The organism is Leptospira sp. WS58.C1 (assembly GCF_040833995.1).
Taxonomy (GTDB): Bacteria; Spirochaetota; Leptospiria; order Leptospirales; family Leptospiraceae; genus Leptospira_B; species Leptospira_B cinconiae.
Genome location: NZ_CP162137.1, coordinates 1,320,032 through 1,781,404, shown reverse-complemented (window position 1 = coordinate 1,781,404; position 461,373 = coordinate 1,320,032). Strand labels below are relative to the sequence as shown.

The following is a 461,373-nucleotide window of genomic DNA, read 5'->3' as shown; positions in this document are numbered from 1 at the left end:
ACATTCATACTGACTCCTTTAACCTATTTGGGCGGAGTATTCTATTCTATCAAAATGCTTCCGGACACTTGGCAGATCATTTCTAAGTTCAATCCTATTCTGTATATGGTAAACGCATTCCGTTATGGATTTTTAGGAGTAAGCGATATAGATCCGTTAGAAGCTATCGGACTTTTAGTGGTAGGGACCATTCTACTTTATTCCATCTCCGTATTTTTACTAAGCCGTGGATACGGTACGAGGACCTAAAGGTATGCAAGATATATTTATAGAAATGGAAAATCTTTTGAGAAACGGACTCTCTCCTTCCGAACTGCGGATAGAGGATTTTTCGGAACAACATGCAGGTCATTCCGGAAACCCGACCGGAAATACAAGAGGGACTCATATCCGGATCTTTATCACGAGTCCCGAGTTCCGGGGAAAATCCCTTTTGGAACAGCATAGGTCCGTTTACCGGATCATGGATCCATTCCTAAAAGAATGGGGAGTCCATGCTTTGGAATTAAAGACTTCTACCCCTTAGAAAAAAGATTGTCCGGGAAGAGATTCTAAAAAGTGCTGATAGTAAAAGAGTCTAAGATATAACAGATGACTGTCCAAGAAATTCGGGAAAAAATCCAAGCAGGACTTCCGGGCTCGGAAGTAGAGATCCAAGATCCGTACAACGACGGAGTACATATCAAAGCGATCGTAAAGTTTTCCGGATTTGCCGGAAAGTCCGTCGTGGAACAACACAGAATGGTATACGCCACGTTAAAGGACGAGCTGAAAGCCGAAGTCCATGCCTTAGGTCTGGAAACTAAAGTATCATAATTATTAACAGATAGGAACAAGTATCATGGATAAAGAATTACAAGATAAGATCGAAGGATTGATCGCTTCTAAAAAAATATTTCTGTTTATGAAAGGGACCCCTGACGCTCCTATGTGCGGTTTTTCCGCCGGAGTGACCAACGTTCTAAGAAGCCTGGGTGCTGATTATAACTCGTTTAACGTTCTTTCCGATATGTCCATCAGAGAAGGGATCAAAGAATTCGCAAACTGGCCTACTATTCCTCAGTTATATATTGACGGAGAATTTATCGGCGGTCACGATATCGTTGTAGAAATGGCAAGAAGCGGAGAACTCCAAAAAAAAATCGGTGCCTAATATGATGAAACTCTTCCAATACGATACTTGTCCTTACTGCGCTTTTGTTCGCGGTCATTTTTCGGAAATGGGCCTAAAAGAAGGTAAGGACTACGAATTGGTTGAGGCCAGCAGAGGAACCCCAGGCAGAGAGGAGGTCCTACGTTTAGGAGGACTCTCTCAGGTTCCTTTTCTGGTAGACGGCGATATCAAAATGTACGAGTCAAGAGACATCGTAGACTATGTAAAAAGTAAGATCCAGAAATTAAGGACCGTAACCTAATACATCCAAAATTTTTTCTCCTACCTTTCTATTCTTGCCCAAATAGGGATAATTATGAATATATAATACAGGATTGAAATTCAACTCTAAGATCCTATAATCCCCCTCAGACTCCAGATCCTTTACTATAATATCCACACCGCAGATCTTCGCTTTGACCGCTTTTGCAGCTTCTACCGCTAGTTTTTTATAGGAAGAATGTGCGTTATCAGTCACATCCACTGAATCTCCACCTGTGCTGATATTGGAGTTTTTACGAACAAATACGATCTCTCCGGCTTTCGGGACGGATTCGGGTTTTCTGCCGGACTCGTTTAGAACATTCAGTTCAGTTTCATCCAATCGTATTTTTTCCAGAGGGGTCACATGCCCCACTCCTCTTCTTGGATCTGAATTTTTTTCCTCGATCAGTTCTCGGATGTTTTTTTTACCGTCACCGGTAACGTTCGCTGGAATACGATTACATACTGCGACACACTCGTCCCCGATCACTAAAAACCGATATTCGTTTCCTTCCACAAACTCCTCTACGATAGCGGTTTCTGAAAATCCGAGCGCTATTTCCAACGCCTTCTCCTTATCTTCCGTTGATGAAGAAGGTGGAAGAATACTGATCCCGATCCCGAAATTTGTAGTCACCGGTTTTACCACCATCTTTCTATCCGAATTTTTGTTTAAAAATTCGAGTCCGGAATTCAGGTCGGAGACTGCAGTTCCCTTGGGCACAAGTATATTCGATTCTTCTAAAATACGTTTCGTGATGGTCTTATTTTCCATCACAAGGAAGGTCATATAGGAATCCAGCTCCGTTTTGGAGGCTTCCTTTACGAGTCTTGTGATCCCTTTTCCTGAAAGTCGGATAAAATGGCTAGGACGATCTAAGATCTCTACTTCCAATCCCCGGTTGAGTGCATCTCGGATCACAATCTGAGTGGAAATCTCCAGATCCTCAAATCCTTTCAGGATGAATTCATTCGGATCTAGTTTTTGTCCCGGTTCCAGTTTGTATTTCAATGGTTGCAGATCCTTGCGGTCGGATTCTTCTTTACTTTTTCGGATTCTTCTATTTTTATTTTTTCCGCCAATGACTTTTGGACTTCTTTAATAAACATATTAAATTTGCCCGGAGTTAGCTCCATCTGTGATTGGTTTCTATAATTTTCTTTAGCCAGATGGATCCCAAGATCCCTAAATTCCCAGTTTTCGTTCAGGATACGATCCATTAGTTTTCCGGAAGGAGTACACGAAGCGTCTTCCCAACGTTTATTCATAATGTTTAAAATTTCTTGGTAGAATCTTTTTCCCGTATGACGATCCAATTCTTCCGCAATAGGTAAAAGACTTTGGGTAAATTCCTTTCCACGGGATATAAAATCTTCTTCTTGCCCGTCATCATCTAAAACTTTTAGCCCAGGTTTTCTCCCTTCCCAAATGATCCTTTTTGTATTTTCTCTGATCCTTAGTTTTTCCTTTTGGTCTATAGATTTGCTTTCTTTCAATAACCCATCCAATAATATCATCTGAATATAACCAAGGCTTGGTTTGTGGATTCCCGTAGGCGATTCAGGTTGGAGATCCAAACAACGGATCTCAATGTATTGGATTCCTCTGCTTTGGAGAGCGTCGAGGGGTCTTTCTTCGTTTTTAGGGATCTGTTTAGGACGGATCGGAGAATAAAATTCGTTTTCTATCTGCAGATAATGGTCGTTCAGTTGGTTCGGAATTCCGCCAAATCCCTGGTATTTTGAATAGGGAGTGCTGACTGCGTAACACATCCCGTCTATATATTCTTTTAAAGAATTGTAATTAATAGGAAGTTCATCCTGAACTTTGCTTGTATATCCGATCTCGCTCATTCTCAACGAAGTAGCGTAAGGGGCATAATAAGTATGTTCCTTATGTTTTACAAAAGGGAAATCGCTATTCACAGGCAGAAAGGTTTCGTCAAAAACAGGAGTGGCTCCGGTTAGATATAAAATTTCAGGAACCCTTCGCATAAAATTCCGGGTAACGGAAAGATATAATTCCGAAATCTCCTCCTTGGTGAATGCATGGATCTCTTTTCCTAAAATTTGTTTTAAAAACAGATTTGAGAAGGAAAAATTATAATGAACTCCCGAGATGGTTTGCATCCTTCTTCCATATCGCAGACCTAATCCGTTCCGATAGACGGTTTTCCATTCTCCGGAAAAAGAATGACCGTATTGTCCGAGAGGAATATCCTTATCTTCTTTAGGAAGAATCGGAGGCATACTAAAAGGCCAGATCCATTCATCTTTCAAATGTCTGGAAGTGAATATATGCAGATCTTGTAATTCTCTTACGATCGCCTCAATCCTAGGTCTAGGGTTCGTAGCGAATTCAAGTTGAGGTTCCGAAAAATCCGTCTTGATAAAATGGTTTGTCAAGCTGGAACCCAAGGATTCCGGATGAGGAGTAGTAGCAATCCTTCCGTCGAAAAATATACGCATACTTTCCTTTTCCAAACCGTGTTTTGCTTTTACAGCATGACGCAGATTCGGAAATACCGGAGTTTTGGCGGATCGATTCATTTTATATTCCTATATTTCTTTTTTTTAATATTATTCCCCTAGAGGGATCCCGTCTCCCCTTGGGTCTGCCGCACCATACAATGTACCATTCTCTCTCTTTACGCAGAACAATTTTGCCATATTATTTCCAAGACGGACTTCATGTTTTTTCGCTTTTAACTGGTTAAAAGTTGCAGTATCAGTCGCGGGCCCTTCGATAGAAAGTGCATCCGGAAAGAATTGGTGATGTATCCTTCCCCTGGCAACGGATTCATACAATGTAAGATTTAAGTCTAAATTAAATAAAATGGATTGTAAAACCGCATTTACTATGTACGACCCCCCCGGTGCACCCGTGACCAAAAATGTCTCCCCATTTTTAAGAACGATGGTAGGAGACATGGAGCTGAGAGGTGTTTTTCCCGGTTGGATGGAATTTGCTTCCGCACCGATGAGACCGTAGACGTTCGGTTCTCCCGGGGAACGGCTGAAATCGTCCATTGTGTCATTTAGAACAAATCCGTATCCATCCAATACAACAGCCGCGCCAAATCGATAATTGATAGAATGTGTGGTTGAGACCGCATTTCCTTCGGCATCCACTACCGAAATATGAGTGGTTTCGGGAGATTCCGCTTTTAAGTTCAGTCTGTTTAAATATGTGGAGCTAGGCGTCGCCTTCACTGGATTGAAATCCGAAATTTTTTCTTTGGCATACTCGGAAGAAATCAATGTGTCTACCGGGATCTTAGTAAATCCTGGATCTCCTCCTAGGACCGCTCGATCCGAATATCCTCTTCTCATAACTTCCGCTAGGAAGTGATAATAATCACTTGTGGAAAAATCGAACATAGAATGAAGTTCTTTCGTTTCCAACATCTTTAGCATTGTAAAAAGATGAACACCGGAAGAAGGAGGAAACATAGTGAGAATATGATAATTTCTATAAGTAATCTCTAACGGTCTTTCCTCCTTTACCTTATAATTTTTCAGATCGGTAAAATGAATGGAGCCCCCATTAGCAGAAACTTCTTCTGCGAAGGCTTTCGCTATTGCTCCGGTATAAAAATCCTTGTCTCCCGTTTCCGAAATGATCCTTAGAGTTTTTGCAAGATCTTTCTGGACGAGTACATCTCCGGATTCCGGGATTTTTCCTCCAGGTAGAAAAATCTTTTTCATTCCAGGGCTCATGTCCTGTTCCGATTCTTGGATTGCTTCCGAAAGATCCGGATAAACCACAAATCCTTCTTCCGCCAATCGAATTGCCGGCGCTAAAACCTCCCTTAAAGGCAGTTTTCCGAACTTCTTATGGATCTGCACAAGTCCGGCCACCATTCCGGGAACTCCTACGGATTTGTATCCGAGCAAGGATTCTTCCTTGGGACGTCCCTTATACATATTACGATTCGCTAAAGAAGGCGCCCTTTCTCTAAAATCGAAAGCGTACGATTTTCCGGTTTTTGCATGATGATAAACTAAAAATCCGCCTCCCCCTATTCCTGTAGATGAGGGACGTGTAACGGAAACCGCAAAAGAAGAAGCGACCGCCACATCGATCGTATTTCCACCCTTTTTATAGATCTCCAATCCAACCTTGGAGGCGTCTACGGAATCGGTGGAGATCATGATCTTTTTGGATTCTGCAAACAAAGTGTTCGGATCTATGCCGAACTTGGGAGCAACAAGATTTTGTGTGGAAACTTCCCTTCCCTCGATGAATAGAACGTTCTTCTTGCAAGATACGGAAGTAAAAAGAAGTAGAATTAAAAATAGAAGGAAACTTTTGGGAATAGGTCTAACGGTTCTAAAAGACATTATTTTTCTCTAGAACGGAAGACTAATTTTAGTTCCTCGTTTTGTATTTCCAAATTCACAACGCCGCCGTTTTTTAATTCTCCGAACAGGATCTCTTCCGAGAGTTTTTTGGAAATATTGGAATCTATCCACCGCTGTACAGGTCTTGCCCCGAAAAGAGGATCATAGGATTTTCTGGCAATCCAATGCAGGACTTCCTCTCCATAATGGATTTGGATACTTTTTTCTTTGAGTCTAGTTTCCAGAAGTTCTAGCTGTTTGCGAACCACTTTAGAAACGGTGCCTTCATCCAAAGCGGAGAATTCAATAATAGCGGTAAGCCTATTTCTGAACTCAGGAGAAAACTGCTTTTCGATCGCTTTTAGCCCTCTATCAGTCAAAGCTGTATTATCGAATCCTAATGGATTGGAAGCCCTTTCTCTGGCACCCGTATTTGTCGTCATGATCAGAATAACCTGTTTGAAATCCGCTTTCCGACCATTATTGTCCGTGAGGGTAGCGTGATCCATGATCTGCAAAAGAATATTATAAATATCCTCATGCGCCTTTTCGATCTCATCTAATAGAAGAACACAATGCGGAGTGCGAACGATTGCATCCGTCAATTGACCACCTTGTTCGAAGCCAACATAACCGGGAGGAGAACCGATCAGTCTAGAAACGGTATGTTTCTCCATGTATTCACTCATATCGAATCGAATGAATTCTACACCCAAAATTGCCGCGAGTTGTTTTGATAATTCGGTTTTTCCTACACCTGTAGGACCCGCGAACAAAAAAGAGCCCACGGGTTTTCCCGGCTCAGACAACCCGCTTCTGGAAAGTCGGATCGCTTGGACTAGCTCTATCACTGCTTGGTCCTGTCCGTAAATTTTACGTTTTAATTCTTCATCTAATACTTTTAGTTTTTCCCTATCATCGGCCTTTACCGTTCTAGGAGGAATTTTAGAAATTCTGGATACAAGTTCCTCTATCTCTTTTACGCTCACGATCTTAGACTTGGAACTTTCCCTTAGTTTAACTTTTGCACCTGCCTCATCTATGAGATCGATCGCTTTATCGGGAAGTTTACGATCTAAGATGTAACGTTCCGCAAGTTTTGCCGCTTCTTCCACAGCTTGGTGAGAATATTTTACGGAGTGAAATTGTTCGTATTTTGGCAAAAGTCCTTTTAATATCTGGATGGTCTCTTCTACACTTGGTTCGTTTACTTCTAATTTCTGGAATCTCCTAGACAAAGCATGGTCCTTCTCGAAGATCGCCTTATATTCCTTGTATGTTGTAGTTCCAATACAACGAAGTTCCCCGTTAGAAAGTGCAGGTTTCAAAAGGTTAGAAGCATCCAAGGATCCGCCGGAAACAGCTCCCGCACCTATGATCGTATGGATCTCATCCACAAATAGTACATTGTCCGGGTCGGAGGAAATCGCCTGCACAACATTTTTCAGTCTTTCCTCGAATTCTCCTCTGAACTTGGTTCCCGCGAGTAGAAGTCCCATGTCCAAAGAATATACTTTCGTATTTTTTAATACATCCGGGACCTTTCCGTTTACGATCTGGAGTGCAAGTCCTTCTACAATTGCGGTCTTTCCGACTCCGGCATCTCCCACAAAGATCGGATTGTTTTTGCGACGTCTCGCGAGAATATGAATGGTTCTTTCGATCTCCTCGGCTCTTCCGACAAGCGGATCCAATTTACCTAAACTCGCTTTTTCCGTCAAATTTACACAGAAATCAGACAAAGGATCTCCGCTTTGTTTTTTGGAAGTCTCGTCTGTTGGAATTCCTTCTCCTACCTTCTCGCCGGATTTTTTAATTCCATGAGAAATATAACGAACCACATCGAAGCGGGAAATATCCTGTCTTGCTAAGAAAAAAACCGCGTGGGACTGATCCTCTCTGAATAGAGAAGCGAGAACATAACCCCCATCCAATTTTTTCTTTTGAGTGGATTGTACATGAAATGCAGCTAACTGAAGAACTCTCTGTGCTCCTATCGTATATTCGGGCTCTATTTCTCCGAAACTTTCCGGAACCGATTCCATTTCGGTATCTAAATATTCTTTCAGCTCGGAACGTAACTGGTCTAAGTCCGCCCCGCAGGCAAGAAGGACTTCCGCTGCAACAGGATCGTAGGTTAATGAAAGAAGAATATGTTCAAGAGTAATATATTCGTTTCTTCTTCTAAGGGCTTCCGTTCTCGCTTGGCCCAGAGATTTTTCCAGTTCTTCGGATAAGGTCATGATTCTTCCCCTTCTTCAATTTCCATCTGGCAATGCAACGGATGTCCATGTTCCTCTGCAAGCAAATGTGTCTCGTTCACTTTAGTTCTAGCCACGTCATGAGAATAGACTCCACAAAGAGCCTTTCCGGTCGTATGCGCCTGCAGCATAATTTGTTCGCTCTCGACTTCAGTCCGATAAAATACCACGCGGAGGATCCAAACCACAAACTCCATAGGAGTATAATCGTCGTTTAAGATCACTACCCTATACTTTGCCGGTTTTTTAAGTTTCAGTTTCTCCTTTGTGAGAACCTGTTCTTCGGTTTTTAAATCGCTCATTGGTATTCGGATTCTCCCCTCAAGGCCTCTTCTTTCAATGGGGAAGAAAGATTGGTTTCCCTTATCATTTCCTGCATATGCATTCTTTCGCTTTCTAAAAAACGTTCAATCGCATTTCGAGCCTGGTCATGGAAAATAAAATGGGAGCTATAAGTAGGAACGGCAGGAAATCCTCTTAAAAATTTCTGCTCCCCCTGTGCCCCGGCTTCAAAAATCTCAAATCCGTTCTTGATTGCATATTCAATCGGAGCATAATAACAACATTCGAAATGTAGAAAAGGATAATGGGAAGAAGAGCCCCAATATCTTCCATACAACTTCTTTCCTTTTTTCAGATTGAATGTTCCGCCAATCGTATCCCCGTCCTTCTCCGCTAAAAATAATACCAGATTTTGTGAAAATTTATCTAAAATGATCTTAAAGAATTTTCGGTTCAGGTAAGGAGATCCCCATTTTCGGGAATAAGTCTCCGTATAAAAAGTATAGATAGAGTCCATATCTTTCTCGGAGATTTCTTTCCCTTCTTTACATAAGATCCGAATTCCCGATTCTTTGATGGTCTCTCTTTCCTTTTTGATCTGGATCCTTTTTTTGGATTTAAAATCCCCCAAAAAATTTTCGAAACTGGTATAACCCCGGTTCTTCCAATGAAATTGATGAGTGATCCGAGTGGAAAATCCCTGTTTTTCTAAAGCTCTAGCCTCTTCTTCCTCTAAAAATAGGAAATGAATACCGGAGAGTCCTTCTTGTTTCGCATTTTCTAATAAGGGAGGAAGTAATACATTTAACGCTTCTTCCGCAGATACATTATTTCTTCTTAATATTTTTTTACCGTTCACAGGAGTAAATGGATACGCTACAAGACCTTTGGGATAATAAGAAAGCCCGTTTTGGGAGAAAAAATTTGCCCAAGAATGATCGAAAATATACTCACCATACGAATCAAACTTACGGTAAAAAGGAAGAGCGGAGTGAACTCCTATCTCGTCTTCTGCCATCCAATACTCCGGATGCCAACTTGTCTTTTTACCTACGCAGGAAGAAAGTTCCAGTGAATGGAAAAATTCATGATTGGAAAAAGGATTTTCTGGATCTCCTAAAAGATTCCAGTCCTCTGCCGAAATTTCTTGGAGAGAGGATATCCTGGCGATCTTGATTTTATCGGGCATTTGCTATTTCTTGGACGTTTTGGAGCCTTCTATCGTTCTCTCTGACTCCGAAAAAAAACGTTTCAACTTTTCGAGAGAACGATGGACGATCACTTTTATATTGGATTCGGAAAGACCTGTGGATTCGGAGATTTCTCGCACCGATTTCCCTTCCAGCTTTGCCATAGTCAGAATCTTTTTTTGTCTAGGGTCTAGAACATTCAGCCAAGATTCCAGTCCTTGAAGGACCTCCCACCTGTCCTCTATGGAGGTTTTTTCCTCTTGCGCAAAACCTTCCATTTCCGTAGAGACTATTCTATCTCTGGTCCCTTTTCTGCGGATATAGTCTATGGTCTTGTATCTGGCAATGGAGAAAAACCAAGGTGCAAACGGTTTCTCCCTTCTATAGGTAGCCCTAGCCTTGTGGATACCGATTAGAATATCCTGGATCAGATCCTCTCTATCTTCCTTGTCACGTACCTTGGAGCTTAAATGATTGTTTAATATTTCCCTGCATTTGGATAGTAGGAGTTCATACGCCTTGGAATCGCCTTCTTGGGACATGCGCATTCTTTCCGAAAGAATTTGCCAGATATCTTGCTTTTCCGCCATGTAACCTTATGCAGTTTGACTCGAATCAATTTGTGAGTCGTATAAAGAAAGCTATTGGACTGGATTTTTTAAGGATGTCCAATCTTTCTTACTTTCATACGGAAAATCTAAATCGGGAGGAAGCATGTCAAATTCAGAAACGGACAAGACTAACAAACTGATTCAAACATTGAGTTCCAACCTGGAAAAAGGGAGTCTGAATAGAACCAACCTTTTTCTTTCCTGTTTGGGTCTAATTTTTTTGGGAATTGCCTTGGGATGGTCCGCTTCCAACGTAATTGGCCGTAGCCATGCTTTCCCGGGTTGGTGGCCTGAACCTGCATTAATATTAGTTTGGGGAATCTTCTCCGCTTATCTTTTCAGCAAACTTGCTTTCCCGGAGGAAACCTCCGTCTGGTTTTTTTGGGTTTCAGGGCTCTTTCTTGCAGGTTGGGCTATTTATATTATAAACCGAATTTTAACGGAAGAAACTTCAGCCCATATTCATTTAGGATTTTGCTCGGGAACTTTAGCAATGACTTCCATTCTATTCGGAGCCGGGGCTTGGTTTCTCCTAAAAAAAATGGCGAGTTCTCGACCAGGGCTTTCCGGATTTTTATTCTTAAACCTTTTATTAGCAACTTCCAATCTATCCTTAAAATTTATATGTTCGGTTCAAGATCCTTCCCATATTCTACTTTCGCATGTAATCTTTACATTGATCTGGATCGGGGCATTATACATTCCCATCCGAAAAAAATTCAGTTGGTAAGTTTTAGTCCATAAACTCCCAGGCTGTTCTAAGTTCTCCTTCCGATTCTACAGTTTCGAGTAAGTCTTTAAAAAATTCGTTTTGCCCTAGGGTGGAACCGTCACCCACCATCACTAAAAGATTTTTAGCTCTGGTCATTCCTACATTCCATCTTCTGGTTTCGGCTAAAAATCCGATCTGACCTTCCGGATTGGAACGAACCAAACTAAAAACCACTGCATCCGATTCCCTTCCTTGGAAAGAATCCACAGTCTCCACTTCCAATTGAGAAGAATACTCCGGAAGTATTTCCTCCAATTTTTGTTTCAGAAGATATCTTTGGTATCTATAAGGAGAAAGTAAGATCAAATTTTTAGGAGTCCATCCCGCATCCAAAATTTTTTTCACCATATTTACCGTGAACTCCGCTTCCCAAGGATTCCCCAAACTACCTTCCGAATTTTCTTCGGCGGTATCCGTTCCGGAACTATCTAAAAAAATGAGGCTAGAGCCGAACGGCTCTCCGGAATCGAAAGGAATATTTTTCCTAAGACTTGGTTCCAATCCTGATTTTAGTTTATTCTGATAAAACATACGATTCGGGAAAGCCTGGATCGGATCGGTCATTCTATACTGTGTGTCTAAAAGAAATACTCTTTCCTTATCTTCGAAAACGGGAAGAAGTCTCTCCATTAAAGAAACTTTAAGCAATGGATCTTCCGAGATAACGGTAGGAGGAAGCTGAAACGGATCTCCTGCTATTACAAACTTCTCCGCTTTTAAGATGGGGATCCAAGATGATGGTTCGATTGCCTGGCTTCCTTCATCCAAAATCGCATAATCAAAATGTAAATTATGAAGTTGGTAAGAAGAAGCCCCCGTATGAGTACATACGATCACCGGATGGGACTTCAATAAATATCGGATCAGCACCTTCTGTCTTTCTTTGATACTTTTTCGCAATGTATCCGCTTCTTTATAGAGACTTTTTCTTTCCTCCGCCTCTTCCTTTCCGAAACTTCTTTTGTATTTACGGGCCTTCTTCAATAATTCCTGGACTTCTTTTCTATCCCTTTCGATCAGTTTCGCTTCCGAAGAACGATTTAATTTCATCTCCAATGAGTTCTGAAGAATGTCCGGATGCATCCTAGCGGGATGACCGATCCTCAAAACAGGTACTTTCAGTTTTTCTAATGATTCAACAAGCAGATCCGAGGCGGAGTTTGTAGGCGCGGAAGCTAGTATCCTTTTCCCTTCGGAGGCTAAGATGCGGATCGCTTCTACGATCGTTTTAGTCTTCCCGGTGCCTGGAGGACCGTGAATTAAAATAAAATCTTCCGTTTGTAAAATTGCAGATACCGCTTTTTTTTGGGAATCGTTTAGATGTTCCGATAGATTAGAAAGAGGTTTGAAATTCGGTTTAGAAACTTGTAATTGATTGGAGAATAGATCCGCAAAGTATTTCTCTCTGGAACCTTTTTTAGCGGAGATCACTTTTTCTAATGCGCGATCCCATTCTTTAAAACTCGTTTCATCCGGAAGGATTTCCAAAGCGAGTTTACCATCTTCTACCCAGTCCGGGACTTCTTCCATATAGACCTGGTAAGAGTCTTCGTTCGCTTTTAGTAAGACGGAGATATATTCCTCAGCTTCTTTTACGATGCGTACGGGAGTTCCGGGTCTGAAAAGTTCGGGAATACTTTTGGACTTAGTCGGTTTTAGTAAAACCTTCCAATTTCCGTCTGCACTGAGCTCTGCGTCTTCGAATACTAATGGAAATACGGTGAAACCGTCTTGGACTCTTTGATTGAGATCGGAGGAAGAAATTTTTTCTTTATACTTATCCAGCTCCGCTTTTCTTTCTTTTTTTAAAGATTCACGTAAGGCGGAATAATAAGATTCTTCCATTCCAATTAGTGTCGGTCCGGAGAAAGTACTACGATCTTATAACTTGGAGTTTTTTGGTCCTCACGAGTAGGAAGACTTTCCGCATAATGAATTGCGGATGCGAGTGTAGTTCCCGTAGTTAGTCCTGCAAAAATCCCTTCTTTTTGGTACAGCTCGGATTGATAACGAAGCGCCTCATCTCTATCGACACCGATATATTGGTCCGTAACTTTTGGATCGAAGGATTCAGGAAGTCGTATACTGGAATCTCCGTTTACCATCTTACGGATGAAGCGAGAATTTTTACTTACTCCCATGATAACTCTAAGAGAGGGTTTTTTACTCTTTAAATATCTTCCTACACCGGAAAGAGTTCCTCCGGAGCCTCCTCCTGCAACGAACGCATCGACATTCCCAGCGAGATCTCTCCAGATCTCAGGACCGGTAAACAGAAAATGAGCATTCGTATTTGCCATATCCTTGAACTCGTTCAGGATCACGCTGTTTTTCTCTTTGTCTTTTGCTGCCTTTGCGGTTTCTAAAAGAGAATCGTCCCAATTCCCTTTTGCAAGCTGGACCACTTCCACAGCGGCCCCATAGGATTTTAATTCTTTGATCTTTTCCTGGTCCGTATCGGGAGCTAAAAATACTTTAAATTTGTATTGGCGAAGTGTAGAGATCCAAGCCAGAGAAATTGCGGTAGTATTGTATCCTGCTTGGAAAATAGAACCGCCCGGCTTCAGTTCCCCTCTTCTTTCTGCGGCAAGCACCATAGAAAGTGCGGTCCTATCCTTTACACTTCCCGTTGGATTACAAAATTCCGCTTTTAGATAAATTTCCACATTCGGAATATGGGAACCGATCTGGTTGAGCCGAATAAGTGGAGTATTACCGATCATCTGGAGAACGTTCTCCTTGATGGGTTTGGCTACGCTTAATTCCCTTCCGAAAGCGTTTTGTACATTATTCAAAGCCCCCAGAAGGCTATTGCCGAATTCATCTATGGAACGGGAAATTTCGTCGAACATAGTCTTCTAGGGTCCTTATTGTATTTAGAAAATTACTGATGAGGGGCGTACAACCAAGGAAGATCTTTTCGGTTTTTCTCCTCATAGGAAGAGATCTCTGCCGCATGCTGTAGAGTTAAACCGATATCGTCCAATCCGTTAAATAAACAATATTTACGGAAAGAGTCCACTTCGAAATTATAGACGTTCCCGGAAGGACTGATCACATTCTGTTTGTCCAGATCGATCTTAATTTTGGCTCCCGGAGTCTTATCCACGATCTTGAAAATTTCGTCCACTTCTTCCGCTTTTAAAACAACTGGAAGCATACCGTTTTTGAAACAATTATTATAAAAAATATCGGCGAAAGACGGAGCAATAATTGCTCTAAATCCGTAATCTTCCAATGCCCAAGGAGCGTGTTCTCTGGAAGAGCCGCATCCGAAATTGTCTCTGGCGACAAGGATGGAAGCCCCCTTGTATCTATCAAAATTCAAAGAGAACTCAGGATTCGGTTTGGTTCCCTCGTTGTCCAGGTATCTCCAATCATGGAAGAGATGGGTCCCAAAACCAGTACGTTCTATCTTCTTTAAAAATTGTTTCGGAATGATTGCGTCCGTATCTATATTAGGGCGATCAATTAGGACCGCTAAACCTTCGTGTTGAGTAAAGGGTTTCATGAGTTAGTATCCTTATTTCCAGTTCCGAATATCTACAAAATGTCCTTCGACTGCGGCTGCGGCGGCCATTGCAGGACCTACTAGGTGAGTTCTTCCGCCTTTTCCTTGTCTTCCTTCGAAGTTACGATTGGAAGTAGAAGCACATCTGTCTCCCGGTTCTAAAACGTCGTCGTTCATAGCAAGGCACATGGAACAACCTGGTTGCCTCCATTCAAAGCCTGCTTCTATGAAAATTTTATCCAGACCTTCCGCTTCCGCTTGGCGTTTCACTCTTCCGGAGCCTGGGACTACGATTGCTTGGACCTTATTGGAAACCTTCTTTCCTTTTACGGTTGCCGCGGCCACTCTTAGATCTTCAATCCTGGAATTTGTGCAGGAACCGATAAATACCTTATTCACAAAAACATCTTCCATCTTTTGGCCAGGCTTCAGGTCCATATATTTTAATGCGTTTTCGATACTGATCTTTTCTACTGCATCTGGTGCATCTTTCGGATCAGGAACGATACCGGTCACAGGAACTACTTGTCCTGGAGAAGTTCCCCAAGTCACCTGAGGAGCGATCTCTTCCGCTTTTAATACGATGCTAGTATCGAATTTTGCTCCCTCGTCTGTCACATAACGTTTCCATTTTTGGACAGCCAGATCCCATTCCGTACCTTTTGGAGCGAAATCCTTTCCTTTCAGATAATCGAAAGTAATTTGGTCCGGAGCGATAAGTCCTGCTCTTGCTCCCGCCTCGATGGACATATTACAAACAGTCATACGAGCTTCCATACTTAAGGAAGAAATTGCGGAACCTCTATATTCGATCACGTATCCGGTCGCTCCACCGGTCCCGATCTTTCCAATGATCGCAAGAACGATATCTTTTGCGGTAACATGAGGAGAAAGTTGACCATCGACTCTAATCTCCATGGTCTTCGCTCTTCTTTGCAAAAGAGTTTGGGTAGCAAGCACATGTTCTACTTCGGAAGTTCCGATCCCGAAAGCTAAGGCACCGAATGCGCCATGAGTAGAAGTATGGGAATCTCCGCAAACGATCGTCATACCAGGATGAGTAAGACCCATTTCAGGTGCGATCACATGGATGATCCCTTGGTCCGGATGGTTTAGATCATAAAGAGTAATACCGTTCTCATTACAATTTTTGATCAGAGTTTTCATCTGGTTAGCGGAGATTGGATCAGCCAATTCCAGATCGCGGATCCGAGTGGAAACGTTATGGTCCATGGTGGCGAAAGTAGCTTCCGGGCGACGAACCTTTCTTCCGGCCATACGAATACCTTCGAAAGCCTGGGGACTTGTTACCTCATGGATCAGATGTCGGTCTATATAAAGAAGATAAGACCCTCCGTCCATTTCACCGACCAAATGGTCTTCCCAGATTTTTTCGAACATCGTTTTCATGGTGTGTAAATCCCCCAGGGGATAATTCAAGAGTAAAGATTAGACTTCCTGACGGAAGTTCTCTTCCATGCTAAAAATCAGGGGTTTTTCGTAAAGAAGGTTCCGGGAAGAAGGCCCCGAATCTATTACTTGCCTCGGAAAACGAGTAGAGCCTTGCCGATTCCAATCTCGTCAAAATCGTATAAGATCCTCGGTCTCAGAATTTTTTTACCATTTAAGAAGGTCCCTGTTTCCGAAACCAGATCGTATAAAATGTAGCGGTTACGGACCTTTCTGATCCTTGCGTGATTTTTACTGACGGATTGTTCGTATAAGACCAGATCGCAAAGATCCGAATTTCCGATATTGGTCTCCGCTCTTGCAAGAGAGTATTGTTTCCCTGGATTTCTTCCTTCTTTAAAAACAAGGGTCGCTTTTTCGTAAGATTCACCTTGTTCGAATTCCTTTAAAGCAACGGGGGCAGCCCTTTCGGTCTCGATCTTATCTTCTTCCGAGTAAACAAGTTGGTATTGATTACCGTACATTTTCCGGTACGCGTCTTGTTCGAATTCAATCGTATGAAGTCTCTCTTCCGCACTCACAGTTCCTTCCGGATTCTGCTTTTTGCCCTTTTTTAATACTACGATCAGAGCAACCAAGGTGAGAACGAGTAAGAAAGTAAAGCTAGGAAGAAAAATAGAAGGATGTAATAAGAAAACCGCAAGCCTTGTCCGAAACGGAAGGTCATACGAAAAACTCAATCGCCTGGAATTTTTAGTCTCCAGTTCTACTTCCAGATTTCCACTTCCTTGGAATTGCCACTCGTCCTGAAAAGGAGACTCGTAAATTAAGGACCAAGGTTCTTTTCTGAAATAATCCAGGTCCCCGAACACTTGGGTCCTGAAATCAGGAGAGTTTAAAGAGTAGAATGTTCCCCCATATCTTTTAGCTAAAAACTTTCCCCCATTCGAAGGAAAAGTAAGAACGTTGATCGGAATATTCGGAGTGTACTCCCCGTTCTGAGCCTCGTTGGATGGGATCAGATCATTATCGTAAAAGATTGTTAAAATATAATCCGTCTCTCTCAAACGAGGAGAGATCTTTTGGAAAACATAATCCAGATTCGCGGAAGTATTCCTATTGGATTTCCCGCCCGGGACCTTGGCTTCTTTCAAGGCATCCGATTTACTCAGGTCGTCCTTGGAGAAAAATACATCATCCGTAAAAAAAACAAAACTGAATCTGTCTGCAGAATCCGCTCTTTCCACGATTGTTTTTAAGATCTCAGTGGCTTGTACATTATGATCGAATGAGTTCGTCATCTGAGTGATCAGGTATATATGGATGGGCCTTGTGCCATCCGGTCTTTGGATCTTGAGCGGTCCCACTCTCCTGGAACGATTTTCTTTTTGTTCCGAAACGGTAAGGATTTCCTGATCTAGGGATACTCCCTTTCCTGCTCTCAGTCTTAATTCTACTTTAGGATACCTGGAAATATCATATTCTTCTAAATGGATACTTTCTGCCCCGACAAACGACGGATAAACGCTTGCCACTACGATCAGAATGTATAAGAAGAAGGACCGGATCATAAGTTTTGCAATTTAAGCGGGATTTTCATCCAAAGTAAACAGTTTTCTGGAATACTCTAAACTTGGTTCCCAGGAACCGTTTTGTCTTTTTAGGGTTTCTAGTTTTTCTCCGGATTTCATCACAGTTATAGTATCGGCCAATTCTCTCGCAGAACTAAGATCGTGGCTAATAAATAGAAGTCCCGCTCCCAGATCTTTCACCCTGGTTTTTAAAAGTTCTAGGATGGCCTTCCCGGTAATCGGGTCTAAAGCCGAGGTAGGTTCATCTGCCAAAATGAGTTCCGCTCCGGAATATACCGAAAATAGGATTAAAATTCTCTGTCTTTCTCCACCGGAAAGTTGGTGAGGCCTCGCCTTCCATGCAGCTTTGGGATCGGAAAGCCCGAATTCTTTTAATAATCGGAGGCAAGTTTCTTCATTCGCAAACTCAGGGTGGATCAGTGAAAAATATTCCATGATCTGAGAACCGATACTTAAAAAAGGATGAAGTCCGATTGCCGCGGTTTGTGGGATCAAACTAATCCGTTTTCCTCGCCAATTTTTCCAAAGAGAAAAATCTCCGCTTGGTATGTTTTGCGAGAAGATCGAAAAATTTTTCCAGGTTACGGAAGCTTCTTCATTTAGGAGTCCGAGAACTGTACTTGCAAATGTGGATTTTCCGCTTCCGGATTCTCCCACGAGTGCATGGATTTCTTTTTTAGAAATTTGGAAATCGAAGTGTTTAAGAATATAAGAAGACCCGATCTTTACGTCCAGGTCTTGGATTGAAAGAATTAATTCGGCTTGGTGGTTACCTTCCAAGTTTTATCCTAACTGAAAGAGTTCGTATTCCACAATGGAACAAAGAATATGACCGATCAGAATATGAGATTCTTGGATACGCGCAGTTTCTTTCCTTGGAATAATCAGATCCAGATCCGCCATTCCTTTCATCTTTCCGCCATCTCCTCCTAAAAGAGAAATCGTTTTCATTCCGATCTTTTTAGCGGACTCGAGAGCTGCGATCACGTTTTTGGAATTTCCACTGGTAGAAAGTCCAACCAATAAATCACCCGGTTTTCCGAATGCTTCTACCTGGCGAGAAAATACGAACTCATATCCATAATCGTTGGAACAAGCGGTAAGCACCGCAGAATCTGCGTTCAATGCCAATGCAGGAAGAGCTCTTCTTTCGTTCCCGGATTTGTAACGTACCACAAGTTCCGCTGCTATATGAGACGCATCACAAGAAGACCCACCGTTCCCACAAAAAAGGATCGTATTCCCTTTTTTTAATACTTCGGAAGCGATCTTTCCCGCTTCTTCGATCTCCGGAAGAAGTGTATCCAATACCGCTTTTTTGGTTTCAATCGAGTCCTGGATCTGTTTGGATGCGATCTCTTTTAAGTTCATTCTCATTTATCCTTTTTAGCCCGAATTTTAGAAAGCACCGACTCAAATTCCCTTTTAGCGGAATCGAATTCGTACAGTGTCAAATTTTCGGAATGCGGAGAATTCCTATTCCCGCTTACGTTTAAAAAATACAGCTCTTTGGAAACGATTTGTTTCACTCTTTCGGAAGAATTTGCCTGGAACATATCTTCGAATTCTTTTCCTAAAAATACCAGTAACACTGCGATCGTACTTGGGCGTAAATTGATGAGTATCTGTTGTTTCCAGATCGGCTCCCAAGTTAAAATTTCTTTCCAAGAATCGGCAGAGCGTTTTAGGTCCGGTTCTTCCTGGAGAACGGCCCATGATTCCTCGTCCCAGTTCGGAGTATTGATCCCGGATAAGATACTTTTTAGACTCTTATGGTCTCCGCTCAATAAACGGTTTAGTTCCGCTTCTCCTAAAAAAATCACACCACTGATCTTTCCTGCTTGTTCCGTTAGATAGTTTCCGGTAGAGATTACTAAAGAATATTCTCTGCCTGATTTTTCTTTCCCTTCTAAACGAAATAGATTGCGGTTATTTTTAGTCAGCCTTAGGGAGGGACTCTCAAAAATAGTTCCGGAAAGTTTTTTACGGGTCACAAAAAAGCGCTCCGCCTTTTCTCTTAGGTCTTTTAATTCCCAGGTATAACCCCTACTATCTCTAACGACTTCCTTTTCCGTTTCGGCAGAGACTGTCTTTTTCTTTCTCCAGAAAAAGAGCTTATTCCAAAACCCAGATTTTTGTCTGCCCTTAGCCATCTTTATTTCCCGTAATCTTTTCGTAGATTTGAAGGGCGTTCTATCAAATTTTTCCCCAATTCGTAGATCTTTGCTTCCTTTAAAAAAGTGGAATATGCGGAAGAGATCGCGATCGTAAATCCAGGGAAACCATCCAGGAATCCGAGTTTGAAAAAGTAGATCTCCACAAATTTGCCGAACGGTTTGACGATCGTTCGGGCTAATGAGAATTTTTTATTTTTCTTCCAACGAGTCCAAGAAACGATAGAGGAAAATTTATTGATCGTATCCACTTGTTGGGCAAGGTCCGCAAAACTATAATGTAGGATATCCCCTTTTATCTTTTTGCCCTTACCTTCCACCACCAAGTAATCATGCGGATTTTCCCCTGTCCATGTCGACTTGGACTTTCGGATAACACGATATTTGGTCTGAGGATACCATCCCGAAAAACGGATAAACCTTCCCATATGAAAGGTAAGTCTGGAAACTTTGAGTCCGTTCAAAGACGGATCTTCCGGGCTTTCTAAAAATGTACGAAGGGATCTCTTAAGTTCCTCACTCAGACGTTCGTCCGCATCTAAAGACAGGATCCATTCATTCTTACAGAGAGAGATCGCATCATTCTTCTGTTCTACATGTCCCTTAAAATTCTGAGAGGAAAAACGCACCTCAGGAAAAGACTCGCTGATCTCTTTGGTCTTATCAGTGCTATTGGAATCTAAAACTATGATCTCGTCCGCGATATCCCTACAGGATTTGATACAATCTCCGATATTCGCTTCTTCATTATAGGTGATGATCGCAACGGAAAGTTTTTTTAGAAATCTATCCCGGACCTCGTTTCTACTGAGAGGCGCCTTAGGTTTGGATTTCTTTTTTTTAGGGGAAGAAGATTCCTTTGTTTTAACGGATTCTGCCATACATGAATATCGCCGGGGCGAATGAATTCCTAAAATAGGAGGTTTTCCTTCTTTGTCAGCGGTTTTTTCTGGAAATCTGAGAGGAAAAGGAAACTCTGGGGACCGGTGAAACGTATCTTCTTTTCTCAAATATCCGAGACCTCCGGAAAAGTCTCTTTATATTCCTTATTATTATTCTTACTAGCTTTTCCACTTTCCGTTTCCGCCTCTCAAATCCTGGCGGGATTGAGCATTTTCTGTTTTATATTCTCACCTAAGGAAAATTTCCAAAAGATCAGAGTGTATCTTCTGCCCTGGGCGTTAATCTTAGGTGCTTATACTTTAGTATTCATTTCCTCTCTGGTACACTTCGAAGAATATTCCCATTTCTGGAAAACGTTCACAAGACAATCGGAGGCGGGAGACTTTTGGCTTTCGATCCTATTCCCGATAGCGGCAGTACATTCCTCCGACGAAAAAAAAAGAAAGCTGATCTATAAATATTTATGGATCTCGTTTTTACTGGTATTGATCTCAGGGATCGCTTCCGTATTCAGCGAATATAGACTCGGAAAATTTATCTCCAACGGTTTTACACCTGCGCCCGGAGATAGAAGGCAACATCCGGCAGGACCACTTTTCGGTTTAGAAACGTATCTTCCGATCGGTTTGATGAACACTCATTTAACCTATGGCGGATTAATTTCTTTTTATATTCCAGGACTTGTACTTCTTGTTTTGCAAAAGATCAAGAAGAAGGATCTAAAACGTAGCTTTGGATTCGGGGTCCTTCTCCTATTAGCATCCTGGGTGTTTTTACTCAACCAAAGTAAGTCCGCATGGCTTGGAGTTTTAGCGGTTACTGTGTATTTTATTCTAAGCAAATGGAAAGATTTCTCAGGCAAATTTCCCAGGATCACACCGGTGCGAGTCCTTATTCTAATTTCCGTTTTGGTCTCACTCGGAGCGGCAGTTCGATTCTTTTATCAAAAAAATTGGTTATTACAAAGAACTCTCGCCCAACTCACAGAGATCCAAACACCAGAAAACCAAAGATATTGGATCTATAAACTCAGCCTTCCTCTACTCGCAGAAAATCCGATTTTGGGAACCGGAGGAGGAAGATTTAAGGAAACCAGTTCAGAGGTTTCCAAAACATTTATCCAAAAGAATGAACAACTTTGGTACGAGTTGTATATTACTCCGAATAAACACGCTCATAATGATATATTAGAATTTGCGATCGTGGGCGGATGGCTTTCCGGAATTTTATGGATCGGCTTTTTCTATCTTTTATTTAGAAAGATCGCAACATCCAGTTTGGAAGAAGGAAATTTTCCTTTGATCGGTGTTGGCTTCATCTGGGTGGCTGGGTTCTTCCAATGTTATCTTTTGGACGATGAGGTTGCACTTCCCTTTTTCGCATTGGCCGGGCTTTTATGGGGAAGAGAGAAGGAAACCGCCTCTCAATTTTCCAAAGCTTCTGTAATCTTCTTAAGTTTTACATTTCTTTTAAATACTTCCTTTTGGATCTGGAGACTTTCTATTCCGGCAGAACTTGCGTATGGAAGACAGGTTTTTGCCTCGTCTTCTCCACTTGCTAAAAAGATAGAAAGGCGTATCCTTCCTTTTAGGAACCAAACCGAGGAGAGAGAAAAAAGAATTTCGGAAACGATCCAAGTCTCTGCCTCGGAAGGAAATTCTGAATTTTCGGTAGAAGGATGTCTTACCCATAGATACCCAAACCCAGCCAAACGCAGAAAAGAAGATTATTCGTTCGGGATCTATATCTCTCCCGAATGGAAAAATCCGCCGACTAAGATGGAAGTCACTGTATTTTCGGAAGAATCTTTTGATGAGGACAAACTCTATTGGTCTCATAGAAAATATGATTTGGGAACTCGTGAAATGGGTCTGAAACCCGGTTGGAATTCCTTTGTCTGGAAAGAGACCATGGAACTTTCAAAAATTACGATCTTTCCGGATATCGTATTTTTTAGGAGTTTTAAGATCCGTTTTGGAGGTTTCGATCCGGAAAACACAATGGATCTGCCAATTTTAGATTTAGGAGATCTTTGCGATTTTAGATTAGAGTAAGTTTGGTACCTGGAGCGGGACTTGAACCCGCACGAGCGTGAACTCACAGGATTTTAAGTCCTGGGTGTCTACCGATTCCACCATCCAGGCGTTTGAGAGACTCTGCCAGGCGTCGCCCGGATTCGAACCGGGGATCAAGCTTTTGCAGAGCCATGCCTTACCACTTGGCCACGACGCCGATATGAGGTATGATTTTGTGTATCCGCTAGGTGTCAATAGAAAAGTGGAGGAAAGACTTTGAGGATCTATTTCTATCGAATCGACTCGAACGCTAGACTTTTCCACGAGGATTCCGAATTGACGGATAAAAAGTTTTTAGACTTCTTCTTCACTCATCTAGAAAAAAATCGCACAGGCAAATACCCGGAATATCCTTATATCTCTCCTTGCGGGAAAGAAATGAATTTCGTGCAAACGGAACATTACCCGATTCTGTTTAAACATAGAGTTGGAGATAAACTCTATTATGGAGGGGAAAAAGGGATCTTATTCCAGCCGGAAAATTTAAAGTTCGATGATTTTGGAAATCTACTCCACCCGTTTCAAAAAGAGATCTGGGGAAGGATCTCAACGGAAATCCTATTAGATCCGGAATTAAAATGGAGAGAAAATTCTGAAAATTGGGATCTGATCTGGAAAGGAAAAGAATTCCATATCCCAAAATTCGATCCGAACTTTAAAAGCGAGATCTCTTAGCCGAACTATTCCCACTCTATGGTGCCGGGAGGTTTGTTTGTCAGATCGAAAAACAAATATTCGATCCCCGGAATTTTCAGGACTTCGGAAACAAGTTCATCCAAAACATCTTTTTCCAGTCGGAAGAAACTCGCAGTCATTGCTTCCTGAGAATCGACCGGCCTAAGAACGATACTTCTTTTTCCTGTTTCGGAGCCCAAAGGAAGAAGTACCACTGGCATTTGCCAGATCTGATCGTAGATCTTTCTCTTTTGTAGTATCTTCTCTACTGCTGCGTCCGCTTCTCTCAAGATATCAGAATCTTTCTGGTCCAAGTCGATTGCCTGGAATTGGAAATTCGCTTTGGAGAAGTCCTCAGACTTTCCTAAAAATAGAACGACTCGATTTACCGAAGAAATTTGGTTAGTGATCGCTGTGGAAATTTTATCCAACTCGTCCCAGGTCTTGTCGCCTGAAATGGCAGCACAATGTGCGTAGGATCTTTGGTCGCCCTTCACTCCCACGGAGGCTACAGGAAGAAGTTTTGCGCTCAAAGAAGATTCCTTTCCGACTAGCTCATCCAATTGTTTTTGAACAGAAGTCTCGATCGGTTTTTCTTGGGCGATCATTCGGACTACAAGTCCCGGGCCTGGGAAAGGATGTCTTCCGGTCCATTCTTTCGGAAGTCCTAGGTAATTTCCAAGTTCTCGGACCTCGTCTTTGTATAAGTCCTTGATCGGTTCTACGACCTTACCTTCTTCCATTAATTTCTGGATGGCTTCTACCCTGTTATGATGGGTCTTGATCGTATGAGAATGTTTTGTTCCGCCGCTTTCTATCGTATCCGGATAGATGGTTCCTTGTCCGAGTAACCATTCTTCAGCGTTCAGTCCTAAACTTTTCGCACAGTCTGCTTGCGCTTGTAAGAATAGATTTCCTACAATCTTACGTTTTTCTTCCGGATCTTTTTTTCCTTTTAGAGCGGAATAAAAAAGTTCGGAAGAATCGTGCACATGCAATTGGATTCCTTGCGGAGCAAGTTTTGCCTGTAGATCGGAGACCTCGTTTTTTCTCATAAATCCCGTATCGATCAGAACTCCCTTGACTCTGTCTTTTCCTAAAGCTCTGGAAAGAAGAAGGTACGAAACAGTGGAATCCACACCTCCGGAGACGAGTAAGAAGATCTTTTTATCGGAAGGAACGATGGAATGTAGTTCCTTCTCTTTTAGATCTAAAAATTGTTTAAGATCCCAGGTACCTTCCGCTCCCGAAATTTTTACAAAGTTTTCTAAAAGAACGGAACCTTTTTCGGTATGGGTCACTTCCGGGTGGAGTTGGATTCCGAACCATTTTTGGGTGGGATTTTCTACCACTGCGTATTCGCAGTCTTGGCTGGATGCGGTGCGAGTAAAACCGGATGGCAAACGAGTCACCTCGTCCCCATGGCTCATCCACACTACTTCTCCTCCTGCAAAACCTTGGAGTAATTTCGTTTTGGAAGTATCAATAAAATCTAAAGCGGCTCTTCCGTATTCTGCGGTCCCCGCTTTTTTCACTTCTCCACCCAGAAGTTTCATCATGAGTTGGTGGCCGTAACAAATCCCTAAAACTGGAATTCCAAGTTTTAGGACTTCGACAGGCAGAGAGGGAGAATCCGGTTCGTATACACTTTCCGGTCCTCCGGAAAGAATGATGCCTGAAAGTTTGGAATATGTTTCTAAAGGTTCGTCGTTGCCTAAAATTTCGGAATAAGCCCCCAAACGACGAATTCTGGACGCGATCAAATGGGCGTACTGCCCTCCAAAATCCACGATCCCAATTACATTTTGGTGCTTCATTCCAAGGTATCCTTAACGTTTCCTTTATGTGAGATGTAAAAAGATTCCCAGAGACAAAGTCCGGAAAACTCTGGTTTTAAAGAGGGAATCATGAGCCATCAACAAGAGTCGATCGGAATTTCCGCTTATGCGGGAAGACAGGACCATATCCCCAGTCTGAAACTTCCCGAGATAGAATCTTTCGCCAATGTTTACGAAGGTAAGGATTACACAATCGATTTTACCATTCCAGAATTCACCGCGGTTTGTCCTAAAACCGGATTGCCGGATTTCGGAGTGATCGAGATCAGCTATATACCAAAGGCAAAATGTATAGAGCTGAAATCCTTGAAAGAGTATATTCTCGCCTATAGGAACCTGGGAATTTTCCATGAGAATGTGGTAAATCGGATCTTAGAAGATCTGGTCCAATCCGTGGATCCTAAATATATCAAGGTTAAAGGAGACTATAACCTGAGAGGTGGGATCAAGACAATCGTCACGAGAGAGTACATAAGCAAATGATGGATCCGATCTCTTTACTTGGATTTATTGCTTGTACTCTGACTACTCTGGCATTTCTTCCGCAGTTAATCAAAGTGATCTTGGAAAAAAGGACTAGGGATATTTCCAGGAATATGTATCTGGTCCTTTCTGTGGGAGTGTTTTTCTGGCTTTGTTACGGTGTCTTAAAAAATGATTTTCCGATCATTCTGGCAAACTCATTCACCTTACTTTTCACCACTACCATACTCTGGTACAAACTTCGTTCCAAAGAAGAAGAATAAAAAAAGCCGCTTTCTTTCGAAAACGGCCCTTTGTGTTTTAGAATGGAAATCCAAATTATTTAGGAGCTGCCTGGTCTTTTAAAGACTTACGCTGGTTCTCCAATTCCTTTTTGGCATCGTCCATAGAAGATTTTACTTTTTCTTTCTCTTCTTTGCCTGCTTTTTGGATGGCTTCTTTTTCTTCTTTGCCGGCGCTCTTAGCTTCTTCTAGAAGTTTTCGATTTTCTTCTTTTGCGCCTTCGATGAGTTCTCTATTTCTTTGTTTTTGCTCTTCCAATCCTTGGAGGATACGAGCCTTATTTTCCTGGAAATCTTTCAGGATCTCTTGGATACGCGCTCTTTGTTCTTCCGTAATGGACTGAATGGTAGCGGAATCATCCTTTAACTCTTGGGCTTCATCCTCTGTTAAAGGTTGTTCTTTGAATGTATCTCCGTTAGAGCTAACATTTTCTCCTGCATCCGCCACTGCTTGGTTTTCCGGATTATCCGCGTCCGCAACTTCTACAGAACCGTCGGAGACTCTGGTACTTGAACCTTTGCCGGATTCTTCTACGATGAACTCGGTTCCTCGAACGGAAGCAACAACCGTAGGGGTGGAAACTGTGAACTTGGAAGTTTTACTAAGCTTTCCCGCAACCTTGGTGAAAATTTTCCCCTTAGTCAGTCCCATATCCGCGAAGGTTTCTCCGTTTGCGGAATCGATAAAAATTTTCTTTAGAGTAAGACTTGTGTTTTCTTTGATCCTAACTAGGACACCTTCCGTCAATTGAAGGTCCGCATAAGAATCCTTTCCTGTCTCTATCTTGTCTTCCGGCAAAAGGAAAGTATCTATGGATACGGGTTTTTCTTTCCCGGCATTATCGTAAATTTTTACTGTTCCCTTGGTGAATGTGATTACTCCACCTTGGAGATCTTCTTTGGCTTTCTTACAATCTACAAATACAATGCTGAGGGCCAGAAAGAAGGTTATGGCAATCCGTTTCATTTAGTTCTGATTCTCCCTTGGATTAGGTTTGGGAAGAATATCGACGAAAGAAATTTCCGTCCACATTTTTACACCGATCGATTGAATTATTCGGGAAGGAACTTGTCTAATTTATAGAATACCTTAAATCCTGCTGAGACTGGTAATCAATGGGGGAATCCGGATTGAAAAGGTATTGCGCCATAGCCCCAGTCTAGAAATTGTAGCCCTAGACCGCCAAATAGCCGAACTAAAAGTTCCAAAGGAGTGACAGAATGACCAAAATAGCCTATGTAGATAAGGACAACTGTACTTCTTGCAACCAGTGTGCAGACAATCTACCTAAGTACTTTCAGATGGACGATAATGATACTTCCGAAACTCATATCGGAGGAGAGAATGTAAACCAAGCTCCGATCCCGGAAGAGGATTGGAAAACTGTTCAGAAAGAGATGGATGAATGTCCCGGTGAATGTATTCACTGGAGAAAGTAATCGTTTTCCGATTTCTATATTCTATAAAAAGCAAAAGCGGGATCATTCCCGCTTTTTTTGTATTTTGTGAGAATCCTTAATCCTGATCAAAAAATCAGATTAACAAATATTCGATCAGTATTCTTGTTCCGACCTGGTAGAACCGAGTAATTCGTCCGGAATATCTTCTACCCTATCTCCGATTTGGATAGCGAGTCGATTTCCCACACGTCCGGGAAGACATTTGAACTTCTTACGTTCCCCTACTTTTACGAGCATATCGGATCTAGTTGTGGTGTTTTCCAATTTAACCACATCGCCCACAGTTAAGTTCATAAAATCTAGAATCGAAATATCTACCGAGCCAACTTCTGCGATCACAGGGATTTGGACCTGATCCAAACGTTCTTGGATGATCGCTCGGTTTTCGTCCAATTCACCTTTACGGATGGAGGAATACCAATACTGAGCGGAAAGTTTGTTAATGATAGGTTCGATCGTGATGTACGGGATACAAAGGTTGGTTAAACCTTCTACCTCTCCGATCTTGGTCTCTAAATTGATCAAAACCACCATGTCGTTCGGAGGTACAACCTGTGCGAACTGAGGGTTTGTTTCGATGTTACCCAAACGAGGTCGAAGATCGATTACCGTGGACCAAGCCTCTCTCATGTTCCCGAGAATACGAACGATAATCCCTTCCATTACGCTCATCTCAATTTCGGAAAGTTCTCGGGAGATCTTTGCAGTCTCTCCCTTACCGCCGAAAAGACGGTCGATGATCGTAAATGAAATGGAAGGATCTATTTCTAAAATTGCGGAACCTCTGAGCGGGTCCATATTGATCACAGCAAGTGTGGTTGGATTCGGAATAGAACGAATGAATTCTTCGTAAGTCAACTGATCCACAGCAGCCACGTGAACGTGAACTAAGGCTCGTAACTGAGCGGAAAGTCCGGTAGTTGCCAAACGAGCGAATGTCTCGTGCATCATCTGCAGAGTGCGGATTTGGTCTTTTGAAAATTTGTCGGGACGTTTGAAGTCGTAAATTTTGACCTTTTTTTGTTCCCCTACGGATGAATACTCATCTTCGGCCACTTCTCCGCTGGAGATCGCGTTTAATAATGCGTCTATCTCGTCTTGGGATAATATCTCGGTCATTTTCTTACCTTTGCTAATAGATTAGCTACTTTCCAAAACATTCCGGTTTCTTCCGGCATTCTTCTCAAAGTAAATTCGTATTCGTATCGAACAGGAACCTTATTCACTCTTCTTTCCACGGCAACTCTAACTTTGGAAAGATTGGAATTCACCTTTTCCGTTCCCAGGATCTTATAGTATTGTAACATACCCGATCTGTTTTCCGTTAGATAATTTCTAAATTCTTCCAGAACGAAATCTTTTTCGGCTTCTTCCGATTGTTGCCAATCCCTGGCAAATCTGTCATAAGCTTGAATGTACTCCGGAAAATGGATCCATTTAAAATGGAGTTTCCAGTTTTTCTTCTTCTCAGCGCCTAAGAATAGATGGATCACTTCTTCCGGTTCTAGTCCGTCCGTTGCTGGATCTTGGTAAGGAACTCCCGGAACAACCCAATCTTTTTTACGTTCTTCTACACTGAAATAGGGATGGCTTTCCGATCGTACAAAATGGTCCCCGTATTCGGTGATATTAGGATAGAAGTAAGCCGTTACGAAATATTTTTTTCCGGGCTCTAACTCGTATAAATGATCGATCCGGATCTCTTTGGAGAATGTTTCGTCCTTATGAAGAATGATCTCTTTCACCTCGTCTCCGACAAGATTTTCGACTTTGTTCCTTCTTCTTAAAACTGGATCTTGTTTTCTTTCTTCTTCCATTCTTGTGACGGTTCTTCCGTCTTCATCTCTGACAATCACTTGGAAGGAACGAAGATCTTTTCCATAAGGGAAAATTCGGAGGACCTCGTTTCCGGTATTTCGAACGGAAAGTACGGCAGAGATCGGTTCCTTTTCTCGGAATTGCATTTTAGGAAGTTTGATATCCACAATCCCTTGGGCTTGGATATAATTTTCGGAAACTTCTCCCCTTGCATTTCTGTTCGGATAGGATCCGAGGCCAAATGCACTCAGAAGAATCGGTATGATCAGAATTCGTTTCATTCTAAAATTTCAATCCCACTATTCTAGGCGTCGATATCTCGGGCCTAGAGAAGGAGCTTTCAGCTCTACATTTTAGATTTCGGCAAAAAAAGACAAAACCTACTAAAAAATACGAAGAAATTATGTAGTAAACGAGAGGCTTTAGCCTTCGGCATCTTCTATAATATAGTCCGCGATCCGGATCAGTCGCCCAAGCACAGGTTTGAGCTTACTATATTCCTGGTAGCATTCTTCATATCTTTCCAGAATTGGTCCGATTTGGGCCACGGATTTGGGGGATAAGTTCAAACTGGCAATATTGGATTCGGAGAGTTTTTCCGCTGATTCCAGACTATCGAAAAAGCGGGTCATCTCTTTTACGATGGATTCATCCGCTCTATCGTTCTTTTCAAAATTGGATTCGATTTTTAGGATATAGTCGGTAAGAGTTTGTTTGAGCCTAACCTCTTCCTCGTTTGCTTTTCGTTTTGCGGTTAAGTTGTTTACTTTGCTATAACGGGCCATTGCTTCTTCGTAAGAATGGCTGACAGATTGCCTGTTCTGCTGTATCAGACGAACTAGGGAAATTACGGAGCGGAAATCCCAAGCAGTGTCCTTTTTATTCCGGAGTTCGGGGAACATTTCTCCGCCTCGAGAATCATCCACCTGCAATCCGGAAAGTTTTTCTAATATTTTTCCCGTGGACCCGGCACCCTGTATCTCTCGGGCCACCGAAAGAAAAAGTGGATTTTGGTCCAGGGAAGTACTCATTATTTTGTCCTCTTATCGTAGATGGACACTTTACGGATGGTAGTTTTACCGTTTCCGGAAGCGATAATTTTATCTACCACTTCGGAGCCTTGAACGATCTGTCCAAAAACCGTATGCAATCCGTCCAAATGAGGAGTGTCTACTTGGTTGATAAAAAATTGAGAACCGTTCGTATTCGGTCCTGCATTTGCCATTGCCAATGCGCCTTTGATTGCCTTCTTACTTTTAACTACATTATTATAACGATACCCTAACCTGTAGAGTATCTCCATGACGGAAAGATTTTTGGCCTTCTCCAAATTGCTTTCTAGCTCTTCTCTTCTCTCGTCTGCTTCTCTTTGGCTACGAATTCCAAGCTCTCCACCGATATATCTGTACAAATATCCTGTATAATATTGGGATTGTCCGATTTTCATCTGGTCTAAGCCCAGACTCGCTGCATTGATCTCATCTGCAAATCTGTACCCCGGAGTTCCGGAACCATCACCATAAGGACATCCGCCTTGGATCATAAAACCTTCGATCACTCGATGGAAGGCCAATCCATCATAGAACGGTCTTTTTTGAGGTTGTCCATTTCGTAGTGTAAATTCCTTCTCTCCTTGGGCAAGATCGATGAAGTTTTGGACAGTTTTAGAAGCATCCTTATCGTAGAGTTCGAAAAGCATGCTTCCTTGTGTAGTTTCTATTAGAGCATAAATTGCAGGTTTTTCAGGAAGAGCTGTACGAGGTTTTTCTTCTTTTCTAACGACAACTTCGACCGGACTATACGCTTCCGGTACATATCTTTGCTCCGCATAAGGGTTTGCCTTACAGGCAAAAGAAAATAATAAAATCGTAAACCATGTTAGAGATCCGGTAATCCTTAACTTTGATCTCGATTTTATATTCCAATAATTCATTTCATATTCCTTTGGATTGATTTAATAGATTGTTTCGCGAGTTCCAATTGTTCCAACTGTCGAGTTTTGGAAGTTCCACCGTAACTCGATTTTTTGTCCGTGGAAAGTTCCAGACTCACCGCCTTGGAATATTCTTCTCCAACAAAATAAGGAGAAATTTCCTTTCTGATCTCTTCGGAGATTGTAAACAAATTCTCCTTTCTTTCCACACATTCGGAGACAAGTCTTCCTACAAGTTCATGCGCCGTTCTGAATGGGACTTTTTTTTCTCCTACCAGGAAGTCGGCCAAATCTGTCGCGGTGGCGAACCCTTCCTTCAAGGATCTTTCTCCCCTTTCGGGTCGGAATTGCATTTCGGAAACCATTGCCTCTAATCCTTCCAGACTCAAAAGAACTGTTTCCACAGCATCAAAAACGGCTAACTTGTCTTCTTGTAAATCACGATTGTAGGTAAGAGGCAATCCCTTTAAGAGCCCGATCAGATGATTTAAGTTACCCGCCACCCTTGCGGACTTTCCACGGATAAGCTCCGCAATATCCGGATTCTTTTTCTGGGGCATAATAGAAGATCCGGTAGTTAAAGAATCAGGCAGCTTTACAAGGCCGAATTCCTGAGAAGAATATAGAACGATATCCTCGCAAAAACGGGAAGCATGAGACATTGTTTGCACCGCAGCGAATAAGAACTGAAGCAGATGGTCCCGATTCGAAACACCATCCATACTGTTCGGAGAAACTGAATCCGCTTTTAATTCGGACGCTAAAAACTCTCTATCGTTTTGGTAATTCACCCCAGCCATTGCGCCGGAGCCAAGTACTAGAATGTTTGCAGTCTTACCCGCGAATTCAAAAAATTCTAAATCGCGGGTAAACATCCAAAAATATGCCAATAAAAAATGAGAGGCGCGGATCGGTTGAGCGACTTGAAGATGAGTATATCCCGGAATGATTGTGTCTATATTCTTGGAAGCTTGTTCGTAGAGTGCTTCTCTCAAAGAATCCAAACGAAGTAAAATTTCTTGGATCCGGTTTCTAACATAGAGTCTTGTGTCTTGAGCGACCTGATCGTTTCTGGATCTTGCAGTATGTAATTTTTTCCCAACTTCTCCTTTCAATTCCGTAAGTCTGGATTCCACATGCATGTGAATATCTTCCAGCTCCGAACTGAATTTGAAATTTCCGGATTCTATTTCTTCTTCTACCTGATTTAATCCGTCTAGTATATCTTTCAATTCTTGAGAGTTTAAGATACCCATTTTAGAAAGCATCTTGGCATGAGCCCTACTTCCTTCTAGATCTTCTTTGTACAATTTTTGGTCGAAGGAAATGGATTCTCCTATCCTTTCCATAATAGAAGAAGCTTTTTCCTTAAATCTTCCTCCCCAGAGTTTAGAGTTTTTGTCCTCAGGTGTTTTCATTAAAATGATTTTGATGCCTTATTGATTTTCCGCAAACGTTTGGAGCCAGTCTTTTAGGACCTCTATCTCTTCCTGATCCAGTTTCGAGTTAGAATGTAAGAAAATATAATCCTTAGGAGGCATACGGCCTTCTTCCACTTCTTCTAGAATTTCTTCCGCTAGATCCGCCTTTTTTTCCGGTTTTAGGGTCTCCCATTCGGAAAAATTCAATTCTTCCCGGCCTTCTTCTATATGATGAGAGATATATAAAGAAACCGGAAAAACCTTAGAATACCAAGGCCATTGCACCAAATCGGAATGGCAGTCATAGCAAGACTTTCGAAAAATCTTTTTGACGCGTTCTTCCGTTTTGATTTCATTAGCATTCTTTCCTAACGGAGGTTGAACGGGGATTAACTGAAGAGCAAGGAATAAGATCAATAGTCCGATTCCCAGACGAATCCAAAATTTTCTCATCACTCCCGCTAAGAATACGGACGGGAATGTTTTTGAAAATAGAATTTTTCCCCCTTCTTCTACCTAAAACCATGGACTTTTTACAAGACGGACATAACCTTTCTTATCTTTGGATTGCCTCCGGAGTGATTCTAATGGTGGCGGAACTTTTTGTTCCGGGAACCTTCGTATTCTTTTTAGGACTTTCTGCCTCGATCATAGGAAGTATTTCCTATTTTTATGAAATTGGATTTTGGACCCAAGCGATCCTTTGGGCTGCTCTTTCGGGAATTTTGATCTGGTTGGGAGGAAGTTTCCTAAGAAAATTCTTTCCTTCTTCGTCCGAAAAAGCCACTCTCATTCCTGAGGAAGGTCCCGGAAGAATTGTTCTAGTTTCCAAGGATATTCTTGTGGAAAGGAAAGGTGGAAGGGTCGTATTCCAAGGAACGGAATGGGATGCGATCAGTAAATCTAAACGGATCCAAGCAGGTAAAAGAGCGAGGATCTTAGAAAGAGAAAATCTGACCTTCGTTGTGGAGCCTATAGAGCTTCCGGAAATTTAATCATAATTGAATAGGAGTTAGAAATTTACAAATGGACCCATTTCTATATTTTACGCTGATCGTTATCGCAGCTATTTATCTCATTATGAAGACCTGTATCGTAGTTCCACAAACATATAGTTTCGTCGTGGAAAGACTGGGAGTGTTCCGAGGAGCTCTTGGTGCCGGTTTTCATTTTCTTATCCCGATCATGGACCAGATCAAATACAAGCAGCTCTTAAAAGAGATCGCGATCGATATTCCTCCCCAGACATGTATTACCAAGGACAACGTTTCCATTTTGGTGGATGGTATCCTGTATATCAGAGTCATGGATCCTTACAAGGCATCTTACGAGATCGAAAACTTCCGGAACGCGACCATTCAGTTGGCTCAAACCACTCTTCGGTCGGAGATAGGTAAACTGATATTGGATCATACATTCTCCGAAAGGGACGTTATCAATGCGAATGTGGTGCGTGCTTTAGACGAGGCAACCGATCCCTGGGGAATTAAAGTGACTCGGTACGAGATCAAAAACATTTCTCCTCCTAAAGAAATCCTTCATGAGATGGAAGAACAAGTAAAAGCAGAACGTGTAAAACGTGCAGAGATCACCATTTCAGAAGGTGAAAAACTTTCTCGTATCAACCGTTCCATGGGAGAAAGACAAGAAGCGATCAATCTTTCCGAAGGGGAAAAGATCAAAAAGGTAAACGAAGCCGAAGGTAAAGCAAAAGAGATCGAATTTATTGCAAAAGCCAAAGCAAAAGGGATCCAAATGATCGCAGAAGCCACCGGTAACGAAGGCGGACCGGAAGCAGTCAATCTTCAAATCACGGAAGACTATCTGTCAGGCCTTGGACTCATTTTAGAAAAAGCAAAAACCACGGTTCTTCCTACGGAAATGGCAAACATTGTCGGTTTTTTCGAAGGGATTTCCAAGGTAACCAATAAATTTCCAGGACTGGACGGAGAGAAGGAGTAATATTCAATATGTTTGTTTCATTATTTTTATGGATATTTTGGCTCGGGTTTTTACTCTACTTTGCCTATAAACTATATCGTTCCTTGAGAATTGTGTCGGCTCAGGAATGTATCATCGTAGAAAGGCTCGGAAAGTATAGCAGGACACTCCACGCCGGATTTCATATTCTCATCCCGTTTATAGATTATGATGCATACTATCATACCCTAAAAGAACAGGCTATCGACGTTCCTCCCCAAACCTGCATTACGAAAGACAATGTTAAAGTGGAAATGGACGGGATCCTTTATTTGAGAGTTCTTGATCCTCAGAAGGCGAGTTACGGGATAGAAGATTACAGATTCGCAGTCACTCAGCTTGTACAAACTACAATGAGAGCGATCATAGGAACCATGGACCTGGACACTACATTCGAAACAAGAGAAGTAATTAATAGCAAGATCCTAGAAGTGCTGGACCAAGCGGCAGAACCTTGGGGTGTCCGAGTGAATCGTTACGAAATAGTAAATATCGCTCCTCCTAAATCCATTATCGAAGCAATGGAAAGAGAGAAAAAAGCGCAGATCACAAAGAAGGCGCAGATTTCTCTTTCCGAAGGAGATAGAGATTCCAGGATCAACCGGTCCTTGGGTGTTAAAGAAGAAGCGATCAATAAATCCGAGGGAGAAAAGCAGAAAAGGATCAATGAGGCGGAAGGCCTAGCAGTGGAAATTGAATCTATTGCAACTGCAACCGCAAAAGGGATCCAACTACTTGCCTCTTCCATCAAAACAAAAGGTGGAAAAGAAGCGGTAAAACTCAGGATCGCTCAGAGATTTATCAAAGAGGTAGAAAAAATCGGGCAGGATGGAACGGAGCTTGTTCTTCCGTTAAACCTATCTAATTTTAAATCCGTAATGAAGTCAGTACTCGGAAGCGAGGACAAAAAGGCGTAAACGTTCTGATCGTATCCGGAAATCTCTTTCCGGATACGTAGATCCTGTTTAGATCATTCTTCTGGAAGGATCTACTATCTCGGTAATTCGAATTCCGTAATAATCGTCCAATAGAACCAGTTTTCCCTTCCCAACCAGTTTACCGTTTGCCAAAATATCCAAATCCTCTCCGACGGCATTGTCTAATTCCACAACAGCGCCCTCGTTCAAACCGAGAACATCTTTAATGTACATATTGGTCCTACCTAATTCCACAGTAAGAGCCACGTTAACATCTAGTAATAGATTTAAGTTTGCAGTATTGGAAGAAACGGAGCTAGAGCGAGGACTTGCCTTTGGCGGAGCAGGTGTGGAAGAAGGTCCCAAAGCGGCAGCAATATCCGCGAAGGAAGGGGTTCCTCCGGAAGCAGGAGAGGTAGAAGCACCAGCCCCACCACCGGCATCTCCTAAGAGGGAATCCAATTCTCCGCTTAGATTAAAATCAGCAGAGCCGCCGCCCCCACCTCCCGGACTGGACCCGGTTAGTAATGCGTCTATATCGTCTTGTGAAAGGGAGCCTTCACCCATTAGGACTTGCCTCCAAAGGTTCTTTCTAAATTCTTCGACAGAACCGAAAGATTATACAAGAGAAATTCTAGGGAAGAAAGAATGAAACCTGAAGATTTGACCCCTTTAGCCACCCGAAATTCCGGAAATATTCTGGATTTTACCCAGGCAAAAAACCTGCTCTATTCGGAACTAAAAGGTATAGGTGTCAAGGATGTCGAACTTCCCGCATTTGTTCCCGACAAAAAGGATCTTAGGATCGAATTTCCCATCCCAGGTGCGGATAAAAGCCAGCTTCTGGATTGTATCCAAATCGTTCGGAATCATGTAGAAAATCTGCGAATCCATACTTTTGAACCTGGATACGTTTGCCTACAAGCATTGAATGAAAATTTATTCGAAACTAAAAACATTTTAGATAACGCCAAATTCCGATTTTATTCAGGAAGGAACCAAAGCAAAATTGAGATCACGAAAAAGGGAGATTTCCATCGAGAGGAAATTTTTTCCGCGATCGATCTATTCAAATATCTCAGACTTTCCAAACAAGAATCCGTTCAGAATCCCAAAGAACTATTATTACGACTAGGAATAGACGTATTCGATCCGATCGAGGCAAAGAAGAAAGGAGATTGGATGACGTTCGAGACCATTGCCGGTTATGAGGATGTCAAAAGGCAAATTTTAGAATCCATTATACTTCCGCTCAAATCTCCTGAAACCCTTGAGGAACTTTCCAAACTGACTCGAAAATTCCCCGGCAGGACAAAACCAAGGGCGATCCTTTTAGAAGGAGAACCGGGAGTAGGAAAAACTAGCATGGCAAAGGTGATCTCCTGTATGACCGAGATCCCTCTCATCTACGTCCCTGTGGAATCGATTTTAAGTAAATATTATGGGGAAAGCGCGCAGAACATGGCTTATGTCTTCGACGTGGCCTCCCTATTCCCTTCTTGTCTTTTGTTTTTAGATGAAATAGATTCCTTGGCCGGGTCCAGGGACGATGGTCTATTCGAGGCAACCCGAAATATTCTGTCCGTATTATTACGAAAACTGGATGGTTTCGAAGGGGGACAAAAATCAATTACCCTGGGTGCCACAAACAGAAAACAGGACCTGGATAAGGCATTGGTTTCCAGATTTGACAGATCGGTATTCTTCCCTCTTCCGAATGAAAAAGAAAGGGCTGCGATATTAGGAAATTATGCTAAACATTTACAGGAAAGCGAACGTTTAACAATTTCACAACGACTGGACTCTTATTCAGGGCGGGATTTACGGGATTTCTGCGATTTTGTAGAAAGGAGATGGGCGGCCAATCTGATCGAAAAAGGATTGAAACCGACTCCTCCCCCCTATGAACTGTATTTGGAAACGAGTTCAAAATCCGGAAAATAAACGTTTTCCGTGCGAAAATGTAAGTCTTGGATTTAATCGGGAGTCTATTTTACCGATACTAGAGACAGGGTATTCTCGACTTTTCGGGGAATCCAAACGCAGAAGAGACCAAGGAAATAGGGTACAATGAAACGCAAAATCGCATTTTGCCTGGCAATTTTTTCAATCGCAGGCATACTCAACGCTCAAGACAACCAAGCCCAAAAGAAGGAAGACGGCCAGGTCGGCGCGGCTATTCTGGAAACTGAAAAAGGTCTGGATCAGAGAGTTACCTCTCTAAATGAAAGACTGAAACGTCATACAGTACTCATGAAAATGAAAGTACGTATTCTTCCTTTCCGTACGGTTCTGTTTAAAGGAAAAGCAAACAACGACGAATGTGTGCCTGCTAATAGCAACGCGCAAGAAGATGCGGCAAACAACTGTATCCGAGTAGAAGTTTACGATTTCATTAAGGATGAGGAAAGAGGACAAGGTAAAGTCGTTCAAGGCGGACTTTCCAAGTATATGGAGATTTACTTCGAAGGACCGAATACCAACGATCCGGATCCAAGAATGGAACCTCCTCGTAAAATTGCTAAAATTATCAGCAGAGTTTATAAGAATAACTTCCTGATCGAAGATAAATCGGTTTCCGAGATCATTGACAGGGCTCCAAACGACCAGCCAGGACACAATGATAAGATTGAACTTTTCTACCAAAAGAACAATTACCCTGAGTGGAATCGTCCCGAAACTCCTAGCGAAAAAGGAGTCGGTAAATACGTTCTTGCAAACGTGGAAAATACCAAAACTCACCCGATCCGCAACTCTTTCAAAAAGACGTTCTACATTAAACACTTGGATGCATTCGATAGATTGTTTACCAAAATTTTCGATTACAACGACCAATTGGGTAATGAGAACTACAAAGAGAACGTAGACACGCTCAAGGAATCCCTGAAATACTAAGTGCGGTATATTCTTCCTTGTTCTTCCTGCGGCACCGAACTCAGGATTCCCATAGATTTGGGAAAACTGACAGTTCGGTGTCCTAGATGTTATCATTCTTTCGTCTTTGATCCGGAAGACCCGGCCAGTTTTAGAGGCGGAAGATACGATCTCCCAGGAGGAAACTCCGGTCTCAAAAATCCTCGTTCTGTACGGGGATTTTTTCGTTTTTTAGAAGATAAATTCGAATCGTTTAAATCCAAGTTCCGAAAGAATCGAACGTACGGATGGCAAAACCCCGGAGAACCTCCACAATCCTTCGAAAATTACGGTGATCTTCACCGAACCGGATTCGGTCCCCTACTCGCAAAATATATTCTATTCATTCTGATCCTGATCGGCATCGCAAGAGCCTGTTTCTTTTCCTCCCAAAACTGGAATGACTCGGTTCCGCATTGGGATTCTCCGGAAACCCAGGAACCCTCCGGTCCAAATCCTCACGAAGAAGAAGACAAAGCTCCCCAAGTAGAAATTTAGGCTTTTATGAATTATCTTCTACTGGATCCTTCTCAGGAAACAGATCCTGGGAAATTCAAGATCTCAAACCAAGTTCGAGTCACTCATATTCTAAAAGTTTTACAAAAGAAGGAAGGTGATAAGATCAAAGCCGGCCTCCTAAATAGTAGTTTAGGGATTTTTAAAATTCTAAAAGTAAACGCAGCGGAACTTTTGGGAACTTACACTCCCATACTTAAACCTAAAAGAAGAAATCCCGGCATCCAACTGATCGTCTCCGTCCAAAGACCCCCGACAGTAGAAAAGATCTTAGAATTATCAGGAGTCTGGGGAGTTTCCGGTTTAGAATTCCGACTCGCCGCACTTTCCAGAACGGAATATCTTACCTCCCCTGTTTGGAAAGAGGAGAATATGAAAGCAAAACTGCTCCTCGGGATGGAACAAGGTGGGAATATTTTTTTTCCAAAGTTAACACTCGGTTTTGTTCCTCCGGGCAAAAAGGCAAGTTTTGAGAAGAAAGGTTCTATTTCCGAAATAGTACGTTCTTCTTCCCATAGGTTCTATTATCTGGATAAAAAAGGAAAAGCCATCCGAGAGTTTTTTCCCTTTCAGGAAAAAGAATATTCAATTTTAGTAGGACCGGAACCGGGTTGGACAAAAACGGAATTGGAAATATTCAAAAAATTAAATATTCCATCAATTAGACTTTCTTCTTCCATTTTGAGATCCGAACAGGCAGTGTCATTCTTCCTTTCGCAATGGGAAAGCTCCGTCCTTTCATAAGAACCGCTATCTCAATTTTTTTCTAAATAGCCTGTAATAAAGAGTCTTTACCTACCTCTTCGCTTGCACGTCCTGTGCAAACCTCCAGGGGGCTTCACCATCCTGGCTTCGCTCTCAGGTAAAGACTCTTCATTACAATAAAATATTATATAAAGATCATTAAGATAGAGAGCGGTTCTTTTTAGAAGGACAAAGAGTTAGAAAACAATATCTTTTGTTCGTCTTGTGCTACAAAACTATTCGAGGTGCTATCATACACCCATCTGCGGATATCTTGCACTCGGATGGAAATAAACCCTAAATTCAAAGCGGCTTCTATCGCTCCGACGGAATTATCATCCACCTTGAATGCATCTTTATTCTGATCGAAATTCTTACGCGTATAATATCCGGAGATCATAAATAAGGAACCGATCGGGAAATACAACCCTAAGAAGATCCTGGAGTTATTCGGGCCCGAATAATTCTCATAGTTTGCTTCCAAGGAAATTCTATAAAAACTGAATACAACGGAAGTGAAATAACCTTTCAGCTTTGCGGCATCCGGATCCATAAGTTTGGCAGCTTCCAATTTGGTCAGAGGAAGTTGGGAGTTCACATTAGATTGGTATCTTTCCAACTCGTAAAAGCTATCGAAATACATAGGAATATAATTCGCATCCATATTCCTGTATTCCGGTTTGATCTTAGCGTAGATGTCTTTTCCGCCGAAACGGAAGATTGCTCCGGTGTGAGTTCCCTTGGAATTTAAAAGTTTGATGGTGTTCACATCATAGTAAGGAGTGATCTCCACATATTTGGTACTGATGAGTTTGTATTCTGCATCCATACCCTGGATGATCAATCTTTCCGATTGCTCTACTAACGGGTTATTATTTGAATCCAATCGTAAACGTCCCGTTGTATCGAATGAAAGCTGGGTAGGAGCCTTAGTGTCGAATGCGGTTGTGTATCCGATCGAGAATCTATTTGCAAAATTGTCCTGATTAAAGAATTCTTTTAATTTTTCCTTACGAGATTCCGGCTTTTTCTCGATCGGGATCATTTCTTCTCTCATCTGATGAGTCTTTTGGTCTTCAACCAATGCCCTATATTTCTCTCTATCTTCCGGGTCCACTCCGGCTTCTTCGTAGACCTTTTTTCTTCCGGCTTCGTCCGCTACGTTTCCTTGTCCAAGTTGTAACATTCCGAATAACTGAGATCTTCCGGTGAACAGATCGAATAATTTAAATGCAATTGCAAATGGACGAACATACCCTCTTGCGGCACCAATCTCGTGAGTATAAACGGAATTTGTAAATACCTGTACTCCTCCGTAATCGTTATTAAAATCCGCCATCAGACCTACATTGTAAATGTCTATCCTTTGGTTATTCACATAACGGTTCACTATGGTTCCGTGACCTATATATCCATCGAAAAGTTTTCCGGCATAAAAAGAGAAAGTTGTCTCCCCGGGTTTATAAAGTCCGTAAGTCCCGTACCAAATATTATTAATCAACCTAAGATAATCGCTTTTTTGGTCGTAATCTATCTTGCGAATGCTCCCCACCTTTAAGGTTGGATCTTTCGGATCCTGGTCGTAAGCAAGAAAGTTCATTGGAGCAGTAAGAGAGAGTCCGAATTCTCCCCCAAAATTCAAATTTAAGGTTGGAGCAAAATACAGATAATAGTCGTTATTAAACTTATTTACCCCTGCATCGAATGTGAATGGATCAGGAGGTTGCATAAACTGTCTTCCAGGTGGCATCCAGAGTTGGGCCTGAAGTTCTTCGCTAGGAAGAAGATAAAAAGAAAAAAGTAAAATCCCCGGAAGTATAAGAGATCTTTTACACAAATTCAAAAAGTTTAATTTCATATTTAAGCCGGAATTTCTCCGCGGATTGTATTTCAATTCATCCAAAAAATAGTACCACTAGTATCGTATCGTCTACGTGGAATCTAAATGACTATCCGATTCTATCAGAACCTTCCGTTGAAAAACCAATAAAACAGGAATATTTCTCGTATTTCAGAAAATATTTTCCAAAAAACCTGAATTTTCATTTCTTAAGGGATGAATTTTGGTAAAATATTTCGAGTTCCTCCGATTCTCGCATCTATTCGCTATAACGAATTTTATATCTTATTTATTAAATTTTTGATAGACATTATAGGAAATATTTCCACTATTTGTACAAAGGAGTCCTAGAGATGGCAAGAAATTATAAACCAGAAACAATCGTTCTTCATGGAGGGCAAACTCCGGATCCTACTACCACATCCAGGGCAGTGCCTATCTATCAAACTACATCCTACGTTTTCAAGGATACGGACCATGCTGCGAGATTATTCGGTCTCCAGGAATTCGGTAATATTTATACAAGGATCGGTAACCCTACAACCGACGTTTTAGAACAAAGAGTTGCCGCATTAGAAGGCGGAGTGGCGGCACTCGCAACAGCGTCCGGGCAATCCGCAGAAACATTAGCTCTTTTGAATATAGTAGAAGCTGGACAGGAAATTGTAGCATCTTCTTCCCTTTATGGAGGGACTTATAACCTTCTTCATTATACTTTTCCGAAACTTGGGATCAAAGTCCATTTTGTGGACCAGTCCAATCCGGAAAATTTCAAAAAAGCGATCAATGACAAGACCAGAGCCGTCTTTGCCGAAACCTTAGGAAATCCTAAGTTGGATACTCTGGACATTGAAGCGGTTGCGAAAGTGGCTCATGATGCAGGGGTTCCACTGGTGATTGACAATACCCTACCTTCTCCTTATCTAGTTCGCCCTATCGATTTTGGGGCGGACGTGGTCGTTCACTCTTTGACCAAGTTTTTGGGAGGTCACGGAACTTCTATCGGCGGGATCATTGTGGATTCAGGGAAATTCAATTGGGGGAACGGTAAGTTTAAGAACTTCACAGAGCCCGATCCAAGTTACCATGGCCTGAAATTCTGGGATGTTTTCGGTAAATTTGAACCTTTTGGAGGAGTAAATATTGCGTTCATTATAAAGGCCCGTGTCCAAGGTTTAAGAGATTTAGGACCTGCAATCTCTCCTTTTAATGCATTTAATATCCTCCAAGGTATTGAAACCCTTCCGCTGCGGTTGACCCAACATTCTCAGAATGCACAAAAGGTGGCGGAATATCTTTCTAAACATCCGAAAGTGTCTTGGGTGAACTACCCTGGTCTTTCAACTGACAAGAACTATACTCTGGCGAAAAAATACCATACTAGAGGATTGTTCGGAGCGATCATCGGTTTCGGCGTAAAAGGTGGAATTCCGGAAGCGAAGAAGTTGATAGACGGTCTGGAATTATTCTCCTTGCTCGCAAATGTAGGAGATGCAAAATCCCTAGCAATCCATCCGGCTTCTACAACTCACCAACAGTTGAGTCCGGAAGAACAATTGGCAGCGGGTGTAACTCCTGAGTTTATCAGACTCTCGGTTGGTCTGGAGCATATAGACGATATTATTACGGACCTGGACGAAGCACTGAAAAAGGTGTGACTTCCGACTCCGTCTAAAAAATCGTCTAAAAATCAGCCACTTTCTCTTTTTAGTTTCCTAAGCTTGCTTAGGATCGTCTGAAAAAGGAAAGTGGCTTAGTTATTTGGAACGTAAATCATGGGATCAAAACAATCCGTCGGCATAGTAGAACCTAAAACCGCAGTGTTGGGTGATCTACGTCTGGACAACGGATCAGTTCTTTCCCCTACCGTAGTTGCTTATGAAACTTACGGAACACTTTCTCCGAATAAAGATAATGCGATCCTGATCTGCCACGCTCTTTCAGGAGACGCTCATGCGGCAGGTTTTCATTCCGAGGGAGAAAAACGTCCCGGATGGTGGGATGAGTATATAGGTCCAGGCAAAGCATTTGATACAAATCAATATTTTGTAATATCTTCCAATGTGATCGGCGGATGTAAGGGTTCTTCCGGACCTATGAGTATCAATCCTATCAGCGGTAAACCTTACGGTTCCAGTTTTCCTTTCGTTTCCATCAAAGATATGGTGGCTGCCCAAAAACTTTTAGTGGAATCTTTCGGGATACAAAGATTACTCTGTGTGGCAGGCGGCTCGATGGGCGGAATGCAGGCTTTACAGTGGAGCATATCGTATCCGGATGTTTTAGAGAACTGTATTATTTTAGCTTCTGCTCCGGAACATTCAGCGATGCAAATCGCTTTTAATGAAGTCGGAAGACAAGCAATCCTTTCCGATCCGAATTGGAATAACGGATTGTATGATGAGAATGCGACTCCCAGAAAGGGTCTTGCTTTAGCGAGAATGATGGGCCATATCACTTACCTTTCCGACCATAAGATGAGAGAGAAATTCGGTAGGAACCCGCCAAGAGGAAACCTATTAAACTCGGACTTTGCAGTGGGAAGTTATCTCATCTATCAGGGAGAAAGTTTTGTAGATCGTTTTGACGCGAATTCTTATATCTATGTGACCAAAGCCCTAGATCATTTCAGTCTGGGGAAAGGCCAAGAACTTACTAAGGCATTAAGCCCGGCTCAATGTAGATTTTTAGTGGTCTCTTATAGTTCGGATTGGCTCTACCCTCCATCTCAATCCAGAGAGATCGTTAAAAGTTTAGAAGCTTCCGATAAAAGAGTTTTTTATGTGGAACTAACCACGAACGAAGGTCATGATAGTTTTCTTCTTCCCAACCAAAGACAAGAGGATGTGATCCGAGGTTTTTTAAACATGCCGGTGAACGAATGATAGATTCCAAAATCTTAAGTAGCACTACTCTAAGAGAAAGACCGGACTTCGCTTATATTCTGGATACGATCTCACCAGGTTCCAGAGTTTTGGACCTTGGTTGCGGGAACGGGGACCTTCTGTATCTTTTAAAACAAAAAGGGATCCGAGGCCAAGGGATAGAGAAGGACGAAGATGCAATCGTAGAATGTATCCGCAAAGGTGTGTACGTTCACCATGGGGATATTGACGAGGGCTTAAGTCACCATGAAGACAAACGTTTTGATTATGTGATCTTAAACCAGACAATCCAAGAGACTAGACATCCGGGCGATATCATCAAGGAATGTTTGAGGATCGGTAAACGTGTTATTATTGTGTTCCCGAATTTCGGTTATTGGGAAGTTCGTTTTCGGATCCTTTTCCAAGGGAAAACTCCGGTCACGGATCTTCTTCCCTATCGTTGGTTCAATACTCCTAACTTACATTTTCTTTCCGTTCTGGATTTTCAGGAGTTCTGCGATATTCGAGGTTTTACCGTAGAGGATAGAGCATTCTTCACCGATCTAAAACAGGTAAAATTCAGTCCGAACTTTTTTGCGAAGCTGGCTTTGTTTCAGATTAGATAGTTTTTTTTTCGCACAGAGCTCACGGAGAATACTGAGAACACTGAGATTTTCCCACACAGAGTCACAAAGCCTCAGAGGTATGTTGGAGTTCCTACACCGCAATGAAAGTCGCAAGTTGGAATTCCAACAAATATAATTACTTCGTGAACTCAGTGGCCTCCGTGCGAACTTAACTCAAGTAACCTTCTAAACTCCCTGCTTTGGTGTAAAACGGCATAAACATCAATATAGTTTTCTGAAATCTTATAAAAGATCCGAAATGGAAATCGACGCGTCAATATCTGTCTAAAATCTTTATAAACAACCGGAGCAATTTCTGGAAAATACTTGATCCGTTCTAAGGAAGAATCGATTTCTAAAATAAGTTCGAAACCTAAATTTTCTTTTTTACTATTATAATAATTTACTGAATGAAGAATATCTTCTTGGGCGCTAGGCTTAATTCTGACTTCTAAACTTGTCACTTTTTAGAATTTAGTATCCGTTTTTTAAGCTCTGTCCAAGATGTTCCGGTTGAATTTTGTTCATTTGCAAATCTTTCGTCCAATAATTGCTTGTCGTCTTGAGAGACTTCAATAGCAGGATTTTTTAAAGCAATCTGGTCCCAAATACTGGAAAGAGCATCCAACTGCTCTTCGATTTGCATATTTTGAATCTCGCCTATGGTTATTTTAGGAAGAATATTCATTGTCTTAATTATTAATACACTGAAGTGAATCTAAAATCAAGTCAGAAATCTAAAAGATTTTTTCACGCAGAGAACACGGAGAATACTGAGATTTTCTCGCACAGAGGGCACGGAGAACACAGAGAGTTTTTTTCACGCAGAGACGCGAAGACGCAAAGGTTTTTTTTCAGGCAGAGAGTGGAAATGTAGGAGTTCCTACAAGACAATGAAAGTCGCATATTGGAATTCCAACAAATATAATTACTCCGTGAACTCAGTGGCCTCCGTGCGAACCTCTTATCTTTATTAACGTACTGGAATCTTCCCGGCTCTTTCCAAGGCCTGGTCGATCAAAGATTGATACAATGTCTGGATGGGTATTCCGGCAGCTTTTGCTTGTTGAGGAATTAGACTTGTTTCCGTCATTCCGGGTAACGTGTTTGTTTCCAGAACGAACGGTATTTCCCCAACGACGATAAAATCAGTTCTAGAATATCCTTCGCATCCAAGTGTTTTGTGAGCAAGGATGGACTCTTCCTGGATCTTAGAGATGACCTTTTCCGGTAAACGAGCCGGAGTGATTTCTTGAGAAAGTCCAGGTTTATATTTGGATTCAACGTCGAAAAATTCTCCCCCTGGAATGATCTCCGTAGGAGGAAGCGCCTCTAATATTTTTCTGGAACCTTCTTTCTTTTCCCAAACCCCGCAGGAAACTTCCGTTCCTTTTAAGAATTTCTGTAAGATCGCGTGCTCTTCCGCATCGAAAAATTCCGGTAATCTATGACGTAGATCTTCGGGTCCTTCTATCCTAAATGTATGAAAACTAGAGCCTCCTTCCACCGGTTTTAGAAAAAGCGGATATTCTAAACCGAAGTTTTCGACCAAAGTCGGATTTTCAGAATATTCTTTTTTTCTCAATTCCCAAAAGGGTGCAACGGACATTCCTGCAAGTTGGAATAATCGGTTTGCTCTAATCTTGTCCATTGCCAAAGCGGAGGCTTTTACATCGGAACCGGTGAATGGAATGCCGAGAACTTTTAAAAAACCTTGCATAGAACCGTCTTCTCCGCTGGTTCCATGTAATCCTAAAAAAACTACATCACAATCCAAAGAGCTGAACGCTCCGGCGTTAGTCGAATGAAGTTCTTCGAATTCTTTTAAATACTCTTCCGGATTTTTGGAATTTCCTTCCGGGAACTCAGGTCGATATTCTTTAGGGATCACCCATCTGCCGTCTCTGGAAATCAGAATGGGTTTGACCGAATGTCCCATGGAAGACAAAGTTTTACTTATGAAAGTGCCTGTGCGCAGGGAAATTTCGTGTTCTGTGGAAGTTCCGCCAAATAAAACTGCAATTTTCAATGATCTATCCCCTGTTGCTTTTAGGATTTTCCGGGAAGAATGATAAATAAGAATCTAATACTGATCCTTTTCTTCCTAGTTTGTACGGAAAGCCTATTTTCGGAATACCCTTTTAAACCGGTTTCTCCTTTTCCGTCCGAATACAAACAATTTTGGTTCTTATACCAATCCGAAAAAAGATTGGGAGAAGAAGAACAGATCTTTAGACCATTCTTCTCTACATATAAGGAAACCAAATCCAATTATCGTTATAATACTTTTTTATTCCCAATCTACTATTCGGAAAAAACGGATTACTGGAGGGTTTGGAGTTTTTTATTCTTTTTCAGTGGAACGGAAACCTACCACGACGATATCGGTTGGGACGAGGACACTCTTTCCCCACTTCTGATATGGGGAAAAGGTGAAACGGCTAGAGAATCCTATTTCGGTTTTTTTCCCTTATACGGAAAACTTAGAGGTAAGGCAAGTTATTCGGAGTTGAATTTTGCACTCTTCCCTCTTTATTCCAATTGGAAGTATAAGAATTATAACGCTCATGGGATTTTATGGCCCTTCGTTATGTGGGGAGGTTCCGAAGTTAGGAATGATCTCAGGATCTTCCCTTTTTATTCTCACAAGATCCACAAGGGAAAATATGAACGTTATTCTGTGCTTTGGCCGTTTTTCCAATGGGGAAATATCAACGAGGATAAAAGGGAACCTTTTACTTATAAAATGTTCTGGCCTTTTTACCTTTCCAAGGATTCGGAATTCGGGAATATGAAAGCTCGGGCTTTTTTTTGGTTTCCCATTATAGGATCTTTATTCTCGTATGGGTACGATAAAAGAACTCATGAAAAAGACCTGAATGTCCTATTTTTTCTGTTTCAATACGGTTATAATGACGACGAAGATTACAGAAAATTAATTTTATTTCCTTTTTACGGCTATTACAGATTTGCGTATAAGGAGACCAGATTTTTTACTCCGTTCTATTTTCGCTTGAGCACTGACAGTCATCATCTCAAATCTTCCGAAACCTATTTTATCCCGTTTTGGTGGAGAACCAACAGAACATACGTGCAGTGGGGAAGAGAAGAAAATTATTATAAACTCTGGCCTCTCTTCCGATGGCATGAGGACAGAGAAGGTAACCTGACTTGGAATTTTCTTTCTTTATTTCCGATAAAATCGGAACTTGTGGAAAGGATCTGGGATCCGGTCTGGTCCATCGTTGAATATCAAAAATTGTCCAATGGAGAAAAAAGGCTCTCTTTTTTAATGAGACTTTATACCCAGAGATGGAACGAAGAAGAACTGCATATTCACGTACCTTTGCTCGTGGAATACAGCTCTACTCCGGAAAAAACTTCTTATCAATTTTTATACGGTCTATTCGGATTGGAAAGAAGTAAGGATAAGACCACGGTGCAGATTTTTTGGTGGATTAGGCTCTAATCGAAATGTTGGGATCCTTTAAAGAAAAAGCAAATGATACTCTTTACGCGGCAGGTTATACGATCGTTTTGATCGCGGAAACTTTTTTAAATCTAAGATTCACGATTGAAAAGCGGAAAGAAATTTTAGACCAAATGTTTATTGCGGGCGTCGGGAGTTTGTTCGTGGTATCTGTGGTTGCAGTTTTTACCGGAATGCTTCTCACTTTAAACACAGGATTGGGTCTGAAAGATTTCGGAGCAGAGGGACAGATCGGACTTCTTCTCACGATTACCCTTACTCGCGAAATGTCCCCATTTATGACGGCGCTTATCTTGGCCGCTTCCATCGGTTCCGCCATTGCCGCGGAGATAGGTACAATGAAAGTTTCCGAGGAAATCGACGCTCTTGAAGTGATGTCTATTGACCCTATACGATTTCTGGTTTTTCCAAGAGTATTAGGTTTTTCTTTAATGGTTCCGGTTCTCTGCGTGTATTCCAGTATTTTGGGAATTTTAGGCGGAGCGTTAGTCGGGCATTTTCAATTAGGGATAGAATATATCGTCTATTTCCAAGATGTGAACGAAAGGATCACTTCTATCCCCGGTCTCAAAGATCTATATACGGGCTTATTCAAAGGATATGTTTTCGGCCTGATCATTTCCTCCATTTCCTGTTCTCACGGTTTAAGAACGAGCGGCGGAGCAATCGGTGTCGGTAGAGCCACAAGAGAATCAGTGGTGACGTCTTTTTTAATGGTGATCTTTTTCGGTTATGTGATCACGGCGATCTTCTACAGGGAATAAAATGGAAGAATACGCAATAGAAATTATAAATCTGCACAAAGCTTTCGGGCAGAGAAAGATCTTAAAAGGAATGAATCTCCAGGTAAAAAAAGGAGAGACCATGGTAGTACTCGGACCGTCCGGAACAGGAAAATCCGTCACCTTAAAACATATCACAGGTCTTTTGGAACCGGACGCAGGGGAATGTAGGATCTTCGGCGAAAATATTTCTGGAGCTACCTTACCAGAAAGAGAAAAATTACGTTCTAAAATGGGGGTTTTATTCCAATCGGGGGCACTCATCAACTGGATGACCGTTTTCGATAATGTTGCACTCCCCTTACGAGAACACAAATTATATCCCGAAGAGGAGATCCAACGTATTGTCGCCGAAAAACTCAGGTTAGTGGATATGACCGTCGCAAAGGACAATTTTCCGAACGATATCTCCGGCGGAATGAAAAAAAGAGCGGGACTTGCTAGAGCGATCGCTTCTAATCCGGCGATCATTCTATATGATGAACCCACATCCGGTCTAGACCCCGTTATGTCAAACGTGATCAACGAATTGATTATCCGTATCAAAAAAGAAACAGGCGCCGCTCAGGTCGTGGTTACCCATGATATGTCCAGTGCGTATATGATAGCCGACCGCATTTCATTTTTTTACGGGGGCCAGGTTTTATTTACCGGAACTCCACAAGAAGTGCAGAATTCTCCGAACGAATTCATCCGTCAGTTTATTCATGGACACACAAAGGGCCCAATGATCCTGGAAACTAAGAATTGAAACCTAGGTCCAAAGAGAATATTCTGGATAAAAAGTCCGATATAAATATGGTAAGAGTTCTGGATCCTAAATGAAATCAATCCGTTATCTTTTAGTAGGTGCTATCTTCTCGGTCGCCTTAGTCATAGTAGGTTATTTTACCGTAATGACGGAAGGTGGACCCATTCAAAAACGGGGAGAATTCCTAAAAATCAATTTCAAAAACTCGGAGGGGATCAAGGTAGGAAACAAGGTCACTGTACAAGGTGTTCCGTTCGGATACGTTTCTAACATTAGACTGATCCAGATAGACGAAAGTGGAGCCGTTCTTCCTGCGGGAGAAGTGGGAGTCGCCACTAGAGTAGAAGTCACAATTCTTCTGAAAGAACCGGTCCGTATATATGAAAATTATGATATTGCAATACGTAACGAAAGTTTACTTTCAGGCCGAGTGATTTCCATAGATCCTGGAACTTCCGAATCCGCGGAAGAAAGCAAAGGAGCACCGAGGACCTTCCAAGTTGTGGATTATAAAACGGCAGGGGCCTCCTTAAAAGGGAGAGTATTACAAGATCCGCTCGTATCTCTTTCCGAACTAATCGCCGAGAATAGAGGAGATATCCGAAAAACTTTCTCCAACGTAGCCGATATCACCACAAAGATCAATAGTGGAGATGGGACTTTGGGAAGACTGATCAATCGTGACGATCTTCATACCAATGTAAATACCGTTCTGACGGATGCACAGATCGTTCTGCGAGAACTAAGAGAAGGTTTGGAAGATACACGCGAACAGGCACCGGTCACAAGCTTTATCCGCGCGGCACTCAGCTCTTTTTAAAACCTTTTTCTTGCCAAACTGGGTTTCCTACGAAAGACTTTTCCTATGTCTTCTCGTAAAATCGCAATCATCGGTACAGGGATCATGGGTAGAGGGATCGCAAATAATCTTTCTAAGCTAGGTCATTCTCTCCAATTATTCGCCCGTAATCCTGAAAAGATCCAAGACCTACAGTCCGATCTGGTCTCCGTTCATGGAAATATCAAAGAAACGGTAAAAGATTCGGAAATTATAATACTTTGTCTGACCGAAGATCATGTTGTGGAAGAGTCCGTATTCTCCTCCGGACTTTTGGAAACGAATGCAAATTATGTGATCGACGTAGGCACAACCTCCCCTTCTCTCACTCTCAAGTTAAAAGATACATTCCAAAAAATGAATATTCATTTCTTAGATGCTCCGATGACGGGTTCCAAGAATGCAGCCAGGGACGGTCAGATCCTATTTATGGTGGGAGCAAAGTCCAAGGATGAGATCGAAGATATCTCTTTCATTTTTGAGGCCTCCGGGAAAAACACGGTCTATTGCGGAGAAGTCGGAGATGGACAGAAAGCAAAGATCGCATTAAATATGGTGCAAGCAGGGATCTTCCAAGTCTATATGGAAGGTTTTTCATTGGCAAAGGCTCAAGGTATAGATCCTTCTGTCCTGAAATCTATTTTAGAACAATCCGCTGCCAAGTCCGGAATTTCAGAATTTAAGTTTCCGTTCGTATTTTCCGGAAACTACGAAACCCATTTTGCATTGAAGAATATGTACAAAGATCTGAAACATGCCCTCACATTAGGGAAAACATCCGGAACAAAGTTGCCACTCTGTTCCGGATTGGATGAGATCTATCGCTACGGGATGGAAGCGGGTTTAGGAGAGAAGGATTATTGCAGCTTGAACGAAGTTACTGCGAAGATACATCCGGCCAAATGATCTTTTCGATGAGGCCATTCCCGTTCTTATCCATTCGTAATTGGATTTTGGCTCCCGGCTTTCTTAATTTTTCCTCTAGTTCTTTCGCGCCTTCTTCCGGGATATAGTATTTGCTGAAAGGATAATGAAAGTTTCCGTAATTACACTCCCCTCTGATATAATTCCAGCAAGTTGGATCATTCTTTGCCTCGTTACAATCTGAGTAAAAACCTAAGTCATAAACGGAAGGTTCTCTGGAATTGAAACATACACAAGCTTCCTTTATATTCTTTCTCGGGATCTTAGGGTCCGCCTCGAAAGAATTGGAAGAAAAGGAAAAGACGGTCCCCTCTCCTTGGCAAACGTCGTTCGAATATTTACGATCTATCTGAAATCTGAGATAATGCCCGGAAAGTAGATCTCTAGGATCATAACCCGTGATCGGAAGGATTAATACTTTTCCATTCCTAAGATCGAATTCTCTTTCTAGAGCTATGGAGGCTAAAACAAGAATGGGCAAAAATACCGCAAGAACCGAAATGGTTAACTTTTTCATATTCCTAATTCCTCCGATTGAAAGAGTTGGTTCGCTGCATTTCGGATCCTTTCCCTCATCTTAAATATTAAAATACTGAATCCTAGTATGAATATTCCCGAGACGACGAGACCGATCCCTGTGGCGAGTAAACTTCCGAACACTTCCAGATAAATATAAACAAAACGGACGCCTAAGACTAATAAAGATAGATCAAACCATCTTCTGGATTCGAAAAATAAAAATGTAAACGGGATCCAGGCCAAAAAGAAGAATATCATCGCCGGAAATTTTCCATACCAATGAAACAGTTGCGGATAATTCAGAAGTCCCAAGAATATTCCGGAAATCGAAAGTAAGATGATCTTTCTTCTTGAAAAACGGTTTCGAAAAATTTGAGAAATAGCGATTAACGTGATTGGAACAATTAGGGGCCAGTACCATGGAAAAGGAACGTCGTACTTTCTGTAAAACTCGGGGTTCGGATCTAAATTCGGGATATCGCGTGTCTCAAAACTTCCCCAAATGGAAGAAGTGATAAAAAAACCGAAGGCCCAAAGTAAGAACGGATTCACTAGAATAGAAGTTTTACTCTCCTTAGTTTCCAGCCTTCTCTCTGCAAAGATCGCAACCCCTGCAAACACCCAGGAGGCAACAAAAAAGAATAAAGAGTAATAATGACTTCTTTCCCTCCAGTCGATATTCGAATTATTGTCGATCCAACTAAAAATGGAGGAACTGAATACCGCGATCCAAAGATGTTGCAGCACCCTGCCAGGATACATGATCACAAGTAAAATAGTGATCCCCGACCATAAGAGCAAAGCCTGGTATAATTTCCCCTGTGTATGGTAAACTTGGGAGATCAGACCAATATTCGCAAAAAATAATACACCCAGAAGTAAAACCAAAAGATAACGGATCGTATCGTTCCAGATCTCTTTCCTTTGTGAATATAGGATCGCGATCCCTATCCCGAAAAGTATCGTAAAACTAGTGCCCAGTTTTATCGAATAATGAATCTTGTCCCAGTTAGCCGCCACCATAGCAATAACTCCAAGACCGATGACCACGATCCCTAAGGCTAAAAAGGAATAGAATACATAAGGAATTTTTTTAGAATCTTCGAATTTGAGAATGGACTCTGCCTGAGCCTGGCTAATGAGTCCTGAATCCACCCAAGTTTTTAATTTTTTCTTCCAATTCATGACGCAAAGGTTATCCGGACGGAATGGAATTCAGTCAACCTTTCTTTCAATAATTTAGAAATAGAACCGGCAGTTACAAGCCGATATCCGTAGAGCTAAATCAGTCTTCTTCCTTTGTTCCCAAAGATTTTTCTATATGATTGCGGTATCTTTCTTTAAAGAATGACTTTTGATTCGGCGCACCAATCCCGGCTTCTTTCAACCTTCTTTCGTTTGCTGAAATTCGATCCTCGTCCAAAGGGTGAGTGCTCAAATACTTTTCCAAAGGAATATCGGCGCCGCTCAACTCAGGATTTTTCTTTTTCTCTTGTTGGAGATCTTTAAAAAAATCCGCGATTGCTCCAGGATAATAAGGAGTGGACCTCATATAGTCAAAGCCGTATTCGTCCGCTTCTTCTTCCATGGAGCGGGAATTTACAAGACCTAATAGATTTGTGGAAAGTCCTGCTATGTCCGCCGAATGTTGTGCCAGATCGGGACCGAGCACATAAGACAGAACAAAATACAAGGCAAAATATAAAGTGATATTTGTGGATAATTGTTTGGTGGAATGTCTTCTCTCCGCATGAGCAATCTCATGAGAAAGGATACCGGCAAGAGTCGCCTCATTCTTTACGAAATGAAGAAGTCCCGTATAGACGAAAATATAACCTCCGGGGGCGCAGATCGCATTGATCACCTTATCGTCGTCTATTATGGTTACCTTATATTTGAACTCATCCTTGTATTGGATGGATTTGGACTTTAAGATACGGTCTACAATGGATTGTAGATATTTTTCCAAAGGTTTGTCTTTGTAAATTTCACCGTGTGCATCACCCGTAACGGCAGCTTTATAAAATTGTTCTCCTAAAAAACGATCGACGTCCAATGGAAAAACGAGATCGACCATCCAACCACAACCTTGGAGGCTAAAAAGCAAAAATAGTACCAGGAAATATTTGCGAATTGAGGTTTTCTTCATTTGGTGTTACTCCGAATACAAACGGATTTCGTATCCGCCATAGGCGCGGATATTGATGACTCCATCCTCGAACAAAAGGTATTGTCCTTTAATGCCGAGCAATTTGGAATCTATCTCCTTCTCTTTATCGGGGGAAAAAGATTTGGATTTTTTTGGATATTCTAAAATAGGATAACTTAATTTTGTGATATTTCGTTCTTCTGATTCCGTATAAGGAACCCCTAGGTCCCAGGAATCCAAGATTTCCAGTAATTCTTTCTTTTTGGAAATCAGATCGAAGGTTCCCGAATCTTCCGTCACCATCTTCTGCCATTTGGTTTTATCATCGATAACGGTCGTAAATTGTTTTTCGATGAGACCTGCGTCTCTTCTGGAGGAAACTTCCAAAAGTGGGATTGCTTCTTGGGCTCCCTGGTCCACCCAACGATTGGAGACAGGTTTTTCTCGAGTGATCCCCACTTTTAATCCGCTTGTATTTGCAAGATATACGGTATGTTTTTGGAAGCAGTAACCTTCTCCCCATTCAGGTTCCCTACAGGTTCCCAAATGAAAATGACAGGTTTCAGGACGAAGAATACATAGATCATTTTCCGCTAATGTTTGAAAACATTGGAAACAACTTCCCTGGTTGAAACTTTTGCTTGTTATTTTTCCACAATTCACGCAGCGGATTTTTCCGGTAAATTCCAGTTTTACCCTTTTGCCTACAAGATTACCGATCCGAAAACCTGCGGGAACAAGTTGGGCCTCTTGTTTTCCGGATTCGGAAGACGGATAAGTAGCTACCACCCAGATATATTCTACCGGGTTTACACCTTCATGGTCCATCATTCTTAAAAATCCGGAAGACAATTCTTTCATGGAAAAAAATATTCCTTACCGCCGAGTGGTCGTAACTTTGCATCCACTTTTACGGTTAAAATAGTGCTTAACTCCTGTCCTTTCCAGTCAAAAACAACGATTTTATCTTCGTAGGAATAATGGCTCAACCTTCCATCCGTATGATAGAAAAATTTCAGATCGCTCTCCCCTTCTTTTCCGGGAACAGAAAGAACTCCCTTTCCTGCGAGGGTCCTTCCCTCGTACCATTTCGCTTTCATAGGGATAGAAGGTATCGTCCTCGCGGGAGTCAAACCGCTGCTTGCAGAGGCAGCGTCCGGAGTTTTAGGTTCCGGATCCGAACCTTCCGCCAACTTGTCTTCCAAACTAGAAACCCTAAGTAATGCGCATTGGAAATTTCCCTCTAATTTAGGAAAGTTTTGGTTGCAGGGAGCCTCTTTTACATATAATTCCTGATCAAAGGAAGCACCTGTGCGAACACTTTGTGCGATCTTTGCAAACGCATAAAATTTCAAACGGCCCAAAACTTCTTTTAGTCCGTATTCTTTCCATTCTCCGCTTTGGTTTTCCGCAAAAAGGGAAAAGGAAAATAAAATTACGAATATGGCAGCGAATCGGGTTCTCATAATATCTCTTTCGAAATCCTGTAACAAAACATTAGTAGATCAGATATTTTTGGATCAGCTTATTTGCGGAAGATTCCGATTCCGCGTAAGAAGCCTTAAATTCATCGTAGGTCTTACCCGCATCCACAGACTCTCTGAATTTTTCGGTACCCCAAAGAAAATCTATATTATGCGATCCGTCCGCGTATTGTCTCCATTTGAAATCCTTATATTTCTTTTTCATAATGGACGTCAGGTTATACGCCATTCTGATCGGATCGTATTTTCGGTTGACTACCGTTAAACGCAGACCTCTGCAGATCTCTCCCTTAAACGGTCCGAAGGTAGGTTTAAAAAATACACTTTGGTAATAATAATCTCCCTTACTGTCCTCGTTCAATTCGGAGATAATTTCTTCCGGTTCATTCATCCAAGGAGCGCCGAAATATACGAATGGAGCCTGGGTACCTCTTCCTACGGAAACATTCACTCCTTCTAATAATACCAGACCAAGATAATTCCGCGCAGAATCCAGCATCGGTAGATTCGGAGAAGGTGTGGACCAAGGGATACCTTCTTTTTCCCAATCGAATCCTCTTTTTAGATTTTCGGGAGAGATAATATTTAGTTTTACTCTCCCGCCCAGATATTCTCCGTTATAGAATGCAGCCGCTTCTCCCAGAGTCATCCCTGTGAAAAATAGAGAGGGAAATTCTCCCGCGAAGTTAAGGAACTTCTTTTGGATACCTTCTCCCCTTGCGCCTAAATATAATGCCGGGTTTGGATGATCTAAGAGGATAAACTTCGTGTTTGGATCGGGCAAATTATCCATCAAACGTTTCAAAACGCTTAGGTAGGTATAACAACGCATCCCCATGTCGACTACGTCGAAGACTACTGCATCCGCACCCTTTAAGATCGCAGGGATCTCTGAGTTTTTAACTTTATAAATATGATAGATAGGGAGTTGAAAAGTTTCATCCATTGTGACAGGAGACTTACTAAAGTCCTCTTCCAATCCTAAAAACCCGTGTTCAAGCCCGATCAGATGTTTGATCTTTACTTTTTTATCCTTAAACTCTTTTATAATCTTCTCAGGATATCTTCCTATACCGGATGGATTGGTAACGAGCACAACGGATTTACCGGAAAGACTAGGAAGTACTTGCTCGTAGAAGGAAACTTCGGCTGGAATAATTTTGGATTTAGAAATATGACTTCGGGATGACGCTTCTACGCAGGAGCCTGAGGAAATTGTCAGAAAAAAAATGAGTAAAGTTAGGATTTTTTTGTTTCTTTCTTTGAACCGCATGTAAGATACCTTATTTGTTCAGTAAATAGACAGAATTCAATACATCAAGGAGAAAAAGGAAGCGATATGGCAAAGCTGCCCATCCTGCGGATTACCGCTCTCACACTGATTTTAGGTTTCGCTTTTGCATGCGCAACGGGTGACGGATCCCGACGCAAGAAAAAAGAAGAATTCACTAGAGAAGGAAATACCATCACCGTGATCGGAGAGGCTCCGATCTATAACGGAGATATAGCGAACGCAAAACAAAGAGCGATCAAAGACGCAAAAGTTAATGCGGTACGTAAAGTAGTTGGTGAAGAAATTTCCAACAAAAGCCAAGCTTCCGATGGAGAAAGTTTAGGCTCTAGTTTACTTTCCAAAACGGATGCATTCGTAAAATCGTACGATATCGTTTCCGAAGACCAAGGTAAGATCGATACTCAACCGATCTTAAAACTTACAGTTCGTTGCACCATCGAAGAATCTAAACTTTCCACCGCGGTCGAAGGTCTTCTTGCAGATGTTGGAAATCCAAGAATTGTAGTTTTAGTTCCTTCTAAAGTTGGAGGGGCACCGGTTGCTCCTTTAAGCAATGGTAATATTGCGGAAGCTGAGATCATCAAAGGTTTAAAAAAAGCAGGCAACAAGATCGTAGATCCGGGAACTGCTTCTAAAACGGTTAAACCTTCCGGTTTGAATGCGGAAGCAGTCAACTCTCTGGATGCCGGAGCTGCGATACTCATCCAAGCTCAAGCTTCCGGAGCAGAAGTGCTGGTAGTTGGTTCCGTAGAGACAGAAGACCAAGCGCCTGTAACTGCTATCGGCGGAAAACAATTGGATAGACCTTTATTCAATACTGCTGCCACCGGTCCTTATAAAGTGATCCTGCTTTGGGGGGATGGAAAAATTGTAGCATCCGGAAACGGAGACGCTCGTGGAGCGGATATCACACAAAAAGTTTCCAGAGAAAAAGCGCTTGCAGGTTGGGCAGAAGACGTTACCAAAAAAGTAAACAAACAACTCAAAGAGGAATGGTTTAATCTCACCGAGAACAATACCATCATTCTCAAGTTTACCGGATTGGATGCGGACGAATCCACTAAGTTCAAAGATGATCTGGCAGAATTGACCGCTGCAAAAGACATCAATGTTAGAACTAGCAACGTAAGCGGTTCCGAGTGGGAAGTTACTTACCCAGGAAAAGACGCACTGTTTATGGACGAATTAGTCTATAAAAAGGACAGAGGATTTTCTTTCTTAGCTACTAAGAAAATGAACGTTAAATCCGCTGCAAGAGGTGTGGTCACTTTGGAGTTCAGTCCGAATAAATAATCGATTTACCGATCAATCTAAAAGAAAAGCCGGCGAATTGCTCGTCGGCTTTTTACTTTTAAGGCTTACTTCTTAGCGGTAATTTTCAGTTTTTCACCGTAAGCAGTTTCATGTTTTGCGAATGTCTGCCAGAATTTAGGGACCAATTCCCTATAAAGTTTAGAGACAAGAATATCCAAATGAGTATGCCAGCCTGAAGAAACCATAAGTTTACCGAATTCATCCGTCAGTTTATAATGTCTCAAGGTAAGAAGAACATCTTCTCCCTTTTCTTCTAGCTCGAAACGAACTTCCGAATTAGGATGCCAAGTAAAACTTAAAAGACGAGGAGCTTCGATTGCTGTGATCGTTTCTACTCCGCTAATACCGTTTTCCATCGCCTTGAATCGATCCGGATATGTTTTTTCCTCCGAAAGAGAGGAATGTAAAAAATTCAGTTCTACTTTTCCACCCACCTTCAGCTCCATAGTTCCCTTTGCAAGCCAGGTGCCTCGCTTTTCGGAATCGACAAGATATTCCCAAACAGTCTCGATCGGACCCGGTAGTAACCTTTGGAAACGAACTTCTGACTCGGAAGTAAAGGTCCCATACGTTTTGTTTACAGTTAGATCTTTCATTACGATCTTCTCCCCTTTCTCATTTTATTGGCTTTTAATTCCTTTTCCAGAAGATCGAGTCTTCCTTCCCAGAAAGATTTCGCTCTATCCAGCCAGTCTTGGATCTCTTTCCAACCTTTGTAATCCAATGAGTGGATCCTTCTTTGCCCATCCACTCTTGTTTGGATTAGATTACATTCTCTCAAAACCTTAAAATGTTGGGAAATCGCGGCGGAACTTATATCAAAATGTCCTGCAATTTCTCCGGCTCCCATTTCCCCATCGAACAAGAGTTCTAAAATTTTGCGCCTGGTTGGGTCCGCAATCGCATCTAAAGCCTTCATTAGCATATATTTAAGTAAAGACTTAATTAAGTCAACACTTAATTATATCTTTTCCCCGAAAAGTGGAGGTCCGAAAATCAAAAGTAAGCGATAAAAAACCGAGAATTTTTTTAGGAACGAAACGTTTAGAAAAAAAAGGAAAAGACGAATATAGAATTAACCGACGGTTTTTCGGGAAATGAAGAATGAATATTATAAATTCCTGACAAACTCGCGAATTTACGGATTTAAAAGAAAAAAACCACCGGAGGATTTCCCGTCCGGTGGTGCCTGTTCCCGAAAACTACATTTGAAGAAGTTTGAGGACCGAATTCGGTTTAAGATTTGCTTGCACTAACATCGCCGTACCACTCTGCACGAGTATTTGTTTAGTAGTTAGAGCAACCATCTCCTCCGCCATATCGGCGTCACGAATTCTGGACTCGGAGGCCTGCATATTTTCGTATGCCGCCATGAGACCTTTTGCGGAATGTTCCAGCCTATTAAAATAAGCTCCCATATCCGCCCTCTGCTTCATGATCTTTCCGAGCGCAGCATCGGCTAGGCCGATCACTTCGTTCGCTTCCCCAGGAGAAGAAACCGCAATCGGTCTTCCGTCTGCCTTGGTCAGCTTTAAAGCTCGGGAAGTCATAGTTCCAATGAAGAACCTTTCCCTTTGGTTCTGGTTCGGTCCCATATGGAACCACATAGAAGCCCTTTTGGAACCTCTAGCGAAGTCTCCTTCGAACAATTTGAATCGATTGAACTCGGCTTGAGAAGCAATTCGATCCACTTCGTCGACTAAGGCGGAAACTTCCACCTGAACCAATTGTCTATCTTCGGGGCTGTAGATCCCATTCGAGGTTTGGATGGCCAAAACCCGGATCCTTTGGATGATATCCGAAGACTGTTGAAGGAATCCTTCCGCAGTCTGGATGAAACTCATCCCGTCTTCCGTATTTCTCTCCGCTTGTCTCAGTCCGTTGATCTGCGTTCTGAGTTTTTCGGAGACAGCCAAACCCGAAGCATCATCGCCGGCAGAATTGATCCGCATCCCGGACGACAAAGCTTTCATGGTTTTATCCACAGCTAGCTCGTTGAACTTCAGAGAGCGGTGTGAATTCACCGCACTCAGGTTGTGATTGATAATCATCCTACACTCCTTGTAGAGAGTTTCCGGAGGATCTCCCTATCCTCCGATCGGACATGACCTGTCCGGTGCTCCGGGATGGACCCGGTCGGACCACCCGACAGGTCATTCTCCCTTGGAGATTTAGGATATTTTTCAATCACGGCAAGAACGCCGACTAACGTCAGTGATCTTACAAAAGTACAATAAGCTTTAGGTTATTACTAACCCGGTTTTCGTTTCCTCGGAATTCCTCCTTGGAAAAGGAACCGGAAAAAAATTGGGGAAAGAAGAAGACTAGACCCGACGTTTTTCCTGTACCTTTTCGTTATAGTCCGCAAAGCGGGCTTCATAAGCCGGAGCTTGCGACGGCAATTAGGTCCCTAGACGACGATAGCCGCATCTGCGGCTTCGGAGTTCTACAGAAAAGAAGTTCCCGGTGCGGGAGCATCACTGCTCCCGCTGCCGGAAAGTCCTAATTACCTAAGTAACTGGAGGACAGACTGAGGTCTTACGTTAGCTTGTGCTAACATTGCAGTACCGGACTGAACCAAGATCTGGTTCTTAGTGAACGATACAGTTTCCTCTGCCATATCCGCGTCCCTGATTCTCGACTCTGAAGCTTGGATGTTCTCGTAAGCTACCATCAGACCTTTAGAGGCATGCTCTAGTCTGTTATAGTAAGCTCCAAGATTTGCTCTTTGTTTGTTGATTTTCATTAAAGCATCGTCAAGAAAGCCGATTGCTTCGTTTGAAAGTTCAGCAGTAGAAAGAGTCAAAAGTGTTCCATCAGACTTGATCAAATTCAGAGCCTTAGCGGTCATAGTTGCGATATAGACACGTTCCCTCTGGTGCTGGTTCGGTCCGATGTGGAACCACATAGAAGCAGTTCTTGATCCACGAGCGAAATCGCCTTGGAGCAATGCCATCTTGTTAAACTCTGCTTGGGAGGAAATGCGATCAATTTCGTCTATAAGCTGAGAAACTTCTACTTGGATCATCTGACGGTCTTCTGCACCGTAGATTCCGTTGGAAGATTGGATTGCAAGTACACGGATCCTTTGGATGATATCATTCGTTTCCTGGAGATATCCTTCCGTTGTTTGGATCAGGGACATGCCGTCCTCAGTGTTTCTCTCCGCTTGGCGAAGTCCTTTCACCTGAGTTCTCATTTTTTCGGAAACGGCTAGACCGGATGCATCATCCCCGGCGCGGTTGATACGCATACCGGAAGAAAGAGCCTCCATGTTTTTCGCCACTTCGTTGTTCTGGAACTTCAGAACGCGGTGGGAGTTAATCGCGGCTAAGTTATGGTTAATGATCATTTGTTTCCTCCTTGAAACTGATCATGAGCCCGGCATCCGTGCCGGGATCTTGTGCTGGTTTGGTTTTGGTCTTTTTTTCTATCTATTTAAATGAAGGCTGAATTCTGGGAAAGACCTAGAATTCAGGGTTTCCTTCAGATATATCTTCGGTGAAGCAGATGTCCTAGATTAATTTTAACGAAAATGAAGTTTTTCGTTAAAATTAGCGGTTTTTTATTGTTTTTTAGCGATTTTTAAAGAAATGAAGGAAATGGATTTGGAGAAATTTTAGAAAAAATTTTCCTTTTTTGGGCTCATCTAAAAGTTCGAACGAATCGGAAATTTCCATAAGCATTTTTTTGGAAAAAGTCACTCCCCTTCTCTGCAGGCGGGTTTTTTCAAAAATTTTCGAAATCAGTTTGCATATCCTAGTTCTATGAAGATAGTTTGCGATTGTTTTCGTATTTCCTAAAGTACTATGAGCCAACCTAAAACAAAAAAAGAAACAGAAGATCTATTAGAATTATACAGACAAATGCTTCTCATCCGCCGCTTCGAAGAAGCTTCCGCAAAGGCCTATAGCATGGGCAAAATCGGCGGCTTCTGCCATTTATACATCGGTCAAGAAGCAGTGGGCGTAGGGGCCATCTCCGCTCTAGAACAAAAAGATTATATAGTTTCCACCTACCGAGATCATGGCCATGCGCTTGCCAGAGGTCTAGAACCAAAAGCGCTTATGGCGGAATTATTCGGCAAAAAAACAGGGATCGTATCGGGCAATGGCGGCTCCATGCACTTTTTCGATAAGAGTAAAAACTTCATGGGGGGACACGGCATCGTAGGAGGGCATATTTCTCTGGCGGCCGGGATCGCATACGCTTCCAAGTATCGCGGAGACGGCGCTGTGACGTTATGTTTTTTCGGAGAAGGTGCTGCAAACATCGGCTCCTTCCATGAAGGGATGAACTTAGCGGCGATCTGGAAACTTCCTTTAGTCATGATCTGCGAGAACAATCACTACGCGATGGGAACTCCGGAATATAGAGCGCTTTCCGTCAAAGACGTTTCCGTAAGAGCGGTCGCCTATGATATCGCAAGAGATCATATAGAAGGGGACGAGGTCCGTAAAGTCAGAGAACACGTACGAGTCGCGGTGGAAAGAGCAAGACGAGGAGAAGGCCCTACCCTTATGGAAATTTCCACCTACAGATTCAGAGGTCACTCTATGTCGGACCCTGCTAAGTATAGGACCAAAGAAGAATTAGAAAAATATAAACAAGGTGATCCTCTCATCAAAGCGGAAAAGGATCTACTCGCGGCGGGCTGGGCCCAAGAAGAACTCACAAAAATGGATGAGATCATCCTCAAAACGGTCGAAGAATCGGTGGACTTCGCGGAAAAGAGCGAAGAACCTCCTCTTGGTTGGCTGTACAAGCATGTTTATGCGGAGAACGTTTAATGGCAGTACTCACTTATAGAGAAGCCCTCAATCGAGCCATGACGGAAGAAATGGAGAAAGATCCGAATATCTTTCTCATGGGAGAAGAAGTAGGACATTACGAAGGAGCCTATAAAGTTTCCCAAGGTATGCTCGCTAAGTTCGGGGAAAGAAGAGTGATAGACACTCCAATTTCCGAGAACGGTTTTGCAGGAGTCGGAATAGGAGCCGCTATGGTAGGACTTAGGCCTATCATAGAATTTATGACCTGGAACTTCTCTCTAGTTGCAATCGATCAGATCATCAACTCCGCTGCCAAAATGAATTATATGAGTGCGGGGCAATTTCCGATCCCGATCGTTTTCAGAGGAGCCGGAGGTGCGGGTGGAAGACTTGCCGCTCAACATTCCCAATCCTTCGAGAGTTGGTATGCACATATCCCAGGACTTAAAGTCCTCGCCCCCTACACTCCTTCGGATGCGTACGGCCTACTAAAAACTTCCATCCGAGACAATAACCCGACTATCTTTATAGAAAGCGAGGTATTGTACGGTTCCAAAGGAGAAGTGCCGGAAGGAGAATTCTTGATACCGATGGGAAAATCGGATATCAAAAGAGAAGGAACACAGCTCACCATCATCAGTTGGTCCAGAGCGCTCATGTATGTCCTTCCTGCGGCGGAAAAACTGGCAAAAGAAGGAATTTCCGTCGAAGTTTTGGATCTAAGAAGTATAAGACCTTTGGACGAGGAAGGGATTTTGGCTTCTGTTAGAAAAACAAACAAGGCTCTCATAGTGGAAGAAGGTTGGAATGTGGCGGGATTCGGCGCGCAAGTGGCGTATCTTATCCAAAAAGAAGCTTTCGATTATCTGGATTCTCCGATCGAACGGATCACTCAGGAAGACGTACCAATGCCTTATGCGGCCAACCTGGAAAAATCCTCCCTCCCGAGTGAAGAGAAAATTATCAAAAAAGTCAGAGAAATGATCAAGTAAATCATAATATTCGTATATTATTATATTATAAATAGGAAAAATAAATGGCAAAAATTTCCGAAATGACCCAACTATCCCCGACCATGTCGGAAGGTGTTTTGGTAAAATGGCTAAAGAAGAAGGGGGATTCCGTCGCTCCGGGGGAAATATTAGCCGAGGTGGAAACCGATAAAGCGGTCATGGAAATGGAAGCGTTCGATTCCGGGGTAATTTTGGAAATTTTAGCCCAGGAAGGCGCCAAGCTCCCGGTCGGTGCCCCTGTCGCTATCATTGGAAAAGCGGGTGAAGATATCACTTCCCTACTTTCGGAGGCAAAATCCAGATCAGCCGCCTCCGGGACTTCTACCCCGGCCACTCCGCCCCCTGCATCCGAGCCTGTGCAAGCCAGCTCTAACTCGCCTTCTCCAAGTCCAGCGCCGAAAAAACAGGAAAATGTAGGTTCTTCGACGATTTCCGAGTCCGAACTGGAAGAAGAAGCTCCTTCTCCTAAGGAAAGTCCAATCTCCAGGGGACTTTCTCCTTCTGCATTAGAAGGAAGAATAAAGGCTTCTCCTCTAGCGAAACGAATGGCTGAGGAAAGCGGGATCGATCTTTCCAAGATCAGAGGGACAGGGCCGGATGGACGGATTATCAAACGGGATATTGAAAACGGGATCTCTGCATTCACAAAGAGTGTAACTTCTCCATTTACCGGAGAAATATTACAAGAAGAGAAACTTCCTATCTCCGGAATGAGAAAGACGATCGCTTCTCGCTTGGTCCATTCTAAAACGCACCAACCTCATTTCTATTTGGATATGGAAATTGATGCCGACGCACTCGTACAATTGAGAGAAAATTTCAACTCCGACTTAATACAATCGGGAGAAGAGATCAAAGTTAGCATAAACGACTTTATCATAAAAGCTTCTGCACTTGCTCTCTTAAAAGTTCCGGAAGTAAATTCCTCCTGGAGAGAAGATCATATCTTAAAACACGGAAGAGTGGATGTGGGAGTTGCGGTTTCTATCGAAGGAGGGCTCATCACTCCTTACGTGAGAAACGCAGACAAAAGGTCGGTATTGGAAATCGGAAGAACGGTAAAAGAGCTTGCTTCCCGTGCAAGGGAACGAAAACTCAAACCGGAAGAGTTTTCGGACGGAACCTTCACTGTTTCCAATTTAGGAATGTTCGGAGTGAATCGGTTTGCGGCGGTAATCAACGAACCTGAGGCAGCAATCCTCGCAGTTGGAAACGTGGTATCCAAACCGGTAATCAAAAACGGAAACATTGTCCCCGGAAAAACTCTTTCAGTCTGCCTTTCCTGCGATCATAGAGTGGTAGACGGTGCGGTGGGAGCCGGTTGGTTGGAAGTGTTTCGGAATTTTCTGGAACATCCTCTTCGGTTACTTGCCTGATTTCTTTGTGGGCTAAGAAGCAGTGGATCAAGATTCCAATCTTAAAACAAGAGACCTAAAAGTAAAAAAAGCTGCGATGCTACTTCTGTCCTTAGACAAGGAGGCGGCCGCCAAAGCATTAGCCCAACTGGATGAAAAATTAATTGAAGAGATCGTCCAGGAAATGGCAAAGATCAAAACGATCAGCAAGTCCGAAAAAGAAGAAGTTCTCTTAGACTTTCAAGGTTCCTTAAAAGATCTTGCGGCAGAATCCAGAGGTGGGATCGAAACTGCCAGAGAATTATTGCAAAAGTCCTTAGGTAAAGAAAAATCCGAAAACATATTAGGAAAACTGGATAGAAAGGACACTGAGGAAGATTTTTCCTTCTTAAACGATGCAGAACCCCAGACGCTCGCTCACCTTCTCGCTCCGGAACATACACAAACGATCGCAGTCACACTTGCATTTTTACATCCCAAAAAAGCCGCAGAAACACTTAAGTTTTTACCTAAAGAACTCCAGAGCAAAGTAGCGCTTAGACTTGCCAATACCACCAAAACCCATCCGGATGCGATCCGTCAGATCGCAAAAGTCCTGAAGAAAAAGTACGAGCAAAGAGACAAATCCGAATTCAGCGAAGCAGGAGGAGCGGAAGCGCTCGCCAATATTCTGAATCATATGGATAAATCTTTAGAAGAGACCATCCTTAAAGAACTGGAAGAGCAGTCTCCGGAACTCGCTTCTCAGGTCCGGGAGAAGTTATACACTTTCGAAGATGTACTTCTACTCAACTCCAAGGAAATGAGGTTAATCATCAACCGGATAGGAGACGACGATCTGATCGCGATCGCACTCAGAGGAGCTTCCGACCAGATCAAGTCTCATTTCTTCGAAGCAATGTCAAAAAATCGAGCCAACGATATTTTAGAAAGTATGGATATCCGAGGAAAAGTGACCCTAAAAGAGATCACTGACGCAAGAAACAGCATTCTTACCGCATTGCGTGATTTGGAAGAGATCGGAGAAATTATAATTAAAAAAGACTCGGAAGAGTTTATTTAAGACCAAAGAGAGTCAGTTGTTTTTATTTTTTCTGTGATTATTTGCGACCTTCGGGCCTAGCTTCAGCGCGATCTTCGATCGCTTTATGAGGTTGGTCTTCAGTAAGTGTGAATTTGGAGTTTGGAAATTTCTCACGAAATTTCACGTACGGGAGCTGACGGGACTCGCCGTTACGCAGTTTGCCATCCTGGCAAACTTGGCTCCACGGCGTCTTTTGCGCTCGCTTCGACATCCTGTCTCGCGTCGCAATTGTTTACGCTCCCTATGGGTCGCTACAATTGCTATCGCGCAAAAGCTTCGAGTCAAGTTATAGAATAAAGGGGAAATTCCGGAGCTGACGGGACTCGAACCCGCGACATCCTGCGTGACAGGCAGGCACTCTAACCAGCTGAGCTACAGCTCCTTTTATGAAGAACATAATTTCTGAGTGAGCCTGGGGGTCAATTCGTTTATCTGAAAAAGGGATGAATTTTTAAGTCCCTTCCATAGACTTTCCAATAGCGGAGTTTTTCCGACTTACGGCTTTATTAAATGCTTCACGAAAAAAGACCAAAGGATCTACTCGAAGAGAGAGTATTTACTCTTTCTAATTTTTTATCAGTCTCCAGAGTTTTACTACTTCCTTTTTTTATTCAATTCACCCGAAAACATATCGAGTCTCCTCGAAATAGCGAATATTTATTTTTAGCAATTGGGACCTGTATTCTCGCAGTACTCACAGATTTTCTAGACGGGTTTCTTGCCCGCCTACTCTCCCAAGAATCCGTCTTGGGAAAATATCTGGATCCGATCTGTGATAAGTTCGTTACGATCGGCGGACTTTCGGTCATCGTTCATTATTATCAGTTTCCTCTATGGATACTTATCATTTACATCCTGAGAGAAATTTTAGGAGTTTGGTTGGGTGGATTCCTATATTTAAAAAGAGGGATCCAAGGAAAACCGAATTGGTGGGGTAAGATTGGAGTGGGTCTTGTTGCGGCCGCAGTCTTATGGTACATGACCTTACCTCTCATCGGTCCCACATTACCAGAAAATCATTTCTTTCAACATCCGGAATATTCAGGTTACGTTTTGGTTTTGATCTTAAGTATTGGAGTCATAGCTTATTCCAAGAGATATTGGAATATAGTGTTCCATCCGGAAAGATTCATCCTGGATCCAGAAGATAAAAAACAGAAAAAAAAGTACGAACTGGTCTGATCCCTAGTCCAGTTTGAATTTCCTTGACACCGGAGCCTCCTCACCCATCCTGTCAATCGCGACCGCTCGGGTGGTGGAATTGGTAGACACGCAAGCTTGAGGTGCTTGTGCCGGTTCGGTGTAGGGGTTCGAGTCCCCTCTCGAGCATCGTCCTACCTGGCTCACATTCCTCCATTTCGAAAAACCAACCCTCGGTAAAATTATGACATCGGGTGCTCTCTCCGTTAAAGATTTCTTAGACAAAGCCAAACTTGTTTCTTACGGCTTTTTCGGATTATTGATCCTTTTTCTGATCTTGTTCTTCTCCGCTCCTTTTCTTTTAATTTCAAAAGCGGATCCCAAAAAATCGGACGCAATTATTTTAGAAGCCATAGAAACCGGTAAAAAAGATAAATTCAAACAAGCGGCTGCCTTATGGAAGAAGGGCTTGGCTCCTGTGATCCTGATCCTTCATTCTCCTCCCAACCAAGATTCCGATTTGGGGTTAGTAGGAGATCCTACGGCTTCTCTGCAAACTTATCTGGTTTCCTTGGGGGTAGAAGAGACAAAGATCTTAGTTTATACCGTAGACGCAGGTCCTCAGGAATTCCCTAAAACTCTGTTAAAGATCGCATTGGATCGTCAGTGGAAAACTTTTCTTTTGATAGGAAAAGAATACGATTCCGCAACCTTGTTAAAATTATATAGGAACGTGTTGGAACCGGCGGGAATTTATATAGCGGTCTCCAAAGTGAGTGAAGGTATCGGATCCTGGGATTGGTTTACAAAACCGAAAAGCCTGGAATCCATCCTAGGAAGACTCTCGAAACATTTATATCTGATACTATTAGGAAATTAGAATGTCCCAAGACTTAAAAGAAACAAACGAACTCATCCAACAAAGAATCGAGAAGATCAAGCACCTAAAGGAGAAGGGTGTAGATCCCTACCCGATCCGATTTTTTCCTGATTCGGATTCCGCGGCTTTGATCGATCTGTATTCTAAAACTCCTACAGGTCCGGAGAAAAAATTTCTCTTAGGTGGACGTCTTCATTCCAAACGTGTGATGGGAAAAGCGAGTTTCGCTCATTTAAAAGATAAATCCGGAGTCATCCAACTGTATGCAACCAGAGACGATCTGGGAGAAGAGAACTATACTCTTTTCAAAAGTTTGGACTTGGGGGATCTGATCGGGATAGAAGGTTATCTTTTCCAAACACAAAAGGGCGAGACCACTCTTCATTTAACTTCCGTTACCTTACTTGCAAAATGTGTTCGCCCTCTTCCCGTTGTTAAGGAGAAAGACGGAGTGATTTACGACGCATTCGCCGACGTAGAACAAAGATACAGAATGCGTTATGTGGACTTGGTAGTAAACGATCATGTAAGGGATACATTTATAACTCGCAGTAGGATCGTATCCGAGATTCGTAATTTTCTAACTTCCGAAGGATTTCTGGAAGTGGAAACTCCGATGATGCAACCGATCGCGGGAGGTGCGGCAGCTAGACCGTTTGTCACCCACCACAATACTTTGGATATGCAATTATTCTTAAGGATCGCACCTGAATTATATCTAAAACGTCTGATCGTAGGCGGATTAGATAGAGTTTTCGAATTGAACCGAAACTTTAGGAACGAAGGAATTTCAACCAAACATAATCCTGAATTCACCATGCTCGAGGCGTATATGGCTTATGGGGATATGGGGAAAATGTTGGAATTGACCGAAAAACTCATCATTACTGTTGCCCAAAAGATCTGCGGAACTCTTAAAATTAAATACGGAAACGATCTAGTCGATCTTAGTCCGCCTTGGAGAAGGGTAAAATACGTGGATATTATCAAAGAATATTCAGGGATCGATTTCTCTCAGGTAAAAACTCTAGAAGAAGCAAAAGAAAAAGCAAGCTCGGTAAAAGTAGACGCAAGCAAATGTACTTCTATCTGGAGAGTTGCCGATGAAGTATTCTCCGAAAAAGCGGAAGCAAATCTGATCCAGCCTGTATTCGTGACGGATTATCCAAAAGAACTTTCTCCGTTGGCAAAATCGAATCCGTCCAATCCGGATTATGTGGAAAGATTCGAGCCTTATATAGTAGGAAGAGAGATCGGGAATGCATTCTCCGAGTTAAACGATCCGTTCGATCAGAAGGAAAGATTCGAAGATCAGGTAAAACAAAGAGAAGCAGGAGACGACGAGGCATTCATGATGGACGAGGATTATATCCGAGCGCTTGAATATGGAATGCCGCCGACGGGAGGTCTCGGGATCGGAATAGATCGTTTGGTGATGTTACTCACGAATTCTCATTCTATCCGAGATACCATTTTATTCCCTCTTATGAGACCGGAATAAAATATCTTCATCCCAAAGCCCGAATATAACTTTCTCAGGCTGAACGATCCCTATTCCTGCTTGGAGGATTATTCACCCAAGCGAATTTCGGGTGATAGATCTTAATGATTTGTGATCGTTAATTTCGCCTGTGTATCCAACTTTTCCTTTAGGTCCTTCAATAAGGATTTCAAACTTTCCGTATTGGAAGAACTTAAAGTATATGTGCTTGTATTCTCCCGAGAAGAGAAGCTGAATTGAATTTCTTTTGCAGAGAGCAATTTGTCGGCCACATCAGTAGGAAGAATGGACACTACACGAACCGTATCCCCGTAATCGGTAGAAGTTTTTCTGAGATTATGCCATGTTTGGTCCAACTTCACAGAGATCCCGATCGGAAAACTTTCCTCAAAAGAGCTCATATAATATTCCAAGAAGATCGGCTTCTCTCCCGTCTTATTCACCAAGATCCCTTTAAAATTCAAAGAACCGGGTTTTCCCACGCTGCAAAAAATTGCTCCCGGGCAGACGGGACCACTTCTGAAAAGAGTCTGCTCGACCACCGGTTCCGGAAGGACTTGGACCCGAGCGGAGCAGGAATTCAGAACAACGGCAAAAAATACGATGATGGAAGAAACTTGTAAAAAAGAGAAATTGCTACGGATCATTAAAAATTGGTCTCCGGGTGGGTTTCCATTCCATTCTTCTCACGATCCCCCAAAGGTGAAGTAAAAAATCCGTTTTCAGAGAAGCCAAGGATACGTTCTATGGCAATAGAACTATGATTTCCTACCCGAAAGAAAAGATAAACGTCCTCCTTTTAGAGAATGTTCACCAAGACGCATTCCAACTCTTTCAAAAAGACGGTTTTAATGTCCGCCTTCTCCCCCAGGCCCTGGGCGAAGACGAACTTTCGAAAGAAATCGAGAACATTCATGTTCTGGGGATCCGAAGTAAAACCAATCTAACCGCGCCAGTTTTAGCTAAAGCGAAACGACTTCTGACCGTGGGTTGTTTCTGTATCGGGACAAACCAAGTGGATTTGGCGGAAGCGGAGAAGAAAGGAATTCCAGTTTTCAACGCACCTTATTCTAATACCCGATCCGTTGCGGAGCTTGTAATTGCAGAAATCGTAATGTTAGCGAGAAGGGTTCCCGACCATATTCGAAATACTCACGCAGGTATCTGGAATAAAATTTCTAAGAACTGTTTCGAGGTCCGTGGAAAGACCCTGGGGATCGTAGGTTACGGTCATATCGGCAGCCAAGTCTCCGTGCTCGCAGAAGCAATGGGTCTAAAAGTGGTCTATTACGATACTCAAACTGTTCTTCCTTTGGGAAATGCTACCCCTCTAAATTCTTATGAAGAACTCCTTTCCGTTTCCGATTTTGTTACCTTCCATGTTCCTGAACTTCCCGAAACGATGAATTTATATGCAGCGAAGGAAATCAAGGCAACAAAAAAAGGAGCCTATATCATCAATCTTTCCAGAGGAAAGGTTGTGGATCTGGAAGCTTTGGCTGAGGCGATCCAGTCAGGCCATATCGCTGGCGCCGGAGTGGATGTTTTTCCACAAGAGCCCGAATCCAATAGCGACCCATTCATCACTCCTTTACAAAATCTGCAAAATGTAATATTGACCCCTCATATCGGAGGTTCTACGGAAGAGGCTCAGAGGAATATTGGAACGGAAGTTGCTTCTAAACTTTTGAAGTTTGTAAACAATGGTTCCACTACTTTTGCGGTCAATTTCCCGAATCTGGAATTGAATCCGATCCCTCAGGGAATGTATAGAATTCTAAATGTTCACAAAAATCAACCTGGATTCTTGAAGGATATCAACAGTATGGTTTCGGAGATCGGAGCAAATATCAGTTCCCAACATTTAGGAACCAGTGCGGAAATCGGCTACCTCTCCATGGTAATCAATATGAGTGTTGGAGACGAGCTGAAAGAAAGAATAGAAAAACATCCAGGTTCTCTCAAGACCAGAATTCTTTACTAAAGCTTTTGATCAGACTAAAAACTTCAGTTTATATTCTCTAGGAGAAATGATTTCGATTTTCTGAAACTGTTTTAATTTCAGAAGATCGGAATCTCCGCTTAAGATCCAATCCGCTTTTGCAAATACGTCAATACGAAGAATATTATCATCGTCCGGATCTATACAAATCTTTGGAGAAGGACCATTCGGTTGGTAGACACTCGCCCCTCCCCTTAGATGATCCAAAACTTCTAAAATTTCACTTTCTTTGATCTTAAATTTGCGGGAACATACTTCTCTGAATTCTTTCAAGATCCATTCGGATAATATAATCTCATGGTTCAACCAAACATGGTCGAACACCTCTGCCGTATAACCTTGGAACAAATAACTGGAAAGAAGTACGTTCGTATCTAGAACGATTTTCAAGAGATATCTTTATAGATATCTTCCTCGCTGAGATATCCCGCTTTTTCAGCGTAATTTTTTAGGTTTTTACGAAACCGTTTTGCTTCGGTTAAAAAGAAATATTGTTTCAGTGCCTTTTGGACCACTTCACTTTTGGAAACTTTTTGTCTACGTGCGCTTTTAAGTAACATAGATTCCAATTCCTCATCTAAACTAACCGAGACCACTTTTCTCATCTCAGACACCTGTATTACATTGTAACACAGACGAAAGGCAAGAAAAGAACAAAAGGAAGATAGGAAAAGTCATTCCGGAGCAATAAATTTCCAATTCGCTTAATAAATTAGCAAGATAGAAGAATATTCAGGATACGGCTCTAAGATCTGCCATGTAGTAGCTTCGACAAAACAGAAGGATCCGAAGCCGGAATCCTCAAAAGATCCCACTCCCCTTCTGCTATATCTTGCAGCGCGTTCGCTATATTAGAAAGTGACGTAATATTTTAGTGCAATGCACGATTTTCTTTTTGTCCGGGGCCAAATATAGGATTACTGGTATAGAATTTGCTTTAAATAGTAAAATCGCCGCTCTGACCGATTTTTTCAGATCGTAAAAGGATCTTAATCGGAACGTAAGCGACTGAATCTATATTCTTTCAGAAACAGGGAGGAAAACCGCCATGAGATATAATAGAATCCCCTCCACACTTAATGTAGGCTTTCAGGTCTTGGAAAGTTCTAAGCTGAGAATTGCTGAAAACGTGCTAGTAGGAATCGTGCATAGAACGGAAGTCCCTTTAGAGCCTGGGACCAACCTGGCTCTAAAAGTTGGAACGATTAGTATCTCCGGTTCCATCGATATCCCGATGAAAGTGATCAAATGCGACCGTGTTTCCGATGCGGAATACGATGTGTTCTTGAATTACACGGAAAAGGATTTTGATAAGATCAAGGAGATCGAGGAACTGATCCAGACCTTAGCTTAAGGTCTTATAAACAAACACCGGGTATCCCCGGTGTCGTTTTGATCATCTTGAAGGGATTCGTCACTTTGGTTAGGCGACGAATAGATCCGCTTTTTGGATCATGGTAAGAGAAATTTTACTTGGATTTGTTTTTTGTGGAAAATAGACGATCTCTTCGCCTACAAGTCTTCTGTTTTTATCCAATTCGATGATAGAACCGTCTTTTAAATGTAGAATAATGTCTATCCCTCTGTAATTTACGTATCTTTCCATCTGCTCTTTAAATTTGCTGCTTACCATGTTCGCCCCTAACTACAAAACGTTGGAGGAAAACTATTCCGGTATGATAAAAGTACAAGTTTTTTTTGAAAATACCCAGGAAATTTTTTTATGTCACGCGATTTTTCGTACTAAACATACGTGAGTGGATAATACGTTATCCGACACAGATTCATACGCAAGGCCTGTTTACTTCAAATTTGTTACGTAGAATTCCTCGAGCATCGTCTCGAGAAGTTCGGGACGATCATGATGCATATTGTGGCCCGCATCTTCTATTTCAATATATTTTAAATTTCTAATATGCGAGAATACTTCCTTACTATCGTCCAAGGCAAGATGTGTCTTTTGTCCATAAACTACCAGAACATTACATGATATGGTTTCCCAGAGATGTCGAGTAAATTGGGGGCTTAAAAAAACAGGAGGACCGTTTTTGTAAGAAGGATCGCTCTTCCACATATAACCTCCCTCTTCTGCGGGTCTCGTTAAAGTTTCCGTAATCTTTAAAAGTCTTTCTTTAGGAAGTCTCGGATAGATGGGTGCGAGTCGGGCTGCCGCATCTTCCACCGATCTGAAATTTTTTTGGCGTTTCCTATCTTTTCCAGCGAGGCTTAATTCCCAATTTTCCAGCCAGCCGAGGAATCTTCTTCTTTCTTTTTCCGGATCTTGGAGGGAACTAAATCCCTCCAGACACACAAGACTTTCGACTCTTTCCGGGTATAGACCGGCAATCCTTGATCCAAGGCCTCCTCCCATGGAATGGCCGAGTATATGGAATTTTTCAGGAAGAAATTTTTGGATGAACGTTTTTGTATCCACCAAAGGAAGCATAAAATGATAAAAACCTTCTCGTAACCATTCTGAATCCCCATGCCCTCTATAGTCGAAACGGTATAAGTCGAAATGTTTGGATAAATATTCTTCCTGAAACAAAAAGGTTTGAGAAGAATCCATAAATCCATGAAGAAGAAGTAAGGCTCTCCCCTTTCCATTGTCTCTTTTTGTATAATGAAGTTTATATCCGCCGGATTCGAAAAATCCGCTTTCTTGTTTTTTGTTCTGAAGATCCGAAACTTCCATTAGGTCATGATGCCGGGAAAACGGAACTTGAAAACAATTCCTTTACGTTTTCCTGCATTTCCGGAAGAGAAAGTTTCTTAATTTGTTCGAGGTCCCAACTTTCTTCACTTTCAAATAAATTCAAAAGTGTTTCCAAGTAGGAGATTATACCGGCAATTTGTATTTCTCCGTTTAGGGAAAGTTCTCCCGTTTCGGAAAGTTTTATGAATTTCTCTTTGGATTTCTCGGCCTGCATTTTAGATCCGCGTATATTTGGTTTTTTGAAAACCTTATTCAAGGAAATTGCAAGTTGGATCCATCCGTGTAAAAGGTATTTTCTGCTTCCGGTCTCCTTCTTCCATTGGAATTCGAATACCTCGTGTAATTCGAAATATCGTCCTTTTAAATAGAGCTTTCTTCCTTCTGCCCATGCGTAGTCGAAACTGGAATCTGGGTCTCCTTGTTTCACTTTTTCTAATATGGAAAGTATTTCAGAATCGAATTCCATTTTCTCCCCATTCGGATCCTGGGATCTCCGGTAGTTGTTTTTTGAAGATGGGAAGAATATCCCGTACGTATTTTCTTTTTCGCATTCCGAGTAACACGGTTCCTTTTTCCAAAAGGGAAGCCAAATGGAATACCATGAGTGAAGACAAACTTTCCGGAGCATCTCCGTTTGGATGATATTTTGAAACCAAACTTTCGTATAGTCCGGAAAGGTTTTCAGAAGAGCGGATCTGTATATGTTCTTCTAATAATGGAAGTGCGGTGTTTAAGACTCTTAAATATTCTTCCGCGGATTCTTTTCCTTTTTCTGAATATATTTCGTCAATGACTACTCGCAAGCTAGGGATCCAGGATTTTTGGAGAAGGACTTGGAATTGTTCTTCGGAGCGAACCTTCTCCCCATAGGTTTGCCAGAGCTTGGAAAGTGAATTCCGGTTCGGATTTGGAGAAAGTGATTCCAAAAGAGAGGATTCGAGTTCTAGGATTTGTAGTAACTTCGACAGGTCCGGAGTTTGGTTCTGGGGAGTATAAGAAAGTCGGACCATCCCTTTTCCTGCTCGGAAGGAGTTGAGAGGTCGGTTGATGAGAGGTAGAAGGTCGAAGTACCTACAGATTTCGAGTAGAGTCCGACCTTCCGACCGATTTCGAAGGAATCCGTCTTCGTACCAATTCCCAGGGAACTGGACCACTGCGAATCCGTTTTGTTTCCCAGCAACCTTCTCAGCAATTTGTAGGCACTTCGACAAAGACGTATGCGTATATTCCGATTCCGGCACAGGAAAGGTATTACTGGAAATTCCATAAAATTGGATTTTTCCTTCTTTTCTGGCCTTCTCTAAAAACCGAAAGGCCTCTTTGATCCTGCGATAGTATTCCGCATGCGCTTCTTCCTTGAGAACTTTGTTCTTTTCGGAGTGGCTTAGAAAATATTCCGGATTATGTAATAGGAATGCATCGATGGTGGAAACTCCCAGACGCTTTCTGGATCTTTCCAATTGGTCTTCTAAAAATTCCGGAGAGATACAATGATAGCAGCCGGGTTGGTAATAGGTGATTTCCGGAAAAGGATCCTTCTCCTTTTCTCTGGACTCCACAAGTTTCATATTCCTTCCTTGGATATACCCGGCTTTGGTGACTAAAAAAATTTCCTTTCGGTGCAGATGCCTTTTTTTGAAATTTTCATCCAGGACCTTACCGACTAAACTTTCTGCCTCTCCATCTCCGTAGTTGGCCGATATATCGATCACATTGACTCCGGAATGTAGGGCAAGCTGAAGAGCTTCCTTATGCTCCGGATCTTCCAGTCCAATCCGATATCCGCCGAACGCAATTCGGGAAAGTTTGAGTTCTCGGAAGAGAAAATAACCAGTCCCTTCTCCCTTTTTTCCCGGGGAGAATTTTTCCTTTCGGCCCTCGTAAATGGGCTCCCTATATAAAGACTGAAATGGATCCTTCGAAATCATTTGCGTTTTTTTGAATTTTCGCGCCGCACTAAATGAGACCAAGTCTAAAAATTCCTCCGCGAATGTCCATTTTTTGTCTTTTGGTTTAAAAGTGCTTTTCGTCTAGACCTTATTTTTTATCCTACTTTGTAGAGGGATTCTAAATTCGATCTTTCGCTTTTTCGATCCCTTCCTCAAACAAATCGATGACTTCTTCCCATGATCCTCACAGGAGATTTTGAATGGATTTTCAAGCTGGATATCTAAGGTCGTCCATCGGTAGAAAAACTATCGTTGCGATTACCGGAATCATTCTCTTCGGCTTTGTATTTATACACATGCTGGGGAACCTCCAGATCTTCCAAGAACCGGATAAGATTAACACCTATGCTGAGTTCTTACAAAGTTTAGGCGGACTACTATGGCTTGCCCGCGGAATTCTTTTGGTAGCGTTCGTATTACACGTTTACTACGCCCTCAAACTGTCTTTGGAAAATAAGAAGGCAAGGCCTGTAGGTTATGTAAAAGAAAGTACGATCCAAGCAACCGTGTCTTCCCGTTATATGGCTTTGACAGGTTCCGTATTATTAGCTTTCGTAATATACCATTTGCTTCATTTTACCCTAGGTAAGATCCAGCCGGAAAACTTCGCTCTCCAAGAAACCATTGGTGACAAACAAAGACATGATGTTTACTCCATGGTGATCTTAGGATTTAAGAACATCTATGTTTCTATTTCCTATATCGTAGCGATGACTTTGCTTGCATTCCATCTTCGTCACGGAGTTACGAGTGTTTTCCAAACTCTCGGTTTGAACACTCCGTTCTGGGCGCCAAAGACGAACGCATTTGCGATCCTCTACGCTTTGACCATCTTCATCGGCAATACTTCCATGCCGGTTGCTATTCTTCTCAACTTCGTGAAAGTTCCAGGAGCGCAATAATATGAGTTTAGATTCCAAAATCCCATCGGGTCCCTTGGAAAAAAAATGGGACGATTATAAATCCCATATCAAATTAGTTAACCCGGCTAACAAAAGAAAATATACCGTTATCGTGATCGGGACCGGACTCGCAGGTGGTTCCGCTTCCGCTACTTTGGCTGAATTGGGATATAATGTTAAGACATTCTGCTTCCAAGACAGCCCGCGTAGGGCTCACTCCATCGCAGCTCAAGGTGGTATCAACGCAGCGAAGAATTACCAAAACGACGGTGACTCAGTGTATCGTTTGTTTTACGATACCATCAAAGGTGGGGACTTCAGAGCAAGAGAAGCAAACGTATATCGTTTAGCCCAAGTTTCTGCAAATATCATCGACCAATGTGTGGCTCAGGGTGTTCCGTTCGCCAGAGAATACGGCGGACATTTGGACAATAGATCCTTCGGTGGTGCGCAAGTTTCCCGTACTTTCTATGCGAAAGGACAAACCGGACAACAGCTTCTATTGGGAGCTTATTCCGCACTTTCCAGACAGATCGGTTTAGGAAATGTGAAGATGTATCCTAGAACGGAGATGTTGGACTTAGTTGTAATCGACGGTCATGCAAAAGGTGTGGTGATCCGAGATCTAGTCACTGGACAAGTGAGTGTTCATTCTGCAGATGCAGTGGTGCTTGCTTCCGGTGGATACGGTAACGTATTCTATCTCTCCACAAATGCGAAAGGTTCTAACGTTACTGCAACATTTAGAGCTTACAAGAAGGGAGCCTTTTTCGCGAACCCTTGTTACACTCAGATCCACCCTACTTGTATCCCGGTGTCCGGAGATCATCAGTCCAAACTGACTTTGATGTCCGAGTCTCTTCGAAACGACGGACGTATTTGGGTCCCTAAAAAACAAGGAGATACTCGTAACCCTGCGGATATTCCTGAGAGCGAAAGAGATTATTACTTAGAAAGAAAGTATCCAAGTTACGGAAACCTCTGTCCTCGTGACATCGCTTCCCGGTCTGCAAAAGAAGTTTGTGACGCGGGCTTCGGTGTCGGGCCAGGTGGACAAGGTGTATATCTGGACTTCTCCTCTGCGATCAAACGTCTAGGAGAGCATACAATCGCGGAAAGATACGGGAACTTATTCCAGATGTATGAACAGATTACCGGAGAAAACCCTTACAAAGTTCCGATGAGAATTTATCCGGCAGTTCACTATACAATGGGTGGACTCTGGGTGGATTATAATCTGATGAGCAATCTTCCTGGACTATTTGTGATCGGTGAGGCAAACTTCTCAGATCACGGAGCAAACAGACTCGGGGCTTCTGCACTAATGCAAGGACTGGCAGACGGTTATTTCGTTCTTCCTTACACCATTGGAAATTATTTGGCAGAAGTTGGGTTCGGAAAAACTCCTTCTACGGATCATGCCGAATTCAAAAAAGCAGAGACCGACGCTAATTCTCAAATCAACAAACTTCTCTCTATCAAAGGGAAAAGGACCGTTGATTCTTTCCATAAAGAACTCGGAAAGATCATGTGGAATAATTGCGGAATGGCAAGGGACGATAAGAGTTTAAAAGAAGCTCTTGTGAAAATCCCTCAGATCAGAGAAGAATTCTGGCAGAACGTAAACGTTCCAGGTTCCGGGCTTGAGCTAAATCAATCTTTGGAAAAAGCCGGTAGAGTTGCCGACTTCTTGGAATTCGGAGAACTTCTCTGCTTGGACGCTCTCACAAGGGAAGAATCTTGTGGAGGACATTTCCGCACGGAACACCAGATGGACGACGGGGAGGCAAAACGTGACGACGAAAAATTCTGTCATGCCACCGCTTGGGAATGGAAAGGTGTAGGTGCAAAACCTACAGAGCACAGAGAAAAACTGGAATTCGAGAATATTAAACTCGCAACGAGGAGCTACAAATAATGGACCTCAAACTAAAAGTCTGGAGACAAAAAAACGCAAAAGAGAAAGGCAAAATCGTAAATTACGATGCAAAAGGGATCTCTCCCGATATGTCTTTTTTAGAAATGTTGGACGTAGTTAACGAGGATCTGATCGTAAAGGGAGATGACCCGATTGCGTTCGAGCATGATTGTAGAGAAGGTATTTGCGGTTCTTGTAATATTATGATCAACGGAGAGGCACACGGCCCTCTCCCTGGTGTGACCACCTGCCAACTTCACATGAGAAGTTTTAAAGATGGAGACACGATCTATTTAGAACCATGGAGAGCGAAAGCATTCCCGGTCGTAAAAGACCTAGTCGTAGATCGTAGCGGTTTTGACAGGATCATCCAAGCAGGGGGATTCGTCAGTGTCAATACGGGAGGAGCTCCCGACGCAAACGCATTGCCGATCCCAAAAAAGGATGCGGACGTTGCAATGGATGCAGCCACTTGTATCGGTTGTGGTGCTTGTGTTGCTTCTTGTAAAAATGCTTCCGCTATGCTTTTTGTTTCGGCAAAAATTTCTCACCTTGCACTACTGCCTCAGGGGCAAGTCGAGAAAAAAGAACGTGTAAAAAACATGGTAAACGCTATGGACAAAGAAGGTTTCGGAAATTGTACGAATCAGTATGAATGCGAGGCGGCTTGTCCGAAAGAAATCAAACGGGATTTTATCCGAGTTTTGAATAAAGAATATATTCTTTCTTAAGACTTCTGGTTACTACCAATTGAGAAAAAGGCCTTCGAAAGATGGCCTTTTTCTTTTTGAAAGGAACTTCAGACTCGATATATAAGTTATGCTATGCGCCGAATCCCTTAGGGAGAAATCGAAGTTATTCCGCCTTGTAAGATACCTCCTTGATAAATATACAAAATCCTTCCTTCCAATTCTCTATTCTCCATCATAGATTCAATAATGCGAATAGACTTTGCAGCATAGATAGGCTCTAAATAAATTCCGAATCTTCTTTGGTATTCTTTCGATCTTTCCAGCCAGATATTCCCTTTTTTGCCATAGGAGAAATCCGCTTTTCCTTTTTCTTTTGGATCGATCAAGGTTTCCAAAGGAAGATTTACATTCGAAAGTAGAAGTGACGACAAATTGGATCTCATCCAAGGAAGAAACTTCTCCTTTTGTATACCTAGACAAATCCCGGTGACCGGGAGTTTTCCCCATAAAATAGCAGAAATCCACGTAAGCCCTGAACCAACGTCTAATACGATCCGATCGTATCTTGTCGGATCTATTTCATTCCAAAGAGAAGCAAGTCCCTGCAGAGCCTCTGGTGTGAATAGATATTCCGGGATCAGGATTTGGCTGGAAGGAAGAGAATTTGTAGTATCTTCGACAATTCTCTCCCATTCCTTCCGTGTCGGATACAATTCCAGCTCCGAAAACCGTTTAGAAATGATAGAAGCAGGAGAAATGAGCTTTGGATCCCTGGAATATCCCAGGATTTTTGTAGGCACTTCGACAAATCGAAAAAACAAACTCCCAGCAAGGACCGCATTTGAATGCAAATTCCCTTGTAAGATGACCTTTCGGATCTCCCCTGACCGGAATTTCGATTCTAAACTTTTATAAATTCCAAGTAGTTTACGGATCTTGGTCCCTTGGGAAAAGAAGATCCGATCTTCTCTTTTGATGAAAAGTTCCGAAGAATGTATTTTGAGAACGAAATCTTCTCCGGTTCTGCTGAAACGCAAAACGGAGTCTTTCAAAAATTAATCCCCTGTTTTTAGGACTGCCAGGAACGCTTCTTGAGGGATTTCCACATTTCCGATCTGTTTCATTCGTTTTTTCCCTTCCTTCTGCTTCTCTAAAAGTTTCTTCTTACGAGTGATATCTCCACCGTAACATTTAGCGGTTACGTTCTTACGAAGGGCGGAAATACTTTCTCTGGCGAGGATCTTCCCTCCGACTGCAGCTTGGATCGGGATCATAAATTGGTGACGCGGGATTATTTCTTTCAGTTTTTCGATAATCTCTCTACCGCGAGATTCCGCCTTGGAATTGTGAACGATCATAGAGAGAGCGTCCACAGATTCCCCGTTCACAAGGATATCCATTTTAACCAACTTGGAAGCCTTATAACCGCAAGGCTCGTAATCCAAAGAAGCGTAACCTCTGGTCAAAGACTTTAGTTTATCATAAAATTCGAAAATAAGTTCGGAGAGCGGGATCTCGTAGGTTAACTGGACCTTGTCTTGCGAAAGATATACAGTATCCAATTGTACCCCTCTTTTTTCGATCGCTAAGGTCATAATATTTCCCACATATTCGTTTGGAGTAATGATTGAGGCCTTAACATAAGGTTCTTCCGTAGATTCTATAAAAACGGGATCCGGGAATTTAGAAGGGTTATCAATATCGAAAACCTCTCCATTCTTCATTTTGATGGTATATTTTACGGAAGGAGCAGTAGTGATCAGATCGAGATTGAATTCTCTTTCTAATCTTTCCTGTACGATTTCCATGTGGAGAAGTCCCAGATACCCAACTCGAAATCCGAATCCCAATGCCGCGGAACTTTCTTTCTCATACACTAGCGCTGCATCATTCAGTTTCATCTTTTCGATCGCATCTACTAATTCTTCGAATTGTTCTCCTGCGATCGGAAATAGTCCTGCAAACACCATCGGTTTTGCATCTTTGTATCCTGGAACCGCTTCCGCACTCGGATTGGAGTATAAGGTAACGGTATCCCCCGTTCTTGCATCGGAAACTTTTTTGATACCTGCGATGATATATCCTACTTCTCCCGCAGTGAGAGAATCTGTAGGCGTTAAAGTAATTCCTTTGATCCCTACTTCATTGACTGTAAAATCCTTTTGGCTACTCATCAAAAGGATTCGGTCCCCTTTTTTTACACTTCCGTCGAATACTCTGATTTTGATCACAACGCCCATATATGGATCGAAGTATGAATCATAAATTAACGCTTTGAGAGGAGCCTTAGGATCTCCTTTCGGTGGAGGAATTTGTTTTGTGATCTCTTCCAAGACCGCCTGCACGTTCAGTCCCGTTTTCGCGGAAATCGCGACAGCATTCTCAGCATCCAAACCTAAACTGTCTTCGATCTGAAGTTTGGTCTTCTCCACATCAGCTGCAGGAAGATCCACCTTATTCATGACAGGTATGATTGCCAGGTCTTGCTCCATAGCAAGATACAAGTTTGCTAAGGTTTGGGCTTCTACTCCTTGGCTTGCATCCACTATGAGTAGAACTCCCTCGCATGCTTTTAAGGATCTGGAAACTTCGTAAGTAAAATCCACGTGGCCTGGAGTATCGATCAGGTTCATCGTATAAGTATGTCCGTCAGCAGCGGTATAATTAAAGGTGGCGTTGTTTGCCTTGATCGTGATCCCTCTCTCCCTCTCTATATCCATGGAGTCCAGGATCTGGTCTTTTTTGGTCCGATCATCAGTGATCCGGCCTATTTCCAAGAGTCTGTCCGCTAAGGTGGACTTACCGTGGTCAATATGGGCGATAATCGAAAAATTGCGGATGTATTGTTGGCGATCGGACATTGCTATAAACAAAGTCCAGCGAGAGGGACCCGGTGAAAAGTCTTTTACTTGGGGAAATTTGCCCCCAGCTTCAGTGAAGCCGGGGGTCAGTGTTGAAAAGGAAATTTAGTCTACACTTCCATAGATATTATTGTCAGGCTGTAAATTCGAGCATTGCCCGAACAGAACTGCGATAGACGGTTGAAGTCCTAAGGCTCCGAACAATTTAATCTCGTCCACACAAGCATGCACATCTTCTTTAGCGTAATATTCGCTGGGCTTGATCCCTGCCAGGATCGGCGGAAGAAATATATTATTCAAATACGTAGAGCCGGAAAAATCTCCGCTCCCGATCGCATACAATTGAGCCGCAAGGGTTGCCGCCTCTTCTATTTTATCCTTTGCTTCACTTCCTTTATAACGATTCGTTAAACCGGTAGTGTTTAACGCTACACAATTTACTGCGATCATTAGGATAAATAATAGCGGTAATATTCCGATCCGCATTGGTAACCTCTTTAGGGAAAATGGACTTCGTTTTGATTTTTTAAAACGAAACCGTTTCTATTTCAAGTAGTTTTAGGTTTTTGGAAATCCTTTACCCGAAATTAATTTTCTATCCGGATCCCGTATTTTTCCAATTCTTCCGGATCACAAGAAAACTGGGCGATATCTATCTGTTTGTGATGATCAAAAAGAAAAGTTGTCATCTTTCCGAAAAATTTTCCTTCATATTTTTCTTCTACAAAACGTAACCAAGAAATGATATCTATCAATTCATGACAGATGAATTCGTAATTGTAACCGGACCTCGAGTCCTGAAACTTGTCCCGAATATTATAGATTTTATCTTCATCTAAAAGTAATACGTTTTCCAAGGTAAAAGGATAATCTTTCAATCCACCGGCAAGCCCGATCTGATAAAAACTTTCCGCATCCTTTTTGTTACGGAACGCGGTGGTCCTTGCGTCCCCGAAATAAGAAAAATTCTCCGCAGTGAGTTCGGTCACAATCCTCGATTTTCCAACGGTAGTACCCGGATATTCTACTTGGTGATCGATCACGAGACCTTGCGACTCCTGGACCGAAGGCTCCAAAACGCAGTAACCCTTTTCCCAAACTAGAGCGAATGGAGAAGATACAGAGATCTTTTTTCTTTCCCCTAATTTCTTTAAATTTCCCTTCGAATGGTCCATATAGACTCGATCGCAAAAATCGAAGGTGGGAAAACTGGATTCGGTCAAGGTAAAATCAGCATATATTCCGAATGCCAACATCCAGGCAAGAGGATGTTCTATCACCTTTACTTCTCCTAATTGTATATTATGATTTCCTTTAATACATTTCCTACTATCTAAATCGTATCTGATCCCATTCCAACTAAATCCGGATCTTCCATTTTGGATGGGACTCACTTTAATGATCGATTCTTTGTTCTCGAAGGTGGCTTTACCCTGGACTTGGAATTCCTTCTGGATGGTATAAGAATATTCCGGATCCACTTCCGTTTCCTGCGAAAATTCCTCAGGAAGAGAAAGGATTTCCGGATTTCGATCCGAGACTAAGTCCTTAATTTCAGAAATTTGGGTCAGGACCTTCATTCTTTTTTAGACTTTCCAAACACCTTCTACAAATAAATAACTGAAAGAGAGAGTTCCCAAGTATACAGCCATCGTTGGGATTGCCCAAAGTAACTTGGTCCTAAAAGGTTTATGCTCGGTATGAAAATATGCGAATGTGGCAAATATTCCCAAGACGAATTCAGGAAATAAAACATAGATCGCAGTATGTCCGATCATGGAAACATTCTGCGCATACCAGACCGGTATTAGTCTCATAAATTCTTCGGATAAGAAGAAGATCAAAAATGCGGTTCCTCCGGCTAACAGATATTTGCTGAGCGGATTTGCCTCAGGATATCTTTTTTCAAATCGAGTGGCCACATACACTATGATAAAAAGTGGAATGGTCCAAAGGCCGGCCATATATGCGGATACTGTTCCGATCTTATAAAATCCGTCCGGAGGGAACACCAAAACCCCAAGCACTTTGGATAAGAACCAATCAGGGATCACTTGTAGAATACTTACAGGTAAAACAAAAAGAAAAATATCCATCCAACGGTCATGTTCCCAAACCTGGGCAACGATTGGCAGAGAGATATTATAGACTAAAACCAGAAAAAACAATCTCCAACCGTTAGTCGCTGGAATTGGAAGTAATAGAACTATGATACATAGTATCGTGAAGGAGATATGAAAGAATAGTGAATGTTTTTCAGTGGTCTTCATCGACGGATTTGTATCTTTATAGCCGGTCCAGGCAATCTTTTTCCTGCTTTTCCCGCTTGATTTATTTCCGCGTAACAAAAGGATTTCAGGAAAAATCTATAAGAGATAGGTATTATAAGGAAATCACATGTCCAAAAGCTCCAAAATTTCGGCGATCCGTGCCCGCGAAATCATGGATTCCAGAGGAAATCCTACGGTTGAAGTAGATATAACACTGGAAGACGGCTCTTTCGGTAGAGCTGCAGTTCCCTCCGGAGCCTCCACAGGAGAATACGAAGCGGTAGAATTAAGAGACGGAGATAAATCCCGTTATTTAGGCAAAGGTGTCCTAAAAGCCGTAGAAAACGTAAACGTCAAGATCAAAGACATATTGATCGGCGAAGACGCTTTAGACCAAAACAGAATTGATTTCTTGATGCTGGATCGGGACGGGACCAAAAACAAATCAAAATTAGGTGCAAACGCGATACTCGGAACCTCTCTTGCGGTAGCAAAGGCGGCAGCATCCCATACTAGACTTCCGCTTTACAGATACGTCGGCGGGAATTTCGCAAATGAACTTCCCGTACCAATGATGAACATCATCAACGGTGGGGCCCATGCGGATAATAATGTGGACTTCCAAGAATTTATGATCCTACCTGTGGGAGTGAATAGCTTCCGCGAAGCATTAAGAGTCGGAGCAGAAGTTTTCCATAGCCTTAAGTCCGTTCTCAAATCCAAAAAACTGAATACTGCGGTAGGAGATGAGGGAGGATTCGCTCCGGATCTTGCAAGCAACTTAGAAGGATTAGAAGTGATCCTCCAAGCCATTGAAAAAGCGGGTTATAAGCCGGAAAAAGACGTATTATTGGGTTTAGATGCCGCTTCTTCCGAGTTTTTCGACAAATCCAAGAAAAAATACGTTTTGGGCGGAGAAGGAAATAAAGAGTTCTCTAGCGCGGAATTAGTGGAATACTATTCAGATCTAGTCTCAAAGTATCCGATCATTACTATTGAAGACGGTCTGGATGAGAATGACTGGGAAGGTTGGAAACTTCTAAGCGAGAAAGTGGGTAAGAAGATCCAACTGGTTGGAGACGATTTGTTCGTTACCAATATAGAAAAACTTTCCCAGGGAATTTCCCAAAAGGTGGGCAATTCCATCCTGATCAAGGTGAACCAAATCGGAAGTTTATCCGAAACTTTGGCGTCCATCGATATGGCGAAAAAAGCCAAATATACGAATGTGATCAGCCATAGATCCGGAGAAACGGAGGACGTAACTATTTCGCATATCGCGGTGGGTACGAACGCGGGCCAGATCAAAACTGGTTCCCTATCCAGGACCGATAGGATCGCTAAATATAACGAACTTTTGAGGATCGAAGAAGAATTAGGTTCTTCTGCGGTTTACAAAGGGAGAAATACATTCTATAATCTCTAAACTACTTATGGGAATTGGCTTGGCGAACAAACTGTTTTTACTTCTACTCTTTCTTTCCGGAATGTTTTACTTCACGGTATTGGGAGAGTCCGGTCTGGTCGTACGGTCTACCCTAGAAACCAGTCTTTCCAGCCTTCGTTTGGATGTGGAAAGACTGGAGTATGAGAATAGACAGTTAGAAGAAAGGCAAAAACTTCTCAGAGATGATAGATTAGCTTTGGAGAAAGAAGCTAGAAAGTATTATCTTCTCTCCGAAAATGCACAAATTATCAAATTTAGGGAGCCGGAGCCGAAAGCGGAGAATCGTCCGGTCCTCGCCTCCCGTCTAATTGCTTTAAGAGCGGACCGAGATATGCCGGTCCCTCCGATCCAGTTACTTCGCTTTTTTTACGTTTCCTTTGTTGCTTTCGTATTTATTGGAGTTTTCAGGAAATTACGGAGGAAGAAACTGGAAGAACGAACCGCTGCTTAAGGGAGCCATAATGTCCGAGACTGAAAAAATCACCGAAGTAATCGAAGAATTAGCCGGTAGCAAAATTTCCAAAAAGTTCATCGACCATAGAAAAATTTTCTTATGGGGAGCGGTTACCGATGAATCCGCAAAAGATATCGTAGGCAAACTACTCTATCTGGAAATGGCTGATCCAGGAAAGGAAATCACATTTTATATCAATAGTCCCGGAGGCGTTGTAACTTCCGGACTTACCATCTACGACACAATGAAAATGATCACTTCTCCGGTTCATACCGTTTGTATGGGACTGGCTGCTTCTATGGGATCCGTTCTTTTAGCTGCAGGCGTAAAAGGTAAAAGAGCCATTTGGCCTAACGGGAAAGTGATGATCCATCAGCCGAGTATCGGAGGACAGATCGTTGCTCCTGCATCCGATCTTAAGATCCAAGCAGAAGAGATCTTAAAAACCAGAGCAAGATTGAACCAAATACTTGCAGACGCTTGCGGTCACCCTGTCGAAAAATTGGAAGAAGACACGGATAGAGATTATTATATGGACGCGGAAGAAGCGATCAAATACGGGATCGTAGATACTCTTGCGACCAAGATCGAATTCCCGAAACAAAATTAAGGTTTTTCTGTTGTCTGGTCCCTCTTCCTTAGAAGAAACCGTTCGCTCCTATCTGGAAACTATTCCGGAAGGAGCACAACATCTTTCCGAAAAAGAAATAGCTAATCTACTTTTGGAGTTCTCGGCTTTATTATTCGAGGATCCGGAAGACCCCTCCGAAAAAATTTTAGTCTCCGATCTAAGCGCTTTCGAATTGGACGAATTCTTGAACTTTTATTTGGAAGATATGTTCCCTGAGGACGCAAAGATCAGAGAGAAGGGAAAAGTATTCCTTAAAAAATTTAAGAAATTCTTAGAGAAACGGTCCCTTTTAAAAAAAGAACAAGAAGAAGAGTGGAAAGAGTTTTTTAAGGAAAACGAGATCCGTTGATCCATGGAAGCCTCTCATTTTCGACCTAAAAGATTCGTTTCAGGAAAACATGCACAAACTATTTACAGCACTCTTTTTCCTCCTGAAAATCCTCTTAGGACCTCTTATTACTGCGAAGATATCCTTCTTACGGTAAGCGGAGAATCCGGGGATAAACTCTGGTTAGAACATAATCCTCCTGTTTCCTCGTATCGTAAGAGCTCCATTCCATCTAACGGGAGTTATATACTCATGATCCATGGAATGGAAGGTGATTCGGAAAGTTCTTATTTAATATCTCTTGCTTCCTCCGCTCTGGAAAGAGGATACGGCGTGATCCGGATGAATTTGCGAAATTGCGGAAGAGGAAGAGGGTTTTCCAGAAAATCATATTACGCGGGTCAGTCGGAAGATTTACAGGATGTTCTGGATTATATCTATGAATATTTGAGTCAAAAGATCTTCGTATCAGGATTTTCACTCTCCGCGAACTTGGTCCTAAAATTTTTCGGAGAATCCAGAAATCATAAATCACTCGCTTTTTCGGCGGTCTCCCCTCCCCTGGATCTGGCCAAAAATTGCGAATTTATCGATTCACTTTCCGGAAGATTTTACAGAAATCATTTTATTAGCAGTTTTAAAAAGAAGATCAAAGAAGGGATATTGGATCTGACTCCTTTGCAATTGGAAAATTCCAAAAAAATAAAAACGTTTTTTGATTTCGACGATATGATCACAGCTCCTTCTTTCGGGTATCCGAGTGCTATGGAATATTATAAAAAAAACTCCTGCATAGGATATATCCAATCCATCACTCATCATGGAATTCTTATCCATGCGGAAGATGATCCAGTGGTCCCTCTATTCGAATGGAATTCGATCGATTGGAACAGACTTCCGAACTTAAAAACCATTCTGACCAAACAAGGAGGCCATGTTGGATTTGTGACGGATTCCAAACCGGATCTTCCGGACGGTCGTTGGCTTACTAAAATTCTGCTGGATTATTTCGATTCCAAATTATAATCTGCTGCCTGAAAGCCGCTTAAACAAGTGAATTCCAAACAGAACTCTTCCAAACCCAAAAAACCTCTTCCTGCATCCTTCTTTATTGTGGTTTCTTACGAAAATGAAGAGGCATATTATCGTTTAAAAGAAAAAGCGGAAGATTCATTTTCTCAAACCTTATACGAGTCCAAAGCTCTTCCAAAATGGACCCATCAGTTTGAAAATTTTTTGGATTCTCCTATCGGTAGATTTACTAGAATTCTTTCTTTGAAGCGTAGAATTTCCAGGGAAGAACTTCCAAGTCTCCAGAAGGAATGTATGAAATTCCAGACTTACTTACGCAAATCGGATGAGTCAATCAGGGTATTGCCTGGGTATCTGACTCCTTATAATTTGGTTTTAGCCTCATTGGAAGAGGATCTACATAGGATCTATTTGTTCCATGGTGTATTCGCAGAGATCATATATACCTACCAGGGACAAAAATGGATCCCGCAAACTTCCGCATCGGAATTTTTCAAACACCCTGAAGTTTTATACTTTTTTACTAATTTACGAGAATCTTATGTTAGCTCTTTGGAAAAACGTTAAACCAACTTATCTATTCTTATTTGCCTTTATGGCCTGCGAACCTTCCGTTCTTTCCGTGAACAATGTGGAACTTTGCGACTATTTCACGAGAGATGGAGTGTGCAGGGAACCTTCTCCCTTGAATAAAAAATATTCGGTGGATATTCCGAATGCCAAAAAGCCGAATACTTGGGAGGAGCTTGGCAACTATCTTTATTTCCATGCCAGAGAAACTCCAGGGTTCGTGCTTCGAATGAACCGCAGAATGAGTCCGGAAGAAAGAAAACAGATCCAAGAAACCTACTTTGCGATGTACGAATTTGCAGGCGTAAAAGGTAAGATGGAAGGTTTCGAGATCGGAGAAGATTGGATCGGTTCTTTTAATTATCTAGGTTCTATGGTGAAAGAAAAACAAAAAAAGGAAAATCGTTTAGGACAATATCCGTATGAGACTTCGATTTTTCCGACCGACTTAGAATTTACCTGGTCTGCAAAAGGGATCAAAGGCAGCACAAAAACCAGGATCGATTTCGTATATCATGTCCTTCCTGCGGAAAAAACTCCTTAAATTGAACCCCCGCAGAAAAGAAAATTCGATTTCCTAATACATCTCGAAGATCTGCATCGGATTTAAAAAGATCTGATCTACGCTCAGATTCAGAGTAAAATACGAGAAAAGTCCTAATACAACCGCAGACACTACCGGGATCAGAAGATTATCATCTACGATCCCGTTCCAATACGTTCCACTATACAATTCGGTTACGGCGGCAGCGATTACTGCAGGCAGGATCAAAATTACATTCTGCCAAAATTCTCCGGAAGAAAATTGATAGATCCCGAATTCTCTGGAGCCCGACTGAATCACAGAGAGAAACCAAAGTCCTACGACGGCGGAAGATAAAATAAACGCTAAAATCCCTTCCTTAGATTTTCCGTTCGAAAATCTGTTCTTTCCGAAATGGGTCCCGACCCAAGCAGCCATCGGATCTCCAATGACTAAGAATAATAAAGAAAGGATCGCAATATCAGGAGGAAAAAAAAATACCACAAGCGTGATGGAAAGAAAATAAGGAAAGGTCCCGTTGATCCTGGATTTCTCCTCTTCCTTCAATAAAGGACCGGCTAACTTTACGAATACCGTCTGGACGACAGGAATATGGAACCGCGCCCATTCTAATAGGACCAAAAGCCCCAGACATAGAACGAGTAAAACGGTCAGAATGGCCCTGGTGGCATACATTAACGAAAATTGGCCGTGAAATACATCGAAATAATAAAAGGCGGGAATGATCAGTCCTAGTAAGTGCCAAGCCTTTCTAAAATAATTAAAGGAGGAAGTTTTTTCAGATTTCATTTTTTATTTCCGAGATTTCATCTTAGATCTTAGATTATCATCTTTTAGAGGCCATCTTTAATGCTGCCTCTTCGTCGTTTGCAATTAGGAAAAATCCGCTTAAGCCGGCCATCTTAAAAACATTGATCACCGCTTTGGAAATATTTACAAGAACCAGTTTGTTCTTAGTTGCGAAACTGGATTGACTAACTTCCTTTAAGGCCTGGACCCCGGTGGAGGATACCAAATGAACGTCTTCCATATCCATGATGACCGGTCCCTGACGTACCGCCAAGGATAGTACATCCTTAAATTTTTTCTCCGTAAAGGAGTTGATAGAACCCTGCAATTTCAGAACTTGAACGCCGTCTATCTTTTCCGTCTGGATGATAATCTCGTTCAGGATCATAACGGTTTGATTCGTCAGAATACTGGAATTTCATAATAGATACAAATGGTTTTTCTATTCTTCACCTCAGCTTATCTGTTTTTCAAAACCTATGGGTTTCCTTTTTCCGGTTCCTTGGTACTCTGTCTTACGATCGCATTTTCCCAGTTCCATTCTTCCAAAACCCTTAGACCCAATCTCAGTTTTTTACTTTTTCCCGCTTCACTATGTGTTCTTTCCTTTTGGGACGGCACCTCCGCGGAATTCATTTTGGATCTGGTGTCATTAAGCCTTGCCGGTATGATCTCTTCCGGAGGATTTTCTTTTTTAGGAAGCCGCTCTCCAGCTTTTAGAGAAACTTTAGGAATTCTAATATTGGCAGGATCCTGTATCCTTTCCTTTTCCAGAAGGGAACTTTCTCCTTTTTTGATCCCAGCACTTTCCTTATTTCTAATTTTCTCCGTTCCGAAACAAGTTCGTATTCTAATTTTAGGAATTTGTGTTTTGGTTTCCGGAGCTTGGATCTTATATGAGCCTCCTCATCCTAGTTTAGGACCGTCTCTATTCAAATCGGTACTCTTGTTTTTAGGAATGGTTTGGGTCCTCTGGAAGGGAAAGAAGGATTTTCTTAGCGGACTCTTATTTTCCACCTTCTTCCTTCTTATATGCCTATCCAAACCGGGAGAAGAGTTGATGATCCTTGCCTGCGGACTCTTTTTTTCCTACTTGCAAGAAGCAGCCTGGGGACTAGATTCAGGAACTGAAGTTTAAGGTTCCAGGTCTTATCCATGAAAATCAAAGTGGCTCATCTTTTACGAAAAACGGAAGAAATAGATCGGGACCTGACCGAACTAGGCAAGATCAAGGATAGAATTGCAGCAGACCGGGATTATTCCGAATCTCTAAAAGTATCGATTGGAGCGGAGATGGATAAACTCTCCTCTCAGAAACAAGAGATGCTTTCTTTGAAGACAAAAGAAACTCCTTCCGATTGGAATTCTTCCGGCCCACCTTCAGGCGCGAGGGCAGCCGAAGGACTTTACCAAGACAACGAAAAACGCCTAACTCGCGAAATATCCGTTGAAATCCAAGGTAAGAAGCAGCAACCTGCCCGAAAGACCATTCATAAATACTAGTCTTTTCGAGATCCGAAAAGAACAGGTTATATAAAACGACATGAACAAAAAAATAATCGCACTCACCTTCCTGGCTGCTTTACTCTTTCAGTGTAATTCGGACTCGGATGTATTAGCCTCATTCAAAGGAGGCACTGTAACCAGAAAAGAACTCAGGAACTTCTACCAACTCAATACAGGCGGACGCAAGCCGGAGCCGAATCATCCGACCAAAGAAGAACAAACACAACTTCTGGAAACTTTAGGTCTTTTCAAATTGATCTCTTTGTACAATACCGAAAAGAAACTTGTTACCGAAGACGAATTAGCTGTTTTTCTAAAATATTCCAAACCTCAGATGGCGGCTTCTTTTCTTCAAAGGAATTTAGCGGAGAAGTTGGAGCAAGTCGGTAAATTAAAATTCGCTTTCGTACGTGTGATCGCAGTTTTTTCCTTCGATCCTAAAGACGAGGAAGTTACCAGACAGAGAGCCCAAAGTATTTTCGAAGGAATTCAAAAACTTTCCTCTAAAAAAGAAATTATCCAATATGTTGTGGATCATACGGACCAACCTGCTTACAAAGCGGTAGGCGGATTACTGGAGCCGCAATGTTTAAATTGTGGAAATGATCCGAACCTTCCCTATTACCAAGAAGCCGCAGCAAACGAAGGAAAATGGATCTTAAAAGAGATCGATGATCAAATTCAACCTGGCGCGGACCCTAAGGCTCCTAGAAAGAAAAAATTCCTGATCTTAAGAGTAGAAAGGGTGGAAACCATCTACGCTTCCAGAGTTGGAAAGTTTTTCGCAAAAGAATTCGGTAAATTGAAAGTTCTCGCTAAAAAATATATCGAGGCGCCCGATGTTTCCGAACAGATCAAAGCGGAAGTAAAACGTAATTATTTGGATCTGAAGGTGGATGATATCGCTCCACGTTATGAGGACTTCATGAAAAAAAGATTCTTGTTCAGCGCAGTCAGCGAACAAGAGGAACAATTAGTGAAAAATGCAGGTTTCGAAAAGGTAACGATTACCCAAGACAATCTGAATACTTTCAATCATGACTCCGTTCTATTAACCAATACTAAAACCGGAGAAACCGTTAAATTTAAAGACGTTTTGAACGAGTTGGAACAATTGGCCAAACAAAGCGGACTGGATTCTTCCAAATTAGACGATAAGGCGAATGTGCTCCAATTTTTTAGACAACAATATGTTTGGTTTAAGATAGCGGACCACTCTACCGAATTGAAAGAAGCTTTGGAATCCAAGGATTTCCAAGATATGTTCAACGTAATGAAATTATACATTGTGCAACCATTGGTATTTAAAAGAGAACTTCCAAGCGATGTAACCGTTTCGGAAGCGGAGATGAGAGAACAATATGAGGCTGCCAAAATGTTCTCTTACGCTAAATCAAATCCGAACAATCCTCAAGATAGGATCCCTATGCCTTACGGAGAAGTTAGAGAGAGAATTAAAGAGGATTTAATCCGGGCTAAAAAGCAAAACTTCGTAAGAGAGCTAACCCAAAAGCTTAAAACGGATTATCAATTCATTCTGGATTCCAGTAGATTGAAAGAAGGTAAGATCTGATCGTATATTCTTTGCTTACGATAGCTTAGAAATCCCTTATATCAGTAGTCCGAAAAGGTTATATACCTTTATACTTCGGACTACTGACCGTGTTCTATAATCAGTGAAAGTCTAGCGGCCTTTTTTTATCGAATAAGAATTCAAATGCTTGATTCTTATTCTTTTCTCTTTTAGTATAAGCCGACTTTGGAAAAAATTTCTATACTTAAGTGCTTGTTTGACCCAATGGAAATTTATTCTTGAGACAAAGTAAGGTCGTTTTAAAACGGTTAAAAAGGGGAAAAGAATGAACAACCACATCTATATGCTCCGTAAAAAACGGGGAATCAAGCAATATGATATGGCAAGGGCTCTGGGTGTATCCCCTAGCTACCTTTCCAAAATTGAAACCGGAAGCCAAGCTCCTACTGAAAAATTCAGACAAGCTTGCGCTAAATATTTGAAAACGACATTAGATAAGCTGTTTAACGACAGTCCGGTAGAAGAGGTTTATCCTGAATTCAGCCAAGGACTTACCAATAAACTCTGGGCAAAACGCAGAGAATTGGGTATCAAACAATACGATATGGCTAAAAAATTAAAGGTCTCGACTCCTTTCCTTTCCAAAGTGGAGTTAGGACTATTAGAGCCGCCTGAAGATTTCAAGAGCATGGCATCTAAAGTTTTAAAAATGAAAAAAGAGGAATTATTTCTACATAAAGTAGAATTCTAAATCGAATACGGGAGGTTATAACTCCCGTAAAGCAATACTGCACATTCTTTTCCCTTACTATGTGCCGTTGTTGAAACCCCAGGTTGTAACAAACCCGGGGTTTTTTATTTTCTTCTTACTTAACAAGCACAGTCCCGCCGGAATAATCCAGAACGATACTTTGTCCTTCTTTGAATTCGCCTTTCAGGATAAAACTACTGAGAGCGTTCCCGATCTCTCTTTGGATCAGTCTTTTCAAAGGTCTTGCTCCGTATTCAGGATCGAAACCCGCTTGTACAACGTGTTTCTTTAATGCAGGAGTGAAACTTACCTTTAATCCGTTTTCCTCTGCCTTTTTAGCCATGATCTGCAATTGTAATTCTGCGATCTTAGCGATCATTGCCTCGTCCACGGATTTGAATAGGATCACTTCGTCCAAGCGGTTTAAGAACTCAGGTTTAAAATGTTTTTTCAACCTTTGCTCCACCATTCTTTCTTTTTCTTCTTGTGAATACTCCGTCGAACCTAAAACATCCGAACCTAGATTAGAAGTAAGAATGATAACTGTGTTCTTAAAGTCCACATTCCTTCCCTTGGAATCGGTCAACCTACCCTCGTCCAGTATCTGTAAGAAAATATTGAACACTTCCGGATGAGCCTTTTCAACCTCGTCGAACAAGATCACGGAATAAGGTCTACGTCTTACAGCTTCGGTCAATTGCCCGCCTTCATCATGTCCTATATAACCTGGAGGAGCTCCTATCAATCTGGAAACTGAATGAGCCTCCATATATTCGCTCATATCGATTCGAAGCATTGCATTCACATCATCGAAAAGGAATTCGGACAATGCCTTAGCAGTTTCCGTTTTACCCACGCCTGTCGGTCCTAAGAATAAGAATGTACCGATCGGACGATTCGGATCGGCTATCCCTGCGCGGGATCTACGGATCGCTTCCGATAATAATTCCAAAGCATGATCCTGACCGATCACCTTGATCTTTAAAGAATCTTCCATTTTGAGAAGTTTTGCCTTCTCCCCTTGGAGCATTTTAGAGACGGGAATTCCGGTCCAACGAGAAACTATGTTCGCGATATCTTCCTCATCCACTTCTTCTTTTAGAAGTCTTCCCGATCCGGAAATTTTTTTGAGTTCCGCGTTCGCTTTCTCCATTTCTTTGGAAAGTTCGATTAGTTTTCCGTAACGAATTTCTGCGACTCTATTGATCTCTCCCCTACGCTCTGCTTCCGCCTCCAAAACCTTATATTTATCCGTTTCTTCCTTGATTTCCTTAATTTTAGCAATTTTGGATTTTTCCAGATCCCAACGAGCTTTTAGATTTCGGAAAAGTTCTTCCTGCTCCGAAAGTTCTTTCGCGATATTCTCTACTCTTTGTTTGGAAGCCGGATCCGTTTCTCTTTTTAAGGCTTCTTTTTCGATCTTTAAGGACTGGATCTTCTTACTCAGCTTGTCCAATTCTTCCGGCATAGAGTCCATTTCTATCCTCATCTTGGAGCTTGCCTCGTCGATCAGGTCTACTGCCTTATCCGGAAGAAAACGATCCGCTATATAACGATTCGATAAACTAGCTGCAGCCACGATCGCGGAATCCAAAATTTTAATTCCATGATGAAGTTCGTATCTGTCTTTTAATCCCCTAAGAATGGTAACTGTTTCCTCCACAGTCGGTTCCTTAACGTAAACGGGTTGGAACCTTCTCTCTAAGGCGGCATCCTTTTCGATATACTTTTGGTATTCCTTTAAGGTTGTAGCTCCAATACAGCGAAGTTCCCCTCTGGCAAGCATAGGTTTGAGCATATTAGAAGCATCCATTGCTCCTTCTTGCGCTCCTGCTCCCACGAGTGTATGGATCTCGTCTATGAATAGGATGATATTCCCTTCGCTATGTTTTACTTCGTCGAGTGTCGCTTTTAGTCTTTCCTCGAATTCTCCCCGATACTTTGCACCGGCAATCATCGCACCTAGATCCAAGGCATAGATTGTCTTGGTCTTAATTCCTTCCGGAACTTCTCCTTGGATGATCTTACCGGCTAGACCTTCTACGATCGCGGTCTTACCTACTCCCGGCTCCCCGATGAGCACAGGATTGTTCTTGGTCCTGCGGGTCAAAACTTGGATGGTCCTTCTGATCTCCTCATCCCTTCCGATGACCGGGTCCAGCTTGCCTAGTTTTGCAAGCTCGTTTAGATTTTTTGCATATTTCTTTAAGGCGTCCGCCTTGTTTTCCGGAGTATCATCCATGATGGGTTGTCCTTTTCTAAGTTCTAATACGACTTTTAATAATTTAGGATAATCGAGTCCTAATCGATTGAATTCCTGTCGAAGGGAAGAAGTCCCGTTCTTCAGAAATGCCAAGAGAACATGATCTGTGGAAAGATATTCATCCTTCAATTCGATCCTGATCTTGTCGGAAGATTGTAAAAGAGAGATTGCGGCTCGCGAAAATCCCTTTTCGGAATGACCTTCTACTCTAGGAAGCCTAGTGATCGCTTCTTCCGTTTTATCTAGGAACGTAGGTAAATTCAAACCCAGCTTGGAAAACAAAGGAGGAGCAAACCCATCTCCTTGTCCTAGGATTTGAGCGATGATATGTTCCTCTTGTATCTCGGGGTTCTTATCATAGGAGCTTTGTGCACCTGAAAGAGCCTCATTCAATTTTAATGTAATCTTATCTAGTTTCATTTTTTTACCGGATCTATTATGGATTCGACTTATACCTTAGACTGACTTTAAAGCTTTTTTTCATTAATTTCTGCCAGAAAGTCAGAGACAATTCTCAATTGCTTATGTCTCTTTTTTTTCCGTTTCTCAAACTGAATTCGTTTTGACAAGGGGATATGTTCCGCTGGGATTATAGTCCATTCCCTTTTCGGACAGGTGGTAAGTCCGAAAATCCCTAAAAGCCGGAACAACCCTAGATGACTAAAGAACCGCCCAAGGAAAGTTGGAAATCCCGTACTGGACTCATATTAACCGTTGCCTCGGGAGCGATCGGACTCGGAAATTTCCTCCGCTTTCCGGGACAAGCAGTACAGAATGGAGGAGGAGCTTTCCTTCTCCCCTACATCATTAGTTTTATCCTGGTCGGGATCCCGGTTTGTATCACCGAATGGGTGATGGGAAGAATGGGAGGAGAACATGGTCATAGTTTTCCGAATCTGTTCCGAGCCTATCTTTCTGGTGTACCTCTTAGACTGCTCGGAGCAATCGGTGTTACCATTCCTTTGCTCATTTATGTATATTATGTTTTTGTGGAAGCCTGGTGTTTAGCTTACGCATTCGATTTTATTACAGGAAATATCAGCTTGAACCCAGGGAACAGGGACCTGAATTCCCTCATCCAGAATTCTTCCGATCATTTTCATACCCTAGTAGGCGCTAAAGAAAATGGGATGGCCATAGAAGGTAAAATTTTTTACGCCACACTTGCCTGTTTCTTAATGAATTTCATCTTAGTGTATAGAGGGATCGCAAAAGGGATCGAAATATTCGCTAAGATCGCGGTCCCTTCCATGCTCATCTGTTCCGTGATCGTACTTGTTCGAGTATTAACTTTGGATAATATAGAGTTAGGGCTTGCCAAGATGTGGAACCCGAATTGGTCCGCTTTAGGAGAGGCTAAGGTTTGGATCTCCGCTGCGGGTCAGATCTTTTTTACTTTGTCTGCAGGTTTCGGGATCGCTTTGGTATTTTCCAGTTATCTTAAAAAAGAGAACGATGTGATCTTATCTTCCGTTTCCGCAGCTTCCCTAAACGAGTTTATAGAAGTCGGATTCGGCGGAATGATCACGATTCCTGTGGCATTTTTGTTTTTAGGAGTATCGGCAACTTCCTTCGGAACGTTTGGGATGGGATTTATCGCACTTCCATCCGTATTTGCATTAATGCCGGGAGGTTCCTTTTTCGGAGCGATCTGGTACTTTGTTTTATTCTTAGCGGCACTCACTTCTTCCGTTACGATGTTGCAACCAGTGATCGTGTTTTTGGAAGAAGCTTTTCATATTAGAAGAAGGATTTCTAGTTTTATTCTTTTTCTTTTCACATTCGGGCTTTCCTTTCCTATCTTGTATTTTAACAAAAACTTCAATGCGCTGGACCAAGCGGATTTCTGGGTTGGAACGGTTCTGATCTATATTTTAGCAACCTTACAGATCTTAATTTTCGGCTGGGTAATAGGCGCCAAAAAAGGTTTGGAAGAAGGTCATAAAGGTGCACACGCTCACCTACCTAAATTTTTCTGGTGGGTCATCCAATATATCACTCCGGCATTCTTACTTGTCGTATTCGGAATGTTCCTCTACCAAAATCTTGGATCTTATTTTAATAAAATGGATGTGGATTGGATGATCGCAAATGCCTCGGCTGGAACAAGCGCGGAAGAAGCGAAATTCCAGGCATTGATCTCCCGTTATGTATTTCTATCAATCCTCGCAGTATTCGGGCTCATTTACGTTTTAGTACATTTCAGCCTAAAAGGTAAGGAAGAATCCAAGGATAGATCCACGAACAAAATGCTACCAATCTTTTTGGGAAGTTTTATACTGATCCTGGCATTCTTTATGAACTTCTTTCCGTATAAAGAAACTTCCTCGATAGCGGCTGCATTCGGTTCCGTTTCTCCCGAATTAACTTTCGATGGAGCTGTGATCATGTGGGTTTCTTTGGGATTAGTGTCCCTTCTATCCTTATATTGTGTGATCAAACTTTTCCGGACCAGGGAAGCGTAAGTACCTTTGAGTAAAGTCGAAGAACAATTCAAAAAACTTTCCAAACTTTGGCCTGATTTCGAATCTAGATCGGGCCAGATCCAAATGGCAAATAGTGTGGAACAAGCGTTTGCCGGTTCGGAACATTTGATCGTGGAAGCGGGAACAGGTGTGGGAAAATCCTTAGCATATTTGATCCCTGCGGCAATGAGCGCGATAGAAGGAGAAGAGATCGTAGTCATCTCTACGGAAACAAAAGCTCTACAAGACCAGCTCATTCGAAAAGACATCCCTCTTGTTTCCCAAATTTTGGGACAGGAAGTAAAAGCAGAGATCGCAATGGGAGCTTCCAATTACGTCTGCAAAAGAAAATTAGGAAATGTTCTCACACAAGGGACCTTTGGTCCCGAGATGATGGAACATCTGAATTCATTTAAGGATTGGGTAAACCAATCCGAATCGGGAAGAAGGCAAGAATACGATGGATATGCCTCCCCTGATTTTTGGTCCAAGGTAACCAGAGAGGCGGACTCTTGCTTAGGAAGAAGTTGCCCGAATTTTTCTCATTCATTTTATTTTTTAGAAAGGGCCAAATGGCAGAAGTCCAATCTTCTGATCGTAAATCATTCCCTACTCGCGGCGCATATAGCATCGGATTTTAATATACTTCCGGACTTTAAAAAGATCGTAATCGATGAGGCTCATAATTTTCCGGAAGTTTTAGGAAATGCGTTCAGAATAGAATTATCATCTTTGGAGATCCAAAAACTTTTACAAGGTGTTTGGAATTCCCAGAAAAAATCGGGACTCGGATCAAGGCTTAATTCTCCTAAGATCAATGATCTAGCCAATCTTGCAGGAGAAAAACTTTTCCTTTGTTTCAATAAGGTAGTAGGAGAACTTCCGCTCAACTTTTACGGTTCCCAACGGATCCGCAGACCGTTAAAAATGGACGGAGGAGAATTAGAAGCAGCATTAGATTCTTTGCAAGAAGCGCTTCTTATAGAATTAAAAAAATATTCTAAAGAAAGCGACGAGTTGGAAGAGAAAGAGATCGCAATGGAAATAGAAATGTCTTCCGGAAGGATCGGTCAGATCGCAGAAGGTTTACATCTTTTCCGCACAATGGACGAAGGAGAAAGAGTTTATTGGGCGGATCCCCCGAATACGAAAACGAAAGAGATGTTCCCGAAACTTCTGACCCAACCTTTAAAATCGGAAACAATATTGCGGGAAGTGTTGGAGCCAAGAACGGAAAGTATAATTTTCACTTCTGCAACACTTTCCACAAATAAGGGCGACCTTGGCTATTTTGCGGATCGGATCGGAAGATTACCTTCTCGTTCTAAATTGGTGGCTTCTCCTTTTCCGTATGAAAAGAATGCATTGCTCTTTTTGCCGAAAGATATCAAGGATGCAACCGAATCTCCGGAAAGAAATGCGGCGGACCTTTCTCGTTATATTTTAAAATTGATCGAGCTTACTAAAGGTGGAGCATTCGTTCTATTTACCTCGAACAAATCCTTAAACGAAATTATAGAAACGATCCGCCCTCTTACGGATCTTCCAGTGATCTCTCAATTGGAAATGGGCCCCGAAGCGGCTAAGAATCGGTTTTTAGCGGAAAAGGACGCGGTACTTTTTGGAGTAGCTTCCTTCTGGCAGGGAGTGGATATTAGAGGTGATAAACTCAGATCCGTGATCCTCACAAAACTTCCTTTCCAACCTCCGAACGATCCGGTGCTGGAAGCAAGAAGTGAGAAGTTAAAGGAAAAAGGTGGAAATCCATTCAAGGATCTACAACTTCCTTATGCAACTACGGTACTAAAACAAGGTTTTGGAAGGTTGATCCGTTCCGAAAGGGATACCGGCATAGTGAGTCTATTAGATTCTAGGATTTGGACCAAATCATACGGCAAGGATCTGATCGATTCACTTCCCCCTGCAAAACGGATCTCCGAATGGAACCAACTAAAATTAGAATATTCTAAACTTCCCAATTATTCTTCCGGAGAAGCGGTATGAAATGTAAGACGCTTGTATTCTTTTTGATCTCAGGTCTTTCCCTTTATTCCTGGGAATCCAAAGACAAAACGGAAACGATCGTAAATTGGAGAACGGGTGAGATCCGTAAAACTGTGGAAGTTAAACTTCCGAAAATCTCGTTTCATCCCGACGATCCCGATTATAATAAGATCGGAACCGCAAAAAATATCACGGAAGCTCGAAACATCGCCAAAGAGACAGCAAAGGAAGAAATTAAAAAATACTTATATAGAAGTATGGAAAATCTTAAGTTGGATTCCAATCTTCTCTTGCGTGAAAAGATCGAACAAGACGAGTCCTTTCGCGAAATTTTCCAAGAGATCTACGAGAAGGAGCCGATCGAGATCCATAATCAATTCAAAGGAAATCAGCTAATCGCAACCGGCATTCTTTCTTTAAAAGGGAAAAAAGGGATCCTTTCCCATATTACTCTCCCTTATTCTTCCGAAAATTTTCCGGAAGCTCATCCGATCCATAGTCCAGCGGACCCTTATACAGGGCTCATAGTAGATGCAAGACATTTGGAAGTTGTGCCAGCTTTGTTCTCGGAGATCAGGGACGAGGATGGGATCGGGATCTATTCTCCCTTATTCGTCAAAAAAAGTTCCATAGTGAATTACGGTTATATTCGTTACTTTTCTAGAGTTCAGGATGCAATGAAGGAAGAGGTAGCAGGGTCAAAGCCGCTTTTGACTACCGCCTTGGGTGTTTTTGGAAAATTAGGAGCGGATCTTGTGATCTCGAACGAAGATGCGGAAAAGATCCTAGCCTCCCCCAAATCCAGGGAGGCACTTTTGAAAGGAAAAGTTATCGTGATCCTAAGGAAACAAGAGAAGTAAATACCTCTTCCGCCTTTTTATACGACTCGGAGAATAAATACGCATATCCCAAATCCAAAAGTTCCGTCCTAGAAAGTTCTTTTTTTCTGGCTTCATATTTCGGAATATTTTTGATCCTGTCGGAATATTCGGTCACTTTCTCTTCGTAAGAAGGGATCTCGCCTGCACCTGGAAGTTTTTCCAGGATATTACACGCTTCTTCGAATTTTCCTATATGAACAAAACATAATCCTAAAGATGCCAGAACATCTCTGTCTTCTTTTAAGTTTTCAGAATTTTCTCTAAATACTTTTAATGCTTCTTCGAATTTTCTTAAATGATAGAGGGAAAAAAATTCGAGTCTGGCAAAATATCCATCGGACCAAAGTGCCTTATATCTTTGGATGAGATCCGCGCAGGCTTTGTGGGCTCCCACTTCTTCGCATGCCTTGATCCCAGTGGTTAGAATTGAATAGGATACAGGGCTGGAGGATGCCTTGAAGTATTCGTGGAATAATACCGCAGCCTCTTTTGAATTTCCTTTAGCTCTATGCAAATATGCGCCGAGTAAAGGTGTGAGGACCGTTTTTCCTTCTAAAGGAAAATTATTGGCAGTATTTGTTTCCGTTTCGAATTCACAAACCGCTCTTAAATGATTTAAGAACACGTTCTTCGCATTCTTCTCCGCTAGTTTGGTTACTTCCTCGTAAGCTCCTGTTTCAAAGAGTTCCCAAGCGGACTCTTCCAAAGAAAGCTGTGTGGAAAGGGCGGAACTTTTAGCCATACGATACCTCTATTTTTGGTATCGGCCAATCGCACTTTTTCCTGCGATTTTTTTTAGCCCAAAGATGTTTCGCATGGAGACACAGAGTTCACGGAGTTAAAAAAAAGTAAGCTCTGTGTTCTTTGTAAGCTCTATGCGAAATTAGTCCTTAAGGATACAACCTTTCCATCATTCGAGGGAAAGGGATACATTCCCGGACATGTTGTAGTCCGCAGATCCAAGCGATCAATCTTTCCGTCCCGAGCCCGAAACCTGAATGGGGAACGGAGCCGTATTTTCTCAATTCCAAGTACCATTCATAAGATTCCACAGGAAGGTTTTCTTCTTCTAACCTTTTAGTGATATTTTCGTAACTTTCTTCTCTTTCCGAACCGCCGATGATCTCCCCTACTCCGTCTGGGGCGATCAGATCCGCGTTAAGCACCGTTCTTGGATCCTCCGGGTTGACTTTCATATAGAACGCTTTTGCTTCTCTAGGATATTTTTGGATAAAAACGGGTCCGCCGAATTTTTGGCAAAGCATCTGTTCTCTTTCGGAATTGATATCGTCCCCCCAAACTATATCTTCTTTCTGGGATTGTAGGTATTCCAAGGCTTCCTTGTAATCTATCAATGCGAAAGGTTTGGAAATATAATCTAGTAAAGAAGAAGGATCCCTTTCCAAAACTTTCAGTTCCGGACCACAGGCGGCTACAGTTTCTCGGATCACTGTTTTTACAAAATTTTCCTGTAATTTTAAGTTTTCTGCATGTGTTAAAAATGCGGTTTCAGCTTCCACCATCCAGAATTCCGTCAAATGTCGTCTGGTCTTACTCTTCTCCGCTCGGAATGTAGGTCCGTAACAGTACACTTTGTTATGGGCGAATATGGCAGTTTCCAAGTATAATTGTCCCGTTTGAGCGAGATAGGCATTTCCAAGATCGAAGTATTCGGTGGAGAATAACGTACCGGCCGATTCTCCGATCGAACCTGTTAATATGGGAGTATCGATTAAGGTAAATTGATTATCATGAAAATACTTCCGGATCTGGTAAGAAAGTTCACTTCTTACTTTTATAATGGCAAGCTGCTTACTGGAACGTAACCATAGATGTCTTTGGGAAAGTAGGAAGTCGATCCCATGTTCTTTGGGTGTAATCGGATAATTTTCCGATTCCCCCACCTTCTTGAAGGAAGAAAGTACAAGTTCGTACCCGATGGGAGACTTTTCATTCTCCACTAATTTGCCGACTACCTCGACGGAAGTTTCCTGCTTTAGGTGTTTGATCTCGGAGAACAGATCTTCTCCCAAAATCTCTTTTTCTGCGAGTATTTGCAGTATCTTTCCGGAATTTCTCAGACTTAAAAATTGTCTGGCGTTAGATCCTCTCAAACCGTGGACCCAACCTTGGATCCGTACGGTTTGATTTACATGTTCCGGCAAACGATTTAGATCAATGGTGGAAACTTCGGACATGATCCTATTTTAAGCATTCTACCCGACTGAAAAGGATTATTTTCGGATGACATCGGGACCGGAAGCTAAATCCTGAACCCATGACCGCGATTTTACTGGATGGCAAAAAACTTTCCCAAAAAATAAAAGATTCTATCGCCGAAGAGATCAAGACTCTCACGGCTTCCGGAAAAAAGCCCCCGAAACTCGCAACGATCCTGGTCGGGAACGATCCGGCTTCTGAAACGTATGTGAATATGAAAGTCAAGTCCTGCCATGCGGTAGGGATGATCTCCGAAAAGATCGAACTTCCGGAAACTACTACAACCGAGGAATTAATTGCTGTTATAGATAGATTGAACGCGGATCCAGACACTCACGGAATTCTTTTACAACACCCTTCTCCGCCTCAGATAGATGAAAGAGCAGCATTCGATCGGATCGCTTTACATAAGGATGTAGACGGGGTTACTACATTGTCATTCGGCAAATTGTCCATGGGAGTGGAAACCTATCTTCCGTGCACGCCCTACGGTATGGTCCTTTTATTAAAAGAATACGGGATTGACCCCGCAGGAAAAAGAGCCGTGGTGGTCGGTCGTTCTCCTATTTTGGGAAAACCGATGGCGATGCTTCTAACAGAAATGAACGCGACCGTTACTCTTTGCCATTCCAAAACCAAAAATTTGCCTGAGATCGTATCCCAGGCGGATATCGTTGTTGGCGCGGTAGGAAAGCCTGAGTTTATCAAAGCGGATTGGATCAAACCGGGCGCAGTATTATTGGATGCAGGCTATAATCCAGGAAACGTAGGAGACATCGAAATTTCCAGAGCATGGGAAAAATCCTCTTATTACACTCCTGTTCCGGGTGGTGTAGGACCTATGACAATTTCAGTCCTTCTACTCCAGACTTTGTATTCCGCAAAAGATCACTTTACACCCCCGTTGAAATGAAAACGATGTAACTCTGATGGCTATCAGTTTCGACGAGTGCTTCCAGACATATCCTCCGTTCTCTCCTCCCGCAGATTTGGACGATTTTTGGGCGGAGTCGATCCGTGAACTTAAAGGGTTTCCTGTTAAAAACCAAACCAAGGCTCTTCTCAAAGGGACCATTTTAAAAGAAACCATTTACGATATTTCTTTCCAATCTTACGGGAACGCAACGCTTACAGGCAGTTTGGTGATCCCCCGAAAGCGAGGGGATCTTCCCGTTCTCGTCTATTTCCACGATTATGCAAAAGACAGACCCCAGATCATTAAGGGACTGACGGAAGCAGGAGTGGCCCAACTGATCCTGGACCTCCGAGGTCACGGAACTCAACTAATCCGTCCAGTTTTGAAGGAAGGCGAGATCCCGGATCCGGATTGGACTCCAGGATATTATAGAAAAGGATTAGAAGCCAAGGAATCCTTCTTTCTAAAAGCAAATTACTTGGATGTGATCCGCACGATCGAATTTTTAAGGCTCACAGACGGTATAGATGGCGATAAGATCATTTTGGCCGGAAAAGGGATCGGAGCTTCAATGGCTTTGTTCGGGGCCGCAAATTCACCTAGAGTCAAAGCTCTTATATTAGAAACTCCTAATTTTTGCCACGTGGACGACACTCAACTGAAATTAGGAACAAGCTGGTCCAAAGAAATTTCGGAACAGATCTCCAACTCTAAATCCAAAAAGGCCCAACTTAAAAAAAATCTTTCTTACTTTGATAGTTTGAATTTTTCCAAAAAGATCAAGATTCCAACTTTAGTTTCCGTCGGAATGGAAGATAAAGTCTCTCACCCTAAATCCGTTTTTGCATTATTCAATCACCTGGTTTGCGATAAAAGAATGCAGGTTTATCCTACGGAAGGAAACGAAGCGGGGATCGCGGGGGACAAACAGAATTTGGCCAATCTGGAATTTGCGAAAGAGATCCTGTTCCCTGAATGAAAGAGATCCGTTTCCATAACTCTCTCAGCGGAAACAAAGAAGTATTCCGCCCGGAATTTCCGGACAGAGTTAGAGTATATTCCTGCGGACCTACGGTTTATAACTTCGCACATTTGGGAAATTTGCGAGCATTCCTATTCGTGGATCTTCTTAGAAGAGCTTTAGTTGCATTCGGTTATAAGCCGGATATGACCATGAATATCACCGATATCGACGACAAAATCATTCGTGAATCTTTAGCCCAAGGGAAAGGTATCAGAGAATTCACCGAACCATGGGTCAAAGCGTTCCAAGAAGATTTAGAATCTTTGAATATTCAAAAGTTGGAACATTACCCTAGAGCCACCGATTCTATCCCTTCCATGGTGGAGATCATAAAACATCTTCAGGCCCAAGGACTTGTGTACGAAAAAGACGGAAGTTTGTATTATTCCATCTCCAAGTTCAAAAATTACGGAAAACTTTCCAAAATAGACGTAAGCGGTATGAAAACGGGGACACGTTACGATACCGACGAATATGACAAAGACGATGTAAGAGATTTCGTTCTTTGGAAATTCCCGAAACAAAAGGGAGAACCTTCTTGGGAGACTGAGATAGGCTCCGGAAGACCAGGCTGGCATTTGGAATGTTCTGCCATGGTGCGCGATGTTTACGGCTCCGGAGTGGATATCCATACCGGAGGAGTGGATCTCACCTTCCCTCATCATGAAAATGAGATCGCTCAGAGCGAAGGAGCTTATCCGGAAGAATCTTTCGTAAAATATTGGCTTCACTCCGAACATCTACTCGTAAACGGAGAAAAGATGGCCAAGTCCAAGGGCAACTTTTTCACCCTAAGGGATTTGATAAAAGAAGGTGCGGAACCGCGTAATATCCGCTTCCTTCTACTCTCCGCACATTATAGAAGCAAATTAAACTTCACAAAAGAAAGATTAGAAGAAGCGGCCGGGTCCGTTTCAAAGATCCAAAACTGTATCAATCGATTATTAGAAGAATTATCTAAATTAGGAAAAGTATTCCAACCTCAGGGAAAAGCCGAAGTCGCTTCCTGGGAGGAATTTTTAGATAGCCTCGCAGACGATCTGAATATTTCCAAATTTTTAGCATCCGTTTTTGAATTAGTAAAAGATTCCAACCAATACTTGGATCAAAATTCTCCGAACGAGAATGATATCCTCAAAAGACTAGAATTATTCTATAAAATAGATTCCATCTTAGGGGTTCTTAGTTTCGAGAGAAAAGTGGAAGTTTTGGACTCCGAGATAGACGAACTTGTTAGACAAAGACAGGAAGCACGCAAAAACAAAAACTTTGCGGAAGCCGATAGACTCAGAGACAAACTGAACGAATTAGGAATTGTAATCGAAGACACAAAAGAAGGTCTTCGCTGGAAGAGAAAATGAGCCGCCAGGATTATATCTACGGAAGAAGAAATATCCGAGAAATTCTGGAGCGACATATTGAAAGAGGTTCCGAACTCCCCTTCCAAGAAATTTGGCTGACTTCCGGAGCCAAAAAAGAACTAGAAGATATTCTCTCCGATTTAGGGGAGAAACTTCTTATCAAAGAAGCTTCTCCCAGTAAGTTAGACAAAATGGCTCCAGGTGTGAATCACCAAGGAGTACTTGCACTCCGGATCCAACTCCACTCCGGAGATAAAAAATCGTTCGATTCACATCTGGAAAACTGCAAGGGACCGATCCTGGTTTTGGACCGGATCCAAGATCCGGGCAACCTGGGAAATATTTTGAGAACGGCAGAATGTTTCGGAGTAGAAACAGTCCTTATACCTGAAAGGGATTCCTCCGGAATCACTCCTGCGGTGGAAAAAGTAGCGTCAGGTGCCCTCGCCTATCTTAACGTTTTTAAAGTCGGGAACCTGGCACAAATATTAGAAAAACTGCAAAAACGAAATTTCTGGGTGGTTTCCACTTCCGATAAAGGTACGGAAGATTGGTCCAAAATCCCCGCCTGGGAAGAACTCGTGATCCTGATGGGAAATGAAGGAGAAGGTCTAAAAAGGATCTTAATGGAAAAATCCGACTTTACGGTCCGTATTCCCCTTCACGGTCATATTTCCTCTTTAAATGTGACAGTCGCCACCGGGATTGTACTCGATCGTTTGAAAAACCGACCAAAGTAAATCTTACTCAAACATTTATTTCCTTTTTGTTACGATGGAAAGAGAAAGTTTAGATCAAATTCTAGCTTGCGATTTTTGAGGATCAGTAACAGACTTTCTATAATATCTTCTGCGATGTCTTGAAGGAACTCCAACATGACGTTTTCCGGAAATTTGGATTATATCGAATGAAAAGATTTTTATCTTTCCGAACTCTGTTCTTATTTTTTACACTTCTATCTTTCGGAAATTGCGATTATTTACAGGACAGGCTCACACCTTCCGATAACAAATCATTAGCGGATCAAATTAAAGATTATATCATTTCTGCATATTTTGCGGAACAGAACCACGCATTATATAAATTTTCTACGGTCTTCCCGGATATGGCAGTGGGAAGCCTTTCTCCCCTGTATTTTCAAGATCCTTATTTTCAGCGAGATAATTCTAAAGCAAAAATCATACTTATCCATGGTTGGGACTTTGCGGAAAGGCAAACGGATCTTCCTACCGATTTTAATAAAAAAGTGGCAAACCTACTTGGCACTTGGAACCAAGGCCTCGCGTTCATCACTCAGACCACCGATCTACCCGGCGGTTATAGCAGTAGTGTGTATGATACAGTCGAAATTTATGTTTTTACGTATAGAACTTCCGATTATATTCAAGTGAACGGAAGAAGATTCATCGACTCTCTAAATGCAGCATTCACATCTTCCGACAAAGTGGTAGTTGTGGCTCACTCAATGGGAGGTCTTGTTTCGAGAGCGGCAGTCCAACATGCAAATAATACTAAGAATGTGATAGATCATATAGTCACTTTAGGAACTCCATATTACGGATCTCCGTATTCTTCACCTCAATACACGGGAGATTTAACCGCCATCGGAACAATTATTAAATTTATGACGGACACTCCCGGCGGACAAGGACTTGCGTATACCAACGGGATTAGTGCAGGCGTAGATCCAATCTCTCCTACGATTGTAGACGGAACGAACCAAGCATTTAACTTCTTCTTAGAAAGTATGATCGCAAATACTTCCAGAGACTCCATTACAACCGTTTACGGCGGGGATATGGGTGCTGGAAATTGCGGTGGTGCCGATCATGCAGGTACATATCAAGCTGCTTGTACAGTGATCACAAATGGGAATCCGGTGTTTGCTAGCTCAGACGGGATTGTACCTTTAGCTTCCGCATTGTTGAATAATAGGGCCGGAACAGAACACACTGTAACCGATATGGATCATTCCCAAATGTCATTTAGGAATGAAGGTGGAACAGGAGGCGGACTCACAAAAGTAAAAACACATTTTAATAATGTATTCGCTGAAGTGCTTACAATTGTGAACGGACTGTAAAAAACCGAAGGAAAGATCGATTCCTAAGTTCGAATTTTTTAAGTGCTGCGAGGTAACTTCTTGTGCATGTTGGAATTCCAACGCGTGTGGAGTCGACGGCCCCCGCCCGAACTTTGGGTGGCGGGGAGTGGCTCGTGGGAAGATTGCACATCCGCCTCTATATCAAAATATTCTTAAATTAGCAAGTCAGATTCGCATGTTCAATGAGAGGAATGTAGATTCTGAATTCCTCTTCACCTATTGATCTTCAGAGTCTGACCTTGATCCCCATTTCTCTCATATTTTCTTTTGTTTCTTGGATAGTAAATTCCCCAAAATGAAAAATGGATGCCGCAAGAACTGCGTCAGCCTTTCCTCTGAGTATCGCTTCCACCATATGTTCCGGATTTCCGGCACCACCGCTTGCTATAATAGGAATTTCTAAATTAGAAGAAAATAATTTTAGTAATTGGATATCGAATCCTTTTTTAGTCCCGTCCCTATCCATGGAAGTGAGCAATATTTCTCCTGCACCTCTATCCTGGGCTTCTTGTCCCCAGTCTAAGGCGTCTCTTCCCGTCTCTGTTCTTCCACCGTGCAGGAATACTTCGTATCTTTGTCTATCAGGATGAAATTTTACATCTACTGCGCATACGATACATTGGGAACCGTAAATTTCCGCGGCTGCTCGAAGTAGATCCGGATTTTGGAATGCGGCCGTATTTATGGAAACTTTGTCGGCGCCCTTTTCCAAAACCGCTTTCACATCGTCTAAGGTGCGAATTCCTCCGCCCACTGTGAATGGGATAAATATCCTTTCCGCAACTGCTTCTACTAAATGAATTAAGATGTCTCTTTTATCGCTGGAAGCAGTGATGTCTAAGAAACATAACTCGTCAGCGAGATTTTTTTCGTAAACCACGGCAGATTCGACAGGATCTCCCGCGTCTACCAGGTTTACAAAATTCACTCCTTTGACTACCCTACCGTCTTTTATATCCAGGCAGGGAATAATTCTCGCGGTAAGTTCACTCATTTGATCTTTTCGGGCAATTCTACTTTAGAAGCCCAGTCGGAGATCATTTTAGCAAAACCGAATATTTTATTTTCATGTAAAGCAGGAGCGGTGATCTGTAAACCGATCGGAAGTCCTTTTGAATCCGTACCGATAGGGACAGACATAGCAGGAACTCCGGCCAAGTTCACGGAAGTTGTAAGAATATCCGCCTTATACATTTGGATCGGATCGGAAGTTTTTTCACCCACTTTGAAAGCAGTCGTAGGAGAAGTAGGCTGAAGGATCAGATCCACTTTCGAAAAATAACCTTCGTATTCTTTTTTGATCAAAACTCTGGCTTTCTGAGCTCTTCCATAATACGCATCGTAGTATCCGGCGGATAGGGAGAATGTTCCGAGTAAAATCCTTCTCTGGACTTCTTTTCCAAAACCTTCGCTTCTAGTTGTGACGTATAGATCTTCCAGTTTACCGTTCGGGTCCTTTCTTTGTCCGAAACGGATCCCATCGAATCTGGAAAGATTGGAAGAACATTCCGCTGTTGCGATGATATAATAGATAGGAATGGAATTGGAAAGAAGAGAAAAATCCAGCTCTACAAGCTGAGCTCCCTTGGACTCCAACTCCGACAAAAGAGATTCGTAAGCCTTTGCAACATCCGGCTCAATCTCAGAAGTTATCTTCATCTTACCTATTTTCAATTCTTTCCAAGGAAGTTCTTTCACATTAGAAGGATCGAATGCTGGAATATTTTTAGAAGTAGCGTCCCGCTGATCTTTTCCGGAAATCACAGAATATACATCGATGATCCCGTCTATGTCCTTTGACAAAGGACCGATCTGATCTAAGCTAGATGCATAAGCTACAAGCCCATATCTGGAAACTGTTCCATAAGTCGGTTTTAAACCGTAGATCCCGCAAAGTGATGCAGGCTGTCTAACGGATCCACCGGTATCCGAACCCAATGCTACCGGAACGAAGGAAGCCGCAACGGCAGCAGCAGACCCGCCGGAAGATCCCCCAGGGATCCTTGTTGTATCGAAAGGATTTTTAGTAATTTGATACGCGGAGTTTTCCGTGGAGGAACCCATCGCAAACTCGTCCATATTGGCCCTTGGAATGAGAACAAACCCTTTTGCTAAAAGTTTTTCGATCGCAGTCGCATGAAAAGGAGAGCGATAGTTTTCCAAAATTTTAGAAGCACAAGAAGTGATCGTGTTCTCTATACAGATATTGTCCTTCACTCCGATCGGAATACCGTCGAATTCGGAAAGAGGTTTACCTAATTTTCTTCTTTCGGTGCTTTCCGCTGCGGCCTTCAAGATACTTTCTTTTTCCCAAGAAAGAAATGCCTTAATTTTAGAGTCTTCCGCTTCTATACGAGCGACAAGAGACTCGATCAATTCCATAGGAGTAAATTCCCCGGAATTTAAACCTTTTTTAATATCGGAATATTTTAATTTCCAAAGTTCTTTCATGTTTCGATCACCTTTGGGACCACGAAGTATCCGTTTTGGAAACTCGGCGCGAAGGATTCTATCTGAGAGCGGCTTAGGCCCTCTTGCGCTTTATCTACACGAAGAGAATTTCCTTCGTTCGGATATAAGTCCTCGTCGGATACGGAACTCACATTTAACTCAGTGATCGTATCCACATAATTCAGCACCTTATTAAAATCCGTAAGGAAGTTTTGGATATCCTTCGGATCTATTTTGAGCCTAGATAACTCTGCGATTTTTTGAAGGGATTCTTCGTTTAGGTTCACGGCCTTCGTTCTCCTTTTTTTCCCTTAATAGGCATTTTTATCCATCACACCTTTTAAAGGTGTGAGAAGGATGATTTTAATATCCAACCAAAGAGACCAGTTTTCTATATAGTAGATATCTGCATCGATCCTTTCATCGATGGAAGTGTCTCCTCTCAGACCTTTGACTTGCGCAAGACCGGTAATACCTGCTTTAACCGCATGCCTTCTCATATAATGCCTATGATCCGTTTTGAATTTTTCGACAAAATGAGGTCTTTCGGGTCTTGGACCCACTACAGACATATCTCCTAAAAGCACATTAAAAAACTGAGGTATTTCGTCAAGGGAGGTCTTGCGCAGTATCTTACCAATCCCGGTCACCCGTGGATCATTTTGGACCGTCCATGTAGTCTCGGATTGTGACTTGGTTTGAACGACCATACTTCTGAACTTGATCATCTTAAAACTTTTATTGTCTAAGCCGACCCTCTCCTGATAATAAAAGACGGGGCCTTTTGAGCTTAATTTGATGAGAAGAGCAATGATCAAAAATACGGGTGAAAAAAGTATAATAAAGAAAAGAGAAAATAGAATATCGAAACTTCTTTTGATGAACCGATTATAACCTAATCGTACGGGAATGTTTCGAATAGAAATGACCGGAAGACCGTCCATCTCATCCACTCTTCCCTTTGCCTTGATAAACTCTTGGAAACCGGGAATTACTTTTAAATCGATACCTTCCGTATCGCAAGCATCCAATACCGCTTCCAGACAATCCCCTTCCGCATTATTCAATGCATAGACAACTAGGTCCGGTTTAACCTCGGATAAAACCTTTTCTATCTTATCGGTTTTTCCGACTAACTTCATATCCTTTCGAATGGCCTTCGTGTTTCCGGAACTTACATAACCGACGATTTGATATCCATAGATCTGATGCCTTTGTACAGAATCAGCAAAACGTAGCGCAGTTTCTCTAGTTCCAATCACAAGAACCCTGCGTAAATTGTAACCTTTACTTCTAAGATATCGTAAGAATTGGCGGGCGAGAAGGTGAAGAAGCCCGATAGAAAAAATATTGGTCCCGGCAAAAACTAAAATGAAAGAACGAGAAAATCTTTCGCTACCGAAATCCCCTCGGAAGAAGAATAACATAGACAATACGAATAGTAAATTTAAGAACACACCCCCGAAGATCGCTAGGAACTCATCCAAAAAGGAGAGTCCACGTCTCGGATGATACAGATCTATAAATAAAAAAACGATTACTTGAGAAACGGAAAGAACGGAACCCAATATAAAATAACTTTCCAGATCTATATAAGATCTATCCACTCCCGTTGGATCTCCAACATAGAAACGGAGAAGGAATGCAAATACACAACTTCCCAAGGAGAAAATCAGGTCCAAGAAGACGAATAATAATTTAAAAGTTTGGCTTCTCTCTTTCAACATATTATTCCGACTCGACTCCTTCCGTATAACCTGCCCTAAACGGACGTTTTCTAAACCTGAATAGACGTATTCTGGAAAGCTGGGAAGAATCTTCCTGACCCAAACTGAAATCCGTTAAAGATATGGAAAAAAATATGGATTGATCATAGAAAGTCACCTGACTCGCTCCGGTTGTACCGCCAGGCACGGACCTTAGATCACTACTTAGACCCAATCTAAAATTCATTGTATGCAGATTGTATTTTAAGACTGCCATCGCACGATTGACGTTCATAGCGGTTGTTTGTCTCGCTTGGGTACCGTTTATTCCGGAACCGTTGATAATATCCTGACCTAAATTTGTAGGATTCATATTCATAGAAGTGAACGGCGAAGTAGGGTCAGTATTCAAAATATATCGTTGATAATAATAATTATCGGTTTGATTTGTATATCTCCAAGGTTCCGTGACTCTAGAATCTATCTCCGCCTCAAACCCGAATTCTCTAGTAATATCTATACTTGCCTTGGCGTAGATCCTATAATTATCCATCATAGAAGCGTAATAGATATGGTACCATGTCCCACCTACTTCCAATTCACGGATATATCTTAGGAAAGGAAGGCGAAATCCCCCCATCTTATAAGAAAGAGTGAAATTATTGGACAAAGGACGATGCAAAGGAGTATGATACACAAAATCGTTATTAAAGAACAAGCCGGTGTAAAAACTTCTTTTTCTTTCCAAAAGAGTTCTCTTTCTTTTGCTGAATCCTTCCAAGAAATCGATGTATCCTGCAAAACGAAAAACGGTATAATACCACCTTTCCTGACTTGTAGGCTGAGGTTGGTATTCGTCCGAAAATGTCCGAAGGTCTCTTATCGTCCTTAGAGAGATTTCAAAATTTTCCAAAGCATAACTTTCTAAAGAAAATTCCATCTCATGTTGTCGGTTTTTCATGAGAATTGGATCTTGTAAGTCCGGCTTCTCCGCTTCTAACTTACGATACGTAGTATTAAAGAATAGGATCGGAGCACCGATTCTTAGATTGGTATTTGTCCTGAAATATTGGTAACTGTCCCTGGCTAAACTTCTTTCCAAGGAAGTAAAATTCGTGGAAACGGTATCGGTATTTCCCGCCGGCAACTGAGCGGATTGTTTTTTAGCTCCATAATAAACACTCGGGGCCAAGGACACATAACTTCCAAAGTTCATAGACGTCCTAAAACCGGTTTCCCCCTGTAAATAGTTCTGGGTCCTGAGAAGATTTTCCCTATAATCTCCGTTCGGATTTTCGTAATTTCCATCGGAAGTAGGAATCTTCAATTTTTCCTGCGTCGGAACTCCGTAAAATCTCATCAATGTATTCGTTAAATACACATCCCAATACACGGGAGTCTCAAAATAAGGAAGCCTTGTAATCTCGGAACTATTCTTGATCGTAACGGATGGAAGAACGTCCACCGTAGGAAAATAGCCGGATTTGTTCAAAGGAGAAAGGTTATAGAAGAGCATATTTCTCTTCATATTGATATTTACCGAAAGATCTCCCCTATTCTCGGTATAGTCCAATTTCCATTCCAAATTATTGCGAATATAACCGTAACGAACGTCTCGAAAAGTATACAATGACTGCAAACTATTGCTTGGCTGGTATCTATTTCCGTATTCGTATTCGAATAAACGGTTCGTAAAATTCTCATATTGAACGGATAAGTTTCTAGTAACGTCCTTCTCCGTGTTATTCATTTTAGAATTTAAGAATATTCGACCCTTCCACCATGGATCTTTATCTTCTCCTATATTCGGGATATTGGTTCCCCAATAATTCCCCTTATCCACCTGGTTTGTGACTGCGCTTGTGCCGAGACCGTAATTGGCAAATCTATCCTCGAAACCGGAAGTGATCTGGTAAGCTTTATGGTTTGCATAACCGATATCTATTAAATAGTTGAGATGTGTGCTTTGCTTCCACATCTCCATTTGAAAGGCTTGCCCCGTTTTTTCATAAAAGTCCGCTCGGAATTTATATCCCATAGGAGTCCAGGACCAAGTTGGGATCGTAGACCATTGTAAAGAGTTCTGAATGAATAATCCTTGGGTATTATTTTTACCCGCTTGAGTAGTCCAACCGTTGCCTAAATTATTATTATAGAAGAATGGAAGCCAGAATACAGTAGTACCTCCGACTTGGAATTTAACGTTAGTTCCTATAACCGTCCGATCCTGGTATAGCACCACCTTATCCACTTTAAAAGAATAATGAGGCTTCTCCGCGTTACATGATGTGAAGTATCCCATTTCCAACATGTAACGTTTATCATCTAATTTTTTTACCTTCTCCCCGAAAAAGTAGGCGGGAGCAACCGTTCCTTTGGTATTATAGACCACACCCTTATCCAATCTATAGTCATAAATGAATTTATCTCCGGTGATCTTTGCCCTTCCATCCTCGTATTTGATCCCGCCTTCCGCATAGACCTCTTGGCGGTCCGAATCCACGGAAATTGTCTCCGCTTCCAAACTTCCGCTCTTCAATTTAATACGAACCCGACCTCGTAAGACCAAAACCCCGCCCTTGGTCTGATCCACTCGCATAAGTTCGCCTTCTGCGGCGTTTTCGATTACCATAGGTAGATCTTTTTTAGCAGTTCCGGCTAACGCGGAAAAATCGGGCTTATTGTCTTCCTTTTCCCCTAAAGCGGCTTTTAATCTTTTACGTCTGGTATAGATCGAACCTTCCCTGGAAAGACCTAGGTTTTCCAACTGCTCGTCGACTTCCCTTTCACTTAGGACTTCGATGGATCTATTTAAAAGGCGGTTTCTAGTCTTAACGACTGATCTTTGGGTATCGTCTTCCGAGTTCGTATCACCCGCCTGCCCCCTAGGGCCTAGGTCGACCGGTTGCCCCCATATTAGGTTAGGCAAAAAAAGTAAAAATAGACAATTTCGGATCCAGGGGCGCATTCCGATCTAAGCCACACTATCGTGTTGGGTCAGCCCTGCATCACTATTTTATAGAAGGTAAGCACTGAGATCCCAAGAAGTATCCGATACCAACCGAACCCGTTAAAGGAATGAGTCCGCAAATATCTTAAAAACCATTTGATCACTAAAAAACAAAGTAGGAAGGAAAGAACAAAACCCAAGCTTAGGATCGGGAGATTCTCCCAATTTAACACCGCCCTATGTTTGAATAATTTATAGGCACCCGCTAAGAACAAAACCGGAACCGCTACGAAGAAGGAAAACTCCGCGGAACTTCTGGTATCCTTTCCTAAAAATCTGGCGGTAACGATAGTCGCTCCGGATCTAGAAACACCCGGTATCAAAGCTAAACATTGGAAGATACCGATCACTACTGCGTCCTGTATCCCGATAGGCTCGCTTGTTTTTATCTTTTCTCTTTTTTTGAACCAAAACTCTGAGGCTAAGATCAGGATTCCTCCTATAAACCAAGCCCATCCTAAAATCGCCAAGATGTCTTCTCTACCCTTAATCTTATCCAAAAACCCTCTGAACAAGAATCCCGCAGCCATAATCGGTAAAAATCCGATCGTAACTTTGGTTAAAAAAAGGAATCCTTCCTTGTTATCTTCTTTGCGGAGAAGGTAACGTACTGCCAATCTTCCCTGTTCTAAAAACTTCACACGGTATATAACAAGAACCGAAAGGATAGCACCACTCTGGATGAATATATCGAATAAGTCGTCGAAATCCGCTCCCTCCGAAAAAGGATAGAAGTTCGAGAATAAGAAAAGGTGCCCTGTGGAGGACACCGGTAAAAATTCCGTAATCGCTTCAATTACGCTACGGAAGATTGCGTTTAGATATGAATTCAAATCGTTGAAAAAATTCTTTTTTACTTAGTAGATTCCGGCGCCGGCGTAGGATTACTAGCCTCCGGTGCCTTGGTCTCCTCAGCCTTAGAACCTTCTTCCTTGTTCAGTTCAGGAAAGCTGAACTCTTTATCCAGATATTTTTCCAGATCGAACTTATCGTTATGTTTGATCGCGACAGTTTCCTTAATTCTATCCAGAACGGACTTGTAAACTTCTTCGGATTTTCTTCCCTTGATCTGAGCTCTTGCAGCATCGTAACATTGTTCCAAAGTTAAGGACTCTGCTTGTTTGTATTTAGCACGAAGTTCTTGGCAACCTTCGTTCAATTCCTGCTCGGTGATCTTAATTCTGGACTCGATCTGCTCGGCTATATACATTCCGTAGATCAACTGCATCTCTTGGAACTTTAAGATTTCTTTAATATCGGATCTTTTGCTGAAACCACTTTTGTCTGCGGCGGCTTTTACTACCATCATCTCGTGATAACGATCGAAAAACTTTCTTTTTCTGAACTCGTTCCTAAGCTGCAGAAAGCTTTGTGGAACTTTACTTTCTTCTTCGGTCAAAAATTTGATTACGTTCTTTTTTTCGATATTTTGAGTGCGGCTTAAAGTATCCAATGCGGTGTCAAAAGCGCTTTCAAAACCTGCAGTAGTGATCTTATTACCGTCGATGGACTCGATGACAGGAGTCCCGTCCCCGCAATATGCGAAAGAGAAAAAAGATAAGAGTAAAGTGAGGGAGAAATATAGCCGTTTCATCTGTGTTGGAATTCCTACGCAAAAAATAGGAGAACCGGGCCTGGCGTCCATTACTTTTTGTCTGGCAACATTTCCGTTAAGAAGTAAACAAGTTTCACAAGTTTGTCCTTTTGGTTGGCTTTCCCGGGAACATATATAAGAACATTCGGTTCTCTAGGATTCATAGTAAGACCCATCCGCGCGGAAATCAAGTTTACGATTTTGTCATAACTGCCGAGGAAATGTGTTCCTAATTTTAGGCGGATTTCCTCCCCTAACTCGGATACGGATTCGAAACCTAAAACCGAAGCGAGGGTACGGATTTTTTCCAACATAAGAAAAGTTTTTGCCTCTTCCGGAGGTTCACCGAAACGGTCGGTCATTTCCCTGGTGACTTCTTCAATTTCATCCAGATCTCTTGCGCCTTCAAATCGTTTATAAAATTCTATTTTCTGTCTTGTGTCCGGAATGTACGACTCAGGAATGAAGAAGTTGGAATCCAAATTGATAGCGGTCCGCACTTCGATCTTAACTTCTTCTCCTTTGATCCTCGCAATTGCTTCTTCCAACATCTGCACATACAGATCGAAGCCCACTTCCATAATATCGCCGGACTGTTCTTTGCCTAAAAGGTTTCCCGCACCTCGGATCTCCAAGTCTCTCATTGCGACCTTGAATCCGGAACCGAGTTCTTGGTATTCGTAGATCGTGTTCAGACGTTTTTCCGCATCTTCCGTCACCACTCTATCCTTAGGAAGAAGAAGGTAGGCGAATGCTTTTCTGTCGCTTCTTCCCACTCTGCCTCGGATCTGATACAATTGGGAAAGTCCGAACAGATCCGCTCTTTTTACGATCAGAGTATTCACATTCGGGATATCTATTCCGGATTCAATAATGGTAGTTGTGACCAAAATATCGAATTTACGAGCGTAAAAATCCACGAGAGTTTCTTCGATCTCATCCTCGGTCATTTGTCCGTGAAGCACCCCGATGGAAGCCTCCGGCACGATCTCGTTTAATTTTTTAGTCTCTTGTTCGATGGATTCTACTCTATTATAAAGATAGAATACTTGTCCCTCTCTGGCAAGTTCCGTGCGGATCGCATCTCTTAAGACATCCTCGTCCTCTTCGATCACATAGGTTTCCACACTTTGTCTGTTTTTAGGAGGGGTCGCTATGATAGAAAGTTCCCGGATCCCGGTTAAAGCCATATGAAGAGTTCGGGGTATCGGAGTCGCGGTCAAGGTCAGAACATCCACAAGATTTTTAATTTTCTTAATGGATTCCTTATGGTTCACTCCGAACCTTTGTTCTTCGTCTATGATTAGAAGTCCCAGATTTTTAGGTTGGACGGAATTTGCAAGGACCGCATGGGTTCCTATCAGCATATCCACTTTTCCGGAGGAAAAACGTTTCAGAACATCACGAGTTTCCGCAGCAGTCCTAAGCCGAGAGACTAATTCCACAGTGATCGGATAGTTCTCGAATCTTTTCTTCATATTATTATAATGTTGTAAAGCGAGGATCGTGGTAGGTGCAAGCATCAGGATCTGTTTGCCTGCCATTGCCACCTTGAATGCCGCCCGGATGGCAACTTCCGTTTTTCCGTAACCCACATCTCCGCAGATCAATCGATCCATAGGTCTTGCGGACTCTAGATCTTTTTTAACGGCTTCTATCGCTTCTATTTGATCCGGAGTTTCCTCGTATTCGAATTCCGCTTCGAACTCCTCCTGGTAGATCGTATCCGGAGGGAAAGCATATCCCTGAAGTTTGATCCTGTTGGAATACATATGAACCAGATCTTCCGCGAGACCCTCGACCGCTTTTTGAACACGATCTTTTGTTTTTTTCCAGGTGCTTTTCCCTAAACTATCTAGTCTTGGCCTTTCGGTTCCGCCTACGAATCTTTGGACGAGAGAGATCTGGTCCAAAGGAACGAATAACGTGTCACCGCCGTAATATTCTAATTTTAAAAAATCCCTCTCTTTTCCGCCGGCATTGACCCTTTCTATTTTGAGGAATTTTCCGACTCCATGATTTACATGCACCACGAAGTCCCCTTCCTTCAGATCCAGGAAACTTTGGATGGCCTTGCTACTTTGTTTTTTGAATCTTGTCTTACGTTTGTATTCCCTACCGAATACGTCGTTCTCCGATAAGAACAGAAGTTTCTCCTCTTCCCATACAAAACCGTTCCGTATTTCGGAAACTGCAAGATAGACTTCTTCCTTGGATTTATTAGGAAGAAGGATCGGCTCGGGCTCGGTTGCTTCCGGATTTAATAAACGAATTCCTTCCGATTCAAAAAGTCCTAAAAGTCTTTGTGTTTGGGCCTCGAATGAAGAAGTAAGAATGATCCTCCACCCGCCTTCCGTTTTTAATTCCCCGATTTTTTCCCGGACCTCTCTGATCTTCCCCTTAAAAGAAGGTGCCTGATGTAAAGGACAAACCAGATCTTCCGGTTTACCTGGTGGAAGTTGAGTAAATTTAATACCGCTTACATTTTCTAAAAGTTCGGATTCTTCCTTATCTCTTAAAAGAAAAGAAGGAGGAGCACATAAGATCTCTTTACTTCTTTTTTCGTAAAGTGCATCGTATTCTCTCAAAAGATGGGAATATCTTTCTTTTACTCCGTTCGGATCGGGAAAGATCAATCCGGGTTTTGATTTAAAAAAAGATAATATTCCCTTATTCTCCCGGACCATAGGAATAAGTTCCTCGTAATAGGTCCCGCCTGAATCGTCCGGGATCTCAGGTAAATGCAAAGACTTATCCGCATTCGTAATAAGATTTCGATATTGTTCTTTTTGGGAATCCGTTAGAATAAACTCGTCTGCAGGAAGTAAAAACGCCTCTTCCAAATTTTCCAACGACCTTTGCGTTTCCGGATCGAATGTGCGAATGGATTCCACCTCGTCCCCGAAAAAATCGATCCGGATCGGATCCGCGGAAAAGGAGGAAAACACATCCAGGATCCCGCCCTTCAAACTGAACTCGCCGAATGCCTGGCACATGTCCACTCGATGATAGCCTAAACGGACAAGTTCTCTCATTAAGTTTTCGGGTTCGATCTCTTGGTTTATTTTTACCGACAAGGATCTTTCTTTCAGAGCGGAAGCTTCCGGAAGAGTTTTTAAAAAACCGGAAACGGACGTGAATACTAAAACTTTTTCCCCCGACAATATACGAGCGAGAGCCTGTATCCTCTCTCTTTTCATTTCCTGAGGATAACGCATGTATTCGTAAGGTAAAACTTCCTGGCCCGGAAGATAACAAACCTGATCCGGCTCTAGATAACTTAAACTTTCTCTAAATAAAAACTCGGATTCGGTATTTGTAGGAGAGATTACGATCTTAGAATTCTTTTGAGACTGGAAAATAACGGAAGAAAGAAGAGAATGCACCGAACCAGGAACGGAAGAAACTTTAATATTCTCCTTTGCGGAAGAAAAAAGATCTTCCAAAGATTTTTTCCAATCGCCCTGAATGGAAACCGATTTAGCCATATTCTATTAAGATACCTTAACGGTTAAATTATCGATCAATCTAACCTGACCCAAAAAGGCGGCAACGGCAAGAAGCACTTCCCCTTTTAGAATAGGAAGTTCTTCTAATGTATTTGCGTCCAAAACTTCCAAATAATCCGTTTGTATTTTAGAAGAAGAATCCAGAACATCCCTCATAACAGTCAGAACTTCGGAAGGATCTTTTTCTCCCTGTTTGATCAGGCTCTCTCCCAAACGTAATGCGCGGATGAGTAATAACGCTTCTTCTTTTTCCGAATCGATCAAACGTGCATTTCTAGAACTTAATGCCAAACCTTCCGCAGAGCGAACCGTATCCACTCCAATAATCTCCATTGGAAAACCGAGGGCTTTTACAAAATCTTTTACGATCAAATATTGCTGGTAGTCCTTCTTACCGAAATAAGAACGATCCGCAGGAATTGTATGGAATAAACGGGAAAGTACCAGAAGTACACCTTCAAAATGACCGGGTCGAGTTGTCGCATCCAGATTTTTCATCAAATGAGGAATGCGTAATTCGACTTTCGGAATTCCGCCCGGATACATGGTATCCTTGTCCGGCAAATAAACAAGATCGACTCCGGATGATTTACAAATTTCTAAATCACCTTCGGTATTGACCGGATATTTTACATAATCTTCCGGATCGTTAAATTGTGCGGGATTTACAAAAATAGAAACGACTGTTTTGGAATTTTCGCCGGAAGAGCGGACGAATAGATTCGCATGCCCCTCATGTAAAAAACCCATGGTAGGAGCATAACCCACGGAAAGTTTTTCGGACTTCCAGGAGAGTATTTGGTCTCTGACCTCGTTTGGATCTTTGGATACGATCATGGTTTGCCGTTTTGAGAAAGTCTTACCTTCACTGAATTTCCATGTTCCTCATCCAAACCTTCGAATTCGGAGAGGGCTTTTACATACGGATATAAACTTTCCAAAGAGTCCCTAGTCACTTCCTGATAGGTCACTCTTTTTAAAAACGTAAGAACTCCTAAGGAAGAAAAGATCCTACTCCCCCCTGCCGTCGGAAGGATATGATTTGTGCCGCTGATATAATCCCCCATAGCCACAGGAGAATAAGGGCCCAAGAAGACGGAACCGGCATGTTTGACCTTTTTGAATAATTCCCGATAATTTCTGGTTTGGATCTCCAAATGTTCCGGAGCATATAAATTGGAGAAGTTTACACATTCCTCTAAATTCGAAAAAACTAATATCCAACTTTCGTTCTCTATAGAGGCTCTTTTGATAGATTCCCTTTTCGGTCTTTCTTTTAATGCCTTATCGATTTCTTCCGAAACTTTTTTGGCAAATTCCATGGAATCGGTACATAGTATAGCCGCCGAATCTTCTCCATGTTCTGCTTGGGATAGTAGATCTGCCGCTACCCAATTCGGATTTGCGAAAATATCCGCGATCACAAGAACTTCACTCGGACCTGCAGGACTATCGATCCCAATCACACCTTGTCCGCTCAACAGAACTTTAGCAGCGGTCACATATTTGTTGCCAGGCCCGATCACAAATTCGGAACGAGGAATGGTTTCGGTCCCGTACGAGGCGGCTGCAATTCCTTGGGCGCCGCCTACGGTTACGATCGCGTCGGCACCGGCAATTTTAGCGGCAGCATACAATCCGTCCGGAATCCCTTCTTTTTGGGGAGGTGTGACGATCTGAATATGTTTTACACCGGCGATCTTTGCAGGGATGACTCCCATCAGAATGGTGGAAGGATATAATGCTTTTCCACCGGGAGCGTATACGGTCACCGACTCGATTGGAGTATAACGAATTCCTAATGTATTTCCGGAGACATTCACATCCAGGTCGGCAGGTATTTGGGCCTTATGGAATGTTTCAATATTCTCCTTAGCTTTTTCCAATGCGGAAACCAACTCCGGGTCCGCTTTTCCTTTCCATTCTGAAACAGGATATACCAATTTTTCAGGTTTTAACCCGTCGAATTTTTGGGTGAGCTCATAGACTGCCTTATCCCCGCCCACTCTCACCTGATCCAAAATGGGACGTACCAGGGCCAAAGTATCGTTTAAGTCCTGCTTTGCTCTCTGGAGAATGGGTTCTAAGGAAAAATCCAACCCTACTTCCCTGATACGAATGCTCATACGGACATTTTTTTTCTTTGCCCGGACTTAGCATCCCGAAAATCCTGGGAACTCCTGAACATATATGAAAGTTTTCTGTCTGAACTGCAATGGAATCCGATCCGCCTGGGGCAAAGGCCTTGGGGATGTCATCACCACCGAAAAACCAGATTTTGTCTGCTTCCAAGAAACAAAAGCACAACCGGACCAACTCAGTTCTGAAATTTGGGAAAAACTGGGATACAAGGCATACTTCCATTCTGCGGAAAAGAAGGGATATTCCGGAGTTTCCCTTTGGACGAAACAGGAACCTAAAAAAGTAACGTATGGACTAGGCCTCGATGAATTTGATAAAGAAGGAAGAAGTGTCCTAGCGGAATTCGATTCCTACGCCATCTGGACCGTTTACTTTCCATCCGGAACCACGGGTGATGTGAGACAAGCTGCGAAGATGAGATTCTTGGATGAATTCCTAAAAATTTCCGCAAAGTTAAAAAAGAAACATTCTAACCTGATCCTTTGCGGGGATGTGAATATCGCTCATACCGAAATGGATATACACGATCCGAAAGGAAATGCAAAAAATAGCGGCTTTCTTCCGGAAGAAAGGGCCTGGGTGACTAAATTTCTTTCCACGGGTTGGGTGGACAGTTTTAGGGAATTATATCCGAGTAAGCAGGAATACACTTGGTGGACATTTCGAGCGGGAGCAAGAGGGAATAACAAAGGATGGAGAATCGATTACTTTTTCGTGACTCCGGAACTCAAATCCAAACTGAAAAACCTTACAGTCAAAAAAGATCCGATCCTTTCCGATCATGCAGCGATGATCTTAGAAGTGGATCTTCCTAAAAAATAAGGATCACTTTTTTTTAGGAAGAGTTAGATCTATCTTTGGAAGATTTTTCTTTAAAAATTCTGAAAGTTCCGATTCGAATACCAAAACAGTATCCGTGATCCTTTCGGAAGATTTAGATTTCACAACTCTCTTATCCAAAAGTTTTCCAGAAAACAATAAGGGTTCCTTCCAAAACGGAACGCGGATCTCGATCACAGCGTCGCTACCCTCAGGATCGGGATGAAAACGATCTAAGGTAAAGCTAAGCGCCGTGCCTTCGATGCCCTCCCAAGTTGCTTGGAAGTCCCCGGAAGAAGAATGCACCTGCACCGGAACCTTCACGGTTTCAAAAAACCTGTTTTTGAATTCCTGTACTATTTTATCCAATATAACCATTTCTATCTCTATATATCGTTTAGTAAGTTATAAGACTTAGTGCGATGCAAACAAATTTCCAATTTTGGAAAAAAAATGCAGGAGATTCATTACAATTCGGGAAAAAAAGAGGAAATAAGACCCCAATCCGGCCTAAACCCAAGGGTTTATTCTTTATAGACAGTACTTCTATTTCGTCCGCCTTCTTTGGATTTATAGAGAGCCTTATCCGCCTCTTCTAAAAACTTTTTACTTTCTTTATCTTTTCCGGACATACGAGTGCTGATCCCGATACTTACGGACACGAACTCGGAAGTTGGGGAACCTTCATGGGGGATCTTCAATTCTTGCACGCGAGTCCGAATATTTTCAGCAACGATAAGAGCCTTTTCAGAATCCGTTTCCGGCAAGATCACGGCAAACTCTTCTCCGCCGTAACGAGCAGGAAAATCTCCCGCTCGCCTCGCAGTATTTTTTAGGACCCCCGCAACCTGACGAATACATTCATCACCCGCTTGGTGGCCGTAGGTATCGTTAAACTTTTTAAAATAATCTATATCCAGTAAAAGTAACGAGATAGGTTTTTCGGAACGGCAGGCTCTTTTCCACTCGACTTCCAATATCTCGTCAAAAAATCTTCTGTTCCAAATTCCGGAAAGACCATCCGTCCTAGAAACCCTGAGCAAAGTTTGGTACGCTTCCGAAAGTTTATCCGTGATCTCTTCCAGATCTCTTTCTCGTTGTTTTCTTTGAAGCATCTCATGCCGAAGTCTCAGAGTAGAACGGACCCTTGCTCTAAGCTCATGAGCATCAAAAGGTTTCGTAACGTAATCGATTGCACCTAATTCAAATGCTGATTCTAAAGTTTGGGTATCGTGGATCGCAGTGATGATAATAACGGGTAGATCCGAAAATTCTTCTTTAGAACCTAAGCTGCGAAGAATGTCCAAGCCGTTCATTCCTCCCGGAAGAAGAATGTCTAAAAGCAAAAGTGAGATCTCTTTTTTGTTTTCCGGGTTTCCTTGCAGACCTAACCATTCCAATGCGGTCTCAGGAGATTGAGTGGAAATCACATTTCCGTATCCTGCTTTTTTAAGGATCCTCTCCACCAAAAAGCAGTTTTCGGGAGCATCGTCCAGAATAAGAATTGTATCCGATTCTCCGATCGCTGCAAATAAGTCGCTTTTTTCTTTCGCGGGTCCGAACATTTTAACCGGTTTAATTCATCCGACGAGTCATTTCAGTTTGAGCAACTTTAGCGGGAAGAATTTTCCAAACCTATTCCAAAAGTTCCGAAAAGAAAGCGGTTTTTTTTGCGGATTTCAACCTATTTTAGGCGACGAAAACCGGATTCTTAGATAATTTAGAGAGCCAAGGGAGGTTCCTTTGGAACAGAAAATATCTAGAAAACAAATCCTTGGCTTGGGCGCAACAACTATGGCCTTACTCGCAAGTTCTTCCATGTTAGGACATGACCACGGCGATAAAAAAACTTCTAAAAAGAAGAAGGCCGAAAAAATTTCCGTTCCCGGCTCCGCGATCGAAGCTTCCTCCGCCTGTATATTAAAAGGTAGAGTCTGCATCAATATGTGTGTGGATATGCTGGCTGAAGGCCATAAAGAAATGGCGGATTGCCTCAGATCGGTCGAAGAGACCGTTGCGTTATGCGATGCGTTTGTTGTGTTGTCTTCTTTGGGTTCCTCTTCTACCAAAAAATTAGCGTCTATCTGTTTGGAGTCCTGTGAAAGATGTGCCGCTCAATGTGATAAACACGCGGATCACCACGATGAATGTAAATCATGTTCGGAAGCTTGCAAGGCTTGTATTTCCGAATTCAAAAAACTACTGGCCGCTTAATACGCAAACTCGATCTGGAATCGGGTTCCCGGAGCTGCAGTATTGATGTCCAATTTTGCCTTCAACTGTTTGGATAAGATCCGTATCAATTGTAATCCTAAGGTTTCTTTGGCTTCTATCTGTGGATAATCCGGGATCCCCTTTCCATCGTCCCCCACTTCCAAATAGAAAATCCCATTTCGGGATTTCGCTGTAATATAAAACTGTCCCTGTTTTTTTTCAGAATAGGCATACTTAATGGAATTTGTAGCGATCTCATTGATTATCATTCCGATGGGAAGCGCCTTTTCGACTGCTAAACTTAAGTTCCCTACGTCAACGATCCTACCGATCTCCGAACCTATCCCGTATACATTCCAAAGATTATCCAATAACTTATCCACATAAGAACCGAGACCGATCTCTGCCAGGTTTTTGGAATTATAAAGTTCATTATGAACCAAGGACATGGAGTATATCCTACTCTCCGTATCCCTAAGTTCCCTGGTGACTTCCTTGTTCTTAGCATAATTTGCCTGCAAATTTAGAAGACTCGCCATGATCTGTAGATTATTTTTGACCCTATGATGGATCTCCTGAAGAAGCGCTTCCTTATCTCTCAGAGATTGTATTAGATTATCTTCCGACTGTTTCCATTTTGTCATGTCCACAAGGATCGCGAGAACAGATTCTTTTCCCTCTAATCGGAATTTATAGGAAGTGATCTCCATTAGGAGTGGAGTTCCCTCCTTGGATCTATGAATATGTGTTTCCGGAATATTTTTACCGTTATGCAAGGCGAGATACTGTCTTTGTTCACCGGAAGAAGTACCCATAAATAGATCCGAAAATTTCATACGAAGTAGTTCTTCCCGATCAAATCCGTAAATTCTTTCCGCTTCCTGGTTTAGATCCAAAATACTTTCACAATCATAACTGTATAAAACGATTGGATGCGGATTATGTTCGAAGATCAGTCTGTATTTTTTTTCATTCTCTTTAATGAGGAATGCCTGCTCTTCCAGCTTGGTCAACATGTCCTGTCTTTCGATCGCGTATATGATGGATCTAAAAAGAAGATAAGAATCGAATTTTCCCTTAATGAGATAATCCTGACCTCCCGATTGTAATGCCTCCATGGCGACAGTTTCGTCTTGGGTCCCGGAACAGATCACGATAGGAATCTTTGGAAAGGATTTTTTAATAGCCTCGAAACCGTCTAAACCAAAACTATCAGGCAGGGTAAGATCCAGAAGAATACAATCTATCTCTTCTCCCGATTCATTTAGTATCTCCAATGCGTCCGCCACTGTCGGAGAATGTTTCAAACGAATTCCGGAAGGATCCGCTTCTTTTAAGAAAATTTCGAACAAACGAGAATCGTCTTCGTTGTCCTCCACTATTAATATTTGTTTCATCCTGACGGACATAACTTTTGCATTCATCTCGGAGGCAACCTTGAAGTTTTGAACCAATAGATACGTAATGTATCCATTGCTTCCAAAAAATTATCGTATTCCACCGGTTTCTGTATATATGAGTTCGCATGTAAATTGTATGTGGCAATAATGTCCCTTTCCGATCCTGAAGTAGTCAAAACGACAACGGGTATACTTTTATATTCAGGATCCGATTTGAGTTCTTCCAAAACTTCCAAGCCGTTCTTTTTAGGAAGGTTCAGATCTAGTAGGATGAGATCTGGGCGTTTTGCTCCCACGAAATCCCCCTCTCCCCTTACGAAATCGATCGCTTCCTCTCCGTCTTTTGCGACGAATAATCTTTTATCCGATTTCAAGTCGTTTAAAGCCTCTATCGTGAGCCGAACATCCGCCGGATTGTCCTCTACAAGTAGAATATCAAAATATTGTTTAGAAGAAGAATTCATGATCAAACCTCTGGCAGGGTAAAAAAGAATTCGGATCCATGTCCCGGGGAAGACTGGACCCAAATTTTTCCACCGTGATTTTCCACGATCTTTTTACAAATGGACAAACCGATCCCTGTTCCCGGATATTCGGATCTAGTATGTAATTTTTGGAATATAATAAAAATACGATCAAAGTATTTGGAATCCATGCCTATTCCGTTGTCCGAAACCGAAAACACGTTTGCGCCTGGAACATGTTTTACCTTAATATGGATCTCCGGATCCCTATTCGGGGAACGGAATTTGATCCCGTTTGAGATAAGATTGCTGAACAAACGTCTGATCTGATCCTGATCCGCATACACTTCCGGAAACGGACCTTCCAAAACCAGATCCGTATTGGTTTCTTGTATAACCGAAGAAAGATCCTTTCTAACCTCGTCCAGGATCCGGTTCGCATCTCCTTTGGATTTTTTTACGGAATCGGAACCGATCCTGGAGTAACTCAAAAGACTTTCGATCAACCCTTGTTGCCTTTTAGCGGCTTCCACCGATACTTGGATAAATTCTCTCATCTCCGGTTTGATCTCTTCCGAGAATTTTCTCTCCAACAGTTGCAGATAACTAGCGATTGTCCGAAGAGGCTCCTGTAGATCGTGAGAAGCGATATAAGCGAATTGTTCCAGTTCTTTGTTGGTTTTTGCGAGACCTTGTAGCGCTTCTTCCAAAGATCTTCTGGATTCTATTTTTTCAGAAATGTCCCGATTAACCATAATGAGACCCGGGACCAAATAACCTTCCGCATTAATTTTTTTGAAATTACTTTCGATCGTGATCTTTTTACCGGATCTTAAAGTATGGATCAGTTCCCTTTTAGAGGCTCCTAAATTTTCCCAATCCTGCATAGCGGCCTGGTAGTTTTCTTCGGAGATCCAATCTTCCTTAAAAAGAGTAGTATAATGTTTTCCTAAACATTCCCCCGCATCCACTTCGTACATTTTAGCCGCATAATCATTACAATAAGTGACGTTCATATCGCCGTCTAGGGCGATGATCGCATCGTTAACCTGGGAGATGACTTCCAAATTAAACCGGTTTTCTCTCGTGACCCTGACCCTTTCGGAAACATCGGTACCCGAAACCAAAACCGCATCCGTATTCTGAAAACGGATGGGAGAAGAGACGATATCAAGATACATCATGTCGCCGTCTTTTTTTAAATGTCTCATTTCCGGAAAAGAATTAAGACCTTCCTTTAGATTTCGGATCGCTTCGAATAAATGGGGACGATCTTCCTCCGGTCTAAGATCCGCTATCGATTTACCGATAAACTCCTCTTCGGAATATCCGTAGGCAAGTATAGCCGTACGATTCACGGCAAGGATCTGAAGAGAGGATCTATCGAATACGAACATGATCTGGGGATTGTTCTGGAATAAACTCCTGTATTTTTCTTCATTCTGTTTGATCTTCTTCTCGTATTCCATCCTATCCGAAATATCATAAACAATTCCTAATATTTCCTGAATCCGACCGCTTCTTGATAACCGAGGATACATCCTCGTTTCCAGAAGAAGGCCGTTAATTTCAGTATGATAGATACTTTCTTCCCCTTTCAATGCCTGGGAGAATGCTTCTAAAACTTCCGGTTGATTTTGAGCCCTTTCAAAAATGGTCTTTCCAACCACTTCCTTCGGATTGATCTTCAACCTCTCCAAACCCTTTCCATCCGCGAGTATGATCCTTCCTTCCGGAGAGATGGAAAATACGACTACGGGTAAAACTCCTATCAAAGTCTGAAAATCTACAGTACGTTTTTCTAATATATCTTCGGCAATCTTTCGATCCGTTATGTCCAGGGAAACTCCGACCAGCCCTTTCACTTTTCCGTCCTCCCCCATTGCAGGAGAGATCCGTACGGCAAAATGCCTTCCTAAAAAAACGGTCTCCGCACTGATCTCTCTTCCGGAAAGTACAAGTTTTAATGCCTCTGTCTGTTCCAGGCTACGAACGGTACCGTCTTCTTCCCTGATTTCCGCGTTCCATTGATGTTGTACGAAGTTAGTTCCTATGAATGCGCTCGAATCCAGACCAAGCATGTCTAAGGCTTTGCCTGAGGCAAAATTCATAAGCCCGGTTTCATCCGCGGAAAACAATACGATAGGAGAATTGGAAAGGATGTAATCTAATAAGGATTTGTGATTTTCCGGGCTTGAGTCTGAAAAAATAGGAGAAGGTAAACCCATATATAGATCCACCCGGAACAGGAATTCCGGGCAGGGGGTTTTAATTATGGCGAAATATGGATATTTTCAAGCATATTTCGTTTTTTTGTGGAGTCTATGAAATAGGCATCCCATAAGGGATACGTCAGATGATCTCTATCTTCTCAATCACCACAGGCTGGAGAGGACGATCCCCCGGAGCTGTAGGAGTTTCGGAGATACTTTGGACAATATCTTCTCCCTCCGAGACATGTCCGAAAACGGCATGACGATTGTCCAGATAAAGGTTGTCTCTCACGTTGATGAAAAACTGAGAACCTCCGGTATTTGGACCGGCATTGGCCATAGAGATAGTATACTTCTTATTCTTGAGATCCGGATGAAACTCATCTTGGATCTTATACCCCGGTCCACCAGTTCCGGTTCCCTGTGGGCAACCGCCTTGGATCATAAAATTTGCAATAATTCTGTGAAAGACCAAACCATTATAAAAGCCTTTTTGGGCGAGTTGGATGAAATTCCCGGCTGTGATCGGAGCCTTCTCATCTTCCAATAAAACGGAGAATGTCCCCCGATTGGTGGTAAACTTAGCAGTTGCCATAAATATCCTCAAAATCCAGATTCTTAGCGATGTCCGTATAATCAACTAAATAGGTATCCTTATTGGGAGAGAACCTATTCTAGTTGTTTTCAATATAGAATGCTGTTGTTCCGATAATTTAACGGAGGATTTCCAGAATCTACTTTCCGCTAGACGGATCGATTTTTTAGCTTTCTAAAAAGAGAATTTTTATTCTGGAACTTTCCTTAGGAACGAAATGCCATCATCTACAAAATATATTCCCTTCGGACCAAACGGTGCCGTCGCCTTCTGGGCCAAAGCAACTGATAAGATCCAGAACCAGGACGAAATTCGCGCCTGGGCGGACCTAGGGATCAAAACTGTAGTCTGTGTATTCTCGGAAAAAGGTTCTTCTCTCGTTACAGAGTTGGAAGAAGTCCTACATGCGGGAGAGTGGAAACTTTTTGCTTTAGAGATCCCTCCCGGACCGGAAACGAACGAGTCCGTATTTTTCTCCGCGTGGAAATTAATTTCTGCTGCTGGAAAATCCAATATCTTATTTTTGATCCCGGAAGAAGTGGAAGAAAGATGGGAAGTTATACTTTCCAAAATGGTAATTTCTTCCTATCCTCATATCGCCTCAGGAGAGTTAGGCGCATGGTTCCCAAGCTTACAAGGAGAAGCGGAAACTCGATTTTTAGGAGAATTCAAATCCTATGCTACCCGCAAAAAGGCACCCAAAGAGATCCCTGATCCTACAAGAGGGGAATTTTCCATATTTTTAAAGGAACTTCCTTTGGCTATTTCCGGAATCGAACTTGGGGTTTTCAAAAACGGCCATAAGGACTCCAACGGAAAGAAGAAGGTCCCAAAATTCCAAGAAGCGGAGAATTTCCGCACCTTGGAAAGTAAACCGGTTATTTCATTCGACACCGTATTCTCGGATGAAAAACAGGAATCAGGGACAAAATCACCCGTATCGGAAGAGCCGAAAGTTACCGCAGTAACATCAGAAAAAAAGAATATTCCAAAAAAGGAATCCACTCCTACCCCATCTCCTGAGAGTGCGGATCTGGCAACGAGTGCGAAATTCCCTCTTCAATTAAAATTAATGGCAGTTATATCACTGCTCCTCACCGTTACGGTTTCCACCGTCATTTTATACGCGTCCAGTGAATTTAAAAAGAACTACGAGATAAGAGTATTAGAGACCAATTTTTCTTTGGTAAATATTTTAGGGATCAAAGTAAAATCGGATCTTAAGGATATTCGTGACAAAGGTAAAACTCTTACGGAAAAACTTTTGGACCCGAAGGGTCCTGGCGCTTATGCCGATCTTTTCTTTCGGAACGAACCGGATTTTCTTTTGGCCGGGATTTATTCCGCAGAAGGAGACAAACTCAAAAAAAGAACGATATTGTACAACGATTCATATTTAGAAGGGATCTCTTCCAATAGGGAAGAATTGGATGCGGCGGTTTCCCAAAAAGAATCTTATTTTTTAAAAACCATCCAGTCGGGAGGAAGGATAGACAATCTCACTCCTAATTTTAAGGAACCTACGTTTTCCATTTCAGTCTACGATTCGCAGAGTAAGTCGATCCTACTTTATATCATCCGAGCGGAAAGACTTTTAGCCGTATTTCAGAAACAAGATATTAACGTCCCATTCTTAGTCAATGGAGACGGGGACCTGATCGCACATCATGATCTCCAACTTCTTGCCTCTCAGACAAATTGGGCGGACTTGCCTATTTTCGAAACAATGCTTTCTTCCGTAAGAGAGGATAGCCAACAAACAAGGTACGAGGATTCCACCAAGACTAGATATTACGGGTCCTACCAAAAATTAGGTTTTGGCGGAGCCGGAGTGATCGTCTCGGTCCCTGAAGAAAAAGTTTTCGAAATGGTGTACCGGATCCAGACCAAAAACCTTCTTATCATGGCGATCGCACTTTGTATCGCACTTATCATCGTATTCTTCTTAGCGAGAACAATTACCATTCCTGTTTTAAAACTTCTGACCGCTACGGTAGAGATCGCAAAAGGAAATTTCAGGATCGGGATCAAGTCCAGTACAAAGGACGAGATCGGCGTTTTAACCGATTATTTCGTGAGTATGGGAAAAGGTCTGGAAGAAAGGGAGAAGGTAAAAGACGCACTCGGCCGTTTCGTAAACAAAGAGATCGCCGAAATGGTTTTAAACAAGGAACTTACCTTAGGTGGAGAAAGAAAGATGTGTGCGATCTTCTTCTCGGATATACGATCTTTTACCTCCATATCGGAAAAACTACAACCGGAAGAAGTGGTTGAATTTTTAAACGAGTACATGACCGAGATGGTACGTTGTGTGAACGATACACACGGTATTGTGGATAAGTTTATCGGAGATGCGATCATGGCTACTTGGGGAGCCGTCCGTTCCTCCGACCAAGACGCGGAGAATGCAGTGAACGGAGCCCTTCTCATGAGAGCCGCGCTAATCAAGTTCAATGAAGGACGGGGGGGAGATAAAAAGCCGATTATACGGATCGGTTGTGGTATCAATTTCGGACCGGTGATCGCAGGTCAGATCGGTTCCGAGGAAAGATTGGAATATACAGTGATCGGAGATGCAGTGAACCTCGCCTCTCGTGTAGAAGCTTTAAACAAACCTTTCGGTACGGATATTCTGATTACACAAGATCTACTCGATCATGTAAGAGATATTTTTGCGGTCGAAAAAATGCAATCCATCAAGGTGAAGGGAAAGGAAGAACCCCAAACCATTTATGCGGTCCTAGGAAGAAAAGACGATGTGGATCGTCCGAAGGACCTAAGCGAGCTAAGAAAAAAGCTCGGAATAGAATACGAATCCAAGAAAAAAACTAAAACAGGAGATGAGGAAGAGGAATTAAAGTATGAAATACTTGACTGACGGACGTGTCGTCGTCACTGCTTTGATCCTACTACTGCTCTTTTTTTCGGGGCTTTTATATCTTTATGCCAACGCCGGACCTAAAACTGGGACCAATAAAGTCGTTGGCCAACTTAAGACAAAACAACTCAAAATATTAAGAAAACTTGATTCGGAAGTAATCTGGGAGGAATTGGACGAGTCCGATCCGATCCGATACAGGGACACAATCCGCACGGAAGAAGGCTCCGAAGCAGTATTACTTTTTACTGATGGAGAAAATTCCGCAGAGATCCGAATGGACGAAAGAAGTATGATCCTAGTGGAAGATACGGACAAGATCAGTTTTGTGTCCGGTTCACTTTCCGCGACCGGCGGAGGATCGGGCAATTTACAGATTAGTTCCGGTGATACAAAGATCTCCCTCGGAAATTCGGATTTGAAAATTTCCAAGGATGAGAATAAAGGCCTAAACCTAGAAGTAAAAAAAGGAGAAGCCAAAGTGGTCTCCTCTTCCGGAGAGAATACCGTAGGCAAAAATCAATCCGCGGAACTAAAAGACGGAAAAGTAGAAGTCCATTCATTAAATCTGGAAACTGTATCACCTCCCGATAAGACCTACTTTCCTATATCGGGGGAAACTCTCCCCATCAAGTTCGAATGGAAGAATTCTCCAGGTGTTAAAACTTTCAGATTGGAAATCGCCAGAGATTCAGGCTTTAGAACCGGTTTAAAAAAATTGAATACAATCGGAACGAACGCCTTCATCTCTCTTCCGAACGGTTCTTATTATTGGAGAGTTGCGGGAAATAATCCTCAGTCGGGAAAAGACGAATTTAGTTCTTCCAAAAACTTTAAATTAGTTTCTTGGAATAAACCCAAACTGCTCTCACCTAACAATAAGGAAGTATTCTCGTATACGGAAACCGCACCTCCGGTCCGATTCCAATGGAATACTTTCGATTCCCAGACCAAATATAAACTGGAAGTATCTTCGGACGCGAACTTTAAACAAATCGTTTATTCCGGAGATTCTGCCGCAGGTTTTTTGAAATGGGAACCTAGATCGGAAGGACAATTTTTCGCTCGTGTCAAAATGAGTTCCGATAAACAGGGATTCAGCGAAATGAGCTCGGATGCGATCTCCTTCGTTTTACGTAAATCGGAACAGGCAGAACCTCCTAAACTTCTAAAACCTCTGCAAGGAGAAGAGATAGGGATCCGTATATTCAAAGCAGGCTCCTTCTTCAGTTGGAGCTCCAACAAGGAATTCAAATCTTATTCCCTGGAAATAGCCGCCGATTCCGATTTCAAAAATATTCTTTTCTCCAAATCGACTAACACGAATTTTATGAAACCGGATCTGGATTGGAAGGAAGGTATATTCTTCTGGAGAATTAAAGCAAGTTCTAATTCTGAAGGAGAGATTTCTTCTTCGATTGGTAAGTTCACTTTAAAACCTCTAGGTGTTATCAGACTCTCTTTTCCTAAGGATGGATCCGAGTTAGGACATCCGATGGACGGTAAATTACAATTTAGATGGGATAGACCGGATCCAAGCGGAACTTATAAATTAGAAGTTTCTAAAGATCCTAATTTCGTTTCTAGGATATACGAAACCTCCGTGCGATCTGGACAAAATTCAGTGCCCCTTGCGGGTCCGGGGGACTATTATTGGAAAGTTACTCTTCTTTCGCCGGAGGGAGAGGTTTTGACAAGCAGTCCTTCCTCCGGGTTTAGGACCTCGGACTCTGCGCCGTTTGTATCTCCTGTATATCCGCGGGATAGAGATAAGATAGATCTGGATGAGAAAGCAAGTTTGTCATTTTATTGGGAAATCGAAGGCAAATCCGAGGCATACATATTGGAGCTATTAGAGGCGGATCAAAAAACCCTAAAAACCGTATTCAAAAAGGAAATTAAGGGAGAATCCTACGACTATCGAGAGTTGTATAGGTTAAGGGAAGGAAAATACCAGTGGAGATTGAGCGCAAAATACAGGGACAGCTCCGGACAACTCCGTACCACCCTTCCTTTGACCAGGGATTTCGAAGTCATCATGTCCGCCACTTTCAAAGCGCCGGAGATCTTGACTCCTAAGGAATTTTATGTTGAATAAAAGATTCCAAAAATCTAATACGATTGCGGCTCTTTTAGTCGGTTTCCTTTTTTTCTCTCTTTCACTTGGTGCAAAGGAAGAAGGTGTAAAACTGGAATGGAGACCTATTCCGGACGCAGGCGGTTACCAAGTAGAGATCAAAGATTCTCGTGGAAAGATTACCAGAGAAAAAACGAATGCATCTCAGATCCAATTGGAATTACCTCCAGGCGCTTACGAACACAGAATAGGCGTATTAAACAAGTACGGTAGAGTGTCCGTCTTTTCCGCTTGGATCCCTTTCGAAGTTATTCTTTCCCAAAAACCCGAAGTGATCGCCGCAGAAAAAAATAAATTCTTAACCAAGGACATGCCCGAAAGTTTCGAAATCAAGGGAAAACATTTCACTGAAGCTACAAAAGTAATATTAAAAGATTCTAAAGGGAATGAGATCCCCGTTAAGTCCATTGATATTAAAAATTCGGAAACTATGGTAGTTACCATAGATAAGAAAAAGGCTCCGGAAGGTGCAGTTTCCTTACGTTTGGAAAATCCGCGGAATAAATCTACGGAAAAGGAAAATTATTTCTTCGTCGCGGAGACTGAAGACGAATTGGCGGCGTTAGAATCCAAATCCTCTTATTCAGGAGCCTCGGGAACTTTCGATCTCGGGGCAGCGGCACGATCCGCAGTCCTTCCAGGATGGGGACAGTATTACCAAAAAAAATCCACATTTAGGACCGCTATTTTCCCCAGTTTGGTTTTAGTCGCCGGCGGTTACGCTGCAGCAAGAGGAAGTTCTTATATGAGCTCCATTAATGAATTGGATGCCGCAAGACAAAGTAACATTTTATACAACTCCGCATTCTTACAATCAGGGGATCCTGCATTATTCAATTTGGCATTGTACAATTATACACAAATCTCACCGAAATACTCCAGCGCCGTAGGGGAATATAACCAGTTAGGAATCGCGTTAGGAATATTAGGATTTTTTTATATAATCAACGTGGTAGACGCCGGATTTTTCCCGGGACCTAAACAAGTAAAAGTGGAAGGCACCGACGCCCCCGTAACAGTTTCTCCGATCCTAAGGAACGCAATAGAATCGGAGAAAGCGGCTACGTACGCTTCCGGAAATTCTTATCTTCTACAACAGAGAATGGAATTAGGAGTGGAATTCGCATGGTAACTTTGAAGAATTTTCTCCCAAAAGTATATTCGCTTCTTTTGATCGTTTTTACTTTGAATACGATGGGCTGTTATAGCCGTCCTAAAAAATCGGGTCTTTTAGATTTTATGAACATATCTAATTTTGTATCCTATTTAACAGGGACTTCCTTTCCGTTGAACGTACAGGTAAACGGTTTAACCAACTCCGGAACGCTTGTTGTGGAGTTAGCCCTCACAGGAGAACAACTGACGTTCACCGCAGCCGGTTCCGATACGTTTACCGGGGTTTTTGATCCGAATATCGTTTACACTTTAACCATTGTATCACAGCCTGCAACACTTCCCACACAAACCTGCATCATTAGCAATCCTAACCTCAATCTTACTTTTGCGAGCACTACATTCGTCGTAAACTGCGCGGAGAATTGGTATAAGGCCAACGTAAGCGTCACGGGAATAGACAGCACAAACAATACAAATTTACAAATTTATAATAATGGCACGGACCTAAAAACTAGGACCTCCAACGGAACCGTCAGTTTCGATGTCGGAGACGGTCTTCCTTATAATATCACTATAGGTGCGGTTCCTACAGTTCCTTCTACACATACTTGCCAGGTTGTTACCTCCCCTGCAAATGGGACGATCAGTGGAGCGGATGTAAACCTACAGGTTAGCTGTTTGAGTCTGATGAAGACTAGTGTGGCTGCAGGCGGATTTATGCCTTCCACCAAGATGATGACATTTACTTTCTCTGGCCCTGTTACCGGTTGTGTGTTAGATTCAACCGGAGGAGGTCCTCCTTATTCCGCAGGAACGGCTAGCGGAGGCCCTGGTGTGACTTATGTTGGAAATAATGCCAGGATAGCTCCGACCCCTTTACCTTGGTCTTTTGGAGCTCTAACTTTCCCTCTACAAGTGAACTTTACTCTGACAGGTTGTGCGGATGCAGTGGCTGCGGCGAACAATGGGGCCGCACTGTCGGTGACGGTCAGAATGATGGACGGTGATGTTTATTTCGTAAGTGATACGAACGGCGATGATAGCAATAGCTGTGCAGACCCTAGCGATTCATGTAAAACGATACAAACGGGGGTTAATCAATGTTCTGCTTCCAGCGTTTGTTCGGTATTTGTTGAAGGAGGTAATTATATCATTTCCGGTTCCGTTTCTACGATCTCCCTCAACTCAAGTGGAGGCGTTCGACTATTGGGAAGTTTCGACCCGACATTCACTACTCAAAGTTTAGACCTAACACCGAGTAGGATCGTAGATAATCGTACTGTTGCGCAATGCCCAGGAACATTATTAAACTCGAATGAGTGCGCTCCAATCACGATCACAGCGTCCGGGATGGCAGGAGATTCCACCAAAGCCCATGTAATCCAAGGATTTAGTATATTTGCAGATGAAACGAAACCGAATGCTTTCGGTATTCGATTCATCAACGGAGATACGAATAGCTTTGCGTATGTCTTTGGAAATTATATTTCCGGTGGAGAAGGAGGACTCGGAATCGAGAATTCCACAGGAACACGGGGCGGGATTTGCTTTCGTTCGTCTCCATCGAATAATCAAATTGATACAAATGTGATCAAGGGTGGCTTCGGTGCATCGAGTTCTACTGCAGTTTATAGCTTTAATTCCAATGTATACTTACTTCGAAACAGAATCAGCGGGGACAAAGCTTCAAACGATTCCCATTCGGTCTTACTTGTGAATTTTATAGATTCATTAGTAGCAATCATAAATAATACGATGAATTTCCGCCAATATTCGGATGCTTCTGTAACTTCTCAGGCTACTTATGGAATTCGTAATGAGGAGAATACGGCTTTAATTAAGTTCTATATTGCAGGAAACACGATTTATTCCGGAGGTGCTACAGTAGGTTCAAATTATGGAATCTTCATGACTGGAGTGGCTACGAATGCTCAGATGACGAATAATCTCATCCAGGCTCCGGGAAGTAATGGGGTATGTGCACAATTTTCAACCGATCCTAACGTGACCACTGCAATATTTAGAGGAAATAATCTAGATTGTAGCTCAGGCACTCTAGTGCGTTCAGCCAGTATTAATTATAATATGCTCTGCTCCGGAGTATTTACGAATACTGCATTATGTGCGTTGGCCCTTCTCAGCGATAAGTTCATGAACAATGGCCTTTCTACTGTCAGATCGGATCAAAACTTTACGAATGTTCCTAGCTTCAACGGCTATCCGCCCCTCCAAGCGTGGCTAGCATTTAGTCCGGCAAACGGTGGCCCCTGTAATATTGCATTTGGCGGAGTAGAAACCGTTTCATACCTAAATAGCTTCGATGGGGAATATAAATTGGATGCGTTAATTGGCTCCCCCATAACAAGAACAACATCGTCTGGAGGAACCACTCCATCGGGTTCGGCAGGTTATAGCATCGGAGCATTCGAGTTGGATGATTCCGGATGTGCTCCTTTCTAAGCGCGTTTTTCTAATTAATGAGATGAATTTCAGATTTTCGCTATACAAATTAAACTAGCAAGACCGGTATTATTTCCGACTGCTACAATGCGGTCCGTTGATCCTAGATATGTATGGATGATCCTGTCAGTGGTTTGAGTCGAAGTCCAAACACTGCCGAGCCTTTTTAAGGATTCCTTTGTTCCAAATGGGGTTAATGAATAAGGATTGCTCGCAACATATAAAGTGTCTAATTGTATCGCATCAGGCAGGATCCAATCCGAGTGACCTGCAAAAGTTAAACTCTCGCAAAAAACAACTGCTTGTGATTGAGTTATATTCCTGTCCGCAGCTACTACTGCTCCTGCATTACAATTTGAAGAAACGTAATCATATAGTTGAATCGTAGCAGGATTGTAAGCAGTGCAAAGAGTCCATAGGAAATGGTTCTGGGTATCTGTTACCGTTCCATCGTCATTATCGACTAAGGAGGCTGATCCACAGTTATTTCCGCCAGCAGCAGTTATAAAATCTGAAGCACTAGCAACCGGTTGATTCGTTGTAGTCGAATAAGGTACCGGATTCGCAACTGTCTGACCACAATGAAAAGTAGAATTTCCCCCTCCTCCTCCGGCCAATAATAATAGTAAGCCGCTTAGATCTTGGCTTGGCCCACTGCCGCAATTAGTAAAAGAAAGAGAAGAAAATAGTAAAAGCACCGTCAGACGTTTCATAGGATGGAAGATCTTTCTTGTTCTTTTTTTAGTCAAGCAACGAGCGAGACAAAGGAACAAAAATCATAAAATTCGGAATATTCCGTAATGAAAACTAATCACTTTGGATTAGTTCGTTTAACAGTGTCTAATTTAGCTAGCAGGATTTAGATTCTATTCTGGAACACCACGGCATTGGCTGATTAGAGCAGATTCTATTCTTTGGAAGCAAGCCCTTCCCATTCTATTACCTTCAGGCGCAATTCATCTTGTAACTGAGTCAAACGTTCCCCTGATTTTCTGGCCAGCTCAGGGTCCGATGATTGCAAGCGTTGGACGAGCTCCTTCTCTTCCGTTTCCAAAGAGTGGATCTCTTTTTCCAATATTTCCAGTTTTCTTTTATCTTGGTAGCTTAGTCCCTTCTTCTTATTATCTGCTTGTTTTTCATTGGGCTTAGGAACCCCGCTCTTCGCTTCCTTTTCCTCGAATTCCCTATACTCCAAATACTCGGAATAATTTCCGGGGAACCTGTCTATCTTACCTTCTCCTTTAAACACAAATAAGTAATCGGTAACACGGTCCATGAAGTAACGATCGTGAGAAACTACGAGCACGACACCGGGAAAATCATCCAGGAATTCTTCGAGCACTGAGAGTGTGGGAATGTCCAGATCGTTTGTAGGTTCGTCCAAAACCAAGAAGTTCGGATTTTTCATAAGAAGTAGAATGAGATATAACCTTTTCTTTTCACCGCCTGACAGTCTTTCTATCTTGGTTTGTTGTAATTGAGGAGGAAACAAAAACCTTTCCAAAAACTGGGACGCTGTCCAAGAAGTCCCATCATTCATTTTGATCGTCGGCGCGATCTCTTCCTTTACGTATTCCAATACCTTTTTGGACCCTGGGAGTTCTTTGCTAAGTTGATCGAAATATCCGAAACTTGTATTCACACCCGTTGCCACATCTCCGGAGTCAACCTTCTCTCTCCCGGTGATCAAATTTAGAAGTGTCGTTTTCCCGGCACCGTTAGGGCCTACAACTCCGATCCTTTCCTTACTCTTAAATACGTAGGAAAATCCAGAGATCAGTTCCATGTTTGTGTAAGATTTTTTAATATTCTTTAATTCTAATATTTTTCCACCAAGCCTTCTACCGGAAACGGAAATATCCAGGACGATATCCTTACCTGCCTTTTTTCTTTCCAGAACTTCGATAACACGGTCCGTTCTTGCCTTTTGTTTCGTCCCTCTTGCTTTAGGCTGACGCTTAAGCCATTCCAGCTCCGTTCTAAGAAAGGATTTTCGTTTTGCTTCTTCCTTTTCTTCTATCGCCTGTATCTCTACTTTTTTTTCCAAATAAAGATCGTAATTTCCCGGATAGATCCTGAAGTTCCCTCTATCAATTTCTAAGATACGATTTGCGATCTCTTCCAGAAAGTATCTGTCGTGTGTAACGAGCAAAACCGCTTTATCCGTATTTTTTAAAAATTCTTGGAGCCAAAGAATCGCGTCTATATCCAGGTGGTTGGTTGGCTCGTCTAACACTAAAAAATTGGACTCATCCGTTAAGGCCTGTGCAAGTGACACTTTTTTGGCCATTCCCCCGGAAAGTTCTCCCATCCTTCGGGATAGATCCGGTATATTCAGTTCTCTTAATATATTTTTGAGTTTGGATTCCAATTCCCAAGCTTGCTTAGAATCCATTTCTTCCATTGCAAGATGGTATTCTTTTTCGGCTTCCTCTCCGCCTTTTTCCAATTCGATACAAGCTTTTTCATACCTTCTTACCGTATCCAAAAGTATCCCGGAACCCGAAAGTATATGTTCTAATACCGTTTTATTCGGATCGAATTCCGGGAATTGGGATAAGAATGAAATTTTAAGTTCTCTATTGCGGACAACTTTACCTGTGTCCGGTTCTTCCATTCCGAGTAAGATCCTAAGTAGAGTGGATTTTCCGGATCCGTTGATCCCAAGCAATCCTGTTTTTTCTCCCTCATCTATCCCAAAGCTTAGGTTTTGAAAAAGCTGTTTTTCGCCGATGGATTTTCCGACCTTATCTACGGAGATTAGATTCATCGCTTCCAGCCTTTTTGAATCCGGCTTAGAAGCAATTCTTTTAAGAGCCTGCCCCGGGCGTTTAACTCGAGACAGCACACGTTTAGAAAAACAAAATTTCGGAACGGATTATAAAGATCTATTTAGGAATAGGAAGTTCTATTTTGAATCTGGTGCCTACTTCTACGGTTTCAAGTCCCCATTTTGCCTTCAGCTTCTCCAATAACATTCCGACTAATTGTAGCCCCAATCCTTCGGAATTCCTGACATCCACCGTTTTAGGTAATCCCACACCGTTATCTCCTATAGAAATGGAAAGCCCGTTTTCTTTTTTGGAAATAGAGATGAATATTTCCCCTTTTTGCTCACCGGGAAAAGCATACTTTAAGGAATTTGAAACTAGTTCGTTAAAAACCAATGCGAGCGGGATCGCAAAATCCAAATTTAAACGTATATCCTGAGATTCTATCGAATAACCCACTTTTTTGTTCGCACCGTAAGACTGAACGAGCGCCACAAGTAAATTGTTCAGATACTCGGTGAAGTCCGCATCAGCAATCGTATCGTTTTGGTAAAGTTCCTTGTGTACCAAAGCCATGGACTGGATCCTTCTTTCACATTCTTTCAGAATAGAAACCAGTTTTGGATCATCCGTAAAATCAGTTTGTAAACTTAACAAACTGGAAACCACTTGCAGATTATTTTTGACCCTATGATGAATCTCCTTTAACATCACTTCTTTTTCGTCCAAAGATTTCCGTAACGTTTCTTCGTATTGGTATCGATCCGTTACATCCCTAATGATCTGAGTAGCCCCTATCATATTATGACTTTCATCCCGGATAGAACTATAATTGATCTCGAGTACTACGGAGTCCTTAATCAGTCCGGAAATCTTTCTCTCTAATTTAAAAACTTCACCGGTAAGCGCCCTACTCCAGTTCTGGATAATCCTTTCTTTTTCTTCCGCATTATCTATAGCGATATCCCAGATCCGTTGGCCGACAGTAACCCTTTTTCCATACAGTTTCCAGACCATAAGTTCAAATGCGGTATTACAGGAGATAACTCTTAAATCCATATCCACCGCACATATCGAGTCTTTCACACCTTCAATGATCGCTTGGAGTCTATCGTTCGTTTGTAATATCTTTTTTCTCAGTTCACTTAACTCATGTTCGGCCTTTTTTCTTTCCGTGATGTCTCGGACGATCACCTGCATTAATTTTTGCCCTCTTTGCTCGAAAGCAACACCGGAAACTTCAACAGAGATCTCTGTTCCGTCTTTTCGAATAAATTTTTCCTCGATAGGTTCGAGAGGTTCGGACTTGAGCATTGCTCTCAGCACTCTTTCGGCAACGATTTGCCTCGAATCAGGATGTACGAATTCTATAATCGGCTTTCCTTCCACCTCTTCCACAGTATCGTATCCGAGCATTTTTAGCCCGGTTTGGTTTATATATATTACTTTTCCGTCCGCATGTAAACCTATTGCGTCGGGAGAAACTTCCACTAGTTTTCTGTATTTTTCCTCACTTGCAAGTAGGGCGGTTTCCCAAACGGTCCTAAGAGTCACGTCTTTTACGAATATTACGACTTCTTTAATTGCTCCTTCCTTGGACAATGGAGCGAACGAAACTTCCAATTCCGAATTGGGTTGTACTGGAAATAATTTGGAAAAATGCCATTTAACCTTCGCACCGGAAAATGCCTTATTCAATTGTGCCTGGAAAATTTCCCGATGTGTTTCCGAGATCAACGAAAGTATCTTGGAATCTTGGGCCAATTCGATCCCAAATTGTTTTCTGACCTCGGACCTGCCGGAAGAATTCACATATTGTATCTTTCCCGCTTGGTTAACTCTAATGACCCATTCTTCCGTACTATCCAAAAGAATGCCGATATAAGAAAGTTGGTCTTGTAGAATTATTTCACTTTTTCGTAATGGAGTTAAGTCTTGGATGGAACCGTAGATCTCGGTTACCCTTTTTTTGATCGGATCCCAAATAGGATGTGCGTGGTCCCGAAGCCAACGGATCGCACCGTCCGGACCGTACACTCGATATTCATCCGTACGAGAAGCTCCGGATAATAATGATCTTATTCTTTGTCTGATCAGTTCCAGATCGTCGGGATGAAAATATTTGGGATCTGCTGCTGCCCAGGGGCTATTTAAGTCGTCGATGGTTATCCCGCAGAATTTCAAAAAACCGTCGTTTGCCCAGCTTAATATTAGATTTCCGTTATCTAATACGTCTACCCGGTAAAGATAATCGTTAAACACCTCGGGTGCAAGCGCGCGGATCTCTTTATCAATTTTTTTTCGAAGATTCCGATTTTGAAACCATTTTAGAAGTTTGGCAAAAGCCATCGCAACTCCGAATAACTCCTAAAAACCGTGGTTTTCGAGAGCTTACTTCACTAAAAATTCTTTGTAAGTATTCGCAACTTCTTCGGGTCTTTCTAACATGGGAACGTGACCCATATCCTTCAAGATCACCTTTTTAGATCCCGCAATCCCCTTTTCTAACACCCCGGCGCCGGAAACGCTCAGCACCCTGTCCGTATCTCCCCATAAGATAAGAGTTTTTGTCCGGATCTTATTCATATTTTCCTGCAAGGGAAAACCGGTAGATCGGATCTGTTTAAATATATATTTATTAAACTCGGAATTTTTGACGGCTCGTTCCGCAAAATAGGATGCCAAAAAAGAAGGAACCGGAGGCGGTGTTACAAAAATGAATTTCATCAATTCATTAAATTCTTCCGCGTTAGTCGCAACTAAATTATTCTTTCCCTTTTCCAAGTTTTTAGACAATTCACTTTTTTCAGGACTATTAATTCCGGAGGGTGCAAATAATCCGAGAGACAAGATTTTTTGCGGATACGTCGCAGCATACACTCCCGAGATCGCTCCCCCCATAGAATTTCCTACAATATGGAATTTTTCCCAGCCAAGTTTAACGACAAACTCGTCCAAGCGTTTTACTTGCTCGACGATATTATAATCCTGACCTGCGATTCTATCGTTTTCACCAAAACCGGGGAGATCCACAGCCACCACTGTGTATTGAGGAGTGATCCACTTGGAAAATCTAGTCCAATTATCCTTATCTCCGCCGAATCCGTGGACCATCAGGATCTTTTCGCTACCTTGCCCCCCTTCTAAATATACCCAGTTCCAAGGTTCTATCTTGGTTTGTTTTTTTTCGAGTCCTGCTTTCCATCTTTCATAACCGATACCGGTTTTAACCAGAGTCTCGGAACAATAGGTCAGCCCGAAAAAAATAAACAATAAGTAGATTGGGGAAAATTTCCTATGCATAGTCAAATTACGAATAACGTTTCTTTAATTCCCTAGCATAGGCCAAGTCATGAGTAAGTAGTCTCATTCTTTTCACCAAATAGGTGGTGATCCCTTTATAAAATTTCAGAGCAAGTTCCTTATCGGAATCCAAAATATGCTGTAGATGATCGAACGGGATTTCCAAGAGTTCGCAACGTTCCATCGCTTCTACCGTTCCGGCTCGTTTTCCCTGATCCAGAAACGGGAATTCTCCGAAATGGTCACCGGTAGCGATCGTAGTTACGCTCACATCGTCCCCTTTTTCGGTGGAAGTCAAAATTTTCAGAGTTCCGTACATTACCACATAGAACGCCTTGGCTTCGTTCCCTTCTTGGTAAACCGCTTCTCCTTGTTCAAGCACCTTGTATTTGGTCTTCTCGGCTATTTTAGCCAGTTCGTCCATTGAGAAGCTGGAAAATAAATAAATCTGGTGTAGGATTTCTTCTGTAGTGTGTTGCATGTGTTCCTTACCAAAGACCGAGTATTAAGCCTAGAAAAAAACCATCAAGCTACTTTCCTGGATTCCGGTCCGGAATTCTAAGACGAAAAACAACTCCATTTTCCGAAGTAAATTCGGAACTTCCTTTCAGCTGCCTGGACAAGATCTCAATGAGCTGTATGCCGATAGTCCCAGAACCGATATGATTTTCTTTTCTAAATCCGACCCCATCGTCCGAATATGAGAAGACGATATTCAATTCTTCTTTAAAGATCCGCACTTGTATTTTTCCGGAACGATCTTTCGGAAATGCGTATTTTAAGGAGTTGGTAAGAAGTTCGTTTAGGATCAGTCCGAGAGGGATCGCTCTTTCAATACTCACCTCCAGAGAACTGAGGTCCAGATGCAGTTGTATTCGCGGAAGTCCGCCATACGCTCGGATCAGATTAGAAGAAACCGTGGTAAAATAATTTTCTAAGTCTACTGCCGCGAAATTTTCCGACCTATATAATTCCGCATGAACAAATCCCATCGACTTTACCCGATTCTCACACTCTTTTAAGATTCGTTTTAGGTTAGGATCTTCCGTATTCTCATATTGAAGTCCAAGAAGACTAGAGATCACTTGCAGATTATTTTTAACCCGATGGTGGATCTCTTGGAGCATGGATTCTTTTTCCCTTAAGGATCTCTCCAAAGTCCTCGTCATACAATTTCTTTCCGTCACGTCTCTGGCAACTCCCATATATCGGGACTCGTCTATTCGCACGGCATTCACGTCCGCTTCTATAATTCTACCGGATTTACTTTTAAATTTTCTGCTTAGGATCACAGGTTTGCCGATCTCTAATGCAGGAATTCTATGCAAAGACTGCCTAAAACTTTCTTCATCGAGAATATTCTCTAATGTAAATGTTTGGAGTTCTTCTTTGGTATATTCTAAAAGTTCGCACATTCTCCTGTTCACTTCTAAAATTTTAGTTTCAAAATTTGTAATAATGATCGAATCGGACGCGTTCTCCACCAAAGAGCGATACCTTCGTTCATTTTCTTCCAATAAAGAGACCGCTCTTACTCTTTCAGTCACATCGTATAAAATGGAGAATAATACCCTTTTTCCACCGAACTGCAACGGCCCGCTGTAAACCTCCATATCGCGGACTTCTCCGTTCTTTAATCTATGTCTGAAACGGAAATATTGTCTGGCTTCAATCGCAGCCATTCTCATCTCTTCGAAAATTTGTTCTTTCGTGAGAGTATTGATATCGGTGACCTTCATCTGCAGAAGTTCTTCTTGGCTGTAACCGTAAAATTGGCTCGCAGCCTGATTCGCGTACAAAATATCGCCCGAGTCAGGATCGAGTATCCATTTAATTGCTTGGTTTGTCTCAAAAATCTGTCGGAAGGGCCTGTCGCTGGATAAAAATTCTTTCCAAAAGGAATTTTCCATTAGAGAAGCGGAATCTTCCTCCAGCGGTTCCATTTTGACCCAAAACATCCCATGAGTGAGAGACCAACTCGCAAGAAGACCTTTGTTTCCCGGAAATGACACGGGACTTTTTCCCGGTTGCCAAAAAAGTACAGCGCTTCCGTTTTCCCCTTGGATCTTGTCCGTTCCGTTCAAAAAATAGGAGAGTGGATTTTGTCTCCAGGATTCCAGAGGAAGATTTGTCTCAAGGATCAAACCGGACGGATCCATTAGAATACACCAATAAGGGAAGAAGGAGGATTTCATAATTTAAAAACTGGAGAGCACTATTTCCAAGAGTTATTCGACTCTGAAAAATCTTTTTTCAAAACCTTCGGGAAAGTTCCCAGAAAGTTGGGAAAAATAACTTGCAGTGCATTGGGTCGAAAAGGACTTTGCAATAGAACCGAATAGTATAGCGCACGCTACAGGAATTGAAAATATGGATTTGCCCTTCCTCAATATCACTATAACCAAAGAATTGATCGGGGTCTTCATGATGCCCCTTACCTACGGATTCGTAGGTTGGTTTACCAACGTGGTAGCCTTAAAAATGACCTTCTACCCGTTGGAATTTGTAGGGATTCCACCTTATTTAGGATGGCAAGGGATCGTTCCGAAAAAGGCCCAGAAATTGGCCCTAAAATCGGTGAATATCATGACCGAAAGGCTGATCAAGGTAGAGGATTTTTTCTCCAAAGTAGATCCGGATCAATTAGAGACCGAATTCCAACCTGTATTAAATGATCTGATCCCTTCGGCAACCCATGAAATCGTTCATCATATCAATCCCGTCTTAAGAAAACATTTAGAGAACGGGCATGGGGAAGAGATCGTAAGAGCTGTCCAAGAAAAATGCGCTCATACGGTGAAAAATATCATGACCCAGGTAAAGGAGAACGTATCCTCCGTTTTCAATTTCAGATCCCTGGTTTTGCGTAAACTTACAGGACCGAATGTAGAAAGGATCGTAAACATCTTCGAGGAAGTAGGTTCTAAAGAATTCAAATTTATAGAACATTGCGGTTGGGCCCTCGGCGGTGCACTCGGTATCGCCCAGGCAGTGCTTTGGAATTATCTTCCTATCTGGTGGACGCTTCCCATCCAAGGAGTGATCGTAGGATATATCACCAACTGGGTGGCGCTCACGATGATATTCCGTCCTCTTTACGAAAAAAGATTGGGACCGATCAAATATAGAGGTTTATTCATCGCAAGACAGGAAGAAGTTTCCAAAAAATATTCGAACGTATTCGCAACCCAAGTTCTCACGGCAAGAAACGTATTAGAAGAGATCTTATACAAAAGAGCCGCAAGGACTTTGGTAGAGACTATCCAAGCGGAAACGGAATCCGCCGCTGCCAGGCTGAACTTATCCGGACAACTGGATGCGGAGAATAAGGGAGAAGATTCCGATTTCGAAAATACCAAAAAAGAAGTCATCCGCAAAGTAAGCGATTCCTTAGCAGGAAGTTCTACGAAACTCGAAACATATATGGGAAGAGCGATGAGCATAGAGAATAATATGTTCAAACGTATGAAAGATCTCCCACCGGAAGAATTCGAACCTATCTTAAGATCCGCTTTCCAAGAAGACGAGTACGTTCTTATCCTGATCGGTTCCGTTTTAGGAGCGATCGTAGGTCTTGTGCAAGGGATCTACATGATCGCGGTATAATATGGAGCTGATTAAGGTAGAAGGTTCCGATCCAGAATCTTTCCTCCGGAAATTGACAAAAGCAATCTCCGGAGGAGAATTAGGTGCGATCACTAAATTCGATCTGAAAGAAGACGATTTTTGTATTAAATTTTCGGGATTGGGTGAATCCAGGATCTGGTTCAAATTGCAGAGGGAAGCGGAAGGATTTTCAGCCGTCAAAAAAAGGGAAAAGATTGCTTTACTACATATAGCATTCCGACAAGAAATGGAAAAAAATTTGGAGAATATTCTGATCCGACTCGGAGCGGAAGTCTCTTAAATATTACAGAATGTTACAATTCGGTTCGGATTCCAAAATAGCGACTCTACCTTCCGGAATCCGAATCGCCTATCGGGTCTTTCCCGGCAAATCAAAAGTCCCGCTCTTCTGCGTTCATGGTCTGACCGGAAATTTAAAAAACTTCGAACCGATCGCGGAAGGGCTTTCTAAAAAAGGGATCACCGTAATCGTATATGATCTACGCGGAAGAGGAAATTCGGACAAGCCCAAAGAGGAATATTCCGCAAGAGTACATGCTCAGGACCTAAAAGATCTTTCATCAATATTAGGATATTCTAAAATTTCCATTCTCTCCCATTCTTTAGGCGCCTGGATCACTCTCAGATTTGCGGAAAAGTACTCCGATTTTTTGGAAAAAGCGGTATTGATAGACGGAGGCGGAGAACTTTCCATCAAACGTAAAATTTCCAATCTTCTTATGATACAAGGTTCATTAGCCCGTTTAGGCAGAAGGATCCCTAGTAAGGAAATTTATCTACAAGAGGCGAAAAAGTCCCCATTACTTTCCGCCTGGAATAAGAATATTCAAAATTTCTTAATGTATGAACTGGAACCGGTCGGAATACTTTCTTCTTCCTTGATGCCAGGAGATACTTTGTACGGACCTGTGCTTTGTTCTATTCCTCCCTTTGTGATCGATAGCGAGCTACAGAACATGGGGGGTGCCATGAAGCCGACGGGTATTTTTGCCAGACTTTTGAAAAATCCAAAAGAATTTTTCAAAACTGTCCAAGATAATAAGGTCATGCCCTACTCCTCATTACATTGTCCCGTGCTTGTGATCCGAGCCCTAAAACCGAATTTCAAACCGGGAGACGAACTATTACCATCTTCCGCAATAGAGAGGATGAAAGAAAAGATCCAAAATCTGAAAATTTACGAATTAAAAGACAAAAACCATTATGAATCCGTACTTTTGGAAGATACGGAAAGAGACCGAGAAATACTAAAATTTCTGAAATTTTAAAGAGATTCGTCCCGATCTTCTTCTATAAAATGATCTCTTTTAAAAAATATATAAAGTAAAACGAATATTCCGACTAAAACCGCAGCGGCTAATCGAGGATCATATTCGTATCTTTTAAATATTTTCCCCTCTCCGGGCTCCGGCATTTTTTTCGGTTGGATCGTAAATCCGTTTTGGGTCGCAAGTTCTTCCACTCGGACCAAATGAATGACCGGAATCCCCGCATTCGCAAAACGCCTCATGACGGAATCTTTTCCCTGTCGAGAGATGGGATGTTTCAAATTCAATCCGGCTGAAAATTCTCCCTCGTTCTTTTTAGTTCCCACGGAAACTGTTCCCCCACCTACATTGATATAAGCTTTATATTCTGAAATGGGGCTCCCTGCGGAATACAGATTCATCCGTTCTTCCAGACTTTCCGAGTAATTCCTAGATTGGAGCATGGGGAGAGAATGTTTGGAAGCGGAATTTTGTAGTAGCTTCGACCCTTCTTTCGGGATCCCGAACGCCTGGTCCTCAATCCCTCCCCAACTATAAGCCAAAGAGATGTAGGGAAAAATTCCTCGGGTATAGAGTCTCTTCTCCATATCCGGCCATAAAAGATCAGGATCATTCGCGCCCCATTGGGAAGAAGTTAAACTGGAGATGATCACAAGTTTCAGATCCAAAACTTTCGCAGCGGAATATACCGCTATATTCAAAGCGGGAAAAGATCCGGACAGAGAAACGGCGACAGTATCGCCCTTTTGGACCCCGGCTTGGATGAGATACTCCAAAACTAAGGCTCCAAAGTTGGGATTGATGGAAGTTTGTTTTGCCCTAAGCGATCCCAAATTGCTCGTAACAACTGTAAAAAATTCACCGATCAATCCCGAATCGGATGGGTCGGAAACCGGATCTATCTTTTTGTTTATCGATACTTTGTATTCCCTGATTTCTTGAAACGCTTTAGCAGTCAGTTTTGCCGCTTCGATTTTTTCCGAATAGTGGGGCTGAATTTTCTCGGAAAGAAAATATTCCACTAAGAATATTCCAAAAAGTGAAAATACGACTAAGAGCAAATAATATAGAACGGACTTATTAGAAGAATTCCAATACATTCCCTTCAAGGTAATAACTCCTTTCCAAGAAATAGGATCAATATCAAACGAACGATCACGGATGCCGTGAGTAAAGACGCCAAAGTTTCCAACCAACCTTGCCTATCCATCCAAACGGCGATCAGACCGGGAATAATATGGCCAACCGCCCTTACTTCCGATTCTAACTGGACAACCTCCGTAAAGATCCGAGGAAATATCCATTCGTTGCCGACCGCATCTAAAACGAATCCAAGTAAAAGTAAGATTGCCGTCCTTCTTTTTCCATACAATATTACAAATTTTGAAATGAATTTCCCTAGGCCAAAAACTCCCAAACTTACGGATAATGTAAGAAGAATATTGACCGGATTCTGGAGCTGTAAAGCAAAGTAGCCGGGAACGACCAACCCACCTGCGATCCCGAAAAATTCGGAAAAGAATAGACTGATGCCTAGTCCTATACCTATGGAAACACTTAATAAGTCCATATCATCCTTTCATCATTCCTGTTTGTTTTAAATGTTCCAGAAGTTCTAAGCCTAGACCGCCTATGTTCCCCAATCCGACTATCATCGAATTAGAAGGTAAAAATATTTTGAAAAATCCCAATACTTCGCCCGCATTCATAGATTTCAGATTTTCCATTTTAGGATTTCCTGAACTTAATTTCAAACAGGTCTTTTGGAATACTTCTGTTTCTTCTCCGGCAATCAAAATTAGGTCGGGAGAATTTTTCTTCCAAGATAGGATTTCTTTTGCCATTTGTTCGGATCTTTCCGGTCTATCCTTTCTACAATTGACAAGAGCCACTTTATATGAATATGCCGGGAAGCGTAAGATGGCATTCTCCCAAATACTTGCAGCAGATCTGGGATCGTTTGCCGCAAAACCGTTTGCAAATGCGATCTTTTTTTCTCCCAGATCGTATTCTGCAAAAAAACTAGCGCCTAAATCGGGAGAATGAGACCACATTCCTTGGATTGCAATCTCAGGTTTTACCCCTAAAGACTCGCAGACTTCCAGCGCAAGGATCACATTTTCAGGATGTTCATAATATGCAAAACCTTGCATATAGTTTAGATGTGAATATTTTCCGGGATGAGTGGGAATGATTTCAGTCTTTTTCCTTTTTGTTATTTCTTGGAAAAAAGGAAAAAATTCTTTTTCGGAAGTAAATAAGACCTTCGATTCCGGAATGGATCCGCTTAGAGCCAAAGCTACGTCCTTCTTTTCAGGACCCATAATTTCCAGATGATCCTCTCTTATGTTTGTGATGACTGAATGCGTGGCCCTTACTAATTTTTCTTCCGAAACTTTCTGGTTGAATGGGACAAGGGCCATACATTCTAAAACGATCGCATCCACACCTTGTTTTTCAGCTTCTTGGATCGCAAACTTCTGTTCTAAAATGTTGGGGGCTCCGTATCGGATAATATTTTTTTCGGAACCGTCCGGTAATATAAGTCTCGGAACAGTTCCTGTTGTTTTGGCAAGCACCCGATATCCACCCTTTTTCAAGCCGGATGCAATCAGTCTAGTGACGGAACTTTTTCCTCGAGTACCATTCACATGAATTCGGATCGGGATCTTATTCCTTCTATAAATATGAAGAATATATTCTGCAAATCCGAATCCTAATAGAATTAGAAGTAATGGAAATAATATTAGCAATTCGGACACGTAAAGAATGTGTTTCCAAACAAGTCCTTAGGTCAACTGAGATTAGCTTAAGTTCAAAGAAATCAATGTGATATCGTCTTGGGGTTCTTTATCTCCCAAATGGGCTTTCATTTCGCGTATGATCTGAGAATGTAATTCCAACCCGCTTAGCCCGGACTCTCTGAAAATTTTTTCTATTCTTTCTTCTCCGAATGGATTTTGTTCCGAATCGAATTCTTCAAATATCCCATCGGTTAACATGAGTATGGAATCTCCTTCCGAGTATTCGAATTCTTCTTCCAAATATTCCATTTTCGCGTTCAAACCCAGAAGAGAGCCTGTTCTTTCCAGAAGGTTAATTCCCGATTTGGATTTCCATAAGAGTGCGGGATGACCTCCGGATGCGAATCGGATCTTTCTTTCGATCGTATCCACATCCAGGATAAAACAGGAAAAGTACATCTGTAAATTCTTAAAGTTCCGACAATAATCCGTATTGATCCCCTTGATCAGTTCCAAGGGAGAATCCGCCAGATATTTTAGCGGTTCGTAAACACCTTTGATTGTCATCGTGACTAGCGCAGCCTGTACCCCGTGCCCGGTAGCATCCGCCAAGATTACCCTAAGTACACCGGGACGAAATTCGAATATATCGAACCAATCCCCTCCTACCTCCATTACCGGAAGATAATTTACAAAAGTTTGAACTCCCGGAATGGAATAATCGATCGGTGGAAGTAAACTGTTCTGGACCTTTTTTGCCAGATTCAATTCTTCCTTCATCAAACGATAAAATCTGGTAAGCTCTTTGGAGCGCGATTCCACTTCCGCTTCCAGATTTTGTAGGAGGTCCAACCTTTCTCTATCCACGGTTTTTAGTTCTTCTACGGTTCCTCTCAGCTTCTTTTGGATGGAAATCCTGTCTGTTATATCCCTAAGTATCAGAGTATATCCTTTTCCGGAGGAAGTATTTACTTTGGAAACGGAAGCTTCTAAAATTGGTTCCGATCCATTCTTACGTTTGGCTCTAAACGGACCGAAAATTCCCCTGTCGGAACTTTCTCCTATCTTCCGTAACACTTTAGAAAAAAGTTTATTACGTCTTTTCGGGAGTAAAAATTCCAAAGACTTTCCGTTCACTTCCCAAGAAGAATATCCGAACAATTTTTCGGCTGCCGGATTCATCATTACGATTTCCATGGATTCGTTCACGGATAAAATAGAATCCAAAGAAGTTCTCACAAGTTCCGAAAGTCTTTCTTCGGATTCTTTGAGTTTTACCTCTCCTTCTTTTCTGGAAGTCACATCACGCAGATATACAGCAATCTCCTCGACGGAAGGAAAGATACGGACCTCGTACCAAATATTTTCTTTCGGATCTAAGATCTCTAAGTCCTTGGGGAGTCCCGTATGCATGGATTCGATCATCGCAGGGAACAATGCGCTATAATTAAATTGAGGAAGTATTTCGGGTAATCTTCTGCCTACTAAATTCTCTCGGATAATATCCAGAAGTTTTTCGGCTTCGAAATTGGCGTATAAAATCTTAAGGTCCCTATCCAGGGACAAAAATGCGTCCGTAATTCTTTCTAAGATCCGAATTACGTCTTTTCTAGAAGCGGATTTGAAGGGGGTGCGCGATCCGGAAGATTTTTCCTCTGCTTCTGACATAGGAGATCAAAAGTATCTCCTTAGCTAAAGCAAGGTCAAGAAATCTTTTCCGAAGCTGGGATCATGATATGAAATGTAGCGTATTCTTCCTCGGAACTTTCAACCTCTATCTCTCCACCCATTTCACGAACGATTTCATAACTAACGGATAGCCCAAGCCCTGTTCCGACCGTAGTTGGCTTTGTAGTGAAAAATGGATCGAAAATACGATTAATATTCTCTTCACTGATTCCGATTCCCCAATCCTTGACCGTGATCTTGACGAAGCGGGTATCTCCTCTTTCGATTATCGACTGAGACACTTCGATCTTTTTTTGATCCGTTTCAAAAGGATACTTATCATTCAGAGAATCCCTTGCATTAGTGATCAAATTTAGAAAAACCTGTTTTAACTTTTGAGGCTCACCTACTACCAAAGGAATTTCGCTATCAGCATCCACTAAACGATCCATTCCTTCAATTCGGATCCCGTCTCGGACTAAGAATGGCAACAAAAGTTGAATGGAAGAATACATAATTTCTCCGGTAGAAACAAACGCCTTGATACCTTCTTCTTTATGAGCAAAACCTAATAAACTTCTTACGATTCCGGAAATTCTTTCGCTTTCGCGGATGATCACTTCCATATTTTTGGAGAGAGATTCGTTTTCTTCCACCTGAGTACGAACCATCTCGGCATAATTCAGAATGCCGGTAAGGGGATTATTGATCTCGTGGGCAACTCCAGCCGCCAAGGTGCCAAGCGCTTCCAATTTTTGTCTATGCCTTTGGGATTCCATCCTTCTCAAACGATCCGAATCGGATTCTTTTTGTTGGGTGGTGTCTGAGATCGCAAGTAGGATCGCACTGATCTCTCCTTGTTTTGTAACCGGAGAGATCCTGATATAATAATGACTTCGTTTACCTGTGAAGCTGCTCCATTCTTCGAATGCTTCCGGATTTCCCGTATTCAATACTCGGGTAATGACTGCTTGTAGTTTTAAAGCATCAGAAGTTTTTAATACTTCAAAAAAATTTTTTCCCTGGATCTCTTCCGTGGGAACTCCCGTAAATGTCCTATTTATGAATAATACATTGCCGTTCAGGTCCATGATGACCACAAAATCCATTCCTTCCAGCAAAAAGGAACGCCAGCGATAGTCCGAATCTTCCAATGAATAATCTTTGAGAAGACCTTCCTCATCCAATTCTTGAAATTGAACAAGAACTCTGCCTTCTTCCGTTGGGATCCGGTTTGCTCTTACAAATACCTTTTTGTATCCGTTTGTAGAAAGAAGTCTTGTCCTTGCGGAAAACACTCTAGGAATTTCATGTTTAGATTTGTCTAAGAATGCGTCCAGAAGGCTTTCCTTATCATCGGGATGCGCAAAATGGCACCATCTCATTCTTCCTTCGATCTCTGATTTTTTCTTTCCGGAAATATCCTCGAACTTCTGGTTTACTAGTGTGATGGTTCCATCTCGTTCCACCAAAAAGGCGGCTAACGGTTGGTGTTCGAATAGGGTACGATATTCGGAAGAAGACGCAGCGGCTAGTGTGTTTTTTTGATCCAAGACCTTCCTCCTCCTTCTTTCTTTTTATCATCCGTACCAAAACTAAGTGATTGAATAGTATTCGATTTCGGGTTTCAAGAATCCTAGATCTTCCGATCAGGCTCTTATAGTTAATGGGAAGAGAGAGCTTGTTTAAATATTACAAATTTGGAAAAAAAAGAATAAGCAGGATAAGTCGAGATGCTGGTTTGTCGTGAATTGCAGTGAAATCGTGATATTTTCATCTGTTGCTTCCGATCCGTTAGAATAGAAGCAACAGAATTAACACAGAAATGTCAGTAAACTTTGATCAATTCTACTTCGAAAATCAGCGTAGAATTCGGAGGGATTGTACCAGCTCCGGAACTTCCATAGCCCATTTCAGGAGGGATGGTCAATTTACGGATCCCACCTTCTTTCATACCTTGGACTCCTTTGTCCCAACCTCGGATCACCTGTCCAGCACCCAAATCAAAACGAAAGGGAGTCCCTCTATCTTTGGAGCTATCAAATTTTTTTCCGTTGGTAAGCCACCCAGTATAATGAACGGTTACGTTAGACCCATTGAAGGCCTCTTTTCCTGTACCCTTTTTGATGTCCTTAATCACAAGACCGTTCTGCCCTTGAGCAAATACACCTAGGCTTAAAACGAATGCTGAGATTAAAATAGCAGTTAGTATATAGATTCTTTTTAAATTCATTTTCCTCTACCTCCAGTACGTCTGACGGAGCTTCCGAATCCTCCCGTGGTTTGGCTTCCATGCACCTTATTGTGACTTGGCCCACCTTTTACGGTTTGTTTTTTATCGAATTCTTTTTTCCATTCTTCGGCGTCCACCACCGTCAAAACTTTTCCGGAAACCTCGTACTTGTTTAAAGCTTCCAGGGCTTTTTTGGCCGCTGCATCTTCCATTTCCAAAGAACCGTATCCCAGAGAACGTCCTGTGAGTTTGTCCTTTTTGATAGAAATATGTTCTGCCTTTCCATATTTAGAAAATAATTTTTCCAAATCTTCTTCCTTCCATTCTTGAGGAAGATTGCCCACTGAAATCTTCATACCGCCTCCTTTTGTATATCGTGACGATTGATACCGGCCTTCTACTTTCTTAAAAAAAAACCGGTTAGATCACCCATTCTTTCAGGTCGGGGGGAAATCGAAAGCGCATTTCATAATCACCATTTTGAAAAAGAAACCGGCGGAAATTTAGGTTGAGGCTCCTACTTTGCCGTAAATACTACCCAAAAGACCCGGTTCGGGTATTCTCCCTTCAAATTTTCCAGGAATAGGATACATGGATATCTTCTTAATCATCGTAGTTGTTATGGCTGTACTCGGGGTAATGGACTTACTCGTCGGAGTTTCCAATGACGCAGTGAACTTTACGAATTCGGCAGTCGGCTCTAGAGCGGCTTCCAGAAAAATCATCCTGATCGTTTCCGCATTCGGCATATTACTGGGGGCCTTAAGCTCCAGCGGAATGATGGAGGTTGCCAGAAAAGGGATCTTTCATCCGGAATTTTTCAGTTTAGCCGAGTTGATGTTCTTATTTTTGGCGGTGATGGTTTCCGATATCATCCTTCTGGACTTATATAATACCCTTGGACTTCCCACTTCCACCACCGTCTCCTTGGTCTTCGAATTATTAGGAGCCTCCTTGGTCCTTGCAATTCTCAAAACGGATACCTTAAACGACGCATTTAAGATCATAAACTCCGAGTCCGCTTTAAAGATCATCTTTGGGATCGCTTTGTCCGTGATACTCGCTTTTTTTGCTGGACTGATCCTGATGTTCTTTTTCCGACTCATCTTCAGTTTTCGTTTAGAAAAAACTCTTTTGTGGTTCGGCGGGATTTTTTCCGGACTGGCTATCACAGTTGTGATCTTTTTCATTCTTCTAACCGCAATGAAAGGATCCACATTCTTGAGTAAGGAAACTTTGGGATGGATCCAAACCAATTTTAAGACCATTCTGACCTTAAGTTTTATAGGTTTTTCCATCCTATTCCAGATACTGATCTTCTCCAAAGTAAACGTTCTAAAGATCGTCGTATTATTCGGAACCGCCGCACTTGCAATGGCATTTGCAAGTAACGACTTAGTGAACTTTATCGGAGTTCCGATCGCAAGTTTACAGACGCACCAACTGATCAAAGCAGCCAATTGGGATGCAAATTCCATGGCAATCGGTTTGGGAAAAGAAGTATTTACCGACAATAGACTTTTGCTCGGCGCCGCATTGATCATGATCTTCGCATTATTCAAATCCAAGAAGGCGGAAACGGTAACTAGGACCGAAGTAAGTTTAGGTTCCCAAGGAGAAACCATAGAAGCATACCAATCCAGCATGGTAGCGAGAGTTTTCATACAGATTGCGGTTGGGATCTATTACCCTATCAAAAGATTTTTACCTTCCATCATCCGTACCTGGATCTCTTCCAGATTCAAACAAACCGGGACTTTGGAGCTGGTCCGAATGCATGAAAGTGATGCTTTCGATCTCTTAAGAGCTTCCGTTAATATTCTCATTGCTTCCGCTTTGATCCTGATCGGGACGATAGAAAAACTTCCGCTCTCTACCACATTTGTCACTTTCATGGTGGCAATGGGAACCTCACTCGCAGACGGAGCTTGGCAAAAAGAAAATGCGGTCAATCGAGTCAGCGGAGTCCTAACGGTTGTGGGCGGATGGTTTATGACAGCCGTCTTTGCTTCCTTTACAGGAGGATTTATAGCAGCCTTATTTTACTCTTTCGGTTTCACAGCAGTGCTAATAGTTTTAGTATTGACGTTTTTTTTGGTGTTTGCCTTCAATCGTGTCCACAAAAAAAGAAAGGCAGAATACGATGAGAACCTCGAAAAACTTCTGCTCTTGACCAAACACCCCGAAAAGGCGCTTTCTAAATCTCTTTCTTCTTTATTAGGAAATTTGTTATTAGCGAAAAAAGCCATGAATACTCTTTCTTCCGGATATATCGGCGGAAAGAAGAAGGACTTCAAACAGGCTTCTAAAATATTAAAGAACCTGAAAAAAAATTACGAATCTTCCATCTCAGCTATTTTAAGTTTGGTGGACAGACATTTCGACGAGTCAGACTTCCAATCCATCCATCCATTCACAAGTGCACTCGGTTATATAGATAGAATCGCGGAGAATCTTACAAATATACATAGGAACACTTCGGAAAAAATAGATCGTTTTCAAACCGGACTTACCAAAGACGAAAGAGAAGATCTAAAAGAATTGCGTAAACTCGCAGAAGATCTTTTCGAACTTCTGGCGCAATCCGATAAGGTGCCTGGTTTGTTAGAAAAGGCAAGGTCGGGTAAAAAGGTGAAAGAACTTTCGGATATTAAGATCCGGATTTACAAAAACCAGATGAAACGTATCCGCAAAGGGGATAGCAAATTAAAATCCAGTGTAGCTTACTTCTTAGTGATCGAAGAACTTGTGGATATTAACGAAAACTTATTCGCTCTTGCAGAAGAACTGGTTTGGGTCTTACCTTGGATAGAAACTAAAAAGAAACAATTCGCAAAAGGGAATATCGGTCCTTCTGTGGAATTTCCAAAAATTAAAGATAAGAAGAAAAAGAAGAAATAATTAGAAGGAATCTCGCACGGAGTTCAGAGAGGACGCGCAGAGCTAATTAGACGGTGTTGGAATTCCAACGAGCGGTTCAGGAAGAGGATTTTAATGCTGTAGGAGCTCCAACACGCGCAGCAGGCCCAAAAATCTTCCGTAATATCCGATGTAGGAACTCCTACATCGGATACATAAACCCTCGGTGACTCCGTGTCTCTGTGTGAAAATCCCTCAAAGTCTCTTTTGAACTCTGTGTCTCTCTTACCCAGCGTTTTTTGAATACAGGATCGGCCCGAAAGCGGTCAAAAGTAGAGTAAGTGTCAGAACGATAATCGGAATTATGATATGTTCGTGTCTTACAAAGAAGCTCTTACCTTCTAAACTTTTATCCTCGATCAACTGCTCTCTCACTACGTGTTTGGTCAACAAGTGATTGAGTGCCACCGGTGGGGTCAAATATCCAAGTTCGAAGGAAACGAGCGCAGTCATCCAGAAGTTCAAAGGATGGATCCCGTTTGCCTTAGCGATAGGATACAAGGTCACCGAAACCAGAATCACTGCGCCGTACGGGTCCATTAACATACCGATGATCACAAGAGCGAATGTCAGGATAAGCATCGCGGACAATGGAGAACCAAGTTGGGTCGGGAACAGATTGATCACTTCCGATCTTTCAAAAACCCCGCCCATAGAAGCGGACATTCCCATCAAAAGCAGAAGAGCTCCCAAGTGAGAACCCGCATCATACGAAGTTCTAGCAAGTTCCACTTCCTCCGTATGGATCTCTCCATTCTCTAATTTTTCCTTTTTGGAAATACGATAGTCGATGAACAATAAAGCAAGCATCGCAATCGGAAGAATATAAGGAGCCGTTCTTTCGTCGAAATGAGTACCAAGAGCAAGCACTATCGTGAGAACGATCGCAACTGAAATCACCAAATAAACCGATAACGATTTGAGAGCTTTTAAAGATTTACCTAAAGCATCTTTTTCAGGACGGATCTTCCAGGTTTCCGTTCTGCTAAACCAACTTACGATCAAGAAGAAGGTAGTTGATAAAGCAAAAACTCTCCAACCCCAATAGAACAATTCATCCGTAGTAACTTCCAAATTTAAAGAGGCCACAATTACCACAAGTAGACAAGGAGGTAAAACCACTCCCAAACTACCGGACATTGCGGTAGCAGCGAGCGCTCTTTCTTGGCTCGCGCCTGCTCTTCTCAATTCCTTAAAAATGGTTGCTCCTAATGCAAGCACAACAATCCCGGAAGCCCCGCTATAAGCGGTAGGAAGAGCCGCGACCACAACAACGATCACCGCCATTAGTTCCGAAGGGAATTTCCAAGGATTCAAAAGATCGAAAAATCTTCTACCTAAGGACGTATCTCTTAAAAGAATACCGGTCCATACGTACAAACCGATCTGTATATACAAGGAAGCATGTGCGGTCAATTTCTGAAGATAGATCGCAAGTCCCGCGGGATGATGTTCCAATAAGAAAAAATACAAACCGCAGACGATCGCCATCCATGCGTACAAAGGAACGCATAATAAGGCGTTCGAAAGTTTGGTATTCTGTTTACCTTCTCCATTTTTAAAGAGAGGATTTCTTAAATTATAAAAGTTTAATCCTGCCAAAAGTATGAGACCTGCAACCCAAAGTACTTGGATCTGAGCCTCCACACCTTTTTGGAGAGGATACATGAATGCAGCAGATACCATTATAATCGTATTTGCTACGATCTGACTCCATTCCGTAATCTTCTCTTCTTTGGAGTTCTCCGGATTTCGAAGAGCGATATGATATCTTCTGGTAGTGGAAACGGTTCCAGCTACGATCAATAAAAATACCATCGTCATAGGAATATAATCAATGGCTGAGATTGTTAGCCAGGAAAGCCTGCGCTCGAATCCGCAGTATAATTTTTGTCCGGTAGTAAGAGAGCCTGCAAGTTTCTCCAACTCCAATTGGGTTTCGGTAGGCCCGGTAGGAACTCCTAGATTCTTCCCGCCGCTCGTATCCCCTAGACCGATATCATCCAAGGCGTCCATATCGGCTTGGCTGACTTCCGCTTTTGTCTCGGTTTCCGCACTCGGATCCACGATACAAACATTTCGGATCATTGCATAGTTCGGCCAAATACTGCCGCCTAAGCCTAATAGCCTAGCTTGGACAAGCTGGCTTCCACTTTGAACAAGGGGGACGAATAAAAAGAATAATACCGCCCAGGAAACGATTTTTCTCCACATAGAATATCCTCTGGAATCTGCGATTGATTGATATAAGATAAGCGGGAAAGATTTTTCCCGCCTTTTTTATGTTAGTTTTGGAAATTATTCCAGGTTATCCGAGCACTCTACGGCTTCTTTATCCGCACTGCAACGAACCCTTTTCATTAATTTCAGAATGGTAGGATGATATACTTTTTTGTCTCTCAGCCTGATCCGGACTTCTCTAAATTTTTCGAAATAGTTCTTTTGAAGGTCTTTCGGAACTTCTAACCAATATTTGGCCGGAATTTCCTGCTCTGCCTTTTTGGTAAGGGAAAGCATAGAGTCGAACTGAGTCGCCGCCCACGCTCTGGAAGTATTTCCGAATCCTTCCGCAAAATCCTTATGACGAGCCACGATCTGGAAGGTCAATTGGCCGATCGGAAAACGAACGATACCTCCATTCGGAGAAATTCCCTTCATAAGTTCCAAAGGTTTGATCCCGATCGCGGGAGAATAACAAGCATCCGCTCTTCCGTTATTAAAGATACCTGCGAAAGTTGCGATCTCTGCGGGAACCATAGAAGCTCCTACGATATCCACCATTGTAGTGGCAGCCTGATCGTACGTTAAAGTTGCGATCTTCTTTCCGGCCAGATCCTTAATATCTTTCAGATTTTTATCTCTGAGTAAAAGATAAACCGCACCGCCTGGGAACATAGCCATCGTCTCATAGTCGCCGTCCGTGTTCAGTTCCCTTACTTTAGGATTTGATAATGCTTCGATCGTTTTGCGGAGAAGGTCATAACTTGGTAGTGCACCGATCGCCTCGATGGATCCGGATTCATGTACATAACTCCTTACCCTAAGCGAAGTTAATAATGCCATATGACATTTTCCAGCTTTGAAGTCGGAATTCGCTACCACTTCGTCCGTATAAGCTTTCAGGTCCAGACGAATTCCCCATGTTAAAGCTTGCGCTTGGTATCTTTGCGCGGCTTTGAACAGGTCTCCATGTGCGCCGGAAGGATCGAATACACACATGGATCGATCCACAGTCTCCGCTGCTCCCACACCTACGGACATCCAAGTCCCAAGAATAATTACCGATAGAATGAGAAACTTCTTCATATAGTTTTTTTCCTTAAAGGTCCCTTTTTTTCGTTTTCCACCCAAGAACCCGCTCATAGATCTTTTAACAGATCGTCTTCTTCTTTATTGTTTTTCTTTTTTCCCGGAAAAGAGGAAAAGTTAATCGGCCCTCTATGTCCGGTCTCTTTCATCCAAATTTTATCGGATTCATGACGTGATAAATTCTCCGCAAACGCTTCCAAGAAAAGATATTCTTTCTTAGCAGGTATTTGGCTTAGAACTTTAGAATGTTCTAATATAAGTTTTTTGATCTTTTCCGCGTCGCCTTTTCCGGCGGCAGCCTGGATCTGGAAAGCTCGAGAAAGCCGGACCCCCGCCTGGTCTCCCAATTTAACTGCTTCTTCCATTTGTTTGGAAGCATCCTTTCCTTCCGGAGTAGCGCCCGGAACGGAAAGCCACACAACAGCTTCGAGAGCCAATGGAGTTCCCCACCATTTTTTAGGATCCAAACATTTGGATCCTCCAGCAACTACGCTTGGCACTTCTCGAGTGATCCCGGCATACCCTTGAGAAGCAAAATCATGAAGGATTGCGAGTAATCCGGAAGAAAGTCCCACTAAATAATATAACTCTTCGTCTTCACTAATGGAAGGACATTTCCCGTTCCATTCGCCGAAGTATTGCAGGAATCGATTATGCGCGTCACCGTATCTTTTTGCAGCTATTCCATGGTAACGGATCTGTCTAGCCTGGTTGTCCAGAGCTTCGTCCCCCTTACCTTTACGAACTGCAGCTATATACAGAAGTTCCGCTTCTTGTGCCTGTTTTTCCGCACACATTCCCGCTCCCATCTGGGCAACCATCGTTGCAAGTTCTACAGACGCTCCGGTTCTTTCGAATGAAGACACTAGAGGTCCGAGCGCGGTTCCTCCGTTGCAGATCGCGTCCAAATCATCGGAAGCAAGATAATGGGGAACCAAATGGTCTTGGGCATATGAGTTTAAAGTTTTACCGGTAACTCTATATACGATGGAACAGTTTGCCAGGGTAATTGTAACAATCGTTACAAAAAAAAGGATTCGTTTATTCATTTTATTTCGGGGGTTATTTTTACTTAGAAATATGGGGGATTCTGGAAGAACGTACAGAAGGGTTTTACTTCGTCCAATATTTTTTTTCTAATGAGCGTTTTATTTTATGGTGCAGTGTTTCCTAAAAACAATCAACCTACTGGAGAAGTAACCCGAATCTTTTCGATGAGTGATACCGTCTCTTGGTCAGGTTCCACACCTAATTCCTTTTTCAGGATTTTCTTCATGTCTTCAAATTTACGCAAAGCCTCATTCTTACGATCCAACGATTGTAAAGATTCAAAATGAAATCTCCAAGCTCTTTCGTCCAGATCATCCAGACGGATCCAGCTCTCGGAATCGGAAAGTAGAGAATTTGCGTCCCCCGCTTTTTGGGAATATTCGCATAGGATCCTATAAATTTCGATCAGGTTCTTGCGTAGATATTCACGTTTTAACTCCGATTCAGGGAAATAAAGATCGAATTCGAAAAAGTCTCCCGTATACAACTCTTGGGCTTCCCTATAGGACTGCACGGCTTCTTCTTCTTTTTTATTTCGAAGTAACTTCCCTGCCGTTTCGAACTTTTTCTCGAATTCCACAAAATCGGCTTCTACCAGATCTGGATGGAAGAATAATCTATCCTCCGCAAATACGACAGCTTCCGGATTTCCTAAAATTTTACGAAGACGGAAAAGTAGAGCATGCAAACTATTAAGAGCGTTTTTTTCGGACATTCCAGGCCAAAGATTCTCTAAAAGTTCCTCTTTATGAACACCTTTACCAAAACGAACTAACAGTAGTTTAATGAGTTTAAGTAATTTTTTCTTACTGGAATATTCGGCTGCAGGGATTTTCTTTCCATCCAGATCCAATTCCAATGGACCAAGAGCTCTTACGCTCAATTTTTTAGGATTGCGGTCTTTCTCTTTGATCGACTTGGATTCGGGACCTTCCCCACCTGCGCCCTTGGCTTGTACTCCAAAAGAGGAAGCCTCCGACTTGGACATCCACTTGGAAACGGATTCCTTGAATTCCATCCTAACTTCCCTTTCGGATTTATTCACTGTCAGGAAGCTGTCCACGCAGAACATCAGGATCAAAAAGCTAAAGTGAGAAGTATACGGAATACCTAATAAATCACTGGCAACCAAGATGTCCGCGATCAAACTCGCGAAAAATAATACCAATCCGTAAAATAGGAAATGGTTTCTGAATCTGTTCTTTCTGAATTGATTCATTACTTTGATCACAGTCCATACGATCATCAGTATCCCTGAAAGGAAGATAAACTGCATGATGGTAGGTTGATCCGTTTCATAAATAACTATTCCCAAAGATGGAAAATGTTTTGGATGAGCAACGCTCATGGTATAAGCGTTAGGATCCTGTAAGAGTATTCCGGCAAGGATCAAGTTCATAAACACGTAGAGTAGGATGAAATCCCTGCTAAACAGTTTTTTATAATTATTCACGAATAATGCGATAAACGTGGCGAATATAGCCGCTGTCGCATTCTCCATTCTTTCCCAGATTAAGGCTTTTTCCGGAATTTCTACGTTAATGGTTTGGATAAAACAGAATAGATACCAGCCGTACGCCACTTGTAATAAGGCAAAGTAAAGTAGGTATGCTTGTTTACGATTTCTAAAATATAAAACCAAATTATGAATCGTACGGTAGACTAATACAGTCACCACCAAGTAACATGAAAGCTGGTAATACGTCATATCCACTTTTCGTTTCCTATCTTATCCGGATTCCTGCAACCCATTTATGAAAACGGGACAAAAATTGTGACTAAATGCTCACTATTTTTAAATGCAAGTATTTGAATCGTTTTCCTTCCTTTTTTTAAAAGAATATGTAGCACGTTCTAACGATTGTTATGAAATAATTTGACTTTCGACTAAAATCGAACGAAAACTTTTGCGAAACTGTAGCAAAAGAAAATCAAAATTGCACAATACCGATCGAGTGAAGGCTCACTCATAAGTTTTTTCTTACATTCAATCAACGTGTATATGAATTTTACATTTTAGTCCTATAGATTTTTCTAATTTAGATCTCCGCCCCTCCGATAAAAAAAAACCGAAAGGGTTTTTTCCCTTTCGGTCATTTCGACATTTAGTTTTTCGAAATAGCTAGGAGTGTTTTAAGGGCAGACAATCAGAGACGCAGGATCCGTTACGGCTTGTCCTACAAATCTCATTCCTCCTAACAGATACGGATCCGCAACTTGAGGAGTATCCATCGTGAAGAATTGTACCTTATCACTCTTCGCACTGATCGCACAAGATTGAGTTCCTGCAGGGTTCAGCAATTTAGGGAAGGTGATATCAGGAGGCATTGGGATCTCTTTCATAATACTGTTTACCATCGGGATCACAAGAGTGGTGACTAACGGAGAAATCACCGACTTGATACCGTCAGGATCCAGACCGAATGGATTGTAAGTTTGTCCTTCCAAAACTTCTACCGCATAATCCAAGTTATTGACGGGATCCAAAATCACTTGTAGTGCATTCAAGTTAGCGAACGCAGGATTATTGGTCGGATTAGAGAACATTTTGAAACGGAAATCGGCATCCGCAGCGAAACTGATCCTTACTGTTCCAAGAGTTTGTTGGTATCCGTTCGCTCTTGTATCCGCTTGGCAATCCGTGAGTTCGTCGTCCACAAGTCCTGCACAAGAGGTAGGTTTTTTAGCGATGATCTGCAATTGCATTTCGGTAAAATACAATCTCATCTTAGGCACTCCTGCGGAAGTCATAGGCTTGAACTTCACATTAGGTGCGTGGATCGGCGACATTACCATGTCGATATCATCATACGATTTTACCGGAGGGGCGATCATATTCGAACCGTTCAGTCCTTGTAGCTTGTTCCTTCCCGGCACTAAGATCGTAACCAAAGGAGAAGCTTTTAAGAAAGAAGTTGTCAAAGCGAACAAAGGATCTGCACCTGCAAACGCGTTCATTCCGTCGATGAATGCTTTATTCAGAACGATATCCAATCCCCTTCTCTGCCATAAATGGAAGGCAGCTTGAGAGATCGTATCCGTATGCATAGAGATCAAGAATCCAGGATTCGCAGCGGATTGACTGAACTGATAAGTAGAAGGAGGAGGATTTCCTGCATTCCAAGTACGAGTAGTCACCATCCCGGTTTTTCCGGATTGGGTCCTAAGACCTCCCACAGGGTTGAAACCGCTGGTAAATGCGAAATCCAAAGACGTGACTAACCCTTTATTAGTTCCGTCATGTTTGATAGTAGCATCCGTATTCAATTTGAACTTAACCGTTAACGGGAAGTTTCCAAGAGGTGCCGGTAGATAACTTGGTAATGTGATCGTAACTCCCGTATCTCTCAAGTCGGCAATCACCGAATTCAGAACGTTAGGAGCGATCCTTTGGACGATATCTCTGAGCATGTATTGGGTGATGATCTGTTTCACTTGGTCCACAGTCAGGTTCGCCATATTACTCAATTCCGCTCTACCTACAAGAGCTTCGATGATCGTGTTGAAACCTTCACTTCCGTGAATGTAAGTCATCGGTTCCGTATACATAAAGTCGGAATTATCTTCGCCAGGATACAAACCCGCCAAAGATAGGCCCAATGGGTTGGCCCAAGGACGAATGAAGAAGTTATTCGTATTAGACAGAATATTGGCTACACTCGGATTATCCGGGAAGTAATCGTCGTTTACCGTAAAAGGAGTCCTTACGGTCATATTGATCAAACCTTCGGAAGTCACGGTCATATTATTTCGAGCGCGTGCCAATGCTAAACGAGGTTTGGAAAGTTGAACGTTATTCCAATCGTAACCGGTCGGATTTAAAACTCCTTCCACAGCAGGGTCCCAGTTCAACTTAGCCGTTGTTCTGAATACGAGTAAGGCACCGGGTCCGTTAAATGCTCCATACCAGTCTTCGAATCGAGAAACAACCAAAAGATCTACTTCCGTATATCTGGATTTCAGATCCAGGCCCAATCCGGGAGCCACCGCTCCGGAACCAGGGTTAACCTTTAAGTCGGCGACTACGTTCCCTAATTGGGTTCCGGCTCCGGCAGCACAACCATGAGTCGCGTTATTCGATCCACAACGAACGAACTTAGGGAGTCTCATGTCGGTTACATAAACGTCTAAGGTTATCGCAGCACTTCCGTCCGCAATTCCACCGGAAGAAACGTTTAAGGTAGCGCTGTATTTTGAGAATGGTCCCGGAGCTATTCTTTCGATTTGATACGAATCGAAGAAACATGCAGGGAACGCACAGTCAACCGTATCGTCTCCGGCAGATCCAATATTTCCGTCAGGCCTACCGAAAGGAGAGAACACTGTGGAAGTATATCCGTTGTTTCTGTAAGATTTTACATCAGTCGGATAATGACAAAGACTCCAAGCAGCTTCTCCCCAATGGAACAGGTTTTTACACGCTTGCGGATAATTCGGATTGTTTTGGTTTTGTCCACAGTTGTTGGTAGTATAAATATTCCACCAATCCGCTCTGCTTACGCCGCTTGCCCTTTTTTTAGGGTGATAAGGAGGCCCGTTATCCGTAACACAGTCCGGGTGCCTCACCCAGCAATATCCCCTACCCGCACCGTTGGATTTAGCTCCGAACACGGGAATATATTCGAAATCCTTAAAGGCAGCTTCGTTCGCGTTACCGGACATCTGCCCATCCTGTCTCATACAAGCTTCGCCGATAGTCCAAGCCCCGTTCTCGAAAAACCTTCTCTTAGGAAAATCAGGCATTCCCAATAAAAATTCTTGGAAAGTACGAGGAGTTCCGTTCGCATCCTTCACTTTAAATGCGCCGGTCGTATATTTCTGGATGGCTTTTCCTAAAAACGGAAGCATTTGCGCTTCGTCCATCACACCGTTAGCTACGTAAGGAAGAACATTATTCGCATTCTCCAATCTACCGTAGTTGAAACTGAAATACTTACGGAACGTTTTTCCGTTCGTAGTAGCGATCTCGTAAAAGTAGGTATTCCCACCGATAGTAGGAGGAACTTGAGATGTGTTCAGGTTCAATGAGATAGTGCCGCTCATAGAACAAGGAGAAGCTGCACAAATTTCCTGAGAATTATTAGAACCTATCTTTTTCAGAAGGACCGATTGGATATAGTTTTCACCTACCACCGGATTTACGTAATTAGAAGCTAATGTTAATGCTGCCGACTGGTCGAATGTCATATCATTCGCGCCGTTCAAAGTGTATTGGCTTCCTTGCGTGATCCTATTTGTAAGGCTATAATCCAATCCCGTTCTAAACGTGACCGTATAATTTTCCAAAGCCACGCCGCCAATGGTCGCCGCGTCAGGAGTGATCGTTATCGTATAAGACTCCGCCGGTTTTAATTCCCTGTACGGATTGAAACGAAGTTTTTGACCGCTCATCCAGTAGAATTCCCCGCCGGGATTTGGACCGGTAAGATTTCCGGAAGTACCCGTAATAGTAAAATTCGCTTCGACTGTACTTTTGTTCATAGGGTGGGAAAAACGGATTTCCAACTCTTTGTATCGATCCACATTCTCGGTGGAGTTAATGAATAAGGTTGCCTGAGGATTGGTTGAACCGAAATCTACAGGAAGGACGGCAGTATCATTGTCCACGCTGTTATATGGAGGTTGAAGGTTCGGATTCGCTCCGAATATTCTTCCTCCAGAAAAGAATCCTAGGTCGAAAATATCCGACATTGCAAATCCTTTCATTTTTTCCGGGCTACATCCTAAAATGCCTACCCCTAAAAAGAAAAGGATCGCGAGTTTGATTCCCTTATCGACATTAGAAACTTTTATATTTTTCAGATTCATTTCCAGCCCTCGACTTATTTTTCCCAAAAAAATTCTCTTCATTATTCTCACCGGGTGAATACCGTAACGAACCTATCCCAATAGGTGTCCGAGTTTTCATCTTCGTTAAATCTGTCGTAGAATACGAATCCATCCGGGAATTGTTTTTTACCCGTGGAAGCAAGATCCGCAAAAATACCCATCAACACTCCTGCCGTATAGATCAGTGAGCTTTCGTCTTCTCTTTGTGTTTGGATCATATCCGACACCAAAAGTTTTTTAGCGTCTTTGAATATCGATTTAAGCGAATATGAACTTCTCATATCCGCTTCCAAATAAGAGTAGAATTCGCCGGTCTTTACGATACCCATCAACACTCCAACGGTGCTTCTTCCGTAAGGAGCGGAGACTTCTGCAAGATCCGCCGTATCCACACTTAATAAATTCGTAATTAAGTAATCCTGGGTGTTGGAGACGCCACGAGTGAGTCCACCCAGAAGATCCACGATAGCCGTAAGCTGTGCGTTCGTAGGGATATTGTCTATGATCATGTCCATGGAAAATTCCAAGGTAGGGATCAGACTATAGACAGAATCCGGATCGAAATAATCGCGGATACGGACAGCCCAATTTCCCAACCGATCCCATTCAGGATCATAGATATTTGCAACTCTTGAATCAGGGAAAGCGGCCGCCATATCGCGGATCTCTCCCAGATATGCCTCCAAATTGAACTGGATCGGTGTGGGACTTTCATTTGAAAGTTTTATTTCCCCCATCAAATCCGCGATTGCTTGGAAGGTAAGTTGTGCTCCGCTTGCTCTTTCCGGTCTTCCCATTTCGGCAAGCATTTGCACGAATGTGGATAGAAGGTCCGTCCTAGACATCAAGTTTAGCAGCCCGTCTTGGTATCTTCTTTCATTTTCCGCGAGAATAGAAAGTGGAGAACGTACAGGCTTATTGGAAATCGGATCCAGATACCGGAAGAAATACTCGGATTCGGTTGCAGAGTTACTTCTCACGCTGGAGTCGGAGTTGACGATTTTTACAACGTCGATTGTCCTTCCACCACTATTCGGTTCTGGATCCGTGATCCTTGCTAAAAGTGGTCTTGTTAAAGCGGCACTGAGTCCCGTTAGTATCTGGAATGGATTTTTGTTCAAGCTTGGACTTGCTTGGTCGTCCAAGGTCCATGCAAGAGAGAGGATTAAAGGAAGAAGTTTATTTCTCTGTCCCCAAGCTTCCTCTACTGATTTTCCATAAGTTACATTCGGACCGGAAGGTAGAACCTTATCCGGAGTTAAAAAAGAAAGTCTTTCCATAACGGCAAAGTTAGCCGCAATCACCTGAGGAATTACTCCATAGGAGTCATCCGGACTTGGATAAAAAATACTGTAAACGGAAGCATCTCCTAAACTGTTGAAGGTTAAAGAGCCGGTACCGCTGGTGCCATAGTCCCAAGCTTCCAAATAGAACATACTATCGCCTGGAATATCCGAGTAATTCTCTTGTAGGATCGGGATCCCAGGTTGTCTGAAATTAGGTTGGGTGGAACTCGCACAACCGGGCTTTATAAAGGTATTTTTAATTCTCCAGATCGCGTTGATACGATCCGCACACATAGCTCCATCCTGCAAAACGGGCCTTGCATTCATTAGACCGGTAAGACCGTTTGCGATCAGAGTCACAAAAGCGGCCATCTTGTACGGAACTCCGGCGCCTAAGGAAGCTCGAAGCGGAATTACAGCCACCATTCGTTTTTCATGAAGAAGCCATTGGAAATTCTTATAGATCGCTTCTTCGTCCGTATCTACCGCTCTTTCGCTTAAATTGTCTTTTGCAATTTCCCAAACAGGGATACTCCAGCCTCTGGCACCGGAAGCATTCGCTCCGGCAGCCACTGGAGTGAAAGAATTATTAGCTACTACCGCATCCGTTTCGCGCCCGCCAGGACCTACCCACTTACAAATAGTTCCGCCTGTGCAGGAACCGTTTGCAGTGTTCGAAACTTTAATTCTATATTCCGAGGTATTCCAGGAATCTTTATAGATTAGGTCCACACCGTTGGAATCTCTATAAAGTTTTCCATCCAAAGTGAGGACATTCCCGTTCGAATCTACGCGATTTTTATTATAGTAAGGCCCGCCCCCTGAGATCAAAACAGTACGGATCAATTTCATAATAAACGGGATCGTTTTGGTATAAACAGGATCATCCGCTGCCGGAATAATACTCGGATCCGGAGCTTCCAATAAAGTTAAAGTGGGAGTATTGATCCCGATAGAAAGTGCTGTCGGAGTGCTTGCATCCCCGTTCTTAAAGACCGCACCATCTACGGAACTTTGGTTCATAAAAGATTTAATCCCAATACTTCCTGTCATTGCGGATCTCATGGAGTAAATGCTATCTCCAACCGTAAGGACCCCACCCGTCATAGGTCCTCCGTTTCCGGAACCGTTAGGTTCCAATCTCATAATGGAAGTGTCTGCCGGATTCTCCCAACGGAATCCGTATGTGTCGGATAAAGTCAGGATAAACATTAAAGATTCTAATGCGGTGATAGGACTGCTGGTGATATTCACCGGATCTGCCCGATCGAGACCGGATGCATCCATGCGGATCAGTTCTCTGAGGGAATTATCCACTCCCGTCACATTAGAGGAGAAGTCGAACTTAGCGAAATTTTTCGCCATTTCCAAGGAAAGAAGAACGTCTGGATTAGCGGTATAATCCCCACCTTTCCCGAGCATGGGTCTTAAATAACGGAAAGACTCGGTTAAAATAGCACCGAGTTCGGCAGGATACGTAGCATCCCTATAATCCGCAAAAGTCGGATCAGAATATAAGTTCTCATTATCCCCGGTCGGAGCGGACGCCGTATAATAATGTTCTAAATTAATCACTAAGTTCTTTAGTACAGTCTCGGAAGATTTTGCGTCGCTAAATCCAGCTCTTTGACGAAAAGATTTTCCGACGGCAGAGATCATTTGGATCATTTTTTCTTTCATCACTCTGTCGGAAATGAGAGAAGGATCCACCATACCTTGTAAAAGACCGGAGATCGCCTGCTTCGCATTCGCGTTTTGGTTAATCGCTTTGTCTAATACGTCCTCCAATTCCACGAAAAGGATTCGAATTTCAGGATCTTTTAATACTGCGGAAACCTCTCTAAACTTGGTTTCCATAGTTTCTTTAGAATAGTTTGTGTACAGATACTTCAAAGCGGTTTGGCTCAAAGGTGCCAAATTACGAAGCACAGGTTTACGATATGTGCGTAAAGATTCCAACCAAGGCTGAAGAATATCGAATGCGTTATTCGGTGCCTTTTCTATACGATCTAAAAGGGAATGGACTCGGAGAAGAGATTGTCTCACATGAGCTTCCGGCTTAAGAAGAAGATCTCCTGAGACTCGTAAAAATCCCACGATATCCTCTCTATAAGGAATGGTCATCGAGGATTCTAACTTAAGATTGAAGTTAATAGGTTCCAAACTTTGGAAACCTGATTTGATGGAAGGATAATCATCGAACAGATTAAAAAGACGAATACCTTTATAATCGATATTATCGTAAAAAGTATCCGCGCTTGATTTCTCACCGCCTGCCTGACAGCCCATCCCCAGAGCCAAACATAGCGAGAAAAGAATGTGTGCTTTCTTTATATTCATATCTATTAGCTTATCCTAACAGTTTCTTTCCAAGTGTGCACAGCATAGCGATCGCTACATAAAGCGGGCTTATATCAGGCTTATATTTCCGATGCATTTGAAAAAAAATAAGCGAGACTCTATAAAAAGTTTCCGGGTGATTTTGGGTTCTTTTTAAAATAACAATTGTTATTCAATATAGGAATTTTCAATTGGGAGTCTCAATCTATCTTTTGAGACTTTGATTTTGTCTATTCGAATTAAAAGTATATTATAAAAAAGGAAACTACTCCCCTATCCCTTGGGAGATAAATTATAAATAACGAGTGTTTTGTATAATTAATTCTAGATTTCGTTCTAACTCGTCGAAGCGCCTACAAAATTCACCCGACCTAGAGGGCTCAGAATCGACTAGGGAATCCTTGACAACCTGCTCAGAGTTTTGAACTCTCTTAGAGCCAATGCCTACAGAGGGAATAGGAAGTCATAGCTACTACAATCCAGGAATTTGGTTCCAAATCCTATGGGCCATCACCCAATTCGGTACCGCACTTGGAATTCTCATGTTTCTTGGGCAATTGGTTTTAGAAAAGAAAACGGCCCTAAACAGGCTTTTGGCCCTGATTTTCCTGATTTTGGGCTTAATACAGGGTAGCTTTCTACTATTAGTTTCCGGTTTATATTTAGAATTTCCCAGGCTATCGCTTATCCAATTCCCCTTGATCGCTTCTGTAGGTCCGATCCTTTTCGGTATCCACAGCGTTAGTCAAGACAGAGACTCGGAAGAAATCTCTTATTTGGGATTAGAAAAAAAACATCTCCTTCTTCCTGTGCTCGTCTGGATTTTATATTTGCTGGCGATTCTGCTTCTTCCCCAAGACCGGATTGTGGATAAGATCTCAGTCTTTTTAAAAGAAACCGGTTGGAATGAGGGGGAGTTCCTACTTTCTTCCCCGCTTCTGATCCTGGTGTTTTATATAGGTCTTATCCTAAGAGGAAGTTCGGACCTTCTTCGTTGGGAGGTACTCAAAGAAGAATGGACCGCAAGAATTCTGGCATTCATGGTGATTTCTACCTTCGTGAATCTTGGTTTCGGTGCTATGTACTTATCCAATAAATCGCCGATTTTCCTTCTTGCTTGCTCCGCAATGATGGGCATAAGCCTTTGCCTTGCCTATCTGATCGGACACAAACGGCCTGAATTCTTCCAAGTGCTCCAGGAAGTAAGCCAGGCCACCAGGCAGAAATATGCAAGATCCCTACTCTCCGGTGTGAATCGTCATGCACTTAGAGATAGCCTAACACAACTCATGGAAAAGGAAAAATTATATAGGGATGAAAAGTTGGGGTTAGCAGATCTCGCGGATGAGCTTGCACTTTCCACCCACCAGGTCTCGGAATTGATCAATCAGGAACTGGGAAAAAATTTCTCCGCGTTTGTAAACGATTACAGGATCAAAGAGGCCTGTGAACTTCTCATAAAAGAACCGAACAGATCCGTTTTAGATATCGCATTCGAAGTTGGATTTGCCACGAAATCGTCTTTTCATCGAGCCTTCCAAAAATATACGGGTAAAACTCCTTCCGAATTTAGAGGAAGTTAATCCATTTGATACCAAACCAATCACTGCTCGACGTTGCAAATTGGTAAAAATTTATAGATTGGGACCAAATCGGCAGTTGCATTCGATCAATTGAGACGACTGTTCTCGAAAATTTCCGTAAGATATGGACAACCGAAAACAAAAACGGAGGAAACCGATGATCACTATTACAGAAAGACCGACCATTCAGGTTCCAACCAAACTTTATGAGAGAATGTCCCAAAAGGAAAAAAGTAAGAAGATCATGAAATGGATCCGATTTAGGGATAAAAAACTGCGGGGTAAATTCGAATTCTTAAAATACCAAGACGAATTGGGTTTAGCGATTACCTTAAGTTCCGCTGCCGGGATGATCCTATTTGCAGGACTTTATATCGCAGGGTTTATTCCTGCATGGGCATGTATCGTTGCAAACGGTGTGCTTGCGTCCATTCTTCATGAAGTCGAACACGACTTAATTCATAATTTATACTATAAGGATAATCTAAAGATCCAAAACTTCATGTTTTGGACGGTTTGGATCTTTAGAGGTAATACTGTCAGTCCTTGGTATAGAAGAATGATCCACACTCTTCATCACAAAGTATCCGGACATAAAGAAGATATAGAAGAACGTCTGATCGGAAACGGTATGAAATTCGGATTAAAACGTTTAATCACCATGATGGACGGAAATATGTCCTTCTTATTTCAATCCCATATCTTGCGCAGAGAGGCTCCTAAATTTAAAAGAAGTGAGATCACTCGCTCTAGTTGGCCTTACCTAGTGATCTATTTTCATCTCTGGTATAATTTCCTCTTCATCAATCTTTTCTATATCGGAAACGAATTACTCGGAAAACCCGTGGAAATTCCGGCTTGGTTGGATACGGTTCGTTACTTCTTAAATATTTCAGCAGTGGTGTATACCATTCCGAATTGGATCAGACAAACAAGCATTCAGGTAGTTTCTTCGAATATGCATTATTATGGAGACGTAAAAGGACTTCATGACCAGACCCAGGTTTTAAATCGTTGGTTCTTATTTCCTCTTCATCTATTCTGTTTTAATTTCGGAAGTACACACGGGATCCATCATTTCGTAGTGAACCAACCTTTTTATCTCAGACAAGCGGTAGCACCTTTCGTTCATCCTGCAATGAAACGTTACGGGATCAGATTTAACGATTTCGGAAGTATTTTCAGAGCGAATCGTTTGGGGAAAGGACAAACATTAGCAACAGCTTAGAGTAAAAACTTTATTCTTTGGTATGGGGATTCGGGCGAAGGCCCGGGTCCTTCCGATCTTCTCACTTTATTACAAATCATAGAAATCGTTTAAAGCGCGAAAGTTATTCCTTTTCCTGCCGTATACAGATCGGAAGTTAGTCCTGCCAGATGCAGGAAAATAGACTTAGAACCTATCTTGAATTCCAAGTTTCCCAAATTTTGATCAGCGGGAACGTTTTGTTTGCCCAGGTTCTCTCCTATTCCCCTTCCCTAATCACTTGGGGAAGGACATTATTCGCGGCAAGTCTTCTTGCCTCAGTCCTTTGGTTTAGAAAAAGACCCTTCTTCTTTCCAAGTCAAAAAGAAAATTGGATCTCCTTTTCTTTAGGAATTCTTCTCGCATTTCATTGGGTGACTTTTTTTGCTTCCGCGCAAGAAGCGTCTATCGCAGTGGCCGTGCTAACACTATTTACACATCCTGTCTGGACTGTTTTACTCGAACCTTTGTTTTTTCCTTCTAAGATCCGAAGTTTAGACTTGGGACTCGCTGCGCTCGTGCTTTTCGGTATGTGGATCTTAGTGCCAAGTTTTGATCCGGAAGGCAAATATCTTTTGGGAGTAGTATTCGGACTTACCTCTTCCTGGGCAATGGCATTCCGAAATATTCTTACTAAAAAATATCTTTCGGGTCACGGATCCACACAAGTGATGTTCCACCAGACGTCAGTTACATGTTTAGTCTTAAGCCCTATTTTATTCTTCGAAAACTTATTCGTAACTCCCAAAGATTGGGGCTTGGTATTTCTTTTGGGAGTTTTCTTCACTGCCGTCGGACATACATTCTACATCAAATCCGTTTTCAAGATGAAGGTTAAAACCGCAGGATTATTATCCACAGTTCAACCCGTATATTCCGCCATACTCGCCTGGGCAATCTTGCAAGAAGTTCCGAGAAAGGAAGAATTTATAGGAGGAATTCTGATCTTATTCGCCGCTGCACTTGAATCGTTTCGATACGGAAAAAAAACGGAATAGAAGAATGCTCACTCTAGTAGACGGATCTGCTCCTTTTTTCCTGGAATCCAAAAAAAAACATCAAAATTGGTCCAAGGCTCCTCTTGTACATTTGGAAAAGTTTTCCCTTCCTTCAAAGAAAAAACATAAAAGAGTCAGAGAATCCTTTTCTAGATATACGAAAAGAATTTCTAAATTAGGATTTAATGCGATCACCCTGGACGAACTTTGTTATCTTTCCGAAAGGCATTTTTATCCGGAAGATCTCAAACGGAAGATCTCATCGTACCGTAAAAAATACAAAAAATTATTTAAGATCGCTTCCTCCCAAGATCTAAAAGTTTTTATAACCAGCGATTTTTTTTCCGTTAACGATTCCATCTTGCAACATACGGGCGGAAATTTGGACAAGATCGTCCAACTTTTTATTGGATCATTGGAAGATCTATTTTCCAGTTTTTCAGAAATTTCAGGAGTTGTTCTTCGGATCGGAGAGTCCGACGGAGTGGATGTTACAGGGGATTTTAGAAGTAAACTTCTACTCAAAAACCCGAAACAGGCAAATTCATTTTTGAAGGAAATCCTGCCCGTTTTCGAAAAATATAATAAAATATTAATATTCAGGACCTGGACCTTAGGAGCCTACGAGATCGGAGACCTGATCTGGAATCCAAAAACATATCGTAAAGTGTTCCAAGATATAAAAAGTAGATCGCTTATCATTTCCTTAAAGTATGGAGAAGGCGACTTCTTCCGATATCTTCCGATCAATCCGCTATTTTTTGAAGATGATAGACCCAAACTTTTGGAATTACAGGCCAGAAGGGAATACGAAGGTTTTGGAGAATATCCCAGCTTTGTAGGATGGATGTATGAAAAATACAGATCCGAACTTTTAGGTAAAACGAATATCGCAGGGATTAGCGTCTGGACCCAAACGGGTGGCTGGTCCTCTTTTAAGAATATCACGTTTCTAAAAGGATCTTCTTATTGGAACGAGTTGAATACGTTTGTTTCCGTTCAGTTATTCACCAAACCGGAAAAAAATTCAGAGGAAATTCTTCGCAAATTTTACGGTAAGAAAAATGCAGATCTATTTATAGAATTTTTGCAATTAAGCGAAGAATTGATCCTGAATCTTCTGTATGATCCCGGATTTGCCGGTCAAAGTTTCTATTTGCATCGTGTTCGGATCCCGCCCATTCTTCATATCACCTGGGACAAGATCACAGTTTCGGATCCGTTTCGGTTCTTGTATTCCATTCTAAATCCGAATCCGAAAGAATCTGTAAGACTAGGAGAAGAAGCATTCTCTAAACTTTACAGAATGAAAAAAATTGCCGAAACATTGCATCTGCCTTACGATTCCCAATTCCAGAAAAAGACATTTAGGCTCATTCTAAATGCAAGAAAACTACTGTATTTCGAAAATCCGGTATTATTAGCGGAATCCAAAAGGCTCGCAAAAGAATATCATAAGAAATACCCTAAAACTTTCCGATTCCAGTTCCAGGCTTCCCAGTCCAAACCTTCTCGGTTCTTAGGCTTTATATTAAAATTCTTTTTAAGGAACAGAAGCAGCTATAGGGTCCGTGACAAAATTTTATTTCATCCGGTCTTACGTAAGATCTACTATATGGTATTTTTAGGGATCAAAAACAAATTTCCCGATTTTATCAACCGCCAGGGAATGCCTGTCCGAGAATTATTACAGTGAAATCTTAATTGACGGATCTAAGTTTAGGGTTAAAAATTTTACTATGGCTCGAATTTTCACAGTTACCTGTTCCATTTTTGCATTTTTTATAATATTCAACTGTTCTTCCGCGGAAACCAAAGGGTCGACCGAACCTTCCGATAATGCCGCTGCAAGCTCCACCAAATCGGAAACGGCAAATTCCGCTTCCAATAGAGCCTTCAATCCGGATCAAGAAACCGAAGATGGTCGTTGTGAATCCGGCGATTGTGAAAACGGGACTGGCACCTATGTATATTCTACGGGAGATATCTATACAGGCGGATTCAGTAGCGGTCACAGAGAAGGTAAAGGTAAGTTCCTTTACAAAAACGGCGACAAATTCGAAGGAATTTATGTAAACGATCTGAAAGAAGGAGACGGAATGTATTTCTACTCCAACGGAACGGTGATCCGAGGAAACTTTGCAAAAGGGATCATTAAAGGTTCCGGAAAAGTTACATTTACCGACGGAAGTGTTTTAGTGACCGAATTCACGGATTCCAGCAATTCCAATCCAGGACCTTATCGAAAGAAAGACGGAACGGAAACCGAATGTTATCTCCAAAACAAAGTTTTAGTTTGTGTAAAACAAGATCCGAACGCAGAACCTAAACCGGAACAATAAACTTCACAAACAGCTCTCCGGAAATATAAGAATATTCTAATATTCTATCCTTAAAAACGAACCATTCTCATTCATCCGAATGAGAATGTGTCCCTGAGTTGCTCCATTCTTTTGCCTGGCTTGGATCCACTCTCACTAAGGTATGAGTGATCCGGAACGGATCGCTTGCCCAGTTCGGCATAGTGCGAATTTCTACGATCCTGTACCAAACGGAACCGGGTTCCACTTGGAATAGATGATTCACACAAAGGCATTTGAATTTAAAACCGAAACCGAATTCGGGCGGGTTCACTGAGTGAGGTGCCGCAAAGAAGTATAATTTCTCCTTTGTTTCGTTCTTATACACTAAGGCAAATTTGCGGGTTTCACCCGGACCCAAAACTAATTTAGAATCTTCTATCGGACCGGAAATCGGAGCCAGATGCAGATCTAAAACCGTATTTGTTTCCCAAAGTTGCACCGGCCTTTGAGAAGCCAGTTCGTAAATTTTCATCTCTCCCGGAAAACCTTTATAGATCCAATCGATATGAACGGGAACTCCCCCCTTTTTCCCGGATAAATTCAAGGAAAAAGAAGGATCGGAACTTTTATCCTTTTCGCAATAGCTTACGCTCAATACGAAAAGGAGAAGGAAGAGAATATTCCTAAACATAACTTATTCCTGAACCAATTCCAAAGTAGAGAATTGGAATACCTTGCCGGGATTTTCGTTCTTTATGAAAAGTTTATTTCCGGACTTGCGAAGAAGGATCTGTTCTTGGAAAATTTTCTCTCCATTTTCGGAATCCTGGCTATTATTACAGTCTCTTCCGCATCCATTACAGTCCCCGCCGTAATAATCTTCGTTATATTCTTTTTGGGTCATTTTCCGAACGAGTCCGAATATACGAAGTTTCAAACCGTCGGGCTTTGCCTCTTTTACTTCATAATTTCCTAATGCAAAAAAACTTTTATTTATTTGGCTATCTCCATCCGCCTCCGTAGTATTTCCTTCGAAGAAAAGACTTCCGTCGGACCTCAAACGTAAAGTCCAGTTGGAGGAAATAAGACCGGTTTCAGGAGTCGGACCTTCTTCCCCCGTCGTTTCGCCTGCGGGATTTTCCGCAGATTGTCCAGCCGGTTGTTCTACACTTACGTTTGCAGCCGGTAATGTTCCGCTATATTCTCCTCCCACGTAACTCCAATTCAGAACATTGTCTATATTTGCCGCAGTAAATTGGAAAAAATTATTTTTCGCGATCTTCTTAACTTGCTCCATCGGATTCGGTAAGATCCAATCGTCTCCGTCCGAAAAACGGATCTCGCTGATGACGAGTCCTTTATAATCTTTTCCCGTATAAATTGAATCCACTTTAAGTTTTAATTTTGTACCTTCGAAAGTTTTGGAGAATTGTATGGTCTGAGGTCCCATGATATCTCCTACTTCGATCTTTTCTTCGAATCCGTTGTCACCTGTGATAGTTGCGGTCTTTAGTCTGCCGTTTGTCTGGCAATGTCTGTCGGATCTTTGGTAACCGTTCCAGATCTTAATGGATTTTATCTTCTGAGTTTCCTTAAAATCGAAATCCAAAGTGACTCCTGGACCTTTTTTATCCGAGGCCCAAGCGTATTCGTATCTGGAATCGAATAAGTTCATCACATCATAGGAAAGATTCGGCTTTGCAGTTTCGGATGCGGTGACAGTTGCTTCTACAACTTTTGGTCCCTTCCATTTCATCTTAGAACCCTTATCGTCGTAAAAATTCACCTTTTGGACGCATAAATTCGCGTTTTTGTGAAAGTTAAAAGTGACCGAGCGAGTACTTTTAGGCGCGTCGAAAGAAACAGCTGCAGTGGAACCGGTGGAAAGTTCCTGACTATATTCATCAAAGTTAATATAAGCCGTGATCGGATCGGAGAAGTCCCCGTTACAGGATTCCACTTCTATTTTGGATAATAAGAAGGTCTCATCCGGATAAAAATGAAGTTTCACGAATTTGGCTCCTTCTTCCGGCCTCCACTTTTTCCCATCCAGGATCTCGAACGGAAGCCCGCTATCCATGGATGTAGCCGTGATCATGGAAACGGGCAATTTTTTACCGCAGTGAAAAAAGAACAATGCCCCTATTAACAGAGTCGAATATTTGGCGAACATAGGATGCCTCCGAGAAATTGCAGAGATCAGAAATATATTTCTTAAACCAGGGGAAAACGAAAAAATAGGCCCTTATTTGTTTTTTATTCCCTATTCGGAGAGTTCCAAGATGTTCCAGTCGTCTGAAAATATGATTGGCGAATCCGAAAGATCGCCCAAGTATCCATTCAAGAGGGAAAGATGTCGATTCCTAGCAGATATTCCATAGCGATCCATATTCTTTCCTTAATCGATCGGGACGGAGAAGAAGCCAGTTCTTCTCAAATTATGGCGGATAGTATAGGAACCAATCCTGTGGTGGTCCGAAATATCCTGGGAAAATTAAAAAAAGCAGGTCTTGTGGTTTCCAAACAGGGAGTGGCCGGTGCAAAACTCGCCAAATCCCCGGAGGAGATCCAACTTTTACAGATCTATAAGGCGGTGGAAACCGAAGCTCCGCTCTTCTCGATCCATGATAAACCGAACCCGAAATGTCCTGTGGGTAAAAAGATACAAACCACTTTGACAGGGATTTTCCAAGAGGCCCAATCCGCTTTGGAAGCAAAATTAGGCGAATTTCATCTTTCGGATGTTCTTTTCCAACTGGATTCCGAAAAGAAAAAAAGGGCCTAACTTTTAAGAACTCGATCTATATTCCTGAAATTTCCTCCAACAAAAGTCCTTGCCTCAAAATAAAGGGGTCCTAATATCCTTTTCGTCGCTCATAATCAACTCGCAAAACAATCGGAGAGAAGGATGAAAAAAATATTGAAACGGGTTTCGATCGGCCTAGGAGCCTTGCTTATCGCCTATTTGGGGATATATTACGCCACATTTCCCAAATACGAATTCCATCCAAAGGCGGACCTAACCCAAAGTTTCGATTCGTTTTATAAAACTAAATTGGAAGAGACCAAATCGCTTAATGGAAGAGCCGGTTCCGAAGAAAAACTGATCCGGTATTCACCTGGTAAAACCGAATACGCAATTCTTTATATACACGGTTTTGGCGCGTCCCGCGCAGAAGGAGAAGAGACGGTGGATAAAATTGCCGCTTCTCTCAAGGCAAATACCTATTATTTAAGGTTACCGGGTCACGGAACAAATAACGAAGATCATAGAGACACTCCTTTTACCGAATATATTCGTGTCGCCGAGGAAAGTCTGTTAATGATGGATAAATTAGGAAATCATACTATACTTATGGGCACCAGTATGGGCGGCTTGATCTCCGTTTATCTAGCGGGAAAATATCCGGATAAAATAAAGGATCTGGTATTATTCTCTCCATTTTTCGATTTTGCGGTCCCTTTGGCAAAAATATTCTTCTATCCGGGAGGAATGACCTTCGGTGAAACCATTCAAGGAAAGATCAGAAAATCCCCGCCTAAACAACCGGACGACGGAGTCGGAGAACATTATTACGAGCATTGGTATAAAGACCAATATTTATCGGCGATACAACACGTAAGTAATGCGACCAAGTTCGTGCTTAGCCAAAACAGCCTGGAGAAGATCAAAGTCCCTACTCTATTAGTATATTATTATAAGGACAAGGATCATCAGGACAAGACAGCTAGCGTGGATGCAATGTTAAAAATTTTTGATAAGATCGGAGGAGATACTCCCAATCCTCTCAATACTAAGGTCCAAATAGAAATAGGAAGCCACGTATTAACTTCCAAACATGTATTCTCCGATAAAGAGAAGGTCCAAAAAGGAGTTTTAGACTTCTTACATAAAACAGGAGTTAAATAGAATTTATCACCTTCTTCCTTTCAAGGGAAGAAGGTAACCTTTCCATTCCCCATTTTCGAACGGATCTTAGGATCTCATCCGCCAATAAAGCGAGTCCCGGTCCCGATTTTTTGCGGTAACAAAGATAAAATTTCCGTTCGGCATTCCATTCTAGGAATTGTATTTTTTTAAGTTTAGGACCGATGGAATATTCGGACAAAAAACCGATCCCTAATCCTGCTTCCAAAGATTTCACTACCGACTCTACACTTCTAAGCTCCATCGTTATTTTAGGATCGAATTCTTTGGAGAAAGATTTGATCTTCTTCTCTACCGCTTTTCTAAGTGCAGACCCTTGATGAAATAACACAAAAGATTGTTTTTTCAGATCTTCTATTCGTATTTTCTTTTTTAGAAAAATGGGATGATCTTTCGCAGCAACCGGAAAGATCCGATCCGAAAGAAATTCCAAAACATTCAAACTAGGTTCAGCAATCGGTCCCGTCAGTATCCCAAGATCCGCTTCTCCCTTTAATACTGCTTCCTTGGTTTGATGGGCATCACCCTCTCTAACGGAAAGAGAAAGTCCCGGTCTTTTTTTCAGGATCTCCTTTAGGATATGCGGTAATATCCAAGCGGAAACCGTGCCGCCTGCGGATATGGAATAATTCCCTTTCAGTTCATTCTCTTTTCTAAAACCTTCCCGGATCTCTTCCCAAATCTCTTTTAATCGGATCGAATACTGGTAAAATTTTTCTCCCTCATGAGTGAGCCTAACGGACCTCCCTCCTCTTTCCAAAACGCTAACTCCTAATTCTTTTTCCAAAAGATAGATCTGTTTGGAGAGTGCTGGTTGGGTTAATCCCAAACGGGAGGCCGCTTTTTGGAACGTTCCTGATTCCGAAATTTCCAAAAAATAAACGATCTGCCTGAATTCCATAACTACATATAACTTTTAGTTATATATTTTATAAAACCAATTTATTTGCATTATATCAGTAAATTTGATACCTTCCTTACCGAGAGGAAAATATGGGACGAACTTTATATGACAAAATTTGGGAAAGCCATAGAATTTCGGAGAATTCCGACAACGAATCCATTTTATATGTGGACCGTCATATTCTTCATGAAGTGACTTCCGCCCAAGCGTTCGAAGGGTTAAGGGAAAAGAATAGGACCGTAAGAAGAACGGATCTTACCTTCGGAGTAGTGGACCATAATGTTTCTACAAGGGATCGTAAAAATAGAGATGCTGCAGGACCAGTCTCAAAATTGCAGATAGATACGATGGAAAAAAACTGCAAGGACTTCGGGATACGTTTATTCGGACCGGAAGATCCCGACCAAGGGATCGTGCATGTTTTGGGACCCGAATTAGGATTTACCATCCCTGGTTCAGTCATCGTTTGCGGCGATTCTCATACTGCAACTCATGGAGCGTTCGGTGCTTTGGCATTCGGAATAGGAACAAGCGAAGTGGAACATGTGCTCGCTACCCAAACTTTAAAACAGGCCAAAACGAAATTCATGTTAGTTCGTTTTATCGGCAGACCGGGTTTTGGGATCACTGCCAAAGATGTGGTCTTGGAATTAATCTCAAAGATTGGCACTTCAGGAGGACGAGGTTTTACCATAGAATATTCGGGAGACTGGATAAAATCTCTTTCCATGGAAGGAAGAATGACTCTCTGCAATATGAGTATAGAAGCAGGAGCAAAGGCAAGTTTAATAGCGCCGGACCAAATCACATTCGACTATCTTAAAGACAAAAAACTCATCTCGAAAGGAGAAAGTTTTGAACAAGCTGTGGAATATTGGAAAACGTTCTTCACCGATCAAGACGCTGTATATGATAAGATCGTTGAATTAGATATTTCTAAAATAGAGCCTCAGGTCACTTGGGGAACCAATCCTTCTCAGTCGTTGCCGATCGGAGGTTTTGTTCCGGATCCGAAAGATTTCGTGGACGTTCACAACAAGGAAACCGCTCAAAACGCGTTGGAGTATATGGGCTTAAAACCGGGAACGCCCATCTCAGAGATCAGGATCGATAAGGTATTCATAGGTTCCTGCACAAATTCCAGGATAGAAGATCTGAGATCCGCAGCAGAAGTCGCCAAAGGAAAAAAAGTATATCCAGGTGTGCAGGCGTTAGTCGTGCCCGGCTCCGGTTCCGTAAAACGTCAGGCGGAATCGGAAGGATTGGATAAAATTTTCAAAGAAGCAGGATTCGAATGGAGAGAACCCGGTTGTTCTCTTTGCCTTGCAATGAATGACGACGTATTAAAACCGGGAGAAAGATGTGCTTCCACTTCGAATCGAAACTTTGAAGGAAGACAAGGTAGAGGCGGAAGGACACATCTTGTCAGTCCTTCAATGGCAGCGGCCGCTGCAATTACAGGTAAATTTTCAGATGTGAGGAAATTAGTATGAGCCCGAAAATTTGGACGATACACACAGGTGTTGCAGTCTCTATTCCAAGAGACGATATTGATACGGACCAGATCCTTCCCAAACAGTTTATGAAACTGATAAATAAGAAAGGATTTGGAAAACATCTATTCCATGATTGGAGATATTCTGACCCGGAAGGGAATATTCCAAATCCAGAATTTATTTTGAACAAGGAGAGATCTAAGAATGCAAGCGTGCTTGTGGCGGGAAAAAATTTCGGCTGCGGTTCTAGTCGTGAACATGCACCTTGGGCGCTCTCAGATTTCGGATTCAGGGCAATTCTGGCTCCTTCTTTTGCGGATATATTCTCCATTAATTCCGCGAAGAACGGGATCGCATTAGTCCGTTTGAAAGAAGAGGAGATCCAATATTTAAACGAATGGATCTCTAAAAATCCCGGATCACAAATCCGTATCAATCTGGAAAATTCGGAAGTGCAAACGGGAGATAGAACATTCTTCTTTCATTTGGATACTGCTTCCGTAAATCGGATCCGAAACGGATGGGACGATATTGATATCACATTAAAAAATGCAAAAGAGATCCTGGATTTCGAACAAAAACGCAGAATAGAAAGGCCGTTTTTAGAAGTTCAATGGTAAGGGTGCTCTGCACAATAGATCTTAAAAAACCTTTTATTCGCTGGAAAAGAATTCGGGGAAAATTAATATGTTCGTCATTCTTTACGCTTCTAAAAGGAACCTAGAGTGAGTTTAATAGAATCCATTCATGATAAGATCACAACGCCTATAGTTAAAATCCCCGATTCTGCGCTGATCACGGGGATTTACGACTTAACCAAGGAAGAATTAGGACGCAGGATAGAGCTAAGAGAAGGAGTGACTTTGAGATATATCACTCCCCCGGATCGCAAAAGATGGTTATTAGATCGGTTTTTATTCCGTTCCGATCTTACTTTTTTGTACGGATACTTCCGTCAGATCATGATCGCAAGAAAGGATGCCTTAAAAGGGAAATTTTTCGATCCTCGTTGGATAGAATTATCAGGCGGGATCTTAGACTTGATCGAAGGTTGTGAGGGAAAATTCCAAATAGAGAATCTTGAGAATGTTATCTCTCCTAAGGGCCCTGTAGTTTTTGCCGGCAATCATATGAGCGTCTTGGAAACTTTCGTCTTTTCATATTTTTTGGTCCCTCACAGAAGGCTTACCTATGTAGTTAAAGAAAGTTTAATAAAAGGATATTTCGGTCCTATCATGAGAAGTAGGGACCCGATCGCAGTAGGTAGGGATAACCCAAGAGAGGATCTAGTTAAGGTATTGGAAGAAGGAGTGAATCTCCTGAAAAAAGGGGTTTCTATCGTAGTTTTCCCTCAAAGTACAAGGACTCGGACTTTCAATCCGGCGGAATTCAACTCAATCGCCGTTAAACTTGCGGCCAGAGCGGGAGTCCCCGTCGTCCCATTCGCGATCAAGACCGACTTCTGGGAAAATGGTAAGATCTGGAAGGACCTAGGCACACTGTACAGAGACAGAAAGATCCACATGAAATTCGGCCCACAGATAGATCCTAAGGACTCCAGAAAGGCACAAGAAACACTCTTGAATTATGTATTAACAAATTTAAAAGAATGGAATGTAGAAATCCTATCCGAACAAAAATAAAAGAGATTGCGGATCTAGCATACAGCCTGATCCGCTCTTTTCCGTCTGAGAGGAGGTTTAGTATCCTCCCCCGCCTCCCCCGCCTCCTCCACTTCCCCCACCGTAACCGCAAGTGGCAACGGCTAATAAATACTGGGAAGAGCACGCAGTATTCGCATAACCGGGGTTTTCGTTAGAACAACTTAAATACAATGCCGCTGCTGCACTGCAGTTTTGTTTATCATTTTTATCATCGTCTCCGGTCCCGTATAGGTCATTAAACGTATCACAATTTACGAAACCAAGGGAAGATAGAACCAAGAGTAAGATCAAGATCCTTTTTTTAGTTCGCATAAACATTCTCCATATTATAGCAGATAATTTTTTCAAACAATAAATGATTGATAAGGTTCCGCAATAGTTTTAGGATTGGATCACTCTTCTCCGGAACCAACAATACAATTTTGGAAATGAGAACGTTTTAAACTAATTTTACTTTAACGAAACCAAAAACGGTCACCATCCAAGAAACGTTTTACCCCTTCTTTGGTACTTTCGCTTTCCATCACAGGAAAAGTATTTCTGGCTTCTAATGTTAATGCTTCTTGCAAAGGAAGATTCCAACCTTCTAATGCGGAATGTAGGTCCGCGAACATTGCATCTCTTGGCTGCCGACAAAGCTGAGTAGCGTAAGAGAATGCTCTTTCTAAACCTTTTCCTTTTTTTACAAGTTCCCATACTAGACCGAGCTGATAGGCTCTCTCCGCTCTGATCCTTTGTCCTGTCAGTATCAAAGGCAAAGCAGATCCCCAACCGAGCAATCTAGGGAGATACACGGTGCCTCCATCTATAAGTGGAACACCCCATCTCCTACATGCTACGGAGAAGATTGCCTGAGGCTCCGCGATCCGAATATGGCCGTGACAAAATAATTCCAAACCGCCGGCATACGTGTAACCGTGAGAAACAGTAATCACCGGTTTTTTCTGAACGATCCTAGAACCTCCTAAAGGACCGGGATCATTCTTAGCATATTCTTCTCTTTCTTCCTTGTTTAGATACAAATTTGCCATTTTATCCAAACCGGAAAGATCCGCTCCGGAACAGAATGCCTTATCCCCTGCTCCATGTAAAATCGCTACGGTCAGTTCCGGATCTTTATGGAAGGTTTTCCAAGCTTCCAAGAACAGGTCCGCCATCTCTTTATTTATGGCGTTATGAACCTCTGGACGATTCATAGTGATCTGAAAAATTTTAGCGCCTGCAATATCGTGAACTTTTGTTATTAATGGAAGATCTGACATCCCTAAATGGGAAATTAGATCCGGAATACAGAAAGAACTTTTTTTGTTTGGTGTTGACATCTTAAATCATAGCACTAAAATTTCCTGCGACCCCGAGTTTAACCGGTATGCCACAGAAAGAAGAACTCGGTACAAACCAAATCCTTGATTTTTTAACCGAACTTCTGGACACATACGTCTGGGAGACGGAAAATATAAGCGACTGCAAGATCCCTCCCCAACTCTCTAAACGTTTAGGATTAACCGAATCCGAAATTTCTCTCTACTTTCTTTTCACAAAGATCCATCCGGCAGACAGAACAAAATTAGAATCTGAGATCGATTCCGCAAAAAACGGACAAAATCCCGAACCATTCGAATTAAAGATCACCGGCGCAGATGGGAATTTTTTACATTTCAAGGTCGGGATCCGATATTCGAAATATTCCGTGGAAACTCCCGGCAAATATACATTTTTATTCCAAGAGATCACAAAACCGAAGGCTGACAGAGAATCCCTTAGACAGAGTAATAGAAGATTAAAGCTCGCTACAAAAGTAGCTAACGTAGGAATTTGGGACCTTGATCTCACCAAAAACGTATTAGTTTGGGACGAAGAAATGTACAATCTATATGGTATCCATAAAACGGAATTTTCAGGTGCCTATGAGGCTTGGGAGAAATCCCTTCACCCGGAGGATAAGACCAGAGCTATAGAAGATTTTTATAATGCCGTTGCGGGAAGAAAGGAATTCGATACGGAATTCAGGATACTCTGGCCGGACGGATCCGTACATTATATCAAAGCAATCGCTGCGGTATTCCGCGATTCGGAAGGAAATCCGATCCAGATGATTGGAACGAATTGGGATATAACTCGTATCAAACTGGCAGACCAGGAATCCAGGAAAACTCAGGAAAATCTGGCCAGAGTCAACGAGATAGCAAAGATAGGAACCTGGGATATCGATTTTATATCCGACAAAACTTATTGGAGTAAAAAGACCAAAGAAATTTTCGAGATCCCGGAAGACCATTCTCCTAAACTACAAGACTTTATTCGTTTCGCAGAAGAGGGAGAAGATAAGGCAAGAATGATACTTGCCATTGAAAGTGCATTACATTCCGGGACGGATTATGATATGGATCTTCAGATCCGAACGGTATCGGGAAGAAAAAAATGGGTCCGCACTATCGGACATGCTGAATTCACCGACGGGAAATGTGTACGTTTATTCGGTATCTTCCAAGATATTGAGGAAAGAAGAAAAATAGAAAACAACCTTGTACTAAGCGAACTCATGTTTAGGGGAGCATTCGAAAATAACGGCATCGGAATGGCTCTTGTTTCTTCCGAAGGAAAATGGTTAAAGGTAAACAGAAAACTTTGCGAAATGCTCGGATATGCCGAAAGTGAATTCTACTCTCTCACCTTCCAAGACATCACTCACCCGGAAGATCTGGAAAAAGACTTAAGTTATGTAAATCAGATCCTGAATAAAGAGATCGAATCCTATAAGATGGAAAAACGATACTTCAAAAAGGACGGCTCTATTATCTGGATCAATCTAAGCGTATCCTCTGTAAGAGATAAGTTCGATAACTTTTTATATTTCGTATCTCAAATAGAGGATATTACCGAAAAAAAAGCGGCAGAACAATCATTGATAACGATCAACCACGAAATGAAACAGATTTTTGATTCCGCCACTCAAGTCGCTATTATCAAAACGGATCTGCAAGGAGTGATCACGGTATTTAGTAAGGGAGCGGAAAACCTTTTCGGATATTCCGAAGAGGAATTGGTGGGGAAATACACGCCTGAGATCCTCCATGATAAGGAAGATACGTACAAAAGAGGTAAGGAACTAAGCGAACTTTATAAAAAGGAAATTAAAGGTTTCGATATATTCAGCGAGGTTGCCAAAAGGGAATCCTACGACTCCAGGATCTGGAAATACAGAAGAAAGGACGGAACGGTTTTCCCGGCACAAATGATCATTACGGCAGTTAAGGGTTTCGATTCTAAACTTTCCGGATTTTTAGGAATAGGCACGGACGTATCAGGCGCCCAAGAATATTTAGAAAGATTAGAAGATACGAAACAACAGTTGGAAATTTTAGCCGATCAATTAGGCAGAAAGAATGCGCAGCTCTTAAACTATGCACATATAACTTCTCATAATCTAAGAGCCCCTACTAGCAACCTAATCTCCTTAGTGGAATTGGTGGAAGAGGCCAAATCGGAAGAAGAAATCCAGTCTTTACTAGGGAAATTTAAGATCTCAGTGGATTATCTACAAGAGACATTAGACAGCCTGGTGGAAGTGTTAAAAATACAGGAAGGGACCAGAAGAAAGATCGAAACAGTAAGATTCGATTCAGTTCTAAAAAAGATCCTAAGGATTTTAGAAGGCCAGATCTTGGAAACTTCCGCAGAGATACATTCCGATTTTTCTCCATTGGAAGAATTGGAATATGATAAGACATACTTAGAAAGTATTTTATTAAATCTAATTTCAAATTCCATTAAGTATCGATCTCCGCACAGGACCCCTAAAATAGATATTCGGACGGAAATTTCGGACGGAAAATATTTATTGATCGTGAAAGATAACGGATTAGGGATAGATCTTAAAAAATACCAAAACAAATTGTTCGGTTTACATAAAACGTTCCATAGACACCCGGACGCAAGGGGTGTTGGACTCTTTCTCACCAAGTCCCAAGTGGAGGCATTAAATGGAAGGATTTATGCGGAAAGTGAATTGGATCATGGAACTAAAATGATCATAGAATTGCAGCCTTTATCCCATCTAAATTGATAAAGCGCGAAAACTTACGTTTTTGCAGGAATTTCAATCCTTTAAAAGGTTATGAATCCTATTTAACGATTATATGCCCGTTTTTATCCGATTTCATTCATTTAGCGCAAATTTCATTTTTTGGAATATTCCATTTATTTTTAAAATAAGTCGAATCGGATTGCTCCTTTAGCCAAAAAGATCTACACTTAAGGAATGGAAAATAGAAGCCAGAAGTCGGATCAAAAATACCGAATGAAAACCCAACCGGGCGGCGTCGTGATTCATTCACGAGCTCAGCCCCAAAAACCGACCAGATACAGAACAGGAAAACCCGAAGAGGAAGAGATCGCCTCCTTTTGGTTATTTTATCTTTTCCTATTTGTAGGATCGTTAATCCCGATCATAGGAGTATTCCCTGCGTTTATTCTGTTCTCGTTTGCGAAAAATAAGTTTTTTAAATTTCTACCGCTTGTTCTGAGTATATTAATTAGCAGTTATGCTCTTTATATACGGGCTCACTCCGGTTCCGTATTCCAACAGCTTAGAAATTTCGTCTACTAAGTCTAAAAAACGGACACGGACTTACATTCTTTTTTGAAAGAATAAATAAGTCTGAAACGACTCTACCTTTCTTTTTAAAAGCCGGTAAAACCGGCCCTATCGACTTATCATATCAATCGAAAGTTTTTACTGCTCCAATATTGAAGGATGGGATCCCAATCCGATCCTTTTCCGGAAAATAAAAACGAAAAAATGGGATTTTTCGTAAATTTTTTTAGTTCCCATTCATTCTCTATTCATAATTTATTACATCGTAAATTCCCTATGACGTTAAATTTCAGAAAATTAAACACTGTTTTACTTCTTATCATCTCTCTATGTGTTTCCTGCTCTTCCCTGTTAAAAAGAGAAGATTATGCTCCTGCTAAAAAAGAATGGTCCAACGGAAATACCAAATCTGCCTTGGAAAATTTTCCATCCGGAGAAAGAGGAACTCTTATTACGGTTCTTGAGAAAGCTATTATAGGACTTTTCATACAAGAAAACGATTTTTCCAAATTACAAAATATAGCGGAAGAGAATAAATCCAGGCTTAGATTCAGTGCAAGTAGGGAATTACGTTCCTTCTTCTATTTAGAAACGCCGGAAGGTTATTACGCGTCCGAAGCGGAAGTAATCTTCCTGCATATACTTTTAGGCTTATATTATGCCAAAAAAGAACAATATGAAGAAGCTTTAGTGGAGGCGAGATACGCTTCTAACTTGTTAAGCGGAGAATGGAGTGCAGAAGGGCAATTTGACGATCCTAACTTAAGGATACTACTGGCTACCCTTTGGACTGCATGCGGCGATTGGCAAGAAGCGAAAATCGATTTGAAGGCAGCCTTAAAACTTTCGCCAAAATCAGCTTGGCTTAGGCAGTATGCGTATTCGGATCAAGCACCCAAAAATATTTTTTTGGTCTTTGGGGGTCCAGGACCGGAACCCTTCATGGACCCGGAGACAAATTTAAATTTTGTAAGAGGCCTTAGAAAATTAAATTTCAAATTTATGGGAGAAAGGAGTGAACTTGGTTGGACTGACTTGGACGGCAATCTGGACAAATTGTATTTAGGTCCATCCACCCAAAATTGGTATCAGCGACATTTGGATCGGGATAATTCCATTCATGAGATCATTGACGATTCCAAATATTTTCAATTAGTTACTTTTAGCACAACGAAACAAGCCTCTATCTTAGCCGCCAAAGTCACAGGAAGTATCTTAGTAGGAACCGTCATAGTCGCCTTAGGAGCAGGAGTCACATATTTAGGTGCTCAGGCAAATTCGTCTGAGTTAGGTGGGGCGGGAATCCTCATTGCAATCTCCGGGATCAAATTGGCGGCTCAAATGATAGACAGCTCGATCCAAACTTCTAAAAAGGAATTCGCCGAGGATATCGATGTCTCTTCTAATTATAGATACGTCCGTTTTCTACCGGAGTATCTTTGGTTCGGTTCTTCCAAAACTAATTTAAGATTTCCTAAAATTAGAGACAAACAATCCGGAAAAGAAGTTTTACAAATTCCCTCTTTCGGAAAAATTCCCGTAACTTTGGGTTATTATCCGGATATAAAAAAGGAGGATTAAAGGCCGTAACCTTCGGTATCGCTTATTTTGAGGAATTTTTTATCCGCCTGCCAGACAATCTCATTCGATTCAACGCTAGTTAATCGAAGAGTGATCAAAATATATTGGATCTTTTTTCCCTTTTCGTAATTTACAAGATCGTTTAGCTCTCCGCTCAGACGATAACTTGGCGATTTTAGTTTTCCGAATTCCAATTTGGTATCGGAAGAGGTGATCCCGGACTTATTCAAACTGATCTCGTCCAAAGATTCTTTTCTTTGAGAAATATCGACGAAAGGAACCTTATTAGAGGTTAGATTTGTAACGATCTCATTGGCTAAAATTTTTGTATCAATATGTTCGGAAGTATTGTTCTTGAATTTTCGAAGCTCTATGTAACCCTTAACCGGATCCTTTTTATAAAATTCGGAAAGCGAGGCACTCATATTCTGCACCGTCTCTCTAACTTCCATTACTCCCCATTGTTTAGTGCCTCGGACATCGTTTGGATCCCGATACTCTAGGCTTGCGCAATAACAAAAACTTAATACGATCAAATAAGGAACTATATTTAATTTCATATCCAAGTTATAAAGTATCTCGCTCGGAAAATACGAAAAGCAAAAAACAAAAATCTTGCCAAACCTTTCGAAATAGTGAGTGTAATTTAAAACCCGAGAAAGCCTATGAAACGTTCCATTTTTTCCAGAGAAGGGGTCGGGAACGGCACAATCCTTGATCGGGTCCGGACATAAGAGCACTTCTTTCATAAATTTGGAATGCATAATCTAACCTCCGGTATTATTCTGTAGCATTAAGAACTCGGAGGTTTTATGAAGAGATTCCTAACGTTTCAGAACGGTTTACTAATTTGTGTTTTATTCTTTGCCGGTTCCACGTTTGCAGGGGACCTGAAAGTCACTAGCTCCGCTCTCAAAGAAGGAGGAACAATCGCCAACGCTCATGTGTTTTCAGGATTCGGATGTTCCGGAGAGAATGACTCTCCCGATTTACAATGGTCAGGCGCTCCTAAGGAAACCAAGTTTTTTGCCGTAACCGTATACGATCCGGACGCCCCTACCGGCAGCGGATGGTGGCATTGGACTGTGATCAATATCCCTGCAACCGTCACAAATCTTCCGGCAAAAGCCGGTAATGATAAGGGACCTCTGCCTGCAGGTGCAGTTCAAGGAAGAACGGATTTCGGTAAACCTGGTTATGGCGGTCCCTGCCCTCCAAAAGGAGATAAACCTCACCGTTATATCTTTAAAGTATTTGCTTTAAAGGATAAGATTGACTTGGACGGCGAGGCGTCCGGTGCGTTAGTTGGGTTTTATATCAATTCCTTAAAACTTGCGGAAGGAAAATTGACCGCAAAATACGGAAGATAATTTTTTCTTCGAAGCCGGGAATTCCCGGCTTCGGAATTCATACGTTATTCGCTATTATTGAAAAAACACGAACGGTCCTGAAAGTCACTCCGAATTTAATAAAGTGAGCGCGATCTCTTTAGAACAATCGTATGCCTCAATATCCAGTATAAAGTCGTCTCCGGAAGTTATGTTTGTTAGGATCTCCGTTCCACTACTTCTTAATTCACCGGTGATTACATGATCCAATTGCATGTATTCTACATTACCGATACCGAATGTATATCCGTGGTCGGTAAGTATGATCATTTTATTCGACTTCCCATTGATGCCGGCAATCCTTCCTTTCATTATTCCTCCCTAATGAAACTAGATACAAGTGATTACAAATATAGACGGATCTTATAAAAAATCCCTACACTATGTCGTACGGTTTCAAAAAAATCCGCAAAAAAAAAATTAGATGACTGTTAAGTATCCGATCTAAACCCCACAATCTCTTAAGTAATAGATCGACTTTTTAGGCCGATCTAGACTAATATACCTAGTAAGATATGACCGCTTTTGATATACCCCAAATAATATGGCCGCATAGTGATATCGTTTCGGATCTTGCAGAAATACGTAAACACGCACCTCTTACGCATGTGCTTACCAATATAGTGGTCACGAACTGGACTGCGAATGTTCTGCTTGCGATCGGAGCATCCCCCGCAATGGTCATCGCGGAAGAAGAAGTTTCCGATTTCGCCGCAATTGCAAGCGGAGTGCTGATTAACGTTGGTACGATCAATAGTTTCGATGCGAAGGCAATGAAGGCGGCAGCTATTTCTGCGCAAAAAAAAGGAACACCTTGGGTTTTAGATCCGGTTGCGGTAGGCGCTCTTAGATACAGAACGGAGATTGCAAAAGATCTTCTACGATATAAACCAACCGTAATCCGAGGAAACGCTTCCGAAATCTTAGCTCTTGCCGGTGCAGTTGGCGGAGGGAAAGGTGTGGATTCAACCGCTTCTTCTTCGGATGCACTTCCTCTTGGTAAAGAATTAGCGACCGGCACTGGAGCGGTAGTTGCGATCAGCGGAGAAGTCGATTATATCACTGACGGAAAAAAGACCATTGCTGTTCCCGGAGGGCATATCCTAATGACTAAGGTCACAGGTGTGGGATGTTCTTTAGGAGCAATGATCGCTGCAATCCTTGGTGTTCAAAAAGACACATTACGTGCCGCAGTTTCCGCATCGGCCATTTTTGCGATTGCAGGTTCCGAAGCCGCCAAAAAGTCCTCAGGCACGGGAAGTTTTGCCGTGGCATTTCTGGATGAACTTAGTTCGCTCGGGAACCGACCTTCCGAAGACCAAAAAATATCAAGGCAATAGCCCGATATCACTGGCCTTCCTTACCAATTCAGCCCTGTTATGTACATTCAATTTTTTGTATATATTCTTCACATGGTGCTGGACCGTATACTTGCTGACTTTCAGGAATTCCGCCACTCTTCCGATCGTTTTTCCTTTTACCATTTCGTCCAGGATCTGTTTCTCTTTCGGCGTCAGTTTAAATTCTCCCGAATAATCCTTTTGTTTAAAACTATTCAGGACACGAAAAGCGATCGTAGGAGTAATGATCGCTCCTCCTTTTAAGACCGTATCCACTACGTCTGCGAGATCCTTTAATTCGGATTTTAAGATATATCCTATGGCTCCGTTCTTTAAAGATTCATAAATTAGTTCGTCCGAATTCATATTCGATAGCATAATTTTAGGGATTTCCGGATCTCTTGCGGAAATTTTTCCCGCAAGTTCCACTCCGTTCATTCCGGACAACATTATATCCAGAAAAAGTATATCCAAAGATCTTCCTTTTTCATCCTCCCAGAATGACTCTGCGGATTCCCAATGAAATACTCCGCCAATCTCCGGAATCGATTCCAACGTTTTCAGGATCTGATTCTTAAAACTTTCGTCGTTTTCTACGATTCCGACTTTGATATCCGAACTTTTCATGACTGTATTCTCACCTTACTTAGTTTGCGGAAAAAATTCCGATGGGGATGTTTATTTTTATTTTATATATATTTTCGACTAATGACATTTCGACTTTTCCACCCAGTCCGGAAATCCTATAGATCAGATTTTCGGTTCCTCTTCCTGTTTTATGTTTTTTTAGGTGATAAGAAGATTCCGTATTCATTTCGGTGATCAGGCTACCGTTTTCCAAATAGAAATCCCATTTAGCAACACCTTGTCCGTATTTCAGATCGTTATTCGTGATCTCGTTTACGATACTATAAAGTTCTATGATAGAAGTTTCATTCCTTTCTTCCTCAAAAAATTGGAGCAATTCCTCTTGGCATTCGAATTCCAAGTCCCTTTCCACATCCGAATATCTCCTGAGTAGAACTAAGTTGATACCCGTAATAAAATTTTCGGACAACAATCCCAGGTCTTCTATCTTTAACATCTGTTCCCTTAGGATATGAATGGATTGGTTCACTGCCTCGTTGATCTTTTTGAAAATCGGTTTGTCTTCCCGGTTTTGGGCAAGCAACTCTTCCGACAAAAACTTTAAGTCGGTCAGTTTTCCGCCCAAATGATCGTGTAAGTCGATATTGATCCTTTGTCTTACGTTATTTACCGCTTCTCTCTTTTCATTCTCCTGATTTAAGCGGCTCTTGTGACCGTCAGCTAAGGCGAGTAAATTATTGATCCTTAAGATCAGTTCCTCGAAATCGAAAGGTTTAAGTAGATAATCGTTTGCACCGTTATTTAAGGCGGCCATTAGATCCTTGTCCTGATTTTTTGCAGTCAACATCAAAATCGGAAGTTCCAATGTACTAAACGTTTTACGGATCTCTCGGGCAGTCTCTAAACCGGACATCTTCGGCATCATCACATCCAAAATAACAACATCGAATTCCTTATCTTTTTGTAATATTTCCAAACCTTCAATCCCAGTTTTCGCGGTGATGGAGGAGATATTCCTTAAAGAAAGATAGTTTTGTATTACTTGCAAGTTCACAGGTTCGTCGTCTACGACCAAGATCCTTGCAATTTTTTCGGAACCAATGGGCTCGTTCTGAAGAGCCACGGTAGAACTCGGATGATTTCCTTCTTTATAATTTTTTAATTCTTTTCCATCGGATCTAGGGATTTTTCCCGATACAAGCGGAATCGTAAAATAAAAGCGAGATCCCGAGCCCGGGTTAGATTCTACTCCGATCTCTCCTCCATGTAATACCACCAATGCTCTGCTAATCGCAAGTCCGAGCCCTGCACCGGAACTATTTTTAGAATCTCCCCTTTCTACTTGCTCGAAAAACTCGAATACTTTCTGGTGTTCTGCGGGATCAATTCCGATCCCCGTATCCTTTACACTGATCTCTGCGATCCCAAGCGCCTTAATACGTGCGCTGACCACAATCTCCCCTTTTTCCGTAAATTTGATCGCATTACTCACTAGGTTCTGCAGGATTTGTTGTAGTCTATTTTCATCCGCCAGTAGATCCGGGAACTCAGGGAGGACCGCGTTCACTAATTTGATCTTAGTTTCGTCCGCTGAGATCCGATTCAGTTCAAGAGTAAAATTCACGGCTTGATATAAGTCCACGGATCTCAGATTTAAGTTTAAGTCCTTATGTTTTAGTTTAGAAAAATCTAAAATATCATTTACTAAACTAGAAAGTCTCCGACCGCTGGTGACAATCATCCCCAACTGCCTTGTAATGGATTCCGATAAGGAGCCGCCCACTCCCCTTCTTAAGGAATCGGCAATACCGATAATCCCTTGCAAAGGAGTTCTTAATTCGTGGGAAGTATTCGCCAAAAATTCGTCCTTTAGTCTATCCAAGGAGATCAATCTTTGGTTGGATTCCTGTAGATCATGAGCCAATCTTTCCGAAAGTTTGTAGGCGCTTGTAAATCTCTGAGAGACCATAAAAGCCTGGGCTACGAAAAAAGAAGCTACTCCGTATGAAGCGAAGTATGCAGTGTTAATGATCATATTCGCATACAATACATCGTTAGTCACAACGGCAAAAAACAGAAGAAAGAAAAATAAGCCGACTTCCGCTCCTAACTTTTTATTTCGGATCGCTTTCCAAAAAACGTATACTAGGTAAATACAAGCGGTAGTAACTAAGATCCCGAAGATCGAAATGGTCTTGGAAAATATCACTAAAGGAAAGAGTAATACGATAAAAGAAAGTCCGACAATGATGCTGATAAAAAATTGAACCACCCTTTTGTTCAGCTCATCAGGATACAATGTTCTAATGAATAAGGGAAAGAAGATACTGGTCATAAAACCGGACATCAGTTCCAATCTATATCCCCATTCAAAATCGAATTTCGGTAAAATGGAATATAATACTCGCTCACCCGTGATCAAAATACGAATGGTGGAACAGATCGTTATAATTCCGTAATATAATGTGGAAGCCTCTCTTCTTAAAAATGCGAATAAGCTTAGGTGGTAAAGACCTAAAACGAAAAGGCCACCGCCTATGAATAGATCCAATCGAATATTACTTTGGCGAACGGAAACAAGATCCTTTCTTTTTCCTAAAATGATCTTGGCCCATGGTCCTCCTTTAAAATGGGAAAAATTCGAGATCTCTATGGCAATTTCATTTTCCGTTCCAAGATCGAACAGATCGCTCACTCCAGGTCTATACAAAGGTTTGCTTGTCTCAGCTGTCTTTCCGACGACGCCGCTTGAGATCACTTTTTTACCGTTTACGTAAAGATTATAAGATGTGGAGGCTTCCAGCATCTTGATTGCCATATCGCTTTCAGCTTTATCCAAACGAAGAAGTATCTTATAAGTAGCGAATCCGAAACCCGGATAATTTCTGCCTTGATCTTGGTATTCATTCCAAACATTAGGAACGTCGCCGAACTCGATTTGTCCTTTCATTCTTTGAGAAGGATCCAGATCAAATTTTAAAGGATTTTTGATCTCAGAAAATAATTGGGACCAATAAAATGCCCAATCGCCTTCGATACTTAAAGGTTCTTCCTTTCCGAAGTCCCAACGATTGTTCAGATCCAGTATTCCATTTTCTACTCTCGGTTTATTCTTCGAAAAAGATCCGGACTCACACCCCAGGCTAAAAAGTAAGATCGAGATCAATAGGATTCCCTGGAATTTTTGAGAGAAAGCGGAAACCATCTGCACTGATTCTTCAGACCATTCCAGAATTATAAACCTTTTTAATGTTTCGGATGAGTATCCGGTAAATAAATAAAAAGAGTAAACTTCTCCCTTGTTCTAGGGATCTTTCGGATCCGGCGGTCCTTCTACTTTTATTGTTTTGGAACGGCGAAACTTGGGAAAAATCAATAGGTTCCAAGAAATTTTGTCCCTTGACTTCTACTCGGTAAAAATCTAAAAAATATTCCGATATGGATTTACATTTTGTTTCCCCGAAAGATGCGGTTTCCGAGATCAAAAACGACCAAAGAGTTTTCATCCACAGTGTATTCGCTTCTCCTAAACTTCTGATCGAAGCCCTGAGTGCCAGAGCTTCGGAATTACAAAATATAGAGCTAGTCCATATTCATACGGAAGGAGAAGCTCCCTATGCCCAAAAAGGAATGGAGCCTTCTTTTCATACAAACGCCCTATTCGTAGGCGCGAATATGAGAGAAGCGGTAAAGGAAGGAAGAGCGGATTATCTTCCGGTCTTTTTAAGCGAATGTCCTTCTCTATTCAGAAAAAAAATCCTACCTTTGGACGCGGCTCTTATCACGGTTTCTTGTCCTGACAAACATGGTTTTTGTTCATTGGGAGTATCCGTGGATATAAGCAAGGCTGCGGTGGATTCTGCCGATATGGTAATCGCTCAGGTGAACCAGTATATGCCGAGGACACATGGGGATGGGATCATTCATATAAATAAAATCCATAAATTAATAGAAGGTAATATTCCATTATTAGAGGCAAAACACAGCATACCGAACCAAATAGAATCGAAGATCGGTGAATATATCGCAGGTCTTGTTGATGATGGGGCAACCTTACAGATGGGAATTGGCGCCATTCCGGATGCCGTTCTCTCTTGTTTACAAAATCATAAAGATCTAGGGATCCATACCGAAATGTTTTCCGACGGCGTCATCTCTTTGGTGGAAAAAGGGATTATCACTGGAAAAAACAAAAAGAACCATCCTGGAAAAATAGTAACCGGATTCGTGATGGGAACCAGAAAACTTTACGATTTCGTGGATGATAATCCGGAAGTCGTATTTTTAGATATAGGTTATATCAATGACACGGCAAATATCCGCAAAAATCCTAAAGTAACCGCAATCAATTCTGCAATCGAAGTGGATCTGACAGGACAGGTATGCGCGGATTCTATCGGAACTAGACAATATTCAGGTGTGGGCGGACAAATGGATTTTATTCGAGGAGCTTCCCTCTCGGAAGGGGGAAAACCGATCATTGCTCTTCCTTCCGTTACTTCTCATGGAAAATCTAGGATCGTTCCGATTCTCCAACCCGGGGCAAGTGTGACCACTACCAGAGCAAACGTTCACTATGTAATCACGGAATACGGTATAGCGGATCTTTACGGCAAAAATCTGAAACAAAGAGCAAAACTCCTTACACAAATTGCCCATCCCAACCACAGAGAATCTTTGGAAAGAGAAGCCTTTGAAAGGTTTAAAGGATTTTAATTCTCAAAATCGAAAATATACTAAACTCTATAGTATATTACAATTTCGTTAAACACTTATTTATTGACAACTAAGATTAACCTGTCATCCTCCGGTTGACAATTATCAAGACCGTTTTGAAGGAAGAAGAAGTCGGATTCCTTGCGTTTCGACATTCCAATCTAAAAGTGGAATTATCCTTCACGGAAAAAACCGGAGAGATCAAGAATGAGTTCTTTAGAACAAAAATATAACGACAAGATCGTCAAAGGATTTTTGATATCGGGATTGGTTTGGGGTGTGGCTTCCATGCTTGTGGGAGTGTGGATCGCTTTCCAAATGGTATATCCTGAATTAAATTTCGGACCCTACTTCACTTTCGGCAGGTTGAGACCCTTACATACGAATGCGGCGATTTTCGGGTTCGCATTGAGTATTATATTCGCAACCGGTTACCACACTGTACAAAGGCTATGCAGAGTAAGGATTTGGAGCGATAAACTCGCATACTTACACTTATTCTTATATAATCTTACGATAATTGCGGCTGCGATCACTCTGCCTTTAGGTTTAAATCAATCTAAGGAATACGCGGAATTGGAATGGCCTTTGGACCTTTCAATCGTGATCTGGTTCGTGATCTTCCTGATCAATTACTTCGCTACGATCTTTACTCGCGAAGAAAAGCAACTGTACTCGGCGATCTGGTTCTATATCGCCTCCTGGGTTACCATCCCGATCCTATTCATCGTAAATAACCTTTCAATTCCGGTAAGTTGGATCAAATCCTATTCCGTATACTCCGGTGTGTACGACGCTAACATCCAATGGTGGTATGGACACAACGCAGTAGCGTTCGTTCTTACCACTCCATTTTTGGGATTGATGTACTATTATCTTCCCAAACACATCAAACAACCTATCTATAGCCACAGACTCTCCATTATTCACTTCTGGAGTTTGATCTTTCTGTATATTTGGGCTGGTCCTCACCATCTATTATATTCCCCTCTTCCTGACTGGTTACAAACCACAGGAATGGTATTTAGTATCATGTTATGGATGCCTTCCTGGGGAGGTATGTTAAACGGATTTTTAACACTCACTCAAGCCAAGGAGAAGATCAAAACGGATGCTACCTTAAAAATGCTCTTAGTTGGACTCACATTCTACGGTATGTCGACATTCGAAGGACCACTTCTTTCCATTAGAGCTGTCAGCGGTTTAGGCCATAACACGGATTGGATCATAGGACATGTTCACGGAGGGACCTTAGGCTGGGTAGGTATGATGTCTTTTGCAGTCATCTATTATTTAGTGCCTAGGTTATGGAATACCAACCTGTTCTCCGAAAGGCTGGCTAACGTTCACTTCTGGGTCGCTACACTCGGGATCTTATTGTATATCGTATCCATGTGGGTTTCCGGTATCAGCGAAGGATCCATGTGGAGAGCGATAGACGAAACAGGAGCCTTAAAATTCCCGAACTGGGTACAGATCACGGAAACCTTAAAACCGTATAGGTTATTCCGTGGAATCGGAGGAGGACTCTATTTCATCGGACTGATCATCATGATCTATAATGTGGTCCGCACTATCATGAACTCCGGCTCCGGATTCAAAGAAATCGATCTAAGGATCGGATCAAAAGAGGAGAAAGTTGTATGAATTGGTTCGACAAATTATTGGATTGGTTCTCCGGTTTCACCGATCAGTGGGAAAAACACGGAGTTAAGTTCACCCTATATACAACGATCGCTATCTTGATCGGAGGAATGTTCGAATTAATCCCGCCATTCTTTCTCACGAAGACGGCGGAACCTATCCAGAACGTAAAACCGTATAACGCGTTGGAATTAGCGGGAAGGGATGTTTATCAGAAGGAAGGATGTAATAACTGTCATACCCAGATGATACGTCCTTTCAAATGGGAAGTGGACCGTTTCGATCCTCAGCATTCCTACGGTAAGGACGGGTATTCCAAAGCGGGAGAATATGTTTACGATCATCCTTTCTTATGGGGATCCAAAAGAACAGGACCGGATCTGGCCCACGAGTCCCAAATACAACCTTCTGCGGAATGGCATAAGACACATTTGATTAACCCGAGAGATACGGCAAAAGGTTCCATTATGCCTGCCTATCCATGGTTATTCGAAGAGTCCGCAACCATTGATGCTTCTAAGATCGCTGACCATATGAGAGGTCTCCAGAAGGTCGGAGTTCCTTATACGGAAGAAGATATCTTATCCGCTCCTAATTTGTTAGCCGGAAAAACTGCCGGGGACGCTCTGATAGCATACCTGCTTAAATTAGGAAGAGATACCGCCGAATTGTCCAAAAGTTTACAGTGAGGTGCAATGTGGACCTAGATACATTACAAATTTATAAATCATTAAGACTCCCTATTCTGGTACTTTCTATATTTACGATTATACTGTACGTTTATAGAAGTTCCAGAAAGGAAAGAATGGAAAAACCTAAATTCAGAATGCTGGAGGAGGATTAATATGAGTGATCCAAACAAAGAATTCGACGGGATCAGACAGGCTGATAATCCTCTTCCGGAATGGTGGAAATGGGTATTCTTAGGATGTATCCTATTTGCCGGAGTTTATGCGGTTTACTTCCATGTTTTTTCGGATTGGGGAACAAGCGCCTATTACGCCTCTCAGATCCAAGAATACGAAAAGGAATTTCCAAATCGTAACGTTGCGGTAGAATCCAAAGACGGATCCAATCCATTAAGAGGAAATCAAGACGCGATCAATGCAGGACAAAAAACGTTCCAGACATACTGTGTCGCTTGCCATGGACCGACTGGAGAAGGTCTAGTCGGCCCAAATCTAATGGATAAAGAATGGCTGCACGGCAGCACGGATCTAGAACTTTATGAAACTGTTATGAAGGGGATTTCCATCGAAAGAGCCAAACTAGGCAGGGGGCCAATGCCCGCACATGAAAACTCCTTAGGTTCCGAGAAAGTTTATCAAGTGCTTGCTTGGTTAGCTTCTCGAAATCCGGAGCTAAAATCTTCCAAATAAGCTCAAACCGTCTCAGTGGATCATAAGGAGGGGCAATGATCATTTCAAGACCTATGCAGGGAAAGATAAGAACTGCGAGAAATTACGTCCAGGTTCTTTTGGTTCTTCTCTTTTTTATAACTCCTTGGATCCGCTGGGAAGGATTTCAAGTTATCCGATTGGATATACCGGATAGAAAATTCTTTCTATTCGGTCATATTTTTATTCCACAAGAAGGTTACTTTCTCCATTTATTCCTGATCGCTTCGGGGCTTTGCCTTTTCTTTTTTACCACTCTGATCGGTCGGGTTTGGTGCGGATGGGCCTGTCCCCAAACCATCTATTCCGATATTTTCGATTGGATCGGAAGAAAGATACAAGATTCGAAATACGGAAAGAAAGACGCAAACTTTGCATTAGTAGTTTTAACTCATATCACTTGGATCTTAGTTAGTTTTGCAGCATCTTTCGCTTGGATCTCGTATTTTTCAGACCCATACCAAATGATCGGTTTTTTAAAAAATCCAAATTCAAACCTTCCCACCTGGTCTTTATTTTTGGGATTTTTTACTTTTGCAATGTATGCGGATATCGCATTTATACGGGAACAATTTTGTAAGTATGCCTGTCCGTATGCTCGTTTCCAAACGGTAATGATGGATAATCATTCTGTTAATATCACTTATGATTACTCCAGGGGAGAACCCAGAAGAAAGGGACAAACAAAGATCGGAGACTGCACAGCTTGTAATATGTGCCTCGTAGTTTGTCCCACTGGAATCGATATCCGGGAAGGAGCAAATCCTTGGTGTATCGCTTGCGGAAAATGTTCCGACGCCTGCACAAAACAAATGGAAAAGGAAAACAAGAAAACCTTGATCGGTTACTGGTCGGAAAATCAAATTTCCCAAAAAGGGTCCCCTATCCGCTGGATCCGACCCAGAACCGTTGTCTATGCACTTTCCTTAATGTTTACAATTTCGGCAATCGGGATCCTATTATCCAGCCGGGTCCCGCTCTATCTGTCGGTTATACCGGATAGAAATATTCAACCGATGATGGTCCAAAACGGCGTGGTAAGAAATTTTTACGAAGTACAAATGCAAAATCTGACTCCTAAGGATAGGACCTTAAAGTTTGAAATAGAAAGTTCGGATTTACAGGGAGAAAGAAAAATACTCGTCGGCGGTACGGAAGAAGCCGTCGTAGAATTGAAAGGTAACTCGGAAGAAAGATACAGACTGTTCATCGAACTCAAAATAGCCGAACAAGACACAAAAAAAAGAAGTCATGATATTAAATTGAAAGTAATAGATATTCAAGATTTCGAATATTCTAAATCGAAAACAATCCCGTTCTTGCTTCCGGTCTCAATTACCGGATGGAAAATACAAAATGAGGAGAGGATAGTCCATGGACGTTAGTTTAAAAAGAGCCTTTTGGGCGATCAAGATCGCATTCCTAGCATTATTTGTTGCTACTTTCTACACGGTAAAATTAGCTTTAGCTGGGCACACTCCGACTATCGACTCTAATTATTACGAAAAAGGGCTGAAATACGAACAGTCTATCCTCTCTCAAAGGAAAATGGTAGAAAACGGATACGGCTTCCATGGGGAATGGATCCAAAATCCGAATCTTTTCCGATCAGGAAAGCAAGAAATCCAGTTAGAGTTCAAACAAGGTGTCCATAAGATCAAAGGGGCTCAAATCCAAGTACAATTGGATAAAACAGCGACCGAAAAATTCAACGAGAACATCACCTTAAAGGAAACTAGTCCCGGAAAATATCAGGGCGCACTTACAATTCCTTTCCCTGGAGAATGGAGAATTTCAATCTCCGCTAAGATCCCGGAAGGTACTCTGGAAAAGAGCGTATCCGTTAAGGTAGCCGATTGAAAGTATTAGAAAAAAAAACATTATGTTTTCATTGTAATACGGAGATCGACGGAGTATCCATACGTAGGACCGAACAGGGAATAGAAAGGGAATATTGCTGCAATGGATGTGCAGAGATCTCCCATTTATTATTAGAGAACGGACTGGACCAATTTTATCAGATCAGGGGGACCCAGTCCTTAGAACCTGTTGATACGGAAGTTCTTAAAATTTCTCCGGAAGAATTGGATAATGAAACCGTATATTCGGAATATTTAGAAAAGAAGAATGGCCCGGATTCAAACGTATACATAACTGTTACTAACCTACATTGCTCGGCATGTGTATGGCTCATTGAAACCGTTCTGACTAAAACAGAAGGAGTCCATGACGCAAGGATCAATTTCGGGACGGGAAGGCTCAAAGTAGGATTCGATCTCTCAAAGCTAACACTCGGAAAAATTATCAAAACCATCGAAAGTTTGGGATACAAGGCCCGATTATACTCTCCCTTAAAAGCGGAATCCAAAGTAGAGAAACCCTTCCAAGAGCTTAGTATCCGGATGATAGTCGCCGGTTTTTGTTGGGGAAATATCATGTTATTCTCCGCAAGTCTATACGCAGGCTATTTCGAAGGGATGGAATTAAATATTAAAAATTTATTTCATTATATTTCCTGGATATTTGCGACTCCCGTTTATTTTTATTCCGGCTACCCTTTCTGGAAAGGAGCATACGAATCCTGGAAACGAAAACTTCTCGGAATGGATACGTTATTATTTGCAGGAGTCAGTCTCGCCTACTTCTACAGTATTTATGTAACGATTTCCGGCAGAGGAGAAGTTTACTTCGACTCCGTTTGTACCATCTACTTTTTTATTCTACTCGGAAAATATTTCGAGGCGATGATACGTTATAAAGCGGGAGCAAAAATAGGAGAATTACTCTCCCTTCTTCCGGAAGAATACGAGGTATCTAAAAAAGGGATCTGGTCCAAACATTCCGCCTCCACCATTGAAAAAGGGGACTTAGTCAGATTGTCTTTAGGAAGTAAGGCCCCTGTGGACGGGATTTTGGAATCCGAAATAGCATTTTTCGACGAATCCGTTTTAACGGGAGAAAGTAAACCGATCCGAAAATCTAAAGGAGCCGAGATCAAGGCCGGTTCTGTTTCGCTTTCCACTGATATAAAATTCCAAGCAAAAGGAAACACAAACGAAAGTTCTCTCGCGCAGATCGGTAGAATATTAGAAGATTCTTTATTAACGAAGCCGAAAATCCAAAGAAGTACGGATAAGCTGGCCGCGATTTTCATAAAGGTGGTATTATTCGTCGCGATCGGGACCTTTATTTATTGGTTTAAATTTTATTCCACGGAAGAAGCAATCCTAAATACGATCAGCGTCTTGATCGTAGCCTGTCCTTGTGCCTTAGGTTTAAGTGTCCCGGCCGCACTCGTGATCAGTCATTTACTCCAATCCAAGGAAGGTGTACTCGTCAAAAATCCTGAGTCAGTGGAAATTTTAGCAAAAGCAAATCGGATCTTCTTCGATAAAACCGGAACGCTTACCACAGGCAAACTGGAATTAAACGCGGAAAAGTATTTCACTATAGATGAAAAGCCGTCCAAATTCAGGGAGATCGCAATCCGACTAGAATCCCATTCTTCTCATCCAATCGCTAAATCCATCATAGAAACATTTTCTTCGGACTCACCTCATTTTTTAGAGGAACTATCCGCAAACGAATCCTCCGGGAATATTTCGGGTTGGAGCTCCTACAAAGAAATTCCAGGAGAAGGAATGGAGGCCAAATTCCGAGAAACAACATATAGGATCGGTAAAAAGAACTTCGTATGGGAAAATAAACCCGAAAACGACGGATGGATCCATCTTTCCGAAAATGGTATTCCATTGGTCGCCTGGGAATTCAGGGATAAAGCCAGACCGGAAGCAAAAGGTTCCATACAGGAACTAAAATCATTTTTTTCTAATATGGAAATATTGTCCGGAGATATTCCGGCGAAGGTGGAAACACTTTCCAAGGAACTCGGGATCCAAAATTATAAAGCCAATCTAACGCCCATCCAAAAGAAAGAAAGGATCTTAGAGGCACAATCTTCGGGAGAAGTGGTCCTTATGGTGGGGGATGGGGTCAATGATTCCGCATGTATAGCTCAGGCAGACCTGGGGATCTCAATGGGGATGGGTTCCGATCTTTCCTTGGATAAATCGGATATTATACTCGTAAAAGACAGATTGGATTCCCTTCCTAAATCCGTTCTGATCGCCAGAAAAACAAGAAGAGTAATTCTTCAAAACATCTGTCTTTCATTAGTTTATAATTCCATAATGATCCCTTTAGCGGCAGGCGGGTTAATGCTCCCTGTGATCTGTGCGGGCTTTATGACATTGAGTTCTTTAACTGTCGTATTAAATTCCATTTCTTTAAAACATAGGGTATTTACATGAACGCTTTGTATCTGACAATTCCGATCGCACTCGTGATCTCTTTCGGAGCATTTTACGTATTTTTACTCAATTTTAGGTCCGGTCAATATGAAGATATCGAAGGTCCTAAATACAGGATGTTATTTGAAGAAGATAAACAGGAAAAATCGAATTAGGAATTTATCATGGAACTTACTTCTGCGATCTTATTCGGATCTTTTTTAAACGGCCTAACCGGTTCTTTCCATTGTTTAGGAATGTGTGGCCCCCTAGCGGGAAGCCTAAACCTGACAGTATCGCCGACCGACAAAAAAACAAATCCGGTCCTATTACAAATTTTGTATAATCTGGGAAGATTAGTTTCTTATTCTTCGATAGGGTTGGGTTTCGGTTTTTTAGGAAAGGTTACAAACCAAAGTTTATCCTTATTACTTCCTGCTCAAGAATTTGCAGCGTGGTTCGGAGCGTTTTTTATTCTACTTTTCGGAGTATCCATTTTATTCCAAAAAGATTGGACACAAAATCGATTTTTCTCTAAAATTTTTTCCAAAGTAGGTTCTAAACTTTTAAAATTCAAAGAGAATAAAAGCCCGGTTTCCAGGCTCACTATCGGATTTATGTTCGGAATGTTGACCGGATTTTTACCCTGCGGCATCTTATATCCCGCATTCGTGATGGCATTTGCGACAGGTTCGCCCGTATTCGGAGCGTTAAGTATGTTCTTCTTTTTTTTAGGGACCTTTCCCCTACTTTTCGGATTCGGTTTAGGATTTAGAATGATCTTAGCAAAATTCGGAAAAGATAAACTTAAACTAGCAGGTTTTGCGATCATTCTCCTTTCTATCTCTCTGATATTATTCAGAATGAATCATACACATCATCATTCCGAACCGGGAGAAAAAATAGAAGAAGGTAGCCATCACCACCATCATTAGGTCTTATAAATGGGAGAATTCCTTGGACCTTTTTTCCGGGAAGCGATACCATCTTAGTATCGCTTCCGAAACCATAATCCATTTGGCACTGTCCTCGAAATGACTCGGAGAACCTGGTACAAAATACATTCTTTTAACAGAAGTTTCTATCTTGGAAAGAACGGAACGGTTCACTATTCTGCCCGTAAAATCAAGCTCACCTAAAATATTCAAGATGGAAGCGTTTAACAACTTTCCATTATATTCCTGAAGACCGTTCCCGATTAATACCAAACTTTCGACCGGCGATTCCGAACTTTGTGCAGCCCGGAATATTCTATCCGATATCGAGGAAGATCCTATATAAGAAATTTTTAAAGAATCAGCGCCCTTGATATTTTTGATCTGTTTGGTGATCTCTAAAAGTCGATCCGACAGAAGAGCAATATCGGAACGATTTGCGTGGATCTCTCTTTCCTCCCGGGTCAAAAGGCCTTTCAGAAAAAAAGTGGCCACTCCCCATTCATTCAGTGAAATCCTCATCTTAGAAAATCGATCCGCGAATTTATCATCCTTCTCATCTAAGATCAAGATAGCCAAAAACTCAGCCTGGCTCGGGATAAAAAGTTCTCCTTTAAGGTGGATCCGATTTACTTTGAAGTTTAGAATGTTCTGGATATCATACAGGACCATTTTATAAAACTTTAAGTAGAGAATATAAACGGTATGAGGATTCAATCCAACAAACGAAGGAGAGCCTCTTCATTTTTAATCACTATTTTTCTTTTGTCTATTTCCACCCAACCTCTGCTCTTAAAATCAGCCAAGGCCCGGACCAAAGTTTCAGTAGTCACGCCGATCATAGATGCCATGATCTCACGAGTGAAAGGAAGATCTTCGTCCGAGTCTTGTGATTCTGATAATTGTAACAGAAATTCTGAAAGTTTTGCGTGAACTTGACGAGTTCCCAAAGAATAGATCTTATTCTCCGACTCGACAGCTTCGATTGTTACCTGTCTGAACACTGAATTTTGGAATTCTGAATCGGAATTTAAAAGTCTGCGAAGTTCCTCTTCTTCCACAAATAGAACCGTGGATTCCACGAGCGCCACAGCATGGTGCAGGAAATTTCCTCCGATGGCGGCGTCTCTGATCCCGACCCAATTTCCAGGATGATAAATTTTGAATGTATGCTGTTTTTCCCCCGACCAGGAAGTTCTATAGGATCGGATGGAGCCGGTCTCGACTATATAAAACCCGTTAGCCTGCTCTCCTTGAGAGAATAAGATCTCGTTTTTGGAAATCTTCTTACGAGTGAAATTAACTTCATGGTGATGGAGAAGGTTTTCTTTTGGAAAAATTTCCCTTGGTAAAACTCGGTTTGTCTCGGTTGCGATTTTTACTGCGCTGGTCATGTTTTTAAGTCCCTTTATATCTCGATGGTCATAACCATACGGGAAGAAAAAGTAAAGGTCAAGGCCCGGTGAGAGATCCTACCGATTGGGACGGTTTCCGGCGGATTTCCAGGGTGAAATTCCGCGGTAATAAAACCGCGGATTGCATAATTACACTTCGAATTCGAAAACTTCTCCTCTTTCCGGGATCTTTGCCTCCCATCCGTATATACTTCGGATACGATTCCCTAAGATCCTACTTGCGTCCTCTTCACCGTGTACAATGAAGACCTCCTTAGGTTGCGTTTTGATCTTGGATAACCAAGAGATAAGTTCCGATTGGTCTGCATGAGCGGATAATCCGTCTATATTCTGAACATCACATCTCACCTCATAATATTTACCCCGGATCTTGATCTCAGTATCTCCCCTCAGCAATTTATTACCCCTGGTCTCTCTCGCTTGGTATCCTACGAATAATACTAGAGAATTAGGATCGCCTAAGGAATGTTCTAGATAGGAAAGCACCCTTCCTCCCGTGGCCATCCCGCTTCCGGCGATCACAATTTTCGGTCCCCTTTTATTCACTATCTTTTTGGTCTCCGAAGATTCGGTGATGCAGAATATATCCTCTTTTAATTCGGATAATTCGTCCTCCTTCAACTTATGCCATTCGCTTCCATAAGTATTAAATAAATCTAAAACTTTAGATCCCATAGGAGAATCCATATATACGGGTATATTCGGGATCTCTCCGTCCTTCATCAATTTCCAAATCAGATACATGACTGCCTGAATTCTCTCCACCGCGAAGCAGGGAACGATAATGGTTCCCTTAGAAGTGGAGAATTCATGGATCAATTGAGCTAAACGTTTGACCGGATTTCCCCTGTGGATCCGATTCCCATAGGTGGATTCGATTAGGACAATATCCCCTTCCTCCGGCTTTTCCGGCGGATATAAAAGAGGATCGTTATCACGACCTATATCCCCCGAGAAGATTAGCGTCTTGTTCCCAACCTTGAACTCGATAAAGCTTGCTCCGAGAATATGACCGTTGTATCGGAAACGAAACCGAATATTCGGTTCCAGATGGAACCATTCCCCGATCTCTACGGCATAAAATAGTTTGATTGTCTTTTCGGCATCGTCGCTATCATACAATGGAAAGGCGGGTTTATGTTTGGAATATCCGCCCAAATTCGCAAGTTCTGCGTCTTCTTCCTGTAATTTTGCGCTATCTTTCAGAACTATATTAGATACATCTAATGTAGGTTTGGTGCCGAATATTTTCCCTCGAAAACCTTTTTTTACAACTCTAGGTAAATATCCGCAATGGTCCAAATGTCCGTGAGTAAGAAGAATATGATCTATTTCCGTCGGAAAGAATTGATCTGCATCCCAGTTCAAAAGTCTGAGTTTTTTTTCCCCTTGGAAAAGACCGCAGTCGATCAGAATCGTTTTTCCAAAGGCTTTTAAAAGGTATTTAGAACCAGTAACGGTGCCCACTCCTCCCAAAAATTGTAAACTAACAAGACTTCCGTTCTGATTCTCCAATTTGATTTCTCCTTTAATTGCGCTCGTTCCGGATAAGCCGGAAAGAAGCAAGAATAAGCAAAAATCTCGCTTAAGTCAATACTTCGCGAGATATACGGTGAAATCGGTTCTTAACCGGCAAAATCACAGGGAGAAATTAAAGAAGTTCTTTGATCTTGGAGATATACTTTCTTCCGACGGGAAGTTGTGTCTCGTCCTCATCTTTCAAGTGAACGGAATAATTTCCCATATTATCACTTTGTAAATGAGACAACTTTTCCAAATTAATTATGTATTGTTTATATACCCTCATAAATTTATTCGGAGGAAGTTTATGCTCCAGACTTTTTAAGGATTTGTAAGTCACGTACTGCCTTTTTTCGGTATGAACCACGCTAAAATTATCCCTGGACGAAATATAAATGATCTCTCCGTAAGGAATTAAAAAATGATTTTCCTTTTCTAAAATGAAAAGTCCATGCTCGTTAAAAACGTTCTTGGAAGGTTTGCCTGATTCGTTCCCTAAAATTTCCACGGCACGATCCACCGCTTTAAAAAATCTTTCTTTAGAAAACGGTTTGAGAAGGTAATCGATGACACCGAATTCGAATGCCTCGATCGCCTTGTCTCTAAGCGCAGTGATAAAAATAATATACGGAGGATTTTCCAATCTTTCTAGAATATCCAAGCCGGAAAGGATGGGAAGATTAATATCCAAAAAAGCCAGATGGAATTCTTCGTTCTGAAGATATTCCAGCGCTTCTTCCCCATCTTTAGCTATTTTTACTAGTTTTAATTCAGGGCGAGCAATACAGTAATTTACGAGTAATTCCCTAGTAGGGGCCTCGTCTTCAACGATCAGTGTTCTCCATTCAGCCATTTTTATTATTAATTTTTCGCGGATTTAAAACCGATCGTGACGATCGCCCCGCCCTCGGGGTGATTTTCGATCTTCACTTCCGAATCGTAAAGATAAAATTTCAGACGTTCGGAAATGTTCACAATGCTCCTGGAAAGAATATTGGAATCCTTTAATCCCTTTCCATTATCCCTTATCGTTACCATGGTCTTGTCATCCTTCATCAAAGCTTTAACGCTGATCTTTCCTTTTCCTTTTCTATCTCTTAAACCGTGAATATAGGAATTTTCCACTAAAGGTTGTAAGGTCAAGGGCGGGATCTGGCATTGTTTAAAATTACCCGATTTTTCGAACTCCACTTCTAAAAAGTCGGAAAACCTAAGTTTCAAAAGTTGTAGATAATTTTCCATAAATTCCCATTCTATATCGAAAGGGACAAGCTGTTGGTTTGCCTGATCCATTAAAAATCTGTAATTATCTGCGAGCATTAAAATGGCGGAATCCGCAAGCCCTGGGTTTGTCTGGAGATAGGAATGAATGATGCTCAACGTATTAAATAGGAAATGAGGACTCATCCGATCTTGAAGGATCTTTAGATTGTTCTCGGCGTGCCTCGCCTTCTCTTCCGTTTCTTTTCTTTCTGTGATATCGTTGCGGATCGCCAGATATTGATACGGCTTTCCATTGACGTCCAAAATTGGGGAAATGGTGGTATCCACCCAGTAATATTTTCCGTCTTTAGCTCTGTTTTTAATTTCTCCTTTCCAAATTTTTCCTTTGGAAATCGTCTTCCAAAGATCTGCGAAAAACTCCTTCGGATGGTATCCGGAATTGACTACCCTATGAGTATGTCCTAACAATTCGTCTCTGGAATATCCGCTAATATCGCAGAAGTTTTGGTTCACGTAGATGATCGTTCCAGCCTTATCGGTAATCGCAACGATAGATACGGCATTCAGCGCTTTCTGAAAATCAGACAGTTCCTTTAAAGAACTTTTTAATTCTCGTTCTATCTCTTTGGTTCTAGTAATATCCACACCGACGAACCATTTCATGGAACCGAAAAGCGGAAATTCCGAGGAGATATTAGAAAGGGAGACTAATTTGGACTTTCCTCCTTTGGAAACCAGATCCAATTCCCAATTCTTAAAATCCGAATCCAGAAGTCCGGGATTGAATCCGGCAGATTCCCCTCTATCTGGGATCAAATTTCGAAAAGAAAAACTGGGATCGTTTAAGATCTCGATAAAAGAATATCCCAAAACTTTTTCGCATTCATGGTTCCAAGAAACAGGTCTAAGATTCTCGTCCAAGGAAAAGAAAAGAATAGGCATATTATCCAAAACATCTTTCAACCTTCTTTCATTGCCCATAAATGCCTATAATTGCGGTATATTAACGTAAGTCATCATTAGATTACATACTCTCGATTCCTCTGCAATCAAAATTATGCGGAAAACCCTGTAGGTTTGCTTTTTCCTTTTGGATCGTGCCGTTCTCCCCGTTGGCCGTTGACTGATCGTTAATACTAGTTTAAAACTTCCTCAGGAGTATTCGCGATGAATAGTATAACCAAACCAACGGATCATTTTTTGAATCTTTCCAATTTGGATCATTTCTTCCAATCCTGGAACGAGTTATTGAATAGAAGCCCCTTCCAACATATCCCGGCAGTTAACGTGGTAAAGACGAAGGAAGGATATGAAATGGATTTCGCGGCTCCCGGCTTGGAAAAAGGGGATTTTAAAATCGATCTAGAAGGCGACCAGCTTACCGTAAGCGCGGAAAAAAAATCCGAATCCAAACAAGAGGACAAAACCTATAGCAAGCGAGAATACAATTATTCTTCCTTTAGCAGGACATTCACTCTTCCGGATAATGTTATTAAGGATCAAATCAGCGCTAAATACGATAACGGAGTGTTAAAGCTCACTATTCCTAGAAAGGAACTAGAAGCGCCCAAAAAAGCGGTTAAGATCGGAGTAAATTAATACCACCGATTACAAAAGCTGAATACTCGGCGAGTTCGTTTCAAATTCGCCGATTTTTTTCGGAGTAAATTAAAATAAAACCTTATGACAACTTTAATAACTCAAGAATCAAAACATTGGTGGCTTCAAATATTAGTCGGTGCCCTTTGGCTTCTAACGGGAACGGTGACGATTCTATTTCCCGGACAAAGTTTTTTAGTATTGGCACTTGCATTCTCAATCATTCTGGCCGCAACCGGAGTTAGCCATATCCTATTTTCCTTATACAATAGGAAATACACTGAAATATTCATTTGGAATTTAGTTGTCGGTATCTTAGACGTTCTGATCGGCTCCTTATTATTCATTCATCCGGAGATCACTGCTGTCACACTTCCCTTTGTATTCGGATTTTTGCTGATTTTTCGTTCAATTTCCCTAATATCTTTTTCTATAGAAATTCGAAGACTAAGGAACTCTCATTGGGGATATGTCCTTATTCTAGGGATTTCCACCCTACTTTTCGCAATATTCGTATTATTCTTTCCTTTGATCGGGATATTTACGATTATTTTTTGGACCGGAATCGGGTTTTTCATCTCTGGGATGGGAAATTTATACTTAGGTTGGAAAGAGTTCAAGATAGAAAGATCTAGAAAATAATTTTATCGTAATTTTCGTTCAGAACCCCGGGAGTAATTCCTGGATTGCTCCCGGTCCGTCTTTTGAAAAATTGTCAATAAAAACCGATACCTACTTATAGAAATTAGCTAATTCTAATATATCCGCAGCTTCTAAAGTATTCGTACCATAATCTTTCGCATTCGCATGGATCATAGCGATCCCGAGTTGTTTCAAGGTAGAAACACGCTTCGGAAAAATGATCCTTCACAGAGGAAAAGTCCAGCCGAAATATTTATAGGCAGACAAAGTATTTTTTCTCCGGAAGTTGGATGCATATAACCGGGACGAAAATTATACACCTTCGCCCATCATTCCGGTGGAGCCGGTAATTATTACTCTTAATTTCATTTAATCACCCCGCTACTCGCAGTATCTTCTTCAAGCTGGCTAGATACGATCGGATCTTCTTTGGAGGAATTAAACGGGAGTTTAGGCCACCAAGCAATATAATCTTTTTGTAAATCAGGTTCCAAACTTTCTCCTGGTTTAGGAGTAATCACAGTAACTCCAAGTTCTTTAGATTTTTCTAAAACTCTTTCCACAGGCTCCGTCCAACCGTGTGATGCAAGAGCAAACAGTCCCCAATGGATCGGGAGTAATACCTTTCCTCTAAGCTGGGCATGAGCGATCACCGCTTGTTCAGGACCGATATGCCAATCTGGCCATGCCTGGTTGTATTGCCCCGTCTCTATCATAGTCAGATCGAAAGGACCGTATTTTGCACCGATCTCTTTCATTTTTGGAAACAAACCCGTATCTCCCGAAAAATAAACCCGATGTTTAGGCCCGAGCAAAGCGTAACTGGACCAAAGTTTTTCGTCGTTGTCCAAAAGATATCTACCGGAAGCATGCCTAGCCGGAGTGCTTACTATTTCCAGGTCCTTGATCTTTTTACTTTCCCACCAGTCCAATTCCACGATCTTTTCCTCAGGAACACCCCAGTGAGAAAGATTGGCTCCTAAACCTAAGGGAACGACAAATAACGTGTTTCGATCTTTCAATTTGGAAATCGTCCCGAAATCCATATGATCGTAATGATCGTGTGAAATTAATACCAAATCTATTTCCGGGAGATCTTCCAAAGAGATTAAAGGAGGATACCATCTTTTTGGTCCGATCCAAGAAGAAGGAGAAGTTCTGTCCGACCAAACAGGATCGGTTAAGATCCTAACTCCATCCAATTCTACCAAAGAAGAGGAATGTCCAAACCAGGTAACCCTTAAACCGGACTCTGGAAATTTTGAAAATCTCGATTTTTCCACAAAAACTACAGGCACAGGATCTTTGGGAGTTACATCGGCGCTTGGGTGGAACATACTGCCTATAGCTCTCCAGAAATCGTTGATCAGAGGTTGAGGATTTACGAATTGCCCTTCTTTCCATTGGGGAGATCCTTGCATTCGAATAAACCTTTCTCCTTCCGCTTGTTTACCCAGCGCTTGGCAGGTATAAAAAAAGGAACCGGCCAAGATAGAGATCAATATCGGAACCAACCATTTTCCGGATCGATTTATGTTTTTCATTCGTTTTATTTCCTAATTTAGAAACGACCCACCGGAACAACCGATAGATATTATCCTTACATTTTGACAATTTTTATCTAAGCTGTCAACATCTCAGACCTGCAAAGTTTAATAAAGTTGACATTTTTTTATTAATTTGTCAAATAATCTTATGACCGGAAAGGTAAGCCTAGGGGATGAGGCAAGAAAAAGGGAAATTTTAGACGCTGCGCTATATTGTTTTCTTCAATTCGGATATTCCAAAACTTCCATGGACGATATAGCGAAACAGGCGAAATTATCCCGCCCTCTCCTATATTTAAAATTTAAGAATAAAGAGGATCTATTTGAAGGGATCTTTGATTACACCTTGGAAGGGAGTTACGAAAAAGCGGAGAAAGTTTTGGACCAAAATATTTCCGCCAAACAAAAACTTCTGCGAATCTGCGAGCTGATATTGATCGAGCCCTGGGCCAAAATAGAAGGAAAACCTAAAACCGCAGAGTTTTATGAAACCTGTTCTAAATTATCCCCCGAAAGCACGCAAAAATACGAAAGACAAATTATCAAATTCGCCGAGCGAATATTGGGGGACAAAGAAAGCGCAAAAGTGTTTTTTCTGGCTTTGGAAGGACTTTCCGCAGACCTACCCAAAACAAAAGTACTACATAAAAGAGTCGCATTACTTACAGAAAAATTTGCACGTTAGAGATATTTTCGGTTTTCAATAATTTTCCGACATTCGCGGGTCGAAAATTACAATCATACTACGTCTTAGGATTTAGCTCTTGCCAATAAATTGGGGTATTATACCCTGCAGCTGACTTTTTGTTAGAACTCCTAATGACCAAACTGAAATTTATCATTCCATCTAATTTACACAGATTTGTCTCACAAAAACTTCTTATATTCTGCCTAGTTTTTTCCCTTGGCAATTGTGAGAGAGCCTCCTGGATCGCGGAAGACTCAATCCTCTCCTTAGATGGAGAGTGGGAATTTATCTCCGACAATAACACGAATCCGGATTTCAAAAAAGGAACGAAAATAACGGTTCCATTCGATTTTAGTTCCGACGATGTTTATCAGAATTTTGACGGATGTATTTCCATCCGTCATGCGCTACCGGAAAAGGCCCGCGCCTGGATGAATCAGCAGACTTCGGTTGCAATCGATTCCGGTCATAGTTCTGACTTCGCTGAATTTTATCTGAACGAAACTTCTAAACTTGGACTGATCGGAAAAACAGGAAGAAGAGATCCCTATCTTTCCGGACAAGACGGAAGGATCATTTCCGTACTTCCTGCGGCAGCATTTCGTCCAGGTGGAGAAAATTTTATCTACGCAAAAATCTGCACAATTCCCGGAAAACCCTTCCATTGGAGCGGACCTAAAGTTGCCTTGGGAATTTCGGAATCCATTTTTAAAAAATTCGGATTAGAACTAAGCGTTGCATTTCTACTTGCTGCGGTTTATATCAGCGTAGGACTTTACCATCTTCTTCTGGCTGTCAGAAGACCAAACGATATATTCAATTTATATTTCGGATTGTTTGCGATCTTCTTTTCCATATTTCACCTTACGAATAATTCCACTGCGGAGATACTTTTCGGCTCTCATAGACAATTACAATCCAAGGTGGACCAATTTTCGCTGATGATGTTTATCGGAAGCCTTCTTTTATTCATTGCTAGGTTCTTCCAGGGAAAACATCCGAAGTTCGCCGTCTATTCCGCTACTCTTTACGGACTTGTAGCCTTTTTAGATATATTCGTAAATCAGTATATTCGAGATTTATTACTTACAATCGTCGCAGGACTCACAGTAGTAATTGTTTTTCCATATATTTCTTTCATCACAGGAAGATCCGCTTGGAAGGGTAATTCCGATGCAAGACTACTTTTAGGTGGAGTTGCATTGATCGTTTTAGGAGGCGTGCACGACTATGCGGTCACAAACAGGCTCATCAATTCCGCATTGATCATGCCTTTCACTTTTTTGGCATTCATATTAGGGATAGCATTCATATTGGCAAACCGTTTCGTTCGGGTCCATAATGAAGTGGAAGAATTAAACGCAAGCCTGGAGGAAAAGGTCCGCCAACGAACCAACGATCTGCAAAAAAGCCTAACCGAGATCAAGGAACTCAAACATCAACAAGACGGAGATTATTTCCTAACCTCCCAGTTAATGCAACCTTTGGCCGGAAACTACGGACATAGCGATATAGTACGAGCGGAAATACTTTGCCGCCAAAAGAAAAGGTTCCAATTCAGGAATTGGCAAGGGGAATTGGGTGGAGACTTATGTGCGGTTTATTCCTTAAAATTGAAAGGAAGACCTGTATTAGTTTTCTTTAATGGGGATGCAATGGGAAAATCCATGCAGGGAGCGGGAGGCGCTCTCATCATGGGGACCGTATTTAAAACAATAGTCACAAGAACCCAAAACACATTAGAGATGCAGGAGATCTTCCCGGAACATTGGCTCAGAAGATGTTATCATGAATTAAAGAGCGTATTCGTTTCCTTTGACGGAAGAATGTTGATCTCCATGGTAGTAGGCATTGTGGATGAAGAATCGGGACTGATGTATTTTGTGAACGCAGAGCATCCACAAGTAGTGATGTACAGGGACGGAAGAGCGGACTTCCTTTCCGAAAACGGAATGCTCAGAAAGGTAGGAGTAGAGGATCCGGACGAAGTATTCGTAGTCCAAACACTTCAACTCAAACCGAACGATGTGATCCTGATCGGATCCGACGGAAGAGACGACGTTCAACTCGGGATCAACGAAGATGGGAACCAGATCATCAACGAAGACGAAAGAGCATTCTTAAAGGACGTAGAAGAGGCAAAAGCGGAACTACTACAAATAGAAGCTCTCATCCGCTCCAGAGGGGATATCATAGACGATTTGAGTCTTGTAAGGATTTCCTATAAGGAAGAAATGACCTCGGTCGCGGATATTCTGGACGATCCTTTCCAGAACCAACAACTCACCGATACAATTTCCGAAAAAGCAAATCGTAGAAAGGCGTTAAGAAGTGCGATCGAAGAGAAAGATTATATCTTTGTCGGGTCGGAAGGCCAAAAATATTTGGAAAAATATCCTGATGATAGCCCGGTTTATCTCTGGGTTTCATACGCACTCGCAAGACTTGGAAATTACGACAAAGCGATCGATTTCGGAGAAGTTCTTCTCATGAGAGATCCCGGTCATTCCAAAAACCTAGAACATCTAAGTAAACTACATTATAAAAATGGAAATAAGGTCCGAGCGGAAGCCCTATTAGCCGCATCGAAGTCTAAATCGGATTAGAACCTCTTTAGGCTTCCTTGGACATACTTTTTAGGATGGTAGTCACTTCCAAACGGCAGCTTCCACATCCTGTTCCTGCACCTGTCCGTCTACCGATTGCCTCCAGGGTTCTTTCTCCATCCTGGATGGCTTCTCTGATATTTCCTTCTCCTACTCCGTTGCAGGAACAGACAACCTTTCCCTGAAGAGGTTTCATCATTTCGTCGTCATTCAGAAGATGTTTCCTACGATCCCCCAATTCAATACCGGAAGAAACCCAATCTTTCATTCTGCTAAAGGAAGACTTATCACCTATCAAAATAGCGGCAACCAACCGGTCGTTCCGGATGATACATTTTTTATAAAAACGTTTTTTACGATCTAAGAATATGATCTCTTCGAATTCTTCCCGTTTATCCATAGGGATTTCCATAGGAATATCCGGAAGCCGGATCGTAGCCAATTCCAATCCCGGGATCTTTAGAATATGAGCATGTAACGAACCGGTATATTCGTTGAATGCGTAACCGAATAGATGTTGAGCCGCGATCTTTGCTTGGTCATCCACGGCCGAAATATTCCCGTAACTTCCGGTTTTATGTTCTGCAATCTCCCCGATACAATACACGTCCGGATCGCTAGATCTTAAAAAAGAATCCACCACCACTCCGTTATTACAATCCAATCCACCCTTGACCGCAATCTCGAAATTCGGTTTCGTCCCGATCGCAAAAATAATCCCATCGGGCTCGACAAAATTCCCGTTCGAGAGTTGAACTTTCGAAACTCTTTCCGTTCCTTCTATCTTAGAAATTTCACATTCGAATATTAACTCGATCCCTCTTGCAAGTATCTCTTCTTTTAAGATATCCGAGCCCACAACATCCAATTTTTGGGACATCAAACGATCCGATCGAACAAGAACAGTCACTTTTACGCCGACACCTTTTAATGCCGCTGCAAGTTCCAATCCGAGAAGTCCGCCACCCACTATAAGCGCATGGGACTTCGGGACAAAAAAACCTTTGATCCGATCCGCATCCGATTTACTTCTTAAACTAAACACCCCTTGCATTTCGGGGCGGACCTTTGCAGGCCAGACCGGAGAACTTCCCATCGCAAGCACAAGTTTATTATAGGAATATAATGTTCCTTCCGTATCACGGACCTTCTTCCCTTCTGTATAGATCATCTGAACGGATTTATTTGGAAAAAGGTCCAAATTCCAGGACTTTACCTCCTCGGGATCAGTCGGCATAAGATCGTCGAATTCCTTTTCCCCTCCGATATAATCCGGAAGAAGTACCCTATTATAAAAAGGATTTTCTTCCCTACACATCACTGTGATATCATCACCCGGTGCAAGGTCCCTGTATTGTTTTAAGAATGCGTATGCGGCAGTTCCGCCACCGACGATTAAAATTTTCTCCTTAGGTTTTTTATAAGGAGCGATCCGGACTGCAGAAATTTTAAAACCTGGTTGTTTGGACAATGGATCAGAAGCGGAACTAGTAAGATTATTGGACCTGAACATATCAGTTCCATTCTTTCTTCCCCAATGCATCGGCAAAAATACGACACCACGTTTTATGGAATCTGTTAGGAGGGCTTTTGCACGAACGGATCCTCTCTTGCTCGAAATGGTCACCACCATTCCGTCTTTGATATCGTATTTATAAGCGTCGTCCGGGTGGATCTCCAAAAAAGGTTCAGGTCTATGTTCTTTCAATTTTTTGACCTTACCTGTCCTGGTCATTGTATGCCATTGATCCCTGATCCTTCCGGTGGTAAGCACCAAAGGAAAATCGTCGTCCGTTTTTTCGGAGTCGTCTTCGGATCTTACGGAGTGAATCTTTGCTTTCTCATTCTTTCTGTAAAATTTTCCGTCGCTAAATAATCGCACGTTATCCGAATGCCCCTTCCGGGGATAAGGCCATCTAATCGCTCTGTGTTTACGGATTTCTTGATAATCTAAACCTAATATATCGATCTTAGTCCCTTCCGTTAATCTACAATGTTCCAAAAAAATTTCTTCTTCATCGGAATAATCGAACGAAGGACCGAATCCCATTTTTTTAGCGAAATCTTGTATGATCCAAGAATCAGCTTTTGCTTCCCCTGGAGGTTCTAAAATTTTCGGGAGAACAGAAATACTACGATCGGAACTTGTCATTGTACCCTTCTTCTCCGCCCAACCGGCAGCAGGAAGTACAAGGTCCGCGAAAGGGATCACGCTAGATTCGGAGGAAATATCCTGGACAACTACAAACTCAGCCGAACGAAGACCGGATTCGGCGGCTCTTACATCCGGAAGACTGACTGCAGGATTCGTACAAATGATCCATATAGCTTTCATTTTGCCGGAGGCAAGCTTTTCAAAAATTTCAGTCGCACTGTAACCGGGAGAATCTGAGATAGAAGCCACTCCCCAAAATTTTGCGACCTCATTTCTATGTTCCGGATTCTCCAGGTCTCTATGCGCAGGAAGAAGATTACAAAGTCCTCCAACTTCCCTTCCACCCATGGCATTAGATTGACCGGTTAAGGAGAATGGACCGGATCCTGGTTTTCCAATATGCCCAGTGAGAAGAGAAAGATTGATCAGGGCCAAATTTTTGTTCACTCCGACAACACTTTGGTTCAACCCCATAGCCCATAAGCTGATAAATCCATTCGCTTTAGAAATGTATTCCGCAGTTTTATAAATTAGTTCGAAAGAGATCCCGCAGGTCTCAGCGGCTTTTTGAACCGGAATTTCGAAAACTTTCGTTTTTAGTTCCTCGAATCCTTCGGTATGCGTCCTTATGAATTCAGTATCTATCCAATTTTTCTCTATTAGAATTCTTGCAATTGCATGAAATAAATAAATATCAGTTCCGGGATTTATCTGCAGATGAATGTCCGCATGTTCGCAGGACTCCGTCCTACGAGGATCCACTACTATGAGTTTAATATTCGGATTTTCTCTTTTTCTAGCTTCTATTCTTCTGAATACGATCGGATGGCACCAGGCAGGGTTTGCCCCAGCTACTAAAAAACAATCCGCAAGGTCCAGATCTTCGTATCCGACCGGAACGGCGTCTTCTCCGAATGCCATCTTATATCCAGTGACGGCAGAACTCATACAAAGTCTGGAATTTGTGTCTATATTGTTTGTCCCTAAAAATCCCTTAGTTAACTTATTTATAATATAGTATTCTTCTGTCAGAAGTTGTCCCGAAACGTAAAACCCCACCGAATCAGGGCCGAAATCCCGGATATAACCCTTAAATTTTTCCGCAGCGAGATCCAATGCCTTATCCCAACCGGTTCTTTTTAGAGGAGAAAAACGATCCTCCCTCATCATCGGGAACAGAATTCGATCTGACCTGTCCATGACGGAATAATGCAAATTCATCCCCTTTGAGCAAAGGACACCTCTGTTTGTTGGATGATCGGGATCCCCACTCACAGAAATATCCTGGGGTCCGCTTTTTTCCACCTTCAGGCCGCAACCTACCCCACAGTAAGGGCAAGTTGTTTGAAAGGTCTCCAGGTTTTGCATACTTGTATTCATGCAATTATCACGCCATATCCTGTATTATTTAGAAAACAGGCCAATTAGATGCTTTCCGAGTCTGGTTTCGAGAAGAGAAGACACCTTCCTCTTCAGTTCTGAGGCAGTTTGTATAGAATTTCTGCAATGTAGTATCTTCGACAAAGTCAATATTGGCATACCGAACGGGAGGATCTGGCAAAGAAATGCAGAATATACACTGGAATTCAGATTCAGAACGATCAGAAACGAATTGGCTTTCTTTTTTAGATCTGGCATTTATCCTGCATAGAAAGAAAAAGGTCCCCTGGGATCCCGAAGGTCCTCTAGGCTCGAACCCAAAAGATGAAAGAGAAGAACGAGCATGAAATTTTGTTTTTTTTCTATTCCCAAGCGGATTTTTTAGAAGAAGTCTGGGCGGAATATAAAAGGTCTCCCGCAAAACTTTCCAGCTTAAATCTAGTGAATTGGATCTTTGCCGCCTTTCCTATCTATGAAGACATTTCTAAACTTCTCCCCTCCGTGATCTCAAAAACGAAAACGATTTCCGACAACGGGAACAATCCCGACTTTTCCTATGAATTAAAAAAGGTGGATATAAATGTAAAAACTCCGAGCGAATTAATTTCGATCTACAAAAGAGTTTCCGAAAGTAAACAAACGGATAAGAAGAAGTCCCCACAAAATAGTAAATACTTCTGGAATCTACAAAAAGAGATTCTGGAGGGAAGAAAAGGACCCTTATTAGTCTCATTAGAAGAAACCGCCAAGAGTATCATTCGCTTCAATAACGAACTCGAACTGGAATTGATAGAACATTATGGATTCAACTTTCGTAAAAAATTAAATATCGATATCATCTCATAATAAGCAATTTTCGTGCCAATCATTAATTATTTATAAATTTCTCCGAAAAAGGGCTAAACTTTTCACTTATCCCAGCAAGTCGAAGTTACTACAAAAAGTTTTCTCCTAGAAAACGTACATTTTTTATACAATACGTAAATTTATCCATCGTACCGTAAAGCGGATACTCGACTTACATCTTAACAAACGGACCTGATTCGCCAGTTCATTCAACATTAATATATTTTTAACATATTGGCACACTAATTGCTAATCCTTAAGAAAGATACTTTTACTGTGGGCTGCTCTCGAATGAAGATAATCTCAAAACTGAAGTTTTTTTCCTTATTTCTCTTAATAATCATTATTATGAGCACAAACTCTTATTCGGAAGAGGACCCGAATAAGAATGTTAAGGAAGTAAGTCCGAACCCTACCCCTTCTTCGGATACGAACAAAACGGAAAGTCCCGAATCAAAGGCCAAAAAACAAGAACCTAAATACAATTCTCCATGGAAAGGAAATATTCCTGTAGATCATCTCAGAACTCTTCTAGTCACTCCCGAACAAATGAAGGATACCCAAAAATCAGATTTGTTTTGGCTGGATAATTTAAAGTTAGGAGCTTCTCTTAGGCCCAGATTTGAAGCGAGAGAAAATCCCGATTTCAACAAAAAGACGGATGATTATAGTTCTTTCGTAGGACAAAACACTCAACTTTGGTTCTTATTCGATCCTTCTCCACATTATGCGATCAAAGTCACCGTGCAAGACAGCAGGCTTTGGGGAGGAAGCCAAACTCCTCAGAACGCGGGAAATTGGGCTTACGGATTAAGTACAGGCACCGGAACCACATTGACCCCGGGGACTTCTACCAATACGAATATTAGAAATAATACGGATATTAGGGAGGCTTATATAGTATTCAAAAAATCTGATAAACTTCCCGTTTCCGTTTTTGTAGGCAGACAGGTTTTCGCTTTTGGTGATCTGAAAATTGTAGGCCCGTTAAATTGGCTTCACACCGGTTTTGCATTCGATGGGCTTCGATTCGTACATGACTCACAATGGTTTAGATCGCATGTATTCGGGACCATCCTTTCCAATCAATACGACGCTCCCTACGGTTTGACCACGAGTAATGGAAGATCGAAAGGTTCTATAGACCAGGCTTACTTTTTCGGTGCTTATAATACGATCAAACTCGGTGAAGAAGCCCATCTAGACCTATACGTATTGGAAGTTTCTAAAAAGTGGATTCCAAATCCGAATCCTACCGACTTTGATGATCGCCTAAAACAAAGAGACGATCTATTAACAACGGGCTTTCGATTTACCAACAGAACGAATAACAATCTTTTACCTGCTGGAAAGATCTGGGATTGGACCATAGAATCAGCATGGCAGTCCGGAATGACCGGGGATAGGGTCAAAGCCGACTGGGATATTCTGGATCAAAAAGCGGCTAACGGTAAAAACATTTACACGGAGAAAGTGCAATATGACACAAGACTTCTTTCTTTGGATACCGGGATCAAGGTTAACGATTGGATCCGACTCGGTATAGGTTATACTTACGCTTCGGGGGACCCGAATCGATCCGATTCAAAGGTCGGGACTTGGCAGAGTTTATTCCCTCAGATTGCAGGTTCTTTCCCAAATTGGAACACTATGAACGGGCAATCCCTAATGGTCGGATTCGAAAATATAAAGTCATATTCAATCAGAGCGAATCTCAAAACGGATTATGGAATGTTCATCTTTGCTATTTACGACACTCAAAAAGCGAATCTGCAAGATGCTTGGTATAAGGTCTCGGGAGTTCCGAATACCGGAGCAAGCACGGAAAATTATTCCAATGATAAATTCTCTTACGAGAATTCGAGATTGGGTAGAAGGTTATTCTATCAATATGATTTTACTTGGATCTATAATTACACGGAATCAGTCTCCATCTGGATGGGAATTTCCGTCGTAAAAGCGAAAGAAGCGATCGGCAATGAAAGAACGAATCCGTTTGCCTCAAATCCAGACAACAGATATACGTTCGACGATACTTCTAAATTCTTTTATCTCATGGTCTCCGCCTCCCTATAAGGCAATCCTTTCCCTAGGAGGGGCCGAAAGTTTCGGCCTCTCCTTTCTTTTTTATTGAAAAGTCTCGAATAGTATAATCAACTAGGGTAAGTTAGACTATGATTAGCTGTCCAAAGGGTCTTAAAATTGTTACATAATTTATTAACAATAGTTAAGATGAAAACTCTACCTTTCTCTGTCATACAGAATATGGAAGAGAAAGGATATGCAACACTGCGATGAAATTCCTCCAAAAATAAACCAGCCTTCCGATTTTTTAGAAAAGGACTTTTTGCCCAAAGAAATAGGTTTGGACGAATGGTTTTGTCAGGCGGCTCAATTTAAGAATATACTATATCATTCTCCGAATGGATTTGCGATCGTATCATTGGATGGAAAATTTATCAGTTCAAATCCTGCGCTTTCTCAAATTTTAGGATATTCAGAAAATGAATTGATCGGAATTAGCCTTGATTCGATCACCCACGCGGATGAAACCGAGGAAGATATAAGTTCCATCGATCAATTTTCGAACGGACCAACCCCTAGTTTCAAAAGAAAAAAAAGATACATTCATAAAGATGGACACCTTCTTTGGGTCCAAATCGATGTAACCTTAATACGGAACCAAACGGGTAACCCGAATTATTTCGCCATTCAATTTCAAGATATTACTAAACATCATGAATTAGAAAAGCAACTCATACATTCTCAAAGAATGGAATCGATTGGCTCCTTGGCGGGAGGAGTGGCCCATGATTTTAATAATATCCTGACGGTAGTCTTGGGTTACACGACCCTCCTAGAGAAAAATTCGGAGCATCCGGAAAAAATTTTACAATATTCTGAAATCATAAAAAAGACTGCGGAAAGAGGTTCTTCCCTGATCAAACAACTTTTGACCTTGGCAAGAAAGGTAGAGTCGGATCTTAAACCTTCGATCGCAAATGATCTACTCTTAGAAGCGATCCATATCGCATCTTCCACTTTTCCTAAATCTATTCGGGTGATTTCCGACCTACCTCAGGATCCAATCCTTGTACAGGCAGATCATAACCAAATCCATCAGGTTTTTCTAAACTTATTCTTAAATGCAAAAGACGCCATGCCTAACGGCGGATTACTTTCCATACGATTAAGAATGGAAGAAGGAAAATTTATTTCTCCGGAAAAGACCCAAAAGACCGCGGTGATAGAAATTCTAGATAGCGGAACAGGGATAGACAGAAAAACGATCCGCAAAATTTTCGACCCTTTCTTTACCACTAAAGAGCCAGGCAAAGGAACAGGTTTAGGGCTTTCTATCGCTTATGGAATTTTAGAAAATCATAAAGGTAAGATCAAGGTAGAAAGTGAACTTGGATCCGGAACGAAATTTTCAGTTTTCCTACCGGTTTTGGAATAGAGGAGGCCTCGGCAATTTTTTCGGTTTATGATAAGTTTATTTTTGTTCCTTCCAGATCCGATTTCTGATCCTACTTAGGGACACGGGGGTAATCCCCAAAAAAGAAGCGATATAATGTTGAGGAATACGATTTGCAATATCGGGCTGCTCCTTAATCAGATTCAAATACCTTTGTTCCGGACTATCCCTGATCCTTGATAAAAATAAATTCATATAGGTATCGAATCTTTCGGCTACATATTCCAGTAAAAAATCCCGGACCCCTTCGTTCTCTTTATAAATGATCGCCGCATCTTCCCCGCTCAGGATCAGTAATTCCGTGGGTTCGATACTTTCCACACTAAGTAAGCTATCCTTATAAGTTCCTCTATAACTATGAATGGAAGTGATTGCTCGATTCTCAGGAAAAAATGCGATCGTGATATCCCTTCCTCTATCCTCGAATTTCAACCGTAGACATCCTTTTTTAACGATGAATATGTTTTTGGTATAAGCCCCTCTTTTGATAAGTACGGTTTTTGGCGGAACCTTCCTTTCCTTTAACATGGAAGAATAACGGTCCCAATTTTTCTCCAAACTTGGGATCTTCTTTTTTATATTTTCCAGAAGAGGTATATCCTGCATCGTGATGCCTTGAATTCTCCCGTATTCAGTATCATAGGAAAGAAAAGGCAAGATTTGTTTTGGGATCAAACCGGGAATTTAAGATTTTGGAACAAGTTCTCTAATTCTTTCCGTAAAAAGTTTCGAATTAGATTGAATAGTTTCCTAAAAAGGGAAATCTTGCCCGCATCGAAGAGAATTTTTCAACATGTCATTCAGCAGATACAAAGGTAAAAAAGTATTTATCACAGGCGGATCCGCAGGTATAGGTAAGGGAATTGCGATAGAATTAGCCAAAGCAGGAGCAAGTGTAATCGTTTCCGCCAGAGGAAAATCCAACTTAGAAAAAACTGTCGAAGAATTGAAGGCCGTAGGAGCTCCAACAGCAGTTTTCGGATACGCAGTTTTGGATGTTTCGGATAAAAAAGCCTTAGAAAAAGAAGCCAAAAAGGCAATCCAAACCTTAGGAGGATTAGACCTTCTAATTTGTAGTAGCGGATTTGCAAAAGCGGGAGAAGCTTCTGACCTAGATGAAGAAGTTTACAGAAATCTAATGGATGTGAACTATTTCGGTCATGTAAACGGAGCTCTTGCATTCAGGGACCATTTTGCCAAACAAAAAAACGGGGAGATCGTATTCTTAGCGTCTACATTGGCCTTCTTTTCTATCTACGGTTACGGAGCTTATTCCGCCAGTAAGTTTGCTATCGTAGGTTTTGCTCAGGGATTTCGCCAAGAAATGATGCTTCATGGAGTAAAGGTAAAATTATTCCTTCCACCTACGACGGATACTCCGGGGTTGGAAAAAGAAAACACGGATAAACCCGAATTGAGCAAGGAAATAGAAATGGGTTCCGCATTGAACAGAATACATGCGATCGATTCGGTAGCAAAGGCAATCTTAAAATGGATCCCGAACAAAAAGTTCATCGGATATACCGGTTGGGATTCTTGGCTGCAATATTTTCTATTTAGACATTTTCCGGAATTCAGTATTAAACTGACGGATTCCGAATTAAAATCCGCTCAGTCCAGACTGAATAAGAAAAAAGAAGTATAAACTAAGGATTCATTCTTAAGGAGACTTTATGAAACCGATTAGCAAGGATTGGAAAGAAGATATCGCCCCGGACGAAGAGATTCGTTTTGCAGAATATGTAAAAGCGTTCCAAAAGATCCAAAAAGTGAATTCCTCCAAATTCGGAAAAGGCCGCACATTACATAGAAAGCAGATCTTAGGACTAGAGGCAAAGTTCGAAGTTTTATCGAATATTCCGGATTATACAAAACAAGGTCTGTTTGCAACCCCCGGAACAAAAGACGTTTGGATCCGTCTTTCCAGCGGAAGTATGAAAATACAGCCGGATACCACGGGAGATATCAGGGGATTTGCGTTAAAGATCTTAGGAGTGAACGGCCCGAGCGCATTACAAAACGGTAATACTTCCGCTCAGGATTTTCTTCTCATTAATTTGGAAGCGTTCTCTTCTCCTAAAAGTGACGAGTTTGTGGGTGTGGTTACCGCAGCCGCAAAAGGTGGCGGTCCTTTACTAAAATATCTTTTTTCCACTTACGGATTTTTCGGAGCATTCGCAAGGATCAAAAAAGTATCAAAAAGTTTTAATAAACCTTTTAGCGGATTTGCAACGGAGCCTTTTTATAGTGCGGCGCCTATCGCATTCGGACCTTATGCATGTAGAGTCAGGCTACTTCCCCCTACCGATAGGACACCGAGCAAAGATGCCTCTAAAGATTGGGCCGGTGATATGGGAGCAAAACTTTCCGAAGGCCAATTGGTATATACATTCCAAGTCCAATTTTTTACGGATGAAAAAACAACACCGATCGAAGACGCTTCCGTGAATTGGCCTGAATCGGAAGCGCCTTACGTAACTCTCGCAACTCTTACGATCCCAACTCAGGATTTTGCATCGGAGCATGGTCTTTCTTTACAGAAAAAGATCGAAGATACAATTTTTGATCCTTGGGAAGCTTTAATGGAGCATCGCCCTTTAGGAGACGTGATGAGAGCGAGAAAACATGTGTATCTCGCGAGCCAAAAAGGGAGGGGTGCGGTTTAAAGAATTTTATTCGTTCAAAAATAAAATACTATACAAAATCATTCAGCTAAATAGATCTTGGAATCTCAGTCTATTTTTGTAGGAACATAGATGGCCTCATCTATGGGAAGACGGTGCAATTCCGTCACGGTACCCGCCGCTGTAAGAGGGACAAAAGGCACAAGATGTCACTGGGTGTAAAACCTGGGAAGACGTGCCGAGTAGGACGATCTCGAGTCAGAAAACGACCTTACAAAAATCCTGAAGCTACGTGATCCGATCTCGGATGTAAGACGGTTACGTAACTAAACTCAACATTTTTGTTCATACGATACTAAGGTGTACTCTTTTATGCCCGAATATCGTTTATATCTTGTTAGGTGAAGATCTCTTAGGAGGGATTTTTATGCGCTCGATCTCCGTTTCGAAGGATTTTTCGGGAGCCAAGTTATGGCTTAGAGGTTCCGTTCTAGCTTTGGTTGCGTTGCTTGCTATCTCTACGATCTATACCGTAGGCTTGGAACCGATGGTGTATTTGCACGATACTTTCCATGATATAAGACATTCTACGGGCTTTCCATGCCACTAAGATCCGGATTTTATCACCTATTACGGACCGGGATATTTTCCGGTCTAGTATCAGGTCTTATTTTAGGGATTTTGGTTTGTGTATGGAATCTTCCTCTGATCTTAGAAGCGGAGAAGTTCGAATCCAAATCTATATCAGAAAAATCGAATACCGGTTCAACACATGTCCATTATCACGCACATGGAGAATCTCATTCTCATACAAAACAGGCATCTAATTCTGCTAAAAAAACTACTATTGATGACGAGCTTTGGCAAAAAAGAAATTTTGGGACTTTCATTGGATCTATTCTATTAGGAATTTCTTTTGGAGTTTTGATCTCTGTTTGGATGGCATTATTCCCTCCGAACGGATTTTTAGAAAGCCCTTCCCTATCCAAGGCAGTCCTTCCAAGTATTTTAAGTACGATCGGCGGATTTCTGATCTTCTTTGGGATCCCATTTCTTGGACTTCCTCCGGAATTACCTGGCAGAGTTTCAAGTGCATACGATTATCCGGAGAGACAAGCTTGGTGGTTTCTATGTGTTGGTTCAAGTTTAATCGGAGTTTTAGGATCCCAGACCATACTATCTTATTTAAAAATCCATAATCTATTAAAATGGACCTTCGTTCTAGCAATATTCGTATTTTTTGTAGGACTTCCATTCTATCTAGGCACACCTAAAATTTCCGAAAATTTTACGGCTCCAAAAGAATTAAGGATCCAATTCGAATATGTGACCTTCTTCTCAAATCTGATCTTCTGGTTTCTATTATCCTCTTTATTTTTCCTATTTTTGAAACCAAGGCAGGTATTGGGATTCAAATGAAACCTAAAATTGCGGTTCTGGTACTTGGTCATGGAAGCAGGGAGGAAAATTCCAATTTGGAATTCGTTTCCTTAGTGGAGGCCTATTCGCTCACTCGTCCGGACCTGAAAATTTCCCATGCCTATGTGGAACTTGCAAAACCGGATATAGAAACCGCTCTTAGGGATCTTGGCGAAGAATATTCTAATATTATAATATTTCCCTTATTTTTATACACTTCCGGTCATATCAAAAACGATATTCCGATCGTTCTGGATAAGATCAAATCCGAGTTTCCGGGCCATATTTTTAAAATTGCGAATAGTTTAGGCATCCATTCTAAAATGGTATCCTTACTGAGAAAACGTGCGGAAGAATGTATACCTCTAAGCCAAGAACAATCCTCTAAAACCGGAGTGATCATCGTTAATAGGGGTTCCTCCGATCCGGATGCAAACGGTGATTTTTATAAAACAGTTCGTTTATTCCAAGAAGGAAATCATTTCTCCTTTGTTCTTCCTTCCTTCATAGGGATCACCAGCCCTCTACTTCCGGAAACTTTGGAGATGGCTTCCAAATTAAGACCGGAAAAACTTCTGGTGGTCCCCTACTTTTTATTCGGAGGAAAACTGATCCAAAAGATCTCTTCCTTGGTACAAAATTTTTCGGAAAAATTTCCATGGATCAAAACGGAACTCTCTTCTTATCTAGGTCCCGATCCGGAACTATTCTCCGTCATGGATGAAAGAATACAAGATTGTATCTCCGGAAAATTTTCCCTTCCATGCGATACATGCGAATATAGAGCTCAGCTTCCGGGTCTTTCCAAAAAAGTGGGAGGATTGAAGGCTCTTCTTTGGAGTATCCGTCATCTGGAAACTCATAACCAAGTAGCTCCTCATTTATTCCCTCATCGTAATTTACAAAAACATATATTTGTTTGTGAGAATATAGACTGCGCAAGCAAAGGAAGTTCCGCCTTAGTCGCTCGTATGAGATCCATTTTAAAATCAAACGATAGGCATTTGGATTTTAAAATATCCCGCTCTTCCTGTATGGGAAGATGCGGAGAAGGTCCAGTAGTGGTTGTCTATCCGGACGGAGTCTGGTACCAAAAAGTAAGTGTAGAGGATGCAGAGGATCTTGTTTCGGAACATCTTTTGCAGGATAGATTGGTTTCTCGTTTAGTTGATAATATTATGCAATAGGAATAGAGTATGGCGTGTCATGAAATTGCGGCTTTAAGATTAGGAATGATGAATGTTCTCGGTATCAAGGACGAATCCGTTATCCAACATGAAAAGAATGAAATAGGACCGGAGGCGCTTTTTTCTCCCGGGCCGATCCAGTCTTTGACGAATGCGAATAACTTTGAGGACTTGATCCGATTTTTCGAAGCGAGTTTGGTAGAGTTAGAACAAAAAATTTCGGGACTTTCTACAGTAGATCCTAAATCGGGATATTATACCTCTCTACTCATTCTTACTAAAAAAGTGGAATTGGATCTGAAAAATTCCGCCAAAGCCTTTCAAACCTTATACCTGGATCTGGAAGAAATGCACGATTTTGTGCATGAGATCTACCCTTCTTAGGAGGAAACCTTGGGCCAAAAATTTCTAAAATTAATCGATAAGGAAAATATAAGTCTTTCTTCGGATATATACCGTTTTGAAAGATCGGACGGTTCCGCTTTTGAGTTTGTAGGAGGACAATACGTTATCCTAAATCTAGGTAACGATGCCGATGGAAAATCCATCAAAAGGGCTTATTCCATTTTATCTTCCGATTCTAAAGCGGATTCTTTCCAGATCTGCGTGAAACGTTTAGGGACCGGAAAGGCTTCCAGTATTTTACCGAAATTAGAATTAGGAGCAGAACTGGAATATTCAGGTCCTTGGGGAAAATTTGTAGGAGATCCAACATGGCCCACTCCGGGTTTTTCTCTCATTCTGGCAACGGATACCGGCATCACTTCTCTTGCGGGACTTCTTCTTTCCAAAAAATTCTCAGACCGTTTGGATAGCACAATAACGGTTTGGTTCAAAACTAAAGAGGAGGACTTTCTTTCTGAAAAAGATTTAAGAAATCTCCTCTCGGGTATTTCCAATTTTCCGAATATATTCCAGATCCCATCTATTTCCGATCCGGATCGGATTTCCGCTGTATTAGAAATTTTGAAATCGATTTTGGGAGACTGTACTGTCCCGGAGAACGCATTTTTAAGCGGAGATGGAAATATTTTAAGGGAAGTAAGATCCGAACTAATTCGTTTAGGGACATTAGAATCCAGGATCGGAATGGAAGCATTCTTTAACACTCAAAGAAATCCCTCACCGGTCGCAAGTTTCGGAGTATAAATGGCAACCAAGGAGCTAAGAGAAGGATTTACTACCGGTGCTTGCTCCGCTGCAGCTGCAAAAGCGGCGACTCGGGTCCTTATCTTAGGCCAGGCCATTAGAGAAATTGAAACTACTCTTCCAAACAAAAGAAAAGTCACCTTCGAACTGAAACGTTGCGAGATCTCGGAAAATACTGCTGTTTGTAGTATCATCAAGGACGCAGGAGATGATCCGGATTGTACTCACGGAGCGGAGTTAACTGCAGAAGTAAAACTAAATCAAGAGAACAAGATCGTATTAAAAGGTGGAGAAGGAGTAGCGGTCGTCACAAAAGCGGGACTCGGATTGGAGATCGGAGAACCTGCAATCAATCCCGTTCCTAGAAAGAATATTACGGAAATGATATTAGAAGAACTGATAGGTTCCGCATTTTCAGGCGCAGAAGTGACCATCAGCGTTCCTGGCGGCCAAGAGATGGCCAAAAAAACGATGAACGAACGTCTTGGATTGATCGGCGGTATCTCAATATTAGGTACTACCGGGATCGTAAAACCGTATTCCACCGCGGCATATAAGGCAAGTGTAATACAGGCGATACAGGTCGCGAGAGAATATGGAGAACAATCCATCGTTTTAACTACCGGAGGAAAGTCAGAAAAGTTCGCAATGGACCTTCTTCCTAATATGAACGAGATCGCATTTATACAAGTTGGAGACTTTATAGGAACTGGGATCAAGACCGCGATCAAAGAAGATATCCATCATCTGATCATTGTAGGTATGATCGGAAAACTTTCCAAGATGGCTGACGGCGTCATGATGACACATAGAGGCGGCTCCTCCGTAAACACGAAGATGCTCGCAAATATAGCAAGATCCTTGGAGATCCCGGAGACTATTTGTTCCAGTATAGAAGCGGCGAATACAGCAAGACATGTATTAGATATTTGTAAAGAATCCGGACTTTTTTATATCACCACAAGGATCTGCGAGATCGTTTCACAAAATTGTTCCAAACACGGATTAGGCTTACGAGTTTCCACTTATATGGTGGATTTTGATGGAACTCTTTTAGGAAAATTCGAGGCTCCGGAAGGCTGGGGAATCAAAGGAGAAGCGACAAATGAATGATATGCGGCAAATGACTTCCTTGGGAAGGGAGATCGAAAATAATTCTTTTGCGATCATCGATGAAGAAGCAGGACATCATTCACATCCACCGGGAGATTGGGAAGTTGTCAGAAGGATCATACATGCTACCGCCGATTTTGAATACAAGGATCTAACGAAGATCCATGAGAACGCGATCCGTGACGGCATCCAAGCCCTGAAGAACGGATGCCCGATCATTTGTGATGTTCAGATGATCATTGCGGGTTTAAACAGTGAACGTTTGGATGCTTACGGTTGTAAAACATATAGTTTTATTAGCGATCCGGAGGTGATCCAAAGAGCTAAAGAAAATAATTCCACAAGAGCAATCGAGTCTATGCGCAAGGCTTCTAGTTTAGGACTTTTGAATGGAAGTGTGATCGCGATCGGAAATGCTCCCACTGCTCTTTTGGAGATCGTAAAACTTGTGGAAGAAGAAGGAGTTCGCCCCGCTCTTGTGATCGGGGTCCCTGTAGGATTCGTTTCCGCAGCGGAATCCAAAGAAGCGTTATTGGATATCAAATTCCAATCGGAATACTCTATCCCTTATATTCTTACAAGAGGAAGAAAAGGAGGAAGTACGATCGCGGTATCCATCATACATGCACTTTTACTTCTTTCAACGGAGAAAAAATTTTGAAAGCGGTAACCGTTATAGGGATAGGAGACGATGGTTGTGTCGGACTTTCCAGCAAAGCAATGGGTGCAGTTGCAAGAGCAAGAGTACTGGCAGGAGGAGAAAGACATCTGGATTTTTTCCCTCAATTTGACGGAGAAAGGATCGTCATCAAAAATGACGTTGTTCGCACAGCGGAGAAGATTGCTGAACTTTCCGCGGAGCATACGATATGCGTTCTTGCCTCTGGAGATCCGCTATTTTTCGGGATCGGAAATCTGATCTTAAAAAAAGTAGGAAAGGATCATGTGGAATTTATCCCGGCACCAAGTTCCGTCCAAAACGCTTTTTCTAAGATCGGGGTCAAATGGGACGATGCCTCCTTTCTTTCTCTTCACGGTAGGTCGTTCTACGGATTCATTACGAAATTGCAAAGTATTTCCAAGGTTGCCTGTCTCACTGACGAGACCAACTCTCCTTCCAAGATCGCAGAGTATCTATTACATTATTCTGAAACAGATTGGAAAGCATTCGTATGCGAGAACTTGGGAGGGAAAGAGGAGAAGGTCCGGGAATTCGAATTGGAAACTTTGGCTGGGACCTCCGATATTTCCGACTTAAACGTGTTGATCCTTCTCAGAAAAGATCCGAATTGGAAACCTTCCCCACTTCTTCCTTTTTTAGGAGAAGAAGAATATGCGAAACGTCTTCCTAAAAAAGGACTGATCACCAAAAAAGAAGTCAGGCTCCTTTCTCTTTCCGCATTAGAGATCCGCCCGGATTCCTTAGTTTGGGATATTGGAGCGGGCTCAGGAGCGGTTTCGATCGAAGCAGCCAGGATCGCCAGAGAAGGAAAAGTATACGCAATCGAAGTAGATCCGGAAGGAATAGAGATCTGCGAACAGAATATTCTCAGCCATAAAACAGATAATGTTTTCTTAATACATGGAAAAGCTCCTCAAGCATTACAAGATCTTCCCTCCCCCGACTGCGTTTTTGTGGGAGGCTCCAAGGGTAATATGAAAGAGATCCTGGAACTTTCTTGGGAAAGATTAAATCCCGGCGGATGTTTGGTGGCGAATGCAATCACCTTGGACAATGTTTCCGAGGCTTACAAAACATTCAGGGATATGGACCTGATCCCGGAGGTGAGCCTCATCAATATATCCCGAGGTCAAAAACTCGCGGATTATCTCAGATATGAGGCATTAAATCCGATCCATATTTTTAAAATTAGGAAATCTTAATACATTTTATGACTGTAAAAACTACATACGGAAAATTATACGGAGTCGGAGTCGGTCCCGGCGCGACCGACTTAATCACTCTTAGGGCGGTCCATGTCCTGAACAGAGTAGCAGTGCTTGCCATTCCAAAAAGCAGCGAATCTCTGCCGTCTTTCTCTTGGAGAGTATGCTCTCCTATCGTTCAAGAAAATGAATCTCAAGAAAAGTTATTCTTACATTTTCCGATGACCAAAGATCCGAGCATCTTAGTTCCGGCTTGGGATAAAGCGTTCAAGGAAATAGGCGTTCGACTGGAAAAAGGTTTGGATGTTGCTTTCATCACGCAAGGAGATCCTTCCGTATACAGTTCTTGGAGTTACCTGTTAGAAGAAGCTCCGGAAAGATGGCCAGGAATAGAAATGGAAATCGTTCCGGCGGTTTCTTCCATTACTGCGATCCCCGCGAGTTTACTCACTCCGCTTGCAGACGGTAGAGAAAGATTCTGCGTTCTTCCTGCGACCTATGGGTTGGAGGATCTGGAGAAACTGATCCAAGATTTTGATACGATCGTACTGACAAAAGTAGGACAGGTGGTCCCAGAACTGATAAGAATATTAAAAGAGCAGAATATTCTAGAAAATGCAACTTATGTTTCTTATGGAACCACAGATCGCCAGAGGATCGTAAAAGATCTAGAGTCCATCAAGAACGAAAACTGCGATTATTTCTCCATGGTTATCATTTCTATCCGAAGAAGGAAAGGCGTCTTAAGGGGTATTTTGGATGATTCAGAGTAGAAAACCTTATGCGATCTATGTAATCACAAAACACGGTATGAAAACCGGGAAAGAACTATTCCATTCCTTAAAGGGAGCGGATCTATTCGTTTCTCCCAAATTTATCTCGGAAGCTCCTAAGGGATCCAAACTTTTGAGTCTCCCGATGGAACCCACGTTGAGAGAAACTTTTATGGAATACGATTGCCATATTTTTGTGATCAGTGTGGGTGCAGTAGTGCGAATGATCTCCCCTCTTTTGGTCAGTAAAAAAACGGACCCTGCTGTTCTTTGTATAGATGACCAAGCAAAGTTTACGATCTGTGTTTTGTCGGGCCATGTAGGAAGAGGCAATTTTTTTACCCAGAAAATTTCCGGTCTATTGGAGAATATTCCGGTAATCACAACCGCTTCGGATGTTTCAGGGACTTTGACAGTGGATATTTTAGGAAGAGAACTAGGCTGGAATCTGGAAGACCAAGACAGAAATGTTACTAGGGCTTGTGCCGCAGTAGTAAATGAAACTAAAGTAATGTTCGTACAGGAAACAGGTGAGCCGAATTTTTGGCCCTTGGAAAAAGATTTACCCAAGGGAATAGAATATTCTTCCAGTTTAGAATATGTTGATCCGAAAGATTATGAGATCCTCCTGATCGCAAGCGATAGAACGGATATCAAAATCGAAACGCCGGAAATATATTCCAATTCGGTGATATACAGACCTAAATCCTTGGTTTTAGGATTAGGTTGCGATAAAGGAATTCCGACTGATATCGTAGAAAATGGGATCGTAAAAGTATTAAAAGAATATAATTTATCATTGGATAGTATAAAGGCAATTGCAAGCGTAGATGCCAAAAAAGAAGAACCGGCATTCTTAGAAATTTCGGAAAAGTATGGATGGGAATTCAGAACCTTCTCTCCCGAAAAATTGGACCAGGTGGAGGGAATTTCAGAAATTTCTAAAGCTGCTTCCGAATATGTGGGGACTCGCTCCGTAAGCGAGGCTGCCGCCCTTCTTCTCTCCGGATCCGAAAAATTACTCGTAACAAAGCAAAAATACAAAGAAACGGAAGGTGGAAAAAACCTAACGGTCGCAATTGCAAGGATCCCCTTTGCAGCGAGATCGGAACACCACCCCGTAATTTTGGAGAAAATATGAACGAAACTCCAAAAGGAAAATTGAATATCGTAGGGATCGGCCCAGGAAACGATTCTCATATTACTCCTGCTGCGTTATCCGCCATCAAGGAAGCGGACTCCATAATAGGATACACTACTTATATCAATCTAGTAAAACATCATTTGAGCGGAAAACAAGTCACTCGCACAGGAATGACGGAAGAGATCGCTCGTGCGCAAACTGCAGTGGAGTCCGCGAAATCGGGACAAACGGTAACATTGATCTCTTCTGGAGATGCAGGCGTATATGGAATGGCAGGTCTCGTCTTCGAAGTTTTAAGAAAAACAGGTTGGAAGAAAGGAGACTCTCCCGAGATAAAAATGATCCCTGGGATCAGCGCGGACAGCTCTTGTGGATCTCTTGTAGGAGCTCCGATGGTTCACGACTCCGCAAGGATCTCACTCTCGGATCTTTTGACTCCTTGGACTGTGATCGAAAACAGGATCGAGTCGGCTGCTAAAGGAGATTTCGTGATCAATCTATACAATCCGGCCTCCGGCAGAAGGCAAAGACAAATTGTTGAAGCAGCTCGTATCATAAAAAAATACAGACCAGGAACCACACCTGTAGCACTCGTAAAGAGCGCATATCGCAGACAGGAGAATATTCAATTTTCCGATCTGGATCATTTTTTGGAATTCGAGATCGGGATGAATACGACCGTGATCATCGGATCCTCTCAATCATTCGTTTATGAAGGATTTTTTGTAACTCCGAGAGGATACGGAAATAAATACTCTTTAGAAGACGGGTCACTGAAACCAGGACAAAACAGAGCCGTTTCCTTAAGAACGGAAAACGATCTGGCAAGTAGAATACCGAAAGAATCGCCTTCCCCTAATTTAAATATTACTAAAATACAAGGTGCGTTCGCACGAACAAGTACTACCGTATTCGAGCAAGAAAAAGAAGAAACAGTCGAAAGCCAAGATTCTTCCGTTTCCACCGCAATAAAAGTATTACAATTTTTGGGATCTTCTCCGCAAAAAAAGGAAGTTCAGATCTCCGAATTACGATCGGATGAAAAAATCCGGTATTTAGGTCGTATCGGCGGAGCCATCCTTTATCAAAGGGATGAGAATTATTATTTGATCGGAAAACTAAAACGACCGACCGACTTAGAAACATTCGGATTCCATAATATAATCGAACAAGACCAAAAATGGACAAAACTGAAAGTTAAAGATCAGGAAATCGTTTCCCAAAATCAATTTGATATTTTGATCTCTTTTCCTTCGGAAGGTTTTCCCGAAGAAGTTTATGATCGGTTTGCAATTTATAGAAATTCATCCATCAGCGAAAGGCTTTGGGACTACGTTTTAGATAATAGCCGAAAGACGCTCTGGGAAAACAGAAAATACACGGATGCAAGATGGTTGGGACATTCTCCCAAACAGGTTTGGTCCTCCTTCAGGGATACTATTTTAAAATGCGATTAAGAGAATCATTATGAAAGTATTTATCATTGGAGCCGGTCCTGGAGATCCGGATCTGATCACAATCAAAGGTGCAAGACTCGTGGAGACCTGCCCTATCGTTCTTTATACCGGCTCCCTTGTTCCTCAAAGAGTGATAGAAAGGGCCGCTCCGACAGCTAACGTATTAGATTCTTCTAAAATGACATTGGAAGACATTATTTCTATCTTAGAGGAAGCAAAGAAGAAGGACCAGGATGTTGCAAGAGTCCATACGGGAGATCCGTCTATATTCGGTTCCACTGCGGAACAAATGAGAAAAATGGATGAATTAGGAATTCCTTATGAGATCGTCCCCGGAGTTTCCTCTTTTACCGCTGCAGCGGCGATGTTAGGTAAGGAATTAACACTTCCGGAAGTTTCCCAATCCGTGGTCATCACTCGGGCGGAAGGAAGAACTCCAATGCCTGAAAAAGAGAAACTGGAAACTTTTGCATCCACCGGCGCCACTTTGGTATTCTTTTTAAGTGTTTTACATATTCGTAAAATTGTGGAAGAATTGATTCCCCACTATGGCAAGGATTGTCCGGTCTCTGTTGTGCAGAAGGCTACTTGGCCGGAGCAAAAAATAGTAACCGGTACCTTAGAAAACATAACGGCTAAGGTAAAAGAAGAAAAGATCACAGCTACTGCGATCATATTCGTGGGAAAAGTATTGGACTGTCATGATTTTGCGGACTCCAGACTGTACGCATCCGACTTCTCCCATAAATTCAGAAAAGCAAACAAGAAACGAGCCGCCTCCGAAATCGTATGAATTCTCCACCGGATAAAAAAGGACTGATCTTAGTATTCACCGGTCCTGGAAAAGGAAAAACTACTGCTGCGCTCGGAATTCTATTCAGGGCATTAGGAAGAGGAATGAAATGCGGGGTCGTCCAATTCTTAAAAGGAAAATGGGAAACAGGAGAAAGAAAATTTGCAAAAACCATCCCGGATCTGGACTTCCATGTAATGGGACTAGGCTTCACATGGGAAAGTGATGATCTAGACCGAGATAAGAAAGCGGCAAGATCTGCCTGGGATAGATCCTGCGAAATGATATTTTCAGAAAATTATAAAATACTCATACTAGACGAGATCACATACGCGTTCCATTACGGATGGCTTACACCGGAAGAAGTTTTCGAAGTCCTGTCTAAAAAACCGGAAGATCTGCATATTATACTTACCGGAAGAAATTGTCCGAATCTTTTAACAGATATGGCCGACCTGGTCACTCAGATAGAATCCCCTAAACATCCTTATAAGAGCGGAATATCGGCACAGATCGGGATCGACTATTAAAATTTTATGATACAAGAGATCAAAATACCGAGAATACTTGTTTCCGGAACAGGAAGTGGAACAGGAAAGACCACGCTTACGATCGCTCTTACCAAGGCGCTACAAGCAAAAGGTCTAAAGGTTTCTGTATTCAAATGTGGGCCCGATTATTTAGATCCCGGTTATCATTCTTTTGTTACCGGTAAAACCTGCCAAAATCTGGATGGATGGTTGATGGGAAAAGGATCCGTCATTTCCAGTTTTATAAGCGCAAGCCAAGGGTCGGACATTTCCATCATAGAAGGAGTGATGGGATTATTCGATGGACATTCTCCGAATTCAGAAGCAGGTTCCACTGCGGAAATCGCAAAATGGCTACAGGTCCCAACTATCGTTATGATCGATGCGTCGGGGATGGCAGCGACCTTCTCCGCGATCGCCTCCGGTATCAAAAATTACGATCCTCAAATTCCTATCCGAGGTTTTGTTGCGAATTATATAGGGAGTAAAAGCCATCTTTCTATTATAGAAAATGCAAGTATCCCGTTGCAGATCTTAGGAGGATTTCCTAAGTCATACGAACATTCCTTTCCGGAAAGACATTTGGGACTTCATTCCGCCGGCCCCGATATTCTAACGGAAGAAAAACTTTCTTTCTGGAAAAATCTATCGGAAGAATGGATTGATATAGAGAAGATCTTAGAAATCGCAAATTCAGCGCCTCCTCTTCCAAAGGAAGGACCGAAGGAGATCCAAACTAAAGCCAAAGACTGCAAGATTGGAGTGGCCTATGACGAAACATTTCATTTTTATTATGAGGATAATTTCAAAAAATTGACGGACTATGGAGCCGAATTAATCTTCTTCTCTCCCCTAAAAGACGCCAAACTTCCGGAAGTAGACGGATTGTATATCGGCGGGGGATATCCGGAACTATTCGCGGATAGTTTAGAAAAAAATAAAAATCTAATAGAAGAGATCAGGAATTTTGCAAATTCGGAAAGGCCTATCTATGCCGAATGCGGCGGATTGATGTATCTATCTTCCGAGATCCAAAATATAGAGGGACAAAGTTTTTCTATGGTAGGTCTTATCCCAGGAAAGGCGATCATGAGCCCGAAACTTAAAAGTTTAGGTTATGTAGAAGTCCATACGGAGAAAAGAACCATCTTGGGAGAAGCCGGAATTCGTTTCAGAGGACACCAATTCAGGTATTCGGATCTGATTTTAGAAAATGAAGATGATTCATTATTCTCCTATCATATCAGAAAACGTAACTCAGAAAAAAATACTAAAGAAGGTTATACGGTTTTAAACGTTTTAGCAAGTTATGTGCATGCGCATTGGGCCTCTAATCCTGAAATCCCTAAAAACTTTATAGATTCTTGCAGGAGATTTAAAATTTGAGCTTATTTCAAGAAGATCAGATCGGAGTCTCCGAAACCTGGTTGGAACTCCAACTTTCAAAACCTCATTCTTCTTTAAGCTGGGCAGTCGTGGGAGGAGGATACTTAACCACAAACAAGGTCTATTGGTTAAAAGTCTCCAATGCGGATCTAAGCCCTGAAATTATTCCGGAAGAATATTATAGAAATCGATTAATCGAGAAGGGAGAAAAAGAGGAAATTTTAGGCTTTATGACAAGCGCATCTCTCTTCGACTACTCCGTATCCGAAAAAAGTATGGATGGTTTGCACGTTAGATCCATTGCAACGGTAGGCCTAGGAAATGCAGTTAGAGTCGGACATTTCCTCAAACAAAACAAAAAAATTGGGACAATCAACATTCTCGTTCAAACTTCCGAAGCTCTCACCGTCTCCGCAAGCATAGAAGCAGTCTCAATTGCGTCCGAAGCAAGGACCTTAGCGGTTTTAGAATCAGAGATCCGTTTGCAAAACGAAAACAATCTTGCGACCGGCACAGGAACCGACTGTATCGGCGTCATTTCTCCTATTGGACCAAACGGAATAGACTATGTAGGAAAACATACGGTCTTTGGACATTTGATCGGGGCCAGTTCCTACGAAGCGGTCACTCAAGGTATCCTAAAATGGAAAATAGGAAAAAATCTCTCTTATTTAAGATCGTTAGATATATGAAAAAATCATTATGTTTACTAAGACACCCCAGTCTTCCTGCGGAATATGGTGGAAGATATTTAGGCAGAAAAGAAGTCTCCCTATCCGAAAAAGGGGTCCAAGAAGCAGAAAGGATAAAGGAAAAGATCCAAGAGAAATTCCGGAAAGGAATAGTATATTCAAGCCCTACAAAACAATGTAAGGAAACTCTTGAAACATTAGAATTCCCTAAAGAGATCCAGGCAGGATTCAGAGAAGAATTACAAGAATTGGATTTCGGAGAATGGGAAGGTAGATCTTTTTCGGAGCTTGCAGAATTAAATCCTGAAGATTTAAAAAAATTCGCGGACTTCTCCCCTGCTTTTCGATTCCCTAAAGGAGAAAGTTTAAACGAATTCCAAACAAGAGCGAAAGGATTTAAGGATCATATTCTATCTTCTCCCGATCGTTCCGTTTTTATTTTAAGTCATGGCGGAATTCTCTCTATTCTACTCTGTTCATTTTTAGATCTTCCTTTTTCGTTTTATACAAAATTCAGAATATCTCCTTCTACTCTTGTTTATTTAGATATATTCCGAAATGGTCAGGCAGTTCTAACCGATCTGATCCGAGTCTCTTCCACAAGGAGATCAGAATGGCCGGGATAATTTTGGTCACCGGAGGATGTAGAAGCGGAAAAAGCAGATTTGCATTAGAAAAAGCGAATTCTGTAGAAGAAAAAAAATTCTTTTTAGCCACCTGCCCGCATATAGACTCCGAAATCGATGAAAGGATACAAAGGCATAAACAAGAAAGAACAGGCTGGGATACGATCGAAGAAGAATTAGATCTTTCTTCCGTATTCGATTCGATTCCGTCAGGAGCCGTGGTATTATTGGACTGTTTAAGTCTTTGGATCAATAACTTAATGTATGCTGCAAAAAACAAAAATTCGGAACTTACCCAAGACCATATCAAAGATCTATGCAGAAAATTGGGGGAACATATTTTGAATTCAAATCTGAAAACCGTATTTTTAGTAACGAATGAAGTCGGGATGGGCCTTGTTCCCGAAAATAAAGAAGGCAGACTATACAGAGACCTATTAGGGATCTGTAATCAAACATTCGCTTTGATGGCAAACGAAGTGTATTTATTAGTCAGCGGGATCTCGATCCGGATCAAACCGCATTCGGAAACGAATTTATGAGATCGGAAAGTGTAAGTTCACATGGAGGAAATTTATCGAGGATGTCGGAGATTGCCGGAGCGGACCCTTCTGAAATTTTAGATTTTTCGTCGAACCTAAATCCTTTGGGTTTTCCGGATTGGGTCCGTCCACTGATTAACTCCAAGATCAGCGATCTGATCCATTATCCGGACCCGAATTATACTAAGGCCAGAATTTCTTTACAAAAATATTGGAATATTCCAAAAGATGAAATCGTATTCGGAAATGGCGCCTCAGAACTCATTCATATTCTTCCAAGGATCAAAAAATTCGATTTGGCAGTGATTGCCCAACCCTCATACATCGATTATCGAAAAAGTATTGAATTAGCAGGATTGCAAATCCATGAAATGCATCTTCAAAAAGAATCGGATTTTGAATTGGACTACGAGGAACTAATCGAAATTTTACGGAAAAATCCCGAAAAACAAATCTTAGTTCTATTAGGCCATCCGAATAACCCCACAGGAAGAATATTAGATAAAGAGAAAATCCTAGAGATCCGTTCAGAATATAAAAATGCGTTTTTTGTAATAGATGAATCTTTTATAGATTTTTGTTCGGATGATATTTCATTTCGAAATGATAGGTCCGAAAACCTGGCCGTTCTCTGGTCCTTGACAAAAATTTTGGCTCTTCCCGGACTTAGAATGGGGCTTTTATTAACGAATCCAAAAATTGCCTCCAAAATTTCAGAAATTCTTCCTGCATGGTCCCTGAATAGTTTAAGCGCTTCCATATTAGAAAAATTCGGAGAGGATCGTGACTTTATCCTTAGGACCAAGGATAAAATTTGTGAATGGAAGAATGGATTCCAAAAGGATCTCGAAGCTCTAAAAATTTTTCGGGTTTATGATACGAATGCGAATTTCCTTCTGCTGGAGTTTTTAGATCCAAAAAAAAATATTCCGGAATTAGAATATCTTCTTCTTAAAGAATACAAAATTGGAGTCCGGAACTGCTGCAATTTTAAAGGATTAGAAAATAATTATATAAGAATAGCGATCAAAACTTCGGAAGAAAACGAAAGACTCATACAATCGTTTCGTTCTATATTTAAGAAAAATCCGAAACCGTCTAAACTAAAAGGAGCAAAACCTGCCTTAATGCTGCAAGGAACAGCTTCCAATGTGGGAAAAAGTATCTTGGCAACCGCATTCTGTAGGATCTTTACACAAGACGGTTTCAAAGTAGCACCATTCAAATCCCAAAACATGGCATTAAATTCTTTCGTGACGTATGAGGGAGCGGAGATCGGAAGAGCGCAAGCGTTGCAAGCCCAGGCTTCTAAGATCAGAGCCGACTATAGGATGAATCCCATCCTTCTCAAACCTTCCAGCGAAAAAGATTCTCAAGTTATATTAAACGGTAAGCCGGTAGAGGCGATGGATTTCAGGGATTACATGAAATTCAAGTCAGTCGCTTTCGATGAGGTGAAAAAATCCTACGATTCACTTTCGGAGGAGTTCGATTTGCTTGTCCTAGAAGGAGCCGGTGGAGTTTCGGAAGTCAACTTAAAAGACAAAGACATAGTAAATATGAGAATGGCGGAGTATGCCAAGGCAAAAGTATTATTAGTCGGAAATATAGATCATGGAGGGGTATTCGGATCCTTCGTAGGCGCAATGGAGACTATGTCGGAATGGGAAAGAAAACTAGTTTCAGGATTTCTAATCAACCGATTCAGGGGAATAAAGAACCTACTCGATCCAGGGATCAGATATTTGGAAGAAACCACCCGTAAAAATGTATTCGGAATTATTCCATTCTTAAACGACCTAAGACTACCGGAAGAAGATTCCTTAGAATTCAAATCAGGAAGTTTAAACGATACCTCCCCTTTAGGAGACAGGATAGATATTGTTTTAATCGATACGCCTAGGATCTCTAATCATACGGATCTGGATTCTTTGAGAATAGAACCCGACGTCAGAGTCAGGATCGTTCAAAGAAAAGAAGAGATAGGGAATCCGGATGTATTAATACTCCCAGGAAGTAAAAATGTGATCACCGACCTGAACTATCTGAAAGATTCTGGCATCTCTGAAACCATTTTACATTTTCATAAAGAAGGAAGAACTGAAATTATCGGGATTTGTGGAGGCTACCAGATGTTGGGACAATCCGTCCATGATCCTTTCCAAATAGAAAGCAATTTAGGCTCCGCAGAAGGTTTAAATCTGATAGGTGTCAGAACAGTATTAGAAAAAGAGAAATTACTCAAACAAACGGAAGGTATTCACCTTCTATCCGGAAAAAAAGTATCTGGTTACGAAATCCATCATGGAAATACAAAAGAGATTTCCGCAAAACCAATTTTTCATAATTACTCCGGAGAATGTTTAGGTCATCAAGGGATCTCGGAAAGAATCTGGGGAACCTATTTACACGGAGTATTCGACGAAGACGAATTCAGAAGATGGTTCATAGATAAGATCAGGCTCAAAAAAGGAATGACGCCCTTGGGTAAAGTCCAAGCCAGATACGAGCTGGAAACTAATTTAGATCGTCTAGCGGAAGAGGTCAGAAACTCGGTGAATATGCCGGAAATTTATAGGATCTTGGGACTTACATGACTTCAATTTGGATCATTCCTGCTTCCTTACTTCTGGATCTAGGTCTTGGAGATCCTCAAGGTTCTCCTCATCCGGTCCGACTTATCGGAAAATTCGCAAGGTATATGGAGAAGGTCACAAGAAAGTATATCGTATCCGAAAAAATTGCAGGTATAATGACTGCGTTTTCAGTATATTCTATTTCTTTTATATTTCCGTGGATCATTATATTTATTTTTCGGTATATTCATCCCTTTTTAGCGGAATTGGCATCCGCATTTATCATTTACACTAGCATAGCCTTAAAGGATCTTTTGGATCATAGCAAGGACGTATATTCGGCATTGTGCGAAAAAGATTTGGACAAAGCGAGATTTATGGTTGCTAGAATCGTAGGAAGGGACACTGAAAATTTAGAAGAACCTGAAATAGTTAGGGCGGGCCTGGAAAGTGTGGGAGAAAGTCTGGTGGATGGGATCACTGCCCCGCTCTTTTTTGCAGCTATAGGGGGTCCAAGTCTTGCGATGCTTTATCGTTCCATAAATACCTTGGATTCACTATTCGGTTATAAGAATCAGGCCTATCTGAACTTCGGATGGATTTCCGCAAGAATGGATGATTTGGCTAATTATATACCGGCTCGATTGACTGCCCCTATACTTTGTATTTCATCCGCAATTTTAGGTTTTTATCCATTACGTTCCTTTAAAATATTGATTCGAGACGGAAGAAAACACCCTAGCCCCAATTCAGGACTTTGCGAAGCGGCTTTAGCGGGTGCTCTAAAGATCCAACTCGGAGGAAGAAATTATTACTCGGGAGTTCCGAGTGATAAGCCAAAATTAGGGGATCCGGATCGAAAATTAGTCCCAAACCTGATCTTAGATGCGAATAAAATTATATTTTTAACCTCTATTTTTTCCTCCGGTTTGTTTCTTTGTCTGGGACTGGCGGCTCAATTATTATACGGCAAGTTCTTCCAATCCTAAATTAATCCGATGAAAAAAGAAGAATATCACCTTTTCCTAATTAGGCATGGAGAAACGGAATGGAACAGAGAGAGAAGGTTGCAAGGACAAATCGATACGCCGCTTTCCGAACATGGGCAAGAACAAGCGATCAATTTAGCGGATCAGTTAAAAGATACAGGAATAGAACTGATCTTTAGCAGTGATTTAAAAAGGACGAAAGAAACTGCAAAACCGATCTCTCAAAAGTTAGGAATAGAGATTATATATCATCCGGGGCTCAGAGAGATCCACTTAGGAGAAGCACAAGGGGTCTTAGAATCGGAGATTTCGAGGCTATTCGGAGAAACGTCCTATTCCGCCTGGAAAAGTTCGGATAACGTTTACGATCAGTTTAGATTCCCGGGAGGAGAAAGCAAATCCGAAGCGGAGTCTCGGGTCGTTGAAACTATATTAAATTTATTGAAAATTTATGACAAAAAGAAAGTGGCAATTTGTAGTCACGGATTCGTACTTTCGAGATTTTTTGAACGTTATTCACTTAAAATATCCCACTATTCTAAACTTGGGAATTGTGAGATCCTGGAATTATTTCTCTTTTCCGAGAATATAGAAAAAACTTATACGAAAGATCTTCCCTCGAAGATCGAGAATAATACAAATCGAGACTAGATACCTATCGATGACCTACCTTTACGCAGACTATTATAAATAATTAGAATATTCTTTTTTTACCGCTGATAAAACTTTTTTGATTGAGTAAACCGTGTCTCTTCAAAAGATCGTCTTAACTTTCAGGATGAAGTTGGGTGTAATTCCCACGCTGACCCGCAACTGTGATCGGATATTAGATCGGAAAGATATTCTCTTTCTATTTTATTCCGCAAGCCAGATCTCCCTGCAGACTAAAACCTCGAGGTTAGGTATGTTAGCATTCTCGCCAAGCACGTCCGTGCATCCGCGAAGGGCCCCGGAAGTTAAAAATCGGGGCTCTCGGAACCAAGATAAATTCATCATTTAATATATTTGCCCAATTTACATATTCGTATTTTGACGTAAATTAGTCTAACATTCGTTAGTTTATCTTTGTTTCGAAAGTTTTCCAAAAAACGGACGAAACCATGAAACAAAATATCTTCCGGATTGCCGGCTTAGGCATATCCTTATCGTACTTTGTATGTGCGAGCTTATCCCCTATCCTTTCCCAGGATCGGGAAACAAAACCGACTAACGGAAAAGAAAAGACGGATACCGAAAAATCGGAGTTCAAAAAAAAGATCTCGGAATATAAGCCGGATACGATCGTAATCCGGGATAGAAGGTCCAATCTAATCGGGATCGCGTCTTCGGCAAGCGAAGGTGTGGTAGGTTCCGATCAGATCAAGACTAGACCTATTATGAGGCAGGGAGAAGTCGCGGAATTAATTCCGGGTGCGATCGTAACCCAACATAGCGGAGGGGGTAAAGCGAACCAGTTCTTTCTAAGAGGTTTCAACTTGGATCACGGTACGGATCTTTCTTCCAATGTGGACGGAATGCCGGTAAATAACGTTAGTCACGCTCACGGTCAAGGTTATACGGATCTGAATTTTCTTATACCTGAACTTGTGGAACAAATACAATATAAGAAGGGGGTTTATTATGCCGACCAAGGGGACTTCGCATCGGCAGGTGCATTCAATATTTCTTATTTTAAGAGTCTTGTAAAAGGGATTGCGAATGTGGAAGGTGGAACCCTCGGTTATGCAAGGACTTTGATCGCAAAATCCCATAAGTTAGGCCCGGGAGATCTTTTGTATGCGTTCGAAGCCTCCCATAATGACGGTCCTTGGGTAATTTCGGATAACTTCAGAAGAGTGAATGGTGTCACTAGTTATTCCGTTGGAAATAAACAAAAAGGATTTAGCATCGGTCTCATGGGTTATAAAGGTAGCTGGCATTCTACAGGGCAGGCTCCTAAAAGGGCGCTTAGACTAGGCGACTCATGGTTGGAGCCGGATTCGGGTTTAAGTAGATTCGAAAGTGTGGACCATAACGACGGCGGATGGTCAAACAGAGCCAGTATCAACTTTGAAGCTCATCGTTCCGAAAAGGGATACGAGGCAAAAACCCAATTTTACGGTATATATTACGATTTACGATTATTCTCCAACTTCACATATTACTTGGACGATCCCGAAAGAGGAGACCAACACGAACAAGCGGATCGAAGAACGATTGCAGGAAGTAAATCCAGTTATAAGGATATCAGCGAATTCTGGGGGATCCGAATGGAGAACACCATCGGACTTCAGATCAGAAGAGATTATATCCAAAATGGACTCTTCCATACCGAAAAAAGAGCCAGATTAGAAACGGTAAGAGAAGATGGGATCACACAACTCAGCTCCGGATTATATTATGAAAACAAGATACAATGGGCGAATAAATTCAGAACGGTATTCGGGATAAGAGGAGACTATTATACATTTAACGTCGATGATTGGGGAACGAAAGAAAGAGCCGATAGGAACGCAAGAATCTATAGCCCGAAAGGAAGTATCATTATAGGACCTTGGTGTAAAATTGAACTTTATATAAACGGTGGATACGGATTCCATAGTAACGACGCAAGAGGTGTGGTCCAAAAAACGGATCCGGCAAATCCTTTGGTCCAAACAAGGGGTGGAGAAGTTGGAATTCGGACCGAACCGGTCCACGGTTGGCAATCCACTTTCTCCGTTTGGCAATTGGATATGAATTCAGAACTCTTGTTCACCGGCGATAACGGCACCACGGAAGCAAGCAGACCAAGCACACGAAAAGGGATCGAATGGGCCAATTATTATTCTTATAATTCTTGGCTCATGATAGATGCGGATTTTGCGACTTCCAAATCAAGGTTCAGAGATGATGATCCTTCAGGGAATTATATCCCAGGTTCCATCCGCCATACATTGGCTTCCGGGATCACATTAAAAAATCCTGATGGATTTTTCGGGTCTTTAAGGGTGAGATATTTCGGGAATCGTTCCTTGATCGAAGATAATACGGTTCGCTCTCCCGCGTCCACGACTGTAAATTTCCAATTTGGGAGGAATATCGGCGAAGATCTTAGTATCGTTTTCGAAGTATTTAATTTATTGAACGCTCATGTGAGCGATATAGATTATTATTACGCTTCCAGATTAAAGAACGAACCGGTAGGTCCGAATGAAGGTGGATACAATGATATACATACCCACCCCGCTCTGCCTAGATCGATACGAATTTCAGTGCGGGCTTCTTTTTAAGGTCTATTTTTTGATGTAGTCTCGTATGACCAAAATACGGTCCACGTCCACTTCCTTATTTTTAGGAACGGATTTAGTAAATGTAAACACTTCGGTACTAAGTCCGTTCTTTGACAGTAAGAGCCCGTGAGAAGGAACCGACTCAATGGGGATTTTTTCCGAAAGATGGTTATCCAATTCGAAACTTTCCATATCCGGAAGATTTTTCATACTCAGCACATCTCCGAGCGGTTTTCCGATAGCATCCGATTCCAACCAACCGGTGAGCTTCTCCGCAGATAAATTCATAAACGAGATCTGTCCCTTAGAATCGAAAGCGATCACTCCTTCCTGCATATTACGAAGCTCTGCAGAAACAAGTCTCGCCTTTTCCATCAACTCCTTCTCCACTTGGTGTTTGTAGAGTATCAGTTCGATCACTATCTGCAATTCCCTGGTTTGAAACGGTTTTAGAATATACGCATTCGGTTCCGTTAATTTTGCTCTGGTCAATGTCTGAGAATCCGAAGAAGCAGTAATATAAACGATAGGAACGTCTAAAAACTTTCGGATCCTTTTAGCAGCGTCTATTCCGTCCAAATATCCGTTTGCAAGAACAATATCGATCAAGATCAAATCAGGCTGTAGTGCAATTGCCTGTTTGACCGCAGTTTCGCCGGTATTGGCGATACTTGGTTCCGGATATCCCATCCTTACCAATCTATGCCGAATATCCTGGGCGACAAGACCCTCGTCCTCTACGATCAAAATCCTAGCAGCTTTCATTTCGTCTCCGAAAATATCTAACTTTAATAAATTAGAATATTATTTTTTATAATAATGTTTCAAATACCGGCTTCTTCGGAAGAAGGTTTAATGAGGTCCTTTACACCGTGCAATATGGCCGACATATTTCTTCTTTCCCTTTTTCTCTTTTTATCTAGACTGTATTTATTCAGAGCTATCTCAATCGCTATCTGTAATTCCTTGGTCTGAAAAGGTTTAAGCAGATATCCGTACGGTCGAGTGGGTTTACTGCGCAAAAGTGTGGATTCATCCGCATAAGCGGTCAGATAGATCACAGGAAGATCCATCTTGTCCAAAATCTCCTGGACCGTCTCTATCCCATCGTAATTCCCTCTGGATAACATAATATCCATAAGAAGAAGGTCCGGTTTATCTAAATAAACTTTTCTTAATGCTTCGTTTCCGGTGGAAGCGATACTTACGAAATCATAACCGAGATCGGACAATTTACTGAGTATGTCCTTAGCGACTATACTCTCGTCTTCTACGATCAATATTTTTGCTTCGCTGGAGATCATTTTCGAACTCGGCTCCTTTCCCGAAAGACTAAGGTGAACTTAGTCCCTTTGCTCCGATCCAGGATCAGACTTCCGTCTATTTGATTGGTCAAAGTATTAACTAATTGTAAACCTAAAGAATCGGTTTGTCGATAGTCAATTTCTTCGGGAAAACCGACACCGTCGTCTTCCACGGTCAAAGAATACTCGTCGTATTTAGATATAATTGAGATTTTGATCGTTCCGTCGCTCCTATCCTTAAATCCGTATTTTAAGGAGTTGGTAACAAGCTCCGTTACGATCAATCCGCAATGGATCGCCGTATCCAAAGTTAAATGAATCGTTTCTGCGTGTATTTCAAATCGTATCTTCGAATTTACCCGATAGGTCCTCAGAAGGTTGGTAACCAAACTGTTCAGATATTCTTGGAAGTCGGTATGTGCCAGGTCCTCATTTTGGTACAATAACTCATGGATCAAAGCAATGGATTTTATCCTAGATTGGCAGTCTTGGAACATTTCCAAAGACTTACGATCCGTTATGTAGTTTCCTTGCAGACTCAGGATACTAGAAACGATCTGAAGATTATTTTTTACCCTATGGTGAATTTCTCTGAGTAAGACTTCCTTCTCCTTTAAAGAGGCCGTTAATGCTTCTTCGGCTCTCTTTCTTTCTGCGATCTCATTCATTAATTCGTTATTCACCCGATGTAATTCGAAAGTCCTTTCCTCTACACGGATTTCCAATTCGTCATGACTTTGTCTTAGAAGTTCCTCTTGTATCCGTAATATTTTGTTTTTCTTATGCAGATCTACGAAGACGGCAGCCTTGGATCGGAGAATCTCCGGCGCCATAGGTTTCACCAAAAAATCCACCGCTCCCAAAGAATAACCTTTGAACATTCCTGTTTCGTTATTTGCATAAGCCGTAAGGAAGATGATCGGAATCTTGGCGCATTTTTCTCTCTGTCGGATCAAAGCAGCCGCTTCGAAGCCGTCCATTCCGGGCATTCTTACGTCCATGAAGATCAATGCGACTTCCTCCGGTTCGTCCAAAAGTGCTTTCAAAGCTTCTTCTCCCGAGCCTGCTTTGATCAAATTTAATTCGGGACTTTTGAGAATATGCTCCATTACTTGCAGATTATCAGCATGATCGTCCACAAGTAAGATACTTACTTTCATTGTTTGTTCCATATTTACCTGCACAACAATACGCGAAGTAAAGAAAGCAAATGGTCCACACTTACCGGCTTAGTGATATATTCGGTCGCCCCTGCTTCTATACATTTTTCCCGATCTCCTTTCATCGCTTTTGCCGTAAGCGCCAAAATAGGAAGATTCACAAATTCCGCTTTGGAACGAATGACCTTCATGGCCTCGTATCCGTCCATATCCGGCATCATCACATCCATTAGAACGATCTCTATGTCCGGATTTTTTTCCAATATTTGAATTCCATCTATTGCGTTTTCAGCATAATGTATTTTCATTTTATGTAATTCTAACATACTGGTTAGAGCGAATATATTCCGTACATCGTCATCCACGATCAATACTTTATGCCCTTCCAGAGAATATGTATCTCCCGATTTAGAAACGGATTCAGGTTCATGAAAATGGATCTTGATCTCGTCCAGCGATGTTGCATAAGAATTTACGAATTTTAGGATATTCGAATCGTTAAAGGATAGAAGTTTCCGAAAACTTTCCGGTCCATTCTTCTCATCCGAATAGAATATAATCAACGTCCTTTCAGGGTCCAATAAGCTGATCTTCGAAATCAGATCCGGAACGGACATATCCTTAAATTCTCTCCCTATTAAAATACAGTCCGGGATTTCTTTTTTCAGAATATCCAAAAGCTCCTGCCCCGACTCTATATTCTTCATAATTAAGTCCTTGGTGGTCAGTTTTTCCTTTAGAAATTCCGAATGTTCCCTCTCTATTCCACAAACATAAAGTGTTTTATCTGTCTTATGCAGATATGTTTTGATCTTCTCGAATGCTTCATTCAACGACTCGATCCCAACCGGCTTTCTCAGATGAGAAATCGCGCCTATCTCCAAACTTCTTTTCCAATCATTTTCTCCCGAGAGGACATGGACCGGGATCTGTCTGAGTTTAGGATTTCGTTTTAGCCAATTCAGGATCAAATTTCCATCCATGTCCGAAAGTTGGACATCCAACAAGACGGCATTAAATGAAGATTCTTGTAACACCGAGATGCCGCTTTTTCCATCCAGCGCGACGGTCCCCTTGAACCCGTTACTCTTAGCAACCTCCAAGAGGGATTTCGCGAATGCCTCATCCTCTTCTATGATCAAAACTTTTTCATTCGATTCGTTCTGGGTTTCATCCTCTAAAACTCTCCTAGTTGATTTGATCTTACTTCTTACGTAAGGATCGGAGACGTAAGAATCATTCTCAGGATCTTCGGACCATTTAATGGAGCCTGGCTCGATAGGATTATCTTCCACTTGAATATAATCCAAAGGAAGATATAAGGTAAACTTACTTCCCACTTCCGGTTCACTTTCCAGTTTCAATTCTCCGCCTAGAATACGAGTAATCTCTTTACTTATGGAAAGCCCGAGTCCCGTTCCTCCGTATTTTCGGCTCGTACTACCGTCCGCCTGTCGGAATGCTTCGAAGATCAAGCCTTGTTTTTCCGGTGAGATACCTATACCCGTATCTATCACTGAAAATGAGATCACACCGCCGGCTTGGTTTAGGATTTTATGATCCGCGCTCCAACCGGAAAGAGGAGATTCTATCCTCAGTTTCACACCACCTTTATGAGTAAATTTGAATGCATTCGAGAGAAGGTTCTGTAGGACCTGCTGTAATCTTTGCAAATCGGTAGTGATCCTAGAAGGAAGATCCGGATCTATTTCCACTTGGAACTTCAGGTCCTTATTCCTTGCAGTTTCCCTAAAAGAACGATCCAAATATCCTCCCAGTTCCTCGATTGAAACGGAATCCAGATCCACACTCATCTTACCGGATTCAATTTTAGAAAGATCTAATATATCGTTGATCAACTGTAAAAGATCGTTTCCGGAGCTATGGATCGTTTTTGCATATTCCGTCTGTTTTTCAGACAGGTTTTTACTCTCATTGTCATATAATAAGCGAGATAAGATCAGCATATTATTCAAAGGAGTCCTAAGTTCGTGGGACATGTTCGCCAAGAACTCGGATTTGTATCTGGAAGTAAGCGCAAGTTGTCTTGCTTTTTCTTCCAAGGAATGTCTGGCTTGTTCTACTTCCCTGTTTTTTCTTTCTACCTCACTGTTCTTTTTAGCGAGTAATCTCGCTTTTTCTTCCAACTCTTCGTTCTTTTCCTGTAGCTCTTCCCTTTGGTCCTTGAGCATATCTTCGGATGCTTTGAGCGATTTTGCCTGTTCTTCCAATCGTTGGTTGGTGCTCGTCAACTCTTCCTGTCTTCCTTGCAACTCTTCCGTCAGAGTTTGGGATTGGATCAGAAGTTCTTCCGTTCTCATACCTGCGGCGATCGTGTTCAATACGATCCCGATACTTTCGGTCAACTGATCCAAAAAATTCAAATGGATCGGAGTGAAACTGGAGAAGGAGGCAAGTTCTATCACCGCTTTTACTTCACCTTCGAATAACACAGGTAAGACGACTATATTGATTGGAGGGGCTTCTCCTAAAGCCGAATTGATCTTGATATAACTGGAAGGTACTTGAGTAACAAGGATCCTTTCTTTTTCCAGAAAACATTGGCCGATCAGACCTTCTCCCGGATAAAAACGATTGGATACATTCTTCCTTTCTTGATAGGCATAACTGACAAGTAGTTTGAGAACCGGTCCTTCTTCCACATTCTCCGTTATGAAGAATGCTCCATGTTGTGCGGAGACAAGAGGTGCAAGTTCGGACAAAATGAGTTTACTAACGTTGACTAAGTTCCTTTGCCCTTGTAATAACCTGGTGAATTTTGCAAGGTTTGTTTTTAACCAGTCTTGTTCCGTGTTGATCCGAGTGGTTTCTCTTAGGTTACGGATCATTTCGTTGATGTTATCGGATAAGGCCGCTACCTCTCCGGCCGCTTGGATGGTAACCGTTCGAGAAAGATCTCCTTTGGTCACCCCTGTTGCCACTTCCGCAATCGCTCTCACCTGAGCGGTTAAGTTGGAAGCAAGCTGGTTCACGTTATCCGTAAGGTTTCTCCAAAGACCTGCGGCCCCCGGCACACTCGCTTGACCTCCTAATCTTCCTTCGATACCTACCTCTCTTGCAACCGTGGTCACCTGGTCCCCGAATAGTCCCAGTGTATCGATCATATCGTTGATCGTATCCGAGAGTTCTGCGATCTCCCCTTTTGCTTCCAAATATAATTTTTTCTTTAAGTCCCCGTTTGCAACGGAGGTCACCACCTTGGCGATACCCCTTACCTGAGTGGTCAGGTTATTCGCCATAAAATTCACACTATCCGTTAAATCTTTCCAGATACCGGCAACCCCTTGCACATTTGCCTGTCCGCCCAGTTTACCTTCCGTTCCCACCTCTCTTGCCACCCGGGTTACCTCGGAAGCGAAAGAATTCAACTGATCCACCATCGTATTGATCGTATTCTTAAGTTCTAAGATCTCTCCTTTAACATCCACTGTGATCTTCTTGGATAAGTCACCTCGAGCTACCGCTGTAGTAACTTCGGCAATATTTCGCACCTGACCGGTTAGGTTCGATGCCATCGAATTCACACTATCCGTTAAATCCTTCCAAGTCCCGGCAACTCCGCGAACATCCGCCTGGCCACCTAACTCTCCTTCCGTTCCTACCTCTTTTGCTACTCGGGTTACCTCGGAAGCGAATGAATTCAACTGATCCACCATCGTGTTGATCGTGTCTTTCAATTCGAGGATCTCTCCTTTAACGTCCACAGTGATCTTCTTGGATAAGTCACCTCGAGCTACCGCTGTAGTAACTTCGGCAATATTACGAACCTGACCGGTTAGGTTCGATGCCATCGAATTCACACTATCCGTTAAATCCTTCCAGGTTCCCGCAACTCCGCGAACATCGGCTTGTCCACCCAGTTTACCTTCCGTTCCTACTTCTTTAGCAACCCGGGTCACCTCGGAGGCGAATGAATTCAACTGGTCCACCATTGTGTTGATCGTATTCTTAAGTTCTAGGATCTCTCCCTTAACATCCACTGTGATCTTCTTGGATAAGTCACCGGTTGCAACGGCCTTTGTAACTTCGGCAATATCACGCACCTGACCGGTCAAGTTTCCGGCCATAAAATTCACGCTATCCGTTAAATCCTTCCAAGTTCCGGCAACTCCGCGAACATCGGCTTGTCCACCCAGTTTACCTTCTGCCCCCACCTCTCTGGCCACACGGGTCACCTCGGAGGCAAACGAGTTCAACTGATCCACCATCGTGTTGATCGTGTTCTTGAGTTCTAGGATCTCTCCCTTAACATCCACTGTGATCTTTTTGGATAAGTCACCGGTTGCCACCGCTGTAGTAACTTCGGCAATATTACGAACCTGACCGGTTAGGTTCGATGCCATCGAATTCACACTGTCCGTTAAATCCTTCCAGGTTCCCGCAACTCCCTGCACATCCGCCTGACCGCCCAGTTTACCTTCCGTTCCCACCTCTCTTGCCACACGGGTTACCTCGGAAGCAAACGAGTTCAACTGGTCTACCATCGTGTTGATGGTCACTTTCAATTCGAGGATCTCTCCTTTAACGTCCACAGTGATCTTCTTGGAAAGGTCCCCTCGAGCTACCGCTGTAGTAACTTCGGCAATATTTCGCACCTGACCTGTTAGGTTCGATGCCATTGAATTCACACTATCCGTTAAATCCTTCCAAGTCCCGGCAACTCCACGAACATTCGCCTGTCCGCCCAGTTTACCTTCCGTTCCTACCTCTCTTGCCACCCGGGTTACCTCGGAAGCGAATGAATTCAACTGGTCTACCATCGTGTTGATGGTATCCTTAAGTTCTAAGATCTCTCCCTTAACATCCACTGTGATCTTCTTGGATAAGTCACCGGTTGCCACCGCTGTAGTAACTTCGGCAATATTTCGAACCTGACCGGTTAGGTTCGATGCCATGGAGTTCACACTATCCGTTAAATCCTTCCAAGTCCCGGCAACTCCTTGCACATCCGCCTGTCCGCCCAGTTTACCTTCCGTTCCCACCTCTCTTGCCACACGGGTTACCTCGGAAGCGAATGAATTCAACTGATCTACCATCGTGTTGATGGTGTCCTTCAATTCGAGGATCTCTCCTTTAACGTCCACAGTGATCTTTTTGGATAAATCACCTCGAGCTACCGCTGTAGTAACTTCGGCAATATTACGAACCTGACCGGTTAGGTTCGATGCCATGGAGTTCACACTATCCGTTAAGTCCTTCCAGGTCCCGGCAACTCCCTGCACATCCGCCTGGCCACCTAACTCTCCTTCCGTTCCTACCTCTCTTGCCACCCGGGTTACCTCGGAAGCGAATGAATTCAACTGATCCACCATCGTGTTGATGGTGTCCTTCAATTCGAGGATCTCTCCCTTAACATCCACAGTGATCTTCTTGGATAAGTCACCTCGAGCTACCGCTGTAGTAACTTCGGCAATATTACGAACCTGACCGGTTAGGTTCGATGCCATCGAATTCACACTATCCGTTAAATCTTTCCAGGTCCCGGCAACTCCGCGAACATCGGCTTGTCCACCCAGTTTACCTTCCGTTCCTACTTCTTTGGCGACCCGGGTCACCTCGGAGGCGAATGAATTCAACTGATCCACCATTGTGTTGATCGTATTCTTAAGCTCTAGGATCTCTCCCTTAACATCCACTGTGATCTTCTTGGATAAGTCACCGGTTGCAACGGCCTTTGTAACTTCGGCAATATCACGCACCTGACCGGTTAAGTTAGATGCCATGGAGTTCACACTATCCGTTAAATCTTTCCAAGTTCCGGCAACTCCGCGAACATCGGCTTGCCCACCCAGTTTACCTTCCGTTCCTACTTCTTTGGCAACCCGGGTTACCTCGGAGGCGAATGAATTCAACTGATCCACCATGATGTTAACGATCTTGGCAGTCCTAAAAAATTCACCTTTGAGAGGTCTTCCGTCTATCTCCAGAGACATGTTCTGAGAAAGATCGCCGCCTGCCACTGCACCGATCACCCTCATCACTTCGGTATTCGGCTGTACAAGATTTCCAATCAAAGAATTGATAGAATTCATACAAGTACCCCAAGAACCGGCGGAAGAAATGCCGCTAACCCTTTGTGAAATTTTACCTTCTTGTCCTACTTCATTGCTGATCCTTTCGAACTCTTTGACCATTCTATCGTTCTGGTCCATGATATCGTTCAATAAGTCGGAAATTTTCCCTGCAACCCCTACTTGGTCTAAAGGCATTCGTTTTGAGAAGTCTCCTCTCTTAAATGCAGTCAGCACTTCCAATAATTGTTTTGGGCTTAAAGAGTCTTTGTCTTGTTTTGGATCTAATGTCGGGGCATTCTTCATGGCAGGACCTAAACCTATAATAAAAGGTTAATGCACGCAAGGGAGAATGATGACGTAAAAAGCCGGGAATAACAACAAAAATTATTTCAAAAAATAGATCGTAAGGCTTACGTTAAACGAATAATCCCCTGTCACATTTCTTGTGACAGGGGATTATAAATATTACAAAAAAGAGTTATTCTCAGACTTGGAAATTTATTCCAAAAGTTTATGATCGTAGGCGTAACGAACCAACTCTTGTGTGGATTTCAAACTCATCTTTTCAAAAATCCTGGCTCTATATGTGTTTACCGTATTTACACTTAAACCCAAATCTCCGGAAATAGATCGAACGTTCTTACCTTTTACCAAAAGCATAAGGATCTGAAACTCTCTTTCGGAAAGAGTTTCATGAGGAAGTCGGTCCGTCGGTTTAGAAAGTTCTCTCACCAGCATCTCAGTCGCCTCAGGACTGATATATCTGGCTCCTTCAATGACCTTACGCACTGCTGAGATAAGTTCATCTCCCGCACTGGCTTTAGTGATATAACCGGATGCGCCCGCTTTTAAAGCCCGAACCGCAAACCTATCTTCCGGATACATGCTTAAGATCAATACCCTAGTATCAGGAGAAAGTTTATGAACATATTTTAATATATCCAGACCGCTCATCATAGGCATATTTATATCCAAGATCAACACTTGCACGGGCCTGCCTGCAAGGTAATCCAAAACCTGCTGTCCATTTTCCGCCTCGTATACGATCTCTATATCTTCCTCTTCGGAAAGGATCTTTCTTAAACCTTCTCGGATCAATAAATGATCATCAGCGATCAATGTGGAAATCATCGGAACTCCTCCGTATTTCGATTTGAGATTGGAATTTTTACGATCACACTTGTGCCTTTCTCCGCTTCTCCCGAAACGGAAACTTCCCCACCTAAAACAACCGCTCTTTCTCTCATGCCGATCAATCCTAATGATTTGGACTGGTTCATCTTTTTAGGATCGATGCCGATCCCGTTATCTCGGATCTTTAGAATGAGAAAAGCGCCTTCTTCCAAGCAGGAAACTTGAATGAAACTCGCCTCGGAATGCCTGGCTGTGTTAGTCAATGCTTCCTGGAAAATACGGAATAACGCAATGGATGCTTCCTTTCCTAAGGATAGAATTCCCGCAGGGATCATAATTTCGCAGCGAATCCCCGTCCTTTTTTCAAAGTCCTTTGCATACCATTCTATCCCTTCCAATAATCCTAAATCCTCTAAAATTAAAGGTCTGAGTTCCGTGGCGATCCTTTGTACGGACTCTATACCCGAGTCCGCCACCTTGATCATGGATAGAAGTTCGGATACTAATTTGGAATCGGAACCGTTCGATTTTTGAAAATTATTTTTTAATAATGTAAGATCTATTTTAAGAACGGTCAATAATTGGCCTAACTCGTCATGTATCTCTCTTGCGACCAGGAGTCTTTCTTCTTCCCTTACTTCTTGCAGCCTAGCCGACAAAGCTCTTAATTGTTCTCCCGAAGTTTTTAGATAATTTTCCGAGTCCCTTCTCTCGAATACCCTCCCAATCTGAGAACTGATATGGGAAACAGCTTCAAAAAAAGAAGGATCGGCGGATTTATTGCCTGAATAAAATTCCAAAACTCCGACCAAGTTCTCTTTAACTAAAATAGGAATCCCGATCGCCGCTTCAATTCCCGCCCTAATTGATAGCTCTTTTAATTCTCCTTTTAGATAAGAAGGAAAATTTTCGAGCAGGATCGGTTTTCTAGATCTTCTGACTCTTTCGGAAAGAATGGATCCTTCTTTTCTGGATCTAGTCCTTATTAAATTTCTAAACTCTTTTAAGAAAGTCTCTTCTCGAGAGAAGGAGATGGAAGAATATTCCGGTCTTTCCGAATCTTCCGACGTTAAAAATACGAGACCTAATTTCCATTTTGCGATGAGGCAGATCCTGTCCACGGAAAACTGAAGTACCGATTCCACATCATTTGCTTCGTTCGCTGCAGTGGCCACTTGTTGTAAAAGATTCAGTACGGAGATCTTTTTTAAGAGTTCCTCTTTTGTATTTTGATCTTCCGAATCGGACCTATCATGAGGAGCTTCCTTGGAAAATCCTTCGGATTCGTAGGAGAGAGGTTCGGAGAAGGAGCCATAACTCGGCTCTTGGTCGATATTCGAAAAGCCTTGCACCCCGCGATTATCCGATTAAAATTTTTATCTTTCAATCCGTTTTTTCGCCTAACAACGAAGAAAAAGAAAATAGTAATGTATTAACTCGAATATTGTAACGAGATAGATAGGTATAATATTCTTATTTTTTAAAGATTAAATGGATATAAGAGGGCTTTACCTCTTGTTGAGAGAACTTCAAACCAAAATCCTCTTTTCTTTCCCTAAGTTTTTGATATAAAATTCCGCCGTTATACAACGCTTCTATTTCCAAAACAATCCCTTTATTCGGATCGGAGCCTAGTGTTTCGCTTACCCGATTGACTCCTTGAATGGTCCGAATGATCCCTTGCACATCCTTATCCAAGTATTCGTCGTAACTCAGTCCTTCTATTTTAATCCGGATCAGATTTCCAGGTTTCCATTTATTGGAGATCTGTTCCTTGATCTTAGGATAGGCTTTTTCGACTGATCTTTTGATGGATTCCTGGACACCGGTGTCCGGATTAATATGAGGAGAAACTCCGGAAGAATTATCCGCTGCTATGATCCGGGCGGTATTTACATCAAAAATTTTGAATCTAAGTACGGATTGATAAGAATGAAGCCTAGTGTCTTCTATCCTACCCAGGTCGGTGACATCGGTTTGACCCACGAGTAATATCTGAGCCTCGGACTCATTAGCTAAGGATAATATTTTCTCCTCAAAAGAATTTTCCGAAAAAGCCGCAGAGTCCATCTTCCCCTCTTTAAAAAGAACACGATAGAATTGTTTTTTATCCAAAAAGTCGAAATCCGTAAAGATCCGAATAAGCTCGTTTTCCGTGACCCCAACTTTCCCTTTTATGTTCGGTTTTCCTAATATTCTTTCTTCTATGAACACTAAAAACTTGGGTTTCCCAAGCTCTTTGTATCTTTCTTTCAAAGCGTCTTGGACCGCTTTTTGGTTCACTTTTCCTTTGGCATCGATTTCCAAAAGTCCGCTCGCCGACCTTCGAGTCGCACCTATTTTAGAATATTCTAATACAAAACCTTCCACGGAAGAATTAACGATACTTTCCTTTAATTTTCCACCGACAACTTGAGCGGATCCTTGTATTAATTCCCCCAGACCGTTTTCCAAAATTTTCCGTTTTGCGTTCAATTCCGCCTCTTCCTCATTTCGTCCTTGGACGTTCTGCACATATACGAACTCTTCTTTTGGATCTTTTACGGAGGAGAGGCAGGAAATCGAAAAAGTGCAGGATACTAGAAAGAAGAAGGAAACAGGGTTAAAGATATGGAATTTCATACGATCAAAGAGATATTTCAAAAAATTGGACCCGTTTCCAGCATCTTCGTTTCCTAAAGAATTATAGGAAGGCTTGGAAAATTAGTATTTAGCCCAGTTTGGTCTCGATCTGGATCGGATGAGTCAGCGTTTTGTGAACAGGACAAGCGTTTGCAACCTGCAAAAGCCTTTCTCTTTCTTGTTCGCTCAAATTTCCTTCCAGTTTTACGATCCTTTGGATCTCTGTATGATCTGTCCATTTTGTGAGATTCAGTTCCACAATCACTTCTTTCAGAGCCATTTTTTTTCTTTGTGCATACATTCGAATAGTAATATCAGTACAAGCTCCCAAGGAAAGAAGAAGGTATTCATGAGGAGAAGGTCCGAGATCCCCTCCACCATCTTCCTTGGATTCATCCGCGATTACTTCGTGGTTTTTACTTCGAAGGATTGTTTTGTAATTTTCGGGGGTACTAAGAACCGTAACTTCTATATCGCTCATAAGGTAAGAAGGATAGGAGATCCGCTTTTAAAAGCAATCCGAATATAGAAGATCACCGCTAGTGGTTCTTGAATTTCTCAGAGAAGAATTCACCCTTCTTCTCTGAGAAAAATTTCACTCAGATTTCCGAAACGAGAGCCGCTTCCGGTTCGTTTTTTACAGGAGCAGATTGTTTGGATTGAACGTATTCATTCACCTTATACATGATGGCTGCAGTTACCAAAATGGCCGTAATCACTACGTAACCCAGGTTCGGATAACCTTGGATATATCCGCTCGGTGTCTGGATGACGATCAGTCCAGCTGCGTAAGAAGCAATTCCTCCGGATAATTGTTGTAAAGAAGAACTGATCGCCATATAGGCTCCCCTATCTCTCAGCTCAGGCATGGCGGAATTCAACGCATTAGCAGAAATTACCCTTCCCGTTATCACGATGAATAATGCGGAATTGATCAGTATCACAAACCAGAGAGGAGAGATCCCCATTGACGTATAATAGAATAGGATCATACAGGTGATTAACGAAGAGTATAAAAATACAGAATACTTTCCGAATTTATCCGCCGCCCTACCGATCAAAGGTCCGGCCGCCATACTTACGATTCCCGTTACAAAATATACTAAAGGAAGATCTTCTAAAGAAATCCCTAAATTATGAACACTGAATGCGGAACCGAACGGCATAAGCATATATCCGCCAGTTGCCAAAAGCATTATCGCCAAAAATCCCGGAAGATAATTTGGATTCCCGGCGGTTACGACCAAATGTTTGATCGCCTTATTTTCCGTTTTTTCGCTCAAATGAGAAACGATAGGTTGCAGATTAAAAATTGCCGCAATTCCTACAAGGCCGCTGATAAGTGCGATCATCCAAAAAGGAGATTGCCATCCCCAAATATTAGAGAAAAATACACCGATCGGAAGACCGAAAACTTGGCTGGCTGCAAACGCCGTCATCACAAGCCCCATCACTCTTCCTCTAACTTCCAGAGGAAATAGATCCGCAATGATCGCAAAGCTGATAGAAGCTATGACGCCGCCGAAAAGTCCCGTTACTATTCTTGCAAAAAGTAAAAATTCATAATTCGGCGCAATTCCGCAAAGAACGGTCCCTAAAACAAAACCTCCGTAAAAAAATAGAAGCATCTTCTTACGATCGAATCTGTCCGCAAAACCCGCCGCCAATATCCCGGAAATCCCCGCGCTAAATGCATAAGCGGAAACCACTAGGCCGAACTTGGACGTGGAAATTTTCAGTTGTTCCATGACCTGAACTCCTAATGGAGATAAGATCATAAAATCAAGAACTACGGTAAATTGGATAAATGCCAATAATGCGACTACGAAGATTTGGTATTTACTAAACGTAAATTTCATATTTATTCCTTAAGATCATGATCTCAGAACGGACCCGGGGAAATTCATTCTAGCTTGTTTTAAAACGTTTCCCCACCAGTACAATTCATTCAATAATTTCTCCGCCGAAGAAGCGTAACGAAATTCCTCAGTAGGTCTTCCGTTATGGAACCTGGCATGAGCCCAATGAAAACTGACGCAGTCCCGAATGGTGGTCATTCTCAACTCGGCAAATACATTGCGAAGCTGCTCCACCGCTCTCAAACCGCCCGAACTTCCCCCGTAGGAAACGAATCCAAGAGGTTTTGCACTCCATTCCTCATGAAGCGAATCAATTGCCAACTTTAAATAAGCAGGATATCCGTGATTATACTCCGGTGTAATTACTACAAAAGTATCGGTTTCCGCTATTTTATCCGAAAATAAGGAAAGATCCGAATCCATATCCTTTGACATGTCCCAAGGAAGAGAAAATTCGGAAAGATCGATTAGATCCGTCTCAAATCGGTTATCTTGTCTTGCAATCTCTTCAAACCATTTTGCGACTGTCTCTCCAAATCTCCCCTTTCTAGTACTGCCTAATATAATTCCTAATCGTAAGTTCGTACCGGTATTGATCTTTTCTAATAACATTATAGGATACCCTTCTTCTTTTTGGTAATTATATTCTACAAGTTAAAGTGAACTTTAAGTAAATACCCAAGATCTGTTTTTTTCTCATTTTTTCGAAAAAAAACTGAAAATGTTTGTGTTTAGACTTCGTTTGAATAAAATCTAATACTAAAGTTCACTTTAAGTTTAAATTCAGGAGAATGTAGTGGATAAGGACGAGTATTTAAGTATCGGACAGGTATCCAAAAGAAGCGGGGTCGCCTCCTCCGCTTTACGTTTTTACGAAGAAAGAGGACTGATCCGTTCCGTGAGAGCAGGTTCCGGTCACAGACAATATCCTAGACATGTTTTGAGAAGGATCGCATTCATCGTATTTGCCCAAAGAGTAGGACTTTCCTTAGAGGAGATCGCCGCAGAAATCGCAAAACTTCCCGAAGATCATACTCCAAACGGACAGGACTGGTCCAAACTTTCCCGAACCTGGAGTTTACGTATCGAAGAAAAGATCGCGGAATTGCATAGATTAAAGAACGGTCTTTCTGTTTGTATAGGATGCGGTTGCCTTTCCCTTTTTACTTGTAAATTAGCCAACCCACAAGACAAATTGGGACGATACGGTAGCGGCCCCTTACGCTGGATGGGAAAATCGAAAAAACAAAATTAATCTTCATGGATCCGAGGCAACACTCGGATGAAAAAACGTGATAAACCGACAGGTGCCTTTCGGCACCGTAAAAAATTAGCCCTCAACTCTATCAGTTCTGGAAATGGAAGTTCTTCTGTATCCAGTAATAGGAAGAAGACTTTTACTTTCCCGACCCTGTTCTTTCAAGGGCGATTTTTGTAGAAGTGCCTACAAAAAATCGGCTCCCATTTCTCTCCATCTTTCTAAGTAAATTTATTATAATTCGCTTATTTTCCCCCATTTATTCTCTTTTTCTACTTAATTTGACAGTTTTCAGACTGATCCATATATGATTTTGAGTCCTAGAATCAATTTAGTCCTTTACCAGTTCTACACTCTTCCTTTTATTGGCTTTCATGCGTAGACAAAGGTCTAAGTCCCCAAAAAAGAGCAGAGTTCGGAACCTTCTCCCCTTTCTTTCCCGATTTTGCGTAAGAATCCTTTTTTTTACCGGGACCGTTTTATTCGCCCAAGAACCTAAGAACGTAGTACCTAAAAACTCGAAAGAAGAACCTCTCGTTAAAAGGCCTATCACCTCCGAAGGAGGAATTGTCGTGCAGGGGAAGAGAGACCAAAGGGACCGGGAAATTTTCAAAACTCCCGGGAGTATCTCCAGATTCAATGATCAGGATATCCAGGACACTGGGATCTCAAGGACCAACGATATAGACAAGCAGGTACCGAATTTTGCGATCATAGATTCAGGATCCAGAAATTTCACTTATTTTAATATTAGAGGAATGAGAAGTATCGCCTTCAGCGAACCTGCCGTCGGTATGATCGTGGATGGCGTTCCGCTAGCGGATAACGTAGCTTTGAATACGGAACTTTTCGGTTTGGACAGTATAGAGGTCCACAGAGGTTCGCAAGCCACTGTCTTCGGCAAAAATTTCCAAGGCGGCGTGGTGGAAATTAAAACCAAAAAGCCCAATAATCTTCCTCAAGGCAGATTTACAGCTGATTTAGGAAATTATAATAAAAGAGAATTTTCCTTCTTTTACAATACTCCGATCGTCAAAGATAAACTTTATATAGGAGTGTCAGGTAAATCCACCGAAAGGGACGGATATCTGAATAATATTACGGGATTCAATTACCCGAATAACCTCCTCTCCGATATTCCTATAGAATTTTATGCGACACATCCGGACGGCAGGAGCGGAAAAGCGGGAAGATTCAGGATTTTCTGGACTCCGAACGAGAACTTGGAAATCGATCTGCAAGCCAGTGCGGAAAGTTTTAACGACGGTTCTTTGAACATAGTCAATTATCTGGGATCCAAATCGGAAAGATTAAAAAGTGTTTATAAAGGATGTGCCGTAAGTCCGGAAAACTGCGACGAGAATATTAGAATTTTCATAAATAGAAGCAATGGAGCCCGAAAGGTTTATTGGGACTATGAAGGAACATCCAACGTTACAGGAAATACGTACTCCAGTAATATCAGCTACAAACTACCTTCGGCAGTATTTAGGACCGTTTCCAGTTTGAGAAAAATGGCCATAGACCCTTTGACGGTCGATTCCGATTTCACTAAGAACGCACAAAGTAAGGGCGAATATGTGGAACATACGACTACTCAGACCCACGAAGCTACTATTGAATCTACGGATAAAAAGGACCCTCTTCAGTTCAAGTTAGGCACTTTCTTTTACCATAGGATCTCTGATAGTACCAATACAAGGGAATATCTGAAAAACACATATACTTATCGGACGTTCTCCGGGTTGTATGCGCCTACAAGACAAACACATCATGCCAGAATAGAAGATCAAACTATCAGTCTGTTCACTCATAATAGTTATACATTCTTGGAAAAGTTTACGATCACCTTAGGATCCAGAATAGAGACCCAAAAGATAAAATTGGATCATAGCCAGGATGCAACCGGATTTTTACCGAATAATCCGTACGGAGATATACGTATTCTTTCTCCGGAATATAGAAGGGACGATTCCTACCAATACAACGTATCAAGATTAATATTCGATTATAAACCTAACGATTCTTTTATGATCTTTATCGGATTGAGCAGGGGATATAAAAATGCAGGTTACAGTACTGTAGTAAACCAATCTTCTCAAGCGGATTTTAAACCTGAAATTAATGATACGATAGAAGCGGGAATAAAATCCGAATATTTCAAACGTACCTTAGGTTTGAATTTCACTCATTTTTATACGGAAACGCAGGATTTTCAAGTAGTAAGAGCAATTTCCATCGCACAATCCGTGAACTTAAACGCGGAAAGAGTCACCATTAGAGGTGCGGAAATAGAAGCTTATGCAAAACCCTGGAAACCCCTTCGGCTAGGATTCTCCGCAGGTTACACCGAAGGTATATTCAATAAATTTTATGATCGTATCTTGGACAAGGACTTCGACGGAAAACAAGTCCATTTCATACCCAAATACGATATCGTAAGTTACTTACAATTCCGTTCCAATTGGGGCCTATTCTTTCGTTGGGAATTCCAAGCCGTCGGAAAAATGTTCTTTGCTGCGGATAATACCATTTATAGCAGCCCTTACGCGGTAACCAATCTGAAAGCGGGTTATGAAGGAGAGACCGTCTCAGCCTATATATACTGTAATAACGTATATGATAAGTATTATTTCACTTCCTACTTAGACGGAACCTTCCAGGCAGTTCCGGGAGCGCCTAGAACCTACGGATTCATTATAAACTATAAAATATAAGGATCAAATCCAGGAGATTCAAAATGAAAAGGATAATAAAATTGGTGCTGATCGTTCTAACGATTCACACTTTAAATTTTTGTAAAGAACTTGAGGGAGAAGAAAAATTGGATACGAACGGGATCCTACAGGTGCTCCTTTCCAAAAAAAATTCCGGAAGCGAAGGGGAAAACCTGGGACTTACGATTGCGTATAGCCATAGGTTCACAAGACCGAACGGAGAGATATTTTTCTGTAGAGAATATTCCACCGCATATTTGGAAAAAAAAGCGGAATGGGAAGAAGGCCTGGACGATTTTATCGCGGAAATGAAAACAGGGATCGATCTGGACCTTAAGATAGACCTAATCGACGGTCCTTGTGTGGTACCGAATAAAATAAGCGCTTGTATTTATGAAGGTGTAGACGGCATCAACGACCCGATCCCTTACGCATATTCCTATATCGGAGAACGTGAATATTTAGTCCCTGCAATGCAGTATTACGGATTTACTTCCACAACGGCAAAGGGGGCCTGCCAGGAAGCCGCAACGGCATCCGGTATCGGTTCCATATATAAATGTTACGTGGAAGGTCAGTGTTGGGAATAAAGATATATAAGATTTCTTTTATTCTTTAAATTATACGCCGGGATCTCCGGCGTTTCTTGATACCAGCCCTAAATACTCGAAAAATTTCAACGAATAACCTTTTCTTTTTTTCGAGAAGATTTCATTCTTTCTTTTGAGATCAATATCCCGATCCCGGTAAGAGATAATATCCCCGGAGCCAATCCTAAGATCACCCATAGTATTTTCGTAAATAACCCTCCAAAGGTCCCAAAATGTAAGGGGCGAAAAGAATCCAAGATAGAATGTATAAAATTTTCTTTTCGAAGCTCCCAAACTTTCAACAATTGGGAAGAACGAGAATCGAAAACCAAATAAGAACCGAATCTGCTCCGAAGAGGATGATCTTCGTTCTCCGTTCCATACAACACGACCGGGTCTCCTTCTTTGTGGTGAGGAAAAGAGATAAATCCAAGTTTGAATCCTGAGATCTTGGATTCGGCTCCTTCTATCATGGAATCGATCGAAATCGAATCATCCATAAATTTTCCCAACTGTTGGGAAGGAAATCCATCGATCAAAGTATTGACGGTCGTACTTAAACTCCACCAAGCCCCCGTAAAACCCAACATTAGATGAAAGACCAAAGTGAAAACTCCCGTTAACTTATGAAGGTCCGAAAAAAACGTACGAATGGATTCCAATGTCCTTAACCTGAAAAGATTTGCCCAAATATTTCGGTATAAAATGATACCGCTGATCCCTTGGAAAAAAAAGATAAGTCCCAAAAAACCGATCATCACGTAACCGGTATTTCCCAAAAGTAAGGTATAATGAAGATTCAACATCCAGCCGTAAAACGAATCGGAACGATCTTCCTTCAGCTTTCCTTTTACTTCTCCCCTATAAGGGTCCAATAGAATGACGGACTCCTCCTTAGTTTCGGAATCCGAAAAATGCACCCAAACCTGATCCGGCTGGTCGGGATTTTCCGGGATCAACCAACCTGCCAGTATATGAGAAGGGATCTGTTTTCTCAGTTCAGCCTTAAGAGAATCTATCGATCTTCTAGTCCCGAGAGATTCGATCTTGAACTCCGCCGGATCCAATAATTGATCAATCTCCCTTGCGAAAATCAAAAAGGAACCGGATAGTCCTACCAGAATCAGAAATACGGAACTGAAAATACCTAAAGAAGAATGTATTTGATAGAGTCTTTTTCGGCTCATTTTAGAAGGATCCAAGGTTTCATTGATCTATCCACAATAAGATATTAAGTCTCAATATCAATTAAAATACGATAAAAGGACGAATGCCTAAAGCTTAGGGGTTCCTACCTTAGATTTTAAGAGAATGTTTAGACAACCGAGTCTAAACAATCAAACATGGAGAGAGTGCCGAACGCAAAGCCCATTAAACTTTCGGAAAAGGAATTTACTAAAATTTCCAGGGCCCTTGCTGAGCCGCGGAGATTTCAACTCTTACAGTGTATCGGAGCTAACGAAAAACCTACCGCCTGCAGCACTCTGAATAAATCCCAAGATATTAGTCCCGCTACACTTTCCCACCATATTAAAGAATTAGAAAATGCAGGCCTGATAGAAACCTCTAAGGACGGCAAATTCGTGAATATCGTCCTAAGAAGAGACGTATTCAAGGCTTATTTGGACAAACTTTCCCAGCTATAGATCGAACCGACCGACGCACATTCCAACTTCATTATTTTCATAATTATCGAAATATCAAATTATTTCATAAACTAATACTTCGATGCTTGTCTAACTATAAAATTATTTGATCCGAATATTCAGGAGTGATCTTATGAGTCAGTTGAAAGGTAAAGTCGCGGTGGTAACAGGAGCTTCTAAAGGGATTGGGGCTAGTATCGCTAAAACATTGGGTTCCGCAGGCGCTTCCGTGGTGGTAAACTATTCTTCCAGCAAGGAAGGTGCGGATAAGGTTGTGGCAGAGATAGAAAAAAGCGGAGGCAAAGCGATCGCAGTGCAAGGCGATATGTCCAAATCTTCCGACGTAAAACGTTTGTTTTCAGAAACGAAGAAGGCGTTCGGTTCCGTGAATATTCTAGTGAATAATGCGGGTGTATTCGAGTTTGCACCGTTAGAAGCGGTGACAGAAGACCAGTTTCATAGACAGATGAATACCAACGTTCTAGGTCCGATCCTTGCTACACAGGAATCTCTAAATTATTTCGCTCCGGAAGGTGGATCTGTGATCAATATCAGTTCCATAGTGAGCGAGATCCCTGTTCCGAATTCCGTTGTGTATGCCTCGACGAAAGGTGCATTGGATACAGTTTCCCAAGTATTGGCATTGGAACTCAGTTCCAAAAAGATCCGAGTGAACACGATCGCACCGGGAGGTGTGGAAACGGAAGGAGCGCATAGAATCGGAATGGTAGGCAGCGAGATGGAAAAAGCGATCGTTTCCAAAACTCCTTTGGGAAGGCTGGGGCAACCTGAAGATATCGCGAAAGTCGCATTGTTCTTAGCTTCGGAAGATTCTTATTGGCTTACCGGAGAAAGGATCAGCGCATCCGGAGGTTATAGGTAATATCCCGAAATAGAAACGCGCCAGGGATTGCAGCGGGGGACTTGGACTTTTTATTATATATTCCTTTTTTTTGATATAGTATAATTTAAAAGTCCAAGGACCGAAGCGGAAAGCCCGGTCCCGCCAAAGGTGGGAGGCGCCAAAGCCTTCCTTTAGATGATTAGTTTGTGATTTAAACCATAAAATTCGAGTGGATCACTTATGTTGGAGTTCCTAATCATGCCTTATGAACTATTTGCGGGAACCTATCCAATTAAAAAACGGCAGAGCCGAATGTATCAAAATACAAACTAACGATCAGAATTCTTTGACAAGAGAGAATATGATAGAATTGGAAAATATCTTGGCCGAGATCGACAAGGACGATAATATCCGTGCCGTCCTTTTGAGTTCCGACAATCCTAAATTTTTTTCCAATGGAATCGATGCGGAGAATATTCTAAATACCCCCAGAGAAAAACTCACCGCAGAGATGGGCCAGATCGTGATCCTGTTTGGTAAACTTTTGAGTTTCGGAAAACCGTTGATTGCAGAAGTTACCGGTTATGCGATGGGAGGCGGCGCTGTTATGACTCTTGCTTGCGATTTCAAATTTATGTTAGAAGGTAAGGCAAGGATCGCATTTACCGAGGTTCTTGTTGGACTTCCTCTTCCGATCAGTTTCGTTGATAAATTAAAGATCACCGTTAAATCGGAATATCTAAACGAAGTTTGTCTTTTAGGAACCGCTTATAAGGCGGGAGAAGCGAAGGAAATTTCTTTGATCAATGAAACTGCCGAAAATAAGGAAGATTTGCGCAAACTTGTGCTGAAAAAATTGGATGAAGTTATGGCGATCGCTCCCAGCGCTTATAGAAGGACCAAGGCCGCGATCAACAAAGAGATCAATGACAAATTCGAATCCCAATTGGAATTTACCAAAAGTAGTTTCGAAGATCCGAAAGTTGTGGCAAATTTGTTGGAAGCGATGAGCGCTTTAAAGGAAAAAAGAAGACCGAAACTCGCTTAAATATTCGATTTTCTTAAATTTGGATCCTATACGTTTCTAAACTTCCGAAGGTCCAAACCCCTAAAAATTTAGGGAATAGGTCCTTCGGAAAATTTGCATCCACCAGATTACTTCCGAATTCGCTTCCTGTGCTCCCCGAGATAATCGTATTTGCGGAACTTGCGCTTGTCGCAAGATACCCGGAACCGAAACTATGAAAAATATAAGTGCGCCCAGACAACGCAACTCCATCCGGATAGAAATATGCTCCCGCCAATAGATCTCCCAGCCCGTCTCCATTTATATCCGAGATCATTACGGCATTACCGAAAGCATGATTAGAAGATTGCCCATCAATTAGATTTACGGAACCGTTTGAAACCTGGGTCCCATCGCTTAAATTTATATAAACTCTTCCTTGCGTAGCGGAATAACTAGTGGCGCCTGTAGCAAAGTCGTCATATCCATCTCCGTTTACATCTCCCATCGCTATCGACATTCCCACAGCGCTGAAAGAGAAACCGCTGACTATAGTATTTGCACTCGTTGCCGCAGCGACGGTAATCCCACTTGTAGTTCCGGTGCTATTGAATACATAACTTCTTCCAAAAAAACCGCTGTACTGAGGAGCGCCTACAGCCAGATCCGCATATCCATCTCCGTTTACATCTCCCGTATAGATACGAATCCCAAAATTACTCGTAGTCTCTCCAACTATAACAGTATTTGCTAATGTATATGAATTTACCGTAACTCCCGCAGATCCACTACTATGGAAGATCCAAACTCCTCCGGCGGAAGCCGAGTATGCATTTCCTCCGACGATCAGATCCGAAAAGCCGTCTCCATTAATATCTCCAAGGCCGATCCCACAGGCAAAATTACTTCCGCCTGGACCTGAAATAGTATTCCCTGCGGTGGAGGAGATCCCTCCGGATCCGGTACTATAATAAATAAATGCGAGTCCGGAAAATCCGGAAACACGATACGCGCCATTGGCTAGATCATCGTATCCATCCCCATTCACATCCCCTAATGAGATCGCATAACCGAATTCGTTTGAACCTGTATAAGTTAAGATCCGGTTTGCACCCGCGGCCGTATTCGCAACAATACCGGAAGTACTTCCGTGAAATATATAAGTGATCCCTTGTAAACCTGAATAATCGGAAGCTCCGATCGCCAGATCTCCGAAACCGTCTCCGTTTACATCTCCCATCGCGGAAGTGTATCCCATTCTTCCTTGTCCTGTGATAGAATGGTCCGCCGCGCTCGTGGTTGTCGCTGCCACCCCGGAAGCTCCACCGTTAAAAATATAAGCCACTCCCATTCCGGAAGCAGCTCCAGGAGCCATGACGACTACGTCGGCATAACCGTCCCCGTTAAGATCTCGATTATATCCTTTCCTAATATTCAGGCTTAAGACTGTGGAAACATTTGCACTCGAATCCACACTTCTAATATTGATCGAATGTAAAGAACCATGTCTCCAGGTGGAGGAACCGGTAGGCAACGCAAAACTCCAACTAGTCGTTCCTGTCGCGGCAGTATAAGTCCCTCCATCGATACTAATCTGCACGACGGAGACCAAGATATCATCTGAAGAAGTTCCTTTTAGAAATCCAGTTTCTACTGTAGGCCTTCCGGAACTAGGAAGATTTGTGATCGTGACGGTAGGAGCCGTTATATCGGTAGGCGGAGGAGAGATACTTGCATCTACACAGGTATCGCCGGCAACTAAACAAGCGATCTGGGCTTCAAGCATTGCTTCGAAGGCGAGATTCATGGATTGAAACGAGCAGGATCCAAAAAAGAAAAAGAGAAAAGCTGAAGCCCCGTAGCGGATTTTTTTTTGCAAAAATAAAACAGGCGAGTTAAGATTTTCCGTAAGTCTTTTATAAAAAAGAAAATTACCGGTAGTTAGTTTCGGAAATATTCGCACCAAAAAATATTTACATTTAATCGTAGGATGTATTACAACTCATTTATAATATTTTAAAAATCAAATTGAAATTTTTGAAAAACTCTTCTCCCTCATTCGAGGGATCTTCGAAAATTATCCGGTTTTCCTTTTCGACTTGGGATACCTTTATTCCTTAATTTCCTAAGATCGTAAACATTAGATATTTATTATATTTCACCAAGGTAAAAAATTTCAAACGGGGAAAATCAAATTACAACAAATGTTCTTTCCTTCAAACAAAATCCGAAGTAAACTTACGAGTCGAATGGTTGAAAACCGCTTGGGCAGAAACTGAATTTTTTTTCTTAAATTCTTACTTTTTTCATACTTAGGTATTTACCTAAGTTTATTTCTATGCTATAGTTAGGCAAGTGCCTAAGTATAGCAACAGTCTGGATCATATGTTTCATGCTCTGGGGGACCCTACAAGAAGGTCCATTTTAGAACGTTTGAGCATGGGGCCTGCGACAGTCGGAGAATTGGCGGAACCCTTCAAAATGGCTCTTCCTTCTTTGATGCAACATTTGGGTGTGTTGGAAGATTGTTCTCTTGTTCGTTCCGAAAAAGTGGGCCGGGTAAGGACTTATAAACTTACCCAAGAGACCATGAAAGCGGGAGAAGATTGGTTCGTTAGACAACGCACCCTCTGGGACAGAAGGCTAAACCAACTGGACAGTTACTTACTTGAAATGAAGGAGAAAGAAAATGGCAAAAACTAATTATTACCAACCGGACCCAAAAACAGATCTTGTTCTGGAAAGGATCGTAGACGTTCCAAGAGAACTGGTTTGGAAAGCATGGACCACTCCGGAACATATCCTGAAATGGTTTACCCCTGCCCCTTGGAAAACCGTAGATTGTGAGATCGATCTTAGACCGGGCGGGATCTTCCGCACTACTATGTTGTCTCCGGAAGGACAAGAATTCCCGAATAACGGTTGTTTTTTGGATATAGTTGAAAACGAAAAGCTTGTATTCACCGATATTTTCGAGCCGGGTTTTAAACCTACAGCCAGCGGCGGATTTTTTACCGCGATCCTTACATTAGAAAAACATGGTAATGGAACCAAGTATCACGTCCTTGCCCGTCATAAAGACGAAGAAACTAGAAAAAAACACGAAGAGATGGGTTTCCACGAGGGATGGAACGCGGCTCTTGACCAATTGGTAGAGCTCATGAAAGCGGTTCACTAAGATCATAACTTGCGGAAGATCGACTAAGATCGAGAACATTCTTTCGGTTTTAGTTGATCTTTATATTAATCTAAAGCGCTATTTTATACGTTGCATGGCATCGAACACAATTTTGGGTGAGTTTATCCAATTCTTTCAGGATCATTTTAGGTTCTTTCTTTTGTCTTAGATCTTCTGCGATCTTATCGAATTGATCATGAGTTCCGAATCCTAATTGTTTGAATTCGATCGGTAATTTCAGAAGGATCGTTTTTTCCTCGTCTTCCAGTTTTTTTACCATTTCCATTCCACTGGCAGAAGCAGCCAATTCCGCCTTTTTATAATCATCTTCAGCCAACGCGGAAACGATCCCATTCACGGAAGCAAGTAATCCCCTCATCTCTGTTAGGACTAAATTTCTCTCTTGCGGATTCAGGTGGATCGCAACCCTTCCGTCTATGGATTCGGATACATTTCCTGAAAAGAAAAAATACAAAAAGATAGAAGCGGAGATCCCCCATAATACTAAAGAGATCAACCCTAAGGGAATTTTTTTCACAATTTACTCCATTCCATAAACATTAATTATTACTAATACACTTTGCGGGTTTCAGGTTCAGCGGACCAGTTTGATAAAAAAATCGGTTAGGGCTTCCGGCAATTCTTTCGGGTTCGGCAAGATCCTATAGGATTCTTTTCCGAGCATTGCGGGAAGGTATTGTTTCGCACTTTTATCAATAGCAAGTGCAAAAACTCCCACATTCGATCTTTCACATTCTTGGATCGCTTTTTTTACGTCTTCTATTCCATATTTTCCTTCGTACCGATCGTAATCATTCGGCTTGCCGTCCGTCAAAAGAAGGATCCAACGTTTTTGGGTTTTTTCCGTTTGGATCAATGAGAGTGAATGTCGTATTGCAAGTCCAATCCTGGTATAACCTTTGGCTTCCATAAGCCCGATCCTTTCTCTGGATCTCTCCCAAGGTTCATCAAAACTCTTTATATTAGAATAATCGCAATGATTTCTGGTATTGGAATAAAACGAATCTATTCTAAAACGGTCCCCGAATTCGGAGCAGATCTGTCCGAATAATACCAAAGAAGTCTTTTCCACATCCAAGATCCTTTGGTTAGTCACATAAGAATCCGTGGATAAACTCATATCCGCAAGTAGAAGTATAGAAACTTCTCTCAGTCTTTTTCTATCCGATAAATATACATTTTCACTAGGGGTCTGTCCACAAGACAGATCCGAAAAATATTGGAGAGCGGCATCCAGATCCAAATCCTCTCCGTAAGGTTGTCTTTTTAGAGAAGTTTTGAGATTATAGAATCGATTCATTCTGGAACGAAGCGAATTTAATGTGCTGTGATTCTCTTGGAAAATTTTTTGTGCAAAGCCGCGGTTCCCATCCGGGAATTTTTTATGAAATACCTTACAATGATCTTTTCTATATTTCCTTTTTTTAAAGTCCCATTCATCGTAAGAGATCGGATTTTCTTCAGAGCGACCATTCTCCACTTCTCCTGCAAATAGTCCCGAGAAAAGATCAGTCCTAAAAACGGAATGTGTGGGTTCGTTAGAACGGGCCGTATGCCTAAGATCCAGTTCTCGGATGGCTTCTTCTTGTTCCGATAAAGTATCAGATCCGTCAAAGTCCCGCCAATTTCCTTGGAACTCCTCTGCGGTCTCCACCTTTTCGAATTGGTGCATTAAAGTATAATCTTCTTGGGATTTCAAATCCGCCCGGATGGTCTCTATTCTTTCTCTCGCTACACCTTCTATTTCTGTTTCGATCTTATCGTTTTCTGTTTTCTGAGTGAATAATTCTTGAGAAGAGATCTGATTTTCTAATTTAGAGATAGAAGAAGACATCCAGATCCCATGCAGTAAGGAAAGATCTTCTGCCAAATCCTTATTTTTTATTACAGATCTCTGGAATTCTTTCTCTGTGTTTTCCACGGACTCAATCAGTGATTTTGCTTCCGGATAATTTTTTTCTAAACTTGCAAGTACCTGCGGGTATGTTCGGGAAGCCGCTTTTAAGGATTCTTCTCTATTCTTATTTTCTCCCTTCTTCCAATAAAATCCTAATTTTCTTTGCTCCGAAATATAAAGTATTCTGAATATATAAAATTGAAGATTGGAAGATATATCCGGTCCATGAGAATAGGACCCAGGCAAAAAGAAGACCTGATCCTTGAACCCTCCTTCTTTTTCTGCGGGAAATATTTCTATATTTTCCCCAGTCAAAGACTTTGCCAAAACAGAAAGTCTGGGCTTAAATTCGGAGAGTTTTACAATTTTATAATTTAAGGATGGATCTTCTTCGGAAGAGAAAATTTCTCGGACCGTATTATAGGTTTTTTTGAATATGAATTCTTCCCAACCCATATCAGATCATCAAAGAGACCAGATCTTTTAAGGAACGTATCGTATCCGGATCGTCGCTTAATGGTTGCACTATCGCAACTTCGCAGGACAAACGAGAAGGTAAACCGGTCGAGATCAATTTTGCGGCGTCTACAAGTAGTCTTGTAGAACAAGATTCCAATAATCCTAACTCGGTCAGATTTCGGATCTTCTCCGCTAACTTTACAAGTTTAGAAGAGATAGAAGAGGAAATTCCAGTTTCCCGACACAAGATCTCGCTTTCAGTTTCCGGATCCGGATAATCGAATTGGATGGAGATAAATCTTTGTCTTGTGGAAGGTTTTAATTCCTTCCAACCTCTTTGGTAACCCGGGTTATAAGAAGCGACCAGAACGAAAGAATCCGGAGCTTTCAGATTTTCATTCTTTCTATCTATAAAAATTTCCCGTCTATGATCCGTCAAAGGATGGATGGAAACGATCGTATCCGGTCTTGCCTCGGCTATTTCATCTATATATAATATTCCTCCGGACCGAACGCTCCTTGTCAAGGGCCCGTCCTGCCAAACAGTTTCCGAACCTTGGATCAAAAACCTTCCGAGTAGATCCACTGCGGAGGTTTCCTCATGACAAGAAACACTCGTCATAGGAAGTCCCAATTTAGAAGCCATATATTCCACAAAACGGGTCTTACCGCAACCTGTAGGACCCTTTAGCAGAATCGGAAGTTTATTCTTATAAGCGTGCTCGAATATTTCTATTTCCCGACCGATCGGCCTATAATAAGGAAGTTCGCCTTCTTTCGGATACATTCCATTTTTATGATCTGTTTTAGGATCTACGAGCAAGAGAAATCTCTCCGGAAGCCTGCTCCGCACCCAAGGCCTCGTCTGTAGGAGTTCCAAAACGTACGAAGTTTATGATAAAAGCAATAATCCCCGAGGTAAATACAAGCGCTGCAAGTACCAAACCTAAGAAGTGGACTTGGATCTCTTTTTGTACGGTCAAAAAGTCTAGCCCTAGTTTTCTTTCCAAATAAACCTGCGCGATACCCGCAACCGCAAATGCCCCGGTCATTCCAAGCATTCCTATATTAGAAGCCCAGAACGCGAAAAGCCCTGTAGGATTATTCCAAAGTTTTCTGCCCGTAAGTAAAGGCATTGCATATGTTAAGATCGCAAACACGATCATCGCATAAGCCCCCCAGAATGCGAGGTGGCCGTGCATAGCGGTGATCAACGTTCCATGAGTGTATAAGTTTACCTGAGGAAGAGTATGAGCAAATCCTAAAAAGCCCGCTCCCACGAAAGACATGACTGCACTTCCGATGGTCCAGAAAAGAGCGATCGTATTCGGATGGTTCCTTCCGCTTTTTCTATACATGGAGATTGCAAACATTGCCATAGCAAGAAATGCAAGAGGTTCCAACATAGAGAAAAATCCGCCTACCCATTTCCAATATTCAGGAACTCCAATATAATAATAATGGTGTCCTGTTCCCAAGATCCCGGAAAGGAAAGTCAAACCCACAATCACATACAACCATTTTTCTATAACTTCTCTGTCCACCCCCGTAAGTTTGATCAGAAGGAAAGAAAGGATACCTCCCATGATCAATTCCCAAACCCCTTCTACCCAAAGATGGACTACCCACCAACGGAAATAGGAGTCTAGAGTTTGGCTATTGAATTGGATCATTCCGGGAAGATACAAAAGCGCCGCGGAAAAAAGACCAAAATACAATACGAGAGAAGTTGTAGTATATCGTTTCCCTTTCCAAACAGTCATTCCTATATTAAAAAGGAATAATAGAACGTTAACTACCACAAGATAATCCAAAGGACGAGGGATCTCTAAAAACTTTCTTCCTTCCCAGAAATTCAAATGGAATCCGATGATGGACACTACTCCCACGATGATGAGTGAGATGAGCTGGATATAAGCAAGTTTTACGGAATAGATCTCTCTGTCGGATTCGTCAGGAATAATATAATGCGCTGCACCCATAAAACCTGTCAGTAACCAAACTACCAATAGATTCGTATGTGTAGCCCTGGCGGCATTGAACGGTATCCAATCATGCAGAACATCGAAGCCCATTCTCGCGAATCCCATCACGAATCCATAAACTATTTGCAAGGACAATAAGAGCATACAGGTAGCAAAGAACCAATACGCAATTTTTTGAGACTTATACTTCATAAAGAAACCGTTATATTCTAATCCTATTTGTTTATTTCAACTGGGAGAGATATGAGGACAGATCCTTGATCTCGCTATCGCTTAGCGGAAGTTTAGGCATTGCGGTTCCCGGTTTGATCTTTTGCGGGTCTTTTAGCCAATTTTGAAGATAAGCGATATCGTATTTTTTTCCGACAGAGTCCAAAGCAGGCCCCACATTCCCTCCTGAACCTGCAACGGAATGGCATGCAGTGCAGATCTGTTTGAACTTTTCCGGTTGGGCGACTGTGGCGGAATCGGCGTTTATGATCTGGGTAGAAGATCTATATTCCGGTTTAGGAGGAAAACCTTTTAGATCCAACTCCCCGTTCCATTTCAAAAACGCGATAATATCCGAGATCTGAGAGTCCGAAAAATCGTACTTCACCATTTTTCTTTCTCCAGGATACATCGCCTGAGGATCTTTCAGGAAAACGCGGATCCATTCTGGCCCTCTTCTCTCATACACCTTTGTCAATTCAGGCGCGTAATACGCTCCTTCTCCCAAGATCGTATGACATCCCATACAATTATTCTTTTCCCAAAGCTCTTTGCCTCGGATCACTTCTTCGCTTAAAGTTTTAGAAGAAGGAGCAGAATAAACGTACTTTAAGGAATCGTAAGTTAGTAACAGAAAAACCGCGGAGAATAAAAAAGTCCCGACCAGGAAAAATAATTTCGCCTGAAATTTTGTAAGCATGCCTTAATCCTTATCTCAAAAAAACCGCGAGCTCGCGGGAAACAGTGATTTAGAAATCGGGAGTATTCTGGGTGATGGTTCAAAAAATTTCCTTGATATAGATCAAGCGAGTTTAGAAAAATTTTTAGATCTTTTGGCTTGAATTATTTACGAAAACTTACATAAAACAATCGTTATGGCTAAAATGTTAAGCGTTCAAACAGGTGATCATTGGGCCGAAATTCAAAGAGAATTCACATATGAACTTTCATCTATCGGCATCAGAAAAAAGATCCTAAAAGGCGAAGTGGTTTTCGGAGAAAGAGATCCTTACGACGGATTTTTTGAGATCGTATCAGGTATCTTTAAAGTGTATTCCTTGTCCCAGGACGGAAAAGAAGCCATCTTAAAAGTATTTTATCCGGGAGAATTGATCGCTTCTCATCCGATCTTTCAACCGCAAGAGCCATGTTTTTATCCCGCATTCTGCGAGGCCTTAAAGGATGGAGAATTGATCTATTATCCTAAAAGAGAATTCACCTCCTTCTTATTCGAAAATAATAAAGCGCTTTATTTATTTTCAGCGGTTACCATCCAGCATCTGAATTATTTCAGAAAAAAATTGGTAGAGAATCTTCACCTCTCCGTAAAAGACAGGATCTTAAATTTTTTAAAAGAATGCGGGGCCTCTCAGAAATTTATCACACTTCCCATCACTAAAAATCAATTGGCCTCGTTGATCGGCACCACCCCCGAATCGGTAAGCAGGGCGTTTAGATCCCTTTTGGACGAGTGTATTCTGGAGGAAAAAGATTCTTCTTATCGGATACTAAAAGAGAATCGATCCAAACTACCCCATGAATTCCCGGCTTTGAGGCAATAACCTCTCGGCTTAGGGTCATTTTTCGGCTTGACCCGACAATAGTGCATACACACCATTTGGACAGAAGACATGAAAAACAGACCTTCCACTTCCGAACTCAAAAAAATAGGACTATCCTGCTTGAACGTAAGTTTAAGAAGGACTGCAAGATTAATTACTTCCTATTATGATTCCATACTCAAACCTTCCGGGCTAAGGATCACACAATTCAGCATATTAGTAGGAATAGGACACGAAGAAGAATGTAGTATCACGGATCTTTCCAGGCTCACCGACATAGACAGGACCACCCTGCAAAGAAGTTTAGAGATCTTAAAACGGGATGGTCTGATCAAGATCGAAAAAAAAGAGGCCGGGAATATCCGAAATCTTTCCCTCACTAAAAAGGGAGAATCCAAATTATCGGAAGCAATTCTACTTTGGCAGGAAGCGCAAACAGAGATAACTAAATCATTAGGAAAACCTAAATTCCAAGAAACCTTAAGGATACTCTCTGAAGTCAGAAAAATCCCGGTATTGGAAACCTATAACCAAGTCTAAGAATGTAGAACGAATTTGAATATTTTATCGGCATAATAGTGTATATACAATATATAAGGAGACAAAATGGTAGTCATAGTAGACGGGGCAAGGACCCCTTTTGGAAAGTTCGGCGGAGGATTAAAAGAATATAGTTCCTCCGACTTGGCGGTGATCACAGCCAAAGAGACCGTACGTAAAACAGGAGTGGACCCTACTAAAATAGAGGAATCTATTTATGGAAATGTAATACAGGATAATAAGGACTCCGCATATCTTTCCAGACATATCTCTCTCAGATCGGGACTTTCAGAACAATCCAGCGCACTCACCGTAAATCGACTTTGCGGTTCCGGATTAGAAAGTATCCTGATAGGCGCGCGTAAAATTCTCTCCAAAGAAAACAGCCTTATCCTCGCCGGAGGGACAGAATCCATGAGTAACGCTCCATTCGTATTAAAAGGAGCCAGATGGGGAAACAAGTACGGGGATGCCATCGCAGAAGATAGATTAGCCCAAAGTCTCACGGATTGTTTTGTGGACCTGACCATGGGGATGACTGCCGAGAATATCTCCCAACATTTTAAAATTTCCAGATCGGAACAAGACGAATGGGCTGGAATTTCACAAGTTCGAGCGGAGAAGGCCACAAAGAGCGGAACCTTCTCCTCCGAAATGATATCCGTCCAAACCGGAGGCAAAAAATCCGTATTACTCGAAAAAGACGAACAGATCCGAGGAGAAGAATGTGTGGTCCAATTGAAAAATCTACCCACAGCATTTTTGAAAGATGGAACTGTCACTGCGGGAAATGCTTCCGGGATCAACGATGGAGCCGCCTCGATTCTACTTGCCTCGGAAGATTGGGCAAAAACGAATGGGACCAAACCTTTAGCGTCTATATTAGGTTATTCGAATGTCGGTTGCGATCCTAAAATGATGGGCCTTGGTCCTGTGTTTGCCATCCCGAAGGCTCTCCAAAATGCGGGACTGAATTTGAAAGATATAGATCTATTCGAGATCAACGAGGCATATGCTTCCCAAACCTTGGCAGTGATCGGAGAATTGGGATTAGATCCGGAAAGAACAAACGTAAACGGAGGAGCAATCGCGATCGGCCATCCACTCGGAGCAAGCGGGACCAGAGTGACATTGGCGCTTGCTTATGAACTCAAACGTAGAAATCTAAGATACGGAGTGGCCTCTCTTTGTATAGGAGGAGGACAAGGTATCGCAATCGTATTAGAAAATTACGAATCTAGAAAATAGCCCGCTTAGATCGGAGGAGATCCGAGCTTAAAATGAAACAGGGACTTTCAGTCTTCTTTTTAGTTTTTGGATCTCTTCCGATTTTTTTTCATTAGTCCATCTCCACTCTTTACCTGCGATCTCTACTACTTTAGAAATCACCTCGTCGGTTGGAAGTCCAACAGTACCAAGTCCGGTCCTTCTCAAAAAAATATCCTGCAAGTTCATCGCCATTTCGAAACGGATCGCATACAGAACCTGGGCTGCCAATTCTCCGTCTTCGTCCAATACTTCCGATAATTGTCCGGAAGAATCCGCTAACTCCAGAATGGACTCGTATTCCGTTCCATAATGACGGACCAGATACTCTATTGTATTTTTAGGAAAATCAGGATGAGAAGTTTTAGCTTTTTCTAAATAAGATTGTATATCTGGAATCTCGCAACCTTTTAGGAATTTCTTCTTAGAAACGTTCGGCCCTACTTTTTTAGAGGATTTCTTTCGGATGAGTTTGAATATTTTCTCCGCAAAATGTCTGCTGGTAGTATATTTTCCACCGCCTGCACTGATCAGTCCCTCTATCCTGTCCTTAGAATGATCTTGTAATTCGGATTTTCTGGAGGCAGAGTACGTTTCCTTATCTTCTCCCCCTGTTTCCGCTAGAGGCCTAAGTCCACCGTAAGCAAACTCCACATCTTGGACTTTCAATTTTTCAGAAAGTAGACCGGAAGAATTGATATATTCCAAAAATTCTAAAATACTTTCAGAAGAAAGTTTCCAATCTTCCACAGGACCATAATAGGCTTTTTCGGTCGGGCCTATCATATTTTTCCCTCTCCAAGGAGCGAAACTGAAATGGCCTTTTTTACCTACATGGAGCACCATTGTATCAAAGTATTTTTTAGTGATTAGATAGATCCCTTCGGATCTTGTTTTAGGAATAGGGACTTTTATTTTTTTAGTTCCGTTCAGAAAATCCTGGCTCCAAGGACCGGATGCGTTCACGATTACGGACGCGTTTAATTTTACGTTTTTATTATGAATGAGGTCTTTAACGAAGGCACCTATAACCCGATTCCCTTCGAAGATCAATTCTTCCGCTTTTGTATAATTGGAAACGGAGGCACCTTCTTGTACTGCTGATTTTAGAAATGCAAGTGTCAATCTTTCGGGACTTGGCATAATACAATCGTAAAAATAGATCGCAGAGTCCATCGCCAAGCCGCGACTTCGGATCTCTTTTTTAGAAAGGATTTTATGCGCGGGGATCTTTTTGGATCTGTCCCAAGTCCAATTTCGATCGAAAGAAAGTAGATCGTATACGAATAGACCGACTCTTTCCAGAAGGCCGGGATCCGGCAGGATCATAGGATAAGGATAGACCAGGTTCGGAGCAATATTGGATAAGATCCTTCTTTCCTTGAGCGCTTCTCTGACTAAGGACAGATCAAAACGTTTTAAGTATCTTAAGCCGCCGTGGATCAACTTTCCTGTGGCAGATGATGTTGCTCCGCCGAAATCTTCTTTTTCGACCAGGGCGACGGAAAGTCCCCTACTTGCAACTTCGTAGGCTAAGGCAGAACCTGTGATCCCACCCCCTATGATCAATACGTCAAAACGAGCCTCTTCGCCTAGTTTTTCGATAAAACGTTCCAATTTCTGAGGCTTCATTTACCTGCCTTAGAAGAAGTGAGGATCTCTCTGATCTCTTTTTGAAGAGCAGGTCTTTCACTTTCTATATTCCAAAGTCCTAAACGAAAAATTAATATAGGAAGTCTCCATCTTTCTATATCTTTCCAATCCATTCCGGAGACGGAAAGATATCTTTTCAAATACCCTTTTAAGATGAACTTTCGGACCACAGTATAGAATAGGATCTTTAAGAAAGGAGTCCCAGGCCAAAGTTCCGCGTCTTGGAACAGAAAAACGGTAGAAGCAACATCCGCTGCAGGATCTCCTCTTAAAGCGGTCATCCAATCTATGATCACAAAGGAATCCTTTGTTACGACCACATTTTCGGGATGAAAATCCAGATGTAAAATGGAAGAACCTTCCGGCAAAGACCCTAATAATTGTTTTGCGACCTTCTTCTCTTCCTTACTTAAAAAAGAAATCGGTTCTCTTGAGAGAGTTTTAATCGCTTCCGATCTGATATCCTTCATTTTTTTGGTTTTTTTATTATGCAAATCCAGATGAAGGTCTGCGAGTGTTTTAGAAAGACTGAAAAAAGTCAGAGGTTTTTTGTCCGGAAGTTTGGTGAGAGAAATTCCCTCCAATCTGTCGAAGACTAGTCCTTTTCTGTCTCCGATCTTGACCTTCTCATGACATTTCATGGAAGTGGCACCCGTGGAAAAAGCGATTACGGAATTAGAATATTCCGTATCTATTTCGGAGGAAGGGGTATCCTTAAAAAATAATTTCAGGATCTTGCTTGGTCCATATTCCAAAATTTCCGCGGACCTACCGATTGCTAATGAATTTCCAGGATTGGGTCGGTTTGTTTTTTTAGTGGGCATGATTCTTTTCTCTTTTTGTTGGGCAAAACTGATACTATATTCGTTTAATCACGAGCAAGTAGGAATTTCAGGAATATTATAGTCCGCCGTATCAGCCTTATTAGAATGGATATTATATAAGTTTGATCCCGTATTTTTCGAGAATATAATTGAAGGAAATAAAAAGTACAAAAGTTAAGAGCATACAAGATCCGAGAGCGGACCAAAAGCCGAATGTGGAATATAATTTAGGAAAAACCAAGAACATCGGCAAGGTAGGGATCACAAACCAAAAAGTATAATATGCATGATTGGAGATTTTTTCCGGATCCGTTTTTTCAAACTGCAACCAAAGCAAAGTTAATATGGTCACCAAAGGAAGAGAAGCAACTAAAGCCCCTAAACGATCGTTTCTTCGAGCGATCTCCGAAATCAAAACCACTAAAGCTGAAGTCACTGCGTATTTAACGATCAGATAGAACATAGTATCTTGAGAATTTTCAAAGTATCAACTTACGGATTTTTAACAAGTTTATAAATTGGGACCAAAATCCTATTTTTTAGTTTTCCTACTGATCCCTAAAACGGAAATGTCATCCTGCTTAGGGGCTCCTGCCAAGAATTCGTCTAACTTATTTAAAATTTGATCGATCCCTTGTCCCATAGGAATTCCTTTCAAATTCCCCACGATCTCCTCCACCCTACCTTCTCCGAATTCCTCCTTATGAGAATTCCATTGTTCGAAAAGACCGTCGGTAAAGAGAATCAGTTTAGAATCTTGGGCAAATTCCATCTCATTCGAGGTGTATCTAGTGTTCGGGATTACACCCATGATCCTTCCGGTTTTTTCCAAAGAATGGACCTCTTGACCCTGGATCAAATATTGGGGCACATGTCCGGCGGAAGAATATCGGATCAAGTTTAGATTCGTATCGATGTCTACAACGATACAAGTGAAGAACTGATTCAAATTTTTAAAAGTATGTAAGAACTCATTGTTTAAATGATACAGAATTTCAGTTACGCTATAAATCCCGCGTTTTAAGGATTCATAAATTGCTTTAATGGCCATAGTCAAGAGTGCTGCTTGCACCCCATGGCCAGTTGCATCAGCAAGGAATACGCGAGTGAGTCCCGGACGAAGTTCCATAATATCGAAAAAATCCCCTCCAACTTCCGTCAAAGGAAGATATCTCACGGTAATCTCCAATTCTCCCGTAAGTTTGTCCTCTTGAGAAATGATACCTGATTGAATTTTACGTGCAGTGGATAGATCACTTTGTAATAAACTTAGATTATGTTCCAACTCAACAGCTAAGGTCTCTTTTTCTTTAATATTAGTCCTAATTTTATCCAATACCAAATTATATCTTTCTGCGATCTGCCCCACTTCCGTAAACGGTTCTATGGAAAGATCTTGGCTTAGATCTCCCGTCTGTTTTTGATATTCCATTTCCATAAACAAATCGATTAATTCGGTAGTAGCCCTATGTTCCGTATAATTCAAACCTTGGTATTCGTTTTGGGGAGAGACTCTCAGACTATAAAACCGATGGATCATAAACAAAAGCGGATAACTTACTCCAAAAGAAAGGATCGCACAAGAAATCACACCTAACAACTGTACCAGGATCTGAGTAGTCCTATCCAAACCTGTTCCTAAAACGGAAAGATCTCCGAAAAATCCAACTGCCAACGTACCCCAGATCCCGGAGACAAGATGTACTGGAACGGCACCAACTGCATCGTCTAATTTAAGCTTATCTAATATTGCTCCCGCTTCGAACATTAAGATCCCTGCAACTAATCCTATAAAAAGTGATTCCATAGAATTGACCGCATTACAAGGAGCAGTGATTGCGACAAGCCCTGCCAAGGTCCCGTTTAAAGGAAGAGTGGCTTCTGCATATTTCAAACGCAGCCATCCATAGATCAAACCGGAAGCCATTCCTCCGGAAGCTGCAAACATAGTATTTACGATAATTTTTGGAACCTCGGAAGAAAAGGCAAGAGTGCTTCCCCCATTAAATCCGATCCAACCAAACCAAAGGATCAATGTTCCTAACATCGCGAGCGGAAGATTATGCCCTGTGATCTTACGAACTGATCCATCCTTGCCATATTTTCCGGTGCGATTGCCAATGAGCATCATCGCTGAAAGTCCGACCCATCCCCCTACACTATGTACTGCAGTGGAACCTGCGAAGTCCATAAAGCCTAGTTGAGAAAGCCAACCGGTAAATTGATTCCAATTTTGTAGATCTCTTCCCCAGACCCAATGACCAAAGATCGGATAGATCAAAGAAGAAATAATAGTAGTGACGATGATATACGCGCCGAACTTCATTCTTTCGGCAACGGCTCCGGAAACGATTGTAGCTGCAGTTCCGCAGAACATGAGTTGGAATAAAAAGAAAACGGAAGTTTCCGGACTCGTATTTGAAAAATCAGGGAAGAAAGTATCCTTTCCAATCCAACCGAAATAGGTTGTGCCGAACATCAGTCCGAATCCTATCGAGTAGAAAACGAGAGTAGCGATTCCGAAATCCGTAATATTCTTAATCGCTACATTGATCGAGTTTTTGGTTCGGGTTAGGCCGGATTCTAAACACAAAAATCCGGCCTGCATAAAAAATACCAATCCGGAAGAAAGAATGATCCAAAGAATATCGAAACTCGTTTTAGGCATCGAATTTCTTATTTCAGGAAATGATAAGCGAATTGGCAAGAATTGTTTATATTCTTAGGATGTTTGCTCGAACAATAACTCCTTAAGGGATGTCTATTTTCGGATTTAAGATCTAACTAAAAGTTTACTTACTAGATTGGATAATTCGAATCAAATCCGATTCGACCTCTCTTGCCTCTTGTGCCAAAACTTTCGAGTCGGACAAAGTCCGCAAAAGGGGTTCGGGTCTGATCATTCCAATCTTAGTTTTCCCATGATCAGTGTAAACGGAGATCCGGCAAGGTAGCGCGAAATTCATCTCCATATCCTCGCTTAGCACTTTACTCGCACGGAGCGGGTTGCAAACTTCGAAAATTCGGCATTCTTCCGGAAATTCGACCCCTTTCTTTTTCATAGTTTCCTTGAGGTCGTGAACATGTAACACTCCATATTTCGCCTCGGCTACGTTCTTCTGCAAATCCAAAGAAGCTTGCTCCACACTCTTGGCCGACTCAACGATATATTTCATAAATCTGTCTCCATTTATCCCCGGTTCCAGGGCCTTACTGATTAGACTACTCAAAAGTAATAATACCCTATGGGGTATATAGAATTTATTCTTTTTATCCTCAAAAATTCCTCAGTCGGAAGGAATATACTTTTTCAACTTCCAGATCTTTTGAACATATTCCAAGACCGTTCTGTCGGAGGAAAAATTTCCGGCCCTTGCCGCATTTATGATCGTTCGTCTTGTCCAATCTTCGGAATGTAAATAATCCTTTGAAATTCTATCTTGGACGTTTATGTAAGAGTGGAAATCCGCGAGTAAATAATACGCATCTCCTCGTAACAGAAGTTCGTCCACCAAATCCTTAAAAAGGTCTTTAGCTTCCTTCAGAAAGAAACCTTTTCGAACTGCGTTCAAAACGTTCATGATCGCAGGATCAGTATTATAGATCATGAGTGGATCGTAGCCGGAATTCTTGAGTTCTTTCAGCTCATCTACAGTATGTCCGAATACATAGATATTTTCATCCTTCACAGTTTCCAAAATTTCCAAATTAGCTCCATCTAATGTACACACGGTAAGCGCTCCGTTTAACATGAACTTCATGTTTCCGGTTCCGGAAGCTTCGGTTCCCGGACAAGAGATCTGTTCGGACAAATCTGCGGCTGGAATAATTTTCTCAGCCAGACCCACATTAAAATTTGGAAGAAATACGACTTTAAGAAGCCGATTCACTTGCGGATCCGAATTCACGACATTTCCGACAGAATGGATCAATTTGACGATCAACTTTGCTTTACGATATCCCGGGGCGGCTTTTCCCGAAAAGAAGACCGTTCTAGGAGCGTAAAGGCCGGAAGGATTTTCCTTGATCCTTTGATAGTCGTACACGATACGCAAAACATTCAAAAGTTGCCGTTTATATTCATGTATTCTTTTTATCTGGACATCGAATATGGAATTCGGATCGATCCTTAATCCTAAAGTGTTCAGAGTAAAATTAGATAGAAATTCCTTATTTTCCTTTTTGATCTTAGCCCATTCCTGTCTAAATTCCTTATCTCCCGAATACTTTTCCAATTCCGATATATTAGAAAGATCCTTTTGCCAACCATCTCCGATATTATCCGTTATTAGATCCGAAAGTTTAGGATTTGCAGTAAGGAGCCAACGTCTATGTGCGACTCCGTTAGTTATATTATGAAATTTTTCCGGAAACAACGAATAGAATTCTGGAAATATATTGGTCTTCAGGATTTCGGTGTGCAATTTTGCTACCCCGTTAACACTTTTAGAAGCTACCACCGCTAAATGGGACATTCGGATCCTTTTCGGGTTTCCTTCCTCTATAATGGAAACCTTACGTACAATATCTTCGGAAACGTTCTTCCTTCTAAGTTCTTGCAGAAAATTGAAATTGATCTCGTATATAAGCTGAAGATGTCTAGGTAACACATTTTCCATCAAATCCACCGTCCAACTTTCCAATGCTTCCGGCATGATGGTATGATTCGTATATGCAAAACATTGAGTCGTATAATCCCATGCTTGGTCCCAAGGCATGGAATACCCGTCGATTAACAAACGCATAAATTCAGGGATCGCTAAGGTAGGATGAGTATCATTCAGATGAAAGATGAGCCTACGAGGAAGATTCTCCCATTTGATCCCCTCTTCCGAAATAAATTGTGCTAAGGCGTCCTGTAGAGTCGCGCTTACCAAAAAATATTCCTGCTTTAATCTCAATTCTCTCCCTTGTTCTATGCTATCGTTGGGATAAAGGACCTTAGAGATATTCTCAGACTTTTGTTTGTCTTCGATGGCTCTCAAATAATCCCCGTGATTAAAATAGTCTAGGTTAAATTCCCTACTAGACTTTGCCTTCCAAAGCCTAAGATTGATGACTGAATTCGTCTTAAATCCCGGAATGAAAACATCATACGCTTCAGCAAGTACGACTTCCTTAGGATCCCAAATACAAAACGAACAACCTTTATGATCGATATCCGTCTTGATCTGCCCGTAAAACTGAACGGGATATACAAGATCCATTCTTGCAATCTCCCAAGGATTATCCTGGTTCAACCAGTTCTCCGGATACTCTCTCTGGAATCCGTTTCGGATCTCTTGTCTAAAAATCCCGTATTCGTAACGAATACCTGCCGCTTGAGCGGGAAAATTCAACGTTGCAAGCGAATCCAAAAAGCAAGCGGCCAATCTTCCCAAACCGCCATTCCCCAAGGCTGCATCAGGTTCGTTTTCAGCGACTTCCGAAAGTTCATATCCGAGACTCTGCAAAGCTTTTTCAGCGGTATTTTTCATCTGGAGACTTGCAAGATTGGTTCTCAGTAACGTTCCGAGTAGATATTCAATCGAAAGATAATATACTTTTCGAACCTTCTTACTCCTATATTGTTCCTGAATTTCATTCCACCTGCTGATAAGTATATCCCTTAAGCTCATCGCTAAGGCCCGATAGATATCCTCTTTGTAGGTATTGTTCTTATATTTTCCGAGTTCGTATTCCAGTTTTTTAACGATGGTAGAGCCAAGAGAATCCACTCCCATCTTAACATCTCGCTCGAACAGGTCCAAAATTTTCCGACGTTCAGTAGTTTCCATATCCTTTCACTCCCAAATTTGAAATATCGGCGGGATATCCCCTATACAAAACCAGTCCCTTCAGATCCTTCGAATAGCGGATCTTCCAATTCGGATATTCCTCGCTAGTCCCGGGGAAATTCGTCTGTTCTTCTTCCATTAGAATATCATGAAGTGAGAATATAGAATATTCCGACGACGTTCTTCCCAAAAGTTCGAACATACCGTCTCTAAATGAAATTTCGAAATCCTTCCCGTTTTCCTCCCCGATCCGGATATTCTCCCTATTTAAGAGGTCCAAAATTTCCCTTTTCTCCCTTTCCCTACTGGTGGAAAAAACTTTCGCAGTCTCCTCGTCCCAAATCGAAGTTCTCTTTCTAAATTCTATATCAAATCCGTTCCAATATCCCTTCAAGGTGGGAAGGTCGTGGGTATTATGAACGGAAACGGATTTGAGTGGATAATCGTTGGGAGGAATAAATCCTTCTCCCTGACGTTGTTCGAAGTATAGAACGCGAAAGGAATACAATCCGAAATCCATTAGTTTTTCCTTAATTTCATAAGGAACATTTCCCAGATCTTCGGCGACTAGAACGCAACGTTTCCTATGGCTCTCGAGAGCTAAGATCTTTAACAAATGTTCTGCCGGATAAGATACGTATCCCCCTTTGGAACCTTGAGGAATCCAATATAGACGGAACAATCCGAGAGCATGATCGATCCTTAACATTCCGCTCTCGATCATATTGTTTCGGACCAATTTGATAAAATGATCGAAACGGGTCTCTATCATCCTGCGAGGGATCGAAGGAGGGATCCCCCAATTCTGACCGGTAGGCGAAAATAGATCGGAAGGAGCCCCCACTTTCGTTGAAGACGCAAAGTCCATAGAAAAACTTCTGACCTCCGGTCCGTTCGGATCCGAGCCCACTGCCAAATCTCCGAATAATAGTACCTTCCTTTTTTTAAAATATTCCTGTATCCTTCTCCATTGTGTCTCGGTTACCCAGGAGAGAAAATAGATGAAATCAATATACTCCTCTCTGTCGTGGGTCTTTTTGTTTGTTTCGGATTTCTTATGCGAGTTTAGGGATTTCCTTTCGTAGAAAGTAGCTCCCGATAATTTTTCGGTCCAGTATGCGTGAGAAAAAAGAAGTTCTCCTTGTTCAGAAACGAAATTCGAAAATTCCCTCTTGTCTTTTTTTGATTTCGGATCTGAAGAAGAGATAAATTCCAAATAGGCTTGGTATAAATATCCTAATTTAAATTCGTGGACCGATTCAAAATTTATGTATTTTCCCGAGGTTTCCTTTTTGTGAAATTTTGGCCTCTCTCCGAAATATCTTTTTGATGTTTCCGGAAGGTCCAGATCTTCGAACACCCAAGGCAAATGAACGTATAAATAGTCTTTAAAAAACCTATTCCAGGAAAAATACGGGCTAAAATCGCGAGTGGGGATCGGATATGGAAAATGTAGCGGGTTGATGGAGAGGACCTTATAGCCTGAATCGGAACAATAATCCGCTAAAATATAGAGGTCGTGAAAATCTCCGATACCGTCGTTCATTTCCGAACGGATTGCATATAATTGGACTGAAATACCCAACTTCTTTCTATTTTCTTCTACAGAATAACATTTTTCCGGGTGAACCACCAAAACGGAAGAAAGACCTTCGAACCTGCCAGGAACATTATGAATAGATAATTTATGATATCCGAATTCGATCCGATCGTTGATCCTTATTTTATATACAAATTTTTTTCGAGGCAGTTCTTCCTCCGTGTTATCCGGCTCGGATAGCTCAAGAGGGAACTCTTCCGTTTTCCCGTTCTCCCTTTCGATCTTCAAAAAACAATCCTCAGGAAAATGCAGATATGGCCATCGGAATCGGATCCATCTTTCCTTATCTTCTCCGCTTGAAAAATAAATATGATCCAAAAGTCGCGATGAGTCGGAAAGTCGGATCATAGCCAGAAGTTTTTTCGGGTCTCTTGCCTCTTGTTCTTCCCATCCCAACGCGGTCAACAGTCCCAATGCGGATCTTTCATCTAATTCGTGAAGTTTCCCATCGAGATCATAGTATTTAGGTACTAGTCCCAATTCATTCCAGATTTTCTCCCGATCCGTTTCCATAGATTATCCGTTAAGCACTGATCCAGGTTCTTCGAAAAGGACTAGCGACTTAGGTTGTGCTATATAAGAAGAAAGAAGAATTTCCTTCCGGTTGGAAAAAGTTTTTTCGGAGGTATCTATTACTTTACACAAAGGAGAACCGATGCTGGACTCCGGAAAGACGAACTTCACTTCCCTGTCCGTTGGATTCAAAAGAAGGATAAAGCCGATCTCCGAATCGGTTTCCCGCATAATATTCTTAAGATCCGTCTTTCTAAAACGGGCATACCAGGAAATCGGATAAGATCCGCTTCTTGCAAACGACGGATCGGAAATTTCGACTCCATTCTCATCGCTAACGATCGATTTCCAGAGAAGAGAATTATCATCCGAGATTAACGTATCAATTTTTCCAAATATAGGATTGGATTTTCTATACCGGATCAAATAGTTTACGAACGCAAAAAAATCCTCTTTTTCCGCATCCGATTCCCAGTCGTAAAAATTAATATTATTATCTTGGCAATATGCGTTGTTATTTCCTTTTTGAGTTCTGGAAAGCTCGTCTCCTCCCGAAAGCATCGGGACAGAGGAAGACAGTAAAAGGTTAGAGATCAGATTCCTTTTTTGTCTTTCTCTCATAGAGAGAATATCTTCGTTATGTGTAGGCCCCTCTTCGCCGCAATTCCAAGAGTAATTCTGATCGGCACCGTCCCTGTTATTTTCTCCGTTTTTTTCGTTATGTTTTCCGTTGTACGATACCAAATCCTGAAGTGTAAACCCATCGTGACAGGTAATAAAATTTAATTTTTCAAACGGAAGATCCTTCGTAGTTTCCGGTGTAAGTCTTCTCTGTCCTAAATGACCAAGTATTTCTTTAGAATCAACATCACCTGAATTCCAAAATTTACGAACGGAATCCCGAAAAGTATCGCTCCATTCCCTCCATGGCGAAGGAAAACGGTCCTGAAAATTCCCTTCCAAGTCCCAAGGTTCCGCAATTAGTTTGAGTTCCGAAAGAAGCGGATCCCGTTTCAATGCGGCGATAAAAGAAGGAAAGGATTCGGGAAGTCCATCGCTCCCGCGGATCAAACTTGCCGCTAAATCGAATCTAAATCCGTCCACATGCGTTTCCGAGGCCCAATATCTAAGACTATTGATGATCAGGTCCAACACAACCGGCTTAGAAACATCTAATGTATTGCCGCATCCAGAATAATTCCGATACATCATCTTTTTATGATCTTCTAATCGATAGTACGATCGGTTGCATAGACCGCGAAAATGAAGATTCGGACCGAAATGATCTTCCTCGCAGGTATGATTATAAACCACATCGAGTATTATCTCGATCCCTGCGCTATGAAACGTTTTTACCATCGTTTTGAAATCCCGGAGTAATTCCACCTCTGCTCCCTTTCGCGCATAACGTATATCCGGAGAGAAAAAGTTCAAAGTATTATAACCCCAATAATCGGATAATCCGGAGGTCTGTAAACGAGCGCCGGAATAAGACTGATGGATCGGTAAGAGTTCGACGGAAGTAATCCCCATACTTTTTAAATGGTTCAGTATCGGTTCGGAACAAAATCCCAAAAATGTTCCTCGTAAATCTTTCGGAATATCCGGATGATTTATAGTCATACTTTTAATATGAGCTTCATATAGGATCGTATCTTGCCAGGAATAGGAAGGCTTATGCTCGTTCGACCAATCGAAACTTTCATCAATCACTCTAGCAAGAGGAGAGAATGCCGCGTTATCCGCTTCACTCATTATAGAGATGTCACTTTCTTTCGGGATTTTTTCCAAATTCTCCCGACGATACGCGTATAAAGAAAGATCCAGAACCGGAAGACGAGCGATCGACTTTGCATACGGGTCCAAAAGAACCTTGTAAGGATTGAACCAATGGCCTTCCCAAGGTTCGAACGGCCCATGAACCCTATAACCGTACAAGACTCCCGGTTTAAGGCCGGAAAAATATCCGTGCCAAACAGGCCCCGATCTTGAACTTAAGCTAAAACGCTTTTCTTCCTTTTTAGAGAGCAAATCCGCAAAAAGACAGACTTCCACTTTCGTAGCGTATTCTGAGTAAACCGCGAAATTAACTCCTCTCCCGTCCCAACTTGCACCCAAAGGGTACGGTTTTCCAGGAGCAAAACTTAGTCCCATATCTCGGTACGGACGTTCATTTTCGATACGGATCGGATTCATACGGAAACGAATCTATATCGCTGTTACGAAATCGGAAGGGAGAACTTTTTTTGACTGAACTGAATGTAATTTTGGGGCATCAAGTCTTTGCTTAAAGTCTTGAAGAACATTCATAAAATAAACGTAAGCTTCGTAAGGAGATCCGTACGGACTGAAATATTTATGAACGTCACCGTCGTTGAAATATTTCGTACACATATAATAGAAATGATCCGAAGTCTGAAGTCTTCCGAACGTATCTATGATCTTTTCGTCTCCGGTAGAATGAACTCTATCTTCCAATGCGTATAACGCTTGGACTGCTTGTCTTTGCATTGAATTTCCGAGCCAAGCCGACAGATCTCTTTCCATATCCGCCCAGGAAACGGCTTCTTCCGTATCGATTTCTCCTAAACTATGGCTTCGTTCCGCTGCATTCGAAACGGTCCTAAATTTGAAATCAGGATGTTTACGAATAGCTGATGGAAGATATTTAAGGAATTCGAATATTCCAGATTCAGCCCATTGGTGTTCTCCAAATGTCTCGAAATCCATAAACAAGTTCACACAATTTCCGTTACCGGCAAGGGAATGAACCCAACGGGAAAACTTATCCGTATTCAGAGGAAAATGGGACCAATTTTTTTCGGAAAAACGAAAAGCGATGTCATCGCTTAAACGGTAATTTTTAGTCAGAAGTTTCAAACCAGGTTCCGATTTGGATTGGTACATAAAATTTGGACTTCTCCATCCCAAAAGGCGATCTACTCCTTCCATTAACATGAGCGTATAACCCATTTTTCGAACAAGGCGCGCAATATTATTGGAATATATCAATTCCGTATTTCTAAAGGCTTGCGGAAGAACTCCTAACTCTTTCTTCATCGTTTTTCTATGTTTTAATACCTGGCGCGAAAATTCCTTTTCCGAATAAAGACTAGATAAGGAATGATAGTATGTCTCCGAAAGGAATTCCACATATCCGGTATCCGCTAATTTTTTAAACTGATCTAGAACTTCCGGATACCAAAGTTTAAACTGCTCAATAGCCGTTCCTGAAATGGAAAAAGTTACCTGAAAATCCTCTTTAAATTCGCGGATAAGGTCCAAAAGAAGATTTGTCGTAGGGATATAACATTTCTCCGATACCTTTCGGAGTATTTGCCTATTTCTCTCCTCGTCGAAATAGGTATGATCCTTTCCTATTCCGAAAAAATCATAAGGTTTAAGACGAAACGGTTGATGGACTTCGAAATAAAAGCACACAGATATCATAAAAAGCTCCTATACACTTGGGCGATTTTTTTGGCGGTAGACATCCAATTGATCCTTTCAGATTCGGCTTTGGCCTGATTTCCGATCTCTTCCCTCAAAGGACCGTATTTCAGGATCGAGATCGCTTTTTCCGCAAGACTATCCGTATCCCAAAAATCAAATTTTAAACATTGATGAACGATCTCACTCACTCCGGATTGTTTAGATAAAATGACGGGCAGATTGTGGGACATTGCTTCTAATGCCGTTAAACCGAAAGGTTCGGAAACGGACGGCATTATATAAACGGAACACATACTGTAGAGGCGATGAGTTTTCTCCGCATTTAAAAACCCGGTATAATGGAAATAACCTCCCAGGCCCAAATCTGCGGCTAATTCTATCATGCGATTCTGTAAGTCTCCACTTCCCGCCATGACGAATTTCACATTCGGAACCTCCCTTACGATCTTCGCGGCGGCCTTTACAAAATAATCCGGACCTTTTTGGTGAGTAATCCTTCCTAAAAACAATATGATAGGGTCTGTAATATTATTCTCTCCCCAATTTTCCCTTCCTTCAGCCGTAGGGGAAATACCGTTATGCGCGACATCTATCTTATTCTCATCGATCCCGTATTTATCTCTTATTATATTCTTAGTATATTCGCTTACAGAAACGATACGATCAGCGGATTCGAAACCTTCTCTTTCTATCCGCTTGATTTCCTCATTACCGCTCTCTCCACATCGATCGAATTCAGTAGCGTGGACATGAAGAATCGTAGGTATATTTTTTTTCCTCTTCAGCTCATTTGCAGCAAGAAAGGTCATCCAGTCATGCGCATGGACGATATTCGGTCTTATTTTTTCCCCCAACAGGGAAACAATCTTTGAAAACATTCGTATATCGTAATATAGATCCGGACCGTATCCACCTGCAATCTCCGGAATTTTTTCAGACAACTCTTGTGTCATATTTTCAGCATATTGGGAAGACCAAGTTATCCCTGACGATCTTTCTTGCTTTTTCCCGGGAGAAAAATATGGAGAAAACATAAGCCTTTCAGGAAGACTTTCTAAAATCGTTTCGTTCTCTTTGATTAATTCCGCCTTTTCATTCGATCCCAATAGTTCCCAAACCTTTCGAATGTCCAAAAGGCGAATACCATCTATCTCTTCCTCGTTTCCGTGTAGTTTAGGAACGATAAAATCGACGTTATATCCCAAGGAGGCGATATTTTTTGCAATTTCCTTACACGCAACGCCAAGACCTCCCGTGATATTCGGGGGATATTCCCATCCAATCATGAGTATTTTCGCATCTCTCATGATCCTTTGCCTCCTAATATCCGAATTCCTGTGACAAAAGATCATACATTTACTCTACACTAACGTCAACACCCACAAGGTCGAACAACGTAAGTAACCGAGAAACGACAAATTCACAGGGAATCCAATAGACATTCATCTAACGGAGAATTACGACCGATACCGACAATCAAATCCTTGCACAATTCTCACTCAAGTTCAGCTAACATCCATTTAACTATAGGGCCGCAATAGAAAAAGATAAAGGGAAAGACTTCGCATGAAAACTAAAGAAAAACGGCAAACAAAAGAGAAAAATAAAACAAAATTTATGTTATTCCATATTATAAAAATAACATGATATTCTTTTCAGGACACTACCTTCATTATGTCTTATACAATCGGAACATCAGGAACAAAAACGAAACACTTTGCCGAGGAAAATTATTGTCATCTCCCGTTGGATAATAAAATCCTTTCATGCGCTTTCTACTCTCCTCCGCCTCCCTGCTCCTACTTGCATTTTCCCTTTTATCCAAAACATCCGAACCGGCGGATCCTTGTTCCAAGATCAAAAACAAAAACGATCAGAAAAAATGTTACATGAACGAGTACCAAGTCGCTGACAAAGAATTGAACCTTACTTATAAAAAAATAAGGGAAGGTTTGTCCGAACCCGAAAAGGTAGATTTAAAAAAATTGCAAGTTCTTTGGATCGGATACAGAGACGGGATTTGTGAAGGTCCTGGACTTTCCCTGCCGTGAGCAAAAATACTTTTCCGTTCAAATCGATTTCTGGATCATCCCCTCGTGATATAATCATTCTCACCCCCCAGTAAAGGGATTTTGAATTTATCTTCTATCTTGAAATCTATTTGGATATCTCCGATCATTAAAACTTTAGAGCACCCATTTTTTTCTGATCCCGTATTTAAGTTACAGTTAAATCAATAACTTCCCTTAAATTAGTCAAAGAATTCTGAAAATCGTTGTTAGAGGGACTTATTACAAAGTAAAGAACAGTTGACTTAATCCCACCTCCGGTAAACGAAAACATCACCAATTGTCCTGCGCTGAGCCCATGAGAATTCGACTGGATCCGATCGGTAGCCGGAACAATGCCGATTATCGTACGATGAACAAGATTCCATAGAGCAGAATACGTCGTCCTTGAAATTGCCTGACCGTTTGTGATCATAAAAGCGGAAGGAATATTCGGAAAATCGAATTCAATGATTGCTCCCAAAGGGACGTTTGTCGTTGAAAGCAAAGCCGTTAAAGAATCGATTGGTGATTGTAAATTCTCCACTTGAGATTGTAGAGAAATGTCGTTTGTATAGAGTGAAGAATACTCTTGATCAAAAAGGAGCCCGTCGTTCGGCGTGCTTCTATCTCATGTTATCTTCTTCTTTATGCTCAGGATTGGTATATAAATGTTCTCCTAAATTGTATTTGCACCATGTTCTGGAACTCACACATTTATGTCCCGTGCGACAGAAAAATTGAATATTATCTTCTGAAGAATATTCAATTTTATAAAATTACTATTCTTCAAATTAAAAAAACAGAAATTACTTAACCCTTGATCTGTATTCCTCCGGGATTTCCTAAATTACTGCCAGTCGCCATCTGGCCATTGCCGCCATATTGCCCGGAAAGTGTTGCTCCTCCCGAACCGCCTGCACCTCCGTTTCCTCGATTGCCCACAATTCCCGAAATACTTGATCCCGGAATGACTTGTAAATTCGGAATATTCAAATATTCTCCTGAACCGCCAAGTCCGCCTGAAGCTCCAGATGGAGAAGAATTCCTTCCGGCACCACCGGAAGGAGCAAATGTATTCCTCCGCCCCCAGCTTGGTTGCTCTGACCAGGAACCTTCCGCATTCATACTGCCGTCACTGCCGGATTGAGCGGATCCGCTCTCATTACCGCCCGCTCCTCCAGCCCCCCCTGCAAATACGGTACTATTCATACCAGAAGTTCCAGATTGCCCAGGTAATACAGGCGGCAAAACCGGTCGATGACTTGCGCCACCACCACCGCCTCCTCCTCCACTACCGCCCGAGGCAGCATTAGATCCGAAACTAGTATCTTCTCCTTTAGCGCCACCGCTACCACCAATTCCGCCGGTCCCACTAAAGAAGTCATTAGCACCGCCACCACCTCCTCCTCCTGGACCACCTGCACCCCCTACCAAATTGCAGTTTAATACGTAAATATCTTGAGGAACCATGAAGGCAAAAGTACCTACAGAAGATTTCGAAAATAAGACTGTTTCGTTTTCGGTGAAAGGTTTAATTACGGAAGGCAAAGAAGTTTCCGAGTCTTGTAAGGCAACCGCAATAAAGTAATAAGTTTGTCCTTCGATAGGCGTATTAAATAAAACATGCCTCTGTCCTCCCCCCGAAATTTCCTGGACTTCATCATAGTCCGATAAAGATACGAAGGAGCCCGCTTTCATGAAAATTTTATAGCCTGTTGCGATACTCGAAAATACTTTAGCGGTCGCAACTTTCCAACCACCGTTTACAACATCTAAAGCAGGAGTTACGGAAACTGCTCCGGCGAAAAGTGCTCTATGTAGTAGCATAATTTTGAGAATAACTTCCGTAATATTTTGATCCGGAATAATAGAAAATCATCAGATCCGCCTTATTGGGACCGGAACTCAAGATCGGTGCAACACCACCGGGCCATACAACAGAAGAAGGCCAGGTGACCGTTCTTCCGCCAGTCGCATCCTGTATCAGGAAAATAGAATATACTTTCCCCGATTTCGGACCGGAAAAAGCCAAAGTGCAATTCGAAGAATCTAAAACCAATCTATGTGCATATCCTAACGCGAAATTGATCGTCTTAGAAGCACCGGAATTCCCATTATCAAACTCAGGCGCATTGATCTCGTCGATTTCGCTCTGCAAAGTATTGTCGTTCGTATATAAACGACCAAACTCGGAGCCGAGAAGATTTCCATCATTTGGAGTAAATCGATTGAAAGTCGTTTCCGGTGTATTAAATGGTGTTGGCATATAACAAATTCCCTATTATCAAAAAAATAACTTTATTCTAATATCTTAAGAAGTATGACCTTTCCCTAAACCGGTTCGAGTTGTCATTACTCGATTTCCAGTCCCGGTATTCGCAACTGCAACAAATGTCCCTAACTCAGGAGACCAACAAACAGAAGTCCAGTTATTGTCTGCAGCACTCGCTCTAACCGTCCAATTGATACCGTCTGAAGAAGACATGACGCGGTTACCAGTTCCGGAACTTGCGACTGCAATAAAAAGTTTTAGTAATGGAGACCAGCATATTGAGGTCCATGTGTTATTGGCTGCACTCGTTCGACCTATCCAGTTAGCTCCATCTACGCTAGTCATCACTCGATTTCCAGTTCCAGTATTTGCGACTGCTGCAAATAGCCCAAGTTCAGGGGACCAACAGACTGAACTCCAAATTATATCAGTATTACTTATTAGTCTTTGAAGCCATGAAATCCCATCAGTGGAAGTCATCGTGTGATCAATTGTTCCGGTTCCGCCCACTGCCACAAAAATACCAAGCTCAGAAGACCAACAGACTGAAGCATAGTTCAGACTAGTAAGCGAAACTGTTCGGATAGTCCAACTCGTTCCATTAGCAGATGTCATTATCTTGTTTGCGCTTGTTCCACTGTTACCAACGGCAACAAAAAGACTTAACTGAGGAGACCAACATACAGAGGTCCAACCTACAGCGAAAGTGATCGCTCGACTTGTCCACGCAACTCCGTCTGGAGATGTTATCACGCGATTTGTTCCTGCATTTGAAACAGCCACAAAAAGATTTAATTGGGGGGACCAGCAAACAGACGTCCAAGTATTGTCCGGAACACTTGTCCGACTTGTCCAGGTAACTCCATCCGGAGATGTCATTACTCGATTTCCAGTGCCAGCACCACTTGCAACCGCAACAAAAAGGTTCAATTGCGGTGACCAGCAAATCGAAGTCCAATTATTATCTACAGGATTAGTGCGTGTTACCCAAAAATCTGCAAACCATGCTGCCATATTCTTAAGAAACGTTGGCACCAAAGATTGGATCAAAGAATCCACAGCCCTTTGAGAAGGAGCGAGATTTGTCTCAAGAGGAGCGTTCCAATTAGGAGTGTCTGTTATGTAAGTTTGCGGATTTAGCGCAGTTAATTGATCTTGCAAAGCTCGATCATTCGCATAGAGACGAGCAAATTCTATTCCGAAAAGGAGTCCGTCACTTGGAGTGAACCTATTAAAAATCGTATTTGGAGAGATCTGAGGTATAGTCATGATAATTTCAGTTTTCCTAATATGATAGAGTTACCAAAGGATGTAGTTATCCTAAATATCCTTTACCGAGGCCGGAACCAGTAGTCATAATTCGATTTGAGCTACCTGCATAGGCTACCGCAACAAACATTCCTAATTCAGGAGACCAACAAACCGACTGCCATGCCATTTCATTAGCTCCTGATCGAAGTGTCCAGTTACTCCCGTCGGGACTAGTCATCACTCGATTGCTAATGAGCAAGTAAGCCACAGCTACAAAAATTCCTAGCTCTGGAGACCAACAAACGGAGGTCCATTGATTATCTGCCGCACCTGTCCGCCCCACCCATGTAATTCCATCCGCACTAGTCATTACATTACTGCCACTTCCTGATGCTACTGCAACGAACAAATTCAACTGAGATGACCAACAAATTGAGGTCCAATTATTGTCCGCGGCACTCGTTCGACTTGTCCAATTTATTCCGTTAGAGGAAGTCATCACTCGATTGCCTGTACCCGTATTGGCTACTGCAACGAACAAATTCAACTGCGGCGACCAACAAACAGAACTCCATGAATTATCTGCTGCACTTGTTCTACTAATCCAAGTTATGCCATCAGAACTAGTCATTACTCGATCGCCTGTACCCGTATTGGCCACTGCAACGAACAAATTCAACTGGGACGACCAACAAACAGAACGCCAAGAATTATTAGTCGCACTTGTTCCACTAATCCAAGTTATGCCATCAGAACTAGTCATTACTTGGTTACCAGTACCGGAATCACTAATTGCGACAAAAAGATTCAACTGAGGGGACCAACAGACAGATACCCATGTATTATCTGTAGCACTTGCGCGAATTGTCCAAACCATTCCATCACTACTAGTCATCACTCGATTACTAATACCACTGTTTGCGACCGCTACAAAAAGATTAAGTTCAGATGACCAGCATACAGAGGTCCATTGATTATCTGCCGGACTTATTCTCATTATCCAAAAGTCAGTCATCCAACCAGCAAATCTTTTCAAAGGAATAACACTCTTCGCTCTCGCGTCCAACGCTTTGGCAGAAGGAGCAATCGAAGTAAAAGGAGAAGACCAATTTGGAGTATTAGAAAGTTGTGATTGAGGATCGAACTGGTTCTCTAAAAAATTTACTTGGTTCTGTAATTCATTGTCGTTTGCATACAATCGAGAAAACTCGGTTCCGAATAATAGACCGTCATCCGGAGTAGTGCGAGTAAAGATAGTATTTGGGTTATTGTTTGGAATCGTCATTTTCCTATACCATTACGAGTTGTCATAAATCGATTTCCTGAACCAGTACTCCCTACAACTGCAAAGATTCCTAATTGCGGAGACCAACAAATAGAAGTCCAAGTATTGTCTACCGGGTTAGTATGTATTACCCAAAAATCGGCGAACCACGCTGCCATATTCTTCAGAAATGTTGGCACTAAAGATTGGACCAAAGAATCAAACGCTCTTTGGGAAGATGCAAGATTTGCCTCCAAAGGAGCGCTCCAATTAGGAGTGTCAGTCACATAAGTTTGCGGATCTAGAGCAGTCAATTGATCTGGCAAAGCTCGATCATTCGCGTAGAGACGGGTATATTCTATTCCGAAGAGAAGTCCATCGCTCGGGGTGAACCTATTAAAAATGGTATTTGGAGAAATCTGAGGTATTGCCATGATAGTTTCAGTTTTTCTAATGTATTATTGCTACAGTATATTTATCCTAAATATCCGACCCCTAGACCGGAGCCGGAAGTCATAACTCGATTGCTATTGCTTCCTGAAGAGACAGCAGCAAAAATGCCTAATTGCGGTGACCAGCAAACTGATTCCCAGGAATTATCTGCGGCACCCGATCGTAGACTCCAATTGGTTCCGTCAGGAGAAGTCATTATATAATTACCTGTTCCAATTTTTGCTACCGCAACGAACAGATATAATTCGGGAGACCAGCAAACGGAAGACCATAGACTATCTGCCGCGCTCAATCGGGAGGTCCAATTAATTCCATTAGGAGAAGTCATGACACGATTGCCTGTTCCATTAAGAGCCACCGCTACAAACAAATGCAACTCGGGTGACCAACAAACGGAGCGCCAGTTATTTCCCGGAATGCCGGTAATAGTAGTCCAGGTAATTCCATCAGGGGAGGTCATTACCCCACTGGTCCCGCTACCCACGACAACGAATAAACTCAACTCGGGTGACCAACAAACGGAGTTCCAGGAAAAATTCGAAGTGATTCGAGAGGTCCAAATAATTCCGTCAGGGGAGGTCATTACTGGATTGGTCCCGCTACTACCCACAGCTACGAACAAACTCAACTGAGGAGACCAGCAAACGGAATTCCAGTTATTTTCAGGACTGACTCGAGAGGTCCAAATAATTCCGTCAGGGGAGGTCATTACTGGGTTGGTCCCACTACTACCCACAGCTACGAACAAACTCAACTGAGGAGACCAGCAAACAAAAGACCAAACGTTATTTCCTGATATGGGTCGAGCAGTCCAATTGACTGCATCAGAAGAGGTCATAGCTTGATTATTAGATGCTGTCACTCCAACTGCGACAAACAAGTTCAATTCGGATGCCCAACACACTGAAGTCAAAACATCGGCTGCCGGGGTTGTCCTCAACACCCAAAAGTCAGTCATCCAACCAGCAAATCTTTTCAAAGGAATAAGACTCTTCGCTCTCGCGTCCAACGCTTTAGCAGAAGGAGCTATCGAACTAGAAGGAGAAGACCAATTTGGAGTATTAGAAAGTTGTGATTGAGGATCGAACTGAGTTTCTAAATAATTAACTTGGTTTTGCAGCTCATTGTCGTTTGCGTACAATCGAGAAAACTCTGTTCCGAATAATACACCATCATCTGGAGTGGTGCGTGTAAATATTGTATTAGGATTGTTGTTTGGGATCGTCATCTGCCTATTCCATTTTTGGAAGTCATTATCCCGCTATCATTTGCTACTGCCGCAAACAAGCCCAACTCAGAAGACCAACAAAGGGCCGTTCCTAAAAAACCCTGTACTTTTCTCAGACACCAATTGACTCCGTCTGAAGATGTCATAATCCCGTTTCCCATAAATCCACCCGTAGCAAGAGCCACAAATAAATTTAGTTCTGAAGACCAGCTTACAGAAGTCCAATAACCACCGTTCATGACGCCATTGCTCTGCCAATTGACTCCATCGGAAGAAACCAGTATCTGATAGCCTACACCGTAACTAACTGCCAGGAATATTCCAAGTTCCTTCGACCAACAGATAGAGCGCCACTGGTCTCCTGAGACATATCGAGATGTCCATACGATCCCGTCTGGACTTGTCATCACACCCATGTCAATAAACGTACCGACAGCAGCGAACAAACCTAACTGGGGAGACCAACAAACTGAACTCCAATTATTATTTGCGGCACTTACACGACTTATCCAATTGATGCCGTCAAGAGAAGTCATAACTCGGTTACCCGTTCCTGAACTCGCAACCGCTACAAATAAATGCAATTCGGATGACCAACAAACGGAGGTCCAATTATTGTCCGCAGCACTCGTTCGACTTGTCCAGTTCGTGCCGTTCGAACTTGTCATCACTCGATTTCCAGTCCCGGATTTCGCGACTGCTACAAAAAGATTCAGTTCAGGGGACCAGCAAACAGAAGTCCACTGATTGTCAGGGCAACTATTCGCCCCCCAATTGATCCCGTTTGTGGAACTCATACTTCGATATGTATCTGAAACACCATCTGACACAGCCACGAACATTCCAAGCGAAGGAGCCCAACAAACCGAACTCCAAGCACTCGTAGTCGGAGATGTTCGGCTAGTCCAAAAATCAAGTATCCAACCCGAAAAGGTATTCAGAACTCGTTTCGCTTTTAAATACGCCGCCTTCACAGAAGGAGCTAAATTCGTTGGAGGATTGGACCAATCAGGAGCATTAGTAATAAACGAAGTCGGCAATAATTCATTCTGCAAATCCGTTACTTGAGCTTGCAGCGCATTATCATTTGCATACAATCGCTCGAATTCAGCGCCAAACAACAGACCATCATTATGTGTGTTTCGATTAAAATTCGTATTTGGAGATGGATTTGGAAGAGACATTATAATGGAACCTCCCTTAATTTGAAATCATAGATTAAAGTAGAGTTCTTTGGTTTGTCCGGAAAAGTGTCTTTAAAGATCGGAGTCCCTTCGGATAGGAATACTATTTCATTAATATTCTCTCCGTTTTCTTCGGTAAAACCTATATTGATCGTATATTCTTTCGTGCCATCCGGCAATTGCTGGATACGCACCGGTTTACGAACTAATTCATTCGCAAGTTGACCGGAAGAAGGAGGAGGAATTACATTCCCTCCACTACCGATAGCTGCTTCATCGATAATATAATTTGCCTGAGGATTCCAGTAGGTTAAACCGTCAAAAAGACCTGTCCCGTCCCACGTTTTAGTTCTTTTCGTTCTCGCACCTTCCCTCGAATCCAAATACACAAATCGTATTTTTGTTTTTGCGTAAACCCCTGCCGGGCGAATTAAATCCACTGCCTTTGCAAGTAGCGTAGGTACTTTTAGATAATCCACTTCGCCCTCAATTTCAATCACGAAGGATGCAGGTCGTTTCTCATCCGGATCAAGCGGATCGTTTCCATCCAATATACCTTGATCATCTAAAAACAATTCGGAATCCAGGTAGAATTCTTTCGGAATAAATACGGCTCCAGTTTCGAGACCGGCGACATTCTTTCCAATTTCTATAATTTCAGGAAGAGTTCCCTTCGCCAAACGTTTGCTAATTGCAATTAGTATAAATAGACGATAGATATCGTCATCATATCCGGGCTCCCTAGTTTCATTTACCAAAGAACCAAGTTGATCCAAATTTACTCCGGAAGCTAAATAAATATGTTCAAGATCTTTAATAGCCTGTAGCTGGATTTCTATTTCATCGAATTCTGCCGAGATAATTTTCCAAAGTTTTCCCAACCAGGAATTTTCATCCCGGTTTAGAATGGATTCAGGAAATTTCTTGAGTAATTCTATCGCGCTCATGGTGTATAGTATACGCTTATATTAGATGTGAAGGTCTGGGCATATTCGGAAGGACCGATCGCTAATTTGGAGATCCAAGCTGGATCCGGGGGAATGGTTCCGAAAGCAGTGAAAGACAAATAAACCACGATATCATCTATCCCTTTGATACCGTCGAAGTTTGCAACGATCTGCCATGCCACGACATCTGCTCCCAGATCAAGCCCTGGATATTCGATAGATTCGGATCCGATTGTGTCGACTCCTCCTACAAGTTGAATAACTCTGGTTCGAACAATATCTGCGTTTGTAGCGGTCCATTCTGAATTTTTTGTTATCTTAACGGCAACATAAACATTCTTAGCGCTAGGAATGGCCCAGTTCATCGTATGAGATTGCCCATTCGCATCGGTTACCGTTTTTGTACGCTTATTTGGTCCATCGACCGCAAAGGTTTCTATTCCCGCCGGCTTAGAATTGAAAATGGCTTCCGCAATACTCTGTCTATATAGATCCTCAGGATCCCCTCCGGAAACAAGCGGCGGAGTCCCGACCACTACGATCTCTATCGAATGAGGCGGTCTCCCTTCATCCACAGTACTCTTTACATTTTCGTAAACAAAAACGGATGTAACTCCATTAACACCTAATATAGTCTCTCTTATAGCAGGTAAGGAAGATCCACCGGAAGCTCCCCGATCTTTATATCTTTGTCTTAACTCCGCATCAGATTCGATCGGCCCTCCCCCCGTAGATGGAGCAAAATTAGTAACCGAATTGATTCCAGGTAGTTGAGTCACGATCTCCGTAATAGTCCCTGCAGCAACGACTGTCTTTCCACCTGTCTCTATACTACGAAAAGCAAAGTCAGTTCCAGCCGCGTTCGTGATGAGTCCCGGCTCAACTACTTCGAATTGAATTCCGGTGGGAGTTTGAACAATAAAACCGGAAGAGACTTCTGCACTTAAATCACCAAGTATTTTCAAAGTGACGGTGGATTTTCTTGCCGGGATCCGGGAAAGTCCACCCTGAGCGACAATCCGATCCAACTGAACTCCTTCGGCTTGGTTTATAAATTTTGAATAATATGTTTCTTCTAATCCCTGCCAAACTTCGTCAAATTCTCTTGCTACGTTTTGAAGAATAATCCCCAACTCACCGTAAGGAGATAGATCAATTTCCGGTCCAAAGTTCTCTTCCAACTTGGCTCGATCTTCCAAGGCTTGGAGAATATCGGCATATGATTTGCGAATAAATCCCTGAGGAGTAACTCCAAAAGCCATTATACTTCTCCTGAAACTGAATTCGAAAGAGTACCGAATTTACTTTCAACTTTAAATTGGATCGTGACTTTCCTTGCCTTAGGATCAAAATCGGCATCCAAAGAAAGAATATTAGTAACTGCCGGTTCCTTTAGAATCGCTTGTCTGATCTCCGCAAGGAAACCGGGACGAAAGAATATTTTTTGGTCCACTAAATTCAACCAATCCACCCCTTCGTTCGGAGCCAGATACCATTCTCCTAAAAACATCTTCAGACGATTTCCTAAAATTTGGCGAAGAGCATCAATGCCTTCAAGCATAACCAAACGTCCTCTATTCGGAGATAAGTCGTTTGCACCTTGGCTTTTCGTATAAACTAAATCGTTATTCTCAATTTTTAATGTTTTCATAATATAATGAAAAATCCCTCAAGACAATTGTGGCAATGGAGTCGCAGTAGACCCAGCACCGGCAGTTACTCCACTATGTTTATGGCTATTGAATTTATCTTTAATCTCTCCAATGGAAAGCCCCCCTTTGTCTGATCCGGAAGGAGAAAGATCCGTTTCATAAACCACATTGCCCCCTACTTCTCCTTCAACAGTCAAATCGCCAGTCACTTCCACGCCATCAGGGCCGATCGATAGTTCGGTGGAGCCAACCTTCAATGTTAACTTACCATCTTCGAACTTGATCATATTTTGCGGCTCGGACCAACCTTGCTGAGCAATACGACCGATCAAACAGGCATTCTCTAATCCGAAAATTTTAGAGTCCGGTCGGACTTCCTGCTTCCTTCCACTTCCGGCTAAACTATTAGAAATATCGAATGTAGAAAAGCCTACCCAAACCAAATCACCTCTTTGATAAAAAGGTTTAATATAACAGTCCTGTCCGATTTGTACGTATTGCACTGGGATCCCGGGGATTACTGGATAATTGGAGACTTCATCCAATTCATTTTTCTCTCTTACTAAAGGAAGTACATCCGCTCGCATTGCGCCGGCGTCGAAGGACTCCACTTGGCAGACCATACCGAGCTGCATTCCTCTTCCTTTTTTATCCGTATACCGATCCAATAATTCTGCGAAACTCATGCCGGTATTACCTCGAATTCACAATTCGCGTCGCCAAAGGTAGAAAAGTTCTTTGTGCCTTTTACGATCTTAGCCGTCAGATTTACGTCCTTAGATTCGATCTTAACGATCATTCCGACACAAAGAGAATAGAGAAATAAGGTCTTGATCTTATACCCTTTCGCGGTTTTTTCGGGTTTTTCCAAAAGTCCGGAATAAGAATTTAGCAATGTTACTTGTTTCTTTTTGGAATTTTTCGGCTGGAGAGTTAATAAACCGTTCCGGAAATAGAATTCAGATTTGGTATCTGATGCAATCTTTCGGATGGAATCGCTAAAACCTCTAACTGTAATCGAATCATAAGTTTTATTCTCTCCCAATTCGATCTCACCTGGATCTATACCAATACTTTTACATGCATCCTTGATCACGGAAATGGCGGATGACTTTTTATAACTCTTATTAACGATCGCAGTACTCCATTTAGTCGTAGAGTCCGAGATCTTTACTTCTAAAATTCTATCTACTCCACTCTGGGAAACTGAATAATTAATTGCTTCTCCCAGCACAACGGTACCGGAATCTTCTTTATATCCGGCACTAACCGTCACTTTTGGGAATATTTTTCCGGATCCTTTTTTCTTTGCTTCAAAGACACGGATCGTTTCCGGAGAAGGATTATATAATTTCAAAGTAGCGGATTGCAGATTCCCAATTTTCTGTTCCTGAGTGAATTCTATGGAAAAAGGAGGATATGAGAATTCTCTTCCCCCTATTTTCACTTTTGCAACTCGATTAAAGAGCGTGCTCATTCTTCCACGGACCTTCCAAGGATCAAAAGGATATCGTTTCCGAACATTTTCTGATTTACGATCTGGCCTTGTAATACGCGATTCTGCTCGATCTCTTGAGGATTTAACGGAATAATTAAACGGTTAATGCCCAAATTTTGGATCTGAGCGTCGATCAGCTCTCTCGCATAACAGATCTTAGTCGTAAATAGGATATTAGCATTGGAATCCAAAATCGTACATGTATAAAAATCGGCCCTTTCATTATACAAAAAACGAAATGAATAAGTCTCCCCTATTGTGAAATCTTTCTCTATAGGAATTTCGCTCGAAGAAATGGGTAAATATTCAAGATCAATCATTCTTACAGCCCGCCGCAGATATTTTTATTGGCACCTGCACTTCCAGAAACTTGTTTTGTAGCCGTGGCGGTAACCCCTGCCTTTGGTACCGGAGATTTCAGGGTAACTTCTACTTTTCTCGGTTCGGCTATGACTATCTTTTTCAATTTCAGGTTCAACTTGCGCCCGTCGCCGAGGTCAACTGCTTGTTCTTCCGAAACCGATTCAATAATCAGGTTTTCTACTATTTCATCGTAAGAATAAAAGGCGATAATCACCTTCTTATCCATCCAGTCGTAAAGAAGCGATAAACGTTCTTTAACTTTTTTGTTTACGAACGATAATGGGTCTAATGGATCCCAATCGGAATCGGAAATGATCGCAGTAAGAGAGACTCCGATCGGTTCGTTGGTAACATGATCGGTTATATCGGATCCCTTCTCCACCGCATGATTTGTTGCATTAGCCGTGCGGTCTTTAGAGATAGAAATAGTAGAATCGAATATTAGGTCGGTTCCATTACCCTTTAAATAAGTTTGGGTCCGTTCTCCATAAAATAAACTCTTGGCTCTTTGAACAATGGCAGGCATATTACGTAATCGCTAATCCTAATTTTGCGGGTAAAATATCTTCGGATAGCTCGTCTAAAGCTCTCATAACTGCTTCTTTTATTTCCGTTCCGGCCTCATTCGGACCGGTAACATTAACTATTAAAGTTCCAACAACACTTTGGACTACAACGGAACCTCCTCCCGCCCCATTCGGGATGATTTTCCCGGAACTCCCCGGAGTGAATAATTCGGGTCCTCTTTCTCCGACTAAGTATGACTTTCCTGCGGAAACAACTCCGCCGGATGCTCTGGCTCCGCTTAGACTGGCTAATATTCCACCAGTGCCAGATTGCGCGGAACTTCCACCCACGATGTTAGAAAGAGATTTTGCGGCTGTTAAAACCCAATCCGGTATTAACGCCTTCCAATTAATGGAAGAAAATGCAGTAGTTATAGAACTCACAAAACCTATAACACCACTTTTGATTTGATTGAAATAGAAATACAAAATTGATATGGGAAAAATAGCCATAATCAGGTATTTTCCATATGTATTAGCGAAATTTAATAAGGAATTGAATGCACTTTTGATCCAATTGATCCCGGCCGCAAACCATTTTACGGCATTTTCCTTAAATTTCTCGAAGGGTCCGAAAAATTGTCCTATAACCGATTCGCCGCCTGTGATCCATCCATATAGATCCGCAATTATGAGAATGATTGCGGTGATAGCCACCCACCACCAAGAGAATGTCCCGACCAATACGAGCAGGATCCCTTGGAATATACGCGTTAAAACCACGGACTGTTTTATATAGTCCATGAAGTTAACAAAATAACCTAATATAGTAGCGAATAGTTTAACGAAAGGAGTCAGGATCGGGAGAAGCAAGTCTCCAAATGCCAATGTCAAGTTGCCGATTGTTGCAGCTAATTGTTCTTGAGCTCCTACGTTTGAATAGGCATACCGATTGTATTCTTCCTGTATCTGCGCATTCTTTTCTAAGGCTTTGGATAATAATTCTCTTCGTTTGGTTTGAGAATTTAAGTCTTCTCCATCCCCTATTGTCTTTGCCTGCTGAATATACGCAGAAAGAGCCGCATTATTCTTAAGAAGGCCGAGGTCTCCAGTTTCGATAAAGTTTTTAGCCTCATCATATAATGAAGAAGTTGCTGCCCCGGAAATTTTAGAAAGTTTTTGAAAACTTTCCATTGATTGTCTCACGAAATCAATGGAATGCCCGTATTGAAGTGCATCTTTCGAAGCAGTTAACAATTCGCTTTCAGAAGCGAACCCGTTGGATTCTTTTTTTACTTTTGCTATCGTTGCGGCAAGAGCTTGGTATCCCTGAGCACCGGTCAATCTTTTAAGCTCCATTCTTTGCTTTTCCAAAGCTTTCGCTGCATCTAAATCGATGAATTGAGAAGGAATGCCTCCAGGTAAACCCTTAGTAACGTTTCCAAGTTTTGCCCATTTGGATAGACTAACATCGGCGATTTTTGAAAAATTCTTTTTGAAAAGTTCCGTACTCGACTTGAAAGAAGCAGATAAAGAATTTCCTATCTTCTTCATCCATACTGTAGCGGTCTTTCCCCAAGAATTCAATTGATTGAAAGCACTCTTATAGAAATTATTTAAACTTTTTCCCCACGACTTAACTTCTGCAGAAGCGGACTTAAATGCCTTCGTTAATTCCTTTCCGAACGAAGCTTGCAGTTTTTCAAATTCTTTAGCAAGCTTTTGCATTTCCTTTATCCAGTCTTCGTTCATGAATTATCTTCCGCGTGATTTATTCGCAGCCTGATTCTGCTCTTTGATCATTCTATCTACTAGTATATTCGCTTTTGCTAAATCTCTTGGGTGCATTTTGCAAGCCTCCGAATAAGTAAGAATGCCGTTTACGACCGGCCTCCATATCGAGATTTCCTCGTCCAGCTCCCGCTTTAGTCGAACTTCCTCAAGACGGTTGATTTGCAAGAGACGCTTTACCGTTTCTTGCTCCATTTTCTGGCCAGGAAAATCCGGGCTCCAACTCCCCTCTAAGAAATCGGGGAAGAATAATTTCCCACACCTCCTCCAGTTCCCGGATCCAAGATTTCAATTCAGCCTGCTGCAGCACTGTGGCTTTTCCATCTAGACCCAAAGGCCCATCAATCGATAACTTGGCGGCTCCTTTTCCAGGAAAAACTACGTGATCGAAACAATATTCCAGTATCACCGAAAGGTCCATATTTCCATCCGCGATCTTGAACATTTTAGATTTCAATTTGATCCATTCTTTCGAGCCCGGGTGTTGGAGAATATATTCCTTTCCGTTAACTTGTATTGTTTCTTGGTAAGACATGTTATGATTCCTTTATTTCTTTTTTTGAATAGAACTCGCTTTCCTTACTTACTCTGAAGATCCGTAAAGCGAGTCTAATTTCGTTCAGCCTAAATGTGCTTTATTTAGATCTGCGCAGGTCAAAACCCATTCTACTCCACTCTCTTCGACACCGAATTCCTTATCGGGATCGGTCGTGACCCAAGCTTGACTTGCAACCGCTACGAATTTTCCGTCTGAATTGTTCTTTACCATCACTGGAAAAGTGTTGGGAAGGTTTTTGACCAGATCCAAGAATGCGTTATCCGGAGAAGTCCCCTTCAAAGTAAAAGTGATTTGTCCGGAAGTATTATTGTTCTTTGTTCTGGAAACTTCTCCCCTTGCGCCCACATGAGTTTTATAAATCTCATTTTCAGCTCGTTTGACGGAAATGAATGTACCGTCGAAAAATCCCGATACCAATCTTCCGGAAACGGAAAGAGTAACCTGGTTTGGATCGTATGTTCCTAAAAATTTATCAGCCATATTATATTTCCTTAAACCGTAATTAAGCCGTTAACATTTACTTTATGAATTGCGCCGGCGAGATAGTATACAAATCGAACACCTTTCAATTCCCTATTCGCTCTATCATTAACGGAAATATCCGCCCTTCTTGGAACGAATACCTGGCTCATATATACTTTATCGTCCGATAATTTCAGATCATACTCGGAGGATGCCCTTGCAACGATACCTGCATCACCTGCTCTCTTCAAAACGTTACGCACTACACCTTCCACCTGAGCGATGCCTGAATCATCCAAAGCAATTTTTTCATTATTCAGAAATAGCGAAAGTAGGTCTGTTTGGAGCTGGTCCTCGACCCAGTCCTGTCCAACGATCACATCAATAAATTCTCCGGAAGTGGTCGTGCCTTCATTTACGTAAGTTGCTCCGGCCATCTCCTGCAAAGCTTGTCCCTTACTAGTGCGAATTGTAGTCAGTTCGGTCTTGGTAAAGCTGGAAGCATTTTGTCCGTTTAAACGTTTCCATTTAAAAGTGGTCGATCCGGGTTGTTTCGGAATATTCTGCCCAACCCAAGCGCACTCAGGAAAATCTCCAGGCGTATTATTATGGATCAGATACGCTTCTCTATCCACGTTTCTGGAATCGAGAGAAGTAATATCAGACGAACATCCAAAGAAAAATTTCTTATTTGCGTTCGCCCAAGTACCAGCCGCATTCAAATCCGCTTTGGCTCTTGAAGTGATGCAGACCGCATAAAAATTATCATCAGATTCACGAAGTTCATCCAAGGCATCCGAGATAGTATCGGGCGACACCACGATCATGATATCTTCCGGCTTAGGCGACTGCGCAAACATTACTGCTGCCATTTTATAAACGTCATCTGAGGATGTAAATCCAGCAGAGGTAAGATCAGTTAGATCAGACACAATATACTTTTCCAAAGCGGTGGCGGAACTATCCCCTGCTTTTAAGATAAGCGGTCGAAACGATTTTTGTGTTAACCCTTGGGTCCCCCGAGTGATATCTATTATGATATCATTAATAAATGCCATTTGCTAAACCTCTATTTCCAGATTTTCATTATGACTGCCGAATTCTTCGGTAATTTGTATTTTGGAGATTGTCTCCGTTTCTTCCGAGTATTCGAATGTATAATCAAATCGAATGTCGAACCCGACCTGATAAAGCCAGGTCGAATTTTGAAAAACACTTTTGTCTTGAATATTAGTAGCGATAAGACGGGGAATGATCGAATATTCGGTGCAGAAAGAGCGATTATCAGGAGCCCCGAACCAATGAAATACATTCATAGCAGCGACTCTTGCGTTCTCAAGATTCTGAGTATCAAAAAAATTTAATGAATATGTATCCTGGTATTTTTCGAACCGAGTCATAACTACGGTTGTAGGATCTCCAACCTTCTCCGCTTGAGTATGAACGTTTCGATAAACCGATTCCACTAAACAAGAAGTTGATCTGTATACTCCAAGCGGGTAAGAACTTTGCTCTTCGTCAAATCGAAGCAAAGTTACCGAAGTATCCGATTGAATTCTTTGAAAGATAGTTTCTACAACAGTGCCAGGAATCATCTAAGATCAAAATCTCTCTCTTATTGGTTATTATACCGAAATCTTCGACAAAAGACACAATTTCCAAAAAAAGACAAGTAATTGAAATTTTAAATTTTATTTTTCGAAAAAAAATAAATCTATTTATCTATTTTGAGATATTGTATCCTTTTTAATGAATTAACGACATTTAATGGAAGCTTAGAGTTAAACAAGTAAAAAAAGGGTCCATTTAATCGAATAATTTTCAGAAAATTCGACAATTTTATGAAATGTGATTTAAAAAACAAAGTTTGTTATCGAAAACGAGTAATGGAGTCTGCTTTTATTGGGTCGAAAGCAGTCTCTTGGTTAGAAAAGCGATTAAATTATGAGAGAATAGAAACGGCAACGCTTTGGTCTAAAACGCAATAGCATATGTAACCTTGAGAATGAGTCGAGATCGCCGACTCTATCGTTGCATAAAACTCTAACCAAGCCTGATCTGTCCAGGTAGCATTTAAAACAGTGCATCCGGCACTCGCCATTTCGACAAACTTAGATGAGCCACTTTTAGCATGGATATTGATCGCAAAAAATCCAGTCTGGGATACAGAAAAGGATTCATCTTTCCATTTGAACCATGGTTTCGCATTTTGGTGAGGGGCATATCGGTTAACGGTTACTTTTGCATATTGATTTAAGGCTTTATGCCCCTTATGCATACCTAACTTATATTTATAAACCCCTTCTGCAATTCGGGCAGTTCCAGCCGGATTCATCGGTTGATTTAACCAATAACGTCCCGGATCGATCGTACATGAGTATACTTTGAATTCCAGAGATTTATTCACAATCCTGATTAAAAATAAAGCATCATTGTATTCGTTAATGGCGTCATTATTCGCCTCAATAATGCCATTCTTAAAATTAATTCCTCTTACTCCGAAAATAACCCATCGATCATAAAGTAAGCCGTACTTTTTAGAGCCATATGCCATAAGGCGCTTTACGAATTTCTTCGTATCCATTGTTCCTCGTTTACGCAAGATTGACATATAAAATTCCTCTACGAGCAAGTACTGCTCAAATATCAACAACGATGGCGTAAAATAATTCTTCTTCAAAAATCATGTCAACTAAGATCTATAAAATCCGCCCCGAAACCAAATAGAATAGCAGATAAAGAAGATTCTCGGAAAATTATTGTCATCTCCCGTTGGATAATAAAATCCTTTCATGCGCTTTCTACTCTCCTCCGCCTCCCTGCTCCTACTTGCATTTTCCCTTTTATCCAAAACATCCGAACCGGCGGATCCTTGTTCCAAGATCAAAAACAAAAACGATCAGAAAAAATGTTACATGAACGAGTACCAAGTCGCTGACAAAGAATTGAATCTTACTTATAAAAAAATAAGGGAAGGTCTATCCGATCCCGAGAAAGAAGATTTAAAAAAATTGCAAGTGCTTTGGATCGGATACAGAGACGGGATTTGTGAAGGTCCTATGTATTCTTCGGATGAATCTGGGATTGAAACGATCATCTGCAAGACTGGGACTACTGCAGAAAGAACCAAATATTTACATCATGTTTGGAAATTCTCCACGGTATCTAAAGAAGGACTTGGTTCTTATACGGATGGCTTCGGTGGAAGTTTAAAACTTTTTCGAGATACCTCGAGTAACGAAATCCAATTTTCTCTGGAGGTTGTGAGAGGTCCTACTGCTCATCTGGGAGAAGTAAGCGGAAATTGGACCCCGGCTAAAGAAGGAAAATGGATTTGGGCTTCCACACCAGGATGTAATTCGGAAGATCCGGACTGCTGCTTATTGGAATTCCAATATTTTCAAAATAGGATAGAGGTGGAGGAAATTTCTTGTTCCGCGTATCACGGAGCAAGGGCTTATTTCGGGGGAAGTTATAGATATGAATTTAAACAAAAAAAATAGAATGCATAACAGTTTGACTTCTAACTAAAATCGACTAACCATCTTAATTGTTTAGAAGTTTCTTATATATGAATTATATATAAGTTATTTATAACAATTGCATTCTCTTTGCTCATTGATTCGTATTTTATATTTTCACTTCTTGTTACGCTCATATTTTTAGTTTCTTCTTGCTCTACCTATACTGCTCCAATACATTCGCCGCTGTTTGGGAAATTTTTGTAATCCGATTACAACTTTTTTTCGAACGAGCTTACAGATGAAAAAAATATTTGGAGATTCCTATGCGATTCTTTTTGTTAGTCTTGTGTTTAAGTGTGTTCTCTATCGGTCTTTGGGCGGATTGTCCGGACTACATCACACCTTCCAACCCGCCTAGTTTTTCGAAACCCACCAAAAGAAGTTTCCGTAATTTCGGAAATACGATATTGGCCGGTCTATATGTACCGTATCATATGGTCTATGATACGATCGTAAAATCCGGATCGAATGCAACTATGGTCGGCAAATTCGACTATGATGCCGTATTCCATAAGGATTTGGAAGGTGAATACATCCATGTTTATATTTACGGAACCGCTATGAGCGGCTGGAATTATGTGGGTCGGTATACTACGAACGGCGACGGAAAGATCACCGCAAACTTAGGGGTCCGAGCAACGGGCGACTATATTGTTCGTATGGTGGTGGAAGGTGATCTTTCTAGCGCTGACGGTTATTTGACCGTCGCAGATCCCGGTCGCCAAACGGTTTTATTCGATGTGGATGGAACCTTAACCAAGAATGATTTCGAGTCTATTGCCGATTATGCCGGCATCAAAATTGCGGATACTTATTATTACGCTCCCGAAACTGTAAATGCATATCGTAACAAAGGTTATCAGGTTATCTATCTGACCGGTCGCCCTTACTGGAATACCAAGGATACACGCGAATGGTTCCCAATAAAGGGGATAAAATCATGGCATTATCATCCTCATTCGGAATATTGGGGCGAGAATGTACAGTCTTATAAAACGGATTATATCAACTATTTGCGCAATACCGTAGGCTTGGATATTATCCGTGCGTACGGAAATGCGACTACTGATATTGCGGCTTATGCTGCAGGCGGCATTCCGAAAGCGGATACTTGGATCATAGGAGAGCATGCAGGGAAAGAAGGAACACAGTCCATCACGGGTAATTATTCTCTTCACTATAATACCGTAGTCGCAAGTACTCCTCAATCCGCATCTTGCTACTTGTAAAAACGTATAAAAAAGTGCTGAACCGCTCCCAGTTTAGATAAACAATCGAACTTAGGGCAAATCGGAGACCTAGACCGGGGAAAGTATAATCAATCACTTTCTCTGGTCTTATACTCTTCTATGTCGATCAACGCATGGTATTTGCGGATCACTTCCTCGTCGAATCCAGAATCATGATTGAGGTCATTTAGAACATCTCTTTGGAATTGTAATAATTCCAAATATACGTCTCCGTATTCTTTTCTTTCTCCCCTATGAATGCCGGACATTCCCTTGAGCTCTTCCTCGAAATATCCCAATTCCGTTTTTAAACGAGAGATCAGATTTTTGAGATGTTTATTCTTTTTTGCACCGGTATGATTTTTTTCTTCCAAATACCTTAACGACTCCGAAGCCAATCTTTTTTGGATCATCACCTCCTGCTTATGGACCGGAACGGGAATTTGAAAATCCATTACGTTCAATTTCCGTATCAACCAAGGAAGAGTGAGTCCGTTAAAGATCATAGTTGTCAAGATCACTAAGAATGTGATAAATAGGATCAAATTCCGATAAGGAAAAGGAGTTTCTCCGTTTATATAGATCGGAATAGAAAGCGCTGCCGCAAGAGAAACAACCCCTCGGATCCCTGCCCATCCTAAAACGATAGGGATTTTCCATCCCGGATTTACTTCCGTGACTTCTATAAAATTGCTCATAATCCGAGTAAAACCGGAGGTACAAAGAGTAATGATAATCCGAATAATGATCAAGGCGAATGAGATCACCAATCCGTAGACGATTGCACTGGTAATACTAATATCTCCCAATTGATTTACGATAGAAGGTAACTGCAAACCGATCAATAGGAAGATAAGCCCGTTTAGAATGAATACGATACTATTCCAAACATTCACGCCTTGGATACGGCTCGCATAACTCAATAAACTTTGGCGTTTGCTAGACAGAAGTAGCCCGCCACAGACCACAGCAAGAACTCCGGAAACATGAAAATGTTCCGCCAAGTAATACATACAATACGGAGTCACAAAAGTTAAAACGATCTCTATACTCGGCGTAAGAGGAAGCCAACGATGGATCCCATAGAATACAAGTCCTACCGTTAGACCGATCAATGAACCGGCGATTACCACCCAAATAAAACTGATTGCAGCTTCTTGTAGATAAAATTGTCCGGTGACTGCAGCCGCCAATGCAAAACGGAACACGATCAAAGAAGAAGCATCGTTCAATAAACTTTCTCCTTCTGCGATACTCACAACGGACTTAGGAGCCTTTGTTTGTTTCATGATAGTAACGGAAGATATAGAATCGGGAGGAGAGATAATCCCTCCTAATAAAAATCCGATCGCTAAAGTAAATCCCGGAATGAGAGAAGTGGAAATCAATGCAATCGCACAAGAAGTAATGATCACGATCGGAAACGCAAAACCTGCGATGATCCTTCTCCATTTCCAAAATTCTTTCCAGGAAATTTGCCAAGCAGCTTCGTACAGTAATGGCGGAAGAAAAATTAGAAAAACAAGTTCCGGTGTGATGGTAATATTTTGGAAAAATGGAATGGCGCTGACCACAAGACCTCCGATCAATAAAACGATCGGATACGCAAGCCCTAGTCTATCGGCAATCACAACCAATCCAAGAATGATCAAAATCAGATATACATATTCGACTAGGATATTTTCCATCTTTTCCTGTTTGAGAGAGAGATTTTACAGATCATCATAAACCTTTTCATCCGCTCAACTACTTTACAATCTAGTATTTTTCTCTTCGGCAGTTTGCTGTTGACTTCTCTTGCTGATCCAGAATTCTTTGGTGTGCTCAAATATTACTCTAGTCTAATTTTCATCGCCTCACTTTGTCTATTCGCCACACCCGCAGAAGCATGGTGGAATCATTTTCTATTCAATCGACCGGCTCTCGAAGTTATGCCTGAATTGGTATCCGCTCCTAAAGTAAAAGTAGAATCGCTAGAAGACTTTTTACTGAAAGAACAGGACAAACTGATCCCTCTTATGAGGGATATGGAGAAGGAAGCGAATCTTAGCTACGATACAAACGCCCCACTTCCGGAGGCTCTTGGATTCAAAGGTGGAGATAGAAAGACGATCCGAAATCAGTTTCTACGAGCGCTCAGGGTGAACACCGGAACACCGTTAGGTTATTTTTTGCAAAATCTTCCAGGAAACCCCATGCCCGGAAAAAAATCAGATCCGAACACGGTCAGTCTCAACGGAAAAAGGGATCTCAAGGAAGATTACGAATTTTATGATATTCGAATTGGAGAACTTGTAAGTCCTATCGAAGTTCTTGCAACCGCAGGTGACGAACCGGATTTCGGATTAGATCTAAACCTATTCGAGGATAATGGAGAAAGTTTCGGAAAAGAGTACGGTTTTGGAATACAGTCTTTCGGTGATCCTAAGATCTATTATGCAACCCAGGTTCCGTTTCATATAGGTTATTACCACGAATCTCCTATCATTTTTGCCGCGGCTGGATTTTTAACCCGGACCTATCCAAAATACAGAGTATTTCAGTTTATGACACTTTCCCGTTTTGCTTTTCAAACGGGACATTCCTATTGGGGATATAGGTTTTTAGGCTGGGGGATGCATTATGTTGCCGATCTTACCCAACCCTATCACTCCAGAGTTCTCCCGAATTTTGGGACGATCAGTATGCTTTGGATCAATCTAAAAGCGATCCTTGGTTTCGAAACCGCCAAAAACGAAACAATTGATAGGATCTCCAGCCGACATACCACCATAGAAAAATATCATTTTAGTACATTACGAAATGCGTATCGAACTAAAAATTTCACTCATCCATTCATTGTAAATTTGAGACAAACCGATCTGGACAATAGCTACGGTAAGTATGACAATTCCTATCTAGTAAATATAGTTGCAAAACAAAGTTACGATATTTCCGATCGGATCGATACTTTAATTGACGAATCGAATCTGTTGAATGGATTTTCGGAAGGGAAACTTTTACCTGCGATCAATCAAAAGTTTTTGGGAGATTTAGATTCAACGATTTCCGAACACATGAAAGGTGTGGGTTCTCATCTCCGGAATTATGTTAGAGCAGGATTGAACTAGGAACGTTGCTTTGTATTTTTCTCCTCTTAGCCGGAATTAATTCCGGCTGCAAAACGGGCATGTTCCTTCTAATTTCCCTGTCCCAAAGCGAATCGTTCTAAAAACAGAATAGTTCGAACCTGCTCTAATATCCCACACCTAACTCACGTTATGATATAACCATACGTCTTTCCGTCGTCTGCAGGTGTTACACAAAGATATTCACACCTTATGCACAATTATAATATTCGTTAATAATTATATCATAAAGTATACATATTGACATAAATTTATAAATATTGAATATTATGCACTTAAATAATATTAAGATTTTATTGAACAAGCAATACATAAGGGCAGAATATCGCCTCCTCGATCATAGGAGTAATCAGCATGAGATTTCGAAAAAACGTCGCCGACCTAACGAACGAAGAACGCCTTAAGTTCGTGAACGCGGTCTTATCTATGAAAAATAGTAAAGATCGGATCTACGATAATTTCATAAAATTCCACCAATTAGCTCTGAGTCCGACTCCGGGAATTTCACCTAGTAATACAGATTATAAAACGAATGCAGCACATCATTCTCCTTCTTTTCTTCCCTGGCATCGTGCAATGATTTTTGAATTCGAGAAGGAACTCCAGAAAGCGAGTGGAGATCCAGAAATGTCACTTCCCTATTGGGACTGGACTATAAGTGATTCGAGAGCAAACATTTTCCTAGATCCTAAGTTTATGGGGACCAAGATTAATAGTGGGGATCAATTATCCAGAATAACGGGCCCTTTTAAAGACTGGGAAGTAATTGAATATAATTCGAAGGATAATATATTCGATAAGACGGGTTCATTTTTAGAAAGATCCCTCTATTGGGAATCCGGCCCATTTCCAACGAAAACAAAGATCCGGGATGCTCAATTAATAGAGAAGTATGATGGGATATTCAAAGGTCTGTGGAATAATAGCATCGATTCTTTTTTTCGCACCTATATGGAAATGAATCTGCACGACTATATTCACGATTGGATCGGGGGAGCCATGTCTAATACGAGTACTGCCCCAAATGATCCAGCTTTTTTTCTTCATCATTGCAATGTAGATCGCTTATGGGCGCAGTGGCAGGACAAATATCCGAATTCTAAGTACGTACCGCAAAGTGGAGAGACTGAGGGACAAAACTGGAAAGACGAGTTAGTAGGTCTCCCAGGATGGACACCGGAAAAAGTATGGGATTATAAGTCTCTCGGCTACGAATATAAAGCACTAGCTACAGACCCAATTTATCCATTCTCATCTTGGGAGGGGGAAAATGCAGTCGGCATAACTTCACTAAAAGAGAAATACTATTTTTCTTTTACTTATCCGAAAGACCATGGAGCTTATATCGGAACGGCAAGCTATGAACCGAAATGGGATTGGTTAGATCAACGAGAATTAGATAGTAAATATGGAATCCGTCCGGCTCCATTCGGTTCTGGAGTAATCGTAGCTTGTGTTAAAGAAAAGGGGGTTTCGTTCTTCAGCTATAGCCCGGAGAAATCACTCCAAACATTGTCCGAAAGTCAGTTTACGGATATCAAGGTAATACAACCCATCTATTTAGCCGAATTCAATGGAAAAATTTTTGCGAGTATTATCGGAGAAGATAATGGGGCATATATAACCAGTTCGATCGATGGCCGAACATGGACTAAGCCAACAAGGATCTATGGAAGTTGGCAGACCTCTAAATCGATGGTACTGACCGCCTTTCAGGATAAACTGTTTTTATCTTGGGTTGGCAACCCTTTGGGAGACATTTTAGTCGGCTGGTCGAATGACGGGGATAACTGGTCTACCAGCGATATGGTTTCTCCCTTAGGTCTTTGGAGAACATCCAATCCACTTGGTCTTGCCGCATTTAAAGGGAAACTCTTTCTAAGCCAGGTGGGTGCCGGACTTTTAGGTGTAGATATGCATATTACCTCTTCCGCCGACCCTACAAAGAAAGATACATGGAGCGAACCGAAACGTATATTTTCGTCTTGGAGTGCAGGACGCGAAATGAATCTTACGAATGTAAATGATGAAGCGTTATATACTACCTTCACCCAAAGAGGCATTTTCTTTGCCGGTGGTATGTATTACGCCTTCTCGTTTGATGGTGTAAATTGGCCGGAATCTCCCACTCAAATATTTACAGACAAATCTAGCTTTCATGGGATCGGAATGGCCTATTCGAATAAGAATCTTTATGTTGCAGCCAAAATTCCAAGCCAGCAATCTCTTTCATTCTCTCCCATAAAACTAAATGCAGAACCTGTGAAACGTGTTTTCGGTACTTTATTGGGATGGTGGGAGACTTGGAAGGCGATCCTATTGACTCAACAAGATTCTAAAAGAATCTTTTATTCTTTCATAGGTAAATTCGATGAAGTACGAGTCGGCGTTTCTGAGGATGGAGTAAATTGGCCTAATCCGGTCGAAATTCCCGACTGGAAAACCACTTTGCCGATATCGGTATGCTCCCATAAAGACTACGTGTATGTTGGCACTGTAGGTAGAGATAATATCGCAAGATTAGCGTGGGCAGACTCCAAACTCGAATGGAAGAAAGAAAACATGCTAACAATTTTTGGAGCTTGGAATACATATAGAATGGTGAATTTAATTAGCTACAAAGATATTCTATATGTAACTTTCTCCGGGACAGAAAGATTAGTATTTGGTGCTTTAGAAAATACCGGCTTTTCGGAAAAGGCATCGTTGTTTGGCGGATTTACTTTAATTACATCTGCGACTCTTTGTGTGTTTGAAGAAATGCTAATCGCGACCGCTGTAGATGACGCCAACCGGGTCCTGTACAGCACCTCCATAGATGCAATCAACTGGACTAATCCAGCTCCGATAGAAGGTATATCTACCAAGCATGAGGTCTTTCTCCAAGAAATGAACGGAGAAATAAGATGCACATATCTTTCCTTAAAAAATATTCCCGTATGTGTTCGTATCGAATCTTTGCAATGACATAGTAACTTAACGAAAAACAAAGTTACGTTGCCCCAGCACTAGAGACGCATCCATTGTCGGAGGGACTCATCTTTTTTCGATCATACCGGATTCATTCAAGCGGGAAAAAGAATATTTATGCTATTCTGAAAATAGCCCTAAGACCTGACATTTTCAATCGGTATGTCGGATCTCACATTCTATTCTTGGTAGCGTATGAAAAAAATACTGATCGTCCTAGTCTCCGTCTTATTATTACTTACTTTTTGGGTGTTTTCCACTCCTCCCCATGAATACAAAAGGATCCCAAATTCGGATTTTTCTTTTGAGACGGTAATTTTCAGGAGCCCGGATCCAAAACGTCTTTCCGATTTTTATAAGACCGTATTTCGTGCAACGGAAGCGAAAAGTACGCCCAGTTGGATACTTGGAGATCCGCTCTCTTCCGTGATTACACTTAGAACACCGGGTTATCAGGGCGAAGGCCCATTATTAACGATATTAAAGTCGAAGAAGCCCAATCTATCAACCTCCGCCGCAAATGACCTAGGTTACGCTCATATCTGTTTCGAAACGGATAATGTTCCGGGTCTTATCCGAACGATCCAAAAAAACGGAGGAAGGATAGATAGTCGTTTTGAAAATTTACAAAAAGTTCCCGCAATCTATGGAAGGGATCCGGATGGGAATATATTCGAGATCCACATTCCGTTTCCGACTCCCCTTAGTCCAAGCACAATATTCCGAAGTCTAAATTCGTTCGTACGGACTTACTTCAAACTGGATCCCCCGAAAATGGACGAGATCCGATTCCTTCATGTAAATATTAATTCCAAGGATTGGACCAAGGCTCTTTCATTTTATAGTAAAGTATTGGCAGCGAATCCCACAGGTTTCGAAAGGGATTATAAGGGAGACTTTATAGAAAATCTAACCGATCTCCGAGGAATAGAAGTCAAAGGGCGCCATCTTTCATTACCCGGATATGATGAAGGTGGACCCACCTTAGAGATCTTTACCTACAATACTTTCAGTGCAAGAGGCCCATTAAGTAAATCTGATATAGGAAAAATAGCCATAGGATTCCGTGTTTTGGATTTACGTTCATCAGTGAATAAAATACTACAAGAAGGCGGGATCAAATTGGAAGAACAAGGCAATACTACAATACTCAAAGATCCGGAGGGAAATCTCCTCCTTCTTTCTCAGAATAAGTCCACCCTAGACAATACACCCCTGAGAAAATAATCTTCCAAAAACCGAAAGTTATCCGCCAGAATGACTGTGCGCCTACCCGAGAGTAATGGAGATCCTCGGCGAATAAACACCGCGCCAGGGATAGTAGCGGCATACTGCGCCGCAACATAATCATGGTGAGGCGCAGATGCAAGCGGATAGCCCGGTCCGAGCGATTAAAGACTATATGGGGGGAACTTTGAGTTGTTCGCGAGGAGGCGCCCAAGATCTCCAATCTAGTATATTCCATATATTTAATATAATAAACATTTTGTAATATTCGGATTTTAAATATATGGACTGTTCGTTCAATATTTTTATCATAACAAATGCTTTAAAAAGAAAAAACTTTAGATACTTAGAAGAATCTTGGGCAAAAGTAAACGATTTATAAGTACACACCGTTTAATATCCCACACACATATAAAAGTATCCGTGATTGATTGGGAATTCAATGGAGAGAATTCAAAATGTTTAACAGAAGGAAAATGAAAATTTTTTGTTCTGTATCGGTGGTCTTTGCTATATTAGCAAGTTGTTCCCCTGAAACAGACCAAGCGTATTTACCTTTCTCACTTCCGAAATCGGCAAAGTCCGCTTATCGGTCAGTGATGTCTTTGGCTGTGCCAAGCAGTCCTCCGGTCGTTCCTCTAAGTACGAATGGAAGATATATCGTAGACTCGAACAATAACCGCTTCAAATTAAAAGCGGTGAACTGGTATGGAGCCAGTGATACACGACAGGTAGTGGGGGGTCTGGATAAACAACCTATTTCTCATATTATTTCTTTGATCCAGGAATGGGGCTTTAATTCGGTTCGTTTACCTTTTTCTAATGTAATGCTCCATGATGCGAATATTGTTCCGAACGAATTTGTGGCGGCTAACCCGCAATTTTTCGGAAAAACGCCTCTACAGATCTACGATGAGACCGTTGCCGCTCTGACTGCAGCAGGGATCGTTGTTGTATTGAATAACCATACCACTTTCTCCGAATGGTGCTGCGGTTTCGACTATAACGGTCAATGGTATCATACCGGATCTTCCTTCGCATATAATCAAACTCCCGAAATGTGGAAAGCGGATTGGGTATTCTTAGTGAATCGTTATAAGAATAACAAGTTAGTCGCTGCTGCGGATCTTAGGAACGAAGTACGCACCCAACGTTTTAACGATACACATTTGCCGAATAGTCCGAACTGGGGTTGGAATAATATTGACGACTGGCGTAAGGCCGCTCAGGAAGCGGGAAATGATATCTTACGCGTCAACCCGGACATGGTCATCGTAGTAGAGGGAATCAACTGGTGGGGTGCGATCCCTATTTTAGGTTCCGGAGAACGTCCCCACTTAAAACCGGTTCGTGATCTTCAGGTCCATATTCGTAATGTAAATAAACTTGTATATGCAGCCCATAACTACGGTTTTATCGGACCGAAACATAACGGTGACGACGGTACATCCGGAGGAAATATAAAATATAAGGATATGGATGCAACTACGTTCCGAAACACGATCACTGACGAATGGGGATACGTGGTTGAACCGGATACAGTAACAACGGCACCGGTTTGGGTGAGTGAATTCGGAGCTTCCCCGGGAGAAACCAACCCAGCCGATCGAGAATGGTTTAAAAGATTGGTGGATTATTTAATCGAGAAGGATATCGATTTCGCATTTTGGCCTCTGAACGGAGAAGATGAATGGGGACTTGTAACTTCCGATTGGTCTCAAACCAAAAGAGGCAACTGGAGAGATGAACATATGGATCGCCTTCTTGCTTCCTCCGGTAAAACAGGATCGGTGGCTTATGTGGATCATTTGACCAAGATCGGATTTAACGGTGTAGATGATAACGTAAGTACGATTGACAATGATTGGCTTGTAGGAGCAAACAAAGGGACCTGTCCTGACGGAGAACGTCTATTAGGTTTGAGCCGTGACCAAAGAGCTCTTTGTAGTGATACTAAGTACGGAAAACTTTGGCATGCAGACCGTGCAATCAATGTGCAAGCAGTGTATGAGACTACTACTCGTTATCACGGCACAGGTGACTGGGCCGGCGGATTTACAAAATACGAATGTCCAAACGATTATTATGTTGCAGGAGCGACCAAACATTCTTGGGGAACAAGCGGCATCCTTTGCGCACATAGTAAGGTACCTCTTGCAAACTCTTGCCGCACCGTTTGGTTCGATAGAGGAGATAACCGTTCTTCTCAGCGTGGAGGAGACTGGGCGCCAGGTTCTTACAAAGGCCAATGTGCCGACAGCGAATACGTAGCCGGAGTTGCTCAAAGAGACGGAGGAGGAGCCGCACTACTTTGTTGCTCTTCTCCATTGAGCGGAGAATTACCTTTAGTTTATAAGGCAAAAAATCTTTCTCACCGTACCGGATTTGCTGAAGGAGACGCTTGGGTTGTAACCACGGCGGATCATTGGGCGGATCATATCATCTACGGTCCGTACGATAGAGGTCGTTGGGGAACGGGCAACAAGCGAGCGGTATTCCGTATGTTAGTGGATGTTACAAACGCGAATAACGATAAAGTCGTTACAATAGACGTTTTCGACGGCCAAGATGTGTTGGCAAGAAGGGATGTTTATAGACACGAGTTTGCAGGTCCAGGCCAGTACACCAACTTCTCGTTAGATTTTCATATCGCACCGGATAAAGCGGATCGCCCTATGGAAGTTCGTGCTTGGTGGTTTGATACTTCTTACGTGAAAACGGAGAATGTCACCATTCAAAATCGATAGTAACAAATTACCGGAATTGATTCTTTTCGGGAATCAAGGGGTCGCAATCTAATTGAATGGATTCAGGGAAAGCGACCCCTCTTTAGTGAACATTCAGAATAGAGTAAATATTTTCCGCAATCGATTCCGGTTGAAAGGTTACCGGAATCTTTTTCTCAACTAGCGTCCTTGGCTATTGGTGAGAAAAAAGTCCCAGCGTTTCACCACACTCACTTTTATCTTAAAATTTGCTTGTCCAAAACCGTTTTTAACTTCAAAAACGGACCTTTGTGAATGCGCTACAACCGAATCCTCATAGCACCGGACAAATTCAAAGGAACTCTTAGCGCAACCCGTGCTGCAAGGGCTATGCACTCAGGCGTTCGCAATGCTTGGGGGGAAAAAATCCAGATGGTTGAACTCCCTCTGGCCGATGGAGGAGAAGGGAGTCTCGTTGCCCTCCACACATTGCGGCCAAAGTTGAATCTTCGGGCAGATATCCTTCCCAACGCAGGCGGGCTCAACCGTTCCGTTTGTTATCTTACCAATAATACCGATGCTTATTTTGAATCGGCACGATTACTTTCCTTAAACTTCCAAGGGAATCGCAGACTTCCTCTTCTGGATCGCACGAGTTGTGGCCTTGGTCGCTGGGTTCGGGGTATGCTGGACTCGCAAAAAAGGGAGTTAATTTTATTTCTAGGAGGAACTGCAGTATGTGACGGTGGACTAGGGATCTTACACGAATTCGGGTTTCAGCTATTGGACAGCAAAAGTAACCTTGTGCAATCTCTACGATATTTACCGAATGCTCGAAGGCTCATACCGCCAGCCACATTTAAGTCGATAGAAGCCGATATCAAAATGTTTACGGATGTAACCAATCCTCTGCTCGGTCCGACAGGCGCCCCCAAATTGTTCGGCCCTCAGAAAGGTGCTACGCCGAGCGATATTGTTTTATTGGAAGACGGACTCGAGAATCTCTCCCGTTTATGGGCGGAGTTTGCTGTACAAAATGATACAAATTGGCCTGCCGGTGTCGGTGCAGGAGGAGGAATTGCACTTCCTTTCCTCGGAATGACAAAAAAGAAGGCAACACTCAGCTCCGGTTCTTCTTTCTTTTTAGAAGAGTCCGGATTAGCTAGCATGATCCGTCCAGGCGACTTGGTCCTCACCGGGGAAGGTAAGACCGACGCAGGAACCCTGACAGGTAAACTCGTAGATGGAGTGGTTCACCTCTGCCGTAAAGTTGGTGCCGACTGTTTAGTAGTCAGCGGAGCTGTGGCAGACCGAGATAAATTGGAAGCAGCCAATTATCCCAAGACAATAGCGGTTTCAACTAATGGTATTGTGCCGTCACGTAAAACCGCCGCTTCTGAGCTATCCCGGGCTATTACAAGAACTCTCAGCTTGGTAAAGTAATTTTATTTCAGGAAGTTGAAAGTTATACGATATCCCAAAAATGTTTGCCTCAGGACATGGAAACTCTTTTTAAGTAGGCGTAGACAAAAAATTTAGGTTCTATATCATCTCATAAACGCAACTAGATTGCAAATTCTCTGTGAAATTGTAGAGTTTTGTGTGCTCGACTGTAAACGCTATAATTCTACGCTTGTACAAGGCACTATGCAACAAACACTTTTTAATTTGAATGAAAAAACGGTTCACGATATCAGTAATCCCGAGACTTACAAGGGAATTTTCTCCTTTCATAAATATTGGGGAAAAAAGCCAACGGAAAGCTTGGCATATTTCATACAGAATTACACAGATGAAACTGATATTGTTCTAGATCCCTTCTTAGGTTCAGGTCTAATAAGCCGAGAATGTTTGCTTAGAAACAGAAGATTTATCGGTATTGATATCAATCCCTTTTCTATCGAGCATACAAAGTTTGTATTAGATCTGCCAAATCCAAGTGAGTATATTCGGGCATTCAATGAAATAGAAAGATCAATAAAGGAAAAAATCAATTCTACTTATCATACTGAAAATAGTAAAATTGCTTCACATTTTCTCTGGAAAGAAGGTTCTCTGGTGAGAGTTTGGCGGCGACCGGAGACTGGTCGGAATAGATTGGAGGCTGACCCCAGCGACATCGACCTATATCAAATCAGCAAATTTGCAGGCTATGAACCAAAAAATATAAGGAAATCAACATTCTTTACAAATTCACGAATTAATTCTAAAGCGGAAATGGCAATAACTGATTTATTTACTGGAAGGGCTCTCCATAATATAGACTTAATAATCGATGAAATAAAAAAATATCCTGAGCCAATTAAGAGAGCATTGTTTTTAACCTTAACATCGTCTTCTGGACAAATGTCATCTATGGTTTTTGCTATAACAGGCCGAGGAAAAACGAAAAATCTCGTTTCTGAAAAAATTGAAGTTGGAAGTTGGGTAATTGGTTTTTGGAAGCCGAACCTACATTTCGAAATCAATGTGTGGAACTGTTTTGAAAGCAGGGCAAAAAAATTATATAAAGCTTTGCAAGACACATTAATCAAAAAGTATACTCTCAAAGATTCAATAAACTCACTTCTAAAAGATAATAATGGTGCATCCATTATTCACGCAAATTGCCTAATAAGCTTAAAAGAAATACCAGATAAATCTATTAAACTAATCTGCACTGATCCTCCTCATAGCGACAGAATTCCTTACCTAGAATTAAGTGAGCTATGGAATTCAATTCTTAATAAGAACGTAATCTTTGAAGATGAAATAATTGTTTCTAATGCCAAGGAAAGAAATAAGAAAAAGACAAGCTATATCAAAGATATGACTTTATTCATCTCTGAGTCGAGCAGAGTATTAAAAGATGACGGTCTATTTTTGCTATATTATAATGCGCGCGATAAACAAAGCTGGAAATTTATGGAACTATTATCTAGCACTAGCAATCTGAACTATATCGGCGCCTTTCCAATGGAATATTCAGCTAACTCTGTAGTGCAAGATAATAGAAAAGGCGGAATGAAAACTGATTACGTCTTGGTAATGGTAAAAAATAAGTCAGTTATAATGGAAGATCGCGAACTTGAAAAGTTACCTGGATGGATCTCATACTTACCGAAAATTGAAAGTTAAAAAAATGTCTAAAGAATTCATTAAATGGCTCAAACTTTATAATTCTGAGAACTTACAAGAATTTAATACAAATTCGGAAGCCCAGCTCTGGCTAAAAACAAAGTCAATTATACGAAAAGATATTTTAAGTGATTTTTTAGCTGAAAACTCAATTACTCTTTCTGAAAGTACTTTAACAAAATCATTCATGGAATTATTTGACATTCTAAAAACAAATTCAAAAAAATCTCACCTACTTCTGGATACATTTATACAAAAGACGAATAGAATTGTTTTAAAAAGTTTAGATCAAAAAAAACTAGTCTCAGAACTCTATAAATTAAAAGTTTTTCAGTGGGGTGGCGACTACCAAAATTCCTTAGATAAATATCTTATTAGTCATTATGTTAAGAAAATCACTAATTATGATTTGTTAGTTTCTAAATTTGAGAAGGAAATTAATTCGGTTGTCCAAGGCTATGTTCTAAATAGCTGGTATAATCACTGGTCTAGTATTTTAATTGAACATATATTCAAATCACATAGCACTGTCTTGCCGGCAGTAGGGCAAATAAAGGGTGTCGATTTCTTTATCGACAACATTCCCTTTGACTTAAAAGTTACATATTTCCCTTCTGAGTATCTAAAGAAGAAAAGAAGAGAATCTGGTCTCCCTGTTGAACTTACATATCTAAAGTCTAAGGCAAAGGAGCTCAGTATTCCTTATGATAAAAAAGCCAAAGATTCTGATATATATTATGAAATTACTGAAAAAATAAAGGACAAAGGAACGAAAGAAGCTTTAGAAGTTTTAGAAAGGATCAAATTAGAAAATAATAAAATCATTACTAATACTATCACTAACCCTAGAGATTTAATCAGATGGCTATATGAAAATCAAGGTGAAATGCGATTTGGATCTGAAAATCGGATATTCTTGGTTTTGATAGATAAAGTTGATTTTTCCAGTTCATGGAAATTAAAGCGAAACTTAGACTTACTTACTCCCGCAATACATTCCTTTTTAGACAAATTTACAAATGTTGAAGTAACTGATTTAATTGTTGAATATAGCTATCCAGGGAAACCAAATTCTTTCAAATCTATATCAGATATTATTTTCATTACTAAATGATTTTTTGGGACATCGTATAAATTTCGGTGCCTCCGCGACGCTCGGGGCAACGCGGTTGTTAGGCGTAATTAAACGAATATTTGAAACGGTAGTCCCTGTTCTTGATACTTTCATAGATTTTAATTAAGATCACCATCGAATTTTCAACTAAGCGTGCTTTGCAATCGAGTTCTCTATATCAAGAGAAGGATATGAAATTGTATTTATTTTACCTTTCGACCGTCAGCCTACGAAAGGGGGAAACCACATCCATTTCGTTTCTCACCATTGGGGAAATAATTTCGGATCCAGAAAAATTAGTCAATGATATCTCGAATGGAAAGTACAATGGAGCCAGTTTACACATCTCCATACATCACGTTTATCAAGATAAATTCCCAAAAACAAAGAATCTTTAGTAAAATGCATCTAACTATATGTAAAGGAAATAAATTCCCAAGCCTTTTGTTTGTACTAAATTAGTAAATTAAATATTTGAAAAATGATAGTCATTTCATTTAATTGGTAAAAATTGGAGTCGTATGATTAAGGAAAATTTGCCAAAATTCATTTTGCTTATTTCTTTGCAGTGTCAAATTGTATCGCTTTGGATACGTTAGGTTTATCTTATGATCGGATTAAAGGCGACGAAGTTGCCGCTAAGTTAGCAGATGCAGCGATCATGACCGACTTAGTAAATTCAACAATACTTATCGGCCAACCTCAGATCTCAATAACCGCAATCTTTTCTTCTGTAATTGCAGGCATCGATGTTAAAAAGTATTACAAAAAATCAGAAGTCGATGACTGTATAAATGATCTTTCCAATTATTCATACGGACAATCATGAAATTTGTCTTCGTTCGAAGTAGCCTCCACTGCATATTTCAGCTTGACTCTATTATGAATTCTATTTGCCAACTCTTCCGATATCCCGTTAGGTTTCGAATAGGGAGGTTCTATTATATAAAACGATAGATTGATTTTCCTCTAAATTTTGAGTTATTAGAAGATTCGAAAAGAAACCATCTGGATATTTATTTGCTTTGATTTCGTATGTATATTCTCCTTTCGAAATTGGCAAAATTAATTGGCAGTCTGTTTTAAAATGAAATTGCTTCAAACCAGTCCATAAAGTATTAAATCCTAATTTTCGATCATTATTAATCAATAACCTTCTTTTAAGGACATTGTCTTTTTCTTCTTGAAAAATATAAATCAAATAACTTTCTACCTGCATTCTCTCTCTTGAATTCTTAAGTTCTGACGGTAAATATATTTTCAGATAGTTTCCTTCTGAGTTTTGAATAGGATAATAAGGTAGGCGCCTCCAATAAAATATATTCCCGTAGCAGTTTGAAAATATAAGCAAAATGAGTAATGTTATTTTACTTTTCATTACAAACTACCTCCACATGTGTTTCCGGTTTGTTCTCCATATTGATAAATTGTTTCGAAACTACGAATTCATTTTCCTTTAACATCAAAAAGTATGAACGGATCAAGACTTGGATTCTGCTCTATTGTATAGTTAATCTCGTAACTATCTTAGACACTTCTTGAATTCTCAAGCCTTTCCGAAAAGGTCTTGCCTTCGGGATTTGGAATCGCTTTTTCCTTAAAGCTTAAGCGAATAGAATGATTTGGCGGAAGGTAGATTTCCTTTTCTAATTTTCCAGAAAATTCCGTTCTTGCGCTACCAAAGGCAAACCGATATAAAGTTTTACCCGCATTTCTCGGCATTCTATATTCATAACCTTCTAAAAACACAAAACGTATATCGGACCTAATCAAATATGGTAACTCTTCAGGTTTTTGATAATAAGCGCTCCAATAATCCTCGTTTGGGTTAACAGCTGAAGGCAAAGCTAATAATGGATTTGTATCTCCCAAAAAGACAAATAAGTGATATGTAAATAAGTCATCATTGAGACGATTTTCGTTTATTTCCTTCGGCATAAATCCAAATTTGATGTAAGTATTTTGGAAATTTTCAATATCTTTATGTCGATAATAGGTTTCAAAGCCATAACGCATCCCAATGCAACTTTGAAGAAAAAGAATTACTATTAATATCTTATAATACAAAGATCGCATATTATAAACTACCGCCACAAGCATCGTGTGCTTTATCAGCTACTGAATAAATTAGAACTACGCCGGGAAATTGTAAACCAATTATACCTGCCGCAGCGCTGCCCCAATTCTCAGTCCCTAAATCATATAATATTCCTATATATCCGAAATATTCTATTCCTTTCACAATACCAAATTGAGTTGGAGTAATTGGAAACAAATTACTTAGCGAAGGCGCTAACCAAGGCATTTATATCAATGCAAATGCAGCTGTCATTGTCGTAACCTACCCAACTGATGTGTAACAAAACGCAGTCCGATCATACTTCTCTTTCCAACAAATCAGCTTGTAAGAGAATCACCTCTATTTATTTCACCATAAAGTTCTTAGGTCATTTTACATTCACAGCTCCGGATTGTGTTACTCCAGCTGTCCTGTTCTTACTTTCGTCTGCCGCCATTACTACAACGCCTCAAGGAGCAGGGTTTAAAAATAAGAATCCCAGTGCCAGAACCAATGTCATGTTGGCTCCCGATTCCCAAAGTTGTATCATCTACCTAAGAAATTAACCCCAATCCGATACCAACCAAAGCAAGAATATACAAGAAAGCCGGAATTCTCCCAGCTCTATCTCAACGAATATTGTTTCTTCAAGAACCTGAAAGTATTTGGAGTAGATGCGTTAGCTAAGAGCAGGAGGGAGAAGTTAGGGATTGTTGAGGTCTATTATGGTTCCGAATCAGAGAGAACCGAGAAGGCAAAAAATTTCGATCCAACCCTGAAAAACGAAATTAGTAAGAGCGAAGCTACTAATTTCGTTTTTCACTTAGCTAAATCACAAAATGTGCGGATTGTCAAAGATAAATTACTACCTATTTAACACTCGTAATCCGAACCGAGGACCACCTTTCTTCCAATCCAGAACCGCCCTCCCCTACACCATAATTAGAAAAACAGAAAATAGAAACCTCTTCCCAACACCCCTACCTAAACACCACAATCCAGCGCTCAACACTGACTACTTCACAGAAATAACCAAGAAGATCCTAAATGACTTCTATCCAAAACACTGTCCAAATCCTGAATGCAATAATAGAGTCTTAGACAAAGAGATCTCAACAAGACCAGATCTAATTAGATGCTCTCAATGTAGGTATCTAACTTCAAGACTAAGCTACACTCCACTTCATCATTTCAAACTACCAATATGGATGTTTGGATATGTCCTCTACGAATCCCTAATCCAATACCCAAAGGTAGTAACAGCAACAGAACTAAGTAAGAGATTAAAGATAGGATATAATGCAGCGAGCTTACTAAAGAGAAGATTCCAACTCTTTGCATCAGACCAATTGCCAAAGTATAAGAAGTTAACCTACGAAGTTCTAAACGATCAGTTCAAGGACTTCCTACTCCCTCCAAATGAGAATAGAGACATTACCAAGATTATGGCAAAGAAGCCTTATACTTGCGTAGACACTGTTGTATTATATTCAGCAGGTGAAAGAGCAAGCCAAGGCAGGAAACGATACAGACATAGTGGTCAAACCGCTTCTATATACCTTTCAGAGAAATTAGGAGGGAGGCAAGTCGGAACTTTAGTCCAGACTATAGCAATAAAGCAAGGACCAGTATTCTTCTCATCAGTAGCTAATCAGAAAGCAGATACACTTGGACCTTTAATTAAAGAACATCTACCTACTTCTACTCCCCTTTTTACAGACCAAGGATACCCATGGCTTTGGGGAATATACAAGAACCACAGATCAGTTAATCACTCTGCAAGATCAAAGGATAATCGATTCAGATTCGCTCGCAATCGTTGGAGTAAGAATGGAGTTCATAATCAAGTAGCAGAAGGTAACCATAGAGTTCTAAAAACTGCCTTTGCTGCTTACGGATATATAAAACCAAAATATTCGCAAATGTATCTAAATGAGTTTAGCTTCATTAAGAATGCTAATGTGTTCGGACTTGATGTGTTGGTTGAGTCGTGTGTTAGTGATGATGCCAACAATGGAATGAGGTGTAGAGATAGGGATGCTTTTGCTGTCAATCCGAGAGCGCGACAGAGGGAGGCGGTTCGGATTGAGAGGAAAGGATTACTACCTATCCCCTGTTACCATTTCTCACAAATCGCGCGCGAGCAACCCCCGCTGTCGAGAAGCGGAATTTAGATTCCGGTAAAAGATCATCTTCCAAAACCTCTAGCAAATTCAAGCATGCAGGAATTAATATTCCATTCTTCGAACAGATCACCAAGAAGATCCTGAATGATTTTTACAAAAAGTTTTGTCCTCATTGCGAAGACCAAATTCTGGATAAAGAAATCTCAACTAGACCGGATGTGATTCGTTGTAGAGTTTGTCATTACCAAACTTCCAGACTCTCATCCACTCCCCTTCAACAATTCAAACTTCCACTTTGGATGTTTGGATATGTATTTCACGAATCTTTCATCCAACATCCAAAAGTTCTCACTTCAACAGAGATCACAAAGAGATTAGGAATCTCATATAAGGCAGCTTTACTCCTCAAAAGAAGATTCCAAATATTTGCATCCGAACAATTGGAAATATATAAACGAATTACATTCAAACTCTTAGAAGATGAATTTCGAGACTTTAACCTTCCTCCAAATGAGAATACGGATATAACAAAGAAAATGGCAAAGCGTTCGTATATTTGCGCAGATACAGCCGTTTTGTATTCCGCATCTGCCAGAGCAAATAAAGGAAGAAAACGGTTCCGTCACAGTGGAGCAACTGCTTCCATATACCTCTCAGATAAACTTGGTGGAAAACAAATTGGAACCTTAGTTCATACAATCGCAGTAAAGCGTGGGCCAGTATTCTTTCACTCGGTTCCAAATCAAAAAGCAAATACTCTCGGACCAATCATCAAAGAACATTTGCCAATTCGAACTCCACTATTCACGGACCAAGGATACCGTTGGCTTTGGGGAATATACAGAAATCATAGATCGGTAAATCATAATGCAAAATCGAAAAAAGGAAGGTATCGCTGGGCCAGGAATAGATGGAGCAAATACGGAGTGCATTCTCAGGTAGCAGAAGGAAACCAGAGATTACTCAAAACTTCCTTTGGTGCATATTGCTATACAACACCAGAATACTCGACCTTGTATCTGAATGAATTCGCGTTTCTCAAGAACGCAAAAGTCCTCGGACTCGACATTCTAATTCAAGATGGAGCCGAAGACTCTGTGGGGATTGGAGCTATGTTATATGGACCTTCAAAAACCTCGCGCGCGCGTAACAAATCTCTACAACCATCGATCGACAAGTTTCGTTACTCAGAGACAAACGAATCTGTCTCAGAAGAAAGTATCATTGAATCTGGTTATGCATTATTAAACTCGAAGTCTGCAATCGAAAAGGCAAAAGTAAAATTATCCAAGGAGATGCTCTCTCATAACCAATTCTGGAACGAGAAAAAAGGAACTTATTCGCAAAGAAGACGAGAACTCGAACACCAAAAATTGGCTAATAAAATCTGGAATATGATAATCGAAAAAAAGGAAAAAGGATCTCATATTTCTGTTTCTGATTTATGCACTTCTTTGCGAATCCGAAAAGTTACTGCCAATCATATTCTTAAAAAGTGGATTAAATTGAAATTAATCGAAAAGAGACGTAAAGGCCAAGCTTGGTATGATAGGACGATTGATTTTTATATAAAACCAAAAGCAAACGATTTACCTTTTTTATTATATACGAAGTTCAAAAAGAAAGTCGAAAAGAATTCCAAAGTGAAGGGGCGAAATGCCTAATGAATATAAATTCAACGCTAAGGATTTTTACAGAATACTAGACACACAAGAAAAACAATGCCGATTGACTGGAAGAGAATTAACTCCAGAAAATACAAACGCTGAACATATCCTACCTCTGCGAAAAGGAGGTCGTCATGAATTTAAAAATATCTGTCTTATTGTCGAACCTCTCTCAAAGTTAAAACGTTATTATACCGAAGAAGAAATCATCCACTTAGCAGCAGACATTATCGAATTCAATGGAAGTAAATTTGGCTATCGACTTTCTAAAACGAAAAAGCGATGAAACTGGTTTTCCGACTTGGTTGGCAAAAACGATTTCAGTTAATATAAATAAGAAATCCCTCCTTTTCCTCAAGGAGCCAATAATATTTCCAAAGTGGACATCTTGGGCAAAATGTTCTGCCCGATCTAAGCAAAACTTCCATACTTATCTGTCCAGAAGACAGCCTGTCGTAAGTTTACATTTGAATCCAAACTGGAAATACAGATGTATAGAAGAAAAATACAAGCTTGAAAAGTATTTTCAGAAATCTAAAGAATCAGGCAAAGAGGATTACGTAATTTGGTTATTAAATCGAATGACCAAGAATCAAAAAGAATATGATTCAATTAGTAAAACTTTCCTGAGATTAACGCACTTCGAAACGACAAAACTAAACCTTTTTCAAAAGAGCTTTCGAAACGCGGATCGAAATATCAAAGCGACTAAATGGTCAGTCGCTGCTCGTAGAAACTATTTACGAATGATGAGAACCGATTTTCCAGACTTAGTTAGAGGTTATTCCAGATGGGAGCTTTGCTTTACGCACTGTAAGAAAGCGATCTATGGCATTGCGGAATCAGAATGGTATAAGGCATTTCAGAAATGTGAAACTATCATAGAAAGAAAAATAATAAACAATCACATCCTATAAAGGTCTCTTGACAGTAATATCAATTACGTTATCTTCTTCCTGCTCAAAGAAATCTTCACTTAAGCCAAGTAATTCAATTACTGTTCCTTCATCAAATGCCAATAAATCAAGCAAATCCCTCTTACTCATTCCGGCATTTGAAACTAACAATTCCATAGTTTTTCGTAGCAAAAGCGGTTCTTCTAGGGGCAGTAATTCATCTAATTCTTCCTTCGTTCGCTTAGCAGAATTCAAACGATAGAAATACTTCAATTGCGACTCAGAAAGAAGCCCTAAATCTCGGGCCCGCATCATCATGGCCTGCTTAGATACTTTCCACCTTTCCTTCAAGTGTACTAAAAATTCGTTATTGGTACTAAGCAATTCTCTAGAAAAAGTTTGCATCGGCATCAGAAAAGCTGCTCCGAAACGGAAAGCCTGTGTTTCAATTTTCTTATGACTTACAGGGTCTTTCTGATCGTCTTCTGTAATATTACGGTGTAAAACTAAATGTGCTAATTCATGAGCGGCGTCTAAGCGAGACCTCACACACGTTGTATCAGAATTTCCTAATATTATGTAAGCGTCTTCGCCTATTTTAATAGAAAAAGCATCTACGCGATCATCAAAAGCAAATCTGGAAACAAATATTCCATTGTTTTCCAGAAGACGGACCATATTGCTAATAGGCCCCAAACCTAAATTCCAGAATTTTCGTAATTCTAATGCATAACCCTCAATTTCATCATCCAAATCACGAAAGTCATCAGGAAGATCAAAGTTTGGTAAATTTAATTTAGGAAAATTAACATAGGTCTTCAAAGTTCGAACTGAATCAGCTAACCAATACGATTTTGTTTTAACTTCTTCACGAGCGGATTTCGTAGCAGCCGCGAATTTTCGAAAATTCGGAACACCAACTTCATTAACTGAGAAAGAACGTTCCTTGGTAAAAAACTGAGAAGGAAGGCGCAATACTTGAAGTAAACGTATTATCTTTTCAGGACTCGGTTGAACAATTCCGGCTTCATATTGAGAGACTGCCTGTTTAGTTACCCCAAGTAGACCAGCAATATTAGTTAGAGTAAACTCTCTAATTTCCCGAGCTTCCTTTAAACGGAAACCTAAGAATTTACCTTTCATTCTGCTAGTTTAATCTGTTCTATAAAGTTTTTCAACTCAATTGCGATTTCTTGATCTGTATTTTCAGAAGGTACAACTTCCTCGCCTACTGCACGTTTGGCGAAGGGCATTAAATCAAAAGTAATATGGCCACCCTCTCTAAGCGGAAACTTTAAATTTACAAAATCGACCGAATCCAGGTTTTCACCGCCATAAGTTAAAATCATATATTGACGATCTAACTGTTCTACTCGCGAAGTAATATCCTCAAAAGGAAGCATCGGATTTTGTTCAATTAGCTCTGTTCTGAAAATAGCGTCCCTCGGCAAATCATTACTACCCTTTACGTGACTTGCAGTAAGAAGATTGTCTCCAAAGGTTAGTTCAACGTGCCGAGAATTTCCACTCTTATTAAGCTCGATATTAGCTTTAAAACTCGTATCCTCGTTCGCTAAGATAAATAAACAAAAATCTACCGCGATTCTTCGTATATATGGGTAGATGTCTTTCGCTATGTCATTCTGGAATAATATATGCGACTTACTAACCGCTTCGAGAATCCTTTTTGCTCGAAAAGGAATATTAGCTAATTGCTCTTTTACTTCCTTTGGAATCTGTTCAAAAATGCTTTCTCGAAAGGTCTTCATACTTAAAGTATTACGCATTTTTTTGAAAAAAAGTCAAGTATTTTACTTTTTAAGCTTCCATTTCTAAAGGAGAGTGGTATACTTAGACCGAGCAAATGAGGCAAAAATAAGATATATGAATGGCATTAATCTACACCAAATAGACCAAACTGGCTTTATTGTAAGTCGAACGAAAGATGGCCTTTTCACACATACCGCCATTATTGTTGGCAAAGACGACCGAGGAACCGTTTGGTTAATTGAAAACGACAATCCTTCAGGCGTTCGATGGACCACTCTTGACACCTTCGCATCTAAGCAGCAAATCAAAATTACTCGCCCACGCCTGCGTCCCGACTTCACAGTTCAACGTGCCGTTTCTCAATTAGGCAAACCATACAGCCTTTTTTCTCACAATTGCCAGCACTTTACTAGTTGGGCTGCGAACGGGAAAGCATCATCGCCTGATTTAGCAAATTGGACGTTTATTGGAATAATGATTGCGGGCAGCTTAGCTGTTTCTAACTCGAAACATTCATAATTAGAAATCGCAAACAAAATCAACCTCCATATTCAGCGAACTAAATGTTTAAATGAATTAGCCTGAAATAGACACATTATAAATTTTTAATAGGTTAAAAATAGCAAATGATTTTATCAGATAGTGAAACAGATATAGATCTACTAAATAATGAAGCCATTGCCAAAACTATTATTGATTTAATAAGCGAGAGGACGGAACAACCAGTCACGATCGGTATTCATGGAGATTGGGGAGCAGGTAAATCAAGTATTTTAGAAATGATCGATTCATATCTGAAAGAGACGCCGGATATCATATGTATTAAATTCAATGGCTGGAGATTTCAAGGGTTTGAGGATGCAAAAATTGCGTTAATCGAAGGCATAGTTTCTGATTTAATTGAAAAGCGCTCCTTGATGACGAAAGCTGGAGATCTAGTTAAGGAAATTTTTCAAAAGATTAACTGGCTAAAAATTGCTAAAAAAGCCGGTGGATTAGCCTTTTCAGCTTACACAGGACTCCCCACCTTTGAACAAATAAATTCTATTAAACAAGGAATTCAAAATTTAATAGATAACCCGCAAAATACAACACTGAAACTAGCCAGCAATGAACTAAGTAAAATTGAGCTATTGTCGAAGGCTGAAGGTAAAAATTTAATTAAAGAATATTCAGAATTTCAGAAAAAATTCGATGAACTTTTGGATAAAGCTGAAGTTAAACAACTTGTTGTTCTCATTGATGATTTAGACCGTTGCCTTCCTGAAACGGCAATTGAAATATTAGAAGCGATTAGACTATTTCTCTTTACTCGTAAAACTGCATTTATCGTTGCAGCTGATGAAGCAATGATCGAATACGCAGTTCGCAAACATTTCCCAGATCTGCCAGAAAGTTCAACCTCACAAACTTATGCGCGTAAATACCTCGAGAAGCTTATCCAAATCCCTTTTCGAATTCCGGCGCTTGGGGAACCTGAAACAAAAATTTACGTTAAACTATTGCTAATTGGGGCTGAAATCGGGGACAACTCAACTGAATTTAGAGCTCTGGTGAAATATGCGCGCGAAAAACTAATCAGACCTTGGATAGCTGGATCATTAGAGACTACTGAAATTCAACAAATCCTTCAAGATAAGTATCCTAAAGTTCAATCCGCTCTTTTTCTAAGTGATCAGATCGGGCCGATACTCTCAAGTGGAGCAAAAGGGAATCCAAGGCAAATTAAAAGATTTTTAAACACTTTGATTTTAAGAAACAAAACTGCAAATGCCCGTGGTTTTGCGGAAGATATTGAATTACCGATTCTGGCAAAACTTATGTTAGCTGAGAGATTCATTCCTAATTTTTTTGACCAGATTGCCAGTCTAGCAGCATCCTCAGCACAAGGAAGATGCATAGAACTACATCATCTCGAAACCCACCTCAATAACCCTTCCGACAAATCTAAACCCAAGAAAAAAAGCGTTGCGAGCTATGTGGAGGATATTGGTGCCAAGGAAAATGACTCCCAACAATTGCTTGAATGGAAAAATTCCGCTACAATTCGTGAATGGGCCAAAGTCCAACCTTTCATTGGAGAAAAAGATCTCAGACCTTATCTTTTTATTGCAAAAGACAGAAAAGACTACTTTGGCACCAATTCAGCTTTGGGTCATTTGATCACCCTTGCAGAGAAACTATTAGAATCAAAATTTATAATTCAAAGCTTCAGTTTAAAATTAAACGAATTAAATCCTAATGAAGCTTCGGAAGTCTTTGAACTCTTAATCACGAGAATTGTTGGTTCAAATAACTTCCAAACTTTACCAAAAGGTGTGGAAGGTCTTTCAATTTTAGTTAAAAACCATCCGCAACTCCAACCAGCACTGCTGGATTTTTTAGAAAACTTGCAGGTCGATAAATTAGGTCCTTGGGTATGTTCAGGTTGGTCGGAAGCAATTGTTGATCATGCACAGCTTGCTAGATTCAAGGTTTTACTTAGTCAATGGAGTAAAAACGGAAGTTCAATGCTCAAAACAACAGCCAAATCTACTTTAGCTTCATACCAAACGGGAGATTGATCGATGGGAACTTCAAGTTCAAATTCAGGAACTAATGGAAATACACCAATAATACCTTCTTGGGTTGATACCCCTTCAGATAAAAAAGAAACAGTTCCTCCAAGCAAAAAACGAGAAGAATCCTCTCCATCCCCAAAAAGACCGACGATCCCAGAAAAAGGAGATAAAAACCGTTTCCAAGGAGCGCGTAAGTTATTTTCACAATATGCGAGCAGTAACGGTTCAGACAAACGAAGCTTAAAGGGTTCGATTTCTAAATATGTTACACATAGTTTAGGTGGCTCGAAAAACGCATCCAAAAGGATGGGCATTTCAAAAACCGCAAGCGTAAATCTATTAAATTTTCTCTCTACTGCTTCCTCCCAAGGCTTTGAAAAGGCTTTAGACTCCATTGGGCTACCCAATTTAGCAGGAAAGCCGATAGATGATATTTTCATCGGTTTGATAGATCATATCTGTCCATCTGATGGAGCTGTAGATATCGGAATCACTCGAGATGCTTATATTAAAACTGTTGCCGACCTTGCATCGGCAGACGTAGGAAGCTTAAATAGTTTATCAGAAGAACAAGTCAAAACCGTCTTTGAAATTTTTGCCACATACACAATTGAAGCAAGAATTTGTAATGATATAGGAACGAAATCAATATCATTACCAACCAATGTCGATAGTATCGTCAAGGTACAAAATCAATTGCGTGATTTTATTAAAGGGGCAGTGGCAGATGCAATCAACCGGGAATTCAAAAAGGGAAAAGGCCTGACTCAAAAGAAAACGCGAAGCTTTGTAGACAAAGTCTACCGACAAGCATTTAGCATCTTAGAAGTATTAGGAAACGAAGAATGAATAGACATCTGATTGTGGGAAGATTTGGACTTAGCGATAACATTCAATTAGAAAAGGATAATGATGAAGTTATCAATTACTTAGATTTCATTATTGAAAATGGCAAACTAACCCCCTGGTTAGAAACCACATTAAGGAGGCTGAATGATCTTAAGCTACAACCATCCAATCTTGGATTCGACTTATTAATAATTGCTAGCCATGTGAATTTAGCAGACACTCACATTTCCAGAATGAAAGATTCGCAAGATTCTTGGACAAGAGAAATTAGATTAGTAATCCCAGTAAGCGATCCAATCAAGTGGAGAAGATCAGCAACGACAATTGAAAAAATGTTAAATTTCTTAACTGGCGATATATGGGTTATTAATTTTCGGAAAAGGCCGCAAGAAATTCAAGCAATATTAACTATAAAAAATAAACCAGAAAATCCGAAATTTGACAGGCTATCTTTATTTTCCGGAGGGTTAGATAGCCTAATTGGCGCGATAGATTTATTAGAACAAGGAAATAATCCTTTATTCATCAGCTACCTAGGAGACGGCTCAGTTAGTTCCCCACAGAACAAATTATTTTCATTACTAAAAAAAGAATACCCGAAAAGAAATTTTGAAAGATTCAAAATTGGCATCGAATTTCCTAAAGAGGTCATTAAAGAAAGCGCACATGAAAACACTTCCAGAGGTCGATCTTTTCATTTTATTGCAATTGCTATTTTGGCCGGGACTGCTTTTTCAGACAGATTCTTACTAAATATTCCGGAAAATGGACTCATTGCTCTCAATGTTCCATTAGATAATCTTCGGCTTGGCTCACTTAGTACTCGTACAACGCATCCCTATTATCTTTCTCTATGGAATACATTGTTATCCGAACTTCAAATAGACGGGCGACTTGAAAATCCATATTGGAAAAAAACAAAAGGTAATATGATTAAAGGATGTTCAAATATCAATTTTCTAAAAAAATCATATGTGAAATCCATGTCATGCGCAGCTCCAACTAAGCTCCGTTGGTTCGGGTTTACTACACAACATTGTGGCTACTGTCTGCCTTGCATTATTCGCAAAGCCTCACTTAACTTCGGTTTAGGAAAAGGAATCGATAAAACCAAATATTGGAAAAAAGATCTAAAACGGCTGGTCTCGGAAAATAATATAACGACAGTACAACAAATTCGATCTTTTCAGTATGCGTTAAACGTAATTAGCAAAAATCCAAAAATATCGAAATATTTAATTCACTTACCCGGACCACTCCCCGCTTTCAAAGAAGAGGACTTAAAATCATTAGAAGATGTTTATTGGAGCGGACTAAAAGAAATTGCAATCTTGTTATAATATTTTTATATAAATAACTAAATGGAAAGCGAATTTGTAGATTTCCACTGTCATCTCGATTTGTTTAAAGATTTTGAATTGATTGTAAAACAAACTGAAGAAGCGAAAGTCCATACTTTAACAGTTACTACCACTCCGAAAGCATGGTCTAAAAATCGAGATTTAACGAAGAATTTAAAATATGTTCAGGCGGCCTTAGGTCTCCATCCACAGATTATATCAGAAAGATCTCATGAAATTGAAATCTGGAATGAATTCCAGAAAGAAACACGCTTCATCGGAGAAATAGGTCTAGATAGAGGACCAATGCACCTTTCTTCAATTGAATTACAAAAAGTAATCCTCAAAAGAATTCTTATTGCCTGCGCGAAGAGTGGGGATAAAATCCTCTCGTTGCATAGCGTTCAGGCAAGCCAGTTATTATTGGAGATGCTTGAAGAATTTTTTCCTTATAGAAAGGGAAAGATTATTTTGCATTGGTTTATCGGAAACAAGAATCAAATAGAAAAGGCATTACGTTTAAATTGTTTCTTTTCTATAAATCGCCAAATGCTGAACTCAAAAAGAGGCACCCAAATTGCAGGCGTATTACCAAGCGATAGAATACTTACAGAAACGGATGGCCCATTCATTTATAGAGGAAATGCACCTTATAAGCCCTGGGATGTTGAAGATACTGTAAAAAAACTTTCCCAAATTAGAGATATTGAATTCTCCGAACTAAAAATGATTATTCGACGCAATCTAGATACTCTTTTGCAATAAATCCAATATTACCTCTTCAATGTCCGCTTTCGAGCAAGACTCGGACATTGAAAATCTCCTAAAATTAAAGAATCAGTTCTTTCCACCACAAACTTTGGGAACCTTGGCATCGCAAGTATAAATCCCCAGCAAATAGACATCGCATGTTGCAGCCGGGTCACTCAATTGTAAGGTTTTGCACGCTTGAATATTCGCCAGCGCACAGATATTTCTTTCTTTCTTTTCTTTATCGCAATCATAATAATAAAAATTACATGAATATAAAGCACACAGCAATAAAACTAAACCAAATATTTTCATCTTCAACCTATACATTCAAATTTCCTGAAATCATTATAACATCTTTTTATAATTTTTTATAAACCCATTCTGGTACAAATAGGTGAAAACATATATTTTATTTACCTGGTGCCGAATTTCAAACGTATTCTTTCCTTCTATATTTAGCTTAGTAGGAACGACCGACACATATCTACTGCAAGGAATAACTCCGGCCGCCTTTCCTTTATTAACGTATTCTTCGGCAGGAATACGTGGAAAGAATCTCCTTTTCCCTGTTCCTAACATTCTATACGGATAAGGAAAATCGTATGATGCCAAAAGGGTTATCGGCTTGCCATTCAAATTGAAAGAATATTGCTTTGTATGTTTCTCGTGTGATCCGCAGATTTCCCAGAGAAGATAATCCACTTCTTTCCCGTATGCTTTTGGATCATCATAAAACGTTAGATCTTTATTATTTTGATCGATGAGAATCGTCGACAACTGGTCATTGTCAATAAAAAAAGCTGTTGCCGAATAACTCAATCCATTCGAAAGCATTGAATCAAAATATTCAGTTTCTCCATTATTAAACAATTGATACTGACTGCTAATTCCTTGAGAGATTAAGTCATAATCTCTCAATACTGAAGAGCAACTCACAAAAGTTATAATAACAAAAGTGCCGATAGACAGTTTCATGATTTTTAATTCCAACTTAAGGGCAATCTAATCCCTCTGTATGTTGCTTTCCATCTCCCCCTTCTTCATCACCACCTCGTCCTTCATACGTGTTGCAACCTTGCCCATAAGGAACTATTAAGTAATAATCAAGTCCAGGTATCCCGGTAGAAGCCGTAAAACTAAACATAAAAGTCGGTGGAGAAATTTCCACGTCGCAATGCGGAACAGGACCATTCGAACTTCCACCACAACTAATTGACATTTCACCTTTAATGAAAAGTCGTAATTTTACATTTCCAAGCTGTTTCTGAAGATACTTAAATATTTGATGACCTTGCGTTGCCCCGTATATCGCTCCAGCCGTTCCGCCAAGAGCGGCTCCTGCTATTGCACCAAACGGTCCTCCAACGACAGCCCCCGCTAAAAATCCTGCGATTGATCCGGCAACTATTCCAAGACCAATCCCTATAACCGCCGAAGCCGCAATTGAGGCTCCCTTCTCGAAATTAGCGATCCTAGTAGAATTTACGAAGGTAGACCTCTTTAAGCCGTTTGAAATTCCTGTCCAAGAAATCTTATTTAATCCGAGATTTACAGAATTTAATCTAGTAAATTTAGCAAACGTTAATTTCTTAAGCCAACCTGTAGCACTTCCCAAAGCACTGCTAAGCCAGCTATGCCCATTAGGGTCTATACGATTGATAGGATTCCCCCCTACCAACATATATCTATTCAATCCATTTAGTCCTTTGTCGGATTGATCGTCCGCTTGAATGAATCTACCTAACAAAGAATCGTAATATCTAGATTTATAATAGTACAACCCAGTATCTCCATCTGAAATTTGCCCGGAGTATTTATATCTAAAAATATCCGGCCCTGAAGATTGCGTGTAATTAATTTCTCCGTAAGGTTTATAACTCACAGAGCTAACTCCACTTTGTCCTGGACCAGGAACTTGATTTCCATGACCATCGGTAAGCATTGTCGTAGAGCCTAAATGATCGGTCTGGTAAAAATAAGTTCCCACAGCAGGAACACCTGCATTAGAATTTCTTCCTGGAGCTATCGGTGAAACGTCTTCATTAGAAGATTGATTCGTAATCAAATACCAAGGTGCTGAATAACCGCCTTGTCTTAAAATCCAATTACAATCTTCCAATATGAATATCGAAAAAACGGAGATCAACAAAACCGGCGTGCTGAATCCCAATAGTTTCATTCGAGTTAAAATCTCGTTTCCCTTCAAAATCAAAGGATAGGAGATATATAACAAAAATAATATGAAGAAGATATAGCTAACTCTGGAATAAACGGTTGGAATTCCTGAATGAAAGTATCTTGAATACGAAAAGAAATCAGAAATTGGAGAAATAAATCGATTCTTCCAGTATTCTCCACAATCGATTCCTACCCCTGAACAAGGCTGAAGTTTATCTAATAAGCTACCATTGCCACTTAATAAATTCGAGTTCACAGAATGAATGTTAAAGCTTTCTCGAAGAGTTACATTTTCCCTAGTGATCTGTGTTAGAATTTCTCCTTGGAAACCTTTGATATATAAAGTGTGCTTAGAAGATACTCCGGGAGCTTTTACTATTTCGTATAAATCATCGAAATAGTAAGTTATCATATGTGCTTTTTCATTCTTAGCCTTAAGTCTATTTCCAGCATAATCATAAGTATAAGAAATCCGATCCCCGTCAGCTAAATTCGCCTCGATCATCCTGCCGTAACTATCGTAACGCAGAGTATCCCCATTTCGAGAAATCATATTTCCTGAATCATCATACGAATATAAAGTCTCACCAGCATTTGGGCTATAGACTCTCGTCACTGCATTTGCATGATTGGAATCCGAATAACCGAAATTGTATTCCCCTTTTTGCAAAAGGTTACCGTCGTCTCCATACACATATTTTTCCGAACCATAACTACCAAGCGCTTGAATTACTCGATTATAATTATCGTAAGAAAATTTTTGATTATTAATGGACTTATAGTTGTCATTGATTGCAGTAATATTTCCAACTCCATCATAAGCATAACTTAAATCGGAAAGAACCGAATTGTTTTCCTTTTTGGATATTAATTGAGTAGTTCTAAAATTGACGGAGTTAACAATTGTATCGGTAACAACCCCATTGCCTAAAGTTTTTCTAAATGTAGGGTTACCATCTATGAAGATCGGACCTTCATATTGAGCGACTGTAATACCGTTTTTAGTTCCATCCACATAATCCATTGTTACTTCTTTGAGATTTCCGTTGGCCGAATACTCATTATGGACCTTGGTTCCATCCGGATAGGTAAAAACAGTAGAGCGTCCTAAAGAATCATAATCGATCGCATAGAACAAAGGAAGTCCATCTATAACCTTCCTTTGTAAGACAGGCTTGCCCTGTAAATTATAAGAGAACTCGGTGGTTCCCGATTCGTCGGTTATCTTACTCAAATATCCGATAGAATTCGGTATTGAGTTATCGTCATAAGAATAACGAACCGGTAACTCACCACCACTTGGGGTTGTGCTTAAAACTCTTCCGATAGCATCGTAAGTATGACTTAGACTTTTTCCTCTTGCATCGGTTTGCTTTATTATCCTTCCTGCTTTATCGTAGATAAAGCTTAAATTCCCGGTATTTTGATCGCTTACGGAAACCCTACGACCTCCAAGGTCATAAACAAAATTTGTCGTTCTACCTAATGGATCGATAATCGAAGATGGCTGCCCATTAGGAGCATAGTTAGTTAATATCGTTTTTCCGTTCTGTGATTTGGATATAACTTGGCCTAATTCATTCTTTGTCTCAGAAATTGAATCTACTTTTCCGTCAGGATACTGAACCTCTGTTACAGTAGTCAGACCGTTATATGTAACCTTCGAAATTATATTACCCCCTAAGTCAGGTGCAATACTTCCGGTAACCCTATTATCAGGATCATCATATTGATAATTGATCCAGAATGGAGAAAGATTATTAAAATAAGGTTTAGACTTCTTAGAAACTACTCCTTTTGAGTAGTCATATACGGTATCTTCAATTAGCGTAATTCCGCTTGTTGCAGTATCAGAAATAGTTTTAATAACTTTTCCAAAAGGATCAACATATTGAATTATTCTTGTTTCTACGTTGCTTGAGGTATCCCTAATAATTTTGGTAATTGATTCGTTACTGGAAAGATCATTCAAATTATATTTTCCAGTATTCGCATATTCGTACGATTCATTCCATTCTGAGTTACCTGGGAACGTTATCGTTAATAACTTTCCAAAAACATCATAGGTTTTCTTAATACTTCCCCCGTTAGGATCGATTTTAGAAACTTCCACTCCAAGAGAGGTTTCATATTCAATTTTAGTAACATGTCCTAATGGATTTGTTTTTTGAATGGGAAACAAATTAAGAACAGGATCGTATGCAAAGGTCGTAGCAAATCCGAGCGGGTCCGTGATAGTAATTGGATTACCAAAAGTATCATAAGCGAAACTGATAGACTGCTCGGCATTGGTTCCGGCAAACTGCGTCAAAGAGTCCACTCTATCTTGAGTATAAGATACAAGTTGATCTTGCACGAGCGTATTATTGATAAGCTTCTTAGATCTGGTAACTCTTCCGATTCTCCAATTTCCTATATCGTGAGTATAAGTAATCACCCTAACCGACGAATAGTCTCCGGATGTCTCAGTTTGAGTTTTTGGAAAACCGTAAGTATCATAACTAAGTTCTTCATTTTTACTTATTTCCAAAATCCCGTTATGATAAGAGCTTTTTGAAATATTGCTATAAACCGCCAACTCTGTTCCGAATGGATTCGGGAATTGAAATCCACTGTAAACGGTTTGCTGCATTAACTTTCCGGAAGAATTATAATTACTTGAAATGATTGGAATTCCGGCTAATCTATAGTCAGCTTGGTTATATTCCGTTAATTCATAGAAGCCTGATTCAGTATCAGTCTCCTTAACGCTAGCAAAACCCAAACTCCTTATAAGTTCCCTTGAACCAATATAGATTCTTGCGTTCTTATATTCAAAATTTTCCCCCATTAAGATCCCGGAACCCAAATCTGTAGTGATGCTCTTTACAATATAAGAATTGCTTGTATCCGGTAAGTTTGGATAGTCCCCGCTTCCCACTTGTATCGCTCCGGAATGCAATTGCTTCGTCGTATATTCTGCGGTTGCAGTCTGCGACCCATTCGTTATGGAAAGGAGATCATCTTCATCGGAAAGTTTAGGATTCGCGGTTCGAGCAATCACATGTCCTTGAGTCTTATCTTGCCATAACTTAATAAGTAGAGCATCTTTCGACCCGTCCCCGTTCAAATCCTGAATGATGAACTGCCCCTGATCCGCTTTATATACTCCGTTTGTTGTTTGTTCGTTTAGTGTAAATTGTCCGAAATTGAAATTAGCATTGTACGTTAAAGCTCCACTCCCGTTCGAAAGATACGTTTCTACCGTTTGAGTCGCCTTATTGTACAATACCAGGTCCTCCAATCCGTCCGAATTTACATCAGAAAAATTGAATTGACTGACCTTAGAACCGTCTGTCGCATTTAAAGTGCTTACAACCTGGCCCGAGAATCCATTGTTCGTATTCAAAGAAACCTTAATTTGGTTTCCCACAATGGTAATGAAGTCTGGAAGCCCATCCGAATTAACATCTCCAAAAAAGCTCCTGAGTCGATCTGCGCTGGTTCCTAAATCATACTGGATTGTATTGGAGGTCTTGGAAGTAAGATTAAACGAAGTCACATCCAATCTATAACGAATTGTTCCGTTAGCACTAGCATTCAGAGCATTCAGTTGGTTCTGGAGATTTGTTTGAGTTGTAGTAATCGGACCTATCAAACTAGCATATATCACTTGTAAATCGTTTAACAGAGTATTGGAAGATGGAATTAAAGTTCCAGTTCTTGCAGCCTGCAATTGTGTAATATCGATATAGTTCGGATCAGCTTGAATGCAGGCGATATTCTCTCCTGAACTATTTGGGACTAACACTATATCATCAATAGAATATCCTAACTCAGAATTTGAGATGTAGTTGCTACATCCCTTTAAATAATAATCGATTAAAGAATAGAAATCCGAATTCGATACACTACTTGCTCCGCTAACCAAAATCGAGTTTAGCGTGTCTTCCTTAGTGTGGAATTCATTCGTAACTGTTTCCGCTTGTTCATTTGCATCCAGTAATTGATTATTGATCGCAGTATATTGAGGGTTTTGACTGTACTGCACCAAACGAACATATTCAGATTTCCCGTCAGCATCTAAATCGATGAAGTCATTTATAAAATAACTGGAAGTGCCTGTAACCTGGATTGCATTGGAAAAACTTCCTTTCTGATTTAGATATATATTAAATTTGCTTCCGTCATAATGTATAAAGTCAACTAAGTTGTCCGAATTCATATCTGCAAACCAATCGGTTTGAGCTTTGTCGGAAGTCATACGCTTCGGATTAGAACTGGAATATTCGTAAAAATAAGAATATGGTTTAAAAGTCTGCATATTTCGATTAGCGGCAGGGATGGCTACGTTTGAGAAGCTTACCGGCTCACTGAATGAATCCGACTTAGAATAAATAACACTTAATTTGCCTCCAGTTTCATAGACAAAATCGGTTCTTCCATCCCCGTCCAAATCCGCTACCTGAAAGAAAGTGTTATAATGCAGAGGAAGGACTGGGCTTAGAAAACTACCATTCGGATCTACATTTCCATTTTGAACTTTCCATGCTCTCAACCGAATAGTATTTGAAGTTTCTGATCCGACAATACTTGCAAAATCTATAATACCATTTCCGTCCAGATCCATCTGGGCCCAATAAGTAAGCCCTGATTCAATTCCGGATGCACAATATGTAGGACCTCCCCAGTTATTGTAGTCAAGACAAATAGAAGCGAGATACGCAAGGAAATTAGGATTACCTCCCCAGCACGGAGCATAAGCAGCGCATAGGCAAGCAGAAGGACCGTTATTGCAACTATCTCGATCCGGTACAGGAAAATGCATAGCATACTGAAGATAGGTTGCGAGCCTTTTCTCCGTTGCTGTTGGTTGCGTCGGCAATGGGTTTCCAAAATATAAATTGGCATATAATAAAAGCCCACTAGGAACGAATAGATTCATGGAAGCGGTAGGAGTATTTAGATTCGTATCTAGAGCCGGTTGTAACGAAAACTCGTCACTCCCATAACTAAATTCCAGATCATCGTAAGATTCAGAGCCGAAAATATTTGATTCACTTCTTTTCAAAGAGGAAAGCACAGATCGACCTGTAGTTGGTCCGTTTGAATATTCGAATTGATAATTTCTTAGGAGAGAACTGTCAGCATAGATCTCAATCGAATCCAATCTCTTACTAGTTTTCACCAAGGATCCAAATGAGTATGATGGATAAACATCAGATCGAGAATCCGAATATTCAAATTTTATATTTCTATTCTGATATTTAATTTCGTCTGGGTAATATTCGCCGTTTACAGAGTCTTCAATATAAGTTATATCATATCCATTTCCAAAAGGATCTCTGACCTGATTTAATGCCCAGCTACGAATTGAACCGTTTTTTCCTAAAGCTTCAATTCGTGAGTCGTTTGTTTTTCCGTAGCTGTATGTAATTCCGTCCTTATCAGTTGCAGTCCAAGAGCATGGACCAGTTCCGCAAACTCCACTCGGAACAAATTGAATCCAAGATTCTTTCCTACTGTGATACTTTGTCTTATTCCCTGAGATATCTACAAGCGAGCCGACTTGATCGGAAAGATAATTGTCGTTTCCGTCAAAGTTTATCCCAAAACTAGGATCTCTTGAAATAGAATAGATCCCGGCAATTTCCCATCCTACTCCCAGAATTCCGTTCTTACCTCCGGAAGCATAAGAAAGAGATAAATTCGGAATGATACCTTTCGTTCCGGGTGGAAGAACAATTTCGACGGTCGAGGTTAAAGTTCCGCTATGTGTTGCGGAAAGTTTCGGTAGAGGTTGGGGAACAAGAGAACCAGTAAGTCGTAAGAAAAAAGATTTAACAGAGAATCCACCGAAAGCGGTGATTGAAAATAACGGGAGGAAAATTAAGATCGAAGCTTTTCTAAAATGTTTATTCATACTTTTCCATTAAAAGCCCCGAAAGCTAATTAGAAAATGAGTTTCAAAACTTTAGAAACTTATAGATTCCTGAGGCTTTTTATAATATGTATAGGAAAAATATTGCAAAACTGAGTCAATGGAATTCAAGGAAAAATAAAAAATTTCACGTTATATTTGGTTTCAATCGCGTTAGGTTAATTCAATCCTTAAGAGATAAAATCACTTATGTAACCCGACCGTTTCCTAACGGAAAAGGTAAGTTATTCTTATGAAAGAATTTCGTTGATTAAATAAACCTATCCAATATGGGATAATGCATGCGTGCGCCCTACATTCGCATTCTCAAACCAAAATAGAAAGCAGAACAGCGAGAATCCTATCGTATGAATTTATAATTCTATTTAAGCTCTACGGAAAAGTTATCGATCACTACTTTTTTCCTTTCTTAAGATGAACATTGATACAATCGGTTTCTGCACTAATCAAACTTTGATAACAAATTTTGAATCTTTGCAATATCGCCTTGCAAGATTCCTTTTGCACAATCAACACAATAGGCATGAAAACTTCGGGATGATTTGATCTTCAACCGTATATTGCCTTTCAAAATTCGATGTGCTGAATTTCTTTTGCAATTATGAGATTTTAAAGCAACATCAATTACGACTTGCTTCATTGTTGATTTAGGCTTTGCCATTGAATACCTCAATCGTCGCTTCTCTAACTAGTTCTTCAAGCTTTGATTCAATGTCGTCCAATTCCCGTTTTGTAAAATCACTTCGCTCGTTCACGCCTTTACCTATAAAGGCATTAACTTTTTTATCGATTGCTGACTTCAAGACGATTAGATTTGGTCTATCTAACCTTTGCTTATCTAACTCCCTTCCCATCGGCTTAAGGCCTTTACCAAAAAGAATTTCACCTGCTTTAGTTTTTATTTTTGCATCAAGTGCAAGCCGTGCAGATTGTCTCTCTCTAACTTTTGTGGTAGGGATAGGCTCGAGATCCATCATCGCATTTTTAACTTGTTCTGGAGAGTACCCCATCCCCAGTAATCTACGAAGGGCATCTAGTGCTTCCGGATTTTCCTCAATTAGTGGAATCTCTGAGACTGAAACTCCAGTTTGTTCTTTGATTTCAATTTGATCTCCATTTGAATTAACTCGGACAAAAGAAGGATCAATTGTAATTTCATCTGAACTAGTAAAATCAAGCGATTCTAATGGTAAAAGCTGTTCAAAATATTCCTGATCAGCTTCACTAAACTGTTGAAAATCAGACCAGCGACTTGCAATATTCCCACCTGCATGAAAAACAACTGTTCCTTGATTGAGCAGATGCAAGGGATCATTTTGTTTAATCACCCTCATAATTCTACCGACAAATTGAACAAACGGTGAAAGGGATCTAAAAATGCTAAAGATGGCAGCGACAGACAAATCAGGATGATCGAAACCTTCTCCCAACTTTCTTACTTGAACAATAACATCTATATCGTTATTTTCTAACCTTTTAAAGACCTTTTCATTTTCTTTACTATCTGCAAGGCTATGGATGAAATCTGCTCGAAGCCCTCTTGACCGATATGCCTGAACAATTTGATGGCAATGGGAAAAATTTAACGCCGATGCAATTATTTTATGACCCGAATGACCAGTTTCCTTTCTTATCCTATTCAGTTCATGGATGGAAGCATCGACAATTGTAAAAAGCGTTTCCTTTGAAGTAACAATACTTCTTCTAAAATCAGAATCATCTTCACCAAGTCGTATCACTTCCTCAAGAGAAACCTCAATTTCATTACCATCTTGAGAGCGCACGTATTTCAATTTCGCAGGATTCAAAACGATGGCCTTTAATCTTTTAACGTAACCTGCTTGAATAGCTTTCGCGATTGGAAATGTATAAATGATACTGCCCGCCATAATCTGGCCATCAGATCGAAGCGGTGTAGCGCTTAAGTTTACGATATAAGAAGAAGGAAATTTAGATTTAAGATTTTCCCATGTCGCTGCAACACTGTGATGCCCCTCATCAAACAGAATTAAATCAAAATAGTCACTGGGTAAAATCTCTAACCATCGATTGGCATTGCCTTGCAGTTGCTGAATATTAGTAATTACTACATCAGCTTCGTCTAAGTCACTCTTGTTTACTGAATCTCCCCTGATCTCAACAGGTTCTGGAAAGGGAGCTTTTGTGATAATATCAAATTTTTTATAGAAATATTTAGGCTTAGTTGGATCAAAATCTGCTGCTAACTGCTGGGCGATTTTAACATTAGGGGCCACCACGAGAGTCCTCTTCGATCGAAATGCAAATGGCAAAATTGCAATACATCCTGACTTCCCGCACCCTACCGGTAATATTATCCCCAATTCTCTAACAGTATTTCCCGATTTAAGAAAATCAACAGTTGCTTTATACGCTTCAATTTGAGGTTCTCTCAAACCTTTATTATCGATAATTTTTGGATCCAAATCCCTGAATAAATCAGCTTTCATTGTCATACCCTCTGCAGTCCCCCCATTCCACTTAACGTTAGAAAGTTAGACAGCACGACAACAGAAAAAGTGCGTTATGTCACCATTGAATCGAGAAATTTCTCCAATTATTTACGAAAGTCAGTAGCTATCCTATAAGGGATACTCACTACCAGAATACCCCCAATATGGTGAATAGGCGAATTTTCCGATCAAAGAAGCAAGATCAAGCCACCGTAAGATCTATTTGCCAAACTGGCTCTACTAATTCCTCGAAGTTCTCATCTATCAAATCTAAGTCCTTTTGAGACAGCTCGCTTCGCTCATTCGCTTTCCGATTTATGAAATTGTTGATACGCATATCGATCAAAGATTTTAGAATCATGTAATTTGGCTTACCACGATGGTTTTTATCCAATTCATAACCGTCAGCGGAGAGAGATATAGAATTCAAAATTTTATCAACTTCCGCTTTAACACGTTCATTCAAATTATAACGAGCCTCTTGACGTTTTTGGACTTTGGGAATGACAGGCTGTGAGTTCATTGCTTCCAACACTTGTTGCCCACTAAAGCCTAACTCTGATAATTTTCGGATCGCTTCCATTGCCTCGAAATTTTCTTTAATCAAAGGCAGACTTTCCCAGTTCAGGCCTATTTGTTCCGTAATCTGAAAACCGTTTCGATTTATCGAGGAAGACATTTCATTTTCTGGAATTGAATCATCCTCATTAACTTTCGGTTGCATTTCGGAAGATTTTATTTTTTCAGCAAAAGAAGGATCTGACTCAGCTTGAGTAAATCCATGCGCTTCGGTGGCTTCGAGATTGATTTCCGGATTAACTACCAATTCATCTGACTTTGAAAAATCTATCCCAGACATTGGTAACAACTGGCTGAAATATTCCTGATCTGCTTCACTAAATTCTCTGAGATCGTTCCATCGGGGTATAATATTCCCGCCCGCATGAAAAACTACAACGCCTTGATTTAACGGATGAAAAATTGTATTTCCATTGTTGGTTCTCATAATTCGACCAATAAACTGAAGAAAAGGAGAGAGAGTTAAATGAACACTAAAAACAGCTGCAACACATAGGAAGGAATGGTCAAATCCTTCTCCTAATTTTTTCACCTGAACAATTACATCCAATTCATGATTTTCTAACTGACGATAAGCATCATTATTTCTTTGGTTATTTTTACGGCTATGAATGTAATCGCATCTCAATCCTCTTTCCTTGTACGCTTCAACAATCTGCTTACAATGCTTAAAATTCAGAGCAGAAGCAATTATCTTAGGACGTTCATCATTAGCCTCTTGACGAATTTTTCTTAGTTCGGTAATTGAAGCATTCACAATCGAATCCAACGATTCCTTTGATGACACAACTGCTCTCCGAAAAGCCGGAAGTTCCTTACCTAATTCAACAATCCGTTTTAAATCAATTTCTTCTTCAGAACCGAATATTCGATATTTCATCTTTTCAGGATTCAAGACGATCGCTTTAAGGTTTTTCACGTAATTCAATTTGATTGCATTGGCAATAGGAAAAGAATAAACAATCTTTCCTGGCATTCTTTCTCCGTCAGCTCTTACGGGAGTTGCACTGAAATTTACAATATACGCTTTCGGGAATTTCATTTTGAGCAAAGTCCATGTTTCCGCCAAACTGTGATGTCCTTCGTCAAAGAGAATTAAATCGAAAAAGTCCTGAGACAATTTTTTGATCCATCTGTTATTCTCCGTGCCCAACTGATGAATATTGGTTACAACAACGTCCGATAGTTCCAAATCCTTTTGATTCGTATTTGTCCCTCGGATTTCGCTAAATTCTGGAAATATATTATCGGTTAACACATTGCATTTCTTATAAAAGCAGAAAGCATTCGAAGGATCAAAGTTCGACATCAATTGTTCAGCGATTATCAAACTTGGCGAAATAACCAATGTGCGCTTAGAACGGAAAGCAAATGGCGCCAAGGTAATACATCCGGTCTTACCACACCCAACGGGTAATACAATACCCAGTTCTCGATCATCCGGATGATTCTCGCGAGAATCCTTCAATGCCTCAAAACATTCCACTTGCGGAAGCCTTAGTTTTGGATTTCCAACGATAAACGGTTTCAGAATTTTAAATTGGTCTATTTTCAATGTATTTACCTCCACATTGGTCGATCAATAAAACCATGACCAAAAACAATAATCAACAAATCAAGTATTTTATATTTATATAATTTATGTTTATATAATGTTATCAATAGCCGCCTCCCTTATTATATTGTATAAAAATTTCTCCCTGATCGTCGGGAAAAAATGTCAAAAATTGAAGAAAAAAGACGAATTTTTGCCTCCTTGGGTATTTAAAGCCGAATCTCGAACAGAATAATATTTTTCATGAGGTAGAAAAATGAGCGAGAATACGGCAAAAATTATAGAATTGAATTCGATTCTAAAAAAGAGCAAAGGCAAATCGCAAAGACCACCAGTAGGCGAATCTCCTATTTTTGGAAAAGGCATGACGGACGAGGTAATGAGAGAGTTAAAAGAACGATTTTCCTTACCAATAACAGAAGAAGATTATCGTAATAAGGCGATCTTTCTGTTGATAAGCAAAACGGGATTAAGAGCCAAAGAAACCGTTTCGCTCAGATTCTCAGGAATTTTTAAAGCGCCATCAGGGGAAAATTTAATCCAATATGTTCGAAAAGGAGGAAAGAAGGGTTACTCAGTCCTTTCAGAAGAGATTATAACCGCCGTAAAAGCATACCATAACATAGCCGATATAATATCCGACCATTTCTTCCTTTCTCGTCCTAAAAGGCATCAGAAAACAAGGACTCCCATAACAACCAGAAGCCTCCAAAGGATCGTAAATTCGTGGAATGTGAAAACCTGTATTGGGCGAACCGCACATCCTCATGCAATTCGACATACCGTAGGACAAAAATTATTGGAAAAAGCAGGCTCCATTGCTGCTCAAAAGGTATTAGGACATTCTACGCCAATAACAACGTCAAAATTTTATACAAAGCCGTATTTTGACGGATCTTCTTATTTAGAATGGTAAAATAGAAAATAAAATTCTAAGAATCATCTATTCAATGATTACAAAAGACTTAGTAGCTTCGTTTAGTAAAGATAAAGATCTTTTTATTTAATTAAAAACAACCTAAGGTAACTATATTATAAAAATTTAGAAAACTCTGCACTTTATTCAGACATTTTGCGTTCCGCATTTATAAAATATAATCACTCCGTCAGGAAATATTTTTATAGGAAAACACAATGTTCAGTAACAAACCAATAAGGAATTTAGAAATTGAGAATTATACAGGAATCGATTCTGTCCAAATTTTAATTCCAAAGGAAAACGTCCTTTTTCAAGAATTGGGCAAAATGCCTTTTCAAATCGAAAGAAGTAAAAATTCGAAATACGATTTGCACACCGGATTTATCGGAGGAATCCGAATAACAAAATCAACGAATCCTCATAAGTCGCATTATTTCGGTCTTCAATTTTCTATTTCTAGCCTCTTTAATGGAAACAATTTATGTTCGGACACTCCCCTCAATATGAATTTAATCTTATCACTCTTAAACAATAAATTGAATAACGCAGGCGTCAAAATCGAAAACTTGAACGGGGCAAAGCTTGCCAGGTTAGACATATTCAGAAATTTAATTCTTGAAGAGAAATATTCAAAATATTTTTCCATTTTGTCGTTATTGCATTTTCCAAGAACAAAGAAAACAATTCGATATGGAAGCTCGGTTTACTATAAAAATCCCGGAAAACGGGCTTCTTTCGAAGCGATCGTTTATGATAAAGCCGAACAATTAAAATCATTATCGAATTATGATTCAGTAGGTCCCGAAAACATATTACGAATGGAATTTCGTTACTACGGGACACGTTGGATTTCCGAGCAGTTTAAAAAGTTCGTATTTTTTTATAAGTTCCTTGATCCTAAATTCCCGTATTTTACTTATTTGGAAAATTTTGACTGTGATAAATTTTTTCGTTCAAAGGCGAATAAACTTCTAAAGCCGATCTTAAATTTCGATCACCTCCCCAGTTCGACCTCATTGCAAAACGAATTGGAAATTTTCTTCAAAGGAAAAAACTCGATTAATCCTCGGAAAGAGGCTCTTTTAGCAAGGACTCTCTTGAAAATAAACGAAAAAGGTCTCTTAGAAGAATTCATACGCAGGAACGAATTTAAAATCATGCGGCTATCATTCAAGTCAGGCACATCTCAATCAAGAAGGAAGCGCATTAAAGAAAGGGCATATAAGTTGCTAATCACCGCAGGTTTAATGAAGGAAATCATTCTGCACGGTTACGATCACATAAACGAGTTAAAACAAGGCTTACTAGAAAAACGAAAGAACCCGCGAAAACGTGCAGCGTAAATTCATCAAAGAATCCCGATCTCCTTGTTCGGACTCGGGATTCTTTTCTTACTGTTTAAAGGACGAATAAATTTCTGAAATATTATGATCTTTTCGTTTTCAGAATCAATACGATCTCATCTTTTTTAGATCCTCGTAATTGTATTCGCTGCCTGCTCCCTTCTTACTTTCCCCTGCCTGACCCCAACCGACAGAACTCCAACAACTCTTGCATCGATTTACACACTCGGGAAATTTTCCCCAAGAATTGGTTGGATAATTAAAACGAACAAAACGATCACAAGTGACCGAGCAAGTAGGTCCTGCTCCGACGACGGGAGTGTTCAATTTAAAATACGGAACTAACCGATTAAAAAATAATTCGCATTGTTTGATTTCCTGCTCATGTCTCTCTTCCGCTTCTTTACTTCGCCTTTCCGATACAAGAGCAAATAATTGGTCCGCCTTTTGTCTTGCTTCCTTGAATTTTTTGCTTTCAGTTCCAAAAAATCTATCGCCTCCTGTATTGTATGCAATGATGCCTGAGTTATAAATCTCCTGATTGATATTTATTCGATAAGTAAACTCGTATGCATTATTGAAATCGTTGTTGATTGGAATTCTTGCGAAGCAATCCTTAATAGGAACTCTTTTGACAACTATCCATTCGTCATCAAAAGTATATTCGAAAAACGCCTTTCCCTTATTTAAAGGGTTATCCGATGAGCAATTACGAACATATTTTTCTTCGATCGTATCCTCTTCGAATTCTTCTTCTCCCGTCTTAAACTGAGTAGGCAACCAATCGAACAAAGCAACAAGAGGAAGAGCAGCACCAACAGTAAAAACAGTGGCGAGAATTAATGAATATTTGTAATCATATTCGCATTTGAATTTTCTAGTTCCCTGCCGATCATAGTATTCAACTTTTGAGCCTCCACAAATTTCTCCTTCCGAATTTCTCTCAATCTCTCGAGATAATCTGATTTTAGATTTATACTTGAAAGAAGATTTCTGTTCGATACCAACTAAAATAAAATCACCGTCAATCTCCGGAGGAAAGGTTCTAAAATCAAGGTCAACGTTCTCTTTACCTATTTCCTTCTTTTCTAAAACGGTTCTGCGTTCTCCGATACTTAAGCAAGATTCTAAACATGATAATAAAACGATGCCGGCTATAAACCGGCATCCAAAATATAGAAACATATTTTTCATGGAAATTTAATCAATTGGCTCGTTGAGCGGTAAGACTTTCGTTTATGACGGCTTCCCTATCGCATGAGGAGAATTTAAGCATTTGAGTAGGTGGCTCCGAGATTCCATATACCACAAACTGATCGCAGGCTGATAAAGTTACTCTTTCGCCTGGATTCAGTTTTACTCTTTGAACGAGTTGATCGTTTCCGTTATATACTGAAATGTAAAGAATTCGCCCGGACAAGTTCCCCACTTTTGGGAAAGCGAATAACGGACTAACAATTAAAATCGAAGCCAAAGCAAATAATTTGCTCAGCAGATTTGTTTTCTTTCTCATATTTAGATTCTCCTTTGAAGGTAAATCTCCGATGGTTTAGTTCGTTAAGGACTTCCTATTTTGATGAATTAGGAAATATGCCAAAAAGCGAGCAGAACGATGGAAATTTATCGAAACTATTTGTCGCGTCATTTTAGTCAACGCTATTTTTAGCGTGTTACATGTAGCATGGTATTAATAGCCGAACGACCTTAAAATTCACGGATGGATTATGAATCCTTTCAAAGAAGCGTCAGCAAACGAATCAAACAACTGAGGTTGGATAAGAAACTTTCCCAGGAAGAATTAACCGGTTTGGATATGGGAGTTCGGGTTTATCAAAGGATAGAATCCGGTGACGGAGCACCGAGTTTACAGAGTTTATTCAAAATTGCAAAAGCTCTTGGAGTTCATCCAAAGGAATTATTGAACGTTCCAATTCCGGAAGATAAGCCCAAAAAAGCGAAATAATCGAATTTCTCATTTTTCCATTTACATTTATTTCATTTTCAAATTCTGTAAAAAACGATTTATCCGATCGGGAATAGAGCCTTGTAATGCAGAATTTTGATCTTAAAAAACCTGAAAAAACAGGCTTTGAATACAATCCATTGGAAATGCAGAGCTTTGATCAAAATTTGTTATATCCCCTGTTACCATTTCTCACAAATCGCGCGCGAGCAACCCCCGCTGTCGAGAAGCGGAATTTAGATTCCGGTAAAAGATCATCTTCCAAAACCTCTAGCAAATTCAAGCATGCAGGAATTAATATTCCATTCTTCGAACAGATCACCAAGAAGATCCTGAATGATTTTTACAAAAAGTTTTGTCCTCATTGCGAAGACCAAATTCTGGATAAAGAAATCTCAACTAGACCGGATGTGATTCGTTGTAGAGTTTGTCATTACCAAACTTCCAGACTCTCATCCACTCCCCTTCAACAATTCAAACTTCCACTTTGGATGTTTGGATATGTATTTCACGAATCTTTCATCCAACATCCAAAAGTTCTCACTTCAACAGAGATCACAAAGAGATTAGGAATCTCATATAAGGCAGCTTTACTCCTCAAAAGAAGATTCCAAATATTTGCATCCGAACAATTGGAAATATATAAACGAATTACATTCAAACTCTTAGAAGATGAATTTCGAGACTTTAACCTTCCTCCAAATGAGAATACGGATATAACAAAGAAAATGGCAAAGCGTTCGTATATTTGCGCAGATACAGCCGTTTTGTATTCCGCATCTGCCAGAGCAAATAAAGGAAGAAAACGGTTCCGTCACAGTGGAGCAACTGCTTCCATATACCTCTCAGATAAACTTGGTGGAAAACAAATTGGAACCTTAGTTCATACAATCGCAGTAAAGCGTGGGCCAGTATTCTTTCACTCGGTTCCAAATCAAAAAGCAAATACTCTCGGACCAATCATCAAAGAACATTTGCCAATTCGAACTCCACTATTCACGGACCAAGGATACCGTTGGCTTTGGGGAATATACAGAAATCATAGATCGGTAAATCATAATGCAAAATCGAAAAAAGGAAGGTATCGCTGGGCCAGGAATAGATGGAGCAAATACGGAGTGCATTCTCAGGTAGCAGAAGGAAACCAGAGATTACTCAAAACTTCCTTTGGTGCATATTGCTATACAACACCAGAATACTCGACCTTGTATCTGAATGAATTCGCGTTTCTCAAGAACGCAAAAGTCCTCGGACTCGACATTCTAATTCAAGATGGAGCCGAAGACTCTGTGGGGATTGGAGCTATGTTATTACTACCTCAACACATCGTTCAGAAGTTTCCCTAACATCTGATCCTGAGTCTGAACGGTCTTCTGATTCGCTTCGTAAGAACGGTTCACTTCGATCATCTCCACCATTTCAGTTACGACACTCACATTAGAAGCTTCTAAATAACCTTGTAGAAGATTCGGTTCTTCTTCCAAAAGAAAAGGTCTTGGCTCGCCCGACTCGGGGGTATCGTTATAGAAAGAGTCGCCTTCTTTATCTAAGTGACGAGGATTTTCCACAGTGCGGATCTTGATACGATCCAAAAGAACAGGAGTTTCGAATCTATTCTTATCGGCTCCAACGGAATTACGAGGATCGTTACCGATTTCTCCGTTGATCCAAACTTCTCCATTTTCTTTGATTAAAAAATTTCCGCGAGCGACTTTGATCGGCCCGTTCTCACCCATCAGAGGAAAACCCTGAGGAGTCACCAAATAGCCGTTCGTATCCAAAACGAAAGCCCCGGAGCGAGAAAGTCTTTCACCTCTATTGGTCAATACGCTAAAAAATGCGGGATGTTCCGTGCCAGGCCTATCTTGCAGCATCATGTCGAAAGGATTGTCCGTCTTCTTCACAGCCCCTTGTTCGAATCTTGTATAAATTTCATTCACTTCGGCGCCTAACCCGAGTTTGCCGACCACGGGAGCCGTATCGAAGGAACCCATAGGCACCTTACCTACTCCGTCCTCATTGAATCGATGGATCAGAAGTTCCGGAAAAGTTTTGAACAACGTTGTGTCCCTTTTGAATGCAGTCTTGTCCACGTTTGCAAGATTGTTGGAGATAACGTCCATGCGCGTCTGCTGCACGATCATCCCGTTAGATCCGGTGTACATTCCTCTTAACATTCTACTTTCTCCTGCTCTATTTAAGGATCGGAGTTTTTCAAAAATCCCATTACGCTTTTGAAGACATAAAAAGAAAAAATAAGAAGGAGTTCCTACCATTCCTAAGATTTAAGGTTTGGCGCCTCCCGCCTTTCGGTGGGACCGGGCTGCTACGGGTTCGGCGAGCCTGCCTCATCCCACCTTCGGTGGGACAAGCCCTTCGCATCCCTGGCGCAGCGACCCGTAGGAAGCGAGGCAACGACCGTGAAGCGCGTCGGTGGCCGAAGGCCAAACGAGAGGAAAGCTATAATTCAAGCCATTCGTATGAATCGAAAGCTTAACTAAAATCATCGCGTTGCATTTAAGCGCAGTAACCCGAAGGAAAATTTCAATCAAAACCCGGTCAGGCCGGAATTCAGAATCTACATTCCATCCCAGAGGACTGCAAACTGAACTTGAAAGATTGAAAATTATCTGATATAGAGCCAGGAAGGAACCTCCCACGGGCCCTCCTCCTCCACCCAAAACTCGGGTGGGGGCCTTCTTCCCAAACTTTGTAGGAGGTCCTACAAGAGGCTGTATTTTGTCTCATTCCTAAAAAACCTTTGACATCTGCTGTTCTGAGGACTATTTATCCATGGGATGAAGAAAAAAGGGTATTTTCTCTCCTTAGGAGCCGGTAAAAACCAGTTACCCTTGATCTCTGCTGCAAAAGCCCTGGGCTTGGAAGTAGCCGCAGTGGATAAAAACGATAAGGCCCCCGGGTTTGCGATGGCAAGCTTGCGGATCATCGAGTCCACTTTCGAATACAGAAGGATCTTAAGAGCAGTCGCGGAAAATCCTTTACCTACTCCGATCGTCGGTATCGGCACAAGGTCCTTCGGAAAGGCGACGTATAGCACCGCCTATCTTGCAGAAAAACTCAAACTGAGATATGCAAGTACGGAATCCGTATTAAAATTTTCTGATAAACAAATCTTAAAGGAAAATCTAGCCCCAAAAGGGATTAGAGTCCCAAGAGAGATACCGGCATCGGAGATCAAGGCTAAATCCAAATCTTTTCCGTATCCCTGGATCTTAAAACCCAGCCAAGGAAGCGGTAAATCCGGGATCCAACTCGTGGAATCCGATTCCGATCTGAAATCCATTTCTAATCTAATATCTCCCAAAAAACAACCCAAGTCAAAAACTTCTGCCAATTCTCCTCATCCGGAAACCTGGCTTTTGGAAGAATATATTCCAGGTCCTGAATATACCGTTTTAGGATTGGTGGATGAATCCGATTTTCATCTGGTAAATATTTCCTTAAAGGAAACTTCTTCTTTTCCCCCTTTTTTGGAAGCCGCTCATAGGCTCCCCTTTCCTAAATCCGAATTGGAAGGCGAGATCAAGATGTTATGTAGGGCGATCGTAAAGGCCACAGGTTTGAAAAATTGTCCATTTGTGGCCGAATTCAGATCGGATGAGAATGGAGATCTCGTTCTGATCGAAGCCGCTCCCGAAGTGGGCGGTGAATATCTGGCGGATGTTCTTGTGCCAGGTTATTCCGGTTACGATTATTTTACCAACCTGGTCAAACTTTTGGTGGGAGAGCCGATTACTCCTCCGCCTTCTAGTTTAGAAATTCCTAAAAAACTAAAATCTCAAGTCCGTTTTGATATTCCACCCAGAGGTATTTCCGTCCTAAAATCCTGGGAAAATTTTCCAACAAATTACGGTGAAACAATTCTTTTGAACCAAAATCTGAAAGAACTTGGTTCTAAACTGGACACCTCTTTAGGAAATGAAACAAGGACCAGAGTCCTTTGTTTAAAGTCGAAGGTGTCTTCTTCGGAAGAGGAATGGAATGGTAGTGTGAAAAACCGTTTGAAGGCGGAATATGAAGCCCGCTGATCATCCTTCTAAAGAAGTTTGGGAAACTCATTATACTAGGCCCAAGGCAAAACTTTCGTATCCGGATGAAAACTTAGTTCGGATGATCTCTAAATTCCCTGCTTCTTCCCCTTCTCCTAAGGCTTTGGATTTCGGAACCGGTTCCGGCAGGCATTGTGTTCTTTTAAAAGATTTCGGATATGAAGTGTATGCTGCGGATTACAGCGAAAATTCCATCCAATCCGTGAAGGAATCTTATCCATGGGTCAAAACGTTTCTTTTAAATTCCCCTCCTTATCCTTTTGAAGAGGAGAACTTCGATCTTATCGTCAGCTGGGGAGTTCTACATTATAATTCTCCGGATCTCGCCAAATCTATGTTAGATGATAACTTCCGTATTCTAAAAAAAGGAGGTTATCTCGCAGCCTCCGTAAGAGCGGAAGGAGACACACATCTTAAAGCGGAGAAAGGAAAAATCGGAACAACGGATCTTGCGGGTGGCGCCACTTGGTTCTATTCCAAAGAAGATGTGCAGGCTCTTCTGAAAAATTTTTCTTCCTTTGAGATCGGTTATACGGAAAGAACTCCATTAGGAAAATTGGATGAGAGGATTTGTCATTGGATCTTCCTCGCCCAAAAATAATCCAAGAAGAATGTCCTCTCGCCGGGGACTGCGACTGGGAACCTTTATACAGATCGGAATTTAATAAGTTCGATCTCCCGATACAAATTTGTAAAACCTGCGGCTTCCAAGCCCAATTTCCAAGACCGGAACCCGAGTCGTTATATACGGAAGAATATTATACGGGTAACCAGGAATTCACGTATAGGGACGAAAGACAGACCGAAAAATTCGATCGATATGTTTGGTTTGCCCGCTTAAAAAATATTTCCAAGTTCAAATCTTCCGGGAATTTTTTGGATATCGGTTGCTCTTTCGGAGGTTTTTTAGAATGCGCTAAAGAAAAAGGATTCATACCTTACGGTGTGGAAATTTCTCCTTTTTCCGCCAAACAAGCGGAAGCGAGAGGTTTTAAGATTTGGCAGGGTCAATTCTTAGATGCGGACATTCCGGAAAATTTTTTCGATGTGATCACCTTGATCGAAGTGATCGAACATTTAGAAAACCCAAAGGAAGTTTTTAATAAACTTTCCAAGATCCTAAAACCCGGCGGTTTACTTCTCATCCAAACCGCGAATTTTGACGCCTGGCAGGCCATAGAAGCCGGTAAAAATTATCACTATTATTTGCCGGGTCATGTGTATTATTATTCTGCAAAAATCCTTCGGAAAATTCTTGCCGTACGAGGATTCGTAAGACAGATTACCTACCTCGGAGTGGACTTCCCTCTTTCCGCCAAACTTTTAAAATCCAGGGGAAGTTTTTCCAGATGGACGGATTATTTGAAATGGTTCTGGATCTCTTTTTACCATTTCAAAAGTAAACTTTCCAAAAAAGGAATACCGCTCACTTCGTCTATGGTGCATTACGCGATTAAGAAATGAATTCCCATCCGAATACAAAGTACAGTAGATTTTTCGATTATATTCCGGACGCAGGTTTAGGAAGGAAACTGAACTTTACGGTTCGTGTTCTGGCTGCTTCCGCCTATCGTTTTGCCAAAGACGAATGTCTCATAAAGGCTTCCGGTATTTCTTATACTACGATCGTATCCTTAATTCCGATGCTTGTAGTGGCCCTTTCCCTACTGACGATCACTTCCGGATTGGACAATCGTAAGGAAGAAATATTCGATAAAATTAATGCGTTTTTTCTGGTTAGTAATATCAATTTAGATATAAATCCGTATTTGGACACTCTGGGAGAATTGATCGATGCAGCCAGACAAATAGGCGCCATCGGCTTCATCCTTTTGGTATTTTCCGCAACCACCGTCTTAAGGTCCTTGGAGAATTCGTTTAACTCCATCTGGAGGATAGAAGAAAAAAGATCCGTTCTACAAGAATTCGTATTTTACTTTTTTGTTCTTTCTATCGGTCCTCTTCTATTGGTGATCGGGGATAATCTTGCTAAAAAGGTAACCGATGTATTCCGCCCTCCCCATTATCTGAGCATGGATAAGGATGCGGAAAATCATATCTGGATCTCTGGCGAGAACGGCACACTCTTTCGAATGGATTCCGGCCTCAAACGGGACTATTATTTGGATGAGAAGGATATAGATCTAAAAAATATCCGCTGCGTAGATTCTTTCGGGGTTCGTGTGGATTTTTGCGAAAAACCGGACATCTCTAAGGAAAACTTCGTCCGAGTTTCCGTTAAAGACGGAAAAGTGTATGCTCTTTCCGAAAAAGGATTATTTCTCTCCAAACCCGTAGACGGTTCCGTCTGGAATGCGATCTATTTCGACAATTGCAATTTTAAAGATTTTGAATATATCAACGAAGGGAATTTTTATTTGATCTTCTCCAATGGGGAAGTCCTACATTTTTTCACCCAAGGAAGAAGTTATAAGCCGGTATTCACGAATGTTCTAAAAATCCGAGCAAATCGTGTATATTTTCCCGAACCGTATTTAGGATACATTGTTGATGAAGACGGGAATGTTTGGAAGAGTGAAGACAGCGGTTATACTTGGAATGCCACTAAGATCACAGGTCACGGATTAAAGGATATCCATAGGATCAGGCCGGGAGAACTTTTTGTCACTGGAGAAAGAGGTTCCGTTTTTAAAACGGAAGATGGTGGATACTCTTGGAAAAATCTCAGCCATAAAAGATACACATTTAGCAAAGTTTGGTCCATAGAAAATGAAGAATCAGCGGATATTTTTCTTCTGGACGCTCTTGGAAATATTCTGGTCTCCATAGACGGTGGAGAGCATTGGAATACTTTTTATATTCCCGTAAAAGGTAAGGTATTCGCTTCCGGATTATTGGATAGAAGTGCGAACGGAAGATTCAGATTATTGAATATCGGAGAATATAGAAAAATCAGTCTTTCCGAATACAAGGATGTGAAATACGAGACAGTCATCCTGCAAGGAGGAGAGTCGGTATTCTCACCTTATAATATTCTAAAATTCTTCTTCCCTTTGATCGGGATCTGGCTTTTCTTCTTGGCGTTATTCACCTTGATCCCGAACACAAAAGTCCCGATCCGAGCTTCGTCTTGGGGAGCTGGTTTCACTAGCGTGATCTTTTTGATTTTTCTTTATGGATTCCAAGTATACATCACCTCCTTCTCCGAAACCACGATGATTGTTTATAAGGCCCTCGCCTCGATCCCTATCTTCTTGATCGGCGTGTATTCCTTATCTCTCATTGTTCTATTCGGAGCGGAAGTGACCGCTTGTGTACAATATCCGGAAAGATATTACGCCCCCTTCCAATTGATAGAAGAACATCATACTGCCTTTAGTTACGAATTCAGAAAGTTGATCGGAGTTTTAAAAGCGGTCTACTCGGTCCAAAAAGAAAGTAAGATCGCTCCTCGAAACGGTGACCTTGCCGTCAAATCTGGACTTCATGCGGAAGAAATTCCTAGGCTCACTAAAACATTATCAGAAGTTGGACTTCTGGTTGAAACGAATGAAGGAGGAGCCTGGTTGCCAGTTGTATCGGGGGAAGATCTGACTCTCGGAGATTTTTATCGTAGGATACCGGAACCACTTTTAAAAGAAGATCCGTCTTTTCATGTCTATCCTGATAAGGTTCGGGAAAAAATGGATAAAGCGGAATCTTCCCTGCAAAAAGATCTGGATGCGATTAACTTTAGAGACTTGATCGATTAAAAGCCCTACAAGTAGTTTTATTATCATTGGAAGGCAAATAATCCTTAAGTGACTTTTGCTCTTGCTATAAATCTCGCGAAAATGTTCGGAAAGTATTTATGTAAATAAATTGCGAATTTCTCCTTAGGGCCGGCGATTATTTTTTCCATTCTCCCGGAAGAAATAGAAGATAAAATCTCTTTAGCGCATTCTTCCACTTCGATACCGTTTTCTATGGCCTGGTCCATTTTCCCATGCTTGGTTCCGTTTCCTGAAATCGCATTTTCGGAAATTTTGGTCTTAACGAATCCAGGATACACAAGAAGCACTTTGAGATTTACGTTTTTATTTTCCGCTCGGATAGATTCGTAAAATCCGGTCAAAGCGGATTTACTAGCGGAATATCCTGATCGAAGCGGGACCCCGAATTTTCCTGCAACGCTAGAAATGGAAATCACATATCCTTCTCTCCTTTTTCTAAAATGCGGGAGGAGCGCAAGGGTCAGAGCGATGTTTCCTAAAAAATTCACTTTCAAAATCGATTCATATGCATGAATAGAGGTCTCATGAGCCAAAGATCGTTGGCTAATCCCTCCGTTATTGATCAGAACGTCTACTTTACCGAATTTGCGGATCGCTCGATCGGGCAAACTTTCGATAGAAGAATACTTTTCCAAATCGAAAGGAAGAACCAAACAGTTTTCATCAGTTTTTCCTAATGCTTCTTTTACTCGTATTAATTCTTCTTTTCTTCTTGCAGAAAGAATTAATTTAGCACCGGTATCTTTCAACTCGGCTGCCAATGCCTCCCCTATTCCGGAAGATGCTCCGGTAATCCAAACCACTTTATCTTTAAAAAAGGAATGGATCCTGCTCACGATTCTTGGACCACCTTTAAGAATTGGTCTCCCAGATCGATCCTACGATCAGCAGTCCGTATGAAAGAACGAATCATATCCCCAGGCTGTAAATACTGGGACCTTTTACTTTGCCCTTTGACGAAAAGTTCCCATTTCTTTCTTTCGGAAAGAAGACCGGCGATCTTTTGCACCATTTTGCCCGGAGCTCTAAGTGCGCATCCGGAAGGAGTGCCGGTCAACAAAACGTCGCCGGGGGATACATTACAAAAACTAGATAGTTCAGTGATAGTTTCCTCCGGTTTGAATACCAAATTGGAAATCGTATCATGTTGCCTGACTCGATCGTTCACAAGCAAGGTCAATTCCAGACTATTCAGTAACTCAAAGTCTCCCGGCTCCAAAACAGCCAACACCGGCCCCGCCGGCAGAAAAGTTCGGTAAGATTTTCCCTTATACCACTGCAATTGGGGAAGTTGTATATCTCTTGCTGATACATCGTTCGCCATAAAGATAGCGGCCACATATTCCGATATATTCCCGGAATTCACTTCCGTATAAGAATTTATGGATTTCCCGAAAACAAGACCGAGTTCAATCTCATAATCCAGAAGTTTGACATGTTTAGGTCGGATCACTTCTCCCATCGGAGAAGTCAGGGATGCGTCCGATTTGGTAAAAAAAAGATTATAACTCTTATCGTCCGGATCAAGTCCGGATTCTATCAGATGTTGTCTATAATTCGCACCTTGGCAGACGATTTGACAAGGTGAAGAAATAGGAGAAAGTAATGTTACTTCCGAAAGTTTATAACTCTTGGATCCCGGATTAGAACTATCCTTCTTGGAGAATTCCAAAAATTTGCGCGTATCCAAGTCCCCTATTTCGAGAGGATACACCTTACCTTCAGTGAATTTTGCCCAATCTATCCGTTCATCTTTTCGGAAACGTACGTAATTCCTAGCCATAGTTCATTCCTTATTCTTAATATTTAATCCAACTTCTCGGAGATAGTTCGGCGACCTTTTTCAATTCCATCAGTCTCTTCAACTCGATCTTTCTCCCCGAGAATATACCTTTTACAAGCTGAATTAACTTTTCTACAGAAAGTTCCGTATCCAAAAAGTCCTCGGGCATATCCTGTCCCCATTGGTACAGACTCTCCCTGCTGATAGGATGAAAGCCTACCGGAACCGTATCGTCGAATTTATCTCCGTCCGTATAATGTTCCACGAGCATTCCGCTTGGATCTCTCTGATAATCGAATATCTGGCTTCCCAAAATATGCCTCCCGATTCCCCAAGCAGGCTTCCAACCTCTTCTCAAAAGCCATTCCCGGCCCTTAGCGACTTCATCCAAATCTTCCAACTCGAAAGCACAATGTTCCAATCTATCGTCTATTCCGGAGGCGATCACAATAGTATGATGATCGGTGAGTTTTTCTCCCAAATCGCATCGCAAAAAGGCGATCACCGGTTCCTTGGATTCCGGAAGTATTTGTATATCGGATGGGATCATACCGAATACGTCGCAATACCATTGCGCATTCTTTAAAAATTCCTGTTTTAAAAAAACTGCATGTCCCAAACGATTCACTTTAGCGGGTCCCACCTCATACGGCTGGGGCTGATTTTTACGCGTGACCTTTCCGTCACTATTCCAATTTCTAGATCTTCTATTCCTTTCCATTTCCTCCAAAGAAGAAGGAAGTAATACCGCATCCACTGGAAGGCCGGATGGATCCTGAATCGTCACCGTCGGAAAATGACCGCTGCCGAATCTTCCCAAAGGCCGGACCTCGGCTCCGTCTATTCTTCTTAACCTTTCGAATTCTTCCGCAGAAGATATATATAATCCGAGTCCTAGCAAAAAGTCCCTGTCGGCCTTTTCCAAAGACCAACAGGGCAGATTGGAGCTAAAGCCACGAAACAAAATTCTTTCCTTTGATACTTCAAAGGTAGAAAGCCCAAAATCCTGATAGTATTCGGCGGCCAATTCTAGATTTTTCCTTCCTAACCTAACGTATGCAATATCTCTCGCCTTACTTACAGGATCCTTCGATCTTACAGGGCATTCGGACGGTAATTGTTTCATGGCGTTTTCCCTTGGTAGATTTCTGCAAATCTCAAAATAGTATCGTCCGCATCCTTTCCATAAAAGACTGCTGCGACAATCTTATCCGGACGAACGATCGCAAATCGATCCGCGCCGCCGAAATATTTCAAAAAAGAAGAGGTAACGTCTTCAACCGAATTAGAGACAATCTCGGAAGCCTGTTGTTGATTCGAAATATATAATATTCTTCCTCCCATTTTTTTCCAAATCTCAACGCAAGATTGGCTTAATATACGGGAAGAATGAACTCCGTAACCGACAAGACAGAGATTTGGGCCTAATATAGAATCCGACAATTCCCAATTCCCTTCTCTTGATCTGAGAGGCGCTTGCGGGAAAATGGATCCTGGAGAAATAGAAGAATTTCTTAATGTATTCTTCTTTAAAAATAGACCTTTGCTGAAAGAATTATCCGGTTTTAATCTCAGATCCGATAAATAGGGACGAGCAGGAGTAAAAGATAGGAACTTCATCAAAAAATCCCTGAAAAAGGCTGCGATCCTACTTCTCGTCATGATGATCGAACCCAAAAACACGGCCAAACGTATCATTTTTTTTGCATGTGGTTTTCTCTCGACATTGTAACTGGAAAGTATATCTTTCGAGGCTTGTTTACGTAAAACGGATGCAATTTTCCAGGAAAGATTGAAGGAGTCCCTCATACCGCTCACCAAACCTTGTCCGGCGAATGGAGGAGTTAAATGAGCGGCATCTCCAAGCAAGAATACCCTTCCCTTCCCCATACATTCCGCAGTCTTTGCTTGGAATCGATAAACTGCTTTTCTCTGAACCTTCATGGAAGAGAGTTCTCCCCAAGGACGAATGAGTTCCGCGACCTTTTCCGGCTTCTCCATCTCTTCTCTGCTTTCCCCGTTCCTAAGTAGAAATTCCCAGCGTTGGGATTTTCCAGGACCGGGCACATGGGCGATAGGTCTTTTAGGATCGCAGATAAATTCGACCTTTTCTAGAGCGTTAGGCAGATCATCTACATCTAAGATCAGCCAATCTTCCTTGTAAGCTGAACCTTTCAGTTTCCATCCTTGTTTTTCACGGACCTGACTATGAGCACCGTCACATCCTAAAAGAAAACCCGTCGAAATTCTATACGTAGTTCCGTTACATTTTACTTTTACGATAACTTCCGAGTCCGATTCTATATGGGTTAAATAAGTACAGTCCGACCAAAGTTTTACGTGATCGAATCTTTCGAGGCCCTTTCTAAGAAGTCTCTCCAAGTCCGGCTGATAAATGGAAACCAAACGCGGATGTCCGTCCATAGATCCCATAGAATTGATTTTAGCTAACGTTCCCACGTACGGAGAGATCATTTCGACCCAGGAAATGGAAGGCATAATTTTAGAAGCTTCTTCTCCCAGCCCGGAAGCCTGGAGAATTCTCAAAGCGTCTTGGTCCAGGGAAATGGCTCGGGGAATTTCCAAAATACCTGGATTCTGATCTATTAGAAGGACTGGAATTCCTTCACTTCCTAACAAGTTCGCAGTAAGAACTCCTACCGGACCCGCACCTACGATCAAAACGTTGGGCTTCTCCAGTTCCTCGATCTCTTTCATAAAATGAAACACTAATCAAAATTGATAAAATCGTCAATTATTTTAAATAAGAAAAAGAAGGAAATGACCATTTTTGATAAATTTATCAAAAATGGTTGTGTCAAATTATAGATCCGCAAGTGATATCTTATGACCTCGCCGCCCAAAAAACTACTGCCGAAAAGAGAGCGAACTCGGCTTCAAATCCTGAAAGCCGCTCTCAAACTTTTTGCAAGAAAAGATGCAGGAGAAGCTTCTATCTCGGATGTGATTGCGGAAGCTGAAATTGCAAATGGAACCTTTTATAATCATTTCAAAACCAAAGAAGAACTTTTAGAAGCTTCCTCGTTAACTTTGATAGAATCTCTTGCTTCCGAAGTGGAGACGATCATGGGAGATATGGATGATCCCGCAGAACGAATGGCGCTAGCGGGAATATACTTTTTCAAAAAAGCAAGAATGGATTCGAATTGGGCTTGGGCCCTTATCCGCGTCGCAGCAGTCACACCTAGAATGAGCGATATACTTTTAAGTTATCCGTTGAGGGATCTACAGAGAGGAATAACGTCCGGAAAATTCTCCATTGAATCTACGGAAACCGCACTCGGACTTTTTGTGGGATCCTTACATTACGGGATCAGGAACATATTAGAAGGGAGAGCGAAAAATAAATTACACGATAGAGAAATGATGACTCTGGTACTCAGAGGTTACGGAGTGAAGATCGAGATCGCGAAAAAACTTGCTTCCAAAGGGTTCGAAAGAGCCTGGAAAGAAGAATGATCGATTATACTTTCGAATCCAGTTTAGAGATCGGCGGAAGATTAGAAGATAAAGACTGATAGATCTGCTCCGCAAGTCCCAAAGAAGAATTCGCAGATAGATTCTTGGAATACTCGTCATAGAGCATATCTTCGAAAATTTCTTCCGCATATCCTCCGTCAATGAGTCCGGACTTGTGGACTGTGGATTTCATTTCTTTCAACATCATCTTCACGAAAATGGATTCGAATTCCACGGAAGCATCGAATAATTTTTTACGGTACGGATCTGCGGAAATCTCTTCCTTGATATTATGAGGCATTTTCACCTCGGAAGAAGAAACCTTTCCGGAGAGAGTACTATTAAATTCTTCTCTCAATTGGTCCGGAAAACTTTGGCCCGGCTTTATATTCTTCTCTTCACGTAAAAGCCTTTGTACTTCCGGTTTTTCGGTAAGATCCAATTTAGATCGATAGTCTTGGATTTTATCTATCATTATTGTATCTCCAATTCCGCATGAAGTGCACCGGCCGCCTTCAATGCTTCTAAAATTGCGATAATGTCTCTTGTCGAGGCCCCAACCTTGTTCAATGCTTCCACCACATCGGAGACCTGAGTAGCCTCCTCTATCACGAAAGATTCTTTTGTAGGAGGTTTTTCTCCGCTTAGCCTGGTCGGTCTTCTGTTCTTATCCGCAACGGAAAGACTTAGGCCAGATCTGGCAACTGCCACCTCGTCTATACTGATATTTCCACCCATCACAATAACACCGGATCTTTCGTTGATGACTACTTTTGCTTTTGGACTAGATTCCACAGTGATGTTTTCCAGATCGGATAGAAGGTTTAGAAGTCCCGGTGATTTTGCAGAGAAGCCCGCGCCTACTTCGATCACGATCTCGGACGGCGTTAACGCTTGGATGGACTCCGCTTTTAGTCCGAATTTTTCCGGAACGGTTTCTTTGATACGATTGACTACATTATTCATTAAGGAGAAGTCTTGGCTATTCAAACGAATGACCACTCTTTGGTTCGAAAAAAAATCTTCTTTGAGTTCCGTTTCTACGATTGCACCTGCGTGGACAATTCCGACGGTTTTTTTAGAAGCTCTTCCTAAACCTCCGGCGCTATTTTCTTTTCCGCCGAAAGAGATCACACCGCTTGCAACAGCATAAATTTTGTCGTTCGCTGTTTTTAAAGGAGACTGGAGAAGAACTCCTCCTTCCAACGATTTTGCATCTCCGATAGAAGAAACAGTCACGTCCAACCTATCTCCTTTACGCGCATAAGAAGGAATATTAGCGGTGATTAATACGGATGCGATGTTTTTAGTCTGTTCCGGCTTTAGATTCGCATCCACTCCCAGGTTCTTGAGGTAATTTTTCATACTCTCGCTGGTCATCGGAGTTTTAGAATCCCCGGTTCCCGGAAGCCCGACCACGATCCCGTATCCCGTTATCTGATTATCTCTGATCCCTTCTATTTTAGCCAAATCTTTCAAACGGACTTCGCCCGCGGAAAGTGATACCGAGAATATTATAAAAAGTAAAACTACTTTTTTCATCTGGACTCTCCCAATAAACGGTTCAATTGTTCCAGAATATATCTTTGTTTTTCTTCTTCCGAAAGTTCGGCTTTGACAGTCACCGTTCCATCAGGATTATTGATCGTCTTTAAAGTAATAGGAGGCTGTAGATTTTTCGGTTCGATCCTACCGGTAAATTGGATCTGCAAATCCGCAATACGGTCCGCATCCACGGAATTATCTCTCGCAATAAATTCCGGAGACAGTCTTCCGGTCAAAATTACTTGGGAAGGTTCCCCATTGTACGTAGAGGAACGTTGTCCTTGCAAGGTCAAAAGTCCTGTATTCGCATCCACTGCAGTCACAACAGCGGTTAGATTTCCTTTCAATTTTCCGAGTGACTTGATCTTACCTTTATTCTTACGAACGATCGTGCGGTCCGTATTATACGCAGGATTATCAGGGATCACTTTTTTATCGGGAACTGCCTTGATCGTGATATTCTCATCCGCAGTGGATTCGATCTCGAACTCGGCGGTAAAACCTTCTTTCAATTTTACGAATATAGCGGATCCCACTCTCAGATTCTGGCTTCTGGAGTAAGGATTCTTATCCTGCCATTGAGAAAGATCCTGAGCAAAGAGCGCGATCATTCCGGATAAAAATAAAGCGGGAAGTAAAAATTTTAGGCTTCGGATCATATCAATTTTCTAAAAGGACTATGCCCTTCTCCACTACTCTTGCGGAAATTTTTCCTTCTTTGGAATGAGAAAATACGTCCACAATCTCCCCTATATTACCGGAACTTAATGCTTTTGTCTTCGATTTTACGACCAGATTTCCCTTGGTATAAACAAGATTCACATCTCCGCCTCTTTGCACATCGAATAAGAACCTGAATTGTTTTTTGCGGAGAAGTTCCCCTATTTGCAGATCTTTAAGCGCGGTGGAACCTATATCTTTGGAGGAAATCCCATCGGTAAAAGATTCTTCCATATAGACGGTTCTTTCTTCCAGATCGTCTGCCTGGAGTTTTTGTCCCTTGCGGATCTCTTGTTTGGCGAAGAGTGCGTTTGTTCTTCTCTCCAATTTAAATTTGATCCTTTGGGCATGCACTTTTCTATTTTCGAAATAAAAATCCAAAGAAGCGACTATCTGTCCAGGGTGGATCACTTGTGGAAGTCCCGCCCATTTCAATTCCACACCTTGGCTCGGAACAGTTCTTTCTCCGCTCAAATAGGAGATCTTAAAATCCCCCTCTTTGTCTTGAGGAAGTTTAGATACTTCCTTTTTGAGACTTTCTTCCAGATCCTCCGGATCCAATTCCGAATCCAAAGGTAAAATTAGAGTTTCTTTTCCGGAAACAGGTATGCCTGCCAAAACATCCTTCAAATTTTCAGGACGGATCACTACAGGCGCATTCAGATTTTTTAATACAACCCGATCTTTCATCCCGTCAGGAAGTTTAGCGATTTCGGAAAGTAGGACTTCTTTTTTTGAGGTAAGAAGTTTCCCCCGAAGATAAACCGCTTCCATACCTTCGACCTTCCCTAAACCGGAGGCAAAAAGTCCGGTTAAGACACAGAATAAGATAAAGAAGCGTAAGCTCATATAAATTAACGTTTCAACCCGATCGCGGTAGATAACATATTGTCCGAAGTTTGGATCGCTTTGGAGTTGGACTCGTAAGCTCTTTGAGCAACGATCATATTCACCATCTCTTCCACGATTTTCACGTTAGACATTTCCAAAAATCCCTGTAGAACATTTCCGAAACCTTCCATACCTGGAGTCCCAGGAATTTCCGGGCCGGAAGCGACAGTCTCTTGGAATAAATTTTTACCGATCGCCTGTAAACCGGCAGGGTTCACAAAACGATACAATTCCACTTGACCGATCACAGTAGGACGGATATCCGCACCGATCTTTACGGTCACTTCTCCCTGCTCGGAGATCATCAAAGTATTTAAAATTGCTCCCTCAGGAAGGATAAGAGGAGGCTCCAACAAATAACCGTTGGATGTAACTACTTGTTGGTTGGAATCTATCTTATAAGAACCGTCACGAGTGAATGCAAAACTACCGTCAGGCATTTGGATCTTAAAAAATCCCATCTCGCTTGTGATCGCAAGATCCAGCTTATTCCCGGTCGCCTGGAACGAACCGATCTCGAATAATTTCTGAGAAGCGGCGGCTCTCACCCCATGACCTACATTCACACCTGTGGGAATTTCACTCACGGAAGTGGCGGGAGTTCCTGCCAGAACCATATGCTGGTAAACGAGGTCCTCAAAATCCGCGCGGTTCTTTTTAAAACCGGTGGTATTCACGTTTGCCAAGTTATTTGAAATAGTATCGATATGAAATTGCTGGGCGGTCATTCCAGTCGCGGCTGTCCAAAGGGAACGCATCATTTGAGTTTATACCTCGATCCCTTTATCTATCGGCCAATCCCAAAAAATCCTCAGGGGGGAATTCGGTATTTTTGAGACAAAATACCGGTTTTTCGGAAGTAGAGACACAGGGGTTTCGCACAGAGGCCACAAAGAACACTGAGGATCTGCTAGCGTAGGAACTCCAACATGCCAACTCTGTGCTCTCAGTGAGCTCCGTGCGAAATAAATTCTTACTTCAGATTACGGAAAACAACACAACGATTGGAATTCGTGCCCTTTTCGTTATTGGAAACATTCCAACAATTGGCGAGTTTTGTGAATTTCTGGTCGTTGATGTAGGTATTTTCCCAAACGAGTCCTGTGGATTCCGCACATTTGATGACGTATTCGTCTAAGTTGAAAACGGTCTTTCCTTTTCTGATTTCCCCCACTTCCATGACCACTGTTCCGCCAGGTTTAACAACTCTGGATAATTCTGCCAAGGTTCCTTGGATAAATTCACACCAACCTGCAAGAGTTGCGAATATACTCGGCTTCTGGTCCTTCTCCAGTTCTATATTTAGGAACCAATAACGAAGCCAATTGTCCTCTTCATAGTTCACCTTGTCTAAAAATGGAGGACTAGTTACAACAAGATCCACAGAATTCTCCTCCAGACCGAAAAGATCCAAGGAAGAATGATTGGTGTATCTGTTGCGGAAAGAAAACTCATGATAAAAAGGTGTAAGAGACTCTTTCAAATCCCTTCTCATCTTTTGCAGGATCCTAGGTTTGATCTCCCTATAATCAGGGACAACACCCCTTTTCTCGTTATTTCTTTTTTGAGCCAAAGGAGGAATAGAGATCTGAGGAAAACTATACACTGAAAAAAATCCGTTACTATGCCCATGAAGCCTGGACAATGCGGTTAGACCCAAATATTGAAACTCCGGAGAATCCGAATCGGAAAGGATCTTTTTTAGGTTCTTGATCTCTTTTAAAGTATCTTTATGATAAAAATGTAAAAGACCCTCGTCTTCCTTTTCTTCTTTAACTTTTGCGCTTAGGTCCAAAGCATGAAGTGCTTTTTCGAGTTTTTCTAGAGAAGGAACAGTTTGTCTGGACTTCGCCAAGAACAAGGACATAGGACTGATATCGTTATGGATGGCAGCATAACCTTCTAAATTGGCTTGGACCGCAGTGGTCCCTCTTCCACCAAAAGGATCGAACACGATCCCTTTTCGGTTCGCCAAATATTTTCCTATGAAGAAGGCGGGTAATTCCGGTTTGAACGAGGCTCTGTAGCTGACCACGTAATGGATGGGATGAGATTGCCTTTGTTTGGAGGTCCAAAATTCCCCGGTGAGTATCTTTCTTTCTTTTTTTCGAACGGTACCGTTCATCCGCTCCGCCTTTTCTTTTTTCTTATTTTCGGAAGAAGACGCGATTTTCAGTTTTGCTTTTTAAAATCTGTCGGGACATAAACAAGGAATAGCGGAAGTGAGATCAGAAATACTTGTCTCCCTTGCGAATCCAAAAATCGTAGCATTCAGATCCGGATTTTTCGGGAAGTCCAAGCTCGGATCGATAAGAGAATGAAAACCGTATCCTCTCAACTGTACGAAGAATTTTTAAAAGAGAAAAAAACGAATCGAAGATTCGAACTCGCCGGAATATATATAGGATACGGAGCTTATGTAGTAAGTTTAGGGATCGTTTTCGGGCTAAAGAGAGAAAATCCGCTCTTCTCAGCAATGTTCTTCTTGGGATTATTTACAAGAGTCTCAAGCCTAATGATCGGAAGAGTATTCCTAGTGCCTAAAATTTTTCTGCAACTTCTCTCCCCTAACCTTACAGAAAAGGAAGAAGCCTGGGAAACCATCCAGGCACATAAAGAAGAGATGATAGGAAGGCTTGCAGGGAACATCTTCGGTTGGAATGATTCAAGCGAACTATACGGTATGGACCGGGGAGAAATGACCGAATTTGTACGTAAATACACTTTGACCGATTGGAGAAAGATCGGAAAAATTTTCCTGATGTTTTATATTCCGCTTTTTATATTCGTTACTTATCTTACGATTTACGCCTGGTTTTTATGAGGCGAATATTACGTTTTTCTTTTGCGGTCCTTCTTCTTTCATGTTCCGTAAAAACAGGAACCGACTCGCCCACACTCCAAAAAGAAGAACTGAATCTTTCCGATAGAAAAGTCTGCCTATTCCTTGCTGAAATGGAAGAAGGTACAGTTTTGAAAGTGGGAGAAGATAACTGCAAAAAAAGTTCTCCTTCTATGTATGTGTTCCAACCCGTACTCGCTTTGGCGGCGCTGGAGCTTGGAACATTAAAAGATCCTCATGGATACTTCCCTTGGGACAAGACCAAATTTCCTTACATCAGATGGCAGAAGGAACAAAATCTCCGGACTTCTCTGGAAAATTCCACAGTCTGGTATTTTCAAAAGATATGGATGGATACGGGAACTTCCAAACTTAGAACCTGGTTGAATTCTGTCGGACTTCCCACATCGGTCCCATTCGATCCTGCTAGAAACTTTTGGATGGATGGAGGATACTCTTGGACCGCCGAAGAATTCTACTTATTCTTATGGAAATTATTTAACGGCGAACTAGGGGTACGAAAGAAAAACCTTCACTCAATATTAGAAGGTTTGGAAAGAAATCCAGGAGAGATCAAGAATCCGACAGGCACCCATAAATTAGATGGCAACTTCGGGAACTATTCAGGTTTTTATTCCGATTCCGCGACCGGATACGCTCAAGGAAGATCCGTCTCTTGGTATTGGTTCTTTTGGAAGGGACCGAAAAAATCCTATCTATTCTTATCCAGAATTGAAAGTGAATCGGAAACTTTATCTCCTTTAGAAGCTGCAAAGTTCGGCATGGAATATCTAAAGGAAAAAGGGATTTGGGAAAAATATTTCTCCCCTTCCAACTAAGTATTATTCTTTTCTCATTCTTTCCATTTTAATAGTATGGAGGAACTCCAACATTCCGAGGGCTTCCGATTCTAAGGATGAAACGAAACGCGATTTTCTATATCACCCTGTTAATATTTTCTTGCGGGGCCTTTGTCTTCGTAACGAAACAAGGCAAGTCATTAGAAATTGGAAAAGTCACAAATATTCAAACGGATACTTCCACCTCGGTCGAGTCCTCGGAAGATCCGATCCAAACCTGGAAAAATGCAGGAGCAAAACTTTGGAAAGGTTTTCATGAACCTCTTCCCCTTTTATTATTACAAATCGGAGTCGTAATTGCAGCCACTCGAGTGATGGGTAAACTTGCAGTCATCGTAAGACAACCATTCGTAGTGGGTGAGATACTTGCGGGAATACTATTAGGCCCTTCCTTGTTCGGATTATTATTCCCCGAACAGTATCAGTTTTTATTTCCCAAAGTTTCCTTAAGTTCTCTGCAACTTCTAAGCCAGATCGGTCTGGTATTCTTTATGTTCGTAGTCGGAATGGAGTTGGATCTAAAGATCCTCAGAAACCAAGCGGACTCCGCTATACTTATCTCGCATGCGAGCATCCTTCTTCCTTTTTTAATGGGAGCGATCTTAGCACTTTCTATTTACAAAACCCTAGCACCTCCGGAGGTAACATTTCTCTCCTTTTCCTTATTTATGGGGATCGGAATGAGTATCACTGCATTTCCCGTACTTGCAAGGATCGTTCAGGAGAGAGGACTCACCAAAACTAGGCTTGGAGGACTCGCGCTCACTTGCGCCGCTTCAGACGATTTAACTGCCTGGTGTTTATTAGCCGTTGTGATCGCACTCGTGCAGGCAGGCGGATTATTGGCCGCGTTATTCACCATTGTTCTTGCGATCATTTACGTTATTATAATGTGGAAAATTGTTCAACCGGCCATGCATAGAGCGGGAGGCATCTTCACAAACAGAGAAGCGTTCACCAAAATGGCTGTGGCGCTCTTTCTTCTTTTCCCGATCGCATCCGCCTGGATCACGGAATCCATCGGCATACACGCATTATTCGGAGCGTTCTTGGCCGGGGTTGTTATGCCGGACAAACCCAAACTTAGGACACTTTTAGCGGAAAAGGTAGAAGATCTAAGTACTGCGATCTTTCTTCCGTTATTCTTCGCATTAACCGGGATCAGAACGCAGATCGGTCTCTTGAATCAAGGAAACCTTTGGTGGGATTTTACAATGGTTCTTGCAGTCGCGATAATAGGGAAATTTGCCGGAAGTGCGATCGCGGCAAAAGCCTCCGGAAATAATTGGAAGGATTCTTTGTCCTTGGGTGCACTCATGAATACCAGAGGACTCATGGAGTTGATCGTTCTTAATATAGGTTACGATATCGGGATATTGTCCTCTCAGATCTTCTCCATGATGGTGCTTATGGCATTGGTTACGACATATATGACCGGACCAAGCTTGAATTTAATAGAGAGAATTTTCTCCGTTGTCAAAGATAAAAGAGAAGAAGGAATACTACTTGCGTTCGCATTACATTCCAGAGGTGTGGATCTGCTTAGACTCGCTTCCGGCCTTTTCCAAAACGGGAACAAGACTAAAGAAGTAACCGCACTACACCTTACTCCCGACTCCTGGATTTCCGGAAAAACGGCCCAGAAATACGAAAAAAAGAGTTTTGAACCTCTATTCAAAATTTCTAAAGAATTGGGGATCAAATTAAAAACATTATATAAACCTTCTGATAATGTCACAAGAGATATCCTAAAAACGATCCAATCAGGAAATTATAATATATTCCTGACAGGAGGTGCAAAATCCTTATTCAGCGACGATGTATTGGGAGGGAAGATCAGGACTCTCCTTTCCGAATCCGAAACGAATGCAGGGATATTGGTAGCGGAAAAATTAAAGGAATTAAATCGTTTCATCTTAGCGATTTACTCCGATAAAGACGTAAAACTATTAGGTTTTTCTCTTTCAATGGCTAAAAAAATCGGCGCCAAACTTTCCATCTGGGATCCAAGAGGTAGAGTTCCTCAATTCTCTCAAAAGGAAAGAAACCTTCTTAAAAAGGAAAAGATCATCATCTTAAAGGGAGAAAATCCCCAAATACTTTCCGAAGCGGACTTAGTGATCTGCGATCTGGAAACCTGGGAAGAAGAGACCGAATTTAGGAATTGGGAACTTTCGGACGGCTCCGGATTATTCTTAGTGCGTTATAAGGATTAAAAAAAACGATTCTCAAACAAAAACGTTAAGATACGAAATAGTTTATAATTTTCTAATACAACGATTCTTTTTTGAAGGCTACTTGTGATCATCCGTTTGTTTTTAAAAAGTAGCCCACGCCTGGTTCGGTGATCAAGATCTCAGGATTACTCGGATCTCTTTCTATTTTCTTACGGATCTGGTTTACATACACTCGCAAGTAACCGGATTCCGCCATTTGGTTCGGACCCCATAATTCTTTTAAGATCTGAGTTTGGGTCACTATCTTTCCGGGTCCGTTTGACGCCGCTGTAGTAACCATTCCCCAGAAAACACTCAGTGCCGTTCCAAATCTGTTTCTTTTCCTTCCCAATTCCCAAGAAAATCAATTTCCAACCAAAGTGAAACGGTAAGACTTAAGCAGAACAAAAGAGTCATTCCCAAAAAAAATGGAAAGACCCGCTCTCCAGGAGCCCACCCGTCTTCCATAAGTAAAAGGTAATGCTCCCGGAATAAGAAGGATCAAGATACATTGGTTCCAAGCAAAAAAGACGGACGGATTCTCGAAAGGATGAGCGGAATTGTATGCCCAAAAAACCTAGGCTCAGCGCCTCTGCCTGTGAAATATTCTATTTATAAAATTTCACTAGATCCGAAACTTCTTCCCTAGGTGTATGAAATTTATTTAATACGGAATCCGGTTTAGGATATCCTAAGCTCAATCCGCAGACCACTTTTTCCGATTCCGCTAAACCCAATTCTTTTCTGACTACTTCCGGAAAGGCGGATAGCGCTGCTTGAGGAACCGTCCCCAGTCCGTAACTCCGAGCAAGAAGCATAACTGTATTCAAAAAACAGCCGATGTCCAAAGCGATATAAAAATTGAGTTCGAATTCCGTTGTGATAAATACGGCTGTAGGAGCTCCAAAAAACTCGAAATTTCGGAGCATGAATTTATCTCTGGCTTCCTTATCCTTTCTTTCAATTCCGGCAGCTCCGTAGATCTTCATTCCAAGATCGAACATCCTTCGTTTAGCATCCGCCGGAAAACCGGTAGGCCATATCGTATCCGGTACAGGAGTTTCGGACTGTTTTGCCCTCTCTTGTAATAGTTCCGCCATTCTTTCCCGTTTCGCACCGCTTACCACATGTACCTTCCAGGGTTGGCTGTTTTTCCAACTGGGAGCACGCAAGGACTTGGAGAATAATTCCTGTAATACGGAATCCTCCACAGGCTTGGAAAGATAATCCCGGATACTATGACGGGTGAAAACCGCCTCTTCTACATTGGAAGCAATACCCGAAATATCGATGGATTCGGTTTCTGATGATAAAGAAGACATATAGACCTCCGATTTAGACTTGCATTTTAATAAATTCGGGTCTTTCTGGAAGAAGAAGGACTCGGACAGACAAGTCTGTCTGTTATTTCACCCTAGGAAGAAAATAATGTCAACCAAAGAAAAAGGGGTAAAAGACAGGATTTTGGAAACCGCAGTCAGACTTTTCCAAACACAAGGGTACGGAAATACCGGGATCAACCAGATTATCCAAGAATCCCAGACTGCAAAGGCCAGCTTTTACGATTATTACCCCTCTAAGGATCTATTAGGAAAGGCATATATAGAATTTTACGGAAAAGAACAAATTATCCTGTTGGAAAAATTACGTTCCAGATCGCAGAATGCTCGGGACTTCATACAAGCCTGGACCCATATACTAAAGAGGCAGACCAGAAATAGCGAATTCGCAGGCTGCCCTATGGCAAACACAGCGGCTCAAATCGCGTCTTCTTCTCCTTCTATTTCCGAAGAAGTCAAAAAATTAGTCCTAAGAACCGTGGAATTTCTATCCATCTATCTAAAAGAAATGCAGAAAAAAGGACAGATCCCTAAGAATGCGGATACCCAATCCTTGGCACGTAAGATTTTTGCTTGTTATGAAGGTGTATTGCAGATCTGGAAACTGACCGGAAAAATTTCCGCGTTAGACGATTTACCGGAGATGGTGGATGCGATCATTAAAAGTTCAGGGAAGAAGTAAATAGACCCGGCGGAAATCCCGCCAGGTCCTGAAAGAATTTATGGGCTTGAAAAGTTAACTGTAGTTGAAATCTCAGTGGTTCCCACGATATATAATAGGAAATAATAAGATCCTGCAACAGTATTGGTCCAAGTAAATGTATCCGGTGCGGGATCATTAAAGTTCGGATTGTTAAACTTAGTAAGTCCATCAACAATCGCGCTTTCTGCGAGAGGACAATCAGCCGCCTCGTATACTGTTGCCTCTCCAGCCGCTTGTGGGTTTTCTACGACGTTTGCACCGGTCAGAACAACTGTATCGTTTACTTGAGCTCCCAAAATTTCTACGATCGCGATTGGGTGATTTACAAATGGAATTCTTCCCCAAGTAACGTTGACGGTTCCGCCGTCTCTGGCAGCGCGAGTACGATTAACTGCGATGGCCGCTTTACCGGGAAAATCCACCAAACAGTCTCCCCCACCGTTAAGAGCGCTTAATATTGCTAAATTATTCAGGTCGTCACCATCGTCCTTTTTACAATCAACGAAAGAAGCCGAAAGTAAAAGCACCAATAATAACCAAATCGCTTTTTGTTTCATTTGATTCTTGTCTCCACAGAACAGTCGTTCCTTATACTCGTTTCCCAAGATCGGGTCTGAGTTTCAATCTCAATATTTTGAGAAAATCAAGAAATTGACATAAATATCTGTCATTATGGCTTGATATTTAGAAAAAAGGGAAATTTATCTCCTTTTTTCTTAGGCAATAGATCCTCCACAAGACGAACCCGATCCCGCAGTACATCCGTAACAATGTTGGTGCAATAAGATCTCTCTAGAATCCAATACGGATTTATTGAATTCGGATATTTTACCCGCCTTACCTTCTATCCTCATGTCCAACATTTGGTTAAAATCGCAATCGAACAGGCTTCCATCCCAACCTACACTTAACGTATTGCGGCACATAACGGAGGTTGCGGCGACAGGATTAAAGGAAGTTACTAACTTTTCCAAGTATGCGTCTATGTTTCCGCTTTCTAGTAAGGATTCCAAAAAGCGGCTGATAGGCATATTAGTAATTGCGAATAAGGAATTGAATTGTACGCCATGGGCTTGCTTTAATTCCTTTTTAAAATCGTTCTCTAAGGTGGATTGTCCGCCTGTCAGAAAGGCCCCGACTGGATTATAAACTAAATTTAATACAAGTCCTGAACCGGGAACTCCATATCCAATAGAATTCAATTTCCTTAATGCTTCAATCGAACGATCAAATACCCCTTCTCCTCTTTGTGAATCCGTTCTTCTTTTTTGGAAATAAGGAAGGCTAGAAACCACTTCTAACCTGTGTTTTGCAAAAAATTCGGGAAGATCCTTATATTTTTCTCCGGCAAGAAGAATAGTAAGATTGCAACGGATCATGATCTTCTTCCCTAATTTCGAAGCCTCTTCCACGAACCATCTGAAATTGGGATTCATCTCCGGAGCCCCACCTGTGATATCCAAAGTATTCACACCGGGAGTCGCCAAGGCAACCAAACACTCCTGCATGGTCTCTTTGTTCATAATTTCTTTTCGATCCGGACCTGCATCCACATGACAATGTCTACAAGTCTGATTGCAAAGCTTTCCCAGGTTTACTTGTAGTATGTTCACCCCGGTCGGGAGCATAGGATAGAGTCCCACTTCTTTTAACTTGTCCGAAAAACTAGGCAACGCGAGTTTTTCGGAAACTTCCGTAAGAATTTTCAATTGTTCTTTGGAAGAAGCAAGTTCGCTCCCTCTGGCTAATAGGGACTTCATACTTTATAAACTCCTTATACTCCGAGTTCCTTTACTTTATTAAGGGCTTGCACGCTGTGAACGAGACTTGCTCCACCTCGGATAGCGGCACCTACATGAATGGCTTCCCACATTTGTTCTTCCGTGGCTCCTTTTTCCAAAGTATCGGTTGTATAGGCATCTATACAGTAAGGACATTGTACTACATGAGAAACAGCAAGGGCAATCAGTGATTTTTCTTTGGCGGATAAAGCCCCGTCAGCGAAGACAGCTCCGTAATAATCGAAAAATTTTTTTGCGAGATCGGGTCCGAATTCCCCTATATTCCCGAATTTTTTAAGATCTTCCGGTTTGTAGTATGTTGTTTCTTGAGCCACGAAAGGCCTCCGTCGTTTTTATTTATTTTCGCATTCAAAAAGAAGAATATAATATTACTTTAAAAAACAAAAACGCTTTTGCTGATTGTCGGAGGTATTGGATCTATTTTTTATCGGCGAATTGTAGGTTATTACATTTTTCGCAGACTTCCTGCGGGATCCATCCCCATTTTATCAGAAATCCGAAAACAAAACAACCCGCACAAAATCCCAATACGGATTCCAAACTTGCAAAAATGACAAGAACACCGAGTACAGCTTGGAATGCGTATACTTGTCCTAAAAATAATAGAACAAATGCCGTCCCGCTGAAAAGAACTCCTACAAACTGAGCGAATCTTTTAGGGGGACCTGCCACTGTTTTAGAACCAAGACCGAGTAACGGTACGATCCAATGGATGGCAAGTTTCGCAAAGGGGGAAAACTTGGGACCATACAATACTCTAGCGGAAAATCCATAGAATAGCGCTCCCGCTAACCAAAGCGATTGCGTTATTATTGTGGCCAAACCTAAGATGACAACTAGACCCGCAACGGTCCTTGCAGCGTATTCATTGACAGTGTCTGGAAAATTACCGATTCGAATCATTCTTTCTTGCCCAATGCCTTTTCGTCTAGTTAGACCTGATGCCTGGAAAATTCAATAAAAATTTCGCTATATTGAACAGAATGATTAATATACTAAAGGAATATGGAAATAATTGCCGTGGTTTTGTAGGCACTTCGGCAATTTTACTCCTTTGGGCAGTTCCAATCGCGCTATTTCCTATATTTTTCGGGAGAGCTGATATCCAGCAACTTTCCCTAACCTTCTTCTTTAGCCTAAGTCTCTATATTGTATTTCTAAAATTCTTTTCAAAAGGAAATGAAAAGCTGGGGATCTGGGCCGGGCTCTTACTCAGGATCTGGTTCTTATTCACCCCGGTATTTTTGTCGGAAGATACGTTTCGGTTTTTGTGGGATGGGCTTTTGGTCTCGGAAGGCCGGTCCCCCTATTCGGAACTTCCCATCGATGTAAACTTAGGATTAGACCAAGGTTTGGAGAAGGAACTTCTCTCTAAAATGAATTCTCCCGGGTATTATTCCGTCTATCCTCCCGTTCTACAAGTCCTGTTTTTGGTTCCTGTATTTTTCTTAAAAAGAGGACTTTCCGTTTTCTGGACGATCTCCGTCTGGAAAGCAATTTTAATTTTCTTTGAATTAGGAATTCTTTATATATTTCGCAAATCGAAAAAAGAAGAAGGTTCCGGAAATTTTTTAAAGTACTGGCTCCATCCGCTCGTAATTTGGGAAGGGATCGGGAACGGTCACCCGGAACCGATCTTATTTTTCTTTTTATTTTTAGGAATATTCTTTTGGGAAAAAGGGAAAACTTTCAGTGCGTTCATATTCTATCTTACCTCCATTTTTACCAAAATCCTCCCCTTATTAGCGCTCCCCTTCTTGTTCTTTTATTGGGGTAGAAGGTCCACTATTCGTAATATTCTGCTCTTTTTTGGTATGTGTTTTCTATTATTCGTATCTCTCCTTGTTTGGTTGTTACTCTCAGAAACGGGAGGAAACCTTTTAGAAGAACATTGGAGAAAAGGGATCGGAGTCTATTTTACATTATTCGAATTTCATGGAGGGATCTATTATCTTCTGAAAAATCTGATCCGGCATACATGGTATCCATATTCTAGCGGGATCATACTCGGGATCTTAAACATTTTCGCGATCTGCTTTTATTCTTTTCGAGTTTCTAAGATCCAACCGGACAACAAAACGGTTTTTCTTATGACCGTATGGATCCATTTATGCGGAATTTATTATTTGTTTTCCAGCACCGTACATCCTTGGTATTTTCTTCCCATCTTAGCGGCTTCCATGTTTACAAAAACGATCTGGCCTTTGGTCGCTTCCGGTATCTGGATCTTATCCTATTCCACGTATTCTTCTTCTCCATTTTATGATAGGAACTGGGTCTTAGTTTTAGAACATTCTCTCGTATTAGGAACGTTCCTCTTAGAAACTTTTTATCCGAAAACACACAAGAGAAAAGACTCTCTAAAAGTATTTACAGAATGATCTAAGAATATAATTTTCTCTTGCTTAAACTTGGAAGAAGGCAAATATACTTCGAAACTTCTCACATATATCCTAGGAATCATACATGCTGCCCAAACATTTCGAAACCCTATCCAATACCTTAGAAAAAGAGATCCTGGCCAGCGAACAGATCCGAAGTAAGATACTTCTTGCGGTCTTCGCATTCGCGGGAATTTCTTGGACTATCCTATTCTTATTTTTAGAAAAAGAATTTAATGCAAGCACAGGGATCGCATTCCCTTTCGAGGTGCTGATTGGCACACTCACTTTCGGTACGATTTACGAATTCGTATTTTTAAAATTACTGAATTATCTCAAGAAAAAAGGATTTAAACTCCCGCTTCTACCCAGATTCGGGAACGCCTTGATCGAAACTTCCCTCCCAGGTGTCATATTATTCATTTTGATCCAAAAACATTCTCATCCGGTCGTACCTTTAAATTCCCCTATTTCCAATTTATATTTGATTTTTATAATATTATCCGTCCTCAGAATGGAGTTCGGACTTTCTTTTTTTACCGGAGCCATTGCAGCGGTCCAGTATCTGATCACCGGGTTATTTTTTGTTCCGGATTCTCCGTTAGAAGGCGAATCCGCGTACGGTTTCTTCTACTCCAAAATCCCGACATATATGCGTTCCGGATTATTTTTAGCTTCCGGGATCGTAGCAGGACTTGTTGGCGTAAGATTGAAAAAGATCCTGAAAAACTCGGTTGAACGTTTAGAAGAAAGAAACGAAATTTTAGGAATGTTCGGGCAATATGTATCTCCGTCGGTCGTAGATAAACTCATGAGCCAAAAGACGGATACAGCTTCCGAAAACAAGGACGTATGCGTTATGTTCTTGGATATACGGAATTTTACGAAATTTTCGGAAGACAAAAGTCCTTCCGAAGTGATCACATATTTGAATACATTATTCGAGGATATGATAGAGATCGTAAATAAACATAACGGTATCATAAATAAGTTTTTGGGAGACGGTTTTATGGCCGTATTCGGCGCTCCTCTTTCAGACGATGGAAAGGACGCTAAAAACGCGGTTTCTGCCGCATTAGAAATTCAGAAAAAAGTAATAGAGATGAATCTCTCCGGAAAAATCCCCGAAACAAAGATCGGGATCGGTTTACATTTCGGAGAAGCGATGACAGGAAGTGTAGGTTCCTCCCAAAGAAAGGAATATACCATCATCGGGGACACGGTAAATCTCGCATCCAGAGTGGAACAATTGAACAAGGACTTCGGAAGCGAAATTTTAGCGACGGATACCGTATATGAGCATGTAAAACATTTTTTAGAAGCAGAGTCCCTTCCCCCCGTTAAAGTAAAAGGAAGAGAAAAAGAAGTCCTTATCTATAAATTGACCTGATGCAATCTCCAAAATCGCATTACCAAAACTTTTTGGCGGAAAAATATTCCTGGTCTCTAGGAGATCTTTCCCGGAAGGAAAAGGACCAACTGGAATTCTTCAGATCTTTCGAGATCTCTCCCCAAGGAAACGGAGTGGCCTGGGACTTAGGCGCGGGAAGCGGGATACAATCTATTCCATTAGAAAAATTAGGATTTCAAGTTACAGCAATAGACTTCAGCCAAAAATTATTATCCGAGATCATGATTAGAAAACCGGACACGAAGATACGGACCAAGGTTGCGGACATCAGATCCGGAGATTTATACCAAGGAGTTTCTCCCGAAATCCTTTTATGTATGGGAGATACGATCACACATTTGGAATCCGAAAAAGAATGGGAGAATACCGTAAGTCTTTGGGCAAGTTTTCTTTCTACAGGAAGTAAATTGATTTTAGGTTATAGAGATCTAAGTTATGGGAAACCGGGGGACAAAAATATCTTTGTAGTACGTTCCGAAGAATCCCGAATTTTCACCTGCCAATTACAATTCACTCAGGACAAGGTAGAAGTCACGGATATATTTCATGAAAAATCCGATAAGGGTTGGACCGTTTCCGCTAGTTCGTATAACAAACTGATCCTTCCTATCGAAGAGGTGGTCAGAACAGTATCTCGGAAAAATTTTGAGTTAAAAAGAAGGGATGAGAAAAACGGGATGAAGTTTATTCTTTTCGAAAGGCTTTAATTAGACCCTCGTTCTTCCGATCGGTTCCTTCCTCTAGTTTATTTTGAGAAGCCCTTTTTCTCAAAAACCGTTCGACAAGTCCGGACTCATTGGGAACTTGTACGTATCCTTGCCCGGAACCATTCCATGATAGATAAGCTGATACGTATCTCCATCAAGAACAGGATTTTTATCCTGATACTCACTGCCGGTGTGACCATTGTAGGTTTTTATAACGCATATCACCTATCTATCGACGCGATCCCGGATATTACAAACGTCCAGGTTTCCGTAGTTACTCAGTCCCCGGGGCTTTCTCCGGTAGAGGTGGAGCAGTTCATCACTTATCCGATCGAGATGGAGCTTACCGGGGTCCCCAATGTAACGGAGATCCGTTCTATTTCCAGAACGGGCGTGAGCAGCGTTACGGTTATCTTCAAAGACGGAACCGACATTTATTTTGCAAGACAGCTCATCAACGAAAGATTAAGAGCAGCCGAAGCTGTGATCCCGAAAGGTTACGGTAGCCCGGAACTTTCCCCTATCGCAACCGGTCTCGGGGATATTTACGAATTCGTCCTAACAAGCGACCGTCATAATCCGGAAGAACTCAGGACCTATATGGAATGGGAACTTGCGAGAGAGATCAAATCCACGGAAGGGATTATCGACGTAAACATTATCGGCGGAGAAGCAAGGCAATACCAGATCAAGATAGATCCCCAAAGATTAGCAGTTCATAATATTACATTATCCCAACTTTGTGATAAACTGGAGACCGCGAACCAAAACACAGGCGGCGGTTACATTACCAAAGATGCGGAACAGATCGTGATCCGCGGAGAAAGCCAATTCAAAACCGTGGAAGAAATACGTAACGTTGCTGTTCAAACCGAAAGAGACGGGGTTCCACTTCTTTTAGGACAGATCGCCACTGTGGAAACCGGTCCAGCTCTTCGTTTCGGACTTATGACCAAAGATGCCAAGGGGGAAGTTGTAGGCGCCACAGCCATGATGCTCATGGGCCAAAACTCTTTGGAAGTGGTAAAACGGGTCAAAGAAAAGGTAGAAATTCTAAGAGCCAGACTTCCGGAAGGAATGAAGATCGTCACATTTTACGATCGTTCCGAATTTATCGGAAGAACGTTAGGGACTATCTTCACTAACTTAGCGGAAGCAGCGGTACTTGTGATCATCGTTTTGATCTTCGCTCTCGGAACGGTAAAAGGGGCACTTTTAGTCAGCTTATCCATTCCTATCCCGATGCTTGCCGCCACAATATTCATGAGAATGTTCGGCATCGTCGGTAATTTAATGTCACTTGGTGCATTAGACTTCGGACTTTTGGTGGATGGAACGATCGTGATGTTAGAATCAGTACTTCACGGTTTTATCTTAAAGCAGGCCTTTTACGAACAGCAGAACTCCCAAGAAGATAGAAAACTCGCGGCAGAAGAAATTATCACGGATTCCTGTGTGAGAGTGGCAAGAGCCGCGGCCTTCTCGGTCGGTATCATCTTATTGGTTTACCTACCGCTCATGACCTTAGAGGGTGTGGAAGGTAGAATGTTCAAACCTATGGCAATGACTGTTGCCATTTCCTTGGGTATGGCTCTTCTATTCTCTCTAACCACTTTCCCTGCAGCGGCAAGTATCTTATTCCAAACACCGATATTCCATCATAGTAAGTTCTGGGATAGAGCGGAAGAGATCTACATGCGACTACTCGACTTCGGAATGGCCAATAAAAAGTTATTCTTAAGAGCAGGTTTAGGAGTATTTGCAGTATCTCTAATATTAGGTTCTACTTTAGGATCCGAGTTCCTTCCACGTATCGACGAGGGGGAATTCGCGATCGATATCAAAAGGCTTCCTTCCACTTCCATCAACTATTCCAGAGACACGAATATGGAAATGGAGAAGGTAATCGCACAGTTCCCGGAAGTAACAAGTGTGGTCAGCAAAATGGGACGAGGCGAATCTGCAGCGGAACCCATCGGAACGGAAGAAGGAGAATCCATGGTAAAACTCATTCCTCCTAAGGAATGGACCAGCGCTTCTTCTCGAGACGAACTAATGGATAAAATGAAGGATGCTATCCTAAAATCGGTTCCTTCGAGTACGATCTCACTTTCTCAGCCGATCGAGAACAGGGTGAATGCACTTCTCTCCGGATCGAAAGCGGACGTAGTGATCAAAATTTACGGAGATGATCTGCAGACATTAAAAGAAACTGCGGCTAAATTCGCAGATAAGATCAAAAAAGTCCCGGGTGCGGCGGACTTAAGAGTACAAAGAGTGCTTGGTCTTCCTTTGATCCAGATCAAAGCCGATAGACAAAAGATGTCGCGTTACGGAGTGGCCGCGGAAGAGATTCTCACTACGGTGGAATCGTTACGGATAGGAAGAAAGGCAGGAAAAGTATTCGAAGGTTTCAAACGATTCGACCTAGTCGTTCGTTTACAGTTGGATGTTTCGGATTTGGACAAACTGGAAAATATTCCCGTCATGACCTCGACGGGTGTTACGGTTCCTCTGGGCCAGGTAGCAACAATAGAATTTGTGGAAGGTCCGGCGGCAATTTATAGAGAATCCTTAAAACGTAGGATTATGGTAGAGACCAACGTAAGAGGAAGGGACTTAGTCGGTTTCGTAAACGAGGCCCAAAAGGTCACAGCAGACATTGAAAAAAATCTTCCGGAAGGTTATAGAACGGACTGGGGAGGTCAATTCGAAAACTTCCAAAGAGCAAAGAATAGATTGTTAATGGTTGTACCGATTGCTCTCGGGATTATCTTCGTAATGTTGATCGCTGCCTTCGGAAATATTTATTATGCAGCCGGAGTATTTATCGTAGTACCGCTTGCAGTCGCGGGAGGGATCATAGGACTTGTGTTGAGAGGTCTTCCTTTTAGTATTCCTGCCGGGGTAGGATTTATCGCGGTAAGCGGTATCGCAGTACTGAACGGGGTCGTATACGCTTCCACTCTCAAAGAAGAATTAGAAAAAGGGATCACCATTTCCAAGGCGGTATTAACTGCGGGCCTTCATTCACTTCGTCCGGTAATGACAACGGAGATTATCGCGGCAGTGGGATTTATTCCGATGGCGATCTCTACCATGGCCGGGGCAGAAGTACAAAGACCTTTGGCAACGGTTGTCATCTTCGGAGTAATCGTAGCTACCGTTCTTTCTCGTGTGCTTCTTCCTATCGTGATGGAATTCCTTCTAAATATCTACCAAGACCAGGAAAGAAGAAAAGAAGCCCGTAAAAGAAAATTAGAGTCCGAATTCCAAGCTTCCAGAGCCCAAGAAAGAATTCCGGTAACTCTGGAAGAAGTTTCCTGGGATAGCGAAGAGATCCATGAAGAACCGGAAGAAACAGTAAGCTCCAAATCCAAACGTTCTAAAAACGGAGCGAAAAAGAGAAAATAAGGGCCTCTTCGAATGAAAATCCGAACTTTTACATATTAGTTCACACGGAGAGCACAGAGATTCACGGAGTAGACTTCACTTGCTTCCAGCTCTGTGCGCTCAGTGATCTCTGCGTGAAATTTTCTACTTTTTACTCTTCAATCCGGACAAAATCGTAGATACAACGGATCTTAAAAATTCGACACGATCCTCTTCTATATTATCGAATACCATACGAGGATGATGAAAAGCGGCAGTCCCTTCAAAAATGATCCTTGCACCTTCTTTAGAAGTATTACAAAAAAATAATCCTTTTTGGATACCTTCCTGGACCATCTTCTCCAATTGTTCGTACATTGTCTGGATATGTTTTTTAACGAAGGGTCTTGTTTTCTCTGCGGAATTATTAAATGCAGTATAAATTCTCGGATCGGACTGGACCTTCTCCCGTTTCATTTTATGGAGAGTCATTAGCCACTCAAGGATCCTTTCTTCCAACGGGCCGGTCTTTGCGGAAATTTCTGCAAGAGCAATATCGATACGATCCAGCCATCTTTTAGAAATGGAATCGAGTAGAGCCTCTTTGTCTGCGAAATGTTTGTATAAAGCGGCGTGACTTAGATTCAGGTTTCTAGCCACATCCGTAAGTTTCAAACGCTCGACGCCATTTTTTCTGATCTCAATCTCTGCGGCATCGAGCACTTTTTCTTGTAGTTCTTCCGGCTTTAAACCTGTTTTAGGCATCTCTCATTTAACGACGAGCTGCATCAAATGAGAAGGATATCTATCTCCCTGGAAGGTACCTTCCGGAAAAGACTCGTCCAGTGTATCGAGTTCTTCCTTACTTAAGGTAACCGAAAGTGCATCTAAATTTTCCTTCAGACTTACTCTCCTTGTGGAACCGATCAGAGGAATAATATCCTCTCCTCTGTGAAGCACCCAAGCGATAGCAAGTTGGGCTGTAGTGCATCCCTTCTTCTTTGCAAGCGTTTGAAGCAGACTCACATGTTCCAAATTCGCTTCAAGGTTTTTTCCTTGGAAACGAGGAGAATTGGATCTAAAATCGGGAACACCCAAAGCGGTTTCTATTTTTCCGGTCAGAAGCCCTCTTCCCACAATTCCGTACGGAATGATTGCCACTCCGAGTTCTCTTGCCGTTTGTATGAGCTCCTTCTCGATCACACGGGTCGCCAAAGAATATTCCACTTCCACGGCAGTGACCGGATGGACCTTATGCGCCCTTCTTAAATTTTCAGGAGAAGCTTCCGAAAGTCCCAAATAACGCACATATCCTTCCTGGATCAGATCGGCGATCGCCCCTACGGTTTCTTCGATCGGAATTTCAGGATCGACACGAGATGCCTGATAAATATCGATCACCTCCGTTCCGAGACGAGTGAGAGAATGTGCCGCAAAGTTTTTGACTGAATTCGGTCTGAAATCGTATCCGATGAATGCTCCGGATGGACTTCGAAGTCCTCCGAACTTCACGCTGATCATCGGCTTGGTCTTTCTACCTTTCAGCGCTTCCGAGATCAAAAGTTCGTTATGACCGGTCCCATAGAAGTCACCCGTATTCAAAAAATTGATCCCGGAATCAAGGGCCTCGCGGATGGTCGCAATCGACTCTTCCCTACTCCTGGTCTCTTTTGTTCCGTAAAAGTCCGACATTCCCATACATCCCAAACCGACTTGGGAAACCTCAGGACCGTTTTTTCCTAATTTTCTCAGTTTCATGCGAAATCTCCATTTAGTTACAAATTACTTTTTTTATAATATGTAACTAAATGCAATCTATTTTCTGAACGGTTTTTTGTCGGAGTTCCTACATTTCTTGCTTTTCGCTTTCCGACATAATACCATTCTAGCGTTCCGGAGTAGCAGATCCCATGGAACACCAGAAACCGATTGTCCAACTTTTAGATGCGACTAGAGAACCTTTCAATTTGGCGATCGCGTCCGCTCGGACTTGCTATTCTTCCAAGGGGATTTTGCTTCCCGAGGACATGATCCGCACGGAAAAATCCCTCGAGATCCGAGACAAAGTGGCTAAATCCACAAAAAAAGCGGGGCATCTCACCACAAGACAGCATCCTCATTTTATATTCACCCTGGACAAGGTGTCTCGTCAGTTCGTCTGGTCCTTTTTACATTCTCATCCGTACTATAATTCGGAACAGGTGAGCCAAAGATATGTAGAAGTGAAAAAAGAAAATTATTATATCCCGCCTACTCTGACAGGAAAGCAGAAGGAATTCTACTTGGAAGCGGTTGAATCCGCATCTAACGCATATTTTGAATTTGTAGAACTTCTACATCCGTTCATTCAAGACGAATATTTCCTCGTTTACAAAGCGAGGGCCAATTATCCTGAAAAATGGCAGCAACCCATTAAGAAGAAGTGCCTGGAAGTAGCACGTTACCTTCTTCCTTTGGGAACTTATACTTATCTGTATCATTCCGTAAACGGACTCACTCTACATAGATACCATCGTTTGATGAATTCTTTCGATGTTCCGGAAGAGCAACGCCTAGTCGTGGAAGAGATGATCGAAAAAGTAAAAGAAATCGATCCTCTGTATGTGGAAGAAATGGATGATCCGATCCCTCTGGAAGAAACTGCCGAGTACAAATTTTTCAAAGAATTCTACCAAGACGGCGCGAACGAATATAGGCCGGAAGCAGCCAAAAATTTCGTAAGAGAATTCGACGAGGATATGGATAACCGTTATTCGCGATTGGTTTCCTATTCTTCCAACGGTCCTGAGGTTTTGGCTTCTTCCGTTCGTGCGGTCTTAGGTTTGTCTAAAAATTCTTTGAATAACGAAGAAGCGATCCGACTTGTGATGGACCCTTCCAAGAACAAACATCTGACTTCCACTCTGAACGAGACAACGATGAGCCCTCTTTCTAGAGCGATGTTCAACGTGCATTATTCTTTCAAAAAAAGGATCTCTCATTCCGCGGATAGCCAGGACCAGAGACATAGAATGGTGCCGGGCTCCCGCCCTGTGCTAATGAGTCAGTATACCGGAATGCCCGACTATATCGTTCCTAAGGTTGTATTAAAATATCCTCAATTAGAGGAAACTTATAGAAGAAGAATGGACGGGATTTTCAAGAGCTTGAACCGTTTTATCGAGGCAGGCGGATCTCCGGAACATGCCTCTTACCTTCTTCCGAACGCTTTCCCTGTCCGTTTTTATGAAAGTGGGGATCTATTGAATCTGCATCATAAATGGAGAGCGAGAACCTGTTATAATGCTCAGGAAGAAATTTTCCAAGCCTCTATCAATGAACTTGTGGATTTGACGAAGGTGCAACCTGAGATCGCAAAATGGATCAAGGCGCCCTGTTGGATCCGTCTGCAAGGTGATATCAAACCGTATTGCCCGGAAGGGGATCATTATTGCGGGACCCAAGTTTGGAAAAGAGAATTGGACGAGTACGATAGAACTCTGTAATTTTCGTTTTATCTTGTTTCTATTCTGAAAATTTTTCCGCCATAGTCCACTAGGTAAACTTCTCCGTTTGCGTCTTCTCCGAAAGAAGACACATTGGAAGAAAATCCCATTTCGGAAGTATGTTCTATGTGTCCGTTCACTTTAGTCCCATCCCAAAGAATGGACCAGATCCTTCCAGCTATAAAATCACCGTAAAAATATCTTCCGTTCAATTCGGGAAAATTCATTCCTCTATATACATAACCGCCTGTGATGGAACTTCCAACAAAATGATTGTATTCTAATTTTGGAAAACTGATCCCGGAAGTATTACATCCGAACGAAGGATCATAACAATGATTTCCTTCCGTGAGTCTCCAGCCGTAATTTTTAATTCCTGTGCTTACGGCTTCTATATTCAATTCTTCGAAATTGTTTTGCCCCACATCCCCGATATAAAGATCTCCCGTGTTTCGATCCAAACTGAATCTCCAGGGATTCCTAAGACCCCAATCCCAAATATGAGGATTTTCTAATCCAACCGCAGGCCTATTCCCCGGAGCGGGAGTCGGATAATTGTCTATATCTATTCGTAAAATTTTCCCAAGTGAAGATTCCAGATCCTGGGCATTATTATTCGGGTCTCCCGCGCCCCCTCCGTCTCCCATTCCCACCAAAAGATAACCACCTGTATCGAAGACCATCATTCCTCCATTATGATTACTGAATGGTTGGTCTACGGTAAACAGAATGGAACCGGAACCGGAGTTTGCAAGATCAGGATCGGAAGAAGATCTGGCATATTCCGCAACAACAGTATCTCCGTCCGATTTTCGAGTATAATTTACCCAAAATCTTCCGTTCGAATTATAATTGGGATGGAATGCAAGACCGAGAAGTCCTCTCTCTCCGGAGAAGGAAATTAGATCTAAACCGTCGGACCCCAAATCCAAAAAAGGAGAAGGGAGAAGAATGCCGTCTTTGATCAAGCGGACCTTACCCCCTTGCTCTAAAACGAACATCCGACTCGAATCTCCCGACGGAGAAACGAGAAACAAAGGAGCATCGAACCCGGAAGCAATTTCGGTGAGTTTCAAACAAGGAGGATTTCGATCTTCGCTACATCCGAATAAAAGCGGAAGAAACGGAATATTAGAACCATCCGGTTTAGAACATCCGAGTAAGGATATAAAAAGGTATAAGATCGAATAAACGCAGATCTTCCGGATTTTAAAGATCGGTTCCATCTTTGTTAAATTTATTATCCTTCTTATTTAAAAAAACAAGCTGAAAGCCTGAGCTTCTCTCTTTTCGAAAAAATAAAAAAAGAAAGGACTAAAAACCGATTTCGGAGTAAATCATCCATGAGCAGAGTATGAAAACAGTTTCCCCTTCAAGGGCCGAAGAATTGGTCCGATACCGCAGATTCATTCATAAACATCCCGAACTTAGATACGAGGAAGTCGGGACAGCGGATTTCGTCTCTAAACATCTCGAATCCCTAGGTTATACTTTCCAGTCCGGGATCGCAAAGACAGGGATTGCCTGTCTGATAGATTCGGGAAAACCGGGTAAAACCCTTTTAGTAAGGGCGGATATGGATGCTCTTCCGATCTTTGAGGAGAATAAGACGGATTATACTTCCGTTCACGAAGGAGTTATGCATGCATGCGGTCATGATGCTCATACTTCTGTTTTAATGGGACTTGCCTCCGAACTAAAAGAAAATCCAAGCGCTATCGTACCGAAAGGAAGGGTTTTGTTGGTATTCCAACCTGCGGAAGAAGGTGGACAAGGCGCAGACCGCATGATAGAAGAAGGAATATTAGAAAAATACGATGTATCTGCCGCTTTAGCCCTTCATGTTTGGAATCATATTCCCGTAGGAAAAATAGGAGTTGTAGACGGCCCTATGATGGCCGCAGTGGACGAGTTTAAAATTACTGTCCAAGGGGTCAGTGGCCACGGAGCCATGCCACAACATACTGTGGATCCTATATTAGTAGGATCTCATATAGTTACCGCCCTCCAAAGTATCGTATCCAGAAATACCGATCCTTTAGATTCTTGCGTAGTAACTGTAGGCGCATTCCATGCAGGACATGCATTCAATGTGATTTCCGAGACTGCGGAATTAAAAGGTACGATCCGCACATTCACCAAAGAAATGTTCGATAAAGCTCCGGAATTATTCAAAAAAGTCGTAGAAAATACTGCGTCAGCGTTCGGCGCAAAGACGATCATCCATTACGAAAGAACGAATGCTCCCACGATCAATCATCCGGAAATGGCAAATATCGTCCGAAAAGCGTCGGAGAATATTTTAGGTCCGAACTCAGTCACGGAAGAACATGCTAAAACCATGGGAGGAGAGGACTTCTCCGCATTTTTGATGAAGGTCCCTGGATGTTACTTTTTCGTGGGTTCCATGAACGAAAAAAAGGGCCTTGTTCATCCACACCACAGTTCCAAATTCGACATCGATGAGGCTTCTTTACCGATCGGGCTGTCAGTGATGAAGGAAGCGATCCGACTCTATTTAGAAACTCATTAAGGATCTGAAATAAAATACAAGTGCAGGAATTCCAACATGCGGGATCCGACATTTGTTGAAAATCCTACATGGGAGTGGAGAGCGCCCCCGCCCCTTCGCAGCGATCCTTAGAGAGCGAGAAGGCGACCAGTTTTCCTGAGTCGGTGACGAAAGTCAAACGAGTCGAACTCTAGATCGACACGATTTACTTGATCGAACGCAAATTTGTAAAACCGGCCCCCACCCTGGTTCGGGTGGAGGAGGTGGGCTTGTGGGAGAAGCAATTTCCCCATACACCAAAAAGCCCGAAATTTCAATCCCTATTTTCGCTCATGACCATTGTAGGAATTCCAACATTGCACGACGAAGATCATGCTCCCCAGGGCAGAAATTTCTCCTCGTTTTTCATAGTTGTTTCCTTTTTCAGATCCTTCTCCTTTCTAAACGATTGAAATCCGGAACTTAAGCTCCATTCTATTTTTAAAAGAGAACATAAAAAACTACTAGTGGAAACATTTCTTTCCTTAGCGAAACCCATTGCCTCCCAATAATCGGAGCCGTATACTCTAACTCTTTTTCTGGAATCGCTACTTTTAACTTTTTCAAAATCGAGTTTCGGGATTTTTCCCTTTTGTCTTTTTTCCCTAAAGGATGAAATTAGGATTTGTAGAATTTCCTTAGGTTCTCCTATATGAAATACTGCATCTCTCCAAATCGATTCCATCTCCAAGGGAATTCTCCAATCGATTTGGATCATTCCCCGATTTTCTAAAATTTGTTTTCTAAAAACTTCTTCCATATTCGCCTCCGAATGCTTGGATCGAATCCATAATATGAAACGAATATCTTCAAATGAAAAACGGAATGAATATTAAAATTTTTGAATTTAGTTCGTCTTAGATAAAATCTTGCAACTAAGACGAAAAGTTTGGAGACGTAAACAAGAATTTGAAACCGTAGTCAATCACAAAACCGCCACAGCTTCCTCTCGCAAAAGAATCCCTGGAACCAATATTCCGCGGGATATACTAAAGGATGTTGGAACTCCAACATCTTACATCTTGTATGAGTGAAGATTCAGAATAGAATGGAAAAAAAGATCAGGCCCTCATCGCCTCGATCTCATCCACTTCTTTTGCAATCATAGAAGTTAGAACGATCGGATCATCTCCGTTCACAAGAACATCGTCTTCTATCCGAACTCCGATCCCTCTAAAACCTGCCGGGATCGTTTCATCTGTTGGATCAAAATATAATCCGGGTTCCACAGTGACCACAAGTCCGTTCTGCATAGATTTACTTTTTCCATTCTCAAAATAACGGCCCACGTCATGCACATCCATTCCAAGATAATGACCGGTCCTATGCATATAAAATCTGCGGTATTCTCCCTTTTCAATGATCTCAGAAAGTTCGCCTTTTAATAAACCCAGATCGATCAGTCCGGAAGTTAGATTTTTAACGGTTTTCTCATGGACTGCATTGAACTCTACGCCTTGTTTTGTGTCCAAGATCGCTTGTTTTTGCACATCCAAAACTAATTGGTAAATGGTTCTTTGTTCCGAAGTGAATTTTTTTCCCGAAGGGAAAACGCGAGTAACGTCGGCGGTATAATAATCCTTCTCAGCACCGCTGTCCACTAAAATCAGTTCGTTATCGCCGATCTTCGCACGATTGGTGGTATAATGAAGAATGGTGGCATTTTTTCCTGCGGCTACAATATGCCCGTACCCCCCACCCCAGGCTCCATGTTTTAAATATTCGGATTCCAGAATGGACTCTAATTCGAATTCGTACATTCCCACTTTGGTCTCTCTGAACAATCTTTCGTGGCCAAGAGCGGTGATCCTGGAAGACTCTTTTAATTTTTCGATCTCTTCAGGTGATTTATACATTCTCATTTCATGAAGAAAGTTTGGGATCTCCCATCGTTGCGGGCCGAATTTACCTTCCCTCAGTCTTCTATTCAAAGAACTGATAAGTTCGAGTAACTCCGAATCTCTTTTGGAGTCCTTTCCGAAAAAATGATATAAGGTGAACTGATTGGTAAGAATATCCGAAATTTTAGATTCCCATTCTCCTAGATCGAAACTTTGATCCAGCTCCAATCTTTTTTCGATCTCTTCTTTTCCGAGACGAATGCCTGTCCAAATTTCTTTTTCCTTATCTTTAGGAAGCGCAAAATGAGCGGAGAAGTCCCTGCGTAAGACCAAAACACCGTCTTCTTCCTCGATGCCTGTCAGATAATAATAATCCGAATCTTGTCGGAATTTATACTCCACATCTCTATTACGGATCTTTTGAGGGGCTGCAAATATAAGTAATACTTCCGACTCTTTTAAAAAATTCTGAACTTCTCGGATCCGTTTTCGAAAAATGTTTTGGTCCATAATTACCCTTTTATTAGACGAATTCCTTCTTCCACCATTCTGTCCGTATCCTGTTCCAACATACAACGAAAATGTTTTTTAGGACATACCCTTCCCCCGTGAATACCACAAGGACGACAGTCTAGACCGTTTACCTCGGATATAAACACACGACTCGCTAAAGGTGTATATCCGAATGCGGGAATGGTGGCGCCAAAAGCAGCCAAGGTCGGAATATTAAACGCGGAAGCAAAATGAATGGGAGAAGAATCATTGGTTACAAGAAGTTCCGCCCCACTCATCAAATAACTCATTTCAGGCAGACTTGTCTTGCCGGCAAGATTGATCCCGAAACCTTCTCCCACTTCTTCGCAAAGTTTAGAATCACCTTTGCCTCCGGTCAGAACGATCTTCAGTCCGGTCCTTTCATGAAGAAGTTTACTGACCGTTTTAAATTTATCCGCCGGCAAACGTTTCGTTTCCCAAACGGAAGAAGGAGAAACCAAAATATAATTCCCCTTTTCTAAACCGTTCTTTTTCATTTCGGATTGGATACCGGTGACGGACTCAGGTTTCCAAAATAGTTCCGGTTGTCTGGAAATTTTTTGCCTTTCTTCTTCGGTGTAAATAAGAGAAAGAAGTTTGTCCACCTCATGAGGTCCTCTTAATAATCTTGGCTTTCTTTCATTCAATAAAAAAGAAAATCCTGCCGTCCCATAACCGATCCTTCTTTTGGCTCCGCTTAAAAAAGAAATAATGGATGAACGAAACGAAAAATGGGGAGAAATACAAATCGTAAAATTATATTTTCTTAATTCTTTGCAAAAGTCCCAAAATCCGAAAAGGGAGGATTTAATCTCCTTCTTGTCTAAAGGTATGATCCGGTCGATCCAAGGATTCGCTTCCAGAACGGATTCGGTCCCCTTGTTCACGATCACAGTCATTTTGGAACCGGGAAATTTTCTCTTGATCTCCCTAAAAAGCGGAGTCGTTAAGATCAGGTCTCCTAAAAACGCAGTTTGGATGACTAAAATATTTTCAGACATTTATTTTTTGGCCTCAAGGATGGTCGCAAAATTATTCACACCCAATCCTCCGATGGATAAAGCGAGCGCAGTGTCCGAATCATTCTCATTCATAAATGTACAAAGTTCCGCAATTTGGGCGAGACCGGAAACTCCCACAGGATGACCTCTTGTTTTTAATCCTCCCGAAGGATTGATAGGGAGTTTTCCTCTTTTATCCGTGATCCCTTCTGCTACATTTGCAAGCGCCTTCCCTTGCGGAAATAAACCTGCATCTTCTGAGGCAATGATCTCAAAGATCGTGAATGCATCGTGAAGTTCCGCAACCCGAATATCGGAAGGTTTTTTACCCGATTCCGCATAAGCCTGCTTGAAAGCGGATTTAGATGCAGGAAAACTCAAGCCCCCTGGCACGGAGTTCACTTGGCCTAGTCCATGCCCCGTGCCGGTGATCTCAATTTTTTTACGGTCCTTCTTCAATCTTGCCGGATCCGTTTCCAATAATACGGCGCAGGAACCGTCGGACAAAGGAGATATATCATATAAACATAATGGACTGGAGAACATGGGAGAGGAGAAGTATTCCTCCTCGCTTAAGTTTTTTTGAATATGCGCGATCTTATTTTCGAGGCCGTTATCATGCAGCTTTTTGGATAATTTAAAAAGTTCCTTTCTAGTATATCCAAAATCCCTTAAATATCTGGTAGCAGTCAAGGCGCCGCCCTGGGCCATGGACATAGCCAGATTCCTTTGCTGGGACGAGAGCACTGAACCTAAAAGTAAATTATTCTCTTCTCTCGGAAGTCTACTCATGACCTCCGTACCGATCACAATCCCTCTTTTAAATTTTCCTGATAGAAGTAGGTAACGGGCCAGATGAAGAGCGGATGCCCCACTGGAAGATGCAGTCTCGGAACGGATCGCGAATAAGGAAGAAAGTCCCAGATCTTCTTTGATCTTTGCCGGTAAAAAAATTTCTCCGGTATAACGTTCCGGGGCCATACATGCAAAAATTAGAAATTCGGGAACAAAGCCTGGGTTCTTTTTAAGTAAGTGATTCGCAGTCTCATACGATAGCGATTGATAGTCGGAATCAATCTTGCCGAATTTACTTAAATGTGAGTCGAGCACATAGGCCGAGGTCATATTCCTACAAATTTTCCCGTTCCTGATTTCGAGCAAAGTCAAAAACTTAAAGATCTACTCTGCCTTTTTTCGAATCTCGCTTTTCAAAATAGGCACTCTCGTTTATAGTGATCTAAGGTAGGAGAAACGACGTGAAAGGAAACCAAGAAGTCCTCGATATCTTAGCGGAAGTGCTCTCCGCCGAACTCACAGCGATTAACCAGTACTTTATTCACGCAAAGTTGAATAAAAACTGGGGTTACGATAAACTTGCTTCTTACATGAAAAAAGAATCCATCGAAGAGATGAATCACGCAGACCAAGTGATCGAGCGCATCCTATTTCTCGACGGAATTCCCGATCTGCAAAGATACATGAAGATCAATGTAGGCAAGGATATCGAAAGTATCCTAAAAAATGATTTGGACGTGGAATACAATGCCGTAGAACGTTTAAATCGCGGGATAGAAATTTCCACCAAAAACAAAGACAACGGCACACGTGAATTGCTCGAGAAGATCCTCGTCTCCGAGGAGGAGCATATCGACTGGCTCGAGGCCCAGCTAGAGATCATCAAAACCATTGGGGTCCAAAATTATTTGGCCCAACAAATCACCTAAGCATTGAATTCCAAAAAACCATCTCCTAAAAAATCCCCTTCTTCCGGTTATGGCAAGAAGGGGCCAGCGAATAAATCAGGTTCTTCTTTTTCCAAACCGACTCGATCAAAAAACTCGAGTGCCGATAAAGATTCCGATCGTAAACCCTATCGCTCTAAAGAAAAAGGCGATTCAGAACGACCTTATCGCCCCAAAGACGGAAATTCCAAATCAGGATATTCCTCCGACAAACCGAAAGAAAGAGGACACTCTAAACCTTCTCGTTCAGGCATTGATAGAAAGCCGCCTGCTCGGTCCGGAAATCGTAAATTTTCCGACGATGACAGAAAACCATATCGTGAAAAGGATTCCAGCAGAGATGATCGGAAACCGTTCACTCGGAATTCGGACCGCGGAGAAAGAAAACCGTTCTCCCGTGACTCCGATCGCAGTGAAAGAAAACCTTTTTCCGGAAACTCAAGAGGAGAAGGTAGAAGTTCCTTCGGTGAAAATTCCAACAGAGGAGAGCGCAAACCGTTCACTCGCAATTCAGATCGTGGAGAACGTAAACCATTCTCCCGTGACTCCGACCGCAGCGAAAGAAAACCTTTTTCCGGAAACTCAAGAGGAGAAGGTAGAAGTTCCTTCGGTGAAAATTCCAACAGAGGAGAGCGCAAACCGTTCACTCGCAATTCGGACCGCGGAGAAAGAAAACCATTCTCCCGTGACTCCGACCGCAGCGAAAGAAAACCTTTTTCCGGAAATACAAGAGGAGAAGGTAGAAGTTCCTTCGGTGAAAATTCCAACAGAGGAGAGCGCAAACCGTTCACTCGCAATTCAGATCGTGGAGAACGTAAACCATTCTCCCGTGACTCCGACCGCGGAGACAGAAAGCCGTTCTCCCGTGACACAGGTCGCAGCGAAAGACGTCCTTTTTCTCCACGGGGAAAAGAAGGATTTCGTTCCGAACGTCCAACTCGCCCTTATGAAGAAGATCACTATAGAGAAGGTATCCGAGCCGGTTGGCAATCCGCAAAACTTTCTCTTTCCGAATTCGATAGACCGGAAGCGCTCACCTATCACGCGTCATGCGGAGACGGTCTTGCCTTCCTATTAAAAGAAGAAGTCAAAGAAGCAGGCTTGGAAATTCTTTCCGACAATAGAGGAGGAGTTTTCTTTAAGGGACCTTCTAAAAAAGTCAGGGATTTTTGTTTGAGTTCCGGGATCTCTTCCGGGATCAGTTTCGAATTGTCTTCTTGGCAGGACATTCAAGGACCTGACGATCTATACGAAGTCGCGGCGATGTTCCCTTTCGAAAAATTACTTTCTCCTGGCACCAAGTTCCGAATAGACGCTGCCACAAAGGATAGCCTGCAAGATTCACGTTATGCGACTTATCGTTTAAAAGATGCGATCTTCGACAGATTCAGGGCACAAGGCCTGGAACTTCCGGAAGCGGATCGTGAAGAGCCTGAGGTATTATTCTACCTTCGCTCCAGAATGAACCAGGTAAAATTATTCCTGGCATTACACGCACAACCTTTACAAAGAAGAGGTCATGGCAGAGAAGGGGGAGAAGCTCCGCTCAGAGAGACCTTGGCCCAGGCGCTTCTCCGCTTTTCCGGTTGGAAACCGGGAGAGGCATTGTACGATCCATTCTGCGGTTCAGGAACTCTATTGATAGAGGCAGCACTCAGAATGAGAAACGGCGGCTGGGTGAATTATAAAAGTTTATCCAGATCTTCTATCTTCACCCGACTTTTCGGACCTTGCAAAGCGAAGGAAGAATGGGACTCCAAAGAGATCCTACTCTTCGGTTCCGATATCTCGGAAGATGCAATCGACCTAGCGAAGAAGAATGCAAAAGAAGCGGGTGTCGCCGACCTGATCCATTGGAAGGTAGCTTCCGCAGAGGACCAGGAGGCAGGCCTTGGCTTCAAAGAAGGAAAGATCGTAACCAATCCTCCATACGGAGTCCGTTTGGGAGATAAGGATTCGGTTTCCGAACTTTATTCAAACTGGGGAGAGACCTTAAAAAAGAATTTTTCAGGTTCCTATGTAGCTTTAGTGGCGGGAGATCCTTCCCTTTTAGGCTTTTTAAAACTGAAGTCCGACAAAGAACAATCCGTCACGATTGCTAAGTTAAAAGGAAAATTAGTTGCCTACCGGATCGACTAAACCAGATTCCAGGGAGAGATGAATCACCAGGAGATCTTACTCAAACTTTTAGAAGTCACAGAAAACTCCAAGGACAGTTTTCAGTTCCTGAAACTCTTCCGGTCCTTGGAGCCTGAAAAATTTGCGGTCATACATGCAAGCTCCGAAACATTGACTGAGTCCGCGGAAGCATTCTTATACAATTTAAAGTTATTACAAAAATTACAGCTTTTTCCCGTAGTCGTTCTGGAAAAGGATGGAGTCTCTTACGCAAATCTGTTCTATCGTTCTCCCGCTTCCAAGATCAGTTTGGAATCCATCAAGGACTCATTGGAAGAAGGACAAGAACTTCCCGGTTCCCGAAACCTTCCGGCAAAATGGTTTAGAAATCCAAGCCAAGCATTGGAATCCGTCCTCTCTTCTATAAAAGAAAAGAAGATCCCCGTATTCGTTACGGACCAAGGTGGATCCGAAATATATCCTTACCTTTCCAATTTATGCAAGGAGCTGAGGACCAAAAAGTTAATTCTACTTACTACTAGAAGCGGACTTTATAATTCCGACGATAAAAAGATCTCTATCTTAGATTTCGAATCTTCCGAAAACCTTCAAAAAGAAGATCAGTCCCTATTCAATGAATGCAAACGGATCTTTGAATACACCGGAGATCCGAATCTCCAGATAGCGATCACTTCCGCTCCGGGTTTATTAAAAGAATTATTCACCATCAAAGGTAGCGGAACTCTATTAAGAAAAAAGAATAAAATAGAATTCCATACCGATTTTAGAAATTTAGATCCTAAACGACTGAACTTACTGATAGAGGATTCTTTCGGAAGAGGATTAAAACAAGGTTTTTGGAATAAGGAATTTTCCGGTATCGTTTTGGAATCCGAATACAAAGGATGTGCCCTTCTACAAAACACTCCTTGGGGAACATTTCTTTCCAAATTCGCGGTGAACGAGATAGCGAGAGGAGAAGGAGTAGGAAGAGATATCTGGGACGAGATGTTAAAAAAAACACCTACTCTTTTCTGGAGAGCCAGAGCCGAGAATACGATCTCCAAATGGTATGCAAAAGAATGTAGCGGCCTTCAAAAAGAAGGAATCTGGGTCTATTTTTGGATCGGATTACAAGAGAAAGAAATTCCTTCCGTCTGCGATTTTTTAAGAAACCTTCCGGAGGATCTGGAATCTAAACAAAAGATCGATTCCTGATATGGAAAAGAATATTTTTTTATACGATGGAGACTGCGGTTTTTGTTCCGGTCTCGCCTCCCGCTTGTCTGAAATATCCTTAGACAAAAACATAAAATTCGTGAGTTTTAGAGGTCTTTCTACCCAGGATCTAAAAGAACTGCATCCAAGTTTAGAGCCTAAATTCGTAGCAGGGAATGTACAATTGATCTCCGGAAACATGAGATATCCCGGATTTTTTGCGGTCCGAAAACTTTCTCATTCTTTAAAAGGTTGGAGATGGGTTTCTCCGCTTCTCTATCTTCCCTTGGTCCCTCTGCTCGGGATGATTGTGATGAATCTATTAAAATCGATTCGATCCAAGGTTTAGCGAGAGAGCTGAGACACCGTCTTCTTTAGACCTTCATAAAATACTAAACGTGCATCCAATGCAAGTTTAGATCCTTCTCTTACTTTTTGCATTTTTTCAGGATCCGTTGCCACGGATTCTATCAGCCTAAACATTTTTTCAGAATGAGATTCGTCGGCTTCCAGATTCACTTGGAAAAATTTTCCTTCGGGAAGCGTAATCCTGGACTTCAGATCAGAATAAGACTTATACATTCTGGAATATTCCAATTTTAGAAGATACTCATTTGCCGGTCCAAGCGCTCCCAGGGCGGAATAAAAATCGGTTGTCGTAATTCTTTTCATCAGATCCAGATAAGCTTTTGTTTCCGGAAGTATATCCTCCTGAGTGACTGCCTCACCCATCTCGTAGAGAAACTTTCTAAGGATAGAAACATGTGAATCTTCTTCTTTTCCTTCCCCCAATTCTTCCCAGATATTTTGTACTATAACTATCTTAGAAGGCACAAAATTGGTGAGAGCGGCAGTGTTTAAGAACCAATTCACGAAATCTACCGATACAAAATATTCCTGCTTCAACCAAAGAAGAAGGTCGGACTTTTCCATCCTTTCTTCTTTTTCCTCCAACCATCGATTTGCAGTCAATACGGGGTGGTATCGAACCTGGTCTATCAATTCTTCTCGAAACGTTTTCATCCGTCGATCCCGCTCGTTTGTTTTTCTATTTTCAGTTTGGAATAAAGAAATCTTTCCGTTAAAAATTCTTCTCTCGCGATCTCCAATAATTCTTTCATCAAATCGGAATACGTTCCGAAACTTTTCGAATAACAGATCGGAAAACTGCTGTAATATGAAGATAAGCCGGGAGTCAGATTCCATTCCAAAAACATCGGTTTGCCTTCCGAGTCGGCTTTCCAATCCAATCGGACCGCTCCGGAAGTTTGGAGTAGTTTACATAATTCTAATGAATTCTTTTGGATATACTCCGATCTTTCCTTTTCCAGATCGAAATATAATTTTTCAGGCATACTCAGCTTTGTTTTGGTAATTTCTCCGTATAAACTTTCGCTAGAATTTTCCAACCCAATCCTTGCTACCTGACTTGCCTTGTAACCAAACGTTGGGGAACCGATGACTGCCAATGTCCATTCTTCTCCCGGCAAATAAGATTCGCAGATCCAGGAGGAATATTCTTGGAATTTGGTTTGGAGAAATTGGTCCAAGGCTGCTTTGTCATTGATCCGGTTTTCTTCTCCCACTCCTAAGCTAGAGCCTTCGAATCTGGGTTTGAAGAATACTGGGAATTCTGATTCCTTAGGAAGTCTCGCTCCGCGGAATGTGGAATCCGAATTCCGTGGCAAGTTCCGCACCTCTTTCTGATCAGCGAGCGAATCCATATTCCGCGGCCTATTGGAGCGCGATGTAGTATCTTCGACAAATTCCTTCTCCCAGATCATCCAGGGACTGGTAGGAACACCTGCAGATCCACAAAACAGTTTAGAAAGATGTTTGTCCAAGCTCAGACTCTGGGCATAGACATCCGAACCGGTATGCGGAAATCCGAAATATTCCGCAAGCCCCGGAAGTAAAGCCTCTCTATTCCGAGAGCGGAAACCTTCTACCAAATGGAATAGAACAGGTCGATCCCCGGGCTCTAAGGAAGAATAATCGGAGAGTTTTTGTAGTAGCTTCGACGGAAATTCAATGATTTCCACTTTCTCCCGTAACTCTTCGAGAGTCCGTTTGATCTCTTGGACTGAATTTATATCTTCCCATTCTTGCGCATCTTTTGGATTCATATCAGAACTTTGGATATCTGCTACGATCAAAACGGAAGGAGAATGTGAATTCATTTTCCAGATTCTCCTAAAGGACCGAGGCCTTTCCATGCGGAATAGGAATTCTGTAGTAACTTCGACCAGGTTTCCTCGCTGATCTCCGGATAAATTTCCTCATATTCGCTGTCCACAGGCTCGGGACTCAAATGGTAGGTCCCTCTCACAGCAGATCGGAACACATGATTGCGAGTAGGTTTATGAAATCCAAGATACCAATTCGGGCCGAGACTCACCTTTCCACCACCGCCGGGAAGATCGTTTACAAATTGTGGAATCCCCATACCCGCAACTTTCCCGCGCATATATTCAATAATTTGAATCCCTTTTGCAAGAGGAGTCCTGAAACCGCGGGAACCAGGGATCAATTCCGGATCATACATATAATACGCTCTGATCCTAAGTTCCAAAAGTTTTCGATGGAGCCTAAGCATTGTTTCTCCATCATCATTGATCCCTTTTAGGATCACAGATTGGTTTCCGACACTCACTCCCGCTTTTAGGAGTTTGAGGATGGCATCTTTCGCTTCGGGGGTGCATTCTTTCTCATGATTAAATTGGGTATTACAAAATATGGATAAACGATCCGTATTATGGGATTCTATGATCTTGCATAAATCGTTTGTGATCCTCATAGGAAGTGTGACAGGATTTCTTGTTCCCAATCTGCAAATTTTAACATGAGGGATCTTTTCTAAATTTTCTAAGATCCAATCTATTTTGGAGTCCGAAAGATTGAGAGGATCTCCTCCGGAGATCACAACATCCGAAATTTCCGGATGATTTCGAATATAATCAAAACATAATTCCAGATCCGCAGTTTCCATTCTTTCGGTTGAATCGGAAACTTTTCTTCCTCTCATACAATGCCTGCAATATACGGAACATTCATGATTCGAAAAAAGTAATACTCTGTCCGGATACATATGAGTGAGTCCCTTGACGGGAGAAAGATCCTCTTCATGCAAAGGATCTAATGATTCTTCCGGCGAGAAGAAGGACTCTTCCTTTCTTGGGACGATCATTTTTCGGATAGGACAATTCGGATCTTCCGGATCGGAGAGAAACAGATAATAAGGAGTAGTTCCAACATTCAGTCGGATGGTTTCTTCGATCCCGATCTTTTCGGATTCGGTTAATTGAAAATATTTGGAAAGGTCTTCCGCCTTCACTCTTTTTTGGAGTTGAGCCTTATAATCCGTCCAGATAAAAGAAGAATACAAAGTCTTTCTAGAATCAGCAGGTGACTCTAGATCCGCTACTCCCCGGTTTTTTCCTAACTTCTCCATCCGGAACTCTTTTCCCATCCTTATGCCCGCGCAGGGAAAATCAAGCGAAGGAAAAAAGGAATGCCTCGAATTCCCCGACCAAAATGATTGTATTGCTAATGGATTGGAATCCCAAACGGATCCGCGCACTTGCCTTCGATGTGGACGGAACCCTATTTTCTTCGGAAGGAATCATTTTAGAAACCTATGCGGAAGCAATCCGCAGATTTTCTACGAACTCTCGGATCCCACTCGAGGTCCCGAATCGGGACAGGATCATGCTAGAGATCGGAAAACCGGTCAAAACCATCTTTTTGAACCTGGTTCCACAACTCAAAGAGTCCGAAAGAGACCAGATCTCCGACTCCGTTCTGGAACTTTTAGTGTCTAAGATCCGACAAGGAGAAGGTGAATTCTACCCTAAGGTCAAAGAAACAGTCACTTCCCTCAAAAATAAGGGCTATCTCATCTTAGCTGCCTCGAATGGCAGAAGGCCCTATGTAGAAACCATCCTGGAAGTCGCAGGGATCCTGCCCTTATTCGATCCGATTGTGGTCCTGGATAATGAGAAGATCAAAACCAAACCGGATATCGTCGCCAAATACATCCGAGATTATTCCTTTTCTCCTGACGAGATCTTGATGATCGGGGACAGAAGTTCCGACCATGAAGCGGCTCGCAAAAACGGAAGCCCATTTGCGTTCTGCGCCTATGGCCACGCTCCTGAGGGAGAAATCCCGGACTGGGAAGTGAGTCTGGCCCAATTGGAAGACCTGGATCGAATATTCTGATCTATTTTCCTCGGAAAAAGAGAGAAGGCGGTTTCCGGATCGGCCGAAAATTGTATTGTGCCCGAATCGGATAAACTTAAATCGCTTCTTTATATCCTGACGGGGGCTCTATTCGTTTTAGTATTATTGGATAAGTCCATGGGGAATAAGAATAACACCCCCGCCGGACAAGAATCCCCATCTTTTTTTTCAAGATTTAATACCATCGGAAAAACAAATCCATTATCCCCCTCTTCTTCTGAGAATAAAGGCAAACAAACCCATGAACAATTAATGGACCAGGCAGAAGATGAAATTTTGACCGAGTTAATGCAGAATGGAGAAAGTTCTTTCGATGAATCCGCTCAGGCTGACTCCAACGATCCGGAAGAAATGTTTATCCCTATCGTCGAAATGCCTAAACCGGAATTGGCATCCGGTCCTTCTCGCAATATTCGTTTGGATCATTCTCCGGGAGAGATCAAACTGTACTTTCTGAAATTTTACGGAAGAGGGAACAAAAGTCACTCTAGGCTTGTTCAGATCAAAAGGAAATTCGACCAAGGAGATAAGATCCTTTTTATTATGAAAGAACTCACCAAGGGACCCTCTGCGGAGGAAAAAACCCAAGGCGTTTTAAATGCACTTCCGAATCGAATGGAATATTCTAAAGAATATTCCGTGGAGAATGGAGTATTAAAATTGTATCTCGGTCCGGACTTTGAAGCGGGTGCCGGTCCTGAACTTCTAAAAGATCGAGTGGATCAGATCTGCTATAGCATTCTGGAAAACTCGGACCTCAGAGGGATCCGACTTTATATTAACGGAAAGCAGGTTCGTTCTTTAGGCGGTGTAGGACTTCCTATCCCGGAAGTGTTAACTAAGAATCCAAGAAAGATCGCAACTCTCTAAAAAGAAAATCTACAAAGTAAATTTTATTCTTTTATTCGTTGGGTTGTATATCCCTTAATTTTAGTTTCCATAAATCTTTCCTTTTTCGAATTTTTACTCACATTGGGATCAGCAATTTCCAAAGAAAAAACGGCGGATCAGGAGAAATTCAAAAGTTTATTGTTCTGATTTCTTACATCTATCTTTCTAGTATTCCTAGGTATACTTTGGCCTTTTTCGCTATTGTAGAAAGACTGTATTTCAGAGGATTATAATGGGAAAGTTTTTTAGCACGGATATAGGAAGACTTAGGCTTCTAGGATTTTTAGAGGGAAGTTCTTTACTTCTACTGGTTTTCGTCGGAGTACCTCTTAAATACGGATTAGGAATCCCTGACTTAGTCAAAATAGTCGGTCCAATCCACGGAGGACTTTTTCTATTATTCCTCCTACAAACATTCAATTTCTCCATTGAAAACTCTTGGAGTTTTAAAGAAAGGACCTGGATCGTACTCTTGGCATCAAGTATCCCGTTCGGAACATTCTATGTGGATAAAACTATATTGAAAAATCTATCCGAAAAGGAATAAGTTTTGTCGGTATTCCAATCTTCTGACAAATACGCCAATCTTTTGTCTGGAATTTTTTTGACTAAATTCGGATTCTTCCTTGCCGCAAGATAGGTTCTATTCGAACGCTGGTCTTATTATGGAGGTTTTTATCCAAGAGACCTTCCATGCGGAAATAAAAACAAATGTTCAAGTGGTTCCCAGGCATAGACCGAAGAATTCGCTTACTGTCAAAGCGAATCTTCTTTAATCGATATCCTCAAGGATTTTTAGAGACCAATTGGAGCGAAATTCGCCAATCTTTGGTTGCCCACTATTCTCTCTGTATCGTAATCAGTTTAATCACTTATTTTCTGCCCAATTCGCGAGACTTCGAAGACGAATCTCTCCTTTTTCTTCAATCCAGCAGGATCACGTTAATCGTTCTTTCCCTTGTTTTTTTATGGAGACATGCCCGTAAAAAGGATTGGGTCCCTAAAAAACTGGAATTCTACAAAGTTTGGACTTCTTCTACACTTCTTATTTCATTCTTTCCTTTCTTATATTTGGATAAGGTCCACTACGATGTCTATCTACATCAGGCATCTGCGATCTTACTCAGTATGAATCTTCTTCTTTGGTTGACCACTACCACAGCGGTTGCCACAAATTTAGTATTCTGTCTGATGTTCCTAGGTATCTGCTACTTGGGAGATTCTCCTATTGAAGTAATGAAAGAATTTCCGATCCTTCTCACCTATCTTTTCGTAGGTACTTTCGGAAATGTGATCATGAATTATTGGAGAACTATGGATTACCGAGATAAAAGAAAATTATACGGTGCCGTTCTCAGGCTTAAGGCCAAAAATCTGCATATTAGAATGATCTCCAACTTGGACGATCTCACCGATCTTTATAACCGCAGGTATTTGATAGAACAATTCGATATCTTCAAGAAGAGAGCAAGACGCCATCAGTTCCAAATGGCACTTGTGATCTTGGATCTGGATCATTTAAAAGAGATCAATGATAAGTACGGACACATGGTCGGTGACGAGGCTCTGCAAACTCTTTCCGCAGTCATGAAATCCAGAGTCAGGTCCACGGATATTTGTGCGCGAATCGGTGGAGATGAGTTCTGTGTTCTTTTGGATTCGGTAGATCCTAAAAGTCTAAAAACTTTATGCGAGTCTTTGCGGAAAGGTGTGGAATCTCATCCACTTTCCATCCAAGATACGAACGGCAAGCCGGTGAATATCACCGTATCCATAGGCGCTGCCATTCTATCTTATGATGAGGATTTTACTTTCGACGATCTATACCAATCCATAGACTCGGGATTATATAAATCCAAATCCGCCGGTAGGAACCGAGTAACGATAGTAGAAGCTACGAAGCTGAATACTAAGGTTGATCTTTCTGTTTCTTGGCCGGAGGAAGTTCGTATATATAAGTAAGCTCGCAGTATTCTCCGTCACCGAAATATTTCTGCTCTTTTTGTTCCAAGAAGAATTGTCTATGCTTCTGGTCCGATTCCAACTCGTCCAGTCTTTGGGTGACTTGCAGTTTTGCAGCCTCGCAGGAAGTTTTTTTCATTTTGAAAAAGTCCTGCTCTTCGACGGAAGGAACAGAGGCTCTTCCGATGGCCACGAATTGGTATTTATGAGGACCTAAGGTTTTTACGCTGACTCCCGTATCCATCTGAATCCGATCTCGTTGTGAATCCAAACAATTCGATACAAAGAATAAAAAGCCACAAATCGCGGATAACTGTAGTATTTTAGAGCTCAAAAATTTTTTCATTCTTCCCCCGTTCGAATCTATCTATTTAGGAAAGGTAACGGACTGAAGTCACTTGGATTTTTGGAAAAAAATATCATCTTACCAAAAAAGATCATACTGCGGAAAGTTCCCTTCCCTCGTATCTTTCGTAATTATAGAGAAGGTCTCTTCTTTTGGGAGTAAATCCGCCTTCTTTCAGAAATTTGACCGCTTCTTTTTCCGTCTTCAAACCGAAGGAACGTAACACATTTTCCTCGATCACTACGGAAGAAATATCATCCGCGCCGCTCGTAAGAGCCAACTGCCCCACACCTTTTCCAAGCACCATAACGGAAGTTTCAATATGTTTAATATTGTCTAAAAAGATCCTGCAGATCCCGAGTACTTTCAGATACTCTTGTGTGGAAACTGCTCTTACTTTAAATCTTTTAGTCTGAGGTTGGAAAGTCCAAGGAATAAAAGAAAGAAATCCGCCTGTCCGATCCTGAAGATTACGCACCACAGTGAGATGTTCTATAACTTCTTCTTTGGTTTCTTCGGAACCGAACACGATATTGGCGCTTCCCGGGAGTCCCGCTTCATGACAGGTTTCCATCGCACGAACCCACTCTTCGGTGGTGGCTTTTTTAGGAGAGATGATGTTTCTCATTCTATCCGTTAAAATTTCAGCGCCTGCTCCGGGAACGGAATCCAAACCGACAGACTTCAAAATTTGCAAAACTTCGAATAAAGATTTACCTGTGATCTTTTCTAAATTGATAATTTCAACAGGAGAGAACGCACGGATATGCATCTCGGGGTATTTGGATTTTACGGCAGAGATCACATCCAAATAATAATCGAAAGGCAAATCCGGATACACACCGCCTTGCAAAAACATTTGGTCCGCTCCTTCCGAAACGGCATAATCCATTTTTTCTAATATTTCTTCTTTAGAAAGAACGTACCCTTTTCCATTACCGATCTCGTCCATGAAGGAGCAGAAGTTACATTCTACGTTACAATAATTCGTATAATTCACTACTCGAAACATCGTGTAGCTTGCACTCGTATTTGGCAGAATCCTCTCTCTCAAGGTCCTAGCGGTCGCCATAATTTTAAGATGGTCTCCGGATTCATACAGCTCCAATGCCTCCCCCGGAGAAATTCGTTCTCCATCTAAGGCTTTTTCTAATATGGAATCTGTGGGATGATTTGGGAATATTCGGCTCATCTGGATGGAAAGTTCTCTTCTTTAACTTCTTCAAAGTTTTCTCTTTATTCAAAAATGCACGTCCTTTTTACATTGTATTCTCATTTATTGCGATTGAGTCGCAGTTAAAAATGTACACAATTTCAAGTAAGAAGGGACCGGGCCTTTTCTTTACATGTAGGAATTCCCACAAGGAGGCTAAGTATCTTTTTTCCTGGACAGGCCACATCCTAATCAGTAGCCTGCTATGAAAGACCATCCAAATACAAAGGGTAACCTGAAAAACTATGGCCATTTCTCAAATCGCCTTCCACGTGATCTTCACGGCTCTGTTTATCGTAGCAAATGTTGTGTTCGTTCGTGCCGTTCTCTACAGATTAAATCTTGTATTTAATGCTAGAAAGGCTAATGGAACCGAAAACTTCCTGGAACACAAAAACTGGGGATTCCGGATCAAAAGTTTCCTACTAAACGTAATCTTACAAAAAAAGAACTTCAAAGAACCATTACGCGGTATCATGCACGCATTCGTATTTTACGGATTCGTCACTTACCTACTGCATACAACCAGTCAGTTCATCTCCGGTGTATTTGGATATGCGTTGGATGATCCATACAAATTCACCTTAGTAGGAAGTGTATTCGGAGAAACTGCGAACCATTATTACGAAGCAGTCCTCCAAGTGGTTTCCATCTTAGTATTAGTGGGACTCGGATTCTTCGCATGGAGACGTTGGATCCAAAAAGCAAAAGGGTTAGATGTTCATTCACCTGCTTCTGCAATCGTAATCGGAATGATCTCCCTACTCATGATCTCTACCCTATTGGGAGAAGGAGCAAGAGCAGTCGGTGCAGAATACGCAAACCCATTCCATGATGCGGCTCCAATTGCAGCAGGTATCGGAGCAGTTTGGGAAGCGATCGGTGTGGAATATTCTTCCGCTGACTTGGTTTTCCAAATCATGTGGTGGACCCATATTCTTTCCGTATTCGCGTTCATGTTGTATGTTCCGACATCCAAACACGCACACTTGATCTTCGCTCCATTTAACTATTTCCTGCAATCGGATACTCCGAAAGGCGCTCTTTCCAAATTAAATTTGGAAGATGAGACCGCTGTTTGGGGAGTGAATAGAACGGAAGATTTCCCATGGCCGAACCTTCTAGACGGACTTTCTTGTATCGAGTGCGGTCGTTGTCAGGTGCAATGTCCTGCGAACCGTACAGGAAAAGTTTTGAACCCTAAAGCGATCATCGTGGAATTAAAACATGCGCTTATGGACAAAATGCCGGAAGTGGTCAAGATCAGAGAGACCAATCCGGAAGGCGCTGCCGATGCAGTTGCCGCACTAGACACCGCTGTCATTGGAAAATACGAGGGCCTCTCCGAAGAAGCTCTTTGGGGATGTACTACTTGTTACGCATGTGTCGAAGCTTGCCCAGTTGGAAACAACCAAGTAAACGCGATCATGGAAATGAGAAGACATTTGGTGCTTGTCGAGTCCAACTTCCCTGCCGAATTACAAGGTGCATTCGTAAACATGGAAAACAACTCCAACCCTTGGGGTGTTGCCGCGCACTCCAGAGCGGATTGGGCGGAAGGTCTTGGTGTAAAAACCATGGCAGAAGATTCCAATGTGGACGTTCTATACTGGGTAGGTTGTGCGGGAGCTTTTGACGATCGTAACAAAAGGATCGCTCAATCTTTCGTAAAAATTATGCAGAAGGCCGACGTTAAGTTCGGTATCTTAGGAACGGAAGAAGGATGTTCCGGAGATTCCGCACGTAGAGGTGGTAACGAATATCTCTACCAGACACTCGCACAGGCAAACGTGGACACAATGAACGGATACAATGTGAAAAAGGTTGTAACCGCTTGTCCTCACTGCTATAACACGATTAAGAATGAATATCCTCAGTTCGGCGGAAACTTCGAAGTGGTTCACCACTCCGAGTTCATCAACGAACTTGCTAAAGACGGAAAGATCGATGTAGGCGTCGCAGAAGATGCAAATGCAGGTAAGTATACCTACCACGACTCTTGTTATATCGGAAGGTATAACGACAACTACGAGAACCCAAGAGACCTGGTCAAAAAGGTATCCGGTGGAAAACTCGCAGAACCTGTCGACCACCACACAAAAGGACTCTGCTGCGGTGCAGGTGGAGCTCAAATGTGGATGGAAGAGCATGGCGAAAGGGTCAACTTCAAAAGATCCAATCAGCTTCTGGATACCGGAGCGACTACGATCGCGACCGCTTGTCCTTTCTGTATCACTATGATCACAGACGGTGTAAAACAAGAAGGAAAGATCGAAGAGGTAAAAGTAAAAGATATCGCGGAGTTAGTCGCGGAAAACTTGAAATAAGAAGAAGTCTATCTTCTCTTATAGGAAAAGCCTCGGCGGTAACGTCGGGGCTTTTTTGTTTTAGGAATTTCGCACAGAGAACACGGAGAGTTTGTTGGAATTCCAACAAGGGTTTATGGCCTGCCGTGTTGGAGTTTCTTGATTCAGATGTAACGAATTGAGAAGACAAAAAAAAGCGGAATGTTTCCATCCCGCCCTGAATCATCTGGTGCAAATACAGTATATACGACGCGGGGAATTTACACCACACTACAGGAAATTATTTATTTTCGTTAGAAAGAAATTTTAGGATAAAAAACTAGGCTGAAAGGATTAGAACTCATTAATGATTGCCTGCATTTTCTTGTAATTTTTCAAAAAAACTCTCATAAAGTCGGTTTTCAATATCTAACAACGTTTGCTGTATCTCTTTCTATGTAGGAACTCCTACAAACGGAGCAAATCGACTTGCGGAAAACTCAGTTCTGTGATAAGCGAATTCCGGACTTCCCACGGGCCACTCCCCCCTCCCAAAGCCAGGGTGGGGGCGCATTTTACCCATTCCGCTTGCAACTTGGAATCCAAATTCACCGATGGCCGATTACGGTAGGATCTTAACGTTTAATATTCTTGGTTTAACTCAGAGACGTCTTGGGTAGGATAATCCAATAACCTGATCTCAGGATTTTTCTTTTGGAAATACCCTTTCTCCCATTCCGAATCGAATAGAAGAGCTGCCCTTCCTAGGCTATCCGTCACAAGATTGGAACCAGGCGGAACATTAGGAATATCTTCTTCCGGCAGCCAACAAGAGACTTGGTAAGGAAGAATATTGATATTTGTAGGAGCGGAATATTCGTCTTGTAACCTTCTTCTGAAAACCTCGAATTGTAACTGACCCATTGCGCCGATCACCGGTAATCCACCACCCACAGTTTGAGAAGTGAATAAGTGAAGAATACCTTCTTCCGCTAATTGTTCGATCCCTTTTCGGAAACTTTTGAGTGCGCCTGTTTCTACACAGGAAAGTGTTGCAAAAATTTCAGGAGCAAACACAGGAAGAGGTTTTAGATCGGGGACTTTCCCGCTCGCCAATATATCTCCGATGGAATACGTTCCCGGATTTACTAGACCGATGATATCACCCGGATACGCCTCATCCACAGTGTTCCTGTCCTGTCCAAAAAACGCAAAAGAAGAAGAAAGTTTAACAGGTTTTCCTAATCTTCCATGATTCACGTTCAATCCTCTTTCAAACTTACCGGAACAAACGCGCAAGAATGCGATCCTATCTCTGTGAGCCTTATTCATATTGGCTTGGACTTTGAATACGAATCCGCTGAATGGAGTAGTGATCGGATCCAAACGATCTCCATTTTTCAAAGGGAAATATAAAGGTGGAGGAGCGATCTCTAAAAAATGATCTAAGAACAACTGGATCCCAAAATTATTCACTGCGGATCCGAAAAACACGGGAGTGATCTGAGAATTTAAAAACGCATCTAAGGAGAAAGCTGCAATCCCTTCTTCCACCAGTTCCACTTCTTCTCGAAACTGTTTTAAGACCCAGTCTTCGAACATCGTATCCAGATTTTTATCTTCTATCCCGGAACTTTGGAATGCAGACTTTTGGGAACCACCGGGTGTTTTGTCGTAAGTGTAGATCTTTTTATCCACACGATTATATACACCGCTGAAATCCACTCCGGTTCCGATCGGCCATACCATCGGGATAGCAGTGATGCCTAAAACTTTTTCGATCTCGTCTAAAAGTTCGAACATTGTTTTAGTAGGGCGGTCCATCTTGTTTACGAACGTAACGATCGGTATCCCACGATCTCTACAGACTTTAAACAATTTGATCGTTTGAGGTTCCACTCCCTTACCTGCGTCTAATACCATCACTGCGGTGTCTGCGGCAATCAATGTGCGGTAGGTATCTTCGGAGAAGTCTTCGTGACCCGGAGTATCCAATAAATTTAATACATGATTTTTGTACTCGAACTGAAGTGCAGCGGAAGTAATGGAGATTCCCTTCTCCTTTTCCATTTCCATCCAATCGGAAGTTGCCGCCTTACGGTTTTTACGTGCCTTCACCGCTCCCGCAAGTTGGATAGCGCCTCCGTATAAAAGAAGCTTTTCGGTCAGGGTGGTCTTACCCGCGTCCGGATGGGCAATGATTGCGAAGGTTCTCCTACGTTTGGTTTCTTCTTCCACTATATTCTGGCCAATAACGCTTTCCGACACGGTTCCCCTCTCTAATAGGAAACGTTTTTGAAACGATGGCCCTTGTCAGCATGAAAACAGAGCCTAATTCTTCACGGATTCGTATTCCTTCGGTAAAACCGGCGTAACCGAAAGGTCTTACTATTCCGGCCGAATTCATTTCTTGTAAAAAAGATTGGATCACGCTTTTTTCCCCGGAAAACACTTAGGGAGGGAGATTTGCTTCCCTCCCCTTTTTCCTCGCCTATCTCCCAGAGTTTTGAGATTGTCGAATCCAGCAGCGTTGATTTTTTAGACTGTAATAGTTTAGCGGTCTATGGAAAGTCCTAAAATTAAACATCTTATCTCTTGGCTAGATTGGTCTGACGCCGAGGTCCTAGACCTTTTGCAATTTGCCGTACATGTCAAAAATCATAGGGCTAATTATCTGGGGCATATGACAGGTAGGACGCTTGCTATGCTCTTCCAAAAGACGAGCACTCGTACCAGAGTTTCCTTCGAAGTAGCAATGACCGAGATGGGAGGACATGCGATCTATTTGGATTGGATGACTTCTAACTTTCTACTCTCCGACATCGACCTGGAAGCGGAATATCTTTCCAGAAACGTTTCCGTTATCATGGCCCGGATGAGAAAACACGAAGAACTTTTACAGTTAAAGTCAGGTTCTCAGGTGCCGGTTATCAACGGATGTTGTAATAAATTCCACCCTTGCCAGTCTCTCGCGGATATTCTTACAATCGTAATGGACAATCCTAAACCTCTTAAAGAGTTAAAGCTCACCTATATCGGCGTGCATAATAACGTAGTGAATTCGCTGATTGGGATCACTTCCGCTTTAGGAATGGAACTCACACTTCTCACTCCGATCGCTGAGACGGAAAATATAGACCAAGAGACCGTGGAAAGAGCCAAGAAGAAGGGCACCATCCAATGGGAGACGGACCTGATTCGTTCCGTAAAAAATGCGGATTATATTTATACGGATACCTGGGTGGACATGGAGTTCTTCAATGATCCTGCGTTCGCGGATAAGAAAAAGGAGCGGATGAACCTAATGATGCCTTTTCAAATTAACGAGGCATTATTAAAAGAGACCAAGGCAAAGGTGATGCATGATATGCCTATCCACTCAGGATACGAGATCACTAGAGATGTGGTCAGAAGTCCTAGATCCATCATCTTCCAACAGGCGGAGAATCGACTGGATGCACAGAAAGCGGTCATTCTACAACTCTTAGAAGCTTGAGCCAACACTTCCAAAAATCCGTTGCCTGGAAGGCCTTTTCTGAAAACCCTGTTCTAAGACAGCCGAGCTAGGCTAAAATCGCAAAAACTCAAAAGGTACTTTTATGTCCAAATTAACACATCCTAAGGATGCATTATTCGAAGGAGAAAAACCTTTCCCCATCATCCCGGCCTGTGAACATTTTGCCGGATCCGATAAACTGATCACAAAAGCTCTGGAGTTACAAAACAAACTCGGCGGTCTTTTCGACATTACAATGGACTGTGAGGACGGAGCGCAAACCGGAAAGGAAAAAGAACACGCGGAAATGATCGTCCGCATCCAAAACTCCGAACTCAATAAACACAATATGAGCGGTGTAAGGATCCACGATTATACCAATTCTTACTGGAAACAAGACGTAGACATTATCGTTCCGGGTGCAGGAAACAAGATCGCATACATCACAATTCCTAAACCTACAAAAGCTTCTCAAGTGGAAGAAATGATCACTTATATCCAAGGGGCTGCTAAAAAAGCAGGGATCACTAGAGAGATCCCAATCCATGTTCTGATCGAAACTCATGGAGCTCTTGCGGATGTGGAAAAGATCGCCGCTCTTCCTTGGATGCAAGTAATCGATTTCGGTCTAATGGACTTTATCTCCGGCCATCACGGAGCAATCCCAGCTTCTTGTATGAAGAGTCCGGGACAATTCGATCACGAATTATTAAGAAGAGCGAAAGCTACTTGTGTGGCTGCCGCATTAGCAAACGGGGTAATCCCAGCTCACAACGTCACTTTGGACCTGAAAAACCAATACCAAACGTATAAAGACGCGAAAAGAGCTCATGACGAATTCGGATTCCTTCGTATGTGGTCCATCTATCCAACCCAGATCCAAGCGATCTTAGACGCGATGGCTCCGGACTATAGCGAAGTCCAAACTTCCGCTGCAATCCTTGTAAAAGCGCAAGATGCGGAATGGGGACCCATCCAACACGACGGAGATCTTCACGACAGAGCGACTTATCGTTATTTCTGGGAAGTTCTTCAAAAAGCAAAACTTACGGGTATCGCAATTCCGGAAGAAGCAGCAAAAAGATTCTTCTAATCTTTTAGATATGCCTACAAATAAAAAAGCCGCAGAGTCCTGCGGCTTTTTTATTTATTAAATTTATCGTTCAGTTTGCCGATCAGTTCCAACAAACTTCTTTCCAGATATTCCCAACCTTTTTTGTTCATTGGCTCCAAAGGCATTTTTTTCTGTAATTGTTTAAAACGATCGAAAGACTCTCTGGCGAACTCTAAAAATCTTCTGGGAGTGATCCCTAATCGATCGAACTGGCTTTCGTTACGATTAAATAAGTCGGCGACCCTGTCTTTGTATTCGCCTTCTAAAAAATAATATCTGAGATCTGCGAGAGCCTCGTCAATGGCCTTGTAAATTTTAGAACCAGGCCCCTCGTCTCTTTTGGGATCGGTTCCCGAATTCCCTTTCTCCGATCCGATTATCTTAGAAGCTTTAGCTTTTTCATTAAGGGCGATCTTTTGTAATTTTTCCCTCATAAGAACCTCGGGAAGAACTGTTTTCTTTTTATCCGCCAATTTTACTGAGGTCCTCAAAGTCGATTGTCCGAATTTTCGGACGGAAACTATTCTATGGACGTATTCAATTTATGTCCAGAAATTTCCGCCCAATACTTGTTATAAGAAGATAGACGAAAAAGTTCGTATAAATTCTTTCAAAGTTCTGGGTGTTCTTTCTTTAATTTTCTCAATTCGCAGTTTTGAAGCCATTCACAACGAAGACAAAATGTATCCTCCGGATTGTAGTCTGATGGAGGACATAGATTCGTATTTTCCGCCTGTATAGGAACCAGTAAATTTTCCTTCTCCCTTGCATTCGAAATTCCATACAGTTGACTTAAGAGTTCTCTATTTTTTCGGATCTGTGTCTCGAATGGGTCTTCTATATTTTTGGGACGAACAACTACTCTCTCCTGATTTTCCTTAGGCTTATCCCACCTTCTTACAAAGATTGGGGTTTTGGTTTTTCCTCCGAATTTTTGGATCCCTAAAAGACTCAGTAGACCGAACACCGCTCCACCTAAATGACCGGAGTTACTCATCATCCCGAAAAAACTTTGGGACATTACCCCGCTGGAATGGAATTGCAGAAGATAATACGCATCAAATGAAAATCCGAAACCGATCAGGACCCAAGGAGCAAATTTCGCTCTTACGGGTGGAAAAACAAATCTTGCTTCGGGGAACATTAAACTGAATGCCGCAAGCACACCGAAAACTCCGCCACTTGCACCTACGGTTGCGGAATGATAACTATCCCAGATGGAATTTTCCGGAACAAGCCCCGTCTTCCAACCTATATAAGAAAAAGACAATACGAAAAGTCCCCCACCTAGTTGGGAGAGAAGATACACGCTTAAAAATTTCCAACCGCCGATATATCTGCAGAGCCAGAATCCGACAGTGAAAAGTCCGAACATATTCATACCGATATGGATGAGAGAAGAGAAGAAGTCGCCGCCTACCACATGTAGGAATCCGTACGTGAACACCTGCCAATACATTTTTTTTTCGATGACCAGGCTTGGGTTGAGTCCGAAAAAGTATGTGATAATTCCTCGTCCACCTTCCATCATCAGAAGCGCCCAGACGAAAATATTGAAGAATAAGACCAGGTTCAACGGGTGAACGAGCGAGAATCCGAAAAGCTTCGGACCTGAGGTCGGATTTCTCTTTGCCATTATGTAAGGATTAAAGGTACTGGTATCCTAGTCAAGTAGGCAAAGCCGGGGCGGGATCGGCCCCGGTTCGTCCTCATCCTCCGGGGAGTCGGTGGATGATTTCAATCACAGTTTTATCATCGAAGAAAGGAAAGGCCTGCTTTAGCCTCGGAGTGTAAAAAAATGAAAAAAGAGAACTTAAGGCCGATTTTTTGGGAGAAAGAAGGACTCAAACTTTTGGACCAAAGACAGATCCCAGGCAAAAAAGAATGGTTTACCGCTCGAAATTCCGAGGACGCAATTTTTGCCATCAAAGAAATGGTGGTTCGTGGAGCTCCTGCGATCGCCATTACCGGGTTATTCGGAGCGGTCTTGGAATTGAAAAAATTTTCTAACAAACCGGATTACCAAGAATTCCAGAGTATACTTTCCAAGATCCTATCTTCGAGGCCAACTGCGGTAAATCTACGCAGGGCTTTCGAGGAACTTTCTTCCATTTTTCCAAAAGAAGTATATGACAAAGTGTCTCTGTCGGAACTCCAACAAAAATCGGAAGAATTCGCCATCCATGTTTTCGATGAAGATATCCGGAACAATTTAGCATTAGCGAAGAACGGCGTAAGTCTTTTTCCTTCCACTCCTTCGAAACTAAAAATTATCACTCATTGTAATACCGGCGCTCTTGCAACTGCAGGTCATGGGACTGCGCTCGGGGTCATCCGTTCTCTCAAAGACGCCGGTCATGATCTTACGGTGTATGCAGACGAGACCCGTCCCTATCTGCAAGGAGCGAGACTCACCGCCTGGGAACTCATGGAAGAAGGGATCGAAAACTATCTGATCACGGATAGTATGGCCGGCTGGCTCATGTCCTCCCAAAAAATAGACGCTGTCATCGTAGGTGTGGATAGAGTAGCAGCCAACGGTGATTCGGCGAATAAGATAGGAACCTATCCTTTGGCGGTTTTAGCGAAACACCATGGGATCCCTTTTTATGTAGCAGCCACGGAAAAAAGTTTCGACTTTAAAATCGCTGACGGATCCCAAATTCCGATAGAAATGAGGACCCAAGACGAGGTCACTCGTTTGAACTTTTTGAAAAACGAAAAAGGAGAAGCGATCCTTTCCGAAGGAGTAATCGCTCCAGTCGGAGTAAAAGCGCTCAATCCTTCTTTCGATGTGACTCCAGCGAATCTGATCAAAGCATTTATCACGGAGAAAGGAATCGTTCCTCCGGATAAGATCAGAGATTTTTTCAGTTGATTACTTTTGCGGTTTGATTGCGACCATTGCGGCCTTGTCTTGGCCCGGCTGGAATCGCATCATAAAAGCAGATTGGAATTTTTCAACCTTCTCCACCTGCCTTCTATACTTGATGATACTTCCTTTATACGCGCCCTTTCGCACAACAAGCTGCACTTCCCCTGTATTAAATCTGGAAGATTTTAAGACTTCCAGTTTTTGTTTTACAAGTTCTATGAATTTATTCTGCTTATTGTATTCCTCGAAAACCTTACGATAACCTTCTTTTTTATCCTCAGGTATCTGCCCCCTGGATCTTTGAACCATCTGTTTGATCTGTTGGACCTTAGGAAGGACCTTCTCTATTTCCTTCTCCGCAACTTGGAGACGTTTAGTCAGATCTTGGAAACTTTTTTCGTTCCTAAAATGAAATCCTAACTCCACAGTTACATCTAACTCCGCCTGGGAACCGAGATTTGCGCAGGTCAATCCCATATACGTAGAAACGGTAGAAGATACTAAATTTCCGCTGGAACCGTTCAGGATCACGTTACCTAGAGAATGGATCTTTGAGTTCAGGATAAAACCTTCGACAACAACATCTCCATCCACCTCTATCTCCGCGTTCTCAATGAACTTAGCGTAAAGATGTCCGCCTATTTTAATGATATTCTTTCCGTCACCTTTGATCCCGCCGCTCACTTCTAGGTCTCGGGCGATCACCAAGTCGGATGTCTCCACATTCCCTTTTACCATCAAATTCCCTTGGGTTTTGATGGAGGTAGCAGCTTCCACATCTCCTTTTACTAAAACGTTTCCGTCATAATTGATATTTCCTGTTGAGAGTCCCACATTGGAATCGATCTGCAATTCTTGGGAAACGGTAATGGAAGACTCGGTGGAAAAGATCGCACCGTTGCAGGTGGCAAAATACTCTACTAAGGGTTTATTATCTTGGACTAACCCCTTTTCCTGAACATTCTTACCGATCGTAATTTTAGGTCTCTTAATAGAAGGTGGAGCAATGGGTTTTCCGAAAACGTCCATACCGGGTTTACCAGGGATCCCTTCGAAAAGGGTCGCAAGTTTTTCCCCCGCCTTTACGTAAATATACCTTTCGATATTCCTATAATCCGCATGTCCATCTTCCCCGATCTTGACCCTTTGGGCCTGGGGATGGTAAAATTTTACCCAACCATCCTCACCTTTAACGGGGGGAAAACCTTGGGCCACAACAAAAGAAATAGGAGAAAAATCCATCCGAGCGGTGGATGATTGCAATTGTTTTAACGCACCATAGATATTGTCCCCAATGATACGATCTTGGGAGATATCCTTATTATGAAGATACTCGATAATGATGCTGGTGGAAAGAGCCCTTCCCTTAATCATACCTGGACGGATCGTCAGATCGGCGCCAAGACTATCCGAACTGATCTTGAGAGAGAATACACTTTCCCAGCTTGTTTCTTGATCCGATATACCCGAAGTTTGCTCTGTACTCACAACCATACTACCTAGCTAACAATTCAAAAAGAAGTTTCCTCCGCCTTTTTTTATCATGGAAGAAATCCTTTTTTCGAATCCTGAAAAGATCCGAAAAAGATCGTATTTGAACCTGCCGGTTATTCCTTTTCGCGTTTTTAACAATAGACCACTATAACCTTTTACCCTGAATATACAAGAGTTTGGAACTCAAAAAAAAGGCGTAAGAGGCCTATCCTTAAGGACGGAATATTTTCGGAAAATATAACGTAAAGAATATTAGAGTCCTGATTTTTTTAGAAAAAAACCCCAGAGCCCGGCAAGTTTCGGGATCTCACCTAACTGGGTATAAAAGGGAAGATGGTCCCCATGAGTGATCAAATTGGACTTTAAGATCACTTTATGCTCCTCTTTTCCGTTCCTTAAAGATCCGAATAACTGCTCCGATTCGTCAGGAGAGATCACAGGATCGTCTGATCCGTGTAATAAGGCGATAGGCGCCTTCCAATCGGAGAGATAGTTTTTAGGAGAATTTCGTAAAATGAAGTTATGCGGGAGTACGGATAGAATAGGCTCTACTAACGCCATCCTAAAGCCGGGATCGGTTTGAAGAGAATGTACGAATTCCCTCTCTTTTTGGTTCAATTTTTTAAGGAGCTTCGGGGCCTTCTCCTCTTCTCCCATTCTTTTCAATCCGTTATCCAAGGCAGCTTCAAAGTAGAACTCTTCTAATTTCGAAAGTTTAGGCTCTAACTTAGAAATATAATTATATAATAAAACGTGAACCGCATACGGGTCCAGGTGATAATTGGACAGACTGAAAGGGAGAGTTTCCGCGAAGTCTGAGTACGTTCCGACAAGTAGAGCGGATTTTAGATTTTTCTGCTCTTCCTTTCCGGATAACGCCACCATTCCCATCCCGGCGGAAAAACTTGCGGATAAGAATGAGATCGCTTGGCCTTCTCTCTTTACGATCTCGTGGAATAATGTCCTGATATTCGGAACTGTATCCTCCGAAATTTCCAACCCTTTGACTTCCGGAAGTTCGGGAAGATACACAGTGGCACCGCTATTTCTTAGATGTTTTGCAAGTGTGAGGATCCTTGGATCGTCAATGCCTCGGTTACTCATCCCATGCTGCAAATAGATCGCAGGAGAATGTTCCGGGCCCGGAAATATTTTGGTCCGGAAGGAAATTTTTTTGGAAACTCTTACATGTTCTTCCCGGACTGCCGACTCGGGAGAATCTATCATGTCTGCGTATTTGAGTAAGAATGGAAGTCCCTGGAAAGAATATCGAATCATGCAAAGGAAGCCTTGTTTATATATTAATATTTTTGCATTAAGAGAATGAGATAGATCCTGCCCAAATATTCTTTAGCGTCCTCGTCTTTCAAAAAATAGATCAGAATATACTGTCTTAAATTTTCCAGATCTATCGGGACCAATTTATTGTTCAGATTTTCCGGAGGAAGAATATCTATTTGGAATCTTCCCAATTTCATTTCGGAGATGAGTTCGGCACAGATCTGGTTGGCAAATTCCAGCATAATGGAAGCAGCATGACTTCGGATAGTAGGATCAATATGGAAGGACCTGGCGATCTTGGGCAAAAGTTTGAGTTTAGTATAACCGTCCATTGCCAGATAAAGTTTCCCTTTTGCTTCACCTTGGAATTCCACAGAAGTACAGTTCTCGTAACATAGACCTTCGTTTTTAGAAGGTCCGAACGCTTCTCGGACCGCATGAACTCCTAGGTTTTTTTCCAAAAACTCCGGGAAGATCTGGGAAATGGTAAGTATGAATTTTTCATCCAATAATGGATCTATGTTCAAAGACATACTAAACGGTTCGGTCCCTCTTCTTTAGAAGAATGTAATGCTTTTTTGGCTCTTGGTTCCCATTCGGAGTCATCTTTTCTAACCCGAACCGAGGCTCCCACATTCAGCCTGGTCTTTTCCGGACCTAAAAATTCCATGAGCCCGGAAAGCGAATTTTGAAATTTCATCCAATCTTCCGCGTAAAAGAAGGTCGCTAATCGGTTTTTTCGGATGCGATAGATGGAAAAATTTTCTCCGAATCTAGACTTCCACCAATTTCCTAGACTTCTAAAATCGGAAACCAAATCCCCGTCGGACTCGAATTCCAAAAAGACCAGGATTTTGGTCTCCTCTCCGTCGACCTTTTCCCTTTCTAAATGTTGGGAAAACACCGGGTAGGAACTCCAGCCCGTTTCTCCGTCCTGGGATTCACCGGCGAGGACCAATCCTTCTACAAGTTTATCCAATCTAAAAGAAATTTCATCAAGGGAAAATTCAGATAGGGAGGAAGAAGTTTGTCTGACTTCTCCCAAGGAAAAAGAATCCCATTCCAATTTCCAAACGATTGCGCCTTCCTTTGGTTCGGTGGCTCTTTTTCTTTCGGATGGAAATACGGAAATACTTCCGGTTTTACTCGCTACAGTTTGTAGATCTCCTTTGGAATCATGTAGTAGAACTTCCCAATCTTCCTCTCCCACTCGGATAGAATCCAAAAAGGATCTTACCGCCTCGTAGGTTTTTCCTCTGACAGGAATATAGAAGGATTGGAAGGGAGTTTTTGTCTCCTTAGGAACTTCTTCTTTTAAGAGATATAAGGACTCATCTTGGGAAAAGATCGAAGGAACACCTTCCTCGGAAGGAATTTTTTCGAAGGCGGCTTGTTTTTGGCCTTCGGGAACTTCTTCCTTTAGGATCGATTGGAAGAATGGGACCTCCGACTCGGTGTCCTTCTCTTCTCTTCTATCCATTGTAGTATGTACAACGTATCCGAATAGGGAAAGCAGACAGAAGGAGATCCCACCCAAGGCCAAAACTTCCCCGTCGATCCAGGTCGAAAGAGAAGCGGAAGCCAATGGAAAAACTTCTAAAATGGGAAAAAATTGGGGGAAAAATTGCATTTTGTAAACTTCAGTTCCGTTACTATATGTAACGGGTTTTCCCCGGTCCGGCTCAAACGATTTTTCTATGAAACTCTACTCGGAACTGGCAGAATATTACTTCGATATTGAAAAGAACGCTCGAAAATTCGAGATGGAAACCCAATTTATAGATAGGCTTTTCCGAAAACACAGGGTCCGGAATATTTTAGACCTAGGTTGCGGCACGGGAGAACATGTTACCCATTTCCAAAGCCTTGGATATAAATCCAGAGGTATAGATTCCTCGATCAAAATGATTGAGGTGGCCAAAAAAAGATATTCCCATTGCAAATTCGAAGTGGGAGCCATGCAATCCTATAAATCCCAGGAAAAATGGGACGCAATCATCAGTTTATTCGGTTCTTTTAATTATTTATTATCTAATGAAGAAGTAGAAGCGGCTCTCAAAAATCTGGAGCTGAACCTAAAACCGGCAGGCATCGCAGTTTTAGAAGTTTGGAATGCGGAACCTCTTCGCAAGATCAAAAGAAAAGCGATCGGTCCGGTTGCTCAGATCAAGGCCAAAAACACTACCATACAAAGAAACAGAGGATTTCGCCTAGTCAGAGCGGACCAATCCACTGTCGTCGAAGTAAATTATATCTATAATCTGAACGCAAAAGAGATCAAAGACAAACATTTGATGAGAGCCTATTTCCTAGTGGAACTCCAAAGAATGCTCGCAAAACACAGAATGGAGATCCTACATGTATACTCCAACTACAACGAAGTAAAATTCAAAAGTAATGCGAGTAGAATGATCTTGGTTCTGAAGAAGAAGAGTAATTAGTCTTCATTTCGCACAGAGAGCACTGAGTTCACGGAGGTATTCAATTCGTGAAAAATCGTGACGTAGGAGTTCCAACACGTACGTCCTAATTTTTTCTCCGTGTTCTCTGTGAGCTCCGTGCGAAAAAACCTAGAAAATCTTCTTCCCAGAGTCGGAATAAAAATCCAAAATTGCCATCCGGAGGAATGAGATGGCGGAGAACTATGACCTTACTGTGATCGGCGGTGGACCGGGAGGATATGTGGCTGCCATTCGAGCAGCCCAACTCGGATTGAACGTATGTCTAGTAGAAAAAGAAAAACTAGGCGGGGTATGTTTAAACTGGGGTTGTATTCCTACAAAAGCACTTTTAGAATCCGCACATTTATTAGAATCCATCCGCAAATCAGAAACCTTCGGCCTAAATGTGGAAAAAGTTTCTCCGGATTTTCCGAACATCATCAAACGGTCCAGGGGTGTCGCAGACACAATGTCTAACGGAGTCGAGTTTTTGATGAAAAAGAATAAAATTTCCGTTAAAAAAGGTAGCGCGGTTTTCAAAGACAAAAATACGATCTGGCTTCCGGACACTTCTAAAGAAGAGATCCAATCCGAATATTTTATCATCGCAACGGGGGCCAGGCCGAAAGAATTTCCGGGACTTCCATTCGATGGGGAGAAAGTTCTCTCCAGTAAACACGCAATGATCCAAAACTCTCCTCCTAAAACTTTGGCAATCATTGGTGCCGGAGCCATCGGAATAGAATTTGCGGACTTCTATTCCAGCATGGGAACTCAAGTGACGGTTGTAGAGATGCAGGATAAAATCCTCCCATTAGAGGATCCTGAAATCTCCAACCTTCTCAATCGTTCCTTCGTTAAACGAGGCATACAGATCCTGACAAGTGTTGGAGTATCCGAACCTAAGTTGGAATCGGATGGAGTATCCATTCTTCTAAAGGGAGAAGGAATCGCTCCGGAAGGAGAAAGAAAAAAGTTCGACAAGGTTCTTGTGGCGATCGGCGTCACTCCGAACACGGAAGGTATCCACCTGGAGGAGATTGGAGTGTTTCTACAAAAAGGATTTATCAAGGTAGATACTAAATTTAGGACCAAAGTTCAAAATATTTATGCGATCGGAGATTGTATCGGAGCACCATTACTCGCTCATGTGGCTTCTACCGAAGGGATTAAAGCAGCGGAAGCGATTTCTATCCAAAAGAAAAATCCTCATGGGCTGGTTTACGAACCATTAGATTATCTTAAAATTCCTGCTTGCACTTATTGCCATCCGGAAGTTGCCTCAGTCGGCTTAAAGGAAGAAGAAGCCAAAAAATCCGGCATAGACGTGGTCGTAGGAAAATTCCCGTTTAGAGCGAACGGTAGAGCCCAAGCCTTAGGCGAAGTGGAAGGAATGGTGAAACTAGTGGCGGATCGCAAAACTGGAGAAGTATTAGGGGCTCACCTTATCGGACCGAATGTTACCGAAATATTAGGTGAGATCAATTTAGGAATGGGATCCGAGCTAACCTTAAAAGAAATTGCGGGAAGGATACATGCCCACCCTACACTTTCCGAATCCGTAATGGAAGCGGCAGGACAGGCATTAGGAGAAGCGATTAATATCTAACGTAACTCATGCAGAAACGTTCGATTCTTCCAAGGATCCGGTGAATAGGATATCCATCTTATTCACTTTAAACTCTTTAGGAAGTTTGGAATCTATGGTAAGAAGGTCCGCGTCTAGATCATGGAATTTACCTGTTTTCTCATCGAAAAAATGGAAATGATCGTCGATATTACTATCGAATACTGATTTTCCCAAACAGGAAAATTTAAATTCTCTTAATAGACCGGCAGATACTAAAACGTTTAAAGTATTGTAAACGGTTGCCAAACTCATCTTTAAAGAACGTTTATCTACCCATTCTTTTACTTCTTCCGCGGTAGGATGATCCGCTTCACAAAGCACGTATTGGCAAATGGAAATCCTTTGCATGGTCGGTTGTATCGAAACCGATTTTAATCTGCTCTCTATTTCGTCCGGAGTCAGGCAGTATTCTTTTTGTTTACCTAAAACAGTCATGGTTGTCGGTTCTCTCTAAGGGCCTATATATCTGACGGTCCGAAAGACCCAAATATAAAGCAAAAAGTCTAGAAGATATGGATTCCTGTTAGGATCCTGCAAAAAAGGAAGGATTTATGCAATCTAAAAAAAGAAGCCCAAAAAAACCCGGAAAATCACCGATTTTCCTTTGAAACAATATCGGAATCTCTATAACCTGACGAAAAATCTTCGAAAAGCAGAGAATGATGAGAAACAAATTTTTTATTACCCTACTCTTTCTCTCCCTTGTCCTGAACGTTTCCGTTTGGGCTGAAACAGGGGCTTCCCCTCAAACGAACGGCTTAGCTCAATCCGAAACGGATACAAGCCACGGGGAACATGGGACCGGAAACGGGCACCAAGAGACTGCATCCGCTCATGGGGAGGCAGGAGATGATCTTCCTCTCTGGTCGGTTATTCCTTTTGTCCTAATCCTACTCAGCATTGCACTTCTACCCTTGATCTCTCATACGACTGAGCATTGGTGGGAGAATAATAATAACAAACTTCTTCTTTCTTTGGCATTAGGAGGAGTTTCTTTCGGGATATTAATGGCGCATAGCTGGGGTGGAAAAATTTTCCACACGATGGTATTCGACTATATTCCGTTTATTATTCTGTTAGGTGCACTTTTTTATATTTCCGGCGGTATCGTATTAAACGGGGATATAGAAGCTACTCCCATAAATAACACCATCTTCTTGATCGTGGGGACTTTCTTAGCATCCTTTATCGGAACGACCGGAGCTTCCATGCTTCTGATCCGACCTCTACTCAAGACTAACTCAGAAAGAAAACATGTGGTCCACACAGTGATCTTCTTTATTTTTTTGGTTTCCAATATTGGCGGTTCTTTGACTCCATTGGGGGATCCTCCTTTATTCTTGGGGTATCTGCAGGGAGTCCCTTTCGTATGGACTTTTAAATTATTTCCTGAAATGGTAATTGCTTCCGGTATTCTGCTCGTGATCTACTTTATCTGGGACACGATCATGCACGGAAAGGAAACCAAAAAGGACCTCCGTTACGATCATGCTCACAGACAACCTATCGGTTTAGAAGGCCAGGTAAATTTGATCTGGCTTTTAGGCGTGATCTTATCCGTCGCTTTCCTAAACCAAAACTATATTCCTGCCATTGCAAAATACCCTTTCCTTGGGTTCATCAGAGAAGCAGTTCTAATCGGTTTGATTGCTTTGTCTAAAGTGACTTCCAATCCTAAACTGAGAGAAAAGAACAAATTCACTTTAGGTCCCATCCAAGAAGTGGCTTACCTGTTCATCGGTATTTTCTTAACCATGATCCCTGCATTATTACTCCTGGAACACCATGGAAAAGAATTGGGAATCACAGAAAGATGGCAGTTCTTCTGGGCAACAGGCGCATTCTCGGGGGTTTTGGACAATGCTCCTACCTACCTGACCTTCTTATCCTTGGCTAAAGGATTATTAGGATATTCTAATGTAGGCCAGATCTTAGCGGATCCGGTGGGAGAGGAGTTACTAAAAGCGATTTCCGTGGGTGCGGTATTTATGGGTGCTTTGACCTATATAGGTAATGCGCCGAACTTCATGGTAAAATCCGTAGCAGAAGAGAATAAGATTAAAATGCCAAGTTTCGGAGGATATGTAGTGTATTCCTTCCTACTTTTGGTACCAACCTTCTTACTTTTGACTTGGATCTTCTTCCTCTAAAAGATCCTTTTTCTCTCCGCTTCTTTCCGGAGCGGAGAATTTTTACTCTTCCTTGATCGGAATAAACACGACCGAATGGATCGTCTTTGCGCCGAGAGTTCCTTCTTCGGTCAATTTTTGTGTGTACATCACTTCTGCCTTTGTATTTCGTGCAGGTTTGTACATGATGATCTGATTCACGTAATCGAATACTGAAATGGAATAATCGATCACAGTCAGAGCTGTTTGCAAGGGTAGAAACCTGGATCTGCTCAAGGGTTTCATTTCCGTCTCTTTAGGAAGTGCGAGCCATTTGTACATTCTCGCAGATCTTCCTATACTTTTTACATTCTCCCATTCCAGTTTTGTTTCAGGAAAAGAAGCCTGAACCTGTTTAAAATTTACTCTTACCGGTAGCCCCTTCTCTTTGGATTCCCTGAGTGCAGTGGATAATTGAAGATCGAAAGTATCCTCATCTAGGTATTCGATCTCATTGCAGGAAGAAAATACCGTCTCACAGATATCTCCGTATCTTTTATGCACGAAGAAGATCAGGTTGATCTTTCCGTTTCCCGGATGATATAGGACTTTAGCGTTATAATCTCCCGTCCTCTTAAAATATACGTATCTGTAAATTCTTCTGATAAGCCCCCAACCGATCAAGCCCACATCCTTTAAAACGGGAGGATCCGTGATCTCCAATCCTCTGACGGCGATATGTAGTTTTTCGACGGCGACCCTTCCGTCTCTTTTAGAAATTTCTAATAGAAAATCACGCAGCTCGTCCAGTTCGTCGTCCGCGAGTTTAAGATTTTTTTCGGAAAGATCCACTAAGACCTTTCCGGCATTCTCTTCTAAAAGTCTTCTGACTTCGGATTTTCCACCTTTGGAATTCAATTCATCCAATGTATAACGAATACAATCCTCTTCATGACAAGAGATCTGCTCTTCGTATCTGTCGATACCGAAATAACCTGTGGAAGGATCGGGCGCTTCGGAAAATAGAAGACCCGGAGTAAAAAATAAGCTTAGGACTAGAAGTTTAGCTAGCTTCGTCCGTATATTCCATGACCAGATACATAAGAGTTTCGGTATCCGTTGGGTTGATATATTCGTGGGGAACATCCGCTCTAAAATATACGGAATCTTTTGCATCCAGTTCTACCACCTTGTCCCCCACACGGAGGCGCAATTTCCCTTGGACCACGACAAGGTTCTCGGTTGTTCCGGCTTTATGAGCTTCTGCAACTTCGATACCTCCCGGTTTCAGGATCAGTTCGTAAAATTCTACCCTTCTGCCTCCGATAAACGGAAACAAGGCACGACTAGAATATACCTTGGAGCTGGAATATAAGACTTTCGTATTCTCCGCTTTTAGGAGAAAAACTCCTTCCGTTCCCTTCTCTTTGAGAAGTTCACTGAAAGGAACATTCAGACCGGTTGCGATCTTCCATAATACCGCGATTGTAGGAACACTTTTACCTTGCTCTATTTGAGAAAGCATGGCTCGGCTCACCCCGCAACGGGATGCCAATTTGTCTAATGAGAGTCCTTTAGTATGGCGAATTAATTTTAGGTTTTCTTTAACGACTTCTGTTATATGTTCGCTGGAGATGAGTTCCTTCCCATCGAGTTCTTCGGCATCGGCCTGTTTCATACCTAATTCGTCCAATATAACGGAAGATGTGTCAATCCAATTTCCATACTTTCCAAAAACGGGAATCAAATTAGAGAAGATACGACAGGAAAAACAATGAGGGAACCGAAACCCAAATTTCCGGCCATTAAGCATCCGATTCGAAAATGGTATGAGAAGGGGTTCCTACTCGCCGTGGAAAAACCGGCAGGAATCCCTGTCCATGCTACATTCGATCCAAATCGTCCAAATCTGGAAGATCTCGTCCGGCAACAAGAGAAGGAACCGGAATTACGACTACTCCATAGACTGGACAAAGACACGAGTGGGATCCTTCTATTTTGCAAAGAGCCATCCAAAAATAAAGAAGCGGATTCGATCTTAGCAGATTCGGAAAAAACCTATTTGGCTATTTGTGCAGGAATTCCAAAAGAGAAAGAATTCAGAGTGGAATGTTTTTTGAAAGATGGAAAAGGAAAAGTAAGTTCAGTTCGTTCCGGTGGCAAAAAAGCGATCACAGATTTTACACTTCTCTCCTATTCAAAAGAAAAAAATATCTCCTTGGTTGCGGCAAAATTAGTTACGGGTAGAAGACACCAGATCCGATTTCATCTTTCTTCGATCGGAACTCCTATCTTGGGAGACGAAACATACTGTGATTCTTCCTCTAAAAGTTTAGTTCCGAAACCAAAACGATTTTTATTACATTCTTATCTTCTAAAATTCAAAAACGAATTCAACGAAGAAGTAAAACTTATCTCCGAGCTTCCTTCGGATTTTCAACCTTATATGCGCTTTTTTTCTGGTATACGTTTTCCGGAATGAGTAAGCTGGTCCTCACTTTTCCGGAGGCGAAAATGAGTGAATCCATAGCATTGATCATAGGCGGATCAGGGGCCGCAGGCCAAAGCGCGATAGAAGGCCTTCGGGAACATTCCAAAAAGTCCGGAGTCAAATGGAATATTATCTCGACTACTTCCGGTGATTCTCAAGTCACCGGAGCAGATAAAACAATTCCACATATCCAATTAGAAGAGCCTGAAGCTGCCGTTCAGAAAGTCCTAAAAGAAATCAATCATCTGAAAGTGGATATTTTTATCTATACTCCTGCGAGAGGGAATTTAGGTTATCCAGTTTCTGAAACTCCGGATGTAGATATCATAAACACCGCTAAATTCTGTCTGGATCCCATGATAGAACTGGAAAGAAAACTGAACCCACGTTTGACCGTCGGATATTCCGCCTTTTATTATCTTCCGCATTTACTTACTTCTTATGGAGCGTTAGCATTCATCAAAAAGAAAATGGAAGAGTGGGCTATCGAAAAACCGGATTCCAGAAAAATGATCCGCGCGGGAAGTTTCATAAGTACAAGTGCAAGGGGGATCGGAGTACTTCTGCAAAAAATCGGCAGGTCTTCTCCTTTTCCAGAATTACAAAACCTAATGAAGGAGCATAAGGAATCCGGCAAAAAGTTTTCCGAATTCTTTTGGGACTATGTTCGTGGGTCTGAAAAAAGGATATTCGAAAAACAATTTCCGAATATTCCATATAGAGCCACCGAACAAAATGATCTAAAGATCGGTTTATTAAAAATTCTAGATGGAGAGAAGGCTCCGATCGTTTCCTTGATCGGAGATTGGATCTGGACCGATGATAAACTTCCGGAAATGCCTGAGTATTTGAAAAAAAGATAATTTCGCACAGAGTTCACAAAGTTTTATAGAGGCTCTGAGTTTTCTCGCACAGAGGCACGGAGCCCACAGAGAGAAACAGCGTTGGGGCGTAATGTTAGAAGTCCTATATCACATCCCTCCGCGTCTTTGTGTCTCTGTGTGAAAAAAACTTCGTGTCTCTTTTAACTCAGTGACTTTTATAGCGGAACTGTTTTCCAGTTCTTAACGGATTGGACAAACACTCCAGGAGGGGGTGCCTTCTTACCTCGGTCCAAAAAAATCCCTTTGGACCTTACATGAGAAAGCATAGGGAAATCGTTTTCAGAATCTCCGAATGCGAGATCGTAACCTTGATTTCCATTGGCTAGATTGAGTAATTTTACTTTTCCGATGCCGTAAGTAAAAGGTTCTATCAGCTCGTGGCTTAAGATCCCATTCTTTTCGATCAACCTCATGCCAAGTACATTCTCTTTCGGAATACCCCAACGTTCCGAAACCATTTGGATCACAGGTTCCGGTGAAGCGGTTACGATCCAAATTTTGGTCCCAGCCTTTTCCAACTCTTTTACAAGTTCCAACATAGGATGAAATGCTTGGACCGCTTTGGGACTTGTATCCTTCTGGTTCTTTTCCCAAACAAGATTTGCGGTATTCTGCAACTCCTTCGTGGATCTACCAGAAAAGATCCAAGTAGACCATCTATACCCCGCTTCCAAGCCTTCTTTCTCTATCTTGGATTCGTAATATTTCCAGACCTCGTCCATAAAGGATTGAGTATCCGTTTTACGCAAAATTTCCATTTTTTCGGAGATTGCGGCTTCCGGGAAAAAAGGAGTAAGGGATTGGATCCAAGGAACTCCAGCTAGTAAAAGTTCGCACATGACTTCCTCTCCGAAATCACCTCGGACAAGAGTATTATCAAAATCGAATAAAGCTGTATGGATTTTCCGGCCGGCCAGGCTCTCTTCCAAATAGGAAAAGATTTCGGAAGACCAGTCGGAATTAGAGATCAACGGTTTATTGCTGGATGGTTTCTTTTGCGATTGCAACTTGGGATTCTTTATCAGCTAAGAAAGGGGGAAGATAATGTTCAGGGTTCAAAACCACGTTTTGGTAACGGACTTCGAAGTGAACATGTGGCCCGGTGGTATGCCCTGTATTTCCGGAAAGTGCAAGCACTTGTCCTTTTTTCACTTTGTCGCCTTGCTTTACGAAAAGAAGGGAATTATGGGCGTATAATGTTTGGATGCCGTTGATTTGAGGATGAGTAAGAACTACTCGTAGTCCGTATCCACCGTCTCTTTTAGAATCGGTTACAACTCCATCAGCGGCTGCAATCACTACGGATCCGTTCGGACAAGCGATGTCCACACCTGCATGTAAGGCGTTCCAACGTCTTCCTAGTCTAGAAGTGACTCTGGAATATTTGAAACTCAAAGGCCAGATCAATTCTCTCGCATCCGAGGTGAAAATCTCTCTTCCTTTGTCTTCTAATAGAAGATTACGGGTATAATTTGCGTTATAGGGGAAGAATACAGGCTCTGAGTTTTGGATCTTTCCGCTGTCGTGGATCCCGTTGAGAAGACGAACTTCTCTTTCGGAAGTTCCGAATTTATGGTATAGATCCTCTAGGGATTCTTTTACTTTTCCGGGAACGATCCAGATCCCTTCTCTAGATTGATAGGTTTGGATGAATTGGTTGTCGACCTTAACTTCTTCCAAATATGTATTTGCGAAAGATTTCCAGGAAAGGACGACGAGTGCAGAAGCACCTACTATCGTAAGAATAGTTTTTCTTTTCATTTGGTTCTTTCCTTTTTGCGCCGCCAAAAATTCTCTTAAAAAACGGGTCTTGCTTTTAAGATCGGCGGTAAATTTCCGAAAGTTCAACCTATCCTCCTGGTCCATAATCTCGGGACAAGGATTTTTCTCCACCTAAATCCAGAGGAATTAACGATACTGAATGAATTCGACCGAATTCCAATGAAATTAATTATTTTAAGGGCTATTCTCTCAATTTTTAGCATATTTTGATAGAATTTAAGAGTTTTTATGAGGTGCTGCGAATAGAGTCCCGAAAAAATGCAAACTTACTGAAAAGTTTTCAGAAATTTAGAGAAACTTTCGTCGTAGTTGAACCCGGAAACCTGGATGGAATAGACATAAGGTAAGGCACTCAAAGGCCAGATTTTGTGCGGTTTTTCCGAGTTTTTGGAGAAAATAACCTTTGCGATAGAACAGGAACCTTCGCACGGAGAACACTGAGAGCACGGAGTAAACTATCGGAAACTCTACACGCCACGCCCTCTGTGTCCTCAGTGAACTCTGTGCGAATACCCTATCCTAAGATCCTTTCTTTTAATTCCGGGGTTGGCATTCTGCAAGATTCTCTCGTACCGAAAAGTTTGTACCTGTTTTTCGCAATCAGATCGTACAGAATGTTTCGGATTGGTCTTGGGATAATATAACCAAATTTGAGGACTTTCCAAAAACCACCCAACTTACCGCAAATCTCCAAGATGGCATTCGATTTGATATGGATCTCTTCCCCGTCCCAGAAAAGAATACTGTCAATCCCTCGGATCTTTTCCTTCAGGGCCTTAGATTGGATTAGATTTTTTGCATATTCGGACTGTAAGCTTGCAAATTTTAATCTTTTATGTTTATCCAGATCCAAAAGTACATTCACTGCACCGTTACATAAATTGCATACTCCGTCAAATAGCACGATCGGTTCCGTAAATTTTGACAAAGGAGACCTTCTTTTTTTATTTAGACAGTGTAGAAGTCATGTAAGTCTCTATTATTCTGCTCTTCCTGTATGAGAAGTATATAATTTTAAGATCTCTTTAGGACTTGAAGCTTTCCAGGATTTAACATTCAATCCTCTTTCTCTGAATTCTATCGTAATTTCGGAATCTTCTTCAAAATCAAAAACGTAATAAGAGCCGTTTTCAAAGAAGAAGCCCCTGTTTCGAGAAGTGAGAAAAAAAGGACTGGATATATAAGTACTGTATTCGTTTCCACCTGCGCCTTCTAATAATTCGGCTCCCCAAGTGATGGGTTGGTCTCCTCTTCCCACTCCTTGTTCTTCGGAGAATAAGAACGGTTTTTTTCCTTTTAGATTCAGATGAGAAAATTGTTCACCTAAACCGTAGATACTTTCGGATTCGTCCGATTTGAATTTTATATATGTGCGGTTTAGTTCCGGATTCGTTATTTCCACCTTCCAATCGAGTCCGGCATTGGAAGAGGAAACGAATCGGATCGTATATCCAGTTTCGCAATTTTTTCCGGTAAGTTTTCCTTTTACTAGTAATGCGCCGGATTCTAATCCAAGACTTTCAATCGTTTGGGATCCACATTCTAATAGGATCTTATCTTTGATCTTAAAAGTTGCCTTTCTGTAATTAACGATCTGCTCTCCTTTTGCGGAGGAAAGAAACGGATCTTTTAGGGAAAATTCCAATATTTTACCTTGGGAAGTGATGAACGATAGTTCAGTCGGTAGGAATACAGCTTTGATCCCGTTTCCAAGATCGAATTCTTGAGGAGGAATGGAAAACGGAGAGATTTTTTCGAATCTGGATCCGCAATCCAATACAAATGCAAATAATAGGCCTATAATAAAAAAGAACCTCATCGTTATTCCTCATAGAAACAAACGAAAGGTTCTTTTAGAAGCTTAAGAAGTCTTTCTTTTTTTAACTTTTTCTGTCGATGCCACCGACTCTAGGTGCAGAAGCTCCTGCACCTGTCTGTCCGTATATGTTCGCTGCTTGTTTAGGTAGATTGGATTTTCTCCATTCGAACCAAGAGCCGACGTATACATTCACGTCGTTGTATCCTACTTCTTTGAGCATCAACGCAAGCAAGGAGGATCTTGCTCCGTTATAATCGTAGATAACGGTGGTCCTTTCCGGCATAAAAGGAAAACCTCTTAACTTTTTATTGAAGAAAGTTTTGTCCACGAGTTCACCGTTCGCGTCATACAACATTCTCCAATCCCAGAGGAATGCTCCAGGCAATCTTCCGCATAAACTACCCGGCTCGGGAGCGGTTAGACGAGGAAGTTTACCGTCGTACTCTTCCGGTGTGCGAGTGTCGAAAATTTGGAGTCTAGTTAGGTTCTTTTCTAAGAACGCCTTGTCGATCACTCCTTCTAATTTGCGGACTTTTGACGCAGGACCTATATCCAATTCTTTGGAACCTTTTTCCTTGGCTCCATCTACAGGCCAACGTTGTCCGATCAAAAACGCATTTTGAAAACCTGCGGCTCTCAAAAGAAAAACGAGTCTGGATGCGAACATCCCCATTCCCTCGTCGAAAACGAGTATCCTGGACTTCTCCTCTTTTTTAGCCAGAGCAAGTATCTCTTCGATCGGACCCAATAATTTTTTGGAAGAGTCCGGATCGGAAGCAAAAGCTTTTTTGACGAATGGAAAATAATACGCACCCTTTAAGGTGGATTCCTGGTATTGCGCTTGGGAGCGGCAATCGATGAATAAGTCCTGCTTTTCGTTCAGGTCGGTTTTAAGAAAACTCCAGTGAGACAAGATGAATACCGTTATATTTTTTACTCTTAGTTTTAACCATATTCCAGAGTCCCGTTTCAGAGTTTAACTTTTTTTTGGTATTCCTGGAAATTCGGGACATAATCTCAAGAATTCTACGGAAATTCCTCTTCTATTTTCAGATCTGTAAAATCCGCTTTTTCCCGAACCGATAATAATTAGGAATGTTTTCCCCTATGCAGAATATTTTCCAATTAAGAACGAAAAGACTCCTTCTTTCTTTTACAAGCCTTGGAGTTTTATTGTTTTTTTCCGTTTTTATTCCGGATTCGGGAAGTTTCGCAGAAGAACCGCAAACCCAAAAGAAAATTTCCAGGATCGGCGACTTTGCTGAGAAAGAATTTCAAGAAGCTTGGAGAAAATACTCCAAAGAGAAAGATGCAAGGCCGTTGAAAGAATGGTTCAAACAACATGGGACGGTTCATATAGGCGAGTGTAAGTTCAGATCCACTCATGAAATGGAAGAATTACAGGTTCTTTATCTGGATTGCCCCGGAAAAAAACTGTACGGTTTCTTTTATTCAGGTGAAGAAAGATTACGTTCTCCGGAAAGAATAGATTCCTTCCGAGTGAAAGGTCCGGTAAAGTTAGGAAAGACCGTTTATTGGGAATTGGAATTTTCCGCTGAAAATTTGAAGGCCGCAAGTTCCAAACCTATTCCAGGCGGTAAATCCAATCCGGAAACAAAATTAGTGGAAAAAGCTTCCACCGTGAATTTTGGTCTGCAATATTTCTTAAGCATAGCAAAACATCCGATAGATCGTCCGACTCCTAAAGGAAAAGAGATCTTTTTTGATTCTTCCTGCCCTCTTCTTTACTTGGGGAAGGATGCGGATTTTTATTGGGACAAGTCTTTGTATTATTCTTTCCAAGCCAGTTGTTTGCCGGATTCTCCTTATTCCTGGATCAGGATCAAAGCGGATCTGAGCGGAAACGTCTTAGTGGATAACCAACCCACGGAAGAACTCCAAGAAGGAGCCCGTTACTTGGCAAAATTGAAATTAGAATCGGTAGAAAAGGATAAAATTGTATGGTCCGACGCGGAGTTATTTCATGAATAAGTTTTGGATACTTCGCGCAGGTTTTATCCTGATCTTGAGTTTTCCCGTTTTTTCCCAAACGAACGGGAACCCGGATCTTAAAACTTTATTGAACGGTGTTGTCATCGTCAGAAGCGATATTTATCCCGATGCGACAGATCCTTTGGAGTTCGGGGACCAGGATCTTTCTCGCGACGTCGGTTCCGGGTTCATAATTGCAGGAAATAGAATATTAACGAATGCCCATGTGATCTCCGAATCCAAGTATTTGAAAGTTAAACGGTTTAATAGTAGCAAATATTATAGTGCAAAGGTGGAATTTATAGGTTTCGATTGCGATCTGGCCTTGATCTCCGTGGAAGACGAAGAATTTTTCTCCGGAGTAGAACCTTTGGAAATCACCGAAGAATCCCCTTCTCTCGGCAGTAATCTTTTGATGCTCGGTTATCCGGAAGGTGCGGAAAATCTTACTTTGGAAAACGGTTTAGTCAACCGTGTAGAACGATTAAGATATTCTTTCACGGGCTTAGATTATAGAAAGGTAATCCGTGTAGGCGCCAATATTTTACCCGGTTATTCAGGAGGTCCGGCTATTCAAAACGGAAAAGTAGCCGGTATTATTTTCGAAGTCAGTCAGATCCAAGGAAATACGGCGTATCTCATTCCGCCTGAAGTTGTACAACATTTTTTAAAAGATATACAAGACGGACAGTATGACGGATTCCCTTTCGTAGGTTTTACATTCCAAAATGGGAACTCCGAATCCGTGAAAAAGTATTTAGGGGTTCCTCAGAATCTGCAAGGAGTGCTTGTGAATAAGGTATATCCGAATTCTTCTTTTTCGGATGTTTTGCAGACGGATGATTTTTTATATAAGGTAGACGAGGCTTATCTGAATAATGAGGGTGGGCTTTTGGAATTTACGGGAAGAACGATCGTAGATCTGATCGAACCGGGCTTTGTGGGTCAAAAGCTCACATTGTATTTTTATAGGAACGGTAAAAATTTTAAGATCCAAGCCGAATTAAAAAAGACGGATTCCTTGGAACTGTATAGAGATCGCCAGATCAAAAGTTTTTTAGGAGCGGGACTTTTATTTCAGCCCGTAAATCGGGCATTATTCGGTAAAGAAAGCCAAAGAGTGGAAACAGCTCTCAGATACCATTACAGTTATTTTATACAAGACGATCTTTTTAAATTTACGGAAAGGGATCTGATCTTGACTACCATCTTTCCGGATCCACTCAATTCCAAATATCTAAATTATCGTTTTAAAATATTAGAATCCATTAATGGAAAAACCCCTTCCAATATCGCCGAATTTAAGGATTATTGGAAAAAATACTCAAATGGGACCATAGTTCTCAAATTCAGAGGTGTTGGTCTTCCTTTGGTTTTGGATGCCAAAACCGTTCGAACCATAGACTTACGGGTCAGAAAAAGATTCGATATCAAGTCGGACGAATCCAAGGAGGGAAAATGAAATTTTATCGATTCGTATTCCTTCTAGTCTTTGCCCTTTTAGGAACTTCAGGAAATCTAGAAGCGAAGGCGGATTCGGAATTTTCACTTCTGGTCCATTTTAGAAAGTATTCTCATCACAATCCTTTCCAAAAAGGGACTCCGTATCAGAAAAAAATTCCTGCGATCCGTTTGGATGAAAGAACCGCACTTGCACTTTTAAAACCAGGAGAAGTGCCGCTATTCGCCGAAATACATCCGGAAGAGTCCGCAGGGAGAAAGGCCTACTTCCAAAAAGTGGATCTGGATACTGGACTTGGTATCGTTCTTCTTCCGGAAAATTTCGGAAGATCCAAAAAGGTCTCTCCTATCGCGATCTTAGAGGAAAACCCCAGGGCGCAAGGAACATGCTCCTCCTTCTTTCAGAATTTTGAATGGGGAAGTTTAGAATTTTCTAAATCGATTTTACCTCTTTCCAAACTTTCCAGAAAGGAAAACCAAGACGGGGCCAGGAGTTTTCTTTTTTCAGGGAAAAAAGTCTGCGGATTTACCGACGGGACTTGGAATGCAGGTGCGGAACTTCTTCGTAGATTTTATCAGAGCAGATTTTCTTCTCTTTCTCCTTTTCCTCACCCGGGTTTTTATGCGGAAGGCTCTTTAACTCCTGCGGAAGAGGATTATTATTTCCCGAAAGGTAGCGTGGGTGCGGTTGTTTCGGAAGTTCTTCCCGGGATCGGTCCGATGCATAATCTATTTCCAGGAGATGCTGTACTTTCCGTAAACGGGATCCCGGTTGCCTCGAAACAAAAACAAGCATTATACGATATCCTACTCAGTAAAGGTGGATCTTATTTGAATTCGGGAGAATGGGTAACTCTTTCTTTGTATCGTGACGGCAGAAAAAGAGAGATACGTTATCAGCTAAAACCTTACAACGAGGATTCATTTTTGATCCCGGAAAGTTCCGATAAGATCGCACCTAAATATTTGATCGCGGGCGGTTTACTTTTCACGGAACTCACTCATACGTATTTGAAAGAATACGGAGAAAAATATAAATCTGCAAGCGACAGAAAGTTAGTATTCTTAGCCGAAAGTTATTCTAAAAAACTTCATCCGGAAAGGAGCCGTATCGTATTACTTTCCAGAGCCTTCCCGGATGAAAAGAACAGGGCCTATCAGGAATTCCAAGACTTGATCTTAGAATCTGTGAATGATAAGGTCGTGGACTCAGTAGAAGGTTTGAAAGCAGCCATATCCGAAAATAAGGATGAGTTTCTGGTCTTCCGATTTTCAGGAAACAAACTGGCGGTTTTCGATAAGTTGGAGTTAAAAAGTTTGGATGAAAGGATAAAATCCTTATATTCTCTTGATTCTCTAGATAATATCCGCTGACAAAATTCTTGACTAGAATACCTTTCCGGGGTTTCCTTTTGTTTCCCGAATAAAACCATTCGGAAGTTCTGAATTAGGAATTTATTATGAAAATCCTTTTCGTTGATGACGAAGAAGTTATCCGAGATCTGTTTCAGGAAATTTTCGGCAGCGAATACGAACTAGTTCTGGCCGGAACCGCGGAACAGGGCTTAACCTTAGCCGAATCGGAAACTTTCGATCTGATCATCACCGATATTCGCCTTCCAAGGATGAACGGTATAGAGTTCATCACTAAATTGAGGGAAAAAGGAGTGGATACTCCTTTTATCGTCATCACAGGAAATCAGGACATCCAAATCTCCATCAATGCCCTTCGATTGGGAGCAGTGGATTTTTTCCTAAAACCTTTCCGGATGGAGGCGATCCGTTACTCTCTCTTAAGATTTAAGAATCTATTTTATGCGGGCAAGGACCTTGTTGACAAAAGGATGTTCCAAGTCCGGGAATCCAGACAGAAGTTCGCACTTCTTCCCAGGCTTGGCAATCTAAACCAATACGTTCATTTGATCCTGAAATCTCTCTCGCATCTTCCCAACCTACATAGCGAGGACCAACTTTCTTTAAAAGTGGCTTTGTATGAATTGATTGGTAACGCAATCGAACATGGTTGCGCTCGTATCAACTATCACCAAAAACAAGAGTTGATGTTCCAAGAGAACGATTACTTCTCTTACGTGGACAAGATCTGCGAATCCAAGGAAGAATGGATTAAGGTAGAAGTGGATTATGACGACACAAGAGTAACTGTGATCTTGGAAGATGGAGGAGACGGTTTCGATCCTGCAAGGGTTCCGGACCCGGTGCAAGATCCGAATGCAAGCCAACTTTCGGGGAGAGGAATCTTTTTAGTCCGTATGAATGTGGATTCTCTTTCTTATAACGATAAGGGAAACCAAGTCACATTCGTAAAGAAACTCCAAAAATCGGAAGTAAAGCAAAAGCAGGCTTAATCGATCCATTGGTAGGATAGAATATTCTTATATTAGAATATTCCATCCTACTTGGCGGATGGTTTGTAATACGCTAAAAAATAACCGCTGAGCAAAAACCAAGAAGGGATTTGTCCCAAAAAAAACGCTCCTGCCGCTCCCATTGTCCCGTATTCAGGGATCAGAAGATTGTCCAAAATTAATCCGAAGATCAATCTCACTAATGCAAGAATTGCAAGTAATCTAGGTTGTCCTAACGCAAATAAGGCCATACCTAACGGTGAAAACACCAATTGAAAAAGATAATTCGGATACAATAATTGGAATACGGGAACGGATTCGGGATATTTCCCGGAAAATAATGCGGAAAAAACCCAATCTCCCAGAAACACCCAAGGCCCTAATGCCAACGCAAATACTACTGCGACTAAAATGGATTTACCTAAATAATTGGTGAATTCCTTATTTTCCGTCATTCTTGAAAGTTTAGGATAGATCATGGAATTCAAAACGGAAAATAGGATCACAAATCCACTAAAAGGTTGTAAAGCGACACCGTATGCGGCCACTGCCTCATTCGAATGGTATTTGTTCAGGAAAAAAAGTTCCATTCTATCCGAGACGATAGCAAACAAAGAAGCTAAAAACGCATAACGGTTGAAGGAGATAAGTTCTTTGGTTTGTTGTCGGACATCCTCCTTGTCTCCTGCCCAATGTAGTTTCCCTCTAGGAAATAAAAAGAAAAATAATACGATCGTAAAAACGGGGGCAACGGAGAAGATCCCAAGTATGTCCAAATGCCCTAAGGCATGATCCGAAAATTGATCCGCTAAATAGAGGATCAAAATTCGGATCAAGTTCGGAAGCGGATACCAAATGGATAGTGCATGATATTGTCCGAAAGAAACAAATATACTTTCGAAATAGGAATTGAAAGAAAGAACAAAGCTACCGAATACCAAAAGGAAAGCTGCGAGTGCATTCTCCTTTAAAAAATACACCGCAACGCCGGTAACAAACACCAAAAGGAATAATGCGACCCATTTTACCCAAAGAGAAGAAGCGAGAAGCACTCCGATCTTACGTTTGTCTTCGGTCATAGGAGAAAGAAATCGTACCAAAGCGGTAGGCAATCCGAATTCAGCCACTGCTAAAAGTACAGGCAAAAATCCGGAGTAATATTGGAAGATACCGTTCTCATTCTTACTCAAGATCCGAACGGAATAAACCATGAAGATAAAATTCAGTAGGGAGGCTACAACCTTGGAAAACCCTACTGAAAAAAAGCTGCGTATGAATCCGGAGGTGCGTAATCTTCCAAAACTTTCGGAAATGAATTGTAAAGAGGATCCAAGGCGAAGCATGAAGTTAAGTCAGATAGATGCCTCCGCGTATTCTTTTTAAAAGAATGGGAGCGAGATGGCCAATATAGTAACACACGATCCCATACTTAAAGTATCTGGCAACCGGATTTTCCCCGAATAGAGAAGAGAGAATTTTTCCGAGGACCAAATAAAAGACCAAGATCCCAAGAATAATCACAGCAACTCGGACTAAAAATACGATCCAAGAATCGACTGATTTCCAATCCAACCCTGCCCTCTTGTTGTACAAAATCCCGATCCCGAAACCTGCAAGTGCACCCGCAGAAGAGATCACCTGCTCCCAAGATTTGTTGGTGGATTCCGGTTGGCTTGGGTCATGTAGAAGAACGCTAGGCACGGTGAAAGCTAAAATGAAAAGTACAAGCGACTTTAGTCTTTTTTGGTCCGGAGAAGTTCCGGTAAAACTAGCCTCTAAAATTTCCGGATCTTTTGAGAACCAGAATTCCAATCCCAAAAGTATAAGTATTCCTAAAGTGAAACCGCCTAAGGTATCCCCCAAAAAATGAAGTCCCGCATACATTCTAGAAATCGGCATGAATAAGATCAAAAACACGGTGAGGATCCTCACCCAACGAATTCGTACATGCAAAAATAATGTTCCGTATAAAACCACAGCAGTCTGCACATGTCCGGATGGAAATCCGTATGAACCTTCCATGATACCAAGCTCGGAGGGAAAAGGTAAACCGATCGGTCTAGGCATTGTAAGAAGGGCCTTAAAAACTCCATTCACAATTCCTGCGATGAGCAGCCCCAAAGTCATCCTTAGCCCTATCTTACGATCCATACAAAGATAGATCAAAGAGACCAAGGCCATAAAAAAGAGAGAAGATCCCAAATAATGGAACAAAATTGTGAAAGGATCCAATACGAATTTTAAAACGGAAATATGAAGAGCCTCTAAAGGCGAGTTAGAGAATAAGATCTCTTTCCAAAGGAAACTATCTGTCATAAAAACGAACATATAAAGTTTCGGTTTTAAACGCAAAATGAATTCTTTTCCGGATTTCTCTCTTCTTTTGGTTTTTAGAACATTCGATTTTTAAAAATTGGAGGCCATTTATAAAATATCTAATGAACAATTTGTGACTATTGTTTGAGTTCCTACATTGGATTTGCTTGAAACTTTGGAATTCCTTAAGACTTCCCCAAACCCCTATCCAAAAATCAAGGTTGCTAGATTCTGATTCGTATGCATGATAGATATATAGATGGAATTTATTGAACGATCGTTCTCCCAACTACAAAACAAACAAAGTTCGGTTAAATTTTACCCAGGCTTGAACATTAGGAGAATATAATGGAACCGGAAGTATACATCCCCCGTAATAAATTAAAATTTGTGACTGCCGCATCCCTTTTTGACGGCCATGATGCTTCCATCAATATCATGAGAAGAATACTCCAATCCTCCGGGGCGGAAGTGGTTCATTTAGGTCATAATCGATCCGTCCAAGAGATCGTAGACTGTGCCATACAGGAAGATGTGCAAGGGATCGCCGTAACAAGTTATCAAGGCGGTCATGTAGAATATTTCAAATATATGATAGATCTTTTAAAAGAAAAAGGAAGTTCTCATATCAAAGTATTCGGTGGAGGCGGAGGGACTATTCTTCCTTCCGAGATCCAAGAGCTGGAAGCTTATGGGGTTTCTAAAATATACTCTCCCGACGATGGACGCTCCTTGGGCCTGCAGGGAATGATCAACGATCTATTACAAAAATCTGATTTTATTCCGCCTCATAGATTTAACGGGAATCTG

The 461,373-nt window shown here is 41.7% G+C and carries 407 protein-coding genes, 4 tRNA genes, 3 pseudogenes and 2 riboswitches (2 of these 416 only partly in view); of the genes and pseudogenes, 198 read left to right on the top strand and 216 right to left on the bottom strand.

What is annotated here, in order from left to right:
• From AB3N61_RS08075 to AB3N61_RS08055, 5 genes are all read left to right on the top strand, one after another.
• Nucleotides 1–249, top strand: the 3' end of a protein-coding gene (locus tag AB3N61_RS08075; RefSeq protein WP_020768241.1) for an ABC transporter permease. It extends 525 nt beyond the left edge of the window; 249 of the gene's 774 nt are visible here — the last part of the coding sequence; its start codon lies beyond the left edge, outside the window; its stop codon occupies nt 247–249.
• Nucleotides 250–253: 4 nt separating this feature from the next.
• Entirely contained in the window at nt 254–526 is a 273-nt protein-coding gene (locus tag AB3N61_RS08070) for a BolA family protein (RefSeq protein ID WP_367898988.1), read from the top strand.
• A gap of 65 nt (nt 527–591) precedes the next feature.
• Nucleotides 592–816, top strand: a complete 225-nt coding sequence (locus AB3N61_RS08065; protein WP_020768343.1) for a BolA/IbaG family iron-sulfur metabolism protein — start codon at nt 592–594, stop codon at nt 814–816.
• A gap of 25 nt (nt 817–841) precedes the next feature.
• Nucleotides 842–1,153: a Grx4 family monothiol glutaredoxin gene (gene grxD, locus AB3N61_RS08060; protein WP_020768119.1), complete on the top strand. Its 312-nt coding sequence runs from the start codon at nt 842–844 to the stop codon at nt 1,151–1,153.
• Between the two features lies 1 nt (nt 1,154).
• Nucleotides 1,155–1,415: a glutathione S-transferase N-terminal domain-containing protein gene (locus tag AB3N61_RS08055; RefSeq protein ID WP_036088697.1), complete on the top strand. Its 261-nt coding sequence runs from the start codon at nt 1,155–1,157 to the stop codon at nt 1,413–1,415.
• On the opposite strand, the gene gshAB is transcribed toward AB3N61_RS08055, so the two are convergent.
• Genes gshAB through AB3N61_RS08020 form a run of 7 tightly spaced genes read right to left on the bottom strand, consistent with a single transcriptional unit; the run spans nt 1,398 to nt 10,084 of the window.
• Entirely contained in the window at nt 1,398–2,438 is a 1,041-nt protein-coding gene (gene gshAB, locus AB3N61_RS08050) for a bifunctional glutamate--cysteine ligase GshA/glutathione synthetase GshB (RefSeq protein ID WP_367899071.1), read from the bottom strand. The two genes, AB3N61_RS08055 and gshAB, sit on opposite strands and share 18 nt — an antisense overlap.
• A complete protein-coding gene (gshA, locus tag AB3N61_RS08045) occupies nt 2,426–3,967 on the bottom strand; it encodes a glutamate--cysteine ligase (RefSeq protein WP_367898987.1) in 1,542 nt (513 codons plus the stop codon). The genes gshAB and gshA overlap by 13 nt, the downstream gene beginning before the upstream one ends.
• A 30-nt stretch (nt 3,968–3,997) precedes the next feature.
• Nucleotides 3,998–5,761 carry a gamma-glutamyltransferase gene (gene ggt, locus AB3N61_RS08040; RefSeq protein WP_367898986.1) on the bottom strand — a complete coding sequence of 588 codons (1,764 nt, stop codon included), beginning with the start codon at nt 5,759–5,761 and terminating at the stop codon, nt 3,998–4,000.
• Entirely contained in the window at nt 5,761–8,004 is a 2,244-nt protein-coding gene (gene clpA / locus AB3N61_RS08035) for an ATP-dependent Clp protease ATP-binding subunit ClpA (protein WP_367898985.1), read from the bottom strand. Before clpA ends, ggt begins: the two co-directional genes overlap by 1 nt.
• Nucleotides 8,001–8,324, bottom strand: a complete 324-nt coding sequence (gene clpS, locus AB3N61_RS08030) for an ATP-dependent Clp protease adapter ClpS (protein ID WP_020768389.1) — start codon at nt 8,322–8,324, stop codon at nt 8,001–8,003. The genes clpA and clpS overlap by 4 nt, the downstream gene beginning before the upstream one ends.
• Nucleotides 8,321–9,493 (bottom strand): GNAT family N-acetyltransferase, encoded by a 1,173-nt coding sequence (locus tag AB3N61_RS08025; RefSeq protein WP_367898984.1) that lies wholly within the window; start codon nt 9,491–9,493, stop codon nt 8,321–8,323. The genes clpS and AB3N61_RS08025 overlap by 4 nt, the downstream gene beginning before the upstream one ends.
• 3 nt (nt 9,494–9,496) lie before the next feature.
• Nucleotides 9,497–10,084: a sigma-70 family RNA polymerase sigma factor gene (locus AB3N61_RS08020; protein ID WP_036088693.1), complete on the bottom strand. Its 588-nt coding sequence runs from the start codon at nt 10,082–10,084 to the stop codon at nt 9,497–9,499.
• A gap of 124 nt (nt 10,085–10,208) precedes the next feature.
• Here AB3N61_RS08020 and AB3N61_RS08015 point away from each other — a divergent pair, with 124 nt between their 5' ends.
• Nucleotides 10,209–10,835: an NrsF family protein gene (locus AB3N61_RS08015; protein WP_367898983.1), complete on the top strand. Its 627-nt coding sequence runs from the start codon at nt 10,209–10,211 to the stop codon at nt 10,833–10,835.
• Between the two features lie 3 nt (nt 10,836–10,838).
• On the opposite strand, the gene AB3N61_RS08010 is transcribed toward AB3N61_RS08015, so the two are convergent.
• The 9 genes from AB3N61_RS08010 to AB3N61_RS07970 all read right to left on the bottom strand — a co-directional run bounded on the left by AB3N61_RS08010 (nt 10,839) and on the right by AB3N61_RS07970 (nt 20,445).
• The gene (locus AB3N61_RS08010; RefSeq protein WP_367898982.1) at nt 10,839–12,722 is read right to left on the bottom strand and encodes an AAA domain-containing protein; all 1,884 of its coding nucleotides are present in this window, start codon (nt 12,720–12,722) and stop codon (nt 10,839–10,841) included.
• A 5-nt stretch (nt 12,723–12,727) separates the two neighbouring features.
• A complete protein-coding gene (locus AB3N61_RS08005; protein ID WP_367898981.1) occupies nt 12,728–13,729 on the bottom strand; it encodes a PLP-dependent cysteine synthase family protein in 1,002 nt (333 codons plus the stop codon).
• 32 nt (nt 13,730–13,761) lie between these two features.
• A complete protein-coding gene (gene leuD / locus AB3N61_RS08000) occupies nt 13,762–14,388 on the bottom strand; it encodes a 3-isopropylmalate dehydratase small subunit (RefSeq protein WP_020768397.1) in 627 nt (208 codons plus the stop codon).
• Nucleotides 14,389–14,400: 12 nt separating this feature from the next.
• Nucleotides 14,401–15,798 carry a 3-isopropylmalate dehydratase large subunit gene (gene leuC, locus AB3N61_RS07995; protein WP_020768082.1) on the bottom strand — a complete coding sequence of 466 codons (1,398 nt, stop codon included), beginning with the start codon at nt 15,796–15,798 and terminating at the stop codon, nt 14,401–14,403.
• Between the two features lie 125 nt (nt 15,799–15,923).
• Nucleotides 15,924–17,369 carry an FHA domain-containing protein gene (locus tag AB3N61_RS07990; RefSeq protein WP_367898980.1) on the bottom strand — a complete coding sequence of 482 codons (1,446 nt, stop codon included), beginning with the start codon at nt 17,367–17,369 and terminating at the stop codon, nt 15,924–15,926.
• Nucleotides 17,370–17,381: 12 nt separating this feature from the next.
• On the bottom strand, nt 17,382–18,170 hold the full coding sequence (locus AB3N61_RS07985) for an ATP-binding cassette domain-containing protein (protein ID WP_367898979.1): 789 nt from the start codon (nt 18,168–18,170) through the stop codon (nt 17,382–17,384).
• Nucleotides 18,171–18,173: 3 nt separating this feature from the next.
• Complete coding sequence (gmhA, locus tag AB3N61_RS07980) at nt 18,174–18,761, bottom strand: D-sedoheptulose 7-phosphate isomerase (RefSeq protein WP_020768146.1); 588 nt, start codon at nt 18,759–18,761, stop codon at nt 18,174–18,176.
• A 2-nt stretch (nt 18,762–18,763) separates the two neighbouring features.
• The gene (locus AB3N61_RS07975) at nt 18,764–19,543 is read right to left on the bottom strand and encodes an LBBP_01157 family protein (RefSeq protein ID WP_367898978.1); all 780 of its coding nucleotides are present in this window, start codon (nt 19,541–19,543) and stop codon (nt 18,764–18,766) included.
• A 2-nt stretch (nt 19,544–19,545) separates the two neighbouring features.
• Complete coding sequence (locus AB3N61_RS07970; RefSeq protein WP_367898977.1) at nt 19,546–20,445, bottom strand: glycosyltransferase family 2 protein; 900 nt, start codon at nt 20,443–20,445, stop codon at nt 19,546–19,548.
• Nucleotides 20,446–20,550: 105 nt separating this feature from the next.
• Here AB3N61_RS07970 and AB3N61_RS07965 point away from each other — a divergent pair, with 105 nt between their 5' ends.
• Nucleotides 20,551–22,521: an O-antigen ligase family protein gene (locus AB3N61_RS07965; protein ID WP_367898976.1), complete on the top strand. Its 1,971-nt coding sequence runs from the start codon at nt 20,551–20,553 to the stop codon at nt 22,519–22,521.
• 3 nt (nt 22,522–22,524) lie between these two features.
• Here the strand turns inward: AB3N61_RS07965 and AB3N61_RS07960 are convergent.
• Nucleotides 22,525–22,611 (bottom strand) — tRNA-Leu (locus AB3N61_RS07960).
• Nucleotides 22,612–22,628: 17 nt separating this feature from the next.
• Nucleotides 22,629–22,699, bottom strand: a tRNA-Cys gene (locus AB3N61_RS07955).
• A 59-nt stretch (nt 22,700–22,758) separates the two neighbouring features.
• Between AB3N61_RS07955 and AB3N61_RS07950 the strand changes: the two genes are divergently transcribed.
• Nucleotides 22,759–23,217, top strand: coding sequence for a DUF4505 family protein (locus tag AB3N61_RS07950; RefSeq protein WP_367898975.1), 459 nt, complete (start codon nt 22,759–22,761; stop codon nt 23,215–23,217).
• A gap of 5 nt (nt 23,218–23,222) precedes the next feature.
• On the opposite strand, the gene guaA is transcribed toward AB3N61_RS07950, so the two are convergent.
• Nucleotides 23,223–25,034, bottom strand: a complete 1,812-nt coding sequence (guaA, locus tag AB3N61_RS07945; RefSeq protein ID WP_367898974.1) for a glutamine-hydrolyzing GMP synthase — start codon at nt 25,032–25,034, stop codon at nt 23,223–23,225.
• 90 nt (nt 25,035–25,124) lie between these two features.
• Between guaA and queF the strand changes: the two genes are divergently transcribed.
• Entirely contained in the window at nt 25,125–25,538 is a 414-nt protein-coding gene (queF, locus tag AB3N61_RS07940) for a preQ(1) synthase (protein ID WP_367898973.1), read from the top strand.
• A complete protein-coding gene (locus tag AB3N61_RS07935) occupies nt 25,538–25,801 on the top strand; it encodes a SemiSWEET transporter (protein WP_036088819.1) in 264 nt (87 codons plus the stop codon). The genes queF and AB3N61_RS07935 overlap by 1 nt, the downstream gene beginning before the upstream one ends.
• A gap of 55 nt (nt 25,802–25,856) precedes the next feature.
• Here the strand turns inward: AB3N61_RS07935 and lsa33 are convergent, their stop codons facing one another.
• Complete coding sequence (gene lsa33 / locus AB3N61_RS07930) at nt 25,857–26,786, bottom strand: surface adhesin Lsa33 (protein ID WP_020768203.1); 930 nt, start codon at nt 26,784–26,786, stop codon at nt 25,857–25,859.
• Nucleotides 26,787–27,040: 254 nt separating this feature from the next.
• Between lsa33 and AB3N61_RS07925 the strand changes: the two genes are divergently transcribed.
• Nucleotides 27,041–27,259 carry a ferredoxin gene (locus AB3N61_RS07925; protein WP_008589921.1) on the top strand — a complete coding sequence of 73 codons (219 nt, stop codon included), beginning with the start codon at nt 27,041–27,043 and terminating at the stop codon, nt 27,257–27,259.
• A gap of 114 nt (nt 27,260–27,373) precedes the next feature.
• On the opposite strand, the gene fliM is transcribed toward AB3N61_RS07925, so the two are convergent.
• The 6 genes from fliM to AB3N61_RS07895 form a co-directional block, all read right to left on the bottom strand.
• Complete coding sequence (fliM, locus tag AB3N61_RS07920; RefSeq protein ID WP_020768525.1) at nt 27,374–28,399, bottom strand: flagellar motor switch protein FliM; 1,026 nt, start codon at nt 28,397–28,399, stop codon at nt 27,374–27,376.
• The gene (locus tag AB3N61_RS07915; protein WP_020768041.1) at nt 28,396–29,379 is read right to left on the bottom strand and encodes a hypothetical protein; all 984 of its coding nucleotides are present in this window, start codon (nt 29,377–29,379) and stop codon (nt 28,396–28,398) included. Before AB3N61_RS07915 ends, fliM begins: the two co-directional genes overlap by 4 nt.
• Before the next feature lie 141 nt (nt 29,380–29,520).
• The gene (locus tag AB3N61_RS07910) at nt 29,521–30,129 is read right to left on the bottom strand and encodes a hypothetical protein (RefSeq protein ID WP_020768109.1); all 609 of its coding nucleotides are present in this window, start codon (nt 30,127–30,129) and stop codon (nt 29,521–29,523) included.
• A complete protein-coding gene (locus AB3N61_RS07905) occupies nt 30,129–31,031 on the bottom strand; it encodes a peptidylprolyl isomerase (RefSeq protein WP_367898972.1) in 903 nt (300 codons plus the stop codon). The genes AB3N61_RS07910 and AB3N61_RS07905 overlap by 1 nt, the downstream gene beginning before the upstream one ends.
• Nucleotides 31,028–32,449 (bottom strand): argininosuccinate lyase, encoded by a 1,422-nt coding sequence (argH, locus tag AB3N61_RS07900; RefSeq protein WP_367898971.1) that lies wholly within the window; start codon nt 32,447–32,449, stop codon nt 31,028–31,030. Before argH ends, AB3N61_RS07905 begins: the two co-directional genes overlap by 4 nt.
• Before the next feature lie 18 nt (nt 32,450–32,467).
• The gene (locus tag AB3N61_RS07895; RefSeq protein ID WP_020768331.1) at nt 32,468–32,905 is read right to left on the bottom strand and encodes a heme-binding domain-containing protein; all 438 of its coding nucleotides are present in this window, start codon (nt 32,903–32,905) and stop codon (nt 32,468–32,470) included.
• Between the two features lie 71 nt (nt 32,906–32,976).
• Between AB3N61_RS07895 and AB3N61_RS07890 the strand changes: the two genes are divergently transcribed.
• Genes AB3N61_RS07890 through AB3N61_RS07880 form a run of 3 tightly spaced genes read left to right on the top strand, consistent with a single transcriptional unit; the run spans nt 32,977 to nt 35,349 of the window.
• Nucleotides 32,977–33,447 (top strand): NfeD family protein, encoded by a 471-nt coding sequence (locus AB3N61_RS07890; RefSeq protein WP_036088813.1) that lies wholly within the window; start codon nt 32,977–32,979, stop codon nt 33,445–33,447.
• Nucleotides 33,448–33,478: 31 nt separating this feature from the next.
• Nucleotides 33,479–34,414: an SPFH domain-containing protein gene (locus AB3N61_RS07885; protein ID WP_367898970.1), complete on the top strand. Its 936-nt coding sequence runs from the start codon at nt 33,479–33,481 to the stop codon at nt 34,412–34,414.
• 8 nt (nt 34,415–34,422) lie between these two features.
• Complete coding sequence (locus AB3N61_RS07880) at nt 34,423–35,349, top strand: SPFH domain-containing protein (RefSeq protein WP_020768510.1); 927 nt, start codon at nt 34,423–34,425, stop codon at nt 35,347–35,349.
• Nucleotides 35,350–35,397: 48 nt separating this feature from the next.
• Here AB3N61_RS07880 and fliN read toward each other — a convergent pair whose 3' ends face one another.
• Nucleotides 35,398–35,916: a flagellar motor switch protein FliN gene (gene fliN / locus AB3N61_RS07875; RefSeq protein ID WP_020768371.1), complete on the bottom strand. Its 519-nt coding sequence runs from the start codon at nt 35,914–35,916 to the stop codon at nt 35,398–35,400.
• A gap of 81 nt (nt 35,917–35,997) precedes the next feature.
• Between fliN and AB3N61_RS07870 the strand changes: the two genes are divergently transcribed.
• From AB3N61_RS07870 to AB3N61_RS07855, 4 genes are all read left to right on the top strand, one after another.
• Nucleotides 35,998–37,293 carry an AAA family ATPase gene (locus AB3N61_RS07870; protein ID WP_367898969.1) on the top strand — a complete coding sequence of 432 codons (1,296 nt, stop codon included), beginning with the start codon at nt 35,998–36,000 and terminating at the stop codon, nt 37,291–37,293.
• A 126-nt stretch (nt 37,294–37,419) separates the two neighbouring features.
• On the top strand, nt 37,420–38,244 hold the full coding sequence (gene fcpB / locus AB3N61_RS07865; protein ID WP_020768201.1) for a flagellar-coiling protein FcpB: 825 nt from the start codon (nt 37,420–37,422) through the stop codon (nt 38,242–38,244).
• Nucleotides 38,245–38,301: 57 nt separating this feature from the next.
• Nucleotides 38,302–38,760 carry a hypothetical protein gene (locus AB3N61_RS07860; RefSeq protein ID WP_367898968.1) on the top strand — a complete coding sequence of 153 codons (459 nt, stop codon included), beginning with the start codon at nt 38,302–38,304 and terminating at the stop codon, nt 38,758–38,760.
• 6 nt (nt 38,761–38,766) lie between these two features.
• A complete protein-coding gene (locus tag AB3N61_RS07855) occupies nt 38,767–39,522 on the top strand; it encodes an RsmE family RNA methyltransferase (RefSeq protein ID WP_020768070.1) in 756 nt (251 codons plus the stop codon).
• A 181-nt stretch (nt 39,523–39,703) separates the two neighbouring features.
• On the opposite strand, the gene impL63 is transcribed toward AB3N61_RS07855, so the two are convergent.
• A complete protein-coding gene (gene impL63, locus AB3N61_RS07850) occupies nt 39,704–41,359 on the bottom strand; it encodes a cytoplasmic membrane protein ImpL63 (RefSeq protein ID WP_412758407.1) in 1,656 nt (551 codons plus the stop codon).
• A gap of 356 nt (nt 41,360–41,715) precedes the next feature.
• Between impL63 and AB3N61_RS07845 the strand changes: the two genes are divergently transcribed.
• The 3 genes from AB3N61_RS07845 (at nt 41,716) to metW (ending at nt 44,855) form a co-directional block, all read left to right on the top strand.
• Nucleotides 41,716–43,020: an O-acetylhomoserine aminocarboxypropyltransferase/cysteine synthase family protein gene (locus AB3N61_RS07845; RefSeq protein ID WP_020768355.1), complete on the top strand. Its 1,305-nt coding sequence runs from the start codon at nt 41,716–41,718 to the stop codon at nt 43,018–43,020.
• Between the two features lie 117 nt (nt 43,021–43,137).
• Nucleotides 43,138–44,247, top strand: a complete 1,110-nt coding sequence (gene metX / locus AB3N61_RS07840) for a homoserine O-acetyltransferase MetX (protein ID WP_020768258.1) — start codon at nt 43,138–43,140, stop codon at nt 44,245–44,247.
• A complete protein-coding gene (metW, locus tag AB3N61_RS07835) occupies nt 44,244–44,855 on the top strand; it encodes a methionine biosynthesis protein MetW (protein ID WP_020768310.1) in 612 nt (203 codons plus the stop codon). Before metX ends, metW begins: the two co-directional genes overlap by 4 nt.
• Nucleotides 44,856–45,004: 149 nt before the next feature.
• On the opposite strand, the gene AB3N61_RS07830 is transcribed toward metW, so the two are convergent.
• The 3 genes from AB3N61_RS07830 to AB3N61_RS07820 form a co-directional block, all read right to left on the bottom strand.
• Nucleotides 45,005–45,319, bottom strand: coding sequence for a type II toxin-antitoxin system RelE/ParE family toxin (locus AB3N61_RS07830; protein ID WP_367898967.1), 315 nt, complete (start codon nt 45,317–45,319; stop codon nt 45,005–45,007).
• Nucleotides 45,316–45,543, bottom strand: a complete 228-nt coding sequence (locus AB3N61_RS07825; RefSeq protein ID WP_036088689.1) for a hypothetical protein — start codon at nt 45,541–45,543, stop codon at nt 45,316–45,318. The genes AB3N61_RS07830 and AB3N61_RS07825 overlap by 4 nt, the downstream gene beginning before the upstream one ends.
• A gap of 285 nt (nt 45,544–45,828) precedes the next feature.
• Nucleotides 45,829–46,884: a D-alanine--D-alanine ligase gene (locus AB3N61_RS07820; RefSeq protein WP_367898966.1), complete on the bottom strand. Its 1,056-nt coding sequence runs from the start codon at nt 46,882–46,884 to the stop codon at nt 45,829–45,831.
• Nucleotides 46,885–46,923: 39 nt separating this feature from the next.
• On the opposite strand from AB3N61_RS07820, the gene AB3N61_RS07815 reads away from it, so the two are divergent.
• The 5 genes from AB3N61_RS07815 (at nt 46,924) to AB3N61_RS07795 (ending at nt 51,622) form a co-directional block, all read left to right on the top strand.
• A complete protein-coding gene (locus AB3N61_RS07815) occupies nt 46,924–48,324 on the top strand; it encodes a hypothetical protein (protein ID WP_036088687.1) in 1,401 nt (466 codons plus the stop codon).
• A 5-nt stretch (nt 48,325–48,329) separates the two neighbouring features.
• Nucleotides 48,330–49,109, top strand: coding sequence for an MlaE family ABC transporter permease (locus AB3N61_RS07810; protein ID WP_020768061.1), 780 nt, complete (start codon nt 48,330–48,332; stop codon nt 49,107–49,109).
• A gap of 1 nt (nt 49,110) precedes the next feature.
• Nucleotides 49,111–49,878 (top strand): ABC transporter ATP-binding protein, encoded by a 768-nt coding sequence (locus tag AB3N61_RS07805; RefSeq protein WP_020768110.1) that lies wholly within the window; start codon nt 49,111–49,113, stop codon nt 49,876–49,878.
• Between the two features lie 70 nt (nt 49,879–49,948).
• Complete coding sequence (gene mce / locus AB3N61_RS07800; protein ID WP_020768423.1) at nt 49,949–50,698, top strand: mammalian cell entry protein Mce; 750 nt, start codon at nt 49,949–49,951, stop codon at nt 50,696–50,698.
• A 45-nt stretch (nt 50,699–50,743) separates the two neighbouring features.
• Nucleotides 50,744–51,622 (top strand): NAD(P)-dependent oxidoreductase, encoded by an 879-nt coding sequence (locus tag AB3N61_RS07795; RefSeq protein ID WP_367898965.1) that lies wholly within the window; start codon nt 50,744–50,746, stop codon nt 51,620–51,622.
• Here AB3N61_RS07795 and AB3N61_RS07790 read toward each other — a convergent pair.
• The 6 genes from AB3N61_RS07790 to AB3N61_RS07765 form a co-directional block, all read right to left on the bottom strand.
• Complete coding sequence (locus AB3N61_RS07790) at nt 51,594–52,157, bottom strand: GDYXXLXY domain-containing protein (protein ID WP_367898964.1); 564 nt, start codon at nt 52,155–52,157, stop codon at nt 51,594–51,596. The genes AB3N61_RS07795 and AB3N61_RS07790 overlap by 29 nt on opposite strands.
• Complete coding sequence (locus tag AB3N61_RS07785; protein ID WP_367898963.1) at nt 52,154–53,344, bottom strand: DUF2157 domain-containing protein; 1,191 nt, start codon at nt 53,342–53,344, stop codon at nt 52,154–52,156. The genes AB3N61_RS07790 and AB3N61_RS07785 overlap by 4 nt, the downstream gene beginning before the upstream one ends.
• Nucleotides 53,345–53,444: 100 nt before the next feature.
• Nucleotides 53,445–54,308 carry a M48 family metalloprotease gene (locus AB3N61_RS07780; RefSeq protein WP_020768269.1) on the bottom strand — a complete coding sequence of 288 codons (864 nt, stop codon included), beginning with the start codon at nt 54,306–54,308 and terminating at the stop codon, nt 53,445–53,447.
• Between the two features lie 6 nt (nt 54,309–54,314).
• On the bottom strand, nt 54,315–55,169 hold the full coding sequence (locus AB3N61_RS07775; protein ID WP_367898962.1) for a DUF2797 domain-containing protein: 855 nt from the start codon (nt 55,167–55,169) through the stop codon (nt 54,315–54,317).
• On the bottom strand, nt 55,166–55,774 hold the full coding sequence (locus AB3N61_RS07770) for an LIC_11883 family protein (RefSeq protein WP_036088684.1): 609 nt from the start codon (nt 55,772–55,774) through the stop codon (nt 55,166–55,168). Before AB3N61_RS07770 ends, AB3N61_RS07775 begins: the two co-directional genes overlap by 4 nt.
• A 31-nt stretch (nt 55,775–55,805) precedes the next feature.
• Nucleotides 55,806–57,065 carry an exo-beta-N-acetylmuramidase NamZ domain-containing protein gene (locus tag AB3N61_RS07765; protein WP_020768311.1) on the bottom strand — a complete coding sequence of 420 codons (1,260 nt, stop codon included), beginning with the start codon at nt 57,063–57,065 and terminating at the stop codon, nt 55,806–55,808.
• 66 nt (nt 57,066–57,131) lie between these two features.
• On the opposite strand from AB3N61_RS07765, the gene AB3N61_RS07760 reads away from it, so the two are divergent.
• The gene (locus tag AB3N61_RS07760; protein WP_367898961.1) at nt 57,132–58,379 is read left to right on the top strand and encodes a lipoprotein LipL46; all 1,248 of its coding nucleotides are present in this window, start codon (nt 57,132–57,134) and stop codon (nt 58,377–58,379) included.
• 65 nt (nt 58,380–58,444) lie between these two features.
• Here AB3N61_RS07760 and AB3N61_RS07755 read toward each other — a convergent pair whose 3' ends face one another.
• The 4 genes from AB3N61_RS07755 to AB3N61_RS07740 form a co-directional block, all read right to left on the bottom strand.
• Nucleotides 58,445–58,996: an SRPBCC family protein gene (locus AB3N61_RS07755; protein ID WP_367898960.1), complete on the bottom strand. Its 552-nt coding sequence runs from the start codon at nt 58,994–58,996 to the stop codon at nt 58,445–58,447.
• Nucleotides 58,996–59,319, bottom strand: coding sequence for an ArsR/SmtB family transcription factor (locus AB3N61_RS07750; protein ID WP_036088682.1), 324 nt, complete (start codon nt 59,317–59,319; stop codon nt 58,996–58,998). The genes AB3N61_RS07755 and AB3N61_RS07750 overlap by 1 nt, the downstream gene beginning before the upstream one ends.
• Before the next feature lie 283 nt (nt 59,320–59,602).
• On the bottom strand, nt 59,603–60,451 hold the full coding sequence (locus AB3N61_RS07745; RefSeq protein ID WP_008590488.1) for a flagellin: 849 nt from the start codon (nt 60,449–60,451) through the stop codon (nt 59,603–59,605).
• Nucleotides 60,452–60,906: 455 nt separating this feature from the next.
• Nucleotides 60,907–61,752: a flagellin gene (locus AB3N61_RS07740; protein ID WP_036088678.1), complete on the bottom strand. Its 846-nt coding sequence runs from the start codon at nt 61,750–61,752 to the stop codon at nt 60,907–60,909.
• A 457-nt stretch (nt 61,753–62,209) separates the two neighbouring features.
• Between AB3N61_RS07740 and pdhA the strand changes: the two genes are divergently transcribed.
• The 4 genes from pdhA to fliG all read left to right on the top strand — a co-directional run bounded on the left by pdhA (nt 62,210) and on the right by fliG (nt 66,603).
• Nucleotides 62,210–63,190: a pyruvate dehydrogenase (acetyl-transferring) E1 component subunit alpha gene (pdhA, locus tag AB3N61_RS07735; RefSeq protein WP_020768095.1), complete on the top strand. Its 981-nt coding sequence runs from the start codon at nt 62,210–62,212 to the stop codon at nt 63,188–63,190.
• Nucleotides 63,190–64,164: a pyruvate dehydrogenase complex E1 component subunit beta gene (locus AB3N61_RS07730; protein ID WP_020768314.1), complete on the top strand. Its 975-nt coding sequence runs from the start codon at nt 63,190–63,192 to the stop codon at nt 64,162–64,164. Before pdhA ends, AB3N61_RS07730 begins: the two co-directional genes overlap by 1 nt.
• A 44-nt stretch (nt 64,165–64,208) precedes the next feature.
• Nucleotides 64,209–65,561 carry a pyruvate dehydrogenase complex dihydrolipoamide acetyltransferase gene (locus tag AB3N61_RS07725; protein ID WP_367898959.1) on the top strand — a complete coding sequence of 451 codons (1,353 nt, stop codon included), beginning with the start codon at nt 64,209–64,211 and terminating at the stop codon, nt 65,559–65,561.
• A 76-nt stretch (nt 65,562–65,637) separates the two neighbouring features.
• Nucleotides 65,638–66,603, top strand: a complete 966-nt coding sequence (fliG, locus tag AB3N61_RS07720) for a flagellar motor switch protein FliG (protein ID WP_412758406.1) — start codon at nt 65,638–65,640, stop codon at nt 66,601–66,603.
• A gap of 329 nt (nt 66,604–66,932) precedes the next feature.
• Here the strand turns inward: fliG and AB3N61_RS07715 are convergent.
• Nucleotides 66,933–67,006: transfer RNA gene (locus AB3N61_RS07715), tRNA-Asp, on the bottom strand.
• Between the two features lie 128 nt (nt 67,007–67,134).
• On the opposite strand from AB3N61_RS07715, the gene AB3N61_RS07710 reads away from it, so the two are divergent.
• The 4 genes from AB3N61_RS07710 (at nt 67,135) to lysS (ending at nt 70,145) form a co-directional block, all read left to right on the top strand.
• Complete coding sequence (locus AB3N61_RS07710; RefSeq protein WP_020768051.1) at nt 67,135–67,806, top strand: CDP-alcohol phosphatidyltransferase family protein; 672 nt, start codon at nt 67,135–67,137, stop codon at nt 67,804–67,806.
• A 64-nt stretch (nt 67,807–67,870) separates the two neighbouring features.
• A tRNA-Leu gene (locus tag AB3N61_RS07705) sits at nt 67,871–67,953 on the top strand.
• Between the two features lie 55 nt (nt 67,954–68,008).
• The gene (locus AB3N61_RS07700) at nt 68,009–68,644 is read left to right on the top strand and encodes a hypothetical protein (protein WP_020768049.1); all 636 of its coding nucleotides are present in this window, start codon (nt 68,009–68,011) and stop codon (nt 68,642–68,644) included.
• Nucleotide 68,645: 1 nt separating this feature from the next.
• Nucleotides 68,646–70,145: a lysine--tRNA ligase gene (gene lysS, locus AB3N61_RS07695; protein ID WP_020768400.1), complete on the top strand. Its 1,500-nt coding sequence runs from the start codon at nt 68,646–68,648 to the stop codon at nt 70,143–70,145.
• A gap of 101 nt (nt 70,146–70,246) precedes the next feature.
• Here lysS and AB3N61_RS07690 read toward each other — a convergent pair whose 3' ends face one another.
• Nucleotides 70,247–70,792: a hypothetical protein gene (locus AB3N61_RS07690; RefSeq protein ID WP_020768333.1), complete on the bottom strand. Its 546-nt coding sequence runs from the start codon at nt 70,790–70,792 to the stop codon at nt 70,247–70,249.
• Between the two features lie 113 nt (nt 70,793–70,905).
• Between AB3N61_RS07690 and serA the strand changes: the two genes are divergently transcribed.
• Nucleotides 70,906–72,129, top strand: coding sequence for a phosphoglycerate dehydrogenase (gene serA / locus AB3N61_RS07685; RefSeq protein ID WP_367898958.1), 1,224 nt, complete (start codon nt 70,906–70,908; stop codon nt 72,127–72,129).
• 9 nt (nt 72,130–72,138) lie between these two features.
• On the opposite strand, the gene AB3N61_RS07680 is transcribed toward serA, so the two are convergent.
• Both AB3N61_RS07680 and AB3N61_RS07675 read right to left on the bottom strand, forming a co-directional pair.
• On the bottom strand, nt 72,139–72,537 hold the full coding sequence (locus tag AB3N61_RS07680; protein WP_367898957.1) for a putative toxin-antitoxin system toxin component, PIN family: 399 nt from the start codon (nt 72,535–72,537) through the stop codon (nt 72,139–72,141).
• On the bottom strand, nt 72,534–72,752 hold the full coding sequence (locus AB3N61_RS07675) for an antitoxin (protein ID WP_367898956.1): 219 nt from the start codon (nt 72,750–72,752) through the stop codon (nt 72,534–72,536). Before AB3N61_RS07675 ends, AB3N61_RS07680 begins: the two co-directional genes overlap by 4 nt.
• 443 nt (nt 72,753–73,195) lie before the next feature.
• Here AB3N61_RS07675 and AB3N61_RS07670 point away from each other — a divergent pair, with 443 nt between their 5' ends.
• A complete protein-coding gene (locus tag AB3N61_RS07670) occupies nt 73,196–73,501 on the top strand; it encodes a hypothetical protein (RefSeq protein WP_020768298.1) in 306 nt (101 codons plus the stop codon).
• A 69-nt stretch (nt 73,502–73,570) separates the two neighbouring features.
• Here the strand turns inward: AB3N61_RS07670 and AB3N61_RS07665 are convergent, their stop codons facing one another.
• From AB3N61_RS07665 to AB3N61_RS07650, 4 genes are all read right to left on the bottom strand, one after another.
• Nucleotides 73,571–73,780 carry a hypothetical protein gene (locus AB3N61_RS07665; protein ID WP_020768242.1) on the bottom strand — a complete coding sequence of 70 codons (210 nt, stop codon included), beginning with the start codon at nt 73,778–73,780 and terminating at the stop codon, nt 73,571–73,573.
• Between the two features lie 168 nt (nt 73,781–73,948).
• Entirely contained in the window at nt 73,949–74,842 is an 894-nt protein-coding gene (locus tag AB3N61_RS07660; protein ID WP_367898955.1) for an alpha/beta fold hydrolase, read from the bottom strand.
• Between the two features lie 4 nt (nt 74,843–74,846).
• Complete coding sequence (locus AB3N61_RS07655) at nt 74,847–75,329, bottom strand: DUF309 domain-containing protein (RefSeq protein WP_367898954.1); 483 nt, start codon at nt 75,327–75,329, stop codon at nt 74,847–74,849.
• The gene (locus AB3N61_RS07650; protein WP_367898953.1) at nt 75,313–76,791 is read right to left on the bottom strand and encodes an aldo/keto reductase; all 1,479 of its coding nucleotides are present in this window, start codon (nt 76,789–76,791) and stop codon (nt 75,313–75,315) included. Before AB3N61_RS07650 ends, AB3N61_RS07655 begins: the two co-directional genes overlap by 17 nt.
• A 221-nt stretch (nt 76,792–77,012) precedes the next feature.
• Here AB3N61_RS07650 and AB3N61_RS07645 point away from each other — a divergent pair, with 221 nt between their 5' ends.
• Genes AB3N61_RS07645 through AB3N61_RS07635 form a run of 3 tightly spaced genes read left to right on the top strand, consistent with a single transcriptional unit; the run spans nt 77,013 to nt 80,363 of the window.
• Entirely contained in the window at nt 77,013–77,714 is a 702-nt protein-coding gene (locus AB3N61_RS07645; RefSeq protein WP_020768007.1) for a succinate dehydrogenase cytochrome b subunit, read from the top strand.
• Between the two features lies 1 nt (nt 77,715).
• The gene (locus AB3N61_RS07640) at nt 77,716–79,632 is read left to right on the top strand and encodes a fumarate reductase/succinate dehydrogenase flavoprotein subunit (protein WP_020768497.1); all 1,917 of its coding nucleotides are present in this window, start codon (nt 77,716–77,718) and stop codon (nt 79,630–79,632) included.
• On the top strand, nt 79,632–80,363 hold the full coding sequence (locus AB3N61_RS07635; RefSeq protein WP_020768435.1) for a succinate dehydrogenase/fumarate reductase iron-sulfur subunit: 732 nt from the start codon (nt 79,632–79,634) through the stop codon (nt 80,361–80,363). The genes AB3N61_RS07640 and AB3N61_RS07635 overlap by 1 nt, the downstream gene beginning before the upstream one ends.
• A gap of 107 nt (nt 80,364–80,470) precedes the next feature.
• Here the strand turns inward: AB3N61_RS07635 and AB3N61_RS07630 are convergent, their stop codons facing one another.
• The 5 genes from AB3N61_RS07630 to AB3N61_RS07610 form a co-directional block, all read right to left on the bottom strand.
• Complete coding sequence (locus AB3N61_RS07630; protein WP_367898952.1) at nt 80,471–81,376, bottom strand: 1-aminocyclopropane-1-carboxylate deaminase; 906 nt, start codon at nt 81,374–81,376, stop codon at nt 80,471–80,473.
• A 3-nt stretch (nt 81,377–81,379) separates the two neighbouring features.
• Nucleotides 81,380–83,185: a translation elongation factor 4 gene (gene lepA, locus AB3N61_RS07625; RefSeq protein ID WP_367898951.1), complete on the bottom strand. Its 1,806-nt coding sequence runs from the start codon at nt 83,183–83,185 to the stop codon at nt 81,380–81,382.
• 105 nt (nt 83,186–83,290) lie between these two features.
• Nucleotides 83,291–83,671 (bottom strand): TIGR04452 family lipoprotein, encoded by a 381-nt coding sequence (locus AB3N61_RS07620; protein ID WP_020768060.1) that lies wholly within the window; start codon nt 83,669–83,671, stop codon nt 83,291–83,293.
• A gap of 101 nt (nt 83,672–83,772) precedes the next feature.
• On the bottom strand, nt 83,773–84,765 hold the full coding sequence (locus AB3N61_RS07615) for a UDP-3-O-acyl-N-acetylglucosamine deacetylase (RefSeq protein ID WP_367898950.1): 993 nt from the start codon (nt 84,763–84,765) through the stop codon (nt 83,773–83,775).
• Between the two features lie 6 nt (nt 84,766–84,771).
• Nucleotides 84,772–85,455, bottom strand: a complete 684-nt coding sequence (locus AB3N61_RS07610; RefSeq protein WP_367898949.1) for a DUF6989 domain-containing protein — start codon at nt 85,453–85,455, stop codon at nt 84,772–84,774.
• A 127-nt stretch (nt 85,456–85,582) separates the two neighbouring features.
• On the opposite strand from AB3N61_RS07610, the gene eno reads away from it, so the two are divergent.
• From eno to lcpA, 7 genes are read left to right on the top strand one after another with little or no spacing between them, the layout of a single operon-like run.
• Complete coding sequence (gene eno, locus AB3N61_RS07605; RefSeq protein ID WP_367898948.1) at nt 85,583–86,881, top strand: phosphopyruvate hydratase; 1,299 nt, start codon at nt 85,583–85,585, stop codon at nt 86,879–86,881.
• 7 nt (nt 86,882–86,888) lie between these two features.
• A complete protein-coding gene (locus tag AB3N61_RS07600) occupies nt 86,889–87,353 on the top strand; it encodes an FtsB family cell division protein (RefSeq protein WP_036088669.1) in 465 nt (154 codons plus the stop codon).
• A gap of 10 nt (nt 87,354–87,363) precedes the next feature.
• Nucleotides 87,364–87,966: a ClpP family protease gene (locus tag AB3N61_RS07595; RefSeq protein WP_020768100.1), complete on the top strand. Its 603-nt coding sequence runs from the start codon at nt 87,364–87,366 to the stop codon at nt 87,964–87,966.
• A 10-nt stretch (nt 87,967–87,976) separates the two neighbouring features.
• Nucleotides 87,977–88,336: a hypothetical protein gene (locus tag AB3N61_RS07590; protein WP_020768453.1), complete on the top strand. Its 360-nt coding sequence runs from the start codon at nt 87,977–87,979 to the stop codon at nt 88,334–88,336.
• Between the two features lie 3 nt (nt 88,337–88,339).
• Nucleotides 88,340–89,341 carry a YheT family hydrolase gene (locus tag AB3N61_RS07585; RefSeq protein WP_020768505.1) on the top strand — a complete coding sequence of 334 codons (1,002 nt, stop codon included), beginning with the start codon at nt 88,340–88,342 and terminating at the stop codon, nt 89,339–89,341.
• Between the two features lie 27 nt (nt 89,342–89,368).
• On the top strand, nt 89,369–89,914 hold the full coding sequence (locus AB3N61_RS07580) for a DUF4416 family protein (protein ID WP_020768321.1): 546 nt from the start codon (nt 89,369–89,371) through the stop codon (nt 89,912–89,914).
• On the top strand, nt 89,889–90,461 hold the full coding sequence (gene lcpA / locus AB3N61_RS07575) for a complement regulator-acquiring protein LcpA (RefSeq protein ID WP_020768388.1): 573 nt from the start codon (nt 89,889–89,891) through the stop codon (nt 90,459–90,461). Before AB3N61_RS07580 ends, lcpA begins: the two co-directional genes overlap by 26 nt.
• Nucleotides 90,462–90,494: 33 nt before the next feature.
• On the opposite strand, the gene AB3N61_RS07570 is transcribed toward lcpA, so the two are convergent.
• Together AB3N61_RS07570 and AB3N61_RS07565 are read right to left on the bottom strand one after the other, a co-directional pair.
• Nucleotides 90,495–91,250 carry a diacylglycerol/polyprenol kinase family protein gene (locus AB3N61_RS07570; RefSeq protein WP_367898947.1) on the bottom strand — a complete coding sequence of 252 codons (756 nt, stop codon included), beginning with the start codon at nt 91,248–91,250 and terminating at the stop codon, nt 90,495–90,497.
• 37 nt (nt 91,251–91,287) lie between these two features.
• Complete coding sequence (locus tag AB3N61_RS07565) at nt 91,288–91,638, bottom strand: STAS domain-containing protein (protein WP_020768291.1); 351 nt, start codon at nt 91,636–91,638, stop codon at nt 91,288–91,290.
• 45 nt (nt 91,639–91,683) lie between these two features.
• Here AB3N61_RS07565 and AB3N61_RS07560 point away from each other — a divergent pair, with 45 nt between their 5' ends.
• The 4 genes from AB3N61_RS07560 (at nt 91,684) to AB3N61_RS07545 (ending at nt 95,041) form a co-directional block, all read left to right on the top strand.
• On the top strand, nt 91,684–92,388 hold the full coding sequence (locus tag AB3N61_RS07560) for a hypothetical protein (RefSeq protein WP_020768262.1): 705 nt from the start codon (nt 91,684–91,686) through the stop codon (nt 92,386–92,388).
• Nucleotides 92,389–92,405: 17 nt separating this feature from the next.
• A complete protein-coding gene (locus AB3N61_RS07555; RefSeq protein ID WP_020768381.1) occupies nt 92,406–92,753 on the top strand; it encodes a hypothetical protein in 348 nt (115 codons plus the stop codon).
• A gap of 40 nt (nt 92,754–92,793) precedes the next feature.
• Nucleotides 92,794–94,329, top strand: coding sequence for an LIC12015 family putative lipoprotein (locus tag AB3N61_RS07550; protein ID WP_367898946.1), 1,536 nt, complete (start codon nt 92,794–92,796; stop codon nt 94,327–94,329).
• 304 nt (nt 94,330–94,633) lie between these two features.
• The gene (locus tag AB3N61_RS07545; RefSeq protein ID WP_036088666.1) at nt 94,634–95,041 is read left to right on the top strand and encodes a helix-turn-helix transcriptional regulator; all 408 of its coding nucleotides are present in this window, start codon (nt 94,634–94,636) and stop codon (nt 95,039–95,041) included.
• A 115-nt stretch (nt 95,042–95,156) separates the two neighbouring features.
• On the opposite strand, the gene clpB is transcribed toward AB3N61_RS07545, so the two are convergent.
• Entirely contained in the window at nt 95,157–97,724 is a 2,568-nt protein-coding gene (clpB, locus tag AB3N61_RS07540) for an ATP-dependent chaperone ClpB (protein ID WP_367898945.1), read from the bottom strand.
• Between the two features lie 236 nt (nt 97,725–97,960).
• Here clpB and AB3N61_RS07535 point away from each other — a divergent pair, with 236 nt between their 5' ends.
• Genes AB3N61_RS07535 through AB3N61_RS07525 form a run of 3 tightly spaced genes read left to right on the top strand, consistent with a single transcriptional unit; the run spans nt 97,961 to nt 102,633 of the window.
• Nucleotides 97,961–99,769 carry a sodium-dependent transporter gene (locus AB3N61_RS07535; RefSeq protein ID WP_367898944.1) on the top strand — a complete coding sequence of 603 codons (1,809 nt, stop codon included), beginning with the start codon at nt 97,961–97,963 and terminating at the stop codon, nt 99,767–99,769.
• 6 nt (nt 99,770–99,775) lie between these two features.
• Nucleotides 99,776–101,773 (top strand): ATP-dependent DNA helicase, encoded by a 1,998-nt coding sequence (locus AB3N61_RS07530; RefSeq protein WP_367898943.1) that lies wholly within the window; start codon nt 99,776–99,778, stop codon nt 101,771–101,773.
• Entirely contained in the window at nt 101,770–102,633 is an 864-nt protein-coding gene (locus AB3N61_RS07525) for a hypothetical protein (protein ID WP_367898942.1), read from the top strand. The genes AB3N61_RS07530 and AB3N61_RS07525 overlap by 4 nt, the downstream gene beginning before the upstream one ends.
• Here AB3N61_RS07525 and AB3N61_RS07520 read toward each other — a convergent pair.
• Together AB3N61_RS07520 and asnS are read right to left on the bottom strand one after the other, a co-directional pair.
• Entirely contained in the window at nt 102,602–103,396 is a 795-nt protein-coding gene (locus tag AB3N61_RS07520) for a tetratricopeptide repeat protein (RefSeq protein WP_367898941.1), read from the bottom strand. The two genes, AB3N61_RS07525 and AB3N61_RS07520, sit on opposite strands and share 32 nt — an antisense overlap.
• Before the next feature lie 148 nt (nt 103,397–103,544).
• Nucleotides 103,545–104,852: an asparagine--tRNA ligase gene (asnS, locus tag AB3N61_RS07515; protein ID WP_367898940.1), complete on the bottom strand. Its 1,308-nt coding sequence runs from the start codon at nt 104,850–104,852 to the stop codon at nt 103,545–103,547.
• 80 nt (nt 104,853–104,932) lie between these two features.
• On the opposite strand from asnS, the gene folD reads away from it, so the two are divergent.
• From folD to AB3N61_RS07490, 5 genes are all read left to right on the top strand, one after another.
• Nucleotides 104,933–105,787, top strand: a complete 855-nt coding sequence (folD, locus tag AB3N61_RS07510) for a bifunctional methylenetetrahydrofolate dehydrogenase/methenyltetrahydrofolate cyclohydrolase FolD (protein ID WP_367898939.1) — start codon at nt 104,933–104,935, stop codon at nt 105,785–105,787.
• A 16-nt stretch (nt 105,788–105,803) separates the two neighbouring features.
• Nucleotides 105,804–106,769, top strand: a complete 966-nt coding sequence (locus AB3N61_RS07505; RefSeq protein WP_020768434.1) for an acetylxylan esterase — start codon at nt 105,804–105,806, stop codon at nt 106,767–106,769.
• Nucleotides 106,766–108,175, top strand: coding sequence for a cysteine--tRNA ligase (cysS, locus tag AB3N61_RS07500; RefSeq protein ID WP_020768074.1), 1,410 nt, complete (start codon nt 106,766–106,768; stop codon nt 108,173–108,175). The genes AB3N61_RS07505 and cysS overlap by 4 nt, the downstream gene beginning before the upstream one ends.
• Entirely contained in the window at nt 108,172–108,915 is a 744-nt protein-coding gene (rlmB, locus tag AB3N61_RS07495) for a 23S rRNA (guanosine(2251)-2'-O)-methyltransferase RlmB (protein ID WP_367898938.1), read from the top strand. Before cysS ends, rlmB begins: the two co-directional genes overlap by 4 nt.
• A gap of 167 nt (nt 108,916–109,082) precedes the next feature.
• Complete coding sequence (locus AB3N61_RS07490) at nt 109,083–110,258, top strand: esterase/lipase family protein (RefSeq protein ID WP_367898937.1); 1,176 nt, start codon at nt 109,083–109,085, stop codon at nt 110,256–110,258.
• A 247-nt stretch (nt 110,259–110,505) separates the two neighbouring features.
• Here the strand turns inward: AB3N61_RS07490 and hisF are convergent, their stop codons facing one another.
• From hisF to hisD, 10 genes are read right to left on the bottom strand one after another with little or no spacing between them, the layout of a single operon-like run.
• Entirely contained in the window at nt 110,506–111,273 is a 768-nt protein-coding gene (hisF, locus tag AB3N61_RS07485) for an imidazole glycerol phosphate synthase subunit HisF (protein ID WP_020768165.1), read from the bottom strand.
• Nucleotides 111,270–112,730: an Asp-tRNA(Asn)/Glu-tRNA(Gln) amidotransferase subunit GatA gene (gatA, locus tag AB3N61_RS07480; RefSeq protein WP_367898936.1), complete on the bottom strand. Its 1,461-nt coding sequence runs from the start codon at nt 112,728–112,730 to the stop codon at nt 111,270–111,272. Before gatA ends, hisF begins: the two co-directional genes overlap by 4 nt.
• Nucleotides 112,727–113,017, bottom strand: a complete 291-nt coding sequence (gene gatC, locus AB3N61_RS07475; protein ID WP_020768448.1) for an Asp-tRNA(Asn)/Glu-tRNA(Gln) amidotransferase subunit GatC — start codon at nt 113,015–113,017, stop codon at nt 112,727–112,729. The genes gatA and gatC overlap by 4 nt, the downstream gene beginning before the upstream one ends.
• A gap of 24 nt (nt 113,018–113,041) precedes the next feature.
• Nucleotides 113,042–114,457, bottom strand: coding sequence for an undecaprenyl-phosphate glucose phosphotransferase (locus AB3N61_RS07470; RefSeq protein ID WP_036088660.1), 1,416 nt, complete (start codon nt 114,455–114,457; stop codon nt 113,042–113,044).
• Nucleotide 114,458: 1 nt separating this feature from the next.
• Complete coding sequence (locus tag AB3N61_RS07465; RefSeq protein ID WP_367898935.1) at nt 114,459–117,404, bottom strand: LPS-assembly protein LptD; 2,946 nt, start codon at nt 117,402–117,404, stop codon at nt 114,459–114,461.
• A gap of 29 nt (nt 117,405–117,433) precedes the next feature.
• A complete protein-coding gene (locus AB3N61_RS07460) occupies nt 117,434–118,279 on the bottom strand; it encodes an undecaprenyl-diphosphate phosphatase (protein WP_036088658.1) in 846 nt (281 codons plus the stop codon).
• 20 nt (nt 118,280–118,299) lie between these two features.
• Complete coding sequence (locus AB3N61_RS07455) at nt 118,300–119,040, bottom strand: lipoprotein LipL31 (RefSeq protein ID WP_367898934.1); 741 nt, start codon at nt 119,038–119,040, stop codon at nt 118,300–118,302.
• Between the two features lie 50 nt (nt 119,041–119,090).
• Nucleotides 119,091–122,528, bottom strand: a complete 3,438-nt coding sequence (gene mfd / locus AB3N61_RS07450; RefSeq protein WP_412758398.1) for a transcription-repair coupling factor — start codon at nt 122,526–122,528, stop codon at nt 119,091–119,093.
• Between the two features lie 6 nt (nt 122,529–122,534).
• On the bottom strand, nt 122,535–123,386 hold the full coding sequence (gene panC, locus AB3N61_RS07445; protein ID WP_020768264.1) for a pantoate--beta-alanine ligase: 852 nt from the start codon (nt 123,384–123,386) through the stop codon (nt 122,535–122,537).
• Nucleotides 123,383–124,675, bottom strand: a complete 1,293-nt coding sequence (hisD, locus tag AB3N61_RS07440) for a histidinol dehydrogenase (RefSeq protein WP_020768328.1) — start codon at nt 124,673–124,675, stop codon at nt 123,383–123,385. The genes panC and hisD overlap by 4 nt, the downstream gene beginning before the upstream one ends.
• A gap of 64 nt (nt 124,676–124,739) precedes the next feature.
• Between hisD and AB3N61_RS07435 the strand changes: the two genes are divergently transcribed.
• The gene (locus AB3N61_RS07435; protein WP_020768159.1) at nt 124,740–125,513 is read left to right on the top strand and encodes an exodeoxyribonuclease III; all 774 of its coding nucleotides are present in this window, start codon (nt 124,740–124,742) and stop codon (nt 125,511–125,513) included.
• A 3-nt stretch (nt 125,514–125,516) separates the two neighbouring features.
• Here AB3N61_RS07435 and AB3N61_RS07430 read toward each other — a convergent pair whose 3' ends face one another.
• Nucleotides 125,517–125,888 carry a hypothetical protein gene (locus AB3N61_RS07430; protein ID WP_367898933.1) on the bottom strand — a complete coding sequence of 124 codons (372 nt, stop codon included), beginning with the start codon at nt 125,886–125,888 and terminating at the stop codon, nt 125,517–125,519.
• 146 nt (nt 125,889–126,034) lie between these two features.
• On the bottom strand, nt 126,035–127,075 hold the full coding sequence (locus tag AB3N61_RS07425) for a diguanylate cyclase (RefSeq protein ID WP_367898932.1): 1,041 nt from the start codon (nt 127,073–127,075) through the stop codon (nt 126,035–126,037).
• 178 nt (nt 127,076–127,253) lie between these two features.
• On the opposite strand from AB3N61_RS07425, the gene AB3N61_RS07420 reads away from it, so the two are divergent.
• Nucleotides 127,254–127,724 (top strand): Csp1 family four helix bundle copper storage protein, encoded by a 471-nt coding sequence (locus AB3N61_RS07420; RefSeq protein ID WP_020768266.1) that lies wholly within the window; start codon nt 127,254–127,256, stop codon nt 127,722–127,724.
• Here the strand turns inward: AB3N61_RS07420 and AB3N61_RS07415 are convergent.
• The 4 genes from AB3N61_RS07415 to AB3N61_RS07400 all read right to left on the bottom strand — a co-directional run bounded on the left by AB3N61_RS07415 (nt 127,721) and on the right by AB3N61_RS07400 (nt 132,396).
• The gene (locus AB3N61_RS07415; protein ID WP_020768018.1) at nt 127,721–129,148 is read right to left on the bottom strand and encodes a histidine kinase dimerization/phosphoacceptor domain -containing protein; all 1,428 of its coding nucleotides are present in this window, start codon (nt 129,146–129,148) and stop codon (nt 127,721–127,723) included. The genes AB3N61_RS07420 and AB3N61_RS07415 overlap by 4 nt on opposite strands.
• Nucleotides 129,145–129,588 (bottom strand): response regulator, encoded by a 444-nt coding sequence (locus AB3N61_RS07410; RefSeq protein WP_020768170.1) that lies wholly within the window; start codon nt 129,586–129,588, stop codon nt 129,145–129,147. The genes AB3N61_RS07415 and AB3N61_RS07410 overlap by 4 nt, the downstream gene beginning before the upstream one ends.
• A 2-nt stretch (nt 129,589–129,590) precedes the next feature.
• Nucleotides 129,591–131,816, bottom strand: a complete 2,226-nt coding sequence (locus AB3N61_RS07405) for a PAS domain S-box protein (RefSeq protein ID WP_020768244.1) — start codon at nt 131,814–131,816, stop codon at nt 129,591–129,593.
• A gap of 124 nt (nt 131,817–131,940) precedes the next feature.
• Complete coding sequence (locus AB3N61_RS07400; RefSeq protein WP_020768317.1) at nt 131,941–132,396, bottom strand: peptidylprolyl isomerase; 456 nt, start codon at nt 132,394–132,396, stop codon at nt 131,941–131,943.
• 217 nt (nt 132,397–132,613) lie between these two features.
• Here AB3N61_RS07400 and AB3N61_RS07395 point away from each other — a divergent pair, with 217 nt between their 5' ends.
• The 4 genes from AB3N61_RS07395 to AB3N61_RS07380 are packed head-to-tail and all read left to right on the top strand — an operon-like array spanning nt 132,614 to nt 140,987.
• Nucleotides 132,614–135,274 (top strand): adenylate/guanylate cyclase domain-containing protein, encoded by a 2,661-nt coding sequence (locus AB3N61_RS07395; RefSeq protein ID WP_367898931.1) that lies wholly within the window; start codon nt 132,614–132,616, stop codon nt 135,272–135,274.
• A complete protein-coding gene (locus tag AB3N61_RS07390; RefSeq protein ID WP_367898930.1) occupies nt 135,258–137,372 on the top strand; it encodes a FecR domain-containing protein in 2,115 nt (704 codons plus the stop codon). Before AB3N61_RS07395 ends, AB3N61_RS07390 begins: the two co-directional genes overlap by 17 nt.
• The gene (locus AB3N61_RS07385; RefSeq protein WP_367898929.1) at nt 137,362–138,543 is read left to right on the top strand and encodes an LIC11435 family protein; all 1,182 of its coding nucleotides are present in this window, start codon (nt 137,362–137,364) and stop codon (nt 138,541–138,543) included. The genes AB3N61_RS07390 and AB3N61_RS07385 overlap by 11 nt, the downstream gene beginning before the upstream one ends.
• On the top strand, nt 138,537–140,987 hold the full coding sequence (locus AB3N61_RS07380; RefSeq protein WP_367898928.1) for a hypothetical protein: 2,451 nt from the start codon (nt 138,537–138,539) through the stop codon (nt 140,985–140,987). Before AB3N61_RS07385 ends, AB3N61_RS07380 begins: the two co-directional genes overlap by 7 nt.
• 29 nt (nt 140,988–141,016) lie before the next feature.
• On the opposite strand, the gene AB3N61_RS07375 is transcribed toward AB3N61_RS07380, so the two are convergent.
• From AB3N61_RS07375 to AB3N61_RS07350, 6 genes are all read right to left on the bottom strand, one after another.
• Nucleotides 141,017–141,700, bottom strand: a complete 684-nt coding sequence (locus AB3N61_RS07375; RefSeq protein WP_367898927.1) for a DUF1566 domain-containing protein — start codon at nt 141,698–141,700, stop codon at nt 141,017–141,019.
• A gap of 194 nt (nt 141,701–141,894) precedes the next feature.
• On the bottom strand, nt 141,895–143,757 hold the full coding sequence (locus tag AB3N61_RS07370) for an ABC-F family ATP-binding cassette domain-containing protein (RefSeq protein ID WP_367898926.1): 1,863 nt from the start codon (nt 143,755–143,757) through the stop codon (nt 141,895–141,897).
• A gap of 118 nt (nt 143,758–143,875) precedes the next feature.
• A complete protein-coding gene (locus AB3N61_RS07365; RefSeq protein ID WP_367898925.1) occupies nt 143,876–146,107 on the bottom strand; it encodes a PAS domain S-box protein in 2,232 nt (743 codons plus the stop codon).
• Between the two features lie 42 nt (nt 146,108–146,149).
• Nucleotides 146,150–147,061, bottom strand: a complete 912-nt coding sequence (locus AB3N61_RS07360; RefSeq protein ID WP_036088654.1) for an alpha/beta fold hydrolase — start codon at nt 147,059–147,061, stop codon at nt 146,150–146,152.
• Between the two features lie 7 nt (nt 147,062–147,068).
• Nucleotides 147,069–147,542 (bottom strand): cyclic nucleotide-binding domain-containing protein, encoded by a 474-nt coding sequence (locus AB3N61_RS07355; protein ID WP_020768072.1) that lies wholly within the window; start codon nt 147,540–147,542, stop codon nt 147,069–147,071.
• A gap of 49 nt (nt 147,543–147,591) precedes the next feature.
• Nucleotides 147,592–149,256, bottom strand: coding sequence for a PAS domain S-box protein (locus AB3N61_RS07350; RefSeq protein WP_367898924.1), 1,665 nt, complete (start codon nt 149,254–149,256; stop codon nt 147,592–147,594).
• A gap of 175 nt (nt 149,257–149,431) precedes the next feature.
• Here AB3N61_RS07350 and AB3N61_RS07345 point away from each other — a divergent pair, with 175 nt between their 5' ends.
• The 3 genes from AB3N61_RS07345 to AB3N61_RS07335 are packed head-to-tail and all read left to right on the top strand — an operon-like array spanning nt 149,432 to nt 151,956.
• Nucleotides 149,432–150,667, top strand: a complete 1,236-nt coding sequence (locus AB3N61_RS07345) for a DUF445 domain-containing protein (RefSeq protein WP_020768420.1) — start codon at nt 149,432–149,434, stop codon at nt 150,665–150,667.
• 52 nt (nt 150,668–150,719) lie between these two features.
• Nucleotides 150,720–150,968, top strand: coding sequence for a hypothetical protein (locus AB3N61_RS07340; RefSeq protein WP_232420940.1), 249 nt, complete (start codon nt 150,720–150,722; stop codon nt 150,966–150,968).
• 10 nt (nt 150,969–150,978) lie between these two features.
• A complete protein-coding gene (locus tag AB3N61_RS07335) occupies nt 150,979–151,956 on the top strand; it encodes an alpha/beta fold hydrolase (protein WP_367898923.1) in 978 nt (325 codons plus the stop codon).
• On the opposite strand, the gene pgsW is transcribed toward AB3N61_RS07335, so the two are convergent.
• The 7 genes from pgsW to AB3N61_RS07300 all read right to left on the bottom strand — a co-directional run bounded on the left by pgsW (nt 151,953) and on the right by AB3N61_RS07300 (nt 158,957).
• Nucleotides 151,953–153,056 carry a poly-gamma-glutamate system protein gene (gene pgsW / locus AB3N61_RS07330; protein ID WP_232420944.1) on the bottom strand — a complete coding sequence of 368 codons (1,104 nt, stop codon included), beginning with the start codon at nt 153,054–153,056 and terminating at the stop codon, nt 151,953–151,955. The two genes, AB3N61_RS07335 and pgsW, sit on opposite strands and share 4 nt — an antisense overlap.
• A 5-nt stretch (nt 153,057–153,061) precedes the next feature.
• Nucleotides 153,062–153,526: a poly-gamma-glutamate biosynthesis protein PgsC gene (gene pgsC / locus AB3N61_RS07325; RefSeq protein ID WP_367898922.1), complete on the bottom strand. Its 465-nt coding sequence runs from the start codon at nt 153,524–153,526 to the stop codon at nt 153,062–153,064.
• Nucleotide 153,527: 1 nt separating this feature from the next.
• Complete coding sequence (gene pgsB, locus AB3N61_RS07320; RefSeq protein ID WP_367898921.1) at nt 153,528–154,718, bottom strand: poly-gamma-glutamate synthase PgsB; 1,191 nt, start codon at nt 154,716–154,718, stop codon at nt 153,528–153,530.
• Between the two features lie 42 nt (nt 154,719–154,760).
• Nucleotides 154,761–156,368, bottom strand: a complete 1,608-nt coding sequence (locus tag AB3N61_RS07315; protein WP_367898920.1) for a SpoIIE family protein phosphatase — start codon at nt 156,366–156,368, stop codon at nt 154,761–154,763.
• 35 nt (nt 156,369–156,403) lie between these two features.
• Nucleotides 156,404–157,921, bottom strand: coding sequence for a PAS domain S-box protein (locus AB3N61_RS07310; RefSeq protein ID WP_367898919.1), 1,518 nt, complete (start codon nt 157,919–157,921; stop codon nt 156,404–156,406).
• 275 nt (nt 157,922–158,196) lie between these two features.
• Nucleotides 158,197–158,601, bottom strand: a complete 405-nt coding sequence (locus AB3N61_RS07305; RefSeq protein ID WP_020768378.1) for an FKBP-type peptidyl-prolyl cis-trans isomerase — start codon at nt 158,599–158,601, stop codon at nt 158,197–158,199.
• Nucleotides 158,598–158,957, bottom strand: a complete 360-nt coding sequence (locus tag AB3N61_RS07300) for an RNA recognition motif domain-containing protein (protein ID WP_020768040.1) — start codon at nt 158,955–158,957, stop codon at nt 158,598–158,600. The genes AB3N61_RS07305 and AB3N61_RS07300 overlap by 4 nt, the downstream gene beginning before the upstream one ends.
• 235 nt (nt 158,958–159,192) lie before the next feature.
• Here AB3N61_RS07300 and AB3N61_RS07295 point away from each other — a divergent pair, with 235 nt between their 5' ends.
• Entirely contained in the window at nt 159,193–161,502 is a 2,310-nt protein-coding gene (locus AB3N61_RS07295) for an inorganic phosphate transporter (RefSeq protein ID WP_367898918.1), read from the top strand.
• 243 nt (nt 161,503–161,745) lie between these two features.
• Here AB3N61_RS07295 and AB3N61_RS07290 read toward each other — a convergent pair whose 3' ends face one another.
• The 6 genes from AB3N61_RS07290 to AB3N61_RS07265 all read right to left on the bottom strand — a co-directional run bounded on the left by AB3N61_RS07290 (nt 161,746) and on the right by AB3N61_RS07265 (nt 175,334).
• On the bottom strand, nt 161,746–163,734 hold the full coding sequence (locus AB3N61_RS07290; RefSeq protein WP_367898917.1) for a TRAP transporter large permease subunit: 1,989 nt from the start codon (nt 163,732–163,734) through the stop codon (nt 161,746–161,748).
• A gap of 84 nt (nt 163,735–163,818) precedes the next feature.
• On the bottom strand, nt 163,819–164,826 hold the full coding sequence (locus AB3N61_RS07285; protein WP_036088797.1) for a putative solute-binding protein: 1,008 nt from the start codon (nt 164,824–164,826) through the stop codon (nt 163,819–163,821).
• A 53-nt stretch (nt 164,827–164,879) separates the two neighbouring features.
• Nucleotides 164,880–165,878, bottom strand: coding sequence for a hypothetical protein (locus AB3N61_RS07280; protein WP_020768330.1), 999 nt, complete (start codon nt 165,876–165,878; stop codon nt 164,880–164,882).
• Nucleotides 165,879–166,009: 131 nt separating this feature from the next.
• Nucleotides 166,010–167,587 (bottom strand): BTAD domain-containing putative transcriptional regulator, encoded by a 1,578-nt coding sequence (locus AB3N61_RS07275; RefSeq protein WP_081603561.1) that lies wholly within the window; start codon nt 167,585–167,587, stop codon nt 166,010–166,012.
• A gap of 425 nt (nt 167,588–168,012) precedes the next feature.
• Nucleotides 168,013–171,729 carry an Ig-like domain-containing protein gene (locus AB3N61_RS07270; RefSeq protein WP_412758397.1) on the bottom strand — a complete coding sequence of 1,239 codons (3,717 nt, stop codon included), beginning with the start codon at nt 171,727–171,729 and terminating at the stop codon, nt 168,013–168,015.
• Between the two features lie 5 nt (nt 171,730–171,734).
• Nucleotides 171,735–175,334: a hypothetical protein gene (locus tag AB3N61_RS07265; RefSeq protein WP_367898915.1), complete on the bottom strand. Its 3,600-nt coding sequence runs from the start codon at nt 175,332–175,334 to the stop codon at nt 171,735–171,737.
• 440 nt (nt 175,335–175,774) lie between these two features.
• On the opposite strand from AB3N61_RS07265, the gene AB3N61_RS07260 reads away from it, so the two are divergent.
• The 5 genes from AB3N61_RS07260 to AB3N61_RS07240 all read left to right on the top strand — a co-directional run bounded on the left by AB3N61_RS07260 (nt 175,775) and on the right by AB3N61_RS07240 (nt 181,503).
• Entirely contained in the window at nt 175,775–176,917 is a 1,143-nt protein-coding gene (locus tag AB3N61_RS07260) for a helix-turn-helix domain-containing protein (RefSeq protein ID WP_367898914.1), read from the top strand.
• Between the two features lie 157 nt (nt 176,918–177,074).
• Complete coding sequence (locus AB3N61_RS07255) at nt 177,075–178,145, top strand: fatty acid desaturase (RefSeq protein ID WP_020768102.1); 1,071 nt, start codon at nt 177,075–177,077, stop codon at nt 178,143–178,145.
• A gap of 149 nt (nt 178,146–178,294) precedes the next feature.
• A complete protein-coding gene (locus AB3N61_RS07250; RefSeq protein ID WP_367898913.1) occupies nt 178,295–179,161 on the top strand; it encodes a DMT family transporter in 867 nt (288 codons plus the stop codon).
• Nucleotides 179,162–179,165: 4 nt separating this feature from the next.
• Entirely contained in the window at nt 179,166–180,857 is a 1,692-nt protein-coding gene (locus AB3N61_RS07245) for a glycosyl hydrolase family 67 (RefSeq protein WP_367898912.1), read from the top strand.
• A gap of 43 nt (nt 180,858–180,900) precedes the next feature.
• Nucleotides 180,901–181,503, top strand: a complete 603-nt coding sequence (locus tag AB3N61_RS07240; protein ID WP_020768316.1) for an MORN repeat protein — start codon at nt 180,901–180,903, stop codon at nt 181,501–181,503.
• Between the two features lie 67 nt (nt 181,504–181,570).
• Here AB3N61_RS07240 and lsa20 read toward each other — a convergent pair whose 3' ends face one another.
• Together lsa20 and AB3N61_RS07230 are read right to left on the bottom strand one after the other, a co-directional pair.
• Nucleotides 181,571–182,155, bottom strand: a complete 585-nt coding sequence (gene lsa20 / locus AB3N61_RS07235) for an LIC11469 family lipoprotein adhesin Lsa20 (RefSeq protein WP_367898911.1) — start codon at nt 182,153–182,155, stop codon at nt 181,571–181,573.
• A 3-nt stretch (nt 182,156–182,158) separates the two neighbouring features.
• The gene (locus AB3N61_RS07230) at nt 182,159–183,637 is read right to left on the bottom strand and encodes a discoidin domain-containing protein (protein ID WP_367898910.1); all 1,479 of its coding nucleotides are present in this window, start codon (nt 183,635–183,637) and stop codon (nt 182,159–182,161) included.
• Nucleotides 183,638–183,817: 180 nt separating this feature from the next.
• On the opposite strand from AB3N61_RS07230, the gene AB3N61_RS07225 reads away from it, so the two are divergent.
• Nucleotides 183,818–184,249, top strand: coding sequence for an Rrf2 family transcriptional regulator (locus AB3N61_RS07225; protein WP_020768403.1), 432 nt, complete (start codon nt 183,818–183,820; stop codon nt 184,247–184,249).
• Nucleotides 184,250–184,372: 123 nt separating this feature from the next.
• On the top strand, nt 184,373–185,374 hold the full coding sequence (locus tag AB3N61_RS07220; protein ID WP_020768339.1) for an alpha/beta hydrolase: 1,002 nt from the start codon (nt 184,373–184,375) through the stop codon (nt 185,372–185,374).
• Here the strand turns inward: AB3N61_RS07220 and AB3N61_RS07215 are convergent.
• Complete coding sequence (locus AB3N61_RS07215) at nt 185,367–186,293, bottom strand: LysR substrate-binding domain-containing protein (protein ID WP_367898909.1); 927 nt, start codon at nt 186,291–186,293, stop codon at nt 185,367–185,369. The genes AB3N61_RS07220 and AB3N61_RS07215 overlap by 8 nt on opposite strands.
• A gap of 92 nt (nt 186,294–186,385) precedes the next feature.
• Here AB3N61_RS07215 and leuC (AB3N61_RS07210) point away from each other — a divergent pair, with 92 nt between their 5' ends.
• From leuC (AB3N61_RS07210) to AB3N61_RS07200, 3 genes are all read left to right on the top strand, one after another.
• Nucleotides 186,386–187,789, top strand: a complete 1,404-nt coding sequence (leuC, locus tag AB3N61_RS07210; RefSeq protein ID WP_367898908.1) for a 3-isopropylmalate dehydratase large subunit — start codon at nt 186,386–186,388, stop codon at nt 187,787–187,789.
• Nucleotides 187,786–188,412, top strand: a complete 627-nt coding sequence (gene leuD, locus AB3N61_RS07205; RefSeq protein WP_367898907.1) for a 3-isopropylmalate dehydratase small subunit — start codon at nt 187,786–187,788, stop codon at nt 188,410–188,412. The genes leuC (AB3N61_RS07210) and leuD (AB3N61_RS07205) overlap by 4 nt, the downstream gene beginning before the upstream one ends.
• A gap of 105 nt (nt 188,413–188,517) precedes the next feature.
• Nucleotides 188,518–189,435, top strand: coding sequence for a lysophospholipid acyltransferase family protein (locus AB3N61_RS07200; protein ID WP_020768200.1), 918 nt, complete (start codon nt 188,518–188,520; stop codon nt 189,433–189,435).
• Between the two features lie 57 nt (nt 189,436–189,492).
• Here the strand turns inward: AB3N61_RS07200 and AB3N61_RS07195 are convergent, their stop codons facing one another.
• Both AB3N61_RS07195 and AB3N61_RS07190 read right to left on the bottom strand, forming a co-directional pair.
• The gene (locus AB3N61_RS07195) at nt 189,493–189,768 is read right to left on the bottom strand and encodes a hypothetical protein (protein WP_367898906.1); all 276 of its coding nucleotides are present in this window, start codon (nt 189,766–189,768) and stop codon (nt 189,493–189,495) included.
• Between the two features lie 143 nt (nt 189,769–189,911).
• Nucleotides 189,912–190,778 (bottom strand): enoyl-CoA hydratase-related protein, encoded by an 867-nt coding sequence (locus tag AB3N61_RS07190; RefSeq protein WP_367898905.1) that lies wholly within the window; start codon nt 190,776–190,778, stop codon nt 189,912–189,914.
• Nucleotides 190,779–190,825: 47 nt separating this feature from the next.
• Between AB3N61_RS07190 and AB3N61_RS07185 the strand changes: the two genes are divergently transcribed.
• From AB3N61_RS07185 to AB3N61_RS07175, 3 genes are all read left to right on the top strand, one after another.
• The gene (locus AB3N61_RS07185; protein ID WP_367898904.1) at nt 190,826–193,522 is read left to right on the top strand and encodes a PAS domain S-box protein; all 2,697 of its coding nucleotides are present in this window, start codon (nt 190,826–190,828) and stop codon (nt 193,520–193,522) included.
• Nucleotides 193,523–193,756: 234 nt separating this feature from the next.
• Entirely contained in the window at nt 193,757–194,065 is a 309-nt protein-coding gene (locus tag AB3N61_RS07180; RefSeq protein WP_020768226.1) for a hypothetical protein, read from the top strand.
• Between the two features lie 147 nt (nt 194,066–194,212).
• The gene (locus tag AB3N61_RS07175) at nt 194,213–195,634 is read left to right on the top strand and encodes a hypothetical protein (RefSeq protein ID WP_367898903.1); all 1,422 of its coding nucleotides are present in this window, start codon (nt 194,213–194,215) and stop codon (nt 195,632–195,634) included.
• On the opposite strand, the gene AB3N61_RS07170 is transcribed toward AB3N61_RS07175, so the two are convergent.
• Nucleotides 195,631–196,398: a penicillin-binding protein activator LpoB gene (locus AB3N61_RS07170; protein WP_367898902.1), complete on the bottom strand. Its 768-nt coding sequence runs from the start codon at nt 196,396–196,398 to the stop codon at nt 195,631–195,633. The two genes, AB3N61_RS07175 and AB3N61_RS07170, sit on opposite strands and share 4 nt — an antisense overlap.
• 48 nt (nt 196,399–196,446) lie before the next feature.
• Here AB3N61_RS07170 and AB3N61_RS07165 point away from each other — a divergent pair, with 48 nt between their 5' ends.
• On the top strand, nt 196,447–197,004 hold the full coding sequence (locus tag AB3N61_RS07165; RefSeq protein ID WP_020768152.1) for a YbhB/YbcL family Raf kinase inhibitor-like protein: 558 nt from the start codon (nt 196,447–196,449) through the stop codon (nt 197,002–197,004).
• Nucleotides 197,005–197,088: 84 nt separating this feature from the next.
• Here AB3N61_RS07165 and AB3N61_RS07160 read toward each other — a convergent pair whose 3' ends face one another.
• Entirely contained in the window at nt 197,089–197,334 is a 246-nt protein-coding gene (locus tag AB3N61_RS07160) for a hypothetical protein (RefSeq protein ID WP_036088647.1), read from the bottom strand.
• 203 nt (nt 197,335–197,537) lie between these two features.
• On the opposite strand from AB3N61_RS07160, the gene thiM reads away from it, so the two are divergent.
• Nucleotides 197,538–198,362: a hydroxyethylthiazole kinase gene (gene thiM, locus AB3N61_RS07155; RefSeq protein ID WP_036088646.1), complete on the top strand. Its 825-nt coding sequence runs from the start codon at nt 197,538–197,540 to the stop codon at nt 198,360–198,362.
• On the opposite strand, the gene AB3N61_RS07150 is transcribed toward thiM, so the two are convergent.
• Together AB3N61_RS07150 and AB3N61_RS07145 are read right to left on the bottom strand one after the other, a co-directional pair.
• Nucleotides 198,351–198,989 (bottom strand): LuxR C-terminal-related transcriptional regulator, encoded by a 639-nt coding sequence (locus tag AB3N61_RS07150; protein WP_020768270.1) that lies wholly within the window; start codon nt 198,987–198,989, stop codon nt 198,351–198,353. The two genes, thiM and AB3N61_RS07150, sit on opposite strands and share 12 nt — an antisense overlap.
• 19 nt (nt 198,990–199,008) lie before the next feature.
• Nucleotides 199,009–202,155 carry an ATP-binding protein gene (locus tag AB3N61_RS07145; protein ID WP_367898901.1) on the bottom strand — a complete coding sequence of 1,049 codons (3,147 nt, stop codon included), beginning with the start codon at nt 202,153–202,155 and terminating at the stop codon, nt 199,009–199,011.
• Between the two features lie 233 nt (nt 202,156–202,388).
• Between AB3N61_RS07145 and AB3N61_RS07140 the strand changes: the two genes are divergently transcribed.
• The 10 genes from AB3N61_RS07140 (at nt 202,389) to AB3N61_RS07095 (ending at nt 211,931) form a co-directional block, all read left to right on the top strand.
• The gene (locus AB3N61_RS07140) at nt 202,389–203,666 is read left to right on the top strand and encodes an acetyl-CoA hydrolase/transferase family protein (protein WP_367898900.1); all 1,278 of its coding nucleotides are present in this window, start codon (nt 202,389–202,391) and stop codon (nt 203,664–203,666) included.
• 207 nt (nt 203,667–203,873) lie between these two features.
• The gene (gene ccoN / locus AB3N61_RS07135; RefSeq protein WP_020768113.1) at nt 203,874–205,313 is read left to right on the top strand and encodes a cytochrome-c oxidase, cbb3-type subunit I; all 1,440 of its coding nucleotides are present in this window, start codon (nt 203,874–203,876) and stop codon (nt 205,311–205,313) included.
• On the top strand, nt 205,310–205,999 hold the full coding sequence (gene ccoO, locus AB3N61_RS07130; RefSeq protein WP_367898899.1) for a cytochrome-c oxidase, cbb3-type subunit II: 690 nt from the start codon (nt 205,310–205,312) through the stop codon (nt 205,997–205,999). Before ccoN ends, ccoO begins: the two co-directional genes overlap by 4 nt.
• A gap of 8 nt (nt 206,000–206,007) precedes the next feature.
• Nucleotides 206,008–206,154, top strand: coding sequence for a cbb3-type cytochrome c oxidase subunit 3 (locus AB3N61_RS07125; protein ID WP_020768294.1), 147 nt, complete (start codon nt 206,008–206,010; stop codon nt 206,152–206,154).
• A 1-nt stretch (nt 206,155) separates the two neighbouring features.
• Nucleotides 206,156–206,689: a cbb3-type cytochrome c oxidase N-terminal domain-containing protein gene (locus tag AB3N61_RS07120; protein ID WP_020768014.1), complete on the top strand. Its 534-nt coding sequence runs from the start codon at nt 206,156–206,158 to the stop codon at nt 206,687–206,689.
• A 35-nt stretch (nt 206,690–206,724) separates the two neighbouring features.
• The gene (ccoG, locus tag AB3N61_RS07115; protein ID WP_020768457.1) at nt 206,725–208,092 is read left to right on the top strand and encodes a cytochrome c oxidase accessory protein CcoG; all 1,368 of its coding nucleotides are present in this window, start codon (nt 206,725–206,727) and stop codon (nt 208,090–208,092) included.
• Nucleotides 208,082–208,567, top strand: a complete 486-nt coding sequence (locus AB3N61_RS07110) for a FixH family protein (protein ID WP_367898898.1) — start codon at nt 208,082–208,084, stop codon at nt 208,565–208,567. Before ccoG ends, AB3N61_RS07110 begins: the two co-directional genes overlap by 11 nt.
• Entirely contained in the window at nt 208,564–211,017 is a 2,454-nt protein-coding gene (locus tag AB3N61_RS07105) for a heavy metal translocating P-type ATPase (RefSeq protein WP_367898897.1), read from the top strand. The genes AB3N61_RS07110 and AB3N61_RS07105 overlap by 4 nt, the downstream gene beginning before the upstream one ends.
• Nucleotides 211,014–211,172, top strand: a complete 159-nt coding sequence (gene ccoS, locus AB3N61_RS07100) for a cbb3-type cytochrome oxidase assembly protein CcoS (protein ID WP_020768367.1) — start codon at nt 211,014–211,016, stop codon at nt 211,170–211,172. The genes AB3N61_RS07105 and ccoS overlap by 4 nt, the downstream gene beginning before the upstream one ends.
• A gap of 9 nt (nt 211,173–211,181) precedes the next feature.
• Complete coding sequence (locus tag AB3N61_RS07095; protein ID WP_020768417.1) at nt 211,182–211,931, top strand: sulfite exporter TauE/SafE family protein; 750 nt, start codon at nt 211,182–211,184, stop codon at nt 211,929–211,931.
• Between the two features lie 3 nt (nt 211,932–211,934).
• On the opposite strand, the gene AB3N61_RS07090 is transcribed toward AB3N61_RS07095, so the two are convergent.
• From AB3N61_RS07090 to AB3N61_RS07070, 5 genes are all read right to left on the bottom strand, one after another.
• Nucleotides 211,935–212,648, bottom strand: a complete 714-nt coding sequence (locus tag AB3N61_RS07090) for a dienelactone hydrolase (protein ID WP_367898896.1) — start codon at nt 212,646–212,648, stop codon at nt 211,935–211,937.
• Nucleotides 212,645–213,325, bottom strand: coding sequence for a Crp/Fnr family transcriptional regulator (locus AB3N61_RS07085; RefSeq protein ID WP_367898895.1), 681 nt, complete (start codon nt 213,323–213,325; stop codon nt 212,645–212,647). Before AB3N61_RS07085 ends, AB3N61_RS07090 begins: the two co-directional genes overlap by 4 nt.
• A 150-nt stretch (nt 213,326–213,475) precedes the next feature.
• Nucleotides 213,476–214,861: an MBL fold metallo-hydrolase RNA specificity domain-containing protein gene (locus tag AB3N61_RS07080; protein WP_367898894.1), complete on the bottom strand. Its 1,386-nt coding sequence runs from the start codon at nt 214,859–214,861 to the stop codon at nt 213,476–213,478.
• A 136-nt stretch (nt 214,862–214,997) separates the two neighbouring features.
• Nucleotides 214,998–215,720: a LytR/AlgR family response regulator transcription factor gene (locus AB3N61_RS07075; RefSeq protein ID WP_020768462.1), complete on the bottom strand. Its 723-nt coding sequence runs from the start codon at nt 215,718–215,720 to the stop codon at nt 214,998–215,000.
• A gap of 8 nt (nt 215,721–215,728) precedes the next feature.
• Nucleotides 215,729–217,072, bottom strand: coding sequence for a PAS domain S-box protein (locus tag AB3N61_RS07070; RefSeq protein WP_367898893.1), 1,344 nt, complete (start codon nt 217,070–217,072; stop codon nt 215,729–215,731).
• Between the two features lie 186 nt (nt 217,073–217,258).
• Between AB3N61_RS07070 and AB3N61_RS07065 the strand changes: the two genes are divergently transcribed.
• Together AB3N61_RS07065 and AB3N61_RS07060 are read left to right on the top strand one after the other, a co-directional pair.
• Nucleotides 217,259–217,690 (top strand): Hsp20/alpha crystallin family protein, encoded by a 432-nt coding sequence (locus tag AB3N61_RS07065; protein ID WP_020768069.1) that lies wholly within the window; start codon nt 217,259–217,261, stop codon nt 217,688–217,690.
• A gap of 84 nt (nt 217,691–217,774) precedes the next feature.
• Nucleotides 217,775–218,332, top strand: coding sequence for an HdeD family acid-resistance protein (locus AB3N61_RS07060; protein ID WP_020768053.1), 558 nt, complete (start codon nt 217,775–217,777; stop codon nt 218,330–218,332).
• Nucleotides 218,333–218,697: 365 nt separating this feature from the next.
• Here AB3N61_RS07060 and AB3N61_RS07055 read toward each other — a convergent pair whose 3' ends face one another.
• Nucleotides 218,698–219,876, bottom strand: a complete 1,179-nt coding sequence (locus AB3N61_RS07055) for an MBL fold metallo-hydrolase (protein WP_020768227.1) — start codon at nt 219,874–219,876, stop codon at nt 218,698–218,700.
• 151 nt (nt 219,877–220,027) lie between these two features.
• Here AB3N61_RS07055 and AB3N61_RS07050 point away from each other — a divergent pair, with 151 nt between their 5' ends.
• Both AB3N61_RS07050 and AB3N61_RS07045 read left to right on the top strand, forming a co-directional pair.
• The gene (locus AB3N61_RS07050) at nt 220,028–220,564 is read left to right on the top strand and encodes a TetR/AcrR family transcriptional regulator (protein ID WP_367898892.1); all 537 of its coding nucleotides are present in this window, start codon (nt 220,028–220,030) and stop codon (nt 220,562–220,564) included.
• A 134-nt stretch (nt 220,565–220,698) separates the two neighbouring features.
• The gene (locus AB3N61_RS07045; protein WP_020768239.1) at nt 220,699–223,173 is read left to right on the top strand and encodes a SpoIIE family protein phosphatase; all 2,475 of its coding nucleotides are present in this window, start codon (nt 220,699–220,701) and stop codon (nt 223,171–223,173) included.
• 7 nt (nt 223,174–223,180) lie between these two features.
• Here AB3N61_RS07045 and AB3N61_RS07040 read toward each other — a convergent pair whose 3' ends face one another.
• Complete coding sequence (locus AB3N61_RS07040) at nt 223,181–226,696, bottom strand: molybdopterin-dependent oxidoreductase (RefSeq protein ID WP_367898891.1); 3,516 nt, start codon at nt 226,694–226,696, stop codon at nt 223,181–223,183.
• Nucleotides 226,697–227,032: 336 nt separating this feature from the next.
• Between AB3N61_RS07040 and AB3N61_RS07035 the strand changes: the two genes are divergently transcribed.
• The 3 genes from AB3N61_RS07035 (at nt 227,033) to AB3N61_RS07025 (ending at nt 231,014) form a co-directional block, all read left to right on the top strand.
• A complete protein-coding gene (locus AB3N61_RS07035) occupies nt 227,033–227,554 on the top strand; it encodes a hypothetical protein (RefSeq protein WP_020768219.1) in 522 nt (173 codons plus the stop codon).
• Nucleotides 227,555–227,845: 291 nt separating this feature from the next.
• Nucleotides 227,846–229,630, top strand: a complete 1,785-nt coding sequence (locus AB3N61_RS07030; protein ID WP_412758396.1) for an alginate export family protein — start codon at nt 227,846–227,848, stop codon at nt 229,628–229,630.
• A gap of 205 nt (nt 229,631–229,835) precedes the next feature.
• On the top strand, nt 229,836–231,014 hold the full coding sequence (locus tag AB3N61_RS07025; RefSeq protein ID WP_367898889.1) for a two-component system sensor histidine kinase NtrB: 1,179 nt from the start codon (nt 229,836–229,838) through the stop codon (nt 231,012–231,014).
• A 36-nt stretch (nt 231,015–231,050) separates the two neighbouring features.
• Here AB3N61_RS07025 and AB3N61_RS07020 read toward each other — a convergent pair whose 3' ends face one another.
• The gene (locus AB3N61_RS07020) at nt 231,051–231,638 is read right to left on the bottom strand and encodes a Crp/Fnr family transcriptional regulator (RefSeq protein ID WP_020768220.1); all 588 of its coding nucleotides are present in this window, start codon (nt 231,636–231,638) and stop codon (nt 231,051–231,053) included.
• A gap of 187 nt (nt 231,639–231,825) precedes the next feature.
• Here AB3N61_RS07020 and AB3N61_RS07015 point away from each other — a divergent pair, with 187 nt between their 5' ends.
• From AB3N61_RS07015 to AB3N61_RS06905, 23 genes are all read left to right on the top strand, one after another.
• Nucleotides 231,826–232,677, top strand: a complete 852-nt coding sequence (locus tag AB3N61_RS07015; protein ID WP_020768334.1) for an SDR family NAD(P)-dependent oxidoreductase — start codon at nt 231,826–231,828, stop codon at nt 232,675–232,677.
• A gap of 28 nt (nt 232,678–232,705) precedes the next feature.
• Nucleotides 232,706–233,698 carry a catalase gene (locus AB3N61_RS07010; RefSeq protein WP_020768285.1) on the top strand — a complete coding sequence of 331 codons (993 nt, stop codon included), beginning with the start codon at nt 232,706–232,708 and terminating at the stop codon, nt 233,696–233,698.
• Nucleotides 233,699–233,761: 63 nt separating this feature from the next.
• A riboswitch (cobalamin riboswitch) is annotated at nt 233,762–233,946 on the top strand.
• Between the two features lie 137 nt (nt 233,947–234,083).
• Nucleotides 234,084–234,266: a CbtB domain-containing protein gene (locus tag AB3N61_RS07005; protein ID WP_020768427.1), complete on the top strand. Its 183-nt coding sequence runs from the start codon at nt 234,084–234,086 to the stop codon at nt 234,264–234,266.
• Complete coding sequence (locus tag AB3N61_RS07000) at nt 234,257–235,075, top strand: CbtA family protein (RefSeq protein ID WP_367898888.1); 819 nt, start codon at nt 234,257–234,259, stop codon at nt 235,073–235,075. Before AB3N61_RS07005 ends, AB3N61_RS07000 begins: the two co-directional genes overlap by 10 nt.
• Nucleotides 235,072–236,262, top strand: a complete 1,191-nt coding sequence (locus AB3N61_RS06995) for a CbiX/SirB N-terminal domain-containing protein (protein WP_367898887.1) — start codon at nt 235,072–235,074, stop codon at nt 236,260–236,262. Before AB3N61_RS07000 ends, AB3N61_RS06995 begins: the two co-directional genes overlap by 4 nt.
• 9 nt (nt 236,263–236,271) lie before the next feature.
• Nucleotides 236,272–236,646, top strand: a complete 375-nt coding sequence (locus AB3N61_RS06990) for a DUF3209 family protein (protein ID WP_020768323.1) — start codon at nt 236,272–236,274, stop codon at nt 236,644–236,646.
• Between the two features lie 9 nt (nt 236,647–236,655).
• Complete coding sequence (locus AB3N61_RS06985; protein WP_367898886.1) at nt 236,656–237,411, top strand: FAD-dependent oxidoreductase; 756 nt, start codon at nt 236,656–236,658, stop codon at nt 237,409–237,411.
• Nucleotides 237,412–238,524 (top strand): cobalt-precorrin-5B (C(1))-methyltransferase, encoded by a 1,113-nt coding sequence (locus AB3N61_RS06980; protein ID WP_367898885.1) that lies wholly within the window; start codon nt 237,412–237,414, stop codon nt 238,522–238,524. It begins immediately after the preceding gene.
• Nucleotides 238,517–239,185, top strand: a complete 669-nt coding sequence (locus AB3N61_RS06975; RefSeq protein WP_367898884.1) for a precorrin-8X methylmutase — start codon at nt 238,517–238,519, stop codon at nt 239,183–239,185. Before AB3N61_RS06980 ends, AB3N61_RS06975 begins: the two co-directional genes overlap by 8 nt.
• Nucleotides 239,182–240,408: a precorrin-6y C5,15-methyltransferase (decarboxylating) subunit CbiE gene (cbiE, locus tag AB3N61_RS06970; RefSeq protein ID WP_367898883.1), complete on the top strand. Its 1,227-nt coding sequence runs from the start codon at nt 239,182–239,184 to the stop codon at nt 240,406–240,408. Before AB3N61_RS06975 ends, cbiE begins: the two co-directional genes overlap by 4 nt.
• A gap of 8 nt (nt 240,409–240,416) precedes the next feature.
• On the top strand, nt 240,417–241,184 hold the full coding sequence (gene cobI, locus AB3N61_RS06965; RefSeq protein ID WP_367898882.1) for a precorrin-2 C(20)-methyltransferase: 768 nt from the start codon (nt 240,417–240,419) through the stop codon (nt 241,182–241,184).
• Nucleotides 241,171–242,325: a cobalt-precorrin 5A hydrolase gene (locus AB3N61_RS06960; protein WP_367898881.1), complete on the top strand. Its 1,155-nt coding sequence runs from the start codon at nt 241,171–241,173 to the stop codon at nt 242,323–242,325. Before cobI ends, AB3N61_RS06960 begins: the two co-directional genes overlap by 14 nt.
• Nucleotides 242,322–243,785, top strand: coding sequence for a precorrin-3B C(17)-methyltransferase (gene cobJ, locus AB3N61_RS06955; protein WP_367898880.1), 1,464 nt, complete (start codon nt 242,322–242,324; stop codon nt 243,783–243,785). The genes AB3N61_RS06960 and cobJ overlap by 4 nt, the downstream gene beginning before the upstream one ends.
• A 10-nt stretch (nt 243,786–243,795) precedes the next feature.
• Nucleotides 243,796–244,578, top strand: coding sequence for a precorrin-4 C(11)-methyltransferase (cobM, locus tag AB3N61_RS06950; protein WP_367898879.1), 783 nt, complete (start codon nt 243,796–243,798; stop codon nt 244,576–244,578).
• Complete coding sequence (gene cobO, locus AB3N61_RS06945) at nt 244,575–245,108, top strand: cob(I)yrinic acid a,c-diamide adenosyltransferase (RefSeq protein ID WP_020768482.1); 534 nt, start codon at nt 244,575–244,577, stop codon at nt 245,106–245,108. The genes cobM and cobO overlap by 4 nt, the downstream gene beginning before the upstream one ends.
• A gap of 6 nt (nt 245,109–245,114) precedes the next feature.
• Nucleotides 245,115–246,494: a cobyrinate a,c-diamide synthase gene (locus AB3N61_RS06940; RefSeq protein WP_367898878.1), complete on the top strand. Its 1,380-nt coding sequence runs from the start codon at nt 245,115–245,117 to the stop codon at nt 246,492–246,494.
• Nucleotides 246,491–247,186 carry an adenosylcobinamide amidohydrolase gene (locus tag AB3N61_RS06935; protein WP_367898877.1) on the top strand — a complete coding sequence of 232 codons (696 nt, stop codon included), beginning with the start codon at nt 246,491–246,493 and terminating at the stop codon, nt 247,184–247,186. The genes AB3N61_RS06940 and AB3N61_RS06935 overlap by 4 nt, the downstream gene beginning before the upstream one ends.
• Entirely contained in the window at nt 247,183–247,812 is a 630-nt protein-coding gene (locus AB3N61_RS06930) for a histidine phosphatase family protein (protein ID WP_367898876.1), read from the top strand. Before AB3N61_RS06935 ends, AB3N61_RS06930 begins: the two co-directional genes overlap by 4 nt.
• Entirely contained in the window at nt 247,800–248,354 is a 555-nt protein-coding gene (gene cobU, locus AB3N61_RS06925; protein WP_367898875.1) for a bifunctional adenosylcobinamide kinase/adenosylcobinamide-phosphate guanylyltransferase, read from the top strand. The genes AB3N61_RS06930 and cobU overlap by 13 nt, the downstream gene beginning before the upstream one ends.
• Nucleotides 248,351–250,951: a cobyric acid synthase gene (locus AB3N61_RS06920; RefSeq protein ID WP_367898874.1), complete on the top strand. Its 2,601-nt coding sequence runs from the start codon at nt 248,351–248,353 to the stop codon at nt 250,949–250,951. Before cobU ends, AB3N61_RS06920 begins: the two co-directional genes overlap by 4 nt.
• Nucleotides 250,948–251,919 carry an adenosylcobinamide-phosphate synthase CbiB gene (cbiB, locus tag AB3N61_RS06915; protein WP_020768164.1) on the top strand — a complete coding sequence of 324 codons (972 nt, stop codon included), beginning with the start codon at nt 250,948–250,950 and terminating at the stop codon, nt 251,917–251,919. Before AB3N61_RS06920 ends, cbiB begins: the two co-directional genes overlap by 4 nt.
• Nucleotides 251,920–251,928: 9 nt before the next feature.
• Nucleotides 251,929–252,570 carry a histidine phosphatase family protein gene (locus tag AB3N61_RS06910; RefSeq protein ID WP_367898873.1) on the top strand — a complete coding sequence of 214 codons (642 nt, stop codon included), beginning with the start codon at nt 251,929–251,931 and terminating at the stop codon, nt 252,568–252,570.
• An 89-nt stretch (nt 252,571–252,659) separates the two neighbouring features.
• Nucleotides 252,660–252,814: riboswitch (cobalamin riboswitch) on the top strand.
• A gap of 205 nt (nt 252,815–253,019) precedes the next feature.
• Nucleotides 253,020–255,170: a TonB-dependent receptor gene (locus AB3N61_RS06905; protein WP_367898872.1), complete on the top strand. Its 2,151-nt coding sequence runs from the start codon at nt 253,020–253,022 to the stop codon at nt 255,168–255,170.
• Between the two features lie 3 nt (nt 255,171–255,173).
• Here the strand turns inward: AB3N61_RS06905 and AB3N61_RS06900 are convergent, their stop codons facing one another.
• The 10 genes from AB3N61_RS06900 to AB3N61_RS06855 all read right to left on the bottom strand — a co-directional run bounded on the left by AB3N61_RS06900 (nt 255,174) and on the right by AB3N61_RS06855 (nt 269,896).
• Entirely contained in the window at nt 255,174–255,935 is a 762-nt protein-coding gene (locus tag AB3N61_RS06900; protein WP_020768360.1) for a response regulator, read from the bottom strand.
• A gap of 59 nt (nt 255,936–255,994) precedes the next feature.
• A complete protein-coding gene (locus AB3N61_RS06895) occupies nt 255,995–256,474 on the bottom strand; it encodes a response regulator (RefSeq protein WP_367898871.1) in 480 nt (159 codons plus the stop codon).
• Nucleotides 256,471–257,634 (bottom strand): sensor histidine kinase, encoded by a 1,164-nt coding sequence (locus AB3N61_RS06890; protein ID WP_367898870.1) that lies wholly within the window; start codon nt 257,632–257,634, stop codon nt 256,471–256,473. The genes AB3N61_RS06895 and AB3N61_RS06890 overlap by 4 nt, the downstream gene beginning before the upstream one ends.
• A gap of 14 nt (nt 257,635–257,648) precedes the next feature.
• Complete coding sequence (locus AB3N61_RS06885; RefSeq protein ID WP_367898869.1) at nt 257,649–263,972, bottom strand: HAMP domain-containing protein; 6,324 nt, start codon at nt 263,970–263,972, stop codon at nt 257,649–257,651.
• A gap of 195 nt (nt 263,973–264,167) precedes the next feature.
• Nucleotides 264,168–264,800 carry a response regulator gene (locus tag AB3N61_RS06880; protein WP_367898868.1) on the bottom strand — a complete coding sequence of 211 codons (633 nt, stop codon included), beginning with the start codon at nt 264,798–264,800 and terminating at the stop codon, nt 264,168–264,170.
• Nucleotides 264,797–266,155 carry a GAF domain-containing sensor histidine kinase gene (locus AB3N61_RS06875; RefSeq protein ID WP_367898867.1) on the bottom strand — a complete coding sequence of 453 codons (1,359 nt, stop codon included), beginning with the start codon at nt 266,153–266,155 and terminating at the stop codon, nt 264,797–264,799. The genes AB3N61_RS06880 and AB3N61_RS06875 overlap by 4 nt, the downstream gene beginning before the upstream one ends.
• A 121-nt stretch (nt 266,156–266,276) precedes the next feature.
• On the bottom strand, nt 266,277–267,425 hold the full coding sequence (locus AB3N61_RS06870; protein ID WP_367898866.1) for a hypothetical protein: 1,149 nt from the start codon (nt 267,423–267,425) through the stop codon (nt 266,277–266,279).
• An 88-nt stretch (nt 267,426–267,513) separates the two neighbouring features.
• Complete coding sequence (locus AB3N61_RS06865; RefSeq protein ID WP_367898865.1) at nt 267,514–267,906, bottom strand: OsmC family protein; 393 nt, start codon at nt 267,904–267,906, stop codon at nt 267,514–267,516.
• A 118-nt stretch (nt 267,907–268,024) separates the two neighbouring features.
• Nucleotides 268,025–269,284 carry an MFS transporter gene (locus tag AB3N61_RS06860; protein ID WP_020768288.1) on the bottom strand — a complete coding sequence of 420 codons (1,260 nt, stop codon included), beginning with the start codon at nt 269,282–269,284 and terminating at the stop codon, nt 268,025–268,027.
• Between the two features lie 15 nt (nt 269,285–269,299).
• On the bottom strand, nt 269,300–269,896 hold the full coding sequence (locus tag AB3N61_RS06855) for an NADPH-dependent FMN reductase (RefSeq protein ID WP_020768080.1): 597 nt from the start codon (nt 269,894–269,896) through the stop codon (nt 269,300–269,302).
• A gap of 184 nt (nt 269,897–270,080) precedes the next feature.
• Between AB3N61_RS06855 and soxR the strand changes: the two genes are divergently transcribed.
• The 3 genes from soxR to AB3N61_RS06840 all read left to right on the top strand — a co-directional run bounded on the left by soxR (nt 270,081) and on the right by AB3N61_RS06840 (nt 273,849).
• Nucleotides 270,081–270,539: a redox-sensitive transcriptional activator SoxR gene (gene soxR, locus AB3N61_RS06850; RefSeq protein ID WP_020768002.1), complete on the top strand. Its 459-nt coding sequence runs from the start codon at nt 270,081–270,083 to the stop codon at nt 270,537–270,539.
• Nucleotides 270,540–270,916: 377 nt separating this feature from the next.
• The gene (locus AB3N61_RS06845; protein ID WP_367898864.1) at nt 270,917–273,259 is read left to right on the top strand and encodes a TonB-dependent receptor; all 2,343 of its coding nucleotides are present in this window, start codon (nt 270,917–270,919) and stop codon (nt 273,257–273,259) included.
• Nucleotides 273,260–273,282: 23 nt separating this feature from the next.
• The gene (locus AB3N61_RS06840; protein ID WP_020768293.1) at nt 273,283–273,849 is read left to right on the top strand and encodes an LIC_11695 family lipoprotein; all 567 of its coding nucleotides are present in this window, start codon (nt 273,283–273,285) and stop codon (nt 273,847–273,849) included.
• A gap of 86 nt (nt 273,850–273,935) precedes the next feature.
• On the opposite strand, the gene AB3N61_RS06835 is transcribed toward AB3N61_RS06840, so the two are convergent.
• On the bottom strand, nt 273,936–275,036 hold the full coding sequence (locus tag AB3N61_RS06835) for a PepSY-associated TM helix domain-containing protein (RefSeq protein WP_367898863.1): 1,101 nt from the start codon (nt 275,034–275,036) through the stop codon (nt 273,936–273,938).
• Between the two features lie 156 nt (nt 275,037–275,192).
• Between AB3N61_RS06835 and AB3N61_RS06830 the strand changes: the two genes are divergently transcribed.
• The 3 genes from AB3N61_RS06830 (at nt 275,193) to AB3N61_RS06820 (ending at nt 277,387) form a co-directional block, all read left to right on the top strand.
• Nucleotides 275,193–275,495, top strand: a complete 303-nt coding sequence (locus AB3N61_RS06830; protein ID WP_367898862.1) for an ArsR/SmtB family transcription factor — start codon at nt 275,193–275,195, stop codon at nt 275,493–275,495.
• 133 nt (nt 275,496–275,628) lie between these two features.
• Nucleotides 275,629–276,378 carry an SDR family NAD(P)-dependent oxidoreductase gene (locus AB3N61_RS06825; protein ID WP_367898861.1) on the top strand — a complete coding sequence of 250 codons (750 nt, stop codon included), beginning with the start codon at nt 275,629–275,631 and terminating at the stop codon, nt 276,376–276,378.
• Between the two features lie 226 nt (nt 276,379–276,604).
• Nucleotides 276,605–277,387: an enoyl-CoA hydratase/isomerase family protein gene (locus AB3N61_RS06820; RefSeq protein WP_367898860.1), complete on the top strand. Its 783-nt coding sequence runs from the start codon at nt 276,605–276,607 to the stop codon at nt 277,385–277,387.
• A gap of 13 nt (nt 277,388–277,400) precedes the next feature.
• Here the strand turns inward: AB3N61_RS06820 and AB3N61_RS06815 are convergent, their stop codons facing one another.
• Nucleotides 277,401–279,152, bottom strand: a complete 1,752-nt coding sequence (locus AB3N61_RS06815; RefSeq protein ID WP_367898859.1) for an FG-GAP-like repeat-containing protein — start codon at nt 279,150–279,152, stop codon at nt 277,401–277,403.
• A 548-nt stretch (nt 279,153–279,700) separates the two neighbouring features.
• Between AB3N61_RS06815 and AB3N61_RS06810 the strand changes: the two genes are divergently transcribed.
• Together AB3N61_RS06810 and AB3N61_RS06805 are read left to right on the top strand one after the other, a co-directional pair.
• Nucleotides 279,701–280,048, top strand: coding sequence for an ArsR/SmtB family transcription factor (locus AB3N61_RS06810; protein WP_367898858.1), 348 nt, complete (start codon nt 279,701–279,703; stop codon nt 280,046–280,048).
• Complete coding sequence (locus AB3N61_RS06805; RefSeq protein WP_367898857.1) at nt 280,035–280,523, top strand: SRPBCC family protein; 489 nt, start codon at nt 280,035–280,037, stop codon at nt 280,521–280,523. The genes AB3N61_RS06810 and AB3N61_RS06805 overlap by 14 nt, the downstream gene beginning before the upstream one ends.
• Before the next feature lie 70 nt (nt 280,524–280,593).
• Here the strand turns inward: AB3N61_RS06805 and AB3N61_RS06800 are convergent, their stop codons facing one another.
• The 5 genes from AB3N61_RS06800 to AB3N61_RS06780 are packed head-to-tail and all read right to left on the bottom strand — an operon-like array spanning nt 280,594 to nt 285,795.
• Complete coding sequence (locus AB3N61_RS06800) at nt 280,594–281,061, bottom strand: hypothetical protein (RefSeq protein WP_367898856.1); 468 nt, start codon at nt 281,059–281,061, stop codon at nt 280,594–280,596.
• Nucleotides 281,062–281,118: 57 nt separating this feature from the next.
• On the bottom strand, nt 281,119–282,897 hold the full coding sequence (locus AB3N61_RS06795; RefSeq protein ID WP_367898855.1) for a nitric oxide reductase activation protein NorD: 1,779 nt from the start codon (nt 282,895–282,897) through the stop codon (nt 281,119–281,121).
• A gap of 1 nt (nt 282,898) precedes the next feature.
• A complete protein-coding gene (locus AB3N61_RS06790; protein ID WP_020768502.1) occupies nt 282,899–283,723 on the bottom strand; it encodes a CbbQ/NirQ/NorQ/GpvN family protein in 825 nt (274 codons plus the stop codon).
• On the bottom strand, nt 283,707–285,077 hold the full coding sequence (locus tag AB3N61_RS06785) for a cbb3-type cytochrome c oxidase subunit I (RefSeq protein ID WP_020768215.1): 1,371 nt from the start codon (nt 285,075–285,077) through the stop codon (nt 283,707–283,709). Before AB3N61_RS06785 ends, AB3N61_RS06790 begins: the two co-directional genes overlap by 17 nt.
• A 31-nt stretch (nt 285,078–285,108) precedes the next feature.
• The gene (locus AB3N61_RS06780) at nt 285,109–285,795 is read right to left on the bottom strand and encodes a c-type cytochrome (RefSeq protein WP_367898854.1); all 687 of its coding nucleotides are present in this window, start codon (nt 285,793–285,795) and stop codon (nt 285,109–285,111) included.
• Nucleotides 285,796–285,979: 184 nt separating this feature from the next.
• Between AB3N61_RS06780 and AB3N61_RS06775 the strand changes: the two genes are divergently transcribed.
• The 3 genes from AB3N61_RS06775 (at nt 285,980) to AB3N61_RS06765 (ending at nt 288,445) form a co-directional block, all read left to right on the top strand.
• Nucleotides 285,980–286,657, top strand: coding sequence for a Crp/Fnr family transcriptional regulator (locus tag AB3N61_RS06775; protein WP_367899069.1), 678 nt, complete (start codon nt 285,980–285,982; stop codon nt 286,655–286,657).
• Between the two features lie 69 nt (nt 286,658–286,726).
• Entirely contained in the window at nt 286,727–287,197 is a 471-nt protein-coding gene (locus AB3N61_RS06770; protein ID WP_020768105.1) for a MarR family winged helix-turn-helix transcriptional regulator, read from the top strand.
• 66 nt (nt 287,198–287,263) lie between these two features.
• Nucleotides 287,264–288,445, top strand: coding sequence for a thiolase family protein (locus AB3N61_RS06765; RefSeq protein WP_367898853.1), 1,182 nt, complete (start codon nt 287,264–287,266; stop codon nt 288,443–288,445).
• Between the two features lie 27 nt (nt 288,446–288,472).
• Here the strand turns inward: AB3N61_RS06765 and AB3N61_RS06760 are convergent, their stop codons facing one another.
• The 10 genes from AB3N61_RS06760 to AB3N61_RS06715 form a co-directional block, all read right to left on the bottom strand.
• Entirely contained in the window at nt 288,473–290,095 is a 1,623-nt protein-coding gene (locus AB3N61_RS06760) for a glycerol-3-phosphate dehydrogenase/oxidase (protein WP_367898852.1), read from the bottom strand.
• Nucleotides 290,092–290,940 (bottom strand): phosphotransferase family protein, encoded by an 849-nt coding sequence (locus AB3N61_RS06755; RefSeq protein WP_367898851.1) that lies wholly within the window; start codon nt 290,938–290,940, stop codon nt 290,092–290,094. The genes AB3N61_RS06760 and AB3N61_RS06755 overlap by 4 nt, the downstream gene beginning before the upstream one ends.
• Nucleotides 290,941–291,052: 112 nt before the next feature.
• Nucleotides 291,053–291,403, bottom strand: coding sequence for a DUF3147 family protein (locus AB3N61_RS06750; RefSeq protein ID WP_367898850.1), 351 nt, complete (start codon nt 291,401–291,403; stop codon nt 291,053–291,055).
• A 69-nt stretch (nt 291,404–291,472) separates the two neighbouring features.
• Nucleotides 291,473–293,608, bottom strand: a complete 2,136-nt coding sequence (gene amt, locus AB3N61_RS06745) for an ammonium transporter (RefSeq protein ID WP_367898849.1) — start codon at nt 293,606–293,608, stop codon at nt 291,473–291,475.
• A 124-nt stretch (nt 293,609–293,732) separates the two neighbouring features.
• Nucleotides 293,733–294,116: a DUF302 domain-containing protein gene (locus AB3N61_RS06740; protein ID WP_036088632.1), complete on the bottom strand. Its 384-nt coding sequence runs from the start codon at nt 294,114–294,116 to the stop codon at nt 293,733–293,735.
• 111 nt (nt 294,117–294,227) lie between these two features.
• Nucleotides 294,228–296,717, bottom strand: coding sequence for a glycogen/starch/alpha-glucan phosphorylase (locus AB3N61_RS06735; RefSeq protein ID WP_367898848.1), 2,490 nt, complete (start codon nt 296,715–296,717; stop codon nt 294,228–294,230).
• The gene (gene malQ / locus AB3N61_RS06730) at nt 296,704–298,830 is read right to left on the bottom strand and encodes a 4-alpha-glucanotransferase (RefSeq protein WP_367898847.1); all 2,127 of its coding nucleotides are present in this window, start codon (nt 298,828–298,830) and stop codon (nt 296,704–296,706) included. Before malQ ends, AB3N61_RS06735 begins: the two co-directional genes overlap by 14 nt.
• Before the next feature lie 3 nt (nt 298,831–298,833).
• Nucleotides 298,834–301,026 carry a glycogen debranching protein GlgX gene (gene glgX, locus AB3N61_RS06725; RefSeq protein ID WP_367898846.1) on the bottom strand — a complete coding sequence of 731 codons (2,193 nt, stop codon included), beginning with the start codon at nt 301,024–301,026 and terminating at the stop codon, nt 298,834–298,836.
• Between the two features lie 12 nt (nt 301,027–301,038).
• Nucleotides 301,039–302,280: a glycoside hydrolase family 57 protein gene (locus AB3N61_RS06720; protein ID WP_367898845.1), complete on the bottom strand. Its 1,242-nt coding sequence runs from the start codon at nt 302,278–302,280 to the stop codon at nt 301,039–301,041.
• Nucleotides 302,277–303,590, bottom strand: coding sequence for a glycosyltransferase family 4 protein (locus AB3N61_RS06715; RefSeq protein WP_367898844.1), 1,314 nt, complete (start codon nt 303,588–303,590; stop codon nt 302,277–302,279). The genes AB3N61_RS06720 and AB3N61_RS06715 overlap by 4 nt, the downstream gene beginning before the upstream one ends.
• Before the next feature lie 459 nt (nt 303,591–304,049).
• Here AB3N61_RS06715 and AB3N61_RS06710 point away from each other — a divergent pair, with 459 nt between their 5' ends.
• Nucleotides 304,050–304,334, top strand: a complete 285-nt coding sequence (locus AB3N61_RS06710) for a lysozyme inhibitor LprI family protein (RefSeq protein WP_367898843.1) — start codon at nt 304,050–304,052, stop codon at nt 304,332–304,334.
• 810 nt (nt 304,335–305,144) lie between these two features.
• Here AB3N61_RS06710 and AB3N61_RS06705 read toward each other — a convergent pair.
• The 7 genes from AB3N61_RS06705 to AB3N61_RS06675 are packed head-to-tail and all read right to left on the bottom strand — an operon-like array spanning nt 305,145 to nt 311,599.
• A complete protein-coding gene (locus tag AB3N61_RS06705; RefSeq protein WP_367898842.1) occupies nt 305,145–306,161 on the bottom strand; it encodes a hypothetical protein in 1,017 nt (338 codons plus the stop codon).
• A complete protein-coding gene (locus tag AB3N61_RS06700) occupies nt 306,148–306,600 on the bottom strand; it encodes a hypothetical protein (RefSeq protein WP_367898841.1) in 453 nt (150 codons plus the stop codon). The genes AB3N61_RS06705 and AB3N61_RS06700 overlap by 14 nt, the downstream gene beginning before the upstream one ends.
• Before the next feature lie 45 nt (nt 306,601–306,645).
• A complete protein-coding gene (locus AB3N61_RS06695) occupies nt 306,646–307,875 on the bottom strand; it encodes a hypothetical protein (RefSeq protein ID WP_367898840.1) in 1,230 nt (409 codons plus the stop codon).
• A 46-nt stretch (nt 307,876–307,921) separates the two neighbouring features.
• Complete coding sequence (locus AB3N61_RS06690; protein WP_367898839.1) at nt 307,922–309,142, bottom strand: hypothetical protein; 1,221 nt, start codon at nt 309,140–309,142, stop codon at nt 307,922–307,924.
• Nucleotides 309,139–309,555 carry a hypothetical protein gene (locus AB3N61_RS06685; protein ID WP_367898838.1) on the bottom strand — a complete coding sequence of 139 codons (417 nt, stop codon included), beginning with the start codon at nt 309,553–309,555 and terminating at the stop codon, nt 309,139–309,141. The genes AB3N61_RS06690 and AB3N61_RS06685 overlap by 4 nt, the downstream gene beginning before the upstream one ends.
• A 41-nt stretch (nt 309,556–309,596) precedes the next feature.
• The gene (locus AB3N61_RS06680; RefSeq protein WP_367898837.1) at nt 309,597–310,802 is read right to left on the bottom strand and encodes a hypothetical protein; all 1,206 of its coding nucleotides are present in this window, start codon (nt 310,800–310,802) and stop codon (nt 309,597–309,599) included.
• Nucleotides 310,799–311,599 carry a hypothetical protein gene (locus AB3N61_RS06675; protein WP_367898836.1) on the bottom strand — a complete coding sequence of 267 codons (801 nt, stop codon included), beginning with the start codon at nt 311,597–311,599 and terminating at the stop codon, nt 310,799–310,801. Before AB3N61_RS06675 ends, AB3N61_RS06680 begins: the two co-directional genes overlap by 4 nt.
• Between AB3N61_RS06675 and AB3N61_RS06670 the strand changes: the two genes are divergently transcribed.
• Nucleotides 311,589–311,870, top strand: coding sequence for a hypothetical protein (locus AB3N61_RS06670; protein ID WP_367898835.1), 282 nt, complete (start codon nt 311,589–311,591; stop codon nt 311,868–311,870). The genes AB3N61_RS06675 and AB3N61_RS06670 overlap by 11 nt on opposite strands.
• Before the next feature lie 115 nt (nt 311,871–311,985).
• Here AB3N61_RS06670 and AB3N61_RS06665 read toward each other — a convergent pair whose 3' ends face one another.
• The 13 genes from AB3N61_RS06665 to AB3N61_RS06605 form a co-directional block, all read right to left on the bottom strand.
• Nucleotides 311,986–312,933, bottom strand: coding sequence for a hypothetical protein (locus AB3N61_RS06665; RefSeq protein WP_367898834.1), 948 nt, complete (start codon nt 312,931–312,933; stop codon nt 311,986–311,988).
• Entirely contained in the window at nt 312,930–314,195 is a 1,266-nt protein-coding gene (locus tag AB3N61_RS06660) for a baseplate J/gp47 family protein (RefSeq protein ID WP_367898833.1), read from the bottom strand. The genes AB3N61_RS06665 and AB3N61_RS06660 overlap by 4 nt, the downstream gene beginning before the upstream one ends.
• A complete protein-coding gene (locus AB3N61_RS06655; RefSeq protein WP_367898832.1) occupies nt 314,195–314,584 on the bottom strand; it encodes a hypothetical protein in 390 nt (129 codons plus the stop codon). The genes AB3N61_RS06660 and AB3N61_RS06655 overlap by 1 nt, the downstream gene beginning before the upstream one ends.
• 18 nt (nt 314,585–314,602) lie before the next feature.
• Nucleotides 314,603–315,271 (bottom strand): Gp138 family membrane-puncturing spike protein, encoded by a 669-nt coding sequence (locus tag AB3N61_RS06650; RefSeq protein ID WP_367898831.1) that lies wholly within the window; start codon nt 315,269–315,271, stop codon nt 314,603–314,605.
• Nucleotides 315,268–316,062, bottom strand: a complete 795-nt coding sequence (locus AB3N61_RS06645; protein WP_367898830.1) for a phage protein — start codon at nt 316,060–316,062, stop codon at nt 315,268–315,270. The genes AB3N61_RS06650 and AB3N61_RS06645 overlap by 4 nt, the downstream gene beginning before the upstream one ends.
• Nucleotides 316,059–316,403: a phage baseplate plug protein gene (locus tag AB3N61_RS06640; protein WP_367898829.1), complete on the bottom strand. Its 345-nt coding sequence runs from the start codon at nt 316,401–316,403 to the stop codon at nt 316,059–316,061. The genes AB3N61_RS06645 and AB3N61_RS06640 overlap by 4 nt, the downstream gene beginning before the upstream one ends.
• Before the next feature lie 2 nt (nt 316,404–316,405).
• Nucleotides 316,406–316,972, bottom strand: coding sequence for a phage baseplate protein (locus AB3N61_RS06635; RefSeq protein ID WP_367898828.1), 567 nt, complete (start codon nt 316,970–316,972; stop codon nt 316,406–316,408).
• A gap of 1 nt (nt 316,973) precedes the next feature.
• Complete coding sequence (locus AB3N61_RS06630; RefSeq protein ID WP_367898827.1) at nt 316,974–318,704, bottom strand: hypothetical protein; 1,731 nt, start codon at nt 318,702–318,704, stop codon at nt 316,974–316,976.
• A gap of 187 nt (nt 318,705–318,891) precedes the next feature.
• A complete protein-coding gene (locus AB3N61_RS06625; RefSeq protein ID WP_367898826.1) occupies nt 318,892–319,278 on the bottom strand; it encodes a hypothetical protein in 387 nt (128 codons plus the stop codon).
• Nucleotides 319,279–319,362: 84 nt separating this feature from the next.
• Nucleotides 319,363–319,782 (bottom strand): phage structural protein, encoded by a 420-nt coding sequence (locus tag AB3N61_RS06620; RefSeq protein WP_367898825.1) that lies wholly within the window; start codon nt 319,780–319,782, stop codon nt 319,363–319,365.
• An 11-nt stretch (nt 319,783–319,793) separates the two neighbouring features.
• Complete coding sequence (locus tag AB3N61_RS06615; RefSeq protein ID WP_367898824.1) at nt 319,794–320,822, bottom strand: DUF3383 family protein; 1,029 nt, start codon at nt 320,820–320,822, stop codon at nt 319,794–319,796.
• Nucleotides 320,823–320,825: 3 nt separating this feature from the next.
• Complete coding sequence (locus tag AB3N61_RS06610; RefSeq protein WP_367898823.1) at nt 320,826–321,296, bottom strand: LIC_12616 family protein; 471 nt, start codon at nt 321,294–321,296, stop codon at nt 320,826–320,828.
• Nucleotides 321,297–321,706: 410 nt separating this feature from the next.
• The gene (locus tag AB3N61_RS06605; protein WP_367898822.1) at nt 321,707–322,348 is read right to left on the bottom strand and encodes a hypothetical protein; all 642 of its coding nucleotides are present in this window, start codon (nt 322,346–322,348) and stop codon (nt 321,707–321,709) included.
• Nucleotides 322,349–322,556: 208 nt separating this feature from the next.
• Between AB3N61_RS06605 and AB3N61_RS06600 the strand changes: the two genes are divergently transcribed.
• Both AB3N61_RS06600 and AB3N61_RS06595 read left to right on the top strand, forming a co-directional pair.
• A complete protein-coding gene (locus AB3N61_RS06600; RefSeq protein ID WP_367898821.1) occupies nt 322,557–323,267 on the top strand; it encodes a lysozyme inhibitor LprI family protein in 711 nt (236 codons plus the stop codon).
• Nucleotides 323,268–323,551: 284 nt separating this feature from the next.
• Nucleotides 323,552–324,517 (top strand): lipin/Ned1/Smp2 family protein, encoded by a 966-nt coding sequence (locus tag AB3N61_RS06595; RefSeq protein WP_367898820.1) that lies wholly within the window; start codon nt 323,552–323,554, stop codon nt 324,515–324,517.
• Between the two features lie 89 nt (nt 324,518–324,606).
• On the opposite strand, the gene AB3N61_RS06590 is transcribed toward AB3N61_RS06595, so the two are convergent.
• Entirely contained in the window at nt 324,607–326,205 is a 1,599-nt protein-coding gene (locus AB3N61_RS06590) for a Na+/H+ antiporter (RefSeq protein ID WP_367898819.1), read from the bottom strand.
• Between the two features lie 243 nt (nt 326,206–326,448).
• On the opposite strand from AB3N61_RS06590, the gene AB3N61_RS06585 reads away from it, so the two are divergent.
• The 8 genes from AB3N61_RS06585 to AB3N61_RS06550 all read left to right on the top strand — a co-directional run bounded on the left by AB3N61_RS06585 (nt 326,449) and on the right by AB3N61_RS06550 (nt 339,607).
• Complete coding sequence (locus AB3N61_RS06585; RefSeq protein WP_367898818.1) at nt 326,449–327,627, top strand: phospholipase; 1,179 nt, start codon at nt 326,449–326,451, stop codon at nt 327,625–327,627.
• Nucleotides 327,628–328,071: 444 nt separating this feature from the next.
• Entirely contained in the window at nt 328,072–330,612 is a 2,541-nt protein-coding gene (locus AB3N61_RS06580; protein WP_367898817.1) for a tyrosinase family protein, read from the top strand.
• A gap of 198 nt (nt 330,613–330,810) precedes the next feature.
• On the top strand, nt 330,811–331,842 hold the full coding sequence (locus AB3N61_RS06575) for a VOC family protein (protein WP_367898816.1): 1,032 nt from the start codon (nt 330,811–330,813) through the stop codon (nt 331,840–331,842).
• Between the two features lie 458 nt (nt 331,843–332,300).
• Nucleotides 332,301–334,589: a glycoside hydrolase family 5 protein gene (locus AB3N61_RS06570; RefSeq protein WP_367898815.1), complete on the top strand. Its 2,289-nt coding sequence runs from the start codon at nt 332,301–332,303 to the stop codon at nt 334,587–334,589.
• Between the two features lie 273 nt (nt 334,590–334,862).
• The gene (locus AB3N61_RS06565) at nt 334,863–335,990 is read left to right on the top strand and encodes a glycerate kinase (RefSeq protein ID WP_367898814.1); all 1,128 of its coding nucleotides are present in this window, start codon (nt 334,863–334,865) and stop codon (nt 335,988–335,990) included.
• Between the two features lie 204 nt (nt 335,991–336,194).
• Entirely contained in the window at nt 336,195–337,664 is a 1,470-nt protein-coding gene (locus tag AB3N61_RS06560; protein ID WP_367898813.1) for a DNA methyltransferase, read from the top strand.
• Nucleotides 337,654–338,778, top strand: coding sequence for a hypothetical protein (locus tag AB3N61_RS06555; RefSeq protein WP_367898812.1), 1,125 nt, complete (start codon nt 337,654–337,656; stop codon nt 338,776–338,778). Before AB3N61_RS06560 ends, AB3N61_RS06555 begins: the two co-directional genes overlap by 11 nt.
• A 568-nt stretch (nt 338,779–339,346) precedes the next feature.
• Nucleotides 339,347–339,607, top strand: a complete 261-nt coding sequence (locus AB3N61_RS06550) for a TIGR04452 family lipoprotein (RefSeq protein WP_020768089.1) — start codon at nt 339,347–339,349, stop codon at nt 339,605–339,607.
• A gap of 87 nt (nt 339,608–339,694) precedes the next feature.
• Here AB3N61_RS06550 and AB3N61_RS06545 read toward each other — a convergent pair whose 3' ends face one another.
• Together AB3N61_RS06545 and AB3N61_RS06540 are read right to left on the bottom strand one after the other, a co-directional pair.
• Entirely contained in the window at nt 339,695–340,156 is a 462-nt protein-coding gene (locus AB3N61_RS06545) for a hypothetical protein (protein ID WP_367898811.1), read from the bottom strand.
• 149 nt (nt 340,157–340,305) lie between these two features.
• Nucleotides 340,306–340,854, bottom strand: coding sequence for a hypothetical protein (locus tag AB3N61_RS06540; protein WP_367898810.1), 549 nt, complete (start codon nt 340,852–340,854; stop codon nt 340,306–340,308).
• A 524-nt stretch (nt 340,855–341,378) separates the two neighbouring features.
• On the opposite strand from AB3N61_RS06540, the gene AB3N61_RS06535 reads away from it, so the two are divergent.
• Genes AB3N61_RS06535 through AB3N61_RS06515 form a run of 5 tightly spaced genes read left to right on the top strand, consistent with a single transcriptional unit; the run spans nt 341,379 to nt 345,547 of the window.
• Nucleotides 341,379–341,714 carry a hypothetical protein gene (locus tag AB3N61_RS06535; RefSeq protein ID WP_367898809.1) on the top strand — a complete coding sequence of 112 codons (336 nt, stop codon included), beginning with the start codon at nt 341,379–341,381 and terminating at the stop codon, nt 341,712–341,714.
• Nucleotides 341,677–343,011, top strand: coding sequence for a transposase (locus AB3N61_RS06530; protein WP_412758395.1), 1,335 nt, complete (start codon nt 341,677–341,679; stop codon nt 343,009–343,011). The genes AB3N61_RS06535 and AB3N61_RS06530 overlap by 38 nt, the downstream gene beginning before the upstream one ends.
• Complete coding sequence (locus AB3N61_RS06525; RefSeq protein ID WP_367899067.1) at nt 342,936–344,627, top strand: transposase; 1,692 nt, start codon at nt 342,936–342,938, stop codon at nt 344,625–344,627. Before AB3N61_RS06530 ends, AB3N61_RS06525 begins: the two co-directional genes overlap by 76 nt.
• On the top strand, nt 344,620–344,916 hold the full coding sequence (locus tag AB3N61_RS06520) for an HNH endonuclease (protein ID WP_367898808.1): 297 nt from the start codon (nt 344,620–344,622) through the stop codon (nt 344,914–344,916). Before AB3N61_RS06525 ends, AB3N61_RS06520 begins: the two co-directional genes overlap by 8 nt.
• Nucleotides 344,882–345,547 carry a hypothetical protein gene (locus tag AB3N61_RS06515; protein ID WP_367898807.1) on the top strand — a complete coding sequence of 222 codons (666 nt, stop codon included), beginning with the start codon at nt 344,882–344,884 and terminating at the stop codon, nt 345,545–345,547. The genes AB3N61_RS06520 and AB3N61_RS06515 overlap by 35 nt, the downstream gene beginning before the upstream one ends.
• Here AB3N61_RS06515 and AB3N61_RS06510 read toward each other — a convergent pair.
• Both AB3N61_RS06510 and AB3N61_RS06505 read right to left on the bottom strand, forming a co-directional pair.
• Complete coding sequence (locus tag AB3N61_RS06510) at nt 345,542–346,669, bottom strand: helix-turn-helix domain-containing protein (RefSeq protein WP_367898806.1); 1,128 nt, start codon at nt 346,667–346,669, stop codon at nt 345,542–345,544. The two genes, AB3N61_RS06515 and AB3N61_RS06510, sit on opposite strands and share 6 nt — an antisense overlap.
• A complete protein-coding gene (locus AB3N61_RS06505) occupies nt 346,666–347,295 on the bottom strand; it encodes a hypothetical protein (protein ID WP_367898805.1) in 630 nt (209 codons plus the stop codon). Before AB3N61_RS06505 ends, AB3N61_RS06510 begins: the two co-directional genes overlap by 4 nt.
• A 115-nt stretch (nt 347,296–347,410) precedes the next feature.
• Here AB3N61_RS06505 and AB3N61_RS06500 point away from each other — a divergent pair, with 115 nt between their 5' ends.
• The 5 genes from AB3N61_RS06500 (at nt 347,411) to qatD (ending at nt 352,811) form a co-directional block, all read left to right on the top strand.
• Nucleotides 347,411–347,815, top strand: coding sequence for a lecithin retinol acyltransferase family protein (locus AB3N61_RS06500; protein WP_367898804.1), 405 nt, complete (start codon nt 347,411–347,413; stop codon nt 347,813–347,815).
• 107 nt (nt 347,816–347,922) lie between these two features.
• Nucleotides 347,923–349,860 (top strand): Qat anti-phage system ATPase QatA, encoded by a 1,938-nt coding sequence (gene qatA, locus AB3N61_RS06495; protein WP_367898803.1) that lies wholly within the window; start codon nt 347,923–347,925, stop codon nt 349,858–349,860.
• Nucleotides 349,861–349,863: 3 nt separating this feature from the next.
• Entirely contained in the window at nt 349,864–350,706 is an 843-nt protein-coding gene (gene qatB, locus AB3N61_RS06490; protein WP_367898802.1) for a Qat anti-phage system associated protein QatB, read from the top strand.
• Nucleotides 350,703–352,046 (top strand): Qat anti-phage system QueC-like protein QatC, encoded by a 1,344-nt coding sequence (gene qatC / locus AB3N61_RS06485; RefSeq protein WP_367898801.1) that lies wholly within the window; start codon nt 350,703–350,705, stop codon nt 352,044–352,046. The genes qatB and qatC overlap by 4 nt, the downstream gene beginning before the upstream one ends.
• 21 nt (nt 352,047–352,067) lie before the next feature.
• Complete coding sequence (gene qatD, locus AB3N61_RS06480; protein ID WP_367898800.1) at nt 352,068–352,811, top strand: Qat anti-phage system TatD family nuclease QatD; 744 nt, start codon at nt 352,068–352,070, stop codon at nt 352,809–352,811.
• 72 nt (nt 352,812–352,883) lie between these two features.
• On the opposite strand, the gene AB3N61_RS06475 is transcribed toward qatD, so the two are convergent.
• From AB3N61_RS06475 to AB3N61_RS06455, 5 genes are all read right to left on the bottom strand, one after another.
• The gene (locus tag AB3N61_RS06475; RefSeq protein WP_367898799.1) at nt 352,884–353,126 is read right to left on the bottom strand and encodes a hypothetical protein; all 243 of its coding nucleotides are present in this window, start codon (nt 353,124–353,126) and stop codon (nt 352,884–352,886) included.
• A gap of 18 nt (nt 353,127–353,144) precedes the next feature.
• Nucleotides 353,145–353,774: a hypothetical protein gene (locus AB3N61_RS06470; protein WP_367898798.1), complete on the bottom strand. Its 630-nt coding sequence runs from the start codon at nt 353,772–353,774 to the stop codon at nt 353,145–353,147.
• A 16-nt stretch (nt 353,775–353,790) separates the two neighbouring features.
• Complete coding sequence (locus AB3N61_RS06465) at nt 353,791–360,879, bottom strand: RHS repeat-associated core domain-containing protein (RefSeq protein WP_367898797.1); 7,089 nt, start codon at nt 360,877–360,879, stop codon at nt 353,791–353,793.
• 665 nt (nt 360,880–361,544) lie between these two features.
• The gene (locus AB3N61_RS06460) at nt 361,545–363,365 is read right to left on the bottom strand and encodes a DEAD/DEAH box helicase (RefSeq protein WP_367898796.1); all 1,821 of its coding nucleotides are present in this window, start codon (nt 363,363–363,365) and stop codon (nt 361,545–361,547) included.
• A 205-nt stretch (nt 363,366–363,570) separates the two neighbouring features.
• Nucleotides 363,571–365,502 (bottom strand): DEAD/DEAH box helicase, encoded by a 1,932-nt coding sequence (locus AB3N61_RS06455; protein WP_367898795.1) that lies wholly within the window; start codon nt 365,500–365,502, stop codon nt 363,571–363,573.
• 256 nt (nt 365,503–365,758) lie between these two features.
• Between AB3N61_RS06455 and AB3N61_RS06450 the strand changes: the two genes are divergently transcribed.
• Nucleotides 365,759–366,418: a tyrosine-type recombinase/integrase gene (locus AB3N61_RS06450; protein ID WP_367898794.1), complete on the top strand. Its 660-nt coding sequence runs from the start codon at nt 365,759–365,761 to the stop codon at nt 366,416–366,418.
• 506 nt (nt 366,419–366,924) lie between these two features.
• Nucleotides 366,925–367,764 (top strand): hypothetical protein, encoded by an 840-nt coding sequence (locus tag AB3N61_RS06445; protein ID WP_367898793.1) that lies wholly within the window; start codon nt 366,925–366,927, stop codon nt 367,762–367,764.
• Nucleotides 367,765–367,869: 105 nt separating this feature from the next.
• On the opposite strand, the gene AB3N61_RS06440 is transcribed toward AB3N61_RS06445, so the two are convergent.
• Nucleotides 367,870–368,949, bottom strand: coding sequence for a hypothetical protein (locus AB3N61_RS06440; RefSeq protein ID WP_367898792.1), 1,080 nt, complete (start codon nt 368,947–368,949; stop codon nt 367,870–367,872).
• Nucleotides 368,950–369,481: 532 nt separating this feature from the next.
• On the opposite strand from AB3N61_RS06440, the gene AB3N61_RS06435 reads away from it, so the two are divergent.
• A complete protein-coding gene (locus AB3N61_RS06435; RefSeq protein WP_367898791.1) occupies nt 369,482–369,727 on the top strand; it encodes a helix-turn-helix domain-containing protein in 246 nt (81 codons plus the stop codon).
• A gap of 86 nt (nt 369,728–369,813) precedes the next feature.
• The gene (locus tag AB3N61_RS06430; protein ID WP_367898790.1) at nt 369,814–371,073 is read left to right on the top strand and encodes a transposase; all 1,260 of its coding nucleotides are present in this window, start codon (nt 369,814–369,816) and stop codon (nt 371,071–371,073) included.
• Here AB3N61_RS06430 and AB3N61_RS06425 read toward each other — a convergent pair.
• Nucleotides 371,041–371,904 (bottom strand): flagellar hook-basal body protein, encoded by an 864-nt coding sequence (locus AB3N61_RS06425; RefSeq protein WP_036088585.1) that lies wholly within the window; start codon nt 371,902–371,904, stop codon nt 371,041–371,043. The genes AB3N61_RS06430 and AB3N61_RS06425 overlap by 33 nt on opposite strands.
• A 621-nt stretch (nt 371,905–372,525) precedes the next feature.
• On the opposite strand from AB3N61_RS06425, the gene AB3N61_RS06420 reads away from it, so the two are divergent.
• Genes AB3N61_RS06420 through AB3N61_RS06405 form a run of 4 tightly spaced genes read left to right on the top strand, consistent with a single transcriptional unit; the run spans nt 372,526 to nt 377,510 of the window.
• The gene (locus AB3N61_RS06420) at nt 372,526–373,776 is read left to right on the top strand and encodes an ATP-grasp domain-containing protein (protein WP_367898789.1); all 1,251 of its coding nucleotides are present in this window, start codon (nt 372,526–372,528) and stop codon (nt 373,774–373,776) included.
• Nucleotides 373,763–374,398: a class I SAM-dependent methyltransferase gene (locus AB3N61_RS06415; protein WP_367898788.1), complete on the top strand. Its 636-nt coding sequence runs from the start codon at nt 373,763–373,765 to the stop codon at nt 374,396–374,398. Before AB3N61_RS06420 ends, AB3N61_RS06415 begins: the two co-directional genes overlap by 14 nt.
• Entirely contained in the window at nt 374,368–375,261 is an 894-nt protein-coding gene (locus AB3N61_RS06410; protein WP_412758394.1) for a class I SAM-dependent methyltransferase, read from the top strand. Before AB3N61_RS06415 ends, AB3N61_RS06410 begins: the two co-directional genes overlap by 31 nt.
• Nucleotides 375,258–377,510 (top strand): YhjD/YihY/BrkB family envelope integrity protein, encoded by a 2,253-nt coding sequence (locus tag AB3N61_RS06405; RefSeq protein WP_367898786.1) that lies wholly within the window; start codon nt 375,258–375,260, stop codon nt 377,508–377,510. Before AB3N61_RS06410 ends, AB3N61_RS06405 begins: the two co-directional genes overlap by 4 nt.
• Nucleotides 377,511–377,554: 44 nt before the next feature.
• Here AB3N61_RS06405 and AB3N61_RS06400 read toward each other — a convergent pair whose 3' ends face one another.
• The 4 genes from AB3N61_RS06400 to AB3N61_RS06385 are packed head-to-tail and all read right to left on the bottom strand — an operon-like array spanning nt 377,555 to nt 382,032.
• On the bottom strand, nt 377,555–378,358 hold the full coding sequence (locus tag AB3N61_RS06400; protein ID WP_367899066.1) for an SDR family oxidoreductase: 804 nt from the start codon (nt 378,356–378,358) through the stop codon (nt 377,555–377,557).
• A gap of 5 nt (nt 378,359–378,363) precedes the next feature.
• On the bottom strand, nt 378,364–379,314 hold the full coding sequence (locus AB3N61_RS06395; RefSeq protein ID WP_020767931.1) for a fumarylacetoacetate hydrolase family protein: 951 nt from the start codon (nt 379,312–379,314) through the stop codon (nt 378,364–378,366).
• Nucleotides 379,315–379,330: 16 nt separating this feature from the next.
• Nucleotides 379,331–380,440: a VOC family protein gene (locus tag AB3N61_RS06390; RefSeq protein ID WP_367898785.1), complete on the bottom strand. Its 1,110-nt coding sequence runs from the start codon at nt 380,438–380,440 to the stop codon at nt 379,331–379,333.
• Complete coding sequence (locus AB3N61_RS06385) at nt 380,437–382,032, bottom strand: FAD-dependent monooxygenase (RefSeq protein ID WP_020767948.1); 1,596 nt, start codon at nt 382,030–382,032, stop codon at nt 380,437–380,439. The genes AB3N61_RS06390 and AB3N61_RS06385 overlap by 4 nt, the downstream gene beginning before the upstream one ends.
• Before the next feature lie 129 nt (nt 382,033–382,161).
• On the opposite strand from AB3N61_RS06385, the gene AB3N61_RS06380 reads away from it, so the two are divergent.
• Complete coding sequence (locus AB3N61_RS06380) at nt 382,162–382,794, top strand: TetR/AcrR family transcriptional regulator (protein ID WP_367898784.1); 633 nt, start codon at nt 382,162–382,164, stop codon at nt 382,792–382,794.
• 4 nt (nt 382,795–382,798) lie between these two features.
• Here the strand turns inward: AB3N61_RS06380 and AB3N61_RS06375 are convergent, their stop codons facing one another.
• The 6 genes from AB3N61_RS06375 to AB3N61_RS06350 form a co-directional block, all read right to left on the bottom strand.
• A complete protein-coding gene (locus AB3N61_RS06375; RefSeq protein ID WP_367899065.1) occupies nt 382,799–383,272 on the bottom strand; it encodes a rod-binding protein in 474 nt (157 codons plus the stop codon).
• On the bottom strand, nt 383,269–384,336 hold the full coding sequence (locus tag AB3N61_RS06370; RefSeq protein ID WP_367898783.1) for a flagellar basal body P-ring protein FlgI: 1,068 nt from the start codon (nt 384,334–384,336) through the stop codon (nt 383,269–383,271). The genes AB3N61_RS06375 and AB3N61_RS06370 overlap by 4 nt, the downstream gene beginning before the upstream one ends.
• Entirely contained in the window at nt 384,333–384,998 is a 666-nt protein-coding gene (locus tag AB3N61_RS06365; RefSeq protein WP_020767921.1) for a flagellar basal body L-ring protein FlgH, read from the bottom strand. Before AB3N61_RS06365 ends, AB3N61_RS06370 begins: the two co-directional genes overlap by 4 nt.
• A 1-nt stretch (nt 384,999) precedes the next feature.
• Entirely contained in the window at nt 385,000–385,908 is a 909-nt protein-coding gene (gene flgA, locus AB3N61_RS06360) for a flagellar basal body P-ring formation chaperone FlgA (RefSeq protein WP_367898782.1), read from the bottom strand.
• A 5-nt stretch (nt 385,909–385,913) separates the two neighbouring features.
• Nucleotides 385,914–386,711: a flagellar basal-body rod protein FlgG gene (gene flgG, locus AB3N61_RS06355; protein ID WP_020767975.1), complete on the bottom strand. Its 798-nt coding sequence runs from the start codon at nt 386,709–386,711 to the stop codon at nt 385,914–385,916.
• Between the two features lie 212 nt (nt 386,712–386,923).
• On the bottom strand, nt 386,924–388,075 hold the full coding sequence (locus AB3N61_RS06350; protein WP_367898781.1) for a DNA methyltransferase: 1,152 nt from the start codon (nt 388,073–388,075) through the stop codon (nt 386,924–386,926).
• A gap of 192 nt (nt 388,076–388,267) precedes the next feature.
• On the opposite strand from AB3N61_RS06350, the gene AB3N61_RS06345 reads away from it, so the two are divergent.
• The 3 genes from AB3N61_RS06345 (at nt 388,268) to AB3N61_RS06335 (ending at nt 391,868) form a co-directional block, all read left to right on the top strand.
• Complete coding sequence (locus AB3N61_RS06345; RefSeq protein ID WP_367898780.1) at nt 388,268–388,774, top strand: hypothetical protein; 507 nt, start codon at nt 388,268–388,270, stop codon at nt 388,772–388,774.
• Nucleotides 388,771–389,631: a penicillin-binding transpeptidase domain-containing protein gene (locus AB3N61_RS06340; protein WP_367898779.1), complete on the top strand. Its 861-nt coding sequence runs from the start codon at nt 388,771–388,773 to the stop codon at nt 389,629–389,631. Before AB3N61_RS06345 ends, AB3N61_RS06340 begins: the two co-directional genes overlap by 4 nt.
• A gap of 77 nt (nt 389,632–389,708) precedes the next feature.
• The gene (locus AB3N61_RS06335) at nt 389,709–391,868 is read left to right on the top strand and encodes a cation:proton antiporter (protein ID WP_367898778.1); all 2,160 of its coding nucleotides are present in this window, start codon (nt 389,709–389,711) and stop codon (nt 391,866–391,868) included.
• An 88-nt stretch (nt 391,869–391,956) separates the two neighbouring features.
• On the opposite strand, the pseudogene AB3N61_RS06330 reads toward AB3N61_RS06335, so the two are convergent.
• The 3 genes and pseudogenes from AB3N61_RS06330 to AB3N61_RS06320 all read right to left on the bottom strand — a co-directional run.
• Nucleotides 391,957–392,142 (bottom strand): annotated as a pseudogene (locus AB3N61_RS06330) (winged helix-turn-helix domain-containing protein); the annotation flags it as partial.
• 90 nt (nt 392,143–392,232) lie between these two features.
• Nucleotides 392,233–392,382: pseudogene (locus AB3N61_RS06325) on the bottom strand (hypothetical protein); the annotation flags it as partial.
• Nucleotides 392,383–392,476: 94 nt separating this feature from the next.
• A complete protein-coding gene (locus AB3N61_RS06320; RefSeq protein ID WP_367898777.1) occupies nt 392,477–393,190 on the bottom strand; it encodes a nitroreductase in 714 nt (237 codons plus the stop codon).
• Between the two features lie 106 nt (nt 393,191–393,296).
• On the opposite strand from AB3N61_RS06320, the gene AB3N61_RS06315 reads away from it, so the two are divergent.
• Nucleotides 393,297–393,890, top strand: coding sequence for a TetR/AcrR family transcriptional regulator (locus tag AB3N61_RS06315; protein ID WP_036088557.1), 594 nt, complete (start codon nt 393,297–393,299; stop codon nt 393,888–393,890).
• 38 nt (nt 393,891–393,928) lie between these two features.
• Here the strand turns inward: AB3N61_RS06315 and AB3N61_RS06310 are convergent, their stop codons facing one another.
• The 4 genes from AB3N61_RS06310 to AB3N61_RS06295 all read right to left on the bottom strand — a co-directional run bounded on the left by AB3N61_RS06310 (nt 393,929) and on the right by AB3N61_RS06295 (nt 396,616).
• Nucleotides 393,929–394,468, bottom strand: coding sequence for an LIC20153 family lipoprotein (locus tag AB3N61_RS06310; protein WP_020767914.1), 540 nt, complete (start codon nt 394,466–394,468; stop codon nt 393,929–393,931).
• Nucleotides 394,469–394,627: 159 nt separating this feature from the next.
• A complete protein-coding gene (gene arsS / locus AB3N61_RS06305) occupies nt 394,628–395,671 on the bottom strand; it encodes an arsenosugar biosynthesis radical SAM (seleno)protein ArsS (RefSeq protein ID WP_367898776.1) in 1,044 nt (347 codons plus the stop codon).
• Between the two features lie 14 nt (nt 395,672–395,685).
• Nucleotides 395,686–396,027: an arsenosugar biosynthesis-associated peroxidase-like protein gene (locus AB3N61_RS06300; protein ID WP_020767978.1), complete on the bottom strand. Its 342-nt coding sequence runs from the start codon at nt 396,025–396,027 to the stop codon at nt 395,686–395,688.
• 103 nt (nt 396,028–396,130) lie between these two features.
• Entirely contained in the window at nt 396,131–396,616 is a 486-nt protein-coding gene (locus AB3N61_RS06295; RefSeq protein ID WP_020767881.1) for a DUF4395 domain-containing protein, read from the bottom strand.
• 80 nt (nt 396,617–396,696) lie between these two features.
• On the opposite strand from AB3N61_RS06295, the gene AB3N61_RS06290 reads away from it, so the two are divergent.
• The 4 genes from AB3N61_RS06290 (at nt 396,697) to AB3N61_RS06275 (ending at nt 403,626) form a co-directional block, all read left to right on the top strand.
• The gene (locus AB3N61_RS06290; protein ID WP_367898775.1) at nt 396,697–398,094 is read left to right on the top strand and encodes a hypothetical protein; all 1,398 of its coding nucleotides are present in this window, start codon (nt 396,697–396,699) and stop codon (nt 398,092–398,094) included.
• A gap of 85 nt (nt 398,095–398,179) precedes the next feature.
• The gene (locus tag AB3N61_RS06285; RefSeq protein WP_367898774.1) at nt 398,180–399,484 is read left to right on the top strand and encodes an adenylate/guanylate cyclase domain-containing protein; all 1,305 of its coding nucleotides are present in this window, start codon (nt 398,180–398,182) and stop codon (nt 399,482–399,484) included.
• Nucleotides 399,484–400,212 (top strand): class I SAM-dependent methyltransferase, encoded by a 729-nt coding sequence (locus AB3N61_RS06280; RefSeq protein ID WP_367898773.1) that lies wholly within the window; start codon nt 399,484–399,486, stop codon nt 400,210–400,212. Before AB3N61_RS06285 ends, AB3N61_RS06280 begins: the two co-directional genes overlap by 1 nt.
• Nucleotides 400,213–400,338: 126 nt before the next feature.
• Entirely contained in the window at nt 400,339–403,626 is a 3,288-nt protein-coding gene (locus AB3N61_RS06275; RefSeq protein ID WP_367898772.1) for an efflux RND transporter permease subunit, read from the top strand.
• Nucleotides 403,627–403,749: 123 nt separating this feature from the next.
• Here the strand turns inward: AB3N61_RS06275 and AB3N61_RS06270 are convergent, their stop codons facing one another.
• A complete protein-coding gene (locus AB3N61_RS06270) occupies nt 403,750–404,349 on the bottom strand; it encodes a TetR family transcriptional regulator (RefSeq protein ID WP_367898771.1) in 600 nt (199 codons plus the stop codon).
• 3 nt (nt 404,350–404,352) lie between these two features.
• Complete coding sequence (locus AB3N61_RS06265) at nt 404,353–405,342, bottom strand: aldo/keto reductase (RefSeq protein ID WP_367898770.1); 990 nt, start codon at nt 405,340–405,342, stop codon at nt 404,353–404,355.
• 152 nt (nt 405,343–405,494) lie between these two features.
• On the opposite strand from AB3N61_RS06265, the gene AB3N61_RS06260 reads away from it, so the two are divergent.
• Complete coding sequence (locus tag AB3N61_RS06260) at nt 405,495–407,069, top strand: FAD-dependent thymidylate synthase (protein ID WP_020767967.1); 1,575 nt, start codon at nt 405,495–405,497, stop codon at nt 407,067–407,069.
• An 8-nt stretch (nt 407,070–407,077) separates the two neighbouring features.
• On the opposite strand, the gene AB3N61_RS06255 is transcribed toward AB3N61_RS06260, so the two are convergent.
• Entirely contained in the window at nt 407,078–408,295 is a 1,218-nt protein-coding gene (locus tag AB3N61_RS06255) for a PQQ-dependent sugar dehydrogenase (RefSeq protein WP_367898769.1), read from the bottom strand.
• A gap of 128 nt (nt 408,296–408,423) precedes the next feature.
• Between AB3N61_RS06255 and AB3N61_RS06250 the strand changes: the two genes are divergently transcribed.
• Complete coding sequence (locus AB3N61_RS06250; protein ID WP_367898768.1) at nt 408,424–409,602, top strand: M20 metallopeptidase family protein; 1,179 nt, start codon at nt 408,424–408,426, stop codon at nt 409,600–409,602.
• 349 nt (nt 409,603–409,951) lie between these two features.
• Here AB3N61_RS06250 and AB3N61_RS06245 read toward each other — a convergent pair whose 3' ends face one another.
• The 4 genes from AB3N61_RS06245 to AB3N61_RS06230 all read right to left on the bottom strand — a co-directional run bounded on the left by AB3N61_RS06245 (nt 409,952) and on the right by AB3N61_RS06230 (nt 414,121).
• On the bottom strand, nt 409,952–410,380 hold the full coding sequence (locus AB3N61_RS06245) for a hypothetical protein (RefSeq protein WP_367898767.1): 429 nt from the start codon (nt 410,378–410,380) through the stop codon (nt 409,952–409,954).
• A gap of 301 nt (nt 410,381–410,681) precedes the next feature.
• A complete protein-coding gene (locus tag AB3N61_RS06240) occupies nt 410,682–411,971 on the bottom strand; it encodes an aminopeptidase P N-terminal domain-containing protein (protein WP_367898766.1) in 1,290 nt (429 codons plus the stop codon).
• A 2-nt stretch (nt 411,972–411,973) separates the two neighbouring features.
• Nucleotides 411,974–412,996 carry a glycosyltransferase family 9 protein gene (locus AB3N61_RS06235; RefSeq protein ID WP_367898765.1) on the bottom strand — a complete coding sequence of 341 codons (1,023 nt, stop codon included), beginning with the start codon at nt 412,994–412,996 and terminating at the stop codon, nt 411,974–411,976.
• The gene (locus AB3N61_RS06230; RefSeq protein ID WP_367898764.1) at nt 412,997–414,121 is read right to left on the bottom strand and encodes a thiolase family protein; all 1,125 of its coding nucleotides are present in this window, start codon (nt 414,119–414,121) and stop codon (nt 412,997–412,999) included. It lies immediately after the preceding gene.
• Nucleotides 414,122–414,252: 131 nt separating this feature from the next.
• On the opposite strand from AB3N61_RS06230, the gene bfr reads away from it, so the two are divergent.
• The 4 genes from bfr to AB3N61_RS06210 all read left to right on the top strand — a co-directional run bounded on the left by bfr (nt 414,253) and on the right by AB3N61_RS06210 (nt 418,423).
• On the top strand, nt 414,253–414,720 hold the full coding sequence (bfr, locus tag AB3N61_RS06225; protein WP_020767916.1) for a bacterioferritin: 468 nt from the start codon (nt 414,253–414,255) through the stop codon (nt 414,718–414,720).
• A gap of 990 nt (nt 414,721–415,710) precedes the next feature.
• Nucleotides 415,711–416,877, top strand: coding sequence for a THUMP domain-containing class I SAM-dependent RNA methyltransferase (locus AB3N61_RS19010; protein ID WP_052005191.1), 1,167 nt, complete (start codon nt 415,711–415,713; stop codon nt 416,875–416,877).
• Between the two features lie 18 nt (nt 416,878–416,895).
• Nucleotides 416,896–418,074 carry an acetylglutamate kinase gene (locus tag AB3N61_RS06215; protein WP_367898762.1) on the top strand — a complete coding sequence of 393 codons (1,179 nt, stop codon included), beginning with the start codon at nt 416,896–416,898 and terminating at the stop codon, nt 418,072–418,074.
• A gap of 1 nt (nt 418,075) precedes the next feature.
• The gene (locus AB3N61_RS06210) at nt 418,076–418,423 is read left to right on the top strand and encodes a DCC1-like thiol-disulfide oxidoreductase family protein (protein WP_367898761.1); all 348 of its coding nucleotides are present in this window, start codon (nt 418,076–418,078) and stop codon (nt 418,421–418,423) included.
• On the opposite strand, the gene AB3N61_RS06205 is transcribed toward AB3N61_RS06210, so the two are convergent.
• Genes AB3N61_RS06205 through AB3N61_RS06195 form a run of 3 tightly spaced genes read right to left on the bottom strand, consistent with a single transcriptional unit; the run spans nt 418,420 to nt 421,525 of the window.
• The gene (locus tag AB3N61_RS06205) at nt 418,420–419,097 is read right to left on the bottom strand and encodes an iron-containing redox enzyme family protein (RefSeq protein WP_367898760.1); all 678 of its coding nucleotides are present in this window, start codon (nt 419,095–419,097) and stop codon (nt 418,420–418,422) included. The two genes, AB3N61_RS06210 and AB3N61_RS06205, sit on opposite strands and share 4 nt — an antisense overlap.
• Nucleotides 419,094–420,254 (bottom strand): D-alanine--D-alanine ligase, encoded by a 1,161-nt coding sequence (locus AB3N61_RS06200; RefSeq protein WP_367898759.1) that lies wholly within the window; start codon nt 420,252–420,254, stop codon nt 419,094–419,096. The genes AB3N61_RS06205 and AB3N61_RS06200 overlap by 4 nt, the downstream gene beginning before the upstream one ends.
• Nucleotides 420,251–421,525, bottom strand: a complete 1,275-nt coding sequence (locus tag AB3N61_RS06195; RefSeq protein ID WP_367898758.1) for a KamA family radical SAM protein — start codon at nt 421,523–421,525, stop codon at nt 420,251–420,253. Before AB3N61_RS06195 ends, AB3N61_RS06200 begins: the two co-directional genes overlap by 4 nt.
• Before the next feature lie 83 nt (nt 421,526–421,608).
• Between AB3N61_RS06195 and AB3N61_RS06190 the strand changes: the two genes are divergently transcribed.
• The 4 genes from AB3N61_RS06190 (at nt 421,609) to AB3N61_RS06175 (ending at nt 425,169) form a co-directional block, all read left to right on the top strand.
• Nucleotides 421,609–422,295: an HAD family hydrolase gene (locus AB3N61_RS06190; RefSeq protein ID WP_369749910.1), complete on the top strand. Its 687-nt coding sequence runs from the start codon at nt 421,609–421,611 to the stop codon at nt 422,293–422,295.
• Nucleotides 422,296–422,352: 57 nt separating this feature from the next.
• The gene (locus tag AB3N61_RS06185; RefSeq protein ID WP_367898757.1) at nt 422,353–423,186 is read left to right on the top strand and encodes a GerMN domain-containing protein; all 834 of its coding nucleotides are present in this window, start codon (nt 422,353–422,355) and stop codon (nt 423,184–423,186) included.
• 253 nt (nt 423,187–423,439) lie between these two features.
• The gene (locus tag AB3N61_RS06180; protein WP_367898756.1) at nt 423,440–423,754 is read left to right on the top strand and encodes a DUF3817 domain-containing protein; all 315 of its coding nucleotides are present in this window, start codon (nt 423,440–423,442) and stop codon (nt 423,752–423,754) included.
• A 281-nt stretch (nt 423,755–424,035) separates the two neighbouring features.
• Nucleotides 424,036–425,169 (top strand): GGDEF domain-containing protein, encoded by a 1,134-nt coding sequence (locus AB3N61_RS06175; RefSeq protein ID WP_367898755.1) that lies wholly within the window; start codon nt 424,036–424,038, stop codon nt 425,167–425,169.
• Here the strand turns inward: AB3N61_RS06175 and AB3N61_RS06170 are convergent.
• Nucleotides 425,117–425,515 (bottom strand): LIC11299 family lipoprotein, encoded by a 399-nt coding sequence (locus AB3N61_RS06170; RefSeq protein WP_367898754.1) that lies wholly within the window; start codon nt 425,513–425,515, stop codon nt 425,117–425,119. The genes AB3N61_RS06175 and AB3N61_RS06170 overlap by 53 nt on opposite strands.
• Before the next feature lie 91 nt (nt 425,516–425,606).
• Entirely contained in the window at nt 425,607–426,707 is a 1,101-nt protein-coding gene (mqnC, locus tag AB3N61_RS06165; RefSeq protein WP_367898753.1) for a cyclic dehypoxanthinyl futalosine synthase, read from the bottom strand.
• Between the two features lie 266 nt (nt 426,708–426,973).
• On the opposite strand from mqnC, the gene AB3N61_RS06160 reads away from it, so the two are divergent.
• Nucleotides 426,974–429,055, top strand: coding sequence for a heterodisulfide reductase-related iron-sulfur binding cluster (locus AB3N61_RS06160; protein ID WP_020767885.1), 2,082 nt, complete (start codon nt 426,974–426,976; stop codon nt 429,053–429,055).
• A gap of 600 nt (nt 429,056–429,655) precedes the next feature.
• On the opposite strand, the gene AB3N61_RS06155 is transcribed toward AB3N61_RS06160, so the two are convergent.
• Nucleotides 429,656–431,281, bottom strand: a complete 1,626-nt coding sequence (locus AB3N61_RS06155; protein WP_367898752.1) for a peptide chain release factor 3 — start codon at nt 431,279–431,281, stop codon at nt 429,656–429,658.
• A gap of 295 nt (nt 431,282–431,576) precedes the next feature.
• On the opposite strand from AB3N61_RS06155, the gene AB3N61_RS06150 reads away from it, so the two are divergent.
• Both AB3N61_RS06150 and AB3N61_RS06145 read left to right on the top strand, forming a co-directional pair.
• On the top strand, nt 431,577–432,509 hold the full coding sequence (locus tag AB3N61_RS06150) for an ornithine carbamoyltransferase (protein ID WP_367898751.1): 933 nt from the start codon (nt 431,577–431,579) through the stop codon (nt 432,507–432,509).
• Nucleotides 432,510–432,612: 103 nt separating this feature from the next.
• Nucleotides 432,613–433,602 (top strand): HpcH/HpaI aldolase/citrate lyase family protein, encoded by a 990-nt coding sequence (locus tag AB3N61_RS06145; RefSeq protein ID WP_020767917.1) that lies wholly within the window; start codon nt 432,613–432,615, stop codon nt 433,600–433,602.
• Nucleotides 433,603–433,652: 50 nt separating this feature from the next.
• On the opposite strand, the gene AB3N61_RS06140 is transcribed toward AB3N61_RS06145, so the two are convergent.
• Nucleotides 433,653–434,096, bottom strand: coding sequence for an LIC11177 family protein (locus tag AB3N61_RS06140; protein ID WP_367899064.1), 444 nt, complete (start codon nt 434,094–434,096; stop codon nt 433,653–433,655).
• A gap of 137 nt (nt 434,097–434,233) precedes the next feature.
• Entirely contained in the window at nt 434,234–435,259 is a 1,026-nt protein-coding gene (locus tag AB3N61_RS06135; RefSeq protein ID WP_020767940.1) for a rhomboid family intramembrane serine protease, read from the bottom strand.
• A gap of 162 nt (nt 435,260–435,421) precedes the next feature.
• On the opposite strand from AB3N61_RS06135, the gene mtnA reads away from it, so the two are divergent.
• On the top strand, nt 435,422–436,501 hold the full coding sequence (gene mtnA / locus AB3N61_RS06130) for an S-methyl-5-thioribose-1-phosphate isomerase (RefSeq protein WP_367898750.1): 1,080 nt from the start codon (nt 435,422–435,424) through the stop codon (nt 436,499–436,501).
• Here the strand turns inward: mtnA and AB3N61_RS06125 are convergent, their stop codons facing one another.
• The 4 genes from AB3N61_RS06125 to AB3N61_RS06110 form a co-directional block, all read right to left on the bottom strand.
• Nucleotides 436,502–437,992, bottom strand: coding sequence for a DUF342 domain-containing protein (locus AB3N61_RS06125; RefSeq protein WP_367898749.1), 1,491 nt, complete (start codon nt 437,990–437,992; stop codon nt 436,502–436,504).
• 252 nt (nt 437,993–438,244) lie between these two features.
• Complete coding sequence (locus tag AB3N61_RS06120) at nt 438,245–439,270, bottom strand: alpha/beta hydrolase (protein WP_367898748.1); 1,026 nt, start codon at nt 439,268–439,270, stop codon at nt 438,245–438,247.
• A 23-nt stretch (nt 439,271–439,293) separates the two neighbouring features.
• On the bottom strand, nt 439,294–439,806 hold the full coding sequence (locus tag AB3N61_RS06115; protein WP_020767899.1) for a chemotaxis protein CheX: 513 nt from the start codon (nt 439,804–439,806) through the stop codon (nt 439,294–439,296).
• Nucleotides 439,797–440,903, bottom strand: a complete 1,107-nt coding sequence (locus AB3N61_RS06110) for a hypothetical protein (RefSeq protein WP_367898747.1) — start codon at nt 440,901–440,903, stop codon at nt 439,797–439,799. The genes AB3N61_RS06115 and AB3N61_RS06110 overlap by 10 nt, the downstream gene beginning before the upstream one ends.
• Before the next feature lie 67 nt (nt 440,904–440,970).
• Here AB3N61_RS06110 and AB3N61_RS06105 point away from each other — a divergent pair, with 67 nt between their 5' ends.
• Both AB3N61_RS06105 and lpdA read left to right on the top strand, forming a co-directional pair.
• Nucleotides 440,971–441,714, top strand: coding sequence for a class I SAM-dependent DNA methyltransferase (locus AB3N61_RS06105; RefSeq protein ID WP_020767888.1), 744 nt, complete (start codon nt 440,971–440,973; stop codon nt 441,712–441,714).
• Nucleotides 441,715–441,904: 190 nt separating this feature from the next.
• Nucleotides 441,905–443,323 carry a dihydrolipoyl dehydrogenase gene (gene lpdA / locus AB3N61_RS06100; protein ID WP_020767996.1) on the top strand — a complete coding sequence of 473 codons (1,419 nt, stop codon included), beginning with the start codon at nt 441,905–441,907 and terminating at the stop codon, nt 443,321–443,323.
• Between the two features lie 6 nt (nt 443,324–443,329).
• Here lpdA and perRB read toward each other — a convergent pair whose 3' ends face one another.
• A complete protein-coding gene (perRB, locus tag AB3N61_RS06095; RefSeq protein WP_020767927.1) occupies nt 443,330–443,779 on the bottom strand; it encodes a peroxide-responsive transcriptional repressor PerRB in 450 nt (149 codons plus the stop codon).
• A 380-nt stretch (nt 443,780–444,159) separates the two neighbouring features.
• Here perRB and AB3N61_RS06090 point away from each other — a divergent pair.
• Nucleotides 444,160–445,494 (top strand): annotated as a pseudogene (locus AB3N61_RS06090) (sodium:proton antiporter); the annotation flags it as partial.
• A 42-nt stretch (nt 445,495–445,536) separates the two neighbouring features.
• On the opposite strand, the gene AB3N61_RS06085 reads toward AB3N61_RS06090, so the two are convergent.
• Both AB3N61_RS06085 and AB3N61_RS06080 read right to left on the bottom strand, forming a co-directional pair.
• Nucleotides 445,537–446,535 (bottom strand): hypothetical protein, encoded by a 999-nt coding sequence (locus AB3N61_RS06085; protein WP_412758405.1) that lies wholly within the window; start codon nt 446,533–446,535, stop codon nt 445,537–445,539.
• Nucleotides 446,516–447,130 (bottom strand): helix-turn-helix domain-containing protein, encoded by a 615-nt coding sequence (locus AB3N61_RS06080; RefSeq protein ID WP_024864129.1) that lies wholly within the window; start codon nt 447,128–447,130, stop codon nt 446,516–446,518. The genes AB3N61_RS06085 and AB3N61_RS06080 overlap by 20 nt, the downstream gene beginning before the upstream one ends.
• A gap of 96 nt (nt 447,131–447,226) precedes the next feature.
• Here AB3N61_RS06080 and AB3N61_RS06075 point away from each other — a divergent pair, with 96 nt between their 5' ends.
• A complete protein-coding gene (locus AB3N61_RS06075) occupies nt 447,227–447,934 on the top strand; it encodes an RluA family pseudouridine synthase (protein WP_020767924.1) in 708 nt (235 codons plus the stop codon).
• A gap of 32 nt (nt 447,935–447,966) precedes the next feature.
• Nucleotides 447,967–448,806, top strand: coding sequence for an SDR family NAD(P)-dependent oxidoreductase (locus tag AB3N61_RS06070; protein ID WP_367898745.1), 840 nt, complete (start codon nt 447,967–447,969; stop codon nt 448,804–448,806).
• Between the two features lie 176 nt (nt 448,807–448,982).
• Here AB3N61_RS06070 and AB3N61_RS06065 read toward each other — a convergent pair whose 3' ends face one another.
• The 5 genes from AB3N61_RS06065 to AB3N61_RS06045 all read right to left on the bottom strand — a co-directional run bounded on the left by AB3N61_RS06065 (nt 448,983) and on the right by AB3N61_RS06045 (nt 453,341).
• A complete protein-coding gene (locus AB3N61_RS06065) occupies nt 448,983–449,798 on the bottom strand; it encodes an HAD family hydrolase (protein WP_412758404.1) in 816 nt (271 codons plus the stop codon).
• Nucleotides 449,799–449,802: 4 nt separating this feature from the next.
• Nucleotides 449,803–450,615 (bottom strand): M23 family metallopeptidase, encoded by an 813-nt coding sequence (locus AB3N61_RS06060; RefSeq protein ID WP_367899062.1) that lies wholly within the window; start codon nt 450,613–450,615, stop codon nt 449,803–449,805.
• Between the two features lie 508 nt (nt 450,616–451,123).
• Complete coding sequence (locus AB3N61_RS06055) at nt 451,124–451,537, bottom strand: thiol-disulfide oxidoreductase DCC family protein (RefSeq protein ID WP_367898743.1); 414 nt, start codon at nt 451,535–451,537, stop codon at nt 451,124–451,126.
• A 51-nt stretch (nt 451,538–451,588) separates the two neighbouring features.
• Entirely contained in the window at nt 451,589–452,428 is an 840-nt protein-coding gene (locus AB3N61_RS06050; RefSeq protein ID WP_367898742.1) for a hypothetical protein, read from the bottom strand.
• A gap of 61 nt (nt 452,429–452,489) precedes the next feature.
• The gene (locus AB3N61_RS06045) at nt 452,490–453,341 is read right to left on the bottom strand and encodes a sulfurtransferase (RefSeq protein WP_367898741.1); all 852 of its coding nucleotides are present in this window, start codon (nt 453,339–453,341) and stop codon (nt 452,490–452,492) included.
• Between the two features lie 194 nt (nt 453,342–453,535).
• Between AB3N61_RS06045 and AB3N61_RS06040 the strand changes: the two genes are divergently transcribed.
• From AB3N61_RS06040 to AB3N61_RS06025, 4 genes are all read left to right on the top strand, one after another.
• Nucleotides 453,536–454,420, top strand: coding sequence for an LIC11113 family protein (locus AB3N61_RS06040; protein WP_020767968.1), 885 nt, complete (start codon nt 453,536–453,538; stop codon nt 454,418–454,420).
• Nucleotides 454,413–455,882, top strand: a complete 1,470-nt coding sequence (locus tag AB3N61_RS06035) for a S1C family serine protease (RefSeq protein ID WP_020767991.1) — start codon at nt 454,413–454,415, stop codon at nt 455,880–455,882. The genes AB3N61_RS06040 and AB3N61_RS06035 overlap by 8 nt, the downstream gene beginning before the upstream one ends.
• Entirely contained in the window at nt 455,879–457,255 is a 1,377-nt protein-coding gene (locus AB3N61_RS06030; RefSeq protein WP_367898740.1) for a PDZ domain-containing protein, read from the top strand. The genes AB3N61_RS06035 and AB3N61_RS06030 overlap by 4 nt, the downstream gene beginning before the upstream one ends.
• An 86-nt stretch (nt 457,256–457,341) precedes the next feature.
• Nucleotides 457,342–458,247 carry a response regulator gene (locus tag AB3N61_RS06025; RefSeq protein ID WP_257588022.1) on the top strand — a complete coding sequence of 302 codons (906 nt, stop codon included), beginning with the start codon at nt 457,342–457,344 and terminating at the stop codon, nt 458,245–458,247.
• Between the two features lie 47 nt (nt 458,248–458,294).
• On the opposite strand, the gene AB3N61_RS06020 is transcribed toward AB3N61_RS06025, so the two are convergent.
• Both AB3N61_RS06020 and AB3N61_RS06015 read right to left on the bottom strand, forming a co-directional pair.
• A complete protein-coding gene (locus AB3N61_RS06020; RefSeq protein ID WP_020767987.1) occupies nt 458,295–459,590 on the bottom strand; it encodes an oligosaccharide flippase family protein in 1,296 nt (431 codons plus the stop codon).
• A 4-nt stretch (nt 459,591–459,594) separates the two neighbouring features.
• Nucleotides 459,595–460,599 (bottom strand): phosphatase PAP2 family protein, encoded by a 1,005-nt coding sequence (locus AB3N61_RS06015; RefSeq protein WP_367898739.1) that lies wholly within the window; start codon nt 460,597–460,599, stop codon nt 459,595–459,597.
• Between the two features lie 312 nt (nt 460,600–460,911).
• Here AB3N61_RS06015 and AB3N61_RS06010 point away from each other — a divergent pair, with 312 nt between their 5' ends.
• On the top strand, nt 460,912–461,373 hold the start of the coding sequence (locus AB3N61_RS06010) for a methylmalonyl-CoA mutase family protein (RefSeq protein WP_367898738.1). Its footprint extends 2,907 nt past the window's final position; the window shows 462 of its 3,369 coding nt (coding positions 1–462); the start codon lies at nt 460,912–460,914; its stop codon lies off the right edge, out of view.

Coding starts and splice junctions, on each gene's coding strand:
- AB3N61_RS08070 (WP_367898988.1), top strand. CDS start 254: ATGCAAGATATATTTATAGAAATGGAAAATCTTTTGAGAAACGGACTC.
- AB3N61_RS08065 (WP_020768343.1), top strand. CDS start 592: ATGACTGTCCAAGAAATTCGGGAAAAAATCCAAGCAGGACTTCCGGGC.
- grxD (WP_020768119.1), top strand. CDS start 842: ATGGATAAAGAATTACAAGATAAGATCGAAGGATTGATCGCTTCTAAA.
- AB3N61_RS08055 (WP_036088697.1), top strand. CDS start 1,155: ATGATGAAACTCTTCCAATACGATACTTGTCCTTACTGCGCTTTTGTT.
- gshA (WP_367898987.1), bottom strand. CDS start 3,967: ATGAATCGATCCGCCAAAACTCCGGTATTTCCGAATCTGCGTCATGCT.
- ggt (WP_367898986.1), bottom strand. CDS start 5,761: ATGTCTTTTAGAACCGTTAGACCTATTCCCAAAAGTTTCCTTCTATTT.
- clpA (WP_367898985.1), bottom strand. CDS start 8,004: ATGACCTTATCCGAAGAACTGGAAAAATCTCTGGGCCAAGCGAGAACG.
- clpS (WP_020768389.1), bottom strand. CDS start 8,324: ATGAGCGATTTAAAAACCGAAGAACAGGTTCTCACAAAGGAGAAACTG.
- AB3N61_RS08025 (WP_367898984.1), bottom strand. CDS start 9,493: ATGCCCGATAAAATCAAGATCGCCAGGATATCCTCTCTCCAAGAAATT.
- AB3N61_RS08020 (WP_036088693.1), bottom strand. CDS start 10,084: ATGGCGGAAAAGCAAGATATCTGGCAAATTCTTTCGGAAAGAATGCGC.
- AB3N61_RS08015 (WP_367898983.1), top strand. CDS start 10,209: ATGTCAAATTCAGAAACGGACAAGACTAACAAACTGATTCAAACATTG.
- AB3N61_RS08010 (WP_367898982.1), bottom strand. CDS start 12,722: ATGGAAGAATCTTATTATTCCGCCTTACGTGAATCTTTAAAAAAAGAA.
- AB3N61_RS08005 (WP_367898981.1), bottom strand. CDS start 13,729: ATGTTCGACGAAATTTCCCGTTCCATAGATGAATTCGGCAATAGCCTT.
- leuD (WP_020768397.1), bottom strand. CDS start 14,388: ATGAAACCCTTTACTCAACACGAAGGTTTAGCGGTCCTAATTGATCGC.
- leuC (WP_020768082.1), bottom strand. CDS start 15,798: ATGAAAACGATGTTCGAAAAAATCTGGGAAGACCATTTGGTCGGTGAA.
- AB3N61_RS07990 (WP_367898980.1), bottom strand. CDS start 17,369: ATGATCCGGTCCTTCTTCTTATACATTCTGATCGTAGTGGCAAGCGTT.
- gmhA (WP_020768146.1), bottom strand. CDS start 18,761: ATGAACTTAAAAGAGATCGCATCCAAACAGATCCAGGACTCGATTGAA.
- AB3N61_RS07975 (WP_367898978.1), bottom strand. CDS start 19,543: ATGGCTAAGGGCAGACAAAAATCTGGGTTTTGGAATAAGCTCTTTTTC.
- AB3N61_RS07970 (WP_367898977.1), bottom strand. CDS start 20,445: ATGGCAGAATCCGTTAAAACAAAGGAATCTTCTTCCCCTAAAAAAAAG.
- guaA (WP_367898974.1), bottom strand. CDS start 25,034: ATGAAGCACCAAAATGTAATTGGGATCGTGGATTTTGGAGGGCAGTAC.
- queF (WP_367898973.1), top strand. CDS start 25,125: ATGAGCCATCAACAAGAGTCGATCGGAATTTCCGCTTATGCGGGAAGA.
- AB3N61_RS07935 (WP_036088819.1), top strand. CDS start 25,538: ATGGATCCGATCTCTTTACTTGGATTTATTGCTTGTACTCTGACTACT.
- lsa33 (WP_020768203.1), bottom strand. CDS start 26,786: ATGAAACGGATTGCCATAACCTTCTTTCTGGCCCTCAGCATTGTATTT.
- AB3N61_RS07925 (WP_008589921.1), top strand. CDS start 27,041: ATGACCAAAATAGCCTATGTAGATAAGGACAACTGTACTTCTTGCAAC.
- fliM (WP_020768525.1), bottom strand. CDS start 28,399: ATGACCGAGATATTATCCCAAGACGAGATAGACGCATTATTAAACGCG.
- AB3N61_RS07915 (WP_020768041.1), bottom strand. CDS start 29,379: ATGAAACGAATTCTGATCATACCGATTCTTCTGAGTGCATTTGGCCTC.
- AB3N61_RS07910 (WP_020768109.1), bottom strand. CDS start 30,129: ATGAGTACTTCCCTGGACCAAAATCCACTTTTTCTTTCGGTGGCCCGA.
- AB3N61_RS07905 (WP_367898972.1), bottom strand. CDS start 31,031: ATGAATTATTGGAATATAAAATCGAGATCAAAGTTAAGGATTACCGGA.
- argH (WP_367898971.1), bottom strand. CDS start 32,449: ATGAAAACACCTGAGGACAAAAACTCTAAACTCTGGGGAGGAAGATTT.
- AB3N61_RS07895 (WP_020768331.1), bottom strand. CDS start 32,905: ATGAGAAAATTTTGGATTCGTCTGGGAATCGGACTATTGATCTTATTC.
- AB3N61_RS07890 (WP_036088813.1), top strand. CDS start 32,977: ATGGACTTTTTACAAGACGGACATAACCTTTCTTATCTTTGGATTGCC.
- AB3N61_RS07885 (WP_367898970.1), top strand. CDS start 33,479: ATGGACCCATTTCTATATTTTACGCTGATCGTTATCGCAGCTATTTAT.
- AB3N61_RS07880 (WP_020768510.1), top strand. CDS start 34,423: ATGTTTGTTTCATTATTTTTATGGATATTTTGGCTCGGGTTTTTACTC.
- fliN (WP_020768371.1), bottom strand. CDS start 35,916: ATGGGTGAAGGCTCCCTTTCACAAGACGATATAGACGCATTACTAACC.
- AB3N61_RS07870 (WP_367898969.1), top strand. CDS start 35,998: ATGAAACCTGAAGATTTGACCCCTTTAGCCACCCGAAATTCCGGAAAT.
- fcpB (WP_020768201.1), top strand. CDS start 37,420: ATGAAACGCAAAATCGCATTTTGCCTGGCAATTTTTTCAATCGCAGGC.
- AB3N61_RS07855 (WP_020768070.1), top strand. CDS start 38,767: ATGAATTATCTTCTACTGGATCCTTCTCAGGAAACAGATCCTGGGAAA.
- AB3N61_RS07845 (WP_020768355.1), top strand. CDS start 41,716: ATGGCAAGAAATTATAAACCAGAAACAATCGTTCTTCATGGAGGGCAA.
- metX (WP_020768258.1), top strand. CDS start 43,138: ATGGGATCAAAACAATCCGTCGGCATAGTAGAACCTAAAACCGCAGTG.
- metW (WP_020768310.1), top strand. CDS start 44,244: ATGATAGATTCCAAAATCTTAAGTAGCACTACTCTAAGAGAAAGACCG.
- AB3N61_RS07825 (WP_036088689.1), bottom strand. CDS start 45,543: ATGAATATTCTTCCTAAAATAACCATAGGCGAGATTCAAAATATGCAA.
- AB3N61_RS07815 (WP_036088687.1), top strand. CDS start 46,924: ATGATAAATAAGAATCTAATACTGATCCTTTTCTTCCTAGTTTGTACG.
- AB3N61_RS07810 (WP_020768061.1), top strand. CDS start 48,330: ATGTTGGGATCCTTTAAAGAAAAAGCAAATGATACTCTTTACGCGGCA.
- AB3N61_RS07805 (WP_020768110.1), top strand. CDS start 49,111: ATGGAAGAATACGCAATAGAAATTATAAATCTGCACAAAGCTTTCGGG.
- mce (WP_020768423.1), top strand. CDS start 49,949: ATGAAATCAATCCGTTATCTTTTAGTAGGTGCTATCTTCTCGGTCGCC.
- AB3N61_RS07795 (WP_367898965.1), top strand. CDS start 50,744: ATGTCTTCTCGTAAAATCGCAATCATCGGTACAGGGATCATGGGTAGA.
- AB3N61_RS07790 (WP_367898964.1), bottom strand. CDS start 52,157: ATGAAAAAGTTAACCATTTCGGTTCTTGCGGTATTTTTGCCCATTCTT.
- AB3N61_RS07785 (WP_367898963.1), bottom strand. CDS start 53,344: ATGAATTGGAAGAAAAAATTAAAAACTTGGGTGGATTCAGGACTCATT.
- AB3N61_RS07780 (WP_020768269.1), bottom strand. CDS start 54,308: ATGAAGAAAACCTCAATTCGCAAATATTTCCTGGTACTATTTTTGCTT.
- AB3N61_RS07775 (WP_367898962.1), bottom strand. CDS start 55,169: ATGAAAGAATTGTCTTCCGGATTTTTAAGAATGATGGACCATGAAGGT.
- AB3N61_RS07770 (WP_036088684.1), bottom strand. CDS start 55,774: ATGAGAACCCGATTCGCTGCCATATTCGTAATTTTATTTTCCTTTTCC.
- AB3N61_RS07765 (WP_020768311.1), bottom strand. CDS start 57,065: ATGCGGTTCAAAGAAAGAAACAAAAAAATCCTAACTTTACTCATTTTT.
- AB3N61_RS07760 (WP_367898961.1), top strand. CDS start 57,132: ATGGCAAAGCTGCCCATCCTGCGGATTACCGCTCTCACACTGATTTTA.
- AB3N61_RS07755 (WP_367898960.1), bottom strand. CDS start 58,996: ATGAAAGATCTAACTGTAAACAAAACGTATGGGACCTTTACTTCCGAG.
- AB3N61_RS07750 (WP_036088682.1), bottom strand. CDS start 59,319: ATGAAGGCTTTAGATGCGATTGCGGACCCAACCAGGCGCAAAATTTTA.
- AB3N61_RS07745 (WP_008590488.1), bottom strand. CDS start 60,451: ATGATTATCAATCACAACCTGAGTGCGGTGAATTCACACCGCTCTCTG.
- AB3N61_RS07740 (WP_036088678.1), bottom strand. CDS start 61,752: ATGATCATTAACCATAACTTAGCCGCGATTAACTCCCACCGCGTTCTG.
- pdhA (WP_020768095.1), top strand. CDS start 62,210: ATGAGCCAACCTAAAACAAAAAAAGAAACAGAAGATCTATTAGAATTA.
- AB3N61_RS07730 (WP_020768314.1), top strand. CDS start 63,190: ATGGCAGTACTCACTTATAGAGAAGCCCTCAATCGAGCCATGACGGAA.
- AB3N61_RS07725 (WP_367898959.1), top strand. CDS start 64,209: ATGGCAAAAATTTCCGAAATGACCCAACTATCCCCGACCATGTCGGAA.
- fliG (WP_412758406.1), top strand. CDS start 65,638: ATGCTACTTCTGTCCTTAGACAAGGAGGCGGCCGCCAAAGCATTAGCC.
- AB3N61_RS07710 (WP_020768051.1), top strand. CDS start 67,135: ATGCTTCACGAAAAAAGACCAAAGGATCTACTCGAAGAGAGAGTATTT.
- AB3N61_RS07700 (WP_020768049.1), top strand. CDS start 68,009: ATGACATCGGGTGCTCTCTCCGTTAAAGATTTCTTAGACAAAGCCAAA.
- lysS (WP_020768400.1), top strand. CDS start 68,646: ATGTCCCAAGACTTAAAAGAAACAAACGAACTCATCCAACAAAGAATC.
- AB3N61_RS07690 (WP_020768333.1), bottom strand. CDS start 70,792: ATGATCCGTAGCAATTTCTCTTTTTTACAAGTTTCTTCCATCATCGTA.
- serA (WP_367898958.1), top strand. CDS start 70,906: ATGATTTCCTACCCGAAAGAAAAGATAAACGTCCTCCTTTTAGAGAAT.
- AB3N61_RS07675 (WP_367898956.1), bottom strand. CDS start 72,752: ATGAGAAAAGTGGTCTCGGTTAGTTTAGATGAGGAATTGGAATCTATG.
- AB3N61_RS07670 (WP_020768298.1), top strand. CDS start 73,196: ATGAGATATAATAGAATCCCCTCCACACTTAATGTAGGCTTTCAGGTC.
- AB3N61_RS07665 (WP_020768242.1), bottom strand. CDS start 73,780: ATGGTAAGCAGCAAATTTAAAGAGCAGATGGAAAGATACGTAAATTAC.
- AB3N61_RS07660 (WP_367898955.1), bottom strand. CDS start 74,842: ATGGAAGTTTCGGATCTTCAGAACAAAAAACAAGAAAGCGGATTTTTC.
- AB3N61_RS07655 (WP_367898954.1), bottom strand. CDS start 75,329: ATGGAATTCGATTCTGAAATACTTTCCATATTAGAAAAAGTGAAACAA.
- AB3N61_RS07650 (WP_367898953.1), bottom strand. CDS start 76,791: ATGATTTCGAAGGATCCATTTCAGTCTTTATATAGGGAGCCCATTTAC.
- AB3N61_RS07645 (WP_020768007.1), top strand. CDS start 77,013: ATGGATTTTCAAGCTGGATATCTAAGGTCGTCCATCGGTAGAAAAACT.
- AB3N61_RS07640 (WP_020768497.1), top strand. CDS start 77,716: ATGAGTTTAGATTCCAAAATCCCATCGGGTCCCTTGGAAAAAAAATGG.
- AB3N61_RS07635 (WP_020768435.1), top strand. CDS start 79,632: ATGGACCTCAAACTAAAAGTCTGGAGACAAAAAAACGCAAAAGAGAAA.
- lepA (WP_367898951.1), bottom strand. CDS start 83,185: ATGTCCGATCGCCAACAATACATCCGCAATTTTTCGATTATCGCCCAT.
- AB3N61_RS07620 (WP_020768060.1), bottom strand. CDS start 83,671: ATGCGGATCGGAATATTACCGCTATTATTTATCCTAATGATCGCAGTA.
- AB3N61_RS07615 (WP_367898950.1), bottom strand. CDS start 84,765: ATGAAGGTCCTGACCCAAATTTCTGAAATTAAGGACTTAGTCTCGGAT.
- AB3N61_RS07610 (WP_367898949.1), bottom strand. CDS start 85,455: ATGAAGACCACTGAAAAACATTCACTATTCTTTCATATCTCCTTCACG.
- eno (WP_367898948.1), top strand. CDS start 85,583: ATGTCCAAAAGCTCCAAAATTTCGGCGATCCGTGCCCGCGAAATCATG.
- AB3N61_RS07600 (WP_036088669.1), top strand. CDS start 86,889: ATGGGAATTGGCTTGGCGAACAAACTGTTTTTACTTCTACTCTTTCTT.
- AB3N61_RS07595 (WP_020768100.1), top strand. CDS start 87,364: ATGTCCGAGACTGAAAAAATCACCGAAGTAATCGAAGAATTAGCCGGT.
- AB3N61_RS07585 (WP_020768505.1), top strand. CDS start 88,340: ATGGAAGCCTCTCATTTTCGACCTAAAAGATTCGTTTCAGGAAAACAT.
- lcpA (WP_020768388.1), top strand. CDS start 89,889: ATGTTAGCTCTTTGGAAAAACGTTAAACCAACTTATCTATTCTTATTT.
- AB3N61_RS07570 (WP_367898947.1), bottom strand. CDS start 91,250: ATGAAATCTGAAAAAACTTCCTCCTTTAATTATTTTAGAAAGGCTTGG.
- AB3N61_RS07565 (WP_020768291.1), bottom strand. CDS start 91,638: ATGATCCTGAACGAGATTATCATCCAGACGGAAAAGATAGACGGCGTT.
- AB3N61_RS07560 (WP_020768262.1), top strand. CDS start 91,684: ATGGTTTTTCTATTCTTCACCTCAGCTTATCTGTTTTTCAAAACCTAT.
- AB3N61_RS07555 (WP_020768381.1), top strand. CDS start 92,406: ATGAAAATCAAAGTGGCTCATCTTTTACGAAAAACGGAAGAAATAGAT.
- AB3N61_RS07550 (WP_367898946.1), top strand. CDS start 92,794: ATGAACAAAAAAATAATCGCACTCACCTTCCTGGCTGCTTTACTCTTT.
- AB3N61_RS07545 (WP_036088666.1), top strand. CDS start 94,634: ATGCTCCGTAAAAAACGGGGAATCAAGCAATATGATATGGCAAGGGCT.
- clpB (WP_367898945.1), bottom strand. CDS start 97,724: ATGAAACTAGATAAGATTACATTAAAATTGAATGAGGCTCTTTCAGGT.
- AB3N61_RS07535 (WP_367898944.1), top strand. CDS start 97,961: ATGACTAAAGAACCGCCCAAGGAAAGTTGGAAATCCCGTACTGGACTC.
- AB3N61_RS07525 (WP_367898942.1), top strand. CDS start 101,770: ATGAAATGTAAGACGCTTGTATTCTTTTTGATCTCAGGTCTTTCCCTT.
- AB3N61_RS07520 (WP_367898941.1), bottom strand. CDS start 103,396: ATGGCTAAAAGTTCCGCCCTTTCCACACAGCTTTCTTTGGAAGAGTCC.
- asnS (WP_367898940.1), bottom strand. CDS start 104,852: ATGTCCGAAGTTTCCACCATTGATCTAAATCGTTTGCCGGAACATGTA.
- folD (WP_367898939.1), top strand. CDS start 104,933: ATGACCGCGATTTTACTGGATGGCAAAAAACTTTCCCAAAAAATAAAA.
- AB3N61_RS07505 (WP_020768434.1), top strand. CDS start 105,804: ATGGCTATCAGTTTCGACGAGTGCTTCCAGACATATCCTCCGTTCTCT.
- cysS (WP_020768074.1), top strand. CDS start 106,766: ATGAAAGAGATCCGTTTCCATAACTCTCTCAGCGGAAACAAAGAAGTA.
- rlmB (WP_367898938.1), top strand. CDS start 108,172: ATGAGCCGCCAGGATTATATCTACGGAAGAAGAAATATCCGAGAAATT.
- AB3N61_RS07490 (WP_367898937.1), top strand. CDS start 109,083: ATGAAAAGATTTTTATCTTTCCGAACTCTGTTCTTATTTTTTACACTT.
- hisF (WP_020768165.1), bottom strand. CDS start 111,273: ATGAGTGAACTTACCGCGAGAATTATTCCCTGCCTGGATATAAAAGAC.
- gatA (WP_367898936.1), bottom strand. CDS start 112,730: ATGAAAGAACTTTGGAAATTAAAATATTCCGATATTAAAAAAGGTTTA.
- AB3N61_RS07470 (WP_036088660.1), bottom strand. CDS start 114,457: ATGTTGAAAGAGAGAAGCCAAACTTTTAAATTATTATTCGTCTTCTTG.
- AB3N61_RS07465 (WP_367898935.1), bottom strand. CDS start 117,404: ATGCGCCCCTGGATCCGAAATTGTCTATTTTTACTTTTTTTGCCTAAC.
- AB3N61_RS07455 (WP_367898934.1), bottom strand. CDS start 119,040: ATGAAACGGCTATATTTCTCCCTCACTTTACTCTTATCTTTTTTCTCT.
- mfd (WP_412758398.1), bottom strand. CDS start 122,528: ATGGCTAAATCGGTTTCCATTCAGGGCGATTGGAAAAAATCTTTGGAA.
- panC (WP_020768264.1), bottom strand. CDS start 123,386: ATGATCGTATCCAAAGATCCAAACGAGGTCAGAGACCAAATACTCTCC.
- hisD (WP_020768328.1), bottom strand. CDS start 124,675: ATGAGCATTCGTATCAGGGAAGTAGGGTTGGATTTTTCCTTAGAACCC.
- AB3N61_RS07435 (WP_020768159.1), top strand. CDS start 124,740: ATGAAAGTTTTCTGTCTGAACTGCAATGGAATCCGATCCGCCTGGGGC.
- AB3N61_RS07430 (WP_367898933.1), bottom strand. CDS start 125,888: ATGGTTATATTGGATAAAATAGTACAGGAATTCAAAAACAGGTTTTTT.
- AB3N61_RS07425 (WP_367898932.1), bottom strand. CDS start 127,075: ATGTTCGGACCCGCGAAAGAAAAAAGCGACTTATTTGCAGCGATCGGA.
- AB3N61_RS07415 (WP_020768018.1), bottom strand. CDS start 129,148: ATGAATGCAAAAGTTATGTCCGTCAGGATGAAACAAATATTAATAGTG.
- AB3N61_RS07410 (WP_020768170.1), bottom strand. CDS start 129,588: ATGAATTCTTCTTCTAAACAATATTTTGATATTCTACTTGTAGAGGAC.
- AB3N61_RS07405 (WP_020768244.1), bottom strand. CDS start 131,816: ATGGGTTTACCTTCTCCTATTTTTTCAGACTCAAGCCCGGAAAATCAC.
- AB3N61_RS07400 (WP_020768317.1), bottom strand. CDS start 132,396: ATGGCAACTGCTAAGTTTACCACCAATCGGGGGACATTCTCCGTTTTA.
- AB3N61_RS07395 (WP_367898931.1), top strand. CDS start 132,614: ATGCCATCATCTACAAAATATATTCCCTTCGGACCAAACGGTGCCGTC.
- AB3N61_RS07390 (WP_367898930.1), top strand. CDS start 135,258: ATGAAATACTTGACTGACGGACGTGTCGTCGTCACTGCTTTGATCCTA.
- AB3N61_RS07385 (WP_367898929.1), top strand. CDS start 137,362: ATGTTGAATAAAAGATTCCAAAAATCTAATACGATTGCGGCTCTTTTA.
- AB3N61_RS07380 (WP_367898928.1), top strand. CDS start 138,537: ATGGTAACTTTGAAGAATTTTCTCCCAAAAGTATATTCGCTTCTTTTG.
- AB3N61_RS07375 (WP_367898927.1), bottom strand. CDS start 141,700: ATGAAACGTCTGACGGTGCTTTTACTATTTTCTTCTCTTTCTTTTACT.
- AB3N61_RS07370 (WP_367898926.1), bottom strand. CDS start 143,757: ATGAATCTAATCTCCGTAGATAAGGTCGGAAAATCCATCGGCGAAAAA.
- AB3N61_RS07365 (WP_367898925.1), bottom strand. CDS start 146,107: ATGGCTTTTGCCAAACTTCTAAAATGGTTTCAAAATCGGAATCTTCGA.
- AB3N61_RS07360 (WP_036088654.1), bottom strand. CDS start 147,061: ATGCATAGGAAATTTTCCCCAATCTACTTATTGTTTATTTTTTTCGGG.
- AB3N61_RS07355 (WP_020768072.1), bottom strand. CDS start 147,542: ATGCAACACACTACAGAAGAAATCCTACACCAGATTTATTTATTTTCC.
- AB3N61_RS07350 (WP_367898924.1), bottom strand. CDS start 149,256: ATGAAATCCTCCTTCTTCCCTTATTGGTGTATTCTAATGGATCCGTCC.
- AB3N61_RS07345 (WP_020768420.1), top strand. CDS start 149,432: ATGGATTTGCCCTTCCTCAATATCACTATAACCAAAGAATTGATCGGG.
- AB3N61_RS07335 (WP_367898923.1), top strand. CDS start 150,979: ATGTTACAATTCGGTTCGGATTCCAAAATAGCGACTCTACCTTCCGGA.
- pgsW (WP_232420944.1), bottom strand. CDS start 153,056: ATGTATTGGAATTCTTCTAATAAGTCCGTTCTATATTATTTGCTCTTA.
- pgsC (WP_367898922.1), bottom strand. CDS start 153,526: ATGGACTTATTAAGTGTTTCCATAGGTATAGGACTAGGCATCAGTCTA.
- AB3N61_RS07315 (WP_367898920.1), bottom strand. CDS start 156,368: ATGTCAGAAGCAGAGGAAAAATCTTCCGGATCGCGCACCCCCTTCAAA.
- AB3N61_RS07305 (WP_020768378.1), bottom strand. CDS start 158,601: ATGAATTTAAAAAGAATCTATATACTAACTGCTATTTTAATCTCAGCA.
- AB3N61_RS07300 (WP_020768040.1), bottom strand. CDS start 158,957: ATGAAGATTTCAGTGGGCAATCTTCCTCAAGAATGGAAGGAAGAAGAT.
- AB3N61_RS07295 (WP_367898918.1), top strand. CDS start 159,193: ATGGATATCTTCTTAATCATCGTAGTTGTTATGGCTGTACTCGGGGTA.
- AB3N61_RS07290 (WP_367898917.1), bottom strand. CDS start 163,734: ATGTGGAGAAAAATCGTTTCCTGGGCGGTATTATTCTTTTTATTCGTC.
- AB3N61_RS07285 (WP_036088797.1), bottom strand. CDS start 164,826: ATGAAGAAGTTTCTCATTCTATCGGTAATTATTCTTGGGACTTGGATG.
- AB3N61_RS07280 (WP_020768330.1), bottom strand. CDS start 165,878: ATGAATAAACGAATCCTTTTTTTTGTAACGATTGTTACAATTACCCTG.
- AB3N61_RS07275 (WP_081603561.1), bottom strand. CDS start 167,587: ATGACGTATTACCAGCTTTCATGTTACTTGGTGGTGACTGTATTAGTC.
- AB3N61_RS07270 (WP_412758397.1), bottom strand. CDS start 171,729: ATGAAGAGAATTTTTTTGGGAAAAATAAGTCGAGGGCTGGAAATGAAT.
- AB3N61_RS07265 (WP_367898915.1), bottom strand. CDS start 175,334: ATGAATATAAAGAAAGCACACATTCTTTTCTCGCTATGTTTGGCTCTG.
- AB3N61_RS07260 (WP_367898914.1), top strand. CDS start 175,775: ATGCCTACAGAGGGAATAGGAAGTCATAGCTACTACAATCCAGGAATT.
- AB3N61_RS07255 (WP_020768102.1), top strand. CDS start 177,075: ATGATCACTATTACAGAAAGACCGACCATTCAGGTTCCAACCAAACTT.
- AB3N61_RS07250 (WP_367898913.1), top strand. CDS start 178,295: ATGCAGGAAAATAGACTTAGAACCTATCTTGAATTCCAAGTTTCCCAA.
- AB3N61_RS07245 (WP_367898912.1), top strand. CDS start 179,166: ATGCTCACTCTAGTAGACGGATCTGCTCCTTTTTTCCTGGAATCCAAA.
- AB3N61_RS07240 (WP_020768316.1), top strand. CDS start 180,901: ATGGCTCGAATTTTCACAGTTACCTGTTCCATTTTTGCATTTTTTATA.
- lsa20 (WP_367898911.1), bottom strand. CDS start 182,155: ATGTTTAGGAATATTCTCTTCCTTCTCCTTTTCGTATTGAGCGTAAGC.
- AB3N61_RS07230 (WP_367898910.1), bottom strand. CDS start 183,637: ATGTTCGCCAAATATTCGACTCTGTTAATAGGGGCATTGTTCTTTTTT.
- AB3N61_RS07225 (WP_020768403.1), top strand. CDS start 183,818: ATGTCGATTCCTAGCAGATATTCCATAGCGATCCATATTCTTTCCTTA.
- AB3N61_RS07220 (WP_020768339.1), top strand. CDS start 184,373: ATGAAAAAAATATTGAAACGGGTTTCGATCGGCCTAGGAGCCTTGCTT.
- AB3N61_RS07215 (WP_367898909.1), bottom strand. CDS start 186,293: ATGGAATTCAGGCAGATCGTTTATTTTTTGGAAATTTCGGAATCAGGA.
- leuC (WP_367898908.1), top strand. CDS start 186,386: ATGGGACGAACTTTATATGACAAAATTTGGGAAAGCCATAGAATTTCG.
- leuD (WP_367898907.1), top strand. CDS start 187,786: ATGAGCCCGAAAATTTGGACGATACACACAGGTGTTGCAGTCTCTATT.
- AB3N61_RS07195 (WP_367898906.1), bottom strand. CDS start 189,768: ATGCGAACTAAAAAAAGGATCTTGATCTTACTCTTGGTTCTATCTTCC.
- AB3N61_RS07190 (WP_367898905.1), bottom strand. CDS start 190,778: ATGTCAACACCAAACAAAAAAAGTTCTTTCTGTATTCCGGATCTAATT.
- AB3N61_RS07185 (WP_367898904.1), top strand. CDS start 190,826: ATGCCACAGAAAGAAGAACTCGGTACAAACCAAATCCTTGATTTTTTA.
- AB3N61_RS07180 (WP_020768226.1), top strand. CDS start 193,757: ATGAAAACCCAACCGGGCGGCGTCGTGATTCATTCACGAGCTCAGCCC.
- AB3N61_RS07175 (WP_367898903.1), top strand. CDS start 194,213: ATGGGATCCCAATCCGATCCTTTTCCGGAAAATAAAAACGAAAAAATG.
- AB3N61_RS07170 (WP_367898902.1), bottom strand. CDS start 196,398: ATGCATTCCAAATTTATGAAAGAAGTGCTCTTATGTCCGGACCCGATC.
- AB3N61_RS07165 (WP_020768152.1), top strand. CDS start 196,447: ATGAAGAGATTCCTAACGTTTCAGAACGGTTTACTAATTTGTGTTTTA.
- AB3N61_RS07160 (WP_036088647.1), bottom strand. CDS start 197,334: ATGAAAGGAAGGATTGCCGGCATCAATGGGAAGTCGAATAAAATGATC.
- thiM (WP_036088646.1), top strand. CDS start 197,538: ATGACCGCTTTTGATATACCCCAAATAATATGGCCGCATAGTGATATC.
- AB3N61_RS07150 (WP_020768270.1), bottom strand. CDS start 198,989: ATGAAAAGTTCGGATATCAAAGTCGGAATCGTAGAAAACGACGAAAGT.
- AB3N61_RS07145 (WP_367898901.1), bottom strand. CDS start 202,155: ATGGTTTCCGCTTTCTCTCAAAAATTCCAGGGAATCCTATTGATCTCG.
- AB3N61_RS07140 (WP_367898900.1), top strand. CDS start 202,389: ATGGATTTACATTTTGTTTCCCCGAAAGATGCGGTTTCCGAGATCAAA.
- ccoN (WP_020768113.1), top strand. CDS start 203,874: ATGAGTTCTTTAGAACAAAAATATAACGACAAGATCGTCAAAGGATTT.
- ccoO (WP_367898899.1), top strand. CDS start 205,310: ATGAATTGGTTCGACAAATTATTGGATTGGTTCTCCGGTTTCACCGAT.
- AB3N61_RS07120 (WP_020768014.1), top strand. CDS start 206,156: ATGAGTGATCCAAACAAAGAATTCGACGGGATCAGACAGGCTGATAAT.
- ccoG (WP_020768457.1), top strand. CDS start 206,725: ATGATCATTTCAAGACCTATGCAGGGAAAGATAAGAACTGCGAGAAAT.
- AB3N61_RS07110 (WP_367898898.1), top strand. CDS start 208,082: ATGGACGTTAGTTTAAAAAGAGCCTTTTGGGCGATCAAGATCGCATTC.
- ccoS (WP_020768367.1), top strand. CDS start 211,014: ATGAACGCTTTGTATCTGACAATTCCGATCGCACTCGTGATCTCTTTC.
- AB3N61_RS07095 (WP_020768417.1), top strand. CDS start 211,182: ATGGAACTTACTTCTGCGATCTTATTCGGATCTTTTTTAAACGGCCTA.
- AB3N61_RS07085 (WP_367898895.1), bottom strand. CDS start 213,325: ATGACCAGCGCAGTAAAAATCGCAACCGAGACAAACCGAGTTTTACCA.
- AB3N61_RS07075 (WP_020768462.1), bottom strand. CDS start 215,720: ATGGCTGAATGGAGAACACTGATCGTTGAAGACGAGGCCCCTACTAGG.
- AB3N61_RS07070 (WP_367898893.1), bottom strand. CDS start 217,072: ATGGGCAATGAAAGAAGGTTGAAAGATGTTTTGGATAATATGCCTATT.
- AB3N61_RS07065 (WP_020768069.1), top strand. CDS start 217,259: ATGAATAGTATAACCAAACCAACGGATCATTTTTTGAATCTTTCCAAT.
- AB3N61_RS07060 (WP_020768053.1), top strand. CDS start 217,775: ATGACAACTTTAATAACTCAAGAATCAAAACATTGGTGGCTTCAAATA.
- AB3N61_RS07055 (WP_020768227.1), bottom strand. CDS start 219,876: ATGAAAAACATAAATCGATCCGGAAAATGGTTGGTTCCGATATTGATC.
- AB3N61_RS07050 (WP_367898892.1), top strand. CDS start 220,028: ATGACCGGAAAGGTAAGCCTAGGGGATGAGGCAAGAAAAAGGGAAATT.
- AB3N61_RS07045 (WP_020768239.1), top strand. CDS start 220,699: ATGACCAAACTGAAATTTATCATTCCATCTAATTTACACAGATTTGTC.
- AB3N61_RS07040 (WP_367898891.1), bottom strand. CDS start 226,696: ATGCAAAACCTGGAGACCTTTCAAACAACTTGCCCTTACTGTGGGGTA.
- AB3N61_RS07035 (WP_020768219.1), top strand. CDS start 227,033: ATGAAAGAGAAGAACGAGCATGAAATTTTGTTTTTTTTCTATTCCCAA.
- AB3N61_RS07030 (WP_412758396.1), top strand. CDS start 227,846: ATGAAGATAATCTCAAAACTGAAGTTTTTTTCCTTATTTCTCTTAATA.
- AB3N61_RS07025 (WP_367898889.1), top strand. CDS start 229,836: ATGCAACACTGCGATGAAATTCCTCCAAAAATAAACCAGCCTTCCGAT.
- AB3N61_RS07020 (WP_020768220.1), bottom strand. CDS start 231,638: ATGCAGGATATACCTCTTCTGGAAAATATAAAAAAGAAGATCCCAAGT.
- AB3N61_RS07015 (WP_020768334.1), top strand. CDS start 231,826: ATGTCATTCAGCAGATACAAAGGTAAAAAAGTATTTATCACAGGCGGA.
- AB3N61_RS07010 (WP_020768285.1), top strand. CDS start 232,706: ATGAAACCGATTAGCAAGGATTGGAAAGAAGATATCGCCCCGGACGAA.
- AB3N61_RS07005 (WP_020768427.1), top strand. CDS start 234,084: ATGCGCTCGATCTCCGTTTCGAAGGATTTTTCGGGAGCCAAGTTATGG.
- AB3N61_RS07000 (WP_367898888.1), top strand. CDS start 234,257: ATGCCACTAAGATCCGGATTTTATCACCTATTACGGACCGGGATATTT.
- AB3N61_RS06995 (WP_367898887.1), top strand. CDS start 235,072: ATGAAACCTAAAATTGCGGTTCTGGTACTTGGTCATGGAAGCAGGGAG.
- AB3N61_RS06990 (WP_020768323.1), top strand. CDS start 236,272: ATGGCGTGTCATGAAATTGCGGCTTTAAGATTAGGAATGATGAATGTT.
- AB3N61_RS06980 (WP_367898885.1), top strand. CDS start 237,412: ATGGCAACCAAGGAGCTAAGAGAAGGATTTACTACCGGTGCTTGCTCC.
- AB3N61_RS06975 (WP_367898884.1), top strand. CDS start 238,517: ATGAATGATATGCGGCAAATGACTTCCTTGGGAAGGGAGATCGAAAAT.
- cobI (WP_367898882.1), top strand. CDS start 240,417: ATGACTGTAAAAACTACATACGGAAAATTATACGGAGTCGGAGTCGGT.
- AB3N61_RS06960 (WP_367898881.1), top strand. CDS start 241,171: ATGATTCAGAGTAGAAAACCTTATGCGATCTATGTAATCACAAAACAC.
- cobJ (WP_367898880.1), top strand. CDS start 242,322: ATGAACGAAACTCCAAAAGGAAAATTGAATATCGTAGGGATCGGCCCA.
- cobM (WP_367898879.1), top strand. CDS start 243,796: ATGAAAGTATTTATCATTGGAGCCGGTCCTGGAGATCCGGATCTGATC.
- cobO (WP_020768482.1), top strand. CDS start 244,575: ATGAATTCTCCACCGGATAAAAAAGGACTGATCTTAGTATTCACCGGT.
- AB3N61_RS06940 (WP_367898878.1), top strand. CDS start 245,115: ATGATACAAGAGATCAAAATACCGAGAATACTTGTTTCCGGAACAGGA.
- AB3N61_RS06930 (WP_367898876.1), top strand. CDS start 247,183: ATGAAAAAATCATTATGTTTACTAAGACACCCCAGTCTTCCTGCGGAA.
- cobU (WP_367898875.1), top strand. CDS start 247,800: ATGGCCGGGATAATTTTGGTCACCGGAGGATGTAGAAGCGGAAAAAGC.
- AB3N61_RS06920 (WP_367898874.1), top strand. CDS start 248,351: ATGAGATCGGAAAGTGTAAGTTCACATGGAGGAAATTTATCGAGGATG.
- cbiB (WP_020768164.1), top strand. CDS start 250,948: ATGACTTCAATTTGGATCATTCCTGCTTCCTTACTTCTGGATCTAGGT.
- AB3N61_RS06910 (WP_367898873.1), top strand. CDS start 251,929: ATGAAAAAAGAAGAATATCACCTTTTCCTAATTAGGCATGGAGAAACG.
- AB3N61_RS06905 (WP_367898872.1), top strand. CDS start 253,020: ATGAAACAAAATATCTTCCGGATTGCCGGCTTAGGCATATCCTTATCG.
- AB3N61_RS06900 (WP_020768360.1), bottom strand. CDS start 255,935: ATGAAAGCTGCTAGGATTTTGATCGTAGAGGACGAGGGTCTTGTCGCC.
- AB3N61_RS06895 (WP_367898871.1), bottom strand. CDS start 256,474: ATGATCTCCAGCGAAGCAAAAATATTGATCGTAGAAGACGAGAGTATA.
- AB3N61_RS06890 (WP_367898870.1), bottom strand. CDS start 257,634: ATGAAAGTAAGTATCTTACTTGTGGACGATCATGCTGATAATCTGCAA.
- AB3N61_RS06885 (WP_367898869.1), bottom strand. CDS start 263,972: ATGAAGAATGCCCCGACATTAGATCCAAAACAAGACAAAGACTCTTTA.
- AB3N61_RS06880 (WP_367898868.1), bottom strand. CDS start 264,800: ATGATTTCCACATTGATCGCTGATGATCATTTATTGATCCGAGAAGGT.
- AB3N61_RS06870 (WP_367898866.1), bottom strand. CDS start 267,425: ATGAAATTCCATATCTTTAACCCTGTTTCCTTCTTCTTTCTAGTATCC.
- AB3N61_RS06865 (WP_367898865.1), bottom strand. CDS start 267,906: ATGAGCGATATAGAAGTTACGGTTCTTAGTACCCCCGAAAATTACAAA.
- AB3N61_RS06860 (WP_020768288.1), bottom strand. CDS start 269,284: ATGAAATTTACGTTTAGTAAATACCAAATCTTCGTAGTCGCATTATTG.
- AB3N61_RS06855 (WP_020768080.1), bottom strand. CDS start 269,896: ATGTTATTAGAAAAGATCAATACCGGTACGAACTTACGATTAGGAATT.
- AB3N61_RS06845 (WP_367898864.1), top strand. CDS start 270,917: ATGCGTAGACAAAGGTCTAAGTCCCCAAAAAAGAGCAGAGTTCGGAAC.
- AB3N61_RS06840 (WP_020768293.1), top strand. CDS start 273,283: ATGAAAAGGATAATAAAATTGGTGCTGATCGTTCTAACGATTCACACT.
- AB3N61_RS06835 (WP_367898863.1), bottom strand. CDS start 275,036: ATGAGCCGAAAAAGACTCTATCAAATACATTCTTCTTTAGGTATTTTC.
- AB3N61_RS06830 (WP_367898862.1), top strand. CDS start 275,193: ATGGAGAGAGTGCCGAACGCAAAGCCCATTAAACTTTCGGAAAAGGAA.
- AB3N61_RS06825 (WP_367898861.1), top strand. CDS start 275,629: ATGAGTCAGTTGAAAGGTAAAGTCGCGGTGGTAACAGGAGCTTCTAAA.
- AB3N61_RS06820 (WP_367898860.1), top strand. CDS start 276,605: ATGAACTATTTGCGGGAACCTATCCAATTAAAAAACGGCAGAGCCGAA.
- AB3N61_RS06815 (WP_367898859.1), bottom strand. CDS start 279,152: ATGAATCTCGCCTTCGAAGCAATGCTTGAAGCCCAGATCGCTTGTTTA.
- AB3N61_RS06805 (WP_367898857.1), top strand. CDS start 280,035: ATGGCAAAAACTAATTATTACCAACCGGACCCAAAAACAGATCTTGTT.
- AB3N61_RS06795 (WP_367898855.1), bottom strand. CDS start 282,897: ATGGGTTGGGAAGAATTCATATTCAAAAAAACCTATAATACGGTCCGA.
- AB3N61_RS06785 (WP_020768215.1), bottom strand. CDS start 285,077: ATGAAGTATAAGTCTCAAAAAATTGCGTATTGGTTCTTTGCTACCTGT.
- AB3N61_RS06780 (WP_367898854.1), bottom strand. CDS start 285,795: ATGCTTACAAAATTTCAGGCGAAATTATTTTTCCTGGTCGGGACTTTT.
- AB3N61_RS06775 (WP_367899069.1), top strand. CDS start 285,980: ATGTTAAGCGTTCAAACAGGTGATCATTGGGCCGAAATTCAAAGAGAA.
- AB3N61_RS06770 (WP_020768105.1), top strand. CDS start 286,727: ATGAAAAACAGACCTTCCACTTCCGAACTCAAAAAAATAGGACTATCC.
- AB3N61_RS06765 (WP_367898853.1), top strand. CDS start 287,264: ATGGTAGTCATAGTAGACGGGGCAAGGACCCCTTTTGGAAAGTTCGGC.
- AB3N61_RS06760 (WP_367898852.1), bottom strand. CDS start 290,095: ATGAAGCCTCAGAAATTGGAACGTTTTATCGAAAAACTAGGCGAAGAG.
- AB3N61_RS06755 (WP_367898851.1), bottom strand. CDS start 290,940: ATGCCCACTAAAAAAACAAACCGACCCAATCCTGGAAATTCATTAGCA.
- AB3N61_RS06750 (WP_367898850.1), bottom strand. CDS start 291,403: ATGTTCTATCTGATCGTTAAATACGCAGTGACTTCAGCTTTAGTGGTT.
- amt (WP_367898849.1), bottom strand. CDS start 293,608: ATGCCTAAAACGAGTTTCGATATTCTTTGGATCATTCTTTCTTCCGGA.
- AB3N61_RS06740 (WP_036088632.1), bottom strand. CDS start 294,116: ATGAAATATATCGTTGAGTCGGCCAAGAGTGTGGAGCAAGCTTCTTTG.
- AB3N61_RS06735 (WP_367898848.1), bottom strand. CDS start 296,717: ATGGAAACTACTGAACGTCGGAAAATTTTGGACCTGTTCGAGCGAGAT.
- malQ (WP_367898847.1), bottom strand. CDS start 298,830: ATGGAAACGGATCGGGAGAAAATCTGGAATGAATTGGGACTAGTACCT.
- glgX (WP_367898846.1), bottom strand. CDS start 301,026: ATGAATCCGATCCGTATCGAAAATGAACGTCCGTACCGAGATATGGGA.
- AB3N61_RS06720 (WP_367898845.1), bottom strand. CDS start 302,280: ATGATATCTGTGTGCTTTTATTTCGAAGTCCATCAACCGTTTCGTCTT.
- AB3N61_RS06715 (WP_367898844.1), bottom strand. CDS start 303,590: ATGAGAGATGCGAAAATACTCATGATTGGATGGGAATATCCCCCGAAT.
- AB3N61_RS06710 (WP_367898843.1), top strand. CDS start 304,050: ATGCGCTTTCTACTCTCCTCCGCCTCCCTGCTCCTACTTGCATTTTCC.
- AB3N61_RS06705 (WP_367898842.1), bottom strand. CDS start 306,161: ATGCTACTACATAGAGCACTTTTCGCCGGAGCAGTTTCCGTAACTCCT.
- AB3N61_RS06700 (WP_367898841.1), bottom strand. CDS start 306,600: ATGCCAACACCATTTAATACACCGGAAACGACTTTCAATCGATTTACT.
- AB3N61_RS06695 (WP_367898840.1), bottom strand. CDS start 307,875: ATGACTATACCTCAGATCTCTCCAAATACGATTTTTAATAGGTTCACT.
- AB3N61_RS06690 (WP_367898839.1), bottom strand. CDS start 309,142: ATGACGATTCCAAACAATAACCCAAATACTATCTTTACTCGCACTACT.
- AB3N61_RS06685 (WP_367898838.1), bottom strand. CDS start 309,555: ATGGCAATACCTCAGATTTCTCCAAATACCATTTTTAATAGGTTCACC.
- AB3N61_RS06680 (WP_367898837.1), bottom strand. CDS start 310,802: ATGACGATCCCAAACAACAATCCTAATACAATATTTACACGCACCACT.
- AB3N61_RS06675 (WP_367898836.1), bottom strand. CDS start 311,599: ATGAGTTCCACAAACGGGATCAATTGGGGGGCGAATAGTTGCCCTGAC.
- AB3N61_RS06665 (WP_367898834.1), bottom strand. CDS start 312,933: ATGAGCGCGATAGAATTACTCAAGAAATTTCCTGAATCCATTCTAAAC.
- AB3N61_RS06660 (WP_367898833.1), bottom strand. CDS start 314,195: ATGGCTTTTGGAGTTACTCCTCAGGGATTTATTCGCAAATCATATGCC.
- AB3N61_RS06655 (WP_367898832.1), bottom strand. CDS start 314,584: ATGAAAACATTAAAAATTGAGAATAACGATTTAGTTTATACGAAAAGC.
- AB3N61_RS06650 (WP_367898831.1), bottom strand. CDS start 315,271: ATGAGTTTCGCAGAATTATTGGATCGGTATACGGATAAAAAAGGAAGA.
- AB3N61_RS06645 (WP_367898830.1), bottom strand. CDS start 316,062: ATGAGCACGCTCTTTAATCGAGTTGCAAAAGTGAAAATAGGGGGAAGA.
- AB3N61_RS06640 (WP_367898829.1), bottom strand. CDS start 316,403: ATGATTGATCTTGAATATTTACCCATTTCTTCGAGCGAAATTCCTATA.
- AB3N61_RS06635 (WP_367898828.1), bottom strand. CDS start 316,972: ATGCCTGCCATTGTTCAAAGAGCCAAGAGTTTATTTTATGGAGAACGG.
- AB3N61_RS06630 (WP_367898827.1), bottom strand. CDS start 318,704: ATGAACGAAGACTGGATAAAGGAAATGCAAAAGCTTGCTAAAGAATTT.
- AB3N61_RS06625 (WP_367898826.1), bottom strand. CDS start 319,278: ATGTCTTACCAAGAAACAATACAAGTTAACGGAAAGGAATATATTCTC.
- AB3N61_RS06620 (WP_367898825.1), bottom strand. CDS start 319,782: ATGGCTGATAAATTTTTAGGAACATACGATCCAAACCAGGTTACTCTT.
- AB3N61_RS06615 (WP_367898824.1), bottom strand. CDS start 320,822: ATGGCATTTATTAATGATATCATAATAGATATCACTCGGGGGACCCAA.
- AB3N61_RS06605 (WP_367898822.1), bottom strand. CDS start 322,348: ATGGATACGAAGAAATTCGTAAAGCGCCTTATGGCATATGGCTCTAAA.
- AB3N61_RS06600 (WP_367898821.1), top strand. CDS start 322,557: ATGCGCTTTCTACTCTCCTCCGCCTCCCTGCTCCTACTTGCATTTTCC.
- AB3N61_RS06595 (WP_367898820.1), top strand. CDS start 323,552: ATGCGATTCTTTTTGTTAGTCTTGTGTTTAAGTGTGTTCTCTATCGGT.
- AB3N61_RS06590 (WP_367898819.1), bottom strand. CDS start 326,205: ATGGAAAATATCCTAGTCGAATATGTATATCTGATTTTGATCATTCTT.
- AB3N61_RS06585 (WP_367898818.1), top strand. CDS start 326,449: ATGCCTGAATTGGTATCCGCTCCTAAAGTAAAAGTAGAATCGCTAGAA.
- AB3N61_RS06580 (WP_367898817.1), top strand. CDS start 328,072: ATGAAAAATAGTAAAGATCGGATCTACGATAATTTCATAAAATTCCAC.
- AB3N61_RS06575 (WP_367898816.1), top strand. CDS start 330,811: ATGAAAAAAATACTGATCGTCCTAGTCTCCGTCTTATTATTACTTACT.
- AB3N61_RS06570 (WP_367898815.1), top strand. CDS start 332,301: ATGTTTAACAGAAGGAAAATGAAAATTTTTTGTTCTGTATCGGTGGTC.
- AB3N61_RS06565 (WP_367898814.1), top strand. CDS start 334,863: ATGCGCTACAACCGAATCCTCATAGCACCGGACAAATTCAAAGGAACT.
- AB3N61_RS06560 (WP_367898813.1), top strand. CDS start 336,195: ATGCAACAAACACTTTTTAATTTGAATGAAAAAACGGTTCACGATATC.
- AB3N61_RS06545 (WP_367898811.1), bottom strand. CDS start 340,156: ATGAAAAGTAAAATAACATTACTCATTTTGCTTATATTTTCAAACTGC.
- AB3N61_RS06540 (WP_367898810.1), bottom strand. CDS start 340,854: ATGCGATCTTTGTATTATAAGATATTAATAGTAATTCTTTTTCTTCAA.
- AB3N61_RS06530 (WP_412758395.1), top strand. CDS start 341,677: ATGTGCGGATTGTCAAAGATAAATTACTACCTATTTAACACTCGTAAT.
- AB3N61_RS06520 (WP_367898808.1), top strand. CDS start 344,620: ATGCCTAATGAATATAAATTCAACGCTAAGGATTTTTACAGAATACTA.
- AB3N61_RS06510 (WP_367898806.1), bottom strand. CDS start 346,669: ATGAAAGGTAAATTCTTAGGTTTCCGTTTAAAGGAAGCTCGGGAAATT.
- AB3N61_RS06505 (WP_367898805.1), bottom strand. CDS start 347,295: ATGAAGACCTTTCGAGAAAGCATTTTTGAACAGATTCCAAAGGAAGTA.
- AB3N61_RS06500 (WP_367898804.1), top strand. CDS start 347,411: ATGAATGGCATTAATCTACACCAAATAGACCAAACTGGCTTTATTGTA.
- qatA (WP_367898803.1), top strand. CDS start 347,923: ATGATTTTATCAGATAGTGAAACAGATATAGATCTACTAAATAATGAA.
- qatB (WP_367898802.1), top strand. CDS start 349,864: ATGGGAACTTCAAGTTCAAATTCAGGAACTAATGGAAATACACCAATA.
- qatC (WP_367898801.1), top strand. CDS start 350,703: ATGAATAGACATCTGATTGTGGGAAGATTTGGACTTAGCGATAACATT.
- qatD (WP_367898800.1), top strand. CDS start 352,068: ATGGAAAGCGAATTTGTAGATTTCCACTGTCATCTCGATTTGTTTAAA.
- AB3N61_RS06475 (WP_367898799.1), bottom strand. CDS start 353,126: ATGTATAGGTTGAAGATGAAAATATTTGGTTTAGTTTTATTGCTGTGT.
- AB3N61_RS06470 (WP_367898798.1), bottom strand. CDS start 353,774: ATGAAACTGTCTATCGGCACTTTTGTTATTATAACTTTTGTGAGTTGC.
- AB3N61_RS06465 (WP_367898797.1), bottom strand. CDS start 360,879: ATGAATAAACATTTTAGAAAAGCTTCGATCTTAATTTTCCTCCCGTTA.
- AB3N61_RS06460 (WP_367898796.1), bottom strand. CDS start 363,365: ATGAAAGCTGATTTATTCAGGGATTTGGATCCAAAAATTATCGATAAT.
- AB3N61_RS06450 (WP_367898794.1), top strand. CDS start 365,759: ATGAGCGAGAATACGGCAAAAATTATAGAATTGAATTCGATTCTAAAA.
- AB3N61_RS06445 (WP_367898793.1), top strand. CDS start 366,925: ATGAATTTAATCTTATCACTCTTAAACAATAAATTGAATAACGCAGGC.
- AB3N61_RS06440 (WP_367898792.1), bottom strand. CDS start 368,949: ATGTTTCTATATTTTGGATGCCGGTTTATAGCCGGCATCGTTTTATTA.
- AB3N61_RS06435 (WP_367898791.1), top strand. CDS start 369,482: ATGGATTATGAATCCTTTCAAAGAAGCGTCAGCAAACGAATCAAACAA.
- AB3N61_RS06430 (WP_367898790.1), top strand. CDS start 369,814: ATGCAGAATTTTGATCTTAAAAAACCTGAAAAAACAGGCTTTGAATAC.
- AB3N61_RS06425 (WP_036088585.1), bottom strand. CDS start 371,904: ATGTTAAGAGGAATGTACACCGGATCTAACGGGATGATCGTGCAGCAG.
- AB3N61_RS06420 (WP_367898789.1), top strand. CDS start 372,526: ATGAAGAAAAAAGGGTATTTTCTCTCCTTAGGAGCCGGTAAAAACCAG.
- AB3N61_RS06415 (WP_367898788.1), top strand. CDS start 373,763: ATGAAGCCCGCTGATCATCCTTCTAAAGAAGTTTGGGAAACTCATTAT.
- AB3N61_RS06405 (WP_367898786.1), top strand. CDS start 375,258: ATGAATTCCCATCCGAATACAAAGTACAGTAGATTTTTCGATTATATT.
- AB3N61_RS06395 (WP_020767931.1), bottom strand. CDS start 379,314: ATGGCTAGGAATTACGTACGTTTCCGAAAAGATGAACGGATAGATTGG.
- AB3N61_RS06390 (WP_367898785.1), bottom strand. CDS start 380,440: ATGAAACAATTACCGTCCGAATGCCCTGTAAGATCGAAGGATCCTGTA.
- AB3N61_RS06385 (WP_020767948.1), bottom strand. CDS start 382,032: ATGAAAGAGATCGAGGAACTGGAGAAGCCCAACGTTTTGATCGTAGGT.
- AB3N61_RS06380 (WP_367898784.1), top strand. CDS start 382,162: ATGACCTCGCCGCCCAAAAAACTACTGCCGAAAAGAGAGCGAACTCGG.
- AB3N61_RS06370 (WP_367898783.1), bottom strand. CDS start 384,336: ATGAAAAAAGTAGTTTTACTTTTTATAATATTCTCGGTATCACTTTCC.
- AB3N61_RS06365 (WP_020767921.1), bottom strand. CDS start 384,998: ATGATCCGAAGCCTAAAATTTTTACTTCCCGCTTTATTTTTATCCGGA.
- flgA (WP_367898782.1), bottom strand. CDS start 385,908: ATGAGCTTACGCTTCTTTATCTTATTCTGTGTCTTAACCGGACTTTTT.
- flgG (WP_020767975.1), bottom strand. CDS start 386,711: ATGATGCGTTCCCTTTGGACAGCCGCGACTGGAATGACCGCCCAGCAA.
- AB3N61_RS06350 (WP_367898781.1), bottom strand. CDS start 388,075: ATGAACGGTACCGTTCGAAAAAAAGAAAGAAAGATACTCACCGGGGAA.
- AB3N61_RS06345 (WP_367898780.1), top strand. CDS start 388,268: ATGAAAACCGTATCCTCTCAACTGTACGAAGAATTTTTAAAAGAGAAA.
- AB3N61_RS06340 (WP_367898779.1), top strand. CDS start 388,771: ATGAGGCGAATATTACGTTTTTCTTTTGCGGTCCTTCTTCTTTCATGT.
- AB3N61_RS06335 (WP_367898778.1), top strand. CDS start 389,709: ATGAAACGAAACGCGATTTTCTATATCACCCTGTTAATATTTTCTTGC.
- AB3N61_RS06320 (WP_367898777.1), bottom strand. CDS start 393,190: ATGTCTTCTTTATCATCAGAAACCGAATCCATCGATATTTCGGGTATT.
- AB3N61_RS06315 (WP_036088557.1), top strand. CDS start 393,297: ATGTCAACCAAAGAAAAAGGGGTAAAAGACAGGATTTTGGAAACCGCA.
- AB3N61_RS06310 (WP_020767914.1), bottom strand. CDS start 394,468: ATGAAACAAAAAGCGATTTGGTTATTATTGGTGCTTTTACTTTCGGCT.
- arsS (WP_367898776.1), bottom strand. CDS start 395,671: ATGAAGTCCCTATTAGCCAGAGGGAGCGAACTTGCTTCTTCCAAAGAA.
- AB3N61_RS06295 (WP_020767881.1), bottom strand. CDS start 396,616: ATGATTCGAATCGGTAATTTTCCAGACACTGTCAATGAATACGCTGCA.
- AB3N61_RS06290 (WP_367898775.1), top strand. CDS start 396,697: ATGATTAATATACTAAAGGAATATGGAAATAATTGCCGTGGTTTTGTA.
- AB3N61_RS06285 (WP_367898774.1), top strand. CDS start 398,180: ATGCTGCCCAAACATTTCGAAACCCTATCCAATACCTTAGAAAAAGAG.
- AB3N61_RS06280 (WP_367898773.1), top strand. CDS start 399,484: ATGCAATCTCCAAAATCGCATTACCAAAACTTTTTGGCGGAAAAATAT.
- AB3N61_RS06275 (WP_367898772.1), top strand. CDS start 400,339: ATGATAGATAAGCTGATACGTATCTCCATCAAGAACAGGATTTTTATC.
- AB3N61_RS06270 (WP_367898771.1), bottom strand. CDS start 404,349: ATGCCTAAAACAGGTTTAAAGCCGGAAGAACTACAAGAAAAAGTGCTC.
- AB3N61_RS06265 (WP_367898770.1), bottom strand. CDS start 405,342: ATGAAACTGAGAAAATTAGGAAAAAACGGTCCTGAGGTTTCCCAAGTC.
- AB3N61_RS06260 (WP_020767967.1), top strand. CDS start 405,495: ATGGAACACCAGAAACCGATTGTCCAACTTTTAGATGCGACTAGAGAA.
- AB3N61_RS06255 (WP_367898769.1), bottom strand. CDS start 408,295: ATGGAACCGATCTTTAAAATCCGGAAGATCTGCGTTTATTCGATCTTA.
- AB3N61_RS06250 (WP_367898768.1), top strand. CDS start 408,424: ATGAAAACAGTTTCCCCTTCAAGGGCCGAAGAATTGGTCCGATACCGC.
- AB3N61_RS06245 (WP_367898767.1), bottom strand. CDS start 410,380: ATGGAAGAAGTTTTTAGAAAACAAATTTTAGAAAATCGGGGAATGATC.
- AB3N61_RS06240 (WP_367898766.1), bottom strand. CDS start 411,971: ATGGACCAAAACATTTTTCGAAAACGGATCCGAGAAGTTCAGAATTTT.
- AB3N61_RS06235 (WP_367898765.1), bottom strand. CDS start 412,996: ATGTCTGAAAATATTTTAGTCATCCAAACTGCGTTTTTAGGAGACCTG.
- AB3N61_RS06230 (WP_367898764.1), bottom strand. CDS start 414,121: ATGACCTCGGCCTATGTGCTCGACTCACATTTAAGTAAATTCGGCAAG.
- AB3N61_RS06215 (WP_367898762.1), top strand. CDS start 416,896: ATGAATCACCAGGAGATCTTACTCAAACTTTTAGAAGTCACAGAAAAC.
- AB3N61_RS06210 (WP_367898761.1), top strand. CDS start 418,076: ATGGAAAAGAATATTTTTTTATACGATGGAGACTGCGGTTTTTGTTCC.
- AB3N61_RS06205 (WP_367898760.1), bottom strand. CDS start 419,097: ATGAAAACGTTTCGAGAAGAATTGATAGACCAGGTTCGATACCACCCC.
- AB3N61_RS06200 (WP_367898759.1), bottom strand. CDS start 420,254: ATGAATTCACATTCTCCTTCCGTTTTGATCGTAGCAGATATCCAAAGT.
- AB3N61_RS06195 (WP_367898758.1), bottom strand. CDS start 421,525: ATGGAGAAGTTAGGAAAAAACCGGGGAGTAGCGGATCTAGAGTCACCT.
- AB3N61_RS06190 (WP_369749910.1), top strand. CDS start 421,609: ATGATTGTATTGCTAATGGATTGGAATCCCAAACGGATCCGCGCACTT.
- AB3N61_RS06180 (WP_367898756.1), top strand. CDS start 423,440: ATGGGAAAGTTTTTTAGCACGGATATAGGAAGACTTAGGCTTCTAGGA.
- AB3N61_RS06170 (WP_367898754.1), bottom strand. CDS start 425,515: ATGAAAAAATTTTTGAGCTCTAAAATACTACAGTTATCCGCGATTTGT.
- mqnC (WP_367898753.1), bottom strand. CDS start 426,707: ATGAGCCGAATATTCCCAAATCATCCCACAGATTCCATATTAGAAAAA.
- AB3N61_RS06160 (WP_020767885.1), top strand. CDS start 426,974: ATGGCCATTTCTCAAATCGCCTTCCACGTGATCTTCACGGCTCTGTTT.
- AB3N61_RS06150 (WP_367898751.1), top strand. CDS start 431,577: ATGGAAAGTCCTAAAATTAAACATCTTATCTCTTGGCTAGATTGGTCT.
- AB3N61_RS06145 (WP_020767917.1), top strand. CDS start 432,613: ATGTCCAAATTAACACATCCTAAGGATGCATTATTCGAAGGAGAAAAA.
- AB3N61_RS06135 (WP_020767940.1), bottom strand. CDS start 435,259: ATGGCAAAGAGAAATCCGACCTCAGGTCCGAAGCTTTTCGGATTCTCG.
- mtnA (WP_367898750.1), top strand. CDS start 435,422: ATGAAAAAAGAGAACTTAAGGCCGATTTTTTGGGAGAAAGAAGGACTC.
- AB3N61_RS06125 (WP_367898749.1), bottom strand. CDS start 437,992: ATGGTTGTGAGTACAGAGCAAACTTCGGGTATATCGGATCAAGAAACA.
- AB3N61_RS06120 (WP_367898748.1), bottom strand. CDS start 439,270: ATGATTCGATATTCTTTCCAGGGACTTCCATTCTTACTCAAATACGCA.
- AB3N61_RS06115 (WP_020767899.1), bottom strand. CDS start 439,806: ATGTCTTTGAACATAGATCCATTATTGGATGAAAAATTCATACTTACC.
- AB3N61_RS06110 (WP_367898747.1), bottom strand. CDS start 440,903: ATGCAATTTTTCCCCCAATTTTTTCCCATTTTAGAAGTTTTTCCATTG.
- AB3N61_RS06105 (WP_020767888.1), top strand. CDS start 440,971: ATGAAACTCTACTCGGAACTGGCAGAATATTACTTCGATATTGAAAAG.
- lpdA (WP_020767996.1), top strand. CDS start 441,905: ATGGCGGAGAACTATGACCTTACTGTGATCGGCGGTGGACCGGGAGGA.
- perRB (WP_020767927.1), bottom strand. CDS start 443,779: ATGACTGTTTTAGGTAAACAAAAAGAATACTGCCTGACTCCGGACGAA.
- AB3N61_RS06080 (WP_024864129.1), bottom strand. CDS start 447,130: ATGAAACAGGCCGATGCCGAAGAACTCGATGGGAAGGAACTCATCTCC.
- AB3N61_RS06075 (WP_020767924.1), top strand. CDS start 447,227: ATGAGGGAACCGAAACCCAAATTTCCGGCCATTAAGCATCCGATTCGA.
- AB3N61_RS06070 (WP_367898745.1), top strand. CDS start 447,967: ATGAGTGAATCCATAGCATTGATCATAGGCGGATCAGGGGCCGCAGGC.
- AB3N61_RS06050 (WP_367898742.1), bottom strand. CDS start 452,428: ATGAGGTTCTTTTTTATTATAGGCCTATTATTTGCATTTGTATTGGAT.
- AB3N61_RS06040 (WP_020767968.1), top strand. CDS start 453,536: ATGCAGAATATTTTCCAATTAAGAACGAAAAGACTCCTTCTTTCTTTT.
- AB3N61_RS06035 (WP_020767991.1), top strand. CDS start 454,413: ATGAATAAGTTTTGGATACTTCGCGCAGGTTTTATCCTGATCTTGAGT.
- AB3N61_RS06030 (WP_367898740.1), top strand. CDS start 455,879: ATGAAATTTTATCGATTCGTATTCCTTCTAGTCTTTGCCCTTTTAGGA.
- AB3N61_RS06025 (WP_257588022.1), top strand. CDS start 457,342: ATGAAAATCCTTTTCGTTGATGACGAAGAAGTTATCCGAGATCTGTTT.
- AB3N61_RS06020 (WP_020767987.1), bottom strand. CDS start 459,590: ATGCTTCGCCTTGGATCCTCTTTACAATTCATTTCCGAAAGTTTTGGA.